The following is a 362,295-nucleotide window of genomic DNA, read 5'->3' as shown; positions in this document are numbered from 1 at the left end:
CCAGCCGCCCACCGCACCACATCAACGTCCCCACCCACGAAAAACTCAACGAGCAGACTGCCGCCCCGTCACCTCAAACGCCGTTGCAGTACTAGAGGCGAAGTCAAGCACCAAGGGTGAGCGGCTTTGCCTGAGTTGCCCTGCTTCTACGGGAACGGCACGCAAATCGCTTGGGCCACCGTGCCGCCCGTCGGCTTGCGAGTCATCCAGACGTTTGTGCCGCCTGGGTACGGTTGCAGTCGGCTTAGGAATGCTGGGCCGGAGTCGATGATGCTGCCTCCGCCACCTGCCCCGTGGGTTAGTCGCCCACCCTTGCATACGGTGGAAGCCAAAGCGCTGTCCTTAACGTTTGCATAAGTCTTTGCACCTTGGAGACGGTTCGAGCAAACGGCGATAGCGGTGACTTGCCAGTCGTCCCCGTAGGGCTGATACTCCCGACCCGTGGCCCGGGCTATATCCCGTGGCTGTGAGGATCGGACGAGTTGTAGCGCTGAATCTCCGATAGTGCTTGCGCCAGCACCGAGGACCTGTTTGCTGCCGGGGCAGTCGACAGCCACGGGCTGGAATGTGTCAGATTTCCCCGGGGGGCTTGAGTTGCTGACGATTTCATACCCGGGCGGATCTATCGGAACGCATATAGCGTATGCCACCATTTGCCAATTTTTGGCATAGTTCGGAGGTGCTTCAGCTTCGGCCCGGTAGTGACCAGTCTTTTGGACGCCCTCTCCCGTGTTATAGGGGATGAGGCTTTTCAGCATGACCTTTCCCCCTTCCGGGAGAGTATCACCTCCCCCTCCAAGTACAGAGTGACCTGCTGGGCAATCTGCTGTCACAGACTTTCTTGGGGTTTTGTCGGAGGGTGTTGGATCGGATGGCACGACTGATGCTGGTAGTGCTGCCGCTGGGTTCGACCAGTTCTGTGCCGCAAGGAATCCAGCAAGCAGTAAAAGCGTCAGCGGTATGGTTATGAGTTTCCTGGCAGCTCTAGTACTCATTGCACCCCCGAGGCGGCGAAGTTAGGGGATTAACCGAGTGGGTCAATCGCATGCATGGTTTTTCCGTTGGGTCGTGTCCCGCAGAGCGGTGTAAGCGATCTTGTATCTCCAGCCCCTCACACGCCAACGTGCTGGTCGTGGGAGTTCTACTCCTAAGCGGAATGTGATCCGCTACACCACGTGAGCGGATACGACCTTCCGTTGTCAATCCCCTGTGCATCATTATTCGTACTCTCGACCCTTCCGCGAGTCAATATCTGTGAAATGCGCAGAGAGTGACTCCGGTTCTGTAGGTGCTGCGGTTCCAGAAGTAGCTACGAGAGGGTTACAGGGTGAGATGAGCTAATGCTTGTTCACGCCTAAGGGCGCTTCCTGCTGCTCTTGAAACCGTCCGATGGTTGCCGTGGACGTGATTGGCGAATCCATCAGCGCCACGTGAGGCCGCTCGCGCAGGCCGGATGATCTCCTCGCCGGCCGACCAAGAGCCATCAGAAACGGCCTAGCGGCAGAGGACCTCGTCCGTGAGTTTGTTCAGGGCGCGGCGGGCCTTGAAGTCCTTCTTCGGGTCGTGGCTCTTGCCGGTGGCGTTGATGACGAGGGAGCGGTGGCCGTCCTCGGTGACGCCGCTCCAGAGGTAGAAGCCCTCCAGGTCGCCGCCGTGGCCGACGTAACGACCCCCGCAGCTCAGGTTGTTGCGCATCAGGCCGAGCCCGTACCCCATGCCGGGGAAGATCTTCTGGAAGCTCTCGTTCACCGGCACCGTGCGGCGCATCTCCGCCAGTTGGCGGGGCGGGAGGAGCCTGCCGCGGATCAGCGCGGTGTAGAACCGTTCCAGGTCGCGTTCGGTGCTGATGAGCGAGCCCGCCGCGCCGGCGTGGCCGACGGTGCGCACCGTGGTGTCCGTCCAGCCCTTGGCGTCGCGGTAGGTCTGGTACGTACGGGCGTGCGGCTCCGGCAGGGACGCGTCGCCGGGGGCCGGGGCGTAGGTGTGGCGCAGGGCGAGGGGGTGCGTGATGCGGTGCCTCACCTCGCGGTCCCACGGGTGCCCGGTGATCTTCTCGATGAGCATTCCGGCCAGCAGGAAGTTGGGGTTGGAGTAGTTCCAGTCGGGCTCGGGGTCGTCCGGGGCGGCGGGCGGGAAGTCGGGCTTGTGGCGCATGGCCCCGGTGACGCCGTCCTCGGGGGTGACACGGTTGAAGCGGGTCCGCTCGAACGCCTTCTTCGTGTCGCCGTCCTTCCCGCCACCGTGCTCCGTGTCTTCGAGGAAGTCGTAGTTGTAGATGCCGCTGGTGTGCTGGAGCAGATGGCGGACGGTGACGCGGTTCCCGTCGTTGCCGTTGCCCGAGACGACGCCGGGGAGCCACTTCTCCACCGGGTCGTCGAGCGACAGCTTCCCCTCGGCGACGAGCTGGAGCACGACGACCGCCGTGAAGCTCTTGGTGGCGCTGGCCGCGCGCAGTGAGCCGTTCCTCGGTACGGGCTTCCCCGTGCCGAGCTTCGCCTCCCCGGCTCCGGCCCAGTCCCGGCGTTCACCGTCCCGTACCTCTACGGAGAGCCCGACGAAGCCCGCGTCCTCGCGCGCCCGTTCGACGGCCCGCTGGAGCTGGTCGTGCCGGTCGTGCCTGTCGTCCGGCCGGGACGACGACGCGGGTGCGGGCCCGGCGGCGAGCGTGCCCGTCACGGCCGCCGCCAGCACGCAGCAGGTGGCGATCACGCGGGTCCGGGCCGGAATCCGCCTGCGCTGTACGGGTGTTGTGTCCATGCAGCGAGGGTCCCGGGCCCGGCCCCCGCACGGCCATCCCGCCAGCACCAGGCCCGGGGTGGGGTCAGCCGGAGGTGCCGGGGTTCACCGGACGCCACCGTCGAGCGCGAGCGTGGCGAAGGTCGCCAGCCAGTGGTCGGTGGTGAAGTCGCCCGAGGTGGTGGCCGGAAGGGCTGCCTGGAGGTTGGCCTCGGCGGACGCGGTGAGCGTACGGACGCGGGGGTCCGTCTCCGGGAGGGCCCCGGCGAGGTTGCGCAGCGCGGCGGCCCTGCTGAGGCAGAGGCCGAAGAGGTGGCCGATCTGCGGGTCGGCGGGGTCGGAGATGCGCGGCGGGGGCATGAAGTCGCCCTTCGCGCCCGCCGGTGCGTCGAGTTCGGGCAGGAATGTCGTCAGCCACCCCGCGAACTCCCCGGACGGCAGCACGCGGCGCACCGCGTCCGCCTCCGCGAGGAACGGCGAGAGGAAGTCCTGCCCCGAGGGCTCCCAGCGGCTCGCCGCGCCGTGGTCCGGCACGTACCACTCGCGGATCTTCGCGGCGACGGCCTCGCGCAGCTCCGGTACGCCCGCGCCCTCGGCGCCCTCCGCGCTGTCGAGTATCAGTCCGAGCGCGAAGGCGCTGTTGGCGTGCGTCCCGTGGCGTACGGGGTACGTGGCCTTGCGCAGCCAGGCGAGCGTCAGCTCGGCGACGGCCTCGGTGGCGGGGCGCAGCGCCCGGGACCACCGCTCCGAACCGAGAGCGGCGCTCTCGCTCGCGAGCGCCAGCAACCAGGCCCATCCGTAGGGGCGTTCGAAGGAGGGGTGACGGCGGAGGTAGTCGGCCTCCACGGCCAACGACTGCGGCGTGAGGTGGGCGTCGAGGGTCTCCACCGCGGCGCCCGAGTCGAACGCCGTCCCGTACCGGCGCAGCAGGCGGACCAGCAGCCAGTGCATGTGGACGGACGAGTGCCAGTCGTACGCGCCGTAGAACGCGGGGTGGTACGTGCGCGGCGCGACCAGCTCGTCCGGACCCGCGAGGAGGTGCTGCGGGGCGTTGGGGTACTCACGGGTGACGTTGGCGCGGGCCAGCTCGGCGAAGACGCCTGCCCTGTCGGCCAGTACGGGATTCCGTTCGGTGCTCGGCTCGGTGCTCGGCTCGGTGCTCAATGTGTCGCTCCTCCCGTTTCGCGGATGTCGGTGGCCGTCGTGGCCGCCGCCTCCAGCATCGCGCCGAGGCCCGTGGCCATGTCCCGTACGGACATCGCGGGTTTGCCCGCGCCCGCCGCGCCGAGCGCCGTCACCTGGTGCGGGGCGAAGGGGACGTGCACGAAGCCGCCCCGTACGTCCGGGTGTTCGGTGGCGAGGAGGTGCGCGAGGCCGTAGAAGACGTGGTTGCAGACGAAGGTGCCCGCCGACTGGGAGACGGAGGCCGGGATTCCGGCGGCGCGGGACGCGGCCACGCACGCCTTCACCGGGAGCGGCGCGAAGTACGCCGCCGGTCCGCCCGGGACGATGGGCTCGTCGATGGGCTCCTGCCCGGCGTTGTCCGGGATGCGCGCGTCGTCGACGTTGATCGCGACGCGTTCGACGGTGAGGTCGGGACGGCCGCCCGCCTGGCCCAGGGCCAGGACGAGTGACGGGCGGTGCGTCTCCACCGCCGTGCGCAGCTCTTCCAGCGACCTGCGGTAGACGCAGCTCAGCTGGACGGCGCTCACCTCCAGCCCCTCCGGGGGCTCGGCGGCGAGCTGTTCTGCCGCTGTCCAGGAGGGGTTGTCCCCGTAGCCCTCGAACGGCTCGAAGCCGGTCAGCAGGACCTTCGTGACGTCAGGCATGTGCGGCTCCCGTCCGCTAGAAGGCGAAGAAGTAGATCAGCGCGATGTTGCAGCCGAGCATCGCGACGGCGGTCGGGGCCTGGGCCTTGATCGGGCCGTACTGGTCCTTCAGCTCCAGCAGCGCGGCGGGCACGATGTTGAAGTTGGCCGCCATCGGGGTGCACAGCGTGCCGCAGAACCCGGCGAGCATGCCGATCGCGAGGATCGCCGCCGGGTTGCCGTCCATCTGCTCGACGAGGACGGGCCAGCCGACGGCCGCGGTCATCACGGGGAAGGCCGCGAAGGCGTTGCCCATGATCAGGGTGAAGACGAACATGCCCGCGCAGAACAGCGCGACGGCCGCGAGCTTCTGCCCGTCCGGCAGGATCTGCTCGGTGATCTTGCCGACCTGGGTGCCGACCCCGGCCGCCTGGAAGATCGCGCCGAGCACGGAGAGCAGCTGCGGCAGCAGCAGCGCCCAGCCCATGGACTCCAGCAGCCCGCGCCCGGCGTGCAGCGGCACGCTCACCTTGCGCTCGCGCAGGATCCACATCCCGACGCCGAGCGCGACGATCGCGCCGAGGCCGAGCCCGAGGATGGTCTCGCTGTCCTTCTCCAGTACGGGCGTCCCGCCGATCTTCCACTTGGAGACGAGGACGGCGCAGAGCATGGCGACGACCGGGATGGTCAGCGCGGGGATGAAGAGCTTGTTGCCGAAGCGGGCCGCGAGGGCCGCGCGCTTCTCCTCGGTGGTGGTCTCGGGCGTGCCCTTGCCCGTGCGGTTGAAGCCGCCTATGCAGATGAGGGCGAGGACGGCGACGCCGAGGGGCTCGGCGGGCAGGGACTTGTCGACGACCCACGTCGAGTAGAAGAAGCAGGCGCCGAGCAGGCCCCAGAAGGAGGCGGTGCCGAGCCGCTTGGGGTTGCTGCGGTCGTTCACCATCTGGAGCGCCATGAGGATGAAGACGGCGCCGACCAGCCAGAAGAACCATTCGGACTTGATCACTTGGCACCCGCCTCGTTCTGCGCGTCCTTGGTGTCGTCCCCGACGGCCATCTCGGCGTTGCCGGTGACCAGCTCGCGTTCGAGCTGCCGGTCGAGCCGCAGCAGCCTGCCGCCGTGGATGAAGAAGGCGCAGACGGCGCTGGGTATCGCCCACAGCGCGAGGTGCAGGGGCTCCAGGTGGGTGTCGTACGTGCTGTTCACCAGGCCCGTGATCAGCAGGATGGAGCCGATGGCGAGGAAGCAGTCCTCACCGAAGAAGAGCCCGACCGTGTCGGTGCCCGCCGAGTGCGAACGGACCTTCTCGCGGACCTTCTCCGGGAGCGGGCGTCCGCCGTTGCGGCGCTCGGTCGCGGCCTCGGCCATCGGCGCGATCATCGGCCGGACGCTCTGCGCGGGGCCGCCGATGGTCTGGAGCCCGACGGCCGCGGTGAGCTGGCGCAGCAGCAGGTAGAGCGTGAGGAAGCGGCCCGTCGTCAGCTTGTTGCCGAACTTGCCGATGAGGGTGCGGGCCTGCTGCTGGAGGCCGTTGCGCTCCAGGAGGCCGATCACGGGAAGCGTGATGGCGAAGATCGTCACCGAACGGCTGGACGCGAAGCTCTCCCCGAAGGTCCGGAGGATCTCGACGGGGGAGAGCTTGCCCAGCAGTCCGGTGGCGATCCCGGCCACCCCGACCACGAGCAGGGGGTTGCGGCGCGTCGCGAATCCGAGGACCACCACGAGGACGCCGAGCAGAACGATCATGTCGTCTCCGCCTTCTGTGCCTGTGCGAGAGGGGAGCGTCAGGGGTGCCCGTGTCCATGGCCGTGTCCGGCGGTGCGGAGGCGGTCCCCGTGAAGCAAGTTTCACGGGAGGTTAGAGGATCGTTCAACGATCCGACAAGGGCATGGGCAGCAGAGAAATCGCCCCGCCTCGCCGCTGTGTGCGGAGCGGCAAAACGGGGCGAAAAGGGGTGAAGGGGATGATTTCCCCGGAGGTCAGTCGACGGGCTGCTCGGGGTACGCCTCGATCAACTGCCGCCGCGAGTCCTCCAGGTAGAAGCCGAGCAGCCGCTCGGCGCCCGCCGCGTCCCCGGCCTCCAGGGTGCGGACGATCTGCCGGTTGCGGGCGAGATACGGCTCGTGGAACCGGCGGGGGTCGTCCATGATGTGGAACGCCAGCCGCAGCTCGGCGAGCACGCCGCGCATCAGGTCGTCGGTGCGCGGGCTCTCGGCCAGCCCGGCGAGGGCCTGGTGGAAGCGGATGTTCGCGGTCGCGCAGTCGTGCCAGACGCCCGCCGCCGCGGCCTTCTCGCCCGCCTCCACGGCGGCCCTGACCTCGCGCACCCGGTAGGGCGGCTCGCCCAGCTCGCGCAGTGCCGCACACTCGACGAGGCGCCTTACGCGGTAGATGTCCACGATGTCCGCCGCGGTGAGCACCCGGACGAACGTCCCCTTGTTGAGCCGGTGGACGAGCAGCCGCTCGTGGGTGAGGAGGCGGAACGCCTCCCGCAGCGTGTTCCGCGAGACGCCGAGCGCGCCGCAGATGCGCTCCTCGGAGAGGCGCGTGCCGGGCCGGAAGGAGCCCCGCGCGATCCGCTCGCGCAGGATGGCCGCGACGCGCTCCGCCGTGCTCGTCCGCCCGAGCAGCGCGCGGTCCGCCGCGAGTTCGGACAGCGCGTCGGTGAGGACGAGGGACGTGTCCGCGGTCATCGTGATCTCCCCCCGGGGTGGTGGTGGGGCCAGTCAATCCGAGAATGCGGTGAAAGGGAATCGGGATCAAGGACGGTCTTGCCGGATTGTTCAACAATCCCGTACGTTGCTGACGATGGACCAGATGACCGACTCCCAGAGCGCCCCTGCGGTCGCGCCCGCGGTCGCCTCCGCGGTCGCGCCGACGATCGACCTCAACGCCGACCTCGGCGAAGGGTTCGGGCGGTGGCGCCTCACCGACGACGAGGCCCTGCTCTCCTCGGTCACCAGCGCCAACGTCGCCTGCGGCTTCCACGCGGGCGACCCCGCGACCATGCGCCGCGTCTGCGAGCTGGCCGCCGAGCGGGGCGTACGAATCGGCGCCCAGGTCTCGTACCGGGACCTGGCCGGGTTCGGCCGCCGCGCCATGGACGTACCGGCCGACGAGCTGGCCGCCGAAGTCGCGTACCAGATCGGCGCCCTGGAGATCTTCGCCCGCGCCGCCGGGACCGGTGTGACGTACGTCAAGCCGCACGGCGCGCTCTACAACCGGACCGTGCGCGACGCGGGGCAGGCCGCCGCCGTCGCCGAGGGCGTCCGCCTCGCGCGCGCCGCGACCGGGCGCGCCCTGCCCGTCCTCGGCCTGCCCGGCTCCGAGCTGCACGCCGCGGCGGCCGAGGCGGGGCTTCCGTGTGTGGCCGAGGCGTTCGCCGACCGGGGCTACCAGCCCGACGGCACCCTGGTACCGCGCTCCGAGCCGGGTGCGGTGCTCACCGAGCCCGACCAGGTCGTCAAGCGGTCCGTACGGCTCGCGCGCGACGGCGAGGTGACCGCCGCCGACGGCCGTACGGTCACCGTGCGCGCCCGCTCCCTGTGCGTCCACGGCGACACCCCCGACGCGGCGCGGCTCGCCCGCCGGGTGCGGGAGGAGCTGGCCGCCGCCGGGGTCGGCGTCCAGGCCTTCGCATGACCACCGAACCGCCACGGGGGCTGGACCTCGTCGTGCTCCCCGTCGGGCGGCACGGGCTGCTCGTCGAACTGCCCACGGCCGAGGCCACGGAGGCGTTCCACGCCGAGGTGCTGCGGCGCCGCGCGGACGGCAGCCTGCCACCCGTACGGGAGATCGTGCCCGGCGCGCGGACCGTACTGCTCGACGGGCTGGAGGCCCCCGAGCGGCTCACCCGCGAGCTGCCGCGCTGGCGGATACCGCCGCTCGTCGCCGGGACGGAGGGCGCGCTGGAGATCCCCGTCCGCTACGACGGGCCCGACGTGGCCGAGGTCGCCGCGCTGTGGGGCGTCACGCCCGACGAGGTCGGGCGGGTGCACGCGGCGACCGAGTTCCGGGTCGCCTTCTGCGGCTTCGCGCCCGGCTTCGGCTATCTCACCGGGCTCGACGAGAAGTATCACGTGCCCCGCCGCGCCAACCCGCGTACCAAGGTCCCCGTCGGCGCGGTAGGGCTCGCGGGCGGCTACACCGGCGTCTACCCGCGCTCCTCGCCCGGCGGCTGGCAGCTCATCGGCACCGCGCCGGACACCGTCCTGTGGGACCCGGCCCGCACCCCCGCCGCGCTCCTCGCCCCCGGCACCCGCGTCCGCTTCGTCCCGCAGGAAGGGTCCCGAGCATGACCCCCGGCCCCTCCTCCGTCTCCGCCCCGAACTCCGTCTCCGTCGTACGCGCCGGGGCGCTCACCACCGTGCAGGACCTCGGGCGGACCGGGTGCGCGCACCTCGGGGTGCCGCGTTCCGGCGCGCTGGACGAGGCCGCGCACCGGCTCGCGAACCGGCTGCTCGGGAACGACGAGGGCGCGGCCACCCTGGAGACCACCGTCACCGGTTGCGCGCTGCGTGCGGAGGCCGCGGAGGGCGGAGCCGTGACCGCCGTCGTCACCGGCGCGCCCTGTCCCGTCCGGCTCGACGGGCGCCCGGCGCCGTGGGGCGTACCCGTACGGGTGCCGGCCGGGTCCGTGCTGGAGATCGGGGCCGCCACGCACGGCGTCCGCTCGTACGTGGGCCTCGCGGGCGGCGTCGCCGTGGAGCCCGTGCTCGGCAGCCGGGCCACCGACCTGCTCTCCGGGCTCGGCCCGGACCCGCTGCGCGACGGCGCTACGCTGCCCCTCGGCGACGCCCGTACGGGAGAGCCGGACCCCGGCCCCGACGCCGCCCCCTGGCTCGCGCCGCCCCGCGAACTCGTGCTGCCCGTCGTGCCGGGACCCCGGACCGCGTGGTTCACGCCCGGCGCGCTGCGGACCCTGACCGGCGGCACCTTCCGCGTCTCCCCGGCGAGCAACCGCATCGGCCTGCGCCTGGAGGGCCCGCGGCTGGAGCGCGCGGTCGAGGGCGAACTGCTCTCCGAGGGCATGCCGCTCGGCGCGCTCCAGGTGCCGCCCGAGGGGCGCCCCGTGGTCTTCCTCGCGGACCATCCGACGACCGGCGGTTACCCGGTGATCGGCGTCGTCCCCGAGCCCGCGCTCGCCGCCGCGGCCCAGGCCCCGCCCGGCACTCCGGTGCGTTTCATCCCCTCCTGAGAGCCTCGCGCTCCGTGAACGCCCCTGGTCCGGACCAGGCTTCGCGTCTCGGCCATGCATTTCTCATACCCGCGTCGTGACAAACGTGACTGTTTTCCGTGCGAATGGCATGGCAGCCTCAATTCCGTGCTTCCCGAGGGGGGACGATGGATAAGCGGTACGAGGTTTTCTGCCTGGCCGACAAGTTCTTCTACGAGAGTCCGGAACATTTGTCCGAACGGGCGGAGTCCGAGGGTCCTCAAGGGAATCGGGACGACGACACCCTGTCCACGGCGCGGCGCCCCGTGCCCGCCGGATGGCGCCGCTCACGCACCGGCGACTGGCTCGAACACCGCCCTGAACAGGGCGACTTCCCCGAGCAGGGCTGGAAGATCCATGTCTCCGCGTGCCTGGAGAATGCCGACCGGATAGCCGCGGCCGTCTGGGAGCACTGCATTCCGCGCGGAATTCCCTTCAAGTTCGTCCCTGCTCGTACGCTGCTCTACTTACGTAATGCCAAATACGCCTCCCGTGCCATGAGCGGGAAATTCAGCACCCTCTATCCGAGCAGTGAAGACCAACTTCACACAATTCTCACAGAACTTGGCGAACAGCTCGCGGGAGAAGCGGGCCCCTACGTTCTCACCGACCTCCGCTGGCGCGAAGGGCCCCTCTACGTCCGTTACGGAGGCTTCGCCCCGCGCTACGTCCCCACCCCCGACGGCACCCTCGTCCCCGCCGTCCAGAACGCCGAGGGCGACCTCGTCCCCGACCGCAAGGACCCGGCGTTCCACGTCCCCGACTGGGTGACGCTCCCGGAGTTCCTCCGCCCGCACCTGGAGGCCCGCTCCGCCGCCACCGTCGGCGACCTCCCGTACCGCATCGAGCGCGCCCTGCACTTCTCCAACGGCGGCGGCGTGTACGGCGGCACCGACACCCGGACCGGGGAGCGCGTCGTCCTCAAGGAGGGCAGGCCGCACGCCGGACTGGCCGCCGACCGCGCCGACGCCGTCGCCCGGCTGGAGCGCGAGAAGGCCGCGCTCGAAGCGCTGGAGGGGCTGGAGTGCGCGCCCGGCGTCCGCGACTGGTTCACCCTCGACGGGCACCGCTTCCTGGTCATGGACCACCTGCCGGGCCAGACCCTCAACTCCTTCTTCGCCCAGCGGCACCCGCTGCTCACCGCCGACCCCGACCCGGAGGCCGTCGCCGGCTACACGCGCTGGGCGCTGCGCGTGCACCGCCTCGTGGAGGAGGCCGTCGCCGCCGTGCACGGGCGGGGCATCGTCTTCAACGACCTGCACATGTACAACATCATGGTCGCGCCCGACGAACAGTCCGTCGCTCTCCTCGACTTCGAGGCCGCGGGCCGCGCCGTCGACAACCCGCGCCAGATCGTCGCCCACCCCGGCTTCATGGCCCCGCCCGGCCGCACCGGCTTCGCCGTCGACCAGTACGCGCTGGCCTGCCTGCGCCTCGCGCTCTTCATCCCGATGACGACGGTCCTCGGCATCGACCGCGGCAAGGCGGCGCACCTCGCGGAGATCGCCGCGGCCCAGTTCCCCGACGTGCCCGCGGAGTTCCTCGCCGAGGCCGTCGCCACGATCGAGGGAGAAGACGGCCCCGAGCCGTCCCGTACGCGCCGCACCCGCCGCCACCTCCCCGCCGAGCCCGCCGACTGGCCGCGCTCCCGCGACGCCATGGCCGGGGCGATCCTCGCCTCAGCCACCCCGGAGCGCGACGACCGGCTCTTCCCCGGCGACATCACCCAATTCGGCCCCGGCGGCGGACTCGGCCTCGCGCACGGCGCGGCCGGAGTGCTGCACGCCCTCGCCGAGACCGGCGCCGCCCCGTACCCCGACGGCGAGGAGTGGCTGCTGCGCCGCACCGACCCGCCGCCGCGCGGCACCCCGCTCGGCCTCTACGACGGACTCCTCGGCGCCGCCTGCGTCCTCGACCGGCTCGGGCACACCAAGCGGGCCGTCGCGCTCGCCGGGATCGTCACCGACGAGCACGAGAACTGGCGGCGGCTCGGACCGGCCCTGCACGGCGGCCTCGCGGGCATCGGCCTCGCGCTCGACCACCTCGCGGACACGACGGGCGAGACGGCGTTCCGGGACGGCGCGGCCCGCGCCCTCGAACTCCTCGCCGCGCCCCGCACCCCCGCCGACGGCAACGCTGACAGCGCGAAGGCGCGCGCCGGACTGCTGCACGGTTCGTCCGGCGAGGCCCTCTTCTTCCTCCGCCTCCACGCGCGTACGGGCGACACGGCCCTGCGCGAAGCGGCGGCGGGCGCGCTCCGCGCCGACCTCGCGCGCTGCGTACGCGACGGCGCGGGCACCCTGCTGGTCGACGAGGGGCGGCGGCTCATGCCGTACCTCGGCGAGGGCAGCGTCGGCATCGCCGCCGTCCTCGACGAGTACGCCCGCCACGCGCCCCTCGACGACGACCTCGCCGGAGCCCGCGCGGCCGTCCTCCCGGCGGCCAAGGTCCGCTACTGCGCGCAACCCGGCCTCTTCCGGGGCCGCGCCGGACTGCTGCTGCACCTCGCCCGTACGGCCACGCCCGGCGTCACGCCCGCCGACCTGGCCGCGCAGCTCGACGGGCTGTCCTGGTACGGCATCGACCACCGGGGCCGACTCGCCTTCCCCGGCGAGCAGATGATGCGGCTCTCCATGGACCTGGCCACCGGCACGGCGGGCTGCCTGCTGGCGGCGGGCGCCGCCGCGGCGGCCCTGCACGACCCGTACGGAGGGCATCACCCGGCCCTCCCCTTCCTGCCGTCCCCCGCGGACGGCTCCGAGACCGGCCCCCTCGCGGGGTCGTGAGAAAGAAACCGCACCACAGTCCCCACATCCGAGCGAAAGGACACCGACATGGCACTCCTCGACCTGCAGACGATGGAAGCCGAAGAGGAAATGACCGGTGGCGGCGGCGACGTCAGCTACGCGAGCCTCCTCCTCTGCGGCAACAGCGGTCTGAGCGTCATCACCTGTTGACAGGTGTGACCCGATGACCCGCGGCCCCGGGGGGAGCCATCTCTCCCGGGGCCGCATCCCTCGCGTGAGGAGACCGAGCCACGTGACGAGCACGCCGAAGGACGCCCGGCGGCTCCTGGTGACCGCGACCCGGCACGGCGCCCCGCGCGCCCTCACGCTCGGCCTCGTCAGCACCTCCGCCGCGGCGGCCACGCTGCTGCTGCCCGCCGTCCTCGGCCGCGCCCTCGACGTGCTGCTCGCGAACGGGGGAGGGGACGGGGGAGGGGCGGGCCGCTGGCTCCTGCTGAGCACCGTCCTCAGCCTCGCCGCCGTGCTGCTCGACGCCGCCGACACCGTCCTCACCGGCACCCTCAACTCCCGTACCACCGCCTGGCTGCGCACCCGGCTCGTGCACCACCTGCTCTCCCTCGCGCCCGCCCGCGCCCGCCGCTTCAGCGACGGCGACCTCGTGACGCGCGGCACCGCCAACGCCGCCCACGCCGGGAACGCGCCCAGCGCCGCCGCCTCCACCCTCGCCGCGCTCGCGCTGCCGCTCGGCGGCATCGCCGCGCTCGCCCTGCTCGACCTCCGGCTCGCCGCCGTCTTCCTCGTCGGCGCGCCGCTGCTCGGCCTGGTGCTGCGCGCCTTCCTGCGCACCACCTCCGACTGCGTCGCCCGCTACCAGGAGGAGCAGGGCCGCATCGCCGGGCGTCTGGTGGAGGTGCTGGGCGGCGCCCGTACGGTCGCGGCGGCCCGGACGTACGGGCGTGAGCGCGACCGGATCCTCGGCCCGCTGCCCGCGCTCAGCGCGCAGGGCCACCGGATGTGGCGCGTCCAGGGCCGGTCCACCGCGCAGGCGGCCGTCCTCGTGCCGCTGCTCCAGGTCGGCGTCGTCGCGGTGGGCGGACTGCTCGTCGCGCACGGCGAACTGAGCGTCGGCGGCCTCGTCGCCGCCGCGCGCTACGCCGTCCTCGCCGCGGGCATCGGCGGGCTCGTCGGCCACCTCGAAGGGCTCGTCCGCAGTACGGGCGCGGCGCGCCGCCTCCACGAGGTGCACGCCGAACCGCCCTTCCGGCACGGTTCCGGGGGGCTCCCCGAAGGGCCGGGGCGGCTGGAACTGCGCGGTGTACGCGCCGTACGCGGAGGCACCGCCGTGCTCGACGGCGTCGACCTCACCGTGCCCGGCGGCGCGACCGTCGCCGTCGTCGGCCGTTCCGGCGCGGGCAAGTCCCTGCTGGCCGCGCTCGCCGGGCGGCTGGAGGACCCCGACGAGGGCAGCGTCCTGCTCGACGGCGTCGACCTCGCCACCCTCGACCGCGACGCGCTGCGCCACGCCGTCGGCTACGCCTTCGAACGCCCGGCCCTGCTCGGCGGCACCCTCGGCGGCACGATCGCCCTGGGCCCCCGTAACCCGGGCCCCGGCCCCGAACGGATCAGGAAGGCGGCCCGCGCCGCCTGCGCCGACGGCTTCGTCCGTACGCTCCCCGAGGGCTACGCCACGCCCTGCGCCCGCGCCAGGCTCTCCGGGGGCGAGGTCCAACGCCTCGGCCTGGCACGCGCGTTCGCCCACGACGGACGGCTGCTGATCCTCGACGACGCGACGTCCAGCCTCGACACGGCCACCGAACTCCGCGTCTCCGGGACCCTGCTGGGCCCCGGCACCACCCGTACCCGCCTCGTCGTGGCCCACCGCGCCTCCACGGCGGCCCGGTCCGACCTCACGGTGTGGCTCGACGACGGCCGGGTCCGCGCACTGGGCCCGCACGCGTTGCTGTGGGCGGAACACCCGGCGTACCGCCGCTTGTTCGCGGCCGATGGCGAGGAGGACTAGCGGCATGTTCGCGGCGGGGCTTCGCTTCCTGTGGGGACGTCGCGGGGCCGTGGCGGCTCTGGTGGGGTGGTCGCTGCTGGAGTCGGCGCAGACCTTCGCCCTCGGGTTCGCGCTCGCCCGCGCGCTCGACGACGGGTTCCTCGCGGGCCGCACCGGGACGGGCCTCGGCTGGCTGGCCGTCGCCGGGGCCGGGGCCCTCGCGGGAGCGCTGGGCACGGCCCGCGTCTACCGCGCGCTGGCGGCGCTCGCGGAGCCCTTCCGGGATCTGCTCGTACGGCGGGTCGTCGCGCGCGGACTGGGCGCCGCGCTGCGCGACGGTACGGGCGACGCCGCGGTCGTCTCGCGGCTGACGCACCAGGTGGAGATCGCCCGGGACAGCTTCGCCGGGGTCGTGATGGTCGCCCGTTCCTTCGTCTTCACGGCGCTCGGCGCGCTGGTCGGCCTCGCCTCGCTGGCACCGCCGCTGCTCCTGGTCGTCCTGCCGCCGCTGCTGCTCGGCCTCGCGCTCTTCTTCGCCACGCTGCGCCCGCTCGCCCGCCGCCAGCGCGCACTCCTCGTCGCCGACGAGGAGCTGGCGGAGGAGCTGGGCGTGACGGTCGGCGGGCTGCGGGACGTCGCGGCGGCGGGCGCGCGGGAGGCCGTGGGGGAGCGGGCCGGAGAGCGGATCGAGGCGGAGCGCCGGGCGGCCGACTCGCTGGCCCGCTGGGGCGTCTCGCGCGCGCTCGCGGTCGGCGTCGGCGGCCGTCTCCCCGTCGTCCTGCTGATCGTGCTCGCCCCCTGGCTCCTGGCCCACGGTGTCTCCGCGGGTGCCCTCGCCGCCGCCCTCACGTACCTCACACAGGCCCTGCTCCCCGCCCTGCAGAGCCTCGTCCACGGCTTCGGCAGCGCGGGCGCCCGCCTGACGGTCGTCATCGCCCGCCTGACCCACGCCGCGGGAGCCCCCGAACCACCGCCGGAACCGGGCCCGCACGCCACCCGGCACGGCGCCCCCGCCCTGGAAGCGCGTGGGGTCTCCTTCGCGTACGGGGGCGGGGCGCGGGCCGTGCTCGACCGGCTCGATCTCGTCGTGCCGCGTGGCGGTTCGCTGGCCGTCGTGGGGCCGAGTGGGATCGGGAAGTCGACGCTCGCGCTGCTCGTCGCCGGGCTGCTGGAGCCCGGGAACGGTGAGCTGCTCGTCGACGGGGTGCCCGCCTCGCGCGCGCCCGCGGAAAGCAGGGTGCTGATCCCGCAGGAGGCGTACGTGTTCGGCGGGAGCGTGCGCGAGAACCTCACGTACTACGGGCCTCGCGGCGACGACGAGGTGCACGCCGCGGCGCGGGCCGTCGGCGCCGACGCGCTCGTCGCCCGGCTCGGCGGGCTGGACGCCGACGTCGATCCCCGGGCCCTGTCCGCGGGTGAGCGCCAGTTGCTGGCGCTCACCCGGGCCCACCTCTCGCCCGCGCCCCTCGCCGTGCTGGACGAGGCGACCTGTCACCTCGACCCGGCCGCCGAGGAGCGCGCCGAGCTCGCCTTCGCGCGGCGCGAGGGCGGCACGCTGATCGTCGTCGCGCACCGCCTCAGCTCCGCGCGCAGGGCGGACAGGGTGCTGGTCCTGGACGGCGCCCACGCCGTCACGGGCACGCACCGGGAGGTGGCCGAACGTTCTCCTCTCTACCGCGACTTGACCGGAATCTGGGCCTCGCAGCCAGGGTCGTCACAGCCAGCCCGCCCCCTGGGAGATACGGATGGCGTCGATGCGGTTGCGGGCACCGGTCTTGCGGGTGATGGCCGACATGTAGTTCCGCACCGTGCCGTCGGAGAGGCTGAGCCGGTCCGCGATCTCCGCGATCGACGCGCCCTCGGCGGCGACTGACAGCACGCACAGTTCACGCGGGGTGAGCGGCACCGCCTCGGCCCGCAGGAACGCCACGGCGAGCGCGTCGTCCACGAACCGCTCGCCGCGTGCCACTTGGCGCACACCGGCGAGCAGCACCTCCGGTGTCGCGTTCTTGTCGACGTAGCCGAGCGCCCGCGCGGCGTGCGCCCTGCGCAGAGCGCCGGGGTGGTCCGCGCTGGCCAGGGCCAGCAGTCTGCTGGGCGGAGCCTGGGCCGTGCGCCTCGGTACGGCCAGTTCCTCCAGCTCGGGACCGTCGGCCGAGTCGACGTCCACGACGCATACGTCGGCGGGCGAGGCCCGCATGCTTGACAGCGCCTTTCTCCAGGGAGTGGTCCTGATCGCCATGTCATGGGCCTTGCCGAGCAACTCGGCCAGGCCGAATCTGAGCAGCCTGAGATCGTGCACGATGAGCACCCGAATCACGCTTTCCATCCCTCCGCGGCCTCCCCCGGCCTATGGACGCGCGCTCAGTACCTGTCCTTCATACCTGGACGGGAGGGGTAGTGCGAGGGCCGAGAACCGGCCACGGGGGAGCACAAGGGGCGCACGCATGGGGCGTGCGGAACGCGCCGCACCTCGACTTCCCTCAGCCGCGTGGATCCGTCACGTCGATCAGGCGGCAGACCGTCTCGATGTCGATCTTCACCTGCGCGATCGAGGCCCGCCCCGAGAGCCAGGTGATCAGCGCCGAGTGCCAGGTGTGCTCGATGACGCGGACCGCCGAGAGCTGCTCGGGCGTCGGCGCCGCCTCCAGGCCCATCGCGTCCAGGATGATCGTCGTCGTCAGCCGCGAGACCGTGTCGACCTCCGGGCTCACCGAGCGGTCCGCGAAGGTCAGCGCCCGCACCATCGCGTCCGCGAGATGCGGCTCGCGCTGCATCGCGCGGAAGGCGCGCATCAGCGTCTCGGCGACGCGGGCCGCCGCGCCGTCCTCCGACGGCGGGCGCTTGTGCAGCGTCTCGTGCATCTGCTGCAGCTGGTCCTGCATGGTGGCGACCAGCAGGTGGATCTTGGAGGGGAAGTAGCGGTAGAGCGTGCCCAGCGCCACGTTCGACGTCTCCGCGACCTCGCGCATCTGCACGGCGTCGAAGCCGCCGCGCCGCGCCAGCCGCGCGCTCGCGTGCAGGATGCGGCGCCGCCGCGCCTCCTGCCGCTCGGTGAGCGGCGGGGAGGAGCCCGCGGAGGAGCCCTGGGTGCGGGACGCCGGCGCGAGGGCCGGCGTGTGCTGTGCCGGAGGTGTCGACTCTGTCCTCATGAATCCCGTTTCCGTGGCTGGCTCAGCGGGTTCGGCCTGCTGGGAGCCGTGCGAGCCGTGCATTGTGGCAGGCGGCTCCGGGGTGGCGCGAATCACCGCTTCCGGCTGCTCGCCGGAAGTGACTGGCCGGTAAATTCGTAGCCGGTGGACGGCAGGACCTCGTGAGCCGGGTCGTTCGTGAAACTTGTTCTAGGTTAGCGCGAGCCGCTACGCTCCGCCGGGAGCGCAGCGATGAAGGGGGACGCGAGTGACCGCGGAGGCCGTACGCGAACGTCCGCTGCGTATCGCGATGCTGACGTACAAGGGCAACCCCTTCTGCGGCGGCCAGGGCGTCTACGTGCGTCACCTCTCCCGCGAGCTCGCCCGGCTCGGGCACACCGTCGAGGTCATCGGCGCGCAGCCGTACCCGGTGCTCGACGCCGTCGGTGAGGGCGTCACCCTGACCGAGCTGCCCAGCCTCGACCTCTACCGGCAACCCGACCCGTTCCGCACCCCCAAGCCGCACGAGTACCGCGACTGGGTGGACCTGCTGGAGGTCGGCACCATGTGGACGGGCGGCTTCCCCGAGCCGCTCACCTTCTCGCTCCGCGCCCGCCGCCATCTCGCCGCGCGCCGGGGCCGGTTCGACGTCGTCCACGACAACCAGACGCTGGGATACGGGCTGCTCGGCGGCGCGCGCGCCCTGGGCGCGCCCCTCGTCACCACGATCCACCACCCCATCACCGTCGACCGCCGTCTCGAACTCGACGCCGCCGACGGCTGGCGCCGCCGCGCCTCGGTCCGCCGCTGGTACGGGTTCACGCGCATGCAGAAGCGCGTCGCCCGCCGCCTGCCCAGCGTCCTCACCGTCTCCGGCTCCTCCCGCCAGGAGATCGTCGACGACCTCGGCGTGCGCGAGGACCGGGTCCACGTCGTGCCCATCGGCGCCGACACCGCGCTCTTCTCGCCCGACCCCGCCGTCCCCGAGGTGCCGGGCCGGATCGTGACCACCTCCAGCGCCGACGTCCCGCTCAAGGGCCTCGTGCACCTGGTCGAAGCCCTCGCCAAGGCCCGCGCCGAGCGCCCCGAGGCCCACCTCGTCGTGGTCGGCAAGCGCCCCGAGGAGGGGCCCGTGGCGGCGGCGATCGAGCAGTACGGACTCGGCGGCGCCGTCGAGTTCGTCAAGGGCATCAGCGACGCGGAGCTCGCAGGCCTCGTGCGCGGCGCCCAGGTCGCCTGCGTGCCCTCGCTCTACGAGGGCTTCTCGCTGCCCGCCGCCGAGGCCATGGCCACCGGCACCCCGCTGCTGGCCACCACCGGCGGCGCGATCCCCGAGGTCGCGGGGCGCGACGGCGAGACCTGCCTCGCGGTGCCGCCCGGCGACGCGGGCGCGCTCGCCGCCGGGCTCGTACGGCTGCTGGGGGACGACGGGCTGCGGGCGCGGCTCGGCGCGGCCGGGCGGGCGCGAGTGCTGTCCCGCTTCACCTGGGAGCGGGCCGCGGTCGGAACGGTGGAGCGGTACCGCGCCGCGATGGACGCGCGTGGCGCGCGTGCGGCCCAGAGTGGTGCCGCCCAGGGGGCCCGCGGTGTGGCCCCCGTGCCCTCTCCGGTGGCGCGGCCACCCGCCGATGTGGCCTCCGCCGTGGCCGACGGACGCTGACCGCCCCCTCCCTCTCCACCCGCACCTCCTCCCGCCGGAAGGCTGACCCCCGTGCTGACCGTTGACTTCACCCGATTCCCGCTCGCCTCCGGCGATCGCGTCCTCGACCTGGGGTGCGGAGCGGGACGGCACGCCTTCGAGTGCTACCGGCGCGGCGCCCGCGTCGTCGCCCTCGACCGGAACGCCGAGGAGATCCGCGAGGTCGCCACCTGGTTCGCCGCGATGAAGGAGGCCGGGGAGGCCCCGGAGGGCGCCACCGCCACGGCCATGGAGGGCGACGCGCTCGCGCTGCCCTTCCCCGACGACAGCTTCGACGTCGTGATCATCTCCGAGGTCATGGAGCACATCCCCGACGACAAGGGCGTGCTCGCCGAGATGGTCCGCGTCCTCAAGCCGGGCGGCCGGATCGCCGTGACCGTCCCGCGCTACGGGCCCGAGAAGGTCTGCTGGGCCCTCAGCGACGCGTACCACGAGGTCGAGGGCGGCCACATCCGCATCTACCGGGGCGACGAACTCCTCGGCCGGATGCGCGAGGCCGGGCTCCGGCCCTACGGGACCCACCACGCGCACGGGCTGCACTCCCCGTACTGGTGGCTGAAGTGCGCGTTCGGCGTCGACAACGACAAGGCGCTGCCGGTCAAGGCGTACCACAAGCTGCTGGTCTGGGACATCATGAAGAAACCGCTGGCCACGCGCCTCGCGGAGCGCGCGCTCGACCCGGTCATCGGCAAGAGTTTCGTGGCGTACGCGACCAAGCCCCACCTGCGCGCTTCGGCAGCGCCGGGCGCCAAGTGACGAGCCCGGGCAGGACGGAACGGCTGGTCCTGGGCGGCGTCCTCACCGCCGAGGAAGCGGCCCGTACGGTCGCCGGGATCGCCGCCGAGCAGCGCGAGGACGGCGCGATCCCCTGGTTCCGCGGCCACCACCTCGACCCCTGGGACCACGTCGAGGCCGCGATGGCGCTCGACGCCGCGGGCGAGCACGCGCGCGCCGAGGCGGCCTACCGGTGGCTGGCCGACCACCAGCTGCCCGACGGCTCCTGGTACGCCGCCTACACCGACGGCGACGCGGCGGCGCCCGCCGACAGGGCCCGCGAGACCAACTTCTGCGCGTACGCGGCGGTAGGCGTCTGGCACCACTACCTCTCCACGGGCGACGACGCCTTCGCCGACCGCATGTGGCCCACCGTCTTCGCCGCCGTCGAGTTCGTGCTGCGCCTCCAGCAGCCGGGCGGCCAGATCGGCTGGAAGCGCGAGCCCGACGGCACGCCCTGCGCCGACGCGCTGCTCACCGGGTCGTCCTCCGTCTACCAGGCGCTGCGCTGCGCTCTGGCGCTGGCCGAGCACCGCGAGGAGCCCCAGCTCGACTGGGAGCTGGCCGTCGGTCTCCTCGGGCACGCCATACGCCGCCACCCCGAGCGCTTCCTCGACAAGTCCCGCTACTCGATGGACTGGTACTACCCCGTCCTCGGCGGTGCCCTCCGCGGGCCCGAGGCGAAGGCCCGTATCGAGGAGGGCTGGGACCGCTTCGTCGTCCCCGGCCTCGGCGTACGCTGCGTCGTCCCCAACCCCTGGGTCACGGGCGGCGAGAGCGCGGAACTCGCCCTCGCGCTCTGGGCCGTGGGCGAGTCGGATCGTGCGCTCTCGATCCTCCAGTGGATCCAGCATCTGCGTGCCGACGACGGCATGTACTGGACGGGGTACGTCTTCGAGGACGACGCGATCTGGCCTCGCGAGCGGACCGCCTGGACGGCGGGCTCTCTCTTGCTCGCCGTCGCCGCCCTCGGTGGCGACGACGCCACAGTCCAAATCTTCTCCGGCGATCCCCTCCCCACAGGCCTGGACCCCACCTGCTGCTGAGAGGGCAAGCCCACTTCTCCCTCCCGCTGAGCTTGGGAAGTCTGCGCTTTACTTCTCCCTGCTGTGCTTGGGAAGTCTGCGCAAGGCGCAGGGTTGGCAAGCGCAGCCCACTTCGCCGGGTGCCCCGCGTACAGGGCCGCGCCCGGGGAGCCCCGACTGTGCTTCGCGGGCCGCGCCCGCGTCGTGGCTTGGCGCGCAGTTCCCCGCGCCCCTTAACGGGCAAGCCCTGAAGTCTTGAACAGGTCGCGCCCCAGTGGGGCGGTCAGGTCAGGGCGGCCAGTGTGCGGAGGGTTTTGGGGTCGGGGGAGGTGATCAGGAGGTCTGTTACGGGGCCCTTGCGCCAGAGGGTGAGTTTTTCGGCGATCCGCTCTCTCGGGCCCACCAGAGAGATCTCGTCAGCGAAAGCGTCGGGTACGGCGGCGATCGCGTCGTCACGGCGGCCCTCGGCAAAGAGCCGCTGGACGTGGGCGGCCTCGTCCGGGTACCCCATGCGGGCCATGAGGTCGGCGTGGAAGTTGCGGGTGGCGTGGCCCATGCCGCCCACGTAGAAGCCGAGCATGGCCTTCACGGGCAGGAGCCCCTCCGCGACGTCGTCGCAGACGGCCGCGTGGACCAGGGGGGCGACCATGAAGCCCGGGGCCGCCTCGGCCAGCGCCGGTTCGTACAGGTGGGCCCGCTCCGGCGACCAGTAGAGGGGGAGCCAGCCGTCGGCGATGCGTACGGTCTGGGCGATGTTCTTCGGCCCTTCCGCACCCAGCAGGACGGGGATGTCGGGCCGCAGAGGATGCGTGATGGGCTTCAGGGGCTTGCCTAGGCCCGTGCCGTCGGCGCCCTCGTACGGGTGCGAGTGGTAGCGCCCGGAGAGCCGCACCGGGGCTTCACGGCGCACGGCCTGGCGTACGACCTCGACGTACTCCCGGGTGAGGGTGAGCGGCGAGGAGGGGAACGGGCGGCCGTACCAGCCCTCGACGACCTGCGGGCCCGAGAGGCCCATGCCCAGCAGGAGGCGTCCGCCCGAGAGGTGGTCGAGGGTGAGGGCGTGCATCGCGGTGGCCGTCGGCGTGCGTGCTGCCATCTGGACGATGGCCGTGCCCAGGCCGATACGGCTGGTGTGGGCGGCGATCCAGGTGAGCGTCGTGAAGGCGTCGGAGCCCCAGGCCTCGGAGGTCCACACCGAGTGGTAGCCGAGGTCCTCGGCCTCGCGGACGAGTTCGACGTGGCGCGGATCGGGGCCGCGTCCCCAGTAGCCGAGCGCGAGGCCGAGTCGCATGTGGGGTCCCTTCAGCCGGTGACTGACGGGGCGTCAGCGTACGGGAACGGCCCCCCGCCCGGAAGGGCGAGGGGCCGGGGGACGATCCCGTGCGGGTCAGCCGCGCTGGATGCCCGAGGTGTCCTGGAGGACGCCGCGACGGCCGTCCTGCGTCTGGGCGATCAGCGCCTGACCGCGCTGCTCGACCGCCAGGTACCAGGTGCCCGGCGCCAGTTCGGCCACCGGCTGCGGCGAACCGTCCTCGGCGAAGAGCGGACGGGCGACCGGGACGGCGAACCAGAACGGCTGGAAGTTGGCGTCCTGCGGGCCCGGCGCCGCCGGACCCGGCTGCGGCTGCTGGGCCTGCTGCGGCTGCGGCTGGCCCTGCTGCGGGCCGCCGAACGGACCGGGCTGACCGGGCTGGCCCGGCTGCCCCGGCTGGCCCTGCTGCGGGCCGCCGAACGGGCCCGGCTGGCCGGGCTGACCGGGCTGTCCCGGCTGGCCCTGCTGCGGACCCGGGTAGCCGTAGCCACCCGGTGCCTGGCCCTGGAATCCGCCGGGCTGACCGGGCTGCGGGCCCCCCGCGGGCAGCAGCGGGGCCTTGAAGGCGGGAATGGCGTTGCTGAGCAGGGCGCCCGCGGCGACGGCGAGGCCGCCGAGGAGGGTCAGCCAGGTGCCGAAGCCGTTCTCCAGCTTGTCGTTCGCGTCCATCCCGTCGGCCATTTCCGGCATCAGGTTGGAGAACACGGTCCAGATCGTGGCCCAGCCGACGATCACGGCGAACGCGGTGCCCCACTGGGCGAGCGTGAGTCCGAGGACGTTGCGGTCCCCCATGGAACGCCCCACGAGCAGCAGGACGACCACGCCGACGGCGAGCAGGTGGACTACGAACGGCGTCGGGAAGAGAGCGGGGTCCCAGACGTTGAACGAGCAGTAGTCGCCGGAGCAATCGCCTTCGACTTGGAAGAACGGCAGGAATGAGGCGATCACGAGGAGCACTGCTCCCCCGATCACCACGCCGTCGCCGCGGGTGAGCGAGCGGATGTTCACGTGGGGTCCTTAATCGATGTCGTCATGGTCATGGTCTGCCGGGGCGGGCACCCCATCGTACGGATGACACTACGGGCTGGTCCGGCGGGTTCGCTTCTTGGTTTCCTGTTCACGGGATCTCACCGATTCTCACCGGTTCCCCGTCAGGAAAGACTCGATCCCCCGGGTGATCCCGTCCGCCGCCTTCGTACGCCACTTCGTGGAAGTGAGCCGGGAAGCATCCCGCGCGTCCCGCATATTGCCGCATTCGAGGAACACCTTGGGGACCTTGCTCAGATTGAGACCGCCGAGATCCTCGCGGGTGTCCAGTCCTTCGCCGTCGCCGAGGTAGTTGGCGGGGCGCTCGCCCGTCGCCTCGCGGAACGCGTCGCGCAGGTCGCCGCCGAGGCGGCGGGAGGGCTTGGCGATGTGCCGCGTGTCGGCGTCCCCCTTCCGCACCGACCCGGGAAGGATCACATGGAACCCCCGGCTTCCGCTCGGCGCGCCGTCCGCGTGGAGCGAGACGACCGCGTCGGCCTTCGCCTCGTTCCCCTTCCTGGCGCGCTCGTCCACGCACGGGCCGTAGGGCACGTCTCCCTCGTGGGTGAGCCGCACCCGCGCGCCGCGGGCCTCCAGCGCCGTACGGGTGCGGCGCGCGAGGTCGAGCGTGAACTTCGCCTCCGGATAACCGGAATTGGTGGCTGTGCCCGTGGTGTCGCATTCCTTCTTCGCCGTGCCGATATCGACGCGGCGCGAAATCTTGTCCGGGTGTTCGCGGTTACCGGGATTGTGGCCCGGGTCCAGCACCACGGTCATCCCGGTGAGGGGCTTCGCGGGTTCCTTGTGGCGCCCGTTCCCGCCGGACTTCCCGTCCGGCTTCTCCCCGTGCTTTCCGTCCCTTTTCTCCCCGTCCCCCTCGCTCTCCCCTTTTCCTTCTCCCGTGTGCGCGGGCGCGGTCGCGGTCTTCTCGTCCGGCTCGCCCGAGCCGTCGAGCGACTGCCACACCAGCCACCCCGCGAAACACGCGGGGACGAGCGCGGCGAGGACGACGATCAGGGTTCCGCCGAGACGGCTTCCGTTGAACACGAGTGGCGATGCTAGGGCCTGCGGGCGAGCACGCGCAGCGAGCCCGTGACGGATGTCTCCACGAAATCACCGGATTCCCGGGCACGCAGGTAGATCCGGTACGGCGCCTGGCCGCCGTCCGCCGGATCGGGGAAGACGTCGTGGATGACCAGCAGCCCGCCCGGCGCGAGATGCGGCACCCAGCCCTCGTAGTCGCCCGTGGCGTGCTCGTCGGTGTGCCCGCCGTCGATGAAGACGAGCCCGAGCGGCCCGCCCCACACCGCCGCGACCTGCGGCGAGCGGCCGACGAGCGCGACGACGTGCTCCTCCAGCCCGGCCGCGTGCAGCGTGCGGCGGAACGTCGGCAGCGTGTCCATCCGGCCCACCTCGGGGTCCACGACCTGCGGGTCGTGGTACTCCCAGCCGGGCTGCTGCTCCTCGCTGCCCCGGTGGTGGTCGACGGTGAGGGCCGTCACACCCGCGGCGCGCGCCGCGTCCGCGAGCAGCAGCGTGGAGCGCCCGCAGTACGTGCCGACCTCCAGCAGCGGCAGTCCCAGCGCCGCGGCCTCCCGCGCCGCCCCGTACAGGGCGAGGCCCTCGTCCACGGGCATGAAGCCCTTCGCCCTCCCGAACGCGGCGAGCGTGGTGGGGCTGGGGCGGGATGCAGTCGTCATGGGGGTCATCGTGCCGGAAGGACCGGCGGGTACGCTCCCCTGGCTGCCGGTCTTCGGGGGACGGCGGCGTGTGAAGAACGCCACGTCGGAGGCCCGGCGTCGCGACGCCCCCGCATGCGAACGCAGCAGAGAGGGGCGCGGGATGTCCGACGGAACGGCCACGGGAGAACGGCCGGAGGCGCGTACTCCGGTGGGCCCCTCCGCGCGCTCCTCCCGCGCGGTGCGTCTGCTGCGGGGGCGGCCGGGCGCCGCGCTCGCGGGGCTGCTCGTCGGCGCGCTCGTCGCCGCGGGGCTGATGGCGTGGCGCGCGGACGCGCTGCCGTTCCTGCCGAAGGACCGCTGCTGGGGCGCGCTGTCCGAGGACGACGTGTCCGGGCTCTTCTCCGACGAGGGGGAGATACGCGCCCACGAACTGCCCTTCTCCCACGCGGTCACCAGCGACGACAACGGCGTCACCCAGTGCAGCCTGCAGCGGTACGAGGACGACGAGATGCGCTGGGAGGTCACCGCCGAGGTCCGTGACCTCGGGAGCTACGCCAACGAGGACCTGCGGCAGTGGCCCACCGAGTTCCTCTCCTCCCGCATGGTGCCGCTGGGCGGCGGGGTCACCGGGATGGTCTCCCCGTCCCGCGCCTGGGTGGCCCTCCCCAAGAGCTGCAGCGGCGACGACGACCTCGGCTACCAGACGCCCTCCGTCGTCTCCCTCTCCTCCGGCGGTCCCTCGGCGCGCGACAACGACCCGGACGAGGCCCGTACGTACCGTGCCGCGCTCGCCCGTGCGGTCGTCCACCTCGCCAACGGCGTGATGGACAGGAGCGGCTGCGAGAAGAGCTACCCGGACCCCGACACCGACGCGCTGCCCGCGCTCGCCGACTCCCACCGGCTCGACGGGAAGCGCGCGGAGAGCCTGTGCGGAGTGCGGGGGCTGCGGCTGCCCGAGCGGGCCAGGCCCTCGAAGGAGTACGCGTACTCCGAGCGCCTCGCCGCCGGTTCGACCAAGGACGCCAGGATCTGCGACGTCGGCCAGTACCTCGACCAGGGCGACCTGCGCCTGATGACCCTGCGGAACGAGCGCCTCGCGCACCTCTACGCCCAGAACCTCCAGCAGGGCTCCGTGCCGGTCACCCCGGTGCGGAAGGAGCGGAAGGACAAGGACCGCGGGACCGTCGCCGGTGACGTCGCGGTGTACGTGGCCCGCTGCGGGAAGGGCGACGTCGCGTTCGTGGCCCAGGGCGACACCGTGGCCCGCCAGCGCCTCGCGCCCGACCTGCTCCCGGCGTACGTGGAGAAGGAGGCCGAGCGGATCGGCTGCGGCGAGCTGAAGGTGCGGGTTCCCTCTTTCTGAAACGTGTTCTACTGTGCCCCGCATGGGCATCGGGATCACGCAGGAGCAGCGGGAGTTGGCCGGGGCGGTACGGGGCTGGGTGGCGCGTGCCGTGCCCGTGGAAGAGGCCCGCAAGCTGCTGGACACGCCCGGCACCGAGGCGGGCCCGCCCGCGTACTGGGAGGGCCTCGCCGCGCAGGGCCTGACCGGGCTCCACCTCCCCGAGGAGGCGGGCGGAGGCGGCGGTTCGCTGCTCGACCTCGCCGTCGTCCTGGAGGAGACCGGCCGGGCCGTGCTGCCCGGCCCCTTCCTCCCCCACGTCCTCGCCGCTGAACTCCTGCACAGGGGCGGCCTCCCGGACCTCGCCCGTGACCTCGCGACGGGGGAGACCGTCGGGGCCGTCGCCCTGGAGACCGGCACGCTGACGGCCGTCGCCGTCGAGGGCGGGGGGTACGTGCTGGACGGCACGGCACCGCCCGTGCCCGGCGCGTCCCAGGCCGGGCTCGTCGTGCTCGCCGCCGAGACCGCCGCCGGCACGGTCTGGCTCGCCGCCGACACCGCGCCGCTCGCCGTCCGCGCCCACGAGTCCGCCGACCCGCTCCGCCCCACCGCCGAGGTCACCGCCGACGGCGTCACCGTCCCCGGCGGACGCGAACTCGCCCTCGACAGCGCACTCGTACGGGACCTCGCCGCCGTCCTCTTCTCCGCCGAGGCGTGCGGGGCCGCCGCCTGGGCGCTGGAGACGGCCACCGAGTACGCCACGACGCGCGAGCAGTTCGGGCGGCCCATCGGGCAGTTCCAGGCGGTCAAGCACCTCTGCGCCGACATGCTCGTCCGCGTCGAGCAGGCCCGCGCCCTCACCTGGGACGCCGCCCGTGCCGCGGGAGAGGAGACGGAGCCGGGACCGCGCGGACTGACCGCTTCGCTCGCCGCCTCCGCCGCACTGGAGGCGGCGTACGAGTGCGCCAAGGACTGCGTGCAGATCCTCGGCGGCATCGGCTTCACCTGGGAGCACGACGCCCATCTCTATCTGCGGCGCGCCCTGGTGGCCCGCCAGCTCCTCGGCACCGGCGCCGCGCACCGGCTGCGCGCCGCCCGCCTCGCCGCCGAGGGCGCCCGGCGCGAGCTGCGGATGGAGCTGCCGCCCGCCGCCGAGCCGTACCGGGAACGGGCGCGCGAGGCCCTCGCCCCCGCGCGCGGCCTCGACCCCGCCGCCGCCCGCCGCGCCCTCGCGCCCAGCGGCTACGCGGCCCCGCACCTGCCCGCGCCGTACGGCCTGGGCGCCGGGCCCGTCGAACAGCTCGCCGTCCAGCAGGAGATGAAGGACGCCGGGATCAAGGTCAGCGACCTCGGCATCGCCACCTGGGTCGTGCCCTCGCTGATCACCTACGGCACCGGGGCCCAGCGCGACCGCCACCTCGGCCCGGCCCTGCGCGGCGAGGTCCGGTGGTGCCAGCTCTTCTCCGAGCCCGAGGCCGGATCCGACCTCGCCTCGCTCCGTACGCGCGCCGAGCGCACGGACGACGGCGGCTGGCGGATCAACGGCCAGAAGGTGTGGACGTCGGCCGCCCAGTGGTCGGACTGGGGCATCCTGCTCGCCCGTACGGACCCGGAAGCGCCCAAGCACCAGGGGCTCACCTTCTTCGTCCTCGACATGAAGACCCCGGGCGTGGACGTACGCCCGCTCAAGGAGATCACCGGCGACGCGCTCTTCAGCGAGGTCTACTTCGACGACGTCCTGCTCCCCGCCGACGCGGTCGTCGGCGAGGTCGACGACGGCTGGCAGGTCGCCCGCCACACCCTCGGCAACGAGCGCGTCCACATGGCCGACCAGATCACCTTCGACACCGGCCTGGAGGCGTTGATCGCCCGCTCGCGGGACGCGGACAGCACGGTCAGGGACCGCGTCGGCGGCCTGGCGGCCGAGGCGCACGCGCTCGCCTGCATCGGGCTGCGCACCACGCTGCAGCGCGTCGAGGGCCTCGACCCGGGTGCCGGGGCCAGCATCCGCAAGCTCGTGCAGACCCCGCACCAGCAGAAGCTCGCCGAGCTGGCGCTCGAACTCCTCGGCCCCGAGGGCGCCCTGCGCGAGGGCCCCGGCGAACGCGCCGTCCACGGCTTCCTGATGTCCCGCTGCCTCACCATCGCCGGAGGCACCACCCAGATCCAGCGCAACGTGATCGCCGAACGCCTGCTGGGCCTGCCCAGGGACCCTGAACCCCGCCCCTTGATCGACTGACCGTCGGAGGTACGGATGACCGGCAAGGCATTCCTCGTAGGCGTCGGCATGACGAAGTTCGAGAAGCCCGAGTCGCGGGACTGGCAGTACTGGGACATGGCCAAGGAGGCGGGCGAGGCGGCGCTCGCCGACGCCGGGATCGCCTACGGCCTGGTCGAACAGGCACCCGTCGGCCACTGCTACCAGGCCTCCACCGCGGCCCAGCGCGCCGTCTACGAGCTGGGCCTCACCGGCATCCCCGTCTACAACGTCAACAACAACTGCGCCACCGGCTCCACGGCCCTGATGATGGCCCGCCAGTTCGTGGCCTCGGGGCTCAACGACTGCGTGCTCGCGCTCGGCTTCGAGAAGATGAAGAAGGGGGCACTGGGTGGTGCTTCGGGGGGTGACGACTTCTCCACGTCCCCCGTCGCCCGGCACTACGGGGTCATGGCCGCCCGGCACGGCTTTGAGATGACCCCGCCCACCGCGCAGATCTTCGGCAACGCGGCCCGCGAGCACATGGAGCGGTACGGCACCACGCCGGAGCAGCTCGCCGCCGTCGGCGAGAAGAACCACCGGCACTCGGCGGCCAACCCGTACGCGCAGTTCCAGGACGTCTGGACGCACGAGGAGATCCTCGCGTCCAGGACCATCCACGAGCCCCTCACCAAGCTCCAGTGCTCGCCGACCTCGGACGGCGCGGCGGCGGCCGTCGTCGCCTCGGAACGCTTTGTACGCGCCCACGGCCTGGCGGACCGGGCCGTGGAGATCGTCGGCCAGGCGATGACGACGGACACGGAGGAGTCCTTCGCCTCCGGCTCGTGCGTCGATGTCGTGGGCCGTCCGATGTCCCGCGCAGCGGCGCTCGCTGTGTACGAGGAGAGCGGCCTCGGCATCGAGGACGTCGACGTCATCGAGCTGCACGACTGCTTCTCCGTCAACGAACTGCTGACGTACGAGGCGCTGGGCATGTGCGACGAGGGTGCCTCGGGCAAGCTGGTCTCCGACGGGGCGACGACGTACGGGGGGCGCTGGGTCGTCAACCCCTCCGGCGGCCTCATCTCCAAGGGCCACCCCCTCGGCGCGACGGGCATCGCGCAGTGCGCCGAGCTGGCCTGGCAACTCCGCGGCGAGGCGGGCCCTCGCCAAGTCCCGGGTGCGCGCGTGGGGCTGGCCCACAACATCGGCCTGGGCGGCGCAGCCGTGGTCACGGCGCTGCGCCGACTGTAGGGGCTGCCAAGAGGAAGCCCCGCCCCGCCTTCGCAGCCTGCGACTGCGCCCTGGCTAGTCGCGCAGTTCCCCGCGCCCCTGCTTCTCCCTGCGGAGCTTGGGAAGTCTGCGCAAGGCGCAGGGTTGGCAAGCGCAGCCCCCTTCGCCGGGTGCCCCGCGTACAAGGGCCGCGCCCGGGGTGCCCCGGGCTGTGCTTCGCGGGCTGCGGCCGCGTCGTGGCTTGTCGCGCAGTTCCCCGCGCCCCTGAAGGGGCAAGCCCCGAGGTGTCGTGACCGGTCGCGCCCACGCGGCGGAGCCGCAAAACAAACACAGCCCCGCGCCCCTGAGGGAGAAGGGGGAAGCCCCGACGTGCCGTGACCGTCGCGCCCACGCGGCGGAGCCGCAAAACAAACACAGCCCCGCGCCCCTGAGGGAGAAGGGGGAAGCCCCGACGTGCCGTGACCGGTCGCGCCCACGCGGCGGAGCCGCAAATCAGACACAGCCCCGCGCCCCTGAGGGAACAGGGGCAAGCCCCGAAGTCTTGGATCGGGCGGGTCCGTGGGGCGGAGTGTCCGGGCCGGGGACGGTGGGATTATGGCGGGCATGACTGCCCCCGCTGCCTCAGACGTCGACATATCCGGCGAAGCCAGGAAACCCCGGCTCTGGGCAGTCGTGCTGGCGGCATGTGCCGGCCAGTTCCTCGTGGTGCTCGACGTCTCCGTCGTCAACGTCGCGCTGCCATCGATGAGGGCAGACCTGGGCCTGAGCGGCACGGGCCTGCAGTGGGTCGTGAACACGTACACGCTCGCCTTCTCCGGCTTCATGCTGCTCGGCGGCAGAGCCGCCGACCTCTTCGGCCGTAAGCGGATGTTCCTCGTCGGGCTCACCCTCTTCACGGTCGCCAGCCTGGCGGGCGGGCTCGCGCAGGAGCCCTGGCAGCTGCTGGCGGCCCGCGCCGTGCAGGGCATGGGCGCCGCCGTGCTCGCGCCCGCGACGCTGACCATCCTGACGACGTCGTTCCCGGAGGGCCCCGCGCGGACGCGGGCCATAGGGACGTGGACGGCGGTCGGCGCGGGCGGCGGCGCCGCGGGCGGGCTCGTCGGCGGCGTGCTGACCGACACGCTCTCCTGGCGCTGGGTCCTGCTCATCAACGTGCCCGTGGGCGCCCTCGTGCTGGTCTGCGCCGCGCTGTGGCTCGCGGAGAGCCGGGACCGCGGGGCCCGGCGGCGCCTCGACGTGCCGGGCGCGCTGCTGGTGACCTCCGGTCTCGGCTGTGTCGCGTACGGCATCGTGCGGACCGAGTCGGCGGGCTGGTCGGCGCCGGGCGCGCTGCTGCCGCTGTTCGGCGGGCTCGCGCTGCTGGGGCTCTTCGTGGCGGTGGAGGCCCGTACGGCGGCGCCGCTCGTGCCGCTGCGGCTCTTCGCGCGGCGCTCGGTCTCCGCCGCGAATGTCGCGATCTTCGTCAACGGTCTGGCGATGTTCGCGATGTGGTACTTCCTCGCGCTCTACACCCAGAACGTGCTCGGCTACACCCCGCTGCAGGGCGGCTTCGCGCTCGTCCCGCACTCGCTGAGCATCGTCCTCGGCTCCAAGCTCGCGCCGCGCCTGATGGCCCGGGTCGGCGCCCGTTCCCTCGCGATGACCGGCTCGGCGCTCGCCGGGCTCGGCTATCTGTGGCAGGGGACCATGGATGTCTCGGGCGGCTACACCGGGTCCGTGCTCGGGCCCGGGATCGTGATGGCGCTCGGCGCCGGGCTCGCGGCGACGCCGCTGGCGTCGATCGCCACGGCGGGCGCGGAGCCGGGGGACGCGGGGCTGGTCTCGGGGCTGTTCAACACGGCCCGCACGATGGGCGGGGCCCTCGGCCTCGCCGTACTGTCGACGGCGGCCGCCTCCCGTATCGCGGGGGAGGAGACCCCGGAGGCCCTGACGGCGGGCTACGCGCGGGCGTTCCAGGTGGGGGCGGGGGTGCTGGGGACCTGCGTGGTCCTGATGTTCTTCGCCCTGCCGCGTACCGCACGGCCCAAGTAGGGCTACAGCCAGCCGTTCTGGCGGGCCTCGCGTACGGCTTCCATGCGGTTGCGGGTGCCGGTCTTGCCGATGGCGGCGGAGAGGTAGTTGCGGACGGTGGCCTGGGACAGGTGGAGCCTGCCCGCGATGTCGGCGACCGTCGCGCCGTCGACCGCCGCGGTCAGCGCCTCGCGCTCGCGCTGGGTCAGCGGGTTGGGCCCCGTGCTGAGCGCCGCTGCGGCGAGCGCCGGGTCGATGACGCGCTCGCCGTCCAGCACGCGGCGGATCGAACCTGCCAGCTCCTCGACGGGGCGGTCCTTGACGAGGAAGCCCGAGGCCCCGGCCTCCATCGCCCGGCGCAGATAGCCGGGCCTGCCGAACGTGGTGAGGATCAGCACCGCGCACCCCGGCAGCCGTTCGCGCAGCTCCGCCGCCGCGTCCAGGCCGCTGCGGCCCGGGAGTTCGATGTCGAGCAGGGCGATGTCGGGGGCCTGCTCCAGCGCCGCGGGGACGATCTCGTCGCCCGCCGCGACCTGGGCGACGACCTCCATGTCGTCCTCCAGATCCAGGAGCAGGGCCAGCGCGCCGCGCATCATGCCCTGGTCCTCCGCCAGCAGGACCCTGATCACAGGGCCGCCCCCTTCGCCTCCGAGGTCTCCGCCGTCTCCGCCGTCTCCGCCGTCTCCTCCGTGTCCACCGGCAACTCCACCACGACACGGAAGCCCCGCCTTCCGTCGGGGCCGTGGTCCAGCGTGCCGCCGCTCGCCGCCAGCCGCTCGCCGAGCCCCTTGAGCCCGGTGCCGCCGAGCGGCCGTTCGCCGAGCCGCTGTTCGCCGAGCCGCTGTTCGCCGTCCGGCCCGGACCCGTGCCCCCCGGCCGGGTCCGGGCCGGTTCCGGGACCGGCTCCCCTTCCGGTCCCGCCCCCCGGCCCTGGTCCCGTCCCCCGGGCGGGTCCAGGGCCGCGTCCGTCGTCGGTGATCGTGAGACGGACGCGGTCGTCGGCCGCGCGGACCTCGATCTCGCAGCGTGCGGCTCCGCTGTGCCGGACGGTGTTCGTGGAGCACTCCCGTACCACCCAGCCCAGCAGCGCCTCGGCCTGCGGCGGCAGCGGCGGCCCCGACTGGCGGACGACCGGCTCGATGCCCGCGGCCTCCAGCACCGAGCGGGCGCGGTCGAGTTCGGTGGCGAGGCTGTCCTCGCGGTAGCCGGTGACGGCCTCGCGGATCTCGGTGAGGGCCTGCCGTCCCACGGCCTCGATGTCGGCGGCCTGCGCGAGCGCCCCGTCGAGGTTGCCGGGCGCCAGCCTGCGTACCGCCTCGGCCTTGACCACGACCACCGAGAGGGTGTGCCCGAGCAGGTCGTGCAGGTCGCGGGAGAAGCGCGTGCGCTCCTTCTCCACCGCGGCACGCGCCAGTTCCTCGCGGGCCTTGTCGAGCTGGGCGACGGTGTCGAAGAGGCTGAGCACGGCCGCGGTGACCATGCCGGAGATGAGGGTGCCGTAGCCGATGCTGTAGCCGCTCCAGGCGCCGTTCTGCCAGGAGGCGATGGCGCCCGCCGCGACGCTCAGCGTGACCAGCCAGGCGAGGAACGGCTTGCCGCGCAGCTGCCGTACGGTCCCCGAGGCGAGGGAGAGCAGGGGGAAGAACAGGGTCCAGGAGCTCCCGTAGGCCAGCGTCACCGCGAAGGTCACCGCCGTCATCCCCGCGAGCGCGATCAGCGGGGGGATCTGGCGGCGGGGGAGGCGGGTGCCGAAGGCGGAGAAGACGACCGAGATGTAGAGCGAGTTGAAGACGAGCAGCGCGGCGCTGCTCAGCCAGGGGTTGCCCGCCTTGCCCTGGAGCACGTGGGAGAGCGCGCCCACGCCCATGATGAGCCAGGGGAGGAAGGCGTACTTGGCCGGGCCGTACCCGGGTGCCCCCCGCTCGGCGAACCGCTTCAGGCGCTTGCTCACTGACATGCCCCTCACCGTAGAACCGGTGCCGGGGGCCCCGGCAGGGGCGGATGTGGACAGTGCGGCGGGACAAATGTCACCGGTCCCGGCGGGAGACCGGCACCGGATCTGACGCGGCGTCAGGGGACTTCCCATGTGCGGGGGCGTGCGTTATACAGGTAGCCGATCGGTTAGAACGTGTTCTTGTTCCAGCCTGTTCGGCCGGTCGCCAGCGACCCCGGTCCGGCCGACGGTGCGGACGGCCGGGCCGGGGTCTTCACCGGCGGCGCACGCCCGGCACGCACGCCACGGCACGCACGCCACGGCCCCCGAGGAGCCACGCCCCCATGCCCATCGACGCCCAGAAGGCCCTCGCCGCCGAGCCGCGGAGCACCGAGATCGCCTGGGACCACAAGGACGTCCAGCTCTACCACCTGGGCATCGGCGCGGGGATCCCCGCCACCGACCCGGCCGAGCTGCGGTACACGCTGGAGAGCAGGCTCCACGTCCTCCCCTCCTTCGCCACCGTCGCGGGCGCGGGCATGGGCGTGGTCGGCGGCCTCTCCGCACCCGGCATCGAGGTCGACCTCGCCGCCGTGCTGCACGGCAGCCAGTCGGTCGAGCTGCACCGCCCCCTCCCCGTCAGCGGCTCCGCGACCTCCACCTCCCGCGTCGCGGCCGTGTACGACAAGGGGAAGGCCGCGATCCTCGTCCTCCGTACCGACGTCGCCGACGCCGAGGGCCCGCTGTGGACCGGCGAGGCACAGATCTACGTACGGGGCGAGGGCGGCTTCGGCGGCGAACGCGGCCCCTCCACCCGGCTCGAACTCCCCGACCGCGCGCCCGACCTCACCGCCGAGCGCCCCGTCCGCGAGGACCAGGCGCTGCTCTACCGGCTCTCCGGCGACTGGAACCCGCTGCACGCCGACCCCGACTTCGCGAAGCTCGCGGGCTTCGACCGCCCGATCCTGCACGGCCTGTGCTCGTACGGGATGACGCTCAAGGCCGCCGTCGACACCGCGCTCGACGGGGACGTCGCCCGCGTGCGGCGCTGGACCGCGCGCTTCGCGGGCGTCGTCTACCCCGGCGAGACGCTGCGCGTGCGGATGTGGCGCCTCGACGACGGCTCGCTCCAGCTCACCGCGTCGGCGGCGGAGCGCGACGACGCGCCCGTACTGGCCGACGGGCTCGTGCACCACACCTGATCCGCACCCGAGCTCATCCGTTCGAGAGGAGTCCGCACATGCGCGCCGCCGTACTGCACGAGACAGGGCAGGACAAGCTCGATGTCGTCGACGGGATCGAGGCGACGGGCTTCGGCCCCGGCAAGGTCCGCATCCGGCTCCGGGCGACCGGGCTCTGCCACTCCGACCTCTCCGCCATGAGCGGGGTGCTGCCGCAGCCCGCGCCGTTCATCCCGGGCCATGAGGGAGCGGGCGAGGTGACGGAGGTCGGCGAGGGCGTCACCGCCGTCAAGCCGGGGGACCGGGTGCTGGTCTGCTGGCTCGCGGCCTGCAACGCCTGTCCGTCCTGCCGCCGGGGCCAGCCCCACCTGTGCCTGACGGGCTTCATGAACGCGGGCACCCCCAACTTCGTCCGCGCCGCCGACGGCACCGACGTCTTCGGCTTCGCGGGCACCGGCACCTTCGCCGAGGAGACCGTCGTCGACGCGCCCTGCGCGGTGCCGATCCCCGACGACGTGCCGTTCGAGATCGCCGCGCTCATCGGCTGCGGCGTCACGACGGGCCTCGGAGCCGCCTTCAACACCGCGAAGGTGGAGGCCGGTTCCTCGGTCGCCGTCCTCGGCTGCGGCGGCGTCGGCATCAGCGCGATCCAGGGCGCGCGGGCCTGCGGCGCGGCCCAGATCGTCGCCGTCGACCCCGTCGCGGGACGGCGCGAGTCCGCGCTGCGGTTCGGCGCCACGGAGGCCGTCGCCCCCGACGGACTGGACGACGCGAAGCAGCGGATCACGGCGGGCGAGGGCTTCGACTACGTCTTCGAGGTCGTCGGGAAGTCCGCCACCGCGCGCACCGCGTACGACGCCACGCGGCGCGGCGGCACCCTCTGCGTCGTCGGCGCGGGCGCGACGGACGACCACTTCCAGCTGAACATGTTCGAGCTGTTCTTCGACGAGAAGCGCATCCTGCCCTCGCTCTACGGCGGCGGCGACGTGCTCCGCGCGTACGACCGCGCCATCGCGCTGTGGCGGGCCGGCCGGATCGACCTGGAGGGCCTGATCACGCACCGCGTCACGCTCCCGGAGATCAACGAGGCCCTCGACCAGATGCGGTCCGGCGAAGCCCTGAGGACCTGCATCTCGCTGTAGGGCTCTGCTCGCTGCCGCTTGCGGAGGCGCGTCGTGGCTTGTCGCGCAGTTCCCCGCGCCCCTGCGGGGCGCTCATCCCCCCCCGGAGAGGATCCGTATGTCTCTGCACGGCAAGACCGCTCTCGTCACGGGTGCGGCCCGTGGACTGGGCCGGGCGGAAGCCCTGGAGTTGGGGCGCCTCGGCGCACGCGTCGTCGTCAACGACCTCGACGCGGAGGTCGAGTCCACGGCGGAGGCCATCCGCGCCGAGGGCGGCGAGGCCCTCGCCCGGGCCGGCGACGTCGCGGACTTCGGCGAGGCCGAACAGCTCGTCCGGCTCGCCCTCGACACGTACGGCTCGCTCGACGTCCTGGTCAACAACGCGGGCATCCTGCGCGACCGCATGGTCTTCTCGATGAGCGAGGAGGAGTGGGACTCCGTCGTCCGCGTCCACCTCAAGGGCCACTTCAACACCACCCGCTTCGCCGCCGCGCACTGGCGCGAACGGTCCAAGAGCGAGGGCGGCCCGGTGCACGGGCGGATCGTGAACACGTCCTCGGAGTCCTTCCTCGCGGGCTCCGCGGGCCAGCCCAACTACGCGGCGGCCAAGGGCGGCATCGTCGGCCTGACGACCTCGACGGCCCTGGCCCTCGCCAAGTACGGGGTCACGGCCAACGCGATCTGCCCCCGCGCCCGCACCCGGATGACCGAGGACGTCTTCCAGGGCTTCGCCCCGCCCGAGGAAGGCCCCGACCCGCTCGCCCCCGAGCACGTCGCGCCCCTGGTCGGCTATCTCGCGGGACCGGCGGCCGAACGGATCACGGGCCAGCTCTTCGTCGTCCATGGCGGGACGGTCGTACTGATGGAACGCCCGCGCGTGGCCGCGAAGTTCGACACGGCCAAGGACTTCTTCACGGCGGAGGAGCTGGACGGCGTGCTCACGCCGTACTTCGCGGAGCGCCCGCCCCAGGAGGGCTTCGCGGCGAGCGAGGTGCTGGGCCTGAAGAAGGAGTAGGCGTAGGAGCAGGAGTGAGGCTCCCTTCCCCGGAGGGAGGGGAGCCCCAGTACGTATTCCTCGGTACCGGCCTGGTCAGGGCTGCTCAGTCGCTGGTCTGGCGGCGGTGGCGGCCCTGTGCCGGCACCTTCTTCTCCTCGGAGACGGCTGCCTGCCCCCTGTGCTTCCCCCCTGTCCCCTGGCCGGCCGTCTGCTCGTCGCTGGGCGTCTCGGTCTGGGTGTCGGACATCGCGAAGTAACTCCGTGAATCTCTTGCTGCCGTCGTACCCGGCGGAGTTTAACGACGATACGGATCTACGATCACGGGGTTCGAGACGCGGATCACGCCGTTCCGCTGGCGAGCGGAGCCTGCTGCAGAGGCACGGGTTTCGACACCGGATCGGCGAGCGCTCCGAACACCCCTGTACTGCCTGCGGAAAAGCCGCCCCCGGCGGGCTGTGCGGCGGCACGGGGCGGCACGGACCCGGAAGCGGAAGGCTTCGCGGCGTGACCGCGATGTTGCACAGACGTGACGTCGGACGGAGTGTCGGAGACCGCGCCGCCCCGCTGAGGCCCGGGCTCGGGCCGGGGCTCGGGCCCGGGCTCGCGCTCGCGCTCGAAGGCGGCCCGCGGATCGGGCCTCCGCGCGGGCGGAACCTCGGGCTTCACCCCGGGCGGCTCCGGGCGCACGGGCTCGTGCCAGGCGGGCTCTTGGGGGGCGGACTCGGGGCGTACGGGCGTCTGCGGCGCGGGCTCCTGCCGCGTGGGCTCCTGGCGTACGGGCTGCGCCTGGTCCCCTCCGGTCGGTTCGCGCGGCGTCGGCGGTTCGGGCTGCGCTCCCGGCCGCGGTTCGGGGGCCGGTGGCGCAGGGTGCCGCGCCGTCTCGCCCTCCGGCTCCGGCAGCGGGGCCCGCAGCCGGGCCAGGCCGCACGGGGTGCCCGGCGTCGAGTACGGCACGCGCAGCTCGCCGTCCTCCGTCCACAGGCCCTTGCCCGCCAGCCACCCCGGCGGCGCCGCGAGGTGCCGCAACTCCCGCAGCCCCGGCCGCCACACGGCCAGCCACGTGCCCTGCGCCGCGTCCACCCGCAGCGCGACGGCGCAGCTCTCCGGCAGCAGCATCTGCCGGGGCTGCACGGCGAACGGCGTGAGCCGCGCCTGCGCCGGGTGCAGCACCTCCGGGAAGCGGACGGGCCGGTGGCTGCCCAGCACGCCCCAGCCCAGCCGGTCCTCGCCCGGCGCGTCCGAGCGCACGAGCAGCAGCCCGCTGTCCGGATCGGCCCGCAGCAGGCGGTCGTTGCTCTCCTCGGTGATCTGGAGCAACGGCGAGATCTCGCCACCCCGGCCGAGGTCGACCACGACGGTCTTGGTGCGCCCCGCCTCCCCGCTCTCCGTACGGTCCACGGCCAGCAGGCGGCCCTCGCGGTCCAGCCAGGCGCCGCCCGCGCACCGTCCGTCCACGACCGCCACGCGCTCCGGGCCGCCGGAGGAGCCGCCCGCGAGCAGCCAGATCCCGGTCGAACGCCCGTCCGCCGCGGGCGCCGTCCCGTAAGCGCGTGTCCCGCACGGCGCGGGCGGCAGCAGCGCGAGCCGCTCGGCCTCCACGGCGCCCAGGTCCAGCTCGCCCGTGCCGTCCCCCGAGGGGTAGAGCAGCGCGAGCAGCTGCCGGTCGCCGGAGCGGCGCGCGATCAGCACGCGCCCGTCGGCGAGCGGCAGCACCTGACTGTCGGGCTCCTCGGGCTGCCCGCCGGGCAGCGGAACGGCGTACGGCTCGGGGCCCTCCAGCGTCCAGCGCTCCGGGAACCAGGCGGCGCCGCCGGAACCCGGCCCTGAGCTGAGCCGCGCCGCGTACGAACCGTCCGCCGCGACCGTGAAGCCGTCATCCATGGCACAGCCGGTCATGCCACGATCACCTCCAGTGACGAAGCTAGGGCTCGTACTCGCAGACGAACAACGTGAGTTGAAGCGCTTCACGCGTACGGGTGACGGGCCCCCGGAATCGCGGGACGCAGGGGCCCCGGTGTGCTGCCGCGCGGCGGCCGGGAGGCCGGAACCGGACCGGAGCCCGGCTGGAACCCGGGGTCCGGCCGGCGGAACGGTGCGCGACGGGCACGGCGGGAGGCTCCCCGTCGTCGCGCTGGGTAACCGTCCGGGCTGGCTGAAAAGTGAAGTAAGGTTCGCCTAAGTGGACCATTCTCTGCACCCGGAGCCCTTCATGTCGATACGCCCGAGCCGTCGCGGACAGCGCGCGACGGCAGCCGTCGCCCTCCCGCTCGCCGCCGCGCTGGCCCTCACGGCCTGCGGTTCCTCCGGCGGGGACGGCGACGCCGGGTCCGGCGGCAAGGGCGGCAAGGCCAAGGAGAAGGTGGCCCAGGGCGGCGAGGACTTCGCGGGCGCCGCGAAGAAGACCGCCTCCTTCGGCACGGACGCGAAGGCGGGCGAGTGGCCCCGCACCGTCACCCACGCCATGGGCAAGACGGAGATCAAGGAACAGCCCAAGCGCGTCGTCGTCCTCGACGTCGGCGAGTTCGACAACGCCGTCTCGCTCGGCTTCAAGCCCGTCGGCCTCGCGCCGACCGAGGGCGACAACGGGATCCCCTCCTACCTGAAGGAGAAGGCGGGCCACCCGAAGAACGTCGGCACGATCAACAACCTCAACCTGGAGGCCATCGCCGCGCTCAAGCCCGACCTGATCCTGGGCAGCCAGCTGCGCGCCGCCGACAAGTACAAGCAGCTCTCGGCCATCGCGCCGACCGTCTTCTCCATCCGCCCCGGCTTCACCTGGAAGGAGAACTACCTCCTGAACGCCTCGGCCCTCGACCGTACGAAGCGGGCGAAGAGCGAGCTGGGCGCGTACGAGAAGAAGGCGGCGAAGCTCGGCGACGACCTTGGGAAGAACAAGCCGACCGTCTCCATGGTCCGCTACATGCCGGACACCATCCGGCTCTACGCCAAGGCGTCGTTCATCGGCACCATCCTTCACGACGTCGGCGTCCCCCGCCCCAAGAACCAGCAGGTCGACGACCTCGCGACGGAGATCAGCCCCGAGCGGATGGATGAGGCCGACGCGGACTGGATCTTCACCGGTGCCTATGGCGATCCCAAGGAGACGGATCGCGCCAAGGCGCAGGACAGTCCCCTCTGGAAGAAGCTGGGGGCTGTCGAGGACGGGCAGGCGAAGGACGTCGACGACGAGACCTGGTACCTCGGCCTCGGCGTCACCGCCGCGAACATAGTCCTGGACGACCTCCAGACCTACCTCTCAAAGTAACCCCACCCCCGGGGCCCGGGGCCCGCCCGCCCCACACCTCCCCGCCCCCTGCTCCTCCCTCCGCGAAGCTTGGGAAGTCTGCGCAAGGCGCAGGGTTGGCAAGCGCAGCCCCCTGCGCCGGGTGCTCCGGCAAATGAGCCGGGTTCGGGGTGCCCCGGGCTGTGCTTCGCGGGCTGCGGCCGCGTGGGGGCTGGGCGCGCAGTTCCCCGCGCCCCTGAGTGGGCAAGCCCAAAAGTCTTGGACCGGTCGCGCCCACGCGGCGGAGCCGCAAATGGATACAGCCCCGCTCCCCTGAGGGGGCAAGCCCCGATGTGTTGTGACCGGTCGCGCCCGCGCGGCGGAGCCGCATAGCGAACACAGGCCCGCGCCCCTGAGGGGGCAAGCCCCGAGGTGTCGTGACCGGGCGCGCCCCTGGCGGGGCACCCCGCGTGCAAGAGCCGCGTCCGGGGTGCCCCGGGCTGTGGTTCGCGGGCCGCGCCCGCGTCGGGGCTGGGCGCGCAGTTCCTCGCGCCCCTTATGGGGCGAGCTCTTTAGTCAGGTCGGCCCAGGTAGCCTTGCCACGTGCTCGAAACGCCGACGCTCCCCAAGGTCCTCGCCGCCCTGGACACCCTGTGGCCGCGCGCCAGCGCCGAGGCGTGGGACGCCGTCGGCCCGGTCTGCGGCGACGTCGCGAACCCCGAGGCGCGCGTCGGCCGCGTCCTGTTCGCCGTCGACCCCGTCCAGGAGATCGCCGACGAGGCCGTGACCCTCGGCGCCGACCTCCTCGTCACGCACCACCCGCTCTATCTGCGGGGCACCACGACCGTCGCGGCCGACACCTTCAAGGGCCGCGTCGTCCACACGCTGATCAAGAACGACATCGCGCTGCTCGTCGCGCACACCAACGCCGACCGCGCCGACCCCGGCGTCTCGGACGCCCTCGCCGGCGCCCTGGGCCTGCGCGTCCTGCGGCCCCTGGTCCCGGACGCCACCGACCCCGAGGGGCGGCGCGGCCTCGGCCGTGTCTGCGCGCTCGACCAGCCGCTCACGCTCGCGGAGTTCGCCGAGCGCGCGGCGTCCCGGCTGCCCGCCACCGCACAGGGCGTACGGGCCGCCGGGGACCCGGAGGCGCGGATCTCCACCGTCGCCGTGTGCGGCGGCTCGGGCGACAGCCTCTTCGCGGACGTACGGGCTGCGGGCGTCGACGCCTACCTCACCGCCGACCTGCGGCACCACCCCGCCTCCGAGGCCCGCGAGCACTCCCCGCTGGCCCTCGTGGACGCCGCGCACTACGCCACGGAGTGGCCGTGGTGCGAGCAGGCGGCGGCCGAGCTCGACGCCGTCGCCGAGCGCAACGGCTGGGACCTGCGCACCCACGTGTCCCGTACGGTCACCGACCCGTGGACCGCGCACGCCCCGGCCGCCGCCACCCCCTCGACTTCCCTTTCCGACACCGACATGACCCCGGGAGCCCCCAACTGAACGCCGAGCCCGCCGACCAGATCCGACTTCTCGACGTCCAGGCCCTCGACACCCGCCTGACGCAGCTCGCGCACAAGCGCAAGAACCTGCCGGAGCACGAGGAGATCACGCGGCTGGAGGCCGACCTCGCGCAGCAGCGCGACCTGCTGGTGGCCGCCCAGACCGAGGAGAGCGACACCGCCCGCGAGCAGACCAAGGCGGAGCAGGACGTCGACCAGGTGCGCCAGCGCGCGGCGCGCGACCAGAAGCGCCTCGACTCCGGCGCCGTCACCAACCCGAAGGACCTGGAGAGCCTCCAGAGCGAGATCGCCTCGCTGGCCAAGCGCCAGGGCGACCTGGAGGACGTGGTCCTGGAGGTCATGGAGCGCCGCGAGTCCGCGCAGGAGCGCGCCGCCGAGCTGACCGAGCGGGTCGACTCCGTGGGCGTCAAGGCCGGGGCCGCCACCACGCGCCGGGACGAGGCGCTGGCGGAGATCGACCGCGAGGCCGAGTCCGTCCGCCGCGAGCGCGAGACGATCGCGGGCGTCGTCCCCGGCGAACTCCTCAAGCTCTACGACAAGATCCGCGAGCGCGAGGGCGGCGTCGGCGCCGCCAAGCTCTACCAGCGCCGCTGCGAGGGCTGCCGCCTGGAGCTGAACATCACGGAGCTCAACGACGTCCGCGAGGCCCCCGCCGACACGGTCGTCCGCTGCGAGAACTGCCGCCGGATCCTCGTCCGTACGCCGGAGTCCGGCCTGTGAGCGGTCGTACTTTCATCGTCGAGGCCGACGGTGGTTCGCGCGGCAACCCCGGGCCCGCCGGGTACGGGGCCGTCGTCATGGACGCCGACGGCGGCACGCTGCACGAGACCGCCGAGTACATCGGCCACGCCACCAACAACGTCGCCGAGTACAAGGGCCTGATCGCCGGGCTGCGCGCCGCGCACGCGCTCGACCCGGACGCCACCGTGCGGGTCCGCATGGACTCCAAGCTGGTCGTCGAGCAGATGTCCGGGCGCTGGAAGATCAAGCACCCGGACATGCGCCCGCTCGCGACGGAGGCCAAGGGGATCTTCCCGCCCGGGGCCGTCTCGTACGAGTGGATCCCGCGCGAGAAGAACAAGCACGCGGACCGGCTCGCGAACGAGGCCATGGACGCGGGCAAGGCGGGCAAGCAGTGGGAAGGCGGGGCCTCCACCGCTGAGCTGGACGCCGCGCCGGTGGACGAACCCGACTCCGGTCCCGAGCAGTTGGCCCCCGCTCCCGCCGCACCCACCGCTGGCTGGGCCGTCGATCTCGGCACGCCCACCACCCTCGTGCTGCTCCGGCACGGCGAGACGGCGCTCACGCCCGAGAAGCGGTTCTCCGGAAGCGGCGCCTCCGGCACCGACCCCGAGCTCTCTGCGGCCGGGCGCAAGCAGGCCGAGGCCGTCGCCGCCTCTCTCGCCGAGCGCGGCACCGTGCAGGCGGTCGTGGCCTCGCCGCTGCGCCGCTGCCAGGAGACGGCCGCCGCCGTCGCCGCCCGCCTCGGCCTCGACGTCCGTACGGACGAGGGGCTGCGCGAGACGGACTTCGGGGCCTGGGAGGGGCTGACGTTCGCCGAGGCGCGCGAGCGGTATCCGGAGGACCTGGCGGCGTGGCTGGCCTCGCCGGACGCGCGTCCGACGGGCGGCGGCGAGTCGTTCGCCGAGGTCGCGCACCGGGTCGCGGTGGCCCGCGACAAGATCCTCGCGCGCTACGCCAACCGTACGGTGCTGCTCGTCACGCATGTGACGCCGGTCAAGACCCTGGTCCGGCTCGCGCTGGGGGCTCCGCCGGAGTCGCTGTTCCGCATGGAGCTGTCTGCAGCTTCGCTGTCGGCCGTGGCCTACTACGCAGACGGCAACGCCTCCCTCCGCCTCCTCAACGACACCGCCCACCTGCGCTGACCCCTGCCGAGGCAGACCCCTGCTCCTCCCTCCGCTGCGCTGTGCTTGCCAGGCCTGCGCTTCTCCCTCGGCTGCGCTGTGCTTGGGAGCTCTGCGCTTCTCCCCCCGCCCCACAGCGCTTGGGAAGTCTGCGCAAGGCGCAGGGTTGGCAAGCGCAGCCCACTTCGCCGGGTGCCCCGCGTGCAAGAGCCGCGCCCGGGGTGCCCCGGGCTGTGCTTCGCGGGCCGCGCCCGCGTCGGGGCTTGTCGCGCAGTTCCCCGCGCCCCTAGGGAGCAGGGGCAAGCCCCGAGGTGTTGTGACCGGTCGCGCCCACGCGGCGGAGCCGCAAAACAGACACAGGCCCGTGGCTCTGGAGGGGTGCGGGGCTAGTACCAGGGCAAGGTGCCTGGGGGGACCTCGGCGTTCTTGGACTTGTCGGTGAGTTGGTCGCCGTAGCCCGCCTCCGTCCAGACCATCTTCTTGAACTGGTCCGTGTCCAGCACGCCCAGCCAGGGCGTCCCGCCGGGGCAGAAGACGCCCTCGCAGCCGTAGCAGTAATGGGCGGGCTCCCAGAGCCAGTCGGCCTTGGCGAGCCCGTCCTCCTCGGCGTCCTTCTCGCGCCGGTCGCCCCGTACGACCGCGATCGTGCCGAAGAAGCAGATCAGCGCCAGTACCACGCCGCCCGCGAGATAGAGCGGCTTCTCCTGGTCGACGCCCGTGTAGGCGAGGGCGGCGCCCATGCCGGTCAGGACCATGCCCTCGATGAAGTGGAGGCAGCCGTCCCCGGACTTCTCGGGGCTCTTCTGGAGCCGGGTGCCCAGCTCTTTGCGGAACGCGCCCTTGCCGCCCCGCGCCTCCGCGACCGGACGGGCCTCGGAACCCCCGCAGCGCGGACATATCACACCAACTGGCCGCGCCGTCTCATCAGTTGCCATGGAGGCACGCTAGCGGGTGGCGATCAGGCCCCGCCCAGCGCCTTGGCCTCGGCGGCGAGACGGCGTACACGATCCCAGTCGCGCTCCGCGAGCGCGTCCTTCGGGAGCATCCAGGTGCCGCCCACGCAGGCGACGTTGGGCAGCGCGAGATACGCGGGCGCGTTCTCCGCGCCGATGCCGCCGGTGGGGCAGAACCGGGCCTGGGGGAGCGGCGAGGCGAGGGACTTGAGGTAGGGGGTGCCACCGGCGGCCTCGGCCGGGAAGAACTTCATCTCCGTCACGCCCCGCTCCAGCAGCGCCACGACCTCCGAGGTGGTGGAGACGCCGGGCAGGAACGGCAGCCCCGAGTCCCGCATGGCCCCCAGCAGCGTCTCCGTCCAGCCGGGGCTGACCAGGAACCGGGAGCCCGCCGCGGCGGCCGTCCGTACGCCCTCCGGCGAGATCACCGTCCCGGCGCCGACGACCGCGTCCGGCACCTCGGCGGCGATGGCCCGGATCGCGTCGGGGGCCGCGGGGGTGCGCAGCGTGACCTCGATCGCGGGCAGCCCTCCGTCGACCAGCGCCCGCGCGAGCGGTACGGCGTCCGCGGCGTCCTCGATCACGACGACGGGGACGACGGGGGCGAGGGCGAGCACGGAGGTGGTCATGCTCCGTATCCTGCCGGGTCGGACATGCCTTGCGCAACGGGCGTTGCGTATGTCGCAATGGGTGCCGGTGGCGGCCTGGCACAATCCCTCGCGTGGGAACGGACATCCGGGGATTCGTGGAGTGCCTCGCGGGGGAGTCCTGGCACGCCGCCGTGGACCTGTCCCTGCTCGGCGTCACGCGCGACTACGCGGCCTTCGCCTGTCTCTTCGGAGTGCGCGGCTCCGAGGGGCTGTGGCGCCCGGTGGCCGCCGGGCGCGGGCTGCCCGCCGACGCCTCGGAGGCCGCGTGGACGGCGTACGCCTCGTGGGGCGCGGCGGCGTTCGGCGCGACCTGGCTGGGCTGGGACGAGGTGCTGGCCGTCGACTGGGACGAGCCCGCGCTGCCCCGGGCGACCACCGTGGCGCGCTACCGGCGCCGCGCGGACGGCACGGCGGACGGCGTGCTGGAGCTGGCGCACCGCGACGACTGGAGCCGTGGCTTCGCCCGCGCCAGCGGCGTCGACACGCTCAGCGTCTCCCCCGACCGCGTCGGCGAACTGTGGGACGAGGGCACCGAGTGGGACACCGGTACCACCGTCTTCCGCGTCGAGCGGGAGCGGCGCCGCGACGCCGTGCCCGCCGACGGCCCCTGGCGGCCGGTGTGGGACGTCATGCGCGCGCTCGCCGGGGTGCACGGGGACGCGGGCGTCCGGCTGACGGTGTGGTTCGAGGAGTAGTGGAAGCTAGGCCTGGCCCGTCTCGAAGCGGCTGACCCTGCCGGTGCTCTCGTCGACCGTGAAGCGCCAGGCGGTGCGCATCGCGCCCCAGGTGTCGTTGCTGTAGAGCACGGTGAGGGAGAGGCCGTCGGGGGACTCGGACTGGACGTCCATCTGGCCGTTGGAGGAGAAGATCTCCCGCTCGGTCCAGTCGTGCAGATCGCGTTCCGAGCCGTCGTCGGACATCGTCGCGTCCGGCGTGAGCGCGGCGCGGAACGCGTCCCTGTTGTGCGCGTTGACGGCCGTGACGAAGGCGCGGACGGCGGGGTGGGAGGGGCGGAGGACGGAGGTGCTCACGGTGCGGCTCCTGGGTGCGGTGCTGCGGCGTCCCCGAGACGTCTCCAGGCTCACACCGACCGCACGGCCTCACAACTCCGTGCTCACAACTCCGTGACGATCACGTCGAGCCCCGTCGCGGACGGCTCCTCCACCGCGTACCCGAGGTCGCGCAGCGTCGCCGCCAGCGCCGCGGGCGTACGCGGCGCGGCGCCCTCCTCCAGCAGCGTGCGGACGATGCGGCCCTTCGTCGCCTTGTTGAAGTGGCTGACGACGGAGCGCTTCTCCACCCCGTTCACCGTCTTCGACTGGAGGACCCGCACCGTCGCCGTACGCTTCGCCAGCTCGCCCTTCGGCTTCCACATCGCCGCGTACGCGGACGAGCGCAGGTCGAGCACCAGCCCGCCGCCCGCTGCCTCGGGGAGCGCGGCGTCCAGATGTCCGCGCCAGTACGTGCCCAGGGCGCCCGTCCCCGGCAGCTTCACGCCCCCGGAGAGGCGGTACGAGGGGATCCGGTCCTTGATCCCCACCGCGCCCCACAGCGCGGAGAAGACGAGCAGTGAGCGCGCGGCCCGGCGCTTGGCGGCGGGGGAGAGGGTGGCGAGGCCGAGCGCGTCGTAGAGCACCCCGGTGTAGATCTCCCCGGCGGGGCGCGCGGGCGCCGTGCGCAGCGCCGCGTTCTTGCCGACCTCGCCGCGCAGCCCCTCGCTGAGGCCGAGCACCTCGCGGGCCTTCTCCCGGTCGTCCTCGTCGCCCGAGCAGAGGGCCACCAGCTCGTCCAGCACCGTGGCGCGGGCGGCGCCCAGCTCGGGCAGGGAGAGCGCGGTCAGATCGAGGGGCTTGCCCCTGCCGCCTGCGGACTTCCCTTCGGACGGGGGGAGGAGGACGAGCACGGATTCTCCTTGGTGGCGCGCGAGGTGGGAACTGCGCACGCCAGGTTACGCGTGCGGCCCGCTCCCTCCACGGTCTGCTTCCCCGTGCCCTACTTCCGCCGCCCCAGCGCCTTCGCCCTGTCGTGGGCCCGGCCCGCGAGGACGGCGGCCGCCGCTGCCACCAGTACGTAGACCACGAGGGCCGCGGCGAAGCCGCCGGGCAGCGGGCCGAGCAGCCCCGTGTCGCCGGAGTCGATCAGCAGCCGGATCGCGCCCTGGGCGCCCACGGCGAACAGGACCATGCCGAGGATCTGGAGGAGGTCGTACTTCACGGGGTGCCCTTCCGGTTCCGGGAGGCTGGCACTCTTGTCCGAGCCGCCTCGCACCTTTCGCAATGCACCTGCATCGTAAAGGCGGGAGGGGGAAGGAAGCAATGCGAGCGCATTGCGAAGAGAGCCGTGAGGGGAAGGACTGCGGACGTGCCGAAGGTCGTGGATCACGAGGCGCGCAGGAAACGCCTGGTCGAGGCCGTATGGGCGCTGGCGGTCCGCGACGGCCTCGAAGGGGTGACGCTGCGCCGGGTCGCGGCCGAGGCCGAGGTGTCGATGGGGCAGGTGCAGCACTACTACCGCTCGATGCAGGAGCTGGTCCGCGACGCCCTCGACCGTTCCGTGCTGGCCCTCAACGCGAAGATCGAGGCCACCATCGCGGAGCAGGGCGCGACGAGCGCGGAGGGCATGCTGCGCGCCTGCCTGCGCGCGATGGTCGCGCCCGACGAGGAGAGCGTGCGGCTGCTGCGCTTCTCGGTCGCGGTGATGGGCCGGGTGATCTCCGACCCGGCGATGGCGAAGGTGCTCGCGCCCGGCGACGAGGCGCTGCTCGACTTCACCGCCGGGATGATCGCGGGGGCCCGCGAGGAGCGCGGGGCGTCGGCTTCCCCTGTCGGCGTCGACCGTTTCGACGCGGACATCTGCTGGGCGCTGGCCACCAGCCTCGGCGTGGACCTCGCCCTGGGCCACCGCACGCGCGAGGCCGCCGAGGCCCTGCTCGACTACCAGATCGAGCGGGTCCTGGGCGGCGGTTGAGCGGGAGCGGCCCGGAGGTGCCGGGGGACCCTATACGGCCTGCGGAAAGGAGAAGACCCGCTTCGGGTCGTAGGCCTTCTTGACCTCCGCGAGGCGGGCCGCGTTCTTCCCGTAGTACGCCTGCCGCCAGTTCCGCAGCGCCGGGTCCGCGTAGTTCTGGTACGCGAAGCCGCTGGCCCAGCGGCGCATCGCCGTGTGCGTGTCGTCGAGCCAGGCGCGGTGCGCGGCGACCGTCTTCGCGGGCGCGCTGTCCGGCCAGGAGACGAGGTACTGGGCGAGGAAGCGCGCGTCGCGGTGCACGAAGGCCGTGGCCTCCGGCTTCACCCGGTTCACGGCCCCGCCCAGCGCGTCCAGCGCGACGGTGCCCGTGCCGCCCCCGCTCAGCTTCGCCAGCCGCTCCACGCGCGCGAGCAGCGCCTGGACGCCGTCGGCGGGGATGTTCCGGGTGTAGAAGTCGGACCGTGCCGCGTACGACTCACGGGCGACCTTGCCCGACGCCGTACGCCCCGGCAGCGTGCCCTTCTGGTGCGCCTGCGCGACCGACCAGCCGGAGACCCCGCCCATGATCTTCATCGCGTCCATGAACGTGTGCGGGCGCACCGAGAGCGAGGAGGCGGGGGCGCCGATACGGTCGGCGAGCCGGTCGAGCTGGTTCTCCAGCTCCGAGCGCGCGCCGAGCGAGAGCCCGCCCACCGTCACCTTCCCCGGCCGTCCCCCGACGGGCGCGGACAGGTGCAGGTTCGCCCAGATCTCCTCCGGCGCGGTGGGCGCCCAGCGCTGCCACTCGCGCAGCACGGCCGCCGCGCGCTCCCAGGGCCAGGAGAGGAAGAACGTGACGCAGGACGGCGCCACATGCGTGGTGAAGTCCAGCGAGGTGACGACCCCGAAGTTCGCGTTGCCCGCGCCGCGCAGCGCCCAGAAGAGGTCGGCGTGGTGCTCGGCGTCCACGTCCCGGATCTTCCCGTCGGCGGTCACCACGCGGGCCCCCGTCACGCTGTCCGAGGTCAGCCCGTACGCCCGCGCCACGACCCCGACGCCACCGCCGAGCGCGAGCCCCGAGACGCCCACGGTCGGGCACGAACCGGCGGGAATGGTCCGCTTGTGCGCGGCCAGTTCCTCGTACACGTCGATCAGCTTGGCCCCGGCGCCCACGGTCGCGCGCCGCCCCGAGGCACGCACCTTCGCCATCCGCTGCACGTCGACGACGAGCTTCCCCTTGCCGCCGGACCAGCCCGCGTACGAGTGGCCGCCGCTGCGTATCGCCACGGGTATCTCGTGCCGCCGCGCGAACTCCAGGCACTCGCGCACGTCCTGCGGTCCCGCGCAGTAGGCGACCCCCGCGGGCCTCGACCCGTCGAACCGCGGATTGAACAGTTTGCTGGCAGCGCCGTAATCATGGTCCCCCGGCCGCACCAGCGAACCGTCCAGCCCCTTGCCGAGCGCGGTCCACGCGGAGTCCCGCGTCGCGCCGGTGGCAGCCCAACCCGACACAGCCGCACCCCCTCCCGCGACCGCGATCCCGGCCCCGATCCCCACCCGCACCAGCCCCCGCCGCCCAATCGCCGCACTCATCCCCGACGTTCCCCTCAGTCCCGTACGTCCCAGAAGCGGACTCGGTCACATCCCGCCCCGGCAGTGAGGGTGACGGCACGGACAGGTGTGCGGTTGCCCGCCGCAGGTCACGTCTTGGGAACGCCGGGCCCTACCGGCAACGGAGAGTGCACACAGGCACGGACGGGCAGAACCCCGGGAGCTTCCGCCTCTTGGGAGTGGCAACGAGCCCCATGCACGTCCTGTAGCCCGCCGCGAATCGGAGTTTCCCGCATGATGCTTCTGCTTGCCGAGCTGCTGAGCAACTTCCGGCCCGACGAGATCAGAACCCGTGGTGCGTACGTGTGGTCCGCTCTGCTCATGATGGTGCTGGCGGTGCTGGTGACCGCTCCCGTCGCGCACTTCTACGGACAGCCGTGACGGGGGACTCCTGGCCCATGCCTCTGCGGCTCCCGTTGTGCGTGCACACCCCGCGGTCGGTGCGGGCCGAACACGGCCATGACCCGGACCGTTACGTACAGATCGGTTCACTGACGAAGCCCCTCACGGGCACGCTGCTGTCCTGCCTCGCCCGCGCGGGCCGTATCGGGTGGGACGATCCCGTCGAGAAGTGGCTCGACGCGCCGTCCGGTACCGGCATCACCCTGCGGCACCTGGCGCTGCACACCTCCGGCCTGCCCCGGCTGCCTCCGCAGGTGCCGGGACGCAGAGCCGACCCGTATGCGGCCTTCGACGCCGAGGCGTTGGGCGGCGGCGGCATCGCCCGGCTCTCCTCCCTCGTGCTCCGCCCTCCGGGCGCCCAGGAGGAGTACTCGAACTTCGGATACGCGGTGCTCGGTGCCGCCTTGGAGGCGGCGGGCGAGGACACGTACGAGGAACTGCTGCGGACCCACGTCCTGCGCCCCCTGGGGGTGGACGACGGCCGGGTCACCGCCCGGCCCCCGGCCGGGGACGCCGTCCTGCCGCCACGTGGCCGGTGGGGCCGTCGTCGCTCGGCCTGGACCATGAGCGGCGCCGTCCTGCCCGCGGGTGGTCTGTGGGCCACTCCGCGTGCGTTGGCCGAGGTGGTGACCGGCCTGCTGGTACGGCGCACGCTGGGCGAACCCTCACTGTCCTGGACCCGCTCGGGACCGGGGTACTGGCACGACGGATCCACGGGAGGCTACGCCACGTTCGCGGCGGTGCGGGACGACGGCCGCTGGGCCGTCGTCAGCCGGATCGGCGGACGTGCGGACACCGCCAACAAGATCGGCTTGCAGGCGTTGGTGTCACAGCCCCGGCCGGAACGGTGAAGCTGGGCTCTTGCCCGTCACATCGAGCCGAACGTCGGCCTGCCCCGCAGTTCGTAGGTGTGGAGGGCGATGCCGGAGCGGGTCGTGGCTGAGGAGGTGAGGTGGAGGGCGGTGGGGACGGCGCCCTCGGTGAAGAGGCGGGTGCCCTTGCCGAGGATCACCGGGTAGGTGAGGAGGCGGTACTCGTCGATGAGGTCGTGGGCCATGAGGGAGCGGGCGAGGGCGCCGCTGCCGTGGATCTGGAGCTCGCGGCCCGGCTGTTCCCTGAGCTTGCGGACGGCGTCCACCACATCGCCGCTCAGGAGCGTGGAGTTGTTCCAGGAGAGCCGGTCGAGGGTGGTCGAGGCGACGTACTTGGGCAGGCCGTTGAGCCGCTTGGCGATGACGGGGTCCTCGTCGTCGCTCACATGGGGCCAGTACGCGGCGAAGATCTCGTACGTGTGGCGGCCCAGCAGGAAGGCGTCCGCGCGGTCGAACCACCCGGCGATGTGCCGGGCCATGTCCTCGTCCGCGTACGGCGCGAGCCAGCCGCCCAGGTCGAAGCCGCCGCCGGGGTCCTCCTCGGGCGCGCCGGGGCTCTGCATGACCCCGTCCAGTGTCAGGAACGTGGTGATGGTGACCTTGGCCATTGCTCCGGTCCTCCCCGGTCGTCCGTCAGGTGCTGACAGGAGGTGGACCGGGGGGAGGACCGGAAGTCATCGGTCGGCGGTCGGGGAAGTGCGCGCGGACTACGCGCGGACGCCCTGGGCGCTCTCCGCTGTCTCCGCGTTCGCCTCGATCGTCGCGTCCTCGGGCAGCGTGTCCATGAAGGAGCTGACCGAGAAGACGGCGTTGCCCGCGCCGGGCGGGCCGTAGCCGGGGGGCGAGGAGAGGCCGTGCCGCGCCATCGCGTCGCGGTACGCCTCCAGCAGGCGGATGTGGTACTCCAGCGGGGCGCCCGCCGGGTTCGTCTTGCCGAGCGGGGTCGTCGGCTCCGGGCACCAGGTGGTGAAGCGCGGCGTGATGCCGTTGCCCATGAAGAAGTCCAGGCCTTCGGTCGTCGAGGCGATCGCCTCGTCCACCGTCTTGAAGCCGAAGGGCTCGGCCATCTCGATGCCCGCCACGAAGTTCGGGATCACGTTGCGCGCGCCGAAGACGTCGCGCGAGTCGAGGATGCGGCGGTGCCACTCCTCGCGGCCCACGTACCGCTCCTTGCCGGGGCAGTGCAGCTCGAAGAGGCGCTTGTCCCAGACCTCGAAGTTCGGGTGGTAGATCTTGATCCCGTAGTCGGCGAAGCGCTGCACGTCCGCCTTCGGGAGGGCCTGCGCGACGACCTTGCCGGTCCAGCGGCCCGGGAAGCGGTCCTCGATGGCCTTCGCGTAGTGCCCGTAGAAGTCCGCCTCGTCCCGGCCCTGCACCTGCGAGGTGATCGAGCCGCCGGTGAGCGTGTACGCGCGGGAGGCGCCGAGCGAGTCGTGGTCGGAGATGATCTGGAGCGCCTCCAGCACCTCCTCGGCCGGCTTCACGCCGGTGTACGGGCGTCCCGCCGCCTTGTGCTGGCGCCAGTTGTGGTTGATGTCGCAGTACTGGCACTCCTCCTTGGCGCCGAAGTACTGGCAGACCCGGAAGACCGTCAGATAGATCAGGTAGCCCCACTGGATCGTGGGGGCGACCTCCATGACCGACTTCCCGTTGGCGAGCGTGTGCCGGTAGTAGTCGGGCATGGGCGGCAGCCCGACGTCCGCGATCCGCTGCCCGTCGAGGTAGAGGCCCAGCGCGCCGTCCTCGCCCGCCCGCACGCGGTACGGCGAGTCCGGGTTCACCCGCACGGAGACGACGGTACGGCGCAGGTCGTACGCGCCGCCCGTGAGCACGATCTCCTCCGGGGGCCGCCGCAGCGCGGCCTCGCCCAGCTCGGGCAGGGTGCGGTGGTCGAAGGAGAAGATGAAGTACGACTTCGGTTTGACGTCCCCGTCCTCATTGCCGCTGAGCGCCGAGTCGTCGAAGGCCATCCCGCCCCTGAGCAGGTCCTCCTTGATCACGGCCTCCCGCGGAATGTGCGGAAAGCGCTCCATCAGGTCCTCGACGAGGGCGGTACGGCCCTCCTGCGGCGCCTGCGGTCCCTCCGTCGACGTAGTCGGCATCGGCGATCAAACTCCCTCACTCTACGGACCCCGGGGTCCGTATGACGGTACTCCGGCACGATCCGTCACCGCACACCCGGTCTCGTGCGGGTGAACTCCCCGGGGGCAGGGCCGCCGGTCACGCCCGCTGCCGCTACCACTGGTCCCGTTCTGCTTCTGCGGCTCCAACGGCTTCTACGGCTTCTACGGCAAGGAGGTCCCGGCATGCGCGGACCCGGCTCCGGTTCACTGACGGTCACGGTCACGGTGATGGTGGCGGCCCTGCTCGGCTCCACGGGCGCGACGTCCGCCGCTCCCGGCGCACCCGCCGCGCCCGGCGACTCCCGCACCGTCTCCCTCTCCCGGGCCGTCGCCTCGCTGCCCGTAGCGGGGGAGAAACCCCGGGGGTTCGCGCGGGAGAAGTTCGCGCACTGGAGCGACCCCGACCAGGACGGCTGCTCGACGCGCGCCGAGGTCCTGATCGAGGAGGCGACCACGCCGCCCGCCGTGGACGGCCGGTGCACGGTGACGGGCGGCAAGTGGCACTCGTACTACGACAAGAAGGACCACACCGGCGCGCACGCCCTCGCCGTCGACCACCTGGTGCCGCTGGGGGAGGCGTGGGAGAGCGGCGCCGGCTCCTGGAAGCCCGAGGAGCGCGAGGCGTACGCGAACGACGTCGACGACCCCCGCACCCTCGCCGCCGTCACCGCCGCCGAGCACCGGGCCAAGGGCGACACGAGCGACCCGGCCCGCTGGGAGCCCTCGGACGACGGCGCCGACTGCCGGTACGTCGCGGAGTGGGCGGCCGTGAAGCACCGCTGGGGCCTCAGCGCGGACAAGAAGGAGAGGGCGGCGCTGAAGAACATGGCCGCCGAGTGCCCGCCCGAGAACGTCACCGTGACCAAGGCCCGCTGAAAGCCTGCGGAACCCCGCCGGGGCGTCGTAGAATCCCGGGACCCGCTCAGCCGCCCGGCGTGGAACCCCAGGTCTCGGGGCCGCCGCCGCGCCACTCGATGAGGGCGGGATCCTCGATCTGGATCTCTTCCGGCTTCAGCCCCGCGCGCCGCAGCAGATCGACCACGTCCTGCGCGCTGTGGGCCATGCCCAGCAGTTCGGTGTGCGCCGTCACCCGCCGTTCGCCCGAGGGAGCGGGCGGATGGACGACGATCGGAGGCGTCATACCTCCAGCGTACGACCGTGACATGCGGAAGGCGCGGCCAGCAGGACGTCCTGGCCGCGCCTTCACCCGCGCTACCGCGTCAGCGGCCGAGCCCGGGCATCGCCGGGACCGGGTCCGAGACCTTCAGCGGGTCCGTGTGCGCCTGGATGGGCTCGGCGGACTGGCCCTGAGGGTGGGAGTGCGGGGCGCTCTGGGAGCCCTGGGTGCCCTGGGTGCCCTGCGTGCCCTGGTGGTCGTGGTCGGGCGGGCAGGCGACGGCCGGTGCGGCGGCGCCCAGGGCGACGACACCGGCCAGCAGTGTGGCGGCAAGAGTTGTGCGATACATCGAGCCTCTTCTCGCTTCTCACAGAAGGATCGCGGAGATCGCGCGGACGTCGTCGCCCGCGCGCACAGAGGCCGTACCCAGCCCGCGCCGAGCTGCGCTCGCCCGATCGGGTGGCGCGTTCGCGGCCCTGGACGACGAACATCACGGATGGATGGAGGACTGTATGCCCATGTTTCCCATGGACAGCGACACCGGAAGTGACACCGACCCGACCGCGTTTCCACGGCAGTTCGCGCGCACGCGCCGCTTCGATCTGGGCGTCCCGCGCGACTTCACCGTCTCCCCGGGGGACGGGCGCGTGCTCTTCCTGCGTACGCGCGACGGAGAGGACCCCGTCTCCTGCCTCTGGCTCCTGGAGGGGGACGGCAAGGAGCGGCTGCTGGTCGACCCCCGTCGGCTGGGGGAGGCGGGGGGCGAGCTGCCGGAGGCCGAGCGCGTGCGCCGGGAGCGGGCCCGCGAGGCGGCCACCGGCGTTGTCGCGTACTCGGCGGACGCGGCCGTGACCACCGTCGCCTTCGCGCTCGACGGAGGGCTGTGGGTCACGGACACCGGGGAGGGGCGGCCGCGCGCGGTGCACGCGCCCGGGCCCGTCGCCGCGCCTCACCTCGACCCGACGGGCACTCGCGTCGCGTACGTGACGGACGGCGCGCTGCACGTCACCGAGGTGGCGGACGGCACCACGCGGGTGCTCGCCGCGCCGGAGGGCGAGGAGGTGACGTACGGGCTTCCGGAGCACGTCGCCGCCGAGTCGATGCACCGGCACTCGGGCTTCTGGTGGGCGCCCGACGGGCGGCGGCTGCTCGTCGCGCGCGTCGACAACGGGCCGGTCGAGCGCTGGTGGATCGCCGACCCGGCCCACCCGGACCGCCCGCCGCGCGCCATCCGCTACCCGGCCGCCGGTACGGCCAACGCCGACGTGTCCCTCTTCGTCCTCGCGGCCGAGGGCGGCGCGCGCACCGAAGTGGTGTGGGACCGGGGCGCGTTCGAGTACCTGGCCTCGGCTGCCTGGGACGCGCACGGGCCGCTGCTCTCCGTCCAGTCCCGCGACCAGCGCACGCTGCGCGTCCTCGCCGCCGACCCGGACACCGGCGCCACCACCACGCTCCACGAGCAGCGCGACCCGGCGTGGGTCGAGCTGGTGCCCGGCGCCCCACGGCGTACGGCCGCGGGAGCCCTCGTCCACGTCGCGGACGACCCGGACGGCGGGACGCGGCGGCTGACCGTGGACGGCGTGCCCGTGACACCCGACGGGCTCCAGATCCGCGAAGTGCTGGGCGCCGTGGGCGAGTCCGTGTACGTGACGGCGTCCGACGAGCCGACCGAGGAGCACGTCTGGCGCTGCGCGGCCGGGCACGGGGCGGTGCGGGTCAGCGAGGGGCCTGGCCTGCACGGCGCGTCGCTCGCGGCCGACGGGGCGCTGGTCATGGCCTCGCACACGGAGGAGGGCCGCCGCTTCGCCCTCGTACGGCAGGACGGCACGGAGTCGCCGATCGCCTCGTACGACGCCGAGCCGCTGGTCACCCCGCGCGTCACCTGGCTGGAGGCCGGACCGCACGGCGTCCGTACGGCGCTGTTCCTGCCCTCCTGGTACGAGAAGGTGGGTCGCAAACTCCCCGTTCTGATGAACCCGTACAGCGGCCCCGCGATGCGGCTCGTGCTGCGGGCGCGCGGCTGGTGGATGTGCGAGGCGCAGTGGTTCGCCGAGCGCGGCTTCGCCGTGGTGATCGCCGACGGGCGGGGCACCCCGGGGCGCGGCCCCGCGTGGGAGAAGACGGTGCACGGCGACACGCTCACGCCCGTCGTCGAGGACCAGGTCGAGGCCTTGCGCGCCGCCGCCGCGCACTGCCCGGGGCCCGGCCTCGACCTGAGCCGGGTCGCGATACGGGGCTGGAGCTACGGCGGCACCCTCGCCGCCGCGGCCGTGCTCCGCCGCCCCGACGTCTTCCACGCCGCGGTCTCCGGCGCCGCGCCCAGCGACCAGCGGCTGTACGACACCCACTGGCGCGAGCGCTTCCTCGGCCGCCCCGAGGAGAACCCGGAGGCGTACGCGCGCTCGTCGCCGATCACCGAGGCCGCCGCGCTCACCCGCCCGCTCCTCCTCGTCCACGGCCTCGCCGACGACAACGTGGTGGTGGCCCACACCCTGCGGATGTCCGCCGCGCTGCTCGCCGCGGGCCGCCCGCACCGTGTGCTGCCGCTCTCGGGCGCCGCGCACGCGCCCCGGGACGCGACGGCCGTCACCCGGCTGCTCACCCACCAACTGGACTTCCTGCGCGAGGCGTTGGCCGAGCCGGTGCTGCCGGTGCGCCCGCACCCGTTCTGGGAGGGAGCGGGCGCCGGGACCGGCCACACCTTCACGCACACCCTCGACCGCGCGCTGCTGGAGGCCCATGTGCCGCGCACGGCCCGCGTCCTGGACTACGGCTGCGGCTACGGCCGCCTCACGGCCGAGCTGACGGAACTGGGCTACCCGGACGTCGTCGGCATCGACCCCTCGGCGGCGCTGATCGCGCGCGGCCACCGCGAGCACCCCGGGCTGCCGCTCGTCCACCACGCCGAGCTGCCGCTGCCGTACGGGGAGGGGCACTTCGACGCCGCGCTGCTCTTCGTGATCCTCAACGTCATCCCCACGGACGCGGCCCAGCACGCCCTCCTCGCCGAGCTGGCCCGCGTCGTACGGCCGGGCGGCGTGCTCCATGTGAGCGAAGTGCCGCTCCAGGGCGACGACTTCCACGTACGGCGGTACGACGAGCACGCGCGCTCCGTGCGGCAGGCGGGCGGCACCGCCCCGTACGGCCTCTTCGGCACGCCCGACGGCGGGTACTTCCGGCACCACCCGCCGGAGCATCTGCGCGCGATGCTGGGGGCGCACGGCTTCGAGGTGGTGGAGGAACGCGCCGACCGGGTGTCCGGCCTGCACGGCGAGTCCACGGCGCGCCTCCTCCTCATGGCCCGCCGGACGTAGCCCGCCTCGCCGGGCCGCCCTCGTCAGTCCGGCAGCGCGTGGTCCAGGAGGATCTCGGCCGCCGCCCGCGCGTGCCGTCCGTAGTCGGGGTCGTCCAGCACCATCGCGCGGCTGGCGGCCCCGTCCGCGAGGGTCACCAACTGCTCGGCGAGCGCGGCGGGTTCGCGGCAGCCCAGCTCCTCCGCCAGGGCCGTGACCAGCCGGACCATCAGCAGCTTCTGCTCGCGGGCGTAGGAGTGGACCGCGCCGGCGGGGTCGGGGAACTCGGCGGCGGCGTCGATGAACGGACAGCCGCGCACCGGCGCCCCGCCGGTCGCGGGGGGCGGGCCGAAGAGCCCGAGGATCCGCTCGCGCGCGGGGACGTCCTCGCGGCTCAGTGCGCTCTCCAGGGTGTGCCCCGTCGCGGTCAGCTCGTGGAGATGGGCGACGACCAGCTCGTCCTTGGTCCGGAAGTGCGCGTAGAGGGTGCGCTTGGACACCGGCGCCTGCTCGGCGACCTGCTCCATGCGGGTCGCGTTGATCCCCTGGGCCGCGAAGAGCCGGGCGGCGGCGGCCAGGACGCGCTCGCGTCCGCCGCGGCCGCGCCGCGGGGAGGCCGTGGTCTCGGTGCTCATGGCGGAAGTATACGCGTTCGTTTACTTAAGGCCGGGCGGCTTGCTACGCTCACGGAAGTAAACGCGACCGTTTATCTAAGTTGTCGACCGTCAAGGAGCGACCCATGGACCAGGACCACGCCGAGAAGCTGATCCGCGGCCGCCGCGCGACGCGCGCGTTCCGCCCCGAGCCCGTGCCCGAGGAGACCCTGCGCGCGGTCTTCTCCCTCGCGGGCACCGCGCCGTCCAACTCCAACGCGCAGCCGTGGCGGGTCGAGGTCGTCGGCGGCGCACGGCGCGACCGGCTGGCGGAGGCCCTGGTGGCCGCCCACGCCGCGCGGCGCACCTCGGCCGACTTCCCCTACCGCGAGGACATGTACGCGCCCGTCCACCAGGAGCGGCGGGCCGAGTTCGGCGCGGGGCTCTACGGGGCGCTGGGCATCGGCCCCGACGACCACACGGCCCGTGCCGCCTACGACGCGGAGAGCCTGCGCTTCTACGGCGCGCCGCACGCCGCGTTCCTCTTCGTCACCGGCGACGGCGGGCCCCGCCTGGCCGCCGACGTCGGCGCGTACCTGCAGACGCTGCTCCTGGCCATGACCGCGTACGGGGTGGCGAGCTGTCCGCAGGGCCTGCTCAGCTTCTACGCCGACACCGTCCGTGCGGAACTCGGCGTCACCGAGGGCAAGCTGCTCGTCGGCGTCTCCTTCGGGTACGCCGACGAGAATGCCCCCGTGAACCACGTGCCCTCCGGCCGCGCCGCCCTCGCCGCGACCACGTCCTTCCACGTCTAGGCCGTGTCCGGGACTGCCGGGTACGGGGTGCCCCGTTCCGTGCTTCGCGGACCGCGGGTGCGCGGTGGCTGGCCGCGCAGTCCCCGCGCCCCTAGAGGTTGAGGGCGCTCCTCGGAGTGCCCCGTCAGGGGCGCGGGGAACTGCGCGAGCAACCGGCCACGGCCCGCAGCCTGCGACGTGCAAGAGGGGGCAGCCCCTGCCCAGCAGCCGTCAGGCCTCCTCGTCGCGCTGGGCGGCGACCACGGCGTCACCGACCGCCGTGCGGTCGTACAGCACCGAGCGGCCCGCACGGCGCCGCTGTATGAGGCGGGCCTCACGGAGCACCCGCAGGTGGCGGCCGACCGAGCCGAGGCCCTGGCCCGTGAGCTCCACCAGCTGCGTGGTGCTCAGCGGAGTGTCGAGCAGCACCAGGACGGCGGCCCGTCCGGAGCCGAGCAGCGTGCCGAGCGCGCGCGGCACGGGCGTGACCTCCGCCCCGGCGGAGAGCGCGCCCGCGCAGGGGTAGATCACGGCGGAGCGGTGCGAGCGGTGCGGCGCACCGTCGGGCTCCTCCCAGGCGACCCAGCCCGTGCTCGGCGTGACCGGGACGAAGAGCAGGCGGGTGCCGGAGAGGTCGCGGGGCGGGTAGTCGTACGCGTTGATCTGGAGGCGGCTGCCGCCGAGCCAGCGCAGGTGGGGGCGCATGCCGTCGAGGGCCGCCGCCCAGCCGTTCCGGCCCAGCCGCACCGTACGGGCGACGATGTCGGCCTCGACGATCCGGCGTCGGCGCCGCCACGTCGGCCGTACCGTCTCGTGCCACACCCACTCCAGGACGCGCGCCGTGCGCTCGGGCAGGTCGTCGCGGCGCAGCGCGGGCGGCAGCGGGCCGCGCAGGGAGACGGTCAGATCGGCGCGGGCCTCCTCGGGCCGCGCCGCGCGCACCCGCGCCACCTCCTGGGCGAACGAGGCGTCGTCGGCGTCCCCGCCGTCCCCGCTGTCTTCGCCGTGCGGGGTGGGCGTCAGGTAGTCCGCGTTCCAGGTGGCGCCCAGCGCCGCCCGTACGAGCGCGGCGCTGACCGGGTCGTCCGCGAGCAGCGCGCGGTAGGCGGGCAGGTGCGCGGCCAGCCAGGCGCGCTCGCCGGGGTGCGTGCCCGAGGCGCGGTGGAGGACCTTCAGCGCCGCCGTCGTCTCGGCCAGCGGCGAGACGACGAACCGGCTGTCCGCGAGCGTGTCCGCGTCGACCTGCCACCACCCCATGTTTCGCCTCCCCGCGAAAGAGTAACGCCCGGCCCCGCGTCTCCTGAGACTCCGTCCATGCGCACCTATCAAGATCTCTTCCGGGCGCGGGAGTTCACGCCGCTCTTCCTCACCCACACCTGCCACGTGGCGGGGCAGACCGTGAGCGGGCTGGCGCTGAGCACCCTCGTCTACTCCGCGACGGGCTCGCCGCTGCTGTCGTCCCTCGCGATGTTCGGCACCTCGCTCGCGCAGGTGATCGGCGCGACGTTCCTGCTCTCGGCCGCGGACCGGCTCGCGCCGCGCGCCGCGCTCACGGTGCTCTCCCTCGCCTTCGCGCTCGGCACGGCGGCCCAGGCCGTCGAGGGGCTGCCGATCGCCGGGATCTTCGGACTGCTGCTGGCCGTGGGCGCGCTGGCGTCGCTGGGCGGCGGCGTCCGGTACGGGCTGCTGAACGAGATCCTCACCAAGGACGGCTATCTGCTCGGCCGTTCGGTCTTCAACATGGCCTCGGGCGGCACGCAGATCTGCGGCTTCGCGCTCGGCGGGATCCTGGTCACCGCGTTCTCGGCGCACGGCACGCTGCTCGTCGGCGCCGGGTTCTACGCCGCCGCCGCGCTCTGCGCCCTCCTCGGCCTCTCCGGCCGCGGGCCGCGCGCCGCCGGGCGCCCCTCGGTCGCGGAGACCTGGCGGAACAACGCGCTCCTGTGGTCCTCCCGGCCCCGCCGCACCGTCTACCTCGCGCTGTGGCTCCCCAACGGCCTGGTCGTCGGCTGCGAGTCCCTCTACGTCCCCTACGCCCCCGCGCACGCGGGTCTCCTCTTCGCCGTCGGCGCGTTCGGCATGCTCGCGGGGGACGTGTACGTCGGACGGTTCGTGCCGAAGGCGCGGCGGGCCGGGCTGGCGGTGCCGCTGCTGGTGCTGCTGGCGGCGCCGTACCTGGTCTTCGCGGTACGGCCCGCGCTCGGCGTCGCGGTCGTCGCCGTCGTCCTCGCGACGGTCGGCTTCGGCGCGAGCCTCCTGCTCCAGGAGCGGCTCATGGCGCTCACCCCCGACGAGCTCAGCGGCCACGCGCTGGGGCTGCACTCCTCCGGGATGCTCACGATGCAGGGCGTCTGCGCGGCCCTCGCGGGCGCCCTGGCCGGGCGCACCTCGCCCGGGACCGCGATGGCGGTGACGGCGGCGCTCTCCCTCGCGATCACGCTCGCGCTGACGCCGGGCCTGCGGCGCGCGGCGGAGGCCACGGCCACGGAACCGAGTCCGGCGTGACGTATCGGCGCGAAAGGGGTTGATCAGGGAGTCAGACATTCGGTTCAGACATTCGGTCTGGCCCTGGATCAGGACTCGGAGCACGCACACATGTCCCGTATCACCGCCACCCTGGCGCTGTCCTTCGCCGCCCTGGCCTCCACCGTCACCGCGGCACCGGCCGTCTCGGCCGTGTCCCCGGCCGTCCACGGCGACCACCTCACCGTCACCGTCAAGGACTCCGGCGACCCGTCCCGCGACGGCACGTACGAGCTGTACTGCCACCCCGCGGCGGGCGACCACCCGGACCCGTCCGGTGCCTGCGAGACCCTCGAAAAGGCCACCAGGTGGGGCAAGGACCCCTTCGCGCCCGTCCCACGGGACTCCGCCTGCACCAAGCAGTACGGCGGCCCCGCCACCGCCCACGTCACCGGCCGCTGGGCGGGCCGCCCGGTCGACGCCCGCTACGACCGTACGGACGGCTGCCAGATCAGCCGCTGGAACGACATGGAGCCGCTCCTCCCCTCCACCAGCTCCATCCGCTGACCCGCGTCCGCTGCCCCAACTGCCCCTGAGAGAGGCGGCGTTGTGCCCTCGGGGCTCGCCCGTATGCTGAATTCCGCGGCGGGTGATGCCACCGGGGGCACACGGGCGAGCGAGAGGGCAGCGAACCGACGGACGACAGCGGCTTACGACGTCCCGGGTGGTCGGGCCGCGTCGCCTCGCGGGCCCGCGGTGCCCTCACCGGCGCACGGGCGTCGCGGGGGAGGGCATGGCTCGGGCGGGCGGCCTCGCGGGTCCGTGACGCGCGCACGGACGGGCGAGGGGCGGAAGGGCGACTGCGAGGAGCTCCGGGAAGCCTTGCGCGACTATCTCGACGAGGAGTGGGAGGACGATGTCGCCTCCCAGCTCGGCGCGCTGACCGAGGCGTACCCCGACTGGCAGAACCGGTTCCGTCCCGATGCGGACGACGTGGACACGTACTCCACCTGCAAGAAATGACCGTCAGAGGGGGCGGCCGTCGGCGTCGCAAGGGAGGGCCTTCTTGCCGTACTGCTCGGCGAAGATCGCGGTGATGTCGTTCTCCGTCACGGACATCGAGTTGGTGCTCTCCACCTTGATCGCCCCCGCGAAGGGGCGGTCGAGGTCCTTGATGAGGAGCAGCGAGAGCGTCAGCAGCCCCGTCAGGATGAAGAGGGTCACGATCTGGGCGTAGCCGCCGCGGAACGGCAGGCAGAAGGCGAGCACCAGCACCGCGACCGACACGGCGAGGACCATGAACAGGTAGAGCGACCGGGGGATCGTGGGCGCGGACTGCGAGAGCCGGTCCCGCCGGGCCGCCGCGCGCTCCTTGTTCGCCGAGACGAGCGTGCCGAACTGCGGGTCGTCGGTCATCCGGGAGAACTGGTTCCGGATCTTCACGGTCCATACGCTCGCCGCCCCCGAGCGCTGCCCGTCGCGCATGGCCTTCCACTCCAGGTGGTTGATGGCGCGGGCGTAGCAGACCGCGTCGGACCGGAGCTCCTCGCGGTGCGAGCGGGCCGCGTACCCGGAGACCTCGAAGAGCTGCTCGACGGCCCCCGCCTCGGTACGGGCCGCCTTCTCGGCCTCGCCGTACGAACCGGCGCCCATCACCAGCACGAAGGCCAGCAGCAGGACGGCGAGCGTCAGAAGGGGGCCGACGAGGTCCTGCATCCCCAGCGAGGGCGCGTCCTCGCCGAGGGCCCGGCGCTTCAGCGTCCGGTTGAGGGCCAGGCCGGCGACGAACGCGACCGCGACGACGACGATGGTGGTGGTCACGGATTCTCCCTGGTCGGAGCGGTGAGACGGGGTGCGTCACTCGCAACGTCTCATCGCTGCCGGGGGTCGGCCATGTCGCACAGGCATACGGAGTAGCGAACACGTATGCCCACGGGTGGGACGGGTGGGGCCAGGGGAGAGGGCGGCGGACGAGTCGGCTCGTAGGCCGGGTTCTGTCACCCGGGAGCCTCGCGGCACCCGGCGTGGCGGCCATCCATCTAGGGCCGGCGTTGCCACCGGCCTCGTGCGGTCTACCCGCGAACTCGGGCGGGCAGCCCTCGAACGTCCGCGCAGGACCGTGGACCCAGTGGATCCGCGGTCCCTCTTGACCTTGCTCCGGATGGGGTTTACCGAGCCGCCCAGGTCACCCTGGGCGCTGGTGGTCTCTTACACCACCGTTTCACCCTTACCGGGTGCCGTACGGATACGGCCCCGGCGGTCTGCTTTCTGTGGCACTGTCCCGCGGGTCACCCCGGGTGGGCGTTACCCACCATCCAGCCCTGTGGAGCCCGGACCTTCCTCGGCGGGCACCCCTGAGGGCACCCGACGCGGCCGCCCGGCCGGCTCGTCCGCCGTCCCGCCATCCTAACCGTGCACGGCGATGGACTCTTCCGCCGCCCGCCCCCACCCTGTGCGCGTGGATTCGCCCCTGGTGACCGTCATGCTGCCCGCCGTGCTCGCCGTGATCATGCTGGGGCTCGGGCTGAGCCTCACCGTGGACGACTTCCGCAGGGTGGCCGCCTACCCGCGCACCGTCGCCGTCGCGCTCGGCTGCCAGCTCGTGCTCCTGCCCGCCGTCTGCTTCGGACTGGTGCTGCTCCTCGGGCTGACGCCCGAGCTCGCCGTGGGCATGATGCTGCTCGCCGCGTCGCCCGGCGGCACCATGGCCAACCTCTACAGCCACCTCTTCGGCGGCGACGTCGCGCTCAACATCACGCTCACCGCGATCAACTCGGTCCTCGCCGTCTTCACGCTGCCGCTCGTCGTCAACCTCTCGACGGCCTACTTCGACGTGGGCGACGGGCGCGAGGTCGGACTGCGCTTCGAGAAGTCGGTACAGGTGTTCGCGCTGGTGCTGATCCCGGTGGCGGCGGGCATGTGGGCTCGCGCCCGGCGCCCCGGGTTCGCGGACCGGGCCGCGCGGCCGGTGAAGGTGCTCTCCCTGGTGATCCTCGCGCTGATCATCGTCGGCGCGATCGCCGCGGAGGCGGGGAACGTGGGGGAGTACCTGCTCGACATCGGCCTCGCGGCCCTCGTCTTCAGCTCGCTCTCCCTCGCGACGGGGTACGCGGCGGCACGGGCCGCCCGTGCCGGGCACGCCCAGGCCGTCGCCGTATGCATGGAGATCGGCATGCACAACACCTCCCTCTCCCTCACCATCGCCCTCGGCCCCTCCCTCCTCGACAGCACGGAGATGGCGGTGCCGAGCGCGGTGTACGGCATCGTCGTCTACTTCACGGCTGGTGCCGCGGGCCTGCTGCTGCGGCGTCCGCGCCGGGCGGGGGCTGCTTAGGGGGTGCCCCGTGAGGTGCGTCGCAGTCCGCGGCTGCATCGTGGCTGGCCGCGCAGTTCCCCGCGCCCCTGAAGCGCCCCTTCGGGGCTGCTTCCCGGAGCGGAGCTCCACTCCTAGGGGCGCGGGGAACTGCGCGAGCAAGCACAGCGGTGGCGCAGTCTGCGACGCACCTCACGTGGCTGCCCCTGGTCAGCGGGACCAGAGGTCGTCGGGCGTCAGCTCCGACGGGGTGCGATGGCCCGACAGGGCCAGCGTGAGGTCCAGGTCGGCAAGGAGACTGCGCAGGACGTGCCGGACACCGTCCTCACCCGCGTGAGCGAGCCCGTACGCGAAGGGGCGCCCCACCAGCACCGCGCGGGCCCCGAGCGCCAGGGCCTTGAGGACGTCGGCGCCGGTACGGATGCCGGAGTCGAAGAGGATCTCCGTACGGTCGCCGACCGCGTCGGCGATGGGCGGGAGCGCGTCGAGAGAGGCCAGCGCGCCGTCGACCTGGCGTCCGCCGTGGTTGGAGACGACGATGCCGTCGGCCCCGGAGTCCACCGCGCGGCGCGCGTCCTCGGGGCGCTGGACGCCCTTGAGGACGATCGGCCCGTCCCAGTGCTCGCGCAGGAACGGCAGCCGGTCCCAGGACCTGTCCGTGCCGGTGAACATGGGCACCCAGCGCAGCACCGCCGCGTCCAGGTCCTCCTCCGGCGGCTTGGCGAGCCCCGCGCGGAACGCCGGGTCGGAGAAGGGGATGGCCGTGCCGACGCCCCGGATGAACGGCAGGTAGGACTGGTCGAGGTCCTGGGGCCGCCAGGCCAGGGTCCAGGTGTCGAGCGTGACGACGAGCGTACGGAAGCCCGCGGCACGGGCCCGGTCCAGGATGCTGACGCAGACCTCGTCGTCGTTGGGCCAGTAGAGCTGGAACCAGCGCGGCCCCTCGCCGTTCGCCTCGGCGACCTGTTCGAGGGTGTACGAGGACGCGGTCGACAGCACCATCGGCAGTCCGAGCGAGGCGGCGGCGCGCGCCGTGGCCAGCTCGCCGTCGGGGTGCACGATCGACTGCACGCCCACGGGCGCGAGCAGCACGGGCGTCGGCAGCTCGGTCCCGAGGACGGTGGTACGCAGGTCGCGCGCCGTCGCGTCGGCCAGCATGCGCGGTATCAGCCGCCGCCGGTCGAACGCCTCGCGGTTGGCGCGGTGCGTCGCTCCGGAGCCCGCGGCCCCCGCCACGTAACCGAAGGCGCCGGAGTCCAGATGGTCGCGGGCCGAGGCCCCGAGCGCGGTCAGGTCGGTGGTGAACGGCGGGACGCGGCCCTCCAGTCCATGGAGGTAGATCTCGTTCTGGTAGTTCGCCCAGTTGGTGAGGTCAGGCTGCGCGGTCACGGCGTTCCTTTCGGGGGCGGCGGGCGGGTCGCGGACGGAGGCGTGGCGCTCCGCGGAGAGTCTGCCTCGCCCGCCGCTCAGGCGATACGGGTCGCCGTGCCCGAGACGTGCACGCGGGGGTCGCCGGGGCGGAGCTCGACGGTGAGGACGCCGGGGCGGCCCATGTCGTCGCCCTGGTGGAGCGTCAGCCGCGCGTCCTCGGGGACGAGGCCGCTCTCGCGCGCGTACCCCCCGAAGGCCGCGGCCGCCGCGCCCGTCGCCGCGTCCTCGACGACCCCGCCGACCGGGAACGGGTCCCGTACGTGGAAGACGTCCGCCGACTCCCGCCACACGAGCTGCAGGGTGGTCAGGTCGAGCCGCACCATCAGGGACTTCAACCGCTCGAAGTCGTAGTCGAGCGCGGCGAGGCGCTCGCGGGTGGCGGCGGCGAGCACGAGGTGGTTGTTCCCGGCGAAGGCCACGCGGGGCGGGATGTCGGGGTCCAGCTCGTCCTCCTTCCAGCCGAGCGCGGCGAGGGCCTCGTCGAGATCCGCGCGCTCGGGCGGGGCGCTGTGCGGCGCGACGCTGGAGAGGGTGGCGAGCGGCGTCCCCTCCGCGTCCCGCGTCACGGAGACGGGGATGGGGCCGGCCGGTGACTCGAAGAGCACGTCCCCGGGGCCGATGCGCTCCGCGAGTGCCACGGCCGTCGCGATCGTCGCGTGTCCGCAGAAGGCGACTTCGGCCTCCGGGCTGAAGTACCGGATGCCGAAGGTTCGGGTGTCTTCTGTGTCGGAGGGGACGAGGAACGCGGTCTCCGAATATCCCACCTCGGCGGCGATCGCTAGCTGCCGCGCGTCGTCCAGGCCTTGTGCGTCCAGCACTACGCCGGCGGGGTTGCCCCCTTCGGGGGTGGCGGAGAAGGCGGTATAACGCAGCACGTCTGTCATGCCGAACCCAACTTCTCCCTCCCCAAGTTTTGTTCCCGCCCCACCACGAACCGGAGCTTGCCCCCTTCGCCCTCAGGGGCGCACCCGGTCACGACACCTTGGGGCTTGCCCCTTCTCCGCTAGGGGCGCGGGCCTGTGCTTGCTTTGCGGCTCCGCCGCGTGGGCGCGACCGGTCCAAGACTTTTGGGCTTGCCCCCTCAGGGGCGCGGGGAACTGCGCGACAAGCCACGACGCGGCGGCAGGCCGCGAAGCACAGCCCGGGGCACCCCGAGCCCGGCCCCGTGCGCGGGGCACCCGGCGCAGGGGGCTGCGCTTGCCAACCCTGCGCCTTGCGCAGACTTCCCAAGCTTCGCAGGGGCGGAGGGAGCAGCAGAGCAGCCCTCTTCCAGCGCGCCGCGCGGCCCAAGCGCAGCGGGGCGAAGGGAGGAACAGGGGGCAGGGCTCCGCCCGGAGGAGGGGGGCGGGAGGAGTGTCGGACGCGGAGGATCAGCCTCGGCCGATGTACGGCATGGTGGTGGCCATTACCGTGGCGAACTGGACGTTGGCGTTGAGCGGAAGCTCGGCCATGTGGAGGACCGTACGGGCCACATCCCCCGCGTCCATCATCGGTTCGGGCATCCGCGCCGTCATGTCCGTCGCGGCGTTGCCGACGTCGATCTGGCCGCAGGCGATCCCGTGGGCGCGCCCGTCGAGGGAGAGGGACTTGGTGAGGCCCGTGATCGCGTGCTTGGTCGCGGTGTAGGCCGTCGAGTCGGGGCGCGGCGAGTGGGCCGAGACCGAGCCGTTGTTGATGATCCGGCCGCCCGCCGGGTGCTGGTCGCGCATCAGGCGGAACGCCGCCTGCGCGCAGAGGAAGGCGCCGTTGAGGTTGACGTCGACGACGTGCCGCCAGTCCTCGTAGGCGAGGTCGGCGACCGGCTCCTTGGGCCCGAAGACGCCCGCGTTGTTGAAGAGCAGGTCGAGGCGGCCGTACCGCTCGCGGACGGCGGCGAAGAGGGCCGCCACCGCGTCCGGGTCCGTGACGTCGGTGGGGACGGCGAGTACGGAGACCCCGTTGCCCGCGAGCCCGGCGGTGGCCTCCAGCGGTGCGGGGCGGCGGCCCGCGAGGACGACGGACCAGCCCGCGTCGGCGAGCGTCAGCGCGACGGACCGTCCGATGCCGGACCCGGCCCCGGTGACGAGCGCCGTACGCCGCTCCGGCACCTCGTGCTCGCCGTGCTCCCCGTGTTCCTCGATCTCGCTCGCCATGCGCGCAGCGTATGCGTACGGCGGGCGGCCGGTCGGGGCGACCCGGGCATGAACTGACCGCCATCCGATGGACATGTGAGTGTCGAGTACACGCCAACGCGTATCCGTCTGTGCACCGTGTACTCATGTGCATGGCACACGCATCGAAAGCAGACCTCGAACTACGCGCCGGGGCACGGAAGTTGAACCGGCGGCGCTTTCTCACCGTCGCCGGTGCCGCCGCCGCGCTCGCGTTCGGCACGAACCTTCCCAACACTGCCAGTGCTGTGCAAAAACTCGATTCCATGAGAGCCAAGAGAATCGACAAGGACCCCTTCAGACTGGGTGTCGCCTCAGGTGATCCGCAGCCCGGCTCCGTCGTGCTGTGGACCCGGCTCGCCCCCGAACCGTACGCGCTGGACAGCGGGATGACGGACGAACCGGTCACCGTCACCTGGGAGCTGGCGAGCGACAAGGACTTCGGGACCGTGGTGGCCGAGGGTGAGGAGATCGCGCACCCGGAGTGGAAGCACAGTCTCCACGTCGTCCCCGAGGGGCTCGACGCGGACACCGCGTACTGGTACCGCTTCAAGACCGGCGAGTGGACCAGTCCCACCGGGCGCACCCGCACCGCGCCCGCCGCCGACGCCGCGCCGGACTCGCTGCGCTTCGCGTTCCTCTCCTGCCAGAACTTCCAGGGCGGCTACTTCACCGCGCTGGGGCACCTGGCGGAGGAAGAAGTGAACGCCGTCGTCTTCCTCGGCGACTACATCTACGAGAACGCGGTCACCCCCGACGGCGGCGACCGCCACGACCCCGACCTCAAGCTCCCCGCCGCGCACAACGCGGAGACCGTGAGCCTGGAGCAGTACCGGCTGCGGTACGCGCTCTACCACGCGGACCCCGACCTGCGGGCCGCGCACGCCGCGCACCCGTGGATCGCCACCTGGGACGACCACGAGGTCGAGAACAACTACGCCAAGGACGTCTCCCAGGACAACGACCCGAAGGACAAGTTCCTCATCCGCAGGGCCGCCGCGTACCGGGCGTACTACGAGAACATGCCGCTGCGCCCGCCGCAGAAGCCCGACGGGCCCGACCTCACCCTGCACCGCAGGCTGAGCTACGGCACGCTCGCGCGGCTCCACGTCCTCGACAGCCGCCAGTACCGCGACGACCAGTCCAACGGCGACGGCTGGAAGGTCCCGAGCGACGAGACCAACCGGCCCGAGCGCACCCTGCTGGGCAGCGCGCAGGAGAGCTGGCTCGCGGAGGGCTGGAAGGCGTCGGACGCCGTGTGGGACCTGGTGCCGCAGCAGGTCGTCCTCTCGCGCCGGTACGCGGACGGCACGACTCCGCACAAGGTCTCGATGGACGCCTGGGACGGCTACCCGGCGGCGCGCGAGCGGTTCCTGAAGGCCGCCAAGGCCACGCCCGTGGAGAACCTGGTGGTGCTCACGGGCGATGTGCATGTCGCCTACGCGTTCGACATCAAGCAGGACTTCGACGACCCGAAGTCCAAGAACCACGGCGTCGAGCTGGTCGCGACCTCCATCGCCAGCGGCGGCGACGGCGCGGAGAAGCCCGACGACTGGGAGGCCCAGACGAAGGCCAACCCGCACATGAAGTTCTACGACGGGCGGCGCGGCTACGTCCTCGTCACCCTCGACGCGGAGAAGCTGCGCGCCGACTACCGCACGGTCAGCAAGGTGACGACGCCGGGCGCGCCGGTCACCACGGCGGCCTCCTTCCAGTCCCTCAAGGGCGATCCGGGGCTCAAGCCGGTGTGACGCGTGGCGACAGGGCGCCTGAGGAGTGATCGGTCGCTCACCGTAAAGCCCTGGGCCGGGGGTGGAATTCCTGGGAGAATGTTCACACCGCTGACAATCTCCTGGAGAGGTGCATGACCAACCCCGGCCCACCGCGACCGGCCGCCATGTCCGAACAACCCCCGGCCTCCGCCCCCGCCACACCCGCCTCCGCCACACCCGCCTCCGCCACACCCGCCTCCGAGCCGACCCTCACCCGACGCCGCCGCACGGGACTGCTCCTCACCTTCATACTCGGCGGCCTCACGGCGCTCCCCGCGCTCTCCATGGACATGTACCTCCCGGCACTGCCGGAGGTCAGCGGCGTCCTGCACACCCCCGCCGCCACGGCGCAGCTCACGCTCACCGCCTGCCTGCTCGGGCTCGCCGTCGGGCAGCTCGTCGTCGGGCCGATGAGCGACCGCTTCGGCCGCCGCCGCCCGCTGCTGATCGGCATGAGCGGCTACGTCGTCGCCAGCGCGGCCTGCGCCTTCGCGCCCACCATCGAGACCCTCACCGTCTTCCGGCTGATCCAGGGCCTCGCCGGGTCCGCGGGCATCGTCATCGCCCGCGCCGTCGTCCGCGACATGTACGACGGGCTCGCGATGGCCCGGTTCTTCTCCACCCTGATGCTGATCTCCGGCGTCGCGCCGATCCTGGCGCCCGTCTTCGGCGGCCAGGTCCTCCGCTTCACCGACTGGCGCGGCGTCTTCCTCGTCCTCGCCGTGATCGGCCTCGCGCTGGTCCTCGTCGTGCTGCGCGCCCTGCCCGAGACCCTCGCCCGCGAGGACCGGCACACCGGCGGGCTGCCCGACGCGCTGCGCACCATGGGCCGCCTCCTCGGCGACCGCGTCTTCACCGGCTATCTGCTGATGGCCAGCTTCACCTTCGCCGCGCTCTTCTCGTACGTCTCCGCCTCGCCCTTCGTCGTGCAGGAGATCTACGGGGCCTCGCCGCAGACCTTCAGCCTGCTGTTCATGGTCAACTCCATCGGCCTCGTCGCCCTCGGCCAGCTCAACGGCAAGGTGCTCGTCGGCCGGGTCCCGCTCGACCGGGTCATCGCCTTCGGGCTCTGCCAGATCGGGCTCGCCGCCGCCGCGCTCGTCGTCATGACCAGTGGCGTCTTCGGCAAGGTCGGGCTGGTGCCGCTCGCCGCCGGGCTCTTCGTACTGATGTCCGGCATGGGCCTCGTGATGCCCAACGCCAACTCCCAGGCCCTGATGCGCACCCCGCACGCCGCCGGCTCGGCCTCCGCGCTGCTGGGCACCTCCCAGTTCCTGGTCGGCGCCATCGCCTCGCCGCTCGTCGGCATCGCGGGCGAGAAGACCGCCGTCCCCATGGCGCTGACGCAGGCCAGCGCGGTACTCATCGCGGCACTCGCGTTCGTGGCACTCTGCCGCCCATGGCGCGCACGCGACTGAGACGACCGGCCTCCTCCGGCGCCGCCGCGCTGCGGCGGTTCCAGGAGAAGGCCGGACTCGACGGGGGAGAACTGACCGCGCTCGCGGCCGACGTCGACGGGCTGCCCGCCGCCGGATGGTGCGCGGGCGCCGTCGTGCTGGCCGGGCGCGGCCCGTACATCGCACTCGAACACGCCACCGGCTGGGCCCTGCGCTACGGCTCGTACGACCCGGAGGCGGCCGACGGGGAGGGGCGCGGCGTCGAGCTGCCGCGCGAGAAGTGGCTGCCGATGGGGGCGGACACGGTCTTCGACCTCGCCTCGATCACCAAGGTCTTCACCGCCGTCGCGGCCGTCCAGCAGATCGAACGCGGCACGCTGGAGCTGGACGCGCCGGTCACGCGGTACGCCGAGGACGGCGTGCCCGCGCCCGACCACGGCATCACGGTCCGGCACCTCCTCGCCCACACCTCCGGGCTCCGCGCCGAGCTGCCGCTGTACGAGTACAACACCGCCGAGCACGCCGAGCTTCTCTGGCGCGAACCGCCGCTGACCGACCCCGGCGAGTCGTACCGCTACTCCGACCTCAATCCGCTGCTGCTCCAGCGGATCCTGGAGCGGGTGACGGAACGGCCGCTGGACGTCCTGGTCCGGGACGGCATCACCCGCCCGTTGGGGATGGACCGCACCCGCTTCTGCCCGCCGCGCGGCTGGCGAGCCCGGATCGCCGCGACCGAGGACCAGCGCAAGCCCTGGGCCAAGCTCAACCGGGGCCTCGTCCATGGCCGCGTCCACGACGAGAACGCCTACGCGATGGCGGGCGTCGCCGGGCACGCCGGGCTCTTCTCCACCGCGTACGACCTCGCGGTGCTGTGCCGCGCCTTGCTGAGCGGGGGCGCGTACGGCCAGGCCCGCATCCTCTCTCCCTCGTCCGTCGCACTGCTGCTGGAGCCGCCGGGCCTGGGGCTCCCGGCGGGGGACCGTGCCCGATGGTTCACGGGGTCCCTCTCCGGGCGGGCGGCGGGCCACACCGGCTTCACCGGCACGAGCCTGGTCCTCGACCCCGTCACGGACACGTTCCTCGTACTCCTCGCCAACACGGTCCACCCCGTGAGAACCCCCGCGGACAACACCCCCCGCCTCACCGCCGCCGCCCACCTAGCAGAGGCAGTACTCGCCTGAGCCTGCTTCTCCCTCCCCTCCTGCGGAGCTTGGGAAGTCTGCTCCCTCCGCCCCACTGTGCTTGGGAAGTCTGCGCAAGGCGCAGGGTTGGCAAGCGCAGCCCCCCACGCCGGGTGCCCCGCGCAACGGGGCCGGGTACGGGGTGCCCCGGGCTGTGCTTCGCGGACTGCGGCCGCGTCGTGGCTTGTCGCGCAGTTCCCCGCGCCCCTTGGGGAGAAGGGGCAAGCCCAGAAGTGGGGTGAGGGAGGATAGGGGGGGTGACCTCGTATGATCTTCGAGATGCTCTTGCTGGGCAGCTGGGTGGGCTGTCCGCCGTTCAGACCTCGGCCGCAGTAGAGCGGCTGATCGCTCATTACCGGGGCGAGACGCCCACCGACGCACCCGTACTGCGGGACAGGGCGGACGTCGTGGCGTACGCCGCGTACCGGATGCCCGCCACCCACGCCGCCGCCGGCATGGCTCTCGACGCGCTCGCCGAGCGGGCGCCGTCGTGGGCGCCGGACAGCCACCTGGACATCGGGGGCGGCACGGGCGCCGCGACCTGGGCCGTGGCCGGTACGTGGGGCGGGGTGGCGTCGACCGTCGTGGACTGGGCCGGGCCCGCGCTCGACCTGGGGCGGGAGCTGGCGGAGGGGGCCGGGATCGACGCCCGTTGGGTGCCGGGCTCGCTCAGGGGCAGGGGGAGAAACACCACATTGCCGCGTGCCGACCTCGTGACCGTCTCGTACGTGCTGGGCGAGCTCGCCCCCGACGACCGCCGCGCGGCCGTGGACGCGGCGGCGGCCGCCGCCACAGGCGCTGTGGTGCTGGTCGAGCCGGGGACCCCGGACGGCTATCTGCGGATCCGCGAGGCGCGGGACGCGCTGATCGGCGCGGGGCTGCGGGTGCTCGCGCCGTGCCCGCACAGCGGTACGTGCCCGATCGTGGTCGGCGAGGACTGGTGCCACTTCGCGGTCCGGGTCGCCCGTTCCTCCCTGCACCGCAGGGTGAAGGGCGGCGAACTCGGCCACGAGGACGAGAAGTTCAGTTACGTAGCGGCCGTACGGGACGGCGTGACCGGCACGCCCGCGGACGCGCGCGTCGTGCGCAGGCCTCAGACCCGCAAGGGACAGGTGCTGCTGGACCTCTGCGACGGCGCGGGACTGGAGCGTACGACCGTGACCAAGCGGCACGGCGACGCGTACCGCGCGGCGCGCAAGGCGGAGTGGGGCGATGCGTGGGGGTGAAGGGGCGGACCCCTTCACCCCGGGGCCGTACGGGTCTGTGCGGGGTCAGGGCCGTAGCTCGGCGGTGACGCACTTGACGCTGCCGCCGCCCTTCAGCAGTTCCGTCAGATCGATCGGCACCGGCTCGTAGCCGCGTTCCCTGAGCGGGTCGAAGAGGCCCGTGGCGGCCTGGGGGAGCAGGACGTGGTGGCCGTCGCTCACCGCGTTGAGGCCCAGCGCGAGCGCGTCGGGCTCCTCGGCGACCAGGGCGCCGGGGAAGAGGCGGCGCAGCACGGCCTGGCTGCCGGGGGAGAACGCGGGCGGGTAGTACATGACCTCGTCGCCCGCGGCGTCGAGCACGCACAGTGCCGTGTCCAGGTGGTAGTAGCGCGGGTCGATCAGGTCGAGGCCGATGACGGGGCGCCCGAAGTACTCCTGCGCCTCGCCGTGCGAGAGCGGGCTGGAGCGGAAGCCGCGCCCGGCCAGCAGCCAGGAGGCGGTGACGGCGAAGTCGCCCTCGCCCTCGTTGATGTGCTCGGGCTCGCGGACGTCCGTATAGCCACGGGCCGCGTACCAGTCGCGGTGCGCCGCGGCCTCGTCGGCCCGCTCGGGGTGGGCGAACCGGGCGCCCAGGACGCGGCCGTCGACGACGGTGGCGCCGTTGGCCGCGTAGACCATGTCGGGCAGGCCGGGGTCGGGGTCGAGGACGTCGACCGTATGGCCGAGGGCGCGGTAGCGGTCCCGCAGGTCCTCCCACTGGGTCAGGGCGAGCGGGAGGTCCACCGGTTTGCCGGGGTCCATCCAGGGGTTGATGGAGTAGGTGACACGGAAGTGCTCCGGCGGGCACATCAGGAAGTGACGGGGCACGTACAACGAAGGCTCCTCACGGGGTCGGTGCGCATGCTGCGCCCATGGTCCTCCGTGAGGAGCCTTTTCGCCGAGATGCGGACAGGATTTTCGATAGCCGGTCATGCACGGGCCGGTACGAATTACTCCCGTGACTCCCGCAACTTGCGGAGCAGTTCGCGCTTCTGCGCGGCCGGGTCCGCCGATCCGCCCGGCCCGTACCCCTCGTGGGAGGCGGCGCCGCGCAGCTTCTTCTTGGAGAGGGTGGCGCGCGTCCCGCCCACACCCAGCATGTTTCCGGCTCGGCCCTTGCTCATGGAGGGATCCCTTCGGGTCGGTCGAACGAGACGGTTCGTCTCGCTGCGATGTATCGAGGATGCGGCGAGACGGTGCGTCTTGTCAAGACGGTTCGTCTCGTCTCAGCGCGTTGCTAGATTCGTGCCATGGCTACGACATCCGCGAAGGCGGCCTCCACGAAGACGCCCCCCGACGCCTCCCGCCGCAGCGAGCGCTCCCGCCGCGCGATCCTCTCGGCGAGCATGGAGCTGGTCGGCGAGGTCGGGTACAACAAGCTCACGATCGAGGCCATCGCCTCCCGCGCGGGCGTCGGCAAGCAGACGATCTACCGCTGGTGGCCCTCCAAGGCCGCCGTCCTCCTCGACGCCTTCACCCAGACCACCGACCAGACGCAGGAGGAGTACGCGGAGGGCATCCCCGACACCGGGGACCTGGAGGCCGACCTCAAGGGCGTGCTGTACGCCACCGTGGACGAGTTCACCGACCCCTCCTTCGAGGCCCCCTACCGCGCGCTCGCCATCGCGGGCGCCGCCGACGCCGAGCTGGCCGCGCAGTTCTACGAGCGCCTGTCCGAGCCCGGCCAGCAGGTCTACGAGCGCAGGCTCCGCTCCGCGCAGGAGGCCGGCCAGATCGACCCGGACCTCGACGTGGCGTTCGCCGTCGAGTTCCTGCTCAGCCCCTTCCAGCAGCGCTGGCTCACCCGCTACGGCGAGCTGAGCTACGCGTTCGCCGACCGCCTGGTCGAGATGGCCCTGCGCGCCTTCGCGCCCCCGCCCCGCCACGGCTAGCGGGGCCCGGGGCTCAGCGGGGCAGCGGCTGCCGTACCGCCGGGCGGCCCGCGAGGAGGCCGGGGACGTCCGTGACGATGCCGCGCGCGCCCAGCCGCAGCATCCGGTCCCGGTCGGCCGGGGTGTTCACGGTGTGCGCCCAGATGTGGTGGATCCCCGAGCGCACGGCCCTGCGGATGTGCGGCGCCGGTGTCTGGTAATCGATGCTCAGTATGTTCACGTTCCGCGTCCACCGTTCCGGGTGGTCGCCGGGGAGCTGCCGGGCCGAGCGCCACACCGCCGTCAGCAGCCCCCGCCGGTGCGCGCGGACCGCGAGCCGCAGCCGGTTGGTGTTGAGGTAGACCGAACGCGTCAGCTTCCGGCCCCGCAGCATCGCCGTCATCCGGTCGAGCCCCTTGGGATCCTTCAGCTCCAGCATCAGGGGCGTACGCCCGCCGAACCGCTTGAGGATCTCGTGCAGGGTCGGCGGCCGCTCGGGCACCCACCGCCCGCTCAGCGCGGGCGAGGGCCGGATGCGTACCTTCCGCCAGTCCCGCAGCGTCAGCGCCTTCACCGGCCCGCTCATGTTCGTCGTACGGTCCAGCGTCGCGTCGTGCATGGCGACCAGGGTGCCGTCCTTGAGCATCCTGATGTCGATGTCGAGGACGGGCGCGTAGCCCCGCTCGAAGGTCGCGGTCAGTCCCGACATGCTGTTCTCCGGGACCTCCAGCGCGCCCCCTCGGTGCGCGGTGTAGACGACCTTCGGCAGGGCCTCGGCGCTCGGCGCGCCGTCCGAGGAGGACGAGGCGGACGAGGCCGTGGCGACGGTGGTGGACGAGGCGGCGGTTGCCAGGGTGACCAGAGAGACGAGAATCGCCTTTGTGACCATGCCCACCAAGCTAAGTGCCGATTTTCCGACGTGCCTTGTGAGGCGCCCGGTTGGGTGGCGGGCCGGTGAGCAGGGGCCTGTGGGCCGGTGCCGCCCGCGTACCCCCGCGTGGAGAGGGGTGACGGAAGGGGCGCAGGATAGGGGACGGACATCCGTGATCCGTGGATTCCGGCCTGAGCGCGCCCTTTGCTGCGTACCCTCGGAATTCACGGTTCTCGGTCGCGGAGTGAGGCGGTAGATGGAAAGCGGGAGCAGGTTCGCCCAGTGGCTGCGTCGCAAGGGGGGCCGTCCCCGGCCCGAGGGGTCCGGGCGGCGCTCCCGGGGCGGCGCGGGGAGCGCCGCCGAGGCGGCGCGTGTCCGTGAGGAGCTCCTGCTGACCGCGGCGGCCGCGGGCTTCCCGCTCGCCCCCGCGGCGCACCCGTCCGGGTACGGATGCTCGTGCGTACGCATCGGCTGTCCCACCCCGGGGCGACATCCCGTCTCCTTCGCCTGGCAGACCCAGGCCACCACCGACCGGGCGCAGATCGAGCGCTGGCTGCGCGCCGAGCCGCTGGCCAACTTCGTCACCGCCACCGGCCAGGCCCACGACGTGCTGGACGTCCCGGCCGAGGCCGGATACGCGGCGCTCGGCCAGTTCGAGGCGGCCGAGGCGGCGGAGGGGCCGGGCGCCGACGGCACCGCGCTGGGGCCCGTCGCGCTCGACGGCGGCGACCGGATGCTCTTCTTCACCGCCACGCGGGGCACGCCCGACGACGAGGACGAGTGGTGGCCCTGCGAGCTGGACTGCCACCCCGAGACGATGGACGAGCACCCGGGGCTGCGCTGGCACTGCCGGGGCAGCTATGTGCTTCTGCCTCCGGCGGTTCTGCCGGGGGAGGGGCCCGACGCCACGATCCGCTGGATCCGCCCGCCCGAGCCGGGTGCGCCTATGCCGGAGCCGCTGGCGCTGCTGGCCACGCTGACTGACGCGTGTGCCGTGTACGCCGCCGAGGGCGGCGTGGAAGAGGTCGCGCCCTGGCCTGTGCGATGACGCGCCGCTGGGGTTTCCCCGGTGGCCCGCTGCTGGTCCGCCCCTGACGGGGCGCTTCTACTGCCCTTGGGCCGACGTCAGGCCCGAGATGCGGTTGAGGAAGGTGATCTTGCCGCCGTCCTTCTTCGGGGGGACGGTCACCGTCTGCTCGGCGGTGCGGACGAAGGTCACCGACTGCTTGGGCGTGCCCGAGAGCAGCGCCTTGACCAGGGGATCCTTGATCCGCGGTTTGTAGCCGCGCGGCAGCGTCTGCTTGTGGTGGTGGAGCGTGGAGAAGAAGACCAGCGCCCCGCCGTCCTTGGTGCGCAGCCCGAAGGGGTTGAACTGCGGGGGCCGCGCGGGCTGGTCCACGTACTCGTTCCGTACGTTCTCCCGCTTCATCTGCCGCTCGCGCTGGGCGCGCTGCGCGGTGGTGTGCGGGCCCGGCGCGAAGGCGGCGCCGGAAGCGGAACCGGAACCGGAACCGCCGTTCCGGAGGTAGCGGGTGTACGCCTTGCTCAGCGCGCCCGGCGACACCGTCAGGCCCGAGTCGGCGCCCGTGGGGACGGCCTCGACGTGGCCGTCCTTGCCGGTGGCGAGCTCCGGCATGGCGTCCGGCTGGACGATGGAGAGGTAGGACGCCTTCCACGGCGCGTCCGCGCTGTCGCGCTGGAAGACGAAGAGCCAGCGGCCCGAGCCCTTGCGGTTGCTCGCCGAGTCCGTCACGAAGAACTTCGGCCAGCCCGCCTGCTCCGGGATCAGATAGCGGGTGTCCGTCAGCTTCAGGAACCGGTAGTCCGGGTTGCCCCGGGGCCGGATCTCCTTGCGGGACTTGAGGCCCGCCTGGTCGATGGAGCCGAGCGCGCCCGTCTCGATCGCGGCGTTCAGCTCGGTGTCGTACGCCCGGTTGGCCCGGTTGTTCTTCGCCGTGAAGGTCTTGAGGACCTGCGCGGCCTCGTCCTTGTCGACGGTGGGGACCACCGCCGTCTCGCCGTGCACCGTCACGCATCCCGCGAGGGACGCCGTCAGCGCGGCGGCCAGGACAGCACCCCGCGTCACGCTCTTCACCCGGTGACCCACGCCCACACTCACCTGCACTCCACCCTCTCCCCGCCTCCCCGCCCTCCCCTGCGGCTTTGCGCGAACGCACCCTACCCTGCGGGCGCGCGGCGCGGTCCCCGGACCCCGTGAGAGCATCGGGGTGCGACGGGGGGCCGTTGCCGTCTGCGAGGGACAGGGACTGGTGATGCGTACAACGGGGCTGGCAGAGGCCTGTATCGAGGACGCGGGCAACATCTTGGTTGCGCCTCCGGAACTGCGGGACGACGACGGGGTGAGGGACTTCTTCGGGTCCGTCATCACCCCCGAAGACCTCGCTTCCGGCTCGCCGCCCGACCTCGCGCGCAAGACCGTCTATCTGTGCGGCGACGTGTCCGCGATCGGCGGCCGTCAACTGCGGGAGGCGGACCGGGTGTTCGTCGTCCGGGAACTGGCGCACGGTTTCCGGGAGGAGACCGGCGGTTCCTGGACTCCCGTCGGTCACGGCCGACTTCCCCTCCGCGTGCACGGCGCCGGTGTGTACTACCGCCGGTTCTTCGACCCCGACGCCGATCATTTCGGGCGGATCCGCGCGGAGCACGCGTTCCAGTCCCTGACGGAATCCACCAAGCCGGGGACGGCACGTCGCAGCGGAATCTATCTGACGCCCGTCACGCGCGACGGCGACGAACTGCATTTCCGCCTGCTCCGGTGCTCCACGAATCTCTCCGGGCCGACCGAGAACTTCGGCCCGACCGACACGAGCATCGTCGAGGCGCTGAACCGCGAGGCCGCTTCCGTATTCCGGGGCCACGCACCGCTCAATCACGTCCTCGCGCAGATCTACCACAACACCCGCGCCACGGACGGGCGTAAACAGTCCAAGGCCAAGATCTCGTCCCACGCGGACAAGACCAAGGACATGCCCGGCAACGGCATCATGGCCTTCTGCACCTTCTACGACGGGCTCGACAAGCTGCGCCCCCTCGCCGGAGACCCCTTCGACCACGGCGTGAAGAGCACCAGCGGGCTGACCCAGCTCCGCTTCCGCCTCAAGGAACCGGCGACAGAAAGCGAAGGGGCCGGGCTCCCCGCACAGTTCAGCGTGACGCTCCACCCCGGCTCCGTGTTCTTCATGCCGCTGTCCACCAACCGTCTGTACACCCACGAGATCCGGCCCTCGACGCTGGACGCCACGCAGCTCCCGACCCGGCTGGGATACGTGGTGCGGTGTTCGAGCGCGGAAGCCGTGCACAAGGACGGCCACACGTTCCTCAAGACGGGCGGGGAGCGGGTGAAACTGGGGCCGCCCACGACAGCGGGCATGGACGAGCTGCGCAGGCTGTACGCCGAGGAGAACAGGTCCCCGTCCTTCATCGATTACGGCGACGAATTCCTCTTCAGCATGAATACGGGAGATTACGTTGCCCCCCGAACCTAGGATCGCGGACGAGTTCGTCTCGTACGCCCTGCCCGCCGAGGAGAATCTCTTCACGGAGCTGTCCGCCTCGGTCCGCTGGGAAGACCTGGGAAAAGGACGCCGGGGCGCCGTGCTGACCAGGAGCGAGGAGTCGGGCGGCGTGCCTCTCGTCCGTACCACCACGCGCTACGAGATTCCGGCGCAAGGGTTCCGGGCCGTGCACGAACGGCTGGCGGGGCGGATTCAGGAGCGGGCGGCGCTTCCGGTCGGCCTCGACAACGCCCTCATCGAGAGCTACACGAACGCCTACGCGAAAATGGGCAGCCATTCCGACCAGGCCCTCGACCTGGCCGACGACTCGTTCATCGCCGTCTTCTCCTGCTACGAGCATCCCGAGGCGGGCTCCCCGCCGAGGAAGCTGGTCGTCGAATCGAAGGAGGACGGTGCCGCGTCGGCGGGCGAGAGGTGCGAGATCCCTCTCGTCCACCACGGCGTCGTCGCGTTCTCCGTCGAGGCGAACCGGCGGTTCAAGCACAAGATCGTGCTGGACAGGTCCGTCCCGAGGGCGGACAACCAGTGGCTGGGCGTGACCTTCCGTACGTCGAAGACCCTCGTCCGGTTCCGCGACGGACACGCGTACCTCCCGGAGGGCGCGCGTCTCGTGGCGGCGGACGAGGAACAGCGGCGCGAGTTCTACCGGCTGCGGGGCCGCGAGAACAGGGAAACGGACTTCACGTACCCCCTGTTGACCTACACCCTCAGCGAGAGCGACCTGACGCCGCCCGTCTGACGGGGAGGACCAGCGGCTCGCCCGTACGGGGGTGGGGGAGCACCTCCACGGGCTGCCGGTAGACGCGGCCGAGCAGCTCAGGGTCCAGGACCTCGCCCGGCGTCCCGTACGCCGCCACGCGCCCCTCGTGCAGCACCGCGATCCGGTCCGCGTACGCCGCCGCGAGGCCGAGGTCGTGCAGCACGACGGCGACGGCGTCGCCCGTCGTGGCGCGGTCCCGGCAGACCCGCAGCACCAGCTCCTGGTGGCGCAGGTCGAGTGCGGCGGTCGGCTCGTCCAGCAGCAGGAGCGGGGCGCGTTGCGCGAGCATCCGCGCGAACGCGACCCGCGCGCGCTCGCCGCCGGACAGCGCGGAGAAGGGGCGAGCGGCGAACGCGGCGACCTCCGCCGCCTCCATCGCCTCCGCGACCGTCGCGTCGTCCGCGTCCTCCTCCGCCGTGCCGGCCCATGGGGCGCGGCCCATCCGGACCACCTCCTCCACGGTGAAGGGGAACGCGAGCGTTGCCGCCTGCGGCAGTACGGCCCGCAACATCGCCAACTCCCGCGCGGTCCACTCCTTCGCCGGGCGGCGGTTGATTCTCACCTCGCCGGAGGTGAGGGGGAGGTCGGCGGCGAGAGCGGCCAGGAGGGTCGATTTCCCTGCACCGTTCGGGCCGACGAGCGCCAGCACCTCACGGGGCCGGACCGACAGATCGACGTCCCGCACAACGGGGCTCCCCCCAAGCGAGAGGCTCACCCCTAGCGCCTCCGCAAGCGCATCGGCCCCCGACTCCACATGGGGCGGCGCCCCCTTATGACGGATCCTGAGCATGAGCTGACCTCCGTGAATGAGTGTGCGTACCCGGCGTGGTGGGCTGCGCTTGCCAGCCCTGCGCCTTGCGCAGACCTCCCAAGCACAGAAGGGAGAAGCGGGGATGCGCTTCGTCAGGAGCGCCCCGTCAGGAGCGCCCCGAAGGGGCGCGGGGAACTGCGCGAGCGGCCACGACGCACTCGCACTCGCCGACGCACTCGCACCGTCAACGGCGAATAGGCGCACCCCCTCACGCCCAACCCCCTTGGCGGCGGCGGGTTTTCCTCAATAGCCAGAAGAAGAAGGGGCTGCCGAGGAGGGCGGTCAGGACGCCCAGGGGGAGTTCGGCCGGTTGGGCCACGGTCCGGGCCGCCAGGTCACCGGCGACCAGGACCACCGCGCCGCCCAGCGCGCTCCCGGGAACGAGGAACCTGTGCCCCGGCCCCGCAGCCATCCGCAGGAGATGCGGCACCAGCAGGCCCACGAACGTGATGATCCCGGCAACGGCCACGGCGGCAGCCGTAAGCAGCGCGACGACCAACACCAGCGCGAGACGGAGCCGCTCGACGTCGACGCCGAGATGGCGCGCGGGGCGTTCGCCGAGCGCCAGCAGGTCGAGGCGGCGGGCGTAGCAGGGGGCGATCAGCAGTCCGGCCACCGCACACGGCAGTACGGCCAGCACCTTCGGCCACGTGGCCTGCGCCAGCGAACCGAGCTGCCAGAAGGTGATCTGGGTGATCTGGGCGTTGTCGGCGAAGAAGACGCAGAGCCCGATCAGCGCGCCCGCGAAGGCGTTGACGGCGATGCCGGTGAGGATCAGCGTGACGACCTCCGTACGGCCGCCCGAGCGCGAGAGGGCGTAGACGAGGAGCACCGTCGCGAGCCCGGCCACGAACGCGCAGGCCGTCACCGTCCAGTTGCCGAAGAAGCTGAAGCCGAGCGCGATCGAGGCGACGGCGCCGACCGCGGCGCCGGAGGAGATGCCGATGACGCCGGGCTCGGCGAGCGGGTTGCCGAAGACGCCCTGCATCAGCGCGCCCGCGCACCCGAGCGAGGCCCCGACGAGGGCGGCGAGGACGACGCGCGGCAGCCGTACGTTCCACAGCACGCTCTCCGCGACCCGGTCCAGTTCCGCGCCGCCGAGCCCCGCGCGGTGCAGGACGGAGCCGAGCACGTCGCCCACGGGGATCGCGTACGCGCCGATCCCGGCGGAGAGGACGGCGAGGACGAGCAGTGCGGCGGTCAGGGCCAGGGTGAGGAGGCCCGCCACGCCCCTGCGGCGCGGCGGCGTACGGCTGCTGGCATCCCCGCTCACCGGTGGAGCCTCGCGCTCGGCGAGTGCCGTCACTTGGTGCCGCCCTTGCCGCCGCCCTCGTGGAACTGCGCGGCGAGGTCCTTGAGGACCTTGTCCGTGCGCGGGCCGTAGTTGAGGAGCACGCCGTCGTCGATGGTGGCGATGCGGCGGTCCTGGCCCGCGGGCGTCTCCGCGACGCCGGGGATCTTCAGCAGGCCGTCGACGCCGTTCACGGAGTCCAGCCCCTTCGTCATGACGAGGATGACGTCGGGCGCGGCCTTCGCCAGGGCCTCGCTGGTGATGGCCGTGAAGTCCTTCTTCAGGCCGGACTCCTTGCCCGCGTCCCGGCCGCCCGCCGCCTCGATCAGGGAGGACGCGCCGGAGCGCGAGCCGCCCAGGAGGTAGACGGAGGCGGAGCCGCGGACGTAGAGGAAGGCGACGCGGGGCCGTTGAGCGCCGCCTTCCGGTATGTGGTCGCGAACGGCCTCGATACGGCGGTCCGTTCGCGCGCTCAGCCGGTCGCCCGCCCCGGTCACGCCCAGCGCTGCGGCCACCGCGTCGATACGGCCGTCCACGTCGCCCAGCCCCTGCGCGGGGTCGAGGACGACGAGGGGGACGCCCGCGTCGCGGATCTGGTCGACCGCCTCGGACGGGCCCGTGGTGGTCTCGGCCAGCACGAGGGTCGGCTTCAGCGAGAGCACGCTCTCGGCCGAGACGTCGTGGGCCCGGGTGACCACCGGCAGCTTCCTGGCCTGCGCGAAGGTCGCCGTGATGTCGCGGGCCACGACGTGCTTGCCGAGCCCGAGGCTGTAGACGATCTCCGCGAGGGAGCCGGTCAGCGGGACGATCCGCTCGGCGCTGCGCACCGTGACCGTACGCCCGTCGGCCGACTTCACCTTCGCCGGGAGCTCGGGCTTCGGCGCCGCCCCGGACAGGGGTTCCGCGCGGTCGACGGAGGAGTGCTTCGCGCCGCCGTCCTTCTTCGCGCCCTCGCTCGCCGTGGAGGAGCCGCCGCAGCCGGAGAGGACGAGCGCGAGGGCGGTCGCTGCCGCGAACGCCCCGACGGTGCGGGCTCTTTGGGGCACTTCATGGGCCTTTCCTGCGAGTTGCCGGTTCCGGGGGGTTCCGGCCGAGTCATGGAATAGCTTAGGTTAGCCTTACCTTATTCGCTAGCCCCGGCCGCCCCTGGAGAAACATCGATGCCGTACGCCAGACGCGCTCGCGCCCGTATGCCGCTGCCGACCGCCCTCGCGGTCGTCGTCCCGGCCGCGCTGCTCCCGCTCGCGCTCCCGGCGGGGCCCGCTCACGCGGCGGAACGTACGGTCTCCGGCGGGCGGCTGGACTGGGGCATCAAGTCCTCGTTCCAGAGCTATGTCACGGGCCCCGTCGCGCAGGGCCGCTGGACGCTGAGCGGTGGCGCCGCCACGGCGGGCGAGAGCCAGTTCCGCTTCCACTCGGCCAAGGGCGGCTACGACCCGGACACCGGGAGCCTCGACGCGGGCTTCTCCGGCGGCGTCCACTTCACCGGGCACCGCAGGAACGGCACGAACGCGCTGGACCTCACCATCTCCCGCCCCACCGTCCGCATCTCCGGCAAGGGCTCCGGCACCCTCTACGCCGACATCCGCAGCAAGGCCAAGAGCACCGGGAAGTTCAGCAACACCGCGCAGGTGCCGCTCGCCTCGCTGAACCTCTCCGGCGTGAACATGCGCGGCGGCAGCGGACCGATCACCCTCACCGGCGTCCCCGCCACGCTCACGGCGGAGGGCGCCAAGTCCTTCGCCGGGTACTACAAGGCGGGCACGCGGCTCGACCCCGTCAGCCTCTCCGCCGACGTCCAGCGCCCGGCCGCGCCCGGCAAGAAGAAGGAGAAGGAGAAGAGCAAGGAGGAGAGCAAGGAGAAGCCCGGCAAGGAGAGCCGTGGCGGGCGTATCGAGGACGCGGCCGTCGACTGGGGAGTGCGCCGGACCTTCCGCGAGTACGTCACCGGGCCGATCGCCAAGGGGAAGTGGAAGCTCTCCGACGGCGCGAAGGACGGCGGCGCCCTCTTCCGCTTCCCGCGCGGCACGGGGCAGTACGACGAGCGGGAGGGCACCCTCGAAGCCGACTTCGCCGGAGCCGTGCGCTTCGAGGGCAAGCACCTCGGCCTCACCCTCTCCGCCCTCTCCGTCACGGTGAAGGACGGCAAGGGCACCCTCTCCGCCGACGTCACCGCCAAGGGCCGTACGGAGAAGGCCCGGCCCCTGGTCACGTTCGCGGCGAAGAAGGCGGACCTGAAGCCCGAGAAGGGGCTCGTCGCCCTCAGCGAGACACCGGCCACGCTCACGGCGGAGGGCGCGAAGGCCTTCGCCGGGATGTACGCGAAGGGGGCGAAGATGGACCCCCTCTCGCTCGCCGTCGCACTCGACGACAAGGCCGAACTCCCCGCGCTGCCCGACCTCGGCAGCGGCTCCACTTCCGCCTCCGGGACCTCCGGGGACGACAAACCGGAGCCGAAGCGGGAGAAGCCCGCCAGGACCGAGAACGCCGCGGGCTCCTCCGCCGTCCCGTACGTCGCGACCGGCGCCGGAGCGGCCGTCCTGCTCGCCGCGGGCGTCACCTTCGCGGTCGTACGCAAGCGCCGCGCGGCCTCGCCGTCCACCACGGACTGAACCTCCCCCCAACCCCCTCCCACCTCACCGTCAGGAGACTCACGAACCATGACCGTCACCGCTCGCCCCCGTCCCCGCCGTCCTCGCGCCGCCGCGCTCGCCGTCGTCACGGCGGCGGCCACCGTCCTGGGCGTCACCGCGTTCGCGCCTCCCGTGCACGCGGCCCCGGGCGCCCCCGCCGCCGGGATCCCGCTCACGGACGGCACGCTGGACTGGGGCATCAAGAAGTCGTTCCGCGACTACCTCACGGGCCCGATAGCCGACGGCAAGATCACGGTCGCCGACGGCGCGGAGACCAACGCCGACGGCTCGTTCCGCTTCACCGGCGGCAAGGGCTCGTACGACACGGGCGAGCACGCGGTCGACTCCGCCTTCCAGGGCAGCGTCCATCTCTACGGCCACAAGGGCGCGCTCGACATCGAGCTCAGCGACCTGAAGATGGTCACGAAGGGCAAGAGCGGCGCCCTCTCGGCCGATGTGACGACGCCGAAGGAGAAGAAGAACGACGTCGAACTGGCCACCCTCGACCTCTCCGAGGTCAAGCCGGGGCAGGGCGAGGGCGGCGCGATGACGTTCGCGGACATCCCGGCGACCCTGACCGAGGGCGGCTCGGACGCCTTCGAGGGCTACTACAAGAAGGGCGAGAAGCTCGACCCGGTCACCCTCGCGGTCCGCGCCGACGCGGGCGGCAGCACGGGCGGTTCGGGCGGTGGAACCGGTGGAACCGGTGGTACGGGCGGGACCGGCGGCTCTACGGGAACGGGCGGCAACGGCTCCGGCTCGACCGGAGGTTCCGGTTCCACTGGCTCGGGCTCGACCGGCGGTTCCGGCTCTTCCGGCTCGACCGGCGGCTCCGGCGGTACTGGCGGGTCCGGCAGCGGCAATGCCGCCTCCGGCTCGATCGTCGACGGCAATCTCGACTGGGGCGTGAAGAAGTCGTTCCGCGACTACATCACCGGCCCGATCGCGAAGGGCAAGGCGGAGCTGTCCGGCGGCGCGCAGAAGACCTCCGGCGGTTACCGCTTCCCCAAGGGCAGCGGCACGGCGGAGAAGAACTCCCTCGACGCCGCGTTCAAGGGCGGCGTGCGCTTCCTCGGCCACAAGGAGAGCGGCGAGTACGTCCTCGACCTCACCTTCTCGCAGCTCAAGGTCGAGGCGAAGGGCACCAAGGGGAGCCTGGTCTCCGATGTGAAGGCCAAGGACCGCGAGACCGGCAAGGTCTCCACGTACGACAACCTCACCGTCGCGACCCTCAAGCTGCCGTCCGGCGCGCTGGACGCCAAGAAGGACGTCGTCACGGTGAAGAAGGCCCCGGCCACGCTCACCAAGAGCGGCGCGAAGGCGTTCGGCGGCTTCTACAAGGCGGGCGACACGCTCGACCCGGTCACCGCCTCCGTCTCGCTCGACGAGAACGCCAAGCTGCCCGGCGCGGGCGCGGGCAGCGGCTCGGACTCCGGCTCCGGCTCCGGCTCCCAGGCCGGGAGCGGCGGCTCCGAGGACGGCGGTGCGTCCGGCGACGCGACCGGCGGCGCCGGAACCGTCGGCGGCTCGGGCGAGGCGGGCAGCGACATCGGCACCGACGGTGCCCTCGCCTCGACCGGCGCTGACATCCCCTCCGGCGCGCTGATGGGCGGCGCGGCAGCGCTGGCCGTGCTGGGCGGCGCGGCCGTCTTCGCCGCGCGCCGCCGCGACGGCGGCGCCACCAGGACCGCCCCGACCGAGAGCTGACGGTCCAGCTCTCCGCAGGAGCGGGCCGTGCCCGCCGGTCTCCCCACCGGCGCGCACGGCCCGCTCTCTTTCTTTCTCTCCGGGCGGCTTGACGGCTAACGGCGTTAGCCGTACCGTCGTAGACGTAGCTAACAACGTTAGCCCGACGAAGCCGAGAAGGAGACCCCCGATGAGCTCCGCGACCCCCGCCGCCTCCAGCCCCCACCCCGCCCACCCCCGGATCGGCGCCCTCGCCGCCGTCCGCCGCGGCGCCTGGCTGGTCAACGGCCTGTTCTGGACGGCCTTCGCGGTCCTGGAGGGCGTCAACCACGGCTGGCTCGCCGTCGTCCTCGCGATCGTCTTCTTCCTCGCCCCCGACGCCGCGCTCTTCATCGGCCACGGCGACGGGCGTACGGAGCGGGGCCAGCTCCCGCGCCGCGCGGTGCCGTTCTACAACGCGGCCCACCGGGCCCTCGTCCCCGTCGCGCTGATCGTGGCCTATACGGTCACCCCGATCGACTGGGCACCGCTCTTCGCCGGGTTCTGCGGCTGGCTGGCCCACATCTCGTACGACCGCGCGCTCGGTTACGGGCTGCGGAACAAGGAAGGCTTCCAGCGTGGCTGACCAGACCAACGGGCGCTCCCCGCGCGCCCAGCAGATCGTCGAGACCGCCCGCGCGCTCCTGGAGGAGGAGGGCGTGGGTGCCCTCACGATGCGCCGCCTCGCCGACCGCCTCGGCATCAAGGCCCCGTCCCTCTACAAGCACTTCCCGGACAAGCGCGCGGTCGAGGTCGCGCTGATCTCCCTGCTCTTCGAGGAGCTGGCCGAGGCCTTGGAGGCCGCCGAGGCCGCGGAGGCCGACAGCTCCGGCGCGCGCGACCCGCTGACGGAGCTGTTCGCCGCCTACCGGACGTACGCCCTCGCGCACCCGCATCTCTACCGGCTCTCGACCGAGGGCCCCCTGCCGCGCGAGGCGCTGCCCGAGGGGCTGGAGGAGCGCGCCGCGATGCCGCTGGTGCGGGTCTGCGACGGGTCCGAGCATCTCTCCCGCGCCGTCTGGGCGTTCGCGCACGGCATGGTGGCCCTGGAGATCCACGGCCGGTTTCCCCCCGGAGCCGACCTCGACAAGGCCTGGCGCACCGGCCTGGCCGCCTTCTCCGGCTGAGCGGCAGCCGTCCCAGGCACCCCCTACGTGCCCTCGACCGGAGGATTGAGGCGCGCGAACCCCTTCTGCGGTCCGCGGTAGAGGAAGTAGGGGTAGGCGGCGGTGCGGAGGCTCGCGGCGTTCAGGCGCTCCAGCTGCTCGCCGGTCAGGCTCCAGCCGACCGCGCCGAGGTTCTGCCGCAGCTGCTCCTCGTCCCGGGCGCCGATGATGACCGAGGCCACCGTCGGGCGGCGCAGCAGCCAGTTGAGGGCGATCTGCGGGACCGTCCGCCCGGTCTCCGCCGCGATCTCGTCGAGGACGTCGACGACGCGGAAGAGCAGCTCGTCCTCGACGGGCGGGGCGAGCGCGGCCGTCCCGTGCAGCCGGCTCCGCTCCGGCAGCGGCGCCCCGCGCCGTACCCGCCCCGTCAGCCGCCCCCAGCCGAGCGGGCTCCACACCAGGGCCCCCACGCCCTGGTCGAGGCCGAGGGGCATCAGCTCCCACTCGTAGCCCCGGCTGACGAGGGAGTAGTGGACCTGGTGGGCGCAGTACCGCGGATAGCCGTACCGCTCGGCCACCCCCAGCGACTTCATCAGCTCCCAGCCCGCGAAGTTGGAGACCCCCACGTACCGGATCTTGCCCGCTCTGACCAGGTCGTCGAGGGTGGACAGCGTCTCCTCGACGGGCGTGGCCGCGTCGAAGGCGTGCAGATGGAAGAGGTCGATACGGTCGGTGCCCAGGCGGCGCAGCGCCTCGTCCACCGAGGTGAGCAGCCGGGCCCGGGAGGTCCCCGCGTCCTGCGGCCCCTCGCCCGTGGGCAGGCCCGCCTTGGTCGCGACGAGCGCCTCGTCGCGGCGCCCCTTGAGCGCCTGCCCGAGCACCTCCTCCGACGCGCCGTCCGAGTAGACGTCGGCCGTGTCGAACAGGGTGACCCCGGCGTCGAGACAGATGCCGACGAGCCGCCGCGCCTCGGCCACGTCGGTCGTGCCCCAGTGCCCGAACAGCTCGCCCTTCCCCGCGAACGTCCCCGTGCCCAGGGCCAGGACCGGCACCCGCAGGCCGGACGCGCCGAGCTGACGGTGTTCCATCAGTGCTCCTCCCCGTCGATCCCGTCGGTCCTGTCGATCCTGTCGATACGCCCCAGTTCCCGCACGGCCCGTTCCGCGTCCCCGCCGAAGGAGTCCAGGAGCATGTGCGTCCACCGCTCCAGTCCGGCCCCGAAGCACGCGGAGTACGCGAACTCGCCGTCCGGGAGGCGGATGCCGCAGCGCTCCCCGAAGAAGTTGCGGTGCTGGTTGACGGAGGCCACGGCGAGGTCTCCGTCGTAGACCAGCTCCTCCTTGAGCCGGGACATGCGCTGCATGACCGCGCGCGAGCCCTCTGCCTCGAAGAACGGGTCGGAGGCCGGGAGCAGCCGGGCCTCGGTCCCCAGCCGTCCGGCGACCCGGGCCACCCACTCCCGGCTCTCCCCGGCGAAGCGCTCGGCGCTCTCCCGGGTGCCGAGGTGGACGATCTCCCGCATGTGGAACGTGCGCAGCCGCCGGAGACCGGAGTAGTGGGACTCGGCGCGCGCGCAGAGTGCGCGGGTGGTGAGCAGGACGGGTGCGTCGAGCGTGCGCCCGGAGTGGGCGAAGTACGCGCCGTAGCAGGCCGCGGAGGGCAGCACGAGGTCCGCGGGCGCCAGGTGTGCGCTCGGGATCACGTCTCCGGTGACCGCCGAGTGCGCCTCGGGCGTGAGGGTGGTGACGACGTTGACGAGCTGGGGGAAGTTGGCGAAGTAGTCGATCCTGGCCAGGTCGCGCGCGGCGAGCATCGCCGGGAGGCCGATCTCCTCGGCGCCCATGTGCCGCGCCCGGCGCGAGACGAGCGTGTCGACGGCGGTCATCACGGAGACCTCCGCGCTCCCCAGCACCGGCAGCCCGTCGGCACTGGCGGTTCCCGGGGGCGGGCTCATCCCTCCGCGCCCGCGAAGTGCGTGTCCACGATGGCGCGCAGCGTGCGGAAGGAGTCGATGTCCTGGTCGGCCGGGTCGATGGGGGAGCCGCGCAGGTCCTCGATGTAGCGCAGGAACTGCACGAACTGGAGCGAGGTGACGGTACGCGTCTCCACGATGTCCAGGTCCTCGGGGATCTCCGACATCTCTGGGTTCTTCTCGATGATCCAGGTGGCGAGCTTCTCGATGACAGGGCCGGACATGGTCCACTCCTTCGTGACGTGTGCGGTCGTGCCGTCAGGCGAACGTCATGGTCAGATGCGGGGCGTGCCGGAACGAGTGGCCCCGCTCCCTGTCGCTGCCCGGGGTGACGGTCAGGGTCGTGAAGCGCCGGGCCACGCGCGTACAGATCTCGGCGAGTTCGGCCTCGGCGAGGTGGAGGCCGGGGCACGCGTGCGGGCCCGAGGCGAAGGCGAGGGAGCTCTTCTCGGCGCGCAGCGGGCGGAAGGCGTCGGGCTCCGCGAACTCCCGCCCGTCCCGGTTCGCGCTCGCGAGGGAGAAGAGGAGGGGCTCGCGGCGCCGCACGGGCACGCCGTGCAGCCGCAGGTCCCGCCGCGCGAAGCGCAGCACCGAGTGGACGGGGGGCCGCAGCCGCAGGGCCTCCCGTACGACGTCCGTCGCCCCGTCGCCCTCGCGGCACCGGGCGTACGCCTCGGGGTGCGTGGCCAGCGTGTGGAGCACGGTGGTGAGGGCCGCGATGCCGGTCTCCGTGCCCGCCAGCAGCACGAGGAGGAAGGTCGCCAGGATCTCCGTGACGTCGAACCCCGCCTCCGCCGTGCGCATCGTGTCGAGGATGCGGCGGGTCATGCTGTCGGGAGGGACCCGGTCGTGGGCGATGATCCCCCGGAAGTACGCCTCGACGACCGCCTTCGCGCGCGCGACGTCCGCCGAGGTGTCGGGCGGATAGTCGAGGGTCCCGGCGATCGGGCGCATCCGCGCGTAGAGCCACTCCGCGTCCTCGCGCGGCAGGCCCATGAGTGCGCACATCAGCCGGTACGGGATCACCGCCGACACCTCGGCGACCACGGGCGTCTCCCGCCCCGGCTCGATGCCGTCCACCACCTCGTCGACGAGGGGGAGCAGCGTCGGCCGGAGCAGCGCGCGGACCGCGCGCGGCCCCAGGAGCGGGGCGAGGTAGCTCCGGAACTCGCGGTGCGCGGCGCCGTCGAGGTCGAGCAGGTTGTGCCCGAACGTCCGGCGGCTCGTGCGGAACGGGAAGTCCGTGACGACGTCCTCGTGGACGAGCCCGTCCCGGACCGCCGCGTGGCCGACGACCACATGGCAGCGGGCGGGCTCGGAGTAGTGGACGGGCCCCCGCTCCCGCAGCGCGCGGTAGACCGCCCACGGGTCGGCCTGGAACTCCGGGGCGTGGAAGTCGAAGAGCGCGCCGGTCATCAGGTGACCTTGCGGCTGTAGTTGAAGACCTGGCCGGTCGGGCCGTTGGACGGGAGCTCCGCGAGCGCGGCGATCCAGCCGGCGGCCGTACGGGCGGACTTCAGCCACTGGGTGCCGTAGCCCGCGTTGAGCAGCGGAAGGAATCTCTCGTCCACGCCGTCCCCCTGTCCGTCCGTGATCATCTGTGTGGCGACGGGGCCTGGGCGCACCTCGTTGGAGGTGATCCCGTCCGCTGCGAACTCCACGGAGCACGCGCGCATGAGCGAGGTCATGGCCGCCTTGCTGGCGGCGTACGGCCACCGCCCCGGCTCGAACCCGTTCGCGGTGCTCGACCCCACGAAGACGAGCGCGCCGCCGCCGTTCTCCCGCAGCACCGGGACCGCCGCCTGCACGAGGTGGAGCGCGGTGCCGACGTTGGAGGCGTAGACCTCGGCGGCCGTGCTCCACGGCACCTCGGTGAGGGGCTGCTCCGGCGGTGACGTACCGGCGTTGAGGATCACGGCGCGCAGGCCGCGCGCGACCTCCCCGTCGATACGGCGCAGGGCTTCCCGTACGGCCTTCCCGTCCCGCAGATCGGCCCGGAGGTCCAGGTACGCGGGGTTCTCCGCGAGCGCGGGGCTGCCCCGCCGGGAGAGCCCCACGACGTGGTGGTCCCGCCGCAGGAACTCCTCGGCGACGGCCTCGCCGATCCCCGACGAGGCACCGGACACGAGCACGCTCCTCACCGGCCTCGGCCTCCCCCTGCGAAACGGGAGCGGTACCGGTACGCCCTGTCCCGGAGGAACGGGCCCCGGGGCGAGAAGAGCGGAGCGAGTCCTTCCGGGACGGGCAGGGGGCGGCTCACGCCGTGCTCCTCCTCCGCACCCGCGAGCCAGGAGCGCTCGGCGCGCAGCGCTGCGCGGGTCAGCCGGTGCAGGGCCTCCCGCTCGTGCGCCGTCAGGCCGTGGAGACGGTCGCCCGGCGCGACGCCGGGCAGCGCGGGCACGGGCTCCCCCTCCAGGGTGACGAAGGGGCCGAGCGCGACGTCGCCGGTCGCCGCCGAGACGACGAGGGTGCCGTCCCGGGCGCTGATCACCGTGCCGGGCGCGGCGGTCGGCGCCTCGGTCACCACCCGGGAGCGCAGCGGGATGAAGAAGGCGTCACCGGCGCGCAGTCTGGTGACGCCGAACGGATTGTCCCGGGACCCGAAATCCGTGGCGCGCACCGCCGCGTCGACGCGCCGCGCGGGCCATTCCCAGGAGATGACGGAGTCGGGACGTTCGCGCAGGGTGTGCTGGGTGCGCCGGGACAGGTCCTGCGGCGTGCGCACGTACCGCCCGGTCGCCAGCTCGTCCACCAGCTCCTCGAAAAGGGTGACGGCGGTGAGGAAGCACCGGATGTCCAGGCTCGCCGCCGTCTCCGCGGAACCCAGGGGGAATCGGCACTGCTTGACGACGTCGCCGCTGTCGAAAAGGGGCGCCATCACATGCCAGGTGACGCCGTGCTCCTTCTCCTCGTCGGCTATCGCCCAGCTCGTCGCATAGCGCCCCGCTAATCGAGGTAGAGGCGAGTCGTGCACATTGAGCGCGAACTCACGGGGAAGCGCGAGCAGTTCCCCGGGGACGATGAAGTAATTGCCGACGCTGAAAAGGAAGTCGACGGCATCGAGGGAGGAGACGTCCACGGTCACGCCCGGTCCCTGCGCCACCGCCGCGATTTTCCGGTCCTCGGCCCACGCGGCGACATCGGGGTCCGAGGTGATGACGGCGCGGATGTCGTGACCGGAATTCAGCAGGACATCGGCGCACGCGATGAGAAGGTTGTTGTCTCCGACGAGAATGCAGTCGATCCGCTGGCTCACCACAATTCGACCATGGTGGTTCACGTGACGACCGCTCGTCAAGGTGTATAACTCACGGGCCGGGGGAGGGAATTGGGGCACGCGAGGTTTCTGTTTTCCGCGGGAATTCCGTTTACCGCGGGATTCCTGATTTCAGCGCGTCCCTGCACAGCCGGTCGGCCAGCCGGGTCGTCTCCGGCTGCCGGTAGCGCGGCGTGAGGCGCAGGGTCAGGGCGCAGGCGTCGTCGAGGCCGACGAGGTGACCGGCGGAGACGAAGAGCGGCTTGACGCCGTCCCGGGTGCGCAGCGCGCGCCCCACCACCTCGCCGCCGCTCTCCCCGTCCGTCAACGGCGCCCAGGAGCCCCGCTCCTCGCCCGGCTCCTCGTGCGCGAAGGTCAGCGGATTCTTGGCGACGCCCAGCGACGGGATCCCGGTGAGCACTCCCACATGGCTGGCCAGCCCGACGCGGCGCGGGTGCGCCACCCCGTAGCCGTCGCAGACCAGGACGTCGGGCCGCGCCCCCAGCCCGTCGAGCGCGTGCAGCAGCGGCGGGGCCTCGCGGAAGGCCAGCAGGCCCGGGACGTAGGGGAATTCGACCGGACGTACGGCGACGGCACGGTCCAGCACGTCGAGCGTGCGCCCGTCGAGCACGACCACCGCCGCCGCGCACACCCCGGCCTCGTCGTCGTACGCGACGTCGGCACCGGCGACGGCGCCGTCCAGCCGCAGCCACGGCGCGGACTCCGTCCGTACGAGGGCGCGCAGCCGCTCCTGTTCCGCCCGCGCCTCCGCCTCGGCCGCGCCGTCCGCCTCGTCGTGCATGCCGGGGACGTTACCCGACCACCGTGGAGGGGGCCGTGGGGGCGGCGACCAGCATCTTGCCGACGTTCTCGCCGCGCAGCATGCCGAGGAAGGCGTCCACGATCCGCTCGAAGCCCTCGACGACGGTGGTGTCGGGGACGACCGCGCCGCTCTGGAGATGAGGGACGAGGAAGTCCTCGAACTCGCCCCGCACGTCTCGGTGGTTGCGGACCAGGACGCCCTCCAGGCGCAGGGACTTCTCGACGATGTCGAAGAGGTTGCGCGGCGCCGCCGGGGCCCCGGGGGTGTTGTACTGGCCCACCGCGCCGACCCACGCGATCCGCCCGTACTCGCGCAGGACCTCGATCGCGCCCTCCAGATGGCCGCCGCCCACGTTGTCCACGTACGCGTCGATCCCGTCGGGCGCCGCCTTCGCCAGCAGCTCGCCCACCGGCCCGTCGTGATGGTCGAACGCCGCGTCGAAGCCCAGGTTCCGCGTCAGGTGCGCGACCTTGGCGGGCGAGCCCGCGCTGCCCACGATCCGGCCCGCGCCGAGCAGCCGCGCGATCCGCCCCACCGCCGTGCCGACGCCGCCCGCCGCCGCCGAGACGAACAGGTCGTCCCCGGCGCGCAGCCGCAGCGTCCTGGTGAGGGCGACGTACGCGGTGAGCCCGGTGCCGCCGAGGATGCTCAGATACGCGGTGAGCGGCACGCCCTCGTGCGGAACGAGCCTGCGCGCGCCGTCCGCGCCGTCCGCGCCGGGCGTGACCACGGCGTGGGTGCGCCAGCCCTGACGGTGGAAGACCAGGTCGCCCTCCGCCGTCCCGGGGGCGCGGGAGGCGAGGACCCGGCCGATCGTACGGCCCTCCAGCGGGGCGTTCAGCGCGAAGTCGCCGTCCATCATCTCGCGGTGGTACGGGTCCACGGACCACAGCACGTTCTCCACGAGCACCGTGCCAGGGGCGGGCTCGGGGACGGGCCCCTCGACGAAGGCGAAGTGGTCCGTGGTGGGGAAACCGGCGGGCCGCGCGGTCTGCTGGACGGAGAGGGAGGTCTTCACGGTCTTCATGGCGCTGACGCTAGGCGGGCGCGCGGAGGCCGGGCAGTAGGGTGCGTCGATGGAACGGGCGAAACCATCGATCGTCCTCATAGCACGAGGTGAGAGCGCTGATGCCGGACCTGGCACCCCATGAACTCCGCGTCCTGGTCGCCGTCGCGGAGGAGGGCGGCTTCTCGGCGGCGGCGACGACGCTGGGCATGACCCAGTCCGCGGTCAGCCACTCCGTACGCACCAGCGAGCGCAAGCTCGGCGCTGTGCTCTTCGAGCGGGGCCGCCGGGGCGCGAGCCCTACCGCCGCCGGAACCCGCGCGGTCGGGCACGCCCGGCGCGTGCTGCGGCTGCTCGACCTCATGGGCGCCGAGGTGCGGGGCGCGACGGAGGGGGACGCCGCACCCGGGGCCCTCTCCGGAGTGCTGCGGATCGCGGCCTTCCGCAGCGCGGCGCTCCACCTGCTGCCGCCCGCGCTGGAGGCGCTCCGCGCCCGCCACCCCGGCGTCACCCCCGAGGTGCGGATGGTGCGCGAACTGGGGCCCGGCACGGCGGGCGAGGTCGCCGAGGGGCGCGCGGACCTCGGCATCGCCACCCTCGGCACGAGCTCCCCCGTGCCGCCGGGGCTGCTCGGGGGAGAGCTGGTCGAGGAGGGGTACGCCCTGGTCCACCCGGCGGGCCACCCCGCGCCGCGCTCGCTGCCGCTCGTCGACTGGGCCGAGAACTGCAGCTCGTACACGCGTACGTGGTGGGCCGGGCAGGAGTGGCTCCCGAAGGCCACGGTCCAGGCCGAGGACGACGGAGCGGTGCTCTCGATGGTGAGCGGGGGCCACGGCATGGCCGTGCTGCCCCGGCTCTCCCTGACCGGAGCACCGCCCACGGTCGAGATCACCGATCTCGGCCCGGACCGCCCGACCCGCTCCGTCGGATACGTCACCACCCCGGAACTGGCCCGCACCGCCCTGGTCCGGGCCCTGATCCGCGAACTGAGGTCTGCGGCGGCAGAAACCGCCTAGGAGCGCCGCCGGTCAGCGCGGCGGGAGGCGGCGGCCGAGGTACGCGGCCACGTGGTCGAGAGCCGGGGCGCGCCCAGGGGCGGGGACGGGTTGGGCGGGGGCGAGGGATCCGCCGGTGGTGCGGGGCAGATCGCCGTAGATCTCCCGGACGACCGGCAGCGCGGCGCGCGCGATGCCGGGCTCCAGGTCGCGGTCACGGCCGAGCGCCGCCGCGAGGTCCCAGCCGTGCACGAGCAACTCCACGAGGAGCTGCTCGACCAGGCGACGGCCGGGAGCGGGGCCGAAGGAGCGCTCCAGCAGGCCCGGTTGCCCGAAGGCCTCGCGCGCCTTGGCGGCGGCGGTCTCGAAGGCGGCGACGTGGTCGTCGCCGAGGTGGTCCTCGTCGTGGCCCTCGCCGGGGGGCGCGCCCCGAGCCAGCGCGCCCCAGGCGATGTTCTCCCAGACCAGATGGTCGAGCAGGTCCCGGACGGTCCAGCTCTCGCAGGGGGTCGGCAGGCCGAACCGGTCCGGCGCGGTCGCGCGCACGAGCGCGCCGACGGTGTCCTGGACACGCGCGAAGGCCTCCAGGACACCGCCCGGCCAGGGATCGGCGCCGTCCGCGTAGAGGGCTTCGAGCCGGACGTCGCGCGCGCCGGGCGCGGGGTTGGCGCGCAGGGCGGTGGTCAGCCACTGCCCCTCCTCGGCGATCCCGGCGGGTACGGGGCGGCCGCCGAGGACGCACAGCAGTTGCCAGAAGCGCTCGACGAGGGGCTCGGCCGCGGCGGTGAGCTGCTCGCGCAGGATTCCGCGGGCCTCGGCGCCGTCGGAGGTCACGGCGGGACCGGCGTTCGCACGGCTGGGCAGCCAGGCGGCGACGATGTCGGCGACGACCTGGTCGGCGGCCGGGGAGTCGGCCGCGACACCGGCCCGCATCGCCTCGCGGACGTGCGCGGTCCAGACGCCCGTGAGCGCGCGCATCTCCTCCGCCACGGCAGCGTCCTGCGCTCCCTGTGCTCCTTGCTCTGCCCGCTCTGCCCGCTCTCCCTGCCCGTGACGGACGGCGTGCTCCGCCATGCGCCGCATGGCGGGACGCAGCTCTCCCTCGGCGACCAGCTCGCCCAGCTCCAGCCAGGCCTCTACCTGCTCGTCGGTGGGATCCTCCGGAAGGTCGGACCCGGCCGCGAGGAGCCCCTCGCGGAAGTGGGGCACGTCCAGATCGCCGAGCGTGTCGGTGAGGAAGTCGTGGACCAGCTTGCGACGTTCGTCCGGGGACATGTGGGCGGTACGGGTCATCAGGGCGAGTCCTTCGTGGGTGGTGCGACGTGTGACGGTACGCAGGACGGCCTGGTGGGTCCGCAGCCGGCGGATCCGCGCCTCCAGAGCCTCGACGTGCGCGGCGGCCACCTCGGTGAGCCCGTCCTCGCGACCCAGGGCGGCCCGGATCTCCCCGAGCCCCATCCCCAGGTCCCGCAGAGTGCGGGCCAGGTGCAGCCGGGCCACACCGTCGGTGTCGTAGCGCCGGTACCCTCCGGCGGTCCGGCCGACCGGTGCCACGACGCCGACGTCCGACCAGTGCCGGACCACTTTCACCGGCAGTCCGGTCTGCCGTGCCACGGCCCCGATGCTCCACGTGGGCCGTGACCCGTCGTCCGTGCGCATGTGCTCCACTCTCGACTCTCCCTTCGTGGGAGAGTCAAGCAGCACCGGAGCGCAGAGCGCCGCTCCCTGAACTTCCGGGTCCGGGATGCCTCTTGCTGCGCGTCGCGGGCCGCGGGTGCGTCGTGGCTTGGCGCGCAGTTCCCCGCGCCCCTGAAGCAGCCCCTTCGGGGCGCTTCACGGGGCGCTTCCGGGAGCGCCCCGTCAGGGGCGCGGGGAACTGCGCGGCCAGCCACCGCGCTCCCGCGGCCCGCGACGCACAGGACGGGGCACCCCGGAATCGGCACAGGGGTACCCGGCGAACCGGGCGTCAGCCCTTGACGCAGACGACCTGCTTCAGCTTCGCCACGACCTCGACCAGATCCTTCTGCTGGTCGATGACCTGCTCGATCGGCTTGTACGCGCCCGGGATCTCGTCCACGACGCCCGAGTCCTTACGGCACTCCACGCCCTGCGTCTGCTCGGCCAGGTCGCGCGCAGAGAACCGCTTCTTCGCGGCGTTCCGGCTCATCCGGCGGCCCGCGCCGTGCGAGGCGGAGTTGAACGACGCGGCGTTCCCCAGCCCCTTCACGATGTACGAGCCCGTGCCCATCGAGCCCGGGATGATGCCGAACTCGCCGCTGCCCGCGCGGATCGCGCCCTTGCGGGTGACGAGCAGGTCCATGCCCTCGTACCGCTCCTCCGCCACGTAGTTGTGGTGGCAGGAGATGGTCGGCTCGAAGGTCGGCTTCGCCTTCTTGAACTCCTTGCGGACCACCTGCTGGAGCAGCCCCATCATCAGGGCGCGGTTGTGCTTCGCGTACTCCTGCGCCCAGAACAGGTCGTGCCGGTAGGCCGCCATCTGCGGGGTGTCCGCGACGAAGACCGCGAGGTCGTGGTCGATCAGGCCCTGGTTGTGCGGCAGCTTGCGGGCCTGGCCTATGTGGAACTCGGCCAGCTCCTTGCCGATGTTCCGCGATCCGGAGTGCAGCATCAGCCACACCGCGCCGTCCTCGTCGAGGCAGACCTCGATGAAGTGGTTGCCGCCGCCGAGCGTGCCCATCTGCTTGGTGGCCCGCTCCTGCCGGAACTTCACGGAGTCCGCGACGCCGTCGAAGCGCGACCAGAAGTCGTCCCAGCCGGACGTCGGGAGCCCGTGCACCCGGTCGGGGCCCACGGCGTCGTCGTGCATGCCGCGCCCCACCGGGATGGCCTGCTCGATCTTCGAGCGCAGCCGCGAGAGGTCACCGGGCAGGTCGTTCGCGGTCAGCGACGTCTTCGCCGCGGACATCCCGCAGCCGATGTCGACGCCGACGGCCGCCGGGCACACGGCGCCCCGCATCGCGATGACGGAGCCGACCGTCGCGCCCTTCCCGTAGTGCACGTCGGGCATGACGGCGAGGCCCTTGATCCAGGGCAGCGTCGCGACGTTCCGCAGCTGCTGGAGTGCCCCGTCCTCCACGGTGGACGGATCGGTCCACATCCGGATCGGCACCTTGGCGCCGGGCATCTCGACATGAGACATGACGGGTCAACTCCCCCTGAGAAATTCCAAGAACCCCGTCATTGTGCCCAGCGCGCCGTCTGCACCCGCAACGCCTTTTCCGCGAAACCCGTTTGCCGCTCCCGCGTCCCCGCTGCCACGCTCGTCCCATGACGACGACCACGGTGCGGGTGCTGGACGAGGCGGACTGGGCCCTCTACCGGAGGGTCCGGCTGGCCGCGCTCGCCGACGCGCCCGAGGCGTTCGGCTCGACGCTCGCGCGCGAGTCGGCGTTCACCGACGTTCGCTGGCGGGAAAGGCTGGCGGGCGGCGGGGTCTTCCTCGCCGAGGGCCCCGAGGGGCCCCGCGGCCTCGCAGGAGTGCTCCGGCACGGGCCGGAAGGGGCCGGCCACCTGACCGGCCACCTGGTCTCGATGTGGGTGGCGCCCGAGGCCCGCGGCACGGGCACCGCCGACCAGCTCGTCACCTTCGCCCTGGACCGCGCGAGTGCGTGGGGCCTCAGGGCCATGAGCCTGGACGTGGCGACGGGCAATGTCGCCGCCGAGCGCCTCTACGCCCGCCACGGCTTCGTCCGTACGGACGCCGAGGCGGGCGTGGAGGGCGGCTTCGTGATGGAGGTCAGGCTGAGAGGCTGAAGCGGACGTCGAGGTCCTGGAGGACCGCGATGTTCAGCGCGTACGCCCGCTTGCACTCGTCGACGACGCGCTGCTTCTCCAGGTCGTCCACCGCGATGGCGTCCAGCAGCGCGCGGTACTCGCGCTTGAAGGCGGCCGGGTTGGAGATGTCCTCGAAGACGTAGAACCTGACGCCGTCGCCCTTGCGCGCGAAGCCCCAGGTCTTCTCCGCGACGTCGCGGACGACCTGGCCGCCGGAGAGGTCGCCGAGATAGCGGGTGTAGTGGTGGGCGACATAGCCGCCCGGCCAGCCCCCGGCGACCTCGCCGATCCGGTCCACGTACGCCGCGGTGGCCGGGAGCGGGGTGAGCGTGTCCCGCCAGGCGGTGCCCTCGTGCAGATGGTCGAGGTCCCGCTCCAGCGAGGGCAGGCGGAAGAGCTCGCCGCGCACGAAGGGGCCCGCGACCGGGTCGGCCGACAGGGTGTCCGCCGCTCCCTCCAGCGCGCGGTAGACGAACCAGAGCTGCTCCGTGTAGCGCGTATAGGCCTCCCGCCCGAGTCTGCCGCCGAGCATCTCGCCCATGAAGGCGGTGTCGTGCGCCTCGGTGTGCGCGTCGCGCGACGCCGTGCGGATCAGGGTCGAGAACGGGGTGTCGACGGCGGGATCGGCTGCGGGATCGGCGGCAGGAGAGGACAAGGCGGACCTCCTCGGAGCAGGACGGGCTATGCTCGATCCTGCTACTTAGGCTTACCTAAGTCAACCAGTTGCCGACATGCTGTCGGAAAAAGAGGAGGTCCGCTCAAACCTAGGGGAGCGTGAGAATCTCGGCTCCCGTCTCGGTGACGACCAGGGTGTGCTCGAACTGCGCCGTGCGCCTGCGGTCCTTCGTGACGACCGTCCAGCCGTCGTCCCACATCTCCCACTCGTACGTGCCCAGCGTCAGCATCGGCTCGATGGTGAAGGTCATCCCGGGCTTGATCACCGTCGTCGCGCGCGGGTCGTCGTAGTGCGGGACGATCAGGCCGGAGTGGAACGAGGTGTTGATCCCGTGGCCCGTGAAGTCCCGGACCACGCCGTACTCGAAGCGCTTGGCGTAGGACTCGATGACCCGGCCGATGATGTTGATCTGACGGCCCGGCCGCACGGCCTTGATCGCCCGGCTCAGCGCCTCCCGGGTGCGCTCCACCAGCAGCCGGGACTCCTCGTCCACGTCGCCGACCAGGTAGGTCGCGTTGTTGTCGCCGTGGACGCCGCCGATGAACGCCGTCACGTCGAGGTTCACGATGTCCCCGTCGCGCAGCACCGTGGAGTCGGGGATGCCGTGGCAGATGACCTCGTTGACCGAGGTGCACAGCGACTTGGGGAAGTTGCGGTAGCCGAGCGTCGAGGGGTACGCGCCGTGGTCGACCATGTAGTCGTGCGCCACCTCGTCGAGCTTGTCCGTGGTGACGCCCGGCGCGATGTGCTTCGCCGCCTCCTCCATCGCCCGCGCGGCGATCCGGCTCGCGGTCCGCATCCGCTCGATCGTCTCCGCGTCCTGCACCTCGGGCCCCTGGTACGGCGCGGGCGCGGGCTTGTCGACGTACTCGGGGCGGGCGATCGACGGGGGCACGGGACGGCGGGGAGAGACCGTGCCGGGGACAAGAAGCGACTGGCCAGACATGCCCGCGAGTCTAATGGCGCCGCCCCCGGCGTGCTGCGCCGCACGGGACGGTGCGCGACGATGGGGGCATGGCTCTCTTCAAGCGGAAGCAGCGGCTGATCGGCAAGCCGGGCGACTTCTTCTACAACGTCGAAACGGGACAGGTCGAGGAAGGCCCGCAGTCCCCCGGCAAGGACCGGATGGGTCCCTACTCCACCCGTGAGGAGGCCGAGCACGCGCTCGACACCGCCCGCGAGCGGACCTCCGAATGGGAGAACGACCCGCGCTGGAGCAGCGGCAGCCCCAGGGGGAACGAGGACACCCCCTAGATGTGTTGTCCCGGGGACACACGTCCTGCAACCGCGCCGTGAGGCACGCATCGGCCCGCTACGGCCGGCCGCCCGCTGCGGCATCGCCGCCTGCACTGCCCACCGCGTCCTCACCCGGCACAACATGCCCGCCACGCTTCGCGAGGGCGTGCTCGTTCGTCCGGCTGTCGTACGAGATCAGCTTCGGCAGCGCCAGGGCCAGCAGCCCCACCCCCGCCACGCACATCAGGCCGCCCGCCCAGACCGAGGTGCGGACCGAGGTCAGGGACGCCATGCCGCCCGCGCGCAGCTGGCCGAGGTGCGGGCCCGCCGAGAAGGACAGCAGCTCGATCCCGGCCAGCCTGCCGCGCAGCTCGTCGGGGATCGTCTGGTTCCACATCGTGGAGCGGAAGATCCCGCTCACCATGTCGCACGAGCCCGACAGGGTGAGGAAGAGCAGCACCAGCCACACGTTGTCCACGAGGCCCGCCACCGTCACCGCCGCGCCCCAGCCCAGCGCCGCCAGCACCACCGCGAGGCCGTGCCGGTGCACCCGCGAGGCCCAGCCGCTCGTCCCGCTGACCAGCATCGAGCCGAACGGCAGCGAGGCGTACATCAGCCCCAGCGCCCACTGCGCGTCCAACTGGTCGGCCAGGAAGGGGAAGAGGGCCAGCGGGAACGCGAAGAGCATCGCCGCGATGTCGATCGTGTACGTGCCCAGCAGCTCCTTGCGGCTCCACGCGTACCGGGCGCCCTCGGCGATGCCGCTCAGCGAGGGCGGGCGCGCGTCGTGCGCCGGGGGCGAGGGGGCGATCCGCCAGGAGAGGACGAGCGAACCGGCGAAGGAGAACACGTCCAGCGCGTACGCCGTCTCCAGGCCCGCGTAGGCGATCAGCAGCCCCGCCAGGGCCGGGCCCGCGACGCCGCCGACCTGCCAGCGCAGCGAGTTGAGCGCCGCCGCCGCGCTGAGCTGGTCGTGCGCGATGATGCGCGGCACGATCGCGTCGAGCGCCGGGCGCTGCACGCCGGTCACCGCGCTGGTCAGCGCCGCCGCCGCGTACAGCGGCCAGACCATGGGCTGCGGCAGCAGCGTGTTCCCCAGCAGGCCCAGGGCGATCAGGCCGAGCGCGACCTCGCTCCACAGGATCAGCTTGCGGCGGTCCATCGCGTCGGCCAGCGCCCCGCCGTACAGCCCGAAGACGATCAGCGGGCCCAGCTCGACCACGCCGAGCGCGCCGACGGCCACCGTCGAGCCCGTCAGCTCCTTGAGCTGGAGCGGCAGCGCGACGAACGTGAGGAAGCTGCCGAACACCGTGACCAGACCCGCCGACCACAGCAGCCGGAAGTCACGGGAAGAGCGCCATGGAGCCAGGTCCGGAAGGAGCGCGCGAGGAGACACGAGCGTCCATGCTCCGGTGCCCCCGCGCGCCCCGGCAACCGAATTACGCCCGGCCGACGGCCACCCCGACGGTCACCGTCAGCTCCGGGACAAAGGCGATACGGACGCGGAGCCCGTCGTCCCAGACGGCGGTCAGGGAGTCCGCGTCGCCCTCGACGTCCGGGAGCGCCCCCGCGCGGCCCGTGCCCGATCCCGTTCCCGTTCCCGTTCCCGAGAGGGAGGCCAGCGCCGCGCACACCCCCGTGCCCTCGGCGCCGCCGAACAGCGCGGGAACCTCCGCCCAGCGCGCGAAGGCCGTGCCCTGCGGGGCCCGCAGGAGGACGGCCTCGTCGCCCTCGTCCCAGCCGCGCAGCGGGGTGAGGGTGCTCGCGACGTCCTCCGCCGTCGCCCAGCCCGTCAGCCGGACGCGGGTGCCGGGCGGGGCGCCGACGACGCGGTGGACCCGCAGTTCGTCCGCGCCCCGGACGAACGTCACGCTCTCGACGCGTACGCCCGGCACGCCCGGCGTACCGGCCGGGAAGGCGGGCCGGTGCCAGGACGCGGCCCAGCCCCAGGAGCCGTCCGGCGCGCTCGCCGCGCCCAGCGGGTGGATGCGGCGCCGTACGCTCCACGCGCCGGGCCGCGCGGCGAGTGCCAGGGCGAGATGGTTGTCGGCGACGTTCGCGCGGGCCGTCGGGCCCGTGCGTGTCGCGTACGCGAAGCGCGCGTACAGCGGGAGCTCGTCCGCCGCCGACTCGCCCCCGTCGGGCTGGACATGGTCGCTGCCGTGGTTGTGGACCCGGACCAGGCCGCCGTCGCCGCGCGTCGTCTGGACCAGCAGCCCGGGGGCCGCCACCGCCAGCGCGCGGTCGGGCCCCTCGCTCGGCGCGGCCTCCTCGCGCGCCGTCCACAGCGGGTCGTCCTCCGGGACGAGCAGCGCGGTGAAGCCCTTCGAGGCCCAGTACGGGGAGGCCGGGCCCGAGTAGTTCTGGAGCGAGGCCTCGTGCGGCCCGTACCAGCCGAGCGTCAGCAGCCCGTCCTCCGCCGAGAGCGCGCCCCGGTCCAGGAAGTGGCGCAGCGTCCCGCTCAGCAGTCGCCGCGAGACGCCGGGCGCGAGCGGGGTGTGCCCGGTCAGCGCCCCCAGCCCCACGGCCGCGCCCGCGGCGAAGCGGTAGGTGAGCGACCTGCCCAGGTGGAGGGGCGCGCCGTTGCCGTCGAAGAGCAGGCCGAAGCTCTCCAGATGGGCGCGCAGCCGTGGCCCGTACCGCCCCGCCAGCGCCCCGTCGCCCGCGAGGTGGGCGTGCAGCAGCGGATAGAGGTGCAGGGCCCAGCCGTTGTAGTGGTCGAACGCGCGCCCGTCGCCGTCCGCGTACCAGCCCTCGCCCCGGTACCAGCCGTCCAGCAGCGAGAGCCCCCGCTCGATCGCGGCGGCCGTCTCGCGGTCCCCCCGCCCCACCGACTCCAGGAACCCGGCGACGGTGAGCGGGAACAGGTACCAGTTGTTCGGCGCCGGGGTGTGCCGCAGCGCGCCCCGCAGCCAGGCCTCGGCCCGGTCCCGTACGCCGTCGTCGAGCCGGTCCCACAGCCACGGCCGGGTCAGCCGCAGCCCGAGCGCGACAGACGCCGACTCCACCATGGGCTGCCCGGCGGTGGCGTGGTCCAGGATCACCGGCCACGACTCGGCGTCGTCGCGCCCCGGCGTGCGCGTGCCCGCCGCGAGCCCGTCCGCGTACCGCGCCAGCATCCCGTCGGGGTCCTGCCCCTCGCCTCCCGCGACGCGGAAGGCGGCGGCCAGGAACGTACGCGCGTACCCCTCAAGCCCGTCCGAGCGCACCCCGGAGACGGAGGGCCGCCCCGGCAGGTCGAGCAGCGCGCCACCCGGCGTCGCCCACCGCCACGCCGCCCGCAGCATCCCGTCGGCGGTGGCCTCCCAGTGCGCGCGCGTCCACCCGGTGTACGGGCTCAGCTCCCGGTCCTCGGGCGGCAGTCGGAGTGCGTACGTCATGCGAGGAACTCCAGCCTGTCGTGGTGCACGGGATGCGCGAAGCCCTCGCCCGCCGCCCAGCGGCGCACCTCGGCGATCGCGAGATCGGCGAGCCGCGCCAGCTCGTTGCCCTGCGAGCCCGCGATGTGCGGGGTGATCAGCGCGTTCCGGCACTCCCACAGGGGGTGGTCCGGCGGCAGCTCGTCCGGCTCGGTCACGTCCAGGACGGCGCGGAGGCGGCCCGCGCGCAGCTCGTCGGTGAGCGCGTCCTGGTCGACGACGGCGCCGCGCGCGGTGTTGATCAGCGTCGCGTCGTCGCGCAGCGCGGCGAGGAGCGGACGGCTGACGAGACCGCGGGTGGCAGGCAGGAGCGGCGTATGGACCGAGAGCACGTCGGAGCGGCCGAACAGCTCGGTGAGCGGGACGAGGCCGACCCCGAGCCTCTCCGCCTCGTCCTCGGAGACGTACGGATCGTGGAGGAGGACGGTCAGGTCGTACGGGCGCAGCAGCTCGATGACGCGGCGGCCGATGAGGGAGGCGCTCAGGATGCCGACCGTACGGCGGTAGTTGCCGCGCCGCGGATCGGGATGCAGCCAGTCGCTGCGGGCGCGCGCCGTACGGTACGCGTCGGCCGACTCCAGCACCCTCTTCCCGGCCAGCAGGATCATGGCGACCGTGTACTCGGCGACGGGCAGCGCGTTGGCCGACGCGGCCGAGGAGACGGCGAGGCCGCGTCGCCACGCGGCCTCGGTGACGTGGCCCCTGACGGTGCCGGCGGTGTGCGCGACCGCGCGCAGGCGGGGCGCGCGCTGGAGTGCGGCCTCGTCCAGGGGCGGGCACCCCCACCCAGTGACGAGGATCTCGACATCGGCGAGCGTCCGCCGCGCCTCGTCGGTCCGGAAGTCGTCGAGGAGGGTGGGGGAGAGGTCGGTGACCTCACCCAACGCCCCCCGGGCGTCCGGCGTCATCACCGCCTCGGCGGCGCGGGGGGACATGGCGAGTGCGGCACGAGGACGGACGGTCATCGGTCTCCTGGGGTTGCGGTGCGTTGCCGGGTGCGCCCCGGTGGGTGGTGCTGCGCTTGCCCACCCTGCGCCCCTGGCGCAGACTGCCCAAGCGCAGCAGGGAGAAGTCAGGTGTGCCCCGTCAGGGGCGCGGGGCTGTGTCCATGTGCGGCTCCGCCGCGTGGGCGCGACCGCCGGGCGCGGAAAGTGCCCCATCAGGGGCGCGGGGCTGTGTCCATGTGCGGCTCCGCCGCGTGGGCGCGACCGCCGGGCGCGGAAAGTGCCCCGTCAGGGGCGCGGGGAACTGCGCGATCGGCCACGACGCACCCGCAGTCGGCAAGGCTGGCGGCGGGGCAGATGCTGGGCCGCCGCAAGCGTGCCCGCACGCGGCAGTTGGGGGCCAGGACAGGCGCGGCGCTCTCTGCAAACGGCACCGTCACTTCACCGAACCCGCCGTAAGGCCGGACTTCCAGTACCGCTGCAGCAGCAGGAACGCGGCGATCAGGGGGAGGACGGCGAGGAGGGAGCCCATGATGACGGCGGGGTAGTAGTCGGGGGTCACCACTGCCGAGCTGTTCCAGACGTACAGGCCCAGGCTCACAGGGAACAGCTTCTGGTCGGACAGCATCACCATCGGCAGGAAGAAGTTGTTCCAGATCGCGGTGAGCTGGAAGAGGAAGACCGTGACCAGGCCAGGACCCAGCATCCGCAGGGACACCCGGAAGTACGTCGTCAGCTCGCCGGCGCCGTCCATGCGGGACGCCTCCAGGACCTCGTTCGGGATGTAGCCCTGGCTGAAGATGCGGCCGAGGTAGACGCCGAAGGGGTTGAAGAGGACGGGGATGAAGACGGACCAGAAGGTGTTGACGACGCCGACCTTGGACGCCATCAGATAGAGGGGCAGCGCGAGGACCGTCGGCGGGACCATGACCCCGGCGAGCACCAGCCCGAACAGCTTCTCCTTGTGCCGGAAGCGGTACTTGTCGAAGGCGTAGCCGCACGCGACGCTCACCATGGAGCCGATCAGCGCGCCCAGCACCGCGTACAGCAGGCTGTTGACGTACCAGCGGCCGTAGATCCCGTCCTCCATGGAGAAGAGGTCGGAGAGGTTGGCGAGGAAGGAGAAGTCGCCCAGCGAGAGCAGGTCGGCGCTGAAGAGCGCGTCGCGGTTCTTCGTGGCGGCGAGCAGCAGCCACAGCACGGGCAGCAGGGTGTAGAGGACGGACAGGGTGACCAGGGCGTTGACGGCGCCCCTGCCCAGCAGACCGCGCGGGCCCTGCCGACGGGTACGGGTGTTCAACGGACGGCCTCCTCCGGCTCGTTGGCCCGGTTCGTCCAGCGGCTGACGCCGTAGGACAGGGCGATGGTGACGACCAGCAGGACGACCGAGGCGGCAGCCGCCAGGCCGTAGTTGTTGCGGGTGAAGGCCGCGTCGTAGATGTACATGCTCGGGGTGAAGCGGCTGCCGACGATCGGCGTGGACTGGCTGAGCAGCATCGGCTCGGTGAAGAGCTGGAGCGACCAGATCAGGGAGAACATCAGCACCATCACCCCCGAGGGCCGCACCAGCGGCACCTTGACCTGGAGCGCGGTGCGGACGGGGCCCGCGCCGTCCACGACGGACGCCTCCAGGACCTCGCGGGGCACGGCCTGGAGCGCGGCGTAGAAGATCACCACGTTGTAGCCGAGGTTGCTCCACAGGGCGATGTTGACCAGGGAGGGCAGCACCGTGTGGACGCCGAGGAAGTCGACGGTGATGTCGGCCTTGCTGAGGAGCTCGACGACGGGGCTCAGGCCCGGCGTGTAGAGGTACAGCCAGATGATCGCGGCGATGATGCCGGGCACGGCGTGCGGGAGGAAGAGCGAGAGCTGAGCCGTACGGCGCAGCCGGGCGACGCCCGAGTCCAGCAGCAGCGCGAGGGCGAGCGAGAGGATCACGAGCAGCGGCAGGTAGAAGAGGCAGTAGAGCGCGGTGGTGCCGAGGCCCGCCAGGAACGTGGGGTCGGAGAGCACGGCCTCGTAGCTGCGCAGCCCCGCGAAGACCGTGCGCTCGGGGCCGAAGCCCAGGCCGGGCTGGTCGTCGCTGAAGAAGCTGAGGTAGACGGCGCCGCCGACCGGGATGAGGAAGACGGTCAGCATGAGCGCGAAGAAGGGGGTCATCAGCGCCCCGCAGGCGCCGAGTTCGCGCCGCCTGGCCGTGCGCTTGGGCGCCGTACGGGCGCGGGGCGAGGCCGATTCGTCCTCCGCGCGCACGGTCGTCGTCGCGGATGTCGTGGTCGTCATCGTCAGCGCTCCCTCGTTCTGAGGCCCAGCGACTTGAGGTCGGGCATGGTGGCGCGCTGGCCCTCCTCGACGGCGCCGAGGACCGTGCCCTCGCCGTCGCCCGCGCGGGCCAGGCCGTCCTGGACGGTCTTGAGCGTGGCGGTCATCCGTGGCCCCCAGGTCCACTCCTCGGAGAGGTGGCCCGCCTCCTCGTCGAAGAGCGTGTAGATGTCCTGGCCCTTGAAGAAGCTGGTGTCCATGGCCTTGCGGAGGAAGGGGACGAGCTCGGTGACGGCCGGGTACTGGGTGCTGATGCCGCTGGAGAGGCGGGCCTTCCACGACGCCTGGCTGGAGACCTGCCACTCGATGAACTCCATGGCCTCCTCGGGGTGCCGGCTGTCCTTGGTGACGGCGAACGTCGAACCGCCATGCGTGCCGAGCCGGGGGCGCCCGCCGTCCCACTGGGGGAGCGGGGCCACGCCCCACTTGCCCTTCTGGCCGGGCTGCGCGGACATCGTGCCGCCCGCGTCCCAGGCGCCGGTGATCTTGCCGAAGACGTCGCCGCGGCCGACCTGGGCCGTGCCCGCCTGGGTGTCGACGGGGTTGAGGAAGACCAGCTCCTCGTCGATGAGGCGCTGCCAGTACGCGGTGACCTTGCGGGTCGGCCCGTCGGTCATGCCCACGGTCCAGGCACCGCCCTTGGTGTCGAACCAGCGCGCCCCCGCCTGCCAGGCGAGGCCCGCGAGATGGTGCCCGCCGTCGGTGGGAAAGGTGGCGATACGGGCGCCGAGCGCCCTCCGCTTGATCGTACGGGCGGTCCGCTCGAACTCCGGCCAGGTGCGGGGCACCCGGACGTCGTACTTGGCGAACAGGTCCCTGCGGTAGAGGAAGACCATCGGCTCGACGTCCTGCGGAACGCTGAACGTACGGCCCTCGAACGTCGTCAGAGCGAGCGCCTGCGGCAGCAGCTTCTTCCGCAGCCCTTCGCCGAGGAGCGGGGTGAGGTCGCGGGCGACGCCGTCGATGGCGAAGCCGGGTACTTGGGGGTACTCGATGGTCGCGATGTCGGGCGCGTTGCCCGCGCGGGCCGCGTTGCTCAGCTTGGCGTAACCGCCCTGCTGGCCGGACGGCACCTGCTCGAAGTCGATACGGATGCGGTTCTGGCTCTTGTTGAAGGCGTCGACCACCTCTTGGCTGCCGCGCAGCGACGACCAGAAGGTGAGCCGGACGGGACCGCCGCCCCGGCCCTCGCCCCGGCCGGAATCGCCTCCCGAGCAGGCGGGTACGAGGACAAGGGGAAGTGCGGCGCTCGCGGTGAGCAGCGATCGACGGCTGTGTCGACGCAACGGTGCCTCCTTGGGCTGGAGGGGGATCACCGGCATCTTGATCGCTCTTCCGGATCGGGTCAATGGATCGATCAGAAGAAACCCAACCCGGTCAAACGATCGCACCAGCCCACGACTTGCCCCCAGGGCCCACCAAGACGTCTGGGCTCGCCCCTTCTCCCTCAGGGGCCCGGGGCTGTGTTTGTCTTGCGGCTCCGCCGCGGGGCGCGCCCGGTCACGACACCTCTGGGCTTGCCCCTTCTCCCTAGGGGCGCGGGGAACTGCGCGACAAGCCACGACGCGGCCGCAGCCCGCGAAGCACAGCCCGGGGCACCCCGAACCCGGCTCTTGTGCGCGGGGCACCCGGCGTGGGGGGCTGCGCTTGCCAACCCTGCGCCTTGCGCAGACTTCCCAAGCTCCGCAGGAGCGGAGGGAGAAGCTGGGGCAGCTCCTGTTCGGCTACTTGGCCGGAATCGCTGAGCCGCGGACTTTTAGTTCGGGGAGGAGTTCGAGGCGGCGGACCGCCTCAGGAGCCGCACCCCGGACACGGTCCAGCCGGCGGAGAAGGAGCTCGGCCGCGGCTCGGCCGATCTCCTCCTTCGGCGGCGACACAGCCGTGAGCGGCGTGCTGCCGAGCGCCGCGACCACGTCGTCGTACGCCACGACAGAGCACTCCTCCGGCACCTTCACACCGGCGTCCTGCAGCTGCTGCACCAGCATCAGCGCGTCCACGTCGGCGTGCAGCACCGCCGCCGTCGCGCGGCGCTCGCGCAGTACGGTGCCGAGGTCGACCAGGGGCGCCGAGCCGCCCGTGCCCTCGGCGGGCGGGACCGGTGCCGCGCCGCGCGAGGAGAGGACCACCGTCCAGTCCTCGACCTCGGGCCGCGCCTCGGCGATCTCCGCGAACGCGGCACGCAGCGTGCGCGCGGTGGGGCTGTCGTCGCGGGCGGCCAGCACGATGCGCCGGTGCCCGAGGCCGATCAGATGCTCCAGCGCGAGATGCGCCCCGTACCAGTGATCGCTGCGCACCGAGTCCATCGCGTGCAGCGGGCTGCCGGGCGCGGGGCGGCGCTCCATCAGCACCGCGGGGACGGTGAGTCCGGCCAGCCACTCCTCGTCCAGCGCGGGCGAGTCCGCCGTGCGCCAGCGGGGCGCGATCAGCAGTCCGCGCGCCCCGCGCTCCAGCGCCTGCCGCGCCATCGCGCGCTCGGCGCCCGGCACGTGGCCCGCGATGTGCATGGCCATCCGGACGCCCGCCGCCTCCAGGACGTCCCGGGCGCCCCGTACGGCCTCGAAGAGGTACGAGTGGTGCTCGGGGACGATCAGCCCGACCGCGTCCCCGGCGGTGAGCGGCGCGGTCTCCTTGCCGCCGGCCGGGTCCAGCGAGCGTACGACGCCGTGGCCGCGCCGCACCCGGCCCTCGCGGGCCAGCTCCTCGACGTCCCTGCGCAGGGTGACGACCGAGACGTCCAGCTCGGCCGCGAGGTCGCTGACCCGCACCTCGCCGCGCGCCCGTACGACCCCGACTATCCGCTCGCGCCGTACGCCGGCCGACTCCCGCATCCCCGCCCCGCCCCACTTTCGTTTGACCGTTTCTGGGGATCCTACCGATCGTCGGTGCCGCGTTGGCGTGCCGCCTCGTAGAGGACCGTCGTCGCCGCGTTCGCCGCGTTGAGGGAGCTGGCCGCGCCGCGGATGGGGATGCTGAGCATGGCGTCGGCGCGCTCGCGCCAGAAGGAGCTGAGCCCCGTCGTCTCGTTGCCGACCAGCAGCAGGACGGGGCCCGTCAGCTCCGCGTCCTGGAGGCGGGTGGCGCCCTGCTCGTCGGTGCCGAGGACCTGTACGGCGGGGTGGGCCTCCAGCCAGTCCGTCACCTCGCGCGGGGAGCCCACCCGTACGGCGGGCAGCGCGAAGAGCGAACCCGTGCTGGCGCGCACGGACTTGGGGTCGTAGACGTCGGCCGCGTGGCCGGTGACGACGACGCCGTGCGCGCCGAAGGCGTCGGCGGAACGGATGATCGAGCCGACGTTGCCCGGACTCGTGGGGCGGTCCAGGAGGACGCCCAGGAAGTCGTCGGGGACGTCGAGTCGGCCCAGGTCGTCCGGCGGCGTCTCCACCACCGCGACCAGCTCGGCGTCGGCCTCGTCCCGCTCGCTCAGTTCGGCGAGGAGCTCGGGGGCCATCGCGATCCGGTCGGTGCCGCGCGGCGCGGTGTCCAGGGTCTCGGCGGCCCAGCGCGAGAGCCGCGCCCCGTCGGCGTACAGCAGGGCGCGCAGCGGCCAGCCGCGCTCCAGCGCCAGGGTGATCGGGCGGACGCCCTGGACCAGGAACTCGCCCGCGCGCTGCCGCTTGTTGCGGTTGGCGAGCAGGGACTGCCACTGCTGGAAACGGGCGTTTCGGGTGGTGATCTTCACCCCGCGAGCCTACGCGGCGGCGCGGGCTCAGTTCCCGACGCTCAGTTCTTGACGCTGCCCTCCGTGAGACCCGTCCGCCAGTACCGCTGGAGCCCGCCGATCAGGACCATCAGCGGGACGACGGAGAGCAGCGCCCCGCCGACCGTGTACTGGTACAGCTCCGGCTGCCGGTCCGCGTAGCCCTGCCAGGTCGTCAGGCCGAGCTGGATGGGATAGAGGTCGGAGTCGGAGAGCATCACCAGCGGCAGGAAGAAGCTGTTCCAGATGTGCACGAACTGGAAGAGGAAGACCGTCACCAGCGCCGGGGACATCAGCCGCAGCGAGAGGGTACGGAAGATCCGCAGCTCGTTCGCGCCGTCGATCCGCGCCGCCTCCAGGAGGGAGACGGGGACGGCGGCGGCCGCGTAGATCCGGCACAGGTAGACGCCGAAGGGGCTGACCATGCTGGGGACGAGGACCGCCCAGTACGTGTTGACCAGGCCCATTTCGCTGAAGAGGAGGTAGAGGGGGAGCGCCAGCACGGTGTGCGGGAGCAGCACCCCGGCCAGCACGGTGTTGAAGACGGCCTCGCGGCCCGGGAAGCGGTAGATGGCGAGGGCGTATCCGGCGGCGGCCGAGAAGAGGGTCGCGGCGAGGGCGCCGCCGCCCGCGTAGAGCAGGCTGTTGAGGGTCCAGCGCAGGAAGATCCCGTCGTTGAACCGCAGCATGTCCCCGAGGCGTTCGAACGGGCGCGGGTCGGCGAACCAGAGCCCGAACGTGCCGAAGAGGTCGCCGCTCGACTTGGTGGAGGAGACCACCAGCCAGTAGACGGGGAGCAGGAAGTAGAGGGCGGCCACGGCGAGGAGCGAGGCGGTGAGGATCCGGTGGCGGACGGGGACGTCGTGGACGCTCTTCGCCCCCCTCACCCGGCGCCGTCCCTCTCCCGCTGCCGTCCCACCAGCCGCAGGAAGCCGAACGACAGTACGCACGCGACCGTCGCGATCAGCACGGCCTCGGCGGCGGCGACGTACTGGTTGTTGCCCTTGAAGGCCTCGTGGTAGGCGTGCAGGTTCGGCGTGTAGCCGGAGTCGATGGCCGAGGCGAGCGGCTTGAGGACCATCGGCTCGGCGAAGAGCTGGATGGTGCCGATGATGCTGAAGACGGTGGTGAGGACCAGCGCGGGGCGGATCAGCGCCAGCTTGATGTGGCGCGCGGTCTGCCAGGACGAGGCGCCGTCGATCCGGGCCGCCTCGTAGAGATCGGTCGGGATGGCCTTGAGCTGCGCGATCAGGACGAGCATGTTGTACCCCGTGAACTGCCAGGTCACGATGTTCGCGATCGACCAGAGCACCGTGCCGCGCGACAGGAAGTCCACGTCCCAGCCCACGCCGTGCGCCAGCTCCACCAGAGGGCTGATCCCCGGCACGTAGAGGAAGCCCCACAGGATCGAGGCGATCACCCCGGGCACGCCGTACGGCAGGAAGTACGCGGTGCGGAAGAAGCCGACCCAGCGTGCCGAGGCGGCGTCCAGGAGGAGGGCGAGGGCCGTGGCCAGGACGAGCATCAGCGGGATCTGCACGGCCGCGAACAGCAGTACGCGCGCGAATCCGGCCAGGAAGCGGTCGTCCTCCAGCGCGTGCCGGTAGTTGTCCAGCCCGGCGAACGCCTCGCCCGACCCGCCCAGGCCGAGCGGGCCCGAGCGGGTCGGCTTGAGCAGCGACTGGTAGACGGCGTATCCGATGGGGGCGACGAAGGTGAGGAGGAAGAGGAGGCCGAAGGGGCCGAGGAACCCCGCTGCGGAGAGGAGGTCGCGTCGAGCTCGGGGACTTCTGCGCGTCGGCGTCCTCGGGCGCGTCGTGGCTCGTCGCGCAGTTCCCCGCGCCCCTGAAGGTCTCATCCTGAACTGACCTTCAGGCCCTTGCCCTTCAGGTCCTCCACTGTCTGACGCTGGACCTTCTTGAGGACCTCGCGGAAGGAGGTCCCCTTGTCCGAGACCGCGTCGGTGAAGGCGTCGCCCAGGCGCTGGTAGACGGTGTCCATCTGGGGTCCCCACTGCCAGCTCGTGTCGACGGCCTTGTCGGCGGCGGCGAAGACCTCGCTGTAGTGCTGGCCGCCGAAGAAGTCGCGGGCGCTCTCCGTGTCGGAGGGCTCCCAGCCCTCCTTCGCGGCGGGCCAGCCCGCGCCGCCCTTGATCAGGAGCTGCACGGACTCCGGGTCGGAGTTGAGCCAGACGGCGAACTCCCGCGCGTCCTCGGGGTACTCGGTCTTCTTGAAGACGGCCGTGGTCGAACCGCCCCAGTTCACATGGACGTTGCCGCCCTTCTTCCACTGGGGGAGGGGCGCGACGCGCCACTTGCCCTTGGTCTTCGGCGCGTTGCCGACGAGCAGCGCGTCGCCCCAGCTCGCGCCGAGCCAGGCGGTGATCTTGCCGGTCTGGATGTGCTTGTACCAGGCGTTCTGCCGGTCGGGCTCGGTCAGCACCAGCTTCTCCCTGACCAGGTGCTCCCAGTAGTCGGCGACCTTCCGCGTCGGGCCGTCGTCCAGGGTCACCGTCCAGGTGTCGCCCTTGATCCGGAACCACTGGGCCCCGGCCTGCCAGGCGTAGCCCGCGAAGCGGTTGCCGTTGGTGGGCGCGAACGTCTCGATGTACGCGCCCTCGTCCCGCATCTTCCGCGCCGCCGCCTCGTACGCGTCCCAGGTCTGCGGGACGTCGATCTTCCACTTGTCGAAGAGGTCCTTGCGCACGAAGAGGCCCATGGGCCCGGACGCCTGCGGGACGGCGAAGACCGAGTCCTCGAACACGGACTGCTTCCACTGCCAGCCGGTGAACTTGGACTCCGACTCCTTCACGCCGTGCTCCGCGAGGTCCAGCAGCCCGTTGTCGAGCAGGAACCCGGGGACGTTGGGGTACTCGATCTGGCCCAGGTCGGGCGGGTTGCCCGCCTTGATCGCGGCGTGCATCTTCGCGTACTGCGCGCCGTCCACGGGGGAGACCTTCTCGACCTTGACCTGGACCTCGGGGTGCTTCTCGTTCCACAGGGCCACGGCCTTCTCGATGCCGGGGACCCAGGTCCAGAAGGTGAGGCTGATCTTTTCGCCCTTCTTACGGCCCTCGGGCTTGTCCCCGTCGTCCCCGTCGCCACATCCGGCCAGGACGGAGCCGGAGAGCCCGGCGGCAGCGGCGCCGCCGAGCAGCGTGCGCCTCCTGATGTCGTTCATGGCATCTCCTCCGGGGGGACCAGCTCCGAGACCGGGATCCGCCGGAAGGTGATCGTGGTGTACGCGCTGGTGTCGCCCGTCTCGTAGAGCAGCCCCACCGTCGCGTCGTCCACCCGGACCAGGTCGGAGTAGGCCGCCCGGCGCTCGTCCACCACGTGCACGTCCTGCCAGGTGACGCCCCCGTCGGTGCTCGCCCGTACGGTCATCCGGTGCCGGGTCTCGGGGTGGCCCGGGCAGGAGAAGAGCAGCAGGTCGGGGTCGCGGAGCGCCAGGACGCTGCCCTCGACGACGGGGGTGATCAGCTCGGGCTTGGGCTGGAAGGGGGCGACGAGCGTGGCGCCGCCGTCCGTGGAGTACGCGTCGGCCCGGTTGCCGGGCGCGTCGGCGTCGTTGCGGGTGTTGAAGTAGACGCGCCCGTCGGGGAGTTCGGCGGCGGTCGTCTCGTTGACGTTGACCCAGCCGTCGGGGTTGTCGTCGAGATAGCCGAGCCGCCAGGTCTCGCCGCCGTCGTCGGAGAGCAGGTCGTGGCCGCCGTTGTAGCGGCCCTCGGTGCCGTTGTCGCCCGGCACAGTGGGCGGCGTGGAGTGGTTGCCGGGCACCACGATCCGCCCCGTGCACGGCGGGACGGCGAGCTGGATCGCGTGGCCCGGCGTCGTCGCGTACCAGCGCCAGGCGGGATCCTTCACGGACCCGGTGATCTCACGCGGCGCGCTCCAGGTCTCGCCGCAGTCGTCGCTGTGGCGCACCCAGACGCGGCGCCCGTCGGCCGCGGACACGAGACCGCGCCGGATCCGGTCCTCGGTCGCCCCGGCGGCGTTGCGTACGTACACGAGGAGCAGCCGCCCGCCGTCGAGGACGACGGGCGCGGGATTCCCGGCGGTGCCGGTCCCGTTCTCGGCGGTGACCTTGAGCGGGCCCCAGGTCAGGCCGCCGTCGGTGGATCTCTTCTGGACGATGTCGATGTTCCCGCTGTCGGACGACGAGTCGACCCGGCCCTCCGCGAGCGCGAGCACCGACCCGTCGGGCAGGCCGACGCAGGCGGGGATGCGGAAGCTGGCGTACCCCTCGCTCCCGGCCCGGAACGGCACGGAGTCGGCGAGGGTCCCGGAGTCCGGGGTGTCAGCTGTTTCAAGTCTGTCGTGCTCAAGTCTGTCGTGCGGCATGGAGCGGCCCCCAACTGCCAGACGTAGGACGTCCCTTGTCCTGTCGCGAACGGTAGGCAGAGGGCAACGGGCCGTCAAGGAACGGGACATGAACGCGTAGGCGCGCCCTCCGTCCGACTCCTTTCGGGGGACGTGACGCGGGAGAGCTGTGGGCGGGACGTGGCGCGGGGTGACAATCCGGCCATGGATGCCGTACAGGTGGCGACGATCCGCGAGGTGCTCGCGGGGAGCGAGTGGCTGCGGGAGACCCGCCGCTTCGGAGGCGTGCTGCGCTCCTCGGTGAGCGCGCAGGGCGGCGGACTGCTGCTGGTCGGCACGGAGACGTACGAGCCGTGGCACCTCGCGGCGCACCTGGACGACGAGGCGGCGTGGTCGGGCCTCCCCGAGCTGTCGCCCACCCTCGTACGCCACCGGGTGCCCCGCACGGCGCCCGCCCACCTCTCCGTCGGCCTCGGCCGGATCGAGGGCGCGGCACGCGGGGAGACGCTGCTCGTCGTCACCGGCTCCGGGGACCCGGGCGAAGCCCTCCTCGAACGCCTCTCCGACGCCCGCCGCTCGGGCGCCACGCTCCTCTCCCTCACCTCGGCCGACGCGCCCCCGGCCCCCATGGAGGAGCTGGCCCACGACGTCCTCGCCGCCGACGAGACCCTCGACCTCGACACGGTCCAGCACCTGGTGAGCGCGGCGGCCGGCGAGACCCCCACCCCCCGCCCCGCCCCCTCGGCCCCCCGCCGCCGCTTCCGCGACCGCCTCTCCCGCCTAGCCGACCAGCTCTCCTCGCCGCCTACGGCGCGGTGGTGAGTCAAGGCCCCGGAAGGCGCACCGTGGACCACGCGAGGGTGAAGGAGATCGCGGAGAAGCTCGCCGAGCTCGTGGCGCACACCGGGGACGAGGTACCGGACCCGCAGCGACTACGCGTTCGGGGACGTGGTGCGGATCGGGGAGTGGGCGATCGACACGAGCGGGCTGCGTACGTACCCCGACGAGTGAACGGCGTGATCACCTTCACGTATGCCCGTGCGAGCTGCTCGCAGGGGCCGGTGGGAGGATGCGGGCATGACTTCTGCTGCCGCTCCTCAGCCCGATGCCCCCAAGAAGGCGCCCAAGGATCCGTGGGATCTGCCCGATGTGTCCGGGCTGGTCGTAGGGGTGCTCGGGGGTACCGGTGATCAGGGGCGGGGGCTGGCCTACCGGCTCGCGCGGGCCGGGCAGAAGGTGATCATCGGCTCGCGGGCCGCCGAGCGCGCCGAGCAGGCCGCGGCCGAGATCGGGCACCGGGTCGAGGGCGCCGCGAACGCGGAGTGCGCGCGGCGCGCGGACGTCGTGATCATCGCCGTTCCGTGGGAGGGGCACGCCAAGACCGCCGAGTCGCTCCGCGAGGAGCTGCGGGGCAAGCTGGTCGTGGACTGCGTCAATCCGCTCGGCTTCGACAAGAAGGGCGCGTACGCGCTGAAGCCCGAGGAGGGGAGCGCCGCCGAGCAGGCCGCCGCGCTGCTGCCCGAGTCCCGGGTGACCGCCGCCTTCCATCACCTGTCCGCCGTGCTGCTCTCCGACCCGGAGGTCGAGGAGATCGAGACCGATGTGATGGTCCTCGGTGAGGTGCGGGCCGACTGCGAGATCGTGCAGGCGCTGGCAGCGCGTATCCCGGGGATGCGCGGCGTCTTCGCGGGGCGGCTGCGCAACGCGCACCAGGTCGAGTCCCTCGTCGCCAACCTGATCTCCGTGAACCGGCGCTACAAGGCCCACGCCGGGGTGCGCCTCACCGACATCTGAACCCATGATGGGAGGGCGGCCCGGGCCACACGGCGACGGGCCGTCGGGAGGTTCCATGGGTGGCGGAGGCACGGCAGGGGACGACGGCTATGTGCCGGATCCGAAGCGGTGGAAGGCGCTGACCGTCTGTCTCGTCGTCGGCTTCATGGCGCTGCTCGACGTCTCGATCGTGAACGTCGCCCTCCCCTCCATCGAGAAGGGCCTCGGCGCCTCCGAGTCCGCGCTCTCCTGGGTCGTCTCCGGTTACGCGCTGACGTTCGGGCTCGTGCTCGTCCCCTCCGGGCGGCTCGGTGACGCGTACGGGCGGCGCACCGCGTTCCTCGCCGGGCTCGTCCTCTTCACGCTCGCGTCCGCCGCCTGCGGCCTCGCGACCACCCCGGGGTGGCTGGTCGCCGCGCGGCTCGTGCAGGGCGCGGCGGGCGGGCTGCTGAACCCGCAGATCTCCGGCATGATCCAGCAGCTCTTCCGGGGCCATGAGCGCGGCAAGGCGTTCGGGCTGCTCGGCACCGTCATCGGGATCTCGACCGCCGTGGGGCCGCTCACCGGCGGCCTGCTCATCCAGGCGTTCGGGGCCGACGAGGGCTGGCGCTGGGTCTTCTTCGTGAACCTGCCGATCGGCGTCCTCGCCTTCCTCCTCGCGCTGCGCCTCGTCCCCGCGAGCTGCGCCGCGCGCGACACCGCGCACCGCCAGTCCCTCGACCCCGTCGGGGTGCTGCTGCTCGGCGCCGGGGTGCTCGCCGTGATGCTGCCGCTGGTCGAGGAGCGCGAGTGGGAGGGCGCGGGCAAGTGGCTGCTGATCCCGGCGGGCGCGGTCCTCGTCGTGCTGTTCCTGGTGTGGGAACGGGCGTACGTACGGCGCGGGCGGGCGCCCCTGGTGGACCTCGCGCTCTTCCAGAACCGGGCCTACTCGCTCGGCGCGCTGCTGGGCCTGCTCTACTTCGCCGGGTTCACCACGATCTTCTTCATCTACACCCTCTTCCTCCAGAACGGCATGGGCTACAGCGCGCTGCAGGCCGGGCTGGCGCTCACCCCGTTCGCGGTCGGCTCGGCGGCGTCCGCGGCCGTCGGCGGGCGGTACGTCACCCGCGTCGGCCGCCCCGTCATCGCGGCGGGCCTGGTGCTGGTCACGGTCGGTCTCGCGGCGACGTTCCTCGTCGTACGGGCCGTCTCCGGGCCCGGCGTGGGCTGGGCGCTGCTCGCGCCGCTGCTGGTGGCGGGCATCGGCTCCGGACTGGTGATCGCCCCGAACCAGACCCTCGCCCTCCAGGACGTGCCCGTCGCGCAGGGCGGCACGGCGGGCGGCGTGCTTCAGACGGGGCAGCGGGTCGGTTCGGCGGCGGGCATCGCGGCGGTCAGCGCGGTCTTCTTCGCCTCGGTGGCCCGCAGCCACGACTGGTCCGTCGCACTCGACCACGGGCTGCTGACGGCCCTGGGCTTCGTCGTCGCGGCACTGCTGGTCGCGCTGGTGGACGTGGCGTACGAGCGGCGTACGCGGGGGAGGGGCGGCCGGAAGGGGAGCGGGAGGGTGGGCGCCTCGGAGCGCGTGACGCGGTGAGCGACAATGAGGGGCGACGCCCCCTCGTACGTCCGACTGGAGAACCCGCCGCCATGTCCGCCGAGCCCTCTTCCGCCCCGGCCGCCGACCAGGCCGCCGCCGCGCCCGCCGCTTCCTCCCGCGCGTCCCGCGCCCCCCGGGGTCTCGGGCTCTACGCGCTGATCGTCTGCGTGCTCGCCGTGGCCGCCGCCGTCGTCTCGTTCCTGCACGGGAGCTGGCTGGGCGTCGTCTGGATCCTTCTCGCGGGCCTGACCTCGAACATGGCCTGGTACTACCTGAAGAAGTCCCGGGCCGCCCGCCTCAGCTCCCCGGAATGAAGACGTTCTCCGGCTCGCCCTCCCAGAACCGGAAGTACGACTGGCCCCAGTAGGTCTCCAGGTCCGAGACGCCCATGGCGCGCAGGATCGCGTCGATGACGTCCCAGAAGACCGCGTTGACCGAGGGGATCAGCAGGCAGCCGAAGACCAGCAGCAGCCCGAACGGCGCGAGCGGTTCGGCCTGGCGGCGCATCCCGGGGGTGAGCCACGGCTCGATCACGCCGTAGCCGTCGAGCCCGGGGACGGGCAGGAAGTTGAGGATCGCCGCCGTCACCTGGAGCAGCGCGAGGAACGCGAGGGCGCAGCGGAAGGCGACCGGCACGTCGCCCATCGCGTCGAGCCAGAACGGCGCGGTGAGCAGGCCCGCGAACAGCGCGTTGGTGAGCGGGCCCGAGGCCGAGATCAGGCTGTGCTTCCAGCGGCCGTGGATCCGGCCGTGCTCGATGTAGACGGCGCCGCCCGGCAGTCCGATGCCGCCCATGATGACGAAGATCACGGGCAGCACGATCGAGAGCAGCGCGTGCGTGTACTTCAGCGGATTGAGGGTCAGATAACCCTTCGCGCCGACGGAGACGTCACCCGCGCGCAACGCCGTGCGCGCGTGCGCGTACTCGTGCAGACAGAGCGAGACGATCCAGCCGGAGACGACGAACAAGAAGACGGCGACGCCCGTGATCTCGGCCCAGCCGGACCAGACGGCCCACCCCGAGACCCCCATCAGCGCGACGAGTCCGAGGAAGACCGGACTGATGCGATGGTGCTCAGGGTGGGGGGAAGTCCTGGTCATGCCGCCTGACCGTACCGCTAGCGGGGCTGCCTCGCGAACTCCGCCTCCGTGCGCGGCAGCTCGGCGGCGGGCCGCGTGGCGGGCTCAGCGCCGGGCTCAGTGCCGGGCTCGGCGGCGGGCTCCCCGGACGGCCGCTCCCCGCCGAAGCGGCCCGCCAGCGAGACGAGCGTCACGCCGCCGATGAGCAGCGCCGCCGCGACCCCGTCGAGGAGCGTGATCCCCTCGCCGAGCAGCAGCGCGGCCGAGGACATCCCGAACACCGGGACCAGCAGCGAGAACGGCGCGACGGCCGAGGCGTCGTGGCGGCGCAGCAGCCAGCCCCAGGCGCCGAAGCCGAAGAGGGTGGTGACCCAGGCGACGTAGAGGATCGTGCCGAGGCCGCCCAGGTCGAGGGAGCGCAGCGCGTCGAGGTCCGCCGACGGGCCCTCGAACAGGAGCGAGAGCGCGAGCAGCGGCAGCGGCGGCACGAGGCTGACCCTCCCCCAAGGTCTCGGCTACGCTCGACCAGGGGAGACCCCCATCATCCAGCTCAGCGCGTCCGGCGGCGCGGCCCTGCGGGTCAGCACGTTGGAGACGCCCCACAGCACGGCGGCCCCGACGACCAGCGCGAAGGCGCCGAGCGGTCCCGTCGTCCCCTGACCCGCCGCGGCCACGCCGATGCCCGCGAGCGCGACGGCCATGCCCGCGATCCGTACGCCGCCCAGCCGCTCGCGCAGCAGCGTCGCGGCGAGTACGGCCGTGAAGACGGCCTGCACCTGGAGCACCAGCGACGACAGCCCGGCGGGCATCCCCTGCCGCATGCCGAGGAACAGCAGCCCGAACTTGCCCACGCCCAGCACCAGTCCGACCGCGACCACCCAGCGGAGCGCGACGCGCGGGCGGCGTACGAAGAAGACGGCGGGCAGCGCGGCGGCGAGGAAACGCAGCGCGGAGAAGAGCAGCGGCGGGAAGTGGCACAGGCCGATCTCGACGACGACGAAGTTGACGCCCCAGACGGCGGCGACGGCGAGGGCGAGCAGGACGTGGACGGGTCACATGCGGCGATCCTCACGGCAGGCGACCGTTCAGCACCAGCGATGTTTTCTGCATCATTGGATGCAGCAACACTGAAGAGTGCCGCTCAGGAACGCCGCTCAGGAACGGGGTCCCCTCATGCTCGATCTCGCCCGGCTCAGGGCGCTGCACGCCGTGGGCACCCACGGCTCGGTCGGCGCGGCTGCCGAGGCCCTCGGCTTCACGCCGTCCGCGATCTCCCAGCAGGTCGCGAAGCTGGAGCGGGAGACCGGCACGACGCTCCTGGAGCGGCGCGGGCGCGGCGTGGCGCTGACGGACGCCGCGCTGATGCTCGTACGGGCCGCCGAGCAGATGCTCTCCCTCGCCGAGCAGGCCGAGATCGCGCTGGAGGAGCGGCGCGGGCGCCCCGCGGGGCGGCTGACCGTCGCCGCGTTCCCCAGCGCCGCGCGCGGGCTGCTGCCGGGCGCGCTGGCGCGGATCGCCGCCGAGCACCCCCAGCTCGACCTGCGGATGTCGGAGGTGGACCCGCACCTGTCCGTGGGCATGGTCGCGCGGGGCGAGATCGACCTCGCCGTGACGCACGACTGGGACACGGTGCCGCTGCCGTCCCCGGAGGGCCTGCGCCGCACACCGCTGGGCCGGGACGTGTGCGACATGCTCCTGCCCGAGGGGCATCCGCTGGCCGCGCTGGACCGGCCCCTCGTACGGGAGGACCTGGGCGCGGCGCGCTGGGTGTGCCAGCCGCCGGGGTCGGTGTGCCACGGGTGGCTGCTGAGCGATCTGCGCGCGGCCGGGCAGGAGCCGGACGTCGCCTTCCACGTCGGCGAGTACCAGACGCAGGTCGCCCTCGTCGCGGCCGGACTGGGCGTCGCGCTGCTGCCGAGGCTGGGCCGGGGCGCCCTGCCGGACGGCGTCGTGCTGCGGCCGCTCGCCCCGGAGCCGGTACGGCAGCTCTTCGCCGTCTGGCGTGGCGAGGCGTCCCGCCGCCCGGCGATCGTCGAGGCGGTCAGGGTCCTGCGCGAGGAGGCGGGCCGCCGCACGGCCGAGGACGCGTAACCGCCCCCTCCCGCACCTTCCTCCTCCCCCCCGGCATCCCCTCGGTTTCCAACTGGATTCCAACTCGTCTCCATGGCCGCCGCGTCCCCCGCCGACCAGGCTGAGCTGCGCCGCGGTCCGGGCGGACCGGACGCGGCTCCAGCCTCAAGTACCTCGTGGGGAGCTGATGTTGACGAATCCGGGAATGGTGCTGGGCGGGCGTTACCTGCTGCAGGAGCGCGTCGGCAGCGGAGGGATGGGCACGGTGTGGCGCGCCCTGGACCAGGTGCTCGAACGGCCCGTCGCCGTCAAGACGCTCCAGGCCACGGTGCGCGTCCCGCCGGCCGACGCGGTCCGGCGCTTCCAGGTCGAGTCGCGCGCCGCCGCCCAGCTCGACGACACGCACGTGGTCGCGGTGCACGACTTCGGGATCGTCCAGGACGAGGCGGACGGCACCGTCCCGTACCTGGTGATGCAGCTCGTCGAGGGGCGGACCCTCGCCGAACTCCTGCGCGCCGAGGGGCGGCTGCCCGCCGAGCGGGCCGTGGGGATCGCCCGGCAGGTGTGCCGGGGGATCGGGGCCGTGCACCGCGCCGGGGTGATCCACCGCGACATCAAGCCGTCGAACATCATGCTCACCGAGGGCGACGACGTGAAGGTCATGGACTTCGGCATCGCCAAGTTCGCCGAGGACACCACGCGCCTGACCCCGCCCGGCTCCGGGGCGCTCGGCACGACGGCGTACATGGCCCCCGAGCGGTTCGCGAACCAGCCCCCGGCGGCCTCCGCCGACCTCTACTCGATGGGCTGTCTGCTCTACGAGATGCTCGCGGGCCGGAAGCCGTTCCACGGCACCGACGTGGCGCTGATGCGCCAGCACGCCGATGCCGAGCCCCGGCCCCTCGACGACCTCTGCCACGACCTGCCCTCCGGCCTCTCCGGGCTGGTCACGCGGATGCTGGCCAAGGAGCCGGAGGAGCGTCCCGACGCCCGTGAGGCGGAGCGCGTGCTCGCGGCGGTCTCCGCGCGTGCGACGGCGCCCGTGATCGACCCGATGGGGAGTGTTCCCGTGGTTTCTCCAGGCAAGTACCGCACGCAGATGCCCAGCTGGGCGTTCGTCGGCACCTCGGGCGGGGTCGGCAAGACCACGCTCGCCATGATGACCGCCGAGCTGCTCGCCGAGTCCGGCAACACGGTGCTGTACCTCGACGCCGACATCGCGCACTTCGGCGGCACCAGCGAGTGGTGCCAGCGCGCCCGCGCGGGGGTACGGAAGGTGCGGACGTTCGCCGACCACGTGGCGGCGTTCTCGCGGGCCCGGTCGGCCGTGCCCGCGGGCGACCTCAGCGACGGCCTCATCGACGTCACGCCGGACTATCTGCGCCGGCACGGCTGCGGGAAGATCCTGCTGCTGCCCGCCGCGCGCGCCAGCGACAAGCTGTTCGTCTTCGAGCTGGTCGCCGAGATCAAGGACAGCCGGTCCAACGAGGTGTGCCGGGAGATCCTGGACACCGCCTTCGACCGCGGCATCAGCAAGGGCGCGACGTGCGTGGTCATCGACTGCGGCGCGCAGTTCGACCCCCTCGCGGTCAACTGCCTCGCCGCCGCCCACCACCCCGTCGTCGTGGCGGCGGCGCGGGCGGGCGCCAAGGACCAGCGGGAGACGATCCTCGCCAACTGCGCGCAGACCGTGGACGACTTCAACCGGATGAGCGTCGAGACGGTCGTCAACCGGGTCCCGAGCCGCGAGGCCCTGATCCAGCACTGGGGCGACCCCGGCTACGGCCGTCCCGGGATGAACTTCCACCATCTGCCCTTCGACCCCAAGCTCTTCCAGGACTGGGAGGAGGGCCGCCCCCACTTCGAGCTGGGCTACGACGAGCTGAGCAAGGCATGGCACGACGTGCTCGTCGCCTCCGACGCGAACAACTGCGACGGGCTGCACCGCGCGATGCTGCCCCAGGAGTGGGACCGGTTCAGCAAGTGGGCGCTGTGGCTGGTGGACAACCCGGGCTGGGCCGAGGCGCGGTGGAACGCCCTCGGGCGGGCCGTGCGCCGCTCGTACGCCGTGACGGCGGGCCTCTTCGCGGGGCTCGCGGCCGCCCTCACCAGCATGCTGCTGCACCTCTTCGCCGCGGACGGGGAGGGGCCCGGCCGCTCCGACCCCTCGTTCCTGCCGCAGTGGTCGGCGGTCACGCTGGTCGCGGTCCTCGGGCTGCTGCTGGTCTGGAACGTGCTGGCCAGGGGGCTGACCAAGCGCCGCAGGCGGGTCATGGCCGAGGTGATGCGGCACAGCTCCTCGGCCGAGGGGCTCAGGACGTGGTTCACGGCGCTGCCCGAGGAGGGGCCGTGGTGGCAGGTCTGGCGGCGCAGCCGCCGCGCCGCCATCGAGTGGCTGCACCGGCAGGTCGTGGCCGAGCGTGCCGCCCTGCTCACCCCCCGCGTGGCGCGCGAGGCGGTCCAGGCATGAGGGAATTCGGCTTCACCTGCGCGTACACCACCACCCGGGACCCCGCGCGTACGTCGCCCTGCGGCCGTACGGCCACCTCGCGCACGGGCGGCGAGGCCAAGTGCCTGGGCCACTGGGTGGTGGCCGAGGCGGCCCGGGGGTACGGGCGCACCGGTTCGAGCGCCCGGACGTGGGGCGGGGTCTACGGATATCTGGCCCTGCTGCCGTTCTTCGCCCTGGTCGACCAGACGGTGGGACTGCCGGGCGGGTCCGAGGCGGAGCTGTCGGGCCTGGGCCTGCTCGTCCTCGCCCTCGCCACCTGCTACACGGGCGGCCTCGCCGTGGCGGTCGGCCTGGAGCACCGGCTCGGCAGCCTGCTCTGGCTGCTCGCCGCCCCGCTGGGGGCGGCGGCGGTGGCGGCGCACGGCGCCGCCGTGGTCACGGGCGCCGACACCACGCCCCTGGCCGCGCTGGGCGGGCACGGCTCCGGATCCCTGGGCACGCTGTCCCTGGGCACGCTGAGCGGCGATCTGGAGCTGGCGCTCGCGGTGGCGCTCGCCGCGGTGTGGCTGGGGTTCCTGCTCCACTACCACCACCGGTACGGCTGGCTGCCCTGGCTGAACCTGCTCGCCACGGTGGCGACGGTGGGCTTCGTCGTCGGCGGGGTGGCCCTGACCCTCGTCGACGGGGGCGGGCCGGGCGACATGGTCTCGTGGGGCCTGACGGCGGTCGGGTCGGTGGTCCTCCTCGTGGGAGCGGCCCGCCTGAAGAAGCTGGTCATGCGGCTGCGGGTCTGAGCCGTGGCGGTCGGCCGGGCTGTCGGTCGGGCGGTCGGTCGGGCTGTCGGCGGGGCTGTAGGTGGGGCTGTAGGTGGGATGTAGGCCGTTTGTCGGTGGTGCCTGCGAACCTTGTGGACATGACGCGACAGAAGACGACCACGAATGCCGTGGAGGTCCGCGGACTGGTCAAGCACTTCGGCGAGACCAAGGCCGTGGACGGGATCGATCTCGACGTGCGCGAGGGCACCGTCATGGGTGTCCTCGGGCCGAACGGGGCGGGCAAGACCACGCTCGTCCGGATGCTCTCCACGCTCCTGGTGCCCGACGCGGGCACCGCGACAGTCGCGGGGTACGACGTGGTGCGCCAGCCCCGTCAGCTCCGCCGCACGATAGGCCTCACCGGGCAGTACGCCTCGGTGGACGAGAAGCTGTCCGGCTTCGAGAACCTGTACATGATCGGGCGGCTGCTCGACCTCTCCCGCTCCGACTCCCGCAAGCGGGCCGAGGAGCTGCTGGAGCGGTTCTCGCTGACTGAGGCCGCCAAGAAGCCCGCGAGCCAGTACAGCGGCGGCATGCGCCGCCGTCTGGACCTCGCCGCCTCCATGATCGGCCGCCCCCGGGTGCTGTATCTGGACGAGCCGACGACGGGCCTCGACCCCCGCACCCGTAACGAGGTGTGGGAAGAGGTGCAGAACATCGTGGCGGAGGGCAACACCGTCCTGCTCACCACGCAGTACATGGAGGAGGCCGAGCAGCTCGCCAGCGAGCTGACGGTGATCGACCGGGGCCGCATCATCGCCGAGGGCCGGGTGCCCGAGCTGAAGGCGAAGGTCGGCGGGCGGACGCTGGAGATCCGCCCCCAGGAGCCGGGCGAGCTGAGCCGCATGGTCGGCGCCATCGCGCAGGCCGGGCTCGACGGCGTCGCGGGGGCGACGGCGAGCGAGGACGCGGGCGTCGTGAGCGTCCCGATCGTCAGCGACGAGCAGCTCACCGCGGTCGTCGGCCTGCTCGGCGAGCGCGGCTTCAAGATCGCCGACATCGCCACCCACCTGCCCAGCCTGGACGAGGTGTTCCTGGCCCTGACCGGCCAGACCGCCACCCACGAGGACGAAGAGACGAAGATCGAGGAGGTCGCCGCGTGAGCACCACCACCGTCAAGGCGCCGCCGTCCCCGACGGACTCCGGCCGGAGCGCGGCGCCGGTCAAGCCCGGCACGGACGAGGGCCGGATAGGGATCCGCGCGAACCTGCGGCACATCGGCGCCCTCGTGCGGCGCAACGCGCTGCAGATCAAGCAGGACCCCGAGTCGATGATGGACGCGCTGCTGATGCCCATCATCTTCACGCTGCTCTTCGTCTTCGTCTTCGGCGGCGCCATCGGTGGTGGAGGAGGCGGCGGCAGCCGTGAGCAGTACGTCCAGTACCTGATCCCCGGCATGATGGGGATGATGGGCATGTCCATCGCCATGGCCGTCGGCACGGGCATCAACGAGGACTTCCGCAAGGGCGTCATGGACCGCTTCCGGTCGATGCCCATAGCGCGCTCGTCCGTGCTGATCGCCAAGTCCGTGGTCGAGGTCGGCCGGATGCTGGTGGCCGTGATCGTGCTGCTGACCGTGGGCTTCCTGGTCGGCTTCGACATCCACGGGCACTGGCTCGGCATGCTCGGCGCCATCGGCCTCACCGCGCTCTTCGGCGCGTCGCTGCTGTGGATCTTCATCCTGCTCGGCCTCACGATGCGCACGGCCCAGGCCGTCCAGGGCGTCTCGTTCCTGGTGCTGATGCCGATGCAGTTCGGCTCCTCGGTCTTCGTGCCGACGGGCACCATGCCGGGCTGGCTGGAGGCCTTCACGAAGGTCAATCCGCTGACCCACGTGGCGGACTCGGCCCGCGGGCTGATGCTCGGCCAGGGCGCGGTCGCCTCGCCGGTCATGTGGACCGTGGTGTGGGCCGTGGGCCTCACCCTGGTCACAGCGCCGCTGGCCATCTCGAAGTTCCGCAAGAAGACCTGACGGGCCCCGCGCCGTCGGCCCCGTCAGGGATCCCGCCGCGTCTGTCCCGTCACCAGGGCGACGGCCTCCTCCAGCTGGAGGCCGCCGCCCTCGGCGTACGCGCGCTCGTACTCCTCAGCGGAGAGCGCGGCCCGGACCGCCTCCTCGCCGGCGGCCCGCGCGTCGCGCTCGACGGGGTGCGGGAAGTGGCCCACGGGCGAGGGGGTCAGCCGGTCGTAGGCGCCCAGCAGCCGGGCCGCCGTCCCGGCCTCCCCGAGGTGCGCGAACGACCGTACGGCCGTGAGGATCTGGGCGAGGACGAGGTGCGGCGCGATGGCCGCCGTGAGGAGGTTGCCGCTCCTGCCGAGCGCCACACGCACCAGCCGCAGCGCCTCCTCCCACTCCCCGTCCAGGCAGTGCGTCCAGGCGATCACGCCCTGCAGCATGCCCGCGAACAGCTGGGGCGTCCGCTCGTCGAAGTCCCGCTCCAGCGGCTCCAGGACCTCCCGCGCCCGCGCCGTCCTGCCCTGGCGGCCGAGGCGGATCGCGAGCTGGAACGCGGCGAAGTTGAGCATGTGGCCGCCCGCGCGCTCGGCCTCCTCGAACGACTCCCACAGCAGCCGGTCGCCCTCGGCGCCCTGCTCCGGATCGTCCGTCTCCACCAGCACGCTGCCCAGCCGGGACTTGAGCGTCCACACCTGGCTGTGCGCCCCGAGCCGCTCGGCGAGCCCGATGGCCCGCCGGTAGTCCGCCGCCGCGCGCCCGTACTCCCCGTCCATGCAGTACGCCTCGGCTCGGCCGCCCAGCGCCTCGCTCTCGCCCCAGGCATCACCGAGCCGGACGAACAGCTCCAGCGCCTCCGCCGCGTCCCGGCTCGACTGCGCCCAGTACTCCGGGCGGTCGCTGGTGAGCTTGGCGCGGAGCTGGAGGGCGAAGGCCAGCTCCCACTCGTAGCCCAGCTCGCGGCAGCCCTCCACCATCGCGTCGGTCAGCTCGGCCAGCTTCTCGAAGCGGCCGTCCATGATCCACGCGAAGGTCCACATGCAGCCGGGGAGGCGGCACGTCTGGGGCATCCCCGGGGTGTACGTCTCGGTGACGTTGTGCAGCTCGTCGCGCTTGCCGTGGGACGCGAGCACGGAGCCCTCGAAGCTGTCGGCCAGCGACATCAGCCGCACCCCGCGCCGGGCCTCCGCCAGGAACTCCTCGCTCATCGGCGGCGGCGCGTCCGCGTGGTGCTCGTACACGGGCGGCGCGGGCGTGACGGGCGAGGCGAACGGCGCCGGCCCCAGCGCGGAGACGGCGTCCGCCCAGGTGCGCACGTCGGCCCTGTGGTCACGCAGATGCCAGAACCAGCCCATGCAGAGCGTCAGACAGAGCGCCTCCTGCTCGTCGCGCGCGGCGACGGCGCGGCGCAGCGCGGTGCGGACGTTGTCGTGCTCCTGCTCCAGCCGCTCCAGCCACTCGCCCTGCCGGGGCCCGCGCAGCAACGGATCGGCCGTACGGGCGAGTTCGCGGTACGCCACCAGGTGCGCGCGCTCGGCGGCCGCCCGCTCGCCGGGGACGGTGTCGAGCTTCTCCGCCGCGTACTCCCCGACGGTCTCCAGCAGCCGGTAGCGCATCCCGCGCGCCGCGCCGTCGGGATCCTCCGGGTCCTCCACGGGTACGGCCACGACGAGCGACTTGTCGACAAGTGACCCCAGCAGCGCGGCGGTCGCCCCCGGCGCGCCGCCGCACACCTGCTCGGCCTGCTCCAGCTCGCAGCCGCCGGAGAACACCGACAGGCGCCGCAGCACCGCCCGTTCGGCCTCGTCCAGCAGCTCCCAGGACCAGTCCACGACCGCGTGCAGCGTCTGCTGCCGGGGCAGCACGGTACGGCTGCCGCTGGTCAGCAGCCGGAAACGGTCGTCGAGCCGGTCCGCGAGCTGGCGCGGAGTCAGCGAACGCAGCCGGGCCGCCGCCAGCTCGATCGCGAGCGGCAGCCCGTCCAGGCGGCGGCAGATCTCGGCGCACGCCTCCGGGTCGTCCTCGACACGGAACCCGGCCCTGGCCGAGGCGCCCCGGTCGGCCAGCAGCCGCAGCGCCATCGGATCGGGCAGCGGCTCCACGGGGCGCACGACCTCGCCCGGCACGCCCAGCGGCTCACGGCTGGTGGCCAGCACGGTCACGCCGGGGCACTCCACGAGGAGGGTCTCCGTGATCCGCGCGGCCTCCTCGATGAGGTGCTCGCAGTTGTCGAGCACGATCAGCATGTCGCGCGCGGCGCAGCGCTCGGCCAGCTGTGCGAGCGGGTCCAGCGCGTACGGGTCGGCGGCGGCCTGCAGCTCCTCCGCCGCCGAGGCGCGGATCACGGTCTCCCGGCCGCCGAGCGCGGTGAGCACGGCCTCGGCGGTGTGCTCGGCCCCGCGTACGGGCGCGAGTTCCGCGACCCAGACCCCGTCGCCCCAGCGGTCACCGTCGCCGCCCGACTGGGCCCGGTCGGCGGCCTCCTGCGAGAGCCGGGTCTTCCCGGTGCCGCCGGGCCCGGTCAGCGTCACGAGCCGCGCCTCGCCCAGGGCACGGCCGAGCGCCGCGATCTCCTCCTCCCGCCCGACGAACGAGGTGAGCCGCCCCCGCAGATTTCCGCGTCCGCGGGCGGGCCGTGCCGGACGGCGCGCGCTCTCCAGCTCCGGTGTTTCGGCTTGGAGCAGCTCCGCGTGCAGCGCGCGGAGCCGGGGCCCGGGGTCGGCGCCGAGCTGGTCGGCCAGCAGGGCGCGCACCTCCTCGTACGCGGCGAGCGCCTCGGCCGTACGGCCCGCGTCGCGCAGCGCCCGCAGCCGCAGCGCCTGCAGCGGCTCGTCCAGCGGGTGCTCCGCCGCGAGCGCCCGTACGGTCGGGAGCACCGACTCCGCGTCGCCGAGGGCGAGCGCGGCGTCGAGCCGGTCGCGGCGCGCGGCCAGCTGCCGGGCCTCCGCACGTACGGCCGCGGCGCCGCCGCCGTCCGGAAGATCGCTCAGCGCGGGCCCCTGCCCCTGCCACAGGGCCAGGCCGTCGTCGAGCAGCGCGGCCGCCTTCGCGGGGTCGCCGTCGGAGAGGGCGTGCGCGCCCTCGTCGACGAGCCGCTCGAAGCGGAAGAGGTCGATGTCCTCGCGGTCGGCGGCCAGTTGGTAACCCCCGCCGTCGTGCGAGGTGACGGCCTCCTTGCCGAGTGCCCTGCGCAGCCGGCCCACCAGGGCCTGGACGGCCGCGGTCTCGTCCGCGGGAGCGTCCTCGTCCGCCCACACCTGGGCCGCGAGCTCGCCGGTGCCGACGGTGCGGCCGCCTGCGGCCGCCAGGGCCGTCAGGAGGGCGCGCAGCCGTGTGCCGCCTACGGGTACGGCGGTGCCGTCTTCGCGGGTGACCCGCGTGGCTCCCAGAACGCGATAGCGATAACCCACTCCCACATCCTGCCAGCCGCCGTCCCTCGCCCTCCCGGAGAGCCGCCTCCACCTCACTCCGACTGCCCGGGCAGGCCCTGCCGCGCACCGTGCATCGCGGCCTGCGGCTGCGTAGTGGCTTGTGGCGCAGTTCCCCGCGCCCCTGGCTCTCCCTGCAGCGCTTGGGAAGTCTGCGCTTCTCCCTCCGCCCCTGCGAAGCTTGGGAAGTCTGCGCAAGGCGCAGGGTTGGCAAGCGCAGCCCCCCACGCCGGGTGCCCCGCGCAACGGGGCCGGGTTCGGGGTGCCCCGGGCTGTGCTTCGCGGGCTGCCGCCGCGCTGTGGCTGGTCGCGCAGTTCCCCGCGCCCCTAATCGGGCAAGCCCCGACGTGTCGTGACCGGTCGCGCCCCGCGGCGGAGCCGCAAATCAAGCACAGCCTCGTTCCCCTGCAGGGGCCCATAGGGTCGAGGGCATGGATCTCAGCGGGAAGTCGTGTGTGGTCACCGGGGCCGGGAGTGGGATTGGGCGGGCGACTGTGGAGTTGTTCGTGCGGCTCGGCGCGCGAGTGACCGCCACGGACAGGGACGGCAGGGGGCTGGCCGCACTGGGCGACGACGTCGCGACCGTCGTCGGGGACGTGTCGGACGACGGGGACGCCCGGCGCATGATCGAGGCGGGCGTCAAGCACGGCGCCGGCCTGGACGTCCTCGTCGCGAACGCGGGCATCATCCCGCTCGGGGACATCCGAGAGACCACTCCGGAGGAGTGGGACGAGGTCATGGGGATCGACGGCCGGGGGATGTTCCTGACCTGCAAGTACGCCATCGAGGAGATGACCCGTACGGGGAAGGGCGGGTCCGTCGTGTGTCTGTCGTCGATCTCGGGGCTGGCGGGCCAGGCCCGCCAGGCGGCGTACGGCCCCGCCAAGTTCGTCGCGACGGGCCTCACCAAGCACCTCGCCGTCGAGTGGGCGGCGCACGGCATCCGCGTCAACGCGGTCGCGCCCGGCACGATCCGTACCGAGCGCGTGGCCGCGCTGCGCGAGGAGCCGGGCGGCGCTGAGTACCTGGAGACGATGGCCGGGGCGCACCCCATGGGGCGGCTGGGGGAGCCGGAGGAGGTGGCCCGGGCCATCGCGTTCCTGGCGTCGGACGCCGCGTCGTTCGTCACGGGTGCCGTACTGCCCGTCGACGGGGGATATCTGGCTCAGTGAAGAACCACGGGCAGCACGGCTTCAGTTGACCGTGTGCTCCGGCGCCGGGAACGTGCCGTCCACGACCTCGTCCGCGAACGCGGCCGCCGCCTCGGAGAGGGACGCGCGCAGGTTCGCGTACTGCTTGACGAAGCGGGGGAGCTTGCCTGGCGTGAGCCCCGCCATGTCCGTCCAGACGAGGACCTGCGCGTCGCACCCGGCGCCCGCGCCGATGCCCACCGTGGGGACGTGCAGGGAGCGGGTGACCTCGGCGGCGACCTCGCCCGGCACGAGCTCCAGGACCACGGCGAAGGCGCCCGCGTCCTGGACGGCCTTGGCGTCCCGCAGGAGCTGCTGGGAGGCCTCCTCGCCCCGGCCCTGCACCCGGTAGCCCATCGCGTGGACGGACTGCGGGGTCAGGCCGATGTGGGCCATGACGGGGATGCCGGACCGTACGAGCAGGTCGATCTGGTCGGCCGAGCGCTCGCCGCCCTCCAGCTTCACGGCTCCGGCCCCGGCCTCCTTGACCAGCCGGGTGGCGCTGCGGAGGGCCTGGACGGCACCTTCCTGGTACGAGCCGAAGGGCAGGTCGGCGACGACGAGAGAGCGCTTCGTGCCGCGTACGACCGCCGCCGTGAGCATCGTGATCTCGTCCATGGTGACGGGGACCGTCGTCTCGTAGCCGAGGTGACAGTTGCCCATCGAGTCGCCGACGAGGAGGACGGGGATGCCGGACTCGTCGAAGACGGACGCGGTCATGGCGTCGTAGGCGGTGAGCATGGGCCACTTCTCGCCCCGCTCCTTCGCCAGGGCGAGATCGCGCACCGTCACACGCCGGTTGCGCTTCCCGCCGTAGAGGGCGGAGGGCTGCTGGGAGTCGGACTGCTTCTGAGCATGGGCATGCTGCCGCGACTGCTGCTGCATAGCGGAAAGCTCCTGTTGTCGAGTCTCGAAGCGCCCTGATGGCGTCTCCGGATCCACGGCCCATGCTGGCACGTCGCCCTGGCGTCCGGTAGGGCCCCAGGACTTTGGAGAGGCTTTATTCGATACGGAACGGTGCCGTATCGAAATTGAGCTACGCTCCCGGCATGAGCACCTCCGCCACGCGCGGCGACGCCGCGCGCATACCCGACACCGGACACCCGCGCCGCTGGGCGATCCTCGCCGCGCTGATGCTCGGCCTGCTGATCGTCGTGCTGGACAACAGCATTCTCAATGTGGCCATGAGGGTCATGGCGCAGCCCGGGCCCACCGGGCTGGGGGCCACCCAGGGCGAGCTGGAGTGGGCCGTCAACTCCTACACGCTCGTCTTCGCCGGGCTCCTCTTCACCGCCGGGCTGCTCGGTGACCGGCTCGGCCGCAAGAAGGCGCTGCTGGCAGGGCTCGTCGTCTTCGGCGCCGGATCCGCGCTCGCCGCCCTCTCCTCGGCGCCGGGCGAACTCATCGCGTACCGCGCCCTGATGGGCGTCGGCGGCGCCTTCGTGATGCCCGCGACGCTCGCCGTCCTGGTGAACGTCTTCCCCCGCGAGGAGCAGCCCAAGGCCATCGGCGTCTGGGCGGGCGGCGTCGGGCTCGCCATCGCCGTCGGGCCCGTCACGGGCGGCCTGCTGCTCCAGCACTTCTGGTGGGGCTCGGTCTTCCTCGTCAACGTGCCCATCGTGCTCGTCGCGCTGGTCGCCATGGCCCTGCTGGTCCCGGACTCGCGCGACCCCGCGCCCGGGCGGATCGACCCGCTCGGCGTGCTGCTCTCCGTCGCCGGGCTCGTGCTGCTCGTCTACGGGATCATCAAGGGCGGCCAGCTCGCCGACTTCACCGACCCCGAGGTGCTCGCGACGGCGGGCGGCGGGGCGCTGGTCCTCGTCGTGTTCGTGCTCTACGAGCGCCGCGCCGCGCACCCGGCGCTGGACATGAGCTGGTTCCGCAACCCGGCCTTCTCCGCCGCCGTCTCCGCCATCGCGTTCGTCTTCTTCGCGCTGATGGGCGTGACCTTCTTCTCCGCCTTCTACCTGCAGAGCGTGCGCGACTTCTCGCCGCTGGAGGCGGGGCTGCTGATGGTGCCGCTGGCCGTCGCGCAGATGATCTTCGCGCCGCGCGCGCAGCGCGTGGTGGCCCGCTTCGGGGCCAAGGCCGTCTGCGCGGTGGGCCTGGTCGGTGTCGCCGCCGGGATGTGGGCCCTGATGCTGCTCGACGAGACGACGCCGATCTGGGTGCTGGAGGTCATCTTCTTCGTCCAGGGCACGTCGATGGCGCACATCATGCCGCCTGCCACCGTCTCGATCATGCAGTCGCTGCCTCCCGAGAAGGCGGGCTCGGGCTCGGCCGTCAACAACACGTTCCGGCAGGTCGGCGGCTCCCTCGGGGTGGCGGTCCTGGGCTCACTGCTCTCCGCGCGCTACCGCGCGGGCGTCGAGGACGACCTCACCGCGCTGCCCGAGGGCGCGCGGCACTCGGCGGGCGAGTCCATCGAGGCGACGCTCGGCGTCGCCCAGCGGCTCGGCCCCGCGGGGCGGGCCCTGGTGGACCCGGCGAAGGCCGCGTTCGTCGACGCCATGCACGTCACCGTGGCCGTGGCGGGCACAATCGCCCTCGTGGGCGCGGCTGTCGTGGCTGTCTGGCTGCCCGGCAGGCCCGCCGCCACCCCGGAGGAGAACCGGGGGGTGAACGACGAGGAACCAGAGGAACCAGTGGGAGCACGACGGTGACCGGAACCGGTACGGCGAAGGGCGAGGGCGAGCACGCGGACACGGGAGCGGGTGAAGGCCCCGACGCAGACGCGGGCGCAGGCGCAGACGCAGACGCGGGCGCGGGTACGGACGCGGGCGCGCGGCGGGGCCAGGGGGCGCCCGTCCGGCGGGGGCGGCCGCGCAGCGAGGCCGTGGAGCGCGCCATCGTCGACGCCGTGCTCCACCTCCTGGAGGAGGGCACCTCCATCGACGCGCTCACCGTCGAGGGCATTGCGCGCACGGCGGGCGTCGGCAAGGCCGCCGTCTACCGCCGCTGGTCCGGCAAGGACGAGCTGCTGCTGGAGGTGCTCCGCGAGCTGGAGGAGCCCGCGTTCGACGGGCCCACCGACGGGCCCGTACGCGAGATCCTCGTCGCCGTCCTGGAGTGGCAGCGCCGGATGGCCCTCGCCAAGCGCGAGTCGGCGCTGCTGCGCGCGATGACCGGGCACGTCAAGAGCCATCCCCGGCTGTGGGAGCAGTACCACGACACCGTGATAAAGGCCCGCCGCGAGATGCTCCAGGACGTGCTGCGGCGCGCCGTAGCCTCCGGCGAACTGCGGGACGACCTCGACCTCGCTGTGCTCGCCGACCTGATCACCGGGCCGATGCTGGTCCGCATCGTGCTGCGCCCCTGGGACGACGTCCCCGAGGAGCTGCCCCGCGAGCTGGTCGACGGGGTGCTGGAGGGCGTACGCCGCCAGCCGTGAGCCAGCCGTGAGCCGGGCGTCGGCCGGATGTGACATGACGTACGGTGCGCTCCGGGAACCCGCGGAACCCGGAAATCCACCCTCCACCGGCCGGAACCTGGCACACCTCTCCGCACGTCCCACATCCCGTACGGGTTCACTGCGAACCGCAGCACACCCGAACGATCCAGACGAGCGGGGCACCCCTCGGCGAATCCCTCACCCTTCGTGACCGGTTTTTCCTGATATCCCCCGCTGTCGCCTATCGTTCAACGGGCACCAGCACAGGCAAGTGAGGACGGCGGATGGCGCGCGTGTACACCCCGGAGGCCCACCACTCGGCGGACGGCGCCGACGACCGGGAGCGGGGCGGCTTCCTGTCGCGGCACTCCGGCAGCCGGGCGCGCGGCGCCTTCGGCCGCTGGGGCGGCGAGGGCATGTGGCGCCGGGGCTGGGTGCTCGCCGTCTGCGCGCTGCTCCTCGCGCTGGCCTTCCTGCTGCACTCCTCGATCCCCAACTCCATCGGCAACCTCGGCTCGCTCTGGGAGACCTTCCTCCCCTGGGGCGGCGTCCTCGTGGTCGTCCTGCTGGTCCTGGCCGTGCTGCGGCGCTCCGCCACGGCGCTGATCGCGCTGCTGCTGCCCGTCGTGGTGTGGGTCAACCTCTTCGGCGGCCTGCTCACCGGCAAGTCCGGCACGGGCGGCGACCTCACGGTCGTCACGCACAACGTCAACGCGGAGAACCCCGACCCCTCCGGCACCGCCCGCGACCTCGCCGGGAGCGGCGCCGACATCATCGCGCTGGAGGAGGTCTCGGCCGGGCAGAAGGCGACGTACGAGAAGGGGCTCGGCGCCTCGCACCCGCACCACAAGGTCACCGGCACGGTCGGGATCTGGAGCAAGTACCCGATGAAGGACGTGCGGCCCGTCGACATCAAGATGGGCTGGCCGCGCGCCATGCGGGCCACCGTCGAGACGCCCAAGGGCGAGGTCGCCGTCTACGCCGCGCACCTGCCCTCCGTCCGCGTCCAGTTCCGCGCGGGCTTCACCGCCGGGCAGCGGGACGCCAGCGCCGAGGCGCTCGGCGAGGCCATCTCGCACGACAAGGCCGACAAGGTCGTCCTCCTCGGCGACCTCAACGGGACCATGAACGACCGCGCGCTCGCGCCCATCACCTCGCAGCTGCGCTCGGCGCAGGGCGCGGCGGGCGACGGCTTCGGCTTCAGCTGGCCCGCCTCGTTCCCGATGGCGCGGATCGACCAGATCATGACCAAGGGTGCCGACCCCGTCTCGGCCTGGAACCTGTCGTCCACGGGCAGCGACCACCTGCCGATCGCGGCGTCGCTCGACCTCTGAGCCTTTCTGAGCTCTGCGGGGCATTTCCTTTTGCGTGGGGGAACAGAGGGCTGCGAGACTTTGTTGCCACTTTGTTCTCGCTGAGAACTTACCGCTGAGGCACCGGCGCCTCGCGGCCCCCTCCAGCCCTCCCCCCTCGTACGCGGAAAGGTCCTCGCTGCCCCATGCCCATAGCCCTGCTCGCCCTGGCCGTCAGCGCGTTCGGCATCGGCACCACGGAGTTCGTGATGATGGGGCTCCTCCCCAACGTCGCCGACGACCTCGGCACCTCCGTGCCCACCGCCGGTTACCTCGTCTCCGCCTACGCCCTCGGCGTCGTCATCGGAGCCCCGCTGCTCACCGCCTTCGGCGCCCGCGTCCCGCGCAAGCGGATGCTCCTGCTGCTGATGGGCCTCTTCACCGTCGGCAACCTCGCCACGGCCCTCGCCCCCGGCTTCGGCACGCTGCTCGCCGGGCGCGTGCTCGCGGGGCTGCCGCACGGCGCGTTCTTCGGCGTCGGCGCGGTCGTCGCCACCCGGCTCGTACGGGAGGGACGCGCGGCCCGCGCCGTCGCCACGATGTTCCTCGGGCTGACCGTCGCCAACGTCGTCGGCGTACCGGCGGCCACCGCGCTCGGGCAGCAGCTCGGCTGGCGCGCCACGTTCCTCGTCGTGACCGGCATCGGGCTGGTCGCGATCGCCTCGCTGGCGGCGCTGATCCCGCAGGTGCCTGCCGAGGGGCAGGCGGGCATCCGCCACGAGATCCGGGCCCTCGGCAACCGCCAGGTCCTGCTGGGGCTGCTCACCGCCGTCTTCGGCTTCGCCGGGATCTTCGCGGTCTACAGCTACCTCGCCTCGATGATGACCAAGGTCACCGGCTTCTCCGAGTCCTCGGTCACCGTCGTCCTCGCGCTCTTCGGCGTCGGCATGACGCTGGGCACGCTCATCGCCGGGCCGCTGACCGACCGCGCGCCGCGCTACACGCTCTACGGCGGTCTCGGCGGGCTCTCCGCGATGCTGGTCCTCTTCCACTTCGCGGCCCAGGCGAAGTGGGCCTCGCTCGTGATGGTCGTCGTCCTCGGCGTCACCGGGTTCCTCATCACGACCCCGATCCAGATGCTGGTGATGCGGGCCGCTTCGCATGCGCCGACCCTGGCCTCGGCCTCCAACCAGTCGGCCTTCAACCTCGCGAACGCGGGTGGGGCGTGGGTGGGAGGAGCCGTGATTGCCGCTGGCTGGGGTTGGACCTCACCGACTCTCGTCGGGGCAGGCCTGGCCCTGATCGGCCTCTTGATCGCCATGCTGGCTGGCCGTAGTGAGAAGAGGGCTTCACGGATCGTCGCCCGTAACGAAGCGGTTCCGGTGGCTACGACGACGTCGAGCTGAGCCCTTCGGGACTGCCGGGTCCGGGCTGCCCCGTCCGGTGCTTCGCGGGCTGCGGCTGCGTCGCGGCCGGTCGCGCAGTTCCCCGCGCCCCTGTTCGGGCACTTCGGAAGGTGCCCCGTCAGGGGCGCGGGGAACTGCGCGCCAAGCCACCGCGCGCCTGCAGTCCGCGACGCGACAGCAAGGGGCAAGGAGTCACCGGCGAGGCGAAGCGCAGCGGTCAGCGCTCGCGCCAAGCGCTCGTGATCGGCAACCGCCGGTCCTTGCCGAAGCCCTTGGGGGAGATCTTCGTGCCCGGCGGGTACTGGCGGCGCTTGTACTCCGCGCGGTCCGTCATCGCGAGGATGCGATGGACGGTCTCCGCGTCGAAGCCCTCGGCGATGATCTCGGCCGCACCGAGGTCACGGTCGACGTACCCCTTCAGGACGCGGTCCAGCACGTCGTAGTCCGGGAGGGAGTCCGTGTCGACCTGGCCGGGGCGCAGCTCCGCGCTCGGCGGCTTGGTGATCGAGTTCTCCGGGATGGGCGGGGTGTGGCCCCGCTCCAGCGCGGCGCGGTTGCGCCACTTCGCGAGGCGGAAGATGTTCGTCTTGTAGACGTCCTTGATCGGGCCGTACGCGCCGACGGAGTCGCCGTAGAGCGTCGAGTACCCCACCGCCAGCTCGGACTTGTTGCCCGGCGCGAGGACGATGTGGCCCTCCTGGTTGGAGACGGCCATCAGCAGGGTGCCGCGCAGCCGGGACTGGAGGTTCTCCTCGGCGAGCCCGGTCAGGCCGAGCGACTCCATGTACGTGTCGAACATCGGGCCGATGGGGACCGTGCGGAAGTGCAGCCCCGTGCGCTCGGCGAGCTCGGCGGCGTCGTCCTTGGAGTGCTCGGAGGAGTAGCGCGAGGGCATCGCGATCCCGTACACGTTCTCGGCGCCGACCGCGTCGCAGGCGAGGGCGGCGGTGAGGGCCGAGTCGATGCCGCCGGAGAGGCCGATGAGGACCGAGCGGAAGCCGTTCTTCGCGGCGTAGGCGCGCAGGCCGACGACGAGCGCGGTGTAGATCTCCTCGTCGTCCTCCAGGCGGGGCGCCTCGCTGCCGGTGACCTCCGGCTCGTACGGCGCGAGGGGCTCGGCGGAGAGCACCCGGTGGTCGATCCGCAGCCCGTCGTCGACGACGCCCGAGGGCGGCTCCGGAGCGGCCTCGGGGAGCTCCAGGTCCAGGACCACGCAGCCCTGCTCGAACTGGGGGGCGCGGGCGATCACGCCGCCGTCGCGGTCGACGACGATCGAGTCGCCGTCGAAGACCAGCTCGTCCTGGCCGCCGATCATCGCCAGGTACGCGGTGGTGCAGCCCGCCTCCTGGGCCCGCTTGCGGACGAGGTCGAGGCGGGTGTCGTCCTTGTCCCGCTCGTACGGCGAGGCGTTGATGCTCAGCAGCAGGCCCGCGCCCGCGCTGCGCGCGGCGGGGACCCGGCCGCCGTCCTGCCACAGGTCCTCGCAGATCGCGAGCGCGACGTCCACGCCGCGCACGCGGATCACGGGCATGGTGTCGCCCGGGACGAAGTAGCGGAACTCGTCGAAGACGCCGTAGTTCGGCAGGTGGTGCTTGGCGAAGGCGAGCGCGACCTCGCCGCGGTGCAGCACCGCCGCCGCGTTCCGCGGGGCGCCCGCGGGCTGGCCGTAACGCGGCTGGGCCTGCTCGGAGCGGTCCAGGTACCCGACGACGACGGGCACCTCCCCGAACCCCTCCTCGGCGAGCCGCCCCGCCAGCGCCCGCAGCGCGGCCCGGCTGGCCTCCACGAAGGACGCCCGCAGCGCGAGGTCCTCGACCGGATACCCGGTCAGCATCATCTCGGGGAACGCGACGAGATGCGCCCCCTGCTCGACGGAGTGCCGCGTCCACCGCAGGACGGACTCGGCGTTCCCTTCGAGGTCACCGACGGTGGAGTCGATCTGATTCAGGGCGAGACGTAGTTGAGCCACGCCTGAAGTGTAATCGTCGGCCTGACGTTATGTGAGTGACGTTGGTCCCTCGCAGCGCCTGGCAGGGCCTTTCGGACCCTGGAGTGACACCCGCGGGAAGCCGGACCCTGGCGACCAGGCTCGCCGCGTGCGGGCGGTGAGCCCGAGCCACCGCACGAGGGGGGTTTACCCATGACCGATCAGTACCTCCAGCCAGGCCCGCCTCCCCTTCCGCAGGGCGAGCCGCCCAGGAAGTCCTGGATCGCCCGGCACAAGTTCCTGACGGTCCTCCTCGCAGCCCTCGCGGTCGTCGTCATCGTGGCTGTGGCCAACGCCGCCGGGGGCGGGGACGACTCGTCCGGCAAGACGCCGGAGAAGGAGACATCCGAGGAGAAGGCGAAGCCGGAGAACGAGAAGAAGGAGAAGGAGAAGGCGAAGCCCGAGGCCAAGCAGGACAAACCCGTCGTGCTGGCCGGGCAGGGGAAGAAGGTGACCAGGAAGGCCGAGCTGTCGGGCGACTACGTGGCCAGGATGGCCGTGCGGGGCAACCTGCAGAACGGGGTGGAGGGCAACTTCATCGTGACGGGACACGGGCCCGGCATCGAGAGCGGGCTGGCCGATGAGGCCGGGCTGGCCAACGAGATCACCAGCGGCGGCACCTTCGAGGCGCCGCTGAAGGACCTGGACGGTCAGTACTACTTCTCGGTCGAGGCGACCGGCTCGTGGACGATCACCCTCACCCCCAACTGACGGCACCGGCGCCAGCCGGGGGCGAGGAGATCGCGGGACTCAGCGGCGGTAGGCCAGGACCGTCATCATGCCGGATTCGCTGTGGTAGACGTTGTGGCAGTGGATCATCCACAGGCCCGGGTTGTCGGCGTCGAGGTCGGCCGTGAGGGTCTTGCCCGGGAGGACGATCGCGGTGTCCTTGCGGGGGCCGCCGTCCGGGAGGGCGAAGGTGTGGCCGTGCAGGTGCATGGGGTGCCACATGGTCGTGGTGTTCACGAAGCGCAGCCGTACGCGTTCGCCCGCGCGGACCGGGTGGCGCTGAGCCGGTGAGTACTTCTCGCCGTTGATGGCCCAGTCGTACTTCGCCATGCCGCCCGTCAGCTTGAAGGTGAGCGTGCGGTCGGGGCGGGCCTGCTTGAGGCGGACCGAGTCGTCCGCCTTCAGCTTCTCCGCCGTGACCAGCTTGCCGTCCAGCTCCTTGGGGCGGGTCTTCGCGGAGGGGGCCGCGCCGCCGCCCGTGCGGAGGAGGGCGCGGGCCGTCTCCTTCTTGCCCTCGGCCAGGGCGGTGAGCGGGAAGACGCCGTCCTTGGCGGTGACCAGGACGTCGTAGCGCTCGCCCATGCCGAGCAGCAGCGCGTCCGTCTCCGTGTGGGTGACGGGGAAGCCGTCCGTGTGCGTCACCGTCATCCGGTGGCCGCCGAGCGCGACGCGGAAGGCGGTGTCGCCGCCCGCGTTGATGAGGCGGATGCGGATACGGTCGCCCGGCTTGGCCCGGAAGGTGCGGGGGTCGCCCGGCGTACGGCCGTTCACCAGGTAGTGCGGGTACTTCACGTCGCCCGCGTCGCCGCCGAGCAGCTTGCTGGTCGCGCCCATCATCATGCGGGAAGGGCCGTCCTTGCCGTCCTTCTTCTCCGCGCGGCCGCCCATGCCGTGCATGTCGTGGTCCATGCCGCCACCGCCGCTGTCATCGCCGCCACCACCGCCGTCGCCGTGGTCCATGCCGCCCATGCCCTTGCTGAGTTCGGCGAGCACGGCGTCCGGCGTCGAGCCGTCCACGCCGTCGACCCAGTCGTCGAGGACGACGACCCACTCCTCGTCGTACTTCAGCGGCTCCTTCGGGTCCTCCACGATCAGCGGCGCGTAGAGCCCGCGGTCCTGCTGGACGCCGGAGTGCGGGTGGAACCAGTACGTGCCGGGGTGCGCGAGCCGGAAGCGGTACGTGAAGTCCGCTCCCGGCTTGATCGCGCGCTGGGTCAGGTCGGGGACGCCGTCCATGTCGTTGCGGAGGGCGAGTCCGTGCCAGTGGAGGGAGGTGGACTGCGGGAGGTTGTTGGCGAGGGTGAGCGCGAGCGTGGAGCCCGCGGTGACGCGGACCTCCTTGCCGGGCAGTTCGTCGCCGTACGCCCACGTCGGGACGGTCGTGCCGTCGCCGAGGTCGAGCCGGGTGCGGGTGGCGGTGAGCTTCTTCGTCTCGGTCCGTCCGGCCGCGCGCTTCGCCTCAGCGGCCTTCACCTCCTTGCCGGAGGGGTCGACGTAGCCCTTGTCGCCGCTCTTGCCGCCGCCGCTGCCGCCGCCGTCGTCCGAGCAGGCGGCGAGCAGGCCGCCGCCCGCGAGCGCGGCGCCCGCGGTGAGCACGCCACGGCGTGAGGGCAGGGAGGATCGCAGGGAGGAATTGCGCATGGTGAAGCACCTCTTGTCGCTTTGTCGCTGGTGATGTGTGTCGAGCGCGAGAAAGAGGTGTTTCTAGATCCGCAGGACCGAGAGCGCGGCGAGACGGTCCGCCGTGGGCGGCGGGGGGAGGGGCCGCAGCGCGAGAAGTATCCGGGCGCGTACGGCCGCGAAGAAGTCGACGGCACTCCGGTGCCGTACGACCAGCAGCACGGCGACGCCCAGCAGCGCCGCCGCCGACCACACACCGAGCACGGCGAGGCACACGGACATCGGGTCCATCCCGGACTCGTGACCGCCGGTGTCGCCGTGGGCGCCGCCGTCATGGTGGGTCGTGGTGGACGCCTCCACGGCCATCGGCGCCGCATGGCTCGGCGGAGCCGAGGTGCCGCTGTCGGGCGACGGGTGCCCGAGCGTGTGCATCGTGACGATGCCGAGCAGCAAGGCGGCGAGCAGGAGCGCCTTGCCGCCCCACCTCGCCATGCGCCGCTGCCGTACGTCCACGCCGCCACCCTAGCGGGATGCCCGCCGGGGGTATACGCGGCCCCCGCGTCGGACGTCACCCCCGCTCGGCAGCCCGGAATCGGTCACATCGCGTGACCGGACATGCACTGTGCGGCCTCATCACACTCTTGGCACGCTTCGGTCATTGACGTGAACTCGCCACCGCACTCAGGATGCGCAGCATGTTGGAGGCCCTGGATCTCGACCCTGTCCAGCAACAGGTCTACGAGGCGCTTGTCGACGGCGCCGTCACCGTCTCCGAGTTGCGCTCGGGACTCGCGCTGAGCGCGGCCCGTGTGCGAGCCGCGCTGGCGGCGCTCGAACAGCTCAACCTGGTGGGGCGGTTCGCCGCCGAGCAGGGCCGGGGCGAGGAGCGCTACCTGCCGGTGGCGCCCGAGGTCGCCTTCGAGTCGCTGCTGCTCGCGCGGGAGGAGGAGATCCACCGTACGCGCCGTCACATCCAGCTCCTCGCCGCCCGGTTCCGCGCCAACGCGGCGGGCCGCGACCCGCTCGACCTCGTCGAGATCGTGACGGGCAGGGCGGCGGTGATCCGCCAGGTCGACCAGCTGCAGCGCAGCGCCCGCAAGGAGATACGGGGCATCGACCGGCCCCCGTACGCCAACAGCGACCCGGACCGGCTCGACCCGAAGACCGGGATGATGCCGGTCCAGCAGCAGATGCTGCGGCGCGGGATCGGCTACCGGACCATCTACGACACCGCGGGGCTGGCGACCGTACGCCGCCTGGACACCGAGATCGAGGCCGCCGCCGAACTCGGCGAGGACGCGCGGGTGATGGCGGACACGCCGACGAAGATGCTGATCGCGGACGACCGCATCGCGCTGATCCCGCTGCGCGCGGCGCCGCACGAGCTGGTCAGCAGCGTGGTCGTGCACCCCTCCGGGCTGCTGGAGGTGCTGTGCGCGTTCTTCGAGGTGCTGTGGGCCCGCGCGCTGCCGATCTCGGACTATCTCGCGGGCCGTCCGCCGGGCGCCTCCGACGGTCCCTCGCCCGACGAGGCGCGGCTGCTGGCGCTGCTGACGACGGGCATGACGGACCAGGTGATGGCCCGTCAGCTGGGCATCAGCTACCGGACGTTCCAGCGCCGCCTGCACGGGCTGATGGAGCGGCTCGGTGCCGCCACCCGGTTCCAGCTCGGGATGCGCGCGGCGAGCCTCGGCTGGGTGCTCCAGCCGCCGGGCAACGGGCGGGCGTACGGCGCGGTGAACGGTGACGTGGACGGTGGCGTGAATGGCCACGCGGAGCCCCGTACGAACGGTCAGTCGGGCGGTGGTCGAACCGCGGTGAATGTTCGGCGGTAAGGCAATAGCCCGAATCCCGGGGTCTCTTGTCCTGCCCGGGTCAATGTGTTGAGCTGCGGACCGCGCACCCCACAGCGCACCCCCCACACGAGGAGGAACCCTCGCAATGGCAGTAGCGCGCAAGAAGGTTGCCGTCGGGATATCGGCGGCCGTGGCCGCCGCGGTCATCGGCTCGCTCGCCGCCCTCCCCGCGAACGCGGCGCCCGCCGAAGGCAAGATCGTCGGTGCCGACTCGGGCAAGGTCGTCAAGGGCAGCTACATCGTCACGATGAAGAAGTCCGCCGTGAACGTGAAGTCGTCCGCGGCCCAGGGCAAGTCCGTGATCTCCGAGCACGGCGGCACGGTCAAGAGAACGTACACCGCGGCCCTGAACGGCTACTCGGCGAAGATGTCCGAGAAGGAGGCCAAGGAGCTGGCCGCCGACCCGGCCGTCGACAAGGTCTACGCCAACCACACGTTCAAGGCGAACGGCGAGCAGGCCGACCCGCCCTCCTGGGGTCTGGACCGCATCGACACCCCGGAGCTGAAGCTCGACAAGAAGTACACCTACCCGGACAGTGCCGGTGAGGGCGCCACGGCGTACATCATCGACACGGGCGTCGACCTCAAGCACGAGGACTTCGGCGGCCGGGCCAAGAGCGGCACGGACGCGATCGACAACGACGACGACGCCACCGACGAGCAGGGCCACGGCACGCACGTGGCCTCGACCGTCGCGGGCGAGAAGTTCGGCGTCGCGAAGAAGGCGAACATCGTCGCCGTCCGCGTGCTGGACGCCAACGGCTCGGGCACCACCGAGCAGGTCGTCGCCGGCATCGACTGGGTGACCAAGAACGCCAAGGCCCCCTCGGTCGCCAACATGTCGCTCGGCGGTCCGAAGGACGAGGCGCTCGACAAGGCCGTCGCGAACTCCATCGCGGGCGGCATCACCTACGCGCTCGCCGCGGGCAACGACGGCGGCGACGCCAACGAGCAGTCCCCGGCCCGCGTGAAGGAGGCCATCACGGTCGGCGCGACCGACAACAAGGACGCGCAGGCGGACTTCTCCAACTACGGTGACGTCCTCGACCTGTACGCCCCCGGTGTCGACATCGTCGGCGCGGGCATGGGCGGTGGCGAGGCCACGATGTCCGGTACGTCGATGGCTTCGCCGCACGCGGCGGGTGTCGCGGCGCTCTACCTGGCCGACAACAAGGACGCCAAGCCGGACGCGGTCTCCAAGGCCCTGACCGACGGCGCGTCCAAGGACGTCGTCGGCAACCCGGGCCAGGGTTCGCCGAACCTCCTGCTCAACGTCGTCAAGTAACGGATAGCGCCTTCCCCAGCAGCGTCATCCGTACCACCTGAGAACCGCAGCCGCGTCCGGTGCCCCACACACCGGGCGCGGCTGTCAGGTGTCCGGACGGTCCGGACTGTCCGGACCGTCCGGACGGTTCAGCCCTCCGTGCGCAGTGCTGCCAGCTGCTGCTCGAACGGGACCAGTTCCGCGTCCCGTACGGCCGGGGTGCCGGAGGGGCGCACCAACCCCGCGAACTCCCGCCCCGCGCGGGCGATACGGCCCGGCAGGGACGGGGAGACGCCGTCGTCGGCGGCGCCCCAGTCGTCCGTGGCCGCGTACACGGCCGTCGGCGCGGTGAGCGCCCGCAGGTACGCGAACATCGGGCGCATCGCGTGCTCCAGGACGAGCGAGTGGCGCGGGGTGCCGCCCGTCGCGGCGAGCAGCACGGGCTTGCCGTTCAGCGCGTCGTTCTCCATGACGTCGAAGAACGACTTGAACAGCCCGCTGTAGGACGCCGTGAAGACCGGCGTCACCGCGATCAGCCCGTCCGCCTCCGTCACCGTCCCCAGCGCCTCGCGCAGCGCGCGGCCCGGGAAGCCGGTGACGAAGTTGTTGGCGATCTCGGTGGCCACGTCGCGCAGTTCGACGGTGTCGACGCGGACCTCGTGGCCCTGCTCCGCGAGCTGGTCGCGGGTCGCCCCGGCGAGCCGGTCGGCCAGCATCCGGGTGGACGAGGGCTCGCTCAGGCCCGCGGAGACGACGGCCAGCCTGATCGGTGCGGTGGTCATGCGGAGACCTCCTCCTTGTCGTGCGACTCGTCCTGCGCGGCGGCCACGCGGGCCGCGTGCGTCGGCGCCTCGGCCGTGTCCGCCGGGCGGCCCTTCTCCATCTCCTTCCGGAGCACCGGCACGACCTCCTCGCCGAGCAGGTCCAGCTGCTCCAGGACCGTCTTCAGCGGCAGGCCCGCGTGGTCCATCAGGAAGAGCTGGCGCTGGTAGTCCCCGAAGGACTCGCGGAAGGTCAGCGTCTTCTCGATGACCTCCTGCGGGCTGCCGACGGTCAGCGGCGTGCCCTCCGTGAACTCCTCCAGGCTGGGCCCGTGCCCGTAGACCGGCGCGTTGTCGAAGTACGGGCGGAACTCGCGGACGGCGTCCTGGGAGTTCTTCCGCATGAACACCTGCCCGCCGAGCCCGACGTACGCCTGCTCGCGGGTCCCGTGACCGTAGTGCGCGAAGCGGTCGCGGTAGAGGTCGATCAGCTTCTGGAAGTGCCCGGTCGGCCAGAAGATGTGGTTGGCGAAGAAGCCGTCCCCGTAGTACGCCGCCTGCTCGGCGATCTCCGGCGAGCGGATCGAGCCGTGCCAGACGAACGGGGCCACGCCGTCCAGCGGGCGGGGCGTCGAGGTGAAGCCCTGCAGCGGCGTGCGGAAGCGGCCCTGCCAGTCGACGGTCTCCTCGTCCCAGAGCTTGCGCAGCAGCGCGTAGTTCTCGATGGCGAGCGGGATGCCCTGCCGGATGTCCTGGCCGAACCAGGGGTAGACCGGGCCGGTGTTCCCGCGCCCCATCATCAGGTCGACGCGGCCGTCCGCGAGGTGCTGGAGCATCGCGAAGTCCTCGGCGATCTTGACCGGGTCGTTGGTCGTGATCAGCGTGGTCGAGGTGGAGAGGATCAGCCTCTCCGTCCGCGCCGCGAGGTAGCCGAGCATCGTGGTGGGGGAGGAGGGGACGAACGGCGGGTTGTGGTGCTCACCCGTCGCGTACACGTCGAGGCCGACCTCCTCGGCCTTGCGCGCGATGGCCACCATCGCCTTGATCCGCTCGTGCTCGGTCGGCGTCCTCCCCGTGGTGGGGTCGGTGGTGACGTCGCCGACGCTGAAGATTCCGAACTGCATGGAGGTCATGGGGCCCACCGTCCTGCTGATGAGGGGGGTTGTTGACTGTTCAACTACCCTAACGCACGCCTTCCCCGTTCTCATTCCCGGGCCCGAAATCCCTGGTCAGCGTGGTCTGGATGGCTCACGCCCGGGGCGTCACCATCCACACGTGCCCGTCCGGGTCCGCGAAGACCCCCGCGTACCCCCACGGCTGCGGCCCGGGCGCGGTCACGACCTCGCCGCCCGCGTCCCGCGCCCGCCGGACCGCCGCGTCCACCCCCGCCTCCCCGTCCGCCTCGAAGGCGAGCAGGCACTCGCTCCGGCCGCGCGGCGCGACCTCGTGCCCGCCGATCACCCAGCCGAAGCCGCCGGACGGGATCAGCATCAGCCGCAGCCCGTCGTTGACGGCGAACTGGAGCGGCTCGGGCACGCCGTCCTCCGCGGGCTCGCCGAGCGGCTCGAAGCCGAGCGCCTCGCGGTAGAAGCGGTACGAGACGGGGCGGTCGGCGATGGGGAGGCTGACGGTGACGGGGCCGATGGTCATGGATCTCTCCTCCGGTGACGGTGTGCTGGGCCTTCCCCATGGCAGACCCGCCGGGACGGCGGGATTCATCGGGGCGGGTCCGTGTTCCACAATGGCCAGGCGCGTCACGCGCCGGAAATCCTCCGGCGTGATACTGAGGTGCACGCTTGTGCGCCCCGAGGGCTAGGCAACCCGCTTGACCAGCAAGGATGGGTCGATATGGATAAGCAGCAGGAATTCGTGCTCCGCACCCTGGAGGAGCGCGACATCCGGTTCGTCCGGCTCTGGTTCACCGATGTCCTCGGTTTTCTGAAATCCGTCGCGGTCGCCCCCGCCGAGCTCGAACAGGCCTTCGATGAGGGGATGGGCTTCGACGGCTCCGCGATCGAGGGCTTCGCGCGGGTCTACGAGTCCGACATGATCGCCAAGCCCGACCCCGGCACGTTCCAGATACTGCCGTGGCGCGCCGAGGCCCCCGGGACGGCGCGGATGTTCTGCGACATCCTCATGCCCGACGGCTCCCCCTCCTACGCCGACCCGCGCTACGTGCTCAAGCGGACCCTCGCCCGCGCCTCCGACCTGGGCTTCACCTTCTACACGCACCCCGAGATCGAGTTCTTCCTGCTCAAGAACAAGCCGGTGGACGGCTCCCGCCCGGTCCCCGCCGACTCCTCCGGCTACTTCGACCACACCCCGCAGAACGTCGGCATGGACTTCCGCCGCCAGGCCATCACCATGCTGGAGTCCATGGGCATCTCGGTCGAGTTCAGCCACCACGAGGGAGCGCCGGGCCAGCAGGAGATCGACCTGCGGTACGCCGACGCGCTCTCCACGGCTGACAACATCATGACGTTCCGCCTGGTCATGAAGCAGGTCGCGCTGGAGCAGGGGGTGCAGGCGACGTTCATGCCCAAGCCCTTCTCGGAGTACCCGGGCAGCGGCATGCACACCCACCTCTCGCTCTTCGAGGGCGACCGCAACGCCTTCTACGAGTCCGGCGCCGAGTACCAGCTCTCCAAGGTCGGCCGCTCCTTCATCGCCGGGCTCCTCCACCACGCGGGCGAGATCTCCGCCGTCACCAACCAGTGGGTGAACTCCTACAAGCGCATCTGGGGCGGAGCGAACCGCACCGCGGGCGAGGGCGGCGAGTCCCCCTCGTACATCTGCTGGGGTCACAACAACCGCTCCGCGCTCATCCGCGTGCCCATGTACAAGCCCGGCAAGACCGGCTCGACGCGCATCGAGGTCCGTTCGCTCGACTCCGGCTGCAACCCGTACCTCGCCTACGCGGTCCTGCTCTCCGCCGGTCTCAAGGGCATCGAGGAGGGCTACGAGCTGCCGCCCGGCGCCGACGACGACGTCTGGGCCCTCTCCGACGCCGAGCGCCGCGCGATGGGCATCGAGCCGCTGCCGCAGAACCTGGGCGAGGCGATCTCCCTGATGGAGCGGAGTGAGCTGGTCGCCTCCACGCTGGGCGAGCACGTCTTCGACTTCTTCCTCCGCAACAAGAAGCAGGAGTGGGAGGAGTACCGCTCCGAGGTCACCGCCTTCGAGCTCCGCAAGTCCTTGCCGGTCCTGTAGAGCGCCCCGAAGGGGCGCGGGGAACTGCGCGATCAGCCACGACCCACCCGCGGACGCGTACGTACCGCGAGGGGCAGCCCAGTGGGCGCGAGCGGAACGGAGAGGTACGGCGTGACACAAGGTGGCGGCAGGCCGGACAGCCGGGTCAGGCGATTGCTGAGGCATGGCTTCAGCGATCCGGCATCCGCGGACCGGCTGCTGGACAGCGAGGCCCTCGCACCGCTGCGTGACGACACCCTCTTCCTCGACGCCCTCGGCGCGACCGCCGACCCCGACCTCGCGCTCGTAGGGCTGCTGAGGCTCGTCGAGGCACTCGGCGGGGACACCCAACGGCTGCTCGACGCCCTCCGGGCGTCCAAGCCCCTGCGGGACCGTCTCCTCGGGGTCCTCGGCGCCTCCGCCGCGCTCGGCGACCACCTCGCCACGCACCCGGGCGACTGGCAGGCCCTGGTCACCTACGAGGCCGCGGACCTGCACCCGGGCGTGGCCGACTTCGAGCAGGCGCTCCAGGACGTCGACAGCCCCGACGCGCTGCGCGTCGCCTACCGGGGCGCGCTGCTCTCGATCGCGGCCCGCGACGTCTGCGGGACCAGCGACGTCGCGGAGACCGCCGCCGAGCTGGCCGACCTCGCCACCGCCACGCTCCGCTCGGCGCTCGCCCTCGCGGAGGCGGACGCGCCCGAGGACGCCGCGCGCTGCCGCCTCGCGGTGATCGCGATGGGCAAGTGCGGAGGCCACGAGCTGAACTACGTCTCGGACGTCGACGTGATCTTCGTGGGGGAGGCCGCGGCGGGGACCGACGAGGACGAGGCCGTACGGGCCGCGACGCGGCTCGCCGCGCACATGATGCGGATCTGCTCGGACACCACGGCCGAGGGCACCATCTGGCCCGTGGACGCCAACCTGCGCCCCGAGGGCCGCAACGGGCCGCTCGTACGGACGCTGAGCAGCCACCTCGCGTACTACCAGCGGTGGGCGAAGACCTGGGAGTTCCAGGCGCTGCTGAAGGCCCGCGCCGTCGCGGGCGACCCGGCGCTCGGCGAGGAGTACGTGGCGGCCGTCGCGCCCATGGTGTGGCAGGCCGCCGAGCGCGAGAACTTCGTGACCGACGTCCAGCAGATGCGCCGCCGCGTCATCGCCAGCATCCCCGCCGCGCAGGTCGAGCGCGAGCTGAAGCTGGGGCCCGGCGGGCTGCGGGACGTCGAGTTCGCCGTGCAGCTCCTCCAGCTCGTGCACGGCCGCAGCGACGCCTCGCTGCGCAGCCCCACCACGCTGGAGGCGCTCGACGCGCTGGCCGTCGGCGGCTACGTGGGGCGGCAGGACGCCGCCGCGCTCGACGCCGCGTACCGCTTCCTGCGGACCATGGAGCACCGCATCCAGCTCTTCCGGATGCGCCGTACGCACCTGATGCCCGAGGCCGAGGAGGACCAGCGGCGGCTGGGGCGTTCGCTGGGGTACCGCAGCGAGCCGATCGCCGAGCTGCACAAGGCGTGGCGGCGGCACGCGGCGGCCGTACGGCGGCTGCACGAGAAGCTCTTCTACCGGCCGCTGCTCGACGCCGTCGCCCAGCTCGACGTCGGCGAGGTGCGGCTCTCCCCGAAGGCCGCCGGACAGCGCCTCGAAGCCCTCGGCTACGCCGACCCGGCAGCCGCCCTGCGCCACCTGGAGGCCCTGGCCTCGGGCGTCAGCCGCAAGGCCGCGATCCAGCGGACGCTGCTGCCGGTGCTGCTCGGCTGGTTCGCGGACTCCGCCGACCCGGACGCGGGCCTGCTCGCCTTCCGCAAGGTCTCCGACGCGCTCGGCAAGACGCCCTGGTACCTGCGGCTGCTGCGCGACGAGGGCGCGGCGGCGGAGAACCTGGCCCGGGTCCTGTCCGGCGGCCGCCTCGCCCCCGACCTGCTGCTGCGCGCCCCCGAGGCCGTCGCGCTGCTCGGCGACGAGGGCGGGCTGCGCCCCCGCGACCCGGCCGCGCTGGTGCAGGAGACGCTGGCCGCCGTGGGCCGCGCCGCGGACGCCGAGCAGGCCGTCGCCGCCGCGCGCGGGGTACGCCGCCGGGAGCTGTTCCGTACGGCCGCGGGAGACCTCATCGGGGCCTACGGGACCGACGGGGCCGAGCCGCAGGACCCCGCCGTCGCGATCGACCGCGTCGGCGACGCGCTCACCGACCTCAACGCCGCCACCCTCGCCGGGGCCCTGCGCGCCGCCGTACGGGACCAGTGGGGCGACGAACTGCCGACCCGGTTCGCCGTGATCGGCATGGGCCGCTTCGGCGGGCACGAGATGGGCTACGGCTCGGACGCCGACGTCCTCTTCGTCCACGAGCCCCGCGAGGGCGTCAGCGAGCACGAGGCGGGCAAGGCCGCGTTCGCCGTGGCGACCGAGATGCGGCGGCTCCTCCAGCTCCCGACGGCCGACCCGCCGCTCGTCATGGACGCCGACCTGCGGCCCGAGGGCAAGTCGGGCACCCTGGCCCGCTCCCTGGCCTCCTACGAGGCGTACTACCGGCGCTGGTCCGTCGTCTGGGAGAGCCAGGCCCTGCTGCGCGCCGAGCCGGTCGCGGGCGACGCGGACCTGGGCGCGCGCTTCATGGAACTGGTCGACCCGCTGCGCTACCCCGAGGGCGGGCTGGACGAGGACGCGGTACGCGAGATCCGCCGCCTCAAGGCCCGCATGGAGTCCGAGCGGCTGCCGCGCGGCGCCGACCGGACCACCCACGCCAAGCTGGGCAGGGGCGGCCTCACGGACGTCGAGTGGACGGTGCAGCTCTTCCAGATGCGGCACGGCCACGAGCTCCCGGAGCTGCGCACGCCCCGTACGCGGGTCGCGCTGGCGGCGGCCCTCGGGGCGGGGCTCGTCGGCGAGGAGGACGCGCACACCCTGGACGAGGCGTGGATCCTGGCCTCACGGGTGCGCAACGCGGCCATGCTCGTACGGGGCCGCCCCGGCGACACGTTCCCCTCGGAGCCGAGGGAGCTGGCGGCCGTGGGGCGCTACCTCGGGTACGAGCCCGGGCACGTGGGCGAGATGGTCGACGACTACCGCCGGGTCACGCGCCAGGCCCGAGCCGTGGTGGACCGCCTGTTCTACGACGCGGAGTGAGCGCCCGCCGGACCATGGCTGCCGTTGTCTCAGGGCTGGGCAGGGGCTGCCCCGTGCCGTGAGTTGCAGGCTGCGGCCGTCGTCGTGGCTTGTCGCGCAGTTCCCCGCGCCCCTGAGGCCTCAGGGGCGCGGGGAACTGCGCGAGCAACCACCCACAACCCGCGGTCTGCGACACAGCAGGCGGGGCAGCCCCTGCCCAGTAGCGCCGGACGCCGGACACGGCTCAGGTGGTGGCCGGGGCCAGCTTCGGCAGGTTGTAGGAGAGGCGGCCGTACCAGGCGTAGGAGATCCCGAAGCCGAGGCTGAGGCAGAGGAGGCCGCCGACCGCGTCGAGCCAGAAGTGGTTGGCGGTGCTCACGATCACGAGCAGCGTCGTCACCGGGTAGAGCGCGCCGAGGATCTTGGCCCACAGCGGCTTGGCCAGCATCGCGATGGTGATGCCGCACCAGACCGACCAGCCGATGTGCATCGAGGGCATCGCGGCGTACTGGTTCGACATGTCCGCGAGGTTGCCCGAGGCCATCGAGCCCCAGGTCCCGTGGACCTGCACGGTGTCGATGAAGTGGTTGCCGTCCATCAGGCGCGGCGGGGCCAGGGGGAACAGGTAGTACCCGAGCAGGGCGCAGCCCGTGGTGGCGAAGATGACGAGACGGGTGGCCGCGTACCGCCCCGGGTGGCTGCGGTAGAGCCAGACGAGCACGCCGATCGTCACGATGAAGTGCAGTGTCGCGTAGTAGTAGTTCATCGCGATGATGAGCCACGTGACGCCGTTGACCGTGTGGTTCACGGACTGCTCGAAGGCGACGCCCAGGAGGCGCTCGGTGTCCCAGATCCAGTCCGCGTTCCGCAGCGCCGCGTCCTTCTGCTCCGGCACCGCGTTGCGGATCAGGGAGTACGTCCAGTAGCTGATCGCGATCAGCGCGATCTCGAACCAGATGCGCGGGCGCCGGGGGGACCGCCATCTCTCCAGCCGGGACGACGGCGTCCGCGTAGGCGTGGCTTCCGCCGGGACCTCGGTGGTGTCCTGCCGGCTCTCGGTTTCCGTCTTCGTGGTCGGTACCCCCATGCGCGACAGTCTGCCAGACATGGCCCCCCGGCCGATCATCCGGAGGTCGGGTCTTGGACAGATTCCGTACTCCGTACGGCCGATCCCGGACTCCGGGTTCCGGAAGCGGTTGAACCGCGAACGACCAGCTCAGGGAGGAAGACGAATTCGGTGTGCGGGGCAGGGGTGCCGCCGATCTCCTCCAGCAGCGCCCGGACCGCCGCCTGTCCCATCGAGGTCACCGGCTGGCGGATGGTGGTCAGCGGCGGATCGGTGAAGGCGATGAGCGGGGAGTCGTCGAAGCCGATGACGGAGACGTCGTCCGGCACCGTCAGCCCCTTCTGCCGGACCGCGCGGATCGCGCCGAGGGCCATCATGTCGCTGGCGCACACCACGGCCGTGCAGCCCCGGTCCAGCAGCGCGGCCGCCGCGGCCTGGCCGCCCTCCAGTGTGAACAGCGAGTGCTCGACCAGCTCGCCCAGCGACGCGTCGTCCGCGGAGAGCCGCTCGCGCATGGACCGGGTGAAGCCCTCGATCTTGCGCTGCACCGGCACGAAGCGCTCCGGGCCCAGCGCGAGGCCGATCCGCTGGTGGCCGAGCGAGGCGAGATGGGTGACCGCCAGCCGCATCGCGGCCCGGTCGTCGGGCGAGACGAAGGGGGCCCGCACCTTGGCCGAGAACCCATTGATGAGAACGAACGGCACGCCCTGGCCGCGCAGCCGCTCGTACCGCCCGGTGTCGGCCGTGGTGTCGGCGTGCAGCCCGGAGACGAAGATGATCCCGGAGACGCCCCGGTCCACCAGCATCTCCGTCAGCTCGTCCTCGGTGGAGCCGCCGGGGGTCTGGGTCGCGAGGACCGGGGTGTACCCCTGCCGGGTCAGGTCCTGCGCGATGACCTGGGCGAAGGCCGGGAATATCGGGTTCTCCAGCTCCGGGGTGATCAGGCCGACGAGCCCCGCGCTGCGCTGGCGCAGCTTGACGGGCCGCTCGTACCCGAGAACGTCGAGAGCGGCGAGAACGGATTCGCGGGTGGCCGCCGCGACGCCAGGCTTGCCGTTGAGCACCCGGCTGACCGTGGCTTCGCTGACCCCCGCCTGGGCTGCGATGTCAGCTAGCCGTGCGGTCACAGGACCGGACCTTACCGGGCGTGGTTCACGCTGCCCACCACACGCATGAATTCGCCGCGATACGGGCGGTTCCGGCGTCCTCCCCGACCGGGGCCGAGGCGAGGAGGAGGCGGCCGGGGGCGGGGATTTCCACCGGTTCGTCGCGGGTGTTGAGGACGCAGACGAGGCCGCCGGGGCGGGAGAGGGCGAGGACGCCGGGCGGTACGGGGAGCCAGGCGAGGGTCTCTCCGGTGTCCGTCCGCAGCTCGCGGCGCAGGCGCAGCGCCGTGCGGTACAGCTCCAGCGTCGAGTCCGGGTCGCCGGTCTGGGCCTCCACGGAGAGGGCGCCCCACTCCTGCGGCTGCGGCAGCCAGCTTCCGCCGGGGCCGAAACCGTACGAACCGCCGTCCCGCTTCCAGGGGATGGGGACGCGGCAGCCGTCGCGCAGCCCGTCCTGGCCCGTGGTCTCCCCGTCCCTCGCCGCGCGGTGGAACGCCGGGTCCTGGCGGGCCTCGTCGGGCAGGGCTGTCACCTCGGGGAGGCCCAGTTCCTCGCCCTGGTAGAGGTAGACGGAGCCGGGCAGCGCGAGGAGGAGCAGCGCGGCGGCGCGGGCGCGCTCCAGGCTGCCGAGGCGGGTGCGGTGGCGCACCACGTCGTGGTTGGAGAGCACCCAGGTCGTCGGCGCCCCGACGGAGGTGGTGGCGGCCATGGACTCCTCGATGACGGCGCGCATCGCCGCCGCTTCCCAGGGGCAGCGCAGGAAGTGGAAGTTGAACGCCTGGTGCAGCTCGTCCGGGCGTACGTACAGCGCGAGGCGCTCCGTGGTGGGGGCCCAGGCCTCGGCGACGCCGATGCGGTCGGGGCCGTGGGACTCCAGCAGCCGCCGCCAGCCCTGGTGGATGGCGTGCACCCCGTCCTGGTCGAAGAAGGGCAGCTCCTGCGCGCCGATCATGCGGGCCTGCTCCTTGCGGCCGATGTCGGGCAGGCCCGGGGCCTTGACCATGCCGTGCGCGACGTCGATGCGGAATCCGTCGACGCCCCGGCCGCCGAGGGTGAGCCAGAAGCGGAGGATCGCCTCGAACTCGGCGTGGACCTCGGGGTTGTCCCAGTCGAGGTCGGGCTGCTCGGGCGCGAAGAGGTGGAGGTACCAGTCCCCGTCCGCGGTCCGGGTCCAGGCGGGGCCGCCGAAGACCGACTCCCAGTCGTTCGGGGGCAGCGCGCCGTCCGGCCCCTTGCCGGGCCGGAAGTGGTAGCGGGCGCGGGCCGTCGGGTCCCCGGCGAGGGCGGCGCGGAACCAGGCGTGCCGGTCGGAGGTGTGGTTGGGCACGATGTCGACGATCACGCGCAGTCCGAGCCGGTGGGCGTCGTCGAGCAGCGCCTCGGCGTCGGCGAGGCCGCCGAAGAGGGGGTCGACGGCGCGGTAGTCGGCGACGTCGTAGCCGCCGTCGGCCTGGGGCGAGGCGTAGAACGGGGTGAGCCAGAGGGCGTCGACGCCGAGCGCCCGCAGATACGGCAGGCGGCCCCGGATCCCCCTCAGGTCCCCGACGCCGTCCCCGTCGCTGTCCGCGAACGAGCGGACGTAGACCTGGTAGATGACGGCGTCCCGCCACCAGCCCTGTGCGGCGGGGGCGGGGGCGGGGGCGGCCGGTTCCCGGGTGGCCGGGAGCCCTTCGTTATGTGTTGCTGCGTCCATGATGTCCCTGTCGTCGCGGAGGTGACTGTTCGCTCCAACTGCCGCGTCGAGCGTCGAGTTACGTTTGCAGAAAGTTGCCGCAAGCTCTTTCGCAAGGATTGCGGCGCTGTTACGTTCCTGCGCAGCCGAGCGCCGCTGGAGGCGCGGGCGCACTCTTGCGGAGGGAGCGGGACATGCGGCGGGACATGTGGCGGGACACGCGTGGCATGCGGCGGGGCATAGGTGCCACCGCGCTGGTGGCGACACTGGCGCTTGCGGCAACGGCTTGCGGTGACGACGGCGGCAGCGGCGAGCAGAGCGGCAAGGTCGAGGGCACGGTGACCTACTGGGACACCTCGAACGACGGCGAGAAGGGCACCTACAAGAAGATCGCCGAGGACTTCGAGAAGAAGCACCCGAAGGTCGACGTGAAGTACGTGCACGTCAACTTCGGCGACGCCAACCAGAAGTTCAAGAACGCGGCGGGCGGCAACTCCGGCGCCCCCGACGTGATGCGCACCGAGGTCGCCTGGGTCGCCGACTTCGCCAACCTCGGCTACCTCCAGGCCCTCGACGGCACCCCGGCGCTCGACAACGAGTCGGACTACCTGGAGACGGCGGCGGGCTCCGGCAAGTTCAAGGGCAAGACCTACGCGGCCCCCCAGGTCACCGACACCCTCGGCCTCTTCTACAACAAGCGGCTGCTGAAGGAGGCCGGCGTCGAGGTCCCCAAGTCCTTCGCCGACCTGAAGAAGAACGCCAAGAAGATCAAGGACAAGACCGGCGCCACCGCGCTCTACCTCCGCGGCGACGACCCGTACTGGTTCCTGCCCTACCTCTACGGCGAGGGCGGCGACCTCCTCGACACCAAGGCCAAGAAGGTCACCGTCGACGAGAAGCCCGGCGAGAAGGCCCTCGCCTCGATGAAGGACCTGGTCGACTCCAAGGCGGCGATCACGGACTCCAGCGACGGCCAGGAGAACGGCATCAAGGCGTTCCAGGAGGGCAAGGTCGCGATGATCGTCGACGGCCCCTGGGACATCGCCCTCGCCCGCCAGGGCAAGGAGTTCAAGGGCGACAAGAAGGACAACCTCGGCGTCGCGCCCGTACCGGCGGGCAGCAAGGCGCAGGGCTCCCCGCAGGGCGGCTGGAACCTCTCCGTCTACGCCGGGTCGAAGAACCTGCGCGCCTCGCAGGAGTTCGTGAAGTACATGAGCAGCGCCGCGGTGCAGAAGCGCACCACGGAGGAGCTCAGCCTGCTGCCGACCCGCAAGTCGGTCTACGACGAGCCGTCGGTGAAGAAGAACGAGATGGTCGAGTTCTTCCGCCCCGCCGTCGAGAAGGCCGTGCAGCGCCCCTGGATCGCCCAGGGCAACTCGCTCTTCGAGCCCATCCGCGTCGGCGTCGACGGCGTGCTCGCGGGCGGCAAGTCGCCCTCCGCCGCGGCGAAGAAGACCGGTGACGAGTTCCGCAAGCTCCTGAAGGACTACAAGTAGTGCGAGCGGTTCTCTCCCGGCTCTCCCGGCACTGGTACGCCTGGGCGATGGTGGCGCCGGTCGCCCTGGTGATCGGCCTCATCATCGGCTACCCACTCGGCCGCGGGATCTATCTCTCGCTCACCAACGCCGACGAGGCGAACGTCGAGCGCGAGATCGGGGTCAACAAGATCCCGGCCACGTACGAGTTCAAGGGCCTCGACAACTACACCGCGATCCTGTCCGACAGCGTCTTCTGGGACCGGCTCGGCTGGACCGTGGTGTGGACGGTCGGCTGCGTCAGCGTCACGTTCCTGCTCGGCCTGACCCTCGCCAACATGCTCAACCGGCAGGTCAAGGGCCGCTCGTTCTACCGCGTCGCGATGATCGTGCCCTGGGGCATCCCCGCCTTCGTCTCCGTCTTCGCCTGGAAGATGCTCTTCAACGAGAAGAACGGGCTGCTCAACAAGGTCCTGGACGGCGGCGGCATCGACGGCGTCGCCTGGCTCGGCGACCCGGTCTGGGCGAAGGTCGCCGTCATCGCCGTCAACGTCTGGCTCGGCGTCCCGTTCATGATCGTCGCGATGCTGGGGGCGCTCCAGGCCATCCCCGGCGAGCTGTACGAGGCCGCCGAGATGGACGGGGCCGGGCCCTGGCAGCGGTTCACGAACATCACGCTGCCGGGCGTCCGTACGGTCGCCTCGACCGTGGTCATGCTCAGCACGATCTGGACGTTCAACATGTTCCCGGTCATCTACCTGCTGACGAAGGGCGGCCCCGAGGACTCCACCGAGATCCTCGTGACGTACGCCTTCCGGCTCTCCTTCGTCAACAGCCCCCGGGACTTCGCGACCTCGGCGGCCTGGGGCGTGCTCATCCTCGTGCTGCTCTCCTTCTTCACGATCGTCTACCGGCGGGCGCTGCGCCGCCAAGGGGAGGTGTGGTGAGCATGGCCCGTACCCGGAAAAGGTCCCCGCTGGCCTCGTTCGGCCTGCACGCGGGCCTCGTCGTGGCCACCGTCTGCGCGCTCTTCCCGCCGCTGTGGCTGCTGGTGACGTCCTTCAAGCCGAAGAGCGAGTCCTTCTCGGCCTCGCTCGTCCGGAACTTCACCTTCGGCAACTACAGCCACGTCATCGACGACACCCACTTCCTCGACTGGTTCGCCAACTCGCTGATCGTGGTGGTCGGGACGACCGTCGTCGGCGTCTTCATCGCCGCCACCACCGGCTACGCGATCAGCCGGTTCCGCTTCCCCGGGATGCGGCCGCTGATGTGGGTGCTGCTGATCACGCAGATGTTCCCCATGGCCGTGCTGATCGTGCCGCTCTACAACACGATGGCGAAGCTGGGGCTGCTCAACCAGCCGCTCGGCCTGATCATCACCTATCTGACGGTCGCCGTGCCGTTCTGCGCCTGGATGATGAAGGGCTTCTTCGACACGATCCCCGTCGACATCGACGAGTCGGGCCGCGTCGACGGGCTCAACCCCTTCGGCACGTTCTGGCGCCTCATCCTGCCGCTCGCCAGGCCGGGCCTCGCGGTCACGGGCTTCTACACCTTCGTGACGGCCTGGGCCGAGGTCGCCTACGCGACCGCCTTCATGACCGGCGAGGAGAACCTCACCCTGGCGGGCGGCCTCCAGACCTTCGTCAACCGCTACGGCGCCGACTGGGGCTCCATGACGGCCGCCGCCGTCATCATCGCCGTCCCCGCGGCCGTGGTCTTCGGCCTCGCCCAGAGACACCTGGTCTCCGGCCTGACCGCGGGCGCGACGAAGTCCTGAACCCTCCCGCCGGATCCGTAACGACAACGCATGCAGAGGTGACATGAATCAGCACAGTGCCGGTTGGTGGCGGGACGCCGTCATCTATCAGGTCTATCCCCGCTCCTTCGCCGACGGGAACGGCGACGGGATGGGGGACCTGGTCGGGGTGCGGAGGAGGTTGCCGTATCTGAGGGACCTCGGGGTGGACGCCGTGTGGCTCAGCCCGTTCTACGCCTCGCCGCAGGCCGACGCGGGATACGACGTCGCGGACTACCGCGCCATCGACCCGATGTTCGGCGAGCTGGCCGACGCCGACCGGCTGATCGCCGACGCGCACGCGCTGGGGCTGCGCGTGATCGTCGACGTCGTGCCGAACCACTCCTCCGACCGCCACGAATGGTTCCGGCGGGCCCTGGAAGGGGACCCGGTGGCGCGGGCCCGGTACCACTTCAGGGCGGGCCGGGGCACCGGAGGCTCCGAGCCGCCGAACGACTGGGAGTCCATCTTCGGCGGGCCGGCCTGGACCCGCACGAAGAATGCGGACGGTACCCACGGCGACTGGTACCTGCACCTGTTCGCGCCGGAGCAGCCCGACTTCAACTGGGAGAACCCGGCCGTCCAGGACGAGTTCCGCTCCGTGCTGCGCTTCTGGCTCGACAAGGGCGTCGACGGCTTCCGCATCGACGTCGCGCACGGCCTCGTCAAGCCGGCCGGGCTGCCCGACGTCGGCACGGCCCAGCAGCTCCAGCTCCTCGGCGACGAGCGGCTCCCGTTCTTCGACCAGGACGGCGTCCACGAGATCTACCGCGACTGGCGGCGGGTCCTGGAGGAGTACCCGGGGCAGCGGATCGGCGTCGCCGAGGCGTGGACCCCGGGCGCCGACCGTACGGCGCTCTACGTCCGCGAGGACGAGCTGCACCAGGCGTTCAACTTCCACTACCTCAACACCGGCTGGGACGCGGCCGCGCTGCGCGCCGTGATCGACGAGGCCCTGGACTCGCTGCGCCCCGTCGGCGCGCCCGCGACCTGGGTGCTCTCCAACCACGACGTCGTACGCCACCGCACCCGCCTCGGCGGCGGCCTCCCGCGCGCCCGCGCCGCGACGCTGCTGATGCTGGCCCTCCCCGGCTCCGCCTACGTCTACCAGGGCGAGGAACTGGGCCTGCCCGAGGTCACCGACATCCCCGACCACGCGCGCCAGGACCCCTCCTTCTTCCGCGACGCCGGACAGGACGGCCTGCGCGACGGCTGCCGGGTGCCGGTGCCGTGGGAGCGTACGGGTTCCTCGTACGGCTTCGGCGACGGCGGAAGCTGGCTGCCGCAGCCCGAGGGCTGGGGCGAGCTGTCGGTCGCCGCCCAGACCGGCGACCCCGACTCGACGCTGGAGCTCTACCGCACCGCGCTGCGGCTGCGGCGCGAGCGGCCCGAGCTGGGCGCGGGCGACGCGGTGGAGTGGCTGCCCGCACCCGAGGGCGTCCTGGCGTTCCGGCGCGGCGGGTTCGTCTGCACGGCGAACACGGGGGAGTCGGCGGCGCTGCTCGACGCCGTCCCCGGCGCCTTGTTGCTTGCCAGCGGCCCGTACGACGGGGGAGCGGAGCTGCCCGGCGACACCACGGCCTGGTGGTCGGTGGACGGCGCATGACGGCAACCCCCGCGCCCGGCCGGCTCGCCGACATCGCGCGTCACGCCGACGTCAGCGAGGCGACCGTCAGCAGGGTGCTGAACGGCAGATCCGGCGTCGCCACCGCCACCCGGCAGCGGGTGCTGGCGGCGCTGGACGTGCTCGGCTACGAACGCCCCGTACGGCTGCGGCAGCGCAGCGCCGGGCTCGTCGGGCTGCTCATCCCCGAGCTGACGAACCCGATCTTCCCCGCGTTCGCCCAGGTCATAGAGCAGACGCTGGCGGGCTACGGCTACACCCCGGTCCTCGGCACCCACCACCCCGGCGGGGCGACCGAGGACGAGCTGGTCGAGCAGCTCGTGGAGCGCGGGGTCGACGGGATCATCTTCCTCTCCGGGCTCCACGCGGACCTGTCGGCCGACCCGGACCGCTACGCGCGCCTGACGGGGCGTGGCGTGCCGTACGTCCTCGTCAACGGCTACAACGCGCGCGTCAGCGCGCCCTTCGTCTCGCCCGACGACCGCGCGGCGGCGGTCATGGCCGTACGGCATCTGCGGCAGCTCGGCCACGAGCGGATCGGCCTCGCGATCGGGCCGAGCCGCTACGTGCCCGCGGTGCGCAAGGCCGAGGGCTTCGCGGAGGCGACGGAGGGTGCGGGACTGGTCCGGAACACCCTCTTCACGGTCGAGGGCGGCCACGCGGCGGCGGGTTCTCTGTTGGACGAGGGCTGCACCGGCATCGTCTGCGGCAGCGACCTGATGGCCCTCGGCGCGATTCGCGCCGCGCGGCAGCGGGGGCTCGAAGTGCCGGGTGACGTCTCGGTCATCGGCTACGACGACTCCGAGCTCAACGCCTTCACGGATCCGCCCCTCAGTACGGTCCGCCAGCCCGTTCGGGCCATGGCGAACGCCGCCGTCCATACGTTGCTGGAAGCGCTGGGTGGCAATCCGGTCCCGGACACGGAGTTCGTCTTCCAACCGGAACTGGTGGTACGGGGCTCCACGGCCCAACGGAGAGAGTGAACAGGGCTCCTCGGGGGCGCTGAGCAGGGGGTGCCCCTTGCTGTGCATTGCAGGCTGCGGCTGCGATGTGGCTTGTCGCGCAGTTCCCCGCGCCCCTGGCTCTCCCTCCGCCCCACTGTGCTTGGGAAGTCTGCGCAAGGCGCAGGGTTGGCAAGCGCAGCCCCCTGCGCCGGGTGTCCCGCGCAACGGGGCCGGGTTCGGGGTGCCCCGGGCTGTGGTTCGCGGGCTGCCGCCGCGTCGTGGCTTGGCGCGCAGTTCCCCGCGCCCCTTGGGGAGAAGGGGCAAGCCCCGAGGTGTTGTGACCCGTCGCGCCCACGCGGCGGAGCCGCAAATCAGATACAGGCCCGCGCCCCTGAGGGCAAAGGGGCAAGCCCCGAGGTGTGGTGACCGGGCGCGCCCTGCGGCGGAGCCGCAAAGGAAACACAGGCCCGTGGGGATGACAGGCGCTAGCTCTGTCGCAAAGGGTTCCACAAGTTTCTGCAAGCTGTTACGTTCCCAGCGCTCCGGTCCGGTCGGGCGGGGGGCCGCCCCTCGGCGGGCCCCACGCGCCCGCCCGCCCGGGCCGGTTCCCTCGACGTCTGGAGGAGCAAGTCGTGCGCAGAATCGCGCTGTTCAGCGCAGTGGTCGCGGTGGGCGTGCTGATCGGCCCACCCTCCGCCGCGGCACCCGCCAACGGCCCCGAACTCGACCTCGGCAAGGCAAAGGTCCAGTGGATCGACCGTACGACCGTCGCCTGGCCGGAGAAGCTGGGAGACCCCCAGGAGACGCATCGGCTCGTCGCGAGCGCCGACGGATCGCTGCGAGTGAAGGGCGACCAGCTTGAAGGGCGGGGGGAGGACATCGGCCTCGAACCCGCACCCGGCGGACTCAGCGACGCGCAGCGTGCCAAGTACCCGCACCTGGCGAAGGGTTACGACGTCTATCGGGTCGCGGAGAAGGACACCGGCGCCCTCCGCACCGCACTGCGCGGGCAGATCGTCGCCGTCGCAGGCGGAGAGGACGAGCTGTCGGCAGCCACCGGCGTGCAGACGCCTGGCGTTCTCGACGACCTCTACGCCGCCCGCGCCACCCGCACCAAGCTCGGCCCGGTCTTCGAGAAGGGCCGCACCACCCTCGCCGTCTGGGCGCCCACCGCCCGCCGGGTCGCCGCAGAGGTCGGCGGCAGGACCGTGCCCATGCGCCGCGACGACGCCAGCGGCGTATGGCGGGCGAGCGGCCCGTGGAAGGGCGAGGCCTACCGCTACCGGGTCACCGTCTTCGCGCCCTCCGCCGGGAAGACGGTGACGAACGAGGTCACCGACCCGTACGCGACCGCGCTCACCGCCGACTCCGCGCGCAGCGTCGCCGCCGACCTGCGCGACCCCCGGCTCAAGCCCCCGGCATGGGACCGGCTCGACAAGCCCGCCGCGCGCCCCGCGCGCGAGGCGCGGACCCAGGAGCTGCACGTCCGCGACTTCTCCGCGCACGACCCGACGAACCGCCACCCGGGCACGTACCGCGCGTTCACCGACACCCGCTCCGACGGCATGCGGCACCTGCGGAAGCTCGCCCGCGCCGGGACGTCGTACGTGCATCTGCTGCCCGCCTTCGACTTCGCCACCGCGCCCGAGCGCCGCGCGGACCAGCAGCGGCCGGACTGTGACCTCGGCTCGTACGCGCCGGACTCCGCGCGGCAGCAGGAGTGCGTGGGGAAGACGGCGGGCAAGGACGCGTTCAACTGGGGGTACGACCCGCTGCACTACACCGTGCCCGAGGGCTCGTACGCCTCCGATCCGCAAGGCCCGTCCCGTACGCGGGCGTTCCGCGAGATGGTGGGCGGGCTCAACCGTGCCGGGCTGCGGACCGTGATGGACGTCGTCTACAACCACACCGCCGCGAGCGGCCAGGACCCCAAGTCCGTCCTCGACCGCATCGTCCCCGGCTACTACCACCGGCTCACCGCCGACGGCTCCGTCGCCGACTCCACCTGCTGCGCCAACACCGCGCCCGAGCACGCCATGATGGGCAAACTGACGGTCGACTCGGTCGTCACCTGGGCCCGCGACTACAAGGTCGACGGCTTCCGCTTCGACCTCATGGGCCACCACCCCAAGGCCAACATCCTCGCGGTGCGGCGCGCGCTGGACGCGCTGACGCCGGAGAAGGACGGGGTCGACGGCAAGTCCGTCATCCTCTACGGCGAGGGCTGGAACTTCGGCGAGGTCGCCGACGACGCCCGCTTCGAGCAGGCCACCCAGCGCAACATGGCGGGCACGGGCATCGCGACCTTCTCCGACCGGGCGCGTGACGCGGTACGCGGCGGCGCGCCGTTCGACGAGGACCCGCGCGTGCAGGGCTTTGCCAGCGGCCTGTGGAACGAGCCCAACGGCTCGCCCGCGAACGGGACCCGCGCCGAGCAGCGCGCCCGTCTCCTCCACTACCAGGACCTGATCAAGGTCGGCCTGACCGGGAACCTCGCGGACTTCACCTTCACCGACAGCCGGGGGCGGCGGGTGCGGGGGCGCGACGTGGACTACAACGGCCAGCCCGCCGGTTACGCCGCCGCGCCGGGCGACGCCCTCGCCTACGCCGACGCCCACGACAACGAGACCCTGTACGACGCGCTCGCCTTCAAACTGCCGGGTTCCGCGAGTGCGGGGGAGCGGGGCCGGATGCAGGTCGTCGGCATGGCGGCCGCCCTGCTCTCGCAGGGGCCCTCGCTCTCCCAGGCGGGCACGGACCTGCTCCGCTCGAAGTCCCTGGACCGCAACTCGTTCGACTCCGGCGACTGGTTCAACGCCCTCAACTGGGACTGCCGCCGCGGCAACGGCTTCGGGCGCGGCCTTCCGCCCGCCGCCGACAACAAGCCCAAGTGGGCTTATGCCAAGCCCCTGTTGACCAACCCGCGGCTTACTCCCGGGTGCCGGGAGATCTCCGGTACGAGCGCGGCGTACCGCGATCTTCTCCGGATCCGCGCAACGGAACCCGCCTTTGCCCTCTCCAGCACGGAAGAGGTCCAGCGAGGGGTCAAGTTCCCCCTCTCAGGGAAGGGGGAGACCCCCGGCGTGATCACGGCCCGCGTGGGCGACCTGATCCTCGTCCTCAACGCGACCCCGCGCGGGACGGAGCAGCGGATCCCCGGTCTCGCCGGTACGGGGTACGAGCTGCACCCGACCCAGAAGAACGGCTCCGACCCGACGGTACGGGGCTCGACATACAAGTCCGGCACCTTCAAGGTGCCAGGGCGCACAGTGGCCGTCTTCAAGCGCAGCTGACCGGCATGGTGGGCTGCGCTTGCCAGCCCTGCTCCCCCAAGCTCTTCGAGCAGGGGGGACCCCCAGCGCAGACCTCCCAAGCACAGTGGGGTGGGAGGTCTGCGCGGAGACGTGCCCCGTCAGGGGCGCGGGGAACTGCGCGATCGGCCACGACGCACGCGCAGTCGGCAACGCACAGCAAGGGGCAGCCCGTTGGCCGGGGGTCTGGGGCGGAGCCCCAGTTTCGGGGAGGGGCGGGATCGGGGAACGAGCCCGCCGCAGGCGCACCCCCGGCGACGACGGGCGTCAGCTCAGATGGGCCACCGGGCACCCACCCGTCAGGGTCGACAGAAACGCGTTCGGGTCGTAGAAGTGCTCGACCTCTTCGAGGCGGAGGTCGTCGCTGACCTTGGCGACGCTCATGCCGTACATCTCGATGCGCTCACCGCTGGGCGCGAAGCCCTTGTAGGCCCCCGTGAAGTCGCCCCAGTGCCGCCACTTGAAGGTCACGACGGGCGGCGGGGAGAGAACCTCCTGCACCTCCCAGAAGAAGCCGTTGGGGAAGGCGGTGTGGAAGACGTGGTGCTGGGAGGCGAAGCTCTCGTCCTCGCGCCGGTAGAAGGCGCTGTCGCCGATCAGGACGTTGTACGAGCCCTGTTCGGCGATGTCCGCCGCGCTCGCCCACTCGCCGCCGTTGATCCGCGTGCGGAAGGTCTCGGTGACCATGGAGACCCAGGTCGCGGGGTCCTTCTTGTGGGAGACCTCCATCTCGAAGACCTGCACGATGCTCTCGACGATCGCCTCCAGCTGGTCGGGGGCGTGCTGCGTCGTCCGTTCGCGCGGCATCACCACGTGGGAGAGGTGATAGTCCGGGGCCTTCTCGCGCCATGCGCTCGGGTCCGTCGCGGCGATGACGGCCTCACGGCCTTGGAGCCACAGCGGAGTCTCGCTGGTGTCAGGCATGCGGATTCCTTCGGTTGCGATCACTCGTCGACCGGAACCGATACTCTCGTTTTCAACTCGCACACACAATAGGCCAGTTGGGCACACGCGTCTTCACGGATCGGTCACTTACGCGCAGGCACGAGCGTCGCCAGGTGCGCCGCCAGGTCGCCCAGCGGTCCGTCGGCGGGCTCGTGCGCGATGACGGACCGTACGACCTCCCGCGTCTCGGGGTCGTACGCGGAGGTCACGGCGGCCAGTGCCATGAAGTCGTGGACGAGCTGGAGCTCCAGCTCCTCCCGGGGGATGGCCCGCTTCTCCAGCCAGGTGAGCGCCGTGGTCTCGGCCAGCCCCACCCAGGAGCGGATCACCAGCGCGAGGCGCGGGCCGGGGGAGGCGACGCCGAGGTGGTCCAGGACGTGGGCGTACGCCGCGCGGCGGACCTCGTCGATCATCGCGTTGGCACGGGCGGAGCCGACCGCCGGACCGCCGCGCAGCAGCGCGGAGAAGCCGGGGCCGTGCTCGTCGACGAAGTCGAAGTACCGCTTCATCACGCGCAGCAGCCGGGAGCCGAGCGGGCCCTCGTGCGCTTCCACGAACCGGCCCGCCAGCTCGTCGGCCGCGCGCCGGACCGCGGCCTCGTACAGGCTGTGCTTGCCGGGGAAGTAGTGGTAGACGAGCGGCCGGGAGATCCCGGCCGCCGTCGCGATGTCGTCGATGGAGACGTCTTCCGGGGAGCGGTGGCTGAAGAGCTCCAGCGCGACGTCGATGAGCTGCTTCCGCCGTTCCTCCACGCCCATCCTGCGGCGCGCCCCGGTTGTCATGGGCGACACCCTAACGATCCGTACAAGTGTCCGTACAGCTGGCCGTGGGGCGTGCCGGTGCGCCGGTCAGAGGTCCAGGACCACGCGTTTCCCACGCGCACGCGAGACGCACAGCAGCATCGAGGTGTCCCGTTCCGCGTCGGTCAGCAGCTCGTCGCGGTGGTCGACCTCGCCCTCCAGCACGCCGGTCTGGCAGGTCCCGCAGAAGCCCTGCTCGCAGGAGTACGGGGTGTCCGGGTACGCGGCGCGTATCGCGGCCAGGGCCGGGGTGCCCGCCGGTACGGTCACCGTCCCGCCGCTGCGGCGCAGTTCGGCCTCGAACTCGCGGTCGTCGCCGGACGGGGACGGTGTACGGGCCGCGCTGAACCGTTCCAGGTGCACGCCCCCGCGCGGCGCGGGCAGCGCGGTGACCGCGTCCATCAGGGGCTCGGGCCCGCAGCAGTAGACCGCCGCCTCCGGCGGGATCCCGGCCAGCGCGCCCGCGAGGTCCGGGTGCCCGGCCTCGTCCTGCGGGACGACCGTGACGCGCCCGGCGCCGCCGTCCAGCCCGTCCAGCTCGGCCAACTCGTCCAGGAACGGCATCGAGGCCCGCGTCCGCCCGCCGTACAGCAGCCGCCAGGGCGTGCCCGCGGCCTCTGCGGCGCGCACCATCGGCAGGACGGGGGTGATGCCGATGCCGCCCGCGACGAAGAGGTACGCGGGGGCCTCGACGAGCGGGAAGCGGTTGCGGGGGCCGCGCACCTCGACCTGGACGCCCTCGCGCAGCACCTCGTGCACCTCGCGCGAGCCGCCGCGCGAGTCCTCGGTGAGCCGGGTGGCGATCGTGTACGTGTCGGCCTCGCCGGGGTCGCCGCAGAGCGAGTACTGCCGCACCAGGCCCGAGGGCAGGACGAGGTCGACGTGGGCGCCCGGCTGCCAGGAGGGGAGCGTCCCGGCGCCGCCGAGCCGCAGCCGTACGACGCCGTCGGCGGGCTCGGCGCGGTCCAGGACGGTCAGGACGCGGGCCCGGCTCGGGCCCGTGCGCCGCTGGCCCATCGTGCCGGAGACGGGCTCGTCCAGCGCGGGCAGCGGCCAGAGCGGGGAGCGCTCCACGCGCCGGGCCAGCGCGCGCTTGGCCGCCACGGCCGCGGCGCCGGAGGCGAGCAGGGCCATCGCCGTACGGGCCCTCATCGGGCCACCCCGTTCGCGCCCGGCGAGGCGGCGAGGTACGCCTCGGCCTGCGCGGTGCTGCACTCCTGCGAGGGGTGGTAGCTCGGGCCGAGGTACGTCGGGATCGAGCGGAGCATGGCGCCCGCCGAGGGCAGCACGCCCTCGCGCCCGGCACGCAAAAACTCCCGCCAGCTCGCCCTGCCGTCCAGCAGCGTCGGATCGTTCTCCATGAAGAAGCGGGCGCCGCGCTGCCAGAGGAAGACCAGCGCGCCGAAGGCGAGGGCCCAGGTGCGGGCCCGGCGCCGGTAGCCGCCGTCGAGGTGGAGGAAGAGGTCGTAGGCGACGGAGCGGTGCTCGACCTCCTCGGCGCCGTGCCAGCGCAGCAGGTCGAGCATGACCGGGTCGGCGCCGCGCGCGTCCAGCGCCTCCGCGTTGAGCACCCAGTCGCCGAGGAACGCCGTGTAGTGCTCGATGGCGGCGATGAACGCGACCCGCTCCAGCAGCCACCAGCGGCGCGCCTTGCCGGGCGGCAGCGTGCGGTCGCCGAGCAGCTTCTCGAAGAACCAGTCGACCTGCGCCGTGTACGGCGTGGGGTCCAGCCCGAGCCGCTTGAGCTGCGGCAGCACGTCGTCGTGGGCCTGGGAGTGCACGGCCTCCTGGCCGATGAAGCCGATGACGTCCCGGCGGAGCCGCTCGTCGCGGATGAGCGGCAGCGCCTGCTTGTAGACGTGCACGAACCAGCGCTCGCCCGCCGGGAGCAGCAGGTGCAGCACATTGATGGTGTGGGTGGTCGCCGGGTCGCCCGGCAGCCAGTGCAGCGGGGTGTCCGACCAGTCGAAGGCGACCTGCCGCGCCTTCAGCTCGGTCGTCGTGCGGGACGCCGTATTAGACATGGCGTCAATGTACTGGCGGGTACCGCCCGCGCAACAGGTGCCGTACGGGCCGTTGACGGAGCAAGTACCCCGCAGGACGTTCGCAGGGACGTCCTGAAACGGGAGGTCATGGGAGGTCCTACCTCAAGGGGGAGAAATCATGGCAGCTCGGTCAGCGGACCGTATTCTCGACGATCTCGTGCAGGGCAAGGGGCGGGGTGCGCCCCAGCGCAGGAAGCTGGTGGCCAACAAGGACCGCAACTGGCTGCTCGCGCTCATGCTGCACAGCTGCGCCAAGCACGCCGAGGGCGCGAAGCTCAGCGACCTGGAGAGCACGATCGTCGCGGCGTTCCGCAAGAACGGCTACACCGACCAGGAGATCAAGCAGCAGGGGCAGCTCGACGCGAAGGTGCCCAAGCAACTGCGCGACGAGATGTTCCCGCGCCGCTTCGCCCAGCTCGACGTCAAGCAGTCGTACACCATGAAGGACCTGGAGCGGGACGCGCCCGGCATCGTGAAGTCCGTGCTGGAGATGCCCACCGTCACCCACATCGACGTCCCCGCGATCCACGCGGGCACCGCGACCCTCGCCGACTTCCGGCTGCCGCCGCGCGCGCTCCTGGGCGACCACGCGTCCGGCATGACGGTCGCCCTGGAGCAGGACGCCGCCGCCGCGGCGCCCGCCTCCTCGCGGGTCACCATCAAGGCGACGTCGTTCAAGTGCATCGACCGGCAGACCGACAGCGTCTTCGGGCCCGCCAACGAGCCGTACTGGATCTTCGGTTCGCTCGGCGGCGGTACGGCCGTCACCACGCGCTCCCGGATCTTCGAGGACGTCGACAGCGGCGAGTCCCGCACCTTCTCCGCCACCGACGGCTGCATCTGGGGCCAGAACTGCGCGGCCCAGGCGCTCCCCGACGGCGAGGTCGGCTCGCTCGTCTCGCTCTGGGAGCACGACGAGGGCAACAGCGAGAAGATCCGCGCCGGGGTCGCGGTCGCCTTCGCGGCGGCGGCCGGCGTGCTGGCCGCCACCGGCGTCGCCGCCTGGATCGCGGCCGTCGTCGCCGGGGTCGGCGCGGCGATCGGCTGGCTGCTCGGCTTCCTGGACGACGACAACATCGCGGACCAGACGTTCGTCTTCTCCCGCGACGTGGTGCTCAAGCAGCTGCCCAACGTGGGCTCGTCGTTCAACGTCACCCGCCGCTTCACCGACGGCGACGGCGACTACACGCTCAACCTCCGCGTGGCCCGCGCCACCTGAGCCCGTACGGCCCCCGGGTCCTGCCGGTCCGTCAGCTGAGCTGCCGGTCCGGCAGGACCTCGGCGGGCAGCTCCAGCGTGATCATCGTGGGCCCGCCCTGCGGGCTGTTGACGGCGAGGATCCCGTCGAACTGGCCGAGGCGGCGCTCGATGCCCTGCATCCCGGTGCCCTTGTCGACCGAGGCGCCGCCCTTGCCGTCGTCCGTGATCACGGCCCGCAGCATGCCCCCCGACTCGAACGAGTAGGACACGTCGAGCCAGACGCGGCTGGCCCCCGAGTGCTTGGCGGCGTTCGTGAGGACCTCGCTCACCGCGAAGTACACGGCCGACTCCACCGGCTCCTCGAACCGGCCCGGCAGCGCGATGTCGTCCTCGACCGGGATCTGCATCCGCAGCGCCAGCGCGCGCAGCGCGTCCGGCAGGCCGCGCTCGGCGAGGACGGGCGGGTGGATGCCGCGCACCAGGTCGCGCAGCTCGGTCAGCGCCTCCGCCGAGTTCTCCCGGGCCTGCGCGATCAGCTCCTTCGCCTTCTCCGGGTTCTTCTCGACCAGCGCCTCGATGGTGCCCAGGCTCATGCCCATCGCGACGAGCCGGGCCTGCGCCCCGTCGTGCAGGTCCCGCTCGATGCGGCGCAGCTCGGCGGCCGAGGAGTCGACCGCGTCGTGCCGCGTCTCGTAGAGCTGCTCCACACGGCGCGCGAGCAGCATCTCGCGGGTGGGCTTCAGCATCGACTTGGTGATCTTCAGATTGACCGGAAGCAGCGGGGGGAGCAGGGCCGTGACGAACCCCGCCGTCATGTCCACCGGGGTCCACGCCAGGTCGCGCCAGGTCGCCGGGTCCTTGAGCAGCAGCAGGCACCGCTCGACGTGCCCGACGACACCGGCGCGCAGGTCCTTGGGCCACGGCCGGTACGGCTCCGGCACCGGCTGGCCCGTCCACCGGTCCACCAGGGCCCGCCGCCCGTTCGCGTATCCCCGCAGGCCCTGGAAGGCGAACGGGGTGGTGATCACGCCCACCCCGACGGGGATGAGCGCGAGCGAGACGACGGTCAGGACGAAGGCGAGGATGGAGAGGGGCAGGGAGACGACCGCCAGGACCGGGCCGCGGATCATCGCGAGCATCAGCTCGTGCGTCTGCGCGGCGACGGTGCGCTGTTGCTCCCCGGACGGTCCCTCTGCTGTGCTCATGCCTGCCCTCTCCCCCTCGGCCATCGGTCCCGGCTATCTTCTCCTGTCCCGGCCGGACTCACCCACCGGTGGAGGTCCGCCAGCCGTCGAATTCGGCCGTTCCCCGCGCCTGGCCTCCGCCGTTCGTCGCGGTCATGAAGAGACCCGCGTCCAGTCTGGCTGACGCGCCGGACGTCGTCACGGTTGCCACCGTGCGCCAGGTCGCCCCGTCGTCCGTGGACAGCTCGCCCGTGAACGAGTCGCCGCTCCGGGAGAGCCGCAGCGCGACCGGCGCCTTGACCCCGGTGATCCGCTTGTAGGTGTCCAGCGTGCCGTTGCCGTCGGTGTCGTAGGAGAGGACGACGCCGTTCGCCGGGGTCACCGCGAGGTTGATGAAGCCCTGCGCGGTCTTCGACGACAGGTCGTTACGGGCGATGATGCCCGCGCGGGCCCAGGGGCCCGTCGCGTCCTGCGCCGCGACCCTGACCGTGATCCGGCCGCCGTCGGGGAGCGCGCCCGGGCGGTAGACGGTGCCGAACTCGGCGGTGTTCTTCCACAGGTCGGCGCCCGCGCCGTTGATCGCCCAGCGGCCGCCGAGGTACCCGAAGACCGCGGCGTTGTTCGTGGCCGTCTTCACCTCGTCCGGCAGCGGGCCCGCGAGGAAGATCCGCCCGTCGCGGTCGGTCACCACCCGGTCCTCGCCCTCCGGCCCGTACCGCACCGCCAGCGTGAACGGCAGCGGCTCCAGCGGATCGGCCAGCTCGCGGTCCGGGGTGGTGTACCGCCAGCGGACCGTGGCGCGCTCGCCCGCGGCGACCGACGGCAGGCTCGTCGGGTCCTGCGGGTCCGCGCCCTCCAGGCCCTTCAGCGTGAAGTCGACCTCGCCGGTCGCGCGCAGCCCGTTCTCGTTGCGGAAGACGCCCTTGACGGTGACCGCGCCGCCCGGCGGGACCGCGGGCGGCTCGGCGCTCAGGTCCAGCGAGCCCTGGAACGGGGCCTTGGCGAGGGTGTCGTGCACCCGCTTGGCCACCGCGTACGCCTCGCCCGTCGGCCGCAGCGGATACTCCTTCGTCTCCTTCGTCCACGGCTCCTCGACCGCGTACCAGTCCCACTTCTTCGGGTCCCGGCCCGACGCGAGCGCGTCCTCCAGGTCGTCCAGGAACGCCTTCCACTGGGGGAGGTGGAAGTCCCCGATCAGGCCCTGCCAGTCGCGGTTGGCGTAGTTGGCCAGATGGCCGCCGTCCGCCGTCGCGCGGTCCGCCCAGGTGGTGACCAGCACGCGCGCGCTGCGCTCCAGCTTCGCGCGCTCCGCGTCCCCGGTCGCCATCCGCTTGGCGGCGTCGATCCACGGCCCGAGCAGGAACGCGGTGTGCGCGCCCGAGACCTCCTCGCTCAGCCCCATCAGCTTCAGCCACAGCGTGGCCAGCTTCTTGAACCGGTCCACCTCGCCCAGCTCGTACGCGGACTGGAGCTGCGGGATCAGCAGCCAGGAGCGGTTGGCGAGCGCCTGGCGGGCGGCGTCCGTCACGTCGTAGCGGTACGCGTCGCTGCCGCGCAGCCCCTCCGCGACCCCGACCAGGCCCGCGAGCGCCGCGTCGAAGCCCGGCAGGTCGAAGGCCGGGGTGTGCGTCGCGTAGTACGTGCCCGAGCGGGCCGTCAGGCTCGGCCGGGACGCGAACACGCTGTCGTGCGGGCGCCCGTCCGCGCTGCTGATCTCGTACGCGGTCTCGCGCAGCGCCCCCATCGCCTTGCGGGCCGACGCGTCCTCCCCGCCGTACCGCAGCTTCGCGTAGCCGTCGAACCACTCCTCGCGGTCCACGGCCTCCTCGCGCCAGGCCAGTTCGGAGAAGAGCTCGGCGGCGGCCGGGTCGCGGTGCGTGGCCTCCGGCATGTAGCAGGTCCCGACGAGCTTGCTGCCGCTCTTGTCGCGCCACTTGGTGAACCGCTCGGCCCACATGTGGGTCTTGGCGCCGATCGTCGTCCGTCCGCCGAAGTTCGGGATCGTGCCGAACGCGTACGACACCCCGCCCCAGTCCTTCTCGCGGTCGGTGACCCGCTCCAGGTCGGAGAGGCCGTCGACGATGAGCATCTTCTCCTTGTCGCGGATCGCGTCGAGGAGGTCCTTGCGCGGGTTCTCCTGCCAGCCGAGGATCACCCAGACCGCGCCGGGCCGCGCCTTCTGCAGCGCGGTCTCCACGGCGCGCGCCGCGTCGGGCACCGGCACGTCGCCGGGGTCGCCGCCCTCGTGCAGCAGGTCCATCTTGAAGCGGTCGATCTCGCCGAAGAGATCGGCCTGGTGCCTGTAGAAGGCGGCGGCGACCTTGCGGAAGACCGCCGTGCGCGGGTCCAGCCACGCCGGGCGCGGCAGCCCGTTCCAGGTGCCCTGCGGAATGGTGCGGCCGCCCGGGTTCCGCTTCGCGAAGTCCTCGGGGACGGTGCCGAAGTAGCCCGGCAGCACGGGCCGCATGCCCAGCTCGCGCATCCGGCCCATGATCTTCTTGCCGAGTTCGGTGCGCTTCGCGAGCAGCTCGGGGCTGACGGGGCCGCCGTACTCGGCCATGTTCTGCAGCAGCCACCACGGCTGGTGCGAGGGCTGCGGGATCCAGGCGCGGGCCTCCTTGTCGCTGTACCCGAAGCCCTTCAGCAGCCGGTGGTAGACGGCCTCCATGCCCGCCGTGACCAGCACCTCGTTGCAGCCGTGCGCGGCCAGGACGTCGAGGAAGCGCTCCCAGTGCGGCCAGTCCGCGTACGGCGCCGTGTAGCCGTCGTGCGTGTCGTTGAGCGCGAAGCGGTGCGGGACCGTCGCGCGCCGCCCGTGCGGTTCGCGGGGCGCCGGAAGGGTCCCCGGCAGGTCGAGCTGGCTGCCCGCCCAGGAGAGCTGCGCGTCGCAGCTGTACTTCAGGTACCAGTGCAGCCCGGTCAGCAGGGCCACGGGCCCCGTGCCCGCGATCCGGATCCGGCCCTCGCTCCCCGTCACCTTGAAGCGCTCGGGGCCGCCGGTCTCCTGGAGCGTGATCTGCTCGTGGTGCTCGGGGAGAAGCCGCCGCACGGCCTCCTGCGCGTGCGTGACCTTGCCCGCCGCCGTCGTTCTGTCCGCCGCCATGGCTGGGATGTACCCGCTCCCCAGCGCGATTCCCGCCCCGAGCGCCCCCGTCGTGCCGAGTACGGTGCGTCTGTTGACCTCGTGGTTCTCGTGCATGGAGTCCCCCCACTGTCGGAAGTGACCGAAGACACGTACGAGAGGGAACGCTAGCGGGGGGACGGGCCCGAGTCAGCCCTTGTCGAGGTAGGCCAGCACGGCCAGGACGCGGCGGTTGTCGTCGTCCGAGGGCGGCAGGCCCAGCTTCCCGAAGATGTTCGAGGTGTGCTTGGCGACGGCGCGCTCGGTCACGAAGAGCTGCGCCGCGATGGCCGCGTTCGACCTGCCCTGCGCCATCAGCTCCATGACCTCCTTCTCGCGCGAGGTCAGGTTCCCCATCGGCTTGTCCTGCGAACGGCGCGTCAGCAGCTGCTGGATGACCTGCGGGTCCATCGCCGTACCGCCCTCGGAGACGCGGCGCACGGCGTCGATGAACTGGTCGGCGTCGAAGACGCGGTCCTTGAGCAGATAGCCGACCCCGCCGTTGCCGTCGGCCAGCAGCTCGCGCGCGTACAGCTGCTCCACGTGCTGCGAGAGGACCAGCACCGGCAGCCCGGGGCGCTTCCGCCGTGCCTCCAGCGCGCACTGGAGGCCCTCGTCGCTGAAGGACGGGGGCAGCCGCACGTCCACGACCGCCACGTCCGGCTCCAGCTCGTCCAGGGCCCGGCTCAGCTCCGGTCCGTTGTCCACGGCCGCCGCGATCTCGAAGTCGAACGCCTCCAGCATCCGGACGAGTCCGTCTCGGAGCAGAAAGAGGTCTTCGGCGAGGACGACACGCACGGGGTCTCCCGATGGCTTGCTGGGCGGGCGGATGGGACGAGAACGCCGACGAATCTACCGCCAGCCGTCGCCCCGCCGCGCCCCACCACCGAAAAGCCCCCCTGACCCCGGGGCCCCGGGGCTCAGCCCCTGAGCAGCCCGCCCACCCACCAGTCGTGCGGCACGCCGTCGTTCCCGATCGCCCGCGCGCGCAGCGTCCCCTCGACGGTGAACCCGAGCCTCTCCGCGACCGCGCGCGAGCCGGTGTTGCCGACCATCGCCCACCACTCCATCCGGTGCACGTCGAGCGTCGCCCACCCCCAGTCGCACAGCGCCCGCCCGGCCTCGGCCGAGTACCCCCGCCCGCGCTGCTCCCGGACCGCCCAGTAGCCCAGCTCGTAGACGCCGCGGCTGACGACGAACAGGCAGTACGAGCCGACCAGGGCCCCGGTGTCCTTGCGGAACGCGCCGAACGTGTGGTTCTTGCCCGCGGCCCACTTCGCGGGCAGCTCCTCCGTGATCTCCCGCTCCGCGTCCGCCCGCCGGTAGGGGACCGGCACCGGGGTGTAGTACTGGATGTCCTCGTCCTGGCATGCCGCGTGCAGCGCGTCCACGTCCGCGGGCGCGAAGGGCCGCAGCACCAGACGCTCGGTCTCAAGAGTCACCGGATCCATGGCGGCAGTATGGGAACCGCGGGTCTGGAGGGACACCGAATATCCCGGGTACGCTGAACCCTCACATCCATGTCAGGTAAGGGGGGTGCCATGCGGATCGGGGAGCTCGCGGGGCGTACCGGGGTCAGCGTCCGGTCGTTGCGGTACTACGAGGAGCAGGGGCTGCTCGCCAGTTCCCGCAGCGCCAGCGGCCAGCGGCACTACACCGGCGGCGACGCCGAGCGGGTCGCGCTCATCCAGCGGCTCTACGCGGCGGGCCTGTCCAGCCGCACCATCGTCGGGCTGCTGCCCTGCGTCGACGCGCCCAGCGAGGAGAACTCCGACGCCTCGCTGCTGCGCATGGAGGAGGAGCGCGAGAGGCTCTCCCGGCACATCGCCGAGCTTCTGCACACCCGGGACACGCTCGACGGCGTCATCGCCAGCGCGCGGGCGTACCGGGAGGGGCAGGCGACGCAGCCCTGCTGAGACTGAAAACCCCTGGCCCGGGCGCGGCGGGGCGGGAGAGGATCCGCCGGTGACTCATGAGACGCGGGAACAGGGCGGCGGCAGGCAGGTGCGGTTCGTGCCGCTGACCAAGGAGGCGATGGAGTTCCTCCGCGACAGCGACACGGCGTCCGCCGGAGCCGTCGCCGGGGTGGAGCTGCCCGACTACTTCGTGACCGAGGGGGCGCTCTGGCTGTGGCGCTACCGCCTCGGCCAGATCGAGGAGGACGCCGCGCAGACGCCGTGGGTGATCCGCCAGGCCGTGGTCGGCGAGGACGGGAACGTCGTCGGGCACGCCGGGTTCCACGGCCCGCCGGACGCGGACGGCATGGTCGAGGTCGCCTACTCCGTCGTCCCCGCGTACCGCCGCCGGGGATACGCGCGGGCGATGCTGGCCGAGCTGCTGCGCCGCGCCGGCGCCGACCCCGCCGTACGGACCGTACGGGCCGCGATCAGCCCCGACAACGCGGGCTCCCTCGCGACGGTCGAGCCCTTCGGCTTCGTCCACACCGGCGAGCAGTGGGACGAGATCGACGGCCGGGAGCTGCTGTACGAACTGGAGCTGCGGAACGGGGAGGGCGCGGCGTGACGGGGCCGACGGGGCCGACGGGGCCGGAGGGCATCGACACCACCGTCGCGCACAACGCCCGCGTGTGGAACTACTGGCTGGGCGGTCAGGACCATTTCGAGGTCGACGCGCGGGTCGGCGCCCACGTCACCTCCATGTTCCCCGGCATCGCCGAAGTGGCCCGCGCCGACCGGGCGTTCCTGGGCCGCGCCGTGTCGCATCTCGCGGGGGAGGCAGGCGTACGGCAGTTCCTCGACGTCGGTACGGGCCTGCCCACCCGGGACAACACCCACCAGGTCGCCCAGCGCCTCGCGCCCGACGCGCGCGTCGTCTACGTCGACAACGACCCCACCGTCCTGCGGCACGCCCGCGCGCTGCTCGCCGGTGCGCCCGAGGGGGCGACGGCCTATCTCGACGCGGACGCGCGCGAGCCCGAGGCGATCCTGCGCGCCGCCGGGCGCACGCTGGACCTGGAGCGGCCGGTCGCGGTGCTGCTGCTCGGCGTCCTCAACTTCATCGGGGACACCGACGAGGCGGCCTCCATCGTCCGGCGGCTGACCGCGGCCGTGCCGTCCGGCAGCCACCTCGTGCTCACGCACCCCACCCTGGAGCTGGGCGGCGGCGCGAACGAGGAGGCCATGCGGTTCTGGAACGAGAACGCGACGCCCCCGATCACCCCGCGCCCCCGCGCCGAGGTCCTCCGCTTCCTCGACGGCCTGGAGCTGCTGGAGCCCGGCCTCGTCTCCTGCTCCCGCTGGCGCGCGGACGGGGATCACGGGGCCGGGGACGTGGCGCAGTTCGGGGCCGTGGCCCGCAAGCCGTAGCCGTCCCGTTCCCGCTTCAGGTGTACGTGGACGACGACCGGCTCCGCGCTCATCACCTGCACCATCACGGCGTTCAGCGCGCGCAGCGGATGGCGGCGGCTCAGCGCGCGCTGCCGCGCCCACGGGTCGTCGTCCGGCCGTACCTCGGCGTGTCCCTCGACCCACCGGAAGCGGAGGCCGACGCGGAGCCTGAGCCGTACGCGCGGGTCGTGCCGGATGTTGCGCACGTACCCGGCGCGTTCGCCGTGCTCGGCGACGATCCAGAAGTCGTCCCCCTGCCGCCCGTTGCCCACCGGCGTACGGCGCGGCCTGCCCGTCACCCGGCCGCGCGTCTCCAGCAGCGCGAGGCCGAGCGGCATCAGCCCGAGGTGCAGCAGGAGCCGCACGGGCGGGTTGATCACGTACTTCTGCAGCAGCCGCACCAGGGCCCGCTTCCCGCGCGGGCTGCGCAGCGTGAGCACCAGGTTCAGCGCCAGCGCGACGCACCCCCACACCGGCCAGGGCACGCCGTCCCGGGACTCGCCGGGTAACGCCCACTGCGCCCAGAGCAGCGCGGCGACGGCCGACGAGCCGATCAGCAAGGGGAGCCGGAGCCGCCCGCGGCCCTCGCGATCTCCCATACGAGTGTATTGTTGTCCCATACGTCCGTACGGTAGAGAAGGGCGGCGGGATGTCAAGGGCCGACGAGATCGCCGAGGTGCTCACGCGGATCGCCGCCGAGCGGGGGCTGGAGCACGTCAGCGTCCGCGAGGTGGCGGCGGCCGCCGGGGTCTCCATCGGCGCCGTCCAGCACCACTTCGCGACCAAGGACGAGATGCTCGCCTTCGCGTTCCGCCATGTCGTGGAGCGCACCGGGGCCCGGCTCGCGGCCTTCCGGCCCGGCCGCAGCCCCGAGCGCGACCTCGCCCGCGTCCTGCGCGAGCTGCTCCCGCTGGACGAGACCCGGCGCGCCGAGTGCCGGGTCTACGTCGCCTTCGCCGCCCGCGCCGCGCTCGACCCCGCCCTCGCCGCCATCCAGCGCGAGACCCAGGCCCAGCTCCTCGACGGCCTCACGGAGACCCTCCGCCGGGCGCGCGACGCGGGCCTCGGCGCGGGCCCCGGCACCGGCCGCGTGCCCCCGCTGGACCCGCGCACCGACGCCACGCTCCTCCTCGCGGTCGTGGACGGCCTCACCTTCGACGCCGTCGCCGAACCGGACCGCCTCCCCCCGCGCCGCCTCACCGCCCTCCTCGACCGCTACCTCAAGCGCCTGCTCCGCTAGCCCCGGGACCGGGTCCGGGAAGGCAAGGGTCGCGTCCCCTCCTCCTTGACGTTCCACGGTGGGAGGTGTGCCGTGGAGGGCACCGCCACAGTCCGCAGTGTCATGTCGATGACGGGGACACAGGAGGGCACCATGGGCACCGCACCGGACGAACGTCCCTTCGCCGCCGGATTCCGCAGCCTGACGGAAGAGACCGACCTCCCCGAGCTCAAGGTCGAGGGCGCCCTGCCCGGCTGGCTGCGCGGCAGCCTGCTGCGCAACGGGCCCGCGCTCTACGAGGCCGGGGACCGCTCGCTGCGGCACTGGTTCGACGGGCAGGCCATGGTGCACCGCTTCACGTTCGACGGTGCCCGCGGCCGGGTCGGCTACGCGAACCGGTTCCTCGACACGCCGAGCCACCGCGCCGTCGCCCAGGGCCGCATCTCCTACCCGGAGTTCGCGACCGACCCGTGCCGCTCGATCTTCGCCCGCGTCTTTACGCGCTTCACCCGCGAGCCCACGACGAACACCTGCGTCAGCCTCACGCGCTTCGGCGAACGCTTCGTCGCCCTGACCGAGACGCCGCTGCCCGTCGAGTTCGACCCCGCCACCCTGGAGACCCTGGGCGTCGTCGGCTACGAGGACGCGCTGAACGGCCAGGTGACCACCGCCCACCCCCACCAGGACCCGGACACCGGAGACCTGGTCAACTACGTCACCCGCTTCGGCGCGACCAGCGAGTACCGCGTCTACCGGCAGAAGATGGACGGCGGTACGGCGCGCGAGCTGATCGGCGTCCAGCGCGCCCGCCACCCCTCGTACATGCACAGCTTCGCGGTCACCCGGCGCTACGCCGTACTGACCGAATTCCCGCTGGTGGTCACGCCGTTGAGCATCATGCTCAGCGGACGGCCGTTCATCGAGAACTACCGCTGGGAGCCCGCGCGCGGCACGCGGATCACCGTCATGGACCTGCGGGACGGACGGCTGCGCGGGGTGTACGAGGGGCCCGCCTGCTTCGCCTTCCACCACATCAACGCCTTCGACGACGGCGACGACGTGGTCCTCGACCTCTGCGCGTACGAGGACGCCTCCGTCATCGACACGCTCTACCTCGACCGGGCGCGGACCTGCGGCGAGTTGCCGCTGTCCCGGCCGACCCGCTACCGGGTGGGCCTGAGCACCGGAAAGGTCGACGTGGAGCGGCTGACGCCGGAGGCGATGGAGCTGCCCCGGATCGCCTACGAGACGCGGAACGGCTCCTCGTACCGCTACGCGTACGGCGTCGGCGCGCGGGACGGCCGCCGCGACGACTTCCTCGACCAGCTGGTCAAGCTCGACGTCACCACGGGGGAGACGCACACCTGGTACGAGCAGGGCAGCTATCCGGGCGAGCCCGTCCTGGTGCGCGCGCCGGACGCCCCGGACGCCCCGGAAGGCGCCGAGGACGACGGGGTCGTGCTCTCCGTGGTGCTCGACCCGACGGCGCGGGCCTCGTACCTGCTCGTCCTCGACGCGCGCACGCTCACCGAACGGGCCCGCGCCCGGGTGCCCCACATGGTGCCGTTCGGCTTCCACGGCATCCATACGACCGACGCCTGACCCTCACAGGGGCACCGATACCACCGTGTACGGGGTGTCGGGGGTGGGCGGCGTCGAGAAGCGGGCGTTCACGACGTAGAGCCGGTCGCCGTGGCGGGCGGCCGTGGTCGGGGTGTCGAAGCGGGGGTCGGAGATCCGGCGGCGCAGCACCGCCGTCGTCGCCCCGGCGTCGAGGGTCAGCACACTGACGACGCCGAGCCGGTTCTGCACCACGTACAGCGTGCGGCCCAGGCGCAGCAGGCCGTCGGCGCTCAGCAGGTCGTCCACGCCGCGCAGCGCGAGCGCGGCGGCGCGCCCGGTGCGCGGGTCCACGCGGTACAGCCTGCCCACCGGCTGGCTGCTGGCGACGATCAGGGACTCGCCGTCGGGCGCGGAGACCACCCCGTTGGCGTTGATGGCGCCGGGCTCCTGGTGCCAGTCGCCGCCCAGCCGCAGCCGCCGCACGCGGCCGCGCCCGCCGCCCCTGGGCACGCCGTACAGCACCGCGTCGTACGAGTCGGTGAACCAGGCGCGGTCGCCCAGCAGCACCCCGTCGTTGACGAAGTGCCCCGCGCCCTCCGCCACTTGGTGGGTGACGACCAGCTCGCCCGTACGCGCGTCGACGACGCGGACCGTTCCCGCGTCGCGGCCCGCGAGATACAGCAGCCCGTCGCGGTCCAGCTTCAGCCCGACGGTCGCCGCGCCTTCCGCGCCCGCGTGGACGATCCGGCCGCGCCCGGTGCGCAGATCCGCGCGGTACACGGCGCCGTTCACGAGCGAGCCGCAGTAGGCGTACGGCTGCCGCCCGATGGTGATGCCCTCCGGCTGGAAGCCGTCGGGCAGGGCGAACGCGTCCGGCCACCCGCCGTCGCCGCCGCTGTCACTCGCGAAGGCGGCCCCGCCGCCAACTGCCGTGGCGAGCGCGGCGAACCCCGCACCGGCCAGCACGGTGCGACGGGAGGGGCGTAAGGGAAGAGGGTCTGTCCGGGTCATGGCTCGTGCCTCCGCTGGAATCGGGGAGAGAGGGGAACGGGAGAACTCCGGTGCGACACCCGTTCTCAACGACCCGTCACATCCCGGTGTTCCCAGGGGGTTTGGAGGGGCACCGGCTCGGAAGGGTGGGTGATCCCGGTCAAGCTGACGCGGTCCGATGAACACGTCACCTCTCCGCCGGTCCTCCGTTAGCTCGATGGACACGGCGCGGCGCCCACGGGTGCCGACGCCGACGGATGGGACCGAGAGGAATCAGGAATCGCGTGAGGAAGAACCAGCGGCTCACGGCCGTCGCCACGCTCGTCGCCACGGCCTTCGGGGTGGGGTGCGGCACGGCCGCCGCCGCTTCGGACCAGGGCCTGGGTCAGGGCCAGGGGGCCGGCGGCGGGCACATCTTCTGCAACAACCCGTACAACGCCACCCTGGTCGACACCTCCGGCGGCGCGGCGGCGGTGCGCCAGGCCCAGGACCTCCTCGGCCTCGGCCTGGGCGGCGACGGCACGGGCGGCTCCGGCACCGGCGGCACCGGCTCGGGCGGCAGCTCCAGCAGCGGCGACGGCGCCGGAGGCAGCGGTACGGGCGGCGGTGGCGGCCACGGCGACGGCGGCCGGGGCGGCGACGGCGGCTTCGGCGGCGTCAACCCCGCGGCCAACCTGCCGTTCGGCATCTCCCTCGGCGACAAGAAGGGCTCCGCGAGCAGCTCAGGCCGTTCGCCCGGCGGCAACGGCGGTACGGGCACCGGTGGCGCGGGCGCCCAGGGCCAGGGCGGCGCGGGCACCAGCGGCGACTCGGCGGGCGGCGCCGGACGGGGCGGCTCCGGGATCGGCGCCGAGGGCGCGGGCGGCGCCGGTTCGGGCGGCGGACGTCAGGAGCAGGGCGCCGCGGCCAACGGCGGCAAGGGCGGCAGCGCCGACCTCTCCAACGTCCAGATGGCCGGGAACAACCGCTGCGGCACGAGCACGGACACCGACATCAGGCCCGTCACCGACAACAGCACCAACACGGTGACCGACAACAGCACCGCGACGGACAACTCCCGCCGGGACGACAGCGTCCGGGACGAGTCGGTGGAGACCGGCATCCTGTAGCCCGGGTGGCGCGGCCCCGGCAGGCCGCGCCTCAGGCGTAGAGGCGCAGCTCCTCCTCGCGGGCGCCCGTGAGCGTGTAACGGGCGCCCGCGAGGGGCCGGTTCGCGTAGAGCCGGAACAGGGTCGGGGTGTCGGCCGTGAGGAGCGCGGGCGCGCGGCCGTCGCCGACGGGCACCCCGAGGGCCACCTCCGTCCCCGGCCGGTCCGTCAGCGTGGCGTGCAGCAGGGGCGTCTCCTTGCGCCGGGCGGCCAGGGAGAGCAGCGCGAGCGCCTCGCCCGCCGCCTTGCCCCCGTACGCCCCGGGCTCGCCCCACGCCTCCCGTACGTCCCCCGCGTGCACCCACTCGCCGAGCGCGACCGTGTCCAGCAGCCCGTGCTCGTGGCCCGCGATGACCGGGCCCGCCTCGGTGTAGCCCCGCTCCAGCTCGTCCAGCACCGCGCCCAGCGGCCAGGGGTCGCGCTCGGCGACGTCCGCCGCGTTCGAGGCGTCGGAGAAGACGCCGGGCTCCAGCCGGTTCTCGACGATACGCATCAGCGCCGCCGCGCAGTGCGCGAGGACCTGGCGCACGGTCCAGTCCGGGCAGGCGGTCGGCAGCGCGAAGTCCTCCTCGGGCGCCCGCCGCAGCATCGGCATCAACTGCTCGCGCTCGGCGAGCAGCACCCGTCCCGGCAGCCCGGCGTCCCGTACGTCCCCGTCACTCATGGGCAGTCAAGTTACACCCACGACACGGATGAGCAATGGCCGAGAAATCGCGCTCTGTGAGGATCTGTCGCGCTACCACGCACTACGCAGCACGCACTACGCGTCAGCGCTCCCGTAAGGACGACATCGTGAGCATCAAGGCCGAGTACATCTGGACCGACGGAACGCAGCCGACCGCCAAGCTCCGCTCCAAGACGAAGATCCTCCCGGACGGCGCGGACACCGCCGCCCTCCCGGACTGGGGCTTCGACGGATCCAGCACCAACCAGGCCGAGGGCCACGCGTCCGATCTCGTCCTGCGCCCGGTCTTCAGCTGCCCCGACCCGATCCGCGGCGGCGCCCACCTCCTCGTCCTCTGCGAGGTCCTGCACGTCGACGGCACCCCGCACCCCACGAACAAGCGGGCCGCGCTGCGCGCCGTCGCGGAGGAGCACGCGGACCAGGAGGCCCTGTTCGGCATCGAGCAGGAGTACACCTTCTTCGAGGGCGCCCGCCCCCTCGGCTTCCCCGAGGGCGGCTTCCCCGCGCCGCAGGGCGGCTACTACTGCGGCGTCGGCGCCGACGAGGTCTTCGGCCGCGAGATCGTCGAGAAGCACCTCGACCACTGTCTCACCGCCGGACTCGGCGTCTCCGGCATCAACGCCGAGGTCATGCCGGGCCAGTGGGAGTTCCAGATCGGCCCGCTCCCCCCGCTCGACGTCTCCGACCACCTGTGGGTCGCGCGCTGGCTCCTCTTCCGTACGGCCGAGGAGTTCGGCGTCTCCGCCACGCTCGACCCCAAGCCGGCCAAGGGCGACTGGAACGGCGCGGGCGCCCACACCAACTTCTCCACGCGCGCCATGCGCGAGGGCTACGACGCGATCATCACCGCCTGCGACGCGCTCGGCGCGCCGGGCAAGCCGCTGGAGCACGTACGGGAGTACGGCGCCGGCGTCCAGGAGCGGCTGACCGGCGCGCACGAGACGGCGTCCTGGGACGAGTACACGTACGGCGTCTCCCATCGCGGGGCCTCCGTGCGTATCCCCTGGCAGGTCGAGCGGGACAAGAAGGGGTACATCGAGGACCGCCGCCCCAACGCGAACGTCGACCCGTACGTGGTGACGCGACTCCTGATCGCCACCTGCTGCCCACCCCTGTCCAAGGCCCACCTCTGAGACCCCGGGGCCGTGCGGAGCCCCTGCTTTCCCGCTGCGCAGAGATTGCCCCACCTCCCCGTCGCAGACCGCGCGTGCGCTGTTGGCTAGCCGCGCAGTTCCCCGCGCCCCTGCTTCTCCCTCCACCCCACTGCGCTCGGCAGTCCTGCGCTTCTCCCTCCGCCCCACTGCGCTTGGGAAGTCTGCGCAAGGCGCAGGGTTGGCAAGCGCAGCCCACTTCGCCGGGTGCTCCCGCGAAAGAGCCGGGTTCGGGGTGCCCCGGGCTGTGGTTCGCGGGGCGCGCCCGCGTCGGGGCTTGGCGCGCAGTTCCCCGCGCCCCTAGGGAGAAGGGGCGAGCCCGAAAGTCTTGAACCGGTCGCGCCCCGCGGCGGAGCCGCAAAGCAAACACAGCCCCGCGCCCCTGAGGGAGAAGGGGCAAGCTCCGACGGACGGCTTGGGTTAGAGCGTTGATTGCGCTTGGGTCAGGAGTTGGGTGATCGACTCGGCGAAGTGGGCGTCGCAGGGGTGCGGGGCCTCCCCGCGTGCCGACGAGAGCAGGGCGTCGACCGCGTGGGCGAAGGAGGACTCCGGCGACTCGTCGCGCTCGGGCAAAGACGCGACGCCCGCGTCGCCCCGCACCTCGGCCACCACCCCAGAGGCCGCCGCCGGAACGGTATGGCTCAGCGTGGCCGTACTCGACGCCCCGCCCTCGTGGCGGAGCGTGAGGTGGACCGTGTCGCCCGCGCCCCGAGCGCCCCGCACCGAGGTGACGGCGCCCAGCAACGGCACCAGGACCGAGAGCGCGTGCGGCCCGATGTCCCAGAGCGGGCCCTTGTCGCGGCGCCAGGGGGAGGCCGCGTACGGGGAGTCGGAGTCGGCGAAGACGGGGGAGAACCAGTCGGCGCGCCCCAGCATCCAGCCCCCGGCGCCGTCCCCGACGGCCCGCTGCTCGTCGAGCCAGCGCGCGGTCGACGCGGTGAAGTGGAGCGTGAAGAAGACGACGGAGGCGACCCCCGCCCGTTCGACCGCGGCCGTCACCTCGCGCGCGCCCTCGACCGTCGTCGCCAGCGGCTTGTCCAGCAGCAGATGGCGGCCCGCCTCCGCGGCCCGTACCGCAAGCGGCGCCTGGACGTCGGGCGGGAGCGCGACGGCGACCGCGTCGCAGTCGGCGAGGAGCGCGTCCGGGTCGGCGTACGCGCGGGTGTCCAGGCGCGTGGCGAGCGTCTCGGCGGCCTCCGCGCGCCGCCCCCACACCCCCACCAGTTCGACGTCGTCGTGCGCCGCGAGCGCGGGCCCGTGCGTCCGCCCGGCCCAGGGACCTGTGCCCAGAAGTCCGAATCTCATGAGGGAACCCTAGACAGCCGACGAGGGGCCCCGCCCGTAGGCGGAGCCCCCTGGTCACGTGCGTACGGGCGTCAGCGCATCCGCACCGTCGGCTCGTCGGACGTCGGGTAGCCGTAGCCCGGGACCCCGAGGCGGGGGTCGGCGGCGGTGGGCGCCGCCGGGGGAGTCGGCTCGTCGTCCGAGGGGCCGTGCTCCAGGTCCGGCAGCCAGCGCAGCCACTTCGGCAGGTACCAGCAGCGGTCGCCGAGCATCATCATCGCGGCGGGCAGCAGCACCATGCGGACGATCGTGGCGTCCAGCAGGACGGCGACCGCCAGGCCGACGCCGAGCTGCTTCATGTCCGTCATCCGCAGCGTCGCGAAGACCGCGAAGACCGCGACCATGATGACCGCCGCGCTGGTCACCGCGCCCGCCGTGGAGCGGATGCCCTCGCGGATCGCGTCACGCGTCGACCGGCCCCGGTCCCGTGCCTCGCGGATACGGGAGACCACGAACACGTGGTAGTCCATCGAGAGCCCGAAGAGGATGACGAGGATGAACAGCGGCATCCAGGACTCGATCGCGCCGTTCTTCTCCGCGCCGAGCAGGTCGACGGCGACGCCGTGCTGGAAGACGGCGGTCATGACGCCGTACGCGGCGGCGACGGAGAGCAGGTTGAGGACGATCGTGACTCCGGCGATGGGCACGGAGCGGAAGCAGACCAGCATCAGCAGGAACGTGATGACGGTGATGAAGGCCAGGATCGGCCCGATGTCCTTCTTGAGCTGGTCGTTGAAGTCGGTCGAGGACGCGAGCTGTCCGCCGACGTAGGCCTTGCCGTCCTCGGCCACGGGCTCCAGCTTCTCCGGGACGAGCTTGTCGCGGAGCTGGTCGAGCGCGGCCTTCGAGGTGTCGTCGGTGCCGTTGCCCTTGAGCGGCACATCGATGGTGGCGACGTTCTGCTCGGCGTACACCTGGGTCCGTACGCCCTGGCCGAAGTGCTCCTTGTCGGCCTTCACCGCGCGGGTGAAGCCGGTCAGCGCGTCGCGGACCTTCTCGTCCTTCATGTCGGCCTTGACGACGATGCTGGCCGGAGCCGGGCCGCCGGGGAAGGTTTCGGTGATCTTCTCCGTGGCGACGCGCAGCTCAGTGCCCGAGGGCATCAGCTTGTCGATCTCGAACTGCTCGGTCTTCATGCCGACCGCCGGAGCCGCCAGCACCAGCATCAGCGCGGCGCCCAGCGCGGCGAACATCCCCGGCGCCGCGAGCACGGGCCGCAGCATCGCACCGGCGAACCGGCCCTGGGGCTTGCGGCGTCCGGCGGCGACGTCCTTCTTACGGCCGCCGAGGAAGGGGACCTTGCCCTTCTCCACGCGGTCCCCGAGCCAGGAGAGCATCGCGGGCAGGATCGTCACGGAGCCGAGCATCGCGATGAACACGACGAGGATCGTCGCGGCGGCGAAGCCCTTGAAGAGCAGCAGCCCGGACAGGAACATCCCGGCCATCGCCACCATCACCGTCAGCCCGGAGACGAGCACGGCGCGCCCGCTGGTCTCGGCGGCGATGCGCAGCGCGGTCTCCGAGTCGCGGCCGTTGGCCCGCTCGTCCCGCTCGCGGCGCAGGTAGAAGAGGCAGTAGTCGACGCCGACGGCCAGGCCGATCAGCAGCATCACGGAGGTCGTGGTGTCCTGGATGTGCATCTGGGTGCTGACCAGCGCCAGCAGGCCGTTGGCCGCGACGAACGCGGTGACGGCGAGCGCGACCGGCAGCAGCGCGGCGACGAGCGCCCCGAAGACGACGAGCAGGATGCCGATCGCGAGCGGCACGGCCGTCCACTCGGCCTTGGCGAAGTCGTCGCCGAGCACCTTGTTCAGCCACTTGCCGCCGCTGGCGTCGCCGGTCTGGTAGACCTCGGTCCCGTCGTCCCTGTGCTGTTCACGCACCTTGTCGACGGCCGCGATGACCTTGTCGGCGGGCTTCTCGTCCTCCTTGAGCTGCTCGTCGTCCTTCTTCATCTCGAAGGTGACGAGCCCGGCCCTGCCGTCCTCGGAGGGCAGCGCCTGCTGGAGCTTCTGGACCTCACCGGTGTCCTTGAGCGCCGCCCGGAGGTCGCCCGCCGCCCCGCGCCAGCCGCCCTTGGCCTCGCTGCTGATCATGACGGACTCGCTGGGGTGACCCTTGATCCCGGCGTCGTCCATGATCTCCATGGCCTTGGCCGTGTCCCCGGCGGTCTGCTCGTGCGGGTCCGGCTCGGTCAGCCCCGTCATCCCGCCCAGCACCGAGGCGATGACGACGAAGAGGAGCCAGCCGAAGATCGCCGTCTTCCGGTGCCGGGTGCTCCATCCCCCGAGCCGCCCGGCGAGGCCCGAGGCCCTTCGCTGTGTGTTCCGTGTTCCGTCCCGCATCGGATTCTCCGTCTCCCCGTAAGTCCCGTTGACGTCCGTGTCGTTGTGCCATCGACGTTAGGAACGGGCGGAGCTGGGCCACAGCCGCCGAACCCCCGTATCAGGGGTGTCGCAGGGCCAGCGCCGGTGGTGCATCTAGCACCACCCCGGCTCGGGTGCGGAACCCAGTGGATCCCGTGCGGTGTGCACAGCACACTGGTGAGGGCGGCGGCCGGAGAGGTTCCGGTCGGCGGCGGACGGACGAGGTGAGGCGGAGTGAGCGGGGAGACGAGAAGCGGCGGCGCGACGGTGGACCGGACGTCCGCCGCGCAGCCCCACGCCGGAGCGGGCACGGCCGCGGGCACGGCCGCGGGCGGTGTCGGGGGAGCGAGCCCGGCCACCGGAGCGGGCACCGGCGCGCGTACGGGCACGGGCACGGTCACCGGCATGGACACCGGCACCCGCGCCCCCACCGGTGGAGTCGCGTGGGCACGGAGGGCACGCTGGACGCGTGCGTCGCTGGTCGCCGCCGTGCGGGGGCTGGGACTGTCGGTCGTCGCGCTCGCGGGCTCGCTGACCCTCTTCCTCACCACCGTGGTCTCGATGGCGCTCATGTTCCTCGGGGTGGGGGTCTTCACCACCCCGTGGCTGGTCGACCTCACGCGCCGCCACGCCAACCAGCGGCGGATCCTGGCCCGCGACTGGGCGGGCCTCACGATCCTCGCCCCGTACCGCCCGCTGCCGCCGATGCCCCCGGCGGGCGTCACGGGGTACGTCGAGCGCTGCGTCCTGCTGATGAAGGACCCCGCCACCTGGCGGGACCTGCTCTGGCTGCTCGTCGACAGCGTCGCGGGCTTCGTCACCGCGCTGCTCCCCGCCGCCCTGATCGGGTACGCGATCGAGGGCTGGGTGATGTTCCTCGGCGTCTGGCACGCCGTGCGGGGCGGCTACTGGTACGGGTTCGTCCACGTCCAGGACTTCGGCGACGCGGTCCAGTGCGCCGCACTCGGCACCGGGCTCCTCCTGCTGGGCCTCACGGTCAACCCGTACCTGCTCAAGGGCCACTTCCTGCTCACCCGCGGCATGCTCGCCCCGAGCCGCGGCGCGCAGCTCGCGCGCCGCGTGGAGCACCTGTACGAGACGCGGCACGACGCGGTGGACTCCTCGGCCGCCGAGCTGCGCCGCATCGAGCGCGACCTGCACGACGGGGCGCAGGCCCGGCTCGTCGCGATGGGCATGAGCCTCGGCACCATCGAGGCCCTGATCGAGCACGACCCGGCCCGCGCCAAGAAGCTCCTCGCCCAGGCCCGCGAGAGCTCCGCCGAGGCGCTCACCGAGCTGCGCGACCTGGTGCGCGGCATCCACCCGCCCGTCCTCGCCGAGCGCGGCCTGGGCGACGCGACGGAGGCCCTCGCCCTGCGCATGCAGCTCCCCGTCGAGGTCGACGTCGACCTCCCCGGGCGCTTCGAGGAACCGGTCGAGTCCGCCGCGTACTTCGCGGTGAGCGAGGTCCTCACCAACGCCGCCAAGCACTCGGGCGCCGACCGCATCTGGCTCGACGCGCGCTACGACTGGCAGGCGGGCGGCATGCTCCAGATCGCCGTCACCGACGACGGACGCGGCGGCGCCTCGCCCGACAACGGCACGGGGATGCGCGGCATCGAGCGCCGCCTCGCCCAGTTCGACGGGATCCTCGCCGTCAGCAGCCCGCCCGGCGGGCCGACGATGGTGACGATGGAGATCCCCTGCGAGCTCACGAGCCGGAGCTGACCACTCCGCGCACCGCCTCGTCCGTACGCGCCACCACGGCCGTCCCGTCGTCGGCGGTGATGATCGGACGCTGGATCAGCTTGGGGTGCGCGGCGAGCGCCGCGATCCACCGCTCCCGCGCGGCGTCCTCCCGCGGCCACTCCTTGATCCCCAGCTCCTTCGCCACGGCCTCGCCGGTCCGCGTGATGTCCCACGGCTCCAGCCCCAGCCGTGCCAGCACGTCCCGCAACTCCTCCTCCGACGGCGGATCATCGAGATACCGCCGCACGGTGTACGAGACCCCTCCCTCATCCAACAGCTCCACGGCACTCCGGCACTTCGAACAGGCAGGATTCACCCAAATCTCCATCCCCCCACGGTACGGGGGACGCCGCAGCGCCCCCGCCACATGAGCAGAGGCCTGCCCCGTCAGGGGCGCGGGGAACTGCGCGCCCAGCCCCAGCGCACGCGCGCTCGGCGACGCACGGGTAGGGGCTGCCCCTGTCCGTGCGTCGCGGGCCGCGGGCGCGCTGTGCCCGCTCGCGCAGTTCCCCGCACCCCTGAGGGGCGCTCGTCGTGCCCGGCATGGGAAGAGTTCGCCCCGGTGGGCACACCGGACATCGAGGGCGACGCGAGCCCGGCGCGCGTTACTGGGGCCAACGGCCCCCCAGGAACTGGAGTCCGCCCATGAGGATCGGCGCACTCGGCGCAGCCGACATCACCCCGATCGCCCTGATCAGGCCGGCACGGGCGGTCAAGGGAGTCGAGGTAGCCGCCGTCGCGGCGCGCGACAGGGACCGGGCCCGCAGATTCGCGGCCCGGCACCGCGTGCCCACGGTGCACGGCTCGTACGACGACCTGCTGGCGGACCCGTCGCTGGACGCCGTCTACGTGCCGCTGCCCCACTCCCTGCACGCGCAGTGGACGGTGGCCGCGCTCAAGGCCGGGAAGCACGTCCTGTGCGAGAAGCCGTTCACCTCCAACGCGGCCCAGGCCCGCGAGATCGCCGCGGCGGCCCAGGACAGCGGCCTGGTGGTGATGGAGGCCCTGCACTACCGCTACCACCCGCGCACCGAGCGGATGATGGAGATCGTCCGCAGCGGGGAGCTGGGCCGCGTCCGGCGGGTGGAGACGACGATGTGCGTCCCGCTGCCCCTGTTCTCCGACATCCGCTACGACTTCCACCTCGGCGGCGGCGCGCTGACGGACCTCGGCTGTTACGCCGTGCACTGTCTGCGCCTGCTCGCGTCCGGGGAGCCCGAGGTCACCGCGGCCGAGGCGCTGCCCTTCTGGCGCGACCGGCGCGTCGACCGGGCGGTCACCGCGCGGTTCCGGCTGCCCGGCGGGGCCGTCGGCCGCATCCACGCCTCGCTGTGGTCCTCGACCCTGTACCGCATCCGGGCCCGGGTCATCGGCGACCGCGGCACGATGACGGCCAGCAACTTCGTCGTGCCCTCGTTCCCGATGTCGCGCTTCACGGTGACCGCGGGCGGCCGTCGGCGCCGCGAGCGGGTCCGCGGCGAGTCCACCCACACCCACCAACTGCGCGCCTTCGCGGCGGCGGTGCGCGGGGAACCGGCCAATCTCACCCCGCCTGCGGACTCGATCGTGACCATGGAACTGATCGACGACATCTACACCGCGGCAGGTCTCCCCGTACGCCCCTGAGCCCGCTCCTTCACGGCGTTCGCCGACCAGTGCGCGCGGGCAAGGTCGGCCAGTTCGCGGACGGCCCGGGTGGGCCCCCGCTCTCCTCTCCGTACGAAGAAGACGTCGAGCACCGGTTCCTCCGCCCACGGAAGGACGGCCAGTTCGCCGCGTTCGGCCTCCCGCGCGACCGACGCCGTGGGCGCGAGCCCCACCCCGAGGCCCGCGGACACGCACCGCCGCAGCGCCTCCAGACTGAAGAACTCGACGGTCGGCGGCCGCAGCCCCGCCCTGCTCAACTCCCGTTCCATCACGATCCGCTGGGCGCACCCGGCCTCCAGCAGCAGCACCGTCTCCCCGACGAGATCGGCCGTCTCCACGCGCCCCGCCGACGCCAGCGGATGCCCGGCACGGGCGATCAGCCGCAACGGCTCGCGCAGCATCCGCTCCGCGCGCACCCCGGGTTCCCGTACCGCCTCCTCCTGGAGGAACCCGGCGTCCACCGTGCCCTCGGCCAGCGCGTCGAGCAGGGGGCCGCGCCCGGCGGGCTGGAAGGCGAGCCGCAGATGCGGGAAACGTTCGCGCACGGCCCTGAGCACCGGCGGCAGATGGTGCGCGCACAGGCTCTCCGGCGCCGCGAGCCGCAGCGTGCCGCGCACCTGCCCCGGGTCGTCGCCCGCGCCGCGCACCGCCTCGCGGGTCTGCTCGGCGTGCCCGAGCAGCGAACGCGCGTGCCCGCACAGCTCCCGGCCCGGCTCGGTGAGCAGCACCCGCCGCCCCAGCCGTTCGAAGAGCTGCACCCCCAGCTCGGCCTCCAGCGCCTTCACATGCGCGGTCACGCTCGACTGCACGTACCCCAACTCCTCGGCGGCGCGCGTGAAGTGCAGGTGCCGGGCCACGCAGAGGAACGTCTCCAGGTGCTTGAGCTCCATGGCCCGATGGTGCCACGAACCCATCGCCGGTGCCGATCGAAAGCATCGAAAACATTCGTTGGACGCGATGGATGGAGGCGGCCTACAACTCGACCATGACCACCGCACCCCCACGACGGGACGACACCGACGACCGATCCCGCAATCGTCCCTTCCGCTTCCTCCTCGCGGGCACGGTCGCCGTCTTCGGCAACCTCTCGCTGCTCCTCGCCGTCGTTCCGCTCTGGGCCGAGGAGGGCGGGGGAGGCCACGGCGGCGCGGGCGCGACGACCGCCGTCACCATGGCCGCGACCGTCGCGGCCCAGCTCTGCATGGGCCTGGTCCTCCGCCGTACGGCCGCCCGCCGCGCGCTGGCCCTCGGCACCCTCACCATGGGCCTGCCCGCCTTCGCCTACGCCCTCTCCGACGGCCTCACCTGGACCCTCGCCGTCTCGGCCGTACGGGGTCTCGGCTTCGGCATGGTCACCGTCGCGGGCAGCGCCCTCGTCGCCGAACTGGTCCCCGAGAGCCGACGCGGCAGGGCCGTCGGCCAGTACGGCGTCGCCATCGGCATCCCGGCCGTCGCCTCCCTCCCCGTAGGAGCCTGGGCCGCCGATACGTTCGGCTACACGCCCGTCTTCGTCGTGGCGGGCGCCCTGGGCGTACTCGCGGCCCCCTTGAGCGCGTCGGCCCGCGGCACGCTCCCGCCGCCGGAACGGACACGGGAACGGGAACAGGGGCGAGGGCGAGGGAGACGAGGGAACGACTCCCTCCGCCCCTTCCTCACCCCCTGGACGCTGCTCTTCGTCTCGGTGGGGACCTTCGGCAGCCTGGCCTCGTTCCTGCCGCTCGCGCTGACCGCGCCCGGCGCGGCGCCCGCCGGACTCTTCGCGCTCTCCACGGCGCTGATCGCGGGCCGCTGGGCGGCGGGCGTACGGAACGACCGGCGCGGCGGCGCCGGGCGCCTGGCGGCGCCCTCCGGCCTGCTCTGCGCGCTCGGCATGCTCGGCTTCGGCGCGGCGGGCGCCGTACCCGAACCGCTCTCGCTCCCGCTCGCCCTCCTCGCGGGCGCGGCCCACGGCTTCGGCCTGGGGGCGCTGCAGAACGACACGCTCGTCGCGATGTTCCACCGCGCGGGGCCGGGCCGCCACGGGGTCGCGAGCGCCGTCTGGAACTCCGCCTACGACGCGGGCTTCGGCACCGGAGCCCTCACCACAGGCCTCCTCTCCCAGTCCCTCAACCTCCCCCTCCACGCCACATTCCTGATCCTGACAGCAACCCTCACCCTCACAGCAACAGCAACCCTGCGAAGAACCAGCCCGTGAGCGCCCCACCGGACACGCGAACAGAGCCCTGCCCCCTCAGGGGCGCGGGGAACTGCGCGCCAAGCCACGACGCGGTTGCAGTCCGCGACGCACGGTCAGGGGCAGCTGGTGCCCGGCACGCGGGGAGGGTCCGACGCCTGATGTGCCCCGTCAGGGGCGCGGGGAACTGCGCGACAAGCCACGACGCACCCGCGCCCGGCAACGCACGGGTAGGGGCTGCCCCTGTCCGCGCACAGCGGGCCGCAGGCGCGCTGTGCCCGCTCGCGCAGTTCCCCGCGCCCCCAAGGGCGAAGGGGGTGCCCCGCGAAGTCACGGTCGTTCCGCGGCGGACACGCGGACACGCGAGGGGCGGACGCGGGGACCCTGCCCCGCGTCCGCCCCTCACCACGAGGCACGCCCTACACGAGTGCCGAGACCTTCTCGCGATAGGCCCGGACCGGCGCGGCGTCGCGGTACGGCTCGAGGCGGCGCTCGAAGTCCCGCACGTACTCGTGCGCCCGTACCGACCGCATCTCCGCCGCCTGGTGCGCCGCCTCGACGGCCAGCGCGCACGCCTGGTCGATCTCGCCGAGGCCCAGCCGGGCCGTCGCCAGGACGATCCGGCAGAAGAGGCGGCTGCGCGCGTACCCCGCGCCGCGGAGCTGGAGCGAGCGCTCCGCGTGCTGCGCGGCGGCCCGGTACTGCTGGAGGTCCCGGTGGCAGTGCCCGAACTCGTCCGCGAGCTGCGCCTCGTCGAAGAAGCGTGCCCACTGCGGCACGTCCTCGCCGGGGCGCGACGCCTCCAGCGCGCGCTCGGCCCGCGCCAGCGACGCCGTGCAGGCGCGCACCTCGCCGAGCACGCCGTGCCCGCGCGCCTCCGCCGCGTGCAGCAGCGCCTGGACGACGGGCGCGGCCGAGGCGCCCACACCCTGCTGCGCGACCCGCGCGAGCTGCACGGCCTCGCGCCCGTGCCCGAGGTAGACGGCCTGTCGGCTCATCGTGACCAGCACATAGCTGCCGAAGGCACGGTCGCCCGCGGCCTGCGTGAGGCGCAGGGCCTGGACGAAATAGCGCTGGGCGAGGCCGTGCGCCGCGATGTCGTACGACGTCCAGCCCGCGAGCCTCGTCAGGTCGGCGGCGGCGCCGAAGAGGCGCCGTCCGAGCTGTTCGTTGTAGACCCCGCGCAGCATCGGCTCGGCCTCGTGCTCCAGATAGCGCACGAGGGCCTGGCGGGCGTGGCCCCCGCCGTACGCGTGGTCGAGGGCGCGGAACAGCTCGCAGACCGAGCGCAGGGCCGCCACGTCCCCGCCCGAGACGCGCTGCCCCGGGCCCCGCTCGATCCGGTCCAGGCGCGCGGCGGAGAGCGCGGGCCGGGCCACGACGCCCGTGCCCGCCATCCGCGTCTGCGCGGGCACGCGCACGCCGACGCCCCCGCCGCCCGGCCCGTGGCCCGGCCCGTGTCCGGGGCCGTGGCCGGGCCCGTGTCCGGGGCCGTGCCCATGACCGGGACCGTGGCCCGCTCCGTGCGCGCCCCCGGCGCCCGGCCCCGGCGCACTCCCGGGGCCCGCACCACCCGGCGCCCCGGGTCCGCCAGGTCCGCCGGGTCCGCCGCCACCACCGGCGGCGCCGGGCGCGCCCGGCCCGCCCGCCCCGCCTCCGCTCTCGGGCTCGGGACCCCGCGCCACCCGTTCGTCGGCGCGTCCGATCAGCCAGTCCCGGCTCGGCACCACCAGCCCGGCCGGGGTGAACGCGATCTTGCGCAGCTCGGCGTGGCTGCCCGAGTCCTTGCGCCACAGCCCGCTCACGATGTCCACCGCCTCGGCGGGCGTCGCGGCGAACTCCAGGCCCGCGTACACGGGGGCGCACGCGTCGAGGCCCAGGTCCTGCGCGGTGAGCCGCCTGCCGAGCCTGCGGGTGAAGACCTCCGCGATCAGTGCGGGGGTCGTGCCGCGTGGCTGCTGACCGCGCAGCCACCGCGTCACCGACGTCTTGTCGTAACGCAGGTCAAGACCGTGTTCCAGACCGAGCTGGTCCACGCGGCGGGCGAGGCCGGCGTTGGAGAAGCCCGCCTCTGCGATCAGTGCGGCAAGCTGGCGGTTGGGGATGCGCTGCTGGGAGGACTGGTTCGCAGAGCTCACTGCGGCCCCAGGTCGTTCCATCGTCATCGGCTTTACGGTCTCCTGCCCTCGCGGCTTACGGCAGACGCCGGGGCGCCCTGCTGGAACGGCGCGAATGTAACGGGCCTTCGCACACCACTCGCCCCCTTCGTCGCGTATTCATCCGTACGTGTGAGGGGGTGGCCTCGTGCCGGACCCGCGCGCCCCGCCCGTAGAGTGGCGGAGGGGCGCGAGCGCGCGGCGCCCCGCGGCGACGCGCTGAACGAGGAGGAACGGCATGGGGCAGCCCGCGGCTCACGGCCAGGGGAACGGCGAACTGCGCTTCGTTCACCTGGGGTTCGGTGCCGAAGCCGTCGAGTACCTGGAGGCGTGGCAGGAGCAGCGCAGGGTGCACTCCGCGCGCTTCGCCGACGAGATCCCCGACACCTGTCTGCTGCTGGAGCATCCGCCCGTGTATACGGCCGGACGGCGCACCGCGGACGACGAGCGCCCGCTTGACGGCACTCCGGTCGTGGACGTGGACCGCGGTGGCAAGATCACCTGGCACGGCCCGGGCCAGCTCATCGGCTATCCGATCCTCAAGCTGCCCCGCCCGGTGGACGTGGTGGCGCACGTGCGCCGTCTGGAAGAGGCCATGATCCGGAGCTGCGCGGAGTTCGGCCTGGAGGCCACCCGTATCGAGGGCCGCAGCGGCGTCTGGGTCCTCGGCGACCCGGTCGAGAGCCGTCCGGCGGCCGGCCTCTCCCTGGACCTGGACCCCCGGCTGAACCAGGACGAGTACGACCCGCGCCTGATGGGCCCCGAGTACGCCCCCTCCAACGCGGGCCAGCGCCGCGAGGACCGCAAGCTCGGCGCGATCGGCGTCCGCGTCGCCAAGGGCGTCACGATGCACGGCTTCTCGCTGAACTGCGACCCCGACAACACCTGGTTCGACCGGATCGTCCCCTGCGGCATCCGCGACGCCGGGGTCACCTCGCTCTCCAACGAGCTGGGCGGGAATGTTCCGGTCTCCGAGGTGCTTCCGGTAGTGGAGAAGCATCTGCGCGAGGTGCTGGAGACCGCACACCCGGTGCCCCGCGCGGTCTGAGTCCGTATACGACCCGTAAAGCACAGGCGTAGGGTGGCCTACGCCGACGATTCGAAAGTACGTAGGGAGCCGGACGTGTCCGCTGTCGCACCCGACGGTCGCAAGATGCTCCGCCTGGAGGTCCGCAACAGTCAGACCCCCATCGAGCGCAAGCCCGAGTGGATCAAGACCCGGGCGAAAATGGGCCCCGAGTACAACGCCCTGCAGAACCTGGTCAAGAGCGAGGGCCTGCACACGGTCTGCCAGGAAGCGGGCTGTCCCAACATCTTCGAGTGCTGGGAGGACCGCGAGGCGACCTTCCTCATCGGCGGCGAGCAGTGCACCCGGCGCTGCGACTTCTGCCTGATCGACACGGGCAAGCCCCAGCCGCTCGACCGCGACGAGCCGCGCCGCGTCGCCGAGTCCGTCCGCTCGATGGAGCTGCGGTACGCGACGATCACCGGCGTCGCCCGCGACGACCTGGACGACGGCGGCGCCTGGCTCTACGCGGAGACGGTCCGCAAGATCCACGAGATGAACCCGGACACGGGCGTAGAGCTGCTGGCCCCCGACTTCAACGCGGAAGCGGACGCTCTCGCCGAGGTCTTCTCCTCCCGCCCCGAGGTCTTCGCGCACAACATCGAGACAGTTCCGCGGATCTTCAAGCGCATCCGCCCCGGCTTCCGCTACGAGCGCTCGCTGGAGGTCCTGACCAAGGCCCGCGAGGACGGCCTCGTCGTCAAGTCGAACCTGATCCTCGGCCTGGGCGAGACCCGCGAGGAGATCAGCCAGGCGCTGCGCGACATGCACGAGGCGGGCGCCGAGCTGATGACGATCACCCAGTACCTGCGCCCCACGCCGCGCCACCACCCGGTGGAGCGCTGGGTCAAGCCGCAGGAGTTCGTCGAGCTCAAGCAGGAGGCCGACGAGATCGGGTACGCGGGCACGATGTCGGGCCCGCTCGTCCGCTCCTCGTACCGCGCGGGCCGTCTGTACCAGCAGGCGATGGAGGCCCGCGGCGCGACCACGGCGGCGTAGTCGTCCCGTCCGTGGCGTCCGTCCCGTCCGTGGCGTCCGTGGCGGGAAACGGACCGTAACCGTCAGGAACGCGTGGCGATCCCTTGTGCGGACTTTGATGCTCCGGACATCCGCTGGTAATACGGATTCGTGACGATGGGTTCACGCACCGCATCCAACGAGATGAAGGGGATCGCCATGCGACGGGCGCTGAAGAGGCTGGAGAGCCTGGAGGGTCTGCTCCTGAGCCGCGGCCACCGCACCGCGCGCCGTAACGCCTGGACCTCCGTCCAGGAGGACCGCCGCCGCGCCCGTGCCCGTACCGAGGCGGAGCGGCTACTGGACTCCGCCCGCGAGGGTACGCGCCACGCCACGTAAACTTCCTCCCATGGCGAGGAAGGACAACACCGAGAACCCTGGGCGGCTCAAGCAGATCGCTCAGACGTACAAGATGACCCGGCGCGTGGACCGGAAGATCGGTTGGATCCTGGCCGGCGTAGGGATTGTCACCTTCGGTGTCCTCCTCGCGATCGGCTTCCTGATCGATCACCCGGTCTACCTGGGCATCCTGGGCCTGCTGCTGGCGCTGCTCGCGTGCGCGATCGTCTTCGGACGCCGCGCCGAGCGCGCGGCGTACGGGCAGATGGAGGGCCAGCCGGGCGCGGCTGCCGCGGTCCTGGAGAACTTCGGCAAGGGGTGGCACGTCACCCCGGCCGTCGCGATGAACCGCAGCCAGGACGTGATCCACCGCGCGGTCGGCAAGGCGGGCGTCGTGCTCGTCGCCGAGGGCAATCCGAACCGGCTGCGCGCCCTGCTGGCCTCCGAGAAGAAGAAGATGGCCCGCGTCCTGGGCGACGCCATCCCGGTCCACGACATGGTCGTGGGGAACGAGGAGGGCCAGGTCCCGCTGACCAAGCTGCGCACCCGGCTCATGAAGCTGCCCCGGGTCCTCCCGGGCTCCCAGGTCACCGAGGTCAACGACCGCCTGCGCGCGCTGGGCGACCTCATGAAGAACATGCCGATCCCGAAGGGCCCGATGCCCAAGGGCATGCGGATGCCGAAGGGCCCGAGCGGCGGCGGCCGCCGCTGACGCCGTCTGTCGACGGGCCGTATACGTTCGAGGGCCGGGCGCGAGGAGAATCGCGCCCGGCCCTCACGTACGCACAGACGCGTACTGGTTGGCTCAGATCCGGACCTGCACGGCGCTGGAGAGCCGGTCGTGCAGTCCGCGGTTGTCGCGGTCCCAGACGAGGGCGGGGATGGCGAGCCCCAGCAGGACCGTACGCACGGCCGTACGCCACAGGGGGAGCTTGCCGAGGCCGTTCACGTCGACGACCCGGAGGCCGAGGAGCCGCTTGCCGGGCGTCGAGCCGATCGTGCCCACGGTGAGCAGGCTCATCACGAGGAAGACGACGAGCGCCCAGTTGTTCGTGGAGTGGATCTGCCGTCCGGCCAGCAGCCCGAAGGCGATGAGGGCCGAGAGCGCCCAGTCGATGAAGAGCGCGCCGAACCGGCGGCCGAGCGGGGCGACGGAGCCGGGACCCGACTCGGGAAGGCCGAGCCGCTCACCGCGGTAGCCGTAGCCGCTGACGCCCATCTCCTCGGCGGCGGCACGCGGCCCGGAGAGCCACGATCCGATTGCATCCCTGTTGTCCACCCGTCCACGGTATCGAACGGTTGGCGGGGCCCGGCGGCGCGGGGGCGCGGCGCGGGCGCAGGGGAGCGGGTGACGATACAGCCCGGCGCCGTCCCGCCTGGTTAACATCGGCGAAACAAATGAGTCATGCTGGAGAAATGGCCCCTGCCTATGGTCGGTCACCAGCGTGCCACCGCACTGGCCCGCGCCCGGAGCAACTCCCGTCCCACCGGGATGGACGGGACTAGGAGGACTTGGATGTTCCAGAACCCCGACGAGGCCAAAAAGTACATCGCGGACAACGACGTCAAGTTCGTGGACGTACGCTTCTGCGATCTTCCGGGCATCATGCAGCACTTCACGGTGCCTGCCGAGACCTTCGACCCGACCGAGAGCCTGATGTTCGACGGCTCGTCGATCCGTGGCTTCCAGGCCATCCACGAGTCGGACATGGCGCTCGTCCCGGACCTCTCCACGGCCCGCCTGGACCCCTTCCGCTCCGAGAAGCACCTCAACATCAACTTCTTCATCCACGACCCGATCACGGGCGAGCAGTACAGCCGTGACCCGCGGAACGTGGCGAAGAAGGCCGAGGCGTACCTCGCCTCCTCCGGCATCGCGGACACCGCCTTCTTCGGCCCCGAGGCCGAGTTCTACGTCTTCGACGACGTGCGGTTCGAGACGAAGGCGAACGCGGGCTACTACCACATCGACTCCGAGGCGGGTGCCTGGAACACCGGCACCGTCGAGGACGGCGGCAACCGCGGGTACAAGGTCCGCTACAAGGGCGGCTACTTCCCGGCCCCGCCGGTCGACCACTTCGCCGACCTGCGCGCCGAGATCTCCCTGGAGCTGTCCCGCGCGGGCCTGGAGGTCGAGCGCCAGCACCACGAGGTGGGAACGGCCGGCCAGGCGGAGATCAACTACAAGTTCAACACCCTGCTGGCCGCCGCCGACGACCTGATGCTCTTCAAGTACATCGTGAAGAACACGGCCTGGCGCAACGGCAAGACCGCCACGTTCATGCCCAAGCCGATCTTCGGCGACAACGGCTCCGGCATGCACGTCCACCAGTCCCTCTGGGCCGGCGGCGAGCCCCTCTTCTACGACGAGCAGGGCTACGCGGGCCTCTCGGACACCGCCCGCTACTACATCGGCGGCATCCTGCGCCACGCCCCGTCCCTCCTGGCCTTCACCAACCCGACGGTGAACTCGTACCACCGCCTGGTCCCCGGCTTCGAGGCCCCGGTCAACCTGGTCTACTCGCAGCGCAACCGCTCCGCGGCCATGCGCATCCCGATCACGGGCTCCAACCCGAAGGCCAAGCGCGTCGAATTCCGCGCCCCGGACCCCTCCTCGAACCCGTACCTGTGCTTCGCCGCCCTCCTCATGGCGGGCCTCGACGGCGTCAAGAACAAGATCGAGCCCGCCGAGCCGATCGACAAGGACCTCTACGAGCTCGCCCCCGAAGAGCACGCCGACGTCCCCCAGGTCCCCACCTCCCTCCCGGCCGTCCTGGACGCCCTGGAGTCCGACAACGAGTACCTCCAGGCCGGCGGCGTCTTCACCTCCGACCTCATCGAGACCTGGATCGACTACAAGCGCACCCACGAAATCGCCCCGATGCAGCTGCGGCCCCACCCGCACGAGTTCGAGCTGTACTTCGACATTTAAGGTGCGGGCCGGGCCTACGCCCCGCCGTCAAGGGCCGTCGTCCCGGTTCTCGGGGTGGCGGTCCTTGGTGTTCGGGGGGCGTGGCGGGGCGATGGTGATGGTGGGGGTGTAGTAGCCCGCCGGGTGGGGTTCTCCGATGGGCTGGCCGTCGGCCTCGACCCAGGCGTGGGCGCGGAAGGGGCTGGTGCGTACCCCCGTGCGCCAGGTGGGCCAGTTTCCGGTCATGCGGCACAGCAGGGCGGTGGCCAGGGAGCGTTGGAGGCAGTGCTGGCCCGCGCAGCGGGTGCTGACCGTCACCACCGCGTCGCGTGCGGCTGCCGCTTGTGCGGTGGTGGCGGGGCGGGCGCCGGTACGCAGGAGGCGGAGCGCGGCACGCAGGCGGCGGGGCGGCAGGGGGATGAGCGCGCGGGCCGCCGCTACCGCCAGGCGGGCGGCGAGGCGTCGGCGGAGTGGGACGGAGGGCCGTTCTTCGAGTGCGAACGGGACGCTCATGCGTGGGCCAGCTTCGCCGCGCACAGGGCGTCGACCAGGGCCGTCACATCGGTGTGCGCCTGCTGCGTGCCGATGCCGTACCGCTCGCGCAGCCGGTCCGCCGCCTGATCGTGGCCCGCGCCGTCGAGCAGGGCGTGCAGGACGAAGGAGCCGGTGGCGTTGAGGTTGAAGTAGCGTCCGTGCCGCTCGTCCAGCAGGACGGCGCCGTGCCCGGTGTCGGTGAGGACGACGTCCGGTGTCAGGGTGAGGGTCACAACGCTCCTTCGGCGAGGGCCGGTTGGCGGTTCCGGTCGGGCAGGGTGCGCAGCCACACCTCGCAGGCGAGGGTGGGTTCCAGGGCTTGCAGGGTCTGGGTGAAGGCGTGGCCGGTGTGCAGCGCCGCGCGGACCGCGGCGTCGTCGATGAGGCCGCGGCCAGCGAGCAGGGAACCGTCGAAGAGGTCCAGCAGGGTGCCGCGGTGGCGGCGCAGGCCGTCGAAGACGTCCTCGCCGAAGTCGCTCTTGGTGGCGCGGCCCAGCAGCTCGTCGGGCACGAGGCCGCGCATGGCATGGCTGAGGAGCGGTTTGTAGCGGCGTGGGGTGGCGCGCTCGGACAGCTGGACGCCCATGGCTGCCTCGATCACCCGGTCGTCCAGGAACGGTGCGGCGTAGTCCACGCCGTGCCCGGCCATCAGCCCGGCCACGTACCGCACCGTGGCTCCGCCGTACTGGATGAACTCCGCGGTGATGTGTGCCGCGCGGTCCCGGCCCAGAGGGCTCGGCCGGGTGGTTGCGGCCCGGCGCAACAGGTCGTGCACCGTGGCGAGCGCGTCGGGGGTTGTCCAGGCCGGCATCCGTACGGGCAGCGTCCAGCTCAGGTGGGGGAGGGAGGGGGAGGGCAGCGGGTCGCGCAGCTGTCCGCCGAGCGAGCCGAGCCAGGACGCGTACGATCCGCGGTCCGCCAGGCCCCGCACGGTGGGCCACAGCGGCCAATGACGTAGCGCGCGGCGATCCTGCACGCAGCGGGCACCGGTCCAGGGGTGGCGCCGGACCAGGGTGTGCAGGCAGGTCGTGGCGGTATGGAACACCTCGTCGCCGCCGTGTCCGCACAGGTGGAGGCGGGAGCCGCGGGCGGCGACGCGCTCGGCGAGATCGACCAGCCGTGCCCCGGAACGCACCCAGAACGGGGGTTCGGAGCTCAAGGTCAGCCTGGCGCTCTTGTCCAGTCCGGCGAAGAAGGTGGGCGAATGCCCGTACTCGAGGAGCAGATGCTCGGCGTCCGGAAGGTGCCCGTTGAGGTGGGCCGCCCACGCGGCGTCGTCCCCGCCGACATCCAGCTGAGACCGGCGGACGGTCAGCAGGCCAGGGGCCAGGTGCGCCGCGAGATGGGTGATCGTACCCGAGTCCACGCCACCTGACTGGTCCGTACTCACCGCGGGTGCCGCGGCGCGGACCCGGGTGTAGACGGCTTCGGTCAACGCCTCGCGGACGGCCAACGCCCCCTCGCGCAGCGGAACTTCCGGCTCGGGCGGCTGCCACCAGCGCTTGGTGTGTGCCGTCCCGTCCCGCTCCATCAGCAGGCACCAGCCCGGGGGCACCTGCCGCACCCCCTGCCACACCGGCCGTCCTCTCAGCGGGTGCGGCGCCTGCTGCGTGAGCAGGCGGAGGGCGAGCGTTTCGTCGTCCAGTCCGGCGCCGATGAGGCGGGCGAGCGTGTCGGGCCGGTCGGCGGCGACGGCGACCCCGGCCAGCCGGGCATGGAACAGCGCCCGCACGCCGGACGCCGTGCCCTGCGCCCGCACCTGGCCGTCCACCGAGGCCAGCAGATGGGCGCTTCCCGTCAGGCGACGGGCCGCGGCGTCGAGGTCGGATACGGTCCGCAGCCGGTCGGCCACCGTTTCCAGTGCCTGGCCGGTGGCCGGGCAGAACCCGGCCACCGCCACGCGCGTCTGCCTGACGGCCGACATCCGAATCCGGTCCGGTGCCCACCGGCCCACCACCCAGGGGCGGCCGGAGGCGTGGGTGAGCACCTGGACTCCGTGCAGCGCACACACCTGTTGCGCCGCCCCACGGGCCGCATCGCTGTCAGGCAGAAGCACGAATGCTGTCTCCAGCACCACAGATCAATCCTTACGGGACGAACTGGCCGTCCATGTCCGGCCAGAAGCCAATAGGTCCGAGGGTGAGATCGGTGAAGTCGCCGACCTCCACCAGGCTGGGTGCCTCGTAGGCCGGAGTCGTCTCCTGCTCTTCCATGACATGCCCTTTCTCTTCGGAGTACGGACGGATCGGGTGACCAGCCGCATACTCAGAGTGACTCGCCGGTCGGCGCGTCGGCATCACCCACACAGGGAGCGCGCGCAGCACCACGCTGCACATCGCTCGCAGCCTGGCGTGGGGATGCTCCCGTTGGGTCCGGGTGCGCCCTCAACGAGGGGTTTGGTCACGGATGTTCACGGAGCCGAAGGTTGTGGGGCGGGCCTTCAAGATGTCCGGAACCTCCGACAGCCTCCGACGGTCTCCGGCGGTTGAGCCCGCAGTCCGCGCCGTTCAGCGCGAGGTGCCAGGCACCGACTCCTGCGGCAGCGCGCACAGTTCCCCGGCACCGCCCAGCGCATCGAATGCCGACACCACGAACTCAGTCACCATGGGGCCGAACGGGCTCGCCGTGCCTGTCGCAGGGCAGCTTCGCGTCGGAGCCGAAGTGTTCGTCGTACTGGTGCGCCATTTGCTTCTCGATATCGGCCATCGCGGTCGGCCCGACCTTGACCACACCGTCGAAGGGGTGCTCCAAGTCGCGGATGAGGAGCAGCGTGCTGGTGAGCAGCACGGTGATGACGATGAACGTGGTGACTTCGGCGCCGTTCCTCCGGCGGGGCAGGCAGAACGCGACGGCGATCACCATCAGGGCGAGCAGGATGAGCACGAACCAGTAGACGGGGCTCGGGATGGCCTGCGTCGACTCGGCCAGCCGCTGTGTCCGGGCCTGCGAACGCTCGTTGTCCGCCGCCATCAGAGTGGAGAAGACCGGGTCGCCGGTCCCGATCTCGTCCAGCTCCTCCCGGAACGCGCTCGACCACACGCCGGTCGCCCTCGCCCCGTTCCCGTCCGCCATCGCGGGCCACTCCCGGTGCTGCACGGCGCGGGCGTAGCACACGGCGTCGCCCTGGAGGTGCCGCCGGTGCTCCTTGGAAGTATGGTCTGCCGTCTCGAACAGGTGGTCCACGGCGGCGGCCTCGGAGCGGGCCGCCTCGTCGGCCTTGTTCTGTGAGTTGGCGGCGGTGACGAGGGAGAACGCGAGCACGAGCACGGTCAGCGTCTGGAGCGGTCCGACCAGGTCCTTCACGCTCACCGAGGGCTCGTCGCCGTCGGTGACACGGCCGCGCAGGAAGCGGTTGAGGCCGATGCCCAGGGCGAGGGCGCCTGCGGCGACGACGATGGTGGCGATCAGCATGCGGTGTGTTCTCCCGGGGCGCCGGCGCTGGTACGGGGCTGGTACGACCGATGCGAGGCGCTTCCGCGCCCCGATTGCCGCGCCAAGATCCTTGTCCGGTCCGAGCCCGTTGGTCCGAACAGAACTGCCGCGTCGCGAACAATCACTCGATGGGATGGCTCTTGGCGCGGGTACGAGCACCGGGTGACCGGGCCCCCGGGAGCCGTCGCCGCCGCGGACGCGTACGTGCGCGATCTGTTCCGCCGCGATTCCCGGACAGCAATGGCTCTTCCCGATGGCTGGCGACCGGGGCCGGTCGTCTCACCGGGCCCGAGCACACCAGCGCGATGCGCGACCGTCCTCCTGTGGCGGTCGTGCAGCGATCGTGGCTGGTCACCCGCGTACGGAGATGCGGCCGGAGTGGACAGTCGGCTCACGCCCCCGTGGGGTTTGTCCGCCGCGCTCGGTACGCGGTCGCCTTCCCCTCCTACGCTTCACTCGGTAGTCGAACGACTACTTTGAGTTGCAGGAGGTGTAGGTGCGCTCCATGTCCGCAGGCCGCCTCGTGGCCGTTGCTTCGACTGTTCTTCTGCTGGCCGGGATGGCCAGTGCTGCCAGTGCCGGCCCGGCGCAAGCACAGGGTCCAGGTGGGTACGTCACGTATTCGATCGAGTTCTCCAACCCCCAGGAGAAGGACGACAACGACCTGCCCGAACCGTACGGCCAGGTCTCCCTGAGCGGGATGGACAGGGAGACGTCCCTGTGGCAGCAGCCGGATCTGGACCTCAACACTCCCACCCTGCCGCGCTACCCGGGGGTCGGCGTCACGCACAGGTACGCCGGTCACAGCATCATGGGGATCTGCGCGACGGTGGGTGAGGACGACACCGGCATCAACGCGGACGACGTCCTCGCCGCGGGCTGCGTGCCCTACAACGGGCCCGGCACATACACGGTTCCCGGCGAGGACGGATCCGTGACCGTCACCGTCCACCACGTCGGCTGACACCCACGCGCAGGCCTACGCCCTCCGGGCCGCGGCTCATCGCGGGCGGAGGGCGTAGGCGATGCCGGCGGCGAGGCTGTCTGTCAGGCCCTTGGCGAAGGCCGCCTCGTACGCGGCGTCTCCGGCGGCCTCGCGGGCCTGGCGTTCGCAGGCCGCGCGGGCGGCGAGGAGTTCGGGGATTCCCAGCCTGGAGCGGCCGAGGAGGGCCCAGGCCTGCTGGCCGACGCCGAGCAGCCGGGCCGCCCGTTCGCCGTGGCCGTTGTCGGCGGCCACCGAGGCGAGCAGGTCGATGGCCGTGCAGATGCCGATGCTGTCGTGGAAGAGGGCCTTGCCCTCCAGGGACGTACGGGCGTACGCGGCCGCCTCCTCCAGGCGGCCGAGGCCACGCGCCGCCAGGCCCCGTACGTAGTCGGCGTAGGCCAGGGCCCACCGTTCGCCGCGCTCGACGCACTCCGCGCGCATGGCATCGGTCAGCGCGGCGGCCTCCGCGAACTCCCCGAGGCTGGAGTGGGCGAACGCGCGGAGCGCCCACACCAGGAAGCGTGATCCGCTGTACGTGCTGCCGTGGTCCTCGGTGTACGGCGCCGCATCGAAGACCGCGGCGCCCTGCGCGGGTTGTCCGATCAGCACGAGGTACCCGCCGTCGAGGTGGGCGGCGCCGTTCAGCATGGGCGGGTCGGCCGCTGCCTCGGCCTCGGCGCGGAACTCCTTTCCCCGGTGGGCGGCCGTGTCGAGGTCGACCCGCCCGAGCGCGATCGCGCCGCAGGCCCATACCGCCTTGCTGCGTACCGGATCCATGGGACGGCCCGGGGGCGGGGCCTGGCGCAGGGCGCGGTCCAGGTAGTCGCGGCCTTCCCGCAGGAAGCCGCAGCAGAGCCAGAAGAACCACAGGTCGCTCGCCATCCCGAGCGCGAGAAGGGGGTCGGGCGCTGTGAGGCAGCTGTCCAGGGCGGCGCGGAAGTTGGCGTGCTCGGCCGTGGACCGTTCGTACCAGGCGACTTGGCCGCTCCCCATCCACTCCTGCTCCGCGAGGTGGGCGAGCTCGCGGAAGTAGTCGCGGTGCCGTTCGCGCAGCCGCTGCTCCTCGCCGAGGCGGGCCAGCCATTCCTGCCCGTACTCGCGGACCGTGTCCAGCATCGAGTACCGGGGTCCGCGCGGGGTGCCGGTGCGCTGGAGAAGGGACGTCTCCACCAGGCGGTTCAGCAGTCCGGGCATCTGGTGGCCGCCGAGGGAGCCGTCGGCGCAGACCCGTTCGACGGCCTCCTGCTCGAAGCCGTCGGCGAAGACCGACAGCCGGGCCCATAGCAGCCGCTCCTGCGGGGTGCAGAGTTCGTGGCTCCAGCCGATGGCCGTGCGCAGTGTCCGATGGCGTGCCTCGCCCGCGCCGAAGCGGCTGTATGGGCTGTATGGGCTGTACGGGCCATGGCGCCCCCGGCGTTCGTCCTCCTTCATCGTCAGCGTCTCGAAGCGCGTGTGCAGGCGCTGGCGGAGCTGGGCGAGGGACATCTCCGACAGCCGGGCCGCGGCCAGTTCGATGGCGAGCGGGATGCCTTCCAGGCGTACGCAGATCTCGGCCACGGCCCCGCCGTCCTTCTCCGCACCGGGTGCGGCCCGGGCGGCACGGTCCATGAAGAGCCGGGCCGCGTCCGCGGGCGCCGCCCCGCGCGCGTGCCCAGCGGCGGTGACGGGCAGCGGGGGCACCGCCACCACGTGCTCGCCCGGTGCCTTGAGCGGGCAGCGGCTGGTGGCCAGGACGCGCACTCCGGGGGCCGCCGCCAGCAGCGCCCGTACGATCGCGGAGCAGTCGGCGGTCAGATGCTCGCAGCAGTCCAGGATCAGCAGCAGGCGCTTGTCGGCGAGCCAGTCGGTGACCACCTCGATCGCGGGCTGGGTGGACTGATCGGCCAGCCGGAGCGCCTCGTAGACGCTGAGCGCGATCAGGTTCGGAGTCGGAGTGCGCAGCGGCGACAGCTCGACCAGCCACACTCCGTCGGGGAACGCGGCCCGCGCCGCCTCGGCTCCGGCGCGCTGGGCCAGGCGGGTCTTGCCCACCCCGCCCACCCCGGTCAGTGTCACCAGCCGCGCGTGCGTCAACGCCGCCGCGACGGAGGCCAATTCGGTCGTACGGCCGACGAAGCTCGTCGGCTCGGGAGGCAGGTTCCCTGGCCTCCCGTTTCCCGCCCTCGCGCCTTGCCCGGACTCTTCCACCGCACACCGCTCCTCTGGCACTTCCGGCCGCCGCCGACCGGCCCGGGAGAAGTCTGTTGCTCCGGGGCGGCTCTTGGCCACGAATGCCATGAGGTGTCGATTCTGCTTCCACCAGGACGTCCACATCGGCGCATCGACGCGACACACCTGATCGCCTCTCGACCGGCTTCGGTCAAACGGCCCAGCGCCGCAGGCAAGGGACGATGCTTGCCGTCACCCGATGCCGGGGCTGGGGCTGGGGCTGGGGCCAGGGCTGGGGCCGGGGCTGGAGCTGGAGCTGGGGAAGTCAGGGGAGCGGTGCATGGCTGTCGGCACATGGTGGCGGAAGCTCCGCACGCGCTGCGGGCGCGGTCACGCCCGGCTCGTACTCGCGCTGGGGACGAGCACCCTGCTGGCCGCCCTCTGCGCGCTGGAGGACGAGTGGCCGCCGTCGGCCGCCGCCCTGCTCCTCGGACCCGTACTGGCGTGCGTACGCCTGGACGCGCGGCGCACCAGCGCGGTGGCCGTCTGGACGCTGCTCCTCGCGCTCGGTGCGGGGGCGGTACGCCACCACGTCACGACGCCCGGCTTCGGCGCGGGGCTTCTCGTGCTGCTGGCAGGCAGCGCGCTGGCCGTACGCGATGCCGCCGGGCACACCGCCCGCGAAGCCGCGTTGGCGCACGCCCAGGCCGCGTTGGCGCAGGCCGAAGCCGCGCTGGTGCGGGCGAGGCAGGTGGCGCAGACCTGTCAGAGCGCGCTCCTGCAGCCGCTCACGACCGAGCTGGACGGGATCGAGGTGCGCGCCCGGCACCACTCCCCGGAGCGGGAGGCCTCGGTGGGCGGGGACCTGTACGAGACGGTGCGCACTCCCTATGGACCTCGCCTGATCATCGCGGACGTACGCGGCCACGGCCTCGAAGCGCTGCGGACCACCGCGGCGACCCTCCGGTCCTTCCGCGATCTGGTCCATGTCACCCCTGGCCTCGACGACCTGGCCCGCGCCCTGGACCTCCGGCTCTGCCCCGACCTGGGGCCGGAGGACTTCGTCACCGCGATCCTCGCCGAATTCGCCCCGGACGAAGTCCGCCTGGTCAACTGCGGGCACCCGGCGCCCGTACGCGTAGGGGCGAAGGTCGCGCTCCTGGAACCCCCGCAGCACGCGCTCCCCCTGGGCCTGCACCCCACGCCGCGGCCGCACCGCGTCCTCCTGCACCCCGGCGACCGGCTGCTCTTCTACACCGACGGCCTGAGCGAGGCACGCGACGCGAACGGGGCCGACTTCCCCCTGCTCGAAGGAGTCAGCGACGCACTGGCCGCACCCTCGTCCGCCGAGTGCCTGGACGCGCTCCTCGCCGCGGTCACCGCACACACGGGCGGGCCACCGGTCGACGACCTCGCCCTCGTCCTGTGCCAGCCCACCCCCGCACAGGACGATCCCCGGAATCCCGTCGGCCAGGAAGCCCCGGCGCCGGTCCGGGCGGAGCCGTAGCTACAGCTACAGCTACAGCTACAGCCGTGAGCGTGGTCAGCGGCTTTCGAGGGCCAGGACGATGATGAGGAGCAGGGCCCCGACGACCAGGGCGGTGATCGTGAGGCAGTTGTCGCCGTTGTCGCCGCCGCTGCCCGTTCCCTTTTTGGGGTCGCGTACGTCCTGGATCCGGATGAGGCCGTATTTGCCGCCGCCCGGGACCTTGGTCAGGTCGATGCGGTTCTCGGCGGCGAATTCGCGGGCCGCCTTTGTCGCGTAGGTGCCGTGCTTGGCCTTGATGGCGGCCACGACGTCTTCCACGTGGACGGTGCCGTTGTCACCGGTGCCCTTGACGGCGCTCGGGTCCACGTCGTGTTCGGCCGCCAGTTTGCGGGCGACGGGGCTGAGGGCGGGCCGCTGTCGCGTTCTGGGGACGGTGCGCTCCGGCGGGGGCGGCAGCCGGGGGGTGGTGGCGCGGCGTTCGGTGATCATCGTGGTCACGGGGGACGGGAGCCAGGGAGCGGGGGCCCGGTCGGGTACGGCGAACTCGTCGAGGAGACGGGCGAGGGTCGGTCTGCGCGCGGGGTCCTTGGCCATGCAGTCGGCGACCGTACCGAGGAGGCGGATGGGCAGGCCGGACAGGTCGGGCGCGTCGTGGACGACGCGGTACAGGACCGCGTCCGGGTGGCCGGTGCCGAACGGACAGTGGCCGGTGACGGAGAACGCCAGCACCGACCCCAGGGCGAACACGTCGCTGGCCGGCCCGACTTCGCGCCCCTGGGCCTGCTCCGGTGACATGAACGCGGGGGTGCCGATCACCGACTGGGAACGGGTGAGCGAGGGGGCGTCCAGCGCGCGGACGATGCCGAAGTCGATGACGCGGGGGCCGTCCTCGGCCAGGATCACGTTGGAGGGCTTGAGGTCGCGGTGCACCAGGTGGCAGGCGTGGATGGCGGCGAGGCCCTCGACCAGGCCCGCCGCGAGCACGGTCACGGCCCGGAGGGGCAGCGGGCCGTGCGTCTCCACGGCGTCGTGCAGGGAGGGCCCGGGCACGTAGGCGGTGGCCATCCACGGCGGGTCGGCGTCCGGAGCCGCCTCGATCACCTGCGCGGTGTAGAACCCGCCGACCTTCCGGGCGGCGGCGACCTCCAGGGCCAGCCGACGGCGGAACTCCTCGTCGTGGGCCAGTTCCGGCCGTACGACCTTGACCGCGACCGGACGGCCGCCGCGGGAGCGGCCCAGGAACACCTGTCCCATACCGCCCGCGCCCAGCCGCCCCTCCAGACGGTACGGCCCTACTTGACGCGGATCGCCCGTCTGCAACGGCTCCATCGGGGGCCGACTCCCTTCGGAAGGACAAGTCCCGGATCCATCCGATCCCGGATCTTGTCAGGAAGTCACCCGGCCGTGAAGTGAAGGGGAGGGGAAGGGAGATGCGTTCCAGGCCCGTGGGCCGCCCGAAGAGATGTCCTCCCTTCGTCACACTGCGTGCTGTCCACGGTCGAGACTGCTCCTGAGCAGGAGAGCCAGCAAGGGGGGCAGGGGGGGCGGCTCCATGCTCCATGTCACAGTCGGGGGCGCCAGAGGCGTGGGTGCGGGCGGGTTAACATGTGAGCACCGCCTAGCTCGAAAGATAGATCTCTGTGACTGTCAATGACGACGTGTTCACCAATTGGATGATCCGCGAGGAGATCGCGGAGTCGATGATCCCGATCATCGGGAAGCTGCACCGTGAGCGGGACGTGACGGTCCTGCTGCACAGCCGCTCCTTGGTGAACAAGTCGGTGGTCAGCATCCTGAAGACGCACCGGTTCGCCCGGCAGATAGCCGGGGAGGAGCTCTCGGTCACCGAGACCCTCCCGTTCCTGGAGGCGCTCACCGCGCTCGACCTCGGGCCCTCCCAGATCGACATCGGCATGCTCGCCGCGACGTACCGGAAGGACGACCGCGGGCTCTCGGTGCCGGAGTTCACCGCGGAGGCCGTCGCCGGGGCCACGGGGGCGAACAAGATCGAGTGCCGCAAGTCGCGCGACGTCGTGCTGTACGGCTTCGGGCGTATCGGACGGCTCCTGGCCCGGCTGCTGATCGAGAAGGCCGGTTCCGGGAACGGGCTGCGGCTGCGGGCCATCGTCGTCCGCGGCAGCGGTGGCGAGCAGGACCTCGTCAAGCGGGCCTCGCTGCTGCGCCGGGACTCGATCCACGGCCAGTTCCAGGGCACGATCACCGTCGACGAGGCGAACAGCACGATCATCGCCAACGGCAACGAGATCAAGGTGATCCACGCCAACGATCCCTCGGAGATCGACTACACGGCGTACGGCATCCAGGAAGCCATCCTCATCGACAACACCGGCAAGTGGCGCGACCGCGAGGGTCTCTCGCAGCACCTGCGCCCGGGTGTCGACAAGGTCGTGCTGACCGCGCCGGGCAAGGGGGACGTGCCGAACGTCGTCCACGGCGTGAACCACGACATGATCAAGCCGGACGAGCAGATCATCTCCTGCGCGTCCTGCACCACCAACGCGATCGTCCCGCCGCTGAAGGCGATGGCCGACGAGTTCGGGGTGCTGCGCGGTCACGTGGAGACCGTCCACTCGTTCACGAACGACCAGAACCTGCTGGACAACTACCACAAGTCGGAGCGTCGCGGCCGTTCGGCGCCGCTCAACATGGTGATCACCGAGACCGGTGCCGCCTCGGCCGTCGCCAAGGCGCTGCCCGACCTCGGAGCGAAGATCACCGGCAGCTCGATCCGCGTCCCCGTGCCGGACGTCTCGATCGCGATCCTCAACCTCCAGCTCGCCCGCGAGACCGACCGGGACGAGGTCCTCGACCACCTGCGCGAGGTGTCGCTGACCTCGCCGCTCAAGCGTCAGATCGACTTCACGAGCGCCCCCGACGCGGTCTCCAACGACTTCATCGGCTCGCGCCACGCCTCGATCGTCGACGCGGGCGCCACGAAGGTCGAGGGCGACAACGCGATCCTCTACCTCTGGTACGACAACGAGTTCGGCTACTCGTGCCAGGTCATCCGCGTCGTCCAGCACGTCTCGGGGGCCGAGTACCCGACGTTCCCGTCGCCGCTGAGCTGACTCCCGGACGCCGTCCGCGCCCTTCTGCTCCCTCCCCGACGCCCCCAGAATGAAGGGGGGTTGGGGAGAGGGGGCGGGGCGCGGTGGCGAAGAAGCGCACACGACGCCGTTCCGGTTCCGCCGTGCGGCGGCGGCGACGGCGGAACGCGTACCTGGGGCTCTGGGCGCTCGCCGTGTTCCTGGTGATGGCGAACCGCTCCTGGTTGTGGCCGGTCCTGCTGGCCCTCGTCGCCGTGCTCGGCGTCGTCCTCCCGGTGGTGGTGCGGCTCCGGCGTACGGGACGGCTCCCGCCCCTCGGCGTACGCCCCGACGCAGTCTCCGCCGGGCGGCGGTCGCTCGCCGAGGTCGACGCCATGAGCTGGCGGGAGTTCGAGCACTACGTCGCCGACCTGTGCCGCCGCGACGGCTGTACGGACGTCGAGGTCACCGGCGGTTCCGGGGACCTGGGCGCGGACGTGACCGCCAGGCTGCCCGACGGGCGGCGGCTCGTCGTCCAGTGCAAGCACTACGCCCCGCACCGGTACGTGCCGAGCGGCGACATGCAGAAGTTCGTCGGCACCGCATGGCTCCACCACCGGGCGGACGTCGCGGTGTTCGCGGCCACCTGCGCGTTCAGCCGGGCCGCGCTCGACTACGCCGTCCAGCAGCGCGTGGTCGCCGTCCACCGCGACCTGCTGGGCCAGTGGAGCAACGGCACGCCCCTGCGCTCCCTGCTCCCCCTCAACGGCGCGGGCCAGGGCGACCGCGCCCACCGGCGCCGCTGGCGGGACACCTACGGGCGGTGAACACGACTCCGCCGCGCGGCGGAGACGGATCGCTCCGGCGGCCGACGCGCACGGAAGCGCGCCGCCCGAGGCTGGGGTTCCCGACGAACGGAGGGAACCCCGGATGGACTTCTGGGACCGGGCAGGGCGGTGGGCGGCGTACGGGGCCGCGCTCGCGCTGACCCCGTATCTGGTGATCAAGGTGGTGTGGGTCCTCGGCTCGGGGTTCGACAGCGCGGGATGGATCCTGCTGAACACCGTGACGATCGGCATGGCGGGCATCGGCATCACGCTCGCCCTGGCCCTCGTACGGCCGTGGGGCACCCGGATACCGGGACGGCTGGTGGTCCTCTGCGCCTGGACTGGGGCCGGGTTCCTCGTGCCGGTCCTGCCGTACGCGCTGCTCAGCGCCGTGCTGGACCCGCCACGCACCCGTGCGTGGGAAGGCGCGCTGCTCCAGGCCGGCTTCGTCGGCATGGGCCTCGGTCTCGCGCTCGCGCTGCCCGCCTACATGCGGCGCCGCTGGCCGTACGCGTTCGAGGGAGACCGGCACGGACCGCCGCCGCGCACGGGCGCCGTCCCGGCAGCCCTCGCCGCCGGGGCCGGGCTCGTCTGGCTGTACTGGGCGGTCGGCGGCGGCCTGGGCGTCGCGCATCCCGGCGAGCGGAGCACCGGGGGCGCGGTGCTGGCCGGGCTCGGCGGCTGCTGGGCACTGGTGGGTGCCGTGGCCGTACGGGCGCTCGTACGGGGGCGTCCGCGCGGACGCCTCTCCCGCGCGCCGCGCTGGGTGCCGCTCGTGCTCGGGTTCCTGGGGTCGGGCTCGCTCTTCGCGTGGAGCGGCTGGAAGCTGCCCGTCACCGCGCTCGTGGCGCTGGGCGTACCGGTCGGCCTGGAGCTGCCGGAGGAGCCGGTCGTCGCCGTGGCGGTCCACGCCGCCGCTGTCGTGGCGGGCGCCGGACTGCTGCGGACGCTGCTCGCCGCCTCCCGCGAACCCGCCCCCGGCCAGGGGCTCAGCGCTGGGCCGGTAGCAGGACCGGAGGCGCCAGGGGGAGGACGTTCTCCTGGGAGGAGGTGAAGAAGTGGTGGGCCAGGTCGGCGACGACGTCGGCGCGTTCGAGTACGACCCAGTGGTCGGCGTCCGGGACGGAGACGAAGGTGCTGTCGGTGATCGTGTCCGCGAAGTGGCGCTGCGAGGCGGTCGAGGTGAGGGTGTCGTGCTCGCCGCAGAAGACCAGGGTGGGGACGCCGGTGAGGCCGCCCGCGAGGGGGAGGCGCTCGTCGAGGGCGCGGTAGATCTCGGAGACGCTGTCGATGTTGTGGAGCAGCTGGCGGCGCACGTAGCGGTACGCCAGGTCGCGGCGGTGGACATGGCGGCGCGGGTCCATGCACAGCATGCCCTCGGTGGCCTTGGTGACGAACTCCTCGTGGTCCCCGGCTCTGAGCGTGTCCGCCGCGTCCTGCCAGTACGCGATCTGCGCGTCGCTGAAGTCCGAGGGGACGCCGCCGAGCATGAGGCGGGCGACGCGCTCGGGGCGGCGCTGCGTGCAGGTGAAGAGCAGGGCCGCGCCGTAGGAGTAGCCGAAGACGTTGACGCGGTCGGCCGCTCCGAGGGTGTGCAGATCGTCGATGATCTGGTCGATCGCGCCGCACAGCAGCGAGCTGTCGTGCTCGTCGCGCAGGGTGTCGGAGGCGCCCATGCCCGGGAGGTCGGCCGTGATCACGGTGGCCTCGGGGCAGAGCTGGTGCTCCATCTGCGGCCAGCCGTACATGCCCTGGCGTACGCCGCCGACGATCAGCACCGGCTCGGTGGTCGGCCGGGGGTTGGGCAGCAGCCGGTAGGAGTAGGACAGGCCGTCGATGTTCAGACGGCGGAGCACTTCCTCTGGCATGGGGTTCCCAACGTGAGTCCGGTCGGTGAGGAGGAAAGGGGAGAGGGGGACGGGGACAGGGACGGAGACGGGCGGAGAAAGAGTGGAGGGGGAGGAGCGCGGCGGAGGTCAGGACGTGGTGAGGACCAGGACGGCGTTGTGGCCGCCGAAGCCCGATGACGTCTTCACGGCGCACTCCAGGCGCGCGGGCCGGGCCTCCTTGGCGACCACCTCGACGGGGATCCGGGGGTCCAGGGCCTCCAAGTTGACCGTCGGCGGCACGCTCTGGCGCTGGAGCGCGAGCACGGTGAGCGCCGTCTCGATGCCGCCGCTGGCCCCCAGCGTGTGGCCGGTCATCGCCTTGGTGGAGGTCACGAGCGGCCTCTCGCCGCAGACCCGGTGCAGCACGGCCGACTCGATCGTGTCGTTGAGCACGGTGGACGTGCCGTGCGCGTTGACGTGGCCGACGTCGGCGGGGGCGACGTCCGCCGCGCGGAGCGCGGCACGCAGCGCCTGCTCCAGGCCCTCGCCCCCGGGGGACGGGGCGACGGGGGAGTGGGCGTCGTTGGTCGCGGCGTACCCGCGCAGCCACGCGCGCGGGGAGGCGCCACGGGCGCGCGCGTGGTCGCCGCGCTCCAGGACGAGCAGCCCGGCGCCCTCGCCGACGACGAAGCCGTCACGGTCGGCGTCGAACGGGCGCATGGCCGCCGCCGGATCGTCGCACCGCCTGCTCATCGCCCGCATCTGGCAGCCGCTGGCGATCAGCGGCCGGGAGCAGGGCGCCTCGGCCCCGCCGACCACGGCAACGTCGACCACCCCGGCGCGCAGCAGCTGGTAGCCGGTGCCGATGGCGTCGGTGCCCGAGGCGCAGGCCGTCGCGATCCCGAGCGCCGGTCCGGTGGCGCCGAGGGTGCGGCAGACGGCGCCCGCCGCGCTGTTGACGGTGATGGCCGAGGCCATCGACGGTGCCACCCGGCGCGGCCCGCGCGCGGCCAGCACGAGCTGCTGCTCGTCGTGGTACGTGATCCCGCCGTGCGAGGAGCCGATGACGACCGCGACGCGCCCGCCCTCCCAGCACTCCGGGTCGAGTCCGGCGTCGGCGACGGCCTCGTGCGCCGCGACGACCGCGAAGCGCGCGAACGGTGCCATCACCCGGGCGCTGACGGCATCGACCCACCGGCCGATGTCGAGCCCCTCGACGGTGTACGCGAAGTCGCACGGCAGCTCGCGAAGATTCTCGTGCGGGCCGACGTTCGACGGTGCCGTCGCGGTCGTCACCTCGCGCCAGGTCTGCTCGACGCCGAGGCCCGCGGCGCTGACGAGCCCCAGGCCGGTCACGGCGATGCCGTCGGCGGCACCGTCGGTGCGGGAGTCGTTGGTGAGATCCATTACGCTGTCCTCTGGCGTACGGCCGCGAGGAGTTGGCCGTACGTGTCACGGGAGGACAGCTCGATGTCCTCAAGATCGACGCCGTAACGTTCCTCCAGCAGCACTCGCAGCTCTTCCAAGGCCAGCGAGTCGAGCCGCAGTTGCAACAACGGCGTGTCCTCGGGCACCGAACGCGTGTCGATGCCGAAGTTTTTGGACAGCACCTCGCCTACGTGCGTCGCTACATCCATCAGTCTCCACACCCCTCCACCGGGCTTAACACAGGCGTACAACGCCGCGTACGCGGCACGAGTCACGGGCGTGGCGTGAATTCGACGCCCGGCCACCCTGGAGTGCGTGGGGAACAGGCCAGGGGCGAACGTGCTTGCGAGGAAGGGGCGTCGGGTGTCATCCTCTCCGCCATGACGACGCGAAAGGCGGACTCCGCCCTCGAACGATGAGCGGAGCGACGCGCCCCCGAAGCCGGGGCATCCACGCATCCTCTTCTTCTCTCTCTTCATCCCCCTCCTCTTTTCCCTCTTCCGAACAGCTCCGGCTCGTCCGCGCCTTGCGGGACGAATGGCTGGGGCACGGGCTGGCCACCGAGCCGGCCGACCGGCAGCGCGCCGAGGAAGCCGTGGCGGGGCTCTACCGGTTCATCGGCGCCCCGCCGCCCGCCTTCGTATGGGTCGACTCGCCCGCCGCCGCGCGTGAGTTGCTCGCCGAGGGGCGTACGGCCGACGGGGCGGCCTGGCGGCTCAGCGACGGATGGGACCGGCCGACGGTCGCGGGGCAGCTGGCCTCGCTGATGTCGGACCTGCGGGCCCGGCTCGACCGGTGGATCCGTGACCGCTCCCGGACGTGGCGGGGCAGCGCCGTGCGGCAGGCCGCGCGGGAGCTGGACTCCGGCGCGGACCCGGAGGCGGCGCGCGAAGCGGGCGTGACCCTGGAGACGTACATCGACACCGCCGTCCGCGAAGCGCTGGAGACCACGCTGCGCGACGCGCTGTGCGGGCCGGTGCGGACGGCGCTCCTCGGGAACGCGGGACCCGTGCTCGGCCTCACCTGGTACGGGCAGCAGGACGCCGCCTGGATCGGGCCGTACGACATCCGGCGGCGGGCCGGAGCCCTCCGCTATCGGCCGCGGGACGAGCAGCAGCTCGACCTGTGGGCCGAGCTGGCCCGGTCGGCCGGCTGGTGGTGGCCGTCCGGAGGGCGGTGCGTCCTGGCCGAACGGCCGCGGGACATCCGGACCGAGCCCCTGCCGGACGCCCGCCCCGGTGAGCTGCGGCTGCACCGGGACGACGGGCCCGCCGTGCGGTTCGCGGACGGCGCCGCCGTCCACGCGCTGCACGGCACGCACGTCCCCGAGTGGGTCGTCACCGACCCCACCGTCGAACGCATCCACGCCGAGACCAACGTCGAGGTGCGGCGCTCCGCCATCGAGCGCATCGGCTGGGAGACCTATGTCCAGCGCGCGGGCCTCGCCCTCGTCTCCACCGCGCCCGACCCCGGCAACCCCGGCTCCGAACTGCGCCTCTACCACGTGCCGCAGCAGGTCCAGGGCAGGCCATCGCGGGTCCTCCTCGCGGTCAACGGCTCGGTCGAGCCGGACGGACACCGCCGCCGGTACGGGCTGAGCGTGCCGCCGTACTTCGACGACCCGGTGGCGGCGGCCGGCTGGTCGTACGGGCTGAGCGGACGCGCGTACGCCGAGCTCGTCCGCCGCACATGAGCCCCGACGGGCCCTCCTCCTCTTCGTACCTTCCCTTCTCACACACCAAGGTGATGCCGCACATGAACATGAAGACGCACGCGACCACGTCCACGACCACTCTCGGCGAACTCTCCGCCCGTACCGGCCGCGACGTCCTCGCGCATCTGGAGCGCGAGGTCACCGTCCCCGTGGTGTCCGGGATCCAGGCGCAGGGCGACCTGATCGTCATCCCCGGCGCCCTCCTGGAGAACGTCCGGGAGTCGCGCTACGCCCACTGGACCGAGGTGCCGCCCGGCGGGGTCGAGCTGCTCCGCAGCGCCGGGGGCGGCAATCCGCACGCGCTCGTCGCCGACCCCGGCGCCTGCCGCTGGACCGAGTCCGTCCGCGACCTGACGGGTCTGTCCCTCGGCATGATCGAGGCCACGGCCGTCGCGTATCTGATCCACCCCGAGCACGGCGCGACCGGGATCGCCCCGGGACGGTACGTCGTACGGCGCCAGCGCGAGCGGGGCACGGGGAAGGGGCGCTGGAGCGCGGGGAACAGGATGATCCAGGACTGACGGGCCGCTCTCCTGCGCCGTGCGCCGTGCGCCGTGCGCGCCAGTGCCGCGTCAACGCGCTCCCCGTTCACGTCAGTGTCCCGTCAGGAGCCGGGGGTGCGGGGGCGGGGCGGGCATAGCTTCGGTGTGTTCTTCCGGAACGCCGAAGGAGCGTACGACATGGGTGAGTGCGAGTGCTGCCGTGGTGAGGACCCCGAGCCTGCCGAACGGGGCCCGGCCGGACCGCTGTTCGTGCCGGTCCGGCCGGGTACGGGCACGGGACCGGGGGCGACGGGGTGCGTGGCGCGGCTCTTCCGCACGCCGTGGGGCGGGCGTACGGCCGTGGGGTTCACGTCCGAGGGGCGGCTGACCGCCGTGCTGGGCGGCGGCCAGCCGTTCGTACGGCTGTCGGAGGCCGCGCTGCGGGCGCTGGCCGATCCGCTGGGCGGAGTCGGGCTGACCGTCGACCCGGTCGCACAGGGCGCTGCGCGATGAGCGCGCCGCCGCTGGCCGTACGGCGCGGGGCCCGGCCGGGCGGCCAGGACGAACTGGCCGTGTGGCCCGGCTCCGCCGCCCTCCTGGCGGAGGGGGACCTGGCCGTCGGGGGAGTGCCGCTGGGCGAGCTGGCGGGGCGGTTCGGGACACCGGTGTACGTGCTCGACGAGCACGAGGTCCGCGCCCGGTGCCGGGCCTACCGCGCCGCCTTCCCCGAGGCCGACGTCGTCTACGCCGCGAAGGCCTTCCTCTGCCGGGCCATGGCACGCTGGGTCCACGAGGAGGGCCTCGGGCTCGACGTCTGCTCGGCCGGGGAGCTGGAGCTCGCCGTCGCCGCCGGGGTCCCCGGCGAACGCCTCGTGCTGCACGGCAACGCCAAGAGCCCGGCCGACCTGGAGGCGGCGCTGCGGCTGCGGGCCGGGCGCATCGTGATCGACGGCCCGTCGGAGATCGCGCGCCTCGCCGCTGCCGTCGGGCGCGGCGGGCGGCAGCGGGTCCTGGTGCGCGTGGTGCCGGGCATCGAGGCGGGGGCGCACCCGAAGGTACGGACGGGGGCCGAGGGGCAGAAGTTCGGGCTGAGCCTCAGCGACGGCTCGGCGCTGCACGCCGTCGCGCGCGTCCTCGACCAGCCCCAGCTCGAACTCGCCGGGGTGCACTGCCATCTGGGCTCGCAGATCACCGACGTCAGGCCGTATCTCGCGGCCGTACGGCGGCTGGTCGGGCTGATGGCGCGGGTACGGGACGCCTACGGCGTCACGCTGCCCGAGCTGGACCTCGGCGGCGGGCACGGCATCGCCTACCGGCCCGGCGAGCCCGCGCTCGACCTCGGGCTGCTGGCCTCCAGGGTCCGCGCCGAGCTGACCGGTAGCTGCGCCGCCGCCGGGCTGCCCGTACCCCGGCTGACGCTGGAGCCGGGGCGCGCCGTCGCGGGCCCGGCCGGGGTCGCGGTCTACCGGGTGCTCGCGGTCAAACGGAACGGCGGCGGGCCGGTGTTCGTCGCCGTGGACGGCGGGATGAGCGACAACCCGCGGCCCGCGCTGTACGGCGTCGCGTACGCCCCCCGCCTCGTCGGCCGCCGCACCTCTGCCCCGTACGGGGCCGCCACGGTCGTCGGGCGGCACTGCGAGGCGGGCGACGTGCTCGCCGAGGACGTCGAGCTGCCCACGGACGTACGGGCGGGCGACCTGCTGGCCGTACCGGTGGCGGGGGCCTACCACCTGTCGATGGCCTCCGCCTACAACCTCGTCGGCCGCCCGCCCGTCGTCGCCGTCCGCGACGGCCACGCGCGGACCCTGGTCCGCCGCGAGACCCTGGCCGACTACCGGCGGCGCGATCTGGGCTGAGCCTGCGTCAGGCCTCGGACCTCGGTGCCGAGGAGGGGGTGCCCCTGCGCGTGCTACGCGGGCTGCGGGCGCGTGGATGGTCGCGCGCGCAGTTCCTCGCGCCCCTTCGGGGCGCTTGGCGCGCGGCCTGTTGGGTGTCCGGCGTACGCCGGGAAGGGACCGCCCTCGCCTCCGCGTCCCGCGCGGTTCCGCGCGCCCCTGCGGGGCGCTAGGGGGCTTCTGATGGATCTCCGTGGAGCAAGGAGAGGCGTCCGGTGCGTGCGATCGCAAGGCGCCGGGATGGCCTCGTAGCGGAGCTACTAGGCCATTTCGGCAACGCCGCGAGCGTGCGTGCCGGACGCCTCGACGCCGCGGAGATCCATCAGAAGCCCCCTAGTGGTCCTCGCCCGGTTCCAGGGGTGGGGCGGAGACGCCCAGGTTCGTGTGGCATTCCGGGTGGGCCACCTCGTGGTCCGGGGTGGGTTCGAGGGCCGAGGAGGGGACCAGGAGCCAGGCGAGTGCGGCGGAGACGGCGCACAGCGCGGCGCAGAGCAGCATCGCGGAGTCGAAGGCGCTGTCGACCGCGTCCGGCGAGGTGTAGTCGTGCGCGGAGAGCCCGACGGCCAGGGGGAGGACGGCGACGATGAGGAGCTGGGCCGCGCGGGCCGCCGCGTTGTTGACGCCGCTGGCGATGCCGGAGCGCGAGACGTCGAGGGAGGCGAGGACCGTGGCCGTCAGCGGCGCGACGAAGAGGCTCATGCCCAGCCCCTGGATCACCACGGCGGGCAGTACGTCGGTGACGTACGACGTGGAGCCGGGGCCCGTGCGGCGCAGGAGGAGCAGGCCGGCCGCCGTGATCAGCGGACCCAGCGTCAGGGGCAGGCGGGGCCCGACGCGCTGGGCCAGGGCGCCCGCCGGGGCGGAGAGCACGAGCATCAGCACGGTGATCGGCAGCGTGGAGACGCCCGCCTGGAACGCGCTGTAGCCCGCCGCCGTCTGGAGCTGGACGGGGAGGATGAAGAAGACGCCGCCGATCGCGGCGTACAGGAAGAGCGTCACGACGTTGACCGCCGAGAACAGCCGTACGGAGAAGATGCCCAGCGGCAGCATCGGGTGCGCGCGGCGCCGTTCCACCTGGACGAAGAGCGCCCCGCACGCCAGGCCGAGCGCCGCCGAGACGACGACCGCGGTGGCGGGCTCGTGCCCGGACGCGGCGATCAGCGCGTACGTGACGCCCGCGAGGCCCAGCGCGGCGAGCGTCGCGCCGAGCGTGTCGAAGTCGCCGGTGGCCTTGGGGTCGCGGCTCTCGGGCACGTGCCGTACGGCCACGAACACCACGGCCGCCGCGAGCGGCAGGTTGATCAGGAAGATCCAGCGCCAGCCCGGCCCGTCCACCAGCCAGCCCCCGAGGAACGGCCCGATGGCGCCCGCGACGCCGCCCAGCCCCGACCAGGCGCCGACCGCCTTCGCCCGGTCCTCCTGCCGGAACGTGGACTGCACCAGCGCCAGCGACCCCGGCGTCAGCAGCGCCCCGCCCACGCCCTGGAGGGCCCGCGCGGCGATCAGCACCTCGCTGTTCGGCGCGACCCCGCACAGCGCGGAGGCGAGCGCGAACCACACGACGCCGACGAGGAAGACCCGGCGCCGCCCGTACCGGTCGCCGAGCCCGCCGCCGAGGAGGATGAGGCCGGTGAGGGTGAGCATGTACGCGTTGACGGTCCACTGGAGGACGTCGAGCGTGGCGTCCAGGTCGCGGCCGAGGCGGGGCAGCGCGATGTTCACGATCGTGCCGTCCAGCAACGCCATGCCGGAGGCGAGCACGGACGCGCTCAGCACCCACCGCCCCTTGCGGGACGCCAGCGCCACTGTGCCGGCGCCGTTGCCGCTGGTTCCCTGCTCTTTCGCCATGCGGGGACCCTATGTGGTGCCGGACCGAGGTATGCCGCAGGCACGAGTCCCCGTGCCCGGCATGGGGGCTGCGCTTGCCAGCCCTGCGCCTTGCGCAGACCTCCCAAGCTTCACGGAAGGGTAGGGGGTGCCCCTTCAGGGGCGCGGGGAACTGCGCGACCAGCCACAGCGCGAGCCGCAGTCTGCAACGCACCGCAAGGGGCAGCCCCTACTCAGCCGCGGCACCGGGCCGCATCGCCTCGTTCATGCCCAGGTTGCTGATCAGGAGGCCGCCGTCCACCGGCAAGGTGATGCCGGTGATCCAGGCGGCGTCGGGGGAGGCCAGGAAGGTGATCGCGGCGGCGATGTCCGTCGGCTCGCCTACGCGGCCCAGGGGGTAGTGGGCGGCGACGCGGCTCAGGGCGTCCTCCCTGCCCGACCACGCGGGCGTACGGATCGTGCCCGGCTCGACGAGGTTGACGCGGACGCCGCGCGGCGCGCAGGAGACGGCGAGGGTGCGGGTGAGGGAGGCGAGGGCGGCCTTGGCGGCGCTGTAGGCGTGGTCGCCGAAGTGGCGTTCGGCGTTGACCGAGCCGACGGTGACGATCGAGGCGGAGCCGCCCGCCGCCGCGAGGTGCGGGAGTGCGGCCCGTACGCAGCGGGCCGCGCCGTGCAGGGTGACGTCGATGTCCTGGTACCAGGCGGCGCTGTCCAGGTCCTCGAAGGCCGAGGGGTCGGGGTGGCAGGAGTAGGCGTTGTTGACCAGCGTGTCCAGGCCGCCGAAGGTCTCCGCCGCGTGGGCGACGGCCGCCCGTACGGCCGCGTCGTCGGTCACGTCGCAGCCGTACGCCTCGGCGGTGCCGCCGTCCTCGGTGATCGCCGCGGCCACGCGTTCCGCGCGCTCCGGCTCCCGGTCCGTGACCAGGACGGCGGCGCCCTCGGCGGCGAAGCGGCGCGCGGTGGCCTCGCCGATGCCCCGTCCCGCGCCGGTGAGCAGGACCCGGTGTCCCGTGAATCGCCTCGTCGTCATCGTCATCGTCATCCGGTCATCCTCCGGGCAGCCCCCGGGCGCGCGCCAGGAGTCGTGCCAGGTGGATGCCCTGGCGGTCGGTCAGCTCGGCGAGCTGGGTACGGCAGCTGAAGCCGTCGGCCAGGACCGCCGTGTCCGGGTCCGCCTCGCGCACGGCGGGCAGGAGCTGCTGACCGGCGACGGCGACGGACACCTCGTGGTGGCCGCGCTCGACCCCGAAGTTGCCCGCGAGCCCGCAGCAGCCGCCCAGCCGCCGCACGTCGGCGCCCGCCTCGCGCAGCAGCGCGGCGTCCGCCTCCCAGCCGAGCACCGCGTGATGGTGACAGTGCGGCTGTGCCACGGCGGACGTGCCGGAGAGGTCCGGGGGCTCCCAGCCGGGCGTACGGGCGAGGAGCTCGGCGAGGGTGAGGGTGGCGGCGGCGACCTCGGCGGCGGCCTCCGATTCGGCGTCGGCCAGCAGTTCTTCCGTGTCCGTGCGGAGCACGCCCGTGCAGGAGGGTTCCAGGCCGACGACCGTGGCGCCCGCTCGGATGTGCGGGAGCAGGGCCCGTACCGTCTCGCGGGCCTGGTTGCGGGCGCCGTCCAGCTGGCCCGTGGAGATCCAGGTGAGGCCGCAGCAGACGGGGCGTTCGGTGACCGTCACGCGGTAGCCCGCGTCCTCCAGGACGGAGACGGCGGCGATGCCGGTCTCCGGCGAGAACGCCTCGGTGAAGGTGTCGACGAAGAGGACCACGTCGCCGTGGCGTCCGGGCGGCGAGTCGTGGCGGGCGAACCAGTGGCGGAAGCCGCGACGGGCGAACGCGGGCAGCTCGCGCCGTCCGTCGATGCCCGCGCCCCACGCGAGCAGCGGGCGCAGGGCGCGCGAGCGCAGCACCGCGTTGGCCAGCGACCGGCCGCCGGGCACCCGGCCGGTCAGCCGGGTCCAGCGGGGGAGGAGGCCCAGCGCGTAGTGGGCGCGGGGGCGGAGGCGGCGGCGGTAGCGCTGGTGGAGGGCCTCCGCCTTGTACGTGGCCATGTCCACGCCCGTGGGGCAGTCCGAGGCGCAGCCCTTGCAGGCGAGGCACAGGTCGAGCGCGTCGTGCAGCGCCTCGGAGCGCCAGCCGTCGGGGCCGAGCGCGCCGGAGACCACGTCCTGGAGGACGCGGGCCCGGCCCCGCGTGGAGTCCTTCTCGTCGCGGGTGGCCTGGAAGCTGGGGCACATCACCCCGGTCCCGCCCGAACGGGCCGTGTCCGCGCGGCACTTGCCGACGCCCGTGCAGCGGTGGACGGCGCGTGAGAGGTCGCCGCCGTCGTGGCGGTGGGCGAGGGCGAGGGTGGGGAGTTCACGGCGCGTGAGGGGTGGGGCGTGGGGGGCGCGCAGCGCGCTGTCCAGGGGGTCGGGGCGGACGATCACGCCCGGGTTGAGCAGGTCGTCGGGGTCGAGGACGCCCTTGACGCGCGCGAAGAGGGAGAGCGCCTTCGGCGAGTACATCAGCGGCAGCAGCTCGCCGCGCGCCCGCCCGTCCCCGTGCTCCCCGGAGAGGGAGCCGCCGTGACGGGCGACGAGCGCGGCGGCTTCGAGGAGGAAGTCGCGGAAGACGGAGGGGCGTTCGCGCAGCGGGAAGTCGATCCTGACGTGCACGCAGCCGTCGCCGAAGTGCCCGTACGGCGTGCCCGTCAGCCCGTGCGCGGAGAGCAGTTCCTCGAACTCCCGCAGATACGCGCCCAGCCGCTCGGGCGGCACCGCCGCGTCCTCCCATCCGGCGTGCGCGGGCTCCCCGGAGGGCGTGCGGGCGACCAGGCCCGCGCCGTCCTCGCGGATCTTCCACAGGGCCGCCGCCTGCGCCGGGTCCTCGACCGTACGGGCGTCGAGCGCGCCCGCGTCCGCCCTCAGCCGCTGGGCCGCGGCGAGCAGCGCGCGCTCGTCGTCCCCCGCCAGCTCGACCAGCAGCCAGCCGCCGCCGCGCGGGAGTTCGGGCACGGCGCCCGGGCCCTTGCGGGCGCGGACGGTGTCCGTGATCCGGGCGTCGAGGCCCTCGCAGGCCACGGGGGAGTGCGGGAGGAGCGCGGGCACGGCGTCCGCCGCCTCCGCCATCGTCGGGTAGCCGAGGACGACGAGGAGCCGCGCCGCCGCGTCCCGTACGAGCCGGACGCGGGCGGCGAGCGTGAGCGCGAGGGTGCCCTCGCTGCCGACGAGGGCACGCGGCACGTCGAAGCCGCGTTCGGGGAGGAGGTGTTCGAGGGAGTAGCCGGAGACCTGGCGGGGGAAGCGGCCCAGCTCGGTGCGGAGCAGGGCGAGTTCGCCGTCCGTCACGGCGCGCAGCCGGTCCAGGAGAGGGGAGGCGGTGGTGCGGTCCGGCACGGCGCCGAGCCGCAGGCGCTCGCCCGTACCGGTGAGGACGTCGAGGCCGAGGACGTTGTCGCTGGTGCGGCCGTAGCCGAGCGCGCGGGAGCCGCAGGCGTTGTTGCCGATCATCCCGCCGAGGGTCGCCCGGTTGTGGGTGGAGGGATCGGGGCCGAACCGCAGCCCGTACGGTGCCGCGGCGCGCTGGAGGTCCGCCTGGACGACGCCGGGTTCGACCAGCGCCGTACGGGCCTCGGGGTCCACCTCCCGGATCCGGTGCAGATGGCGGGAGGTGTCGAGGACGACGCCGGGTCCGACGGCGTTGCCCGCGAGGGAGGTGCCCGCGCCGCGCAGGGTGAGGGGCACCCCGTGCTCCGCGCACACCTCCCGTACGGCGGCGATCTCGTCGGCGTCCCGGGGGCGTACGACGGCGCGGGGGCGTACGCGGTAGAGCGAGGCGTCGGAGGCGTAGAGGGAGCGGGCGAGGTCCGAGTCGTCCACGTCCCCGACGCCCGCGCGGCGCAGCTCCGCGCCGAGATCGCCGGTCACGGGGCGACCTCCGCGGGCGCCACGTCCTCCACGGTCTTGGGGGGAGCGGTCCGTGCCGCCTCCGCGCGTGCCGCGGGGCGCAGCACGGCGATGAGGATCACCGAGAGCAGGCTGACGGCCGTCATCCCGACGACGTACAGCGTCAGCAGCCAGGGGCTGCCGCCGCCCGCCTTGAGCAGCGCGGTGAGGACGAGCGGGGTGATGCCGGAGGCGACGACGCCGGAGATCTGGTAGACGCAGGACACGCCGCTGTAGCGGACATGGGGCGGGAACAGCTCGGCGTAGAGCGCGGCCTGCGGGCCGTACATCGCGCCGTAGAAGATCCCTAGCGTCACCACGAGCACGCCGCCCATCAGCAGCGCCGAGCCGGTGTTGAAGAGCGCGAACGCCGGGAAGGCGGACACCCCGAAGAGCACCGTGCCGAGGCCGAAGGTGCGTAGTCGCCCGTACTTGTCGGAGAGATGGCCCCACAGCGGGATCATGGGGACGCAGACCGCGGAGGCCACCATCACGCCGATCAGGACGTGGGTGCGGGGCATGTCCAGCTCGGTCGTCGCGTAGGCGATGACGAAGACGCCCCAGGTGTTGAAGGCGATGCCCTCGGCCATGCGCGTGCCCATGCCGAGCAGCAGGCTCAGCTTCGAGGTGCGCAGCATCTCGACGAAGGGGATCCGGGCCTCGGCTCCCTCCTCCCGTACGGAGGTGAACGCGGGCGTCTCGAAGACCTGGAGCCTGATCCAGAGCCCGATCAGCACGAGGACCGCGCTGAGCAGGAAGGCGATGCGCCAGCCCCAGGAGAGGAACTGCTCGCTGCTGAGCGTGGAGGAGAGCAGCGCGAACACGCCGGTGCCGAGCATCAGTCCGGCGGGCACGCCGATCTGCGGCCAGCTCCCGAAGAAGCCCTTGCGGCCCTCGGGCGCGTGCTCCACGGACATCAGGACCGCGCCGCCCCACTCGCCGCCGATGCCGATGCCCTGCACGATGCGCAGGAAGACGAGGAGGATGGGCGCCCAGACGCCGATGGAGTCGTAGGTGGGCAGGACGCCGATGAGGAAGGTGCCGGCGCCCATCAGGAACATGGTGGTGACGAGCGCCGTCTTCCGGCCCACGCGGTCGCCGAAGTGGCCGAAGATGATGCCGCCGAGGGGGCGGGCGACGAAGCCGATCGCGAAGGCGGAGAACGCGATGAGGGTGCCGACGAGGCTGTCGAACTCGGGGAAGAAGAGCTTGTCGAAGACGATCCCGGCGGCGGTCCCGTAGAGGAAGAAGTCGTACCACTCGATGGTGGTGCCGATGGCTCCCGCGAGGGCGACCTTACGGGCGGGGGTCGGGGCTGGTGCGGCCTGTGACTGTTCTGGTGGTGCGGGCATGGCGGTGCCTCCTTCTCGCCAGGGGCGGCTGGCGTCGTGGCGTCACCAGTTGCGCAGTGACTCGCGGAAGATCTGTCCGGCGGCCTCGGTGGTCAGCGGGCGGGGGACGACGGAGAGCTGGCGGGACTGCTTCATCGCCCCGGCGACGAGCGTGTCGAGCTGGGGCTCGCCGTAGCCGAAGGCGGAGATGCCGTTGGGCATGCCGATGTCGCGCATGAGTTCGCGCAGCACGCGGGGCAGGGCCTCGGCGCCCTCGTCGGGGTCCACGGGGCGTCCACCGATGAGTTCGGCGGCGCGCAGATGGCGCTTCGGGTCGGCGGGGAAGGTGTAGCGGAACGCGGCCATGGCGGTGGAGGCCACGGCCTGGCCGTGCGGCACCATCGGCATCTCGGGGTACCCCTCGGCCTGGTAGCCCTCGACGGCTCCGGCGATGGGGTAGGCGTTGGCGTGCGGGATGTGGGTGCCCGCGTTGCCGAAGCCCATGCCGGTGACGGCGGAGGCGTAGGCCATGCCGTAGCGCGCGTCGAGGTCGTTGCCGTTCATCACGGCCTTGCGCAGATGGACGCCGACCAGCTCCATGGCCTTCTCGCACCACACGTCGCTGATCGGGTTGGCGCCGCAGAACGCCGCGCGGGCCTGCGCGTTCGGGAAGGCGGGGCGGGCGTCGAAGGAGAGCGCGGTGTAGCTCTCGGCGGCGTGTGTGAGGACGTCCATGCCGCTGGCGGCGGTGACCTGCGGCGGCACGGAGAGCGTGGTGAGCGGGTCGACGACGGCGAGCTGGGGGCGCAGCCGGGGGTGGCTGATCCCGGCCTTGAGGTGCAGATCGAGCAGGTCGACGACGCAGATCGAGGTCGCCTCGGAGCCGGTGCCCGAGGTGGTGGGCACGGCGATGAGCGGCTTGAGCTGCCCGTCGGGGACCCGGCCCCCGCCGATGGGCGGGGCGATGAAGTCCATGAGGGTGCCGTCGTGGCTGGTGAGCAGGTTGACGGCCTTCGCGGTGTCCATGGCGGAGCCGCCGCCGACGGCGACGTAGCCGTCCCAGGGGCCCGAACGGGCGTGGGCCACGGCCTCCTCGATGCTCTTGTCGGTCGGCTCGACGGCGACCCCGTCGTAGACGTCGACGGCGAGACCGGCCGCCTTGACGGCGTGCGCGACGCGGTCGGGTACGCCGCTGGCGGCGACGCCGGGGTCGGTGAGGACGAGGGCGTGGGTGACGCCGAGCGCCCGCAGGTCCTCGCCGATCTCGGCGAGGGCCCCGAGCCCGAACTTGAGGGAGGGCGCGGCCCAGGTGAAGACGGTCTCGGTGGGGTGGTCGAAGCGCGGCATGGAACGGAACCTCCTGGCGCGTGACACGGTGCACAGTGCGGGGAAACGCAATGTGGAATGGGCTCCACAATGTGGATTGGCGTTACGCTAGGAGGGGTTGCCCGGAGGGGTCAATGGGTGTGCACGGACCCGTTCCGGGCGCTGGGTAGGCTGCGGTGGCGGCGATCCGTACGTCGTTCCGTACGCCCGCGGGGCCTGTCGTGAGGAGAGAAACCGGGTGACCAGGAGTCCCGAGAGCCGGTCGGACGGCCGGTCCGAGAGCCGGTCCGGCACGCAGGCGATCGACCGGGCCATGGCCGTGCTGCGGCTGTTCATCGAGGCCGAGGGCGACGTCCAGGTCAGCGAGATCGTCGCCCGGCTGGCGCTGACGCCGGGCACGGCGCACCGCGTCGTACGGGCGCTGGCCGCCGAGGGCTTCCTCACCCGCAACCCGGCCAACGACGGCTACTACCTGGGCAGCACCGCGATCCTCCTCGGCCAGGCCGCGCAGCGCGCGCTCGGCGCCGACCGCGTGATGCCGCTGCTCAAGCAGCTCAACGCGGAGACGAGCGAGTCCGTGAACCTCGTCGTGCGGGACGGCGAGGAGTCGGTCGTCGTCATGCGCGTGCAGTCCACGATGCCGCTCCGCTTCGAGCAGCACCCGGGCGCCCGCTTCCCGCTCTACTCGACGGCGTCCGGCAAGGTGCTGATGGCCTGGGCCGAGGACGCCGAGGAGTACCTCGCCGGGCTGCCCGCCGCGCTGCCCGGCGTCACCGCGCGGACGCTCGCGACCCCGGCCGAGGTCGCGGAGGAGCTGGAGCGCACCCGCGAGCGGGGCCACAGCGTCGACAACGAGGAGAACGTCGAGGGCGTCTCCAGCATCGGAGCCCCCGTGCTCGACGGGCGGGGCCTGGCGCACGCGGCGCTCGTCGTCCAGGTGCCGACGGTCCGCCTCCCGGCCGAGCGCGTCGACCGGCTGGCCCCCCGGCTCCGCGAGATCGCCGGCCAGGTGGCGGAGGTCCTCCCGGCCGACCGTCCGATGCGGGTGGGCCGTTCCTGAGGGAGTCGGCGTGCCCGGTGTCCCGCACCCCTGACGGGGCGCTTGTCCGGGGCAGTTTTTCGGCGAAGTCGGGAACTTTTGCCAGTCTGGTTCAGACCAATGACGTGGTGCGGTGCGCTCAGCACAATGGGCCCCGCACGACCCGGAACTCCCCATGTCAGCGAAAGGGTCTGCTCCCCCATGGTCTCCGACGACACGGCCGCGGTGACGGAACCGCTCCCCGGCCCCTCCCGGCCGTCCGGCGGCGAACGGCGCGTCACGCTCCGCCGTGACATCCGCGCCGCCGGACTCGACTTCGGCGTGAGCCTGCTGGTGACCGCCGCCGTCTTCGCGCTGCTGTACGCGCGGATACGCTCCGGCGCCTCCGACACCGTCAAGGTCATGCCGTTCATGAAGGACGCCGACACCTTCTGGATGTACTGGCTCAGCCAGGCGTTCGGCTGGTCCGCGCTGCTCTGGGCGTACGGCACCGTGGTCGTCGGGCTGCTGCTCGCCGGGCCCCGCCCCGGCCGGTTCGCGCGCTCGCACGCCGCGATGGAGCGGCTGCACCGGACGACCAGCCTCAGCGCCATCGTGCTGATCTTCGCCCACGCGCTGATGTTCGCCGCCGAACTCGTCCGCTACGAGACGAAACTGAGCTGGACGACCCGCTTCGGGAAGGCGTTCGTCGACACGTTCGTCCCCGGCGGCTACTCCTCGGGCACCGGCGAGATCGCCATCCCGATCGGCCAGGCCGCGCTCTACACCGCCATCCCGCTCGGCCTGCTCTTCTACTGGCGCCACCGCATCGGCGCCCGCGCCTGGCGGGCCCTGCACCGCTTCGTCATCGTCGTCTACGTGCTCAGCGTCTGGCACACCCTGCTCTACGGCACCAACGTCTGGTACGACGGCTGGCCCCGCACCACCCTCTGGGCCCTCCAGCTCCCCGTCGCGGCGCTGTTCCTCCACCGCCTGCTCCGCCCGCTGCGGCGCGGCGAACGGCCCGGAAAGCCCACCGGCACACGGCAGTTGGTCCGCTGGGCGGTGCTGCTGGCCGCCGTCGCGACACTGGTCGCGCTCTGCGCCGTACTGCTCTCCGGGCGCGACGGCGGACGGGCCAGGTCCTCGGCCTCAGCGGCGGGCGCGCACGATCAGCCGCTCGGCGTCTCCGTCGTAGGGCCGCGCGTCGAAACCGCCGAAGGTCTCGACCTCTGAGAACCCGGCGTCCCGGAGCATGCGGCGCAGCTCCGCCGCCGTGTACATGAACCACTCCAGCCGCGCCCGGTACGCGCGTTCGCCCCGCACCAGCACCCAGTCGCTGCGGAGCCGCTCCCAGCCCTCCAGCACGGTGTCGGTCTGGAAGACGGTGTCCTCGCCGTGGCGCACGGCCTTCGTGCCGTGCGCCCGGCGCGCGAGCAGCTCCTTGCCCGCGAGGTCGAGCAGCAGCGTGCCGCCCGGGCGCAGCGCCGCGAGCGTGGCGTCCAGGACGGCGGCGTTGTCGGCCGGGTCCTCGAAGTAGCCGAACGACGTGAAGAGGTTGAGCACCACGTCGTACGCGCCGGGCTCCCGCACCTCGCGCGCGTCGGCCTCGACCAGGCGCGGGGCCACTCCGGCGGCCCGGCAGTGTTCCCCCGCCTTCTTCAGCATGGCCGGGCTGCGGTCCACGCCCGTCGTGTCGTGACCGCGCGCGGCCAGCGGGGCGGTGAACACGCCCGCGCCGCAGCACATGTCGAGGATCCGTGTGCCGGGCGGGAAGTCGAGGAGCGGAGAGTCCGCGACCAGCGCGGCGGCCTGCGTGAAGCGGCTCTCGGGGAAGAGGATGTCGTAGAAGTCGGTCCAGAAGTCCTCGGTGTCGAAGGTGTTCACACGGTCTCCCGTTCTCGTGGGTGGCGGAGGAGGGCGAGGGCGAGCAGGGGCGGCAGGACGGCGCACTGCGCGGCGGCCACCAGCCAGAAGACGGCCCCGTCCCCGCCGCCCAGCGCCCCGCCGAGCACGCCGCTGGCACAGGCGCCGAGCCCGGCGGCGAGGCGCTGCTGGCCGAAGACGGCCGCGTCGGAACGGGGCGAACGGGCCAGCGCCTCCAGGTCGTTCTTCAGGAACAGCACCAGGTCACCGAAGGTGATCAGCGCGGCGCCCAGCAGGATCGCGGCACGCGAGCCCGCCGCGAGCACCGCCATCCCGGCGGCGAGCGCGGCGAAGCCGAGGGCCAGCGCGCGGGCGTAGGGCAGCCGCCCGATCCATCCGGACGCGAGCGGCTGCACGACGATCACCTGGAGGAAGCAGGTGAGCAGCACGAGGCTGTAGAACTGCGCCGAGGCCCGCTCGACCGCGAAGACGGCCAGGTAGTGCTGGAAGTAGAAGTAGAGGTAGAAGCTGAGGACGGTCGCGGCGAAGGGGAGCGGGGCCGCACCTTGCAGGAGACCGTGCAGACCGTGCCGGGCCGGAACGCCCGTGCTGGGGCCGTCTGACACGGGGCTGTCCGTGACGGGGCCGTGCGCGGTGGGGCCTTCCGCCACGGAAGCGTCCGCGACGGAACGGTCCGCGACGAGAACGTCCGTGGCGGGACCGCCCGGCACGGGGCCGTCCGGCACCGTGCCGGTTGCTACCGCACGGTCCGGCAGTCGCGCGTGGCCCGCCGTCATCAGGACGAACAGCGCCGTGACGGCCACGAACAGGCCGCCCGGCGCCGACAGGACGAAGGGGCCCGCGATCAACGGGCCCGCTGCCATCCCCGCGTTCAGCGCCGCGTTGCTCACCGAGAGGAAGGCCGGGCGGCGCTCGGCGGGGACGCCGTGCACCAGGTACGCCTTGTTCGCGGGCAGGTAGAGCGCCGCGCCGCAGCACGTCAGCAGCAGCGCGGCGACCGCGAGGTGCGGCCAGCGCAGCGCCGCCACGAACGCCGCGAACCCGGCCGAGCGCAGCGCCAGCGCCCACACCATCGTCCGCCGCAGCCCCGCCCGTTCGGCCAGCGCGCCGCCGAAGATCCCGCCGGAGAACTGCACCAGCGAGGCCACCGCCAGCACCACGCCGACCGCGCCCATGCCCATCCCCAGCCGCTCGTGCAGGAAGACGGACATGAAGGGCAGCACCATGAAGCTGCCGAGCGGGATGAGGAAGGAGCTGAGCAGCAGGAATCGGGCCCCGCCGTTGAGACCATGTGCCGAGAATGGGGTGCCCCTGAAGGCGCGTCGCGGGCTGCGGGTGTGTTGTGGCTTGTCGCGCCCACGCGGCGGAGCCGCATGTGTATCGGCCCCGCGCCCCTTACGGGGCACTTGTGAGTACCCGGAGAGTATTTGCGGCGGCCACAGCCCGGTGCGTCGCCAGCTCTGCCGTCGGGCCCTCGGCGTAGAGGATTCCGGCGTAGCCGCGGCTGTCGGTGAGGTGTTCCAGCGGGGCGCCCGGCGGCTTCGTCGGGTACCAGCGCGGCGCGCCCGGCATCCCCGCCAGCCGGTCGAGTCCGGCCACGCCGGTCAGCATGCCGGGGCTGTCCGGATAGCCGAGGACGAAGGCCGAGGCGGGCCCGTCGCCGGGCACGCGCGCGTCCATCAGGCCGGGCCGCGTACCGAGTGCGGCCTGGACCATCGCCTCGTACACGTTGACGCCCAGCGCCCGGCACATGCCCTCCGCGACGAGCGCCCCGCCGATGCGCGGGTTGACCTCGACGATCTCCGGCCCGTCCCCGGTGAGCGCGAACTCGACGTGCGCGAAGCGGTCGGTGTAGCCGAGCGCGGCCAGTACGCGGTCGAGCCACCCCTCCAGCTCCTCGTGCTCCCCCTCCGGGAAGGCCACGGGGAACGCGGTGATCTCCTCGCGGAAGAGCGGCTCCCGCGACATCAGCCTGCTGGAGACCCCGAGCAGCCGGGTGCGCCCGTCCCAGGTGAGGGTCTCGGCGCTGTAGACGGGTCCGCTGAAGTACGGCTCCGCGAAGCGCCTGCCCTTGAGGTCCGCCGGGGACTCGGCGAGTGCCGCGCGCAGTTCACCGGCGTCCCGTACCAGGCGTACGTTCATGCTGCCGGTGCCCGCCGTGTCCTTGAGGACGGCGGGGAAGCCGGTCTCCGACTCGACGAGTTTGACCAGCCGCTCGGGGTCGGGGTCCTCCACCGCGCGGCCCCGGCTCAGCCCCGCCCCGTACAGCCGTTCGCGGACGCGTGCCTTGTCGCGGGCCAGCCGCAGCGCCGTCGCGTCCAGGCCGGGCAGTCCGAAGCGGGCGGTCAGATCGGCCCCGGGCAGCATCCAGGTGTCGGTCGAGCTGATCAGCCCGCGCAGCGACCGTACGCGGGCCAGCTCGGCGGCGACGGCCTCGGTGTCGAACGTTTCGACGCGGACGATGTCGAGCGCGCTCTCGTCCAGGGACTCCAGCTCGTGGTGGTAGTACGCGGGGTCCCGGGTGAGGAGGACCAGGCACTCGCCCAGCCGGCCGGCCGCGTCGGCCAGTCGGCCGAGGCCGAACGTGAGCGCTTCCAGCGAGACGACCGTCATGCCGTGCGCTCCTTCTCGGGGGAGTGGTCGTGGTCGTACGGCGCCCGGTCCCAGGCCATCACCGACCAGGGCATGGCCAGTTCGGCGAGCGAGCCGATCTCGGCGGGGCGGAGCGCGGCGGTGTCCGGGGCCTCCGCGTGCCGGGCGAAGACCCGCTGCACGTAACGGTGGCCGGTGTCCGCGCCGATCACCAGGTGGAGCCGTCCGGGGTCGCGGCGCGCCTCCCAGCGCGCGACGAGGTGCGCGGCCCCCGTGGAGAGCCCGGCGAAGACGGCGTGCTCGCGCAGCAGCGCGACGGTGCCCGCCATGGCGTGCGTGAAGTCGAGCCAGTGGACGGTGTCGTAGAGGTGGTGGCGGACGTTGGCGAAGGGGATCGAGGAGCCGATTCCCGCGATGATGGCCTCGGGGTCGTGGTGGTCCTCGCTGCCGAACGTGACGCTCCCGAAGGGCTGGACGCCGACCAGCCGGACGTCCGGGACGTGGTGGCGCAGCCGTTCGGTGAGCCCACCCGTGGAGGCGCCGGAGCCGACGCCGCCGACGACGGTCAGCGGACGGTCGGGAAGGGCCGCGGCGAGCTTCCCGGCGATCTCGTGGTAGCCCGCGCAGTGGATCCGGTCGTGGTACTGGCGCATCCAGTGCGCGTCGGGCCGCTCGGCGAGGATCTCCTTGACGCGGGCGACGCGCAGCTTCTGGTCGAGCTTGAGGTCCTTGGACGGGGCGACCTGCTCCACCGTCGCGCCCAGGATCTCCAGCTGGGCGAGGGTCGTGGTGTCCACGGTGGTGGAGGCGACGATGTGGCAGCGGGTGCCGTAGCGGTGGCAGGCGAGCGCGAGGGCGTACGCGTAGATCCCGCTGGAGCTGTCGACGAGGGTGTGGCCGGGGCGGATCGTGCCGCGGTCCAGCAGGCCGCGGACGGCGGCGAGCGCGGAATAGATCTTCATGGACTCGAACCGGACGAGGACGACCCGCTCCGAGAGCCGGACCAGCAGCGGGGACTTGAGGGCTTCGGCCATGTGACGGTGGATCACCAGCAGCCTCCCTGGGCGAACGAACACTGATGCCCGAGCGTGCGGAAGAACGCGGACAGCTCACCCTTGAGCCGGGGGCCCGGGCGTTCGGCGTAGAGGTAGCCGACGAGGGAGCCGGTGTGCGCGACGAACACCCCGTCGGCGGCGAACTCGTGGCGGGCGTCGAGCACGGCCTCGAACACCGCCTTGGGCAGGACCTCCTGACCGAGCGCGGCGCTGCTCGTCGCGGCGCGCGCCACCGCGCGCGGGTCGTGCGCGGAGAAGCCCTTGAGCATGCTGTCGAGGCAGCGCGCGTACTCGGTGGAGCGCCGCCGGTAGTGGGTCAGGAGGGCCCCGGTCACGGCCTCGGTGTCGACGGTGCCGGGCTCGCGGACGTAGGCGGTGTGGAAGCGGACGGAGGTGCCGAGGCGGCGCACGACGCGGTGCCGGGCGCTGAGGTGGAGGGCGAACTCGTCGAGGAAGACGCTGTCCGCGCGCTCGATCGCGGCCAGTACGTCCAGGAGGGACCGGAGGTCGGAGGGGAGCGCCAGAACCTGGGCGAGGCAGCGCAGCGCCGAGACGACGTCGGCGGTCGAACTGGCCATGCCCACCCCGACGTCCAGCTCGGAGTGGTGCTCCCAGGCGCCGGGCGGGAGCGTGCGCCCGTGCTGCTCCAGGAAGAGCCGGACGGCACGTGCGGCCTTCTCGCCGGGCGGGAGGGAAGGGGCCTTCTCGGGCTTGGCCCCGGTGGTGAAGTGGTGCCAGGAGTGACGGTCGACGGGGAGCGACACGAGCGCGATCTCCCGCTCCCCGTCGCAGGTCACCGGCCCCTGATACAGCTCGCCGAGGGTGCCGTGACACGCCCCGGAGAAGGTCCGGGTCCGGGGCGCGTACGGCGACGGCTGCGGCGGCATCGAGGCCCTTCCGTAGAGGCCCGGTCAAAGGTCCAGTCCAATATGACGTGACGGGTGCGGTTACGGAAGAGGTCGTTCGGATCAGCGCGTGAGTTCCCGCTACTCCTCGGGCACTCCGGACCAGGTGAACGTCGCCACAGCTCCCGCAGGGAGCTCGTACTCCGCCGACTTGCCACCCTCCGTGACGGAGAACCGTCGCGTTTCGTCCGTCGGGTTGAGGACCACGGCGGCGCGGGAGCCGTCGGGGTTCTCGAAGACGACGTTCTGCACGCCGCCGGACCCCTCGCTCGTGGAGCCGACGCGCCGCGCGCCCCGGTCCACGAAGCGGGAGACGTGGCCGAGCGAGTAGAACTCGGCGTTCTTCGCGGCCTTGCCGCCCTCGACCTCCACGACGCCGTTGCAGCGCGTCCCGCAGTTGCCGAAGTGCGGCCCGCCCTTGGCGTCCAGCGCGAGGTTCCACAGCACGACCGTCTCGGACCCGGAGCGCAGGCTGCGGATGACGAGGTTCTCCGTCTGCCACTTGAGGGTGTCGGGGAACGTCCTCGCCGGGTCGTCGCTGTCCGTGCCCGAGCACTCGGTGAAGAAGACCCGCTCGCCCGCGTCCCGTACCTGCTGCTGGGCCTCGGGCTGCCCGCCGTAGCAGTGGAAGGCCGCGCCCTGCACGCGCTCGACGTCCTTCGTCTTCTCCAGGACTTCGAGCGGGTACTCGGGCTTGTCCCAGTTGTGGTCGTACGCGAACAGCCCGGTGTCGAGCCCCGCCGCCGTCAGCTTGCCGTCCAGCACGCGGAGGAAGTCGGCCTGTTCGGCCGCCGACATGTGCGTGGAGGGGTACGTCGTCTCGAACAGCGGCTCGTTCTGCACCGTCAGCTCGTCGAGCGGCACGCCCGCTTCGGCGTACGCCTTGGCCGTACGGACGAGATAGTCCGCGTACTCCTCGTAGCTCTCGCGCTTGAGGCTGCCGCCCTCCAGCTTGCCGCCGTCCTTCATCCAGGCGGGCGGCGACCAGGGCGTGCCCATGACGCGGATGCCGGGGTTGATCTTCTTGGCCGCGCGGACGAGGGGCAGCACCTCCTTCTCGTCCCGGGCGAGGGAGAACGAGCCCTGCTGGTCCTCGTACGTGAAGTAGGGCAGCTCGGCGACGAAGTCGGAGCCGCCGAGGGGCTGGCGGAGATAGTCCAGCCCGATGCCGTCGCCTTGACCGTCACTGAAGAGGTCGGCCAGCAGTGCGTCGCGCTCGCCCTGCGGCAGGCCGCCGATCAGCCGCGCCGAGGCCTCGGTGACCGAGGCGCCCGCGCCGGTGAACTCCTGCTCCTTCTCGCCGGTGTCCACGCGGATGTCGACCGGCTGGGCGCTCCCGTCGAACGTCGCGTCGTCGCCGCGCGCGAGCCGCTTCCCGCCGTCCGCCGTCGTGATCCACACCTGCGCGGTGGTGGCCTGGGCGCCGTCCGCCTGACCGGCGGCCGTCAGGGCGAGGAGGCAGGCGGAGCCGAGAAGTGCCGCTTTCCGTAGCTTTCTGGGGTTTCTCGAATGCATGCCGGGATCCTCCCGCCCTCAGCCGCCGTATTCCGTGAGGTACGCGACCTGGTTCCCCTTGTCGGCGGGGCCGCCGGTGCCGTTGACGACGTGCGCGATGGTGCCGGTGCCGCCGAGGGAGACGGCGACCATGTGGTGCAGCTTCACGCCCGCCGCCTCCGGCACCTCGAACGCGCGGTCGGCGGCGACGTCGGGGTTCACGTTGAAGAAGCAGTACGAGCCCATGCCCCACGCCTCGTGGTCGCGCACCCCGTCGGCGACCTTGTACGCGGCGAAGCCGCGCGTGTCGCCGTTCATCCAGGAGCCCTGGTCCGGCGGGTCGTAGGGCATCTCGTTCTGGAAGAAGTACGTCCGGCCGCGCTCGCCGTTCCACTCCACCTGGTACTTCTGGTAGTGCTCGGCGAAGAGCCCGTAGAACGTCACGTCGTCCCCGTGCACGACGAGCCCGGTGTCGGCCGGATTCGTCTCCCAGCCGATCCCGTCCCCGTGGTCGCCGCGCCACAGCCAGGTGTGGTCGCCGATCACGTGGTTGCTGTGCACGACGAGGCTGCGGGTCGCCTGCGCGGCGTGCGGGCCGCCGATGCGGAAGAAGACGTCGTGCAGCGAGGTCGGGTCCGCCGCGTGGTCGCCGTCCGCGCCCTCCGCCCCGACCTCCATCAGCGTGGGCGAGCCGCCCTCCCCGGCGTCGACCAGGAACCCGGCGAGCTTCACGCCGTCCACGTCGGCGACGGTCATCGCGGCCTTGCCCGCGGCCGGTACGAGCGTGGCGAGCCCGAGACCGAGCACGACGGTGCCCGCGCGGGTCACCTTCAGCGTGTCGCCCAGCGCGTAGACGCCGGGGGTGAGCAGCAGGTGCTTGCCGCCGCCGAGGGCCTCGTTCATGGCGTCGGCGGAGGTGTCGGGGGTGGCGATGAGGAAGTCACCGACGGGCAGCGACTCACCCTCGGGCCTGCCGCCGCCGTCCCAGGACGTGCCCGTCGACCCGGTGCGCAGCGCGGGCACGAACACGGCGAAGTCGCCCGCGTCGTCCACGTACAGGAACGGCTTCTCGCGCACCTTCGGCGTCTTCTCGACGCGCGTGTACGGCGGGCTGGGGAAGTCCCCGGCGGGGGCGTTCCGCGCCCCGACGAAGACCATGTTCCAGTTGGAGCCCTCCCAGCCGCCCCAGTCGGTGTTCCGCGAGAGCCACTGCTGCTGCGAGCCGGAGCGGACCTGGCCGTCGACCTTCGTGTCGGCCATCAGCCCGCCGCTGGACCAGCCGCCGTCGTCGAGCTGGAGATCGCCGCGTACGTGCATCCTGCGGTACGGCGCGGCCTGCGAGACCGCCCAGCGGTCGGCGCCGCCCTTGGGCTCGACGCACAGGTTCTCGGCGCAGCGCCAGAAGTTCTGCGTGGCGTTCCCGTCGAACCAGTCCGCCTCCGCGTGCACCGCGCCCTTGACGGTGACGTCGTCGGGGGAGAGGCCGAGGCCCGCGATGTGCGTGTAGAACCCGATGCTGGCGTCGACGCCGTCGTAGGTGCCGGGCTTGAACAGCACCGCGTACCGGCCGTCCCCGAACTGGGCTTCTTCTTGTTTGCCGAACACGTCATCGAGGCGGGCCTGGATCTCCGCGATCGGCGTATCGGGCCCGAACACACTCACGTTCGGCCCGAAGTCGGGCTCGGCCGCCTTCTTCTTGCCGGGTACGGCGTTCGCCCCGGCGGCGATCCCGATCCCGCCGATGCCGGCAGCGGCGAGACCGCCTAGGAGGGTACGTCTGCGTATGTGGGGGGACATTGCGGCGTCCTTTCACTCTGTGGGGGTACGGGTGCGCCCCGGCAGGGGCGCGGGGCTGTGCTTGCTGTGCGACTCCAGGAGGTAGGGGCTTGCCCCTTCTCCCTGGGGGCGCGGGGCTGTGTCTGCTGTGCGGCTCCGCCGCGTGGGCGCGCCCGGTCACGACACGTCGGGGCTTGCCCCTTTGCCCTCAGGGGCGCGGGGAACTGCGCGACAAGCCACGACGCGGCGGCAGTCCGCGAAGCACAGCCCGGGGCTCCCCGAACCCGGCCCTGTACGCGGGGCACCCGGCGTGGGGGGCTGCGCTTGCCAACCCTGCGCCTTGCGCAGACTTCCCAAGCTTCGCGGGAGGGAGGAGTAGGGGCGCAGCCCCAAGCACAGTGGGGCGGAGGGAGCAGCAGCCATGCCCCGGCAGGGGCGCGGGGAACTGCGCGAGCAATCGGGCACGAGCAGGGGCACCCCCTGCGCAGGGGAGAGCAGGGGGTGCCCCTCCTGTGGGGGTCAGGCGGCGCGGGAGCGCCGGGCACGGTGGCCGCGGACCAGGTCCGCGTAGTGACGGCCGCTGCCCTTGATCGTGCGGCGTTGCGTCGAGTAATCGACATGGACGAGGCCGAACCGCTTCGCGTACCCGTACGCCCACTCGAAGTTGTCGAGCAGCGACCAGGCGAAATAGCCGGCCAGCGGAACTCCCTCGCGCACAGCCCGCGCGCACGCGGCGAGGTGTTCGTCCAGGTAGCGGGTCCGTTCGGGGTCGTGGACCTGGCCGTCGGGGCCGACGACGTCGGGGTACGCGGAGCCGTTCTCCGTGACGTACAGGCAGCGGGCCCCGTACTCCTCGGTGATCCGGCGCAGGGTCTTCGTCAGGCCCTCGGCGTAGACCTCCCAGCCCATGCCCGTGACCCGTGTCCCCGCCGGGAGGTCGATCGGGCGGGCGTGCGGGAGAGGCCCGGTCGGATCGTCGGCGGTGACGCTGCGGAAGTAGTAGTTGAGGCCGAGCCAGTCGAGCGGGGCTGCGATGGTCTCCAGGTCCCCCGCCTGCACAGGCGGCTCGGTGCCGTACAGGTCGACCATGTCCTGCGGGTAGCCGCGCCCGTGCAGCGGGTCCATCCACCAGCGGTTGTTGTGCCCGTCGGAGCGGTACGCCGCCGCGCGGTCGGCGTCGCTGTCGGTGGCGGGGTCGCAGTGGGTGAGGTTGTTGACGATGCCGACGCGGGCGCCGGGGACGGCGGCGCGTATCGCCTGGGTGGCGAGCCCGTGGCCCAGGTGGAGGTGGAAGGAGGCGCGGACCGCCGCCGCCATGTCCGTCAGGCCGGGCGCCATCGTGCCCTCGTAGTGGCCGATCCAGGCCGAGCAGAGCGGCTCGTTGAGCGTCGCCCAGTTCTGGATCCGGTCGCCGAGGCGGTCGGCGACGGCCGCCGCGTACGCCGCGAAGTGCTCGGCGGTCTCGCGCGCGGGCCAGCCGCCCCGGTCCTGGAGGGTCTGCGGCAGGTCCCAGTGGTAGAGGGTGGGGAAGGGGGTGATCCCCGCCTCCAGGAGGGCGTCGGTGAGGCGGTCGTAGAAGGCCAGCCCGCGCTCGTTCACCGCGCCGTCGCCGTCGGGGACGACGCGCGGCCAGGCGATCGAGAAGCGGTAGGCGTCCACGCCGAGTTGGCCCAGCAGCCCCAGGTCCTCGCGCCATCGGTGGTAGTGGTCGCAGGCCACGTCGCCGGTGTCGCCGCCCGCGACCTTGCCGGGGGTGTGGCTGAAGGTGTCCCAGATGGAGGGGGAGCGGCCGTCCTCGGACGCGGCGCCTTCGATCTGGTACGCGGCCGTGGCCGCCCCCCACACGAAGTCGGCGGGGAGCGCGGCGAGGTCGGGGTGGTGCGTGTCGCTCACGGAGTTCCTTTCGGCGAGGGTCACTTGACGGCACCGGCGGTGAGACCGGCGACGAGGTAGCGCTGGAGCAGCAGGAACCCGGCGACGACAGGCACGCTCACCACGAGCGAGGCGGCCATGACCTGGTTCCAGTAGACCTCGGTCTGGTTGGCGTAGCCCTGGAGGCCGATCGCCAGGGTGCGGGTCGTGTCGTTCGTCATGACGGAGGCGAAGAGGACCTCGCCCCAGGCCGTCATGAAGGAGTAGACGGCGACGGCGACGATGCCGGGCACGGCGGCCGGGACGACGACCCGGAACAGCGCGCCGAGCGGCCCGCAGCCGTCGACCTGCGCGGCCTCGTCCAGGTCGCGCGGGATCGAGTCGAAGTACCCGGCGAGCATCCAGATCGACAGCGGCAGGGTGAACGTCATGTAGGTGAGGATCAGTCCGCCGCGCGAGCCGTAGAGCGCGATGCCGGTGGCGTTGCCGAGGTTGACGAAGATCAGGAAGAGGGGGAGGAGGAAGAGGATGCCGGGGAACATCTGCGTGGACAGGATGGTGACCGTGAAGAGCCGCTTGCCCCGGAAGCGGTAGCGGCTCACCGCGTACGCCGCGAAGACCGCGACGACGACGGAGCAGACGGTCGCGGCGCCCGCCACGACGAGGGAGTTCATGAAGTAGCGGGCGAGGGGGATGGTGTCCCAGATGTCGGCGTACGGCTGGAGCGTGATCCGTGTGGGGATCCACCGGAAGCCTCCGGTGACGTCCTCCAGCGGCTTGAGCGAGGTGCTCAGCATGGCGTAGAGCGGAATCGCGGCGAACGCCGCGAGCAGCGTGAGCAGGACCCGGCGCGTCCAGACGAAGGAGGGCGGCGGGGCGGTGGGGCTGCGGCGCCGTCGCCCTGCGGAGCGTGGGCCGGTTCCGTGGCCGGGGGGTCCGGGGGGCGGAGCCCCCCGATCGGGGGTCCGAGGGGGCTCCGCCCCTTCGTCGGGGGTTCCGAAGGGAGCGAAGCCCCCTTCGGATTCGGGAAGGGGCGGGCTCGGGGAGAGCCTCTCGCCGGCACGATCAGACATGTGCGTCACCCCTCCCGCTCCGCTGGGTCAGCCACAGATAGAGGCCCGTCACGACCATCAGGAAGAGGAGCAGCAGCACGGACATCGCCGAGCCCGCTCCGAAGTCCCAGGTCACGAACGACGACTGGTAGATGTGCAGCGAGATCAGGTCGGCGGACTCGGGCGCCGACTTGCCGAAGAGCACGTACGGGACGTTGAAGTCGTTGAACGTCCACAGGAAGAGCACCAGCAGGAGGACGAGGTTCACGGGCCGCAGCGAGGGCAGCGTGACGTGGCGTATCTGCCGCCAGATCCCGGCGCCGTCCATCTGCGCGGCCTCGTACACGTCGCGGGGGATGTTCTGGAGCGCGGCCGTCAGCATGAGGAACGCGAACGGCCAGGTGCGCCAGACCGAGACGACGACGAGCGAGACGAAGCTGTTGTCGCCGACGAGCCAGAACGAGGGCGAGTCGGTGATCCCCAACTGCTCGTGCAGCACATGGTTCACGAGCCCCGTGTCGCGCTGGAGCATGAACGACCAGGTGATCACGGCGGCGTACACGGGCAGCGCGTACGGCGTGAGGAACAGCGCGCGGAGCAGTCCCCGCCCCCGGAAGGTGTCCTGCATGAGGATCGCCGCCGTCGCCCCCAGCAGCCACGCGAACCCCACGGCCAGCACCGTGAAGCCGCAGGTGAGGGCGAAGGAGCGGAGCAGGGCCTCGCCGACGGGGGCGTTGACGTCGACCGCGACATGGAAGTTGTCGAGCCCCGCCCAGGGCGCGGCGCCCCACTCCCGGATGTACTCCTGCGTCAGCTCCTTGAACGCCATCACGATGCCGATGACCATCGGGATGAGATGGATGAGGAGTTCGAGGACCAGCGCGGGCAGCAGCAGGAGGTAGGGGAGGCCGCCGCGCCGGACGCGTTCGACGAGAGCGCTCATGGCAGGCATGGCCGGCGGCTCACTTGTCGCGCATCTGCTGCTGGGCCTTGGTGAGGCGTTCCTTCACCGAGGCGGCGGACACGGTCCGGCCTGCCGCCGCGTCCGCGAACATCTCCTTCATCGCGGTGCCGACGAGCGTCTCGAACTGGGACTCGTTCGGGACCTGCGGCAGCGGGGCCGCGCTGTCCGCGAGGACGTCGCGCATGATCTTCTCGTCGTCGTCGCGCGGGGCGGCCTTCTGGGCCTCCAGGTTGGGGGAGAGGGCGCCGTACGCGCGGGTGAGGACCTTCTGCTCCGCGGTGGAGGTCATGAACTTCACGAACTTCAGGGCGCCGTCCGTGTTGTCCGTGTTCTTGAAGACGGCGAGATTGATGCCCGCGACCATCGAGGTGACGTTCCGTCCGGCGGGCGGCTTCGCGCTCTGCAGCGGTACGGGCGCGAGGCCGTACTCCGAGGTCTTCATCCCGTTGGAGAGCAACGAGGAGCGGGCGGCCTGCCACAGCAGCATGCTGGCCTTGCCGGTGGCGAAGTCCTTCACGGACTGGCGCTGCGCGTACTCGGCGTTGCCCTTCGCGGCGATCTTGTCGCGGGCGACGAAGTCGACGTACTGCTTGACGGCCTTGACGTTGCCCGGTTTGTCGAAGGTGGGCTTGCCGTCGGCGTCGAAGAAGTCGGCGCCGTGCTGCTTGGCGAAGACGAAGGCGTGGTGGGAGTTCTCGACGGGGTCGCCGCCCTCGACGGCGAGGCCCTGCCGCCCGTCCTTCGTGAGCTTCTTGCCGTCCTCGACCAGCTCGTCCCAGGTGGCGGGGGGCTTGTCGATGCCCGCCTCCTTGAAGTGCTTCTTGTTGTAGTAGAGCGCGTAGGTGAGGGAGTAGAGGGGGACGGCGGCGGGGGCCTTGCCCTTGGCTCCGGTGGCGGCGAGCGCGGCGGGGCTGAAGCGGTCCTTGCCGCCGACCTTGGCGAGGGTCTTGCCGTCGAACGGCAGCAGCGAGCCGCCCTTCTGCAGCGAGGACGACCAGGTGTTGCCGATGTTGAGCACGTCGGGGCCCTGGCCGGAGGAGGCGGCGCCGAGGATCCGGTCCAGGAGGCTGGACCAGGGGATGACCTCCAGCTTGACCTTGATGCCGGTCTGCTTCTCGAACTTCTTCAGCTCCGGGGTGAGCACCTTCTTGTCGTGCTCCAGGCTCGTCCCCTGGTTGGTGGCCCAGTAGGTGAGCTCCTTGGGCTTGGCGTTGCTGCCCTCGCTGTCGGTGGCGGTGCCGCCGCCGCAGCCTGCGGCCGCGAGGACGGAGAGGACGGCTGCGGCTGCGACGGCGGGCTTCGCGGGTGTACGGAATCTGCGCATGGTCGTGATGGCCCCTCCGGGAGGCGGACGTTAAGGCTTGAACACGGCTCGCTCTTAACTCGGAGCGTGAGTTAAGTAGTGAAATAAGTGGCCGTCAAGACGTCACGCACAGGTAAGTTCAGGCGAGGAAGGGGGGCCACATGCCCGTAGGGAACCTGGGGAGCCGGCGGACCGTGCGCGATCTGCGCCGTACGAACCGCGCCACGCTGCTACGACATCTGTACTTCGAGGGCCCGCTCAGCCGCCAGGAGTTGGGCCCCGCGACGGGCCTCAGCTCCGGCTCCGTCAGCAACGTCACCTCGGGGCTCCTGGCCGAAGGACTGCTGGAGGAGGCGGGCTCCGTCGACTCCGACGGGGGCCGCCCGCGCACCCTCCTGCGGGTCGCGCCGGGCGCCGGGTCGCTGATCGGCGTGGACGTCGGGGAGACGGGCGTACGTGTTGAACTCTTTGACATATCCCTCACGGAACGGGCACGTGCGGAATATCCGCTGCACGCGGAGGACGGCGGCCACGGCGCCCCGCACGTCGTCCGCCTGATCGCCGAGGGCCTGGCGGCCGTCCGTACGGCCGAGGACCCGGACGTCCCCCTCCTCGGCGTCGGCATCGGCGTCCCCGGCATCGTCGAACGCGACCCGGCGCGCGGCGGCGCCGTCGTCCACGGCCAGACGGTCGGCTGGGACGCGGTCCCCCTGGAGTCCCTGCTCCGCGACCAGACGGACCTGTCTCCCGCGATCCCCCTCTTCATCTCGAACGGCGCCAAGACCCTGGGCCAGGCCGAGATGTGGTTCGGCGCCGGGCGCGGCGCGCAGGACGCGGTCGTCGCCCTCCTCGGCTCCGGCGTCGGCGCGAGCGTCATCACCCACGGCAGCGCGTACGGCAGCGCCTCGCGCGGCGCCGCCGAGTGGGGCCACACCAAGGTCCAGCTCCGCGGCCGCCCCTGCCGCTGCGGGGCACGCGGCTGCCTGGAGGCGTACGTGGGCGCCGAGTCGATCCTCGCCCGCTGGGGCGGACCCCGCCCCCACGGCGCCGGGGAGGAGTCGGACCTCGCCGAACTCCTGGCCTCCCGCACCCCCGAGGCCGAGGCGGTCCTCGCCGAGACCGCCGAGTACCTGGGCGCGGGCATCGCCGACCTCGTCAACCTCTACAGCCCCGAACGCATCGTCCTCGCGGGCTGGGCGGGCCTCCTCCTCGGCCCCCGCCTCCTCCCCGCCATCCGCGAGGCGGTCACCACCTACGCCCTCCACCACCCGGCCTCCCGCACCACCCTCGCCCTCGGCGAACTGGGCCCCGACGCGGTGACGGTGGGCGCCGCGACCCTCCCCCTGAGCCGCTTCCTCGACGCGGGCGGTCACGCCTCCTCGACGTCCACCCCGAACCCCCGGGCGAGAGAGGCCAGCCCGTGATCGTAGCCCTGCCCGACGGCGCGCATCCGCCATCCCGCACCCCGCCGGTAGAACTCCGCCAGCAGCAGCGTGCGTTCGGTGGTGGCGGCGTCCAGGGTGGCGCGCGCGAAGGTGCCCGCGCTACGGCCGGTGGCCGCCTCGATCTCGACGGCGCCCACATCACCGAAGGTGGCGGTGCCATCTATGGCCGCCGCGACCACGATCTTCCTGACGGCCTGCGGCTGCGTACCGATGTCGAGAACCATGGCTTGTTCGGACGGCCCGTCCGTGGAGAGGCGCATCGTGCCGTCGGGGCTCTCCGCCACACCGTAGAAGACGAAGTCCTCGTCACACGTGACCTGTTCCTCCTCGTCCAGCCGGAAGGCGACGACGTCCACGTCGCAGGTTGTCTGCTGGGCCCAGGAGGCGGTGAGGGTCCAACTGCTCGCCTCCTCCGTGGTTCCGGACAGATCGGCGACACCGCCGCGGGGCAGTACAAGGGAAGACCGCTGGACGTCGGGGACCGCTTCCTCCGGAGGCGCCGGGAGACTCGGCGCGTCGAGCCAGGCCACGTCACGTATCGGCAGCCCGAGAGTGCGGATACGGGTCATGCGCCGGTCGGACTCGGCCCACTGAAGAGCGAGGACGTCGGTGACGCTGGCGGACAGATTCACCGCTGCGGCACCGCCCAGGGTGACGACGCGGGTGCGGGCGGCGGCGGCCTGTTGGTGGGAGCCTCCGAGTACGAGCACCCTGCGCAGCCTCAGGGGCTGCTCCGAGGAGGGGGACCGGCGCGGTGGCCGCGCTTCCCGCGTGCCCGTCTCGGCGGGCCCTGCGCTGTGCGGGATGCCTGGCCGGACTTGACCGAGCAGCCGCACGAAGGCCGCCTCATCGATGACAGGGACGTCGGCCTCCCGTGCCAACCGGGTCTTCGCAGTGTCCGCCCCGGGGGCATTGCTGACCAGCACGCTCGTGTGCCTGGACACCGAGGTCATCACATTCAGCCCGGCCTCCACCGCCCTGGCGGTCAGTTCCTCACGGGAGACCCGGGTCTCTCCGGTGAAGGCGACCTTCATCCCCTGCATGAGCGGCTCGCCCGCCGACAGTCGTCCGGGACTCCTGTAAGCACACCGGGTCTTGGGCACCCGCGGCCTGAACGACGTGGACTGCCGGGGCGGGCAGGAGACCAGGGGAAGGGGAAGTTCCAGCCGGGACGCCTCGGTGAGCGAGGCCCGAAGCACCCCGGCCAGCGCCCGGACGTCCTCCAACGCGTCATGGGCCCGACCGTGGGGCACGCCGTAGTGTGCCGCAAGCGTGCCCAGTCTCAGGTCCTCGGTGGGCGGGGCCAGGCGTCTGTTGAGGGCCAGGGTGCACAACCTCTGCGACACGGGGAGCCACGACCTGGCGTGCGCGAACTCGTGAGCCAGGAAGTCGTAGTCGAACTGGGCGTTGTGGGCCACCAGCACGCGGTTCTTGAGCATGGCTCCGATGCGCGGAGCCACCTGGTCGAACGTGGGTGCTCCACGCAGACGTTGCGGGGTCAGACCGTGAATGTGCACCGGCCCCGGATCGCACCCGGGGTTCAGCAGTGTCGAGAACTCCTCGGCCCATCTGCCCTGGGGATCGAGGGTCATCACCGCGACCGACAGCACCCGATGCGACCCCGGCCGCAGTCCGGAGGTCTCGACGTCGACCAGCGCCCATTCGCGTCCGGTGTTCTGCGGAGCGGACTCTGTATGCGTGGATGTCAGTGTCATGTCCGAAGAATGCTGCGATGCCCGGCAGGGCTCAACCCGTTGGCGAGCTGTCGGGGCGGGGCCCTCGTGTCGGACCCCGCCCACGGCGGGGGTCAGGTCGCAGATGGCTGCTTCTGCTGGTCCTGGAGGCGGAGGAGGGAGGTGGTGAGTTGGTCGACGTCCTCTCTTGTGTTGTAGAGGGCCAGGGAGGCGCGGGTGGCGGATTCGAGGTTGTAGTGGCGGAGGGCGGGCTGGGCGCAGTGGTGGCCCGCGCGGACGGCGATGCCGTCGTTGTCGAGCCAGGCCGCCGTCTCCTCGGGGGTGCACCCGGCGAGGGTGAAGGTGAGGACGCCGACCTTCTGGGCGGCCGGGCCGATCAGCTCCAGGCCGGGTACGGCGCCCAGGGCCTCGTGGGCGTATTCGGTGAGCGCCGTCTCGTAGGCGGCCACCGCCTCGCGGTCGAAGCCCGAGAGCCAGTTGAGGGCGGAGAGGAGGCCGACGACGCCGCCGATGTGGCCCGTGCCCGCCTCGAAGCGGTGCGGGACGGGCGCGAATTCCGTACGGGCGAAGGTGACGTCCTCGATCATGTTGCCGCCGCCCTGCCAGGGGCGCATCGTCTCCAGGATCTCGGGCTTGGCGTAGAGCGCGCCGATGCCCGTGGGGCCGAAGATCTTGTGGCCCGAGAAGACGTAGAAGTCGGCGTCCAGTTCGGTGACGTCCACCGGGAAGTGGGCGACCGCCTGGGCGCCGTCGACCAGCACCTTCGCGCCGTAGCGGTGGGCCAGCGCCGTCATCTCGCGCACGGGCGAGATCGTGCCGAGGACGTTCGAGGCGTGGCTGATCGCGACGAGCTGGGTGCGGTACGAGAGCAGGTCGGCGAAGGCGTCCTGGTCGATCGTGCCCTCGGGCGTGAGCGGCACGGGGACGACCCGCGCGCGCCGTTCGGCGGCGAGCTGCTGCCAGGGGACGATGTCCGAGTGGTGCTCCAGGACGGGCACCAGGATGTCGTCCCCGGGGCCGAGGTTGGCGCGGCCCCAGCTCTGCGCCACGAGGTTGATCGCCTCGGTGGTGCCGCGTACGAAGACGATGCTGTCGGGGGAGGGGGCGCCCAGGAAGTTCGCCACCGCCGCGCGGCCCGCCTCGTACGCCTCCGTCGCCTCGCGCGCCATGGTGTGCGCGCCGCGGTGGATGTTGGAGTTCGCCGCGCTGTAGTAGGTGCCGAGGGTCTCGATGACCTGGCGGGGCTTCTGCGTGGTCGCGGCGTTGTCGAGCCAGACCAGCGGGTGCCCGTTCACGGTCCGGTGCAGGACGGGCACGTCCTCGCGGGCCGCCTCCGGGGTGAATCCTCCCGCGGGCGGGGGGATCAGGGAGGGGGACTCCGGGGGCGTGGCCGACGACGTCGCCGAAGGGGGCGCAGCCGGTGTCTCCGCCTTGACCTCCGCCGGGACCTCCGGCGGTGCCTCCGCGGGGACCGCCGCCGTCGAGGGGACCGGGGGCGTGAGCGCGGTGACCGGGGTGGTGGTCGTCACGGTGGGGTTGGGGCGGGGGTTGAGGCCGCCCAGCAGGTCAGGAGTAGTCATGGTACGTGCCCACCTCGACGTTCTGGAGAACGGCGATGGCGTCCTCGACCAGGACCGCCGCGTTGAAGTACGCCGTCATCAGATACGAGGTGATGCCCTTGCTGTCGACGCCCATGTTCTTCATGGACAGGCCCGGTTCGACCTCGTCCGGCACTCCGGACGGGCGCAGGCCCACCACGCCGCGCTCGGCCTCGCCGGTGCGGACGAGCAGGATCTCCGAGGTGCCGGCGCCCGCGGGGCCGGTCAGCCGGACCTTGTCGGAGGGCAGGAGGGGCACGCCGCGCCAGGTGAGCAGCGGACTGCCGAAGCGTGAGTCGATCACCGGGGGCACACCCCGGCGCGTACACTCCCGGCCGAACGCCGCGATGGCCCTGGGGTGGGCGATGAAGTACCCGGGCTGCTTCCACACGCGGGCCAGCAGCTCGTCCAGGTCGTCGGGGGTGGGCGGGCCGCCGAGGGTCTGGACGCGCTGACCGGCCGAGACGTTGTGGAAGAGGCCGAAGTCCTGGTGGTTGAGGATCGACCACTCCTGGCGCTCGCGCAGCGCCTGGACCGTCAGGTCGGCCTGGGTGCGGGTCTGGTCCATGGGCTCGTTGTAGAGGTCCGAGACCCGGGTGTGGACGCGCAGCATGGTCTGGGCGAGCGTCATGTGGTATTCGCGGGGCGCGTCCTCGTACTCGACGTACGTGCCCGGCAGATCGGGCTCACCGGTGTGCCCGGCGGCCAGCTCGCAGGGGACCTCGGAGCCGGGCGCGGGACGGTCGGCGGCCGTGTACGCCTGGAGGGCGTTGTTCAGCGTCGAGTCGCTGTCGGCGACCCGGGCGAGCGCCGAGCGGTCCAGGACCAGGGCCGTGCCCGAGGTGATGGCCTTGACCTGGTACGGCATGGGCTCGTTCCGGCTCCACGCGTCGAGGTCGAAGTACTGGCCGTCGCCGATGACCTCGATCAGCGCGTCGTCCCCGTACCGCCCGCACGCCCGCTTCTCCGCGCGGCCGTGCGCCAGCACCCACAGCTTCTCGGCGGAGGCGCCCTCGGCGATCAGCTCCTGGCCCGCCTCGAAGGTGACCTCCTCGAAGGCGTCGGCGAGCTGAGAGAGGGTCGCCCCGTCGGCCTCGCGCATGTAGGGGAGTTCGCGCAGGTCCTCGGCGAGGATGCGGCGGTTGCCGTCCTGGCTGTACGTGCTGATGCGGTCGTCGCCGAGGATGAAGGAGCGGCGGCGGTTGACGCGGTAGACACCGGCGTCGACGTCCACCCAGGGGAGGGCGCGCAGAACGTAGCGCGGGGTGATGCCCCGCATCTGCGGGTGGGTCTTGGTGGCGGTGGCCAACTGCCGTGCGACATCGGGGCTGAGGCTCAAACGATCCGACATGGGCGGAATCCTCCGAGAACAGAGTGCGGATGGATTGCCGCCCGATCGTCCGGTTGGCCGCCGGAACTCACAAGGGGCCACGTTCCCCTCACGGTCCGGAAACATTCGAAACATAGAACGCACAAGTATGTGAAGGTTTGAGCGAGTTGGGTCGACCAGTCGTCTGGCCTCGGCGGACGCGTGAGGCATCTCCCTCCGGCACATGCCGGACGCAACCGGCCGCCTCTCCCGGTCATGCCGAAGTCGGGGAGAAACGGCCGGTTCACACGCTATGCGGCGGAGGCGCCGGACACCCCCAGCAGCGCCGACCACTCCTCCAGCGCGGGCTTCCCGGCGAGGTCCGCGTAGGCGACCTCGCCCACCTGAGCGGCGTGGTCGCGCCGCCAGCGCTGGAGGAGGGACATCAGCCGGACGGAGTCGAGGCCGTAGTCGACGAGGTTCTCGTCCTCGGGGATGTCGGCGGGGTCCTCGCCCAGCGCGTCCGCGACGTCGGCCCTGAGCTGTTCGCGTGTGAGTGCCGTGGGTGCCATGGCGGGTTCCCTACTTTCCCTCGGAGCTCTCGAAGACGGTTCCGGTCGTGGTGACGACGGCGCAGCGGCCCGCCGCCCAGCGCAGCGCCTGCGCGTGCTCGTCCGCCGAGAAGTCGGCCACGGCGTCCGCGACCACGAAGGCGCGCAGGTCGCGCATCCACGCGTCGGCCGCCGTCATCAGCACCCCGATGTGCGCGTACACCCCGGTGAGCACGAGCTGGTCCCGGCCCAGCGCGCGCATCCGCTCCTCCAGGTCCGTACGGACGAAGCCGCTGTACTTCCACTTGGTGAGCACCACGTCGTCCGGGCCCGGGGCCACCTCGGCCGCGACGGCCTCCGCGTGCGGCTCCGCGGGCAGCCCGGGGCCCCAGAAGTCCTGCTGGAGCCCCCGCTCCTCGGGGGTCTGACCGCCGCGCTGCGCGGTGTAGAGGACGGGCACGCCGAGGCGGCCCGCGGCGGCCTTCAGCGCGGCGACGTTGGCCAGCAGCCCCGGTACGGGAGCGCTGTCCCGGTCGTAGGCCGACAGGAAGTGGTTCTGGAGGTCGTGGACGAGCAGCACCGCGCGGGACGGATCGACCGTCCAGTCCACGCGGTTGGCGGGCAGCTCGGCTGCCGTCGGCAGCGGATACGGGGCGATGGCGGGCAGGGCCATGGGGTGCGGGGTCCTTCGTCCGTTCAGCGGGTGGTGTCGGGGGTGGTGTCGGGGGCGGAGCCGGTCGTCGCGGCGTCGGCGCGCAGGTCCTTCTTGGAGATCTTGCCGACGCCGGTCTGCGGGAAGGCGGCCACGAACTCGACGCGGTCCGGCACCTTGTAGGCGGCCAGCCCCCGCGCGCGGACGAACTTCTTCAGCTCCACGGGGCGCGGGCGCTCGCCGTCGGCGACCCCGGCGCGCAGGATGACGTACGCGCGGGTGCGCTCGCCCAGGTACGGGTCGGGCTCCGCGACGACGTTCGCGTCGTGCACGGCGGGGTGCGCGAGCAGGTGGTTCTCGACCTCCTCGGCCGCGATCTTCTCGCCGCCCCGGTTGATCTGGTCCTTTGCCCGCCCCTCGACCACCAGGTGCCCGGTGGGGGTGAGGCGTACGACGTCGCCGGTGCGGTAGAAGCCGTCGGCGGTGAACGAACGGGCGTTGTGCTCGGGCGCGTTCCAGTAGCCGCGGATCGTGTACGGGCCGCGGGTGAGGAGGTGCCCGGTCGCGCCGACGGGCAGGTCGTTGTCCTCGTCGTCCACGACACGGACCTCGTCGTCGGGGGAGATCGGCCGCCCCTGCGTGGTGACGACGGTCTCCTCGGGGTCGTCGAGGCGGGTGTAGTTGACGAGGCCCTCGGCCATCCCGAAGACCTGCTGGAGCGCGCAGCCCAGCGCGGGCCGTACGCGCCGCGCGGCCTCCTCGCTGAACTTCGCGCCGCCCACCAGCAGCACCTGGAGGCTGTCGAGGCCGTAACGGGCCTCCGCCGCCGCCTCCGTCCACACCAGCGCGAGCGGCGGCACGAGCCCGGTGAGGGTGACCCCCTCACGCTCGATGAGCGGGAAGGCGGTGTCGGGGTTCGGGTCCGGGCACATCACCACGCGGGCCCCGGCGTAGAGGGCGCCGAGCGAACCCGGCGAGGAGAGCGTGAAGTTGTGCGCGGCGGGGAGCACGCAGAGGAAGACGCTGTCCTCGTCCACGCCGCAGATCTCGTTCGAGCCCCACAGCGAGTAGAGGTAGTCGTCGTGGGTGCGCGGGATCAGCTTGGGGACGCCCGTGCTGCCGCCGGAGAGCTGGAGGAACGCCAGCTCGTGCGGGGCGGGTCCGGCGGCGTCCGTCAGCTCGGCGGCCGGTTCGGTGCGCAGCGCGGCCAGCGACTCGAACGGACCGGGGTCGCCGCCCCCGGCGACGAACACGTGCCGCAGCGTGGGGACCTCGGCCCTGGTCCGCGCGGCCAGCTCGCGGTAGTCGTACCCGCCGTGCTCGGCGGCGATGACGTACGCGGCGGCGCCGGTGAACGAGCAGAAGTACGCGATCTCCGTCTCCCGGTGCGCGGGCAGCGCGAAGACGGGCAGCGCCCCGATCCGGAAGAGCGCGAAGATCACCTCGAAGAACTCGGCGATGTTCGGCAGCTGGACGACGACCCGGTCGCCCTTGCCGATGCCCCGCGCGAGCAGCCCGGCCGCGAGCCGGTCGGCACGCCGGTCCAGCTCCGCGTAGCTCCAGCGGTGCCCGGAGGCGGGGTCGACCACCGCGAGCCGGTCGGGGTGGGCGACGGCACGGTCGCGCAGCACCTGCCCAAAGGTCTCGCCACGCCACCACCCGGCGGCGCGATAGCGCTCCGCGAATTCCGGGGGCCAGGCGGGCGCGAGGCCGTCGGGAGCCGAGCCTCGCGTGCGGCCTGCGCCGGTCCCGGGGCCCGTGCCGGTCCCGGTGTCCGTGCCGGTCCCGGTGTCGGGGCCGTTTTCGGCGTCCCGGCCGGACCCGGCGTCCGGGGAGGTCTCGGCGCCCGGGGCGCTTGCGGCGTCTGCGGCGCCTGTCGCGCTCGCCGCGCCTGCGGCGCTCACTGGGCCCGGGGCGCTCGCCGCGCCTGCGGCGCTTGCTGGGCCTGCCGCGCTCGCCGCGCCTGTGGTGTCTGCGGCGCTCGCTGGGCCCAGGGCGCCGACCGTGCCCGCGGCGCTCGCCGCGCTCGCCGCGCCCGCGGCGCTCGCCGCGCCCGTGGCCCTCGCCGTGCCCGCGGCGCTCGGGGTATCCGGGCCGGTCGCGGTAGTCACGGTGGTCGCGTCGTGCGCGGGGCGTGTGTCGCTCACAGCGAGGCTCCCACCGCGTCGAGGAACGTACGGAACTTCGCCGCGGTCTCCGCGACCTCGGCGTCCGGCTCCGAGGCGGCGACGATGCCCGCGCCCGCGTAGAGCCGGAGCTTCCGCTCGGCGGCCTCGGCGCAGCGCAGGGTCACGACCCACTCGCCGTCGCCGTCCGCGTCGCCCCAGCCGACCATGCCCGTGTAGAGGCCGCGGTCGAACGGCTCGGTGTCCGCGATCACTTGGCGCGCGCTGTCCACCGGGGTGCCGCACACGGCGGGCGTCGGGTGCAGCGCGCAGGCCAGCTCCAGCGCGGAGGCGTGCGGCTCGGCGAGGGTGCCCGTCACGGTGGTGGACAGGTGCCACATGGCGGCGGTCCGTACGAGGGTCGGCTTCGCGGGCACGTCGAGCGCCGCGCAGTGCGGCGCGAGCGCCTGGTGCACGGCGTCCACGACGACCGCGTGCTCGTGCAGGTCCTTGGCGGACTGGAGCAGCGCGGCGGCCCTGCGCACGTCCTCGGCGAGGTCGGGGCTGCGCGGGATCGAGCCCGCGAGCGGATTGGCGACGACGCGCTCGCCGCGCCGGGAGACGAGGAGTTCGGGGCTGGCGCCGAGCAGCGTACGGCCCTCGTCCGCGGGGGCGGCGGGGAGCGCGAACGTATAGCCCGACGGGTCGCGGCGGGCGAGCCGCTGGAGCATCGCGGGGACGTCGAGCGGGGCGCGCGAGGTGAGTTCGAGGGTGCGGCTGAGGACGACCTTGCTGAACTCGCCGCGCCACATGCGCGCGACGGCCGCGGCCACGCCCTCCCCGTACGCCTCCGGGTCGGGCACGGGCCGGATCCGCCAGTCGGCGGCGTCGGCGGGCGCCTCGGCGGGGAGCGCGATCAGCGGGTCGGCGGTGAGCGGGGGAGCGGTCCGTACGTCCTCGGGGACCGCGAGCACGGCGGGCGCCGTCTGGTCGAACGGGATCGCGCCCATCACCAGCGGCGCCCGCTGCCCGGCGGCGCGGGACTCGGCGAGCGCGGCCTCGACTCTGAGCGGCAGGGGATCCGCGCCGTGCGGCACGGGTCTGTGCGTGCCGTGCGCCAGCAGCGTACGGGTGGGTGTGGCGAGGAAGCGGGCGCCGGGGGTGTAGGCGTCCAGCAGCGAGGTGGCCGCTCCCACGGCGGGGTGGGCCGGGTCGGCCAGGGTGACGTGCGTGGCGACATCAGGGGCCGTCGACACGGGGCGCTCCAATGCTCGGTGACGTGGTGGAGGGGGGTGAAAGGTGAACGAGGCGCGAGGGCTGCCGTACGGGGCTCAGCGCAGGGTCGCGCCGCCGTCGACGTACAGCTCCTGCAAGGTGATGTGCCGGGCGCGGTCCGAGGCGAGGAAGACGACGGCCTCGGCGATGTCCCGGGGTTCGGCGATCCGCCCCAGCGGGATGCCCGTGCGGTACGTGGCGGGGTCCCCGTCGATCACGCGGCGCTCGCCGCGGCCCTCGGGGTCGTCCGCCCACATGCCGCGCTGCATCGGGGTGTCGGTGGAGCCGGGCGCGACGACGTTGCAGCGCACGCCGCTGCGGGCGACCTCCAGGCCGAGGCACTTGGTGAACATGGTGGCGGCGGCCTTGGAAGCGGCGTACGCGGCCATCCCGGTGCGCGGGATCCCCGCGGCGTTGGAGCCGACGGTCACCACGCAGCCGGAGCCGCGCGCGGCCATGCGCCCGGCGGCGGCGCGCGAGGTGTGGAAGACGCCGGTGGTGTTCACGGCGAAGGTGTCGGCCCAGTCCTGGTCGGTGAGCGCGGTGGCGGGGCCGGTGCGCAGGATGCCCGCGACGTTCACGAGGACGTCGAGCGGGCCCAGTTCGGACTCGACGCGCTCCACGGTCCGCTCCACGGCGTCCGCGTCGGTGACGTCCAGGACGTACGGGGTGACGGTGCCGGGGCCGTCGGTGCCTTGCCCCTTCCACTCCGCGGTCAGCATGTCGACGCCGTTCGCGTCGCGGTCGGTCGCCGCGACGTGAGCACCCGCGGCGGCGAGGGCGAGGGCGACCGAGGCACCGATGCCTTGTCCGGCCCCGGTCACCAGGGCCGTGCGGCCCGCGAACTCGCTGGTGCCGTCCGGTATGTGCTCGGGCATGACCCGTCCTTTCACCTTCATTTAATTAGGTGAGCCTAACCTATGTCTCGCGGGATAGCTTAGGCTAACCTCACCTCATGCTCACGCAGCTCGGGGGAACGAAGGCCCCGGTTCCCCAATCCCCCACGGACCAGCCCGTGGAGCCCCCGCCCGGGGCCGCGCCCGCGTCCCGCGCGTCCCGTTCGTCCCGCGCGTCCCGTACGGTCACGCTGGCCGTCGCCGGTCTCCTCGCGGCCCTGCTCGCGCTGACCGCGCTCTCGCTCACGGTCGGCGCCGGGGAGGTCGGCCCCGCGCGCGTGCTCGACTACCTCCTCGGCCGCGACGGGGCCCGCGCCAACGCCCGCCTGGCGCTCGTCGTCGGAGACCTGCGGCTGCCCCGTACGCTCACCGCGCTGCTCGTCGGCTCCGCGCTCGGCGTCGCGGGCTGCCTGCTCCAGGCCGTCACCCGCAACCCGCTCGCCGAGACCGGGCTGCTCGGCGTCAACGCGGGCGCCTCGCTCGGCGTCGTCGCCGGGATCGCGCTCTTCGGCTTCGATTCCGGATACGCGTATCTGGTCTGCGCGTTCGCCGGTGCCGTCGTCGCCAGCGGCCTGGTGCTGCTGATCGCCAGCCGCCGGGGAGGCGGCTCCCCCATGCGGCTCGTCCTCGCGGGCGCGGCGCTCGGCGCGACGTTCGGCGGCCTCACGAACGTCATCGTCGTCAACTCCGCCGAGACCTACGACAAGTTCCGCTTCTGGGTCCTCGGCTCGCTCGCCGGGGTCGAGGGCAGTGCCGAACTCACCCGGCTGGCACCCGTCCTCGCCGTCGGCTTCCTCATCGCGCTGCTCGTCGCCCGCCCCCTCTCCGCGCTCGCGCTCGGCGACGACCTCGCGCGCGGCCTCGGCCACCGGCCCGGCGTGATCCGCACCGTCGTCGCCGTCGGCGTGACCCTCCTCACGGCCGCCGCCGTCGCCCTCGCCGGGCCGATCTCCTTCCTCGGCCTCCTCGCCGGATTCCTCGCCCGCGCCCTCGCCGGAACGCGCCTCGCCGCGCGACTGCTGCTCGCCGGACTCATCGGAGCCTGCGTCCTGACGGCGGCCGACGTGGCGGCACGGGTCGTCTCCCGCCCGTACGAGGCGCCGGTCTCGGTCATCGTCGCCCTGCTCGGCGCCCCCGTCCTCATCGCCCTCGTCCGCTCGAAGCACCTCGGGACCATGGGCCTGACGGACCCGGCGAGTGAGGAGACCCCGTCGGGACGCCCCGCCCGCGGCGTCGGCCGCACCCTCGCCGCCCGCCTCCGACGCGGCGCCGGCCCGGGCGACGGGCCCGCACGCACGGACCAGCCACGGCGCCTCGCGGGGCGGCTCACGGGGCGTCTCGCGGCGCGGCTCGCGCGCGGCGAAGTGCCCCTGCGCCGGGGCAAGGTCTCCCTCCTCGTGCCGTACCGGCCCGCGTTCGCCGTCCTCGGGCTGCTGCTCGTCCTCGGGTTCGCCGTGACGCTGTCCGCGTACGCCGGGCAGAGCGACATGGACCTCGCCCGGACCTTCCGGGCCGTGTTCGGGTACGGGGACCACTTCGACGTGCTGCTCGTGCAGAAGTTCCGGCTCGGGCGGATCGTCGCCGGGCTCGCGGCGGGGGCCGCGCTGGGGCTCGCCGGGTGCCTGACGCAGACGCTCGCCCGCAACCGCCTCGCCACGCCCGAACTCCTCGGCGTCAACGACGGCGCCACCGCCGCCGTCCTCGTCTCCGTCTCGCTCTCCGCCAGCGGCACGTTCGGCGCCTGGTGGGCCGGGCCGGTCGGCGCGCTCGTCGCCGTCCTCGTCGTCACCGCCGTCTCCGGCGGGCTCGGCCAGCGCGGCTACCGCGTGCTCGTCGTCGGCCTGGCCATGTCCGCGCTCGCCTCGGCGATCACCCAGGTCGCGCTCTCCCGCCGGTCCCTCAACTCGGCCAGCTCCCTGTACGTATGGACCTCCGGCAGCCTCAACGGGCGCGGCTACTCCGTCGCCGTCCCCGTGCTGATCGGCCTCGCCGTCCTCGTCCCGCTCGCGCTCGCCGCGGGCCGCCAGCTGCGGGTGCTGCGCTTCGACGACGCGACCGCCGCCTCGCTCGGCTCCCGCCCCGCCCGTACGCGCATGCTGTGCCTGCTGCTCGCCGTCGCCCTCGCCGGGCTCGCCGTCGGGATCTGCGGGCCCGTCGGCTTCGTCGCGCTGGCCTCGCCCGTGATCGCCTCCCGGCTCTCGGGGCCGCTGCGCGTCCCGCTCGCGGGCTCGATGCTGACCGGCGCGGCGCTGGTGGTCCTCGCCGACACCCTGGGCCGGATCGTGTTCGACGGTACGGAGCTGCCGGTCGGCGTCGTCACGACCGTGCTCGGCGGGCCGTTCCTGCTGTGGGTGCTGCTCGGGCGTTCGGCGGCGACGCGCGTATGACAACGAAAGGCACGGCCATGCAGAACCCTCTCTCCGCTCTCCGCGAGGCCGTACGGGCCGGAGTCCCCGGCGCCGAACGGGACTTCTGGCTCCGCGTCGAGGCGACGGGCACCCCGCTCGTCGCCCCAGACCCCCAGGGCGACCCTGCGCACCGCGAGGTCACCTTCCTGTGGCGCGGCGAGGCGGCGGCGGTCGTCACGCTCCTCCACACCGTCACCGACAAGGACCGGCACGCGGGCGACCTCACGCCCCACGCGATGGAACGGATCCCCGGCACGGAGGTCTGGGCCCTCACCTACCGGCTGCGCGCCGACCACCGGGCCTCGTACCAGTTCTCGGTGTGCGCCGACGGCGTACCCGGCACGCACCGCGAGGCGTGGCTGCGCGTCCTGGACGAGGCGCTCCCCGACCCGTTCAACCCGCACCCCCACCTCCCGGCCCGCGACGGCCGCCACCCGGCGTCCGTCCTGGCGCTGGAGGACGCGCCGCCGCAGCCGTACGTGGCACGGCGGCCCGGCGTACGGCGGGGCCGGGTGGTCCGTCACGAGATCGACGGACGCGGCGTCACGGCCCACGTCCCCCCGGCCGCGCCGGGCCCGTACGCGGTCGCCGTGCTGCTCGACGGCGAGATGTGGGGCCCCGTGCTGGAGGTGGGCGACACGCTCGACAACCTCCACGCGGAGGGCGCGCTGCCGCCCACGCTCACGCTCCTCGTCGACACGATGGCGACGCGCCGCGAAGACCTCAGCTGCAGCGCGCAGTTCACGGACTGGCTCGCGGACACGCTGCTGCCGTTCGCGGCCCGGACGTACGGGGTGGAGCCGGGCCCTTCCCGCACCCTGATCGCCGGTCAGAGCGCGGGCGGCCTCACCACGGCGTACGCGGCGCACCGCCGCCCCGATGCCTTCGGCCTGGCCCTTTCGCAATCCGGCTCCTTCTGGTGGCCGGACGAGGACCCCGAGTGGCTCACCCGCCAGTACGAGACGGCCCCGCGCCGCGCCGTCCGCCTCTACCTGGAGGTCGGCCACCAGGAGTGGATGCTCCTGGAGGAGAACCGCCGCCTGCGCGACGTGCTGCGTGCTCGCGGCTACGAGGTGACGTACGCGGAATTCAACGGCGGCCACGACTACGCCTGCTGGCGCGGCGGCCTCGCCACGGGCCTCGTGTCCTTGCTGGGCCCGCCCACGGGGTAGGGCCCGCTCGCTCGCGTGGCCGTCGGCGTTCAGGCGTGCCCCATCAGGGGCGCGGGGCTGTGTTTGATGTGCGGCTCCGCCGCGTGGGCGCGCCGGGTGCAAGGCTTTTGGGCTTGCCCGATCAGGGGCGCGGGGAACTGCGCGACAAGCCACGACGCACTCGCACTCCGCGAAGCACAGCCCGGGGCACCCCGATCCCGGCTCTTTTGCCGGGGCACCCGGCGTGGGGGGCTGCGCTTGCCAACCCTGCGCCTTGCGCAGACTTCCCAAGCGCAGCGGGGGGAGAGGTGGGGCGTGCCCCTAAGAGTGGGCCTCTTCCGCGAGGGCTGGGGCCTCCTCCGGTGCCGGGCCCGGTGGAGTCGGGGCCTCCTTTGGGAGGTGCCAGGACACCAGGGCTCCGAGGGCGATGAGAGCCGCCGTCGACCAGATTGCGGCGCGGAATGAGGCGTGGCCGATGAGCGCCGCGCACAGGGCGATGCCCAGGGCGCCGCCCAACGTGCGGACGATCTGGAAGAGGCCCATCGCGTGGCCCGTGTCGGCGGGGGTGACGCCCTCGAAGCCCGCGATCTGGATCGTGAGGACCGCCGTGCCGAGGACGAGCCCGATCGCGAACATCAGGGCCCGGACGGCCCAGACGTTCTCCGCGACCCCGGGAAGGGCCAGGACCCCGAAGATCCCCGCCGCCAGGGCGAGGGCCGGGGCCGTCAGGAGACGGGGGCCGAGCCGAGGGAGGAGGCGGTCGACGGCCTGGGAGGCCAGCATCAGGCCCAGCGCCTCGGGGAAGACGCTCAGCCCCGCGTCCAGCGCCGAGGCGCCCAGCGCCTCCTGGTACAGCAGCGGGAAGACGAACAGCACACCCATCAGCCCCGCCCCGGTCAGCGCCGCGAGGGCGGTCGCCGCGCCGTACACCCGGTCGGAGAGCAGGCCCAGTTTCAGTAGGGGCGCGGAAGAACGGAGTTGATGCGTGACCGCCGCCACCAGCAGCACCGCGCCCAGCGCCGCGCTCACCGCGACCGGCGGGTCCGCCCAGCCGTGCGTCGGGCCGAAGCCGAGCGCGTACGTGAGGAGGCCGAGGGCCGGGGTCACCAGCCAGAAGCCCGTGCGGTCGAAGGCGCCCTCCGTGCCCTCGACGTGTTCGCGCAGGCCGACGGCGCCCAGCGCCACCGCCGCCGCGCCTACCGGGACGTTGACGAAGAACAGCCAGTGCCAGGAGAGGTGTTCGGTCAGGAACCCGCCGAGCGGCGGGCCCAGCGCGGGCATCAGCGCCGTCGGGACGATCAGCACCTTGGACAGCTTCACGCGCTCGTGCGGCGGGAACGCGCGGAACAGCAGCGTCATCCCGACCGGCGTCAGCAGCCCGCCCGCCAGGCCCTGGACCCCGCGCGCGACGACGAGCGAGGGCAGGTCCTGGGCCAGTCCGCAGGCCGCGCTCGCCGCCGTGAAGACCGCGAGCGCGCCGAGGAAGACCCGCTTGGTGCCGTACCGGTCGCCGAGCCAGCCCGCGACCGGGAGGGTCAGGGCGAGGGCGACGAGGAAGGCCGTCTCGACGGTGTTCGCCGCCGACACCGGCTGCCCGAAGTCCCGCGCGATGGTGAACAGGGCCGGGTTGACGATCGTCGAGTCCAGGCCGTTCATGCACATCGCGGCCGTGTAGACGAGGACCACGCAGGCGCGCGGCCCTGGCAGGAGTCTGCTCCCGGGTCCGCTCACCGGGCGATCCAGGCCCGGCCGATCCAGTCCAGGGCCTCCTGGCGGGCGCACGGCCCGTACGCGGTCGTCCAGCCCTCGGGGACCTCGGCGAACTCCGGCCACAGCGAGTGCTCGCCGGTCTCGTTGACGAGGACGCGGAATGTCGCGGCGTCGTCGTCCGTGTCGAAGGGGTTGGTGGGTGCGTCGCTCATCGCGGGTGCCTCAGTGCTCCAGAGCCGTCAGGCGGTCGGCGACCACGCGGGCGATGCGCGTGATCGGTTCGGGCAGGGTCATGTCCTTGTGCGAGCAGGCCACGTCGGTGTTGTCGATACGGCCGCGCACGTACGGGCTCCAGGTGTCCGGCGTGAGCGCCTCGTCGACCGTGTCGACCGTGGCGCGGAAGAAGAGCACGTCGCCGTCGAAGGACCGGTGGTCGTAGTTCCGTACCAGACGATTGGTGTTGAGATAGATCGCGCCCAGCGCCTCGATCGTGGACGGCGGCAGCGAGGCCAGCGGGCTGCCCTCGCGGCGCAGCACCTCGACCACGCCCTCGGGCGTCACCGGCCCGCCCTCCAGCGCCTCGGGCCCGTAACCGCCCATCGCCAGCAGCGATTCCAGGGCTTCGGCCTCGTCCGCCTCGGGCAGCTCGCGGAAGCCCTCGGCCGGGTACGCGTCGAGGACGGCGAGCAGCTCGACCTCCTCGCCGCGCTCCTGGAGCAGCGCCGCCACCGCGTGCGCGATGATGCCGCCCGTCGACCAGCCGAGCAGCCGGTACGGGCGTCCCGCGGGCTGCACCTCGCGGGCGCGGTCCGCGTAGTGCGCGGCCAGCTCCTCCAGGGAGGCGGGGAGCGGCGCGTGGGCGGTCGCGGCGCCGACGCCCTGCGCCTGGAGGCCGTAGATCGGCACGTCCGGGGGGAGGTTGCGGATGAGGCCCGCGTAGCACCAGCTCAGGCCGCCTGCCGGGTGGACGCAGAAGAGAGGGGCACGCTCGCCCTCGCCCGCCGCCGGACGGAGCGGCAGCAGCACGTCGAGCGGGTCGTCGGACCCCGCGGCCCCGCCCTCCAGCACCGTGTCGAGCGCGGCGGGCGTGGGGTGCTGGAAGACGGTGCCGATGGAGACGCGGACGCCGAACGCCGCCTCGATCCGGCTCGCGAGCCGCACCGCCAGCAGGGAATGGCCGCCCAGCGCGAAGAAGTTGTCGTCCACGCCGGTCCGGGGGAGGCCCAGCACCTCGGCGAAGACGGCACAGAGCTGCTCCTCGCGCGGCGTGCGCGGCGGGCGTCCCCCGCCACCCGCGGCAGGCACCTCGGGCGCGGGCAGCGCCTTGCGGTCCAGCTTGCCGTTGCTGGTGAGCGGCAGCGCGTCGAGCAGCACGACGGCGGACGGCACCATGTGGGCCGGAAGTTCGGCCGAGGCATGGTCCCGTAGCAGACCTTCCGTGAGCGGACCTTCCGTGAGCGGACCGTCCCCCGACGTCCGGGCCGCCGGGACCACGTACCCCACCAGGCGCCGGTCGCCCGGCACGTCCTCCCGTACGGTCACCGCCGCGTCCGCGACAGCGGGATGCGCGGCGAGGACGGCCTCGATCTCGCCGAGTTCGATGCGGAAGCCGCGGAGCTTCACCTGCTGGTCGGCGCGGCCGAAGTATTCGAGGGTGCTGTCCGCGCGGCGCCGCGCGAGGTCCCCGGAGCGGTACATGCGGGCCCCGCTCTCGCCGAAGAGGTGCGCGTACGGGTCGGCCACGAAGCGGGTCGCGGTGAGTGCCGGACGGCCCAGGTAGCCGCGGGCGACGCCGCGCCCCGCGACGTACATCTCGCCCGTCACGCCCGGCGGTACGGGCCGCAGCCGCGCGTCCAGCACGTAGACCCGCAGGTCGGGGATGTTGACGCCGATCGTGCTGGACGTCGCCCCGGCGGCCGTCGCGCGGTCCAGCGCGAGGTAGGAGACGTGGACGGTGGTCTCGGTGATCCCGTACATGTTGACGAGCGTCGGCGCGTCGTCCGCGTGCCGCGCGTACCAGTCGTCCAGCCGCGCCAGCTCCAGGGCCTCGCCGCCGAAGACGACGTAGCGCAGCGCGAGCCGGGCGCTCAGCTCCGGGTCCTCGCGGTCGGCGGCGGCCAGTTGGTGGAAGGCGGACGGCGTCTGGTTGAGGACGGTCACCCCCTCGTCCGCCAGCAGCCGCAGGAACGCGCGCGGGTCGCGGCTGGTCAGGTGCGGGACGACCACGACGCGGCCCCCGTAGAGCAGCGCGCCCCACAGCTCCCACACGGAGAAGTCGAAGGCGTAGGAGTGGAAGAGCGTCCACACGTCGTCCGGTCCGAAGCCGAACCAGTGGTCCGTGGCGGAGAGCAGCCGCGTCGCGTTCTCGTGCGTGACGAGGACGCCCTTGGGCTTGCCGGTCGAGCCCGAGGTGTAGATGACGTACGCGGTGTCGCGCGGCGTCAGCGGCCGGATGCGGTCGTCGTCGGTGAGCGGCCCGCTGCCGTACGCCGCGTCCTCGCCGCCGTCCACGGCGATCATCGGCAGCTCCCGCGCGGCGCCGGGCAGGCCGGGCGCCGTCGCGGCGTCCGTCACGACGGCGGCGGGGCGGGCGTCCTCCAGCATGTACGCGAGCCGGTCGGCCGGATAGCCGGGGTCCAGCGGCAGATACGCGGCGCCCGACAGCGACACCGCGAGCAGCCCCGTCACCAGGTCCGGCGAGCGCGGCAGCGCGAGGGCCACGATCGAGCCGGGCCCGATGCCCCGCGCGGCCAGCAGCCGGGCGAGCCGGTGGGCGCGCGCCGACAGCTCCTCGTAGGTGAGGGAGAGGCCCTCGCAGGTGACGGCCGTACGCGACGGGTACGCGGCGGCGGCCCGCTCGTACACCTCGGCGAGCGTGACGGGCGCGGCGGGCGGCGGCGCGGGCCGCGTGTTCCACTCGACGACCGCGCGGTGCCGCTCCTCCGCGCTCAGCAGCGGCAGCAGCCCGAGCGGGGTGTCCGGCTCCCGTGCGGCGGCCGTCAGCAGCCGGGCGAGCCGGTCGGAGAGCGCCTGCGCCGTCGTACGGTCGAACAGGTCCGTGCGGAATTCCAGGAACCCGGAGATCCCGCCGCCGGAGCTGCCGGGTCTCTCGCCCGCGTTGAGGGTGAGGTCGAACTTCGCGGTGCCGGACGGCACGGCGCGCATCTCCGCCGCCAGCCCCGGGCCCATCGCGAACTCTCCGTCCGGCACGGACTGCCAGGCCAGCATCGTCTGGAAGAGCGGGTGCCGGGAGAGCGAACGCGCCGGGTTGAGGTGCTCCACGAGGTGGTCGAAGGGCAGCGCGTCGTGCTCGTACGCGCCGAGGGTCGCGGTCCGTACGCGCGCGAGGAGCGTACGGAAGTCCGGGTCGCCCGAGGTGTCGGCGCGCAGCACGACGGTGTTGGTGAAGAAGCCGACGAGCCCGGCCGTCGCGTCGCCGTCCCGCCCGGCCACGGGCGTGCCGAGGGGGATGTCCGTGCCGCAGCCGTGCCGCGTCAGCAGCGCGGCGAGCCCGGCCTGCACCGTCATGAACACGCTGGCCCCGTTCGCGCGGGCCAGCCGCCGCAGCGCCTCGTGCGTGGCGGCGTCGAGCGCGAACGGCACGGTGTCGCCGTCCGTGGACGCGACGGCGGGACGCGGCCTGTCGGTGGGCAGTTCGAGCTGGTCGGGCAGCCCGGCCAGGGCCTCCTTCCAGTACGCGAGCTGGTCCTTGGCGAACGGCGTCGGCGCCTCCGGCGTGCCGAGCAGCCGCCGCTGCCGGTCCGCGACGTCCGCGTACTGGACGGGGAGCGGCGCCCACCCGGGTGCAGCGCCGCGCACGCGTGCCGTGTAGGCGGCGGCGAGGTCCTGGGCGAGCGGCGTCATGGACGCGCCGTCACCGGCGATGTGGTGCAGCAGGAGGAGGAGTACGTGGCGCTCGGGGCCCTCCGTGAAGACGGTCGCCCGCAGGGGGAGTTCGCCCGCGAGAGCGAAACCGTGCCGTACGGCATCCTCGATGTGCTCCTCCGGGGCCGCGAACCGGGGCTCCACGCGGGCCCGTTCGTCCCCGGCGGGCAGGACGAGCTGGTGGCCGCCGTCGTCCGGGTAGAGGGTGCGGAGCGTCTCGTGGCGCGCGACGAGGTCCGCGAGCGCGGCGCGCAGGGCGGTGCGGTCCAGGGGGCCGTCGAGGGTGAGCACGAGCGGGATGTTGTACGTGGCGCTCGGCCCTTCGAGCCGCTGGAGGAACCACAGCCGCTGCTGCGCGGGGGAGAGGGGCAGCTCGGTGGGGCGGTCCGTGGCGCGCGGCAGCGCCCGCAGCTCTTCCTGTACGTCCGCGTCGTCACGCGCGACGGCGCGCAGCCGGGCGGCGAGCGCGGCGGGCGTCGGGTGCCGGAAGACGTCGGCGAGGCCGATCCGCGCGCCCAGGTCCTCGCGGAGCCGCGCCGCGAGCCGTCCGGCGAGCAGCGAGTGCCCGCCCAGCTCGAAGAACCCGGCGCCCGGCGCGGGCGGCGCGTCCATCCCGAGCACGTCGGCGAAGACTCCGCACACGATCTCCGTGAACGGGTCGACGGGCCCGGCCTCTTCGCCGCCCTCGGCCGCCGGCTCCGGCAACGCCCGCTGGTCGAGCTTCCCGTTGGCGGTGACGGGCAGCGCGTCCAGGACGGTGACGGTGCTCGGCACCATGTGGGCGGGGAGGGAGTGGGAGAGGTGGTCGACCAGCTCCCGGGGAGCGGGGGCCGCGCCGCCGCCCGTACCCGGGACCGCGTACGCCAGCAGCCGCTTGCCGTGCGGCCCGTCGCGCGTGACGACGGCGGCGTGCGCGACGCCGGGGTGGGAGGCGAGCCGGGTCTGGATCTCGCCGAGTTCGATACGGAAGCCGCGGATCTTGACCTGGTCGTCGGTGCGGCCGAGGAAGGCGAGGGTGCCGTCGGCGGCACGGCGTACGAGATCGCCGGTGCGGTACATACGCTCGCCGGGCGCCCCGAAGGGGTCGGCGACGAAGCGCTCGGCGGTGAGGTCCGGGCGGCCCAGGTACCCGCGCGCGAGGCAGGCCCCGGCGAGATACAGCTCCCCGGTGCCGCCCGCCGGAACCGGACGGAGGCACGCGTCGAGCACGTACACCCGCGACCCCCGAACGGGCCGCCCCGCGGCGCGGGCGGCGCCCGGCACATCAGGGCCGCCCGGTACCCGGTAATACGCGTCGACCGTCGCTTCCGTCGGGCCGTACAGGTCGATCACGTGCAGGCCCTCGTCCACCGTCAGCCGTTCCCACAGGGCGCCGGAGACGGCCTCGCCGCCGAGGACGAGGACGGTGGGGCGGTGGTGGCCCGGGGCCAGGAGGCCCTCGGTGAGCAGGGCCTCGGCGTACGAGGGCGTGACGTCGAGGTAGTCGACGCGGTGTGTGTCCACGTACGCCGCGAGCGCGGCCGGGTCCCGGTACGTCGCGTCGTCCAGCAGGTGCAGCTCGTGCCCCTGGACCATCCACAGCAGCGGGTCCCACGACGCGTCGAACGCGAACGACGCGCTGTGCGCCACCCGCAGCCGCTCCCGCCCGGCGCGGGCGACGGCGGGCGCGATGTGGTCCTCGGCGTGCCCGTCGCGGAGGTTGGCGAGCGAGGCGTGCGTGACGAGTACGCCCTTGGGGCGGCCGGTGGAACCGGAGGTGTGGATGAGGTACGCGGGATCGCCGGGGGCGGGCTGCTCCCAGGGACCGGTGTCGGCGGCCGACGTCTCCGTGCCGTCCACGACGAGCGTGGCGGCGTCCCCCGTGTCCAGCGCGGCGAGCGTCGCGCGCGTGCCGACGACGCAGACCGGCGCCGCGTCCTCCAGCACCGCGCGCGTCCGTTCCGCCGGGTGCCCGAGGTCGAGCGGCTGGCAGACGGCGCCCGCGCGCAGCACGGCGAAGAGGGCGGTGACCATGTGCGTGCCGCGCGGCAGCGCGAGCGCCACCGCGCGCCCGCGCCCGGCGCCGAGCGCGCGCAGCCGCGCCGCCAGCGCGTCGGCGGCGGCGTCGAGTCCGGCGAAGGTGAGGGTGCCGTCGGCGGCCCGTACGGCCACCGCGTCCGGCGTACGGGCGGCCTGCGCGGCCAGCGAGGCGGGGACGGTGCGGGCGGCGGGCGGTTCGCTGCGACCGGCGGTCGCGGCCCGTACGTCGTCCGGCCCGAGCAGGTCGAGGCGGCCGACGGGCGTCTGCGGATCGTCGAGCAGCAGCCCGGCGAGCCCGTCGAGGTAGGTGAGCAGGGCGCGTTCGTGGCGGGCGAGCCCGTCCTCGTCGTACCGCCCGGCGCGGGCGTCGAGGGTGAGGCGCAGACCGCCGCCGGAGCCGGAGCCGGGGCTGGGCGCGAAGCCGATCGACAGGTCTTCGACGGGCCCGGCGGCGAGGCTGTGCAGGATGCCGGTGAGCCCGGCGAGGTCCAGGTCGGTGCCGAACGGCTTGACGTTGACCATCGGCCCCGTCAGCGGCGTGTCCGCCGAGGAGAGCGCGAGGTCGCGGCGCAGGTCGGCCTGCGGGTAGCGCTGGTGGCGGCGGACGGCACGCATCTCCAGCACGACGCGGCGCAGCAGTTCGGCGCCGGTGTCGTGGGGGCGTACGGCGAGTCGCAGCGGCAGGACGTTCACGGTCATGGCGGGCGTACGCAGCGCCGCGGGCCCCCGCCGGTTGGTCAACGGCAGCCCCAGCACCACGTCCTCGGCGCCGGTGACCCGGTGGAGATACCCGGCGGTCGCGGCGAGCGCCACCTCGGCCCAGGTCGCCTTGACGGCCTCGGCGGCCCGCGAGATCCGTTCGAACGCGTCGGCGTCCAGCTCGACGGCGCGGTGCAGCATCCCCTCGGCGGGGGCTTCGGCGGTCGCCGGGGTGGGCGGGACGGTGTCCGCGCGTCCCGCCATACGCGCGGCCCAGAACTCGCGGTCGGCGGCGTACTGTTCGCCGCTCAGATACGCGCGCTCCTCCTCGACCAGTTCGCTCAGCGGCGCGAAGCCGGACGGCTCCGGGTCCCGGCCCGCCACGAGGGCGGTGTAGCGCGCGGCGACGCGTACGCCGAGCAGGCGCAGGGCGTAGGCGTCGACGGCGACGTGGTGGACGCGCTGGTACCACCACCAGCGGTCGTCGGCGAGCCGGAGGAGGGCCTGGGCCATCAGGCCGGAGGCGGCTGCCAGCTCGGCGCGCATCCAGGCCGTGGCCTCGGCCTCGGGGTCGGCGGCGTCGCGTACGTCCAGCAGGTGCGGGCTCCAGTCGTCGGGGAGCGGCTCGACGTGCTGGGCGGGGGAGTCGCCGTCGTCCGTCACCCGGAGGCGGAGGGTGTCGGCCTCCTCGACGGTGCCGCGCAGGGCTTCGAGGAAGCGGTCGGCGTCCAGCGCGCCGCGTATCTCGACGCGGTCGGCGGTCTGGAAGGCGGTGCTCTCCGGGGCGAGCTGCTGGGCGTAGTGGATCCCCGCCTGGGCGGTGAGCAGGGCCAGTGGACGACGCGCGTGCATGAAGGTGACAACTCCCGTGAAGATCCCGGTCCCCGGAAAAACTTAGGTTAGCCTAAGCTATCTTCTCTGGCGTGGAGAAGATAACCGCCCTCACCGCCCCCGCCACCCTCACCGCCCTCAAGGCCTCCCTGCGCGACCGCGTCGAGGCGCAACGCGCCCCCCTGCTCGACCTCAGCCACCGCATCCACGCCCACCCCGAGACCGCGTTCGGCGAGCACCGGGCCGCGCGCTGGTGCGCCGAACTGCTGGCCGCGCACGGCTTCGCCGTCACGGCCCCGGCGTACGGGCTGGAGACCGCGTTCGAGGCGACGGCGGGCGACGGCCCGTTCACCGTCGTCCTCGCCTGCGAGTACGACGCGCTGCCGGGGCTCGGCCACGCCTGCGGCCACAATCTGATCGCCGCCGCCGGGGTCGGCGCGGCCCTCGCGCTCGCGCCGCACGCCGCCGAACTCGGCCTGACCGTAAGGGTGCTGGGCACCCCCGCCGAGGAGCGGGGCGCGGGCAAGGCGCTGCTCCTGGAGGCCGGGGCCTTCGAGGGCGCGGACGCGGCGATGATGGTGCACCCGTGCCCGTTCGACGTCGCGGACTTCCGCTCGTTCGCGCTCGGCACGCTCTCCGTCGCCTACGCGGGCCGGTCCGCGCACCCGAGCCTCAACCCGCACGAGGGCCGCAACGCCGCCGACGCGCTCACCGTCGCGCAGGTCGCGCTCGGCCTGCTGCGCCAGCAACTGCCCGCCGGGTGGCGGGTGCACGGCGTCACCACCCATGCCGGGGACGCGCCCAACGCGATCCCCGACCGCGCCACCGCCGAGTACGAGATTCGCGCGCTGGCCGCCGAGGATCTGCGCGAGCTGCGCGAACGCGTCGAGGCGTGCTTTCGCGCGGGCGCGCTGGCGACGGGTTGCGAGGTCGCCCTCACCCGCCCCGAGCCCGACTACCTCGACTTCCGGAGCGACCCTTCCCTGACCGCGCTGTGGGAGGCCAACGCCCGTACGCTGGGGCGCCCGGCGCCGGAGCGCCGGGAGCCCTTCGCCTGTACGGACATGGGCAACGTCTCGCACGCCGTGCCCGCGATCCACCCGGTCCTCGACATCAGCGGCGGCGCGTGCGGCCCCCACGAGTCCGCGTTCGCGGAGGCCGCGCTCTCTCCGGCCGCGGAACAGGCGCTGTTCGACGGCGCGGTGGGAATGGCCTGGACAGCAGCCGACGCAGCCTCCGCCCACGCGGGGTAACCACCCCTCGGCCCCGTCCCCTTCTGCCCCGAGGCCCCCTGCGCCGGGTGCCCCGCGTGCGAGAGCCGCGCCCGGGGTGCCCCGGGCTGTGCATTGCGGGCTGCCGCCGCGTCGTGGCAGGCCGCGCAGTTCCCCGCGCCCCTGCCGGGGCATGTCTGCTGCTCCCTCCACCCCACTGTGCTTGGGAAGTCTGCGCAAGGCGCAGGGTTGGCAAGCGCAGCCCACTTCGCCGGGTGCTCCGGTGAAAGGGCCGGGTTCGGGGTGCCCCGGGCTGTGGTTCGCGGGGTGCGGCCGCGTCGTGGCTTGGCGCGCAGTTCCCCGCGCCCCTTATGGGGCAAGCCCAAAAGTCTTGGACCCGGCCGCAAAATAAACACAGCCCCGCGCCCCTGAGGGAGAAGGGGCAAGCCCCGACGTCTTGGCCCCTAGGACTTCTTCGTGACGGCCTTCGTGATGTCGTCCATCACGGCCTCGCTCGCGAGCGGACCGCCCCGGGTCGACCAGACCGAGCCGTCGACCGTCACGGCGTGCCCGGCCTTGACCGCCTTCAGGTCCTTGTAGGCCGGCTTGGCCTGCACGTCCTTGAGGGCCTTCGTGCCGTCGGAGGTCAGCGTGGAGAGGAAGATCCAGTCGCCGTCGATCTCGTTGATCTTCTCCAGGCTGAGCGCGGGCGCGTGCGCGTTGCCGTCCTTGTTCTGGGACTTGGGCCGCTTGAGGCCCATCTCCAGGGCGATCCCGCTGGCGAACTGCTTCTTTTCCATCCAGCTCGGACCGTCCGGGTTCCAGCGGACGATGGAGACCTCGGCGCCCTTCTCCTTGCCGAGCTTCTTCCCGGCTGCCTTGGCGGCGGCCTCGTGGTCGGCGATGACCTTCTGCGCCTTGGGCAGCTTGTTGACGGCGTTGCCGACGCCCCGGAAGGAGAGCTTCCAGTCGTCGGTGGGCGCCATGGTGACGAGCGTGGCCGGGGTGATCTCGCGGAGCTGCTTGAGCATCTGCTCGTCCTGCATGTCCCCGGCGAGGATCAGGTCGGGCTTGGCCGCGATGACCTTGTCCATGACGGGCTGGAGCAGATTGCCGACCACCTTCGTGCCCTTGACCTTGTCGGCGAGGTAGGCCGGGGGCTTGTTCATGCCCTGCCCGTTGGTGATGCCGACGGGCTTGACGCCGAGCGCGAGCACCGCGTCCAGGTCCTCCTGGGTGAGGGTCACGACGCGCTTGGGGTGCGCCGGAACCTTCACGGCCTTGCCGGTCGCGTCCTTCACGGTCCGCGTCCCGCCACCCTCGGCCGAGGTCTTCTCCTTGTCGTCCGACCCGGAGTCGGAGCCGCAGCCCGTCAGCAGCAGGGCGGCGGCCCCCAGCGTGGCGGCGGCGCGCAGGGCGGTACGGCGAAGGGGACGTCTGGGCAGAGTCATTGAGGGCTCCGAGATCGAGGGCGGCTAGCGCATTAAGGTTAGCCTTACCTTAGACGATCTCGCCGCGGGGTCCCCTTCCCGCTCGCGCCCTCCGTTACGGCAGGACCGCGTCCACGTAGGCGGCGAGCCGTTCCCTGATCTCCTCGCCCGGGGTCTCCTCCTCGGCGGCCAGGTGCGTCATCAGGTCCGCGCGGACCGCCGCGAGCAGGGCGTGGGCGAGGAATCCCGCGTTCGCCGGGTCGGTCAGCTTCTCCAGTTCGTCGCGCAGCGTCCCGTGCCACCAGCCGTACGACGGCAGTCGGTACGGGCTCGTCGAGCCCGTCTCCTCCAGGGCGAGGTAGAGGCTCAGGTTGTCGAGTTTCGTGCGGGCGGCGGCGTCCAGCATCGCCGGGATCCGCTCGCGCGGCGGGGTGCCGGGGCCCAGTGGCGCGGGGCCCTCGGTGACGGCCTCGCGCAGCGGCGCCGTACGCCGCTCGGCGAGCGCCTGGAGGAGCCCGGTGCGGTCGGTGAACGCGCGGAAGACCGTGCCCTTGCCGACGCCTGCCGCCGCCGCGACGGAGTTCATGCTCACCTTGGCCAGCCCCTCGCGTACGAAGAGGGCCTCGGCCGCGTCGAGCACGGCCTCCCTGTTGCGTACGGCGTCGGCACGGCTGCGGGGCTCGCGCATCCCGTTCTCTCCTTCCGCTCCCGGTCGCTTGCGATACGGACCGGCGGTCCGTATGGTCGTCGTTGTAACGGACCGATGGTCCGCATTCTAGGCGAGGAGCCGATGATGACTGATGCCGCCACTCCTGAACAGGTCTTCCGGGAGGGAATGAGCCTGCTGAAGCGGAACGACTTCGACGGGTGGGTGGAGTTGTTCGCCGACGACGCCGTCATGGAGTTCCCGTACGCGCCCGAGGGCGCCCCGGGCCGCGTGGAGGGACGCGAGGCGATCGCCGCCTACATGCGGCCGTTCCCCGACCACATGGAGGTGCGCGAGCTGACGAGCCTCGTGATCCACACGACGGGCGATCCCCGTACGGCGGTCGTGGAGTTCAGCTCCGCCGGGCGGGCCGTGGCCACGGACGAGCCGTTCGCGATGTCGTACGTCGTCTTCCTGACGGTCGACGAGAACGGCCGTATCGCCAACTACCGCGACTACTGGAACCCGCTCGACGCCCCGGCCTCGATGCGCGCCGCCTGGGAGGACGCTCGTGCCTGACCGAACCGGAACCATCCTCGTGACGGGCGCGACCGGCACCACCGGCAGCCGTGTCGTAGCAGCACTGGAGGCGTCCGGCCGTCCCGTACGGTCCGCGAGCCGCACCGCCCCCGTGCCCTTCGACTGGTACGACCCCGCCACGCACGACGCCGCGCTCGCCGGTGCCGAGGCCGTCTACCTCGTCCCGCCCGTGGGCGCGACCGACCCCGGCACCGTCATGCTCCCCTTCCTCACCCGCGCCCGGAGCGCGGGCGTGCGCCGGGCCGTGCTGCTCAGCTCCTCCCCGATCGAACCCGGCGGTCCGGCCACGGGCCCCGTGCACGCGGCGCTGCCGGGGGAGTTCGAGGAGTGGGCGGTCCTGCGGCCCTCCTGGTTCATGCAGAATTTCACGGGCAACCATCTGCAGGCCGAGTCCGCCCGCACACACGGCGAGATCGTCTCGGCCACCGACGGCGCCCGGGTCGGCTTCATCGACGCCGACGACATCGCCGCCGTGGCCGCCCACGCGCTGACCACCCCGGAGCCGCCGAACACGGACTGGATCCTCACCGGCCCCGAGGCCCTGTCGTACGACGACATCGCCCGTACGCTCACCGAGGTCACCGGCCGTACGGTCCGCCACCACGCCCTCACGGCCGAGGAGTTGCAGGCGCGCTGGGTGCGGGAGCTGCCCGCCGACTTCGCGCAGATCCTCGCGGACGTCGACCGCGCGATCGCCGCGGGCGCGGAGGATCGCGTCACCGACGCCGTCGCCCGCCTCACGGGCCGCGCCCCCCGCTCGTTCGCCGACCACGTACGAGCCGCCGCCGACACGCGCTCTGCCCCGGCGTGACGCCGGGGCAGAGGAGGTCGACAGGAAGCGAGGGCTTCCTCGCTGGACGAGATCGCTAGATCACGTCGGCCCACAGGTCGTAGCCCCTGCCGGGGTCGGCGATGTCAACGGGCCGGCAGTCGTAGGCCCTGGCCACCTTGTCGCGGACCAGGGCCTGGCCCTCCTCGTGGCAGGTGTCCCAATTCCGCCAGCCGCCGACCTTCTTCCAGCCCGCAGCATGGACGGACTCGGCCTTCGCCGGAGCCGGAGCCGGGTCGGCGGACGCGGAGCCCGCGCCTGCCAGCGGAATGGTGACGGCGGCGGCACCGATGGCGAGGCCGACGGCGATACGAGAACGCCAGGACTTCATCAACTCTCCTCGTGGTCTTGCTGGACAGCCCGATGTGCGGGGGGACGACTGCTGATGAGAGGGCTGGCCTACAGCTCCACCCACAGGTTGTATCCCTTGCTGGAGTCCGAGGCGTCGACGGGCCAGCACATGTAGTTCTTGGCGCCGGGCCAGGTCCTGCCCTCGTGCTTGCAGGACTCCAGCTTCTTCCAGCCGCCGACCTTCTTCCAGCCAGCGGCATGGACGGACTCGGCCTTCGTCGGAGCCGGAGCCGGAGCGGCGGACGCGGAACTCGCCGCCGTCAGCGGCATGGCGATGGCCGCGGCGCCGACTGCGAGACCGACCGCGATCCGGGAACGCCAGGACTTCATGGACCCTCCATGTGTTGCTTGACAGAGCAATGTGCACAAGCGACAACGGGCCCGCGGCGTCAGCGGTTCAATCGGTGACCCGGGCGTTCTTGATCCCGGCCACGAACGCGCCCCACGCGTCCGCCGGGATCAGCAGCGCCGGGCCCTTCGGGTCCTTGGAGTCCCGTACGGGGACGGCTCCGCCGGTGAAGTCGACTGCGACCTCCAGGCAGTTGCCGCCGTTGTTGGAGCTGTAGCTGCTCTTGCGCCAGTTGGCAGCGCTGGTCATGGGGAGATTTCCTTTGCCGCTGCGGCAATCATCTTGACGGACGCCTTGGGGGGCAGGGCGTCCGCCCTGAGTAGATCATAGGCTCGACGCCCCATCTTGACGTCGTCCGGATCGGCCAAGACGTGCCCGCGCACGATGCCGTCCACGTACAGCACGTCCTGGCCCTCTTTGAGGGCGAGTCCGGCGAAGGCACCCGCGAGCCCCGCGTGGGCGCCGATATCGAGCGGGAGCACCTGAAGGGTGATACGCGGGTCCTCTGCGGCCTCGACGAGCCGTTCGAGCTGCTGCTTCATCACGTCGGGCCCGCCGATGACCCGTCGCAGAACGTTCTCATCGAGAACAGCCCAGAACTCCGGCGGCAGCTCCTTCTCGAAGATGCTCTGCCGGGTCATCCGCGCCGCCACCAGCTCGTCGGCGTTGGGCAGGCTTCCCGCGTCGAACATCGCGCGCGCGTACTCCTCGGTCTGGAGCAGCCCGGGAACCACCTGGTTCTCGAAGCCCCAGATCTCCGTCGCGTCCTTCTCCAGCTCCACGAACGGGCGGAACCAGTCCGGATACGCGTGCTGGATCACGACCGGCCACAGGCGCCAGAACGAACCGCCTGTGCCAAGCGCCTCGTCACAGCGCTGGGCGAACTCTTCGCTCGGGATGCGCTGGGCGGATTCGATGCGGGAGACCAGGGAGTGCGTGCAGAACGTGCGCCTGGCCAGAGCCGATTGGGACAGCCCAGCCTGCTCCCGCTGGATACGCAGCTCCGTGCCGAAATAGGCCAGGGTCGACACCCGGGGATCGCTCTTGAAGTCCGCGCCGACTTCGTCCTCTGCTGCCATTCTTCGCTCTCCGGCTCTTGACAACTGCACCTGCACGGTCGGCTCCCTCCCCTCATCATGCCCGGAGGGCGATGCTGGGACCACAGAAAGTAATGAACCCACTTCGGGAAGGCACCAGCACATGAGGTCGACCGTGATCAAGCTCCGTGAAGCAGACGACGTGTCCCGGCGGTTGCGTGCCGCACTGGCTCACGTGGACGTGCTGTTGCCGTCCCTCCGCGTCGACCTCTCCTCGTGCGCCGACACGATCGCCGAGCCGCTGCTCGATCTGGGCCGCTGCAACCTCGCGACGGCCGAACGCCTCATCGCCGCCCTGGCGGAGGAGAGGTAGGAGGGAGAGGAGGGACGGCGGCGCGGGCGTACGCCCGTATGCGCTCGTCGCGTGGCGTCAGGCAGCAGCTCGCGCAGCGTCCCGATTCGGCGCTCGTGTAGAAGAGGCAGCAGGTGCGGCGGAGGTAGCGCAGGCGTCCGGCGACCTCCACCACCTCGCCGAGCCGCTCCAGGCCCGTTCCCTCGCTGAACTCCTGCCAGCGCGGGGCCAGTTCGCGTACGGCCCCGCGCGAAGCGCAGAGCGCGGTGGCGCAGCCGTGGGCGACGCCGCCGCGCAGCTGGCGCAGCCCGGCGCGCGTACGGGCGTGCAGCGCGTCGGCGAGCGGCAGCAGGTGCGTGTGCAGCACGGCTCCGTGCAGGGAGGCGAGGGAGGAGTCGAGGGTGCGGGCCTCGCGCAGGCGTACGCCGCCGATGCCGTGCGCGGCGGGGCGGACGAGGACGTTCTCCGGACGGACGTCCCACACCCGGCCGTGCAGGGCCCAGTCCAGGACGGCGGCGGCCGTGACGCGGCCCGCGTAGACGGCGATCAGGGTCAACGCGGCGGCGTGCGCGGTGCGGTGGCCGCTGCCCTCGGTCTCGGCGTCGAGGAGCACGCCCAGTTCGGCCCCGGAAGGGTCGAGCAGACGGTCGGACGGCAGCCATGCACGGTCACCGTCACCGTCACCGGCATCCGGCTCGCCGACCACGAGGTCGTACCGGGGACCGTGCTCCAGGAAGAGTTCGTCCAGCGGCGTCATTCGGCAACCCCGAGATAGACGACGGTCGGCAGCCCCGTCACCGCGTGCTCGGTGATCTCAGCCCGTACTCCGTACACCTCGGCGAGCATCGCCTCCGTCAGGACCTCGCCCGGCTTGCCGCCCGCCACGACGCGGCCCTCGCGCAGTACGAACAGCCGGTCGCAGTACGAGGCGGCGAGGTTGAGGTCGTGCAGTGCCAGCAGGTTCGTGGTGCCCAGGTCGCGGATGAGGCCGAGGAGTTCCAGCTGGTAGCGGACGTCGAGGTGGTTCGTCGGCTCGTCGAGGACGAGGAGCGACGGCTCCTGGACCAGCGCGCGGGCGACGAGCGCGCGCTGGCGTTCGCCGCCGGACAGCCCCTCGAAGCGGCGCTCGGCCAGCTCGGCCGCGCCGGTGCGCGCGAGCGCGTCCCGTACGAACTCCTCGTCCCGTGCGGTGTCGCCCTCCCAGAACCTCTTGTGCGGCGAGCGGCCCATCGCCACGATCTGGCGCACGCTGAGGCCCGTCACGCCGTGCGCGTCCTGCGGCACGGCGGCCACGTGCCGGGCCCGGCGCCGGGCGCCCATCGCGACGGCGTCCTCGCCGTCGAGCAGGACGCGTCCGCCGTCGGGGCGCAGCGTGCCGTAGACGCAGCGCAGGAACGTCGTCTTGCCGCTGCCGTTGGGGCCGACGACGCCGATCGTCTCGCCGGGCGCGGCGTCGAGCGTGACACCGTCGAGCAGGCGGTGGCCGTCGACGGAGTACGTGACGTCCTCGGCGGTCAGCGACGCGCTCATGACGGCACCCCCTCGGTGCGCTGGCTGCGGCGCAGGAGCCACAGGAAGAACGGGCCGCCCGTGAGCGCCGTGAGGACCCCGACCGGGATCTCCTCGGGCGTGGCGACCGTACGGGCCGCGAGGTCGGCCAGTACGAGGAACGCGGCGCCGCCCAGCGCGGAGACCGGCAGCAGCGCGCGGTGCCCGGCGCCGATGACCATGCGCGCGGCGTGCGGCACCATCAGGCCGACGAAGCCGATCGCCCCGCTGACCGCGACCAGTACGGCCGTCACCAGCGAGGCGAGCAGGAAGACGGCCGCGCGGAACCGCCCGGTGTCCAGGCCCATCACGGTCGCGCTCTCCTCGCCCGCGAGCAGCAGGTCGAGGGGGCGGGCGAGCGCCATCAGCAGCGCCAGCCCCAGCAGCATCGCGACGGCGGGCAGCGGCAGGCTGTTCCAGCGTGCCCCGCCCAGCCCGCCGAGCGTCCAGAAGAGGATCTCCCGCAGGTGCTCCGTCTTGGACGAGGTGACGAGGATGAGGCTGGTGAGCGCGGAGAGGATGTACTGGATCGCGACCCCGGCGAGCACCAGCCGTCCCGTCGTCATCACGCCGCCGCGCCGTGCCATCGCGTAGACGGCGACGAGCGCGCAGAGCGACCCGGCGAACGCGCCCACGTTCATCGTCACCGTCCCGACGCCGAAGACGACGACGAGCACGGCGCCCGTGGAGGCGCCCGAGGAGATGCCCAGCAGGAACGGATCGGCCAGCGGATTGCGTACGAGCGCCTGCAGCACCGTTCCGACGACCGCGAGCCCCGCGCCGACGACCGCCGCGAGCAGCACGCGCGGCAGCCGTACGTCCCGCACGATCGTGGTGAACGGGCCCGGCTCGGACCCTCCCGTCAGCGCGGCCACCACGTCCCCCACCGGGATCCGGACGGAGCCCAGCGCGAGGCTCGCCAGCGCGCCGACGAACAGCAGCGCGGCCAGTCCGGAGGTGAGGAGCGCGAACCGCAGCCTGCCCGGCACGGCCGCGGCCCTCACTTGGCGCGGTCCGGGTGGAGCTGGTCGGCCAGCTCGTCCACCGCGTCCGGCACGCGCGGCCCGACCACGACGGAGGAGAGCGGCATCACGGCGAACCGCTTGTGCTTGATCGCCGGTACGTCCTTGAGCGCCGGGTCGTTCAGCAGCCGCTTCTTCTTCTTGGCGAGGGAGGTGCCCCGGTAGTCGTAGATCACGATCGTGTCGGGGTTCTTCTCGACGACCTTCTCCCAGGAGACGTCGCCGAAGGGCTTGTCGACGGAGGAGAAGACGTTCTCGGCGCCCGCGCGCTCGATGATCTCGTTGCCGATGCCCTTGCCGCCCGCCGTGAACGCCGCGTTGTCACCGCTGTCGTACACGAACACCCGGGTCTTCTCCGCGCCCTTGAGCCGCTTCGCGGTGGCGGCGAGCTGCTCGTTCTGCTTCTTGATCAGCTTCTCGGCGCGCTCCGGGACGCCGAAGGTGCGGGCGACCTCCCGGATCTCCTTGTGCAGCTGCGGCACCCCGACCCGGCCCTTGGCGCAGCTCTCGGTGGCCAGCCGGGTGTTCACGGAGCTGTCCTGGAGCGCGGGGCGCTCACGGCCCTCGCCCTTCTCGAACGCCGAGGGGTAGGCGCCGTAGACGAAGTCGGGGTTGGCGCCGAGGAGCGTCTCCTTGGACGGGTACTCCTTGGCCAGCACCTTGACCTTGTCGTACGCCTTCCGGTACTCGGGCACGATCTTGTCGTCGAGGAAGGCGGTGCCCGCCATACGGTCTTCCAGACCGAGCGCGAGCATGACCTCGGTGGTGTTCTGGTTCATCGTCACGGCCCGCTCGGGCGGCTTCTCGAACGTCGTCTTCACGCCACAGTTCGTGACCGTGTACGGAAAGCCCTTGGGCGCCTTGCCGCCGCTGCTGTCGTCGGCGCTGGACGACGACGAACACGCGGTGAGGGCCGACGCCGGTATGAGCAGCGCGGCGAGAAGCGCACGGGTGCGCACGGCACGGGACATGACGATGCCTGCCTCCTCAAGGGGATCCGCGTCCCCTGACCTGGTGAGGTTGGCGGCAGACCAGTATCTGACTCCCGGCGGACGCCCCTGGGGACGTGCCGCCGGTCACAGTGGCGGGACCGTGCCGGGTTCGCACCGGCTTCCTGGCCTCTGCCGCCTCGATGAACAACGGCAGTCTTCCATACGGCCCGCCCAGGGCCCCGACCAGGGACGGAGCCCCTCGGTCAGACGCGCACGCTCTCCTGGCCCTCGGCCTGGTCGTCCTCCCGGCGCTCCAGCGCGACCCTCGGCAGCCGCCGGGCGAGGCCCGCCGGGAGCCACCAGGCGCGCTCGCCCAGCAGCCGCATCACCGCGGGCACGATCAGACAGCGGATCACCACCGCGTCCAGCAGGATCGCCACGGCCAGCCCCAGCCCGAACTGCTGGAGCATCCGGTCCGGGCTCAGCACGAACGCCGCGAACACCACGATCATGATCGCCGCGGCCGCCGTGATCACCTTGCCCGTGGCCGCCAGCCCCTCGCGGACCGCGCCCCGGTGGTCGCGCGTACGCTCCCACTCCTCGTGGATACGGGAGACGAGGAAGACCTCGTAGTCCATCGAGAGCCCGAAGACGATCGCGAAGATCATCACCGGGATGAACGCCTCGACGGGCCCCGCCTCGGCCCCGAACAGCCCCTCCTGGAAGACCAGCGTGACGACCCCCAGCGCCGCCGCGATCGACAGCAGGTTCAGCAGCGCGGCCTTCAGCGGGATCAGCACCGAGCGGAAGACCACCATCAGCAGCAGCGCCGAGAGTCCCACCACCAGCGCCACGAAGAGCGGCATACGGTCCGACACCGAGTCCGCGAAGTCCTGCGCGGCGGCCGTCGGCCCGCCCACCAGGGCCTTCCCGCCCGTCCGCTCGGTCACCGGCGGCAGCACGTCGTCCCGCAGCCGGTGCACGAGGTCGGCGGTCGCCTCGTCCTGCGGAGCCGTCTCCGGGAACGCGAGCACGGTGGAGACGCCGGTGTCCTTCGAAGGCAGCACGGGCGAGGTGGCGGCGATCCCGTCCGTACGGGCCAGCGTGGCCCGCACCTCCCCGGCGGCCTCCGCGCCGCCCTGGCTCACGACGACGAGCGGCCCGTTGAAGCCGGGCCCGAATCCCTCGGCCAGCAGGTCGTACGCCTGACGGCTGGTCGTCCCGCTCGCGTCGTTCCCCGCGTCCGCGAAGCCCAGCCGCATGTCCAGCGCGGGCGCGGAGAGCGCGAGCAGCGCGAGGACGGCGGCCGTGAGCGCGGTCAGCGGACGCCGCTGCACCGCCTCGGCCCACGCCCGCCAACGCCGCCCCTCCGCCCGGCCCTTCGCCCGCGCCCGTTCCGTACGGGCCCGCACGTGCCGCTCGATCCGGCGCCCCGCCACCGCCAGCAGAGCGGGCAGCAGCACGAGCGACGCCGCCATGGTCACGAGCACGGTGAGCGCGACGGCGACGGCGACCCCCTGCAACGCGCCCAGTCCCAGCGCGACCAGTCCCATCAGCGCGATGATCACGGTGCAGCCCGCGAAGAAGACGGTGCGTCCGGCGGCGTCGAGCGCGGTACGGGTCGCGGTCGCGGTATCGACCCCGCGCAGCAGCTCATGCCGATACCGATAGAAGATCAGCAGGGCATAATCCACCCCCACTCCGAGCCCGACGAGCATCATCAGCGGCGGGGTGAAGTCGGCGACGGTGAAGAGATGCGAGGCCAGCGCGATCAGCCCCACCGCCCCGCCCACCGCGAACACCGCGGTGACCAGCGGCAACGCGGCCGCCACCAGCGAACCGAAGAGCAGCACGAGGATCACGAGCGCCGCCAGCATCCCGGCACCCTCGGCGGCCCCGCCCCCTTCTTCCTCGGCCCCGCGTACGGCCTCACCCCCCACCTCGACCCGCACCCCGTCGCGGTCTACGTGCTGGGCGGTATCGATGACCCGCTTGACGTCCTCCTTGGGCACGCTCTCGGCCTTGCCGTCGAGCGTGACGGTGGCGTACGCGATCTCGCCGTCCCGCGAGACGGCCGCCTTGTCCGCGTACGGGCTGCGCACGTCGGCGACGCTGGGCAACTCCCGTACGTCATCGAGCATCCGCTCGACGCGGGCGCGCGCCCCGCGCAGGTCCTCGCCCTGGAGCACGACGGACACACTGTCCCCGGCCTGCGCCGAACCGTGCTTCTCCAGCAGATCGGTCGCGGTCTGCGAGTCGGTGCCGGGCAGGGAGAAGTCGTTCCGGTAATCGCTGCCCGCCCCCTGCGAGCCCACGGTGATGGCGGCCACCACGACCACCCACAACAGCAGCGCCCCCCAACGGTGCCGCTGGGACCAGGAAGCGAGCCGCCCCAGCGGCCCGGTACGTAGCTGATTCATGAGCCCAAGGTGCGCCGCGGCGATGGCCCCGGTCGTCGTCCCCGGGTTGACATCCCACTACCCCACAAGTTGCGCCCCGAAGGGGCGCGGGGAACTGCGCGCTCAGCCAAGGCGAAAGCGGCAGTCTGCGACGCACGACAAGGGGCAGGTGCGGCGCAGCGAAGAGGAGACGGCCCCGTCAGGAGTGCCCCAAAGGGGCGCGGGGAACTGCGCGACCGGCCAAGACGCAACCCGCGGCCTGCAACGTGCAGCAAGGCGCAGATGGGGCGCAGGGCCAGATCAGGGGTTCAGCCACCCCGGGCGGACGAGCCCCGACTCGTAAGCGAGGACGACCAGTTGGGAACGGTCTCGTACACCCAGCTTGGTCATGATGCGGCTCACATGCGTCTTGGACGTAGCAGGGCTGAGAGTCAACCGTCCCGCGACCTCGTCGTTCGTCAGCCCTTCCGCCACGAGCCGCATGACCTCCACCTCGCGCTCCGTCAGCGCGTTGAGCCGGGGCGAGGGCCCGGGCGGGGCGACGCGTCCGGCGAACTCGGCGATCAGCCGCCGCGTGACGCCGGGACTGATGAGCGCGTCACCGCGCGCCGCGACCCGCACGGCGTGCACCAGCTCCTCCGGCTCGGTGTCCTTGACGAGGAAGCCGCTGGCCCCGGCGCGCAGCGCCGTATAGACGTAGTCGTCGAGGTCGAACGTGGTCAGCATGACGACGCGCACCTCGTCGAGCCGCCCGTCGGCGGCGATCCGGCGGGCCGCCTCCAGGCCGTCCGTGCCCGGCATGCGGATGTCCATGAGGACGACGTCGGGCCGCGTCGCGCGGCACAGCGCGAGGGCCTCCTCGCCGTCGCCCGCCTCGCCGACCACGTCGAAGTCGTCCTCGTCCTCCAGGATCGAACGGAACCCGGCACGCACCAGCCGCTGGTCGTCCACGAGCAGGACCTTGATCATGAAGGAGACGCTCCGTTCTGGGGTACGGCGGAGGAGGAGAGCGGCAGCCGCGCCCGTACGGCGAACCCGCCGCCCCGTTCGCCGGGCCCCGCGGTCAGCTCGCCGCCGAGCGCGCGGGCCCGCTCGCGCATCCCGGAGATGCCGGTGCCGGAAACGGCGCCGCCGCCGGACCGGACGGCCCCCCGCCCGTCGTCCACGACCTCCAGCACGAGCTCACGCCGCCCACGCCGGACACGCACGGCGACGCTCGTGGCGCCCGCGTGCCGGCTCACATTCGTCAGCGCCTCCTGCACGATCCGGTACGCGGCCCGGTCCACCTCGACGGGCAGCGCCCCCGCTTCGCGCCCGGTCGTCGTGACCCGTACGTCGAGCCCGGCCCGCCGCGCCGACGCGACCAGCTCGTCCACCCGGTCCAGGCCGGGCACCGGCGCCGTCGGGGCGGCCTCGTCGCCGTCCCGCAGCGCGCCGAGCGTGGTGCGCAGCTCGCGCAGCGCCTCCTTGCTGGCGTCCTTGACCGCACCGAGCGCCTCGCCCGCGCCGCGCGCCCCGCGCTCGGGATCCTTCTGGAACCGCCGCAGCGCCGCCGACGACTGGACGTTGATGAGCGAGAGGTGGTGGCCGATGCTGTCGTGCAGCTCGCGCGCGATCCGCAGCCGCTCCTCGCTGGTGGCGTGCTTCTCGGCCTCCCGCGCGTACGCGAGACGGCTGTGCCGCGCCCAGCCGAGCGCGACGGTCGCGACCAGCCACCCGGCGAGCATGAACAGGGCGACGTTGTTCACGTCCTCGTTCCCCGCGGCCGTCCCCGCGGCGGTCCCGCACAGGGCGACGGCGGAGAGCGCGACGGCGACGCCGAGCAGCCCGCGCGCCGCGACCGCGTAGAGCGCGACGATGGGGGCGACCAGCAGGGGCCCGTCGTAGGCACTGCTGACGTAATACACCGAGCTGGTCACCAGGACGAGCGCCGCGACGGCCACGGGCCGCCGCCCGCTGAAGGCGAGCGCGCCGCAGGTCACGACGATCAGCACCCACCCGAACACGGTCGTCAGCCACGGCTCGCCCCGCTCCTGCAGAAGCGCGGGCACGGTGCCGCCCGCCACCAGCAGGAACACCCCACCGGCCAGCGCCACCCCGGACCCCACGCGCACCCCGCAAGCCATACGGCCAGCGTAGATCGGACCCCTGCCCCGCGCGGTCCGTCTCAGGGCGTGACCGACGACTGTGACCCCGCAACTGGCGCGGTACGCCGGCGTTGCGGGGTCACGACCTGGGTGGTAGCGGAGGTCAGGTAGTGGTGCGGGGGGCGTCAGTGGGAGCTATGGAGGGCATGCACACCTTTGGCCCGAAGTACGTTGGGCTCGCCATCCCTTTCTCGGAGGCGGAGGGGCGAGCGGTGCGGCTCTGCTCGGCCTCCTCGCGGTGGATGGATGACGGGGGCTGATCGCCCTGGGGCGTATCCATGATCATCTTTGTGCCGAGTTCCTAACGTGCTTCCGCAGCATGGGTCGCCGCAGTGATCTCGCTATTACGGGCGATGACGCTAACCGAGCTGCGAGATATGCACAAGTATTCTGAACCCAGGAAATCTATCCGTTCTGACTGGCTCGCTCGGTGCTCCGTAGGCGCTCCCCTATACGTTCCGCCTCATAGCTGTCAATTCTTTTGAATATGCCGATCGCTCTCCGCCAGAGGGCGTGCGCCGCATCAATCCGCATTGCGTCGGACTTCAGCTCGGCCAGCGCGTCGCACGCGCGAGCCTCCTCCTCCGGAGACTGGATACGGGAGGCCAGGGTGAGCGCTTCCGTCAGGTGCTGTTCGGACGTGTGGAGACGGCCGAGAAGGCGCTCTGCTGAGCCGAGCCCGCGCAGGGCTTGAGCCTCTTCCAGTCCTGCCCCGAGGCTCCGCGCCAATTCCAGCGCTGCGCTGTGACGCTCCAAGGATTCCTCGTACCGGGCGGCCCGGTGAAGTGCGTTCCCGATGGAGACGAGAGTGATGGTTTCATTCCTCTTGTCGCCCAGGTGTTGGAACGAGGCGAGCGCCATGTCATAGAGGTCGAGTGCCGATTCCAACTCCTGCGGAACATGATACGTATTGGCGAGGTTCAGTCGTGCCATCGCTTGCTCGGAACGGCTTCCCGATTCGATGGACATTTCCAGGACGCGGGAGAAGGATTCCCGCGCAGAATCCTGCTCTCCTATGTGGGCCTGAGTCTCCGCAAAGTTGTTTAACGACTGGAAGGTTCCTCGTATATCTCCGGATTCCTGGAAGGAGAAAAAGGCTTGTTGGAAATGCCGTGAGGCTGCTACGGGATCTCCGAGATGGAGATGGGCGATGCCCAGAGTATTGGTGCTGCGCGCCTGCCCCCAGGTATCTCCGGAACGGGTGCGGATGTCCAGCGCCTCTTGCAGCGATTCCCGCATCAAATGGTATTCACCGCGATGCCAGTGGAGTATCCCGAGTTGATGCAGTGCCTCGGCGGTGGAGTCCGGGTCGTTGAGCGAGCGGGCAAGGGTCAGGGCCTGTTGCCCCGAGGCGGCCGCTTGCGCGTACTGCCCCGCATGGGCCTCCGCGATGCTGAGGTCGATCCGGGTGAGCGCCTCGGCGTGCGGGGCTCCGTGGGCGTGCCAGTGGTCGGCGGCATGGGCGTGCATGACCGCTGCCTCGTGCCAGAGACCCTCCGTGTCCAGGAAGGATGCGAGGACATGGGCGAGTTCGGCCGCCAGCTCGGGGAGGCCGTGGGTGCGTGCGTGGTGCTCGGCGGAGATGAGGGCGGAGGTCTCCGCCCTGAGCCACGCCTTCGCGTCCTGGGCTCCGGCCCACTGCGGCAAGTCGTACGGAGAGGCGTCCTGGCCGAGAGTGAGGCTGAGGCGGGTGCGGCGGGGATGCGCCAGGGCATCGGCGCGGGCGGCACAGTTGAGGTAGAAGTCGGCCAGCCTGCGCCGGGCGGCCACTTCCTCTTCCGGATTCTCGTGAACGAGGGTGAGCGCGAACTCCCCGAGTAGGTCGTGGAATCGATAGCGCTCCGGCTCGGGCTCCAGAACGAGACTGCTGTCCAGCAGGGCCTCGATGTGCCGCTCCGTCTGGTCCAGGGGTTCGCCGGTCAACGCCGCGGCGGCGTGAGAGGTGAAAGTGGTTCCCCAATGGAGGCCGAGGCAACGGAAGGCGGTTCGCTGCTTCTCTGTCAGGGTCCTGTGTGAGAGTGAGAAGACGTGGTGAATCTCGCGCTGACCGTCGCGGATTTCTCCGAGCTTCCGCTTGCTGTGCGCAATCTTCTCAGCGAGGTAACGCGCCGTCCAGGCAGGGCGGGATTTGAGGCGTCCCGCGGCGAGTTCGATGGCCAGAGGCAGGCGCCCGCATAACTGTACGATGCTTGCCACGTCGTTCGGTTCGGTTTTTCGGGAAAGGTCCGGACCAATGAGCCTTATGAAGAGATCCGTTGCGTCTTCGAGGGGGAGTACGTCAAGGAATACCGGCCGGGCTCCGGGAAGGTTCGTCAGGCGGTTCCTGCTGGTGATGATGAAGAGGGATGGACAATCCTGGACGAGGAGCGGGCGAACCTGTTCGTCACTCGCGGCGTCGTCGAGAATGATGATGGCTTGACGGCTGCTCAGCGTATTCCGCCACAGTGACGTCAGTTCGTCCAGTCCGCGAGGGAGGGCTTTGGGAGAGAAGCCCATGGTTCTGAGCAGAGAGGTGAGGGCGGCTGAAGAGGCGAGGGGTTTGCTTCCGGCGGAGTGCGCCCTCAGATCTATGTACATCTGCCCGGCCGGGAATCTTGAGCTCAGTCGGCGACTGACGTGGAAGGCGAGCAGTGTTTTCCCCACGCCGCCCATCCCGGAGATGCTCTGGAGGGAGATGACGGTGCCTTCGGGTATCTCCTGAAGGGTCCGTAGCTCCGCCTCTCTTCCTACGAGATCGCCATGCGCCGGGATGTTGTTCAGCTTCTTCCCTTCCGTAACTCCGGCGCGGTGGGAAGGCGGCTTCGGCGGGGCGAGGATCCGCTCCACCGGTTCCTGCTGAAGGATGAGATGGTGGATACGCCTCAGAGGCTTTCCCGGATCGGTGCCGAGCTCCTCCTGCAGGCGTTTTCTCAGGGTCTCGAAGAGGCGGAGCGCCTCCGCCTGACGGCCGCTTCCGTAGTGGGCCACCATGAGTTGCCCGGCGACGGTCTCGTCTACCGGCAGCTGCTCCAGGAGGCCGCTGAGCTCTGCGATCAGATCGACGAACCGCCCCATGCGCAGTTCGAGCGCTGTGCGATCAAGTTGTGTCGCAAGATGTTGCGACTCCAGTCGCATGCGAACACCTTCGGCCCAGGAACCAGTCAGCCCCGCAAGAAGCTCGCCATGCCACAAGGCTTCCGCTTCGCGGAACAGCCGCAGTGTCCGCGCCTGGTCGCCGGAGTTGGTGGTGCGGGCCTGCTCCGTCAGCCGCTGGAAGCGGTGGAGGTCCACGGACTCCGGGGCGATGTCGAGGCGGTAGGTGTGCGCCTGCTGGACCAGTCGATCGCCGCCGGTGGCGTTCCGCAGGCGCCGTCGGAGCCGGGCCGCGTAGGAGTGCAGGCTCGCACGGGGCTTCCCGGGCGGGTCGTCGTCCCAGAGGCGCCGGGTGAGCGTGTCGAGCGGGACGGACCGGCCGGCGTCCACGGCGAGCGCCGCGAGCAGCGCGCGCTCCTTCGCCGAGCCCAGCGCGTCGTGCTGTCCGTGCGCGCGTATGCCGATCGGGCCCAAGATCACGATCTCGAAGTCCACCAGCGTTCCCTTCGCCGGTTCGACTTGCTCGCTCTTTGCCGGGCGATGGCCGGTCTTTGCCCAAATGAGGATGACATGTTGTCAACTCCGGTCACCAGACGGCCACTCTTGATCCCTCTTCTTGGCTGAAACGGTCCGCCTGGGGCGGGTCCGGAGCGGGTTCGGAGTGAGCCGTCAGTCTGCGACCGGGGGTCCGCGGGTAGCTTCCCCGTGCTTACGGATCTCCATGAGTGATCCATGGCCAGAGGGGTGAAGGGATGCGTCCGCTCACAGTCCGAGAACTCGCTCTGGCGCTGGCTGTCGCCGCCGGGCAGCCACGCAGTTGGGAGAGTCTGCGGGAGATGGTAAGCGGAACCCTCGAAGGTCCCGATGACGCCATGCGGAGTGAGTTGTCACGCGTACTTGTGGAATCGGCACCCTCGATTTCGTACAGCAGTCTGGCCGATCGCATACTCACTCGCGTGAGTGCTCATCCCGAGACCATGGATGCACTGCGCATCTGGGTGAACACGGTTCGGCCGACCGGTATCACTCACGCCAACGTCGTGGAGGACGCGTCGATATCCGGACCGGTGATCCAGGCGGGGGAGATCAGCGGAGGTGTGCATGTGCACGCGGCGCCTTCCGAGCGCCGCGCGGAACTTCCCGTACCGCAGCAACTGCTGCCCGTTCCCGGCCACTTCATCAACCGGGAATGTGACGTGGCGAAGCTGGAGGAAATGCGGAGTCGGCACCGTGGCGCTCCGCAACTGATCGCTGTTACCGGTCCCGCAGGGGTGGGGAAGACCACGCTGGTTTCCCGCTGGCTCGGCTCGCTGCGGGACCCTTTCCCCGACGGCAGGCTTTACGCGGACATGGGCGGCTATTCCATGGGAAGTGCTCGAGGGCCGGGGGAGATTCTCGGGCAGTTTATCCGCGCGTTCGGCTACGACCAGGTACCGGTGGAGCTGGCAGAACAGGCCGCGCTCTGGCGTTCGTTGACGGTGGGCCGCCGACTTGCCGTCGTGCTGGACAACGCGGTGAGTGCCGCACAGGTCCGCCCGCTGATCCCCGGGGAGGCGGACAGCCTGGTGGCGGTTGTCAGTCGGCAACGGCTGAGCGGGCTGGCCGTGGATGGCGCCGCGTTCCACCACCTGGGCGTGCTCTCCGCCCAGGCGGCCGTGGAACTGCTGAGCAATCGTGCGGGCGGCGGTCGCACCGAAGAGGAGCCGGGTGCCGTCCGCCAGGTGGTGGCCCTGTGCGCGGGACTGCCCCTCGCGGTGTGTGTCGTCGCGGCACGGATGGCCGCCAGACCCCAGCAGACGTTCGCGGATCTGGCCGGGGCGATGCGGCGGCCCCCTGACCGGCTGGAGGAGCTCTACCTGGAGGGAGACCAAGCAGTGGGCAGCGCACTGGACGAGTCCTACCGTTCGTTGGCGCCGGACCGTGCGCGGGGCTACCGGCGTCTGGGACTGCTTCCTGTCGATGTCTTCTCCGCCTTCGAGGCGGCTGCCGGATGCGCGCTCGGTCTGCGGGACGCCCGAGGGCTGCTGGACGGCCTTCTGGAGGCGAACCTCCTGGAGGAGGCTGGACCTCATCCCGTCACCGGCCATGCCCGGTTCCGCTTCCACGACCTCACCCGGTTGCACGCCATGGACAGGGCAGCTCAGGACGAGGCGGACCCCACGGCGGCGCGGGCGGAGACGGAGCGGCGCGTACTCGACTGGTACCTGGCCACGGCGACCCCCGTACGGACTCTCCTCGTTCCCGGCTATCGGCCCCTCGGACGTGACTACGCCTATCCGCCCCGGCACGCGCTGGAGTTCCCCGACGGCGAGACCGCGCTGCGGTGGATGAACGAGGAGGCGGTCCGGCTGATGCGGGCCGTGCGCACCGCGGCTGACCGTGGCTGGCACTCGACCTGCTGGCAGCTGGCCGACGCCATGCAGCCCTTCTTCCTGCGCTCGCGGCCGTACGACCTGTGGACCGAGGCGCACCGTCTCGGACTGGCCGCCGCCGAGCACGCGGGCCAGGCCGCAGGAGTCAGCCAGATGCTGACGAGCGGCGGCGCCGCGCTGCGCAACGCGGGGCAGCTGGACGAGGCGGAAATCTGGTTCACCCGTGCTCTCCAGGACGCCCGCGACCGACAGGACCGACGTGCGGAGGCACAGGCTCTGCACGGGCTCGGCCAGACCCACCGGCTCGCGGGGAGGCTGGAACAGGCAGCCCCCCTCTTTCAGGCCGCGCTCGCCGAACGGGAGGAGATCGGCTACCGCAGAGGGGCCGCACTCTCCCGCCTGTGCCTGGGCGATGTCGCCCTTGCCATGGACCGTGCAGACGAGGCGCGGAGCTTCCTCGAACAGGCCCGGTCCGAACTTCTCGGCCTCCAGGACGCGTACGACGCCGCACGAGCCCTGGCCTTCCTCGGCCGTGCTCACGCGCACCGTACGGTGCGGAACCACCCGGAGGCCGAGCGGCTGTTGCTCACCGCGCTCGATGAGTTCCGGTCAGCCGGATCCGTTCCCTGGCAGGCCCGGGTGCTGGAGATGCTGGGCCAGACCGCGGAGGACCGGAACGACGCCGAGGCGGCCCGTCGCCACTACGACGACGCGCTCGCCCTCTACGGCCCCCGGAGCCCCAGAGACGTGGAGAGGGTGGAGCGACTCCTCGCCGGACTGACACCTGGGCCGGACGACGAGCGGTGATCCATGCGACGGCCGAACTGGCCCAGGGGCAGACCCCGCACGAGCCAAGCGTGCAACAGCGCTGCGAGCAGCGCGTGTTCGGCCGCTGACAGTTCCCTCGCGTACGTCACGAGTCGGGTCCGTACACCGTTCCGAGCCACGGCCGTGCAGATGCCACCGGGCCGTCGGAGCGTGACGCACAGGCACCCCGGGTACCGTCGCAGCAGCGTGTCGGCGTCGTGCCGGTCCATGCCGTACAGCACGTCCGCGCACTGCCGTACCCGCTCTTCGCGGCACGCGTCGACGTCGACGCACACGCAGTCCGCGTTCATACCGCCTCCCCCCATGACTCATGACTGGGCTCCCACACCGCCCCGTCCAGGGGAGCGGGAAGCGGGAGCGGCTCCGTGGCCGGCGGATAGGCGGGCTGCCCCAGCCCCAGAACGCGGTACATGAGCCGTCGGAAGTTGTGGTTGAAGCGGCCCGGCTGAGAGGAGATGCGTGCCGCGATGTCCGCGTGGTCCTCGGCCCGGTACTCCTCGGCGGCGAAGGCCAGTTGCTCCGCCAGCGGGCGTGACGGGGACAGGGCCGGGGCCGTCAGCGCCAGGTCGACACCGGGGGACTCCGGGTTGGCGTCCCAGTACGGGAAGTGCGTCATCAGGATCGGGGAGCCGGTCATGGTGCCGTACAGCGTCACCGACCCGTAGTCGCCGATGATCCAGTCCGCCGCGATCAGCGGCTGCCGCCAGTCCGTCTCCGGCGGGAGAACGCTGACGCCTGCACGCCTGCAGTCGGCCAGCCACGCACGCACCTGCCAGTGCCCGAAGCGGGACCAGACGTTGGGGTGCACCAGCACCGCGGTCTGGTACTCCTCGCGCGGCAGCTCCGACAGCAGCCTCGGGAGGACCGAACCGAGACGGCTGAAGGACGAACGCTCCCCCCAGGACAGCGAGACGAGGACGAGCTTCTGTCCGGGGGCCAGTCCCAGTGCCTCCCTGTAGTCACGGCGCAGCGGCAGGCTGCGCCGGATGCGGTCGTAGCAGGGATCCCCCGCGACCTCGGCGACCGGAAGCGCCTCCGGACACCAGCGTTCCAGCTCGACCAGGTCCTCGTGGTGGGCCAGGACCACGGCCCTCGGGACGACCCTGCCCTGCCAGGTCAGATACCCCCTTCCCGTGACGCCGCGCGGAGCGCGGGCCTCCCCGGGGTTCAGTTGCGAGCGACGGGTCAGGGACATCTGCCCTGCCCCGTGCGAGAGCCGCACCAGCGGTGCGCGCAGCTGCTCGGTGCCCTGCGAACCAGCGGCCAGCGCGAGGTCGAAGGAGCCGCGCACGGCCTCCTCCCAGCTCACCACCGTGGCCCCGAGCGACCGGAGGAACTGTGCGGTGCCTCCGTTGAACGCGTGCGGTGCCACGGTGAAGACCACCTCGACCCGCAGATCCGACTCCAGGAGCGGCAGCAGGTCCTGGAGCCGCTTCCCGTACACCTCGGTGTGGACGATGACCAGCAGCCTCTTGCGATCGGGTTCAGGCAGCCACCCCTTCACGTCCCGTAACACTGCGCTCTCTGCTGTGGTGCCCGGATCGGACATTCTCTCCCCCACGTCATTCCCGTCGTTGTCGAACGGTGTGCGCGAAGGGGATGCCCGGGCGGAAAGACGGAAGTCTTGCCCCGGCCTTGACGAAACCTTGCAATGACGGCTCAGCAGGAGCACTCGTTCGAGTGAGCTGAGGGCGTGGGCCACAGGGTAGAGCTGTGGCCATGTCCCAACAGCCCTTCGAGCTTCCCGACTTCTACGTCTCATACCCCGCCCGGCTCAACCCCCATCTCCAGGACGCCCGCGCCCACTCGAAGGAGTGGGCTCGTGGCATGGGGATGGTGGAGGGGTCCGGGATCTGGGAGGAGCAGGACCTCGACGCGCACGATTACGCCCTGCTGTGTGCCTACACCCATCCCGACGCCTCGGGCCCCGACCTGGCCCTGATCACCGACTGGTATGTGTGGGTCTTCTTCTTCGACGACCATTTCCTGGAGGAGTTCAAGCGGACCCAGGACCGCCCCGGCGGCAAGGCGTACCTCGACCGGCTGCCCGCCTTCATGCCCCTCGTCCTGCCCTCCGAGGGCGGCGCCGAGGTCCCCGAGCCCGTCAACCCGGTGGAGGCCGGGCTCAAGGATCTGTGGGCCCGCACCGTGCCCGCGATGTCCCGCGACTGGCGTGCCCGCTTCGCGCGCAGCACGGAGAACCTGCTCAACGAGTCGCTGTGGGAGCTGTCCAACATCAACATCGGCCGGGTGGCGAACCCCGTCGAGTACATCGAGATGCGCCGCAAGGTCGGCGGCGCGCCCTGGTCGGCGGGGCTCGTGGAGTTCTCCGAGCACGCCGAGGTCCCCGCGGCCGTCGCGGACGCGCGCCCGATGGAGGTGCTGCGCGACACGTTCTCCGACGCCGTCCACCTGCGCAACGACCTGTTCTCGTACGAGCGCGAGGTCGGCGACGAGGGCGAGTTGAGCAACGGGGTGCTGGTCCTGGAGACCTTCCTCGGCTGCTCCACCCAGGAGGCCGCCGACTCCGTCAACGACCTGCTGACCTCCCGTATGCACCAGTTCGAGCACACCGCGCTCACCGAGGTCCCCGCGCTCTGCGCCGAACGGGGCCTGGAGCCGCGGCAGTGCGCGGACATCGCGGCGTACACGAAGGGCCTCCAGGACTGGCAGTCCGGCGGCCACGAGTGGCACATGCGCTCCAGCCGGTACATGAACGGGGGCGGGGCCGGGGGTGGGGCCGCGACCCCGGAAGCCTCCGGTGCGCCTGGTCCCGCCGCGGCACTCGGCACCTCCGCCGCCGACGTGACCCGCTCCCTGCGCCGTACGCACGCGCAGCGCGCCCGCTCCTTCACGCACGTCCCGCACCAGCGCACCGGGCCCTCTCAGCTGCCCGACCTCGCGATGCCGTTCACCCTCCGGCTCAACCCGCACCTGGCGGGCGCGCGCGAGCGGATCGTGCCGTGGGCGCACGCGACGGGCCTGCTGGAGCCGCAGCCCGACGTGCCCCTGCCCGGCGGCGTGCTCTGGGACGAGGGCAAGCTCCGCGACTTCGACCTGCCGCTGTGCGCCGCCGGGATCCGCCCCGACGGTACGGCCGAGGCGCTCGACCTCGCCTCCCAGTGGCTGGCCTGGGGCACCTGGGGCGACGACTACTACCCGGTCCGCTTCGGACGTACGCGCGACTTGGCGGGCGCCAAGGCGTGCACGGAGCGGCTGATGCTCTTCATGCCGCTCGACGGGACGGGAAGCACGTACGGCGCGGCCCCGGCCACCGCCTTCGAACGGGCGCTCGCCGACCTGTGGCAGCGGACCGCGGGCCCGATGACGCAGGCCGCGCGCCGCCGCTTCCGCCGCAGCGTCGAGGTGATGGCCGACTCCTGGCTGTGGGAGCTGAACAACCAGGCGCAGAACCGCATCCCCGACCCCGTCGACTACCTGGAGATGCGCCGCCTCACCTTCGGCTCCGACCTCACGATGAGCCTGTGCCGCCTCGGCCACGGGCAGGCGGTCCCCGACGAGGTCTACGAGAGCGGCCCCGTCCGCTCCCTGGAGAACGCGGCCGCGGACTACGCCTGTCTCCTCAACGACGTGTTCTCGTACCAGAAGGAGATCGAGTACGAGGGCGAGATCCACAACTCCGTGCTCGTCGTCCAGGACTTCTTCGACTGCGACTACCCGACGGGCGTCGCGATCGTCGGCGACCTCATGCGCTCCCGGCTGCGCCAGTTCCAGCACGTCGCCGCGCACGAACTCCCCGTACTGCACGACGACTTCGGCCTGGACGAGGAGGCGCGCACGGCGCTGCGCGGCTATGTGACCGAGCTGGAGAACTGGATGAGCGGCATCCTCAACTGGCACCGCGGGGTCCGCCGTTACGACGAGCCGAGCCTGCGCCGCCACCACTCCCCGGCCTGGCCCTTCGACGGTCCGGCGGGCCTGGGTACGTCGGCGGCCTCCGTGACCCCTTTCGCTGCGAACGCTGTACGCATGTGAGTACAGTGTTCGCAGCGGCGTGCACGGTGCACGTGCGCGTCCCAGGGGAGGAACCATGTCGAAGACGAAGGCCACGACGACGAAGGCCACGACCTGGCGGCTGAGCAGGATGCGCGAGGTGCTGGCCGGGCACGTCGAGTCCGGGGCGATACCCGGCCTCGTCGCGCTCGTCAGCCGTCGAGGCGAGACGGGTGTCGAGACGCACGTCGAGGCGCTCGGCACCCACGAGGCGGGCGGCTCGGGCTCGCCGATGCGCCGCGACACCCTCTTCCGCATGGCCTCCGCGACCAAGCCCGTCACGACGGCGGCGGTCATGATCCTCATCGAGGAGTGCAGGCTGCGGCTCGACGACCCGGTCGACCCGTGGCTGCCCGAACTCGCCGACCGCCGGGTGCTCAAGAGCATCGACGGCCCCGTCGAGGACACCGTCCCCGCCGCGCGGCCCGTCACCGTACGGGACCTGCTGACGTTCACCAACGGCTTCGGGATGGTGGTCGCCGCGCCGGGGACGTACCCGGTGCAGGAGCTGATCGAGGAGTCGGGGATCGGCGCCTTCGGCCAGGTGCCGACCTGCGGCCCCGACGAGTGGATGCGCAAGCTCGGCACGCTGCCGCTGCTCTGCCAGCCCGGCGAGCGGTGGCTCTACAACACCGGGTCCGACATCCTCGGCGTGCTCGTCTCCCGGGTCACGGGCCAGTCGTTCGGCGCGTTCCTCGCCGAGCGCGTCTTCGGCCCGCTCGGGATGCGGGACACCGGCTTCCACGTCCCGGCCGACAAGATCCACCGGCTGCCCACGAGTTACGCCCACGACCAGGAGACGGGCGAGCTCGTGGTCTGGGACGAGGCGGACGGCGGGCTCTACAGCCGCCCCCCGGCGTTCGAGTCCGGCGGCACCGGCCTCGTCTCGACCGTCGACGACTTCGCCGCCTTCTACCGGATGCTCCTGGACAAGGGCGCGTACGGCGGCGAACGCCTCCTCTCCCGGGCCTCCGTCGAACTCATGACGACGGACCACCTCACGCCCGGGCAGAAGGCGGAGAAGGACACCTTCCCCGAGTACTTCGGCGCCCACGGCGGCTTCGGCTTCGGCATGGCCGTCCGCACCCACCGCCGCGACCTCGCCTCCGTCGGCCAGTTCGGCTGGGACGGAGGGCTCGGCACGACCGCGTACGGCGACCCGGCCGAACAGCTCACCGGGATCCTGCTGTCCCAGACGGCCATCGACACCCAGGACACCCCACGCCTCCACCGCGACTTCTGGACCACGGTTTACGGGGCGATCGACGACTAGGCCGTGTCCGGCGGATCGGAGCTGGGCAGGGGTTGCCCCGCCTGTCCCTCGCAGGCTGCGGGTTGTGGGTGGTTGCGCGCGCAGTTCCCCGCGCCCCTAGAGATACGCGGCGCTCCTCGGAGCGCCCCGTCAGGGGCGCGGGGAACTGCGCGACAAGCCACGACTCAGCCGCAGTCTGCAAGGCACCGCACGGGGCAGCCCCTGTCCAGCCCCGAGAGGGGGGCGACCATGATCTGCCGGACCCGGACTAGGCGCTGAGGACGAAGGTCAGCAGCGCCAGGCTCAGCGCGACGCTCCCCGCGAACGCGGCACCGCCGCGCAGCACCGCCGCGGCGTAGCTCGCCCCGTCGATACGGGCGAGTACCCCGGCCGCCACGCCGACCAGCGCGGCGGCGAGCACGACGACCGCGAGGAGCAGGGCCAGGAGCATCAGGTGGGTGGACGAGAGGGACATGACTTCTCCCGGAGGGCGTCGGCGAATGGGCTGAGGTGAATTTCGCCGTTCCGGTGTTCACCGGGGTTCAGGCCGAACAGAGTTGAACGAAGACGGTCGCCCGGGGAGGGAGCAGGAAGGCATGGGGGAGAGCCCACAGGAGGAACTCGCGCGGCGACTGCGCACGCTCCGGGCGGAGCGCCGCCTCCAGATGGCCGGGCTCGCGCACCGTACGGGGCTGGGGCGTACGACGATCAGCCAGGTGCTCAACGGCCGTACGCTGCCCTCGGAGGCGACCGTGGTGGCCCTGGCGGAAGCCCTGCGCGCCGACTCCGAGCCGCTGCTCGCCCTGCGCCGGGCGGCGGCGGTGGGGAGGACCACGTTCGAGGACCGCTACCTCGCGTACGTGGCGGAGCGGTACTCCCAGCTCACCGTCGTAGGGCTCGACCTGAGCAGGCCGGAACGCGCGCGCTGGCCGGTGGACGCCGCGTACCTGAGCCTGGAGCTGGCGGCGGAGCAGCAGACGGGCTGGGCCACGGGGAGAGAGGAAGCGGAACGGCCTCCCGTGGTGGTGAAGCGGGCCGAGGGCGCGCTCGCCGGTCATCGGCGAGTGCTGCTGCGCGGACTCGCCGGGTGCGGCAAGACGACACTGCTGCAGTGGCTGGCCGTCGCCACGGCGGGCGACACGCTGCCGGAGGAACTGGCGGACAGACGGGGGAAGATCCCGTTCCTGCTGCCGCTACGGACGCTGGTGCGGCGCGGCCCGCTGCCCGGGCCCGGCGACTTCCTGACGGCGGTCGGCGCGCCGCTCGCCGCCGCGCAGCCCCCGGGCTGGGCGGACCGGATGCTGGCCGGTGGCGCGGCGCTCGTCCTCGTCGACGGCATCGACGAGGTGCCCCAGGAGGACCGGGGCGCCACCCGCGAGTGGCTGGAGGGACTCCTGGCGGCCTACCCGGACGCCCACTTCGTCGTCACCACCCGCCCGTCGGCCGTCCCGGAGGGCTGGCTGTCCGCCTCCCGTTTCACCGAACTGTCCGTACGGCCGATGAGCGCCGCCGACATCGAGGTCTTCGTCGGCCGCTGGCACGCCGCCGCACGCCGGTGCACGGCGAACGAGGCCGAACAGGCCCAGTTGAGCGAGCTGGAGGAGGCACTCCGCGTCACGGCCCGTGCCCAGCGCGACCTGGCCCAGCTCTCCCGTACGCCGCTGATGTGCGCCCTCATCTGCGCCCTGCACCGCGACCGCCGGGGTCATCTGCCGCACAGCCGTATGGAGCTGTACGAGGCGGCGCTGTCGATGCTCCTCGTACGCCGCGACCTCGAACGCAGCGTCGGCTTCCCCGAGGGCACGCGCCTCACGGAGCACCAGAGCGTTCAGCTGTTGCAGCGCCTGGCCTACTGGCTCGTCCGCAACCGCCAGACGGAGATGGAGCACGCGACAGCCCTCGCCCTCCTCGCCGACGCGCTGCCCGCGATGCGGGCGGTGGCCGAGCAGGGCGACGCGGAACAGATCCTCACCCACCTGGTCGGCCGGAGCGGGCTCCTGCGCCAACCGACCATGGAAACCCTCGACTTCGTCCACCGCACCTTCCAGGACTACCTGGGCGCGAAGGCCGCCATCGAGGCCCACGACTTTCCCTGGCTGGTGAACAACGCCCACGACGACCAGTGGGAGGACGTCGTTCGCATGGCCGTCGCGCATGGCCGTCCGGCGGAGAGCGCGGACATTCTCCGGCGGCTCGTCGCGCGGGGCGACGCCGAGCCGGAGTGCCGGATGAGAGTGCATCTTCTGGCTGCCGCGAGCTTGCGCTATGCGACGGAGGTCGAGCCGGAGGTCCGGGAACTGGTGGAGGAGCGGGCACGGGTGCTGATGCCGCCGCGTTCCCACGAGGAAGCCGTCGCCTTGGCTGAGCTGGGGCCGGGAATTCTGGATCTGCTTCCGGGGCCCGAGCGCCTGAAGAGCGATGAGGTGGGCGCCATCATCATGACCGCGACCGCCCTCGGCGGTGACCACGCCTGTGCTTTTCTTCGCCGCTTCACGCAGGGCCTGCCCCCTGACCGGATTCCCTACGAATTGGCGCACAGCTGGACAGGGTTCAACGCCGACACCTATGCCCGGGAGGTCCTCTTGCCCTTTTGGGACCGGGGGTCTTTCATCCTGGAGATCCAGGATAACGAGCAGCGGGGCGCCCTGCGAATCCTGAAGCCTGTCAGCAACATCACCTATTGGGGTGCCTTTACGGGCGATGAGATCGTCGAGCATCTGTCTCCCGAGCACACCCGCAAGCTGCGGATCTACTCCGGGCAGCTGCTCACGGACCTGAAATTCGTCCGCGAACTCACCGCTCTGCATGAGCTGGCCGTCTCCGAGGGAGAGCAGCTCGCACACATCGAAGACCTCGCGGGACTCCCGCTGCCCAGTCTGAGCCTCATGCAACTGCCCAATGAGTTCTCCTTCGACGCGCTGGATTCCTTGCCCGGGCTCACCGACCTTGCGCTGTACACGTGCTTGCCCTGGGAGAGCATGGCGGAGTTGCCTGCACCGGAGGGGCTTACCTCATTGGCCCTCGGCGGTTGGATCGGCACACGGCTGGCCGGTGTCTCCCGTTTCCGGCAACTGGAGAGATTGGTGATCAACTCGTTGCCCGATGAGGCGGAATGGCAAGAGATCTCTTCACTGCCCACACTCGGTGAACTCTGCCTCGGCAGTTGCGATTTTGAGCGTGCCGTCCCTGTTCCTGGCGTCACCTATCTACAACTCGCCCTCGGCGCGCCCCCGCAGTTGGACCGGGTCCCCGATCTCTTCCCGCGCCTCGAAGCCCTCTTCATCAACTGCCCGGAATCAGTCGACATCAGCCCGCTGAGCCGTATCGAGGGGCTTCAGGTGACCGTCAGCCGTGCGCCCGAGGTCATCGGCCTCGACGCCTTCCCCGAGGGTGCCGTCACCCTCCACCCCCGCCCCCGGACCGCGGGCGGCTGAGGCTCGCCCCCGAAGCCGGGACACGGCCACTCCCACCAGGCACAGCGCGCCGCCCGCCAGGGTCAGGGGTGCGGGGACCTCGCCGAGGGCGAGCCAGGACATGAGGACGACCAGGGCGGGGACGACGTACGTGGTGGCGCCCATGCGGCCCGCTGTCGTGCGGGACAGGGCGAAGGCCCAGGTGCTGAAGGCGAGGGCGGTGGGGAAGACGCCGAGGTAGACCATGTTGAGGGTGCTGGAGAGCGGGGCCTCGCCGATCTGGGAGACGAGCTGGCCGCTGAACGGCAGGCAGGCCACCGCGCCGATGAGGCAGCCGAACGCCGTGGCCTGGAGCGGCGAGGCGTACGCCAGTGCGGGCTTCTGGCTGAGGACGCCGACGGCGTACGTCACGGCGGCCACCAGGCACAGCAGGACGCCGGGCAGAGAGGCACCCTCGCCGCCCGAGGTCGAGAGGCCGACCACGACCGCGCCGAGGAACGAGACGCCCATCCCGGCGAGCAGCTTCGGCGGGAAGCCCTCCTTGAGGAGCCAGCCGCCGAAGACGGCCATGAGGATGGGGCCGACGTTGACGACCATGGAGGCGGTGCCCGCGTCGACCATGCGCTCGCCCCAGTTCAGCGCGACCATGTAGCCGCCGAACCACAGGACGCCGGAGATCGCGATGCCGCGCCAGGCGCCGCGCGGCGGCAGGCCCTCGCGGCGGATCAGCAGCGCGGCACACAGCACGAGGGCGCCCGACAGGAGTCTGCCGAGCGCCAGCGCGCCGGGGCCGTAGTGCTCCCCGGCGCTGCGGATGGAGACGAAGGCGGAGGCCCACAGCACGACGGTGACGCCCGCCGCGAGGAGGGCCGGGCCGTCTCCGCGCTTGCCCTCTGTCGACGACGTCATGCTGGTCCCTCCGTGCCCACCGTGCCGGTGCCGAGCTGGCCGGACAGGACCGTAACCCCTCCATGGGGCTGGTGCTAGCGGATTTACGACGGCGGCCTCAGTCCGCACACCTGCGGACCGAGGCCGACGGGACGTTACGGGAGCAGCGCGCGGACGAGGCGGCAAGTCGTCAGGGACGGCGGGTGCACGCCGATGCGGGCCGCCGTCGCACGGATGGCGCGGTTGTGCGCCTGCTCCGGGGTGTAGATCCCCGTGTCGAGCAGGGCTATGGCGATGCGCATGGCCTTGAGCTGGCGGTTATGAGTCTCGTACCACTCCCGGGGGCGGCCCGCGGGGAGCGGCTTCTTCGGCAGGACCGGCAGGGTCGACATCTTGGGCAGCGGGCGCTGAAGCGTGCTCACAGCGGTCATCGACAGCCTCCTCCAGAGCGTCGGTGATCCTCTCACGAACTACTTCGATAATACCCGCCACCACTGACAAAACCCGCTGGTCATCGGGGAGTTCGGGAAGTCTGTTCGATTCTGGGAGCCCTGTGGTGGACGGGGTTCCGGCGGCCGTTCAGGCCGCCGCGCCGACCGGGGTGTCGCCCACGAGCGGGGGGCGACCGAAGTCCCGCAGGATCTCCTCCGCCGCGCGCTCGGAGGAGGTGAGCGCGCCGTGCGCCGTACTCGTGTCGCGGTGGTCCCCGCAGACGTAGAGCCCGGCGAGCATCCGTACGGGACGCTGCGGGTCGTGCGGTGCGGGCATCGCGGGGACGGCGTGCGGATCGTGGTACGCGGCGAGCAGGTCCCAGCCCTCGGTCCGGAGGCCGTAGAGCGCGCCGAGCTGCGGCCGGGCGGCCTCGTCCAGCAGCCGCGCGGGCTCGGCCGTCGCCGGGCCCAGCACGACCGACGTCACCAGCGTGTGCCCCGGCATCGCGCGCGAGGGGTCGACGGCCGAGGTCACCCAGGTGTGGCTGAGCGGCCCGCGCGCCGCGCCGTCCGCGTCCACCACGAACGACGGGCCGTGCGGCAGCGGCCCGTCCGCCGCGTGGTGCAGCACGGTCACGGGGTGGAAGTCCGGCACGCGCAGCCCCGGCAGCAGCTCGGCGGCCGAGCGGGCGCCCGTCGCGACGAGCACCGCGCGGCACGGGAACGTCCCGCGCTCCTCCGTCGTAACCGCGTGCGTGCTGACCTGGACGGCGCGGGCCTGCGTCCGTACAGCGCCCGGCGGCAGCGCGGCCGCCAACAGCTCCGGCACCGCCGACTGGCCCCCGGCGGGCAGGCAGAGCCCGCCGCGCGCGAAGCCGTGCAGCGTCAGGTCGGCGACGCGGCTGGAGGTGACGAGCTGGGGGTCGGAGAGCAGCGCCGTCAGCAGCGGCTGGATCAGCGAGTCGACGGTACGGGCGGGGAGGCCGCGCGCCGACAGGGCCTTGGCGGCGGGGAGTTCGGGCCGTGCCAGCAGGCCCTCGGGGGACTGCTCGGCGAGCCGGGTGAGCGCGGTGCGCAGCCGTGCCAGGTCGAGGGCGTCGGACATGTCGGCCCGGCTGCGCGCCCCCGTCAGCGCGCGCGCCGCCGTGAGTGCGCCCCGTGTGCCCCTCGTGCGCCGGTCGGCGCGGATGCGGCTCGCCGCGCGCCCCGCCCTGCCCGTGCGGGGTGGACGTCCCGTACGCGTACGGGCGGAGGGTCCCTGGTCCTGCGGTCCGTACCGCCGGACATCGCCGACCCGCAGCGTACGGCCGTCCGCGTGCAGCAGGGCGCCGGGCGCGAACGGGCGCAGCGCGAGGGGGCGCAGCGCGGGGAGTTGCTCGAACTCCTCCGCGTCGGGGCCGAGGCTGAGCAGGCCCGGCGCGCGGTCCAGCCGGAAGCCGTCCACGCGCTCCGTCGCCATCCTGCCGCCGATACGGTCGGTGGCCTCCAGCACCGTGACGCTCAGCCCGGCCCTGGTCAGCCGGTGGGCCGCCGCGAGGCCCGCGAGTCCGGCGCCCACGATCACGACATCGACGGTCTCGGCGACCTCACCGCCCCCCGCGCCTTCCGTACGGCCGGTGCCTGCGCGTGCGCTGCTGATCAGCACGGTGCCTCCCCGTCGTCGACGCGCGGTGCGGGTGCCTTGCGAGAGCCTTGCCGGTGCCTTGGCGGTGCCTCGGGCCTTGCCGATGCGTTCCTGATGCCCCAACCGGAGCGAGACATACCCTCGTTGACGACGACTCTACGCAGTGGCGTGATGGCCGACAGTCGTCATGGCCCGCGCATCGGCGCACGCGCCGACGCCGCCGTACCGAGCCGTGCCGGCATCCGCTTCGCCGGGCTGCGCACGGGGTGCCCCGCCCGGTGCGTCGCAGTCCGCCGGCGCGTCGTGGCCGGTCGCGCAGTTCCCCGCGCCCCTTAGGCCCCAGGGGCGCGGGGAACTGCGCGGCCAGCCAGCCACGCAGCCGCGGACTGCGACGTACGGCAAGGGGCAGCCCCTGTTCAGCAACGGCGGCGAAGCTAGCGCAAGGCTGCGCTGATCGCGTCGTCGATCGTGGGGAACGCGAACGTGAAGTTGGCGTCCAGCAAACGGCGAGGCAGCACCCGTTGACTGCCCAGGACATCGGTCGCGAAGTCGCCGAGCGCGACCTTCAGCAGGGGTGACGGCGCCGTGAAGACCGTAGGGCGGTGGAGGACGCGGCCCATTGCCGCGGTCGCCTCGCGGTTGGTGACCGGCTCCGGGCCCGTCAGGTTGACCGGCCCGGACAGTTCGCTCTCCTCCAGGAGGAAGCGGAGCGCGGCGATGTGGTCGTGGAGCGCGATGGCGCTCCAGTACTGGCGTCCGTTCCCCATCCGCCCCCCGAGGCCGAGCTTGAAGAGGGGGAAGAGGCGGCCCCACGCGCCGCCCTTGCGGGAGACGACGAGTCCCGTACGGCCGAACACCGTACGGATGCCCGCCTCCTGCGCCGGGGCCGCCGCGGCCTCCCACTCCTGGCAGACGTCCGCGAGGAAGCCGGTGCCGGGCGGGGCCGACTCGTCGACGGCGTTGTCGCCCGTGTCGCCGTAGTAGCCGACGGCCGTGCCGACGAGGAATGTGCGCGGCGGTTCGTCCAGCCCGGCGAGGGCCTTCGCGAGGCCGGTCGTGCCGAGGACGCGGCTGTCGCGGATCTCCCGCTTGTAGCTCTCCGTCCAGCGGCGGTCGCCGACGCCCGCGCCCGCCAGGTGGACCACGGCCTCGCAGCCCGCGAGGCCAGCCGTGTCCACGTACTGGCGTTTGGGGGCCCATTCGACCTCGTCCGCCGCCGCGGCGGGACGCCGTACGAGCCGTACGACCTCGTGTCCCTCGGCGCGCAGGGAGCGGGTGAGCGCGGAGCCGATGAGTCCGGTCGAGCCGGTGACTGCGATACGCATGGCCCCATCCTGCCCCGAACCCCTGGTGTCACAGGCCCTTGACGGCGGCGACGGAGAAGGGAGTCTCGGGGGTGCCGGGTCCCATCGGGCCTCCCTTGTCGAACTGCGAGCGTACGACCAGGAGTTCGCCCCGCTCCCGGACCAGCGTCGTCGGGAGCGCGAGGCGCCGGTCGGTGATCCGGCGCTCCTGGCGCGCCGTTCGGCCGTCGTCGCCGAGGTGCCAGCGGCTGAGCGCGTGGGCGCGGTTGTGGACGGCCCACAGCGTGCGGCCCCGCAGCTCCAGCCCGTCGCCCTGGCGCAGGTCGCCGCCGCGCAGGGTGACGGGGCGGGCCGTGTCCGAGGCGGCGTCCAGTCGGAAGAGCGCGCCGCTCTCCATGTCTACGGTCAGGAGGTATCGCCCCGAGGGGGCGGCGGCTATGCCGTTGAGCGCGGTGGCCTCGCCCCCGAGGTCGTACCGGGGCGTGAGCGTGCCGCGTCCGCCGTGGGTCCGGGCGTGGGCCAGTTGGGCGGGTGTGACGCGGTAGACGACCGCGCGCGTGCTGTCGGTGAGGTAGGCGGTGCCGTCGGGGGTGAGCGCCACGTCGTTCACGAACGTGGCGCGGTCCGGCTCGGGGACGTCGAAGCGGGCGAGCAGGCGGCGGGTGCGCGTGTCGTAGACGGCGACGCCGGTGGTGCTGTCGGTGACCCAGAGCCGCCCCGCGCGGTCGACCTTGAGGCCGTTGGCGGTGTGCCGCCCGTCGGCGCCCGCGGGCAGGAAGCGCTCGGCGACGCGGTGGCCCGGCGCCATGCGGTAGACGGTGCCGTCCTGCCACGACGCGGCGTAGACGTCGTCCGAGCGCGGGTCGGCGGCGATGCCCTCGGGGTAGACGCGGTCGCCCGGGAGCTCGTAGGCGGTGGTGACCGTGGGGGTCGTGGCGCTCGCGGGAGTGGCCGTGGTGAGCGCCGCGACGGCGGCGGTCGCGGCGGCGAGGGTGCGGAGCACGGCAGGGACCATGGGATTCGTTCTCTTTTCCTTGAGTGTTCCTTAACGGAGATGTGGGTCATGACGCTAGTTAGAGTTCTAATACTCGTCAAGGTGCTTCTCTCGATGTGGTCGATACGATGCGCGCATGACCTCGATGCCCGTACCGGAACGCCTGGGCTCCCACATCAAGGGCGCGGCCACGGCCCTGAACGCCACCAAGCACGCCGTGCTCAAGCCCGCCGGGCTCTCCGTGCCGCAGTACGCCGCGCTGCTCCAGCTCGCCGAGCACCCCGGGATGCCCGCGGCGGCGCTCGCCAGGGCCTGTCAGGTCACGCCGCCGACGATGAACACGCTGCTGAAGAACCTCCAGGAGCGCGGCCTCATCGAGCGCACCCCGCACGAGTGGCACCGGAACGTCCTGGAGACGCGGCTCACCGAGAGCGGCAGGAAGGCGCTGGCCGACGCCGACGAGCGGGCCGTACGCGTCGAGCGGGGGCTGTCGGCGGAGTTCACGGAGGAGGAGCGCGCGACGCTGGTCGAGCTGCTCGGGCGCTGCGCCCGCTATCTGGACGAGGCCAGGCCCCGGTCCTGAGGCGTCACCGCCGGGTGCCGAAGCGCTGCCAGAGCTTGGGCAGCCGCTCCGCCAGGGCCTCGCTGTCCTCCATGTCCAGCGGTACGCCCTCCGGGTCCGCCGGGGCCTCGGGGAGGCCGAGGTCGGGGAGGACGGTGCCGGTGAGCTGCTCGTACGCCTCGTCGGCGGCGTAGCCGAGGTCCTCGGCGTCGCCGTCCAGCTCCTCGTCGAAGGCGGGCAGCAGGTCGGCGAGCGCGTCCGCGTCGTGCGCGGCGCCCTCGAAGATCTCCCGGCCCTGGCCGATCAGCCAGCAGCGGAACGCGTCGAACGCGTCGTCGCTCGCGCCGTCGAGCAGGATCCAGGAGGCGGCCCACAGGTCCCACTGGTACGCGCGGTGGTAGCGGGCCTCGAAGTGCCGGGCGAAGAACGTCACGGCGTCCGGATCGAGCTGGGTCAGCCGCTCCACGAGCAGGTCCGTCTGCTCCTCGGGGTCGCCCTCGGCGGCCTCGCGGGTGGAATCGATCAGCTCCCAGAACTCCATCTCGTCCATCACGCCCTCAGCATCGGGCCTGTGGCCCTGCCACGCACGCGGAGTGCGCCAGATGCGGCTGTGTCGTTATCCGGCAATCCCGACAGAGGTTGTCGCGATTCGCTGACACCGTCACGGGTGAAGCCGGTGGAACGACAGGAGAGGACCCACACATGGCCGTAGAAGAACCGCGCACAGGCTCGCTGGCGGGCAGGATCGCGCTGGTCGCGGGGGCGACCCGGGCCTCGGGGCGCGCGATGGCGGTCGAGCTGGGACGGGCCGGGGCCACGGTCTACGTCACGGGCCGCACCACGCGGGACAGCGTGAGCGAGATCGGCCGGACGACCGAGACGATCGAGGAGACCGGCGAGCTGGTGACGGCGGCGGGCGGCACCGGGATCGCCGTACGCACCGACCATCTCGAACCGGAGCAGGTCGAGGCGCTGGTCACGCGCATCGAGAAGGAGCAGGGGCGCCTGGACATCCTGGTGAACAACGCCTGGGGCGGCGACCAGTTCGTCGAGTGGGACAAAAAGCTGTGGGAGCACGACCTGGAGAAGGGGCTGCGGGTCCTGCGCCTCGGCGTCGAGTCCCACCTGATCACCAGCCGGTACGCGCTGCCGCTGCTGATCCGGAACCGGGGCGGCCTCGTCGTCGAGGTGACGGACGGCACCGAGGAGTACAACGGCCCGAACTACCGTCAGCCCTTCTACTACGACCTCGCGAAGGCGGCGCCGCTCCGGATGGCCCGTAACCTCGCGCAGGAACTGGAGGAGCACGGCGCGACCGCCGTCTGCCTCACCCCGGGCTGGCTGCGCTCGGAGGCGATGCTCGACACGCATTTCGAGGTGGACGAGGAGCGCTGGCGCGACGGCTGCGCCAAGGACCCGCACTTCGCGATCTCGGAGTCACCCGCCTTCGTCGGGCGGGCGCTGGCCGCGCTGGCGGGCGACCCGGACGTCGCGCGCTGGAACGGCCGTTCGCTCTCCAGCGGCGGCCTGGCCCAGGAGTACGGCTTCACGGACGTGGACGGCTCGGCGCCGGACTGCTGGCGGTACCTCATCGAGGTCGTGCACGAGGGCAAGCCGGCGGATGTGACGGGCTACCGGTAGGCCCGAACCGGCAGGTCCGGCCCGGGTAGGCCAGGTCCGGGCGGCACGGCTACTCGTACAGCGCGGCCGTACGGCGGGCGGCGTCGGCGAACAGCTCGCGCAGCGACGCGGGTGCGAGCACCTCGCACTCGGGGCCGAGCTGGAAGAGCTGGCTGAAGGCCACATCGTCGTTCTCCACCCGGAGCGTCACCACGACCCGCCCGTCCTCGTCGGGCGGGGGGGGGCCCCCCCCCGCCCCCCCCCCCCCCCGCCGGGGCGGGGGGGGGGGCCCCCGCGCCCCCCCCCCCGCCCGACGTACGGTCCGTGACGTGCGGCAGCCGTCGTACGGCCGTCTCCGTCAGGCGCAGCGTGGCCTCGGCCCGCAGGATCCCCTGGGCGAACTCCGCCGAGCTCTCCGCCCAGAACTCCGCGAGGCCGAACTCCGGGTCGCGCGCGTACCGTTCGGCACCGGGGGTCACCTCGGTGAACCGGTCCACGCGGTACACCCGCCACGAGCCGTCCGCGCGCGCGGCGAGATACCAGACGCCCGCCTTGAGCACGAGCCCGTACGGCTCCAGCTCGCGCTCGACCTCCCGCTCCCCGTCGCCGTCCTTGCGGCGGTAGCGCACGGCCACCCGGCGGTCCGACCAGACGGCGTCCGCGAGCGCTGGCAGCAGCGGCGGCGTCTTCGGCTCGTTCCACCACCCCGGCGCGTCCAGGTGGAAGCGCTGCGCCGTGCTGTCCTGCACGTCCCGCAGGGTGGGGTCCAGCGCCGCCGACACCTTCAGCCGGGCCGCCGACGCCACGTCGTCCAGCCCCATGTCGCGCAGCGCGCCGGGCACCCCGGAGAGGAACAGCGCCTCGGCCTCGCTCCTGCCCATCCCGGTGAGCCGGGTGCGGTAGCCGCCGACGAGCCGGTATCCGCCCGTACGCCCCCGGTCCGCGTAGACCGGGACGCCCGCCTCGGAGAGGGCCAGGACGTCGCGGGAGACGGTCCGTTCGGACACCTCCAGCTCCTCGGCCAGCTCGGCGGCGGTCATCTCACGGCGCGCCTGGAGGAGCAGCACCATCTTGATCAGGCGGGACGCTCGCATGATGGACATTCTGCCTGGTACGCGGGGGAGCGCTGTTAACGTTCCGTAAGTTTCAACGTTCGACAAGGATTGACTTATGGAACAGCAAAATCGTGAACAGTGGGGCTCCCGGGCCGGGTTCCTGCTCGCCGCGATCGGATCCGCCGTAGGACTCGGGAACATCTGGCGATTCCCGGCCGAAGCGTACCGAAACGGCGGCGGGGCCTTCCTGCTGCCCTATCTGATCGCGCTCCTGACAGCGGGACTCCCGCTGCTCATCCTCGAATACACCATCGGCCGCAAATACCGCAGATCACCACCCGCGGCGCTGCGCCAGATATCCCGGCCCGCCGAGGCCATCGGCTGGTGGCAGGTCGCGATCTGCTTCATCATCGCCTCGTACTACGCGGTGATCGTCGCCTGGGCCGTGCGCTACGCGGGCTTCTCCGTCGGCAAGGAGTGGGGCAAGGACCCCGAGTCCTTCTTCTCCGGCGACTTCCTGCACGCGGCGGCCGAGCCGGGCGGCCCCTCCGAGTTCGTCGCCGGCGTCTTCTGGCCGCTGCTCGGCGTCTGGGCCCTCGTGCTGGTCATCCTCGCGCTGGGCGTGCGGCGCGGCATCGAGACCGCGAACAAGATCTTCATCCCGCTGCTCGTCCTCTTCTTCGGCGCCCTCGTCGTCCGCGCCGTCACCCTGGACGGCGCCTCCAAGGGCCTCGACGCGCTCTTCTCGCCCGACTGGGGCGCGCTGACCGACGGCAGCGTCTGGATCGCCGCCTACGGGCAGATCTTCTTCTCGCTCTCCATCGGCTTCGGCATCATGGTCACCTACGCCTCCTACCTGGGGCGCAAGGCCGACCTCTCCGGCTCCGCGCTCGTCGCGGGCTTCGCCAACAGCTCGTTCGAGATCCTCGCGGGCATCGGCGTCTTCGCCACGCTCGGCTTCATGGCCCAGGCCAACGGCGTCGCCGTCAACGAGGTCGTCAGCGACGGTGTCGGCCTCGCCTTCATCGCCTTCCCGACCGTGATCTCCGAGATGCCGATGGGCGCGCTCTTCGGCGTCCTCTTCTTCGTCTCGCTGGCCATCGCGGGCATCACCTCGCTGGTCAGCATCGTGCAGGTCGTCGTCTCCGCGGTGCAGGACCGCACCGGCATGCGCCGCGTCCCCGCCGTCCTGACCGTCGGCGGCGCCATCGCCGTCGCCTCCCTCGCGGTCTTCCCGACCGATGCGGGCCTCTCGATCCTCGACGCCGTCGACCACTTCATCAACCAGTACGGCATCGCGCTGGCCGCGCTCGTCTTCCTCGTCGTCACGGCCTGGGTCCTGCGCCGCGTCGGCCCCCTCGGCGAACACGCCAACGCCACGTCGGCCGTCCGCATGGGCCTGTGGTGGCGCGTCTGCCTGGGCGTCGTCACGCCGCTCGTGCTCGGCTGGATGATGGTCGACAGCCTGCGCGCCGAGTTCGACGAGAACTACGGCGGCATGCCGACCGGCTTCCTCGCCTGGGCGGGCTGGGGCGTCGCGGGCGGCGCCCTCCTCATCGGCGCCCTCCTCGCGCTCGTCCCCTGGCGGAACGCGCCCGCGTCGGACACGGACGCGGACACGGACGCTGAGCCCGAATCGTCCCCTTCCCCCTCCCAGGAGAAAGAGGAGGCCCACTGATGTCGACTGGCGCCATCGTGATGATGACCGCGTCCATCGTGATCGTCTGGGGCGGCCTGATCGCCGCCGTCCTCAAGCTGCGGGGCCACAAGGAGGGCTGACGCCCTCGCTCCGCCCCTCGGGGCCGCCCTCACGCACCGCCCTGGCGAGGCAGGAACCAGACCAGGGCCATGAGCACGAGGGCGGCCCCGAGCGCGCCGAACGCGAGTCGGATGGCGGACACCAACTGCCGCGCGGCGCGCCGGGCGTAACCCTGCCGCTCCTCGTGGAAGGCGGTCAGATCCTCGGCATCCTTGAATTCCAGGACCCGGGGCAAGGGCTGTACGGCCCTCATTCCCAGCACCACGGCGCTCGCCGCCAGCGCCAGGCTGACGGCGAGCACCGCGGCGACACCCCACTTCGCGCCGGTCCCCAGCCCGGCCGTCGTCTGCCGGGACGCCGCGATCCCCGCCACGGACAGCAGCCCGCACAGCGCTGTGATGGCGCCCGTCCACTTCTCGGCCATCGCCTGGATCCGCGCGTTCTGCCCGGCCTGCGCGTCGTGCAGCGCCTCGGCGGCGGGCAGCAGGTCGAGGTTCGTCTCGATGCCGAGCGCGTACGTGCCGGTCCCCGGGTCCCGAGTGAGCCGCGCGAGCCAGTACCGGCCACATCCCGCGCGTACGCCCTCGGGGCGCTCGTGCAGCTTCCGGCAGTTGCAGAGGATCATGACCGGCAGCGACGGCACGGGCGCGTCGTCCCCGGCGGAGGGCGCTCCGCCGTGCACCACCTGTGCGGACGGCGCGATGCGGCATTCGTGCCCGCACGTAGGGCAGTTGCCTTTCAGCCGGGGGAGATCGTGCTCCCTCGGGGCGAGTTCCCACAGCGCGACCGCCTCATCGGTCGGCCGCACAAACTCACTGGCGTACACCACTGTCCCGTTGTCCATGGCCCGCTCCCTGGAAGGGTGACCTGGCGAGTGACCGGGACTACGATTCTGGCCCCGCGAGGGGGTGGGGACAATGACACGTTCCGCGACCCGAACGACAACGGTGACCCCGCATACGGTCGTTCCCGTACCGCCGCGAAGGGGTGCCTACCCGGAACAGGGCGCGGATCCGCCGGTCATCTTCTCGACGTTGGTCGGCCCGTTGGATTCCCTGGAGACGGTGATCGCCCGTTGGGCCGACCTCATGGGCAGCGGCAGCCTGCGTCATGTCCTGCCGCCTCGCATCCACCCGGTTCCGCCGGAGACCCCGGCGGACGCCCGCATACTGCGCGTCGCGGAGGTCAGGCATCCGCCGGACGCCGGTCCCGCTCTCGTCGCCCGGCTCCGCCGCGTACTGCCGGGCGCCGGGATCACCGACGTCGTCGTCGAGCGCGGCTACTACTTGCGGCCCGTGGCACAGGGAGGCACCGGCACGGAGAGCCGGTGGCAGGTCGAGTGGAGGCCGGATCGGCTGGACATGGCGCTGCGCTCTCCCCGGATCGCCGTACCGCCCGACGCGCTGGGCGCCGCGTTCGTCGGGTCCTGGCCCAGGCCCCGTCGGATCGCCGTCATCGACACGGGAGATCAGGACGCCACCACGCAGTACCGATTCGGCAGCCGGACGTGCGAGGCGGAGGCACCGGTCGACCACAACGGGCACGGCACCTCGGTGGCGAGCCTCGTGCGGAGAGCGGCACCCGAGTCCGACCTCACCTGCCTCCGGGTCTTCGAGCGCGACGAGGACCAGTGCAGGTCGGCCACGCTGCTGTGCGCCCTGGGCTGGGCGACCGGCATGATCGACCGATTCCATGTCGTCGGCGTCCCGCTCAAGGCCACCGTGGACCCCTGCGAGGGCGGTACGGCGACCGGGGCGATGCACCAGGTGCTCGACCACAACTCCGAGCACGGGCAGCGCGTCCCGGTCGTCGTATGCGCTGCGGGGAACGACGGCGAGAGCGTGCCCATGAGCTATCCGGCCACGCTGCCGGGCGTTCTCGTCGCCGTCGGCCTCGACTGGTCCGGCGAGGAGGCGGACTACAACTGCGCGTCACCGTCGTGCAGTTCCGGACAGCCGCACTCCGTCGGTGCGTACGGGGGCGTCGCTGGGGACCCGCTCGGAACCCGCTGGCTCTCCGACGGCCGGGCCAAGGAGATCCGGGGCACCTCCTACGCCACGGCACTCGTCTGCGGTGCGCTCGCGCGTTGACGGCGGACCGGGGAAAGCCGAACGAGGACGACCGGCTGACGCCAGAGGAGCAGAAGCATGACGAGGTGCGCCGCCTCCGGCGATCACGCGCAACGTTGCTGCACATGGCACAGGCGATCCCGTCAGACGTTCATAACGACGAAGTCCAACTACGGCACCGGAAAACCGTGGCCGAGGCCGTCGCCAAACTGGAGGAGATTTTCGAGGACGCCGACCATGAGCACGAGATCCTGGTGGCTCTCCAGCAGGTGAACGTCTCTACGACGTACGCGCTGTGGAAGCTCGATCTCATGACGATCAAGGGGGCCATCGACGAGCGGCTCTGGGAACGGGACGCCGACCCGGACAACCGTCGTTCGTGCTCCGCGCGCTCCACGGACCCGCGCCAGCGGGTCACCCTCTCCGTCGAGGAACCGGAGACGCCCAAACGCCGATCGGCCCCCCACCCCGAGGAGGGGTGAGGGGCCGATCGGGGCCAGAAGCGGGGAGGCTCAGGCCAGGCCGTAGGATTCGGCGGCGCGCCGCACGGCATCCGGCTTGACGTCGCCGCGGCGGGCGAGCTGGGCCAGCGCGGCGACCACGATGGACTCGGCGTCGACGCCGAAGTGGCGGCGGGCCTCGTCGCGGGTGTCGGAGAGGCCGAAGCCGTCCGTGCCGAGCGAGGTCCAGTCCTGCTCGACCCAGGGGCTGATCTGGTCCGGGACCGCGCGCATCCAGTCGGAGACGGCCAGGACGGGACCCGGCGCTCCGGAGAGGGCCCGCGTGACGTACGGCACGCGCTCCTCGCCGCGGAGGGCCGCCGCGTCGCAGTCCAGCGCCTCGCGCCGCAGCTCCGTCCAGGACGGCGCCGACCATACGTCGGCGGCCACGCCCCACTGCTCGGCCAGAATCTTCTGCGCCTCCAGGATCCAGTGGATCGCCGTGCCGGAGGCCAGGAGCTGGATGCGGGGGGCGTCCGCGCCAGCGGACTCCGCCTCGCGGAAGCGGTAGAGGCCCTTGAGGATGCCCTCCTCGATACCCTCGCCCTCCGGCATGGGGGGCTGGACCTTCGTCTCGTTGTAGACGGTCAGGTAGTAGAAGAGGTCTTCCTGCTGGTCCGCGTCCGGGCCGTACATCCGGCGCAGGCCGTCCTTGACGATGGCCCCGACCTCGTACGCGAACGCCGGGTCGTAGGAGACCGCCGCCGGGTTGGTGGAGGCCAGCAGGTGGGAGTGGCCGTCGGCGTGCTGGAGGCCCTCGCCCGTCATCGTCGTACGGCCCGCCGTGGCGCCGATGACGAAGCCGCGGCCGAGCTGGTCGGCGAGCGCCCAGAACTGGTCGGCGGTCCGCTGGAACCCGAACATCGAGTAGAAGATGTAGAACGGGATCATCGGCTCGCCGTGCGTCGCGTACGACGTCGCCGCCGCCGTGAAGTCGGCCAGCGAGCCCGCCTCGGTGATCCCCTCGTTGAGGATCTGACCGTCCTTGGCCTCCTTGTAATAGAGGAGCTGGTCGCGGTCCACCGGGTCGTACGTCTGGCCCAGCGGGGAGTAGATCCCGGCGGACGGGAAGAGCGACTCCATGCCGAAGGTGCGGGCCTCGTCCGGGACGATCGGGACCCAGCGCTTGCCGGTCTCCTTGTCCCGCATCAGGTCCTTGACCAGGCGGACGAACGCCATCGTGGTGGCGATCTCCTGCGAGCCCGAGCCCTTCTTCAGCGCCTCGAAGGGCTTCTCCGAGGGCGTCGGGAGGCCGACCGCGTGGACCTTGCGGGCCGGGGCCGGGCCGCCGAGGGCCGCGCGCCGCTCGTGGAGGTAGCGCACCTCGGGGGAGTCCTGGCCCGGGTGGGCGTACGGGACGACCTCGTCGTCGAGCTTGCTGTCCGGGATCGGCAGCTCCAGCAGGTCCCGCATGGCGCGGAACTCCTTGCCGGTGAGCTTCTTCATCTGGTGGTTCGCGTTCCGCGACTCGAAGCCCGGGCCGAGGGTCCAGCCCTTGACCGTCTGGGCCAGGATCACGGTCGGCGCGCCCTCGTGGGCGACGGCCGCGCGGTAGGCCGCGTAGACCTTGCGGGGCTCGTGACCGGCGCGGGAGGTCTGGAAGAGCTCGACGATCTTGTCGTCGGTCACCAGCCTGCCCAGTTCGGCGAGGGCCGGGGAGGCGCCGAAGAAGTGTTCGCGGATGTAGGCGGCGTCGCGCGTGGCGTACGTCTGGAACTGGGCGTCCGGCACCTCGCGCAGGCGGCGCACCAGCGCGCCCGTGGTGTCGAGCGCGAACAGCTCGTCCCAGGCGGAGCCCCACAGCGACTTGATCACGTTCCAGCCCGCGGCGCGGAACTGGGACTCCATCTCCTGCACGATCTTGAAGTTCGCGCGGACCGGGCCGTCGAGGCGCTGCAGGTTGCAGTTGATGACGAACGTGAGGTTGTCGAGCTGCTCGCGGCCCGCGAGGGCGAGCGCGGCGGTCGACTCGGGCTCGTCCATCTCGCCGTCGCCGAGGAAGGCCCAGACGTGCGAGTTCGCGGTGTCCTTGATGCCGCGGTGGTGCAGGTAGCGGTTGAACCGCGCCTGGTAGATCGCGGAGAGCGGACCGAGGCCCATGGACACGGTCGGGAACTCCCACAGCCAGGGGAGGCGCCGCGGGTGCGGGTACGAGGGGAGGCCCTCGACCGGGCCCGGCGCGGCCTCGCGGCGGAAGCGGTCGAGGTGGGCCTCGGTGAGGCGGCCTTCGAGGAAGGCGCGGGCGTAGATGCCGGGGGAGGCGTGGCCCTGGAGGTAGAGCTGGTCGCCGCTGCGGTCCTCGCCCTCCTTGCCGCGGAAGAAGTGCTGGAAGCCGGTCTCGTAGAGCCAGGCGACGGAGGCGTAGGTGGCTATGTGGCCGCCGAGGCCGTCACGGCTGCCGCGGGTGACCATGGCCGCCGCGTTCCACCGGTTCCAGGCGGTGATCCGGGACTCCAGCGCCTCGTCGCCCGGGAAGTCGGGCTCGGCGGAGGTCGGGATCGTGTTGACGTACTCCGACTCCAGCGGTCCGGAGACGGGCAGCCCGCTCCGTTCGGCGTGCTCCACCGTGCGGCGCAGCAGGTAGGCGGCACGCTCCTCGCCCGCATGGGCGGTCACGGCGTCCAGCGACTCCCGCCACTCGGCGGTCTCCTGGGGGTCGCGGTCCGGGAGCTGGTCCAGCTCACTGGGCTGCGGCGGGCGTACGGCATCGGGCATGGTGGCCACCTTCCGGACGGGCGGACAGTTGTGCGGTTGGGAGAAGGACTCCCGGGGGACGGGAGCGACCCTGACTGGGCAGGACAGGGGGACCCAACGAAGGGGACCTTACGCCTGTGATCGATGATCGATCAAAGCATCGGAGGGTAAAAAACGCCCGCAAGGCGAAATTGGCATTCCGTGCCCCGAAATCGGGCACTCGGTGTCAGGTTCTGGCCTACGGACGGAACGGTCCCGCGCGCTTACGGACGCGGTCAGGGCGCGGTCAGGGCGCGGTCAGGGGCGCGGCGCGGGCGCGCAGCCCAGCACGTGCTGCTTGACCAGCATCCCGATCCCCGGGTCACCCCGCTCCAGCGCCGCCAGCACGGCCTCGTGCTCCTCCGCGTACGACTGCTGCACCGTCCCCAGCCAGCGGATCGACAGCGCGGTCCACACCTCGATGCCCAGGCTCTCCCAGGTGTGCAGCAGCACGCTGTTCCCGGCCGCGCGCACCAGCTCCCGGTGGAAGGCGACCGTGTGCCGCACCTGCGCCTCGCCGTTCCCCTGCCGGTCCGCCTCGTACAGCGCGTCGACGTGCGGGCGCAGCGCCGAGACGTCGCCCGCCAGGCGCGGCGCGGCCAGCTCGGCGGCGATCTGCTCCAGACCGGCCCGCACCGGGTAGATCTCCTCCAGGTCGGCCCGGGACAGCTCGCGCACCCGCACGCCCTTGTTCGGCGCCGACTCGATCAGCCGCAGCGTCTCCAGCTCGCGCAGCGCCTCGCGCACCGGCGTCTGGCTGACCTCCAGCTCGCTCGCGATCCGCCGCTCCACGATCCGCTCCCCGGGCTTCCACCGCCCGCTCACGATGCCCTCCACGATGTGCTCGCGGATCTGCTCGCGCAGGGAATGGACGACGGCTGGAATCATGGGCACTCCTCGCTGCGGAAACGGTGCCCTAGACGATACGACCCACCCCGGCACCCGGTGCCACCCCGGGCGCCGGGGATTCCGGCGTCGTCCCGCTCACACCCCTACTCGTCCGGGTACTGCGGCTTGCCGTTGTAGCGCGGCTTCTGGAGGCGTTCCGGGGTCAGCGGGCTCATCGCCGTGACGTCGCGCGGGGCGACGGAGAAGCCCTGCCAGTGGACCGGCATCGGGGTCTGGTCCTCGTCGCGGGCGATGTGGTGGAAGCCCACGTTCACCCAGGTGATCGGGTGCCCCAGCTGCTCACCGTTGAGGAACTTGCCCAGGTGCGCGGGGCGGCCCTGGCCGAAGTCGTTGTTGCCGCTCGCGTACTGCTCGTTCTTCTTGTACTGCGTGAAGTACACGTCGTACTTGGTGAACGGGCGTCCCGCGTACTTGCGCGGGTTGTGGTGGACCAGCTCCCAGGAGCGGGCGTGGCCGTCCGCGTTCTTGCCCTTCTTGCTGACCACCCGCCACCAGCGCGCCGTCTTCGGGTTGGTGTCGCCGCCCTTCTCCTTGGCGACCTTGGTGCGCGAGGTGTCGTAGGTGGGGATGCCGTCCTTGGAGCCCGTGTGCTTGGTGTCGTACTGCTCGACGCGGCCCGGGGCGCCGTCCGGGGCGAAGTTCAGCCGCCAGAAGATGTTGTGGTGGTGGCTGACCGCGCGGTCCTTCGCGCCGCCCTTGCCCACCGGCCAGCCCTTGCTGTCGGAGGCGTCGAAGTCATCGGGCGAGAGGTTGCCGGTGGCGCCCGCCTTGGGCGTGATGGTGCCGTCGTCGGAGAAGTTCCACTGGTTGATGTAGTGGTAGTAGCCCGCCGAGTTGACGGTGTAGAGGACGAGGTCCTGGCCCTGCTCGGCGTCCTTCTTGTTGGCCGTCTCGCCGACGTCGCCGCTGTTGCCGTGGTACGCGAAGCCGCGCTCGGCCGTGGTGACGCACAGCCCGTTGACCATCTTATGGCGCGGCTCGTCCGACTCGTCGTCGATGCGCGGGATCTTCTTCAGCGTGCCGCCCGGGCAGTCCTTGCCGCGCAGCGGCTCCGGGTAGTCCCCGAGCGTCATCTCGGTCAGGTCCTCGTACTCCGCCACCGCGTTGTCGTACGCCACGTGGATCTGCGCGAGCTTCGCGCTCTTGAGGACGGTGATCGGCTTGGCCTCGCCCTTGGGCTGGAAGGAGACGTCCTCCAGGACGAGCCCGGCCGTGCTGGTCGTGTGCCAGCACATCCGCCACACGCCGCCGCCGCGCATCGTCTGCTGGATGGCGTTGGACGTACGGCAGTCGGGGTTCGGGGCGCCCGGGGCCGCAGCGGCCGGGGCCGCGGGGACCGCCGCCAGCGCGGGAACGGTCAGCACCGCGGCGGCCGAGGCGGCGAGGGTGGCCGTCCGGCGAGGGGCCTTTCCGGGGGCCCCGCCAGAGGTCCCTCCCGACGTCCTTCCAGCAGCCCTTCCGGGCGTCATTCTGGTGCGCATGGGTGGTGGCTCCCCCTTCAGTCGGTGCCGATCCGGTGCACGGACCGGTCGCTGAGGTTGATGACGAAGTTCTTGGTGTCGATCCACGGGCCGCCCTTGACCCGGGTGAACAGCCGCACGCAGCGCTCCTGTCCGCAGGAGGCGAGCGGCCCCGAGGGGTCGTCGTGCGGCCGGTAGGTCAGGCCCCGCACGGCGAGCTGCGTGTCACGGGTCAGCTCCTCGCCCCGGGCGCGCTGATAGTCCGCGCGCAGCCCCTCCCCGAGCTTGTCCTTGATCAGCAGCGCCGCCGCGGCGCGCGCCTCCGTCAGGGACGGCGGCGGCTGGGTGTTCTTCGAGGTCTCGGACGCGGTCACCTTGCCGCTGGCGAGATCGACCGTCTTGTGGACGGCGGTGTCGTCCTTGTAGTCGTAGAAGTAGACCTCCGCCGTACGCCCGCCGTCTCCCTCGTCCGTCAGATCGGTCGTCAGATGCTGTGGCGGGCCCTGCTCGCCCCGCACGTTCTCGCTCGTCGCGCGGAGCGAGGTGTCCCCGGCGAGCGCCGCCTTCGTGGCCTTCTCCCGCTCACTCTCCGTCAGCGGCTCGCGCCCCTGCCCCGGTTCGTCCTGATCGGGCGCGGCCTCGGCGCGTGCGGGCTCCTGGGACGAGGCGTTCGTCCCGCCCCGGCCCGCGCCCGCACCCCCGCCGCCGTCGGCGTCGTCGCCCGAGGCGCTGAGGGGGACGGTGACGGCGATCAGTCCCGCCGTGGCCGCGACGGCCACCACCGTCCCCCACAGCATGCGGCGCACCGCCGAGCGCTGGTCGGACGCCCGCGTGCGCGCCGCCTCTTCCCCCGGCCCTTCCCCGGGTTCCCCCGTGGTCTTCGAGTCCCCCTCGTCAGGCATGTGGTCAGCCCCCTGCATGTGCTCCTCCGCACGGCTCCCCGCCGTGCGCTTCGCACCGATTCCAGCCGTCTTCCGGTTGTTCGGCACCCCCTGACCAGCACTCCGAACAATTCCCGTACGGTGGCGGCAGACCGGGGGAACAAGGGACGACGGGGGCAAAGGGGCAGAGGGGGGAACCCGAGAGGTGGGGCGCAGGGAATCACCGGTCGATCCGGCCGAGGGCCCGGTCCAGCACTTCGCGTACGAGCTGCGCAAGCTCCGCCAGGAGGCGGGCGGTCCGACCTACCGCCGGCTCGCGGCCCGTTGCGACTACTCCGTGACCACGCTCTCCCAGGCCGCGGCGGGCGACCGGCTGCCGTCGCTGTCCGTGGCGCTCGCGTACGCCACCGCGTGCGGCGGCGACCGCGAGGAGTGGGAGCGGCGCTGGCGCGAGGCCTCGGAGGAGGAGACCGCGCGCGCGACCGCGCCGACGGCGCCCGAGGACGAGACGGAGGAGCCGCCGTACCGCGGCCTGGCCCGCTTCGAGCCCGGCGACGAGGCCGCGTTCCACGGCCGTACGGCGCTGACGGCCGAACTCCTCGAACTCGTACGGGACAAGCGCTTCGCCGCCGTCTTCGGCCCCTCCGGCAGCGGCAAGTCCTCCCTCCTCCGCGCGGGCCTCATACCCCGCCTCCGGGGCGAGGGGGACGGGAGGGAGGAGGGTGACGACGGGGGCGTCGCGCGGCCCGCCGCCGTGCGGATCCTCACCCCGGGCCCGCACCCGGGCCGTACGCACGCGAGGGCGCTCGACGCGGCGGACGGGGAGGGGGACACCTGGGTCCTCGTCGACCAGTTCGAGGAAATCTTCACCCTCTGTCACGACGCGGACGAGCGCTCCCGCTTCCTCGAACGGCTCCTCGCCGCCCGCGACCCCGGGAGCAGGCTGCGCGTCGTGATCGCCGTACGCGCCGACTTCTACGGGCGCTGCGCCGAACACCGCGGCCTCACCGAGGCGTTGCGCGACGCCAACCTCCTCGTCGGCCCCATGAGCCCCGGCGAGCTGCGCGAGGCCATCGTCCGCCCCGCCGCGGCCCGCGGCCTGATCGTCGAACGCCCCCTCACCGCGCGCCTGGTGAGCGAGACCCAGGGCGAGCCCGGCGGCCTGCCGCTGATGTCGCACGTCCTGCTGGAGACCTGGCGCCGCCGCAAGGGCCGTACGCTCACGCTGGACGCCTACGAGGCGGCGGGCGGCGTCCACGGCGCCGTCGCGCAGACCGCCGAGCGGGTCTACTCCGAGCTGTCGCCCCGGCAGGCCACCCTCGCGCGCCGCATCCTGCTCCGCCTCATCGCGCCCGGCGAGGGCGCCGAGGACACCCGCCGCCCCGCGGCCCGCGACGAACTCGCCTGCGCCCAGGGGGCGGAGGGGGAGGACCCCGACACCGCGCTCGTCCTCGAACGCCTCACCCGCGCCCGTCTGCTCACCCTCGACGAGGACACCGTCGACCTCGCCCACGAGGCCCTGATCACCTCCTGGCCCCGGCTGCGCGCCTGGATCGAGGAGGACCGCGCCCGGCTCCGCGCCCACCGCCGCCTCACCGAGGCGGCCCGCACCTGGGAGGAGCTGGCCCGCGACCCCGGCGCGCTCTACCGGGGCAGCAGGCTCGCCGCCGTCGAGGAGCGGTTCGCGGGACTGCCCGTCGACGACGGCGAACTCAGCCGCCTGGAGCGGGACTTCCTCGCCGCCAGCCAGGCCGCCCGGGTCCGCGAGCGGCGGCGGCTGCGCGGGGGAGCGGCGGCGCTGTGCGCGCTGCTCGTCCTCGCCATGCTCGCGGGCGTCGTCGCCTGGCAGCAGACCCGGACGAACGACCGGCAGCACATCGAGGCCGAGGCCCGCAGGATCGCGGCCGTCGCCGACAGCATGCGGATCTCCGAACCCCGGCGCGCCATGCGGCTGTCCGTCGCCGCCTGGCGCCTCGCCGACACCCCCGAGACCCGCTCCGCGCTGCTCGGCGCCCTCTCCCAGCCCGAGTCCGACGCGCTGACCCTCCCCGGCGGCACCCAGGGCGGCGACTCGGCGGGCGAGACCGAGCGGTTCCTCAGCGCCGACGGCCGGACCGTCGTCAGCACCGACCGCCGCAGGGCGGAGCGCTGGGACGTGCCGGGCCACCGCCGGATCGCCGCGCTCCCCGGCACCGGCTCCGACCCCACCTCCTCCGGCGGCTCCCTGCTCAGCCGCGACGGCCGCACGCTGATCAACAGCGACGAGGAGATGCGGATCAGCGCCCGCGACCTCACCCGGCGCGAACCCGCGCGGCGGCTGCACGGGGCCCGCGGCACGGCCGTCGGGATCAGCCACGACGGCCGCGTGCTGGCCCTGAGCAACGACACCCCCGAGCGGGACGTCCTCACCTTCTGGGACGTACGCCGCGGCCGCAAGATCCTCGAACGGCACTTCCCCACCCGGCAGAACGGCCCCTCCGCCGCGCTCTCCACGGACGGCGCACACGCGGCCGTCTGCGCGGACGGCCGCCCGCTCGAACTGTGGAGCCTGGACCCCGACGCCGGTGAGGAGGCGGAGAAGCCGCGCCGCACCGGCTCCGACTGGCCGGAGGAGGCCCGGCGCGACGCCTGCGGCGGCAACCTCGTCGAGTTCACGCCCGACGGCCGCGACCTCCTCTCCCTCGACGGCGAGGGCATCCACGCCCGCGACGCGCGTACGGGCGAGAAGGGACGCTCGTACAAGCTGCGCGGCCTCAGCTCCATGGCCGTCAGCACCGACGGACGGCTGATCGCCGCCACCGACACCGAGGAGCTGGTCGTCTGGCGCCGCGACGGGCCCCGGCGGTCGATCCTGCGCTACCCCCTGGTCAGCGAGTTCGTCGGCGACATCGGCATCGACTCCGAGCACGGCGTCATCCGCTACCTCGCCGGGAAGGGCCAGATCGTCCGCTCCCTCTCGCTCGCCGGGGTCCACCGGGACCGGCACCGGGGGACGGGCGCCCGGTACGCCGTCTTCAGCCCCGACGGCCGCCGCCTGGCCACCGCACGGCACACCGCGGAGGGCCTGGCCTTCGAGATGCGCGACGGCCGCACCGGCCAGGTCACCGACCGGCTGCCGCCCACCGGCTGCCACCACCCCGGCGGGCAGGGCGTCGGCCACCGCGAGCGGGCGATGGACTGCATGCCCCTGCTCGCCTTCAACGGCGGCAGCCGCACCCTCGCCTACGGCGCCAGCAGGCCCATGGACGACCTCGGGGTCAAGGAACGGATCAGCCTCTGGGACAGCCAGCGCCAGCGCCGCGTCCGCAGCCTCGACATCTCCCCGCACGGCAAGGAACGCCTCCGGCTCAACGACGCCGAGGGCATGGCCTTCGCCCGCGACGGCCACACCCTCCTCGTCTCCCGCATCCCTGAGAACGAGCTCGTCGAAGCCTGGGACACCCGCAGCGGGAAGCGGCTGCGCACCATCCGGCACACCGGCGGCTCCGGACTCGCCCCGCACCCGCTGCGGAACGAGGTCGCCACCACCCAGGGCCACTTCCTCAACCCCGGGACGGGCCGCCACTTCCGCCGGGCCCTCACCCAGGACCAGACGAGCACCGTCGCCTACAGCCCCGACGGCCGCTATCTCGCCGCGGGCGACGAGTCCGGCCGGGTCACCCTCTGGGACGGGCGCGGCCGCCGCAGCCTCGGCCTCCTCACCGGCACCTCCCGCGACCTCGGCGGCGCCACCCCCGAACCCGTCAGCGCCCTCGCCTTCTCCCCGGACGGGGCGACCCTCGCCGTCGCGGGCGACGAGGGCACCCTCCGCCTCTGGGACACGGCCTCCCACCAGCCGCTGGGCACCGCCATGCCGACGGGCCGCGACCCGCTGACCGCCCTCGGCTTCAGCTCCGACGGGGCCACGCTCCAGGCCGCGGGCACCCACACGCCCGTACGCCTCTTCCCGGCCTCCCCGGAACAGGTCGCTCCGCGGGTCTGCGCCCGCGCCCACGGCGGCCTCACCCCGGCCCAGTGGAAGGCCTCGCTCCCGGACGTCCCGTACCGCGAGACGTGCTGACCCGGTTACTGGCCCACCCGCAGCCCGTCCTTCGCGGCGCCCCGGCTGAGGACGGCGTCGGAGATGGTCTTGTACGCGCGCTGCCGCTCGTACGCGGCCTTCCGGGCGGCGGGCGGCGCGAGGTCCACCAGCGTGTGACGCGGCGTGGTCTCCATCAGGAAGGGCCGGAACTCGGCCTTCCGGACCGTCCACGCGCCGTCCCGTTCGCGGGGCGGCGCGAAGGTGAAGCGGGCCGCGGAGCCCATCGTGCCGCGCGGGTCGTTCATCTTCCCGGCGATCTGGTCGCCCATCCCGTAGACGACCCAGGTGCCGTTGACCTTCTCGTACGCCTGCGGCACATGCGCGTGGGTCCCGAGGATCAGGTCGATGTCCTTACGACCACCAACCTGTGAGGCGGTGAGCCGCTTGGCCACGGAGAGCTGCGTTGCGTCCGGGGCCTCCTGCCACTCGGTGCCCCAGTGCATGCTGACGACCACCACGTCGGCCCCGGCCTTACGGGCCGCGCGCGCGTCGGCGATGATCCGCGCCGGGTCGATCATGTTGACCGTCCACGGCTTGCCCTCGGGGAGGGGGATGCCGTTGGTGCCGTACGTGTACGCGAGCTGCGCGACCTTCGCGCCGCCCGGGCCGCCCGCGCGCAGCATCGCGGGACGGGCCGACTCGGCCTTGTCGCGGGCGGAGCCCGCGTGCCGCAGCCCGGCGCGGTCCATCGCGTCGAGGGTCCGCTTCACGCCCTCGCCCCCGGCGTCCAGGGTGTGGTTGGAGGCCGTGGAGCACGAGTCGTAGCCGGTGTCCTTGACGGCCTGCGCGAGCTGCGGCGGGGTCATGAACGCCGGATAGCCGGTGAAGGGCCCGCCGTCCTTGCCGTAGACCGTCTCCATGTGACAGATCGCGAGGTCGGCGGCGCTCGCCATGGGCTTCGCGGCGGCGAGCATCGTACGGAACTCGTAGCCCGAGCCGCCCGAGTCGGCCCGCGCCTGGCGGATGATCGAGTCGTGGACGAGCAGGTCACCGGTGGCGACGAGCGAGAAGCCGCGCCGCGCCTCCTGCGCCGCCCGCGCCGCCGCCGGGGACTTGCCCTTGCTCCGGTCCGCGCCCTCCCCGGCCCGGCCGTGCCCCTCGGAGGGGCGCACCGTGCCGCCGTCCCCGCAGCTCGCGAGGGAACCGAGGAGCGCGGCGGCGGCGAGCACCGCGGCGACGCCCCGTGTACGTCTGAGTCGTGTGGTCGTCATGCGACCACGAACCGATAAGTACGAAAATCCCCCCGGTAGACATGCCGGGGGGCTGGGCCGTACGGCCCAGGTAAACCCTACGAACGGCTTCGAACGCGACGGTGCCCCGCCCGGTTCGCACCGGACGAGGCACCGTTCAGGAACCGCGGGGGCCGGTTACAGCCCCAGCTCGCCCTCGAACTCGCCGGCCTCAAGGCGGGCCTTGACGTCGTTCAGGTACCGGGCCGCGTCCGCGCCGTCCACCAGCTGGTGGTCGTAGGACAGGGTCAGGTAGACCATGTCGCGGATGGCGATGGTCTCGCCCAGGTCCGGGTGGTTGACGACCATCGGGCGGCGCACGGTGGCGCCGATGCCCAGCTCGGCGACCTGCGGGAAGTTCACGATGATCGTGTCGAAGAGCGCGCCCCTCGACCCGGTGTTGCTGATCGTGAACGTGCCGCCGGACATGTCGTCCGGGCCCAGGCCGCCCTCGCGGACCTTCTTGGCCAGCTCGGAGGTCTTGCGGGCGATGCCCGCCAGGTTGAGGTTCCCGGCCTCCTTGATGACCGGGACCATCAGGCCCTTCTCCGAGTCCACCGCGATGCCGACGTTCTCCACGTCGTGGTACGTGATGGTCCCGTCGTCGTTCAGCCGCGCGTTGACCGACGGGTGCGCCTTCAGCGCCTCCGCGGCGGCCTGCACGAAGAACGGCATCGGCGAGAGCTTGACGCCCTCGCGCGCCGCGAAGGACTCCTTGGCGCGCGCCCGGAGCTTCATGATCCGGGTGACGTCGACCTCGACGACCGTGGAGAGCTGCGCCTGGCTGTGCAGCGCCTTCATCATGTTCTCGGCGATGACCTTGCGGATGCGCGGCATCTTGACGGTCTGGCCGCGCAGCGGCGACGCCTCCAGCTTCGGCGACTTCGGCGCCGAGGAGGCCGCCGGGGCCGCGGGAGCCTGCGCCTTGGCGGCCTCGGCCGCGGCGATGACGTCCTGCTTGCGGATACGGCCGCCGACGCCGGTGCCCTTGACCGAGGCCAGGCTCACACCCTGCTCGGCCGCGAGCTTGCGGACCAGCGGGGTGACGTACGCACCGTCGCCGTCACCGGCGGCCGGGGCCGGAGCCTGGGCCGGGGCGGCGGGAGCCGGGGCGGCCGGCGCGGGCGCCGGAGCCGGGGCGGGCGCGGGCGCCGGAGCAGCGGCGGCGGGAGCCGGGGCCGGAGCCGCGGGCGCCGGGGCCGGGGTCGGCTCGGGCTGGGCCGGAGCCGCCGGAGCGGCGGGCTGCGCCGGGGCCGCCGGGGCGGCACCGGAGGCGCCGATCACGCCGAGCTTGGCGCCGACCTCGGCCGTCTCGTCCTCGCCGACCGCGATCTCCAGCAGGGTGCCCGCGACGGGCGCCGGGATCTCGGTGTCGACCTTGTCGGTGGAGACCTCCAGCAGCGGCTCGTCGGCCTCGACCGACTCGCCGACCTGCTTCAGCCAGCGGGTGACGGTGCCCTCGGTCACCGACTCGCCCAGCGCGGGCAGGGTGACGTCGGTGCCTTCGGCGGCGCCACCGGCCGGGGCGGCCGGGGCGGCGGCGGGCTCGGGCTGCGCCGGAGCGGCGGCCTGCGGCTGCTGCTCGGCGGCCGGGACCGACGGGGCCGGGGTCGCGGGTTCGGCGGGGGCCGGGGCCGGGGCCTCGGCGGCGGCCGGAGCGGGCGCGGCAGCGGGGGCGCCGCTGCCGTCGTCGATGAGGGCCAGCTCGGCGCCGACCTCCACCGTCTCGTCCTCGGCCACCTTGATGTTCGCCAGCGTGCCCGAGGCGGGGGCCGGGATCTCGGTGTCGACCTTGTCGGTCGAGACCTCGAGCAGCGGCTCGTCGGCCTCGACATGCTCACCCTCGGCCTTCAGCCAGCGGGTGACGGTGCCCTCGGTGACGCTCTCGCCGAGCGCCGGCAGGGTTACGGAAACCGCCATGGTTTCTCTTGCTCCTTACGAATTGCGGGTATGTCGCGCCCTGACGGACTCGGTGATCAGTCGTGGGAGTGCAGCGGCTTGCCCGCGAGGGCCAGGTGGGCCTCGCCGAGCGCCTCCGTCTGCGTGGGGTGGGCGTGGATGAGCTGTGCCACCTCGGCGGGCAGCGCCTCCCAGTTGTAGATGAGCTGGGCCTCGCCGACCTGCTCACCCATGCGGTCACCGACCATGTGGACGCCGACCACGGCACCGTCCCTGACCTGGACGAGCTTGACCTCGCCCGTGGTCTTCAGGATCTTGCTCTTGCCGTTGCCCGCGAGGTTGTACTTGAGGGTGACGACCTTGTCGGCACCGTAGCGCTCCTTGGCCTGCTCCTCGGTGAGGCCCACGGAGGCCACCTCCGGGTTGCAGTACGTGACGCGCGGCACACCCGCGTAGTCGACCGGCACCGGGTTGAGGCCCGCGAGCCGCTCGGCGACCAGGATGCCCTCGGCGAAGCCGACGTGCGCGAGCTGCAGGGTGGGGATGAGGTCGCCCACGGCGGAGATCGTCGGCACGTTGGTGCGGCAGTACTCGTCGACCTGGACGAAGCCGCGGTCCATGGCGACCCCGGCCTCCTCGTACCCCAGGCCCTCGGAGACCGGGCCGCGGCCGATGGCGACCAGCAGCACCTCGGCCTCGAACTCCTTGCCGTCGGCCAGCGTGACCTTGACGCCGTCCGCCGTGTACTCGGCCTTGTCGAAGAAGGTGCCGAGGTTGAACTTGATGCCCCGCTTGCGGAACGCGCGCTCCAGCAGCTTCGAGCTGTTCTCGTCCTCGACGGGGACGAGGTGCTTGAGGCCCTCGACGACGGTGACGTCCGCGCCGAAGGACTTCCAGACCGAGGCGAACTCGACGCCGATGACGCCGCCGCCCAGGATGATCGCGGACTTCGGGACCCGGTCCATGACCAGCGCGTCGTCGGAGCTGATGATGCGCTCGTGGTCGATGGTCAGACCCGGCAGGGACTTCGGCACGGAGCCGGTCCCGAGCAGGATGTGGCGGCCCTCGTAGCGCTGGCCGTTCACGTCGACGGAGGTCGGCGACGACAGGTAGCCGGTGCCCTCCACGTACGTCACCTTGCGGGAGGCGACGAGACCCTGCAGACCCTTGTAGAGCCCGGAGATCACGCCGTCCTTGTACTTGTGCACGCCCGCCATGTCGATGCCCTCGAACGAGGTCTTGACACCGAACTCGGCGCTCTCGCGCGACTGGTCGGCGACCTCGCCCGCGTGCAGCAGGGCCTTGGTGGGGATGCAGCCCTTGTGCAGGCAGGTGCCACCCACCTTGTCCTTCTCGATCAGGGCGACATCCAGACCGAGCTGCGCGGCGCGGAGCGCTGCGGCATAACCGCCGCTGCCGCCTCCGAGGATCACTAGGTCGAAAACGGTGCTGGCGTCGTTCGCCACGTCACGTCCTCCATGCATGGGTACGCCGGGACCGGTCTCCCTCGACCGGGCGGCTTTACGTACGGCCGCTGTCTTGCTTGCTCGGCCCTGGACTCGGCTGCTGTACCAGCCGCTGCGGGGCCCTGTCCTGCCGAGGATCCATCTTCGCACTTGTTGACGGACAACGGGACGCGGGTCCTGTTACGCGGGGGTACAGCCCCGATCGCCAGGAGCGAAACCGGGGCCGTACCTGCGGTGCCCCGGACTCAGCCGAGGTCACCCGCCGCGGTGCGCTCGACGAGGCCCACCAGGGTACGTACCGCGGAGCCCGTGCCGCCCTTCGGCGTGTAGCCGAACGGGGCCGACTCGTTGAAGGCCGGGCCCGCGATGTCCAGGTGCGCCCAGGTCGTGCCCTCGGCGACGAACTCCTTCAGGAAGAGACCGGCGACCAGGCCGCCGCCCATCCGCTCGCCCATGTTGGCGATGTCGGCGACGGTCGAGTCCATCCCCTTGCGCAGGTGCGAGGGCATCGGCATCGGCCACGCCGGCTCGCCCGCCTCCTCGGCGACCTCGTGCAGCGAGGCGCGGAAGGCCTCGTCGTTCGACATGATCCCGAACGTACGGCTGCCGAGCGCCAGCACCATCGCGCCGGTGAGCGTCGCCACGTCCACGAGCGCGTCCGGCGACTCCTCGCAGGCGCGGGTCAGCGCGTCACCGAGGACGAGACGGCCCTCGGCGTCGGTGTTCAGCACCTCGACGGTCTTGCCGCTGTACATCGTCAGCACGTCGCCGGGGCGGGTGGCCGAGCCCGAGGGCATGTTCTCGGCGAGGGCCAGCCAGCCGGTCACGTTCGCCTTCAGGCCCAGCCGGGCCGCGGCGACGACGGCCGCGAAGACGGCGGCGGCGCCGCTCATGTCGCTCTTCATCGTCTCGTTGTGACCCGCGGGCTTCAGGGAGATGCCGCCCGAGTCGTAGGTGATGCCCTTGCCGACGAGCGCGACGGTCTGCTTGGCCTTCGGGTGCGTGTAGCCGATCCGGACCAGGCGCGGCGGCTGCGTCGAACCGGTGCCGACGCCGAGGATGCCGCCGTAGCCACCCTTGGCGAGCGCCTTCTCGTCCAGGATCTCGACCTTCAGGCCGTGCTCCTTGGCGGCGGCCTGGGCCTGCGCGGCGAACGACTTCGGGTTGAGGTCGTTGGCCGGGGTGTTGATCAGGTCACGGGCGCGGTGCACCTCGGCCGCGAGCACCTGGGCGCGCTCGGCGGCGGCCTTGTGCTCCTTGTCGCGCGGCTTGGCGCCGACGACGGCGATCTCGGCGAGCGGCGCGCCGGTGTCCTTGCCGTTCTTCCCGCCCTTCTTGGCGCTCCCGTTCGCCTCTTCCTTGCCCCGGTAGGCGGTGAAGGAGTAGGCGCCCAGCAGCGCGCCCTCCGCGATGGCGGCCAGCGCGTCGGTGTCCTCGACCGGCAGCGCGAACGCGGCCTTCTTCGAGCCCGCGAGCGCGCGCGCCGCGGCACCGGCGGCCGCGCGCAGCGCCTCCGGCTCGTAGGACTCCTTCTTCTCCGGCGCCTTGCCGAGGCCCACGGCCACGACCAGCGGCGCCTTCAGCCCGGCGGCCGGGGCCGGGAGCTTGGTGATCTCGCCCTCAGCGCCGCTCGCGCCGAGCGTCTCCAGGGTCGCGGCGAGCTTGCCGCCGAAGGCCTTGTCCACGCCGTCGCCACCAGGAGCGACGACGGGACCCTTGGCGCCCTTGGCGACGCCGACGACGACGGCGTCCGCGCGCAGCGTCGCGGCGGACGAGGTGCTGAGAGTCAGTGCAGACACGGTGGACGAGACCTTCTTCCGTTGAGTAACCGCAGCCCATGGAAAGTGCGTACGGCGTAAAGGGCGCTCCCGGCATCGTATGCGACCCCTGTGCCGCGCGAGCGACCGCCGACGGGATGCGTGAACCGCTTGCTCCCCGCGCCCTCTCGCCGCCCGTTCTCAGCCCAGCGCGAGCACGACAAGCGCCGTCGTCGCCGCCGTCTCCGCGAGGGCGCCGAAGACGTCCCCCGTCACCCCGCCGAAGCGGCGCACACAGCGCCTGAGCAGGGCCTCGGCGGCGGCGAGGCCCAGCACAGCTGCGGCGGCGTACCGCACGGTGCCCGCCGCGCCCTCCGGCACCCCGGCGCACGCCGCGAGCGCGACGACCGCCGCGCCGACGCCGTAAGCGGACCGTACGGGCACGACCCCGGCGACCGCCGCGCCCAGCCCCTCCGGGCGCGCCGCGGGCACCCCGGCGCGCGCGGCGAGCGTCAGCGCCGTACGGGCGGCGACCGAGGCGAGGGCGAAGGCGGCGGCGCCGAACGCCCAGCCCTCCGCGTACAGTTCCGCGATCGCCGCCACCTGCGCCAGCAGCACCAGCACCAGGGTGAGCACCCCGAACGGGCCGATGTCCGACTGCTTCATGATCCGCAGCGCGTCGTCCGCGGGCTTCCCGCTGCCCAGCCCGTCCGCGACGTCCGCGATCCCGTCCAGGTGCAGCCCGCGCGTGAGCGCGGCGGGCACCGCGACCGTGGCCACCGCCGCCAGCAGCGGCCCCGCGCCCAGCACGAGCAGCACGGCGCCCAGCGCGGCGGCGGCCAGCCCCACCACGAGCCCGGCCAGCGGCGCGCACCGCATCCCCTGCCGCGCGGCCTCCCGGTCCCAGCGCGGCACCTTCACCCGCAGCACCGTGAGCGTGCCGAACGCGAAGCGCACGCCGTCCATCAGGGTGGCGGGCGCGGGGGCTGAGGGCTGCGGCGGCGTGGTGTCCATCGGCGGGCCAGGCTATCCGCTCAGGCTGAGGGCCCATGGGCGACTGGTGGTACCGCGAGATCGTCGAGCCGGGGAAGGCCCCGCTGCTCACGGCACTGGCCTTCTTCGTCGTGACCTTCCTCGCGACCCGGCTGGTCACCCGGCTCATCCGCGCGGGCCGCGGCCCCTTCCGGAACGTCTCGGCCGGAGGCCTGCACATCCACCACGCGGTGCCGGGCCTGATCCTCATGGTGATCGGCGGCTTCGGCGCGGTCGGCGCGGGCCGGGAGGGGGTGGCCGCGTGCGTGGTCGCCGCGCTCTTCGGCTGCGGGGCCGGTCTGGTCCTCGACGAGTTCGCCCTGCTGCTCCACCTCGACGACGTCTACTGGTCGGAAGAGGGCCGCAAGAGCGTCGAGATCGTGGTCCTCACCGCGGCACTCGTCGCGATCCTGCTCTCGGGTGCGCTGCCGTTCGGAGTGGACGCTCTCTCCCCGGGGGAGCGCCGGGATCGTAGGACAGTGGCCGGTGTGGTCGGCTTCCACGTCCTCTGCTCGCTGCTCTGCTTCTTCAAGGGCAAGCCGAGAGTGGCTCTCTTCGGAGTGCTGGTCCCGTTCCTGTCGCTGGTGGGCGCGATCCGCCTGGCCCGGCCGGGGTCGCCGTGGGCCCGCCGTTGCTACGCGGGGCGCCCCCGCGCCAGGGCTCGGGCCCTACGGAGGGCGGCTCGCCACGACAAACGCTGGACCCCTCGTCTGCGCCGCCTCCAGGATTTGCTGGGCGGCCCTCCCTCGCGCTGAACGGTGCGCGTGCCCGGCGCAGACGTGCCCCGTCAGGGGCGCGGGGAACTGCGCGACCAGCCACGACGCAGTCGCAGTCCGCGATGCACAGGCGGGGCAGCCCCTACTCGGAACCCCTTGGCAGCGGGCGGAGAAAAAGAGCGCACAGGATCACGGTCACCGCGAGGGCGGTCACGTGTTCCTTGCTGGCCAGGTTGCCCACCACCAGGGCCTCCGTCAGCGTCACGGCGCACAGGACCGTACCCAGCGCATACGCCCGGTAGCGCCAGGCCAATGCAAGGGCGAGGGCGACCACGGCAGCGGAGGGGCCCGTGTCGCGTTCCGTAGCCACCGCGGAGGGCTCGAATCCGAGGGCGACGCCGAGTCGGGCGTACCCCGTACCGGCCAGCGTCCCCACGTACGCGAGGAGCAGGAGCCAACGGCGCCCCAACGTGAGCTCCGCGGCGCCGAAGACGACCAGGACCTGGGCCAGCGCGCCCCACACCGGAAGGTTCGGCGCCGGGACGAAGAGCGAGAGCGGCGTACGGAGCAGTGCCGCCCACCACGCCTGCCCCGCCTCGACGCCGCCGAGCCAGGAGACCGCCCGCAGCCCGGCGGGGCCCGAGGTCTGCCAGGCGTGCAGGGCGGCCGTCAGGCAGACGCAGAGGAGGGTGAGCCACAGGGCCCGCACGGTATGGACCGGCCGCCCGCGCAGAGCGTCCCGTACGTCCGTGAGGAGCCGTCTCAACGGCCGGAGCCCAGGAGCCGTCCGAATCCGGGGACGTCGAGGAAGCCCTCGGCCCGCGCGCTGGCGATGCCGATGCGGGGGAGCTCGCTGCTCTTGACGAAGAGGATGAACCGGGGCTCCCACACGGGCCGGTACTTCGCGTTGGCCCGGTACAGGGACTCGATCTGCCACCACCGGGAGAAGAAGCTGAGCACCGCGCGCCACAGCCGCAGCACGGGCCCGGCGCCGAGCCGCCCGCCGCGCTCGAAGACGGAGCGGAACATCGCGAAGTTGAGGGAGATCTGCGCGACGCCGACCTCCGCCTCCGCGCGCTGGATCAGCTCCAGCACCATGAACTCCATCAGCCCGTTCTCGGAGTCCCGGTCACGGCGCATCAGGTCGAGCGAGAGCCCGTCGCGCCCCCAGGGCACGAACGAGAGCACGGCGCGCAGTGCGCCCTCGGAGTCGGTGCACTCCAGCATCACGCACTGCCCGTCGGCCGGGTCGCCGAGGCGGCCCAGAGCCATGGAGAAGCCGCGCTCGGTCTCGCCGTCGCGCCACGCGTCGGCGCGTTCGACGATCCGCGTCATCTCCTCGGGCGGGATGTCCGCGTGGCGCCGCACCCGTACCTCGTAACCGGCGCGCTTCACGCGGTTGTACGCCTGCCGTACGGTCCGCATCGCGCGGCCGTCCAGGGTGAACTCGGCGGTCTCCACGATCGCTTCGTCGCCGAGTTCGAGGGCCTGGAGGCCGTGGCGCGCGTAGATGGTGCCCGCCTCCTCGCTCGCGCCCATGACGGCGGGGACCCAGGCGTGCTCGCCCGCCTCGGTGAGCCAGGCGTCGATCGCGCCCGGCCACGCCTCGGGGTCGCCGATGGGGTCGGCGGAGGCCAGGGAGACGCCGCCGACGACGGTGTAGGTGACGGCGGCCTTGCCGGACGGGGACCAGATGACGCTCTTGTCGCGGCGGGTCGCGAAGTAGCCGAGCGAGTCGCGTGCGCCGTGCTTGTCGAGCAGGGCGCGCAGCCGCTCCTCGTCCTCGGCGCTCATGGGATCGGTCGCGCGCCGCGAGCGGAAGGCGGCGGCGAGGACGAGCAGGAGGAGCAGCGCGGCCATGACGTTGATGAGGACGTCGACCCAGCCGGGGATCGCGATGCCCTCGTACCGCTCGTCGGAGGCGGCGATGAAGACGAGCCGCGCGACGGCGTAGGCGAGACGGCCGCCGAAGTCGGAACGTTCCTCGGTGGGGGAGTGGTTGGTGACGGTCACCAGCAGCGTGGCGATCGCGGTCGCCACCAGCAGCCCGACGAGCGCCACGGCGGTGGCCAGCTTCGGGTTGGACCGGTCACCCTTGGCGCGGAACTCCCCGGCCCCGGCGAAGAGCGCGACGACGAAGAGCGCGCTGAGCCCGAACGAGAGCCAGTTGAACGCGTGCGCCCGCAACTCCTCGAACAGCACCATCACCAGCGCGTAGAGCGCCAGGACGAGCAGGCCCAGGACGACGTTGAGGATCCACGCCGCCCGTTTGCGCCGCCGCATCGTCACGGCGAGGACCCCGGCGAACAGCGCTCCGGTGAACCCGGCGGCGACCAGGTGCGGGGTGAAGAAGTCCCCGGCGTTGTGCCGCTTCAGGTCGTTGCCGAACGAGACCCAGACGGCGCCCAGCAGATTGATGCCGGTCGCCGCACGCAGATACCAGACGACGAACGCCGCGGAGTAGTGCCGCCACTTTTCTCCCATGCGGCGAGCATATGTGACCGTCTGTCGGATTTTCCGGGCAGGGGGCGCCCGTTATGCGCGTTGCGGGCCGCGCGTCTCGTCGTGGCTGGGCGCGCAGTTCCCCGCGCCCCTGACGGGGCGCTCACATAGCGCCCTGAAGCACGCCCCGAAGGGGCGGCTTCAGGGGCGCGGGGAACTGCGCGCCCAGCCACGACTCAGCGGCAGCCTGCATCGGAGAGGACGGGGCAGCCCCTGCTCAGGTTGCCTGCTCGGCTGCTCAGGTTGCCTCGTAGGCGTCGACGCCCTCGGAATCCGGCTTGTCGCCCTCCTCCGGCGTCACCGGAAGTTCGGCGGCGAGCGAGGCGGCGGCCCGCACCAGCGGCAGAGCGAGGAGCGCGCCCGTACCGCCGCCGACGGAAACGCCCTGCTCCAGCAGTGGGTCCACCGCCAAGCGGTCCAGCGCCTTGGCCTGCGCAGGCTCACTGCTCGCCTGGCCCGCCAGCCACCAGTCCGGTGCCCGGAACGCCACGCGCTGGCCCACCAGGGCGCAGGCGGCGGAGACCACGCCGTCCAGGATCACGGGCGTACGGCGCACCGCCGACTGGAGCAGGAAGCCCGTCGTCGCGGTCAGGTCGGCGCCGCCGACGGTGGCGAGGAGCTGCAGTTGGTCGCCCAGGACGGGGCGGGCCCGGCGCAGCCCGTCGCGGATCGCGGCGCACTTGCGCATCCACGCGAGGTCGTCGATGCCGCCCCCGCCGCGCCCGGTCACCACCGAGGCGTCGGTGCCGCAGAGCGCGGCGATCAGCGTCCCGGCGGCCGTGGTGCCGCCGACGCTGAGGTCGCCGAGGACGACCAGGTCGGTGCCCGCGTCGGCCTCCTCGTCGGCGACGGCCATCCCGGCCCGGAACGCCTCCTCGGCCTCCTCGGGCGTCAGCGCGTCCTCGATGTCCAGCCGTCCCGAGGAGCGGCGCACCCGGTGCCGGGTGACCTCGGCGGGGAGCTCGTCCAGCTCGCAATCGAGAGACATGTCGACAATGCGGGCCGGTACGTCGAAGCGGCGCGCGAGCACGGCGGCGGGCGAGTCGCCGTCCAGGGCCTGACGGACCAGCGCGGCGGCGGAGCCGGCCGGGCGGCTCGACACGTCGAGACCGGCGACGCCGTGGTCACCGGCGAAGACGACCATGCGCGGGTGTGCGACCGGATGCACGGGCACCTGCCCCTGCGCGGCGCTCAGCCACTCGCCCAGCTCGTCGAGCCGTCCCAGCGCCCCTTCGGGCAGCCCTGTCCGGGCCCGTCGCTCCTCGGCCTCCCGGCGCACGCCGCCGTGAGGGCGCTCGATGAGATCGGAGAATTCGTCCAGGTCCAACGCCCGCTCACTCATGCCCACGGAGCGTACGGCACGAGGCAGGGCCTTGCCGATCTGGCGTCGGCCCGGAGGGGCGGGGCCGCGGCGGCCCTCACCTCAGGGGATGCGGCAACCCGGCGACCGTCAGCAGGACATGCTCGCACTCGGCGGCGAACGCGGCGTTCAGACGGCCCAGTTCGTCGCGGTAGCGGCGGCCCGAGGGGGTGGCCGGGACGATGCCGGAGCCGACCTCGTTGCTGACGGCGACGACACGGCGGGGCGTGGCGCGTACCGCGCCGATCAGCGACGCGACACGTTCCGCGAGGGCCCGGGAGCCGCCGTTGTCCCAGAGGGAGTCGTCCCAGGCGCGTACGTCGTCCATGGTGTGGGAGAGCCACAGCGAGAGGCAGTCGATGAGCAGCGGCGGGCCGTCCTCGGCCAGCAGCGGTTCGAGGTCGCACGTCTCCTCCGTACGCCACGAGGCGGGCCGCCGCTCGCGGTGCGTGGCGACGCGGGCGCCCCACTCGGCGTCGTCGTCGCGGGTGCCGCTCGTCGCGACGTACACGACGCCGGGGAACGCGACCAGCCGTCGCTCCGCCTCCACCGACTTGCCCGAGCGCGCCCCGCCCAGCACCAGCGTGCGGCGCGGGATGTCCGGCACCGCGTGGTACTCGCCGACCTCCAGCGAGGTGCCGTCCGGCACCGCGCGGGCGCCCGTCGCCGCCAGCCGCCGGTGCAGCTCGCGGCCCGGCGGCACGTCGTGGTCCAGATGGACGGCCAGCACGTCCGTCGTCGGCCCCACGGCCCCCGCCGCGCGCAGCCGCGCCAGCGCGTCGGGCCGCCCGAGGACGTCGAGCAGCACCATGTCGTACGAGGGGCCCTCCCCCTGGAGGGCGCCGTCACCCGCGGGCGCGGCGCCCGGCGGCAGGTAGAGCAGCCGCTCCCCGCCGGGCCCCGTCACCGCGTACCCCGTGCCCGGCGAGTCCAGCGCCAGCGCCCGCACCCGGTGCCCGCTGATCAGCGCCAGCTCCTGGCGGTCGGGGACCCGTACGGGCTGGGGGAGCCCGGCGGGGACCTCCAGTGCGGGGCCGTCGTGCGGATGCGAGAGGAACACCTGCCGTACGCCGCTGAGCGTCTGCCCCGCCCGCGCCGCGGCGAAGGCGGGCCCGGGGGTCAGGTCGAGCAGCAGCGTGCCGTCGACGAGGAGCGCCGTGGCGGCGCGTGCCTCGTCGCCGACGGCGGTGGCGCAGTGGGCGCAGGGACATCCGGGCCGGGGGAGTCCGGCGGGCGCGCCGGTGCCGAGCAGAGTGAGTTCCACCCCCCGATCGTCTCGTGACCTCCGCTCGCCCGCGCACAGGGACCGGTCCGGGTGGGCTACAACCGACAGGACGGGCGGATTTCAGTACCCTGCCGTGAGCGACTGCCGATCTCGGGAGGCATTTGATGGCGTGGACGTGGCGGTTCGAGAAGGAAGACGGCGCGGAGACGGAACCGGCTGTTCAGCCCGAGGAGTTCCCGACGCAGGGGGACGCCGAGTCCTGGATCGGCGAGGTGTGGAAGGAGCTGGTGGACGGCGGGGCCGACCAGGTGACGCTGCTGGAGGACGGCAGCGTGGTCTACGGCCCGATGAGCCTTCACGCGGAGGAGCCGGCGGGCTGACCCGCTGACCCCTCACACGCGCCCGGGCCCCGGCGTCAGGAGCTGGGTGGCGGCCAGTTCGCCGTAGAGGGGGTCGGCGGCCACCAGCTCCTCGTGGGTGCCCGTGGCGCGTACGCGGCCCGCCTCCATGACCACGATCCGGTCGGCGGCCGTGACCGTGGAGAGCCGGTGCGCCACGACCAGCACCGTCGTGGTCCGGGCGGCCTCGGCGACGACCTCGCGCAGCGCCAGCTCGTTCGCGGCGTCCAGCTGCGAGGTCGCCTCGTCCAGGAGCAGCAGGCGGGGGCGGCGCAGCAGGGCCCGTGCGATGGCCACGCGCTGCCGCTCGCCGCCCGACAGCTTGCTGCCGCGGTGTCCGACGACCGTCTCCAGGCCGTCCGGCAGCCGCTCGACGAGGTCCGCGAGCCGGGTCCGTACGAGCGTCTCGCGCAGCGCGTCCTCGTCCGCGTCGGGGGCGGCGAACAGCAGGTTCTCGCGGAGCGTCCCGGCGAGCACGGGGGCGTCCTGCTCGACGTAGCCGATCGCGGAGCGCAGCCGGGACAGGGGCCATGCGCGCAGGTCGCGGCCGTCGAGGAGGACGCGGCCCGCCTCCGGCTCGTAGAACCGCTCGATCAGGCCGAAGACGGTGGTCTTGCCCGCGCCCGAGGGGCCCACGAAGGCCGTCAGGCCGCCGTCGCCGGGCACGGTGAAGGTGACCTCGTGGTGCACGGGCGGCAGCTCGGGGCGGTAGCGGAACGTGACGTCCTCGAAGGCGAGGGAGGCGGGGCCCGAGACGGCGGCCACGGTTCCGGCCGTCTCCTCCGGCTCGGTCTCCAGCCGCTCCGCCTCGCTGATACGGGCGATGGCCGCGCTCCCCTCCTGGTACTCGGAGCCCGCCTCGACCAGCCGGGAGATCGGGTCGGTCAGGTAGAAGAGCGCGAGCAGGAAGGCGACCAGCGTGGAGACCGGGATCGCGCCGGAGGCGACCCGGGCGCCGCCGACGCCGAGCACCACCAGGAACGAGACCTGGATCGCGACGCCCGTGGACGTGTAGGCCACGGACTCCCATTTGGCGGCCCGCACCCCGTGCCGCCACGCCCGCACCGCGGCCTCGTCCACGGTCGCCGCCTCCCGCGCCTCGGCCCCGGACGCCTTGACGGTGCGCAGGGCGCCGAGGGTGCGCTCCAGGGAGGAGGAGATCTCGCCGACCGCGGCCTGGGCGCGCTCGGTGGCCCGGGCGATCCGGGGGTAGACGAAGCCGAGCCCGGCGCCGATCACGACCGTCACCCCCACGGTCACGGCCAGCAGCACCGGGTCGAGGAACGCCATCATCGCCAGCGTCGCGAGGAGTGTGAGGCTGCCCGCGACGACGGAGACCAGGGCGTTGGTGGTGACCTGCTGCAGCAGCGTCGTGTCGGCGGTGACGCGGGACATCAGGTCGCCCGGCTGGACGCGGTCGACGGCGGACATCCGCAGCCGCACCAGCCGCGCCACGAGCTGCCGCCGCGCGGCCAGCACCACGGACTCGGCGGTCCGCTCCAGCACGTAGGCGCCGAAGGACTCGATGACCGTACCGGCCACGATCAGCACGGTCAGCAGGATCAGGACGTCCCCGACGCCCTGTCCCTCGCCGAGCCGGTCGACCAGTTCCTTGGCGGCGAGTGGCTGGATCAGGCCTGTCACCGAGCCGACCAGGGTGAGGAGGCCGCCCAGTGCGATGGCGCCCCTGCGCGGGCGTATGTGGGCGTAGAGCGCCCGCCAGGTCTCCCTGGCGGGCAGCTTGGGCGTCTTCGTGTCGGGAGCGGTCTTCGTGTCCGTGACGGCGGGTTTCTCCGGCTGCGCGGGCATATCGGGAGCAGACCAGCCCCGCTGCCGCCCCGGCAACGGATTTAACGGGCCGGGGCCCTCAGCCGCGCACCCCGCACAGATGCAGCAGCGCCGCGACCGAGCGGTACGGGTCGGTGCGTCCCGCGCTCAGCTCGGCCGCGAGGGCGCGCTCGTCGTCCGTACCGTCCTCGGCGGGGGGTGCGGAGAAGACGTCCACGCCGTACCAGCGCTCCAGCGGGGTGCCGATGCGCTGGAGGAGCGAGGTCAGCCCGTCGAGCCGGAACGCGCGGTCGTCGGAGGTCGCCGCGCGCGCCGCGTTCAGCGCGGCCTGCGCCGCGTCCCAGTCGCCGTCCAGACCGGGCCGCATGGCGAGCGCCGCCTCGTTCCTGATCACCAGCGAGAGCAGGCCCCCGGCGTCCAGCACCCGGGCGAGCCCGGCGAGGGTGCTCTCCGGGTCGCGGGCCTCCTTCAGCACCCCGTGGCACAGCACCACGTCGAAGGTGCCGGGCAGGAAGTGCACGCCCGTGTCCTGGCCGGTGCCGGGGACGAGCTTGAAGCGTTCGCGTATGCCCTCGGGCTCGCGCTCCAGGGCGTCCTTGACGACGTCGAGCAGCGCCGGATCGTTCTCCAGGCCGGTCACCTTGTGGCCCGCGCGGGCCAGCCTGAGTGCCTGGGCGCCCTCGCCCAGGCCCACGTCGAGCACCCGCAGCCGCCTGCCCACCTCGAAGCGGGCGGCGATCTGTTCGTCGAGCTGCCGGGCGACCAGCTCCTGCCGGATCAGGGCTTCTCGCCGCGCTTGACCTGCGGCTTGGGCAGGCGCATGCGGCGCATCTGGAGCGTACGCATCAGCGCGTAGGCGACGGCGCCGCGCTTGGGCTCGTCGGGGTAGCGCTCGCGGAGCCGCTTCTTGAGGCGGACGGCGATCCCGACCGAGTCGAGGATGATCATGATGATCACGACGAGCCACAGCAGCAGCGAGATGTTCTTGAGCTGGAGCGACGGCAGCATGCTCAGCACGAGGATGACCACGGCCATCGGCAGGAAGAACTCGGCCACGCTCCACCGCGAGTCCACGAAGTCGCGCGCGAAGCGCCGCACCGGGCCCTTGTCGCGCGGCGGCAGATAGCGCTCGTCGCCGCTCGCCAGGGCCTCGCGCTGCTTGGCCATGTCGGTACGGCGGGCCTCACGCTGGCGCTTGGCTGCCTCCTTGCGGTTGGCCGGCGCCTTGGCGAGCGTGCGGCGCTGGCTCTGCGCCTCGCTGCGCTTCGGGGTCGGGCGGCCCTTGGGGGCCTCGGGGTCGCGGGTCTGCTGGGGCTCGGCGTCGCTCACCTGGGGGGTTGCCGCCTGCCCGTCTTTCGAACGGCTTCGGAACACGCCTCAAGAGTACGGGGTGGCCCGGAGAGGGCCCCAGTCCGTTGGGGCACGATCCGGCAACGGGCTCCTGCTGCGGGAGGAGGATGCCGCTCCTCCCGCAGCAGGAGCCCAATGCGCTGCGGGGTCTGTAGTCTCGACTGTAGATAAAACGGCCGAACAGTGCGCTGGTGACCCTCTCCCCGTCCGGCGATCGTCTCCGGGCGAAACCAGCCAGAGACAGGGAGCAACCGCGAGCCGTACTGTGGGGTCTGTAGATGTGCCGAGGCTGAGGCTTGAGTCCGTTACGAAGGGGGCGCGCGAGGCCCATGAGCGGTGTCATGAAGCGTATGGGGATGATCTTCCGCGCGAAGGCCAACAAGGCCCTGGACCGGGCTGAGGACCCGCGCGAGACGCTGGACTACTCCTACCAGAAGCAGTTGGAGCTGTTGCAGAAGGTGCGCCGCGGTGTCGCGGACGTCGCCACCTCCCGCAAGCGGCTGGAGCTTCAGCTCAGCCAGTTGCAGGGGCAGTCCTCCAAGCTGGAGGACCAGGGGAAGAAGGCGCTGGCGCTCGGCAGGGAGGACCTGGCGCGTGAGGCTCTTTCGCGCAGGGCCGCGCTCCAGCAGCAGGTCACCGACCTGGAGGGGCAGCACCAGACGCTCCAGGGCGAGGAGGAGAAGCTGACGCTCGCCGCGCAGCGCCTCCAGGCCAAGGTGGACGCCTTCCGCACCAAGAAGGAGACCATCAAGGCGACCTACACGGCGGCCCAGGCGCAGACCCGGATCGGCGAGGCCTTCTCCGGCATCTCGGAGGAGATGGGCGACGTCGGCATGGCCATCCAGCGTGCCGAGGACAAGACGGCGCAGCTCCAGGCGCGCTCCGGCGCGATCGACGAGCTGCTCGCCTCCGGCGCCCTCGACGACCAGTCGGGCATGGCCAAGGACGACATCACCGCCGAGCTGGACCGCCTCTCGGGTGGTACGGACGTGGAGCTGGAGCTCCAGCGGATGAAGGCCGAGCTGGCGGGTGGTCCCACCGGGGGCGGTCAGCAGGCCATCGAGGGGGGAGAGCAGGGCCAGTCGGCCCAGCCAGGCGCCCAGCAGCCGCAGGACACGCCTAAGTTCAGCAAGGAGTGACCCGCGCACCGCGCTGCTGATGACCCCGCCCTCGCGCTAAGGAGAACGCCATGATCGTCAGAATCATGGGCGAAGGCCAGGTGAAGCTGGACGACAGCCACTTCACCGAGCTGAACAAGCTGGACGACGAGCTGCTGGAGGAGATGGAGGGCGGGGACGAGGCGGGCTTCCGTCGCACCCTGGTCGCCCTCCTCGACGCCGTCCGCCGCCTCGGCACCCCGCTGCCCGACGATGCGCTCGAACCCTCCGAGCTGATCCTGCCCGCCGAGGACGCGTCCCTCGATGAGGTGCGGCAGATGCTCAGCGACGACGGGCTCATCCCCGGCTGATCCCCGGCTGACCAGCGAGGACACCGCGCGCCCCGGCCCCGTGGCCGTACGAGGGGGCGCGCGGTGCCATCCGGGAGCCGTACGGTTTCTGCTGTGCCTGCCGCGAATGCCGTGAGAACCATGGACTCGGCCTCCTCCCCGCCCCCCTCCCCGGGCTCCCCCGACGGTTCCGGCAACGGCCGGCTCTGCGAGGTCCGCCGGCGGCTGCGCGACCACCCGTATCTCGTGGACGCGCTGATCGCCGCCGCCGCGTTCGTCCTGGTGCTGATCGGCGCCGCCACCGAGCCGCGCGGTCCCGACGGCGAGCCCCACTTCGGCCAGCGCGAGCTGAACACCCAGACGGTGGTCCTCGCGCTGCTCTCCTGCGGCGTGCTGGCGCTGCGCCGCCGCGCGCCGCTGCCCGTCCTCTGCCTCACCAGCCTCATCTGCGTGGTCGGCCTCGCGCTGGAGACGGGGAACGGGGCGCCGTCCGACCGCCGGGCGCCGCTCGTCCTCGGCGCGGTCATCGCGCTCTACACGGTCTCCAACAGCACGAACCGCCGCACCAGTTGGCGTATCGGCGCCGTCACCGTCGTCGTCCTCACGGCCGCGGGCATGCTCTTCGGCGCCCGTCCCTGGTACGCGCAGGAGAACCTCGGCATCTTCGCCTGGACCGGCATGGCGGCGGCCGTGGGGGAGGCCGTGCGCAACCGGCGGGCCGTCATGGAGGCCATCCGGGAGCGGGCCGAGCGCGCCGAGCGCACCCGCGAGGAGGAGGCGCGGCGGCGCGTCGCCGAGGAGCGGCTGCGCATCGCCCGCGAGCTGCACGACGTGGTGGCCCACCACATCGCGCTCGTCAACGTGCAGGCGGGCGTGGCCTCGCACGTCATGGACCGCCGCCCCGACCAGGCCAAGCAGGCCCTCGCGCACGTACGGGAGGCGAGCAGGCACGCGCTCGGGGAGCTGCAGACGACGGTCGGGCTGCTGCGCCAGTCCGGCGAGAGCGCCGCGCCCACCGAACCGGCGCCGGGGCTCGGGGTGCTGGACGAGCTGCTCGACGGCTTCCGCAGGGCCGGGCTCCACGTGACGCTGGAGGCGCCCTCGCTCGTCTCCCCGGAGGGGGCGCCGCTCTCGTCGGCCGTCGACCTGACCGCGTACCGCGTGGTGCAGGAGGCGCTGACGAACGTCCAGAAGCACGTCGGTACGGGCGCCCGAGCCGAGGTCCGGATCCGCCGCGGCGGGCGGGCGCTGGAGATCACCGTGCTGGACGACGGCGCCGGTACGGTCGGCGGCGGGCCGGAGGAGGACGTTCCGGACGGGGCCGAGACGAACGGCGGGCACGGGCTCGTCGGGATGCGCGAGCGCGCCGCCGCGCTGCACGGCCACTGCGAGACGGGCCCGCTCCCGGGAGGCGGCTTCCGGGTGTACGTACGCTTGCCGCTGGAACCCTCGCCGCCGCGTAAGGAGCTGTCCACGTGATCCGTGTCGTGCTGGCCGACGATCAGGCGCTGCTGCGCAGCGCCTTCCGTGTCCTGGTCGACTCCGAGGCCGACATGGAGGTCGTCGGGGAGGCCGCGGACGGCGCGGAGGCGGTGGCGCTCGTGCGGGAGCGGGGCGCCGACGTCGTGCTGATGGACATCAGGATGCCGGGCACCGACGGGCTCGCCGCGACCCGGGAGATCAGCTCGGACCCGGCGCTCTCCGAGGTCAAGATCGTCATCCTGACCACCTTCGAGGTCGACGACTACGTGGTCCAGTCGCTGCGCGCGGGTGCCTCCGGCTTCCTCGGCAAGGGCGCCGAGCCCGGCGAGCTGCTGACGGCGATACGGACGGCGGCGAAGGGCGAGGCCCTGCTCTCCCCGGTCGCGACGAAGGGCCTGATCGCCAAGTTCCTCGCGCAGGGCGGCGGTTCGGGCGGCGAGGGCGAGGAGGACGGCGGCGCCGGAAGGGCGGCCCGGCTGGCCTCGCTCACCGGGCGTGAGCGCGAGGTGCTGGCCCAGGTCGCGGCCGGGCTCTCCAACGACGAGATCGGCGAGCGCCTCGCGGTCAGCCCGCTCACCGTGAAGACGCATGTCAACAGGACCATGGCGAAGCTCGGCGCGCGCGACAGGGCGCAGTTGGTGGTGGCCGCGTACGAGAGCGGGCTCGTGCGACCCTCGGGCGGAGCCTGACGTACTGCAACCGCAGTACGCGTGCGGGACCAGAAGGGCACCTGAGTCTGAGGGATCGGCTCCGGGTGTGGGTGAAGGTGTAAGCGGCACCGACGTGTGTGCCGTTGAACGCCGCTGTTCCTCCACCCCCCTGGAAGAGAGACCCGTCACCCATGTCCTGGCTGTCCCGCCTCAGCCTCGTCCAGCGTGGGCTGATCGCGCTGATGGCGCTCGTCGCCGTCGTCTTCGGCGCCATCGCCATTCCCCAGCTCAAGCAGCAGCTTCTGCCGTCCATCGACCTGCCCATGGTCTCGGTCATCGCGCCGTACCAGGGCGCGTCGCCCGACGTCGTCGAGAAGCAGGTCGTCAAGCCGCTGGAAGACAACATCCAGGGTGTCGAGGGCATCACCGGCGTCAACGCGACGGCGAGCGAGGGCTCAGCCGTCGTCATGGCGCAGTTCGACTACGGCGAGAACACGGAGCAGACCGTCGCCGACGTCGAGCAGGCCGTGAACCGCACCCGCGGTCAGCTCCCCGACGGCGTGGACCCGCAGGTCGTCTCCGGCGGTACCGACGACATCCCCACCGTCGTGCTTGCGGCCTCCTCCCCGGGCAAGGACCAGCAGGCGCTCAACGACGCGCTGGACTCCTCCGTCGTCCCCGTGCTCAAGGACATCGACGGCGTCGGCCAGGTGACCATCGACGGCGTACGGGACCAGGTCGTCGCGGTCACCCCGGACACCCGGAAGCTGGCGGGCGCGGGCCTGTCGCCCGGTGACCTGTCCAAGGCGCTGGAGGCGGGCGGCGCCTCGCTGCCCGCCGGGTCGTTCGACGAGGACGGCAAGAGCAAGACGGTCCAGGTCGGTTCGGGCTTCACCTCGCTGAAGCAGATCGAGGACCTGCGCGTCCCCGGCAAGGGGGGCAAGGACGCCGTCCGCGTCGGCGAGGTCGCGAAGGTCGAGCAGGCGCCCGACACGGCCACCTCGCTGACCCGTACGAACGGCGAGAGCAGCCTCGCCGTCTCCGTGACCATGGACAACGACGGCAGCGCCGTCGCCATCTCCGACGAGGTCAAGGACAAACTGCCGCAGCTCCGCGACGACCTCGGCAAGGACGCCAAGCTCACGGTCGTCTCCGACCAGGGCCCGGCGGTCTCCAAGTCGATCAGCTCGCTGACCACCGAGGGCCTGCTGGGCCTCGTCTTCGCGGTCGTCGTGATCCTGATCTTCCTGCTGTCGCTGCGCTCGACGCTGGTGACGGCGGTCTCCATCCCGCTCTCCGTCGTCCTCACCCTGATCGTGCTGTGGACCCAGGACCTGTCGCTCAACATGCTGACGCTGGGCGCCCTGACCATCGCCATCGGCCGCGTCGTGGACGACTCGATCGTCGTCCTGGAGAACATCAAGCGGCACCTCGCCTACGGCAAGGAACGCACGACCGCGATCCTCGACGCCGTCAAGGAGGTCTCCGGCGCGATCACCTCGTCCACGCTGACGACGGTGGCCGTCTTCCTGCCGATGGCGTTCGTCGGCGGCATGGTCGGCGCGCTCTTCGGCGGCTTCTCGCTGACGATCACCGTGGCGCTGCTCGCCTCGCTGCTGGTGTCGCTGACGATCGTGCCGGTCCTCTCGTACTGGTTCCTGCGCGCCCCCAAGGCGCTCGCCGGGCTCGACCCGGAGGAGCAGCGCCGCAGGTCCGAGGAGAAGGAGGCCAACAGCCCGCTGCAGCGCCTCTACGTACCGGTGCTGCGGTTCGCCACCCGGCGCCGCTTCACCAGCCTGCTGATCGCCGTCGCCGTGCTCGTCGGCACCTTCGGCATGGCGCCGCTGCTGAAGACCAACTTCTTCGACCAGGGCCAGCAGGAGGCGCTCACCGTCAAGCAGGAGCTCAAGCCCGGCACCAGCCTCTCGGCCTCCGACGAGCAGGCCAAGCGCGTCGAGAAGCTCCTCGCGAAGACGGACGGCGTCGAGGACTACCAGGTCACCGTCGGCTCCGCCGGACTCATGGCGGCCTTCGGCGGCGGTACGGACGCGAACCAGGCCTCGTACCAGATCAAGCTGGACGGGGACGCCGACAGCGACAAGGTCCAGGACGACCTCCGCGACGGCCTCGACAAGCTCGGCGCGGGCATCGGCGACACCACGATCTCGGCCGGCGACGGCTTCGGCGCGCAGGACCTCAGCGTCGTCGTCAAGGCGGGCGACGAGGACGTGCTGCGCGAGGCGTCGGAGAAGGTCCGCAAGAAGGTCGCGGGGCTCGACGACGTCGAGGACGTGCAGAGCGACCTGTCCCAGTCGGTGCCGCGCATCTCGGTCACCGCGAAGCCGGAGGCCGCCCGCTTCGGGCTGAACGACGCGGCGCTCGGCCAGGCCGTCACCCAGGCCGTGAGCGGCACCAAGTCCGGCAAGGCGGTCCTCGACGACACCGAGCGCGACGTCGTCGTGAAGTCCGAACAGCCCGCGAAGACCGTCGCCCAGCTGAAGAAGCTGCCGCTCGGCAAGACGACGCTGGGCAAGGTCGCGGACGTACGGACGGTGAACGGGCCGGTCCAGATGACCCGCATCGACGGCGCCCGCGCCGCCACGGTCACGGCGAAGCCGACCGGTGAGAACACCGGCGCCGTCGGCACCAAGCTCCAGACCGAGATCGACAAGCTGGATCTGCCGAAGGGCGCGACGGCGGAGATCGGCGGCGTCTCCGAGGACCAGGACGAGGCGTTCGCCTCGCTGGGCCTGGCGATGCTCGCGGCGATCGCGATCGTCTTCATGCTGCTGGTCGCGACGTTCCGCTCGCTGATCCAGCCGCTGATCCTGCTGGTCTCGATCCCGTTCGCCGCCACGGGAGCCCTGGGCCTCCTCGTCGCCACCGGCACCCCGATGGGCGTCCCCGCGATGATCGGCATGCTGATGCTGATCGGCATCGTGGTGACGAACGCGATCGTGCTGATCGACCTGATCAACCAGTACCGGGCGCAGGGCTACGGCGTGATCGACGCGGTCGTCGAGGGCGGCCGTCACCGCCTCCGTCCCATCCTGATGACGGCGCTGGCCACGATCTGTGCCCTGACGCCGATGGCCCTCGCGGTCACGGGCGACGGCGGCTTCATCTCGCAGCCGCTGGCGGTCGTCGTGATCGGCGGCCTGATCACCTCGACCCTCCTCACGCTCCTTCTGGTCCCGACCCTCTACGCGATGGTCGAGCTCCGGAAGGAACGCCGGGCGGCGAAGAAGGCCGCCGCCTCGGCCTCTGCGGAGGCGGCACCTCCTTCACCGCGTGAACCGGAACTGACGGAATCCCGTTGAACCCCGGGGGCCCGGCCAACCCGTGGGGGGTCTTGGCCGGGCCCCCGGCCCCGGAGCACCTTCGCTCCGCCCTCCGCCCCACTGTGCTTGGGAAGTCTGCGCAAGGCGCAGGGTTGGCAAGCGCAGCCCCCCACGCCGGGTGACCCGCGTGCAAGGGCCGCGCCCGGGGTGCCCCGGGCTGTGCTTCGCGGGCCGCGCCCGCGTCGGGGCTGGGCGCGCAGTTCCCCGCGCCCCTGAGGGAGAAGGGGCAAGCCCTGACGCGGCGGAGCCGCACATAGACACAGGCCCGCGCGCCTAGAGGGCAAGCCCCGACGCCTCGTACCGGGGGCGTAGGGCCCGGGGGCCTACAAGAAGGCCCCCGAGGGGATGTACGGCGCAGGCGGGCGCATGCCGCGGTAGCAGACGAAACCCGCCGCCTCAAGATCGAGCCCGGCACCAAGCCCCACGTCGACGGCCCACTGCTGCTCGGCCGTGATGTCCCAGATCTCCGCGGTGACGCCCTCCGCGAGCCCGAGAAGGGCGGAGGTCAGGACCCGGGTCGCCATCCGGCGCGACGTCGCCGCGAGCAGCTCGACACGGCCCCGCTCACGGACGTAGCAGTACGCGCTCCCCGCGAGGTCGTCCGCGACGACGAGCCGGTGGTGCGCGAGCAGGTAGTCGTGGTCGGGGCCGTGCGCCCCGCCCCGGAGCCGCCGGTCCACCGAGTCCATCAGGTCGCGGTCGCGGGCCGAGCCCTCGACCGCCGGGCCGTCCGGCGGGTCGAGCCGCGTGCGGTCGACGACGCCGCGCATCCGGATCGTGGGGTGCACCTCGAAGCCCGCGCGCCGGTACGTCCGTACGGCCGCGGGGTGGCGGGAGGAGCAGATGATGCCGCGCAGGCAGCCCCGCCCGTACTCCAGGGCCCGGCTCAGCAGTGCCGTCCCCACGCCCTTGCCCTGCGCGCCGGGGAGGACGACCAGGAGCGAGAGGCCCCACGTCCCCTCGCGGATGACGGACTGCGCGACGCCGACGGCCTGCCCGGACTCGTCCTCGGCGAGCCAGCTCCCGGCGGGGTCGGTGCGCACGAAGTGGCGGATCTTCTCGTGCCGTCGCGCGATCCGTTCGGCGTCGGGCGGGGCCTCCGGGGGCTCGCCCTTGAGCGCGTGCGAGTCCCCGAAGGCGGCGGCGGCCAACAGCCGTACCGTCTCGGCGTCTTCGGGGGTGTCCCTGACCGGACGCAGGAGTATGGGTGGCATTTGCCGCAGGCTACGGCAGCGCCAGCATCCGCTCCAGCGCGATTTTCGCGAACTTCTCGGTCTCCGCGTCGACCTCGATCCGGTTGACCACCGTGCCGTCCGCGAGGGACTCCAGGGCCCAGACGAGGTGCGGGAGGTCGATCCGGTTCATGGTCGAGCAGAAGCAGACCGTGCGGTCGAGGAAGACGATCTCCTTGTCCTCCTCCGCGAACCGGTTCGCCAGCCGCCGCACGAGGTTCAGCTCGGTGCCGATGGCCCACTTGGAGCCGCGCGGGGCGGCCTCCAGGGCCTTGATGATGTGCTCGGTCGAGCCGACCTCGTCGGCCGCCGCGACCACCTCGTTCTTGCACTCGGGGTGGACGAGGACGCGGACGCCGGGGATCCGCTCGCGGACCTCGCGCACCGAGTCCAGCGAGAAGCGGCCGTGCACCGAGCAGTGGCCGCGCCACAGGATCATCTTCGCGTCGCGGAGCTGCTCGGGGGTGAGGCCGCCGCCGGGCTTGTGCGGGTTGTAGACCACGCAGTCGTCGAGGGAGAGGCCCATGTCGCGGACCGCGGTGTTCCGCCCGAGGTGCTGGTCGGGGAGGAAGAGGACCTTCTCGCCCTGCTGGAAGGCCCAGTCCAGGGCCCGCTTCGCGTTGGACGAGGTGCAGATCGTGCCGCCGTGGCGGCCGGTGAAGGCCTTGATGTCCGCCGAGGAGTTCATGTACGACACCGGGACGGTGGTGTCCGCGACGCCCGCGTCCGTCAGCACGTCCCAGCACTCGGCGACCTGCTCGGCCGTGGCCATGTCGGCCATCGAGCAGCCCGCGGCCAGGTCGGGCAGCACGACCTGCTGCGCGGAGCTGGTGAGGATGTCGGCGGACTCGGCCATGAAGTGCACACCGCAGAACACGATGTACTCCGCCTCGGGGCGGGCGGCGGCCTCGCGCGCCAGCTTGAAGGAGTCCCCGGTCACGTCGGCGAACTCGATGACCTCGTCCCGCTGGTAGTGGTGCCCGAGGACGAAGACGCGGTCGCCGAGCCGCTCCTTGGCCGCGCGGGCGCGGGCCACCAGGTCCGGGTCGGAGGGGGCGGGGAGATCGCCGGGACACTCGACACCGCGCTCGCTCTTCGGGTCGGCCTCGCGGCCGAGCAGCAGCAGCGCGAGCGGTGTCGGCTGTACGTCCAGGGGCTGGGCGGCACTCAACGGATCCACCCTTTCTGTAAGCACCACACGGGGCATCTCGGAGACTTCTCGTCTAACTGACGTTATCTATCATAGCCGCTTCGCGTCACTTTGACGATGCCCATCGCGTCGATGTGACGCATTCCCAGTGCCGTACGCGATGTGCGAGCATCGGGAGCAGCAAGGAAAAGTTCGTGCCGCTCCTGGAATGAATCCGGGAGGCCGTCGGTTGAAGCCGTTGGCCAGAGCAGTCCGTACAACCCGGGAGAGAAGCAGATGTCCGTTTCGGACGAGACCGCTGTAAGCGAGGGCATCATCCTGTCCGACGCCGCCGCCTCGAAGGTCAAGAGCCTGCTTGAGCAGGAAGGCCGTGACGACCTGGCGCTGCGCGTCGCCGTCCAGCCGGGTGGCTGCTCGGGCCTGCGCTATCAGCTCTTCTTCGACGAGCGCGCGCTCGACGGCGATGTCGTGAAGGACTTCGACGGTGTGAAGGTCGTCACCGACCGGATGAGCGCCCCGTACCTCGGCGGCGCCTCCATCGACTTCGTCGACACGATCGAGAAGCAGGGCTTCACGATCGACAATCCGAACGCCACCGGCTCCTGCGCCTGCGGCGACAGCTTCAACTGACGCCCGGTCCACCACCGCGCGCGAAGGGCGGCGGGCTCCCCCCACCAGGGACCCGCCGCCCAGTCATGTCCGCCCCGTCATGCGCGGGGCGTGCCCGGCCTCAGCGCCGCGGCAGCACGTCGCCGTCCCGCGCGTCCACGACCTTGCGGTCGCCGAGGGCCTTGTCGAGCGTGACCTCCGTGGTCATCCGCTGGGCGATCTTCACGCAGACCTTCTTGTCCGGGTCCTTCGGCTTCGAGCTCAGGGAGATCCGCACCTTCGAGCCGGACTCGTCGGCCTCGGCCTTGTAGGTGTCGCAGACACCGCCCCAGAAGGTCAGCTTCAGCTTCTTGCCGTCCGCCTCGTACGAGTTGAGCGCCTGCGGGCCACCCTTGCCCGAGCCGCCGCCCGCGCCGATGCCGCCGCCTCCCGGCGCGTTGTTCGTGGGCCTCTCGGTCTGCGAGGGGCTCTCCGGCTGTCCCGGCTTCCCGCTCGGGGCACCGGCCGAGTCGGACAGCTTCAGGAACTTGGGCTCCACCGCCGGGTAGGCCAGCGGGTAGGTCCCCTTGCCGCTCGACTGCCGCACGTCGTAGATCCACGACGGTACGAGCACCGGCTTGCCGTCCGAGGACTGCATCGCGTACCCGAACGTGGCGCCGACGACCTTCTCCGGGCCCTTCTGCTTCCCCGGTACGCCGGGACCGCCCGCAGGGCAGGACGGGCCCGGGACGAAGTCCCGCTTCAGGGCTATGGCGTCCTGCGGACGCGACGGGTCCCCCATGTGCGGCGTCGCGCACTGCACGGTGAAGCCGCCGCCCTTCTGGCGCGCCTTGTTCAGCTCGTTGAGCGTCTGGCTCGCGCTCATCACCGGGTACTCGTCGCCCTTGTCGCTGTCGCCCCAGTCGCCCATGGCGTGCACGATCCGGCCGTCCTTGGCGACCAGGAACGTGCTCTCCCAGCCGTGCGTGGCCTTCCCGTCGATCTTCGGCTCGGCCGTGACCGTACGGGCGGAGCCCACCGTCGGCTTCGCGTCCAGCTCGGCGTCCTCCAGGTCCAGCGCCTTCAGCACCGGGCGCACCGCGTCCTTCGCCTTGTCCTCCGAGGCCGGCTCGCCCTTGCCGATGCCGGGCCCCGGCAGGCACTGCGGGCCGGCGCCAGGCTTCGGCTTCTTGCCGCCGCCGCGCAGCTGCTCCTGGCCCGGCGCCGGCATGGCGCACCGTCCGGTCGCCGCGCCCTGGCTCATGTACGACCACTCCGGGCCCTCGTCGCCGAGGTTGACCCCGAGCATGGGGTCGCCGGGCCTGGACTTGCCCTCGTCCCTGACCTCCCAGTGGTCGTCCTGCTTGCTGGGCTTCCCGTCGAGCTTCAGGGCCTTGGCCAGCTCCTCGATCTGGGCCTCGCTCGCCCGCCGGTCCGTGCGGTGCACGGCCGCCGTGTCGGGCCCGTCGGGCAGGTCGGCCTCGGCCTTCAGCGCGCGCGGCCCCATCGGCTCGCCCGGCGCGATGCCGGGGCCGCCCTTGTCGGACCGCGCCGCGCCCTGCGCGTTCGCCGCCTGTCCGTCGAGGGTCAGCCGGGGCGGGGTCGGTGCGTCGCCGGCCGAGGTGTCGTCCCCGCCGTCCGAGGCGACCGACGCCCAGTAGGCGCCGCCACCTCCGGCCAGCAGCACCGCTGCGGCGACGGAGACGACCGCAAGCTGCCTCCGGCGCCGCTGAGGTCCGGGCCGCTCCTCGGGTTCGGGGGAGTGGTCTGTGCTCACCGTATTGCTCCTTCGGCTCCACGCGTTGTGCGTCCCTGACGGCGGTGGGACGGAGCCGGGAAGCGGTCGGTTCCCCTCCGGTGATCTCTGCCGGTGGTCTCTGCCGATCTCCCGCCCGTCAGTCCCCGTACTCGGACATGCCGTCCAGCAGGCGCGCGTACCGCCGGGGCACCTGGACGCCGTGCAGCGCGCGGGGCGGCGCCGGGGCCCTGCCGGGCGGGAGCGTCACCACCCAGTGCGGCGTCATTTGCGCACAGTCACCGAGCAGTTGCTCCAGCGACTCGTGCTCAGGGTTCGAGGGCAGGTGCTTTTCCATGTCACCGACGCTACGCATTCCACGGAGTGCCCGGAAGGCCCTACTATTTGGTAATTGTGTCCTGTTCGGGGATCGGAGGGGAGCGGGTAGCGTTATTTGCGCCCGCCATTCCTCAATCAGGAGCAGAAATCGTCGTGCGTATCGCAGTCAGCGGCTCCATCGCAAACGACCACCTGATGACGTTCCCGGGGCGTTTCTCCGACCAACTGGTCGCCGACCAGTTGCATACGGTCTCGCTCTCCTTCCTCGTCGACGCCCTGGAGATCCGCCGCGGCGGCGTCGGGGCCAACATCGCCTTCGGGATGGGCCAGCTCGGTGCCCGGCCCGTCCTCGTCGGCGCCGCCGGGGAGGACTTCGAGGAGTACCGCGCCTGGCTCGAACGCCACGGCGTGGACACCGCCTCGGTCCGCATCTCCGAGGTCCTGCACACCGCCCGCTTCGTCTGCACCACCGACGCCGATCACAACCAGATCGGCTCCTTCTACACCGGCGCCATGAGCGAGGCCCGGCACATCGAACTCCAGCACGTGGCCGACCGCGTGGGCCGTCTCGACCTCGTCTGCATCAGCGCGGACGACCCCGAGGGCATGATCCGCCACACCGAGGAGTGCCGTACCCGCGGCATCCCCTTCGCCGCCGACTACTCGCAGCAGATCGCGCGGATGGACGGCGAGGGCATCCGCGAGCTCACCGAGGGCGCGACCTACCTCTTCTCGAACGAGTACGAGAAGGAGCTGATCGAGACCAAGACCGGCTGGAGCGACGAGGACATCCTCAAGAAGGTCGGCACCCGCGTCACCACGCTCGGCAAGAAGGGTGCCCGCATCGACCGGCTCGGCGAGGCGCCGATCCACGTCGAGTGCCCCCAGGAGAAGGTCAAGGCCGAGCCGACGGGTGTCGGCGACGCCTTCCGCGCAGGCTTCCTCTCCGGCCTGAGCTGGGGCGTCAGCCTTGAGCGTGCCGCGCAGATCGGCTGCATGCTGGCGACTCTCGTCATCGAGACGGTCGGTACGCAGGAGTACGAGCTGAAGCGGGTCCACTTCGTCGAGCGCTTCACCGGTGCCTACGGTGAGGCCGCCGCGGAAGAGATCCGCGCCCACCTCCCGGCCTGACCCGTACATAAGAGGGGCACCCTCTTCTCCCTTTTCGAGGAGAGGGTGCCCCTTGCTGTGCTTCGCGGGCTGCCGCCGCGTCGTGGCTTGTCGCGCAGTTCCCCGCGCCCCTTGACCGGGCAGGGGGTGCCCCTGCCTGTGCGTTGCGGGCCGCGCGTGCGTCGTGGCCGGTCGCGCAGTTCCCCGCGCCCCTGGCTCTTCCGCGAAGCTTGGGAGGTCTGCGCAAGGCGCAGGGCTGGCAAGCGCAGCCCCCCCATGCCGGGTGCGGCTCAGTCGGGGCTCACTCGGCGTACCCGGAAAGCCGTGCCCTCGGCTCCTTCGTAGGCGTGGCCCGTCATCTCGCACCAGGCCGGGATGTCGAGCTTGGCCGCCTCGTCGTCGGCCAGAACCGTGACCACCGTCCCGACCGGCACGGACTTGATCACTTTCGCCAGCTCGATCACGGGCAGCGGGCACAGCTTGCCCAGCGCGTCGATCGTGTGCCCCTCGGACACGGACACGGGCTCGACATGCGCCCGCACCCCCGCGACCGCGCCCGGCAGTGCGTCGAGGAAGCGCTCGACGTCCGCTTCCGGCGTGCCCGGCGGCAGGGAGACCCGGACGTTGCCCTCCGACAGCACTCCCATCGCGCGCAGCACATGGCTCGGGGTCAGGGTGCTGGACGTGCAGGAGGAGCCGGAGGAGACCGCGAAGCCCTCGGCGTCGAGGGCGTGCAGCAGGGCCTCGCCGTCCACGTAGAGGCAGGAGAAGGTGACGAGGTGCGGCAGGCCCCCGAGGGGGTCGGGGGTGCCGACCACCTCGACGTCCGGCACCAGCGCCGGAACCCGCGCGCGGATCCGGTCCACGAGCGCCCGCAGCCGCGCCGCCTCCGCGTCCGCCTCGGCGCGTACGGCCCGCAGCGAGGCCGCCGCGGCGACGATCGCGGGGATGTTCTCGAAGCCGGGCGACTGTCCGGACTCCCGCTCGTCGGCGGGGCCCCGTACGGCGAACCGGGTCCCCTTCCGTACGGCCAGCAGGCCGACGCCCGCCGGGCCGCCCCACTTGTGCGCGCTGGCGGCGAGCAGGGACCAGGGGCCCTCGACCGGGCCCCAGGGGAGGGACTGGGCGGCGTCCACCAGCAGCGGAACGCCCTCCTCCGCGCAGGCCGCGGCCGTTTCGGCGACCGGCTGGACGGTGCCGACCTCGTGGTTCGCGGACTGGAGGCAGGCGAGCGCGACACCCTCGCCGGGCGTGCGGAACTCCGCGAGCGCCGCCGCGTACTCCTCCGCGCTCGCGCGCCCCGTCCTGTCCACCGGCAGCTGCCGGACCGTGCCGCCCGCCCGCTCGTGGGCCTCGGCGGCGTGCAGCACGGAGGAGTGCTCGACGGCGGAGACGAGCAGCAGCCGCCCCGTACGGCGGCGTCCCGCGAGGGTCCCGGCGACGCCCGAGTGCACCGCGGCGGTACCCGATGGGGTGAAGATCAGCTCGTCCGGGCGGCAGCCGACGGCCTCCGCGGCCGTCTCCCGCGCCGCGTCGAGCAGCAGCCGCGCCCGCCGCCCCTCCCGGTGCGGGCGCCCGGGGTCGGCCCACCCCTCGTCGAGCGCGGCGAGCAGCGCCTGGCGTGCGACGGGGTGGAGGGGAAGGGACGAGGCGGCGTCGAAGTAGGGCACGGCAGCACGCTAGCGCCCGGCCCGGGACCGCAGCCTCCGGGCCGTCAGATGGCAGGTGGAGCGCGGCATTCCACCCCAATGGGGTGGCGCGCGGCGCGTTACGCCCCCTCCCCGCGCGACCCCAAATGGCGTCGGCTAGGGTTTGGTCCGCATAAACATCCAAACCCTGCCCGCGCCAGGGCGGCGCCCGACCACGTAAGAGGGCCGCGCCCGACGGCGCGGGCGAGACTCTCGGGAAGGCGCTACGTGAGTCCCAACGGCTCCGACCTCCCCCACGGGCGCCCTTCGGGCGCCGTGGGAGGCACCCCCACGTCGCGGCGCCCGATGCGGCGGAAGCTGCAGCAGGCGCTGGCGGCGGGCCTGGTCCTGGCGACCGCGTCCGGTTGCACATACAAGGACTTTCCCCGCCTCGGAATGCCCACCCCGGTAACGGACGAGGCGCCGCGGATCCTCTCCCTGTGGCAGGGCTCCTGGGCGGCCGCGCTCGCCGTGGGCGTGCTGGTCTGGGGCCTGATCCTGTGGAGCGTCATCTTCCACCGGCGGTCCAAGACCAAGGTGGAGGTCCCCGCGCAGACCCGGTACAACATGCCGATCGAGGCGTTGTACACCGTGGTCCCGATCATCATCATCTCGGTGCTCTTCTACTTCACCGCGCGCGATGAGACCAAGCTGCTGGAGACCTCGAAGAAGCCCGACCACGTCATCAACGTGGTGGGCTACCAGTGGAGCTGGGGCTTCAACTACATCGAGGACGTCGACGGCAAGGCGTCCACGGACAACACCGGGAAGAAGGAACTCGACGCCATTCCGGACCGGATGGCCGAGGGCTTCCCGAAGGGCGCCGACGGTGTGTACGAGGTCGGTACGCCGGGTGAGCGGAACCCGCAGAACAACAACCCGGGTCCGACGCTGTGGCTGCCCAAGGGCGAGAAGGTCCAGTTCATCCTGACCTCTCGCGATGTCATCCACTCGTTCTGGGTCGTGCCGTTCCTCATGAAGCAGGACGTCATCCCGGGCCACGTCAACCGCTTCGAGGTGACTCCGAACAAGGAGGGCACCTTCATGGGCAAGTGTGCCGAGCTGTGCGGCGTCGACCACTCCCGGATGCTCTTCAATGTGAAGGTCGTCTCCCCGGAGCGCTACCAGAAGCACCTGGAGGACCTGGCTAAGAAGGGCCAGAACGGCTACATCCCGGCTGGTACCGCCACCACGGGCGACGCCAAGAATGCGGAGACGAATAACCCGTGAGCATCCTCAACGAACCCCAGGGTGCCGCCGCAGCCACGGCCGAGGCAGCACCACCTCCTCAACGCCGTAAGCAGCCCGGCAACGTCGTGGTGTCGTGGCTGACGACCACGGACCACAAGACGATCGGCACCCTCTACCTCGCCACGTCGTTCGTGTTCTTCTGCATCGGCGGCGTCATGGCGCTCTTCATGCGCGCCGAGCTCGCCCGCCCCGGCATGCAGATCATGTCGAACGAGCAGTTCAACCAGGCGTTCACCATGCATGGCACGATCATGCTGCTGATGTTCGCCACGCCCCTCTTCGCGGGGTTCGCGAACTGGATCATGCCGCTCCAGATCGGCGCCCCCGATGTGGCGTTCCCGCGGCTGAACATGTTCGCGTACTGGCTGTACCTCTTCGGTTCGACCATCGCCGTCGGCGGCTTCCTCACCCCGAACGGCGCGGCCGACTTCGGCTGGTTCGCCTACTCGCCGCTCTCGGACGCGGTCCGCTCGCCGGGCGTCGGCGCCGACCTGTGGATCATGGGTCTGGCCCTCTCGGGCTTCGGCACCATCCTCGGTTCGGTCAACTTCATCACCACCATCATCTGCATGCGCGCCCCCGGCATGACGATGTTCCGGATGCCGATCTTCACGTGGAACGTGCTGCTGACCGGTCTCCTGGTGCTCCTCGCCTTCCCGGTGCTCGCCGCCGCGCTCTTCGCGCTGGAGGCCGACCGGAAATTCGGTGCCCATATCTTCGACTCGGCCAACGGCGGAGCCTTGTTGTGGCAGCACCTGTTCTGGTTCTTCGGGCATCCAGAGGTCTACATCATCGCGCTGCCGTTCTTCGGCATCGTCTCGGAGATCATCCCGGTCTTCAGCCGTAAGCCGATGTTCGGCTACATCGGCCTGATCGGCGCCACGATCTCCATCGCGGGCCTCTCGGTGACGGTCTGGGCGCACCACATGTACGTCACAGGTGGCGTGCTCTTGCCCTTCTTCTCGTTCATGACGTTCCTCATCGCCGTTCCAACGGGTGTGAAGTTCTTCAACTGGATCGGGACGATGTGGAAGGGCTCCTTGTCCTTCGAGACACCGATGCTATGGACGATCGGATTCCTGATCACCTTCACCTTCGGTGGTCTCACGGGCGTCATCCTGGCCTCGCCTCCGATGGACTTCCACGTTTCCGACTCGTACTTCGTCGTGGCCCACTTCCACTACGTCGTCTTCGGCACCGTGGTCTTCGCGATGTTCGCCGGATTCCATTTCTGGTGGCCCAAGTTCACCGGGAAAATGCTGGACGAGCGGCTCGGAAAGATCACTTTCTGGACCCTCTTCATCGGATTCCACGGCACCTTCCTCGTGCAGCACTGGCTGGGCGCCGAGGGCATGCCGCGCCGGTACGCCGACTACCTGGCGGCCGACGGCTTCACCGCGCTGAACACCATCTCGACCATCAGCTCGTTCCTGCTGGGCCTCTCGCTGCTGCCGTTCTTCTACAACGTCTGGAAGACGCACAAGTACGGCGAGAAGGTCGAGGTCGACGACCCCTGGGGCTACGGCCGTTCGCTCGAATGGGCGACGTCCTGCCCGCCGCCGCGGCACAACTTCCTCACGCTGCCGCGCATCCGGTCCGAATCCCCGGCCTTCGACCTGCACCACCCCGAGATCACCGCTCTTGAGCAGCTCGACGGGCACGGCGCGGACGACAAGGCGCTCGCCGGCAGCAAGGAGGCCGGGAAGTGAAGATCCAGGGCAAGATGTTCCTCTGGCTGGCCCTGTTCCTGCTGATCGTGGCCGTCACCTACGGCCTCTGGTCCAAGGAGCCGGTCGGCACCACGGGTCTGTTCCTCGCCTTCGGCCTGTCGATCATGATCGGCTACTACCTGGCGTTCACCGCGCGCCGCGTGGACACCGGGGCGCAGGACAACAAGGACGCCGATGTCGCAGACGACGCCGGTGAGCTGGGCTTCTTCAGCCCGCACAGCTGGCAGCCGCTCGTCCTCGGGCTCGGCGGCGCCTTCGCCTTCATGGGCGTCGCGCTCGGCTGGTGGCTCGTGTACGTCTCGGCGCCGCTGCTGCTGATCGGCCTCTTCGGCTGGGTGTTCGAGTACTACCACGGTGAGAACCGCACCCAGTAGGACGCGGAAGTGAGCGGAGAACCTCCGCGAAAGCAAGGGTCGGCCCCCGGACACTCCGGGGGCCGACCCATTTGTATGCGTCCAGCGGGCCCGAATTGACGATTCTTCATATTTTGGGGCCATGAGTGACAGGTCCAACAGAACCAGGCGCCGAGCGGTGCTGAGCTGCGCCACCATGCTGGCCCCCCTGACGGTCGGGCTGACGGCCTGCGGCGGCGACGACGCGGATCCGCTCTCCTCCGCGCCGTACGACGCCAGCGACGTCGTCGCCGTCAGCGCCGGTGACGACAGCCGCACCGTGGATCCCGACAAGCCCCTCGACATCACCGCGGACGGGGGCGAGGACACGCTCACCGACGTCCTCGCCACCGACGCCGCCGGCCGGGTGCTGCCCGGCGAACTCTCCGCCGACGGCCGCCGCTGGCGCAGCACGGCGCCCCTCGCTGCGGGCGTCCGCTACACCGTCCGGGTCAGCACGGAGAACGGCGACGGCGCCCCAGGACGCCGTACGACGCACTTCGAGACCAAGCCCTCGGACAAGCGCCTGAAGGTGACGCTGGGCCCCGACAGCGGCACGTACGGCGTGGGACAGCCCCTCACGGCGGAGCTCAGCCACCGGGTCAAGAACCCCAAGGAGCGCGAGATCGTCGAGCGCGCCCTCAAGGTCGACTCGAAGCCCCGCGTGGAGGGCGCCTGGCACTGGGTGGACGGCAAGGAGTTGCACTACCGCCCGCGCACCTACTGGCCCGCGCACGCCTCCATCACCGTCCGCTCGGCCCTCCAGGGCCTCAAGGTCCGCGAGGGGCTCTACGGCGGCCCCTCCAAGCCCGTGAAGATGCGTACGGGTGACCGCGTCGAAGCCCTCGCGGACGCCTCCTCGCTGACGATGAGCGTCAAGAGGAACGGCAAGACCGTCCAGTCGATGCCCATCACCACCGGCAAGGCGGGCTACCGCACCCGCAACGGCATCAAGGTGATCCTGGGCAAGGAGTCCTTCGTACGGATGACGAGCGCCAGCATCGGCGCCTCGGACTTCTACGACCTGCCGGTCTACTGGGCCACCCGGCTCACCAACAGCGGTGAGTACGTGCACGGCGCGCCCTGGTCCGTGGGCTCGCAGGGCGTCTCCAACGTCAGCCACGGCTGCACCGGCATGAGCAGCGGCAGCGCCCACCAGTTCTTCAACAGCGTCCGGCCGGGCGACATCGTCAAGCACGTCAACACGGACGGCGAGGACATGCCCACGTTCGGGAACGGTTTCGGGGACTGGAACATGCCCTGGAAGGAGTGGCGCGAGGGCAGCGCCCTGCAGAAGGGGAAGCGGGACGGCAGCAGCCCCGCCGACGCGGCGCGGCTGCGCCCGCAGGTGTGAAGCCCGCGCGTGTGAGCCCGCGGGTGTGAGATTTCCGTCGCCGCAGACGCCGTTGGGGCCCGTACGCGACTCGCGTACGGGCCCCAACGGGCGGTGGAAAGAGGGGCAGGGGTCAGGCGTCCGCCAGCTCGCTGCCGTGCCCGTCGCGCAGCAGGCCCGCCAGGGCGTCCGCGAGCGCGGTCGGGTCGACGGGGTGCGAGACGACGGCCTCGGCCCTGCTCCAGGTCGCCAGCCAGGCGTCCTGCGGCCTGCCGATGAGCAGCAGCACGGGCGGGCACTCGAAGATCTCGTCCTTGATCTGGCGGCAGACGCCCATGCCCCCGGCCGGGGTGGCCTCGCCGTCCAGCACGCAGACGTCCACGACGCGCTCCTCCAGGGTCCGCAGCAGCGCGGGGAGCGTCGCGCACTCGATGTACTCGACGGAGGGGGCGTCGACCGCGGGCCTGCGCCCCGCGGCGAGCCGCACCTGCTCGCGGGTGTTGGCGTCGTCGCTGTAGACCAGCACCGTGGCGGTCGGCTGCATTGTTCCTCCGCGTTCAGCTCGGGTGGAGCGCCGATGCTACTCCTTCGGACGCACCGTCAACACCGGTTCGCACGGGCCGATGCTGGGCCATTCGAGCAGGGCAGAGCGGCCGTAGGGGGACCTGACACACCGAACGGCACCCCCCGAAGTGAGGCCGGGATAAGCGACCGACATAATGTCGGTCGTGGCGACAGCAACAGCAGTAGAAACCGGGCACGCGCACCCGTCGGTCAACCGGCCGAACCTCACCAGCGTCGGAACCATCATTTGGCTGAGTTCCGAGCTGATGTTCTTCGCGGCCCTCTTCGCGATGTACTTCACCCTGCGATCGGTGACGGGCGCCGAGTACTGGAAGGAGCACGCCGATGCGTTGAATCTTCCCTTCTCGGCCACGAACACCACGATCCTGGTGCTCTCCTCCCTCACCTGCCAGCTCGGCGTGTTCGCTGCTGAGCGCGGTGACGTGAAGAAGCTCAGGTCGTGGTTCATCGTCACCTTCGTCATGGGTGCGATCTTTATCGGCGGCCAGGTCTTCGAGTACACGGAGCTGGTCAAGGAGGGGACCTCGCTCTCCTCCGGCCCGTACGGATCGGTGTTCTACCTGACCACCGGTTTCCACGGGATGCACGTGACGGGTGGCCTGATCGCGTTCCTGTTCGTCCTCGGGCGGACGTACGCGGCCAAGCGGTTCACTCATCACCAGGCCACCGCAGCCATCGTCGTGTCCTACTACTGGCACTTCGTCGATGTCGTCTGGATCGGCCTCTTCGCCACGATCTACCTGATCAAGTAGTCGATCGGGGCGCGGCCCGGGTTCCGGCCCGGACCGAACAGACGGACACAGAAGCATCGACGCAGAAGATCCTGACACCGGGGTAATCCGTGAAAAAGCTCTCCGCACGACGGCGCCATCCGCTGGCGGCGCTCGTCGTTCTACTCTTCGCGCTGGCGGCCACCGGGGGGCTGTACACCGCGTTCGCTCCTGCGGGTGAGGCCAAGGCCGACAAGAAGTCGAGCCAGTCCCTCGCCATCGAGGAGGGCAAGAAGCTCTACGCCACCGGCTGCTCCAGCTGCCACGGGACCGGCGGCCAGGGCACCAGCGACGGGCCGAGTCTCGTCGGGGTCGGCGCCGCGGCCGTGGACTTCCAGGTCGGAACGGGCCGGATGCCGCTGCAGCAGCAGGGCGCCCAGGCTCCGAAGAAGAAGAAGATCTACAGCCAGGACGAGACCAACCAGCTCGCGGCCTACGTCGCGTCCCTGGGTGCCGGTCCGAACC

At 72.5% G+C, this 362,295-nt stretch carries 303 protein-coding genes, 1 other RNA gene, 6 pseudogenes and 1 riboswitch (1 of these 311 only partly in view); of the genes and pseudogenes, 132 read left to right on the top strand and 178 right to left on the bottom strand.

All coding sequences use genetic code 11. The annotated features are described in order from the left end of the window. Positions 1-1,494: 1,494 nt before the first annotated feature. From ACGF3A_RS21840 to ACGF3A_RS21815, 6 genes are all read right to left on the bottom strand, one after another. Positions 1,495-2,757: a serine hydrolase domain-containing protein gene (locus ACGF3A_RS21840; protein ID WP_393731872.1), complete on the bottom strand. Its 1,263-nt coding sequence runs from the start codon at positions 2,755-2,757 to the stop codon at positions 1,495-1,497. An 84-nt stretch (positions 2,758-2,841) separates the two neighbouring features. After that, positions 2,842-3,900, bottom strand: a complete 1,059-nt coding sequence (locus ACGF3A_RS21835; RefSeq protein ID WP_393731871.1) for a DUF2891 domain-containing protein — start codon at positions 3,898-3,900, stop codon at positions 2,842-2,844. Beyond that, a complete protein-coding gene (pcp, locus tag ACGF3A_RS21830) occupies positions 3,897-4,565 on the bottom strand; it encodes a pyroglutamyl-peptidase I (protein WP_393731870.1) in 669 nt (222 codons plus the stop codon). Before pcp ends, ACGF3A_RS21835 begins: the two co-directional genes overlap by 4 nt. 16 nt (positions 4,566-4,581) lie before the next feature. Next, positions 4,582-5,550 (bottom strand): DUF979 domain-containing protein, encoded by a 969-nt coding sequence (locus tag ACGF3A_RS21825; RefSeq protein WP_393731869.1) that lies wholly within the window; start codon positions 5,548-5,550, stop codon positions 4,582-4,584. Next, positions 5,547-6,290, bottom strand: a complete 744-nt coding sequence (locus tag ACGF3A_RS21820; protein ID WP_393731868.1) for a DUF969 domain-containing protein — start codon at positions 6,288-6,290, stop codon at positions 5,547-5,549. Before ACGF3A_RS21820 ends, ACGF3A_RS21825 begins: the two co-directional genes overlap by 4 nt. 233 nt (positions 6,291-6,523) lie before the next feature. Continuing rightward, the gene (locus ACGF3A_RS21815) at positions 6,524-7,237 is read right to left on the bottom strand and encodes a GntR family transcriptional regulator (RefSeq protein WP_393731867.1); all 714 of its coding nucleotides are present in this window, start codon (positions 7,235-7,237) and stop codon (positions 6,524-6,526) included. Between the two features lie 124 nt (positions 7,238-7,361). On the opposite strand from ACGF3A_RS21815, the gene ACGF3A_RS21810 reads away from it, so the two are divergent. The 7 genes from ACGF3A_RS21810 (at position 7,362) to ACGF3A_RS21780 (ending at position 16,378) form a co-directional block, all read left to right on the top strand. Beyond that, on the top strand, positions 7,362-8,186 hold the full coding sequence (locus ACGF3A_RS21810; protein ID WP_393731924.1) for a LamB/YcsF family protein: 825 nt from the start codon (positions 7,362-7,364) through the stop codon (positions 8,184-8,186). Beyond that, positions 8,183-8,842 (top strand): allophanate hydrolase subunit 1, encoded by a 660-nt coding sequence (locus ACGF3A_RS21805; protein WP_393731866.1) that lies wholly within the window; start codon positions 8,183-8,185, stop codon positions 8,840-8,842. Before ACGF3A_RS21810 ends, ACGF3A_RS21805 begins: the two co-directional genes overlap by 4 nt. Beyond that, a complete protein-coding gene (locus ACGF3A_RS21800; protein WP_393731865.1) occupies positions 8,839-9,741 on the top strand; it encodes a biotin-dependent carboxyltransferase family protein in 903 nt (300 codons plus the stop codon). Before ACGF3A_RS21805 ends, ACGF3A_RS21800 begins: the two co-directional genes overlap by 4 nt. 146 nt (positions 9,742-9,887) lie before the next feature. Further along, positions 9,888-12,545, top strand: coding sequence for a class III lanthionine synthetase LanKC (gene lanKC / locus ACGF3A_RS21795; RefSeq protein WP_393731864.1), 2,658 nt, complete (start codon positions 9,888-9,890; stop codon positions 12,543-12,545). A 48-nt stretch (positions 12,546-12,593) separates the two neighbouring features. Further along, positions 12,594-12,716 carry a SapB/AmfS family lanthipeptide gene (locus ACGF3A_RS21790; RefSeq protein ID WP_344531567.1) on the top strand — a complete coding sequence of 41 codons (123 nt, stop codon included), beginning with the start codon at positions 12,594-12,596 and terminating at the stop codon, positions 12,714-12,716. 13 nt (positions 12,717-12,729) lie between these two features. Then, positions 12,730-14,526, top strand: a complete 1,797-nt coding sequence (locus ACGF3A_RS21785) for an ABC transporter ATP-binding protein (protein ID WP_393731863.1) — start codon at positions 12,730-12,732, stop codon at positions 14,524-14,526. A 4-nt stretch (positions 14,527-14,530) separates the two neighbouring features. After that, entirely contained in the window at positions 14,531-16,378 is a 1,848-nt protein-coding gene (locus tag ACGF3A_RS21780; protein WP_393731862.1) for an ATP-binding cassette domain-containing protein, read from the top strand. Here the strand turns inward: ACGF3A_RS21780 and ACGF3A_RS21775 are convergent. Both ACGF3A_RS21775 and ACGF3A_RS21770 read right to left on the bottom strand, forming a co-directional pair. After that, positions 16,304-16,705 (bottom strand): annotated as a pseudogene (locus ACGF3A_RS21775) (LuxR C-terminal-related transcriptional regulator); the annotation flags it as partial. The gene ACGF3A_RS21780 and the pseudogene ACGF3A_RS21775 overlap by 75 nt on opposite strands. A gap of 283 nt (positions 16,706-16,988) precedes the next feature. Next, positions 16,989-17,657: a TetR family transcriptional regulator gene (locus tag ACGF3A_RS21770; RefSeq protein ID WP_393731861.1), complete on the bottom strand. Its 669-nt coding sequence runs from the start codon at positions 17,655-17,657 to the stop codon at positions 16,989-16,991. A 289-nt stretch (positions 17,658-17,946) separates the two neighbouring features. On the opposite strand from ACGF3A_RS21770, the gene ACGF3A_RS21765 reads away from it, so the two are divergent. From ACGF3A_RS21765 to ACGF3A_RS21755, 3 genes are read left to right on the top strand one after another with little or no spacing between them, the layout of a single operon-like run. Continuing rightward, positions 17,947-19,296, top strand: coding sequence for a glycosyltransferase family 4 protein (locus ACGF3A_RS21765; protein ID WP_393731923.1), 1,350 nt, complete (start codon positions 17,947-17,949; stop codon positions 19,294-19,296). A gap of 51 nt (positions 19,297-19,347) precedes the next feature. Beyond that, on the top strand, positions 19,348-20,091 hold the full coding sequence (locus ACGF3A_RS21760) for a methyltransferase domain-containing protein (RefSeq protein WP_393731860.1): 744 nt from the start codon (positions 19,348-19,350) through the stop codon (positions 20,089-20,091). Continuing rightward, positions 20,088-21,155, top strand: coding sequence for a prenyltransferase (locus ACGF3A_RS21755; protein ID WP_393731859.1), 1,068 nt, complete (start codon positions 20,088-20,090; stop codon positions 21,153-21,155). The genes ACGF3A_RS21760 and ACGF3A_RS21755 overlap by 4 nt, the downstream gene beginning before the upstream one ends. A gap of 262 nt (positions 21,156-21,417) precedes the next feature. Here the strand turns inward: ACGF3A_RS21755 and ACGF3A_RS21750 are convergent, their stop codons facing one another. The 4 genes from ACGF3A_RS21750 to ACGF3A_RS21735 form a co-directional block, all read right to left on the bottom strand. Continuing rightward, positions 21,418-22,425 (bottom strand): LLM class F420-dependent oxidoreductase, encoded by a 1,008-nt coding sequence (locus tag ACGF3A_RS21750; RefSeq protein ID WP_393731858.1) that lies wholly within the window; start codon positions 22,423-22,425, stop codon positions 21,418-21,420. A gap of 96 nt (positions 22,426-22,521) precedes the next feature. Continuing rightward, a complete protein-coding gene (locus ACGF3A_RS21745; protein ID WP_393731857.1) occupies positions 22,522-23,454 on the bottom strand; it encodes a hypothetical protein in 933 nt (310 codons plus the stop codon). Between the two features lie 129 nt (positions 23,455-23,583). Beyond that, the gene (locus ACGF3A_RS21740) at positions 23,584-24,519 is read right to left on the bottom strand and encodes an N-acetylmuramoyl-L-alanine amidase (protein WP_393731856.1); all 936 of its coding nucleotides are present in this window, start codon (positions 24,517-24,519) and stop codon (positions 23,584-23,586) included. Between the two features lie 11 nt (positions 24,520-24,530). Next, entirely contained in the window at positions 24,531-25,172 is a 642-nt protein-coding gene (locus ACGF3A_RS21735) for a class I SAM-dependent methyltransferase (RefSeq protein WP_393731855.1), read from the bottom strand. A gap of 142 nt (positions 25,173-25,314) precedes the next feature. Between ACGF3A_RS21735 and ACGF3A_RS21730 the strand changes: the two genes are divergently transcribed. From ACGF3A_RS21730 to ACGF3A_RS21715, 4 genes are all read left to right on the top strand, one after another. Then, positions 25,315-26,517, top strand: a complete 1,203-nt coding sequence (locus ACGF3A_RS21730; RefSeq protein ID WP_393731854.1) for a hypothetical protein — start codon at positions 25,315-25,317, stop codon at positions 26,515-26,517. Between the two features lie 22 nt (positions 26,518-26,539). Then, entirely contained in the window at positions 26,540-28,735 is a 2,196-nt protein-coding gene (locus ACGF3A_RS21725) for an acyl-CoA dehydrogenase (protein ID WP_393731853.1), read from the top strand. A 15-nt stretch (positions 28,736-28,750) separates the two neighbouring features. Further along, positions 28,751-29,947, top strand: a complete 1,197-nt coding sequence (locus ACGF3A_RS21720) for a lipid-transfer protein (protein ID WP_393731852.1) — start codon at positions 28,751-28,753, stop codon at positions 29,945-29,947. Positions 29,948-30,529: 582 nt separating this feature from the next. Next, the gene (locus ACGF3A_RS21715) at positions 30,530-31,957 is read left to right on the top strand and encodes an MFS transporter (protein WP_393731851.1); all 1,428 of its coding nucleotides are present in this window, start codon (positions 30,530-30,532) and stop codon (positions 31,955-31,957) included. A gap of 2 nt (positions 31,958-31,959) precedes the next feature. Here ACGF3A_RS21715 and ACGF3A_RS21710 read toward each other — a convergent pair whose 3' ends face one another. Both ACGF3A_RS21710 and ACGF3A_RS21705 read right to left on the bottom strand, forming a co-directional pair. Beyond that, the gene (locus ACGF3A_RS21710) at positions 31,960-32,565 is read right to left on the bottom strand and encodes a response regulator (RefSeq protein ID WP_393731850.1); all 606 of its coding nucleotides are present in this window, start codon (positions 32,563-32,565) and stop codon (positions 31,960-31,962) included. Next, positions 32,562-33,893, bottom strand: a complete 1,332-nt coding sequence (locus ACGF3A_RS21705) for a sensor histidine kinase (RefSeq protein WP_393731849.1) — start codon at positions 33,891-33,893, stop codon at positions 32,562-32,564. Before ACGF3A_RS21705 ends, ACGF3A_RS21710 begins: the two co-directional genes overlap by 4 nt. Before the next feature lie 320 nt (positions 33,894-34,213). On the opposite strand from ACGF3A_RS21705, the gene ACGF3A_RS21700 reads away from it, so the two are divergent. The 3 genes from ACGF3A_RS21700 (at position 34,214) to ACGF3A_RS21690 (ending at position 37,186) form a co-directional block, all read left to right on the top strand. Further along, entirely contained in the window at positions 34,214-35,071 is an 858-nt protein-coding gene (locus tag ACGF3A_RS21700; protein WP_393731848.1) for a MaoC/PaaZ C-terminal domain-containing protein, read from the top strand. A gap of 38 nt (positions 35,072-35,109) precedes the next feature. Beyond that, positions 35,110-36,192 (top strand): Zn-dependent alcohol dehydrogenase, encoded by a 1,083-nt coding sequence (locus ACGF3A_RS21695; RefSeq protein ID WP_393731847.1) that lies wholly within the window; start codon positions 35,110-35,112, stop codon positions 36,190-36,192. A gap of 97 nt (positions 36,193-36,289) precedes the next feature. After that, a complete protein-coding gene (locus tag ACGF3A_RS21690; RefSeq protein ID WP_393731846.1) occupies positions 36,290-37,186 on the top strand; it encodes a 3-oxoacyl-ACP reductase in 897 nt (298 codons plus the stop codon). Between the two features lie 85 nt (positions 37,187-37,271). Here the strand turns inward: ACGF3A_RS21690 and ACGF3A_RS21685 are convergent, their stop codons facing one another. After that, positions 37,272-37,415, bottom strand: coding sequence for a hypothetical protein (locus tag ACGF3A_RS21685; RefSeq protein WP_393731845.1), 144 nt, complete (start codon positions 37,413-37,415; stop codon positions 37,272-37,274). A gap of 92 nt (positions 37,416-37,507) precedes the next feature. Beyond that, the gene (locus tag ACGF3A_RS21680; RefSeq protein ID WP_393731844.1) at positions 37,508-39,064 is read right to left on the bottom strand and encodes a hypothetical protein; all 1,557 of its coding nucleotides are present in this window, start codon (positions 39,062-39,064) and stop codon (positions 37,508-37,510) included. Positions 39,065-39,377: 313 nt separating this feature from the next. Between ACGF3A_RS21680 and ACGF3A_RS21675 the strand changes: the two genes are divergently transcribed. From ACGF3A_RS21675 to ACGF3A_RS21660, 4 genes are all read left to right on the top strand, one after another. After that, positions 39,378-40,433, top strand: a complete 1,056-nt coding sequence (locus ACGF3A_RS21675; protein ID WP_393731922.1) for an ABC transporter substrate-binding protein — start codon at positions 39,378-39,380, stop codon at positions 40,431-40,433. A gap of 561 nt (positions 40,434-40,994) precedes the next feature. Continuing rightward, positions 40,995-41,894 (top strand): Nif3-like dinuclear metal center hexameric protein, encoded by a 900-nt coding sequence (locus tag ACGF3A_RS21670; RefSeq protein ID WP_393731843.1) that lies wholly within the window; start codon positions 40,995-40,997, stop codon positions 41,892-41,894. Further along, the gene (locus ACGF3A_RS21665) at positions 41,891-42,634 is read left to right on the top strand and encodes a zinc ribbon domain-containing protein (RefSeq protein WP_393731921.1); all 744 of its coding nucleotides are present in this window, start codon (positions 41,891-41,893) and stop codon (positions 42,632-42,634) included. Before ACGF3A_RS21670 ends, ACGF3A_RS21665 begins: the two co-directional genes overlap by 4 nt. Continuing rightward, entirely contained in the window at positions 42,631-43,800 is a 1,170-nt protein-coding gene (locus ACGF3A_RS21660) for a bifunctional RNase H/acid phosphatase (protein WP_393731842.1), read from the top strand. Before ACGF3A_RS21665 ends, ACGF3A_RS21660 begins: the two co-directional genes overlap by 4 nt. A 365-nt stretch (positions 43,801-44,165) precedes the next feature. Here the strand turns inward: ACGF3A_RS21660 and ACGF3A_RS21655 are convergent, their stop codons facing one another. Next, positions 44,166-44,714, bottom strand: a complete 549-nt coding sequence (locus tag ACGF3A_RS21655; protein ID WP_393731841.1) for a hypothetical protein — start codon at positions 44,712-44,714, stop codon at positions 44,166-44,168. Positions 44,715-44,737: 23 nt separating this feature from the next. Next, entirely contained in the window at positions 44,738-45,361 is a 624-nt protein-coding gene (gene eda, locus ACGF3A_RS21650; protein WP_393731840.1) for a bifunctional 4-hydroxy-2-oxoglutarate aldolase/2-dehydro-3-deoxy-phosphogluconate aldolase, read from the bottom strand. A gap of 92 nt (positions 45,362-45,453) precedes the next feature. Between eda and ACGF3A_RS21645 the strand changes: the two genes are divergently transcribed. Further along, positions 45,454-46,077, top strand: coding sequence for a hypothetical protein (locus ACGF3A_RS21645; RefSeq protein WP_393731839.1), 624 nt, complete (start codon positions 45,454-45,456; stop codon positions 46,075-46,077). Positions 46,078-46,083: 6 nt separating this feature from the next. On the opposite strand, the gene ACGF3A_RS21640 is transcribed toward ACGF3A_RS21645, so the two are convergent. The 3 genes from ACGF3A_RS21640 to ACGF3A_RS21630 form a co-directional block, all read right to left on the bottom strand. Beyond that, positions 46,084-46,413: a nuclear transport factor 2 family protein gene (locus ACGF3A_RS21640; RefSeq protein WP_393731838.1), complete on the bottom strand. Its 330-nt coding sequence runs from the start codon at positions 46,411-46,413 to the stop codon at positions 46,084-46,086. A gap of 83 nt (positions 46,414-46,496) precedes the next feature. Next, positions 46,497-47,285: a peroxide stress protein YaaA gene (gene yaaA / locus ACGF3A_RS21635; protein WP_393731837.1), complete on the bottom strand. Its 789-nt coding sequence runs from the start codon at positions 47,283-47,285 to the stop codon at positions 46,497-46,499. Between the two features lie 89 nt (positions 47,286-47,374). Further along, positions 47,375-47,596: a hypothetical protein gene (locus tag ACGF3A_RS21630; RefSeq protein WP_393731836.1), complete on the bottom strand. Its 222-nt coding sequence runs from the start codon at positions 47,594-47,596 to the stop codon at positions 47,375-47,377. Between the two features lie 147 nt (positions 47,597-47,743). On the opposite strand from ACGF3A_RS21630, the gene ACGF3A_RS21625 reads away from it, so the two are divergent. Then, positions 47,744-48,349, top strand: coding sequence for a TetR/AcrR family transcriptional regulator (locus ACGF3A_RS21625; protein WP_393731835.1), 606 nt, complete (start codon positions 47,744-47,746; stop codon positions 48,347-48,349). Between the two features lie 30 nt (positions 48,350-48,379). Here ACGF3A_RS21625 and ACGF3A_RS21620 read toward each other — a convergent pair whose 3' ends face one another. After that, positions 48,380-49,840 (bottom strand): FAD-binding oxidoreductase, encoded by a 1,461-nt coding sequence (locus ACGF3A_RS21620; RefSeq protein ID WP_393731834.1) that lies wholly within the window; start codon positions 49,838-49,840, stop codon positions 48,380-48,382. A 333-nt stretch (positions 49,841-50,173) separates the two neighbouring features. On the opposite strand from ACGF3A_RS21620, the gene ACGF3A_RS21615 reads away from it, so the two are divergent. Both ACGF3A_RS21615 and ACGF3A_RS21610 read left to right on the top strand, forming a co-directional pair. Next, complete coding sequence (locus ACGF3A_RS21615; RefSeq protein WP_393731833.1) at positions 50,174-50,320, top strand: hypothetical protein; 147 nt, start codon at positions 50,174-50,176, stop codon at positions 50,318-50,320. 17 nt (positions 50,321-50,337) lie between these two features. After that, entirely contained in the window at positions 50,338-51,192 is an 855-nt protein-coding gene (locus ACGF3A_RS21610; RefSeq protein ID WP_393731832.1) for a serine hydrolase domain-containing protein, read from the top strand. Between the two features lie 17 nt (positions 51,193-51,209). On the opposite strand, the gene ACGF3A_RS21605 is transcribed toward ACGF3A_RS21610, so the two are convergent. Further along, positions 51,210-51,821 (bottom strand): dihydrofolate reductase family protein, encoded by a 612-nt coding sequence (locus ACGF3A_RS21605; RefSeq protein ID WP_393731831.1) that lies wholly within the window; start codon positions 51,819-51,821, stop codon positions 51,210-51,212. A gap of 99 nt (positions 51,822-51,920) precedes the next feature. Beyond that, entirely contained in the window at positions 51,921-53,315 is a 1,395-nt protein-coding gene (locus ACGF3A_RS21600; RefSeq protein WP_393731830.1) for a radical SAM protein, read from the bottom strand. Positions 53,316-53,519: 204 nt separating this feature from the next. On the opposite strand from ACGF3A_RS21600, the gene ACGF3A_RS21595 reads away from it, so the two are divergent. After that, positions 53,520-54,212: a DUF1524 domain-containing protein gene (locus ACGF3A_RS21595; protein WP_393731829.1), complete on the top strand. Its 693-nt coding sequence runs from the start codon at positions 53,520-53,522 to the stop codon at positions 54,210-54,212. 46 nt (positions 54,213-54,258) lie between these two features. Here the strand turns inward: ACGF3A_RS21595 and ACGF3A_RS21590 are convergent, their stop codons facing one another. Next, positions 54,259-54,477, bottom strand: coding sequence for a hypothetical protein (locus ACGF3A_RS21590; protein ID WP_393731828.1), 219 nt, complete (start codon positions 54,475-54,477; stop codon positions 54,259-54,261). A gap of 79 nt (positions 54,478-54,556) precedes the next feature. Next, positions 54,557-54,802 (bottom strand): hypothetical protein, encoded by a 246-nt coding sequence (locus tag ACGF3A_RS21585; protein ID WP_393731827.1) that lies wholly within the window; start codon positions 54,800-54,802, stop codon positions 54,557-54,559. A gap of 163 nt (positions 54,803-54,965) precedes the next feature. On the opposite strand from ACGF3A_RS21585, the gene ACGF3A_RS21580 reads away from it, so the two are divergent. Then, positions 54,966-57,767, top strand: a complete 2,802-nt coding sequence (locus ACGF3A_RS21580; RefSeq protein WP_393731826.1) for a prolyl oligopeptidase family serine peptidase — start codon at positions 54,966-54,968, stop codon at positions 57,765-57,767. 23 nt (positions 57,768-57,790) lie between these two features. Here ACGF3A_RS21580 and ACGF3A_RS21575 read toward each other — a convergent pair whose 3' ends face one another. After that, positions 57,791-58,381 carry a TetR/AcrR family transcriptional regulator gene (locus ACGF3A_RS21575; protein ID WP_393731825.1) on the bottom strand — a complete coding sequence of 197 codons (591 nt, stop codon included), beginning with the start codon at positions 58,379-58,381 and terminating at the stop codon, positions 57,791-57,793. 104 nt (positions 58,382-58,485) lie between these two features. Here ACGF3A_RS21575 and ACGF3A_RS21570 point away from each other — a divergent pair, with 104 nt between their 5' ends. Beyond that, positions 58,486-59,154 carry a nitroreductase gene (locus tag ACGF3A_RS21570; protein WP_393731824.1) on the top strand — a complete coding sequence of 223 codons (669 nt, stop codon included), beginning with the start codon at positions 58,486-58,488 and terminating at the stop codon, positions 59,152-59,154. 210 nt (positions 59,155-59,364) lie between these two features. On the opposite strand, the gene ACGF3A_RS21565 is transcribed toward ACGF3A_RS21570, so the two are convergent. Next, a complete protein-coding gene (locus tag ACGF3A_RS21565; protein ID WP_393731823.1) occupies positions 59,365-60,390 on the bottom strand; it encodes an ArsR family transcriptional regulator in 1,026 nt (341 codons plus the stop codon). A 57-nt stretch (positions 60,391-60,447) separates the two neighbouring features. Between ACGF3A_RS21565 and ACGF3A_RS21560 the strand changes: the two genes are divergently transcribed. From ACGF3A_RS21560 to ACGF3A_RS21550, 3 genes are all read left to right on the top strand, one after another. After that, entirely contained in the window at positions 60,448-61,638 is a 1,191-nt protein-coding gene (locus tag ACGF3A_RS21560) for an MFS transporter (RefSeq protein WP_393731822.1), read from the top strand. 90 nt (positions 61,639-61,728) lie between these two features. Beyond that, positions 61,729-62,163, top strand: coding sequence for an SSI family serine proteinase inhibitor (locus ACGF3A_RS21555; RefSeq protein WP_393731821.1), 435 nt, complete (start codon positions 61,729-61,731; stop codon positions 62,161-62,163). A gap of 315 nt (positions 62,164-62,478) precedes the next feature. Beyond that, positions 62,479-62,619 carry a hypothetical protein gene (locus tag ACGF3A_RS21550; protein WP_393731820.1) on the top strand — a complete coding sequence of 47 codons (141 nt, stop codon included), beginning with the start codon at positions 62,479-62,481 and terminating at the stop codon, positions 62,617-62,619. A gap of 3 nt (positions 62,620-62,622) precedes the next feature. Here ACGF3A_RS21550 and ACGF3A_RS21545 read toward each other — a convergent pair whose 3' ends face one another. Together ACGF3A_RS21545 and rnpB are read right to left on the bottom strand one after the other, a co-directional pair. Further along, positions 62,623-63,417: a hypothetical protein gene (locus ACGF3A_RS21545; protein ID WP_393731819.1), complete on the bottom strand. Its 795-nt coding sequence runs from the start codon at positions 63,415-63,417 to the stop codon at positions 62,623-62,625. A gap of 146 nt (positions 63,418-63,563) precedes the next feature. Continuing rightward, positions 63,564-63,985, bottom strand: an RNA gene (rnpB, locus tag ACGF3A_RS21540) — RNase P RNA component class A. Positions 63,986-64,054: 69 nt separating this feature from the next. Between rnpB and ACGF3A_RS21535 the strand changes: the two genes are divergently transcribed. Further along, positions 64,055-64,930, top strand: coding sequence for a bile acid:sodium symporter family protein (locus tag ACGF3A_RS21535; RefSeq protein ID WP_393731818.1), 876 nt, complete (start codon positions 64,055-64,057; stop codon positions 64,928-64,930). Between the two features lie 189 nt (positions 64,931-65,119). Here the strand turns inward: ACGF3A_RS21535 and ACGF3A_RS21530 are convergent, their stop codons facing one another. The 3 genes from ACGF3A_RS21530 to ACGF3A_RS21520 all read right to left on the bottom strand — a co-directional run bounded on the left by ACGF3A_RS21530 (position 65,120) and on the right by ACGF3A_RS21520 (position 68,472). Continuing rightward, positions 65,120-66,298 (bottom strand): lactate 2-monooxygenase, encoded by a 1,179-nt coding sequence (locus tag ACGF3A_RS21530; protein ID WP_393731817.1) that lies wholly within the window; start codon positions 66,296-66,298, stop codon positions 65,120-65,122. 77 nt (positions 66,299-66,375) lie between these two features. Then, a complete protein-coding gene (locus tag ACGF3A_RS21525) occupies positions 66,376-67,224 on the bottom strand; it encodes a PhzF family phenazine biosynthesis protein (RefSeq protein WP_393731816.1) in 849 nt (282 codons plus the stop codon). A gap of 486 nt (positions 67,225-67,710) precedes the next feature. Further along, positions 67,711-68,472 carry an SDR family oxidoreductase gene (locus ACGF3A_RS21520; RefSeq protein ID WP_393731815.1) on the bottom strand — a complete coding sequence of 254 codons (762 nt, stop codon included), beginning with the start codon at positions 68,470-68,472 and terminating at the stop codon, positions 67,711-67,713. 284 nt (positions 68,473-68,756) lie between these two features. On the opposite strand from ACGF3A_RS21520, the gene ACGF3A_RS21515 reads away from it, so the two are divergent. From ACGF3A_RS21515 to ACGF3A_RS21500, 4 genes are all read left to right on the top strand, one after another. Continuing rightward, positions 68,757-70,241 carry an alkaline phosphatase D family protein gene (locus ACGF3A_RS21515; protein ID WP_393731814.1) on the top strand — a complete coding sequence of 495 codons (1,485 nt, stop codon included), beginning with the start codon at positions 68,757-68,759 and terminating at the stop codon, positions 70,239-70,241. A gap of 146 nt (positions 70,242-70,387) precedes the next feature. Next, the gene (locus ACGF3A_RS21510; RefSeq protein WP_393731813.1) at positions 70,388-71,680 is read left to right on the top strand and encodes a multidrug effflux MFS transporter; all 1,293 of its coding nucleotides are present in this window, start codon (positions 70,388-70,390) and stop codon (positions 71,678-71,680) included. Next, positions 71,662-72,840, top strand: coding sequence for a serine hydrolase domain-containing protein (locus tag ACGF3A_RS21505; RefSeq protein WP_393731812.1), 1,179 nt, complete (start codon positions 71,662-71,664; stop codon positions 72,838-72,840). The genes ACGF3A_RS21510 and ACGF3A_RS21505 overlap by 19 nt, the downstream gene beginning before the upstream one ends. A gap of 407 nt (positions 72,841-73,247) precedes the next feature. After that, positions 73,248-74,066, top strand: a complete 819-nt coding sequence (locus tag ACGF3A_RS21500; protein WP_393731811.1) for a small ribosomal subunit Rsm22 family protein — start codon at positions 73,248-73,250, stop codon at positions 74,064-74,066. Positions 74,067-74,111: 45 nt separating this feature from the next. Here the strand turns inward: ACGF3A_RS21500 and ddaH are convergent, their stop codons facing one another. Together ddaH and ACGF3A_RS21490 are read right to left on the bottom strand one after the other, a co-directional pair. Next, positions 74,112-74,918: a dimethylargininase gene (gene ddaH, locus ACGF3A_RS21495; RefSeq protein ID WP_393731810.1), complete on the bottom strand. Its 807-nt coding sequence runs from the start codon at positions 74,916-74,918 to the stop codon at positions 74,112-74,114. Between the two features lie 116 nt (positions 74,919-75,034). After that, complete coding sequence (locus tag ACGF3A_RS21490) at positions 75,035-75,208, bottom strand: DUF6243 family protein (RefSeq protein ID WP_393731809.1); 174 nt, start codon at positions 75,206-75,208, stop codon at positions 75,035-75,037. Positions 75,209-75,334: 126 nt separating this feature from the next. Here ACGF3A_RS21490 and ACGF3A_RS21485 point away from each other — a divergent pair, with 126 nt between their 5' ends. Then, positions 75,335-75,976, top strand: a complete 642-nt coding sequence (locus ACGF3A_RS21485; RefSeq protein ID WP_393731808.1) for a TetR/AcrR family transcriptional regulator — start codon at positions 75,335-75,337, stop codon at positions 75,974-75,976. A gap of 13 nt (positions 75,977-75,989) precedes the next feature. On the opposite strand, the gene ACGF3A_RS21480 is transcribed toward ACGF3A_RS21485, so the two are convergent. Further along, positions 75,990-76,844 carry a glycerophosphodiester phosphodiesterase gene (locus ACGF3A_RS21480; protein ID WP_393731807.1) on the bottom strand — a complete coding sequence of 285 codons (855 nt, stop codon included), beginning with the start codon at positions 76,842-76,844 and terminating at the stop codon, positions 75,990-75,992. A gap of 238 nt (positions 76,845-77,082) precedes the next feature. Here ACGF3A_RS21480 and ACGF3A_RS21475 point away from each other — a divergent pair, with 238 nt between their 5' ends. Continuing rightward, positions 77,083-77,874, top strand: coding sequence for a bifunctional DNA primase/polymerase (locus tag ACGF3A_RS21475; RefSeq protein ID WP_393731806.1), 792 nt, complete (start codon positions 77,083-77,085; stop codon positions 77,872-77,874). Between the two features lie 57 nt (positions 77,875-77,931). Here ACGF3A_RS21475 and ACGF3A_RS21470 read toward each other — a convergent pair whose 3' ends face one another. Next, entirely contained in the window at positions 77,932-78,912 is a 981-nt protein-coding gene (locus ACGF3A_RS21470; protein WP_393731805.1) for a hypothetical protein, read from the bottom strand. A gap of 187 nt (positions 78,913-79,099) precedes the next feature. On the opposite strand from ACGF3A_RS21470, the gene ACGF3A_RS21465 reads away from it, so the two are divergent. Continuing rightward, complete coding sequence (locus ACGF3A_RS21465; protein WP_393731920.1) at positions 79,100-80,332, top strand: hypothetical protein; 1,233 nt, start codon at positions 79,100-79,102, stop codon at positions 80,330-80,332. Then, positions 80,316-81,101, top strand: coding sequence for a hypothetical protein (locus ACGF3A_RS21460; protein WP_393731804.1), 786 nt, complete (start codon positions 80,316-80,318; stop codon positions 81,099-81,101). The genes ACGF3A_RS21465 and ACGF3A_RS21460 overlap by 17 nt, the downstream gene beginning before the upstream one ends. Here ACGF3A_RS21460 and ACGF3A_RS21455 read toward each other — a convergent pair. From ACGF3A_RS21455 to ACGF3A_RS21445, 3 genes are all read right to left on the bottom strand, one after another. Next, the gene (locus tag ACGF3A_RS21455; RefSeq protein WP_393731803.1) at positions 81,070-81,912 is read right to left on the bottom strand and encodes a heme ABC transporter ATP-binding protein; all 843 of its coding nucleotides are present in this window, start codon (positions 81,910-81,912) and stop codon (positions 81,070-81,072) included. The genes ACGF3A_RS21460 and ACGF3A_RS21455 overlap by 32 nt on opposite strands. 229 nt (positions 81,913-82,141) lie before the next feature. Beyond that, complete coding sequence (locus ACGF3A_RS21450; protein WP_393731802.1) at positions 82,142-83,206, bottom strand: FecCD family ABC transporter permease; 1,065 nt, start codon at positions 83,204-83,206, stop codon at positions 82,142-82,144. Positions 83,207-83,235: 29 nt separating this feature from the next. Continuing rightward, positions 83,236-84,270 carry a hemin ABC transporter substrate-binding protein gene (locus ACGF3A_RS21445; RefSeq protein ID WP_393731801.1) on the bottom strand — a complete coding sequence of 345 codons (1,035 nt, stop codon included), beginning with the start codon at positions 84,268-84,270 and terminating at the stop codon, positions 83,236-83,238. A 114-nt stretch (positions 84,271-84,384) separates the two neighbouring features. Between ACGF3A_RS21445 and ACGF3A_RS21440 the strand changes: the two genes are divergently transcribed. The 4 genes from ACGF3A_RS21440 (at position 84,385) to ACGF3A_RS21425 (ending at position 88,709) form a co-directional block, all read left to right on the top strand. Beyond that, complete coding sequence (locus ACGF3A_RS21440) at positions 84,385-85,836, top strand: HtaA domain-containing protein (protein ID WP_393731800.1); 1,452 nt, start codon at positions 84,385-84,387, stop codon at positions 85,834-85,836. Between the two features lie 48 nt (positions 85,837-85,884). Beyond that, the gene (locus tag ACGF3A_RS21435; protein WP_393731799.1) at positions 85,885-87,564 is read left to right on the top strand and encodes an HtaA domain-containing protein; all 1,680 of its coding nucleotides are present in this window, start codon (positions 85,885-85,887) and stop codon (positions 87,562-87,564) included. A 169-nt stretch (positions 87,565-87,733) separates the two neighbouring features. Continuing rightward, positions 87,734-88,168 carry a DUF4260 family protein gene (locus ACGF3A_RS21430; protein ID WP_393731798.1) on the top strand — a complete coding sequence of 145 codons (435 nt, stop codon included), beginning with the start codon at positions 87,734-87,736 and terminating at the stop codon, positions 88,166-88,168. Continuing rightward, the gene (locus ACGF3A_RS21425; protein ID WP_393731797.1) at positions 88,161-88,709 is read left to right on the top strand and encodes a TetR/AcrR family transcriptional regulator; all 549 of its coding nucleotides are present in this window, start codon (positions 88,161-88,163) and stop codon (positions 88,707-88,709) included. Before ACGF3A_RS21430 ends, ACGF3A_RS21425 begins: the two co-directional genes overlap by 8 nt. 23 nt (positions 88,710-88,732) lie before the next feature. On the opposite strand, the gene ACGF3A_RS21420 is transcribed toward ACGF3A_RS21425, so the two are convergent. The 8 genes from ACGF3A_RS21420 to ACGF3A_RS21385 all read right to left on the bottom strand — a co-directional run bounded on the left by ACGF3A_RS21420 (position 88,733) and on the right by ACGF3A_RS21385 (position 95,766). Continuing rightward, a complete protein-coding gene (locus ACGF3A_RS21420) occupies positions 88,733-89,776 on the bottom strand; it encodes an aldo/keto reductase (RefSeq protein WP_393731796.1) in 1,044 nt (347 codons plus the stop codon). After that, a complete protein-coding gene (locus ACGF3A_RS21415) occupies positions 89,776-90,642 on the bottom strand; it encodes a hypothetical protein (protein ID WP_393731795.1) in 867 nt (288 codons plus the stop codon). Before ACGF3A_RS21415 ends, ACGF3A_RS21420 begins: the two co-directional genes overlap by 1 nt. Continuing rightward, positions 90,639-90,884: an acyl carrier protein gene (locus tag ACGF3A_RS21410; protein ID WP_393731794.1), complete on the bottom strand. Its 246-nt coding sequence runs from the start codon at positions 90,882-90,884 to the stop codon at positions 90,639-90,641. The genes ACGF3A_RS21415 and ACGF3A_RS21410 overlap by 4 nt, the downstream gene beginning before the upstream one ends. Positions 90,885-90,918: 34 nt before the next feature. Further along, positions 90,919-92,076 carry a cytochrome P450 gene (locus ACGF3A_RS21405; RefSeq protein WP_393731793.1) on the bottom strand — a complete coding sequence of 386 codons (1,158 nt, stop codon included), beginning with the start codon at positions 92,074-92,076 and terminating at the stop codon, positions 90,919-90,921. After that, positions 92,076-92,786 carry an SDR family oxidoreductase gene (locus tag ACGF3A_RS21400; RefSeq protein WP_393731792.1) on the bottom strand — a complete coding sequence of 237 codons (711 nt, stop codon included), beginning with the start codon at positions 92,784-92,786 and terminating at the stop codon, positions 92,076-92,078. Before ACGF3A_RS21400 ends, ACGF3A_RS21405 begins: the two co-directional genes overlap by 1 nt. Before the next feature lie 11 nt (positions 92,787-92,797). Beyond that, positions 92,798-93,919, bottom strand: coding sequence for a formyltransferase family protein (locus tag ACGF3A_RS21395; RefSeq protein WP_393731791.1), 1,122 nt, complete (start codon positions 93,917-93,919; stop codon positions 92,798-92,800). 109 nt (positions 93,920-94,028) lie between these two features. Next, positions 94,029-94,718 (bottom strand): endonuclease V, encoded by a 690-nt coding sequence (locus ACGF3A_RS21390; protein ID WP_393731790.1) that lies wholly within the window; start codon positions 94,716-94,718, stop codon positions 94,029-94,031. Positions 94,719-94,728: 10 nt separating this feature from the next. Beyond that, the gene (locus ACGF3A_RS21385) at positions 94,729-95,766 is read right to left on the bottom strand and encodes an NADP-dependent oxidoreductase (protein ID WP_393731789.1); all 1,038 of its coding nucleotides are present in this window, start codon (positions 95,764-95,766) and stop codon (positions 94,729-94,731) included. Between the two features lie 101 nt (positions 95,767-95,867). Here ACGF3A_RS21385 and ACGF3A_RS21380 point away from each other — a divergent pair, with 101 nt between their 5' ends. Beyond that, complete coding sequence (locus tag ACGF3A_RS21380; protein ID WP_393731788.1) at positions 95,868-96,761, top strand: LysR family transcriptional regulator; 894 nt, start codon at positions 95,868-95,870, stop codon at positions 96,759-96,761. 12 nt (positions 96,762-96,773) lie between these two features. On the opposite strand, the gene ACGF3A_RS21375 is transcribed toward ACGF3A_RS21380, so the two are convergent. Together ACGF3A_RS21375 and ACGF3A_RS21370 are read right to left on the bottom strand one after the other, a co-directional pair. After that, positions 96,774-98,354, bottom strand: a complete 1,581-nt coding sequence (locus ACGF3A_RS21375; RefSeq protein ID WP_393731787.1) for a TIGR03086 family metal-binding protein — start codon at positions 98,352-98,354, stop codon at positions 96,774-96,776. A gap of 352 nt (positions 98,355-98,706) precedes the next feature. Continuing rightward, positions 98,707-99,900 (bottom strand): RtcB family protein, encoded by a 1,194-nt coding sequence (locus tag ACGF3A_RS21370; RefSeq protein ID WP_393731786.1) that lies wholly within the window; start codon positions 99,898-99,900, stop codon positions 98,707-98,709. A gap of 128 nt (positions 99,901-100,028) precedes the next feature. On the opposite strand from ACGF3A_RS21370, the gene ACGF3A_RS21365 reads away from it, so the two are divergent. Further along, positions 100,029-100,514 carry a GNAT family N-acetyltransferase gene (locus ACGF3A_RS21365; protein WP_393731785.1) on the top strand — a complete coding sequence of 162 codons (486 nt, stop codon included), beginning with the start codon at positions 100,029-100,031 and terminating at the stop codon, positions 100,512-100,514. Here ACGF3A_RS21365 and ACGF3A_RS21360 read toward each other — a convergent pair. After that, positions 100,498-101,190 carry a heme oxygenase (biliverdin-producing) gene (locus ACGF3A_RS21360; protein ID WP_393731784.1) on the bottom strand — a complete coding sequence of 231 codons (693 nt, stop codon included), beginning with the start codon at positions 101,188-101,190 and terminating at the stop codon, positions 100,498-100,500. The genes ACGF3A_RS21365 and ACGF3A_RS21360 overlap by 17 nt on opposite strands. A 109-nt stretch (positions 101,191-101,299) precedes the next feature. Next, positions 101,300-102,157 carry a type I methionyl aminopeptidase gene (gene map / locus ACGF3A_RS21355; RefSeq protein WP_393731783.1) on the bottom strand — a complete coding sequence of 286 codons (858 nt, stop codon included), beginning with the start codon at positions 102,155-102,157 and terminating at the stop codon, positions 101,300-101,302. Between the two features lie 68 nt (positions 102,158-102,225). Here map and ACGF3A_RS21350 point away from each other — a divergent pair, with 68 nt between their 5' ends. Next, a complete protein-coding gene (locus tag ACGF3A_RS21350) occupies positions 102,226-102,465 on the top strand; it encodes a hypothetical protein (RefSeq protein WP_393731782.1) in 240 nt (79 codons plus the stop codon). Between the two features lie 58 nt (positions 102,466-102,523). Here ACGF3A_RS21350 and ACGF3A_RS21345 read toward each other — a convergent pair whose 3' ends face one another. The 12 genes from ACGF3A_RS21345 to ACGF3A_RS21290 all read right to left on the bottom strand — a co-directional run bounded on the left by ACGF3A_RS21345 (position 102,524) and on the right by ACGF3A_RS21290 (position 117,172). Continuing rightward, a complete protein-coding gene (locus ACGF3A_RS21345; protein WP_393731781.1) occupies positions 102,524-103,843 on the bottom strand; it encodes an MFS transporter in 1,320 nt (439 codons plus the stop codon). 43 nt (positions 103,844-103,886) lie between these two features. Beyond that, the gene (locus ACGF3A_RS21340; protein ID WP_393731780.1) at positions 103,887-105,827 is read right to left on the bottom strand and encodes a DUF2264 domain-containing protein; all 1,941 of its coding nucleotides are present in this window, start codon (positions 105,825-105,827) and stop codon (positions 103,887-103,889) included. After that, positions 105,824-106,831, bottom strand: a complete 1,008-nt coding sequence (locus ACGF3A_RS21335; protein ID WP_393731779.1) for a hydroxyacid dehydrogenase — start codon at positions 106,829-106,831, stop codon at positions 105,824-105,826. Before ACGF3A_RS21335 ends, ACGF3A_RS21340 begins: the two co-directional genes overlap by 4 nt. Before the next feature lie 415 nt (positions 106,832-107,246). Then, a complete protein-coding gene (locus ACGF3A_RS21330; RefSeq protein WP_393731778.1) occupies positions 107,247-108,110 on the bottom strand; it encodes a carbohydrate ABC transporter permease in 864 nt (287 codons plus the stop codon). Then, entirely contained in the window at positions 108,107-109,099 is a 993-nt protein-coding gene (locus tag ACGF3A_RS21325) for a carbohydrate ABC transporter permease (protein WP_393731919.1), read from the bottom strand. The genes ACGF3A_RS21330 and ACGF3A_RS21325 overlap by 4 nt, the downstream gene beginning before the upstream one ends. After that, positions 109,096-110,454, bottom strand: a complete 1,359-nt coding sequence (locus tag ACGF3A_RS21320; protein WP_393731777.1) for an ABC transporter substrate-binding protein — start codon at positions 110,452-110,454, stop codon at positions 109,096-109,098. Before ACGF3A_RS21320 ends, ACGF3A_RS21325 begins: the two co-directional genes overlap by 4 nt. A 402-nt stretch (positions 110,455-110,856) precedes the next feature. Beyond that, positions 110,857-111,960 carry a substrate-binding domain-containing protein gene (locus ACGF3A_RS21315; RefSeq protein WP_393731776.1) on the bottom strand — a complete coding sequence of 368 codons (1,104 nt, stop codon included), beginning with the start codon at positions 111,958-111,960 and terminating at the stop codon, positions 110,857-110,859. A 41-nt stretch (positions 111,961-112,001) separates the two neighbouring features. Beyond that, positions 112,002-112,811 (bottom strand): TrmH family RNA methyltransferase, encoded by an 810-nt coding sequence (locus ACGF3A_RS21310; protein WP_393731775.1) that lies wholly within the window; start codon positions 112,809-112,811, stop codon positions 112,002-112,004. A gap of 41 nt (positions 112,812-112,852) precedes the next feature. Then, positions 112,853-113,716, bottom strand: coding sequence for a carbohydrate ABC transporter permease (locus tag ACGF3A_RS21305; protein WP_393731774.1), 864 nt, complete (start codon positions 113,714-113,716; stop codon positions 112,853-112,855). Continuing rightward, on the bottom strand, positions 113,713-114,687 hold the full coding sequence (locus tag ACGF3A_RS21300) for a carbohydrate ABC transporter permease (protein ID WP_393731773.1): 975 nt from the start codon (positions 114,685-114,687) through the stop codon (positions 113,713-113,715). The genes ACGF3A_RS21305 and ACGF3A_RS21300 overlap by 4 nt, the downstream gene beginning before the upstream one ends. Beyond that, on the bottom strand, positions 114,684-116,009 hold the full coding sequence (locus ACGF3A_RS21295; protein WP_393731772.1) for an ABC transporter substrate-binding protein: 1,326 nt from the start codon (positions 116,007-116,009) through the stop codon (positions 114,684-114,686). Before ACGF3A_RS21295 ends, ACGF3A_RS21300 begins: the two co-directional genes overlap by 4 nt. Continuing rightward, a complete protein-coding gene (locus ACGF3A_RS21290; protein WP_393731771.1) occupies positions 116,006-117,172 on the bottom strand; it encodes an exo-alpha-sialidase in 1,167 nt (388 codons plus the stop codon). The genes ACGF3A_RS21295 and ACGF3A_RS21290 overlap by 4 nt, the downstream gene beginning before the upstream one ends. Positions 117,173-117,355: 183 nt before the next feature. Here ACGF3A_RS21290 and ACGF3A_RS21285 point away from each other — a divergent pair, with 183 nt between their 5' ends. The 4 genes from ACGF3A_RS21285 to ACGF3A_RS21270 all read left to right on the top strand — a co-directional run bounded on the left by ACGF3A_RS21285 (position 117,356) and on the right by ACGF3A_RS21270 (position 120,817). Beyond that, complete coding sequence (locus ACGF3A_RS21285; protein WP_393731770.1) at positions 117,356-117,973, top strand: hypothetical protein; 618 nt, start codon at positions 117,356-117,358, stop codon at positions 117,971-117,973. Positions 117,974-118,228: 255 nt separating this feature from the next. Next, the gene (gene npdG, locus ACGF3A_RS21280; RefSeq protein ID WP_393731769.1) at positions 118,229-118,945 is read left to right on the top strand and encodes an NADPH-dependent F420 reductase; all 717 of its coding nucleotides are present in this window, start codon (positions 118,229-118,231) and stop codon (positions 118,943-118,945) included. A gap of 55 nt (positions 118,946-119,000) precedes the next feature. Next, positions 119,001-120,500 carry an MFS transporter gene (locus tag ACGF3A_RS21275; protein ID WP_393731768.1) on the top strand — a complete coding sequence of 500 codons (1,500 nt, stop codon included), beginning with the start codon at positions 119,001-119,003 and terminating at the stop codon, positions 120,498-120,500. Positions 120,501-120,553: 53 nt separating this feature from the next. Then, positions 120,554-120,817, top strand: a complete 264-nt coding sequence (locus ACGF3A_RS21270) for a hypothetical protein (protein ID WP_393731767.1) — start codon at positions 120,554-120,556, stop codon at positions 120,815-120,817. On the opposite strand, the gene ACGF3A_RS21265 is transcribed toward ACGF3A_RS21270, so the two are convergent. Continuing rightward, entirely contained in the window at positions 120,801-121,604 is an 804-nt protein-coding gene (locus tag ACGF3A_RS21265; protein ID WP_393731766.1) for a site-2 protease family protein, read from the bottom strand. The genes ACGF3A_RS21270 and ACGF3A_RS21265 overlap by 17 nt on opposite strands. Positions 121,605-121,621: 17 nt before the next feature. Beyond that, a pseudogene (locus tag ACGF3A_RS21260) lies at positions 121,622-122,623 on the bottom strand (EamA family transporter). Between the two features lie 133 nt (positions 122,624-122,756). Between ACGF3A_RS21260 and ACGF3A_RS21255 the strand changes: the two are divergent. The 5 genes from ACGF3A_RS21255 to ACGF3A_RS21235 all read left to right on the top strand — a co-directional run bounded on the left by ACGF3A_RS21255 (position 122,757) and on the right by ACGF3A_RS21235 (position 128,892). Next, on the top strand, positions 122,757-123,674 hold the full coding sequence (locus ACGF3A_RS21255) for a LysR family transcriptional regulator (protein ID WP_393731765.1): 918 nt from the start codon (positions 122,757-122,759) through the stop codon (positions 123,672-123,674). 169 nt (positions 123,675-123,843) lie between these two features. Further along, entirely contained in the window at positions 123,844-126,123 is a 2,280-nt protein-coding gene (locus tag ACGF3A_RS21250) for a protein kinase (protein ID WP_393731764.1), read from the top strand. Continuing rightward, on the top strand, positions 126,120-126,899 hold the full coding sequence (locus ACGF3A_RS21245) for a hypothetical protein (RefSeq protein WP_393731763.1): 780 nt from the start codon (positions 126,120-126,122) through the stop codon (positions 126,897-126,899). Before ACGF3A_RS21250 ends, ACGF3A_RS21245 begins: the two co-directional genes overlap by 4 nt. Before the next feature lie 119 nt (positions 126,900-127,018). Further along, positions 127,019-128,023: an ATP-binding cassette domain-containing protein gene (locus ACGF3A_RS21240; RefSeq protein ID WP_393731762.1), complete on the top strand. Its 1,005-nt coding sequence runs from the start codon at positions 127,019-127,021 to the stop codon at positions 128,021-128,023. Then, positions 128,020-128,892, top strand: a complete 873-nt coding sequence (locus tag ACGF3A_RS21235; protein WP_393731761.1) for an ABC transporter permease — start codon at positions 128,020-128,022, stop codon at positions 128,890-128,892. The genes ACGF3A_RS21240 and ACGF3A_RS21235 overlap by 4 nt, the downstream gene beginning before the upstream one ends. A 23-nt stretch (positions 128,893-128,915) precedes the next feature. Here the strand turns inward: ACGF3A_RS21235 and ACGF3A_RS21230 are convergent, their stop codons facing one another. Next, positions 128,916-132,284: a BTAD domain-containing putative transcriptional regulator gene (locus ACGF3A_RS21230; RefSeq protein WP_393731760.1), complete on the bottom strand. Its 3,369-nt coding sequence runs from the start codon at positions 132,282-132,284 to the stop codon at positions 128,916-128,918. A gap of 449 nt (positions 132,285-132,733) precedes the next feature. Between ACGF3A_RS21230 and ACGF3A_RS21225 the strand changes: the two genes are divergently transcribed. Beyond that, positions 132,734-133,474: an SDR family NAD(P)-dependent oxidoreductase gene (locus tag ACGF3A_RS21225; RefSeq protein ID WP_393731759.1), complete on the top strand. Its 741-nt coding sequence runs from the start codon at positions 132,734-132,736 to the stop codon at positions 133,472-133,474. Between the two features lie 21 nt (positions 133,475-133,495). Here ACGF3A_RS21225 and panB read toward each other — a convergent pair whose 3' ends face one another. Continuing rightward, on the bottom strand, positions 133,496-134,377 hold the full coding sequence (gene panB, locus ACGF3A_RS21220; RefSeq protein ID WP_393731758.1) for a 3-methyl-2-oxobutanoate hydroxymethyltransferase: 882 nt from the start codon (positions 134,375-134,377) through the stop codon (positions 133,496-133,498). 164 nt (positions 134,378-134,541) lie between these two features. Here panB and ACGF3A_RS21215 point away from each other — a divergent pair, with 164 nt between their 5' ends. The 4 genes from ACGF3A_RS21215 (at position 134,542) to ACGF3A_RS21200 (ending at position 139,581) form a co-directional block, all read left to right on the top strand. Next, entirely contained in the window at positions 134,542-136,155 is a 1,614-nt protein-coding gene (locus ACGF3A_RS21215) for an MFS transporter (protein WP_393731757.1), read from the top strand. Then, the gene (locus ACGF3A_RS21210) at positions 136,152-136,883 is read left to right on the top strand and encodes a TetR/AcrR family transcriptional regulator (RefSeq protein ID WP_393731756.1); all 732 of its coding nucleotides are present in this window, start codon (positions 136,152-136,154) and stop codon (positions 136,881-136,883) included. The genes ACGF3A_RS21215 and ACGF3A_RS21210 overlap by 4 nt, the downstream gene beginning before the upstream one ends. A 416-nt stretch (positions 136,884-137,299) precedes the next feature. Further along, positions 137,300-138,217: an endonuclease/exonuclease/phosphatase family protein gene (locus tag ACGF3A_RS21205; protein WP_393731918.1), complete on the top strand. Its 918-nt coding sequence runs from the start codon at positions 137,300-137,302 to the stop codon at positions 138,215-138,217. Between the two features lie 164 nt (positions 138,218-138,381). Next, entirely contained in the window at positions 138,382-139,581 is a 1,200-nt protein-coding gene (locus tag ACGF3A_RS21200; RefSeq protein WP_393731755.1) for an MFS transporter, read from the top strand. Between the two features lie 217 nt (positions 139,582-139,798). On the opposite strand, the gene ACGF3A_RS21195 is transcribed toward ACGF3A_RS21200, so the two are convergent. Beyond that, positions 139,799-141,550 (bottom strand): NAD+ synthase, encoded by a 1,752-nt coding sequence (locus ACGF3A_RS21195; RefSeq protein ID WP_393731754.1) that lies wholly within the window; start codon positions 141,548-141,550, stop codon positions 139,799-139,801. 171 nt (positions 141,551-141,721) lie between these two features. Between ACGF3A_RS21195 and ACGF3A_RS21190 the strand changes: the two genes are divergently transcribed. Next, positions 141,722-142,279 carry a hypothetical protein gene (locus tag ACGF3A_RS21190; protein WP_393731753.1) on the top strand — a complete coding sequence of 186 codons (558 nt, stop codon included), beginning with the start codon at positions 141,722-141,724 and terminating at the stop codon, positions 142,277-142,279. A 39-nt stretch (positions 142,280-142,318) separates the two neighbouring features. On the opposite strand, the gene ACGF3A_RS21185 is transcribed toward ACGF3A_RS21190, so the two are convergent. Together ACGF3A_RS21185 and ACGF3A_RS21180 are read right to left on the bottom strand one after the other, a co-directional pair. Next, the gene (locus tag ACGF3A_RS21185) at positions 142,319-143,938 is read right to left on the bottom strand and encodes a multicopper oxidase family protein (protein ID WP_393731752.1); all 1,620 of its coding nucleotides are present in this window, start codon (positions 143,936-143,938) and stop codon (positions 142,319-142,321) included. A 63-nt stretch (positions 143,939-144,001) separates the two neighbouring features. After that, on the bottom strand, positions 144,002-144,430 hold the full coding sequence (locus ACGF3A_RS21180; protein ID WP_393731751.1) for a DUF6153 family protein: 429 nt from the start codon (positions 144,428-144,430) through the stop codon (positions 144,002-144,004). Between the two features lie 182 nt (positions 144,431-144,612). Here ACGF3A_RS21180 and ACGF3A_RS21175 point away from each other — a divergent pair, with 182 nt between their 5' ends. Then, entirely contained in the window at positions 144,613-145,752 is a 1,140-nt protein-coding gene (locus tag ACGF3A_RS21175; RefSeq protein ID WP_393731750.1) for a helix-turn-helix transcriptional regulator, read from the top strand. A gap of 106 nt (positions 145,753-145,858) precedes the next feature. After that, positions 145,859-147,058 (top strand): S8 family peptidase, encoded by a 1,200-nt coding sequence (locus tag ACGF3A_RS21170; protein ID WP_393731749.1) that lies wholly within the window; start codon positions 145,859-145,861, stop codon positions 147,056-147,058. Positions 147,059-147,186: 128 nt separating this feature from the next. On the opposite strand, the gene ACGF3A_RS21165 is transcribed toward ACGF3A_RS21170, so the two are convergent. From ACGF3A_RS21165 to ACGF3A_RS21155, 3 genes are all read right to left on the bottom strand, one after another. Further along, a complete protein-coding gene (locus tag ACGF3A_RS21165; RefSeq protein ID WP_393731748.1) occupies positions 147,187-147,819 on the bottom strand; it encodes an FMN reductase in 633 nt (210 codons plus the stop codon). After that, the gene (locus ACGF3A_RS21160) at positions 147,816-148,922 is read right to left on the bottom strand and encodes an LLM class flavin-dependent oxidoreductase (protein WP_393731917.1); all 1,107 of its coding nucleotides are present in this window, start codon (positions 148,920-148,922) and stop codon (positions 147,816-147,818) included. The genes ACGF3A_RS21165 and ACGF3A_RS21160 overlap by 4 nt, the downstream gene beginning before the upstream one ends. Positions 148,923-149,046: 124 nt before the next feature. Beyond that, entirely contained in the window at positions 149,047-149,448 is a 402-nt protein-coding gene (locus tag ACGF3A_RS21155; RefSeq protein ID WP_393731747.1) for a VOC family protein, read from the bottom strand. 198 nt (positions 149,449-149,646) lie between these two features. Here ACGF3A_RS21155 and glnA (ACGF3A_RS21150) point away from each other — a divergent pair, with 198 nt between their 5' ends. Beyond that, a complete protein-coding gene (gene glnA / locus ACGF3A_RS21150; RefSeq protein WP_344531454.1) occupies positions 149,647-151,008 on the top strand; it encodes a type I glutamate--ammonia ligase in 1,362 nt (453 codons plus the stop codon). 111 nt (positions 151,009-151,119) lie between these two features. After that, complete coding sequence (locus ACGF3A_RS21145; RefSeq protein WP_393731746.1) at positions 151,120-154,107, top strand: bifunctional [glutamine synthetase] adenylyltransferase/[glutamine synthetase]-adenylyl-L-tyrosine phosphorylase; 2,988 nt, start codon at positions 151,120-151,122, stop codon at positions 154,105-154,107. Between the two features lie 223 nt (positions 154,108-154,330). On the opposite strand, the gene ACGF3A_RS21140 is transcribed toward ACGF3A_RS21145, so the two are convergent. The 3 genes from ACGF3A_RS21140 to ACGF3A_RS21130 are packed head-to-tail and all read right to left on the bottom strand — an operon-like array spanning position 154,331 to position 157,951. Next, entirely contained in the window at positions 154,331-155,173 is an 843-nt protein-coding gene (locus ACGF3A_RS21140) for a phosphatase PAP2 family protein (RefSeq protein ID WP_393731745.1), read from the bottom strand. A 35-nt stretch (positions 155,174-155,208) separates the two neighbouring features. Then, the gene (locus ACGF3A_RS21135; RefSeq protein ID WP_393731744.1) at positions 155,209-156,279 is read right to left on the bottom strand and encodes a LacI family DNA-binding transcriptional regulator; all 1,071 of its coding nucleotides are present in this window, start codon (positions 156,277-156,279) and stop codon (positions 155,209-155,211) included. Positions 156,280-156,304: 25 nt separating this feature from the next. After that, the gene (locus ACGF3A_RS21130) at positions 156,305-157,951 is read right to left on the bottom strand and encodes a glycoside hydrolase family 13 protein (protein WP_393731743.1); all 1,647 of its coding nucleotides are present in this window, start codon (positions 157,949-157,951) and stop codon (positions 156,305-156,307) included. A 206-nt stretch (positions 157,952-158,157) separates the two neighbouring features. Here ACGF3A_RS21130 and ACGF3A_RS21125 point away from each other — a divergent pair, with 206 nt between their 5' ends. From ACGF3A_RS21125 to pulA, 6 genes and pseudogenes are all read left to right on the top strand, one after another. Then, a complete protein-coding gene (locus ACGF3A_RS21125; RefSeq protein WP_393731916.1) occupies positions 158,158-159,426 on the top strand; it encodes an extracellular solute-binding protein in 1,269 nt (422 codons plus the stop codon). A 47-nt stretch (positions 159,427-159,473) separates the two neighbouring features. Then, positions 159,474-160,352, top strand: a complete 879-nt coding sequence (locus tag ACGF3A_RS21120) for a carbohydrate ABC transporter permease (RefSeq protein ID WP_393731915.1) — start codon at positions 159,474-159,476, stop codon at positions 160,350-160,352. Positions 160,353-160,354: 2 nt separating this feature from the next. Further along, positions 160,355-161,188 (top strand): sugar ABC transporter permease, encoded by an 834-nt coding sequence (locus tag ACGF3A_RS21115; protein ID WP_393731742.1) that lies wholly within the window; start codon positions 160,355-160,357, stop codon positions 161,186-161,188. A 43-nt stretch (positions 161,189-161,231) separates the two neighbouring features. Then, the gene (locus ACGF3A_RS21110) at positions 161,232-162,812 is read left to right on the top strand and encodes a glycoside hydrolase family 13 protein (RefSeq protein WP_393731741.1); all 1,581 of its coding nucleotides are present in this window, start codon (positions 161,232-161,234) and stop codon (positions 162,810-162,812) included. Continuing rightward, positions 162,809-163,813 (top strand): LacI family DNA-binding transcriptional regulator, encoded by a 1,005-nt coding sequence (locus ACGF3A_RS21105; RefSeq protein ID WP_393731740.1) that lies wholly within the window; start codon positions 162,809-162,811, stop codon positions 163,811-163,813. The genes ACGF3A_RS21110 and ACGF3A_RS21105 overlap by 4 nt, the downstream gene beginning before the upstream one ends. Positions 163,814-164,442: 629 nt before the next feature. Continuing rightward, positions 164,443-167,067: pseudogene (pulA, locus tag ACGF3A_RS21100) on the top strand (pullulanase-type alpha-1,6-glucosidase); the annotation flags it as partial. A gap of 285 nt (positions 167,068-167,352) precedes the next feature. Here the strand turns inward: pulA and ACGF3A_RS21095 are convergent. The 4 genes from ACGF3A_RS21095 to ACGF3A_RS21080 form a co-directional block, all read right to left on the bottom strand. Then, on the bottom strand, positions 167,353-168,009 hold the full coding sequence (locus ACGF3A_RS21095) for an ester cyclase (RefSeq protein WP_393731739.1): 657 nt from the start codon (positions 168,007-168,009) through the stop codon (positions 167,353-167,355). A 104-nt stretch (positions 168,010-168,113) separates the two neighbouring features. Then, positions 168,114-168,812 carry a TetR/AcrR family transcriptional regulator gene (locus tag ACGF3A_RS21090; protein WP_393731738.1) on the bottom strand — a complete coding sequence of 233 codons (699 nt, stop codon included), beginning with the start codon at positions 168,810-168,812 and terminating at the stop codon, positions 168,114-168,116. A 66-nt stretch (positions 168,813-168,878) separates the two neighbouring features. Continuing rightward, complete coding sequence (locus tag ACGF3A_RS21085; protein ID WP_393731737.1) at positions 168,879-169,982, bottom strand: PDR/VanB family oxidoreductase; 1,104 nt, start codon at positions 169,980-169,982, stop codon at positions 168,879-168,881. After that, the gene (locus tag ACGF3A_RS21080; protein ID WP_393731736.1) at positions 169,979-170,854 is read right to left on the bottom strand and encodes a metal-dependent hydrolase; all 876 of its coding nucleotides are present in this window, start codon (positions 170,852-170,854) and stop codon (positions 169,979-169,981) included. The genes ACGF3A_RS21085 and ACGF3A_RS21080 overlap by 4 nt, the downstream gene beginning before the upstream one ends. 139 nt (positions 170,855-170,993) lie before the next feature. Between ACGF3A_RS21080 and ACGF3A_RS21075 the strand changes: the two genes are divergently transcribed. Further along, entirely contained in the window at positions 170,994-172,094 is a 1,101-nt protein-coding gene (locus tag ACGF3A_RS21075) for a hypothetical protein (protein WP_393731735.1), read from the top strand. A gap of 31 nt (positions 172,095-172,125) precedes the next feature. Here the strand turns inward: ACGF3A_RS21075 and ACGF3A_RS21070 are convergent, their stop codons facing one another. From ACGF3A_RS21070 to ACGF3A_RS21055, 4 genes are all read right to left on the bottom strand, one after another. Next, a complete protein-coding gene (locus ACGF3A_RS21070) occupies positions 172,126-173,214 on the bottom strand; it encodes a sensor histidine kinase (protein ID WP_393731914.1) in 1,089 nt (362 codons plus the stop codon). Between the two features lie 124 nt (positions 173,215-173,338). Further along, on the bottom strand, positions 173,339-176,458 hold the full coding sequence (locus tag ACGF3A_RS21065) for an alpha-N-acetylglucosaminidase TIM-barrel domain-containing protein (RefSeq protein ID WP_393731734.1): 3,120 nt from the start codon (positions 176,456-176,458) through the stop codon (positions 173,339-173,341). 72 nt (positions 176,459-176,530) lie between these two features. Then, entirely contained in the window at positions 176,531-177,178 is a 648-nt protein-coding gene (locus ACGF3A_RS21060) for a LuxR C-terminal-related transcriptional regulator (RefSeq protein ID WP_393731733.1), read from the bottom strand. A 122-nt stretch (positions 177,179-177,300) separates the two neighbouring features. Next, entirely contained in the window at positions 177,301-177,831 is a 531-nt protein-coding gene (locus ACGF3A_RS21055) for a GNAT family N-acetyltransferase (RefSeq protein ID WP_393731732.1), read from the bottom strand. A 90-nt stretch (positions 177,832-177,921) separates the two neighbouring features. Between ACGF3A_RS21055 and ACGF3A_RS21050 the strand changes: the two genes are divergently transcribed. From ACGF3A_RS21050 to ACGF3A_RS21040, 3 genes are read left to right on the top strand one after another with little or no spacing between them, the layout of a single operon-like run. Continuing rightward, positions 177,922-178,296 carry a MerR family transcriptional regulator gene (locus tag ACGF3A_RS21050; protein ID WP_393731731.1) on the top strand — a complete coding sequence of 125 codons (375 nt, stop codon included), beginning with the start codon at positions 177,922-177,924 and terminating at the stop codon, positions 178,294-178,296. A 49-nt stretch (positions 178,297-178,345) separates the two neighbouring features. Further along, positions 178,346-178,903, top strand: a complete 558-nt coding sequence (locus ACGF3A_RS21045; RefSeq protein ID WP_393731730.1) for a GNAT family N-acetyltransferase — start codon at positions 178,346-178,348, stop codon at positions 178,901-178,903. Continuing rightward, entirely contained in the window at positions 178,900-179,706 is an 807-nt protein-coding gene (locus tag ACGF3A_RS21040; RefSeq protein ID WP_393731729.1) for an SAM-dependent methyltransferase, read from the top strand. Before ACGF3A_RS21045 ends, ACGF3A_RS21040 begins: the two co-directional genes overlap by 4 nt. On the opposite strand, the gene ACGF3A_RS21035 is transcribed toward ACGF3A_RS21040, so the two are convergent. Beyond that, entirely contained in the window at positions 179,655-180,326 is a 672-nt protein-coding gene (locus tag ACGF3A_RS21035) for a nitroreductase/quinone reductase family protein (protein ID WP_393731728.1), read from the bottom strand. The two genes, ACGF3A_RS21040 and ACGF3A_RS21035, sit on opposite strands and share 52 nt — an antisense overlap. Before the next feature lie 50 nt (positions 180,327-180,376). Between ACGF3A_RS21035 and ACGF3A_RS21030 the strand changes: the two genes are divergently transcribed. Both ACGF3A_RS21030 and ACGF3A_RS21025 read left to right on the top strand, forming a co-directional pair. Next, a complete protein-coding gene (locus ACGF3A_RS21030; RefSeq protein ID WP_393731727.1) occupies positions 180,377-180,967 on the top strand; it encodes a TetR/AcrR family transcriptional regulator in 591 nt (196 codons plus the stop codon). Between the two features lie 132 nt (positions 180,968-181,099). Next, positions 181,100-182,548: a carotenoid oxygenase family protein gene (locus tag ACGF3A_RS21025; protein WP_393731726.1), complete on the top strand. Its 1,449-nt coding sequence runs from the start codon at positions 181,100-181,102 to the stop codon at positions 182,546-182,548. A gap of 3 nt (positions 182,549-182,551) precedes the next feature. On the opposite strand, the gene ACGF3A_RS21020 is transcribed toward ACGF3A_RS21025, so the two are convergent. Then, a complete protein-coding gene (locus tag ACGF3A_RS21020; protein ID WP_393731725.1) occupies positions 182,552-183,520 on the bottom strand; it encodes an SMP-30/gluconolactonase/LRE family protein in 969 nt (322 codons plus the stop codon). A 263-nt stretch (positions 183,521-183,783) separates the two neighbouring features. On the opposite strand from ACGF3A_RS21020, the gene ACGF3A_RS21015 reads away from it, so the two are divergent. Next, the gene (locus tag ACGF3A_RS21015; RefSeq protein WP_393731724.1) at positions 183,784-184,608 is read left to right on the top strand and encodes a hypothetical protein; all 825 of its coding nucleotides are present in this window, start codon (positions 183,784-183,786) and stop codon (positions 184,606-184,608) included. Between the two features lie 31 nt (positions 184,609-184,639). Here ACGF3A_RS21015 and ACGF3A_RS21010 read toward each other — a convergent pair whose 3' ends face one another. Next, a complete protein-coding gene (locus tag ACGF3A_RS21010; RefSeq protein ID WP_393731723.1) occupies positions 184,640-185,311 on the bottom strand; it encodes a maleylpyruvate isomerase family mycothiol-dependent enzyme in 672 nt (223 codons plus the stop codon). 128 nt (positions 185,312-185,439) lie between these two features. Here ACGF3A_RS21010 and glnII point away from each other — a divergent pair, with 128 nt between their 5' ends. Beyond that, complete coding sequence (glnII, locus tag ACGF3A_RS21005; RefSeq protein ID WP_393731722.1) at positions 185,440-186,465, top strand: glutamine synthetase; 1,026 nt, start codon at positions 185,440-185,442, stop codon at positions 186,463-186,465. Positions 186,466-186,903: 438 nt separating this feature from the next. Here glnII and ACGF3A_RS21000 read toward each other — a convergent pair whose 3' ends face one another. After that, positions 186,904-187,788: a Gfo/Idh/MocA family protein gene (locus ACGF3A_RS21000; RefSeq protein ID WP_393731721.1), complete on the bottom strand. Its 885-nt coding sequence runs from the start codon at positions 187,786-187,788 to the stop codon at positions 186,904-186,906. Between the two features lie 71 nt (positions 187,789-187,859). Next, complete coding sequence (locus ACGF3A_RS20995; protein WP_393731720.1) at positions 187,860-190,172, bottom strand: MMPL family transporter; 2,313 nt, start codon at positions 190,170-190,172, stop codon at positions 187,860-187,862. 426 nt (positions 190,173-190,598) lie between these two features. On the opposite strand from ACGF3A_RS20995, the gene ACGF3A_RS20990 reads away from it, so the two are divergent. Beyond that, entirely contained in the window at positions 190,599-191,921 is a 1,323-nt protein-coding gene (locus ACGF3A_RS20990) for a histidine kinase (protein WP_393731913.1), read from the top strand. Here the strand turns inward: ACGF3A_RS20990 and ACGF3A_RS20985 are convergent. Further along, on the bottom strand, positions 191,905-192,270 hold the full coding sequence (locus ACGF3A_RS20985) for an arsenate reductase family protein (RefSeq protein ID WP_393731719.1): 366 nt from the start codon (positions 192,268-192,270) through the stop codon (positions 191,905-191,907). The two genes, ACGF3A_RS20990 and ACGF3A_RS20985, sit on opposite strands and share 17 nt — an antisense overlap. A 317-nt stretch (positions 192,271-192,587) precedes the next feature. Here ACGF3A_RS20985 and ACGF3A_RS20980 point away from each other — a divergent pair, with 317 nt between their 5' ends. Further along, entirely contained in the window at positions 192,588-193,568 is a 981-nt protein-coding gene (locus tag ACGF3A_RS20980) for a Gfo/Idh/MocA family protein (protein WP_393731718.1), read from the top strand. Here ACGF3A_RS20980 and ACGF3A_RS20975 read toward each other — a convergent pair. Beyond that, positions 193,535-194,479 (bottom strand): LysR family transcriptional regulator, encoded by a 945-nt coding sequence (locus tag ACGF3A_RS20975; protein WP_393731717.1) that lies wholly within the window; start codon positions 194,477-194,479, stop codon positions 193,535-193,537. The two genes, ACGF3A_RS20980 and ACGF3A_RS20975, sit on opposite strands and share 34 nt — an antisense overlap. A 95-nt stretch (positions 194,480-194,574) precedes the next feature. Between ACGF3A_RS20975 and ACGF3A_RS20970 the strand changes: the two genes are divergently transcribed. Next, positions 194,575-195,783, top strand: a complete 1,209-nt coding sequence (locus ACGF3A_RS20970) for an MFS transporter (RefSeq protein ID WP_393731716.1) — start codon at positions 194,575-194,577, stop codon at positions 195,781-195,783. Positions 195,784-196,181: 398 nt separating this feature from the next. Here ACGF3A_RS20970 and ACGF3A_RS20965 read toward each other — a convergent pair whose 3' ends face one another. Beyond that, on the bottom strand, positions 196,182-197,927 hold the full coding sequence (locus ACGF3A_RS20965; protein ID WP_393731715.1) for a regulator: 1,746 nt from the start codon (positions 197,925-197,927) through the stop codon (positions 196,182-196,184). A gap of 229 nt (positions 197,928-198,156) precedes the next feature. On the opposite strand from ACGF3A_RS20965, the gene lipB reads away from it, so the two are divergent. From lipB to ACGF3A_RS20945, 4 genes are all read left to right on the top strand, one after another. Next, positions 198,157-198,966: a lipoyl(octanoyl) transferase LipB gene (lipB, locus tag ACGF3A_RS20960; RefSeq protein ID WP_393731714.1), complete on the top strand. Its 810-nt coding sequence runs from the start codon at positions 198,157-198,159 to the stop codon at positions 198,964-198,966. 75 nt (positions 198,967-199,041) lie between these two features. Continuing rightward, a complete protein-coding gene (gene lipA / locus ACGF3A_RS20955; RefSeq protein WP_393731713.1) occupies positions 199,042-199,983 on the top strand; it encodes a lipoyl synthase in 942 nt (313 codons plus the stop codon). Positions 199,984-200,160: 177 nt separating this feature from the next. Then, the gene (locus ACGF3A_RS20950; protein WP_393731912.1) at positions 200,161-200,340 is read left to right on the top strand and encodes a hypothetical protein; all 180 of its coding nucleotides are present in this window, start codon (positions 200,161-200,163) and stop codon (positions 200,338-200,340) included. Positions 200,341-200,350: 10 nt separating this feature from the next. Then, a complete protein-coding gene (locus ACGF3A_RS20945) occupies positions 200,351-201,052 on the top strand; it encodes a DUF4191 domain-containing protein (RefSeq protein ID WP_393731712.1) in 702 nt (233 codons plus the stop codon). A gap of 93 nt (positions 201,053-201,145) precedes the next feature. On the opposite strand, the gene ACGF3A_RS20940 is transcribed toward ACGF3A_RS20945, so the two are convergent. Then, positions 201,146-201,619 (bottom strand): RDD family protein, encoded by a 474-nt coding sequence (locus ACGF3A_RS20940; protein ID WP_393731711.1) that lies wholly within the window; start codon positions 201,617-201,619, stop codon positions 201,146-201,148. Between the two features lie 237 nt (positions 201,620-201,856). Between ACGF3A_RS20940 and glnA (ACGF3A_RS20935) the strand changes: the two genes are divergently transcribed. Beyond that, positions 201,857-203,272 (top strand): type I glutamate--ammonia ligase, encoded by a 1,416-nt coding sequence (gene glnA, locus ACGF3A_RS20935; RefSeq protein ID WP_393731710.1) that lies wholly within the window; start codon positions 201,857-201,859, stop codon positions 203,270-203,272. Between the two features lie 27 nt (positions 203,273-203,299). Here the strand turns inward: glnA (ACGF3A_RS20935) and ACGF3A_RS20930 are convergent, their stop codons facing one another. The 5 genes from ACGF3A_RS20930 to ACGF3A_RS20910 form a co-directional block, all read right to left on the bottom strand. Then, entirely contained in the window at positions 203,300-203,764 is a 465-nt protein-coding gene (locus ACGF3A_RS20930) for a lasso peptide biosynthesis B2 protein (RefSeq protein ID WP_393731709.1), read from the bottom strand. Beyond that, positions 203,761-204,018, bottom strand: coding sequence for a lasso peptide biosynthesis PqqD family chaperone (locus ACGF3A_RS20925; RefSeq protein WP_393731708.1), 258 nt, complete (start codon positions 204,016-204,018; stop codon positions 203,761-203,763). The genes ACGF3A_RS20930 and ACGF3A_RS20925 overlap by 4 nt, the downstream gene beginning before the upstream one ends. Continuing rightward, on the bottom strand, positions 204,015-205,772 hold the full coding sequence (locus ACGF3A_RS20920; RefSeq protein WP_393731707.1) for an asparagine synthase-related protein: 1,758 nt from the start codon (positions 205,770-205,772) through the stop codon (positions 204,015-204,017). The genes ACGF3A_RS20925 and ACGF3A_RS20920 overlap by 4 nt, the downstream gene beginning before the upstream one ends. A 100-nt stretch (positions 205,773-205,872) precedes the next feature. After that, the gene (locus ACGF3A_RS20915; protein WP_393731706.1) at positions 205,873-205,998 is read right to left on the bottom strand and encodes a lasso RiPP family leader peptide-containing protein; all 126 of its coding nucleotides are present in this window, start codon (positions 205,996-205,998) and stop codon (positions 205,873-205,875) included. Positions 205,999-206,380: 382 nt separating this feature from the next. Continuing rightward, entirely contained in the window at positions 206,381-207,196 is an 816-nt protein-coding gene (locus tag ACGF3A_RS20910; protein ID WP_393731705.1) for a hypothetical protein, read from the bottom strand. Positions 207,197-207,776: 580 nt separating this feature from the next. Between ACGF3A_RS20910 and ACGF3A_RS20905 the strand changes: the two genes are divergently transcribed. After that, positions 207,777-208,181 (top strand): hypothetical protein, encoded by a 405-nt coding sequence (locus tag ACGF3A_RS20905; RefSeq protein WP_393731704.1) that lies wholly within the window; start codon positions 207,777-207,779, stop codon positions 208,179-208,181. Between the two features lie 36 nt (positions 208,182-208,217). Here ACGF3A_RS20905 and ACGF3A_RS20900 read toward each other — a convergent pair whose 3' ends face one another. Then, entirely contained in the window at positions 208,218-210,479 is a 2,262-nt protein-coding gene (locus ACGF3A_RS20900; RefSeq protein ID WP_393731703.1) for an ATP-binding protein, read from the bottom strand. Between the two features lie 211 nt (positions 210,480-210,690). Here ACGF3A_RS20900 and ACGF3A_RS20895 point away from each other — a divergent pair, with 211 nt between their 5' ends. Then, complete coding sequence (locus ACGF3A_RS20895) at positions 210,691-211,857, top strand: PP2C family protein-serine/threonine phosphatase (RefSeq protein WP_393731702.1); 1,167 nt, start codon at positions 210,691-210,693, stop codon at positions 211,855-211,857. A gap of 36 nt (positions 211,858-211,893) precedes the next feature. Here the strand turns inward: ACGF3A_RS20895 and ACGF3A_RS20890 are convergent, their stop codons facing one another. Beyond that, positions 211,894-213,168 carry a protein kinase gene (locus ACGF3A_RS20890; protein WP_393731701.1) on the bottom strand — a complete coding sequence of 425 codons (1,275 nt, stop codon included), beginning with the start codon at positions 213,166-213,168 and terminating at the stop codon, positions 211,894-211,896. Between the two features lie 311 nt (positions 213,169-213,479). Between ACGF3A_RS20890 and ACGF3A_RS20885 the strand changes: the two genes are divergently transcribed. From ACGF3A_RS20885 to ACGF3A_RS20875, 3 genes are all read left to right on the top strand, one after another. After that, the gene (locus tag ACGF3A_RS20885; protein WP_393731700.1) at positions 213,480-214,928 is read left to right on the top strand and encodes a glyceraldehyde-3-phosphate dehydrogenase; all 1,449 of its coding nucleotides are present in this window, start codon (positions 213,480-213,482) and stop codon (positions 214,926-214,928) included. Positions 214,929-215,011: 83 nt separating this feature from the next. Then, positions 215,012-215,713, top strand: a complete 702-nt coding sequence (locus tag ACGF3A_RS20880) for a restriction endonuclease (protein ID WP_393731699.1) — start codon at positions 215,012-215,014, stop codon at positions 215,711-215,713. Between the two features lie 103 nt (positions 215,714-215,816). After that, positions 215,817-216,767 (top strand): hypothetical protein, encoded by a 951-nt coding sequence (locus ACGF3A_RS20875; RefSeq protein WP_393731698.1) that lies wholly within the window; start codon positions 215,817-215,819, stop codon positions 216,765-216,767. Here the strand turns inward: ACGF3A_RS20875 and ACGF3A_RS20870 are convergent. The 3 genes from ACGF3A_RS20870 to ACGF3A_RS20860 all read right to left on the bottom strand — a co-directional run bounded on the left by ACGF3A_RS20870 (position 216,703) and on the right by ACGF3A_RS20860 (position 219,179). Continuing rightward, on the bottom strand, positions 216,703-217,581 hold the full coding sequence (locus tag ACGF3A_RS20870; protein WP_393731697.1) for an alpha/beta fold hydrolase: 879 nt from the start codon (positions 217,579-217,581) through the stop codon (positions 216,703-216,705). The two genes, ACGF3A_RS20875 and ACGF3A_RS20870, sit on opposite strands and share 65 nt — an antisense overlap. 108 nt (positions 217,582-217,689) lie before the next feature. After that, complete coding sequence (locus tag ACGF3A_RS20865; RefSeq protein ID WP_393731696.1) at positions 217,690-218,949, bottom strand: beta-ketoacyl-[acyl-carrier-protein] synthase family protein; 1,260 nt, start codon at positions 218,947-218,949, stop codon at positions 217,690-217,692. Beyond that, positions 218,949-219,179 (bottom strand): phosphopantetheine-binding protein, encoded by a 231-nt coding sequence (locus tag ACGF3A_RS20860; protein WP_393731695.1) that lies wholly within the window; start codon positions 219,177-219,179, stop codon positions 218,949-218,951. The genes ACGF3A_RS20865 and ACGF3A_RS20860 overlap by 1 nt, the downstream gene beginning before the upstream one ends. A 317-nt stretch (positions 219,180-219,496) precedes the next feature. Between ACGF3A_RS20860 and ACGF3A_RS20855 the strand changes: the two genes are divergently transcribed. The 4 genes from ACGF3A_RS20855 to lysA all read left to right on the top strand — a co-directional run bounded on the left by ACGF3A_RS20855 (position 219,497) and on the right by lysA (position 223,022). Further along, on the top strand, positions 219,497-220,663 hold the full coding sequence (locus ACGF3A_RS20855) for a DUF6745 domain-containing protein (RefSeq protein ID WP_393731694.1): 1,167 nt from the start codon (positions 219,497-219,499) through the stop codon (positions 220,661-220,663). 62 nt (positions 220,664-220,725) lie between these two features. Beyond that, positions 220,726-221,205 carry a hypothetical protein gene (locus tag ACGF3A_RS20850; protein WP_393731693.1) on the top strand — a complete coding sequence of 160 codons (480 nt, stop codon included), beginning with the start codon at positions 220,726-220,728 and terminating at the stop codon, positions 221,203-221,205. A gap of 159 nt (positions 221,206-221,364) precedes the next feature. Further along, complete coding sequence (locus ACGF3A_RS20845; RefSeq protein WP_393731692.1) at positions 221,365-221,679, top strand: SAV_915 family protein; 315 nt, start codon at positions 221,365-221,367, stop codon at positions 221,677-221,679. After that, a complete protein-coding gene (gene lysA / locus ACGF3A_RS20840) occupies positions 221,676-223,022 on the top strand; it encodes a diaminopimelate decarboxylase (protein WP_393731691.1) in 1,347 nt (448 codons plus the stop codon). Before ACGF3A_RS20845 ends, lysA begins: the two co-directional genes overlap by 4 nt. A gap of 372 nt (positions 223,023-223,394) precedes the next feature. Here the strand turns inward: lysA and ACGF3A_RS20835 are convergent, their stop codons facing one another. From ACGF3A_RS20835 to ACGF3A_RS20815, 5 genes are all read right to left on the bottom strand, one after another. After that, entirely contained in the window at positions 223,395-224,909 is a 1,515-nt protein-coding gene (locus ACGF3A_RS20835) for a DHA2 family efflux MFS transporter permease subunit (RefSeq protein ID WP_393731690.1), read from the bottom strand. Positions 224,910-225,117: 208 nt separating this feature from the next. Further along, a complete protein-coding gene (locus ACGF3A_RS20830) occupies positions 225,118-225,930 on the bottom strand; it encodes an SDR family NAD(P)-dependent oxidoreductase (RefSeq protein WP_393731689.1) in 813 nt (270 codons plus the stop codon). Positions 225,931-225,934: 4 nt separating this feature from the next. Next, positions 225,935-228,790 (bottom strand): FAD-binding and (Fe-S)-binding domain-containing protein, encoded by a 2,856-nt coding sequence (locus ACGF3A_RS20825; protein WP_393731688.1) that lies wholly within the window; start codon positions 228,788-228,790, stop codon positions 225,935-225,937. Beyond that, positions 228,787-230,160: an MFS transporter gene (locus ACGF3A_RS20820; protein WP_393731687.1), complete on the bottom strand. Its 1,374-nt coding sequence runs from the start codon at positions 230,158-230,160 to the stop codon at positions 228,787-228,789. Before ACGF3A_RS20820 ends, ACGF3A_RS20825 begins: the two co-directional genes overlap by 4 nt. A gap of 42 nt (positions 230,161-230,202) precedes the next feature. Further along, a complete protein-coding gene (locus ACGF3A_RS20815; RefSeq protein WP_393731686.1) occupies positions 230,203-231,486 on the bottom strand; it encodes a hydroxyacid-oxoacid transhydrogenase in 1,284 nt (427 codons plus the stop codon). A gap of 217 nt (positions 231,487-231,703) precedes the next feature. Here ACGF3A_RS20815 and ACGF3A_RS20810 point away from each other — a divergent pair, with 217 nt between their 5' ends. Together ACGF3A_RS20810 and ACGF3A_RS20805 are read left to right on the top strand one after the other, a co-directional pair. Further along, positions 231,704-232,525, top strand: coding sequence for an IclR family transcriptional regulator (locus ACGF3A_RS20810; protein ID WP_393731685.1), 822 nt, complete (start codon positions 231,704-231,706; stop codon positions 232,523-232,525). A 180-nt stretch (positions 232,526-232,705) separates the two neighbouring features. Beyond that, on the top strand, positions 232,706-233,719 hold the full coding sequence (locus tag ACGF3A_RS20805; protein WP_393731684.1) for a ferric reductase-like transmembrane domain-containing protein: 1,014 nt from the start codon (positions 232,706-232,708) through the stop codon (positions 233,717-233,719). Here the strand turns inward: ACGF3A_RS20805 and ACGF3A_RS20800 are convergent. The 11 genes from ACGF3A_RS20800 to ACGF3A_RS20750 all read right to left on the bottom strand — a co-directional run bounded on the left by ACGF3A_RS20800 (position 233,636) and on the right by ACGF3A_RS20750 (position 247,404). Continuing rightward, entirely contained in the window at positions 233,636-234,370 is a 735-nt protein-coding gene (locus ACGF3A_RS20800) for a class I SAM-dependent DNA methyltransferase (RefSeq protein ID WP_393731683.1), read from the bottom strand. The genes ACGF3A_RS20805 and ACGF3A_RS20800 overlap by 84 nt on opposite strands. Beyond that, entirely contained in the window at positions 234,367-235,776 is a 1,410-nt protein-coding gene (locus ACGF3A_RS20795) for an MFS transporter (protein ID WP_393731682.1), read from the bottom strand. Before ACGF3A_RS20795 ends, ACGF3A_RS20800 begins: the two co-directional genes overlap by 4 nt. Next, the gene (locus tag ACGF3A_RS20790) at positions 235,766-236,983 is read right to left on the bottom strand and encodes an ATP-grasp domain-containing protein (protein ID WP_393731681.1); all 1,218 of its coding nucleotides are present in this window, start codon (positions 236,981-236,983) and stop codon (positions 235,766-235,768) included. The genes ACGF3A_RS20795 and ACGF3A_RS20790 overlap by 11 nt, the downstream gene beginning before the upstream one ends. After that, positions 236,980-237,996: a cysteine synthase family protein gene (locus ACGF3A_RS20785; protein WP_393731911.1), complete on the bottom strand. Its 1,017-nt coding sequence runs from the start codon at positions 237,994-237,996 to the stop codon at positions 236,980-236,982. Before ACGF3A_RS20785 ends, ACGF3A_RS20790 begins: the two co-directional genes overlap by 4 nt. An 11-nt stretch (positions 237,997-238,007) precedes the next feature. Continuing rightward, positions 238,008-238,904: a hypothetical protein gene (locus ACGF3A_RS20780; RefSeq protein WP_393731680.1), complete on the bottom strand. Its 897-nt coding sequence runs from the start codon at positions 238,902-238,904 to the stop codon at positions 238,008-238,010. Between the two features lie 99 nt (positions 238,905-239,003). Further along, positions 239,004-240,437 (bottom strand): glycoside hydrolase family 30 beta sandwich domain-containing protein, encoded by a 1,434-nt coding sequence (locus tag ACGF3A_RS20775; protein ID WP_393731679.1) that lies wholly within the window; start codon positions 240,435-240,437, stop codon positions 239,004-239,006. 18 nt (positions 240,438-240,455) lie between these two features. Further along, positions 240,456-242,213, bottom strand: a complete 1,758-nt coding sequence (locus tag ACGF3A_RS20770; protein ID WP_393731678.1) for a coagulation factor 5/8 type domain-containing protein — start codon at positions 242,211-242,213, stop codon at positions 240,456-240,458. A gap of 498 nt (positions 242,214-242,711) precedes the next feature. After that, positions 242,712-244,085 carry a GH1 family beta-glucosidase gene (locus ACGF3A_RS20765; RefSeq protein WP_393731677.1) on the bottom strand — a complete coding sequence of 458 codons (1,374 nt, stop codon included), beginning with the start codon at positions 244,083-244,085 and terminating at the stop codon, positions 242,712-242,714. Between the two features lie 20 nt (positions 244,086-244,105). Then, complete coding sequence (locus ACGF3A_RS20760; protein ID WP_393731910.1) at positions 244,106-244,906, bottom strand: carbohydrate ABC transporter permease; 801 nt, start codon at positions 244,904-244,906, stop codon at positions 244,106-244,108. Between the two features lie 223 nt (positions 244,907-245,129). Then, positions 245,130-246,068 carry a carbohydrate ABC transporter permease gene (locus ACGF3A_RS20755; protein WP_393731676.1) on the bottom strand — a complete coding sequence of 313 codons (939 nt, stop codon included), beginning with the start codon at positions 246,066-246,068 and terminating at the stop codon, positions 245,130-245,132. A gap of 10 nt (positions 246,069-246,078) precedes the next feature. Next, the gene (locus ACGF3A_RS20750) at positions 246,079-247,404 is read right to left on the bottom strand and encodes an ABC transporter substrate-binding protein (protein WP_393731675.1); all 1,326 of its coding nucleotides are present in this window, start codon (positions 247,402-247,404) and stop codon (positions 246,079-246,081) included. Between the two features lie 140 nt (positions 247,405-247,544). Here ACGF3A_RS20750 and ACGF3A_RS20745 point away from each other — a divergent pair, with 140 nt between their 5' ends. After that, complete coding sequence (locus ACGF3A_RS20745; protein WP_393731674.1) at positions 247,545-248,807, top strand: ROK family protein; 1,263 nt, start codon at positions 247,545-247,547, stop codon at positions 248,805-248,807. On the opposite strand, the gene ACGF3A_RS20740 is transcribed toward ACGF3A_RS20745, so the two are convergent. The 8 genes and pseudogenes from ACGF3A_RS20740 to ACGF3A_RS20705 form a co-directional block, all read right to left on the bottom strand. Further along, the gene (locus ACGF3A_RS20740) at positions 248,753-250,543 is read right to left on the bottom strand and encodes a TerD family protein (protein ID WP_393731673.1); all 1,791 of its coding nucleotides are present in this window, start codon (positions 250,541-250,543) and stop codon (positions 248,753-248,755) included. The two genes, ACGF3A_RS20745 and ACGF3A_RS20740, sit on opposite strands and share 55 nt — an antisense overlap. Positions 250,544-250,635: 92 nt before the next feature. Further along, on the bottom strand, positions 250,636-252,102 hold the full coding sequence (locus tag ACGF3A_RS20735) for a SufS family cysteine desulfurase (RefSeq protein ID WP_393731672.1): 1,467 nt from the start codon (positions 252,100-252,102) through the stop codon (positions 250,636-250,638). After that, a complete protein-coding gene (locus tag ACGF3A_RS20730; protein ID WP_393731671.1) occupies positions 252,089-253,471 on the bottom strand; it encodes a family 2B encapsulin nanocompartment shell protein in 1,383 nt (460 codons plus the stop codon). The genes ACGF3A_RS20735 and ACGF3A_RS20730 overlap by 14 nt, the downstream gene beginning before the upstream one ends. Before the next feature lie 269 nt (positions 253,472-253,740). Continuing rightward, positions 253,741-254,001, bottom strand: a complete 261-nt coding sequence (locus ACGF3A_RS20725; protein ID WP_393731670.1) for a phosphopantetheine-binding protein — start codon at positions 253,999-254,001, stop codon at positions 253,741-253,743. Between the two features lie 10 nt (positions 254,002-254,011). Continuing rightward, positions 254,012-254,653 carry an isochorismatase family protein gene (locus ACGF3A_RS20720; RefSeq protein WP_393731669.1) on the bottom strand — a complete coding sequence of 214 codons (642 nt, stop codon included), beginning with the start codon at positions 254,651-254,653 and terminating at the stop codon, positions 254,012-254,014. A 23-nt stretch (positions 254,654-254,676) separates the two neighbouring features. Continuing rightward, positions 254,677-256,338, bottom strand: a pseudogene (locus ACGF3A_RS20715) ((2,3-dihydroxybenzoyl)adenylate synthase); the annotation flags it as partial. A gap of 437 nt (positions 256,339-256,775) precedes the next feature. Then, positions 256,776-257,993: an isochorismate synthase DhbC gene (gene dhbC, locus ACGF3A_RS20710; RefSeq protein ID WP_393731668.1), complete on the bottom strand. Its 1,218-nt coding sequence runs from the start codon at positions 257,991-257,993 to the stop codon at positions 256,776-256,778. Positions 257,994-258,068: 75 nt separating this feature from the next. Beyond that, positions 258,069-258,890, bottom strand: coding sequence for a 2,3-dihydro-2,3-dihydroxybenzoate dehydrogenase (locus ACGF3A_RS20705; protein ID WP_393731667.1), 822 nt, complete (start codon positions 258,888-258,890; stop codon positions 258,069-258,071). 77 nt (positions 258,891-258,967) lie between these two features. Here ACGF3A_RS20705 and fhuB point away from each other — a divergent pair, with 77 nt between their 5' ends. Both fhuB and fes read left to right on the top strand, forming a co-directional pair. Continuing rightward, positions 258,968-261,295: a Fe(3+)-hydroxamate ABC transporter permease FhuB gene (fhuB, locus tag ACGF3A_RS20700; RefSeq protein WP_393731666.1), complete on the top strand. Its 2,328-nt coding sequence runs from the start codon at positions 258,968-258,970 to the stop codon at positions 261,293-261,295. Positions 261,296-261,312: 17 nt separating this feature from the next. Beyond that, positions 261,313-262,488, top strand: coding sequence for an enterochelin esterase (gene fes / locus ACGF3A_RS20695; protein ID WP_393731665.1), 1,176 nt, complete (start codon positions 261,313-261,315; stop codon positions 262,486-262,488). Between the two features lie 300 nt (positions 262,489-262,788). Here the strand turns inward: fes and ACGF3A_RS20690 are convergent, their stop codons facing one another. Genes ACGF3A_RS20690 through ACGF3A_RS20680 form a run of 3 tightly spaced genes read right to left on the bottom strand, consistent with a single transcriptional unit; the run spans position 262,789 to position 271,632 of the window. Then, complete coding sequence (locus ACGF3A_RS20690; RefSeq protein WP_393731664.1) at positions 262,789-264,198, bottom strand: DHA2 family efflux MFS transporter permease subunit; 1,410 nt, start codon at positions 264,196-264,198, stop codon at positions 262,789-262,791. After that, a complete protein-coding gene (locus ACGF3A_RS20685) occupies positions 264,195-264,389 on the bottom strand; it encodes an MbtH family protein (protein WP_393731663.1) in 195 nt (64 codons plus the stop codon). Before ACGF3A_RS20685 ends, ACGF3A_RS20690 begins: the two co-directional genes overlap by 4 nt. A 10-nt stretch (positions 264,390-264,399) precedes the next feature. Further along, positions 264,400-271,632, bottom strand: coding sequence for an amino acid adenylation domain-containing protein (locus tag ACGF3A_RS20680; protein ID WP_393731662.1), 7,233 nt, complete (start codon positions 271,630-271,632; stop codon positions 264,400-264,402). 128 nt (positions 271,633-271,760) lie between these two features. Here ACGF3A_RS20680 and ACGF3A_RS20675 point away from each other — a divergent pair, with 128 nt between their 5' ends. Then, positions 271,761-272,864: a M20 family metallopeptidase gene (locus ACGF3A_RS20675; RefSeq protein ID WP_393731909.1), complete on the top strand. Its 1,104-nt coding sequence runs from the start codon at positions 271,761-271,763 to the stop codon at positions 272,862-272,864. A gap of 422 nt (positions 272,865-273,286) precedes the next feature. Here the strand turns inward: ACGF3A_RS20675 and ACGF3A_RS20670 are convergent, their stop codons facing one another. Both ACGF3A_RS20670 and ACGF3A_RS20665 read right to left on the bottom strand, forming a co-directional pair. Then, entirely contained in the window at positions 273,287-274,273 is a 987-nt protein-coding gene (locus ACGF3A_RS20670; protein ID WP_393731661.1) for an ABC transporter substrate-binding protein, read from the bottom strand. A 94-nt stretch (positions 274,274-274,367) separates the two neighbouring features. Continuing rightward, positions 274,368-274,940, bottom strand: a complete 573-nt coding sequence (locus tag ACGF3A_RS20665) for a TetR/AcrR family transcriptional regulator (protein ID WP_393731660.1) — start codon at positions 274,938-274,940, stop codon at positions 274,368-274,370. Between the two features lie 105 nt (positions 274,941-275,045). On the opposite strand from ACGF3A_RS20665, the gene ACGF3A_RS20660 reads away from it, so the two are divergent. Both ACGF3A_RS20660 and ACGF3A_RS20655 read left to right on the top strand, forming a co-directional pair. Then, on the top strand, positions 275,046-275,477 hold the full coding sequence (locus ACGF3A_RS20660) for a nuclear transport factor 2 family protein (RefSeq protein ID WP_393731659.1): 432 nt from the start codon (positions 275,046-275,048) through the stop codon (positions 275,475-275,477). Next, on the top strand, positions 275,470-276,309 hold the full coding sequence (locus ACGF3A_RS20655; RefSeq protein WP_393731658.1) for an NmrA family NAD(P)-binding protein: 840 nt from the start codon (positions 275,470-275,472) through the stop codon (positions 276,307-276,309). Before ACGF3A_RS20660 ends, ACGF3A_RS20655 begins: the two co-directional genes overlap by 8 nt. Positions 276,310-276,364: 55 nt before the next feature. Here the strand turns inward: ACGF3A_RS20655 and ACGF3A_RS20650 are convergent, their stop codons facing one another. The 4 genes from ACGF3A_RS20650 to ACGF3A_RS20635 form a co-directional block, all read right to left on the bottom strand. Continuing rightward, positions 276,365-276,658: a hypothetical protein gene (locus ACGF3A_RS20650; protein WP_393731657.1), complete on the bottom strand. Its 294-nt coding sequence runs from the start codon at positions 276,656-276,658 to the stop codon at positions 276,365-276,367. Between the two features lie 68 nt (positions 276,659-276,726). Next, complete coding sequence (locus ACGF3A_RS20645) at positions 276,727-277,008, bottom strand: hypothetical protein (protein WP_393731656.1); 282 nt, start codon at positions 277,006-277,008, stop codon at positions 276,727-276,729. Positions 277,009-277,075: 67 nt separating this feature from the next. Further along, complete coding sequence (locus ACGF3A_RS20640) at positions 277,076-277,276, bottom strand: DUF397 domain-containing protein (protein ID WP_393731655.1); 201 nt, start codon at positions 277,274-277,276, stop codon at positions 277,076-277,078. Continuing rightward, positions 277,273-278,106, bottom strand: coding sequence for a Scr1 family TA system antitoxin-like transcriptional regulator (locus ACGF3A_RS20635; protein ID WP_393731654.1), 834 nt, complete (start codon positions 278,104-278,106; stop codon positions 277,273-277,275). Before ACGF3A_RS20635 ends, ACGF3A_RS20640 begins: the two co-directional genes overlap by 4 nt. Before the next feature lie 121 nt (positions 278,107-278,227). On the opposite strand from ACGF3A_RS20635, the gene ACGF3A_RS20630 reads away from it, so the two are divergent. Beyond that, positions 278,228-278,437 carry a hypothetical protein gene (locus ACGF3A_RS20630; RefSeq protein ID WP_393731653.1) on the top strand — a complete coding sequence of 70 codons (210 nt, stop codon included), beginning with the start codon at positions 278,228-278,230 and terminating at the stop codon, positions 278,435-278,437. Here the strand turns inward: ACGF3A_RS20630 and ACGF3A_RS20625 are convergent. The 8 genes from ACGF3A_RS20625 to ACGF3A_RS20590 form a co-directional block, all read right to left on the bottom strand. Next, positions 278,409-279,173, bottom strand: a complete 765-nt coding sequence (locus ACGF3A_RS20625; RefSeq protein WP_393731652.1) for a (2Fe-2S)-binding protein — start codon at positions 279,171-279,173, stop codon at positions 278,409-278,411. The genes ACGF3A_RS20630 and ACGF3A_RS20625 overlap by 29 nt on opposite strands. Then, on the bottom strand, positions 279,170-279,946 hold the full coding sequence (locus ACGF3A_RS20620) for an ABC transporter ATP-binding protein (RefSeq protein ID WP_393731651.1): 777 nt from the start codon (positions 279,944-279,946) through the stop codon (positions 279,170-279,172). Before ACGF3A_RS20620 ends, ACGF3A_RS20625 begins: the two co-directional genes overlap by 4 nt. Then, positions 279,943-280,953, bottom strand: a complete 1,011-nt coding sequence (locus ACGF3A_RS20615; protein ID WP_393731650.1) for a FecCD family ABC transporter permease — start codon at positions 280,951-280,953, stop codon at positions 279,943-279,945. The genes ACGF3A_RS20620 and ACGF3A_RS20615 overlap by 4 nt, the downstream gene beginning before the upstream one ends. Before the next feature lie 11 nt (positions 280,954-280,964). Then, a complete protein-coding gene (locus tag ACGF3A_RS20610; protein WP_393731649.1) occupies positions 280,965-281,957 on the bottom strand; it encodes an ABC transporter substrate-binding protein in 993 nt (330 codons plus the stop codon). Between the two features lie 40 nt (positions 281,958-281,997). After that, positions 281,998-282,152, bottom strand: a riboswitch (cobalamin riboswitch). A 29-nt stretch (positions 282,153-282,181) separates the two neighbouring features. Further along, entirely contained in the window at positions 282,182-284,338 is a 2,157-nt protein-coding gene (locus tag ACGF3A_RS20605) for an MMPL family transporter (protein WP_393731648.1), read from the bottom strand. Positions 284,339-284,617: 279 nt separating this feature from the next. Then, on the bottom strand, positions 284,618-285,286 hold the full coding sequence (locus tag ACGF3A_RS20600) for a response regulator (RefSeq protein ID WP_393731647.1): 669 nt from the start codon (positions 285,284-285,286) through the stop codon (positions 284,618-284,620). Continuing rightward, on the bottom strand, positions 285,283-286,443 hold the full coding sequence (locus ACGF3A_RS20595) for a sensor histidine kinase (protein WP_393731646.1): 1,161 nt from the start codon (positions 286,441-286,443) through the stop codon (positions 285,283-285,285). The genes ACGF3A_RS20600 and ACGF3A_RS20595 overlap by 4 nt, the downstream gene beginning before the upstream one ends. 426 nt (positions 286,444-286,869) lie before the next feature. Next, entirely contained in the window at positions 286,870-290,031 is a 3,162-nt protein-coding gene (locus tag ACGF3A_RS20590; protein WP_393731645.1) for a BTAD domain-containing putative transcriptional regulator, read from the bottom strand. A 503-nt stretch (positions 290,032-290,534) separates the two neighbouring features. On the opposite strand from ACGF3A_RS20590, the gene ACGF3A_RS20585 reads away from it, so the two are divergent. Next, a complete protein-coding gene (locus tag ACGF3A_RS20585) occupies positions 290,535-292,715 on the top strand; it encodes a tetratricopeptide repeat protein (protein ID WP_393731908.1) in 2,181 nt (726 codons plus the stop codon). A 307-nt stretch (positions 292,716-293,022) separates the two neighbouring features. On the opposite strand, the gene ACGF3A_RS20580 is transcribed toward ACGF3A_RS20585, so the two are convergent. Next, positions 293,023-294,240, bottom strand: a complete 1,218-nt coding sequence (locus ACGF3A_RS20580; RefSeq protein WP_393731644.1) for a hypothetical protein — start codon at positions 294,238-294,240, stop codon at positions 293,023-293,025. 215 nt (positions 294,241-294,455) lie between these two features. Here ACGF3A_RS20580 and ACGF3A_RS20575 point away from each other — a divergent pair, with 215 nt between their 5' ends. After that, entirely contained in the window at positions 294,456-296,732 is a 2,277-nt protein-coding gene (locus tag ACGF3A_RS20575; protein ID WP_393731643.1) for a germacradienol/geosmin synthase, read from the top strand. A 55-nt stretch (positions 296,733-296,787) separates the two neighbouring features. Further along, entirely contained in the window at positions 296,788-298,023 is a 1,236-nt protein-coding gene (locus tag ACGF3A_RS20570; protein WP_393731642.1) for a serine hydrolase domain-containing protein, read from the top strand. Positions 298,024-298,270: 247 nt separating this feature from the next. Here the strand turns inward: ACGF3A_RS20570 and ACGF3A_RS20565 are convergent, their stop codons facing one another. Beyond that, a complete protein-coding gene (locus ACGF3A_RS20565; protein WP_393731641.1) occupies positions 298,271-298,477 on the bottom strand; it encodes a hypothetical protein in 207 nt (68 codons plus the stop codon). Between the two features lie 121 nt (positions 298,478-298,598). Between ACGF3A_RS20565 and ACGF3A_RS20560 the strand changes: the two are divergent. Next, a pseudogene (locus tag ACGF3A_RS20560) lies at positions 298,599-299,537 on the top strand (NACHT domain-containing protein); the annotation flags it as partial. A gap of 1,761 nt (positions 299,538-301,298) precedes the next feature. Here the strand turns inward: ACGF3A_RS20560 and ACGF3A_RS20555 are convergent. The 5 genes from ACGF3A_RS20555 to ACGF3A_RS20535 all read right to left on the bottom strand — a co-directional run bounded on the left by ACGF3A_RS20555 (position 301,299) and on the right by ACGF3A_RS20535 (position 306,677). Then, positions 301,299-302,324, bottom strand: a complete 1,026-nt coding sequence (locus tag ACGF3A_RS20555) for a DMT family transporter (RefSeq protein ID WP_393731640.1) — start codon at positions 302,322-302,324, stop codon at positions 301,299-301,301. 134 nt (positions 302,325-302,458) lie between these two features. Beyond that, positions 302,459-302,734: a hypothetical protein gene (locus ACGF3A_RS20550; RefSeq protein WP_344531342.1), complete on the bottom strand. Its 276-nt coding sequence runs from the start codon at positions 302,732-302,734 to the stop codon at positions 302,459-302,461. A gap of 148 nt (positions 302,735-302,882) precedes the next feature. Continuing rightward, on the bottom strand, positions 302,883-304,376 hold the full coding sequence (locus ACGF3A_RS20545; protein ID WP_393731907.1) for an FAD-dependent oxidoreductase: 1,494 nt from the start codon (positions 304,374-304,376) through the stop codon (positions 302,883-302,885). A gap of 416 nt (positions 304,377-304,792) precedes the next feature. After that, positions 304,793-305,683, bottom strand: coding sequence for a TIGR01777 family oxidoreductase (locus ACGF3A_RS20540; RefSeq protein ID WP_393731639.1), 891 nt, complete (start codon positions 305,681-305,683; stop codon positions 304,793-304,795). Positions 305,684-305,711: 28 nt separating this feature from the next. Continuing rightward, the gene (locus ACGF3A_RS20535; RefSeq protein WP_393731638.1) at positions 305,712-306,677 is read right to left on the bottom strand and encodes an SMP-30/gluconolactonase/LRE family protein; all 966 of its coding nucleotides are present in this window, start codon (positions 306,675-306,677) and stop codon (positions 305,712-305,714) included. Between the two features lie 115 nt (positions 306,678-306,792). Between ACGF3A_RS20535 and ACGF3A_RS20530 the strand changes: the two genes are divergently transcribed. Next, positions 306,793-307,239, top strand: coding sequence for a MarR family winged helix-turn-helix transcriptional regulator (locus ACGF3A_RS20530; RefSeq protein ID WP_393731637.1), 447 nt, complete (start codon positions 306,793-306,795; stop codon positions 307,237-307,239). Positions 307,240-307,243: 4 nt separating this feature from the next. On the opposite strand, the gene ACGF3A_RS20525 is transcribed toward ACGF3A_RS20530, so the two are convergent. Continuing rightward, entirely contained in the window at positions 307,244-307,768 is a 525-nt protein-coding gene (locus ACGF3A_RS20525) for a DUF4240 domain-containing protein (RefSeq protein WP_393731906.1), read from the bottom strand. A 152-nt stretch (positions 307,769-307,920) separates the two neighbouring features. Between ACGF3A_RS20525 and ACGF3A_RS20520 the strand changes: the two genes are divergently transcribed. Beyond that, positions 307,921-308,859, top strand: a complete 939-nt coding sequence (locus ACGF3A_RS20520; RefSeq protein WP_393731636.1) for an SDR family oxidoreductase — start codon at positions 307,921-307,923, stop codon at positions 308,857-308,859. A 49-nt stretch (positions 308,860-308,908) separates the two neighbouring features. On the opposite strand, the gene ACGF3A_RS20515 is transcribed toward ACGF3A_RS20520, so the two are convergent. Then, entirely contained in the window at positions 308,909-309,022 is a 114-nt protein-coding gene (locus tag ACGF3A_RS20515) for a hypothetical protein (protein ID WP_393731905.1), read from the bottom strand. 208 nt (positions 309,023-309,230) lie between these two features. Beyond that, positions 309,231-309,878 (bottom strand): annotated as a pseudogene (locus tag ACGF3A_RS20510) (helix-turn-helix transcriptional regulator); the annotation flags it as partial. Positions 309,879-310,008: 130 nt separating this feature from the next. Between ACGF3A_RS20510 and ACGF3A_RS20505 the strand changes: the two are divergent. Together ACGF3A_RS20505 and ACGF3A_RS20500 are read left to right on the top strand one after the other, a co-directional pair. Then, entirely contained in the window at positions 310,009-311,571 is a 1,563-nt protein-coding gene (locus ACGF3A_RS20505) for a sodium-dependent transporter (RefSeq protein WP_393731635.1), read from the top strand. Then, entirely contained in the window at positions 311,571-311,672 is a 102-nt protein-coding gene (locus ACGF3A_RS20500) for a methionine/alanine import family NSS transporter small subunit (protein WP_393731634.1), read from the top strand. Before ACGF3A_RS20505 ends, ACGF3A_RS20500 begins: the two co-directional genes overlap by 1 nt. A 29-nt stretch (positions 311,673-311,701) precedes the next feature. On the opposite strand, the gene ACGF3A_RS20495 is transcribed toward ACGF3A_RS20500, so the two are convergent. Beyond that, positions 311,702-312,496, bottom strand: a complete 795-nt coding sequence (locus tag ACGF3A_RS20495) for a hypothetical protein (RefSeq protein WP_393731633.1) — start codon at positions 312,494-312,496, stop codon at positions 311,702-311,704. Positions 312,497-312,569: 73 nt separating this feature from the next. On the opposite strand from ACGF3A_RS20495, the gene ACGF3A_RS20490 reads away from it, so the two are divergent. Together ACGF3A_RS20490 and ACGF3A_RS20485 are read left to right on the top strand one after the other, a co-directional pair. Beyond that, complete coding sequence (locus ACGF3A_RS20490; protein WP_393731632.1) at positions 312,570-313,742, top strand: S8/S53 family peptidase; 1,173 nt, start codon at positions 312,570-312,572, stop codon at positions 313,740-313,742. After that, positions 313,739-314,203 carry a hypothetical protein gene (locus tag ACGF3A_RS20485; protein ID WP_393731631.1) on the top strand — a complete coding sequence of 155 codons (465 nt, stop codon included), beginning with the start codon at positions 313,739-313,741 and terminating at the stop codon, positions 314,201-314,203. The genes ACGF3A_RS20490 and ACGF3A_RS20485 overlap by 4 nt, the downstream gene beginning before the upstream one ends. A gap of 30 nt (positions 314,204-314,233) precedes the next feature. Here the strand turns inward: ACGF3A_RS20485 and aceE are convergent, their stop codons facing one another. From aceE to ACGF3A_RS20465, 4 genes are all read right to left on the bottom strand, one after another. Further along, positions 314,234-316,936: a pyruvate dehydrogenase (acetyl-transferring), homodimeric type gene (aceE, locus tag ACGF3A_RS20480; protein ID WP_393731630.1), complete on the bottom strand. Its 2,703-nt coding sequence runs from the start codon at positions 316,934-316,936 to the stop codon at positions 314,234-314,236. A 276-nt stretch (positions 316,937-317,212) separates the two neighbouring features. Beyond that, positions 317,213-317,842 carry a GntR family transcriptional regulator gene (locus ACGF3A_RS20475; protein WP_344531332.1) on the bottom strand — a complete coding sequence of 210 codons (630 nt, stop codon included), beginning with the start codon at positions 317,840-317,842 and terminating at the stop codon, positions 317,213-317,215. A 104-nt stretch (positions 317,843-317,946) separates the two neighbouring features. After that, positions 317,947-319,344: a copper amine oxidase gene (locus ACGF3A_RS20470; protein WP_393731629.1), complete on the bottom strand. Its 1,398-nt coding sequence runs from the start codon at positions 319,342-319,344 to the stop codon at positions 317,947-317,949. Positions 319,345-319,361: 17 nt separating this feature from the next. After that, a complete protein-coding gene (locus tag ACGF3A_RS20465) occupies positions 319,362-320,225 on the bottom strand; it encodes a Tat pathway signal sequence domain protein (RefSeq protein ID WP_393731628.1) in 864 nt (287 codons plus the stop codon). Between the two features lie 184 nt (positions 320,226-320,409). On the opposite strand from ACGF3A_RS20465, the gene ACGF3A_RS20460 reads away from it, so the two are divergent. Continuing rightward, positions 320,410-324,264 carry a DNA-binding protein gene (locus tag ACGF3A_RS20460; RefSeq protein ID WP_393731627.1) on the top strand — a complete coding sequence of 1,285 codons (3,855 nt, stop codon included), beginning with the start codon at positions 320,410-320,412 and terminating at the stop codon, positions 324,262-324,264. A 5-nt stretch (positions 324,265-324,269) separates the two neighbouring features. On the opposite strand, the gene ACGF3A_RS20455 is transcribed toward ACGF3A_RS20460, so the two are convergent. The 5 genes from ACGF3A_RS20455 to ACGF3A_RS20435 all read right to left on the bottom strand — a co-directional run bounded on the left by ACGF3A_RS20455 (position 324,270) and on the right by ACGF3A_RS20435 (position 331,650). Next, positions 324,270-325,496 (bottom strand): CapA family protein, encoded by a 1,227-nt coding sequence (locus ACGF3A_RS20455; protein WP_393731626.1) that lies wholly within the window; start codon positions 325,494-325,496, stop codon positions 324,270-324,272. A 156-nt stretch (positions 325,497-325,652) separates the two neighbouring features. Beyond that, a complete protein-coding gene (gene sucB / locus ACGF3A_RS20450) occupies positions 325,653-327,434 on the bottom strand; it encodes a 2-oxoglutarate dehydrogenase, E2 component, dihydrolipoamide succinyltransferase (protein ID WP_393731625.1) in 1,782 nt (593 codons plus the stop codon). A gap of 56 nt (positions 327,435-327,490) precedes the next feature. Continuing rightward, positions 327,491-328,897 carry a dihydrolipoyl dehydrogenase gene (lpdA, locus tag ACGF3A_RS20445; protein WP_393731624.1) on the bottom strand — a complete coding sequence of 469 codons (1,407 nt, stop codon included), beginning with the start codon at positions 328,895-328,897 and terminating at the stop codon, positions 327,491-327,493. 227 nt (positions 328,898-329,124) lie between these two features. Then, positions 329,125-330,678: a leucyl aminopeptidase gene (locus ACGF3A_RS20440; RefSeq protein ID WP_393731623.1), complete on the bottom strand. Its 1,554-nt coding sequence runs from the start codon at positions 330,676-330,678 to the stop codon at positions 329,125-329,127. A gap of 159 nt (positions 330,679-330,837) precedes the next feature. Next, positions 330,838-331,650, bottom strand: a complete 813-nt coding sequence (locus ACGF3A_RS20435; protein ID WP_393731622.1) for an adenosylcobinamide-GDP ribazoletransferase — start codon at positions 331,648-331,650, stop codon at positions 330,838-330,840. Positions 331,651-331,685: 35 nt separating this feature from the next. On the opposite strand from ACGF3A_RS20435, the gene ACGF3A_RS20430 reads away from it, so the two are divergent. Then, on the top strand, positions 331,686-332,423 hold the full coding sequence (locus ACGF3A_RS20430; RefSeq protein ID WP_393731621.1) for a hypothetical protein: 738 nt from the start codon (positions 331,686-331,688) through the stop codon (positions 332,421-332,423). A 103-nt stretch (positions 332,424-332,526) separates the two neighbouring features. Here the strand turns inward: ACGF3A_RS20430 and ACGF3A_RS20425 are convergent, their stop codons facing one another. From ACGF3A_RS20425 to ACGF3A_RS20410, 4 genes are all read right to left on the bottom strand, one after another. Further along, positions 332,527-333,150 (bottom strand): hypothetical protein, encoded by a 624-nt coding sequence (locus tag ACGF3A_RS20425; RefSeq protein ID WP_393731620.1) that lies wholly within the window; start codon positions 333,148-333,150, stop codon positions 332,527-332,529. Further along, positions 333,147-334,868 (bottom strand): phosphatidylglycerol lysyltransferase domain-containing protein, encoded by a 1,722-nt coding sequence (locus ACGF3A_RS20420; RefSeq protein ID WP_393731619.1) that lies wholly within the window; start codon positions 334,866-334,868, stop codon positions 333,147-333,149. The genes ACGF3A_RS20425 and ACGF3A_RS20420 overlap by 4 nt, the downstream gene beginning before the upstream one ends. A 256-nt stretch (positions 334,869-335,124) precedes the next feature. After that, a complete protein-coding gene (locus ACGF3A_RS20415) occupies positions 335,125-336,228 on the bottom strand; it encodes a nicotinate-nucleotide--dimethylbenzimidazole phosphoribosyltransferase (RefSeq protein ID WP_393731618.1) in 1,104 nt (367 codons plus the stop codon). 76 nt (positions 336,229-336,304) lie between these two features. Then, the gene (locus ACGF3A_RS20410) at positions 336,305-337,510 is read right to left on the bottom strand and encodes a bifunctional adenosylcobinamide kinase/adenosylcobinamide-phosphate guanylyltransferase (protein WP_393731617.1); all 1,206 of its coding nucleotides are present in this window, start codon (positions 337,508-337,510) and stop codon (positions 336,305-336,307) included. 125 nt (positions 337,511-337,635) lie between these two features. On the opposite strand from ACGF3A_RS20410, the gene ACGF3A_RS20405 reads away from it, so the two are divergent. Continuing rightward, entirely contained in the window at positions 337,636-337,851 is a 216-nt protein-coding gene (locus ACGF3A_RS20405) for a hypothetical protein (protein WP_393731616.1), read from the top strand. A 12-nt stretch (positions 337,852-337,863) separates the two neighbouring features. Here the strand turns inward: ACGF3A_RS20405 and ACGF3A_RS20400 are convergent, their stop codons facing one another. From ACGF3A_RS20400 to ACGF3A_RS20390, 3 genes are read right to left on the bottom strand one after another with little or no spacing between them, the layout of a single operon-like run. Beyond that, positions 337,864-339,678 carry an ABC transporter ATP-binding protein gene (locus ACGF3A_RS20400; protein WP_393731615.1) on the bottom strand — a complete coding sequence of 605 codons (1,815 nt, stop codon included), beginning with the start codon at positions 339,676-339,678 and terminating at the stop codon, positions 337,864-337,866. Between the two features lie 58 nt (positions 339,679-339,736). Further along, positions 339,737-340,438 carry a class I SAM-dependent methyltransferase gene (locus ACGF3A_RS20395; protein WP_393731904.1) on the bottom strand — a complete coding sequence of 234 codons (702 nt, stop codon included), beginning with the start codon at positions 340,436-340,438 and terminating at the stop codon, positions 339,737-339,739. Continuing rightward, complete coding sequence (locus ACGF3A_RS20390; protein WP_393731614.1) at positions 340,435-341,031, bottom strand: DUF3043 domain-containing protein; 597 nt, start codon at positions 341,029-341,031, stop codon at positions 340,435-340,437. Before ACGF3A_RS20390 ends, ACGF3A_RS20395 begins: the two co-directional genes overlap by 4 nt. Before the next feature lie 305 nt (positions 341,032-341,336). On the opposite strand from ACGF3A_RS20390, the gene ACGF3A_RS20385 reads away from it, so the two are divergent. From ACGF3A_RS20385 to ACGF3A_RS20365, 5 genes are all read left to right on the top strand, one after another. Beyond that, the gene (locus ACGF3A_RS20385) at positions 341,337-342,146 is read left to right on the top strand and encodes a PspA/IM30 family protein (protein ID WP_393731613.1); all 810 of its coding nucleotides are present in this window, start codon (positions 341,337-341,339) and stop codon (positions 342,144-342,146) included. A 50-nt stretch (positions 342,147-342,196) separates the two neighbouring features. Then, on the top strand, positions 342,197-342,475 hold the full coding sequence (locus ACGF3A_RS20380) for a hypothetical protein (RefSeq protein WP_393731612.1): 279 nt from the start codon (positions 342,197-342,199) through the stop codon (positions 342,473-342,475). Between the two features lie 120 nt (positions 342,476-342,595). Beyond that, the gene (locus ACGF3A_RS20375) at positions 342,596-343,933 is read left to right on the top strand and encodes a sensor histidine kinase (RefSeq protein ID WP_393731611.1); all 1,338 of its coding nucleotides are present in this window, start codon (positions 342,596-342,598) and stop codon (positions 343,931-343,933) included. Further along, positions 343,930-344,625, top strand: coding sequence for a response regulator (locus tag ACGF3A_RS20370; protein WP_393731610.1), 696 nt, complete (start codon positions 343,930-343,932; stop codon positions 344,623-344,625). The genes ACGF3A_RS20375 and ACGF3A_RS20370 overlap by 4 nt, the downstream gene beginning before the upstream one ends. A gap of 152 nt (positions 344,626-344,777) precedes the next feature. After that, positions 344,778-347,906, top strand: coding sequence for an efflux RND transporter permease subunit (locus tag ACGF3A_RS20365; protein ID WP_393731609.1), 3,129 nt, complete (start codon positions 344,778-344,780; stop codon positions 347,904-347,906). Positions 347,907-348,250: 344 nt separating this feature from the next. Here ACGF3A_RS20365 and ACGF3A_RS20360 read toward each other — a convergent pair whose 3' ends face one another. Beyond that, positions 348,251-349,132: a GNAT family N-acetyltransferase gene (locus ACGF3A_RS20360; protein WP_393731903.1), complete on the bottom strand. Its 882-nt coding sequence runs from the start codon at positions 349,130-349,132 to the stop codon at positions 348,251-348,253. A 19-nt stretch (positions 349,133-349,151) separates the two neighbouring features. After that, entirely contained in the window at positions 349,152-350,366 is a 1,215-nt protein-coding gene (nadA, locus tag ACGF3A_RS20355; protein WP_393731608.1) for a quinolinate synthase NadA, read from the bottom strand. A 219-nt stretch (positions 350,367-350,585) separates the two neighbouring features. Between nadA and ACGF3A_RS20350 the strand changes: the two genes are divergently transcribed. Then, positions 350,586-350,939, top strand: coding sequence for a HesB/IscA family protein (locus ACGF3A_RS20350; RefSeq protein ID WP_393731607.1), 354 nt, complete (start codon positions 350,586-350,588; stop codon positions 350,937-350,939). A gap of 100 nt (positions 350,940-351,039) precedes the next feature. Here the strand turns inward: ACGF3A_RS20350 and ACGF3A_RS20345 are convergent, their stop codons facing one another. Continuing rightward, complete coding sequence (locus ACGF3A_RS20345; protein WP_393731606.1) at positions 351,040-352,674, bottom strand: hypothetical protein; 1,635 nt, start codon at positions 352,672-352,674, stop codon at positions 351,040-351,042. 118 nt (positions 352,675-352,792) lie between these two features. Beyond that, positions 352,793-352,990 carry a hypothetical protein gene (locus ACGF3A_RS20340; protein WP_393731605.1) on the bottom strand — a complete coding sequence of 66 codons (198 nt, stop codon included), beginning with the start codon at positions 352,988-352,990 and terminating at the stop codon, positions 352,793-352,795. Between the two features lie 134 nt (positions 352,991-353,124). On the opposite strand from ACGF3A_RS20340, the gene ACGF3A_RS20335 reads away from it, so the two are divergent. Next, a complete protein-coding gene (locus ACGF3A_RS20335; RefSeq protein ID WP_393731604.1) occupies positions 353,125-354,102 on the top strand; it encodes a carbohydrate kinase family protein in 978 nt (325 codons plus the stop codon). A 269-nt stretch (positions 354,103-354,371) separates the two neighbouring features. Here ACGF3A_RS20335 and ACGF3A_RS20330 read toward each other — a convergent pair whose 3' ends face one another. After that, positions 354,372-355,751, bottom strand: coding sequence for a cysteine desulfurase/sulfurtransferase TusA family protein (locus tag ACGF3A_RS20330; RefSeq protein ID WP_393731603.1), 1,380 nt, complete (start codon positions 355,749-355,751; stop codon positions 354,372-354,374). Positions 355,752-355,997: 246 nt separating this feature from the next. Here ACGF3A_RS20330 and coxB point away from each other — a divergent pair, with 246 nt between their 5' ends. The 4 genes from coxB to ACGF3A_RS20310 all read left to right on the top strand — a co-directional run bounded on the left by coxB (position 355,998) and on the right by ACGF3A_RS20310 (position 360,496). Then, positions 355,998-356,999 carry a cytochrome c oxidase subunit II gene (coxB, locus tag ACGF3A_RS20325; protein ID WP_393731602.1) on the top strand — a complete coding sequence of 334 codons (1,002 nt, stop codon included), beginning with the start codon at positions 355,998-356,000 and terminating at the stop codon, positions 356,997-356,999. After that, positions 356,996-358,729 (top strand): cytochrome c oxidase subunit I, encoded by a 1,734-nt coding sequence (gene ctaD, locus ACGF3A_RS20320; RefSeq protein ID WP_393731601.1) that lies wholly within the window; start codon positions 356,996-356,998, stop codon positions 358,727-358,729. The genes coxB and ctaD overlap by 4 nt, the downstream gene beginning before the upstream one ends. Continuing rightward, positions 358,726-359,124: a cytochrome c oxidase subunit 4 gene (locus tag ACGF3A_RS20315; RefSeq protein ID WP_393731600.1), complete on the top strand. Its 399-nt coding sequence runs from the start codon at positions 358,726-358,728 to the stop codon at positions 359,122-359,124. The genes ctaD and ACGF3A_RS20315 overlap by 4 nt, the downstream gene beginning before the upstream one ends. Before the next feature lie 121 nt (positions 359,125-359,245). Next, the gene (locus ACGF3A_RS20310; RefSeq protein WP_393731599.1) at positions 359,246-360,496 is read left to right on the top strand and encodes an Ig-like domain-containing protein; all 1,251 of its coding nucleotides are present in this window, start codon (positions 359,246-359,248) and stop codon (positions 360,494-360,496) included. Between the two features lie 112 nt (positions 360,497-360,608). On the opposite strand, the gene ACGF3A_RS20305 is transcribed toward ACGF3A_RS20310, so the two are convergent. Beyond that, a complete protein-coding gene (locus ACGF3A_RS20305) occupies positions 360,609-361,019 on the bottom strand; it encodes a hypothetical protein (protein ID WP_393731598.1) in 411 nt (136 codons plus the stop codon). Positions 361,020-361,194: 175 nt separating this feature from the next. On the opposite strand from ACGF3A_RS20305, the gene ACGF3A_RS20300 reads away from it, so the two are divergent. Further along, entirely contained in the window at positions 361,195-361,812 is a 618-nt protein-coding gene (locus ACGF3A_RS20300) for a heme-copper oxidase subunit III (RefSeq protein WP_393731597.1), read from the top strand. Between the two features lie 89 nt (positions 361,813-361,901). Continuing rightward, positions 361,902-362,295 carry the start of a c-type cytochrome gene (locus ACGF3A_RS20295; protein WP_393731596.1) on the top strand. It continues 419 nt past the right edge of the window, so the window shows 394 of its 813 coding nt (coding positions 1-394); the start codon lies at positions 361,902-361,904; its stop codon lies off the right edge, out of view.

Source organism: Streptomyces sp. NPDC048172 (assembly GCF_043202595.1).
Lineage (GTDB): Bacteria > Actinomycetota > Actinomycetes > Streptomycetales > Streptomycetaceae > Streptomyces.
The sequence above is the reverse complement of the archived record's forward strand: the minus strand, read 5'-3'. Positions and strand labels throughout refer to the sequence as shown.

Coding starts and splice junctions, on each gene's coding strand:
- ACGF3A_RS21840 (WP_393731872.1), bottom strand. CDS start 2,757: ATGGACACAACACCCGTACAGCGCAGGCGGATTCCGGCCCGGACCCGC.
- pcp (WP_393731870.1), bottom strand. CDS start 4,565: ATGCCTGACGTCACGAAGGTCCTGCTGACCGGCTTCGAGCCGTTCGAG.
- ACGF3A_RS21820 (WP_393731868.1), bottom strand. CDS start 6,290: ATGATCGTTCTGCTCGGCGTCCTCGTGGTGGTCCTCGGATTCGCGACG.
- ACGF3A_RS21815 (WP_393731867.1), bottom strand. CDS start 7,237: ATGACCGCGGACACGTCCCTCGTCCTCACCGACGCGCTGTCCGAACTC.
- ACGF3A_RS21810 (WP_393731924.1), top strand. CDS start 7,362: ATGACCGACTCCCAGAGCGCCCCTGCGGTCGCGCCCGCGGTCGCCTCC.
- ACGF3A_RS21805 (WP_393731866.1), top strand. CDS start 8,183: ATGACCACCGAACCGCCACGGGGGCTGGACCTCGTCGTGCTCCCCGTC.
- ACGF3A_RS21800 (WP_393731865.1), top strand. CDS start 8,839: ATGACCCCCGGCCCCTCCTCCGTCTCCGCCCCGAACTCCGTCTCCGTC.
- lanKC (WP_393731864.1), top strand. CDS start 9,888: ATGGATAAGCGGTACGAGGTTTTCTGCCTGGCCGACAAGTTCTTCTAC.
- ACGF3A_RS21790 (WP_344531567.1), top strand. CDS start 12,594: ATGGCACTCCTCGACCTGCAGACGATGGAAGCCGAAGAGGAAATGACC.
- ACGF3A_RS21785 (WP_393731863.1), top strand. CDS start 12,730: ATGACCCGCGGCCCCGGGGGGAGCCATCTCTCCCGGGGCCGCATCCCT.
- ACGF3A_RS21780 (WP_393731862.1), top strand. CDS start 14,531: ATGTTCGCGGCGGGGCTTCGCTTCCTGTGGGGACGTCGCGGGGCCGTG.
- ACGF3A_RS21770 (WP_393731861.1), bottom strand. CDS start 17,657: ATGAGGACAGAGTCGACACCTCCGGCACAGCACACGCCGGCCCTCGCG.
- ACGF3A_RS21765 (WP_393731923.1), top strand. CDS start 17,947: ATGCTGACGTACAAGGGCAACCCCTTCTGCGGCGGCCAGGGCGTCTAC.
- ACGF3A_RS21750 (WP_393731858.1), bottom strand. CDS start 22,425: ATGCGACTCGGCCTCGCGCTCGGCTACTGGGGACGCGGCCCCGATCCG.
- ACGF3A_RS21735 (WP_393731855.1), bottom strand. CDS start 25,172: ATGACGACTGCATCCCGCCCCAGCCCCACCACGCTCGCCGCGTTCGGG.
- ACGF3A_RS21730 (WP_393731854.1), top strand. CDS start 25,315: ATGTCCGACGGAACGGCCACGGGAGAACGGCCGGAGGCGCGTACTCCG.
- ACGF3A_RS21725 (WP_393731853.1), top strand. CDS start 26,540: ATGGGCATCGGGATCACGCAGGAGCAGCGGGAGTTGGCCGGGGCGGTA.
- ACGF3A_RS21720 (WP_393731852.1), top strand. CDS start 28,751: ATGACCGGCAAGGCATTCCTCGTAGGCGTCGGCATGACGAAGTTCGAG.
- ACGF3A_RS21715 (WP_393731851.1), top strand. CDS start 30,530: ATGACTGCCCCCGCTGCCTCAGACGTCGACATATCCGGCGAAGCCAGG.
- ACGF3A_RS21705 (WP_393731849.1), bottom strand. CDS start 33,893: ATGTCAGTGAGCAAGCGCCTGAAGCGGTTCGCCGAGCGGGGGGCACCC.
- ACGF3A_RS21700 (WP_393731848.1), top strand. CDS start 34,214: ATGCCCATCGACGCCCAGAAGGCCCTCGCCGCCGAGCCGCGGAGCACC.
- ACGF3A_RS21695 (WP_393731847.1), top strand. CDS start 35,110: ATGCGCGCCGCCGTACTGCACGAGACAGGGCAGGACAAGCTCGATGTC.
- ACGF3A_RS21690 (WP_393731846.1), top strand. CDS start 36,290: ATGTCTCTGCACGGCAAGACCGCTCTCGTCACGGGTGCGGCCCGTGGA.
- ACGF3A_RS21685 (WP_393731845.1), bottom strand. CDS start 37,415: ATGTCCGACACCCAGACCGAGACGCCCAGCGACGAGCAGACGGCCGGC.
- ACGF3A_RS21680 (WP_393731844.1), bottom strand. CDS start 39,064: ATGACCGGCTGTGCCATGGATGACGGCTTCACGGTCGCGGCGGACGGT.
- ACGF3A_RS21675 (WP_393731922.1), top strand. CDS start 39,378: ATGTCGATACGCCCGAGCCGTCGCGGACAGCGCGCGACGGCAGCCGTC.
- ACGF3A_RS21655 (WP_393731841.1), bottom strand. CDS start 44,714: ATGGCAACTGATGAGACGGCGCGGCCAGTTGGTGTGATATGTCCGCGC.
- eda (WP_393731840.1), bottom strand. CDS start 45,361: ATGACCACCTCCGTGCTCGCCCTCGCCCCCGTCGTCCCCGTCGTCGTG.
- ACGF3A_RS21615 (WP_393731833.1), top strand. CDS start 50,174: ATGATGCTTCTGCTTGCCGAGCTGCTGAGCAACTTCCGGCCCGACGAG.
- ACGF3A_RS21610 (WP_393731832.1), top strand. CDS start 50,338: ATGCCTCTGCGGCTCCCGTTGTGCGTGCACACCCCGCGGTCGGTGCGG.
- ACGF3A_RS21605 (WP_393731831.1), bottom strand. CDS start 51,821: ATGGCCAAGGTCACCATCACCACGTTCCTGACACTGGACGGGGTCATG.
- ACGF3A_RS21600 (WP_393731830.1), bottom strand. CDS start 53,315: ATGCCGACTACGTCGACGGAGGGACCGCAGGCGCCGCAGGAGGGCCGT.
- ACGF3A_RS21595 (WP_393731829.1), top strand. CDS start 53,520: ATGCGCGGACCCGGCTCCGGTTCACTGACGGTCACGGTCACGGTGATG.
- ACGF3A_RS21590 (WP_393731828.1), bottom strand. CDS start 54,477: ATGACGCCTCCGATCGTCGTCCATCCGCCCGCTCCCTCGGGCGAACGG.
- ACGF3A_RS21585 (WP_393731827.1), bottom strand. CDS start 54,802: ATGTATCGCACAACTCTTGCCGCCACACTGCTGGCCGGTGTCGTCGCC.
- ACGF3A_RS21580 (WP_393731826.1), top strand. CDS start 54,966: ATGCCCATGTTTCCCATGGACAGCGACACCGGAAGTGACACCGACCCG.
- ACGF3A_RS21575 (WP_393731825.1), bottom strand. CDS start 58,381: ATGAGCACCGAGACCACGGCCTCCCCGCGGCGCGGCCGCGGCGGACGC.
- ACGF3A_RS21570 (WP_393731824.1), top strand. CDS start 58,486: ATGGACCAGGACCACGCCGAGAAGCTGATCCGCGGCCGCCGCGCGACG.
- ACGF3A_RS21565 (WP_393731823.1), bottom strand. CDS start 60,390: ATGGGGTGGTGGCAGGTCGACGCGGACACGCTCGCGGACAGCCGGTTC.
- ACGF3A_RS21560 (WP_393731822.1), top strand. CDS start 60,448: ATGCGCACCTATCAAGATCTCTTCCGGGCGCGGGAGTTCACGCCGCTC.
- ACGF3A_RS21555 (WP_393731821.1), top strand. CDS start 61,729: ATGTCCCGTATCACCGCCACCCTGGCGCTGTCCTTCGCCGCCCTGGCC.
- ACGF3A_RS21525 (WP_393731816.1), bottom strand. CDS start 67,224: ATGACAGACGTGCTGCGTTATACCGCCTTCTCCGCCACCCCCGAAGGG.
- ACGF3A_RS21520 (WP_393731815.1), bottom strand. CDS start 68,472: ATGGCGAGCGAGATCGAGGAACACGGGGAGCACGGCGAGCACGAGGTG.
- ACGF3A_RS21515 (WP_393731814.1), top strand. CDS start 68,757: ATGAGAGCCAAGAGAATCGACAAGGACCCCTTCAGACTGGGTGTCGCC.
- ACGF3A_RS21510 (WP_393731813.1), top strand. CDS start 70,388: ATGTCCGAACAACCCCCGGCCTCCGCCCCCGCCACACCCGCCTCCGCC.
- ACGF3A_RS21505 (WP_393731812.1), top strand. CDS start 71,662: ATGGCGCGCACGCGACTGAGACGACCGGCCTCCTCCGGCGCCGCCGCG.
- ACGF3A_RS21490 (WP_393731809.1), bottom strand. CDS start 75,208: ATGAGCAAGGGCCGAGCCGGAAACATGCTGGGTGTGGGCGGGACGCGC.
- ACGF3A_RS21485 (WP_393731808.1), top strand. CDS start 75,335: ATGGCTACGACATCCGCGAAGGCGGCCTCCACGAAGACGCCCCCCGAC.
- ACGF3A_RS21480 (WP_393731807.1), bottom strand. CDS start 76,844: ATGGTCACAAAGGCGATTCTCGTCTCTCTGGTCACCCTGGCAACCGCC.
- ACGF3A_RS21475 (WP_393731806.1), top strand. CDS start 77,083: ATGGAAAGCGGGAGCAGGTTCGCCCAGTGGCTGCGTCGCAAGGGGGGC.
- ACGF3A_RS21465 (WP_393731920.1), top strand. CDS start 79,100: ATGCGTACAACGGGGCTGGCAGAGGCCTGTATCGAGGACGCGGGCAAC.
- ACGF3A_RS21455 (WP_393731803.1), bottom strand. CDS start 81,912: ATGCTCAGGATCCGTCATAAGGGGGCGCCGCCCCATGTGGAGTCGGGG.
- ACGF3A_RS21440 (WP_393731800.1), top strand. CDS start 84,385: ATGCCGTACGCCAGACGCGCTCGCGCCCGTATGCCGCTGCCGACCGCC.
- ACGF3A_RS21435 (WP_393731799.1), top strand. CDS start 85,885: ATGACCGTCACCGCTCGCCCCCGTCCCCGCCGTCCTCGCGCCGCCGCG.
- ACGF3A_RS21430 (WP_393731798.1), top strand. CDS start 87,734: ATGAGCTCCGCGACCCCCGCCGCCTCCAGCCCCCACCCCGCCCACCCC.
- ACGF3A_RS21420 (WP_393731796.1), bottom strand. CDS start 89,776: ATGGAACACCGTCAGCTCGGCGCGTCCGGCCTGCGGGTGCCGGTCCTG.
- ACGF3A_RS21415 (WP_393731795.1), bottom strand. CDS start 90,642: ATGAGCCCGCCCCCGGGAACCGCCAGTGCCGACGGGCTGCCGGTGCTG.
- ACGF3A_RS21410 (WP_393731794.1), bottom strand. CDS start 90,884: ATGTCCGGCCCTGTCATCGAGAAGCTCGCCACCTGGATCATCGAGAAG.
- ACGF3A_RS21405 (WP_393731793.1), bottom strand. CDS start 92,076: ATGACCGGCGCGCTCTTCGACTTCCACGCCCCGGAGTTCCAGGCCGAC.
- ACGF3A_RS21390 (WP_393731790.1), bottom strand. CDS start 94,718: ATGCACGACGAGGCGGACGGCGCGGCCGAGGCGGAGGCGCGGGCGGAA.
- ACGF3A_RS21385 (WP_393731789.1), bottom strand. CDS start 95,766: ATGAAGACCGTGAAGACCTCCCTCTCCGTCCAGCAGACCGCGCGGCCC.
- ACGF3A_RS21380 (WP_393731788.1), top strand. CDS start 95,868: ATGCCGGACCTGGCACCCCATGAACTCCGCGTCCTGGTCGCCGTCGCG.
- ACGF3A_RS21370 (WP_393731786.1), bottom strand. CDS start 99,900: ATGTCTCATGTCGAGATGCCCGGCGCCAAGGTGCCGATCCGGATGTGG.
- ACGF3A_RS21365 (WP_393731785.1), top strand. CDS start 100,029: ATGACGACGACCACGGTGCGGGTGCTGGACGAGGCGGACTGGGCCCTC.
- map (WP_393731783.1), bottom strand. CDS start 102,157: ATGTCTGGCCAGTCGCTTCTTGTCCCCGGCACGGTCTCTCCCCGCCGT.
- ACGF3A_RS21350 (WP_393731782.1), top strand. CDS start 102,226: ATGGCTCTCTTCAAGCGGAAGCAGCGGCTGATCGGCAAGCCGGGCGAC.
- ACGF3A_RS21340 (WP_393731780.1), bottom strand. CDS start 105,827: ATGACGTACGCACTCCGACTGCCGCCCGAGGACCGGGAGCTGAGCCCG.
- ACGF3A_RS21335 (WP_393731779.1), bottom strand. CDS start 106,831: ATGACCGTCCGTCCTCGTGCCGCACTCGCCATGTCCCCCCGCGCCGCC.
- ACGF3A_RS21320 (WP_393731777.1), bottom strand. CDS start 110,454: ATGCCGGTGATCCCCCTCCAGCCCAAGGAGGCACCGTTGCGTCGACAC.
- ACGF3A_RS21315 (WP_393731776.1), bottom strand. CDS start 111,960: ATGCGGGAGTCGGCCGGCGTACGGCGCGAGCGGATAGTCGGGGTCGTA.
- ACGF3A_RS21300 (WP_393731773.1), bottom strand. CDS start 114,687: ATGAGACCTTCAGGGGCGCGGGGAACTGCGCGACGAGCCACGACGCGC.
- ACGF3A_RS21295 (WP_393731772.1), bottom strand. CDS start 116,009: ATGAACGACATCAGGAGGCGCACGCTGCTCGGCGGCGCCGCTGCCGCC.
- ACGF3A_RS21290 (WP_393731771.1), bottom strand. CDS start 117,172: ATGCCGCACGACAGACTTGAGCACGACAGACTTGAAACAGCTGACACC.
- ACGF3A_RS21285 (WP_393731770.1), top strand. CDS start 117,356: ATGGATGCCGTACAGGTGGCGACGATCCGCGAGGTGCTCGCGGGGAGC.
- npdG (WP_393731769.1), top strand. CDS start 118,229: ATGACTTCTGCTGCCGCTCCTCAGCCCGATGCCCCCAAGAAGGCGCCC.
- ACGF3A_RS21275 (WP_393731768.1), top strand. CDS start 119,001: ATGGGTGGCGGAGGCACGGCAGGGGACGACGGCTATGTGCCGGATCCG.
- ACGF3A_RS21270 (WP_393731767.1), top strand. CDS start 120,554: ATGTCCGCCGAGCCCTCTTCCGCCCCGGCCGCCGACCAGGCCGCCGCC.
- ACGF3A_RS21265 (WP_393731766.1), bottom strand. CDS start 121,604: ATGACCAGGACTTCCCCCCACCCTGAGCACCATCGCATCAGTCCGGTC.
- ACGF3A_RS21255 (WP_393731765.1), top strand. CDS start 122,757: ATGCTCGATCTCGCCCGGCTCAGGGCGCTGCACGCCGTGGGCACCCAC.
- ACGF3A_RS21245 (WP_393731763.1), top strand. CDS start 126,120: ATGAGGGAATTCGGCTTCACCTGCGCGTACACCACCACCCGGGACCCC.
- ACGF3A_RS21240 (WP_393731762.1), top strand. CDS start 127,019: ATGACGCGACAGAAGACGACCACGAATGCCGTGGAGGTCCGCGGACTG.
- ACGF3A_RS21225 (WP_393731759.1), top strand. CDS start 132,734: ATGGATCTCAGCGGGAAGTCGTGTGTGGTCACCGGGGCCGGGAGTGGG.
- panB (WP_393731758.1), bottom strand. CDS start 134,377: ATGCAGCAGCAGTCGCGGCAGCATGCCCATGCTCAGAAGCAGTCCGAC.
- ACGF3A_RS21215 (WP_393731757.1), top strand. CDS start 134,542: ATGAGCACCTCCGCCACGCGCGGCGACGCCGCGCGCATACCCGACACC.
- ACGF3A_RS21205 (WP_393731918.1), top strand. CDS start 137,300: ATGTGGCGCCGGGGCTGGGTGCTCGCCGTCTGCGCGCTGCTCCTCGCG.
- ACGF3A_RS21200 (WP_393731755.1), top strand. CDS start 138,382: ATGCCCATAGCCCTGCTCGCCCTGGCCGTCAGCGCGTTCGGCATCGGC.
- ACGF3A_RS21190 (WP_393731753.1), top strand. CDS start 141,722: ATGACCGATCAGTACCTCCAGCCAGGCCCGCCTCCCCTTCCGCAGGGC.
- ACGF3A_RS21185 (WP_393731752.1), bottom strand. CDS start 143,938: ATGCGCAATTCCTCCCTGCGATCCTCCCTGCCCTCACGCCGTGGCGTG.
- ACGF3A_RS21175 (WP_393731750.1), top strand. CDS start 144,613: ATGTTGGAGGCCCTGGATCTCGACCCTGTCCAGCAACAGGTCTACGAG.
- ACGF3A_RS21170 (WP_393731749.1), top strand. CDS start 145,859: ATGGCAGTAGCGCGCAAGAAGGTTGCCGTCGGGATATCGGCGGCCGTG.
- ACGF3A_RS21165 (WP_393731748.1), bottom strand. CDS start 147,819: ATGACCACCGCACCGATCAGGCTGGCCGTCGTCTCCGCGGGCCTGAGC.
- ACGF3A_RS21160 (WP_393731917.1), bottom strand. CDS start 148,922: ATGCAGTTCGGAATCTTCAGCGTCGGCGACGTCACCACCGACCCCACC.
- ACGF3A_RS21155 (WP_393731747.1), bottom strand. CDS start 149,448: ATGACCATCGGCCCCGTCACCGTCAGCCTCCCCATCGCCGACCGCCCC.
- glnA (WP_344531454.1), top strand. CDS start 149,647: ATGGATAAGCAGCAGGAATTCGTGCTCCGCACCCTGGAGGAGCGCGAC.
- ACGF3A_RS21140 (WP_393731745.1), bottom strand. CDS start 155,173: ATGGGGGTACCGACCACGAAGACGGAAACCGAGAGCCGGCAGGACACC.
- ACGF3A_RS21130 (WP_393731743.1), bottom strand. CDS start 157,951: ATGGACGCAGCAACACATAACGAAGGGCTCCCGGCCACCCGGGAACCG.
- ACGF3A_RS21125 (WP_393731916.1), top strand. CDS start 158,158: ATGCGGCGGGGCATAGGTGCCACCGCGCTGGTGGCGACACTGGCGCTT.
- ACGF3A_RS21120 (WP_393731915.1), top strand. CDS start 159,474: ATGGTGGCGCCGGTCGCCCTGGTGATCGGCCTCATCATCGGCTACCCA.
- ACGF3A_RS21115 (WP_393731742.1), top strand. CDS start 160,355: ATGGCCCGTACCCGGAAAAGGTCCCCGCTGGCCTCGTTCGGCCTGCAC.
- ACGF3A_RS21110 (WP_393731741.1), top strand. CDS start 161,232: ATGAATCAGCACAGTGCCGGTTGGTGGCGGGACGCCGTCATCTATCAG.
- ACGF3A_RS21105 (WP_393731740.1), top strand. CDS start 162,809: ATGACGGCAACCCCCGCGCCCGGCCGGCTCGCCGACATCGCGCGTCAC.
- ACGF3A_RS21095 (WP_393731739.1), bottom strand. CDS start 168,009: ATGCCTGACACCAGCGAGACTCCGCTGTGGCTCCAAGGCCGTGAGGCC.
- ACGF3A_RS21090 (WP_393731738.1), bottom strand. CDS start 168,812: ATGACAACCGGGGCGCGCCGCAGGATGGGCGTGGAGGAACGGCGGAAG.
- ACGF3A_RS21085 (WP_393731737.1), bottom strand. CDS start 169,982: ATGAGGGCCCGTACGGCGATGGCCCTGCTCGCCTCCGGCGCCGCGGCC.
- ACGF3A_RS21080 (WP_393731736.1), bottom strand. CDS start 170,854: ATGTCTAATACGGCGTCCCGCACGACGACCGAGCTGAAGGCGCGGCAG.
- ACGF3A_RS21075 (WP_393731735.1), top strand. CDS start 170,994: ATGGCAGCTCGGTCAGCGGACCGTATTCTCGACGATCTCGTGCAGGGC.
- ACGF3A_RS21070 (WP_393731914.1), bottom strand. CDS start 173,214: ATGCTCGCGATGATCCGCGGCCCGGTCCTGGCGGTCGTCTCCCTGCCC.
- ACGF3A_RS21065 (WP_393731734.1), bottom strand. CDS start 176,458: ATGCACGAGAACCACGAGGTCAACAGACGCACCGTACTCGGCACGACG.
- ACGF3A_RS21055 (WP_393731732.1), bottom strand. CDS start 177,831: ATGGATCCGGTGACTCTTGAGACCGAGCGTCTGGTGCTGCGGCCCTTC.
- ACGF3A_RS21050 (WP_393731731.1), top strand. CDS start 177,922: ATGCGGATCGGGGAGCTCGCGGGGCGTACCGGGGTCAGCGTCCGGTCG.
- ACGF3A_RS21035 (WP_393731728.1), bottom strand. CDS start 180,326: ATGGGAGATCGCGAGGGCCGCGGGCGGCTCCGGCTCCCCTTGCTGATC.
- ACGF3A_RS21030 (WP_393731727.1), top strand. CDS start 180,377: ATGTCAAGGGCCGACGAGATCGCCGAGGTGCTCACGCGGATCGCCGCC.
- ACGF3A_RS21025 (WP_393731726.1), top strand. CDS start 181,100: ATGGGCACCGCACCGGACGAACGTCCCTTCGCCGCCGGATTCCGCAGC.
- ACGF3A_RS21020 (WP_393731725.1), bottom strand. CDS start 183,520: ATGACCCGGACAGACCCTCTTCCCTTACGCCCCTCCCGTCGCACCGTG.
- ACGF3A_RS21010 (WP_393731723.1), bottom strand. CDS start 185,311: ATGAGTGACGGGGACGTACGGGACGCCGGGCTGCCGGGACGGGTGCTG.
- ACGF3A_RS21000 (WP_393731721.1), bottom strand. CDS start 187,788: ATGAGATTCGGACTTCTGGGCACAGGTCCCTGGGCCGGGCGGACGCAC.
- ACGF3A_RS20995 (WP_393731720.1), bottom strand. CDS start 190,172: ATGCGGGACGGAACACGGAACACACAGCGAAGGGCCTCGGGCCTCGCC.
- ACGF3A_RS20990 (WP_393731913.1), top strand. CDS start 190,599: ATGGACACCGGCACCCGCGCCCCCACCGGTGGAGTCGCGTGGGCACGG.
- ACGF3A_RS20985 (WP_393731719.1), bottom strand. CDS start 192,270: ATGGAGATTTGGGTGAATCCTGCCTGTTCGAAGTGCCGGAGTGCCGTG.
- ACGF3A_RS20980 (WP_393731718.1), top strand. CDS start 192,588: ATGAGGATCGGCGCACTCGGCGCAGCCGACATCACCCCGATCGCCCTG.
- ACGF3A_RS20975 (WP_393731717.1), bottom strand. CDS start 194,479: ATGGAGCTCAAGCACCTGGAGACGTTCCTCTGCGTGGCCCGGCACCTG.
- ACGF3A_RS20970 (WP_393731716.1), top strand. CDS start 194,575: ATGACCACCGCACCCCCACGACGGGACGACACCGACGACCGATCCCGC.
- ACGF3A_RS20965 (WP_393731715.1), bottom strand. CDS start 197,927: ATGACGATGGAACGACCTGGGGCCGCAGTGAGCTCTGCGAACCAGTCC.
- lipB (WP_393731714.1), top strand. CDS start 198,157: ATGGGGCAGCCCGCGGCTCACGGCCAGGGGAACGGCGAACTGCGCTTC.
- ACGF3A_RS20950 (WP_393731912.1), top strand. CDS start 200,161: ATGCGACGGGCGCTGAAGAGGCTGGAGAGCCTGGAGGGTCTGCTCCTG.
- ACGF3A_RS20945 (WP_393731712.1), top strand. CDS start 200,351: ATGGCGAGGAAGGACAACACCGAGAACCCTGGGCGGCTCAAGCAGATC.
- glnA (WP_393731710.1), top strand. CDS start 201,857: ATGTTCCAGAACCCCGACGAGGCCAAAAAGTACATCGCGGACAACGAC.
- ACGF3A_RS20930 (WP_393731709.1), bottom strand. CDS start 203,764: ATGAGCGTCCCGTTCGCACTCGAAGAACGGCCCTCCGTCCCACTCCGC.
- ACGF3A_RS20915 (WP_393731706.1), bottom strand. CDS start 205,998: ATGGAAGAGCAGGAGACGACTCCGGCCTACGAGGCACCCAGCCTGGTG.
- ACGF3A_RS20910 (WP_393731705.1), bottom strand. CDS start 207,196: ATGCTGATCGCCACCATCGTCGTCGCCGCAGGCGCCCTCGCCCTGGGC.
- ACGF3A_RS20905 (WP_393731704.1), top strand. CDS start 207,777: ATGGCCAGTGCTGCCAGTGCCGGCCCGGCGCAAGCACAGGGTCCAGGT.
- ACGF3A_RS20900 (WP_393731703.1), bottom strand. CDS start 210,479: ATGGCATTCGTGGCCAAGAGCCGCCCCGGAGCAACAGACTTCTCCCGG.
- ACGF3A_RS20895 (WP_393731702.1), top strand. CDS start 210,691: ATGGCTGTCGGCACATGGTGGCGGAAGCTCCGCACGCGCTGCGGGCGC.
- ACGF3A_RS20890 (WP_393731701.1), bottom strand. CDS start 213,168: ATGGAGCCGTTGCAGACGGGCGATCCGCGTCAAGTAGGGCCGTACCGT.
- ACGF3A_RS20875 (WP_393731698.1), top strand. CDS start 215,817: ATGGACTTCTGGGACCGGGCAGGGCGGTGGGCGGCGTACGGGGCCGCG.
- ACGF3A_RS20870 (WP_393731697.1), bottom strand. CDS start 217,581: ATGCCAGAGGAAGTGCTCCGCCGTCTGAACATCGACGGCCTGTCCTAC.
- ACGF3A_RS20865 (WP_393731696.1), bottom strand. CDS start 218,949: ATGGATCTCACCAACGACTCCCGCACCGACGGTGCCGCCGACGGCATC.
- ACGF3A_RS20860 (WP_393731695.1), bottom strand. CDS start 219,179: ATGGATGTAGCGACGCACGTAGGCGAGGTGCTGTCCAAAAACTTCGGC.
- ACGF3A_RS20850 (WP_393731693.1), top strand. CDS start 220,726: ATGAACATGAAGACGCACGCGACCACGTCCACGACCACTCTCGGCGAA.
- ACGF3A_RS20845 (WP_393731692.1), top strand. CDS start 221,365: ATGGGTGAGTGCGAGTGCTGCCGTGGTGAGGACCCCGAGCCTGCCGAA.
- lysA (WP_393731691.1), top strand. CDS start 221,676: ATGAGCGCGCCGCCGCTGGCCGTACGGCGCGGGGCCCGGCCGGGCGGC.
- ACGF3A_RS20835 (WP_393731690.1), bottom strand. CDS start 224,909: ATGGCGAAAGAGCAGGGAACCAGCGGCAACGGCGCCGGCACAGTGGCG.
- ACGF3A_RS20830 (WP_393731689.1), bottom strand. CDS start 225,930: ATGACGATGACGATGACGACGAGGCGATTCACGGGACACCGGGTCCTG.
- ACGF3A_RS20820 (WP_393731687.1), bottom strand. CDS start 230,160: ATGCCCGCACCACCAGAACAGTCACAGGCCGCACCAGCCCCGACCCCC.
- ACGF3A_RS20815 (WP_393731686.1), bottom strand. CDS start 231,486: ATGCCGCGCTTCGACCACCCCACCGAGACCGTCTTCACCTGGGCCGCG.
- ACGF3A_RS20805 (WP_393731684.1), top strand. CDS start 232,706: ATGGTCTCCGACGACACGGCCGCGGTGACGGAACCGCTCCCCGGCCCC.
- ACGF3A_RS20790 (WP_393731681.1), bottom strand. CDS start 236,983: ATGACGGTCGTCTCGCTGGAAGCGCTCACGTTCGGCCTCGGCCGACTG.
- ACGF3A_RS20785 (WP_393731911.1), bottom strand. CDS start 237,996: ATGGCCGAAGCCCTCAAGTCCCCGCTGCTGGTCCGGCTCTCGGAGCGG.
- ACGF3A_RS20780 (WP_393731680.1), bottom strand. CDS start 238,904: ATGCCGCCGCAGCCGTCGCCGTACGCGCCCCGGACCCGGACCTTCTCC.
- ACGF3A_RS20775 (WP_393731679.1), bottom strand. CDS start 240,437: ATGCATTCGAGAAACCCCAGAAAGCTACGGAAAGCGGCACTTCTCGGC.
- ACGF3A_RS20770 (WP_393731678.1), bottom strand. CDS start 242,213: ATGTCCCCCCACATACGCAGACGTACCCTCCTAGGCGGTCTCGCCGCT.
- ACGF3A_RS20755 (WP_393731676.1), bottom strand. CDS start 246,068: ATGCCTGCCATGAGCGCTCTCGTCGAACGCGTCCGGCGCGGCGGCCTC.
- ACGF3A_RS20750 (WP_393731675.1), bottom strand. CDS start 247,404: ATGCGCAGATTCCGTACACCCGCGAAGCCCGCCGTCGCAGCCGCAGCC.
- ACGF3A_RS20745 (WP_393731674.1), top strand. CDS start 247,545: ATGCCCGTAGGGAACCTGGGGAGCCGGCGGACCGTGCGCGATCTGCGC.
- ACGF3A_RS20740 (WP_393731673.1), bottom strand. CDS start 250,543: ATGACACTGACATCCACGCATACAGAGTCCGCTCCGCAGAACACCGGA.
- ACGF3A_RS20735 (WP_393731672.1), bottom strand. CDS start 252,102: ATGACTACTCCTGACCTGCTGGGCGGCCTCAACCCCCGCCCCAACCCC.
- ACGF3A_RS20730 (WP_393731671.1), bottom strand. CDS start 253,471: ATGTCGGATCGTTTGAGCCTCAGCCCCGATGTCGCACGGCAGTTGGCC.
- ACGF3A_RS20725 (WP_393731670.1), bottom strand. CDS start 254,001: ATGGCACCCACGGCACTCACACGCGAACAGCTCAGGGCCGACGTCGCG.
- ACGF3A_RS20720 (WP_393731669.1), bottom strand. CDS start 254,653: ATGGCCCTGCCCGCCATCGCCCCGTATCCGCTGCCGACGGCAGCCGAG.
- ACGF3A_RS20705 (WP_393731667.1), bottom strand. CDS start 258,890: ATGCCCGAGCACATACCGGACGGCACCAGCGAGTTCGCGGGCCGCACG.
- fhuB (WP_393731666.1), top strand. CDS start 258,968: ATGCTCACGCAGCTCGGGGGAACGAAGGCCCCGGTTCCCCAATCCCCC.
- fes (WP_393731665.1), top strand. CDS start 261,313: ATGCAGAACCCTCTCTCCGCTCTCCGCGAGGCCGTACGGGCCGGAGTC.
- ACGF3A_RS20685 (WP_393731663.1), bottom strand. CDS start 264,389: ATGAGCGACGCACCCACCAACCCCTTCGACACGGACGACGACGCCGCG.
- ACGF3A_RS20680 (WP_393731662.1), bottom strand. CDS start 271,632: ATGCACGCGCGTCGTCCACTGGCCCTGCTCACCGCCCAGGCGGGGATC.
- ACGF3A_RS20670 (WP_393731661.1), bottom strand. CDS start 274,273: ATGACTCTGCCCAGACGTCCCCTTCGCCGTACCGCCCTGCGCGCCGCC.
- ACGF3A_RS20665 (WP_393731660.1), bottom strand. CDS start 274,940: ATGCGCGAGCCCCGCAGCCGTGCCGACGCCGTACGCAACAGGGAGGCC.
- ACGF3A_RS20660 (WP_393731659.1), top strand. CDS start 275,046: ATGACTGATGCCGCCACTCCTGAACAGGTCTTCCGGGAGGGAATGAGC.
- ACGF3A_RS20650 (WP_393731657.1), bottom strand. CDS start 276,658: ATGAAGTCCTGGCGTTCTCGTATCGCCGTCGGCCTCGCCATCGGTGCC.
- ACGF3A_RS20645 (WP_393731656.1), bottom strand. CDS start 277,008: ATGAAGTCCTGGCGTTCCCGGATCGCGGTCGGTCTCGCAGTCGGCGCC.
- ACGF3A_RS20640 (WP_393731655.1), bottom strand. CDS start 277,276: ATGACCAGCGCTGCCAACTGGCGCAAGAGCAGCTACAGCTCCAACAAC.
- ACGF3A_RS20635 (WP_393731654.1), bottom strand. CDS start 278,106: ATGGCAGCAGAGGACGAAGTCGGCGCGGACTTCAAGAGCGATCCCCGG.
- ACGF3A_RS20630 (WP_393731653.1), top strand. CDS start 278,228: ATGAGGTCGACCGTGATCAAGCTCCGTGAAGCAGACGACGTGTCCCGG.
- ACGF3A_RS20625 (WP_393731652.1), bottom strand. CDS start 279,173: ATGACGCCGCTGGACGAACTCTTCCTGGAGCACGGTCCCCGGTACGAC.
- ACGF3A_RS20620 (WP_393731651.1), bottom strand. CDS start 279,946: ATGAGCGCGTCGCTGACCGCCGAGGACGTCACGTACTCCGTCGACGGC.
- ACGF3A_RS20610 (WP_393731649.1), bottom strand. CDS start 281,957: ATGTCCCGTGCCGTGCGCACCCGTGCGCTTCTCGCCGCGCTGCTCATA.
- ACGF3A_RS20605 (WP_393731648.1), bottom strand. CDS start 284,338: ATGAATCAGCTACGTACCGGGCCGCTGGGGCGGCTCGCTTCCTGGTCC.
- ACGF3A_RS20600 (WP_393731647.1), bottom strand. CDS start 285,286: ATGATCAAGGTCCTGCTCGTGGACGACCAGCGGCTGGTGCGTGCCGGG.
- ACGF3A_RS20595 (WP_393731646.1), bottom strand. CDS start 286,443: ATGGCTTGCGGGGTGCGCGTGGGGTCCGGGGTGGCGCTGGCCGGTGGG.
- ACGF3A_RS20575 (WP_393731643.1), top strand. CDS start 294,456: ATGTCCCAACAGCCCTTCGAGCTTCCCGACTTCTACGTCTCATACCCC.
- ACGF3A_RS20570 (WP_393731642.1), top strand. CDS start 296,788: ATGTCGAAGACGAAGGCCACGACGACGAAGGCCACGACCTGGCGGCTG.
- ACGF3A_RS20565 (WP_393731641.1), bottom strand. CDS start 298,477: ATGTCCCTCTCGTCCACCCACCTGATGCTCCTGGCCCTGCTCCTCGCG.
- ACGF3A_RS20555 (WP_393731640.1), bottom strand. CDS start 302,324: ATGACGTCGTCGACAGAGGGCAAGCGCGGAGACGGCCCGGCCCTCCTC.
- ACGF3A_RS20550 (WP_344531342.1), bottom strand. CDS start 302,734: ATGACCGCTGTGAGCACGCTTCAGCGCCCGCTGCCCAAGATGTCGACC.
- ACGF3A_RS20540 (WP_393731639.1), bottom strand. CDS start 305,683: ATGCGTATCGCAGTCACCGGCTCGACCGGACTCATCGGCTCCGCGCTC.
- ACGF3A_RS20535 (WP_393731638.1), bottom strand. CDS start 306,677: ATGGTCCCTGCCGTGCTCCGCACCCTCGCCGCCGCGACCGCCGCCGTC.
- ACGF3A_RS20530 (WP_393731637.1), top strand. CDS start 306,793: ATGACCTCGATGCCCGTACCGGAACGCCTGGGCTCCCACATCAAGGGC.
- ACGF3A_RS20525 (WP_393731906.1), bottom strand. CDS start 307,768: ATGGACGAGATGGAGTTCTGGGAGCTGATCGATTCCACCCGCGAGGCC.
- ACGF3A_RS20520 (WP_393731636.1), top strand. CDS start 307,921: ATGGCCGTAGAAGAACCGCGCACAGGCTCGCTGGCGGGCAGGATCGCG.
- ACGF3A_RS20505 (WP_393731635.1), top strand. CDS start 310,009: ATGGAACAGCAAAATCGTGAACAGTGGGGCTCCCGGGCCGGGTTCCTG.
- ACGF3A_RS20500 (WP_393731634.1), top strand. CDS start 311,571: ATGTCGACTGGCGCCATCGTGATGATGACCGCGTCCATCGTGATCGTC.
- ACGF3A_RS20495 (WP_393731633.1), bottom strand. CDS start 312,496: ATGGACAACGGGACAGTGGTGTACGCCAGTGAGTTTGTGCGGCCGACC.
- ACGF3A_RS20490 (WP_393731632.1), top strand. CDS start 312,570: ATGACACGTTCCGCGACCCGAACGACAACGGTGACCCCGCATACGGTC.
- aceE (WP_393731630.1), bottom strand. CDS start 316,936: ATGCCCGATGCCGTACGCCCGCCGCAGCCCAGTGAGCTGGACCAGCTC.
- ACGF3A_RS20475 (WP_344531332.1), bottom strand. CDS start 317,842: ATGATTCCAGCCGTCGTCCATTCCCTGCGCGAGCAGATCCGCGAGCAC.
- ACGF3A_RS20470 (WP_393731629.1), bottom strand. CDS start 319,344: ATGCGCACCAGAATGACGCCCGGAAGGGCTGCTGGAAGGACGTCGGGA.
- ACGF3A_RS20465 (WP_393731628.1), bottom strand. CDS start 320,225: ATGCCTGACGAGGGGGACTCGAAGACCACGGGGGAACCCGGGGAAGGG.
- ACGF3A_RS20455 (WP_393731626.1), bottom strand. CDS start 325,496: ATGACGACCACACGACTCAGACGTACACGGGGCGTCGCCGCGGTGCTC.
- sucB (WP_393731625.1), bottom strand. CDS start 327,434: ATGGCGGTTTCCGTAACCCTGCCGGCGCTCGGCGAGAGCGTCACCGAG.
- lpdA (WP_393731624.1), bottom strand. CDS start 328,897: ATGCATGGAGGACGTGACGTGGCGAACGACGCCAGCACCGTTTTCGAC.
- ACGF3A_RS20435 (WP_393731622.1), bottom strand. CDS start 331,650: ATGGACACCACGCCGCCGCAGCCCTCAGCCCCCGCGCCCGCCACCCTG.
- ACGF3A_RS20430 (WP_393731621.1), top strand. CDS start 331,686: ATGGGCGACTGGTGGTACCGCGAGATCGTCGAGCCGGGGAAGGCCCCG.
- ACGF3A_RS20420 (WP_393731619.1), bottom strand. CDS start 334,868: ATGGGAGAAAAGTGGCGGCACTACTCCGCGGCGTTCGTCGTCTGGTAT.
- ACGF3A_RS20415 (WP_393731618.1), bottom strand. CDS start 336,228: ATGAGTGAGCGGGCGTTGGACCTGGACGAATTCTCCGATCTCATCGAG.
- ACGF3A_RS20405 (WP_393731616.1), top strand. CDS start 337,636: ATGGCGTGGACGTGGCGGTTCGAGAAGGAAGACGGCGCGGAGACGGAA.
- ACGF3A_RS20400 (WP_393731615.1), bottom strand. CDS start 339,678: ATGCCCGCGCAGCCGGAGAAACCCGCCGTCACGGACACGAAGACCGCT.
- ACGF3A_RS20385 (WP_393731613.1), top strand. CDS start 341,337: ATGAGCGGTGTCATGAAGCGTATGGGGATGATCTTCCGCGCGAAGGCC.
- ACGF3A_RS20380 (WP_393731612.1), top strand. CDS start 342,197: ATGATCGTCAGAATCATGGGCGAAGGCCAGGTGAAGCTGGACGACAGC.
- ACGF3A_RS20375 (WP_393731611.1), top strand. CDS start 342,596: ATGGACTCGGCCTCCTCCCCGCCCCCCTCCCCGGGCTCCCCCGACGGT.
- ACGF3A_RS20365 (WP_393731609.1), top strand. CDS start 344,778: ATGTCCTGGCTGTCCCGCCTCAGCCTCGTCCAGCGTGGGCTGATCGCG.
- nadA (WP_393731608.1), bottom strand. CDS start 350,366: ATGCCCCGTGTGGTGCTTACAGAAAGGGTGGATCCGTTGAGTGCCGCC.
- ACGF3A_RS20350 (WP_393731607.1), top strand. CDS start 350,586: ATGTCCGTTTCGGACGAGACCGCTGTAAGCGAGGGCATCATCCTGTCC.
- ACGF3A_RS20340 (WP_393731605.1), bottom strand. CDS start 352,990: ATGGAAAAGCACCTGCCCTCGAACCCTGAGCACGAGTCGCTGGAGCAA.
- ACGF3A_RS20310 (WP_393731599.1), top strand. CDS start 359,246: ATGAGTGACAGGTCCAACAGAACCAGGCGCCGAGCGGTGCTGAGCTGC.
- ACGF3A_RS20305 (WP_393731598.1), bottom strand. CDS start 361,019: ATGCAGCCGACCGCCACGGTGCTGGTCTACAGCGACGACGCCAACACC.
- ACGF3A_RS20300 (WP_393731597.1), top strand. CDS start 361,195: ATGTCGGTCGTGGCGACAGCAACAGCAGTAGAAACCGGGCACGCGCAC.